Annotated in this window: 392 protein-coding genes, 5 tRNA genes, 1 other RNA gene and 6 pseudogenes (1 of these 404 cut by a window edge); 228 read left to right on the top strand and 176 right to left on the bottom strand. The window is 62.8% G+C overall.

Translation table 11 applies throughout. The annotated features are described in order from the left end of the window. The 3 genes from ACQ4WL_RS06405 to ACQ4WL_RS06395 form a co-directional block, all read left to right on the top strand. Window positions 1-424, top strand: partial view of a hypothetical protein gene (locus ACQ4WL_RS06405; RefSeq protein ID WP_436508811.1) — the 3' portion only. The gene continues 53 nt to the left of window position 1, outside the view; the window shows 424 of its 477 coding nt (coding positions 54-477); the start codon falls outside the window, past its left edge; its stop codon occupies window positions 422-424. A gap of 165 nt (window positions 425-589) precedes the next feature. Beyond that, window positions 590-2,932, top strand: a complete 2,343-nt coding sequence (locus ACQ4WL_RS06400; protein WP_436508810.1) for a DUF8189 domain-containing protein — start codon at window positions 590-592, stop codon at window positions 2,930-2,932. Between the two features lie 26 nt (window positions 2,933-2,958). After that, window positions 2,959-3,306, top strand: a complete 348-nt coding sequence (locus ACQ4WL_RS06395; RefSeq protein ID WP_436508808.1) for a hypothetical protein — start codon at window positions 2,959-2,961, stop codon at window positions 3,304-3,306. On the opposite strand, the gene ACQ4WL_RS06390 is transcribed toward ACQ4WL_RS06395, so the two are convergent. The 5 genes from ACQ4WL_RS06390 to ACQ4WL_RS06370 all read right to left on the bottom strand — a co-directional run bounded on the left by ACQ4WL_RS06390 (window position 3,303) and on the right by ACQ4WL_RS06370 (window position 11,615). Beyond that, the gene (locus ACQ4WL_RS06390) at window positions 3,303-3,491 is read right to left on the bottom strand and encodes a helix-turn-helix domain-containing protein (protein ID WP_436508807.1); all 189 of its coding nucleotides are present in this window, start codon (window positions 3,489-3,491) and stop codon (window positions 3,303-3,305) included. The genes ACQ4WL_RS06395 and ACQ4WL_RS06390 overlap by 4 nt on opposite strands. Window positions 3,492-3,690: 199 nt before the next feature. After that, a complete protein-coding gene (gene parC, locus ACQ4WL_RS06385) occupies window positions 3,691-6,045 on the bottom strand; it encodes a DNA topoisomerase IV subunit A (RefSeq protein ID WP_436508805.1) in 2,355 nt (784 codons plus the stop codon). Between the two features lie 48 nt (window positions 6,046-6,093). Next, entirely contained in the window at window positions 6,094-7,896 is a 1,803-nt protein-coding gene (locus ACQ4WL_RS06380) for a hypothetical protein (protein WP_436508803.1), read from the bottom strand. A 12-nt stretch (window positions 7,897-7,908) separates the two neighbouring features. Then, window positions 7,909-9,618 carry a molecular chaperone HscC gene (locus tag ACQ4WL_RS06375; RefSeq protein ID WP_436508802.1) on the bottom strand — a complete coding sequence of 570 codons (1,710 nt, stop codon included), beginning with the start codon at window positions 9,616-9,618 and terminating at the stop codon, window positions 7,909-7,911. Continuing rightward, entirely contained in the window at window positions 9,618-11,615 is a 1,998-nt protein-coding gene (locus ACQ4WL_RS06370; RefSeq protein ID WP_436508800.1) for a DNA topoisomerase IV subunit B, read from the bottom strand. The genes ACQ4WL_RS06375 and ACQ4WL_RS06370 overlap by 1 nt, the downstream gene beginning before the upstream one ends. 463 nt (window positions 11,616-12,078) lie before the next feature. Here ACQ4WL_RS06370 and kdpF point away from each other — a divergent pair, with 463 nt between their 5' ends. The 7 genes from kdpF (at window position 12,079) to ACQ4WL_RS06335 (ending at window position 21,051) form a co-directional block, all read left to right on the top strand. After that, window positions 12,079-12,168 carry a K(+)-transporting ATPase subunit F gene (gene kdpF, locus ACQ4WL_RS06365; protein ID WP_034746483.1) on the top strand — a complete coding sequence of 30 codons (90 nt, stop codon included), beginning with the start codon at window positions 12,079-12,081 and terminating at the stop codon, window positions 12,166-12,168. Then, on the top strand, window positions 12,168-13,973 hold the full coding sequence (gene kdpA / locus ACQ4WL_RS06360) for a potassium-transporting ATPase subunit KdpA (RefSeq protein WP_436508799.1): 1,806 nt from the start codon (window positions 12,168-12,170) through the stop codon (window positions 13,971-13,973). The genes kdpF and kdpA overlap by 1 nt, the downstream gene beginning before the upstream one ends. A 9-nt stretch (window positions 13,974-13,982) precedes the next feature. After that, window positions 13,983-16,073, top strand: coding sequence for a potassium-transporting ATPase subunit KdpB (gene kdpB, locus ACQ4WL_RS06355; protein WP_436508797.1), 2,091 nt, complete (start codon window positions 13,983-13,985; stop codon window positions 16,071-16,073). 10 nt (window positions 16,074-16,083) lie between these two features. Beyond that, the gene (gene kdpC, locus ACQ4WL_RS06350; RefSeq protein WP_436508796.1) at window positions 16,084-16,659 is read left to right on the top strand and encodes a potassium-transporting ATPase subunit KdpC; all 576 of its coding nucleotides are present in this window, start codon (window positions 16,084-16,086) and stop codon (window positions 16,657-16,659) included. Window positions 16,660-16,735: 76 nt separating this feature from the next. Beyond that, the gene (locus ACQ4WL_RS06345) at window positions 16,736-19,477 is read left to right on the top strand and encodes a DUF4118 domain-containing protein (protein ID WP_436508795.1); all 2,742 of its coding nucleotides are present in this window, start codon (window positions 16,736-16,738) and stop codon (window positions 19,475-19,477) included. Further along, window positions 19,474-20,172 carry a two-component system response regulator KdpE gene (gene kdpE / locus ACQ4WL_RS06340; protein ID WP_096237871.1) on the top strand — a complete coding sequence of 233 codons (699 nt, stop codon included), beginning with the start codon at window positions 19,474-19,476 and terminating at the stop codon, window positions 20,170-20,172. Before ACQ4WL_RS06345 ends, kdpE begins: the two co-directional genes overlap by 4 nt. Before the next feature lie 132 nt (window positions 20,173-20,304). Continuing rightward, window positions 20,305-21,051 (top strand): TorF family putative porin, encoded by a 747-nt coding sequence (locus ACQ4WL_RS06335; protein ID WP_436508793.1) that lies wholly within the window; start codon window positions 20,305-20,307, stop codon window positions 21,049-21,051. Window positions 21,052-21,226: 175 nt separating this feature from the next. On the opposite strand, the gene ACQ4WL_RS06330 is transcribed toward ACQ4WL_RS06335, so the two are convergent. From ACQ4WL_RS06330 to ACQ4WL_RS06320, 3 genes are read right to left on the bottom strand one after another with little or no spacing between them, the layout of a single operon-like run. Continuing rightward, window positions 21,227-21,736 carry a P-loop NTPase family protein gene (locus ACQ4WL_RS06330; RefSeq protein WP_436508791.1) on the bottom strand — a complete coding sequence of 170 codons (510 nt, stop codon included), beginning with the start codon at window positions 21,734-21,736 and terminating at the stop codon, window positions 21,227-21,229. A 10-nt stretch (window positions 21,737-21,746) separates the two neighbouring features. Then, a complete protein-coding gene (dapA, locus tag ACQ4WL_RS06325) occupies window positions 21,747-22,778 on the bottom strand; it encodes a 4-hydroxy-tetrahydrodipicolinate synthase (protein ID WP_436508790.1) in 1,032 nt (343 codons plus the stop codon). After that, window positions 22,775-23,083, bottom strand: a complete 309-nt coding sequence (locus ACQ4WL_RS06320; protein ID WP_243136064.1) for a hypothetical protein — start codon at window positions 23,081-23,083, stop codon at window positions 22,775-22,777. The genes dapA and ACQ4WL_RS06320 overlap by 4 nt, the downstream gene beginning before the upstream one ends. A 219-nt stretch (window positions 23,084-23,302) precedes the next feature. Here ACQ4WL_RS06320 and ACQ4WL_RS06315 point away from each other — a divergent pair, with 219 nt between their 5' ends. Next, window positions 23,303-24,304 (top strand): gamma-glutamyl-gamma-aminobutyrate hydrolase family protein, encoded by a 1,002-nt coding sequence (locus ACQ4WL_RS06315; protein ID WP_436508789.1) that lies wholly within the window; start codon window positions 23,303-23,305, stop codon window positions 24,302-24,304. Beyond that, on the top strand, window positions 24,301-25,380 hold the full coding sequence (locus ACQ4WL_RS06310) for an alginate lyase family protein (RefSeq protein WP_436508787.1): 1,080 nt from the start codon (window positions 24,301-24,303) through the stop codon (window positions 25,378-25,380). The genes ACQ4WL_RS06315 and ACQ4WL_RS06310 overlap by 4 nt, the downstream gene beginning before the upstream one ends. A gap of 13 nt (window positions 25,381-25,393) precedes the next feature. Here the strand turns inward: ACQ4WL_RS06310 and ACQ4WL_RS06305 are convergent, their stop codons facing one another. The 8 genes and pseudogenes from ACQ4WL_RS06305 to ACQ4WL_RS06270 all read right to left on the bottom strand — a co-directional run bounded on the left by ACQ4WL_RS06305 (window position 25,394) and on the right by ACQ4WL_RS06270 (window position 34,856). Then, a complete protein-coding gene (locus tag ACQ4WL_RS06305) occupies window positions 25,394-27,862 on the bottom strand; it encodes a TonB-dependent siderophore receptor (RefSeq protein ID WP_436508786.1) in 2,469 nt (822 codons plus the stop codon). Window positions 27,863-27,957: 95 nt separating this feature from the next. After that, window positions 27,958-28,602 carry a FecR domain-containing protein gene (locus ACQ4WL_RS06300; protein WP_436509104.1) on the bottom strand — a complete coding sequence of 215 codons (645 nt, stop codon included), beginning with the start codon at window positions 28,600-28,602 and terminating at the stop codon, window positions 27,958-27,960. Window positions 28,603-28,791: 189 nt separating this feature from the next. Further along, window positions 28,792-29,274: pseudogene (locus ACQ4WL_RS06295) on the bottom strand (sigma-70 family RNA polymerase sigma factor); the annotation flags it as partial. A 246-nt stretch (window positions 29,275-29,520) separates the two neighbouring features. Beyond that, window positions 29,521-30,651 (bottom strand): YbdK family carboxylate-amine ligase, encoded by a 1,131-nt coding sequence (locus ACQ4WL_RS06290; RefSeq protein ID WP_071075480.1) that lies wholly within the window; start codon window positions 30,649-30,651, stop codon window positions 29,521-29,523. Further along, entirely contained in the window at window positions 30,652-31,839 is a 1,188-nt protein-coding gene (locus ACQ4WL_RS06285; protein WP_436508785.1) for a cation:proton antiporter, read from the bottom strand. It abuts the gene before it with no gap. 312 nt (window positions 31,840-32,151) lie between these two features. Further along, window positions 32,152-33,321: a vWA domain-containing protein gene (locus tag ACQ4WL_RS06280; RefSeq protein WP_436508783.1), complete on the bottom strand. Its 1,170-nt coding sequence runs from the start codon at window positions 33,319-33,321 to the stop codon at window positions 32,152-32,154. Continuing rightward, window positions 33,315-33,977 carry a GNAT family N-acetyltransferase gene (locus tag ACQ4WL_RS06275; RefSeq protein ID WP_436508782.1) on the bottom strand — a complete coding sequence of 221 codons (663 nt, stop codon included), beginning with the start codon at window positions 33,975-33,977 and terminating at the stop codon, window positions 33,315-33,317. The genes ACQ4WL_RS06280 and ACQ4WL_RS06275 overlap by 7 nt, the downstream gene beginning before the upstream one ends. A gap of 9 nt (window positions 33,978-33,986) precedes the next feature. Then, window positions 33,987-34,856, bottom strand: coding sequence for an AAA family ATPase (locus ACQ4WL_RS06270; RefSeq protein WP_230520586.1), 870 nt, complete (start codon window positions 34,854-34,856; stop codon window positions 33,987-33,989). A 233-nt stretch (window positions 34,857-35,089) separates the two neighbouring features. Between ACQ4WL_RS06270 and ACQ4WL_RS06265 the strand changes: the two genes are divergently transcribed. Both ACQ4WL_RS06265 and ACQ4WL_RS06260 read left to right on the top strand, forming a co-directional pair. After that, entirely contained in the window at window positions 35,090-35,419 is a 330-nt protein-coding gene (locus ACQ4WL_RS06265; RefSeq protein ID WP_092796428.1) for a c-type cytochrome, read from the top strand. An 11-nt stretch (window positions 35,420-35,430) separates the two neighbouring features. Continuing rightward, window positions 35,431-35,772 carry a c-type cytochrome gene (locus tag ACQ4WL_RS06260; protein ID WP_436508779.1) on the top strand — a complete coding sequence of 114 codons (342 nt, stop codon included), beginning with the start codon at window positions 35,431-35,433 and terminating at the stop codon, window positions 35,770-35,772. 14 nt (window positions 35,773-35,786) lie between these two features. Here ACQ4WL_RS06260 and norR read toward each other — a convergent pair whose 3' ends face one another. After that, window positions 35,787-37,343: a nitric oxide reductase transcriptional regulator NorR gene (gene norR / locus ACQ4WL_RS06255; protein ID WP_436508777.1), complete on the bottom strand. Its 1,557-nt coding sequence runs from the start codon at window positions 37,341-37,343 to the stop codon at window positions 35,787-35,789. A gap of 150 nt (window positions 37,344-37,493) precedes the next feature. Here norR and nirK point away from each other — a divergent pair, with 150 nt between their 5' ends. Genes nirK through ACQ4WL_RS06240 form a run of 3 tightly spaced genes read left to right on the top strand, consistent with a single transcriptional unit; the run spans window position 37,494 to window position 41,985 of the window. Further along, on the top strand, window positions 37,494-38,978 hold the full coding sequence (gene nirK, locus ACQ4WL_RS06250) for a copper-containing nitrite reductase (protein ID WP_436508776.1): 1,485 nt from the start codon (window positions 37,494-37,496) through the stop codon (window positions 38,976-38,978). Between the two features lie 29 nt (window positions 38,979-39,007). After that, a complete protein-coding gene (ytfE, locus tag ACQ4WL_RS06245; RefSeq protein WP_436508775.1) occupies window positions 39,008-39,685 on the top strand; it encodes an iron-sulfur cluster repair protein YtfE in 678 nt (225 codons plus the stop codon). Window positions 39,686-39,699: 14 nt separating this feature from the next. Then, window positions 39,700-41,985 (top strand): nitric-oxide reductase large subunit, encoded by a 2,286-nt coding sequence (locus ACQ4WL_RS06240; RefSeq protein WP_436508774.1) that lies wholly within the window; start codon window positions 39,700-39,702, stop codon window positions 41,983-41,985. 135 nt (window positions 41,986-42,120) lie between these two features. Here the strand turns inward: ACQ4WL_RS06240 and ACQ4WL_RS06235 are convergent, their stop codons facing one another. Continuing rightward, window positions 42,121-42,543 carry a DUF1841 family protein gene (locus tag ACQ4WL_RS06235; RefSeq protein ID WP_070218599.1) on the bottom strand — a complete coding sequence of 141 codons (423 nt, stop codon included), beginning with the start codon at window positions 42,541-42,543 and terminating at the stop codon, window positions 42,121-42,123. Between the two features lie 441 nt (window positions 42,544-42,984). On the opposite strand from ACQ4WL_RS06235, the gene mqo reads away from it, so the two are divergent. Continuing rightward, window positions 42,985-44,583 carry a malate dehydrogenase (quinone) gene (gene mqo / locus ACQ4WL_RS06230; protein WP_436508773.1) on the top strand — a complete coding sequence of 533 codons (1,599 nt, stop codon included), beginning with the start codon at window positions 42,985-42,987 and terminating at the stop codon, window positions 44,581-44,583. A gap of 100 nt (window positions 44,584-44,683) precedes the next feature. Here the strand turns inward: mqo and ACQ4WL_RS06225 are convergent, their stop codons facing one another. After that, the gene (locus tag ACQ4WL_RS06225) at window positions 44,684-45,316 is read right to left on the bottom strand and encodes an RNA pyrophosphohydrolase (RefSeq protein WP_332859631.1); all 633 of its coding nucleotides are present in this window, start codon (window positions 45,314-45,316) and stop codon (window positions 44,684-44,686) included. A gap of 204 nt (window positions 45,317-45,520) precedes the next feature. Between ACQ4WL_RS06225 and ACQ4WL_RS06220 the strand changes: the two genes are divergently transcribed. Continuing rightward, window positions 45,521-47,260 carry a proline--tRNA ligase gene (locus tag ACQ4WL_RS06220; RefSeq protein WP_436508771.1) on the top strand — a complete coding sequence of 580 codons (1,740 nt, stop codon included), beginning with the start codon at window positions 45,521-45,523 and terminating at the stop codon, window positions 47,258-47,260. Beyond that, window positions 47,257-47,883, top strand: a complete 627-nt coding sequence (locus tag ACQ4WL_RS06215; RefSeq protein ID WP_436508769.1) for a lytic transglycosylase domain-containing protein — start codon at window positions 47,257-47,259, stop codon at window positions 47,881-47,883. The genes ACQ4WL_RS06220 and ACQ4WL_RS06215 overlap by 4 nt, the downstream gene beginning before the upstream one ends. A gap of 120 nt (window positions 47,884-48,003) precedes the next feature. Here ACQ4WL_RS06215 and ACQ4WL_RS06210 read toward each other — a convergent pair whose 3' ends face one another. Next, complete coding sequence (locus tag ACQ4WL_RS06210) at window positions 48,004-48,399, bottom strand: SWIB/MDM2 domain-containing protein (RefSeq protein ID WP_099762133.1); 396 nt, start codon at window positions 48,397-48,399, stop codon at window positions 48,004-48,006. Window positions 48,400-48,743: 344 nt separating this feature from the next. Further along, window positions 48,744-50,111 carry a signal recognition particle protein gene (gene ffh, locus ACQ4WL_RS06205; RefSeq protein WP_096237853.1) on the bottom strand — a complete coding sequence of 456 codons (1,368 nt, stop codon included), beginning with the start codon at window positions 50,109-50,111 and terminating at the stop codon, window positions 48,744-48,746. Window positions 50,112-50,349: 238 nt separating this feature from the next. Between ffh and ACQ4WL_RS06200 the strand changes: the two genes are divergently transcribed. The 11 genes from ACQ4WL_RS06200 to ACQ4WL_RS06150 all read left to right on the top strand — a co-directional run bounded on the left by ACQ4WL_RS06200 (window position 50,350) and on the right by ACQ4WL_RS06150 (window position 63,175). Beyond that, the gene (locus tag ACQ4WL_RS06200) at window positions 50,350-50,859 is read left to right on the top strand and encodes a sigma-70 family RNA polymerase sigma factor (RefSeq protein WP_436508768.1); all 510 of its coding nucleotides are present in this window, start codon (window positions 50,350-50,352) and stop codon (window positions 50,857-50,859) included. Further along, the gene (locus tag ACQ4WL_RS06195) at window positions 50,856-51,848 is read left to right on the top strand and encodes a FecR domain-containing protein (protein WP_436508767.1); all 993 of its coding nucleotides are present in this window, start codon (window positions 50,856-50,858) and stop codon (window positions 51,846-51,848) included. The genes ACQ4WL_RS06200 and ACQ4WL_RS06195 overlap by 4 nt, the downstream gene beginning before the upstream one ends. A 224-nt stretch (window positions 51,849-52,072) precedes the next feature. Next, a complete protein-coding gene (locus ACQ4WL_RS06190; RefSeq protein ID WP_436508766.1) occupies window positions 52,073-52,354 on the top strand; it encodes a hypothetical protein in 282 nt (93 codons plus the stop codon). Beyond that, window positions 52,351-54,054 (top strand): PepSY-associated TM helix domain-containing protein, encoded by a 1,704-nt coding sequence (locus ACQ4WL_RS06185; protein ID WP_436508765.1) that lies wholly within the window; start codon window positions 52,351-52,353, stop codon window positions 54,052-54,054. Before ACQ4WL_RS06190 ends, ACQ4WL_RS06185 begins: the two co-directional genes overlap by 4 nt. Continuing rightward, complete coding sequence (locus tag ACQ4WL_RS06180; RefSeq protein WP_436508763.1) at window positions 54,051-54,392, top strand: DUF3325 domain-containing protein; 342 nt, start codon at window positions 54,051-54,053, stop codon at window positions 54,390-54,392. Before ACQ4WL_RS06185 ends, ACQ4WL_RS06180 begins: the two co-directional genes overlap by 4 nt. A 91-nt stretch (window positions 54,393-54,483) precedes the next feature. Further along, complete coding sequence (locus ACQ4WL_RS06175) at window positions 54,484-55,671, top strand: efflux RND transporter periplasmic adaptor subunit (protein ID WP_436508762.1); 1,188 nt, start codon at window positions 54,484-54,486, stop codon at window positions 55,669-55,671. A gap of 5 nt (window positions 55,672-55,676) precedes the next feature. After that, window positions 55,677-57,671, top strand: coding sequence for a MacB family efflux pump subunit (locus tag ACQ4WL_RS06170; protein ID WP_436508761.1), 1,995 nt, complete (start codon window positions 55,677-55,679; stop codon window positions 57,669-57,671). Window positions 57,672-57,799: 128 nt separating this feature from the next. Then, window positions 57,800-58,330, top strand: coding sequence for a sigma-70 family RNA polymerase sigma factor (locus ACQ4WL_RS06165; RefSeq protein WP_436508759.1), 531 nt, complete (start codon window positions 57,800-57,802; stop codon window positions 58,328-58,330). 1 nt (window position 58,331) lies between these two features. After that, entirely contained in the window at window positions 58,332-59,291 is a 960-nt protein-coding gene (locus ACQ4WL_RS06160; protein ID WP_436508758.1) for a FecR domain-containing protein, read from the top strand. Between the two features lie 80 nt (window positions 59,292-59,371). Beyond that, window positions 59,372-61,885: a TonB-dependent siderophore receptor gene (locus ACQ4WL_RS06155; RefSeq protein WP_436508757.1), complete on the top strand. Its 2,514-nt coding sequence runs from the start codon at window positions 59,372-59,374 to the stop codon at window positions 61,883-61,885. A gap of 345 nt (window positions 61,886-62,230) precedes the next feature. Beyond that, window positions 62,231-63,175, top strand: a complete 945-nt coding sequence (locus tag ACQ4WL_RS06150; RefSeq protein WP_436509102.1) for an ABC transporter substrate-binding protein — start codon at window positions 62,231-62,233, stop codon at window positions 63,173-63,175. Window positions 63,176-63,241: 66 nt separating this feature from the next. Here ACQ4WL_RS06150 and ACQ4WL_RS06145 read toward each other — a convergent pair whose 3' ends face one another. Next, window positions 63,242-63,781: a hypothetical protein gene (locus tag ACQ4WL_RS06145; protein ID WP_436508756.1), complete on the bottom strand. Its 540-nt coding sequence runs from the start codon at window positions 63,779-63,781 to the stop codon at window positions 63,242-63,244. Between the two features lie 325 nt (window positions 63,782-64,106). Here ACQ4WL_RS06145 and ACQ4WL_RS06140 point away from each other — a divergent pair, with 325 nt between their 5' ends. From ACQ4WL_RS06140 to ACQ4WL_RS06115, 6 genes are all read left to right on the top strand, one after another. Then, window positions 64,107-64,910, top strand: coding sequence for a cytochrome C assembly family protein (locus ACQ4WL_RS06140; RefSeq protein ID WP_436508754.1), 804 nt, complete (start codon window positions 64,107-64,109; stop codon window positions 64,908-64,910). Then, window positions 64,907-65,170 carry a PP0621 family protein gene (locus tag ACQ4WL_RS06135; protein WP_099762142.1) on the top strand — a complete coding sequence of 88 codons (264 nt, stop codon included), beginning with the start codon at window positions 64,907-64,909 and terminating at the stop codon, window positions 65,168-65,170. Before ACQ4WL_RS06140 ends, ACQ4WL_RS06135 begins: the two co-directional genes overlap by 4 nt. A gap of 114 nt (window positions 65,171-65,284) precedes the next feature. Further along, window positions 65,285-66,334: a sigma 54-interacting transcriptional regulator gene (locus tag ACQ4WL_RS06130; protein WP_436508752.1), complete on the top strand. Its 1,050-nt coding sequence runs from the start codon at window positions 65,285-65,287 to the stop codon at window positions 66,332-66,334. Then, on the top strand, window positions 66,334-66,945 hold the full coding sequence (gene ampD, locus ACQ4WL_RS06125; protein ID WP_436508751.1) for a 1,6-anhydro-N-acetylmuramyl-L-alanine amidase AmpD: 612 nt from the start codon (window positions 66,334-66,336) through the stop codon (window positions 66,943-66,945). The genes ACQ4WL_RS06130 and ampD overlap by 1 nt, the downstream gene beginning before the upstream one ends. Window positions 66,946-67,327: 382 nt before the next feature. Beyond that, on the top strand, window positions 67,328-70,279 hold the full coding sequence (locus tag ACQ4WL_RS06120) for a ribonucleoside-diphosphate reductase subunit alpha (RefSeq protein ID WP_436508750.1): 2,952 nt from the start codon (window positions 67,328-67,330) through the stop codon (window positions 70,277-70,279). Between the two features lie 238 nt (window positions 70,280-70,517). Further along, entirely contained in the window at window positions 70,518-71,669 is a 1,152-nt protein-coding gene (locus tag ACQ4WL_RS06115) for a ribonucleotide-diphosphate reductase subunit beta (RefSeq protein WP_436508749.1), read from the top strand. Between the two features lie 85 nt (window positions 71,670-71,754). On the opposite strand, the gene ACQ4WL_RS06110 is transcribed toward ACQ4WL_RS06115, so the two are convergent. Both ACQ4WL_RS06110 and ACQ4WL_RS06105 read right to left on the bottom strand, forming a co-directional pair. Then, window positions 71,755-72,531, bottom strand: coding sequence for an SDR family oxidoreductase (locus tag ACQ4WL_RS06110; protein ID WP_436508748.1), 777 nt, complete (start codon window positions 72,529-72,531; stop codon window positions 71,755-71,757). Then, window positions 72,528-72,857 carry a nuclear transport factor 2 family protein gene (locus ACQ4WL_RS06105; protein WP_436508746.1) on the bottom strand — a complete coding sequence of 110 codons (330 nt, stop codon included), beginning with the start codon at window positions 72,855-72,857 and terminating at the stop codon, window positions 72,528-72,530. Before ACQ4WL_RS06105 ends, ACQ4WL_RS06110 begins: the two co-directional genes overlap by 4 nt. Window positions 72,858-72,979: 122 nt before the next feature. Between ACQ4WL_RS06105 and ACQ4WL_RS06100 the strand changes: the two genes are divergently transcribed. Beyond that, a complete protein-coding gene (locus ACQ4WL_RS06100; RefSeq protein WP_436508744.1) occupies window positions 72,980-73,900 on the top strand; it encodes a LysR family transcriptional regulator in 921 nt (306 codons plus the stop codon). 900 nt (window positions 73,901-74,800) lie between these two features. On the opposite strand, the gene ACQ4WL_RS06095 is transcribed toward ACQ4WL_RS06100, so the two are convergent. After that, complete coding sequence (locus tag ACQ4WL_RS06095) at window positions 74,801-75,736, bottom strand: hypothetical protein (RefSeq protein WP_436508742.1); 936 nt, start codon at window positions 75,734-75,736, stop codon at window positions 74,801-74,803. Window positions 75,737-76,004: 268 nt separating this feature from the next. Between ACQ4WL_RS06095 and ACQ4WL_RS06090 the strand changes: the two genes are divergently transcribed. After that, window positions 76,005-76,538 carry a YggT family protein gene (locus ACQ4WL_RS06090; protein WP_436508741.1) on the top strand — a complete coding sequence of 178 codons (534 nt, stop codon included), beginning with the start codon at window positions 76,005-76,007 and terminating at the stop codon, window positions 76,536-76,538. A gap of 117 nt (window positions 76,539-76,655) precedes the next feature. Here the strand turns inward: ACQ4WL_RS06090 and ACQ4WL_RS06085 are convergent, their stop codons facing one another. The 8 genes from ACQ4WL_RS06085 to ACQ4WL_RS06050 all read right to left on the bottom strand — a co-directional run bounded on the left by ACQ4WL_RS06085 (window position 76,656) and on the right by ACQ4WL_RS06050 (window position 83,604). Next, window positions 76,656-77,594: a carbohydrate kinase family protein gene (locus tag ACQ4WL_RS06085; protein ID WP_436508739.1), complete on the bottom strand. Its 939-nt coding sequence runs from the start codon at window positions 77,592-77,594 to the stop codon at window positions 76,656-76,658. A gap of 11 nt (window positions 77,595-77,605) precedes the next feature. Beyond that, window positions 77,606-78,853: a DUF3426 domain-containing protein gene (locus tag ACQ4WL_RS06080; protein ID WP_436508737.1), complete on the bottom strand. Its 1,248-nt coding sequence runs from the start codon at window positions 78,851-78,853 to the stop codon at window positions 77,606-77,608. 8 nt (window positions 78,854-78,861) lie between these two features. Continuing rightward, window positions 78,862-79,806: a 50S ribosomal protein L11 methyltransferase gene (gene prmA, locus ACQ4WL_RS06075; RefSeq protein ID WP_436508735.1), complete on the bottom strand. Its 945-nt coding sequence runs from the start codon at window positions 79,804-79,806 to the stop codon at window positions 78,862-78,864. Next, on the bottom strand, window positions 79,803-81,218 hold the full coding sequence (gene accC / locus ACQ4WL_RS06070; RefSeq protein ID WP_101482775.1) for an acetyl-CoA carboxylase biotin carboxylase subunit: 1,416 nt from the start codon (window positions 81,216-81,218) through the stop codon (window positions 79,803-79,805). Before accC ends, prmA begins: the two co-directional genes overlap by 4 nt. A 101-nt stretch (window positions 81,219-81,319) precedes the next feature. After that, a complete protein-coding gene (accB, locus tag ACQ4WL_RS06065; protein ID WP_436508734.1) occupies window positions 81,320-81,784 on the bottom strand; it encodes an acetyl-CoA carboxylase biotin carboxyl carrier protein in 465 nt (154 codons plus the stop codon). Window positions 81,785-81,874: 90 nt separating this feature from the next. Then, a complete protein-coding gene (gene aroQ / locus ACQ4WL_RS06060) occupies window positions 81,875-82,312 on the bottom strand; it encodes a type II 3-dehydroquinate dehydratase (protein ID WP_101482773.1) in 438 nt (145 codons plus the stop codon). An 82-nt stretch (window positions 82,313-82,394) separates the two neighbouring features. Then, window positions 82,395-82,946, bottom strand: coding sequence for a TlpA family protein disulfide reductase (locus tag ACQ4WL_RS06055; protein WP_436508733.1), 552 nt, complete (start codon window positions 82,944-82,946; stop codon window positions 82,395-82,397). Between the two features lie 19 nt (window positions 82,947-82,965). Further along, window positions 82,966-83,604, bottom strand: coding sequence for a hypothetical protein (locus ACQ4WL_RS06050; protein ID WP_436508732.1), 639 nt, complete (start codon window positions 83,602-83,604; stop codon window positions 82,966-82,968). Between the two features lie 114 nt (window positions 83,605-83,718). Between ACQ4WL_RS06050 and mpl the strand changes: the two genes are divergently transcribed. The 9 genes from mpl to ACQ4WL_RS06005 all read left to right on the top strand — a co-directional run bounded on the left by mpl (window position 83,719) and on the right by ACQ4WL_RS06005 (window position 93,117). After that, a complete protein-coding gene (gene mpl / locus ACQ4WL_RS06045; RefSeq protein WP_436508731.1) occupies window positions 83,719-85,095 on the top strand; it encodes a UDP-N-acetylmuramate:L-alanyl-gamma-D-glutamyl-meso-diaminopimelate ligase in 1,377 nt (458 codons plus the stop codon). Further along, complete coding sequence (locus ACQ4WL_RS06040) at window positions 85,092-85,676, top strand: YqiA/YcfP family alpha/beta fold hydrolase (protein ID WP_436508730.1); 585 nt, start codon at window positions 85,092-85,094, stop codon at window positions 85,674-85,676. The genes mpl and ACQ4WL_RS06040 overlap by 4 nt, the downstream gene beginning before the upstream one ends. Next, entirely contained in the window at window positions 85,673-86,287 is a 615-nt protein-coding gene (locus tag ACQ4WL_RS06035; RefSeq protein ID WP_436508728.1) for a chorismate--pyruvate lyase family protein, read from the top strand. Before ACQ4WL_RS06040 ends, ACQ4WL_RS06035 begins: the two co-directional genes overlap by 4 nt. Window positions 86,288-86,289: 2 nt before the next feature. Then, a complete protein-coding gene (locus ACQ4WL_RS06030) occupies window positions 86,290-88,377 on the top strand; it encodes an RNB domain-containing ribonuclease (protein ID WP_436508727.1) in 2,088 nt (695 codons plus the stop codon). A gap of 137 nt (window positions 88,378-88,514) precedes the next feature. Continuing rightward, window positions 88,515-89,372: a TonB family protein gene (locus tag ACQ4WL_RS06025; RefSeq protein ID WP_436509100.1), complete on the top strand. Its 858-nt coding sequence runs from the start codon at window positions 88,515-88,517 to the stop codon at window positions 89,370-89,372. After that, window positions 89,369-90,211, top strand: a complete 843-nt coding sequence (aroE, locus tag ACQ4WL_RS06020; RefSeq protein WP_436508726.1) for a shikimate dehydrogenase — start codon at window positions 89,369-89,371, stop codon at window positions 90,209-90,211. Before ACQ4WL_RS06025 ends, aroE begins: the two co-directional genes overlap by 4 nt. Continuing rightward, entirely contained in the window at window positions 90,193-90,939 is a 747-nt protein-coding gene (gene mtgA, locus ACQ4WL_RS06015) for a monofunctional biosynthetic peptidoglycan transglycosylase (RefSeq protein ID WP_436509099.1), read from the top strand. Before aroE ends, mtgA begins: the two co-directional genes overlap by 19 nt. A gap of 211 nt (window positions 90,940-91,150) precedes the next feature. After that, the gene (corA, locus tag ACQ4WL_RS06010; RefSeq protein WP_034746658.1) at window positions 91,151-92,116 is read left to right on the top strand and encodes a magnesium/cobalt transporter CorA; all 966 of its coding nucleotides are present in this window, start codon (window positions 91,151-91,153) and stop codon (window positions 92,114-92,116) included. A gap of 284 nt (window positions 92,117-92,400) precedes the next feature. Further along, a complete protein-coding gene (locus tag ACQ4WL_RS06005) occupies window positions 92,401-93,117 on the top strand; it encodes an HAD family hydrolase (RefSeq protein WP_436508724.1) in 717 nt (238 codons plus the stop codon). Window positions 93,118-93,123: 6 nt separating this feature from the next. On the opposite strand, the gene hemL is transcribed toward ACQ4WL_RS06005, so the two are convergent. Together hemL and thiD are read right to left on the bottom strand one after the other, a co-directional pair. Further along, complete coding sequence (gene hemL, locus ACQ4WL_RS06000; protein WP_436508722.1) at window positions 93,124-94,410, bottom strand: glutamate-1-semialdehyde 2,1-aminomutase; 1,287 nt, start codon at window positions 94,408-94,410, stop codon at window positions 93,124-93,126. 50 nt (window positions 94,411-94,460) lie between these two features. Beyond that, window positions 94,461-95,318 carry a bifunctional hydroxymethylpyrimidine kinase/phosphomethylpyrimidine kinase gene (thiD, locus tag ACQ4WL_RS05995; RefSeq protein WP_436508720.1) on the bottom strand — a complete coding sequence of 286 codons (858 nt, stop codon included), beginning with the start codon at window positions 95,316-95,318 and terminating at the stop codon, window positions 94,461-94,463. A gap of 96 nt (window positions 95,319-95,414) precedes the next feature. Between thiD and ACQ4WL_RS05990 the strand changes: the two genes are divergently transcribed. From ACQ4WL_RS05990 to ACQ4WL_RS05965, 6 genes are all read left to right on the top strand, one after another. Further along, window positions 95,415-95,567 (top strand): rubredoxin, encoded by a 153-nt coding sequence (locus ACQ4WL_RS05990; RefSeq protein ID WP_010401308.1) that lies wholly within the window; start codon window positions 95,415-95,417, stop codon window positions 95,565-95,567. 85 nt (window positions 95,568-95,652) lie between these two features. Further along, window positions 95,653-96,075 (top strand): response regulator, encoded by a 423-nt coding sequence (locus tag ACQ4WL_RS05985; protein ID WP_436508718.1) that lies wholly within the window; start codon window positions 95,653-95,655, stop codon window positions 96,073-96,075. A gap of 35 nt (window positions 96,076-96,110) precedes the next feature. Continuing rightward, entirely contained in the window at window positions 96,111-96,476 is a 366-nt protein-coding gene (locus ACQ4WL_RS05980) for a response regulator transcription factor (protein WP_436508716.1), read from the top strand. Between the two features lie 2 nt (window positions 96,477-96,478). Then, complete coding sequence (locus tag ACQ4WL_RS05975) at window positions 96,479-97,120, top strand: chemotaxis protein CheW (protein WP_436508714.1); 642 nt, start codon at window positions 96,479-96,481, stop codon at window positions 97,118-97,120. Beyond that, window positions 97,120-99,357 (top strand): methyl-accepting chemotaxis protein, encoded by a 2,238-nt coding sequence (locus tag ACQ4WL_RS05970; RefSeq protein WP_436508713.1) that lies wholly within the window; start codon window positions 97,120-97,122, stop codon window positions 99,355-99,357. The genes ACQ4WL_RS05975 and ACQ4WL_RS05970 overlap by 1 nt, the downstream gene beginning before the upstream one ends. Before the next feature lie 73 nt (window positions 99,358-99,430). Then, on the top strand, window positions 99,431-104,716 hold the full coding sequence (locus ACQ4WL_RS05965; RefSeq protein WP_436508711.1) for an Hpt domain-containing protein: 5,286 nt from the start codon (window positions 99,431-99,433) through the stop codon (window positions 104,714-104,716). A 22-nt stretch (window positions 104,717-104,738) separates the two neighbouring features. Here ACQ4WL_RS05965 and ACQ4WL_RS05960 read toward each other — a convergent pair whose 3' ends face one another. Next, complete coding sequence (locus tag ACQ4WL_RS05960) at window positions 104,739-106,202, bottom strand: cryptochrome/photolyase family protein (RefSeq protein WP_436508710.1); 1,464 nt, start codon at window positions 106,200-106,202, stop codon at window positions 104,739-104,741. Window positions 106,203-106,644: 442 nt separating this feature from the next. Between ACQ4WL_RS05960 and ACQ4WL_RS05955 the strand changes: the two genes are divergently transcribed. The 6 genes from ACQ4WL_RS05955 (at window position 106,645) to ACQ4WL_RS05930 (ending at window position 111,340) form a co-directional block, all read left to right on the top strand. Beyond that, a complete protein-coding gene (locus tag ACQ4WL_RS05955) occupies window positions 106,645-107,247 on the top strand; it encodes a YqgE/AlgH family protein (RefSeq protein WP_101484723.1) in 603 nt (200 codons plus the stop codon). Beyond that, window positions 107,244-107,642, top strand: a complete 399-nt coding sequence (ruvX, locus tag ACQ4WL_RS05950) for a Holliday junction resolvase RuvX (RefSeq protein WP_436508709.1) — start codon at window positions 107,244-107,246, stop codon at window positions 107,640-107,642. Before ACQ4WL_RS05955 ends, ruvX begins: the two co-directional genes overlap by 4 nt. 39 nt (window positions 107,643-107,681) lie before the next feature. Continuing rightward, the gene (gene pyrR / locus ACQ4WL_RS05945) at window positions 107,682-108,206 is read left to right on the top strand and encodes a bifunctional pyr operon transcriptional regulator/uracil phosphoribosyltransferase PyrR (protein WP_436508708.1); all 525 of its coding nucleotides are present in this window, start codon (window positions 107,682-107,684) and stop codon (window positions 108,204-108,206) included. Next, entirely contained in the window at window positions 108,199-109,164 is a 966-nt protein-coding gene (locus ACQ4WL_RS05940; protein WP_034746695.1) for an aspartate carbamoyltransferase catalytic subunit, read from the top strand. Before pyrR ends, ACQ4WL_RS05940 begins: the two co-directional genes overlap by 8 nt. Before the next feature lie 24 nt (window positions 109,165-109,188). Beyond that, complete coding sequence (locus ACQ4WL_RS05935; protein ID WP_436508707.1) at window positions 109,189-110,490, top strand: dihydroorotase; 1,302 nt, start codon at window positions 109,189-109,191, stop codon at window positions 110,488-110,490. Between the two features lie 100 nt (window positions 110,491-110,590). After that, window positions 110,591-111,340: a lysophospholipid acyltransferase family protein gene (locus ACQ4WL_RS05930; RefSeq protein WP_436508705.1), complete on the top strand. Its 750-nt coding sequence runs from the start codon at window positions 110,591-110,593 to the stop codon at window positions 111,338-111,340. Here the strand turns inward: ACQ4WL_RS05930 and ACQ4WL_RS05925 are convergent. The 7 genes from ACQ4WL_RS05925 to ACQ4WL_RS05895 all read right to left on the bottom strand — a co-directional run bounded on the left by ACQ4WL_RS05925 (window position 111,330) and on the right by ACQ4WL_RS05895 (window position 117,793). After that, on the bottom strand, window positions 111,330-112,094 hold the full coding sequence (locus ACQ4WL_RS05925) for an ABC transporter permease (protein ID WP_436508704.1): 765 nt from the start codon (window positions 112,092-112,094) through the stop codon (window positions 111,330-111,332). The two genes, ACQ4WL_RS05930 and ACQ4WL_RS05925, sit on opposite strands and share 11 nt — an antisense overlap. 2 nt (window positions 112,095-112,096) lie before the next feature. Beyond that, window positions 112,097-113,341, bottom strand: coding sequence for an ABC transporter substrate-binding protein (locus ACQ4WL_RS05920; RefSeq protein ID WP_436508702.1), 1,245 nt, complete (start codon window positions 113,339-113,341; stop codon window positions 112,097-112,099). A gap of 17 nt (window positions 113,342-113,358) precedes the next feature. Continuing rightward, window positions 113,359-114,165 carry an ABC transporter ATP-binding protein gene (locus tag ACQ4WL_RS05915; protein ID WP_436508700.1) on the bottom strand — a complete coding sequence of 269 codons (807 nt, stop codon included), beginning with the start codon at window positions 114,163-114,165 and terminating at the stop codon, window positions 113,359-113,361. Continuing rightward, window positions 114,162-115,247 (bottom strand): acyl-CoA dehydrogenase family protein, encoded by a 1,086-nt coding sequence (locus ACQ4WL_RS05910; RefSeq protein WP_436508699.1) that lies wholly within the window; start codon window positions 115,245-115,247, stop codon window positions 114,162-114,164. The genes ACQ4WL_RS05915 and ACQ4WL_RS05910 overlap by 4 nt, the downstream gene beginning before the upstream one ends. A gap of 1 nt (window position 115,248) precedes the next feature. Beyond that, on the bottom strand, window positions 115,249-115,803 hold the full coding sequence (locus tag ACQ4WL_RS05905) for a carboxymuconolactone decarboxylase family protein (protein ID WP_436508698.1): 555 nt from the start codon (window positions 115,801-115,803) through the stop codon (window positions 115,249-115,251). Between the two features lie 129 nt (window positions 115,804-115,932). Beyond that, window positions 115,933-116,853: an AraC family transcriptional regulator gene (locus tag ACQ4WL_RS05900; RefSeq protein WP_436508697.1), complete on the bottom strand. Its 921-nt coding sequence runs from the start codon at window positions 116,851-116,853 to the stop codon at window positions 115,933-115,935. Window positions 116,854-116,953: 100 nt separating this feature from the next. Then, entirely contained in the window at window positions 116,954-117,793 is an 840-nt protein-coding gene (locus ACQ4WL_RS05895) for a symmetrical bis(5'-nucleosyl)-tetraphosphatase (protein ID WP_436508695.1), read from the bottom strand. Between the two features lie 41 nt (window positions 117,794-117,834). On the opposite strand from ACQ4WL_RS05895, the gene ACQ4WL_RS05890 reads away from it, so the two are divergent. From ACQ4WL_RS05890 to waaA, 5 genes are all read left to right on the top strand, one after another. Then, the gene (locus tag ACQ4WL_RS05890) at window positions 117,835-118,098 is read left to right on the top strand and encodes a hypothetical protein (RefSeq protein ID WP_436508693.1); all 264 of its coding nucleotides are present in this window, start codon (window positions 117,835-117,837) and stop codon (window positions 118,096-118,098) included. 117 nt (window positions 118,099-118,215) lie between these two features. Continuing rightward, a complete protein-coding gene (locus ACQ4WL_RS05885; protein ID WP_436508692.1) occupies window positions 118,216-118,524 on the top strand; it encodes an H-NS histone family protein in 309 nt (102 codons plus the stop codon). Between the two features lie 89 nt (window positions 118,525-118,613). Continuing rightward, window positions 118,614-120,008, top strand: a complete 1,395-nt coding sequence (locus ACQ4WL_RS05880) for a phosphomannomutase/phosphoglucomutase (protein ID WP_436508690.1) — start codon at window positions 118,614-118,616, stop codon at window positions 120,006-120,008. Window positions 120,009-120,012: 4 nt separating this feature from the next. Continuing rightward, window positions 120,013-121,035 carry a lipopolysaccharide heptosyltransferase I gene (gene waaC / locus ACQ4WL_RS05875; RefSeq protein WP_436508689.1) on the top strand — a complete coding sequence of 341 codons (1,023 nt, stop codon included), beginning with the start codon at window positions 120,013-120,015 and terminating at the stop codon, window positions 121,033-121,035. Window positions 121,036-121,051: 16 nt separating this feature from the next. Continuing rightward, window positions 121,052-122,329, top strand: coding sequence for a lipid IV(A) 3-deoxy-D-manno-octulosonic acid transferase (gene waaA / locus ACQ4WL_RS05870; protein WP_436508688.1), 1,278 nt, complete (start codon window positions 121,052-121,054; stop codon window positions 122,327-122,329). Window positions 122,330-122,388: 59 nt separating this feature from the next. Here the strand turns inward: waaA and ACQ4WL_RS05865 are convergent, their stop codons facing one another. From ACQ4WL_RS05865 to miaB, 11 genes are all read right to left on the bottom strand, one after another. After that, window positions 122,389-123,327, bottom strand: coding sequence for a M48 family metallopeptidase (locus ACQ4WL_RS05865; RefSeq protein ID WP_436509098.1), 939 nt, complete (start codon window positions 123,325-123,327; stop codon window positions 122,389-122,391). Window positions 123,328-123,371: 44 nt separating this feature from the next. After that, window positions 123,372-124,112, bottom strand: a complete 741-nt coding sequence (locus ACQ4WL_RS05860) for a lysophospholipid acyltransferase family protein (protein ID WP_436508687.1) — start codon at window positions 124,110-124,112, stop codon at window positions 123,372-123,374. A 16-nt stretch (window positions 124,113-124,128) separates the two neighbouring features. Then, on the bottom strand, window positions 124,129-124,716 hold the full coding sequence (gmhB, locus tag ACQ4WL_RS05855) for a D-glycero-beta-D-manno-heptose 1,7-bisphosphate 7-phosphatase (RefSeq protein ID WP_436508686.1): 588 nt from the start codon (window positions 124,714-124,716) through the stop codon (window positions 124,129-124,131). Continuing rightward, window positions 124,716-126,818, bottom strand: coding sequence for a glycine--tRNA ligase subunit beta (glyS, locus tag ACQ4WL_RS05850; RefSeq protein ID WP_436508684.1), 2,103 nt, complete (start codon window positions 126,816-126,818; stop codon window positions 124,716-124,718). The genes gmhB and glyS overlap by 1 nt, the downstream gene beginning before the upstream one ends. Before the next feature lie 53 nt (window positions 126,819-126,871). Next, window positions 126,872-127,789: a glycine--tRNA ligase subunit alpha gene (gene glyQ / locus ACQ4WL_RS05845; RefSeq protein WP_034746745.1), complete on the bottom strand. Its 918-nt coding sequence runs from the start codon at window positions 127,787-127,789 to the stop codon at window positions 126,872-126,874. 147 nt (window positions 127,790-127,936) lie between these two features. Beyond that, window positions 127,937-129,463, bottom strand: a complete 1,527-nt coding sequence (gene lnt, locus ACQ4WL_RS05840) for an apolipoprotein N-acyltransferase (protein ID WP_436508682.1) — start codon at window positions 129,461-129,463, stop codon at window positions 127,937-127,939. Window positions 129,464-129,542: 79 nt separating this feature from the next. Beyond that, window positions 129,543-130,421, bottom strand: coding sequence for a CorC family transporter (locus tag ACQ4WL_RS05835; RefSeq protein WP_071075558.1), 879 nt, complete (start codon window positions 130,419-130,421; stop codon window positions 129,543-129,545). Window positions 130,422-130,538: 117 nt separating this feature from the next. Further along, window positions 130,539-130,958: a DUF4259 domain-containing protein gene (locus ACQ4WL_RS05830; protein WP_436508681.1), complete on the bottom strand. Its 420-nt coding sequence runs from the start codon at window positions 130,956-130,958 to the stop codon at window positions 130,539-130,541. A 4-nt stretch (window positions 130,959-130,962) separates the two neighbouring features. Continuing rightward, window positions 130,963-131,427 (bottom strand): rRNA maturation RNase YbeY, encoded by a 465-nt coding sequence (gene ybeY / locus ACQ4WL_RS05825; protein ID WP_436508680.1) that lies wholly within the window; start codon window positions 131,425-131,427, stop codon window positions 130,963-130,965. Next, complete coding sequence (locus tag ACQ4WL_RS05820; RefSeq protein ID WP_436508679.1) at window positions 131,411-132,475, bottom strand: PhoH family protein; 1,065 nt, start codon at window positions 132,473-132,475, stop codon at window positions 131,411-131,413. Before ACQ4WL_RS05820 ends, ybeY begins: the two co-directional genes overlap by 17 nt. Continuing rightward, complete coding sequence (gene miaB, locus ACQ4WL_RS05815; protein ID WP_436508678.1) at window positions 132,472-133,839, bottom strand: tRNA (N6-isopentenyl adenosine(37)-C2)-methylthiotransferase MiaB; 1,368 nt, start codon at window positions 133,837-133,839, stop codon at window positions 132,472-132,474. Before miaB ends, ACQ4WL_RS05820 begins: the two co-directional genes overlap by 4 nt. 687 nt (window positions 133,840-134,526) lie before the next feature. On the opposite strand from miaB, the gene ACQ4WL_RS05810 reads away from it, so the two are divergent. Next, the gene (locus ACQ4WL_RS05810) at window positions 134,527-134,853 is read left to right on the top strand and encodes a hypothetical protein (RefSeq protein WP_034746769.1); all 327 of its coding nucleotides are present in this window, start codon (window positions 134,527-134,529) and stop codon (window positions 134,851-134,853) included. A 138-nt stretch (window positions 134,854-134,991) separates the two neighbouring features. Here the strand turns inward: ACQ4WL_RS05810 and ACQ4WL_RS05805 are convergent, their stop codons facing one another. After that, the gene (locus ACQ4WL_RS05805; RefSeq protein ID WP_436508677.1) at window positions 134,992-135,837 is read right to left on the bottom strand and encodes an HDOD domain-containing protein; all 846 of its coding nucleotides are present in this window, start codon (window positions 135,835-135,837) and stop codon (window positions 134,992-134,994) included. Beyond that, window positions 135,834-136,172, bottom strand: coding sequence for a hypothetical protein (locus tag ACQ4WL_RS05800; RefSeq protein ID WP_436508676.1), 339 nt, complete (start codon window positions 136,170-136,172; stop codon window positions 135,834-135,836). Before ACQ4WL_RS05800 ends, ACQ4WL_RS05805 begins: the two co-directional genes overlap by 4 nt. 206 nt (window positions 136,173-136,378) lie before the next feature. Here ACQ4WL_RS05800 and ACQ4WL_RS05795 point away from each other — a divergent pair, with 206 nt between their 5' ends. The 4 genes from ACQ4WL_RS05795 to ACQ4WL_RS05780 are packed head-to-tail and all read left to right on the top strand — an operon-like array spanning window position 136,379 to window position 139,124. Then, window positions 136,379-137,944, top strand: a complete 1,566-nt coding sequence (locus ACQ4WL_RS05795) for a sensor histidine kinase (RefSeq protein WP_436508675.1) — start codon at window positions 136,379-136,381, stop codon at window positions 137,942-137,944. A gap of 15 nt (window positions 137,945-137,959) precedes the next feature. After that, window positions 137,960-138,547 (top strand): DUF1697 domain-containing protein, encoded by a 588-nt coding sequence (locus ACQ4WL_RS05790; RefSeq protein WP_436508674.1) that lies wholly within the window; start codon window positions 137,960-137,962, stop codon window positions 138,545-138,547. Next, window positions 138,547-138,948, top strand: coding sequence for a DUF3224 domain-containing protein (locus tag ACQ4WL_RS05785; RefSeq protein ID WP_436508673.1), 402 nt, complete (start codon window positions 138,547-138,549; stop codon window positions 138,946-138,948). The genes ACQ4WL_RS05790 and ACQ4WL_RS05785 overlap by 1 nt, the downstream gene beginning before the upstream one ends. Further along, a complete protein-coding gene (locus tag ACQ4WL_RS05780; protein WP_436508671.1) occupies window positions 138,945-139,124 on the top strand; it encodes a hypothetical protein in 180 nt (59 codons plus the stop codon). The genes ACQ4WL_RS05785 and ACQ4WL_RS05780 overlap by 4 nt, the downstream gene beginning before the upstream one ends. An 83-nt stretch (window positions 139,125-139,207) precedes the next feature. Here ACQ4WL_RS05780 and ACQ4WL_RS05775 read toward each other — a convergent pair whose 3' ends face one another. Continuing rightward, window positions 139,208-139,627, bottom strand: coding sequence for a PEP-CTERM sorting domain-containing protein (locus tag ACQ4WL_RS05775; protein ID WP_436508670.1), 420 nt, complete (start codon window positions 139,625-139,627; stop codon window positions 139,208-139,210). 331 nt (window positions 139,628-139,958) lie between these two features. Between ACQ4WL_RS05775 and ACQ4WL_RS05770 the strand changes: the two genes are divergently transcribed. The 3 genes and pseudogenes from ACQ4WL_RS05770 to ACQ4WL_RS05760 all read left to right on the top strand — a co-directional run bounded on the left by ACQ4WL_RS05770 (window position 139,959) and on the right by ACQ4WL_RS05760 (window position 141,461). After that, window positions 139,959-140,312 (top strand): ArsR/SmtB family transcription factor, encoded by a 354-nt coding sequence (locus ACQ4WL_RS05770; protein WP_436508668.1) that lies wholly within the window; start codon window positions 139,959-139,961, stop codon window positions 140,310-140,312. A 107-nt stretch (window positions 140,313-140,419) separates the two neighbouring features. After that, window positions 140,420-140,560: pseudogene (locus tag ACQ4WL_RS05765) on the top strand (DUF6691 family protein); the annotation flags it as partial. 43 nt (window positions 140,561-140,603) lie between these two features. Then, window positions 140,604-141,461: a ChaN family lipoprotein gene (locus ACQ4WL_RS05760; RefSeq protein ID WP_436508666.1), complete on the top strand. Its 858-nt coding sequence runs from the start codon at window positions 140,604-140,606 to the stop codon at window positions 141,459-141,461. Window positions 141,462-141,475: 14 nt separating this feature from the next. Here the strand turns inward: ACQ4WL_RS05760 and ACQ4WL_RS05755 are convergent, their stop codons facing one another. Further along, window positions 141,476-142,303, bottom strand: coding sequence for an IclR family transcriptional regulator domain-containing protein (locus tag ACQ4WL_RS05755; RefSeq protein WP_436508665.1), 828 nt, complete (start codon window positions 142,301-142,303; stop codon window positions 141,476-141,478). A 166-nt stretch (window positions 142,304-142,469) separates the two neighbouring features. On the opposite strand from ACQ4WL_RS05755, the gene ACQ4WL_RS05750 reads away from it, so the two are divergent. The 7 genes from ACQ4WL_RS05750 (at window position 142,470) to ACQ4WL_RS05720 (ending at window position 149,438) form a co-directional block, all read left to right on the top strand. Then, entirely contained in the window at window positions 142,470-143,168 is a 699-nt protein-coding gene (locus ACQ4WL_RS05750) for a 3-oxoacid CoA-transferase subunit A (protein ID WP_436508664.1), read from the top strand. An 11-nt stretch (window positions 143,169-143,179) separates the two neighbouring features. Next, window positions 143,180-143,821 carry a 3-oxoacid CoA-transferase subunit B gene (locus ACQ4WL_RS05745; protein ID WP_436508663.1) on the top strand — a complete coding sequence of 214 codons (642 nt, stop codon included), beginning with the start codon at window positions 143,180-143,182 and terminating at the stop codon, window positions 143,819-143,821. A gap of 34 nt (window positions 143,822-143,855) precedes the next feature. After that, window positions 143,856-145,058, top strand: a complete 1,203-nt coding sequence (gene pcaF / locus ACQ4WL_RS05740) for a 3-oxoadipyl-CoA thiolase (RefSeq protein ID WP_436508662.1) — start codon at window positions 143,856-143,858, stop codon at window positions 145,056-145,058. A 152-nt stretch (window positions 145,059-145,210) separates the two neighbouring features. Next, on the top strand, window positions 145,211-146,506 hold the full coding sequence (locus tag ACQ4WL_RS05735) for an MFS family transporter (protein ID WP_071076010.1): 1,296 nt from the start codon (window positions 145,211-145,213) through the stop codon (window positions 146,504-146,506). A gap of 76 nt (window positions 146,507-146,582) precedes the next feature. Then, window positions 146,583-147,278 (top strand): fumarylacetoacetate hydrolase family protein, encoded by a 696-nt coding sequence (locus ACQ4WL_RS05730; RefSeq protein WP_436508660.1) that lies wholly within the window; start codon window positions 146,583-146,585, stop codon window positions 147,276-147,278. 21 nt (window positions 147,279-147,299) lie between these two features. Beyond that, entirely contained in the window at window positions 147,300-147,620 is a 321-nt protein-coding gene (locus ACQ4WL_RS05725) for a thioredoxin family protein (RefSeq protein WP_436509097.1), read from the top strand. 519 nt (window positions 147,621-148,139) lie between these two features. Continuing rightward, entirely contained in the window at window positions 148,140-149,438 is a 1,299-nt protein-coding gene (locus tag ACQ4WL_RS05720) for an MFS transporter (protein WP_436508658.1), read from the top strand. Window positions 149,439-149,497: 59 nt separating this feature from the next. Here ACQ4WL_RS05720 and ACQ4WL_RS05715 read toward each other — a convergent pair whose 3' ends face one another. The 9 genes from ACQ4WL_RS05715 to ACQ4WL_RS05675 all read right to left on the bottom strand — a co-directional run bounded on the left by ACQ4WL_RS05715 (window position 149,498) and on the right by ACQ4WL_RS05675 (window position 159,795). Then, the gene (locus ACQ4WL_RS05715; RefSeq protein ID WP_436508657.1) at window positions 149,498-151,069 is read right to left on the bottom strand and encodes a histidine-type phosphatase; all 1,572 of its coding nucleotides are present in this window, start codon (window positions 151,067-151,069) and stop codon (window positions 149,498-149,500) included. A 119-nt stretch (window positions 151,070-151,188) separates the two neighbouring features. Then, window positions 151,189-153,669, bottom strand: a complete 2,481-nt coding sequence (locus ACQ4WL_RS05710) for a TonB-dependent siderophore receptor (protein WP_436508656.1) — start codon at window positions 153,667-153,669, stop codon at window positions 151,189-151,191. A 78-nt stretch (window positions 153,670-153,747) separates the two neighbouring features. Further along, entirely contained in the window at window positions 153,748-154,755 is a 1,008-nt protein-coding gene (locus ACQ4WL_RS05705) for a FecR family protein (RefSeq protein ID WP_436508654.1), read from the bottom strand. Continuing rightward, on the bottom strand, window positions 154,752-155,279 hold the full coding sequence (locus tag ACQ4WL_RS05700) for a sigma-70 family RNA polymerase sigma factor (RefSeq protein ID WP_436508653.1): 528 nt from the start codon (window positions 155,277-155,279) through the stop codon (window positions 154,752-154,754). The genes ACQ4WL_RS05705 and ACQ4WL_RS05700 overlap by 4 nt, the downstream gene beginning before the upstream one ends. A gap of 196 nt (window positions 155,280-155,475) precedes the next feature. Next, window positions 155,476-155,552 (bottom strand) — tRNA-Met (locus tag ACQ4WL_RS05695). A gap of 61 nt (window positions 155,553-155,613) precedes the next feature. Then, window positions 155,614-155,690 (bottom strand) — tRNA-Met (locus ACQ4WL_RS05690). A gap of 91 nt (window positions 155,691-155,781) precedes the next feature. Continuing rightward, window positions 155,782-156,729, bottom strand: a complete 948-nt coding sequence (gene miaA / locus ACQ4WL_RS05685) for a tRNA (adenosine(37)-N6)-dimethylallyltransferase MiaA (RefSeq protein WP_436508651.1) — start codon at window positions 156,727-156,729, stop codon at window positions 155,782-155,784. A gap of 79 nt (window positions 156,730-156,808) precedes the next feature. Beyond that, entirely contained in the window at window positions 156,809-158,716 is a 1,908-nt protein-coding gene (mutL, locus tag ACQ4WL_RS05680) for a DNA mismatch repair endonuclease MutL (protein WP_436508650.1), read from the bottom strand. Window positions 158,717-158,856: 140 nt separating this feature from the next. Further along, window positions 158,857-159,795: a peptidylprolyl isomerase gene (locus ACQ4WL_RS05675; RefSeq protein ID WP_436508649.1), complete on the bottom strand. Its 939-nt coding sequence runs from the start codon at window positions 159,793-159,795 to the stop codon at window positions 158,857-158,859. Window positions 159,796-160,043: 248 nt separating this feature from the next. Here ACQ4WL_RS05675 and ACQ4WL_RS05670 point away from each other — a divergent pair, with 248 nt between their 5' ends. Beyond that, complete coding sequence (locus tag ACQ4WL_RS05670) at window positions 160,044-160,694, top strand: VTT domain-containing protein (RefSeq protein WP_071075583.1); 651 nt, start codon at window positions 160,044-160,046, stop codon at window positions 160,692-160,694. A 99-nt stretch (window positions 160,695-160,793) separates the two neighbouring features. Here ACQ4WL_RS05670 and ACQ4WL_RS05665 read toward each other — a convergent pair whose 3' ends face one another. Beyond that, window positions 160,794-160,997, bottom strand: a complete 204-nt coding sequence (locus ACQ4WL_RS05665) for a hypothetical protein (protein WP_436508648.1) — start codon at window positions 160,995-160,997, stop codon at window positions 160,794-160,796. Between ACQ4WL_RS05665 and ACQ4WL_RS05660 the strand changes: the two genes are divergently transcribed. Beyond that, window positions 160,996-161,910 (top strand): carbonic anhydrase, encoded by a 915-nt coding sequence (locus tag ACQ4WL_RS05660; protein ID WP_436508646.1) that lies wholly within the window; start codon window positions 160,996-160,998, stop codon window positions 161,908-161,910. The two genes, ACQ4WL_RS05665 and ACQ4WL_RS05660, sit on opposite strands and share 2 nt — an antisense overlap. Here ACQ4WL_RS05660 and ACQ4WL_RS05655 read toward each other — a convergent pair. Genes ACQ4WL_RS05655 through tsaE form a run of 3 tightly spaced genes read right to left on the bottom strand, consistent with a single transcriptional unit; the run spans window position 161,902 to window position 164,632 of the window. Beyond that, window positions 161,902-162,765: a D-hexose-6-phosphate mutarotase gene (locus ACQ4WL_RS05655; protein ID WP_436508645.1), complete on the bottom strand. Its 864-nt coding sequence runs from the start codon at window positions 162,763-162,765 to the stop codon at window positions 161,902-161,904. The two genes, ACQ4WL_RS05660 and ACQ4WL_RS05655, sit on opposite strands and share 9 nt — an antisense overlap. Before the next feature lie 14 nt (window positions 162,766-162,779). Further along, window positions 162,780-164,180, bottom strand: coding sequence for an N-acetylmuramoyl-L-alanine amidase (locus ACQ4WL_RS05650; RefSeq protein WP_436508644.1), 1,401 nt, complete (start codon window positions 164,178-164,180; stop codon window positions 162,780-162,782). Next, on the bottom strand, window positions 164,144-164,632 hold the full coding sequence (gene tsaE, locus ACQ4WL_RS05645) for a tRNA (adenosine(37)-N6)-threonylcarbamoyltransferase complex ATPase subunit type 1 TsaE (protein ID WP_436508643.1): 489 nt from the start codon (window positions 164,630-164,632) through the stop codon (window positions 164,144-164,146). The genes ACQ4WL_RS05650 and tsaE overlap by 37 nt, the downstream gene beginning before the upstream one ends. Before the next feature lie 78 nt (window positions 164,633-164,710). On the opposite strand from tsaE, the gene queG reads away from it, so the two are divergent. Beyond that, window positions 164,711-165,802, top strand: coding sequence for a tRNA epoxyqueuosine(34) reductase QueG (gene queG, locus ACQ4WL_RS05640; protein WP_436508641.1), 1,092 nt, complete (start codon window positions 164,711-164,713; stop codon window positions 165,800-165,802). 7 nt (window positions 165,803-165,809) lie between these two features. Here queG and ACQ4WL_RS05635 read toward each other — a convergent pair whose 3' ends face one another. Continuing rightward, the gene (locus tag ACQ4WL_RS05635) at window positions 165,810-166,187 is read right to left on the bottom strand and encodes a DUF3052 family protein (RefSeq protein WP_436508639.1); all 378 of its coding nucleotides are present in this window, start codon (window positions 166,185-166,187) and stop codon (window positions 165,810-165,812) included. 207 nt (window positions 166,188-166,394) lie between these two features. Here ACQ4WL_RS05635 and ACQ4WL_RS05630 point away from each other — a divergent pair, with 207 nt between their 5' ends. Both ACQ4WL_RS05630 and ACQ4WL_RS05625 read left to right on the top strand, forming a co-directional pair. Continuing rightward, a complete protein-coding gene (locus ACQ4WL_RS05630) occupies window positions 166,395-166,952 on the top strand; it encodes a PadR family transcriptional regulator (RefSeq protein WP_436508638.1) in 558 nt (185 codons plus the stop codon). A gap of 22 nt (window positions 166,953-166,974) precedes the next feature. Further along, window positions 166,975-167,802: a siderophore-interacting protein gene (locus ACQ4WL_RS05625; RefSeq protein ID WP_436508636.1), complete on the top strand. Its 828-nt coding sequence runs from the start codon at window positions 166,975-166,977 to the stop codon at window positions 167,800-167,802. Between the two features lie 82 nt (window positions 167,803-167,884). Here ACQ4WL_RS05625 and ACQ4WL_RS05620 read toward each other — a convergent pair whose 3' ends face one another. Both ACQ4WL_RS05620 and ACQ4WL_RS05615 read right to left on the bottom strand, forming a co-directional pair. After that, complete coding sequence (locus ACQ4WL_RS05620) at window positions 167,885-168,469, bottom strand: response regulator transcription factor (protein WP_436508634.1); 585 nt, start codon at window positions 168,467-168,469, stop codon at window positions 167,885-167,887. Window positions 168,470-168,487: 18 nt separating this feature from the next. Further along, entirely contained in the window at window positions 168,488-170,521 is a 2,034-nt protein-coding gene (locus tag ACQ4WL_RS05615; RefSeq protein WP_436508632.1) for a sensor histidine kinase, read from the bottom strand. A gap of 137 nt (window positions 170,522-170,658) precedes the next feature. Between ACQ4WL_RS05615 and ACQ4WL_RS05610 the strand changes: the two genes are divergently transcribed. The 6 genes from ACQ4WL_RS05610 (at window position 170,659) to ACQ4WL_RS05585 (ending at window position 175,759) form a co-directional block, all read left to right on the top strand. Beyond that, entirely contained in the window at window positions 170,659-171,651 is a 993-nt protein-coding gene (locus ACQ4WL_RS05610) for a TRAP transporter substrate-binding protein (RefSeq protein WP_436509096.1), read from the top strand. Between the two features lie 119 nt (window positions 171,652-171,770). After that, complete coding sequence (locus tag ACQ4WL_RS05605) at window positions 171,771-172,343, top strand: TRAP transporter small permease (RefSeq protein ID WP_436508631.1); 573 nt, start codon at window positions 171,771-171,773, stop codon at window positions 172,341-172,343. Next, window positions 172,340-173,620, top strand: a complete 1,281-nt coding sequence (locus ACQ4WL_RS05600; RefSeq protein ID WP_116745490.1) for a TRAP transporter large permease — start codon at window positions 172,340-172,342, stop codon at window positions 173,618-173,620. The genes ACQ4WL_RS05605 and ACQ4WL_RS05600 overlap by 4 nt, the downstream gene beginning before the upstream one ends. Before the next feature lie 425 nt (window positions 173,621-174,045). Next, complete coding sequence (locus ACQ4WL_RS05595) at window positions 174,046-174,558, top strand: methylated-DNA--[protein]-cysteine S-methyltransferase (RefSeq protein ID WP_436508630.1); 513 nt, start codon at window positions 174,046-174,048, stop codon at window positions 174,556-174,558. Next, window positions 174,555-175,472, top strand: coding sequence for a site-specific tyrosine recombinase XerD (xerD, locus tag ACQ4WL_RS05590; RefSeq protein WP_436508629.1), 918 nt, complete (start codon window positions 174,555-174,557; stop codon window positions 175,470-175,472). Before ACQ4WL_RS05595 ends, xerD begins: the two co-directional genes overlap by 4 nt. Window positions 175,473-175,552: 80 nt before the next feature. Beyond that, window positions 175,553-175,759, top strand: coding sequence for a hypothetical protein (locus tag ACQ4WL_RS05585; RefSeq protein ID WP_102296696.1), 207 nt, complete (start codon window positions 175,553-175,555; stop codon window positions 175,757-175,759). A 66-nt stretch (window positions 175,760-175,825) separates the two neighbouring features. On the opposite strand, the gene ACQ4WL_RS05580 is transcribed toward ACQ4WL_RS05585, so the two are convergent. Then, window positions 175,826-176,674 (bottom strand): TolC family protein, encoded by an 849-nt coding sequence (locus ACQ4WL_RS05580; RefSeq protein ID WP_436508628.1) that lies wholly within the window; start codon window positions 176,672-176,674, stop codon window positions 175,826-175,828. Window positions 176,675-176,805: 131 nt separating this feature from the next. Between ACQ4WL_RS05580 and ACQ4WL_RS05575 the strand changes: the two genes are divergently transcribed. Both ACQ4WL_RS05575 and ACQ4WL_RS05570 read left to right on the top strand, forming a co-directional pair. After that, a complete protein-coding gene (locus tag ACQ4WL_RS05575; protein ID WP_436508627.1) occupies window positions 176,806-177,486 on the top strand; it encodes a response regulator transcription factor in 681 nt (226 codons plus the stop codon). Next, window positions 177,479-178,876 carry a sensor histidine kinase gene (locus ACQ4WL_RS05570; protein ID WP_436508626.1) on the top strand — a complete coding sequence of 466 codons (1,398 nt, stop codon included), beginning with the start codon at window positions 177,479-177,481 and terminating at the stop codon, window positions 178,874-178,876. Before ACQ4WL_RS05575 ends, ACQ4WL_RS05570 begins: the two co-directional genes overlap by 8 nt. Here ACQ4WL_RS05570 and ACQ4WL_RS05565 read toward each other — a convergent pair. The 4 genes from ACQ4WL_RS05565 to ACQ4WL_RS05550 form a co-directional block, all read right to left on the bottom strand. Continuing rightward, a complete protein-coding gene (locus ACQ4WL_RS05565; RefSeq protein WP_436508624.1) occupies window positions 178,868-179,188 on the bottom strand; it encodes a hypothetical protein in 321 nt (106 codons plus the stop codon). The genes ACQ4WL_RS05570 and ACQ4WL_RS05565 overlap by 9 nt on opposite strands. Beyond that, window positions 179,188-179,910: an MgtC/SapB family protein gene (locus tag ACQ4WL_RS05560; protein WP_436508622.1), complete on the bottom strand. Its 723-nt coding sequence runs from the start codon at window positions 179,908-179,910 to the stop codon at window positions 179,188-179,190. The genes ACQ4WL_RS05565 and ACQ4WL_RS05560 overlap by 1 nt, the downstream gene beginning before the upstream one ends. Before the next feature lie 361 nt (window positions 179,911-180,271). Then, window positions 180,272-183,394 (bottom strand): efflux RND transporter permease subunit, encoded by a 3,123-nt coding sequence (locus tag ACQ4WL_RS05555; RefSeq protein ID WP_436508621.1) that lies wholly within the window; start codon window positions 183,392-183,394, stop codon window positions 180,272-180,274. 3 nt (window positions 183,395-183,397) lie between these two features. Beyond that, a complete protein-coding gene (locus ACQ4WL_RS05550) occupies window positions 183,398-184,630 on the bottom strand; it encodes an efflux RND transporter periplasmic adaptor subunit (RefSeq protein ID WP_436508619.1) in 1,233 nt (410 codons plus the stop codon). Window positions 184,631-185,026: 396 nt separating this feature from the next. On the opposite strand from ACQ4WL_RS05550, the gene ACQ4WL_RS05545 reads away from it, so the two are divergent. Further along, window positions 185,027-187,549, top strand: coding sequence for a sensor domain-containing protein (locus ACQ4WL_RS05545; protein WP_436508617.1), 2,523 nt, complete (start codon window positions 185,027-185,029; stop codon window positions 187,547-187,549). Here ACQ4WL_RS05545 and ACQ4WL_RS05540 read toward each other — a convergent pair. Further along, window positions 187,546-188,529 carry an endonuclease/exonuclease/phosphatase family protein gene (locus ACQ4WL_RS05540; protein ID WP_436508615.1) on the bottom strand — a complete coding sequence of 328 codons (984 nt, stop codon included), beginning with the start codon at window positions 188,527-188,529 and terminating at the stop codon, window positions 187,546-187,548. The two genes, ACQ4WL_RS05545 and ACQ4WL_RS05540, sit on opposite strands and share 4 nt — an antisense overlap. A gap of 37 nt (window positions 188,530-188,566) precedes the next feature. Between ACQ4WL_RS05540 and ybaK the strand changes: the two genes are divergently transcribed. From ybaK to eutC, 21 genes are all read left to right on the top strand, one after another. Further along, window positions 188,567-189,058, top strand: coding sequence for a Cys-tRNA(Pro) deacylase (gene ybaK / locus ACQ4WL_RS05535; RefSeq protein ID WP_436508614.1), 492 nt, complete (start codon window positions 188,567-188,569; stop codon window positions 189,056-189,058). A 97-nt stretch (window positions 189,059-189,155) separates the two neighbouring features. Next, window positions 189,156-189,800: a glycerol-3-phosphate 1-O-acyltransferase PlsY gene (plsY, locus tag ACQ4WL_RS05530; protein WP_436508612.1), complete on the top strand. Its 645-nt coding sequence runs from the start codon at window positions 189,156-189,158 to the stop codon at window positions 189,798-189,800. An 88-nt stretch (window positions 189,801-189,888) separates the two neighbouring features. Further along, a complete protein-coding gene (locus tag ACQ4WL_RS05525; RefSeq protein ID WP_436508610.1) occupies window positions 189,889-190,551 on the top strand; it encodes a DsbA family oxidoreductase in 663 nt (220 codons plus the stop codon). Window positions 190,552-190,621: 70 nt separating this feature from the next. Next, the gene (locus ACQ4WL_RS05520; RefSeq protein WP_436508609.1) at window positions 190,622-190,912 is read left to right on the top strand and encodes a DUF427 domain-containing protein; all 291 of its coding nucleotides are present in this window, start codon (window positions 190,622-190,624) and stop codon (window positions 190,910-190,912) included. Between the two features lie 39 nt (window positions 190,913-190,951). Next, window positions 190,952-191,914, top strand: coding sequence for a DUF2157 domain-containing protein (locus ACQ4WL_RS05515; protein ID WP_436508607.1), 963 nt, complete (start codon window positions 190,952-190,954; stop codon window positions 191,912-191,914). Continuing rightward, complete coding sequence (locus tag ACQ4WL_RS05510) at window positions 191,911-193,566, top strand: GDYXXLXY domain-containing protein (protein ID WP_436508605.1); 1,656 nt, start codon at window positions 191,911-191,913, stop codon at window positions 193,564-193,566. Before ACQ4WL_RS05515 ends, ACQ4WL_RS05510 begins: the two co-directional genes overlap by 4 nt. 103 nt (window positions 193,567-193,669) lie before the next feature. Beyond that, complete coding sequence (locus ACQ4WL_RS05505; protein WP_436508604.1) at window positions 193,670-194,914, top strand: metal-dependent hydrolase; 1,245 nt, start codon at window positions 193,670-193,672, stop codon at window positions 194,912-194,914. Window positions 194,915-195,055: 141 nt separating this feature from the next. Then, window positions 195,056-196,780 (top strand): cation:proton antiporter domain-containing protein, encoded by a 1,725-nt coding sequence (locus ACQ4WL_RS05500; protein ID WP_436508602.1) that lies wholly within the window; start codon window positions 195,056-195,058, stop codon window positions 196,778-196,780. Window positions 196,781-196,849: 69 nt separating this feature from the next. Then, window positions 196,850-197,758 (top strand): ion transporter, encoded by a 909-nt coding sequence (locus tag ACQ4WL_RS05495; protein ID WP_436508600.1) that lies wholly within the window; start codon window positions 196,850-196,852, stop codon window positions 197,756-197,758. Between the two features lie 49 nt (window positions 197,759-197,807). Beyond that, window positions 197,808-198,788 (top strand): 3-oxoacyl-[acyl-carrier-protein] synthase III C-terminal domain-containing protein, encoded by a 981-nt coding sequence (locus tag ACQ4WL_RS05490; RefSeq protein ID WP_436508599.1) that lies wholly within the window; start codon window positions 197,808-197,810, stop codon window positions 198,786-198,788. A 10-nt stretch (window positions 198,789-198,798) separates the two neighbouring features. After that, window positions 198,799-199,836: an NAD-dependent epimerase/dehydratase family protein gene (locus ACQ4WL_RS05485; protein WP_436508598.1), complete on the top strand. Its 1,038-nt coding sequence runs from the start codon at window positions 198,799-198,801 to the stop codon at window positions 199,834-199,836. After that, window positions 199,829-200,659, top strand: a complete 831-nt coding sequence (locus tag ACQ4WL_RS05480; RefSeq protein WP_436508597.1) for an MBL fold metallo-hydrolase — start codon at window positions 199,829-199,831, stop codon at window positions 200,657-200,659. Before ACQ4WL_RS05485 ends, ACQ4WL_RS05480 begins: the two co-directional genes overlap by 8 nt. Further along, window positions 200,656-201,951 (top strand): F390 synthetase-related protein, encoded by a 1,296-nt coding sequence (locus tag ACQ4WL_RS05475; protein WP_436508596.1) that lies wholly within the window; start codon window positions 200,656-200,658, stop codon window positions 201,949-201,951. The genes ACQ4WL_RS05480 and ACQ4WL_RS05475 overlap by 4 nt, the downstream gene beginning before the upstream one ends. Next, complete coding sequence (locus ACQ4WL_RS05470) at window positions 201,948-202,586, top strand: phosphatase PAP2 family protein (RefSeq protein ID WP_436508594.1); 639 nt, start codon at window positions 201,948-201,950, stop codon at window positions 202,584-202,586. Before ACQ4WL_RS05475 ends, ACQ4WL_RS05470 begins: the two co-directional genes overlap by 4 nt. Then, window positions 202,583-203,698, top strand: coding sequence for a sterol desaturase family protein (locus ACQ4WL_RS05465; RefSeq protein ID WP_436508593.1), 1,116 nt, complete (start codon window positions 202,583-202,585; stop codon window positions 203,696-203,698). Before ACQ4WL_RS05470 ends, ACQ4WL_RS05465 begins: the two co-directional genes overlap by 4 nt. Next, on the top strand, window positions 203,695-204,810 hold the full coding sequence (locus tag ACQ4WL_RS05460; protein ID WP_436508592.1) for a fatty acid desaturase family protein: 1,116 nt from the start codon (window positions 203,695-203,697) through the stop codon (window positions 204,808-204,810). The genes ACQ4WL_RS05465 and ACQ4WL_RS05460 overlap by 4 nt, the downstream gene beginning before the upstream one ends. Window positions 204,811-204,877: 67 nt before the next feature. Further along, complete coding sequence (locus ACQ4WL_RS05455) at window positions 204,878-205,432, top strand: GbsR/MarR family transcriptional regulator (protein ID WP_436508591.1); 555 nt, start codon at window positions 204,878-204,880, stop codon at window positions 205,430-205,432. Next, on the top strand, window positions 205,429-206,073 hold the full coding sequence (locus ACQ4WL_RS05450; protein ID WP_436508590.1) for a DUF4166 domain-containing protein: 645 nt from the start codon (window positions 205,429-205,431) through the stop codon (window positions 206,071-206,073). The genes ACQ4WL_RS05455 and ACQ4WL_RS05450 overlap by 4 nt, the downstream gene beginning before the upstream one ends. Continuing rightward, the gene (locus ACQ4WL_RS05445; RefSeq protein ID WP_436508589.1) at window positions 206,070-207,533 is read left to right on the top strand and encodes a TIGR01777 family oxidoreductase; all 1,464 of its coding nucleotides are present in this window, start codon (window positions 206,070-206,072) and stop codon (window positions 207,531-207,533) included. Before ACQ4WL_RS05450 ends, ACQ4WL_RS05445 begins: the two co-directional genes overlap by 4 nt. Window positions 207,534-207,607: 74 nt before the next feature. Further along, entirely contained in the window at window positions 207,608-208,996 is a 1,389-nt protein-coding gene (locus ACQ4WL_RS05440; RefSeq protein WP_436508587.1) for an ethanolamine ammonia-lyase subunit EutB, read from the top strand. 9 nt (window positions 208,997-209,005) lie between these two features. Next, window positions 209,006-209,779, top strand: coding sequence for an ethanolamine ammonia-lyase subunit EutC (gene eutC / locus ACQ4WL_RS05435; RefSeq protein ID WP_436508585.1), 774 nt, complete (start codon window positions 209,006-209,008; stop codon window positions 209,777-209,779). On the opposite strand, the gene tsaD is transcribed toward eutC, so the two are convergent. Then, on the bottom strand, window positions 209,780-210,820 hold the full coding sequence (gene tsaD / locus ACQ4WL_RS05430) for a tRNA (adenosine(37)-N6)-threonylcarbamoyltransferase complex transferase subunit TsaD (protein WP_436508584.1): 1,041 nt from the start codon (window positions 210,818-210,820) through the stop codon (window positions 209,780-209,782). A 209-nt stretch (window positions 210,821-211,029) separates the two neighbouring features. On the opposite strand from tsaD, the gene ACQ4WL_RS05425 reads away from it, so the two are divergent. Beyond that, a complete protein-coding gene (locus ACQ4WL_RS05425; RefSeq protein ID WP_436508582.1) occupies window positions 211,030-211,437 on the top strand; it encodes a nitrite reductase (NAD(P)H) small subunit in 408 nt (135 codons plus the stop codon). Between the two features lie 76 nt (window positions 211,438-211,513). Here ACQ4WL_RS05425 and ACQ4WL_RS05420 read toward each other — a convergent pair whose 3' ends face one another. Beyond that, complete coding sequence (locus tag ACQ4WL_RS05420) at window positions 211,514-212,575, bottom strand: 3-deoxy-7-phosphoheptulonate synthase (RefSeq protein ID WP_436508581.1); 1,062 nt, start codon at window positions 212,573-212,575, stop codon at window positions 211,514-211,516. 197 nt (window positions 212,576-212,772) lie between these two features. On the opposite strand from ACQ4WL_RS05420, the gene ybiB reads away from it, so the two are divergent. The 8 genes from ybiB (at window position 212,773) to ACQ4WL_RS05380 (ending at window position 221,350) form a co-directional block, all read left to right on the top strand. After that, the gene (ybiB, locus tag ACQ4WL_RS05415; RefSeq protein ID WP_436508579.1) at window positions 212,773-213,765 is read left to right on the top strand and encodes a DNA-binding protein YbiB; all 993 of its coding nucleotides are present in this window, start codon (window positions 212,773-212,775) and stop codon (window positions 213,763-213,765) included. A gap of 56 nt (window positions 213,766-213,821) precedes the next feature. Next, a complete protein-coding gene (locus ACQ4WL_RS05410; RefSeq protein WP_436508578.1) occupies window positions 213,822-215,036 on the top strand; it encodes a BaiN/RdsA family NAD(P)/FAD-dependent oxidoreductase in 1,215 nt (404 codons plus the stop codon). Between the two features lie 183 nt (window positions 215,037-215,219). Continuing rightward, the gene (gene rpsU, locus ACQ4WL_RS05405) at window positions 215,220-215,432 is read left to right on the top strand and encodes a 30S ribosomal protein S21 (protein ID WP_008451879.1); all 213 of its coding nucleotides are present in this window, start codon (window positions 215,220-215,222) and stop codon (window positions 215,430-215,432) included. Window positions 215,433-215,643: 211 nt separating this feature from the next. Beyond that, window positions 215,644-216,096: a GatB/YqeY domain-containing protein gene (locus ACQ4WL_RS05400; protein WP_058049818.1), complete on the top strand. Its 453-nt coding sequence runs from the start codon at window positions 215,644-215,646 to the stop codon at window positions 216,094-216,096. Between the two features lie 130 nt (window positions 216,097-216,226). After that, on the top strand, window positions 216,227-218,023 hold the full coding sequence (gene dnaG / locus ACQ4WL_RS05395) for a DNA primase (protein WP_436508576.1): 1,797 nt from the start codon (window positions 216,227-216,229) through the stop codon (window positions 218,021-218,023). A 464-nt stretch (window positions 218,024-218,487) separates the two neighbouring features. Then, window positions 218,488-220,728 carry an RNA polymerase sigma factor RpoD gene (gene rpoD / locus ACQ4WL_RS05390; RefSeq protein WP_436508575.1) on the top strand — a complete coding sequence of 747 codons (2,241 nt, stop codon included), beginning with the start codon at window positions 218,488-218,490 and terminating at the stop codon, window positions 220,726-220,728. A gap of 107 nt (window positions 220,729-220,835) precedes the next feature. Next, window positions 220,836-220,914 (top strand) — tRNA-Ile (locus ACQ4WL_RS05385). Window positions 220,915-221,014: 100 nt separating this feature from the next. Continuing rightward, a complete protein-coding gene (locus ACQ4WL_RS05380; protein ID WP_436508573.1) occupies window positions 221,015-221,350 on the top strand; it encodes an FKBP-type peptidyl-prolyl cis-trans isomerase in 336 nt (111 codons plus the stop codon). A 16-nt stretch (window positions 221,351-221,366) separates the two neighbouring features. On the opposite strand, the gene ACQ4WL_RS05375 is transcribed toward ACQ4WL_RS05380, so the two are convergent. Beyond that, the gene (locus tag ACQ4WL_RS05375; RefSeq protein WP_436508571.1) at window positions 221,367-221,843 is read right to left on the bottom strand and encodes a DUF2726 domain-containing protein; all 477 of its coding nucleotides are present in this window, start codon (window positions 221,841-221,843) and stop codon (window positions 221,367-221,369) included. 97 nt (window positions 221,844-221,940) lie between these two features. Further along, window positions 221,941-222,654: a YjjG family noncanonical pyrimidine nucleotidase gene (locus ACQ4WL_RS05370; RefSeq protein WP_436508569.1), complete on the bottom strand. Its 714-nt coding sequence runs from the start codon at window positions 222,652-222,654 to the stop codon at window positions 221,941-221,943. Between the two features lie 125 nt (window positions 222,655-222,779). On the opposite strand from ACQ4WL_RS05370, the gene ACQ4WL_RS05365 reads away from it, so the two are divergent. Together ACQ4WL_RS05365 and ACQ4WL_RS05360 are read left to right on the top strand one after the other, a co-directional pair. Continuing rightward, on the top strand, window positions 222,780-223,466 hold the full coding sequence (locus ACQ4WL_RS05365; protein ID WP_436508567.1) for a pyridoxine 5'-phosphate synthase: 687 nt from the start codon (window positions 222,780-222,782) through the stop codon (window positions 223,464-223,466). Then, window positions 223,435-223,503, top strand: coding sequence for a hypothetical protein (locus ACQ4WL_RS05360; protein ID WP_436509095.1), 69 nt, complete (start codon window positions 223,435-223,437; stop codon window positions 223,501-223,503). The genes ACQ4WL_RS05365 and ACQ4WL_RS05360 overlap by 32 nt, the downstream gene beginning before the upstream one ends. 337 nt (window positions 223,504-223,840) lie before the next feature. Here ACQ4WL_RS05360 and ACQ4WL_RS05355 read toward each other — a convergent pair whose 3' ends face one another. The 4 genes from ACQ4WL_RS05355 to ACQ4WL_RS05340 all read right to left on the bottom strand — a co-directional run bounded on the left by ACQ4WL_RS05355 (window position 223,841) and on the right by ACQ4WL_RS05340 (window position 226,871). Then, on the bottom strand, window positions 223,841-224,332 hold the full coding sequence (locus ACQ4WL_RS05355; RefSeq protein ID WP_436508566.1) for a DUF4265 domain-containing protein: 492 nt from the start codon (window positions 224,330-224,332) through the stop codon (window positions 223,841-223,843). Window positions 224,333-224,644: 312 nt separating this feature from the next. Further along, window positions 224,645-225,307: a hypothetical protein gene (locus tag ACQ4WL_RS05350; protein WP_436508565.1), complete on the bottom strand. Its 663-nt coding sequence runs from the start codon at window positions 225,305-225,307 to the stop codon at window positions 224,645-224,647. A 164-nt stretch (window positions 225,308-225,471) separates the two neighbouring features. Next, on the bottom strand, window positions 225,472-226,191 hold the full coding sequence (locus tag ACQ4WL_RS05345) for a Crp/Fnr family transcriptional regulator (protein ID WP_436509094.1): 720 nt from the start codon (window positions 226,189-226,191) through the stop codon (window positions 225,472-225,474). A gap of 461 nt (window positions 226,192-226,652) precedes the next feature. Continuing rightward, window positions 226,653-226,871 (bottom strand): oxidoreductase-like domain-containing protein, encoded by a 219-nt coding sequence (locus ACQ4WL_RS05340; RefSeq protein WP_436508564.1) that lies wholly within the window; start codon window positions 226,869-226,871, stop codon window positions 226,653-226,655. 363 nt (window positions 226,872-227,234) lie between these two features. Between ACQ4WL_RS05340 and ACQ4WL_RS05335 the strand changes: the two genes are divergently transcribed. Then, window positions 227,235-228,788, top strand: coding sequence for a DEAD/DEAH box helicase (locus ACQ4WL_RS05335; protein WP_436508563.1), 1,554 nt, complete (start codon window positions 227,235-227,237; stop codon window positions 228,786-228,788). Between the two features lie 146 nt (window positions 228,789-228,934). Here ACQ4WL_RS05335 and ACQ4WL_RS05330 read toward each other — a convergent pair whose 3' ends face one another. Then, window positions 228,935-230,200, bottom strand: a complete 1,266-nt coding sequence (locus ACQ4WL_RS05330) for a lipopolysaccharide biosynthesis protein (protein ID WP_436508562.1) — start codon at window positions 230,198-230,200, stop codon at window positions 228,935-228,937. 1,246 nt (window positions 230,201-231,446) lie between these two features. Between ACQ4WL_RS05330 and pseB the strand changes: the two genes are divergently transcribed. The 17 genes from pseB (at window position 231,447) to ACQ4WL_RS05245 (ending at window position 250,653) form a co-directional block, all read left to right on the top strand. Continuing rightward, window positions 231,447-232,457 carry a UDP-N-acetylglucosamine 4,6-dehydratase (inverting) gene (gene pseB, locus ACQ4WL_RS05325; RefSeq protein WP_436508561.1) on the top strand — a complete coding sequence of 337 codons (1,011 nt, stop codon included), beginning with the start codon at window positions 231,447-231,449 and terminating at the stop codon, window positions 232,455-232,457. Window positions 232,458-232,466: 9 nt separating this feature from the next. Beyond that, a complete protein-coding gene (gene pseC / locus ACQ4WL_RS05320; protein ID WP_436509093.1) occupies window positions 232,467-233,624 on the top strand; it encodes a UDP-4-amino-4,6-dideoxy-N-acetyl-beta-L-altrosamine transaminase in 1,158 nt (385 codons plus the stop codon). Then, window positions 233,621-234,523, top strand: coding sequence for an aldo/keto reductase (locus tag ACQ4WL_RS05315; protein ID WP_436508560.1), 903 nt, complete (start codon window positions 233,621-233,623; stop codon window positions 234,521-234,523). The genes pseC and ACQ4WL_RS05315 overlap by 4 nt, the downstream gene beginning before the upstream one ends. Then, entirely contained in the window at window positions 234,520-235,299 is a 780-nt protein-coding gene (locus tag ACQ4WL_RS05310; protein ID WP_436508558.1) for a cytidylyltransferase domain-containing protein, read from the top strand. The genes ACQ4WL_RS05315 and ACQ4WL_RS05310 overlap by 4 nt, the downstream gene beginning before the upstream one ends. A gap of 1 nt (window position 235,300) precedes the next feature. After that, a complete protein-coding gene (locus tag ACQ4WL_RS05305) occupies window positions 235,301-236,590 on the top strand; it encodes an aminotransferase class III-fold pyridoxal phosphate-dependent enzyme (protein WP_436508557.1) in 1,290 nt (429 codons plus the stop codon). Further along, window positions 236,587-238,131 (top strand): UDP-2,4-diacetamido-2,4,6-trideoxy-beta-L-altropyranose hydrolase, encoded by a 1,545-nt coding sequence (gene pseG / locus ACQ4WL_RS05300; RefSeq protein WP_436508555.1) that lies wholly within the window; start codon window positions 236,587-236,589, stop codon window positions 238,129-238,131. The genes ACQ4WL_RS05305 and pseG overlap by 4 nt, the downstream gene beginning before the upstream one ends. Then, window positions 238,124-239,182, top strand: a complete 1,059-nt coding sequence (gene pseI / locus ACQ4WL_RS05295; RefSeq protein ID WP_436508554.1) for a pseudaminic acid synthase — start codon at window positions 238,124-238,126, stop codon at window positions 239,180-239,182. The genes pseG and pseI overlap by 8 nt, the downstream gene beginning before the upstream one ends. Window positions 239,183-239,359: 177 nt before the next feature. Further along, on the top strand, window positions 239,360-240,595 hold the full coding sequence (locus ACQ4WL_RS05290; RefSeq protein WP_436508553.1) for a lipopolysaccharide biosynthesis protein: 1,236 nt from the start codon (window positions 239,360-239,362) through the stop codon (window positions 240,593-240,595). Continuing rightward, window positions 240,592-241,137, top strand: a complete 546-nt coding sequence (locus tag ACQ4WL_RS05285; RefSeq protein WP_436508551.1) for an acyltransferase — start codon at window positions 240,592-240,594, stop codon at window positions 241,135-241,137. Before ACQ4WL_RS05290 ends, ACQ4WL_RS05285 begins: the two co-directional genes overlap by 4 nt. Further along, window positions 241,134-242,006 (top strand): phytanoyl-CoA dioxygenase family protein, encoded by an 873-nt coding sequence (locus ACQ4WL_RS05280; RefSeq protein WP_436508549.1) that lies wholly within the window; start codon window positions 241,134-241,136, stop codon window positions 242,004-242,006. The genes ACQ4WL_RS05285 and ACQ4WL_RS05280 overlap by 4 nt, the downstream gene beginning before the upstream one ends. After that, window positions 241,999-243,483 carry a capsular polysaccharide export protein, LipB/KpsS family gene (locus tag ACQ4WL_RS05275; protein WP_436508547.1) on the top strand — a complete coding sequence of 495 codons (1,485 nt, stop codon included), beginning with the start codon at window positions 241,999-242,001 and terminating at the stop codon, window positions 243,481-243,483. Before ACQ4WL_RS05280 ends, ACQ4WL_RS05275 begins: the two co-directional genes overlap by 8 nt. 3 nt (window positions 243,484-243,486) lie before the next feature. Then, entirely contained in the window at window positions 243,487-244,689 is a 1,203-nt protein-coding gene (locus tag ACQ4WL_RS05270) for an O-antigen ligase family protein (RefSeq protein WP_436508546.1), read from the top strand. A gap of 2 nt (window positions 244,690-244,691) precedes the next feature. After that, the gene (locus ACQ4WL_RS05265) at window positions 244,692-245,798 is read left to right on the top strand and encodes a glycosyltransferase family 4 protein (protein ID WP_436508544.1); all 1,107 of its coding nucleotides are present in this window, start codon (window positions 244,692-244,694) and stop codon (window positions 245,796-245,798) included. Further along, window positions 245,788-246,966 carry a DUF1972 domain-containing protein gene (locus tag ACQ4WL_RS05260; protein ID WP_436508542.1) on the top strand — a complete coding sequence of 393 codons (1,179 nt, stop codon included), beginning with the start codon at window positions 245,788-245,790 and terminating at the stop codon, window positions 246,964-246,966. The genes ACQ4WL_RS05265 and ACQ4WL_RS05260 overlap by 11 nt, the downstream gene beginning before the upstream one ends. Before the next feature lie 23 nt (window positions 246,967-246,989). Then, entirely contained in the window at window positions 246,990-247,925 is a 936-nt protein-coding gene (locus tag ACQ4WL_RS05255; RefSeq protein ID WP_436508540.1) for a UDP-glucose 4-epimerase family protein, read from the top strand. Window positions 247,926-247,946: 21 nt separating this feature from the next. Next, a complete protein-coding gene (locus ACQ4WL_RS05250) occupies window positions 247,947-248,507 on the top strand; it encodes a sugar transferase (RefSeq protein ID WP_436508539.1) in 561 nt (186 codons plus the stop codon). Window positions 248,508-248,718: 211 nt separating this feature from the next. Continuing rightward, window positions 248,719-250,653 (top strand): polysaccharide biosynthesis protein, encoded by a 1,935-nt coding sequence (locus tag ACQ4WL_RS05245; protein WP_436508538.1) that lies wholly within the window; start codon window positions 248,719-248,721, stop codon window positions 250,651-250,653. Between the two features lie 40 nt (window positions 250,654-250,693). Here the strand turns inward: ACQ4WL_RS05245 and ACQ4WL_RS05240 are convergent, their stop codons facing one another. Next, window positions 250,694-251,593, bottom strand: a complete 900-nt coding sequence (locus tag ACQ4WL_RS05240) for a sulfurtransferase (RefSeq protein ID WP_436508537.1) — start codon at window positions 251,591-251,593, stop codon at window positions 250,694-250,696. A gap of 137 nt (window positions 251,594-251,730) precedes the next feature. Here ACQ4WL_RS05240 and dnaE point away from each other — a divergent pair, with 137 nt between their 5' ends. Continuing rightward, window positions 251,731-255,270, top strand: a complete 3,540-nt coding sequence (gene dnaE / locus ACQ4WL_RS05235) for a DNA polymerase III subunit alpha (protein WP_436508536.1) — start codon at window positions 251,731-251,733, stop codon at window positions 255,268-255,270. A gap of 64 nt (window positions 255,271-255,334) precedes the next feature. Here dnaE and ACQ4WL_RS05230 read toward each other — a convergent pair whose 3' ends face one another. From ACQ4WL_RS05230 to ACQ4WL_RS05220, 3 genes are all read right to left on the bottom strand, one after another. Next, the gene (locus ACQ4WL_RS05230; RefSeq protein ID WP_436475555.1) at window positions 255,335-255,565 is read right to left on the bottom strand and encodes a DUF6139 family protein; all 231 of its coding nucleotides are present in this window, start codon (window positions 255,563-255,565) and stop codon (window positions 255,335-255,337) included. Between the two features lie 176 nt (window positions 255,566-255,741). Then, window positions 255,742-256,746, bottom strand: coding sequence for a VirK/YbjX family protein (locus ACQ4WL_RS05225; RefSeq protein ID WP_436508534.1), 1,005 nt, complete (start codon window positions 256,744-256,746; stop codon window positions 255,742-255,744). Window positions 256,747-257,354: 608 nt separating this feature from the next. Further along, the gene (locus ACQ4WL_RS05220) at window positions 257,355-258,176 is read right to left on the bottom strand and encodes a MipA/OmpV family protein (RefSeq protein WP_436508533.1); all 822 of its coding nucleotides are present in this window, start codon (window positions 258,174-258,176) and stop codon (window positions 257,355-257,357) included. Between the two features lie 157 nt (window positions 258,177-258,333). On the opposite strand from ACQ4WL_RS05220, the gene ACQ4WL_RS05215 reads away from it, so the two are divergent. The 3 genes from ACQ4WL_RS05215 to ACQ4WL_RS05205 all read left to right on the top strand — a co-directional run bounded on the left by ACQ4WL_RS05215 (window position 258,334) and on the right by ACQ4WL_RS05205 (window position 260,925). Further along, the gene (locus tag ACQ4WL_RS05215) at window positions 258,334-259,020 is read left to right on the top strand and encodes a response regulator (RefSeq protein ID WP_034786469.1); all 687 of its coding nucleotides are present in this window, start codon (window positions 258,334-258,336) and stop codon (window positions 259,018-259,020) included. Further along, entirely contained in the window at window positions 259,017-260,405 is a 1,389-nt protein-coding gene (locus ACQ4WL_RS05210; protein WP_436508531.1) for an ATP-binding protein, read from the top strand. The genes ACQ4WL_RS05215 and ACQ4WL_RS05210 overlap by 4 nt, the downstream gene beginning before the upstream one ends. Window positions 260,406-260,763: 358 nt before the next feature. Then, complete coding sequence (locus tag ACQ4WL_RS05205; protein WP_436508530.1) at window positions 260,764-260,925, top strand: LuxR C-terminal-related transcriptional regulator; 162 nt, start codon at window positions 260,764-260,766, stop codon at window positions 260,923-260,925. Between the two features lie 14 nt (window positions 260,926-260,939). Here ACQ4WL_RS05205 and ACQ4WL_RS05200 read toward each other — a convergent pair whose 3' ends face one another. The 4 genes and pseudogenes from ACQ4WL_RS05200 to ACQ4WL_RS05185 all read right to left on the bottom strand — a co-directional run. Further along, the gene (locus tag ACQ4WL_RS05200) at window positions 260,940-262,040 is read right to left on the bottom strand and encodes a glycosyltransferase family 9 protein (RefSeq protein ID WP_436508529.1); all 1,101 of its coding nucleotides are present in this window, start codon (window positions 262,038-262,040) and stop codon (window positions 260,940-260,942) included. Between the two features lie 35 nt (window positions 262,041-262,075). Further along, window positions 262,076-263,809, bottom strand: coding sequence for a lipid A export permease/ATP-binding protein MsbA (msbA, locus tag ACQ4WL_RS05195; RefSeq protein ID WP_436508528.1), 1,734 nt, complete (start codon window positions 263,807-263,809; stop codon window positions 262,076-262,078). A 51-nt stretch (window positions 263,810-263,860) separates the two neighbouring features. Further along, entirely contained in the window at window positions 263,861-265,072 is a 1,212-nt protein-coding gene (locus ACQ4WL_RS05190) for an O-antigen ligase family protein (RefSeq protein WP_436508527.1), read from the bottom strand. Between the two features lie 252 nt (window positions 265,073-265,324). Continuing rightward, window positions 265,325-266,563, bottom strand: a pseudogene (locus ACQ4WL_RS05185) (malic enzyme-like NAD(P)-binding protein); the annotation flags it as partial. A gap of 207 nt (window positions 266,564-266,770) precedes the next feature. On the opposite strand from ACQ4WL_RS05185, the gene ACQ4WL_RS05180 reads away from it, so the two are divergent. Together ACQ4WL_RS05180 and ACQ4WL_RS05175 are read left to right on the top strand one after the other, a co-directional pair. Then, window positions 266,771-267,796 carry a LacI family DNA-binding transcriptional regulator gene (locus ACQ4WL_RS05180; protein ID WP_436508526.1) on the top strand — a complete coding sequence of 342 codons (1,026 nt, stop codon included), beginning with the start codon at window positions 266,771-266,773 and terminating at the stop codon, window positions 267,794-267,796. Between the two features lie 411 nt (window positions 267,797-268,207). After that, a complete protein-coding gene (locus tag ACQ4WL_RS05175; RefSeq protein WP_436508524.1) occupies window positions 268,208-268,750 on the top strand; it encodes a hypothetical protein in 543 nt (180 codons plus the stop codon). On the opposite strand, the gene ACQ4WL_RS05170 is transcribed toward ACQ4WL_RS05175, so the two are convergent. The 12 genes from ACQ4WL_RS05170 to ACQ4WL_RS05115 all read right to left on the bottom strand — a co-directional run bounded on the left by ACQ4WL_RS05170 (window position 268,726) and on the right by ACQ4WL_RS05115 (window position 279,847). Further along, a complete protein-coding gene (locus ACQ4WL_RS05170) occupies window positions 268,726-269,349 on the bottom strand; it encodes a LysE family translocator (RefSeq protein WP_436508523.1) in 624 nt (207 codons plus the stop codon). The genes ACQ4WL_RS05175 and ACQ4WL_RS05170 overlap by 25 nt on opposite strands. 79 nt (window positions 269,350-269,428) lie before the next feature. Further along, window positions 269,429-270,217, bottom strand: coding sequence for an AraC family transcriptional regulator (locus tag ACQ4WL_RS05165; RefSeq protein ID WP_436508521.1), 789 nt, complete (start codon window positions 270,215-270,217; stop codon window positions 269,429-269,431). 2 nt (window positions 270,218-270,219) lie between these two features. Beyond that, a complete protein-coding gene (gene rng, locus ACQ4WL_RS05160; protein ID WP_034747098.1) occupies window positions 270,220-271,683 on the bottom strand; it encodes a ribonuclease G in 1,464 nt (487 codons plus the stop codon). A 43-nt stretch (window positions 271,684-271,726) separates the two neighbouring features. After that, window positions 271,727-272,347, bottom strand: a complete 621-nt coding sequence (locus tag ACQ4WL_RS05155; RefSeq protein WP_436508520.1) for a Maf family protein — start codon at window positions 272,345-272,347, stop codon at window positions 271,727-271,729. Between the two features lie 7 nt (window positions 272,348-272,354). Further along, a complete protein-coding gene (rlmH, locus tag ACQ4WL_RS05150) occupies window positions 272,355-272,825 on the bottom strand; it encodes a 23S rRNA (pseudouridine(1915)-N(3))-methyltransferase RlmH (protein WP_034747108.1) in 471 nt (156 codons plus the stop codon). Between the two features lie 6 nt (window positions 272,826-272,831). After that, window positions 272,832-273,518 (bottom strand): ribosome silencing factor, encoded by a 687-nt coding sequence (gene rsfS / locus ACQ4WL_RS05145; protein WP_426071435.1) that lies wholly within the window; start codon window positions 273,516-273,518, stop codon window positions 272,832-272,834. After that, window positions 273,519-274,190 carry a nicotinate (nicotinamide) nucleotide adenylyltransferase gene (nadD, locus tag ACQ4WL_RS05140; protein ID WP_436508519.1) on the bottom strand — a complete coding sequence of 224 codons (672 nt, stop codon included), beginning with the start codon at window positions 274,188-274,190 and terminating at the stop codon, window positions 273,519-273,521. Further along, window positions 274,187-275,101: an oxygen-dependent coproporphyrinogen oxidase gene (gene hemF / locus ACQ4WL_RS05135; protein ID WP_436508517.1), complete on the bottom strand. Its 915-nt coding sequence runs from the start codon at window positions 275,099-275,101 to the stop codon at window positions 274,187-274,189. The genes nadD and hemF overlap by 4 nt, the downstream gene beginning before the upstream one ends. Window positions 275,102-275,231: 130 nt before the next feature. Beyond that, on the bottom strand, window positions 275,232-276,782 hold the full coding sequence (locus ACQ4WL_RS05130) for a class I SAM-dependent methyltransferase (protein WP_436508516.1): 1,551 nt from the start codon (window positions 276,780-276,782) through the stop codon (window positions 275,232-275,234). Between the two features lie 70 nt (window positions 276,783-276,852). Next, window positions 276,853-277,641 carry a hypothetical protein gene (locus tag ACQ4WL_RS05125; RefSeq protein ID WP_436508514.1) on the bottom strand — a complete coding sequence of 263 codons (789 nt, stop codon included), beginning with the start codon at window positions 277,639-277,641 and terminating at the stop codon, window positions 276,853-276,855. A 140-nt stretch (window positions 277,642-277,781) separates the two neighbouring features. Further along, on the bottom strand, window positions 277,782-279,050 hold the full coding sequence (purD, locus tag ACQ4WL_RS05120) for a phosphoribosylamine--glycine ligase (RefSeq protein ID WP_436508512.1): 1,269 nt from the start codon (window positions 279,048-279,050) through the stop codon (window positions 277,782-277,784). Window positions 279,051-279,121: 71 nt separating this feature from the next. After that, window positions 279,122-279,847 (bottom strand): YebC/PmpR family DNA-binding transcriptional regulator, encoded by a 726-nt coding sequence (locus tag ACQ4WL_RS05115; protein ID WP_436508511.1) that lies wholly within the window; start codon window positions 279,845-279,847, stop codon window positions 279,122-279,124. A gap of 156 nt (window positions 279,848-280,003) precedes the next feature. Here ACQ4WL_RS05115 and ACQ4WL_RS05110 point away from each other — a divergent pair, with 156 nt between their 5' ends. The 4 genes from ACQ4WL_RS05110 to ACQ4WL_RS05095 all read left to right on the top strand — a co-directional run bounded on the left by ACQ4WL_RS05110 (window position 280,004) and on the right by ACQ4WL_RS05095 (window position 284,926). Continuing rightward, window positions 280,004-282,487, top strand: a complete 2,484-nt coding sequence (locus tag ACQ4WL_RS05110; protein WP_436509092.1) for an alkaline phosphatase D family protein — start codon at window positions 280,004-280,006, stop codon at window positions 282,485-282,487. 86 nt (window positions 282,488-282,573) lie between these two features. Continuing rightward, window positions 282,574-283,494, top strand: coding sequence for a DMT family transporter (locus ACQ4WL_RS05105; protein ID WP_436508509.1), 921 nt, complete (start codon window positions 282,574-282,576; stop codon window positions 283,492-283,494). A gap of 29 nt (window positions 283,495-283,523) precedes the next feature. Next, window positions 283,524-283,913: a methylglyoxal synthase gene (locus tag ACQ4WL_RS05100; RefSeq protein WP_436508508.1), complete on the top strand. Its 390-nt coding sequence runs from the start codon at window positions 283,524-283,526 to the stop codon at window positions 283,911-283,913. Between the two features lie 23 nt (window positions 283,914-283,936). Beyond that, window positions 283,937-284,926, top strand: a complete 990-nt coding sequence (locus tag ACQ4WL_RS05095; RefSeq protein WP_436508507.1) for a quinone oxidoreductase family protein — start codon at window positions 283,937-283,939, stop codon at window positions 284,924-284,926. A gap of 182 nt (window positions 284,927-285,108) precedes the next feature. Here the strand turns inward: ACQ4WL_RS05095 and ACQ4WL_RS05090 are convergent, their stop codons facing one another. After that, entirely contained in the window at window positions 285,109-285,738 is a 630-nt protein-coding gene (locus ACQ4WL_RS05090) for a DUF4136 domain-containing protein (protein WP_436508505.1), read from the bottom strand. A gap of 197 nt (window positions 285,739-285,935) precedes the next feature. Here ACQ4WL_RS05090 and pepN point away from each other — a divergent pair, with 197 nt between their 5' ends. From pepN to ACQ4WL_RS05075, 3 genes are all read left to right on the top strand, one after another. Then, complete coding sequence (pepN, locus tag ACQ4WL_RS05085; protein WP_436508504.1) at window positions 285,936-288,590, top strand: aminopeptidase N; 2,655 nt, start codon at window positions 285,936-285,938, stop codon at window positions 288,588-288,590. A gap of 143 nt (window positions 288,591-288,733) precedes the next feature. After that, window positions 288,734-289,735, top strand: a complete 1,002-nt coding sequence (locus tag ACQ4WL_RS05080) for a class 1 fructose-bisphosphatase (RefSeq protein ID WP_436508502.1) — start codon at window positions 288,734-288,736, stop codon at window positions 289,733-289,735. 116 nt (window positions 289,736-289,851) lie between these two features. Beyond that, window positions 289,852-289,927, top strand: a tRNA-Thr gene (locus ACQ4WL_RS05075). Between the two features lie 250 nt (window positions 289,928-290,177). Here the strand turns inward: ACQ4WL_RS05075 and ACQ4WL_RS05070 are convergent. The 5 genes and pseudogenes from ACQ4WL_RS05070 to ACQ4WL_RS05050 all read right to left on the bottom strand — a co-directional run. After that, window positions 290,178-290,367 (bottom strand): annotated as a pseudogene (locus ACQ4WL_RS05070) (IS3 family transposase); the annotation flags it as partial. A 66-nt stretch (window positions 290,368-290,433) separates the two neighbouring features. After that, on the bottom strand, window positions 290,434-293,694 hold the full coding sequence (locus ACQ4WL_RS05065) for a hypothetical protein (RefSeq protein ID WP_436508501.1): 3,261 nt from the start codon (window positions 293,692-293,694) through the stop codon (window positions 290,434-290,436). Continuing rightward, window positions 293,684-301,330: a cadherin-like beta sandwich domain-containing protein gene (locus ACQ4WL_RS05060; RefSeq protein ID WP_436509091.1), complete on the bottom strand. Its 7,647-nt coding sequence runs from the start codon at window positions 301,328-301,330 to the stop codon at window positions 293,684-293,686. Before ACQ4WL_RS05060 ends, ACQ4WL_RS05065 begins: the two co-directional genes overlap by 11 nt. A gap of 22 nt (window positions 301,331-301,352) precedes the next feature. Next, the gene (locus ACQ4WL_RS05055; RefSeq protein WP_436509115.1) at window positions 301,353-301,553 is read right to left on the bottom strand and encodes a hypothetical protein; all 201 of its coding nucleotides are present in this window, start codon (window positions 301,551-301,553) and stop codon (window positions 301,353-301,355) included. A gap of 616 nt (window positions 301,554-302,169) precedes the next feature. After that, on the bottom strand, window positions 302,170-303,570 hold the full coding sequence (locus ACQ4WL_RS05050; protein ID WP_436508500.1) for an aminotransferase-like domain-containing protein: 1,401 nt from the start codon (window positions 303,568-303,570) through the stop codon (window positions 302,170-302,172). 415 nt (window positions 303,571-303,985) lie between these two features. Between ACQ4WL_RS05050 and ACQ4WL_RS05045 the strand changes: the two genes are divergently transcribed. From ACQ4WL_RS05045 to ACQ4WL_RS05020, 6 genes are all read left to right on the top strand, one after another. Next, window positions 303,986-304,339, top strand: a complete 354-nt coding sequence (locus tag ACQ4WL_RS05045) for an ElaB/YgaM/YqjD family protein (RefSeq protein ID WP_436508499.1) — start codon at window positions 303,986-303,988, stop codon at window positions 304,337-304,339. A gap of 242 nt (window positions 304,340-304,581) precedes the next feature. After that, on the top strand, window positions 304,582-306,993 hold the full coding sequence (locus ACQ4WL_RS05040) for a catalase (RefSeq protein WP_436508498.1): 2,412 nt from the start codon (window positions 304,582-304,584) through the stop codon (window positions 306,991-306,993). A gap of 207 nt (window positions 306,994-307,200) precedes the next feature. Further along, a complete protein-coding gene (locus tag ACQ4WL_RS05035; RefSeq protein ID WP_436508497.1) occupies window positions 307,201-308,895 on the top strand; it encodes an MFS transporter in 1,695 nt (564 codons plus the stop codon). Beyond that, window positions 308,882-310,051 (top strand): HlyD family secretion protein, encoded by a 1,170-nt coding sequence (locus tag ACQ4WL_RS05030; protein WP_436508496.1) that lies wholly within the window; start codon window positions 308,882-308,884, stop codon window positions 310,049-310,051. Before ACQ4WL_RS05035 ends, ACQ4WL_RS05030 begins: the two co-directional genes overlap by 14 nt. After that, complete coding sequence (locus ACQ4WL_RS05025; RefSeq protein ID WP_436508495.1) at window positions 310,048-311,445, top strand: efflux transporter outer membrane subunit; 1,398 nt, start codon at window positions 310,048-310,050, stop codon at window positions 311,443-311,445. The genes ACQ4WL_RS05030 and ACQ4WL_RS05025 overlap by 4 nt, the downstream gene beginning before the upstream one ends. Window positions 311,446-311,549: 104 nt before the next feature. Then, complete coding sequence (locus ACQ4WL_RS05020; RefSeq protein ID WP_436508494.1) at window positions 311,550-312,290, top strand: tetratricopeptide repeat protein; 741 nt, start codon at window positions 311,550-311,552, stop codon at window positions 312,288-312,290. A 123-nt stretch (window positions 312,291-312,413) separates the two neighbouring features. On the opposite strand, the gene ACQ4WL_RS05015 is transcribed toward ACQ4WL_RS05020, so the two are convergent. The 13 genes from ACQ4WL_RS05015 to ACQ4WL_RS04955 all read right to left on the bottom strand — a co-directional run bounded on the left by ACQ4WL_RS05015 (window position 312,414) and on the right by ACQ4WL_RS04955 (window position 329,842). Next, a complete protein-coding gene (locus ACQ4WL_RS05015) occupies window positions 312,414-313,385 on the bottom strand; it encodes a hypothetical protein (protein ID WP_436508492.1) in 972 nt (323 codons plus the stop codon). A gap of 131 nt (window positions 313,386-313,516) precedes the next feature. Next, window positions 313,517-316,633 carry an efflux RND transporter permease subunit gene (locus tag ACQ4WL_RS05010; protein ID WP_436508490.1) on the bottom strand — a complete coding sequence of 1,039 codons (3,117 nt, stop codon included), beginning with the start codon at window positions 316,631-316,633 and terminating at the stop codon, window positions 313,517-313,519. A 9-nt stretch (window positions 316,634-316,642) separates the two neighbouring features. Next, window positions 316,643-317,818, bottom strand: coding sequence for an efflux RND transporter periplasmic adaptor subunit (locus tag ACQ4WL_RS05005; RefSeq protein WP_436508489.1), 1,176 nt, complete (start codon window positions 317,816-317,818; stop codon window positions 316,643-316,645). 13 nt (window positions 317,819-317,831) lie between these two features. Continuing rightward, window positions 317,832-319,253 carry an efflux transporter outer membrane subunit gene (locus ACQ4WL_RS05000; protein WP_436508488.1) on the bottom strand — a complete coding sequence of 474 codons (1,422 nt, stop codon included), beginning with the start codon at window positions 319,251-319,253 and terminating at the stop codon, window positions 317,832-317,834. Further along, complete coding sequence (locus ACQ4WL_RS04995; RefSeq protein WP_436508486.1) at window positions 319,250-319,978, bottom strand: CerR family C-terminal domain-containing protein; 729 nt, start codon at window positions 319,976-319,978, stop codon at window positions 319,250-319,252. The genes ACQ4WL_RS05000 and ACQ4WL_RS04995 overlap by 4 nt, the downstream gene beginning before the upstream one ends. A gap of 262 nt (window positions 319,979-320,240) precedes the next feature. Next, the gene (locus ACQ4WL_RS04990; protein ID WP_436508485.1) at window positions 320,241-321,602 is read right to left on the bottom strand and encodes a hybrid sensor histidine kinase/response regulator; all 1,362 of its coding nucleotides are present in this window, start codon (window positions 321,600-321,602) and stop codon (window positions 320,241-320,243) included. A 142-nt stretch (window positions 321,603-321,744) separates the two neighbouring features. Further along, window positions 321,745-322,479, bottom strand: coding sequence for a 2OG-Fe dioxygenase family protein (locus ACQ4WL_RS04985; RefSeq protein ID WP_436508484.1), 735 nt, complete (start codon window positions 322,477-322,479; stop codon window positions 321,745-321,747). A 105-nt stretch (window positions 322,480-322,584) separates the two neighbouring features. After that, window positions 322,585-324,618: a TonB-dependent receptor gene (locus tag ACQ4WL_RS04980; RefSeq protein WP_436508483.1), complete on the bottom strand. Its 2,034-nt coding sequence runs from the start codon at window positions 324,616-324,618 to the stop codon at window positions 322,585-322,587. 33 nt (window positions 324,619-324,651) lie between these two features. Next, window positions 324,652-325,140, bottom strand: a complete 489-nt coding sequence (locus ACQ4WL_RS04975; protein ID WP_436508481.1) for a DUF6702 family protein — start codon at window positions 325,138-325,140, stop codon at window positions 324,652-324,654. Then, window positions 325,137-327,512: a M1 family metallopeptidase gene (locus ACQ4WL_RS04970; protein WP_436508480.1), complete on the bottom strand. Its 2,376-nt coding sequence runs from the start codon at window positions 327,510-327,512 to the stop codon at window positions 325,137-325,139. The genes ACQ4WL_RS04975 and ACQ4WL_RS04970 overlap by 4 nt, the downstream gene beginning before the upstream one ends. A gap of 165 nt (window positions 327,513-327,677) precedes the next feature. After that, window positions 327,678-328,139 (bottom strand): MarR family winged helix-turn-helix transcriptional regulator, encoded by a 462-nt coding sequence (locus ACQ4WL_RS04965; RefSeq protein ID WP_426089365.1) that lies wholly within the window; start codon window positions 328,137-328,139, stop codon window positions 327,678-327,680. A 45-nt stretch (window positions 328,140-328,184) separates the two neighbouring features. Further along, window positions 328,185-329,003: a sugar phosphate isomerase/epimerase family protein gene (locus ACQ4WL_RS04960; protein ID WP_436508479.1), complete on the bottom strand. Its 819-nt coding sequence runs from the start codon at window positions 329,001-329,003 to the stop codon at window positions 328,185-328,187. Further along, complete coding sequence (locus tag ACQ4WL_RS04955; protein ID WP_436508478.1) at window positions 329,003-329,842, bottom strand: phytanoyl-CoA dioxygenase family protein; 840 nt, start codon at window positions 329,840-329,842, stop codon at window positions 329,003-329,005. The genes ACQ4WL_RS04960 and ACQ4WL_RS04955 overlap by 1 nt, the downstream gene beginning before the upstream one ends. A gap of 109 nt (window positions 329,843-329,951) precedes the next feature. On the opposite strand from ACQ4WL_RS04955, the gene ACQ4WL_RS04950 reads away from it, so the two are divergent. Next, on the top strand, window positions 329,952-330,911 hold the full coding sequence (locus ACQ4WL_RS04950; RefSeq protein WP_436508477.1) for a LysR family transcriptional regulator: 960 nt from the start codon (window positions 329,952-329,954) through the stop codon (window positions 330,909-330,911). A 3-nt stretch (window positions 330,912-330,914) separates the two neighbouring features. Here the strand turns inward: ACQ4WL_RS04950 and ACQ4WL_RS04945 are convergent, their stop codons facing one another. After that, window positions 330,915-331,985 carry a M29 family metallopeptidase gene (locus ACQ4WL_RS04945; protein ID WP_436508476.1) on the bottom strand — a complete coding sequence of 357 codons (1,071 nt, stop codon included), beginning with the start codon at window positions 331,983-331,985 and terminating at the stop codon, window positions 330,915-330,917. Between the two features lie 291 nt (window positions 331,986-332,276). Here ACQ4WL_RS04945 and ACQ4WL_RS04940 point away from each other — a divergent pair, with 291 nt between their 5' ends. Then, complete coding sequence (locus tag ACQ4WL_RS04940; RefSeq protein ID WP_436508475.1) at window positions 332,277-332,723, top strand: hypothetical protein; 447 nt, start codon at window positions 332,277-332,279, stop codon at window positions 332,721-332,723. Window positions 332,724-332,917: 194 nt separating this feature from the next. Here ACQ4WL_RS04940 and ACQ4WL_RS04935 read toward each other — a convergent pair whose 3' ends face one another. Further along, on the bottom strand, window positions 332,918-334,432 hold the full coding sequence (locus ACQ4WL_RS04935) for a hypothetical protein (RefSeq protein WP_436508474.1): 1,515 nt from the start codon (window positions 334,430-334,432) through the stop codon (window positions 332,918-332,920). Next, window positions 334,429-335,310, bottom strand: coding sequence for a hypothetical protein (locus ACQ4WL_RS04930; protein ID WP_436508473.1), 882 nt, complete (start codon window positions 335,308-335,310; stop codon window positions 334,429-334,431). The genes ACQ4WL_RS04935 and ACQ4WL_RS04930 overlap by 4 nt, the downstream gene beginning before the upstream one ends. 318 nt (window positions 335,311-335,628) lie before the next feature. Between ACQ4WL_RS04930 and ACQ4WL_RS04925 the strand changes: the two genes are divergently transcribed. Next, window positions 335,629-336,390, top strand: a complete 762-nt coding sequence (locus ACQ4WL_RS04925; protein WP_436508472.1) for a hypothetical protein — start codon at window positions 335,629-335,631, stop codon at window positions 336,388-336,390. A gap of 159 nt (window positions 336,391-336,549) precedes the next feature. Further along, window positions 336,550-336,894 (top strand): apolipophorin, encoded by a 345-nt coding sequence (locus ACQ4WL_RS04920; RefSeq protein WP_436508470.1) that lies wholly within the window; start codon window positions 336,550-336,552, stop codon window positions 336,892-336,894. A 57-nt stretch (window positions 336,895-336,951) separates the two neighbouring features. Here ACQ4WL_RS04920 and ACQ4WL_RS04915 read toward each other — a convergent pair whose 3' ends face one another. The 5 genes from ACQ4WL_RS04915 to ACQ4WL_RS04895 all read right to left on the bottom strand — a co-directional run bounded on the left by ACQ4WL_RS04915 (window position 336,952) and on the right by ACQ4WL_RS04895 (window position 345,604). Further along, on the bottom strand, window positions 336,952-338,799 hold the full coding sequence (locus tag ACQ4WL_RS04915) for a sensor domain-containing diguanylate cyclase (RefSeq protein WP_436509089.1): 1,848 nt from the start codon (window positions 338,797-338,799) through the stop codon (window positions 336,952-336,954). Window positions 338,800-339,190: 391 nt separating this feature from the next. Then, on the bottom strand, window positions 339,191-340,891 hold the full coding sequence (locus ACQ4WL_RS04910) for a methyl-accepting chemotaxis protein (protein ID WP_436508468.1): 1,701 nt from the start codon (window positions 340,889-340,891) through the stop codon (window positions 339,191-339,193). 125 nt (window positions 340,892-341,016) lie between these two features. Next, window positions 341,017-342,810, bottom strand: coding sequence for an ABC transporter ATP-binding protein (locus ACQ4WL_RS04905; RefSeq protein ID WP_436508466.1), 1,794 nt, complete (start codon window positions 342,808-342,810; stop codon window positions 341,017-341,019). Beyond that, window positions 342,800-344,551, bottom strand: coding sequence for an ATP-binding cassette domain-containing protein (locus ACQ4WL_RS04900; RefSeq protein ID WP_436508464.1), 1,752 nt, complete (start codon window positions 344,549-344,551; stop codon window positions 342,800-342,802). Before ACQ4WL_RS04900 ends, ACQ4WL_RS04905 begins: the two co-directional genes overlap by 11 nt. 165 nt (window positions 344,552-344,716) lie before the next feature. Further along, window positions 344,717-345,604 carry a phasin family protein gene (locus ACQ4WL_RS04895; protein WP_436508463.1) on the bottom strand — a complete coding sequence of 296 codons (888 nt, stop codon included), beginning with the start codon at window positions 345,602-345,604 and terminating at the stop codon, window positions 344,717-344,719. A gap of 383 nt (window positions 345,605-345,987) precedes the next feature. On the opposite strand from ACQ4WL_RS04895, the gene ACQ4WL_RS04890 reads away from it, so the two are divergent. The 7 genes from ACQ4WL_RS04890 (at window position 345,988) to ACQ4WL_RS04860 (ending at window position 352,725) form a co-directional block, all read left to right on the top strand. Continuing rightward, on the top strand, window positions 345,988-347,262 hold the full coding sequence (locus ACQ4WL_RS04890) for an amidohydrolase family protein (RefSeq protein WP_436508461.1): 1,275 nt from the start codon (window positions 345,988-345,990) through the stop codon (window positions 347,260-347,262). Between the two features lie 36 nt (window positions 347,263-347,298). Next, window positions 347,299-347,817: a GNAT family N-acetyltransferase gene (locus ACQ4WL_RS04885; protein ID WP_436508460.1), complete on the top strand. Its 519-nt coding sequence runs from the start codon at window positions 347,299-347,301 to the stop codon at window positions 347,815-347,817. A gap of 8 nt (window positions 347,818-347,825) precedes the next feature. Beyond that, window positions 347,826-348,377 carry a GNAT family N-acetyltransferase gene (locus tag ACQ4WL_RS04880; protein ID WP_436508459.1) on the top strand — a complete coding sequence of 184 codons (552 nt, stop codon included), beginning with the start codon at window positions 347,826-347,828 and terminating at the stop codon, window positions 348,375-348,377. Window positions 348,378-348,614: 237 nt separating this feature from the next. Next, complete coding sequence (locus ACQ4WL_RS04875) at window positions 348,615-350,162, top strand: ABC transporter substrate-binding protein (protein ID WP_436508458.1); 1,548 nt, start codon at window positions 348,615-348,617, stop codon at window positions 350,160-350,162. A 16-nt stretch (window positions 350,163-350,178) separates the two neighbouring features. Continuing rightward, the gene (locus tag ACQ4WL_RS04870; protein ID WP_436508456.1) at window positions 350,179-351,165 is read left to right on the top strand and encodes an ABC transporter permease; all 987 of its coding nucleotides are present in this window, start codon (window positions 350,179-350,181) and stop codon (window positions 351,163-351,165) included. Then, entirely contained in the window at window positions 351,162-351,638 is a 477-nt protein-coding gene (locus ACQ4WL_RS04865) for a hypothetical protein (protein WP_436508455.1), read from the top strand. Before ACQ4WL_RS04870 ends, ACQ4WL_RS04865 begins: the two co-directional genes overlap by 4 nt. A gap of 181 nt (window positions 351,639-351,819) precedes the next feature. Beyond that, window positions 351,820-352,725 (top strand): LysR family transcriptional regulator, encoded by a 906-nt coding sequence (locus ACQ4WL_RS04860; RefSeq protein ID WP_436508453.1) that lies wholly within the window; start codon window positions 351,820-351,822, stop codon window positions 352,723-352,725. 23 nt (window positions 352,726-352,748) lie between these two features. Here the strand turns inward: ACQ4WL_RS04860 and ACQ4WL_RS04855 are convergent, their stop codons facing one another. Genes ACQ4WL_RS04855 through ACQ4WL_RS04840 form a run of 4 tightly spaced genes read right to left on the bottom strand, consistent with a single transcriptional unit; the run spans window position 352,749 to window position 359,913 of the window. Next, window positions 352,749-354,164 (bottom strand): efflux transporter outer membrane subunit, encoded by a 1,416-nt coding sequence (locus ACQ4WL_RS04855; protein ID WP_436508452.1) that lies wholly within the window; start codon window positions 354,162-354,164, stop codon window positions 352,749-352,751. A 14-nt stretch (window positions 354,165-354,178) separates the two neighbouring features. Continuing rightward, entirely contained in the window at window positions 354,179-357,319 is a 3,141-nt protein-coding gene (locus ACQ4WL_RS04850) for an efflux RND transporter permease subunit (RefSeq protein ID WP_436508451.1), read from the bottom strand. A gap of 9 nt (window positions 357,320-357,328) precedes the next feature. Further along, on the bottom strand, window positions 357,329-358,459 hold the full coding sequence (locus ACQ4WL_RS04845; protein ID WP_436508450.1) for an efflux RND transporter periplasmic adaptor subunit: 1,131 nt from the start codon (window positions 358,457-358,459) through the stop codon (window positions 357,329-357,331). Continuing rightward, window positions 358,456-359,913, bottom strand: coding sequence for an MFS transporter (locus tag ACQ4WL_RS04840; protein WP_436508449.1), 1,458 nt, complete (start codon window positions 359,911-359,913; stop codon window positions 358,456-358,458). The genes ACQ4WL_RS04845 and ACQ4WL_RS04840 overlap by 4 nt, the downstream gene beginning before the upstream one ends. Window positions 359,914-360,401: 488 nt before the next feature. Between ACQ4WL_RS04840 and ACQ4WL_RS04835 the strand changes: the two genes are divergently transcribed. The 9 genes from ACQ4WL_RS04835 to ACQ4WL_RS04795 all read left to right on the top strand — a co-directional run bounded on the left by ACQ4WL_RS04835 (window position 360,402) and on the right by ACQ4WL_RS04795 (window position 372,139). Continuing rightward, a complete protein-coding gene (locus ACQ4WL_RS04835) occupies window positions 360,402-361,682 on the top strand; it encodes an ABC transporter substrate-binding protein (protein ID WP_436508447.1) in 1,281 nt (426 codons plus the stop codon). Between the two features lie 135 nt (window positions 361,683-361,817). Next, on the top strand, window positions 361,818-362,708 hold the full coding sequence (locus tag ACQ4WL_RS04830; RefSeq protein WP_436508445.1) for a carbohydrate ABC transporter permease: 891 nt from the start codon (window positions 361,818-361,820) through the stop codon (window positions 362,706-362,708). Then, on the top strand, window positions 362,696-363,523 hold the full coding sequence (locus tag ACQ4WL_RS04825; protein WP_436508444.1) for a carbohydrate ABC transporter permease: 828 nt from the start codon (window positions 362,696-362,698) through the stop codon (window positions 363,521-363,523). The genes ACQ4WL_RS04830 and ACQ4WL_RS04825 overlap by 13 nt, the downstream gene beginning before the upstream one ends. A 13-nt stretch (window positions 363,524-363,536) precedes the next feature. After that, entirely contained in the window at window positions 363,537-364,571 is a 1,035-nt protein-coding gene (locus tag ACQ4WL_RS04820) for an NAD(P)-dependent alcohol dehydrogenase (protein ID WP_436508443.1), read from the top strand. 154 nt (window positions 364,572-364,725) lie between these two features. Continuing rightward, window positions 364,726-365,862 (top strand): ABC transporter ATP-binding protein, encoded by a 1,137-nt coding sequence (locus tag ACQ4WL_RS04815; protein ID WP_436508441.1) that lies wholly within the window; start codon window positions 364,726-364,728, stop codon window positions 365,860-365,862. 38 nt (window positions 365,863-365,900) lie between these two features. After that, on the top strand, window positions 365,901-366,779 hold the full coding sequence (locus ACQ4WL_RS04810) for an AraC family transcriptional regulator (protein ID WP_436508440.1): 879 nt from the start codon (window positions 365,901-365,903) through the stop codon (window positions 366,777-366,779). 36 nt (window positions 366,780-366,815) lie between these two features. Then, on the top strand, window positions 366,816-368,291 hold the full coding sequence (gene xylB, locus ACQ4WL_RS04805) for a xylulokinase (protein ID WP_436508438.1): 1,476 nt from the start codon (window positions 366,816-366,818) through the stop codon (window positions 368,289-368,291). 227 nt (window positions 368,292-368,518) lie between these two features. Further along, window positions 368,519-370,156 (top strand): methyl-accepting chemotaxis protein, encoded by a 1,638-nt coding sequence (locus tag ACQ4WL_RS04800; RefSeq protein ID WP_436508436.1) that lies wholly within the window; start codon window positions 368,519-368,521, stop codon window positions 370,154-370,156. 168 nt (window positions 370,157-370,324) lie between these two features. Beyond that, on the top strand, window positions 370,325-372,139 hold the full coding sequence (locus ACQ4WL_RS04795) for a putative bifunctional diguanylate cyclase/phosphodiesterase (protein WP_436508435.1): 1,815 nt from the start codon (window positions 370,325-370,327) through the stop codon (window positions 372,137-372,139). Here ACQ4WL_RS04795 and ACQ4WL_RS04790 read toward each other — a convergent pair. The 10 genes from ACQ4WL_RS04790 to ACQ4WL_RS04745 form a co-directional block, all read right to left on the bottom strand. Next, entirely contained in the window at window positions 372,130-374,580 is a 2,451-nt protein-coding gene (locus ACQ4WL_RS04790; protein WP_436508434.1) for a TonB-dependent siderophore receptor, read from the bottom strand. The two genes, ACQ4WL_RS04795 and ACQ4WL_RS04790, sit on opposite strands and share 10 nt — an antisense overlap. Before the next feature lie 90 nt (window positions 374,581-374,670). After that, a complete protein-coding gene (locus tag ACQ4WL_RS04785; RefSeq protein ID WP_436508432.1) occupies window positions 374,671-375,624 on the bottom strand; it encodes a FecR domain-containing protein in 954 nt (317 codons plus the stop codon). Continuing rightward, window positions 375,621-376,163, bottom strand: coding sequence for a sigma-70 family RNA polymerase sigma factor (locus ACQ4WL_RS04780; protein ID WP_436508431.1), 543 nt, complete (start codon window positions 376,161-376,163; stop codon window positions 375,621-375,623). Before ACQ4WL_RS04780 ends, ACQ4WL_RS04785 begins: the two co-directional genes overlap by 4 nt. A 111-nt stretch (window positions 376,164-376,274) precedes the next feature. Then, on the bottom strand, window positions 376,275-376,628 hold the full coding sequence (locus tag ACQ4WL_RS04775; RefSeq protein ID WP_436508430.1) for a DUF3325 domain-containing protein: 354 nt from the start codon (window positions 376,626-376,628) through the stop codon (window positions 376,275-376,277). Beyond that, window positions 376,628-378,250, bottom strand: a complete 1,623-nt coding sequence (locus tag ACQ4WL_RS04770; RefSeq protein WP_436508429.1) for a PepSY-associated TM helix domain-containing protein — start codon at window positions 378,248-378,250, stop codon at window positions 376,628-376,630. The genes ACQ4WL_RS04775 and ACQ4WL_RS04770 overlap by 1 nt, the downstream gene beginning before the upstream one ends. After that, on the bottom strand, window positions 378,247-378,594 hold the full coding sequence (locus ACQ4WL_RS04765; protein ID WP_436508428.1) for a DUF3649 domain-containing protein: 348 nt from the start codon (window positions 378,592-378,594) through the stop codon (window positions 378,247-378,249). Before ACQ4WL_RS04765 ends, ACQ4WL_RS04770 begins: the two co-directional genes overlap by 4 nt. Before the next feature lie 2 nt (window positions 378,595-378,596). Next, a complete protein-coding gene (locus tag ACQ4WL_RS04760) occupies window positions 378,597-379,343 on the bottom strand; it encodes a DUF4198 domain-containing protein (protein ID WP_436508426.1) in 747 nt (248 codons plus the stop codon). 371 nt (window positions 379,344-379,714) lie between these two features. After that, complete coding sequence (locus tag ACQ4WL_RS04755) at window positions 379,715-382,111, bottom strand: TonB-dependent siderophore receptor (protein WP_436508425.1); 2,397 nt, start codon at window positions 382,109-382,111, stop codon at window positions 379,715-379,717. 91 nt (window positions 382,112-382,202) lie between these two features. After that, the gene (locus ACQ4WL_RS04750) at window positions 382,203-383,294 is read right to left on the bottom strand and encodes a FecR family protein (RefSeq protein WP_436508423.1); all 1,092 of its coding nucleotides are present in this window, start codon (window positions 383,292-383,294) and stop codon (window positions 382,203-382,205) included. Continuing rightward, a complete protein-coding gene (locus ACQ4WL_RS04745) occupies window positions 383,294-383,731 on the bottom strand; it encodes a sigma-70 family RNA polymerase sigma factor (RefSeq protein ID WP_436508422.1) in 438 nt (145 codons plus the stop codon). Before ACQ4WL_RS04745 ends, ACQ4WL_RS04750 begins: the two co-directional genes overlap by 1 nt. 216 nt (window positions 383,732-383,947) lie before the next feature. Between ACQ4WL_RS04745 and ACQ4WL_RS04740 the strand changes: the two genes are divergently transcribed. After that, window positions 383,948-385,591: an alpha-D-glucose phosphate-specific phosphoglucomutase gene (locus tag ACQ4WL_RS04740; RefSeq protein WP_436508420.1), complete on the top strand. Its 1,644-nt coding sequence runs from the start codon at window positions 383,948-383,950 to the stop codon at window positions 385,589-385,591. Window positions 385,592-385,641: 50 nt separating this feature from the next. Here the strand turns inward: ACQ4WL_RS04740 and ACQ4WL_RS04735 are convergent, their stop codons facing one another. Together ACQ4WL_RS04735 and ACQ4WL_RS04730 are read right to left on the bottom strand one after the other, a co-directional pair. Then, window positions 385,642-387,216 (bottom strand): POT-type proton-dependent oligopeptide transporter, encoded by a 1,575-nt coding sequence (locus ACQ4WL_RS04735; RefSeq protein ID WP_436508419.1) that lies wholly within the window; start codon window positions 387,214-387,216, stop codon window positions 385,642-385,644. 82 nt (window positions 387,217-387,298) lie between these two features. Further along, window positions 387,299-387,922 (bottom strand): GNAT family N-acetyltransferase, encoded by a 624-nt coding sequence (locus tag ACQ4WL_RS04730; protein ID WP_436508418.1) that lies wholly within the window; start codon window positions 387,920-387,922, stop codon window positions 387,299-387,301. 74 nt (window positions 387,923-387,996) lie between these two features. Here ACQ4WL_RS04730 and ACQ4WL_RS04725 point away from each other — a divergent pair, with 74 nt between their 5' ends. Continuing rightward, window positions 387,997-389,259 carry an MFS transporter gene (locus ACQ4WL_RS04725; RefSeq protein WP_436508417.1) on the top strand — a complete coding sequence of 421 codons (1,263 nt, stop codon included), beginning with the start codon at window positions 387,997-387,999 and terminating at the stop codon, window positions 389,257-389,259. Window positions 389,260-389,265: 6 nt separating this feature from the next. Here the strand turns inward: ACQ4WL_RS04725 and ACQ4WL_RS04720 are convergent, their stop codons facing one another. The 3 genes from ACQ4WL_RS04720 to groES all read right to left on the bottom strand — a co-directional run bounded on the left by ACQ4WL_RS04720 (window position 389,266) and on the right by groES (window position 391,955). After that, window positions 389,266-389,772, bottom strand: coding sequence for a hypothetical protein (locus ACQ4WL_RS04720; protein ID WP_436508415.1), 507 nt, complete (start codon window positions 389,770-389,772; stop codon window positions 389,266-389,268). A 192-nt stretch (window positions 389,773-389,964) separates the two neighbouring features. Further along, window positions 389,965-391,614, bottom strand: coding sequence for a chaperonin GroEL (groL, locus tag ACQ4WL_RS04715; protein WP_010400981.1), 1,650 nt, complete (start codon window positions 391,612-391,614; stop codon window positions 389,965-389,967). 50 nt (window positions 391,615-391,664) lie between these two features. Continuing rightward, the gene (gene groES / locus ACQ4WL_RS04710; RefSeq protein ID WP_010400979.1) at window positions 391,665-391,955 is read right to left on the bottom strand and encodes a co-chaperone GroES; all 291 of its coding nucleotides are present in this window, start codon (window positions 391,953-391,955) and stop codon (window positions 391,665-391,667) included. Window positions 391,956-392,479: 524 nt separating this feature from the next. On the opposite strand from groES, the gene ACQ4WL_RS04705 reads away from it, so the two are divergent. From ACQ4WL_RS04705 to ACQ4WL_RS04685, 5 genes are all read left to right on the top strand, one after another. Then, window positions 392,480-393,226 (top strand): hypothetical protein, encoded by a 747-nt coding sequence (locus tag ACQ4WL_RS04705; RefSeq protein WP_436508413.1) that lies wholly within the window; start codon window positions 392,480-392,482, stop codon window positions 393,224-393,226. A 129-nt stretch (window positions 393,227-393,355) separates the two neighbouring features. Next, window positions 393,356-393,646 carry a DUF904 domain-containing protein gene (locus ACQ4WL_RS04700; RefSeq protein ID WP_306594795.1) on the top strand — a complete coding sequence of 97 codons (291 nt, stop codon included), beginning with the start codon at window positions 393,356-393,358 and terminating at the stop codon, window positions 393,644-393,646. Continuing rightward, on the top strand, window positions 393,646-393,957 hold the full coding sequence (locus ACQ4WL_RS04695; protein ID WP_034747344.1) for a cell division protein ZapA: 312 nt from the start codon (window positions 393,646-393,648) through the stop codon (window positions 393,955-393,957). The genes ACQ4WL_RS04700 and ACQ4WL_RS04695 overlap by 1 nt, the downstream gene beginning before the upstream one ends. Before the next feature lie 201 nt (window positions 393,958-394,158). Continuing rightward, window positions 394,159-394,336, top strand: a non-coding RNA gene (gene ssrS / locus ACQ4WL_RS04690) — 6S RNA. Between the two features lie 90 nt (window positions 394,337-394,426). Beyond that, the gene (locus ACQ4WL_RS04685) at window positions 394,427-394,891 is read left to right on the top strand and encodes an EVE domain-containing protein (RefSeq protein ID WP_436508412.1); all 465 of its coding nucleotides are present in this window, start codon (window positions 394,427-394,429) and stop codon (window positions 394,889-394,891) included. Window positions 394,892-394,900: 9 nt separating this feature from the next. Here ACQ4WL_RS04685 and lgt read toward each other — a convergent pair whose 3' ends face one another. After that, window positions 394,901-395,731, bottom strand: coding sequence for a prolipoprotein diacylglyceryl transferase (gene lgt / locus ACQ4WL_RS04680; protein WP_436508411.1), 831 nt, complete (start codon window positions 395,729-395,731; stop codon window positions 394,901-394,903). Between the two features lie 78 nt (window positions 395,732-395,809). After that, window positions 395,810-396,721, bottom strand: coding sequence for a LysR family transcriptional regulator (locus tag ACQ4WL_RS04675; RefSeq protein ID WP_436508410.1), 912 nt, complete (start codon window positions 396,719-396,721; stop codon window positions 395,810-395,812). A gap of 174 nt (window positions 396,722-396,895) precedes the next feature. Between ACQ4WL_RS04675 and ilvD the strand changes: the two genes are divergently transcribed. Together ilvD and ACQ4WL_RS04665 are read left to right on the top strand one after the other, a co-directional pair. Next, window positions 396,896-398,767 carry a dihydroxy-acid dehydratase gene (gene ilvD, locus ACQ4WL_RS04670; protein ID WP_436508408.1) on the top strand — a complete coding sequence of 624 codons (1,872 nt, stop codon included), beginning with the start codon at window positions 396,896-396,898 and terminating at the stop codon, window positions 398,765-398,767. Between the two features lie 220 nt (window positions 398,768-398,987). Beyond that, a complete protein-coding gene (locus ACQ4WL_RS04665; RefSeq protein WP_099762392.1) occupies window positions 398,988-399,299 on the top strand; it encodes a c-type cytochrome in 312 nt (103 codons plus the stop codon). Window positions 399,300-399,502: 203 nt separating this feature from the next. Here the strand turns inward: ACQ4WL_RS04665 and ACQ4WL_RS04660 are convergent, their stop codons facing one another. The 5 genes from ACQ4WL_RS04660 to folD form a co-directional block, all read right to left on the bottom strand. Further along, window positions 399,503-400,645, bottom strand: coding sequence for a branched-chain amino acid ABC transporter substrate-binding protein (locus tag ACQ4WL_RS04660; RefSeq protein ID WP_436508407.1), 1,143 nt, complete (start codon window positions 400,643-400,645; stop codon window positions 399,503-399,505). Between the two features lie 299 nt (window positions 400,646-400,944). Then, window positions 400,945-401,319: a DUF2486 family protein gene (locus ACQ4WL_RS04655; protein WP_436508406.1), complete on the bottom strand. Its 375-nt coding sequence runs from the start codon at window positions 401,317-401,319 to the stop codon at window positions 400,945-400,947. Then, window positions 401,316-401,741: a DNA polymerase III subunit chi gene (locus ACQ4WL_RS04650; protein ID WP_436508405.1), complete on the bottom strand. Its 426-nt coding sequence runs from the start codon at window positions 401,739-401,741 to the stop codon at window positions 401,316-401,318. Before ACQ4WL_RS04650 ends, ACQ4WL_RS04655 begins: the two co-directional genes overlap by 4 nt. Window positions 401,742-401,748: 7 nt before the next feature. Then, window positions 401,749-403,818 (bottom strand): M3 family metallopeptidase, encoded by a 2,070-nt coding sequence (locus tag ACQ4WL_RS04645; protein ID WP_436508404.1) that lies wholly within the window; start codon window positions 403,816-403,818, stop codon window positions 401,749-401,751. A gap of 47 nt (window positions 403,819-403,865) precedes the next feature. After that, complete coding sequence (folD, locus tag ACQ4WL_RS04640; RefSeq protein ID WP_436508403.1) at window positions 403,866-404,711, bottom strand: bifunctional methylenetetrahydrofolate dehydrogenase/methenyltetrahydrofolate cyclohydrolase FolD; 846 nt, start codon at window positions 404,709-404,711, stop codon at window positions 403,866-403,868. A gap of 663 nt (window positions 404,712-405,374) precedes the next feature. On the opposite strand from folD, the gene aceE reads away from it, so the two are divergent. The 4 genes from aceE to ACQ4WL_RS04620 all read left to right on the top strand — a co-directional run bounded on the left by aceE (window position 405,375) and on the right by ACQ4WL_RS04620 (window position 413,233). Continuing rightward, a complete protein-coding gene (gene aceE / locus ACQ4WL_RS04635; RefSeq protein ID WP_436508402.1) occupies window positions 405,375-408,071 on the top strand; it encodes a pyruvate dehydrogenase (acetyl-transferring), homodimeric type in 2,697 nt (898 codons plus the stop codon). A 93-nt stretch (window positions 408,072-408,164) separates the two neighbouring features. Continuing rightward, complete coding sequence (gene aceF, locus ACQ4WL_RS04630) at window positions 408,165-409,844, top strand: dihydrolipoyllysine-residue acetyltransferase (RefSeq protein WP_436508401.1); 1,680 nt, start codon at window positions 408,165-408,167, stop codon at window positions 409,842-409,844. 10 nt (window positions 409,845-409,854) lie between these two features. After that, complete coding sequence (gene lpdA / locus ACQ4WL_RS04625; protein WP_436508400.1) at window positions 409,855-411,636, top strand: dihydrolipoyl dehydrogenase; 1,782 nt, start codon at window positions 409,855-409,857, stop codon at window positions 411,634-411,636. A gap of 427 nt (window positions 411,637-412,063) precedes the next feature. Continuing rightward, window positions 412,064-413,233 (top strand): hypothetical protein, encoded by a 1,170-nt coding sequence (locus tag ACQ4WL_RS04620; RefSeq protein WP_436508399.1) that lies wholly within the window; start codon window positions 412,064-412,066, stop codon window positions 413,231-413,233. 23 nt (window positions 413,234-413,256) lie between these two features. Here ACQ4WL_RS04620 and ACQ4WL_RS04615 read toward each other — a convergent pair whose 3' ends face one another. Continuing rightward, window positions 413,257-413,973, bottom strand: coding sequence for a TetR/AcrR family transcriptional regulator (locus ACQ4WL_RS04615; protein ID WP_436508398.1), 717 nt, complete (start codon window positions 413,971-413,973; stop codon window positions 413,257-413,259). A 144-nt stretch (window positions 413,974-414,117) separates the two neighbouring features. On the opposite strand from ACQ4WL_RS04615, the gene ACQ4WL_RS04610 reads away from it, so the two are divergent. The 3 genes from ACQ4WL_RS04610 to ACQ4WL_RS04600 are packed head-to-tail and all read left to right on the top strand — an operon-like array spanning window position 414,118 to window position 418,460. After that, window positions 414,118-415,326: an HlyD family secretion protein gene (locus tag ACQ4WL_RS04610; RefSeq protein WP_436508397.1), complete on the top strand. Its 1,209-nt coding sequence runs from the start codon at window positions 414,118-414,120 to the stop codon at window positions 415,324-415,326. Window positions 415,327-415,332: 6 nt separating this feature from the next. Beyond that, complete coding sequence (locus ACQ4WL_RS04605) at window positions 415,333-416,931, top strand: DHA2 family efflux MFS transporter permease subunit (protein ID WP_436508396.1); 1,599 nt, start codon at window positions 415,333-415,335, stop codon at window positions 416,929-416,931. Between the two features lie 50 nt (window positions 416,932-416,981). After that, window positions 416,982-418,460: an efflux transporter outer membrane subunit gene (locus ACQ4WL_RS04600; protein ID WP_436508395.1), complete on the top strand. Its 1,479-nt coding sequence runs from the start codon at window positions 416,982-416,984 to the stop codon at window positions 418,458-418,460. Window positions 418,461-418,469: 9 nt separating this feature from the next. On the opposite strand, the gene ACQ4WL_RS04595 is transcribed toward ACQ4WL_RS04600, so the two are convergent. Then, entirely contained in the window at window positions 418,470-419,387 is a 918-nt protein-coding gene (locus ACQ4WL_RS04595; protein ID WP_436508394.1) for a LysR family transcriptional regulator, read from the bottom strand. A 112-nt stretch (window positions 419,388-419,499) separates the two neighbouring features. On the opposite strand from ACQ4WL_RS04595, the gene ACQ4WL_RS04590 reads away from it, so the two are divergent. The 4 genes from ACQ4WL_RS04590 (at window position 419,500) to ACQ4WL_RS04575 (ending at window position 423,640) form a co-directional block, all read left to right on the top strand. Further along, the gene (locus ACQ4WL_RS04590) at window positions 419,500-420,099 is read left to right on the top strand and encodes a short chain dehydrogenase (protein ID WP_436508393.1); all 600 of its coding nucleotides are present in this window, start codon (window positions 419,500-419,502) and stop codon (window positions 420,097-420,099) included. Window positions 420,100-420,208: 109 nt separating this feature from the next. After that, window positions 420,209-421,948: a dipeptidyl-peptidase 3 family protein gene (locus tag ACQ4WL_RS04585; RefSeq protein WP_436508392.1), complete on the top strand. Its 1,740-nt coding sequence runs from the start codon at window positions 420,209-420,211 to the stop codon at window positions 421,946-421,948. Window positions 421,949-422,099: 151 nt separating this feature from the next. Beyond that, the gene (locus ACQ4WL_RS04580; protein ID WP_436508391.1) at window positions 422,100-422,804 is read left to right on the top strand and encodes a hypothetical protein; all 705 of its coding nucleotides are present in this window, start codon (window positions 422,100-422,102) and stop codon (window positions 422,802-422,804) included. A gap of 104 nt (window positions 422,805-422,908) precedes the next feature. Then, window positions 422,909-423,640, top strand: coding sequence for a BON domain-containing protein (locus ACQ4WL_RS04575; RefSeq protein ID WP_436508390.1), 732 nt, complete (start codon window positions 422,909-422,911; stop codon window positions 423,638-423,640). A 189-nt stretch (window positions 423,641-423,829) separates the two neighbouring features. Here ACQ4WL_RS04575 and ACQ4WL_RS04570 read toward each other — a convergent pair whose 3' ends face one another. Continuing rightward, entirely contained in the window at window positions 423,830-425,998 is a 2,169-nt protein-coding gene (locus ACQ4WL_RS04570; RefSeq protein WP_436508389.1) for a prolyl oligopeptidase family serine peptidase, read from the bottom strand. Window positions 425,999-426,172: 174 nt separating this feature from the next. Between ACQ4WL_RS04570 and ACQ4WL_RS04565 the strand changes: the two genes are divergently transcribed. After that, window positions 426,173-427,219 carry a lysozyme inhibitor LprI family protein gene (locus ACQ4WL_RS04565; protein ID WP_436508388.1) on the top strand — a complete coding sequence of 349 codons (1,047 nt, stop codon included), beginning with the start codon at window positions 426,173-426,175 and terminating at the stop codon, window positions 427,217-427,219. A gap of 3 nt (window positions 427,220-427,222) precedes the next feature. Continuing rightward, entirely contained in the window at window positions 427,223-427,726 is a 504-nt protein-coding gene (locus ACQ4WL_RS04560) for a hypothetical protein (RefSeq protein WP_436508387.1), read from the top strand. Window positions 427,727-427,740: 14 nt separating this feature from the next. Here ACQ4WL_RS04560 and ACQ4WL_RS04555 read toward each other — a convergent pair whose 3' ends face one another. The 5 genes from ACQ4WL_RS04555 to ACQ4WL_RS04535 form a co-directional block, all read right to left on the bottom strand. After that, complete coding sequence (locus ACQ4WL_RS04555) at window positions 427,741-428,151, bottom strand: hypothetical protein (RefSeq protein ID WP_436508386.1); 411 nt, start codon at window positions 428,149-428,151, stop codon at window positions 427,741-427,743. A gap of 104 nt (window positions 428,152-428,255) precedes the next feature. Continuing rightward, a tRNA-Lys gene (locus ACQ4WL_RS04550) sits at window positions 428,256-428,331 on the bottom strand. Between the two features lie 68 nt (window positions 428,332-428,399). Beyond that, the gene (locus tag ACQ4WL_RS04545) at window positions 428,400-430,157 is read right to left on the bottom strand and encodes a GspE/PulE family protein (protein WP_436508385.1); all 1,758 of its coding nucleotides are present in this window, start codon (window positions 430,155-430,157) and stop codon (window positions 428,400-428,402) included. Between the two features lie 47 nt (window positions 430,158-430,204). Then, window positions 430,205-430,993, bottom strand: coding sequence for a spermine/spermidine synthase domain-containing protein (locus ACQ4WL_RS04540; protein WP_436508384.1), 789 nt, complete (start codon window positions 430,991-430,993; stop codon window positions 430,205-430,207). A 222-nt stretch (window positions 430,994-431,215) separates the two neighbouring features. Continuing rightward, window positions 431,216-431,728: a glycine zipper 2TM domain-containing protein gene (locus ACQ4WL_RS04535; RefSeq protein ID WP_230539766.1), complete on the bottom strand. Its 513-nt coding sequence runs from the start codon at window positions 431,726-431,728 to the stop codon at window positions 431,216-431,218. 401 nt (window positions 431,729-432,129) lie between these two features. Between ACQ4WL_RS04535 and ACQ4WL_RS04530 the strand changes: the two genes are divergently transcribed. The 5 genes from ACQ4WL_RS04530 (at window position 432,130) to ACQ4WL_RS04510 (ending at window position 437,445) form a co-directional block, all read left to right on the top strand. Next, window positions 432,130-432,528 (top strand): barstar family protein, encoded by a 399-nt coding sequence (locus ACQ4WL_RS04530; RefSeq protein WP_071075771.1) that lies wholly within the window; start codon window positions 432,130-432,132, stop codon window positions 432,526-432,528. Between the two features lie 156 nt (window positions 432,529-432,684). Continuing rightward, window positions 432,685-433,293, top strand: coding sequence for a phosphoribosylglycinamide formyltransferase (gene purN, locus ACQ4WL_RS04525; protein ID WP_436508382.1), 609 nt, complete (start codon window positions 432,685-432,687; stop codon window positions 433,291-433,293). 21 nt (window positions 433,294-433,314) lie between these two features. After that, complete coding sequence (locus tag ACQ4WL_RS04520; RefSeq protein ID WP_436508381.1) at window positions 433,315-434,634, top strand: RsmB/NOP family class I SAM-dependent RNA methyltransferase; 1,320 nt, start codon at window positions 433,315-433,317, stop codon at window positions 434,632-434,634. 111 nt (window positions 434,635-434,745) lie between these two features. Further along, window positions 434,746-436,104, top strand: a complete 1,359-nt coding sequence (locus tag ACQ4WL_RS04515; protein ID WP_436508380.1) for a mechanosensitive ion channel family protein — start codon at window positions 434,746-434,748, stop codon at window positions 436,102-436,104. Window positions 436,105-436,236: 132 nt separating this feature from the next. Beyond that, window positions 436,237-437,445, top strand: a complete 1,209-nt coding sequence (locus ACQ4WL_RS04510; RefSeq protein WP_436508379.1) for a DesA family fatty acid desaturase — start codon at window positions 436,237-436,239, stop codon at window positions 437,443-437,445. A 139-nt stretch (window positions 437,446-437,584) separates the two neighbouring features. Here the strand turns inward: ACQ4WL_RS04510 and rpmG are convergent, their stop codons facing one another. The 3 genes from rpmG to radC form a co-directional block, all read right to left on the bottom strand. Continuing rightward, complete coding sequence (rpmG, locus tag ACQ4WL_RS04505; protein ID WP_010400929.1) at window positions 437,585-437,752, bottom strand: 50S ribosomal protein L33; 168 nt, start codon at window positions 437,750-437,752, stop codon at window positions 437,585-437,587. 22 nt (window positions 437,753-437,774) lie between these two features. Beyond that, entirely contained in the window at window positions 437,775-438,011 is a 237-nt protein-coding gene (rpmB, locus tag ACQ4WL_RS04500) for a 50S ribosomal protein L28 (protein WP_010400928.1), read from the bottom strand. A 258-nt stretch (window positions 438,012-438,269) separates the two neighbouring features. Next, window positions 438,270-438,944, bottom strand: a complete 675-nt coding sequence (gene radC, locus ACQ4WL_RS04495; protein ID WP_436508378.1) for a RadC family protein — start codon at window positions 438,942-438,944, stop codon at window positions 438,270-438,272. 120 nt (window positions 438,945-439,064) lie between these two features. On the opposite strand from radC, the gene ACQ4WL_RS04490 reads away from it, so the two are divergent. The 6 genes from ACQ4WL_RS04490 to ACQ4WL_RS04465 all read left to right on the top strand — a co-directional run bounded on the left by ACQ4WL_RS04490 (window position 439,065) and on the right by ACQ4WL_RS04465 (window position 444,453). After that, a complete protein-coding gene (locus tag ACQ4WL_RS04490) occupies window positions 439,065-439,520 on the top strand; it encodes an FKBP-type peptidyl-prolyl cis-trans isomerase (RefSeq protein ID WP_070224501.1) in 456 nt (151 codons plus the stop codon). Between the two features lie 10 nt (window positions 439,521-439,530). Next, entirely contained in the window at window positions 439,531-440,478 is a 948-nt protein-coding gene (gene ispH, locus ACQ4WL_RS04485; protein WP_096237572.1) for a 4-hydroxy-3-methylbut-2-enyl diphosphate reductase, read from the top strand. A 297-nt stretch (window positions 440,479-440,775) separates the two neighbouring features. Then, the gene (locus tag ACQ4WL_RS04480; protein WP_436508377.1) at window positions 440,776-441,705 is read left to right on the top strand and encodes a branched-chain amino acid ABC transporter permease; all 930 of its coding nucleotides are present in this window, start codon (window positions 440,776-440,778) and stop codon (window positions 441,703-441,705) included. A 22-nt stretch (window positions 441,706-441,727) separates the two neighbouring features. Next, the gene (locus tag ACQ4WL_RS04475) at window positions 441,728-442,945 is read left to right on the top strand and encodes an ABC transporter permease subunit (protein ID WP_436508376.1); all 1,218 of its coding nucleotides are present in this window, start codon (window positions 441,728-441,730) and stop codon (window positions 442,943-442,945) included. A gap of 15 nt (window positions 442,946-442,960) precedes the next feature. After that, on the top strand, window positions 442,961-443,734 hold the full coding sequence (locus tag ACQ4WL_RS04470) for an ABC transporter ATP-binding protein (RefSeq protein WP_436508374.1): 774 nt from the start codon (window positions 442,961-442,963) through the stop codon (window positions 443,732-443,734). Further along, on the top strand, window positions 443,731-444,453 hold the full coding sequence (locus tag ACQ4WL_RS04465) for an ABC transporter ATP-binding protein (protein ID WP_436508373.1): 723 nt from the start codon (window positions 443,731-443,733) through the stop codon (window positions 444,451-444,453). Before ACQ4WL_RS04470 ends, ACQ4WL_RS04465 begins: the two co-directional genes overlap by 4 nt. 278 nt (window positions 444,454-444,731) lie before the next feature. Here the strand turns inward: ACQ4WL_RS04465 and ACQ4WL_RS04460 are convergent, their stop codons facing one another. After that, window positions 444,732-445,295 carry a phasin family protein gene (locus tag ACQ4WL_RS04460; RefSeq protein WP_230520744.1) on the bottom strand — a complete coding sequence of 188 codons (564 nt, stop codon included), beginning with the start codon at window positions 445,293-445,295 and terminating at the stop codon, window positions 444,732-444,734. 349 nt (window positions 445,296-445,644) lie between these two features. Here ACQ4WL_RS04460 and ACQ4WL_RS04455 point away from each other — a divergent pair, with 349 nt between their 5' ends. The 3 genes from ACQ4WL_RS04455 to ACQ4WL_RS04445 all read left to right on the top strand — a co-directional run bounded on the left by ACQ4WL_RS04455 (window position 445,645) and on the right by ACQ4WL_RS04445 (window position 448,554). Further along, window positions 445,645-446,562, top strand: a complete 918-nt coding sequence (locus tag ACQ4WL_RS04455; protein ID WP_436508372.1) for a DMT family transporter — start codon at window positions 445,645-445,647, stop codon at window positions 446,560-446,562. 21 nt (window positions 446,563-446,583) lie between these two features. Further along, window positions 446,584-447,303, top strand: coding sequence for a nitroreductase (locus ACQ4WL_RS04450; protein WP_436508371.1), 720 nt, complete (start codon window positions 446,584-446,586; stop codon window positions 447,301-447,303). Between the two features lie 177 nt (window positions 447,304-447,480). Beyond that, on the top strand, window positions 447,481-448,554 hold the full coding sequence (locus ACQ4WL_RS04445; RefSeq protein WP_436508370.1) for a serine hydrolase: 1,074 nt from the start codon (window positions 447,481-447,483) through the stop codon (window positions 448,552-448,554). Between the two features lie 54 nt (window positions 448,555-448,608). Here the strand turns inward: ACQ4WL_RS04445 and ACQ4WL_RS04440 are convergent, their stop codons facing one another. Beyond that, a complete protein-coding gene (locus tag ACQ4WL_RS04440) occupies window positions 448,609-449,388 on the bottom strand; it encodes an IclR family transcriptional regulator (RefSeq protein WP_096237566.1) in 780 nt (259 codons plus the stop codon). A 153-nt stretch (window positions 449,389-449,541) separates the two neighbouring features. On the opposite strand from ACQ4WL_RS04440, the gene ACQ4WL_RS04435 reads away from it, so the two are divergent. The 8 genes from ACQ4WL_RS04435 (at window position 449,542) to ACQ4WL_RS04400 (ending at window position 456,387) form a co-directional block, all read left to right on the top strand. Continuing rightward, window positions 449,542-449,925: a diacylglycerol kinase gene (locus ACQ4WL_RS04435; RefSeq protein ID WP_099762427.1), complete on the top strand. Its 384-nt coding sequence runs from the start codon at window positions 449,542-449,544 to the stop codon at window positions 449,923-449,925. Between the two features lie 130 nt (window positions 449,926-450,055). Continuing rightward, complete coding sequence (locus tag ACQ4WL_RS04430) at window positions 450,056-451,060, top strand: sulfate ABC transporter substrate-binding protein (protein WP_436508369.1); 1,005 nt, start codon at window positions 450,056-450,058, stop codon at window positions 451,058-451,060. A gap of 51 nt (window positions 451,061-451,111) precedes the next feature. Then, window positions 451,112-451,678 (top strand): RBBP9/YdeN family alpha/beta hydrolase, encoded by a 567-nt coding sequence (locus ACQ4WL_RS04425; protein WP_436508368.1) that lies wholly within the window; start codon window positions 451,112-451,114, stop codon window positions 451,676-451,678. 42 nt (window positions 451,679-451,720) lie between these two features. After that, window positions 451,721-452,359: a peroxiredoxin gene (locus ACQ4WL_RS04420; protein ID WP_436508366.1), complete on the top strand. Its 639-nt coding sequence runs from the start codon at window positions 451,721-451,723 to the stop codon at window positions 452,357-452,359. Window positions 452,360-452,636: 277 nt separating this feature from the next. Further along, complete coding sequence (gene cysT, locus ACQ4WL_RS04415) at window positions 452,637-453,446, top strand: sulfate ABC transporter permease subunit CysT (protein ID WP_070224513.1); 810 nt, start codon at window positions 452,637-452,639, stop codon at window positions 453,444-453,446. Then, complete coding sequence (gene cysW, locus ACQ4WL_RS04410) at window positions 453,443-454,369, top strand: sulfate ABC transporter permease subunit CysW (protein WP_436508365.1); 927 nt, start codon at window positions 453,443-453,445, stop codon at window positions 454,367-454,369. Before cysT ends, cysW begins: the two co-directional genes overlap by 4 nt. Window position 454,370: 1 nt before the next feature. Beyond that, window positions 454,371-455,441, top strand: coding sequence for a sulfate/molybdate ABC transporter ATP-binding protein (locus tag ACQ4WL_RS04405; protein WP_436508364.1), 1,071 nt, complete (start codon window positions 454,371-454,373; stop codon window positions 455,439-455,441). Between the two features lie 13 nt (window positions 455,442-455,454). Next, the gene (locus ACQ4WL_RS04400) at window positions 455,455-456,387 is read left to right on the top strand and encodes a CysB family HTH-type transcriptional regulator (RefSeq protein ID WP_436508363.1); all 933 of its coding nucleotides are present in this window, start codon (window positions 455,455-455,457) and stop codon (window positions 456,385-456,387) included. On the opposite strand, the pseudogene ACQ4WL_RS04395 reads toward ACQ4WL_RS04400, so the two are convergent. Beyond that, a pseudogene (locus ACQ4WL_RS04395) lies at window positions 456,384-456,623 on the bottom strand (MmcQ/YjbR family DNA-binding protein); the annotation flags it as partial. The gene ACQ4WL_RS04400 and the pseudogene ACQ4WL_RS04395 overlap by 4 nt on opposite strands. Window positions 456,624-456,774: 151 nt before the next feature. On the opposite strand from ACQ4WL_RS04395, the pseudogene ACQ4WL_RS04390 reads away from it, so the two are divergent. After that, window positions 456,775-457,674: pseudogene (locus ACQ4WL_RS04390) on the top strand (ISL3 family transposase); the annotation flags it as partial. Window positions 457,675-457,789: the final 115 nt, after the last annotated feature.

Below are 457,789 nucleotides of genomic sequence, written 5' to 3'. Positions count from 1 at the left end.
CGCTCAAACCGCACCGGCTACGGAAGCGGTCGTGAAAGCCCAGGCTTCCGCACAAAAAGATGTCAACAAGGCTGCCGCTTCGGAAGCCAAGGTCGATGCCAAGGCTGACGCGAATGTCGCCAAGGCCGAAATGAAGGCCGACGAAAAGAAAGCCGATGCCCATCACAAGGCCAATAAAACCAAGGCCAAGGCCCACGACAAAGTGGTCAACGCCGATGCGGAAGACAAGCTGAAAGCGGAAGCCAAGGCAGATAAAACCGATGCCAAGGCCGATGCGAAAGCCACCAAGACTGCCGTGAAAGCGAACGCCAAGGTCGCCAAGGAAAAAGTGGAAGCGAGCGCCGATAAAGCCCTCGCCGCTACCAAGACGGTAGAAGCCAAGGCCAAGGCCGACGCTGAAGTCAAGGCAGCCGTCGCCAAGTAATTCCCTGTTTGCGGGCCACGGTCTGCAAATCCAAAAGACAGCTTCGGCTGTCTTTTTTTTCGTCTGCCACTTTTCTTAGCCACCGCTTGCCAATCTTGATCTGGCGCAAATGCTCCGCTTCTCGGCGTGCCATAGTGAACTGGCAAACAGACGAAGGGAGGCATCATGAGCACCGCTAAAACGAAAAAATCACCGGCCACCGGTTCGGCTGAAGGCATGCCTGCCATGTCTTCCATGCAGGCGATGCCGGTCGAAGGCGACGTACGGGGCGACGCTGGTGCGGCAGGCAGCGATGCCATGTCGGGGCCGCGCCTGGGCGTGTCGTATGCCGACCAGGCGGCGCTCACCCAGGGCGTGGCCGCCGCGGATGCCAGCGCCATGCCGGGTGGCGGCATGCAGCAGGCATCGCAGGGCATGGCCGGCGCCAGTTGCATGCACGTGGGCGGTGGCGGCGGCATGGGGAGTGGCGGCGCTGAGGGTGGCGGCGGCATGGGAGGCGGTAGTGGTGGCAGCGGCGGTGATGGGGGGCAGGGTGGCGGTACGCCGCAGACGCGCACGTGCGCCACGATGGACGTGCATCGCCGCTTGCTGACTGAAGATCCGTCCTATGCGAACGTACGCGCCGATATCGAAAACCTGACCGGATTGTACGAGGGCGACAGCGGCTTTGCCGGCCGTTCCGGCGTGACGCAGATACCGGTGGTGGTGCACGTGGTGTGGAATACGGCCGCGCAGAATATTTCGGATGCGCAGATCGCCAGCCAGATCGAGGTGTTGAACCGTGATTTCCGGCGCGTCAACCCGGATGTGAACAGCACGCCGGCGCCATTCCTACCGCTGACGGCCGATGCGCGTGTGGAGTTTGTGCTGGCCACGATCGATCCGCATGGCACGGCCACCAGCGGCATCGAGCGGCGCCAGACGACGGTGGCCTCGTTTGGCGCGGACGATGCCGTCAAGTCGCAGGCGACGGGCGGGATGGACGCCTGGCCGGCCGACAGTTATTTGAATGTCTGGGTATGCCAGCTCGGTGGCGGCCTGCTGGGCTACGCGCAGTTTCCCGGCGGCCCGGCCGCCACCGACGGCGTGGTGATCCTGCAATCGGCCTTCGGCACGACCGGCACGGCCGCGCCGCCGTTCCACCTGGGACGCACGGCCACGCATGAAATCGGCCACTGGCTGAACCTGAACCATATCTGGGGCGATGACGGCACGGGGTGCTCGGGCACGGACAATGTGGCCGACACGCCAAACCAGGGCGGGCCGAATACGGGCCAGCCTTCGTTTCCCCAGGTGTCCTGCAGTAACGGGCCGAATGGCGACATGTTCATGAACTACATGGATTACGTCGACGATCCCGCCATGTTCATGTTCACGGCGGGCCAGGTGGCGCGCATGCAGGCTTGTCTCGATGGTCCGCGCGCCAGCATCGGCACCGGGACGGGAGGCACTGGCGCCACGCCGCGCCAGAGCTCTTCTCCCGTCGTGGCCTGGGGCGCTAATCGCCTCGACGTCTTCGTGCTGGGCACGGACCGTGCGCTCTACCACAAGGCCTGGAATGGCACGGCCTGGGCGCCGTCCGTCACCGGATACGAGGGGCAGGGTGGCATCTGTACCAGTGCGCCGCAGGTGGTGTCGTGGGCACCGAACCGGCTCGATGTTTTCGTCACGGGCACCGATAGCGGCCTGTTCCACAAATGGTGGAATGGCACGGCCTGGGGGCCGTCGCTGACCGGCTATGAAGCGATGGGTGGGCTGTGCGTGGGAGATCCCCGCGCCGTTGCCTGGGGGCCGAACCGCCTCGACGTATTTGTCGTTGGCACAGACCGCGGCCTGTATCACAAGTGGTGGAACGGGTCCGCCTGGGGGCCATCGCTGACGGGTTACGAAGCCATGGGCGGTATCTGCCTGGGGCAGCCGGAAGCGGTGGCATGGGGACCGAACCGCCTGGACGTCTTCGTCATCGGTTCCGACCGTGCGCTGTACCACAAGTGGTGGAACGGCACGGCCTGGGGACCGTCGCTGACGGGCTATGAGCGCCTGGGTGGCATCTGCACCTCGTCGCCGAAGGCCGTGGCGTGGGGGCCGAACCGGCTCGATGTGTTTGTCACGGGCACCGATGGCGCGCTGTACCATAAATGGTGGGATGGCGCGAAATGGGGGCCGTCCATCGATGGCTTCGAACGCCTGGGCGGCATTTGCGTGGGCGAGGTGGAAGCCGTGTCGTGGGCACCCAACCGGCTCGACCTGTTTGTCATTGGCATCGATAGCGCCCTGTACCACAAGGCGTGGAACGGATCTGCCTGGTCGCCATCCTTGACGGGCCTTGAAAACCTGGGCGGCGTGTGCACTTCGCGGCCGCGCGCCACGGCCTGGGCGCCGAACCGCCTCGACGTGTTTGTCACGGGTACGAATGGCGCCCTGTTCCACAAGGCGTGGAACGGTACGGCCTGGTCGCCCTCCGTGAGCGGCTATGAAAGCCTGGGCGGTGTGGTATCGTGTTTCTGATGTCAATGTGATCAACGGGAGGCGGCATGCACGGCATGACGATGGCATTGCCCAGCGGTAGCTGGACGCATTCCTTCGAAGAGGATGCAGACGGTATCGAAGTGTACCGGCCTACGGCCACGTTCGCCTTTCCTCCCAGCCGCAAGGGGCGCAAGGTGCTGGAGTTTGGCGTCGGTACCGGGAGCATGGAAGGAGGGGAGGCGAGCATGACCAGCCTGTCGCCAGGCCCCGATGACCGGCCCCGCGCCGGCCCGCTTACCCGGCTGCTTCCCCTGGGCATGGGGCGGTATGCACTGGCTGGCGCGCCGGGGCCGCAAGAGGTGATCGACATCGTCGAAGCGACGCCCGACGTGCTGCGCTTGTCGCGGCGTTAAGGCTTGCCGCGCAGTTTGCAGACGAGCGCCGTGCGGTTGCCTATGCCAAGTTTCTGGTAAATCGCATGCAGCTGGTTGCGGACGGTGGCCGGCGACTTGCCCAATTCCCTGGCGATGCTTTTATACGGCAAGCCTTCGGCCGCCATGGCCGCTACCAGCCGCTCGGCTGGGGTCAAGCACTGCATGGCAGTCTGCCTGAAACGTTGTTTGTCATCCTGGTTCTCCTGTGCGTGGGCGGCATGCCGGTGGCATGCCTGCAGGGATAACGGGAACGCGCGACATATCTGTAAAATTATCTGTAAAACTATTTTTCCTGTTGCCGGTACGCGGCGAGGGGCGAAAAAAAGACAGGCGAACCTGTCTTTTCGTATGGATCGATGACGATCAGCCGATGGCTGCCATCGAGACCGGTTTCAGCTTGGCCGCCAGTGCTTTGCCTTTCTTGGCGCGCTTGCCGAAGTGCTCGGCCAAGGCCGTGGCACCGAGCGATGCATCCTGCGGTTTCGAGGCCCGGCCGATGCCCGAGACCACCACGCCGCGCTGGGTGATCGGCTGCACGGCCAGCAGCTTGTCCTTGGCATCGAGGTCGATCAGCTTGACGCCGGTGCCACCCTTGGACAGGGTCTTCATTTCATCGAGGCCGAACACCAGCAGGCGTGCGCCTTCCGTCAGGCAGGCCAGGGCGCTGGCCGCGTCAAGGATGACTTTCGGCGCCAGAGGCACGTCGCCATCGTCCAGGGTGATGAAGGCCTTGCCACCCTTCAGGCGGCTGCTCATGTCGCCCGCCTTGGCGATGAAGCCGTAGCCGGCGCTCGACGCCAGGAGCAAATTGGTGGCGCCATTGCCCGCAAAATAATGCAGGATGCGCACGGCGTTGCCCGGCGTGCCGCCGCTCAGGTCGCACAAGGTCGTGATCGGTACGCCGTCGCCACGCGCGTTGGGCAGGGCCGAGACGGGAACCGAGTAAATCTTGCCGTTGTTGCCAAAGCCGAGCAGGGTGTCGACCGTGCGGCACTCGAAAGCGCCATGCAAGGTGTCGCCCGCCTTGAAGGTGAACTGCGCCGCATCATGGCCGATACCGGTACGCGCGCGCACCCAGCCTTTTTCCGAAATGATGACGGTGACCGGTTCATCGACCACCTTCTGTTCGGCCACGGCTTTTTGCGCTTCCTCGATCAGGGTGCGGCGCGCGTCGCCGAACTGCTTGGCGTCCGCTTCGATTTCGCGGATGATGGCGCGCTTCATCGAGCCCGGATTGTCGAGCAGGTCTTGCAGCGACTTTTCTTCCTTGCGCAGCTCGGCCAGTTCCTGCTGGATCTTGATCGTTTCCAGGCGCGCTAGCTGGCGCAAGCGGATTTCCAGGATGTCGTCGGCCTGGCGTTCGGACAGCTTGAACGCCTCGATCAGGGCCGCCTTCGGTTCATCCGAATTGCGGATGATCTGGATCACCTTGTCGATATTGAGCAGGATCGCTTCGCGTCCTTCCAGGATATGGATGCGGTCCTTGACCTTGCCCAGTTTGTAGCCGGTGCGGCGCGTGACGGTTTCGAAGCGGAAATCGATCCACTCGCGCAGGATGTCGCCCAGCCCTTTTTGGCGCGGACGGCCATCACCGCCTATCATTACCAGGTTGATCGAGGTCGACGATTCCAGCGAGGTGTGCGCCAGCAACATCAGCATGAATTCCGTCTGGTCCTGGTTCTTCGACTTCGGCTCGAATACCAGACGCACGGGCGCGGCGCGGCCTGATTCATCGCGGATGGTGTCGAGCGAATTGAGGATCAGCGCCTTCAGGGCCACCTGGTCCGGCGACAGCGCCTTCTTGCCCAGCTTAATCTTCGGATTCGTCAGTTCTTCGATTTCTTCCAATACCTTTTGCGACGAAGTACCGGGCGGCAATTCCGTCACGACGGCTTGCCACTGGCCACGCGCCAGCTCTTCGATCTTCCAGCGCGCGCGCACCTTCATGCTGCCACGCCCGCTCGCATACATGTCCTGAATCTGCGAGGGCGGCGTGATGATCTGGCCGCCGCCGGGGAAGTCCGGGCCGGGAATGATGGCCATCAGCTCGGCGTGCGTCATCTTCGGATCGCGGATCATGGCGACGGCCGCTTTCGCCACTTCCGCCAGGTTGTGCGACGGGATTTCCGTCGCCAGACCGACGGCGATGCCGGAGGCGCCATTCAGCAGCACCATCGGCAGGCGTGCTGGCAGCAGCTTCGGTTCTTCCGTCGAACCGTCGTAGTTGGGCTGGAAATCCACCGTGCCCATGCCGATTTCATCCATCAGCAGCTTGGCGATCGGCGTCAGACGCGCTTCCGTGTAACGCATGGCTGCGGCGCCGTCACCATCGCGTGAGCCGAAGTTGCCCTGGCCATCGATCAGCGGGTAGCGCAAGGAGAAATCCTGCGCCATGCGCACCAGCGCGTCGTACACGGACTGGTCGCCGTGCGGATGCAATTTACCGAGTACGTCGCCGACCACGGCCGCCGATTTGCGCGGCTTCGCGGTGGAATTCAAGCCCAGCTCATTCATCGCATACAGGATGCGGCGCTGCACGGGTTTCTGGCCATCGCACACGTCGGGCAGGGCGCGGCCCTTGACGACGGAGATGGCGTAATCGAGATAGGCGCGCTCGGCAAAGGTGGACAGGGTCAGCGCTTCGCCGTCGAATACCGGTTCATCCGGCAGGATCGGCTCAGGCTGGGCATCGTCAAATAAATTGGTTTGTGTGGACATGGCGCTTGTTTCGGTGTTAGGTGGTTGCGGTTGAATTCGTGGGGCTGATTATGACAGCCCGGATTTGGCTGACGACAGCCGGTAGGTTTGATACATATAGCGCGAGGTGAAATACAGCACGGCCAGGGCTACTTCGACGCTGTGATGCATGATGGGTCGCATCCCGATTGCCGGTGCCAGGTTGGCCAGCACGACGCTGGCGATGGATGGCGCCAGCACCAGCGGCCAGATCGTCTTCCACTTGAAATCGCTGGGGGAAAACAGCAAGCCGGCGCAGGACCAGGCAAGCAGCGCGGCGCCGACGAGGGCGGCCGGCAGCTGCTGCACATACAGCAGCGACAGCAAGCCCGCACAGCCGATCAGCCACGCCGCGCGCAGGCGCGGCAAAAGCACCTCTGGCCATCCGCAATCGCCATACAGGCCGGTGGCGCTGCGCAGGGCCAGCGCCGCCAGGCAAAACATCATCGGCATGGCCTCGCCGACGGCCAGCGCCGACTCGCCCCTGCCGCTCATGAACATGGCGCCAAACAGTGAAATGCCGAGGACAAGGAGCAGCAGCATGCCATGCAGCAGTTGGCGGTTCATCGCATACGCGAGCAGGGCCGACGCGCACAAACCGGCCGCGGCGACGAGGCGCATGGTCTCGCTGCGCTCGGGCAGGAAGAGCAGCAGCGCCAATAGCAGATAGGGCGCGATCCAGCCCAGTTGCCGCAAGCCGGGCCGCTTCCACAGCACGGGCAGGCGTTCCTGCAGCGACTCCTGCAGCGTGTCGAGCCGCGCGAATACGGGCGCCGGCCAGCGCAAGGCATGCATGGTCAGCAGGGAAAAGGCGAGCGCCTGAAAGCCCAGCAGGCTGGCATAGGCGGCCGTGTCGCCGAGCTTGAAGCCCGCCGCATCGAGCACGCCCGCGAGCATGAAGTGCAGCACGAAACCCAGGCCGCCCGAGGCCAGTGCCGTCTGCTTGAAGTAGCGCTTGGCATGGACGGCGTGTTCCCATTGCTCGAACAGGTCCGTATCGAATTTATAGGCCAGCATTTCGGCGTGCTGCCAGCGTATCGTGTGCAGCAGTTCGCGCAGCTGCAGCGTGAATTTTCGGTCGAACAACTGGCGCGCGTAGGCGCTTGGTGGCTGTTGCGACATGATGCAGTCCAGGCCGGGATAGCTGTCGCGGTCGTCGCTGAAATGGGCGAACGAACGGTCCGCCCGGTAGCGCTGCACGGCGCTGCGCACCAGGTCCGCATGGCTGCGCGTCAGATAGGAAAAATCGTGGTCCCAGCCCAGCTGCTCGAACAGGGCCTGGCGCAGCGCCAGCTCATAGCCGGCGCTGGCGCAATAGCGCAGCGCGTACAGGTCGAACTCCTCGCGCACGTCGAGGTTCAGCATGGCGTCGTCCTGCAGCATGCGGGCCAGCACCTCGCTGGCATCCGCGTGCCGCGTCAGCGCCAGGCAGCCTTGCCACAGATTGGCCGCCTCCTGCGCCGGATCGATGGCGACCACGCCCCATTGTTCCTGCGGCGGTGCGGGCTCCTGGGCTATGACCCCCCACAGTTCCGCGGGCGGCTCCTGCGCCGAGTCGTCGATGACGCCCCACAGCTCGGCCGGTTCCATGGACGGCGCTTCCACCGCTTCCGCTTCGGCCTCAGTCAACTGCGATTCCGGCAACTCAGCGGTAAACCGGTGCGCATGGCGCAGCGCGTATTCATATGCTTCACGCAGTTCCTGGAAGGCGGCCGGATCGTCTTCGGGACGCGTCACCTTCAGGCGCTTGGCATACGCGCGCTTGAGGGCGCGCTCGTCGCCGGTCGGCTCCGTGCCCAGGATATCCCACAGGCTGCGCTGTCCGTTGTGCATGCCGCCGTCCATTTACAGGAAGCTCTCGCTCTCGACCTGGCGCAGCACCTCGTCGAGCGCCTGGCGCGCCTTGCGGATGGTGTTCGGATCCTGCGTTTCCAGCGCGGCCTGGAAGTTGGCCGTGTGCGCCGCCAGGTACTGGCGCACGTCGCCCAGCGACTGTTCGTACAGCCGGTCGGCGCGCGTGACCAGGGTGCGGTTTTCCATCTGCTCACGCGGGTGGATCTTCAGGTCGGCCAGTTCCGCAAAGCGCTGCTCGATCTGTTCCGGCGTCATCACGCCCGCGTTGTCGCTGATGATCATCTTGTGGCGCTCCTGCGTGGCCAGCACCGTCACTTCCGCTTCCAGCACGCCGCTGACGTCGTAGGTGAAGCGCACGTCGATGCCAATCTCGCCCGCCTTTTTCGCGGGAATCGGGAAGCTGATCTTGCCGAGGAAGACGTTGTCAGCCACCAGGCGCGACTCGCCCTGGAAGATTGCCACGTTGATTTCCTTCTGGTTGTCGTAGATGGTGGTGATGTTTTCCGTGCGTGAGACGGGCACCACGGAGTTGCGCTCGATGATGGGCAGGTAATGCCCGCCTTCATACTGGTTTGCGCCGACCTGGCGCGAAATCGAAATGCCCAGCGAATACGGTGCCACATCCGTCATGACCACTTCGTCGAGGGCCGCATCGCGCATCTTGAGGCCCGCCTGCACGGCGGCGCCCAGCGCCACGGCTTCGTCCGGATCCAGGTGGATGGCGGGGAAGCGGCCGAACATGCGTGAGACGAGTTTGCGCACCAGCGGCATGCGCGTGGCGCCGCCGGCCAGCACCACTTCATTCAATTCCGCGGCGCGGATGGTGGCGTCGCGCAGCGCCCGTTCCACGGGCAGGCGCAAACGGGCCAGCAGCGGTTCGCACAGCTGCGCCAGTCTGTCTTCGCCGATCTCCCAGCTGTATTCCTTGTCCTGGTAGCGCGTGGCCATGCGCACGGACGGCTGCTCCGACAGCAGGCGCTTGACGCGCTCGGCTTCATCGCGCAGCAGCTGTTGCTGGCGCGGGTCGAACAGGCGGCTGCCGGCTGCATCGCGCAGGCCGCTGCCCTCCAAAAAGGCGTCGACCAGCACGGTGACGAAGTCTTCGCCGCCCAGAAAATTGTCGCCGGCCGAGGCGCGCACTTCCATCACGCCTTCGAACAGTTCCAGGATCGACACGTCGAAGGTGCCGCCGCCCAGGTCGAAGACGAGGAATTTGCTTTCCTGTTCCTTGTCGCGGATACCGTAGGCCAGCGCGGCGGCCGTCGGCTCGTTCAGCAGCCGCTCCACGCGCAAGCCGGCCAGCTGGCCGGCGATGCGCGTGGCCTTGCGCTGCGCATCGCTGAAATACGCGGGTACGGTGATGATGGCTTCCTCGACCTTGTGGCCCAGGAAGGCTTCGGCATCTTCCTTCAGCGCGCGCAGCACCATCGACGACAGCTCCTCCGGACGGAATTGCTGCGTGCCGAGGGTGATCTTCTTTTCACTGCCCATGTAGCGCTTGAAGACGGCGGCCGTCAGCTGCGGGTGCGTCTGCAGGCGCTCGCGCGCGGCGCGGCCCACCAGCACGCTGCCGTCGTGGTCGATGCTGACGCACGACGGCGTCAGGTGCTCGCCCAGCGCATTCGGGATGATGCAAGCCTTGCCGTCGCGCCAGATGGCGACCAGGCTGTTGGTGGTGCCCAGGTCGATACCGATGATCATCAGATATCCGCCTCCGCCTCATTGCCGTGTTCCTCGATCCAGGCGCGGCGTCCAGCCGCTTCGCCCTTGCCCATCAACATATTGAAGCGGGCGGAGGAAGTCATGTGGTCGATTTCCCCCAGGGTCACGGGCAGCAAACGGCGCGTGTCCGGGTTCATCGTCGTTTCCCACAACTGTTCGGCGTTCATCTCGCCCAGGCCCTTGAAGCGGGAGATCGACCAGGCGCCCTGTTTCACGCCTTCCTTGCGCAGCTTGTCCTCAATGGCGACCAGTTCGCCGTCGTCGAGCGCGTAGATTTTCTGCATCGGCTTCTTGCCGCGCGCCGGCGCGTCCACGCGGTACAAAGGCGGACGGGCGATGCAGATGTGGCCTTTGTTGATCAGGGCCGGGAAGTGCTTGAAGAACAGCGTCAGCAGCAGTACCTGGATGTGCGAGCCGTCCACGTCCGCATCCGAGAGGATGCAGATCTTGCCGTAGCGCAGGCCGGACAGGTCGGGTGTATCGCCCACGCTGTGCGGATCGACGCCGATGGCCACCGCGATGTCGTGGATCTCGTTGTTGGCGAACAGGCGGTCGCGGTCTGTCTCCCACGAGTTCAAGACCTTGCCGCGCAGGGGCAAAATCGCCTGGAATTCCTTGTCGCGGCCCATCTTGGCCGAGCCGCCCGCCGAGTCGCCCTCGACGAGGAACAGTTCATTGCGCGTGATGTCCGACGATTCGCAGTCGGTCAGCTTGCCCGGCAGGACGGCGACGCCCGAGGATTTTTTCTTTTCCACTTTTTGCAGCGAACGCTGGCGCGACTGCGCCTGCTTGATCACCAGTTCGGCCAGCTTCTTGCCGTAATCGACGTGCTGGTTCAGCCACAGTTCCAGCGGCGGCTTGGTGAAGGTCGAGACCAGGCGTACGGCGTCGCGCGAGTTCAGGCGTTCCTTGATCTGGCCCTGGAATTGCGGGTCCAGCACCTTGGCCGACAGCACGAACGAGGCGCGCGCAAAGACGTCTTCCGGCAGCAGTTTCACGCCTTTCGGCAGCAGCGAGTGCATTTCGACGAAGTTTTTCACGGCGCCGAACAGGCCGTCGCGCAAGCCCGATTCGTGCGTGCCGCCATTCGAGGTGGGAATCAGGTTGACATACGATTCGCGCACGATGGCGCCTTCTTCCGTCCACGCCACCACCCAGGCCGCGCCTTCGCCTTCGGCAAAGCCTTCCGAGTCCGGGCCCGCGTACTGCGCGCCCTCGAACAGGGGAATCAGGGTTTCGCCATTCGATACCTGCGCCAGCGTTTCGGTCAGGTAGCCGCGCAAGCCTTCCGCGTACTGCCAGGTTTGCGTATCGCCCGTCTTGGCGTTGGTCAGCGTGACGGTGACGCCCGGCAGCAGCACGGCTTTCGAGCGCAGCAGGCGCTGCAGCTCGGTTTGCGAGATAGCCGGCGAATCAAAATACTTCGCATCGGGCCAGGCGGTGACGCGCGTGCCCGACTTCTTGCCGTCGCGCGGGGCGGGGCGGGAACTCAGGGGCTCGATCACGTCGCCATTCGCAAACACCATGTGATGCAAGCCGTTGCCGTCGCTTTCCTTGCGCCAGACGGTGATTTCCAGGCGCGTCGACAGCGCATTGGTGACGGACACGCCGACGCCGTGCAAGCCGCCCGAGAACGCGTAGGCGCCGCCCGAACCCTTGTCGAACTTGCCGCCCGCGTGCAGCCGTGTAAACACGATTTCCACCGTCGGCACGCCTTCTTCAGGGTGGATGCCGACGGGAATGCCGCGGCCATTGTCTTCGACGGTGATGCTGCCATCCGTATTTTGCGTGACGGCGATATGCGTGCAATGACCGCCCAGCGCCTCGTCGGAGGCATTGTCGATCACTTCCTGAATGATGTGCAGCGGATTTTCAGTGCGGGTGTACATCCCCGGGCGCTGCTTGACGGGTTCCAGTCCTTTCAGGACACGGATGGATGATTCGCTGTAGTCGGATGCTGGTTTTTTAGTGGCCATACGTGTTCAAGCTAAGTAAAGACAGTGGTTGGAACGCCAGGCCATGGCACTGCGGGGCGCAGTGACAACGGCGGCGATAACTGTATGAATATACAGTATATTCCGTCCAGCGTCACTGGCAGAGGGCAGTGCGGCAGGCTTGGCGTCCTTGTGCGGACGCTCGCGCATTCTATCTTGTCCAGCGAGCAATAGCGCTACTCCAGGGCAACAACAGTGCGCCGTGCGCGTGGTTTGGCGCCCATTGTGGACGATTTTATACGGCAAAGCCGCCATTTTTACATCTTGTTTACAAGCACCTCTCCAGTCTTTACGAATTTTTTAGACCCTTTTGGCTAATCTGCTCACTATCAAAACAAACCTGAATGAGGGTGGGAATGGATATCGTGTATCTCGGCTTGATTGCCGTTTTTTTCGTCGTGGTAGCCGGCTTTGCCGTCGCCTGCGACAAATTAGGGAGCGTCAAATGAACGCGTTTTATGTGCTGGGCGCCGTGGTCTCGGCTGGCCTGCTCGTGTACCTGCTGGTGGCGCTGCTGAAAGCGGAGGAACTGTGATGACGACGCAATCGATATTGCTGCTGGTGGCCTTCCTGGCCGTACTGCTGGCCGCCGGCTATCCGCTGGGCCTGTACATGGCCAAGGTGGCCGGCGATGGCCCCGTGCGTGGCCTGGGCTGGCTGCAAAAGCTGGAAAACCTGCTGTACCGCTGGTCCGGCCTTCCTGCCGATAAGGCCATGGGCTGGAAAAGCTACGCCATCGCCCTGATCGTGTTCAACGCGCTTGGCGCCGTCTGCGTGTACGGCCTGCAGCGCCTGCAGGGCTTCTTGCCTTTGAATCCCCAGGGCCTGGGCGCCGTCAGCCCCGATTCTTCGTTCAATACTACCGTCAGCTTCGTCACCAATACCAACTGGCAAGGCTACGGCGGCGAACAGACCATGAGTTACCTGACCCAGATGCTGGGCATGACGTGCCAGAACTTCTTTTCGGCGGCCACCGGCATTACCGTGATCTTCGCGCTGGTGCGCGGCTTCGCCTCGCGTTCGGGCAAATCGATCGGCAATTTCTGGGTCGACCTGGTGCGTGCCACCCTGTATATCCTGCTGCCGCTGTCCTTGGCCCTGTCCGTCGTCTTCATGGGCGAAGGCATGATCCAGAATTTTTCCGCCTACAAGGAAGTGACGCTGATCGACCAGGTGGCGTATGAAACGCCGAAAGTGACGGCCGATGGTCAGCCCGTGCTGGATACGGCCGGCAAGCCCGTAATGGAAGCGCAAGTGGCGACCACGCAGACGATCGCCATGGGCCCCGTCGCTTCGCAGGAATCGATCAAGCTGCTGGGCACGAATGGCGGCGGTTTCTTCAATGCCAATTCCTCACACCCATATGAAAATCCCACGGTGCTGTCGAACTTCCTGCAGATGCTGGCCATTTTCATCATTCCCGCCGGCCTGTGCTTCACCTTTGGCCGCATGGTGGGCGACCTGCGCCAGGGTTGGGCCGTGCTGGCCGCGATGACCATGATCTTTGTCGTCATGACGACTGGCGTGATGAGCGCCGAGCAGCAAGCCAATCCCGCCTTGCAGGCGCTGGGCGTGGATCAGCAAGCCAGCACCCTGCAATCGGGTGGCAATATGGAAGGCAAGGAAACGCGCTTCGGCATCAGCTCCTCGACCCTGTTCGCGGCGGTGACGACGGCGGCATCCTGCGGCGCCGTCAATTCCATGCACGATTCCTACATGCCCCTGGGCGGCATGGTGCCGCTGCTGCTGATGCAATTCGGCGAAGTGGTCTTCGGCGGCGTGGGCACGGGCCTGTACGGCATGCTGATGTTCGCCATCCTGGCCGTCTTCATCGCCGGCCTGATGATAGGGCGCACGCCTGAATACCTGGGCAAGAAAATCCAGGCCTATGAAATGAAGATGGTGTCGCTGGCCATCCTGGTCACGCCAGCACTGGTATTGACGGGCACGGCGATCGCCGTGATGGTCGAACCGGGCAAGATCGGCGTGGCCAATCCGGGCGCGCATGGCTTCTCGGAGATCCTGTACGCCTTCACGTCGGCGGCCAACAACAACGGCAGCGCGTTTGCCGGCCTGTCCGCCAACACGCCGTTCTACAACGTGATGCTGGCGATCGCCATGTGGTTCGGCCGCTTCGGCGTGATCGTACCCGTGCTGGCAGTGGCCGGTTCGCTGGCGGCCAAGCAGCGCCTGTCGGCCAACGCCGGCACCATGCCCACGCACGGCCCCATGTTCATCGGCTTGCTGATCGGCGTTGTGGTGCTGGTCGGCGTGCTCAATTACGTTCCCGCGCTGGCCCTGGGCCCGATCGTCGAACACTTGCAACTTTTTACAAAATAAGAGGCTACCATGTCACGCACAAGCCTGACCTTGTTCGATTCCGCATTGATTGGCCCTGCCATCGTTGATGCGTTCAAAAAACTCGACCCCCGCACGCAGTGGCGCAGCCCCGTGATGTTCGTCGTCTATGTCGGCAGCATCATCACGACCCTGCTGGCCATCCAGGCCCTGAACGGCCAGGGTGAAGCGCCGTTCGGCTTCATCGTTGCCGTCGCCGTGTGGCTGTGGTTTACCGTGCTGTTTGCGAACTTCGCCGAAGCGCTGGCCGAAGGCCGCAGCAAGGCCCAGGCGGCCTCGCTGCGCGCCCTGAAGCAAACGGTGATGGCAAAGAAAATGCAAACGCCGAAATACGGCACTTCCTGGCTGCCCACCCCGGCTACCGACCTGCGCAAGGGCATGACGGTGCTGGTCGAGGCGGGTGACGTGATTCCCGCCGACGGCGAAGTGACGGCCGGCGTGGCTTCCGTCGACGAGAGCGCCATCACGGGCGAATCGGCACCCGTCATCCGCGAATCGGGCGGCGACTTTTCGGCCGTCACGGGCGGCACCCGCGTGCTGTCGGACTGGCTGCTGGTGCGCGTTTCCGTCAATCCCGGCGAAGCGTTCATCGACCGCATGATCGCCATGGTCGAAGGCGCCAAGCGCCAGAAGACGCCGAACGAAATCGCCCTGACGATCCTGCTCGTGGCGCTGTCGATCGTCTTCCTGATCGTCACCGTGACCTTGCTGCCGTATTCGCTGTTTTCCGTGGCGGCGGCCGGCAGCCAAGGTGTGACAAGTTCGCCGGTGTCGATCACCGTGCTGATCGCGCTGCTGGTGTGTCTGATTCCGACCACCATCGGCGGTTTGCTGTCCGCCATCGGCGTAGCCGGCATGAGCCGCATGATGCAGGCCAATGTGATCGCCACCTCGGGCCGCGCCGTGGAAGCGGCCGGCGACGTGGATGTGCTGCTGCTCGATAAAACGGGCACCATCACCCTGGGCAACCGCCAGGCGTCAAGCTTTGTACCTGCGCCCGGCGTGACGGAGCAACAGCTGGCCGATGCGGCGCAACTGGCCTCGCTGGCCGATGAAACGCCGGAAGGGCGCAGCATCGTCGTGCTGGCCAAGCAGAAGTTCAACATCCGCGAACGCGAGATGGCCAGCCTGCACGCCACTTTCGTGCCCTTCACGGCGCAAACGCGCATGAGCGGCGTGGATATCCCTGGCGATCAGCTGGTGCGCCAGTTGCGCAAGGGCGCGGCCGATTCCATGAAAAAGTATGTGGAAGCGCTGGGCCAGCCGTATCCGGTCGAGGTGTCGCGCGCCGTCGACGATATCGCGCGCCGCGGCAGTACGCCGCTGGTGGTGGTCGACGACGGCCGCGTCATGGGTGTCGTGGAACTCAAGGATATCGTCAAGGGTGGCATCAAGGAGCGTTTTGCGGAACTGCGCCGCATGGGCATCAAGACCGTGATGATCACGGGCGACAACAAACTGACGGCTGCGGCGATTGCCGCCGAGGCGGGCGTGGACGATTTTCTTGCCGAGGCGACGCCGGAAGACAAGCTCAAGCTGATTCGCAGCTACCAGTCCGAAGGCCGCCTGGTGGCGATGACGGGCGACGGCACCAACGATGCCCCAGCGCTGGCGCAGGCCGACGTGGCCGTCGCCATGAACTCGGGCACGCAGGCGGCGAAAGAGGCGGGCAATATGGTCGACCTCGATTCGAATCCGACCAAGCTGCTGGAAATCGTTGAAATCGGCAAGCAGATGCTGATGACGCGCGGTTCGCTGACGACGTTCTCGATTTCGAACGATATCGCCAAGTACTTCGCCATCATCCCGGCCGCCTTCGTGGGCACCTATCCGCAACTGAAGGCGCTCGACATCATGCACCTGGCCAGCCCCGCCTCGGCCATCATGTCGGCCGTGATCTTCAATGCCTTGATCATCGTCGTGCTGATCCCGCTGGCCCTGAAAGGCGTGCAATACCGGGCCATCGGCGCGGCCAGCCTGTTGCGTCGCAATCTGCTGATCTACGGCCTGGGCGGCATCATCCTGCCCTTCATCGGGATCAAGCTGATCGACATGCTGCTGTCCGCACTCAATTTAGTCTAAAGGAACCATCATGAGCACTATCGTACGTCCCGCCCTGGTCCTGTTTGCCGCGCTGACCGTGATCTGCGGCGTCGTCTATCCGTTTGCCACGGCCGGTATCGGACAGCTGGCTTTCAACGATGAAGTCAACGGCAGCATCGTCGAGCGTGGTGGCAAGCCCGTCGGCTCGATGCTGATCGGCCAGTCCTTCACCTCGCCCAAGTATTTCTGGGGCCGGCCATCGGCCACCGCGCCGATGGCCAATAACGGCGCCGGTTCGAGCGGCTCAAACCAGGGACCGACCAATCCGGCCCTGGTGGACGCCGTCAAGGCGCGCATCGCCGCCCTGAAGGAAGTTGATCCCGGCAATACGCGCGCCATTCCCGTTGACCTGGTGACGGCGTCGAGCAGCGGCCTGGACCCGGAAATCAGCCTGGCGGCAGCCTTGTACCAGGCGCCGCGCGTGGCCCGCGTGCGCGCAGTGCCGCTGGCGCAGGTGGAAAACGCCATCGCCAAGGTGCAGAAAACCGCGTATATCGGCTTTTTCGGCGAACCACGGGTGAATGTGCTGGAACTGAATCTGGCGCTCGATGCGGCCGCAAAGTAAGATGATACCGGGGTCAGACCCGTCGGGTCTGACCCCAGCCCTTGTTCTTGGGCTAATCGACAATTAAAAGATGCCCATGCTCCCCAACGACAGCCAACGCCCCGACCCTGATGCCCTGCTGGCGCAAGTGCAGGCGCAGGAAAAGAAAGCCGCGCGCGGCCGGCTGCGCATTTACTTCGGCGCCTCGGCCGGCGTCGGCAAGACCTATGCGATGCTGGCCGCCGCCCGCAAACTGCTGGCCGATGGCCAGGACTTGCTGGTGGGCGTGGTGGAGACGCATGGGCGCCAGGATACGGCGGCCCAGCTTGACGGTTTGCCGCTGCTCCCCCTGAAGGCCATCGAATACCGGGGCAAGACCCTGTTCGAGTTCGACCTGGACGAAGCGTTGCGGCGCGCGCCGCCGCTGATACTGATGGATGAACTGGCGCATTCGAACGTGGCCGGTTCGCGCCATCCGAAGCGCTGGCAGGATGTCGAGGAATTGCTGGCGGCGGGCATCGACGTGCTGTCGACCGTGAATGTGCAGCACCTGGAAAGCCTGAATGATGTGGTGGGCGGGATTACCGGCGTGCGCGTGGCCGAAACCCTGCCCGACACGGTGTTCGACCGCGCCGATGAAGTGGTGCTGGTCGATATCCCGGCCGACGAGCTGCTGCGCCGCCTGAAACAGGGCAAGGTATATCAGCCGCTGCAGGCCGAGCGGGCGTCGCAGCATTTTTTCCGCAAGGGTAACCTGATCGCCTTGCGCGAACTGGCCTTGCGCCGCACGGCGGACCGGGTGCAGGACGACGTGCAGGCTTACCGCGTCGAGAAATCCATCAATCCCGTGTGGAAGACAGGCGCCGCGCTGCTCGCCTGCGTGGGACCGTACGCGGGTGGCGAACACGTGATCCGCAGCACGGCGCGCCTGGCCAGCCAGCTGAATGCCGAATGGCACGCGCTGTACGTGGAAACGCCGCGCCTGCAGCGCCTGCCGGCGCGCGAGCGCGAGCGCATCCTGAAAACGCTGAAACTGGCGCAGGACCTGGGCGCACGCACGGCCATTGTGCCGTCCGCCGACATCGCCGGCGCCGTGGTCGAGTATGCGCGCAGCGCGAATATCTCGAAAGTCATCGTGGGCCGTCGCCGCGCTGGCGCATTGGCGCGCCTGTGGCATGCGCCGCCCGCCGTGCGCATGGCCAGCCTGGCGCCCGATATCGACCTGATCGAGGTCGGTTTGCCAGCTGCCGATGTGGCGCCTCGGCGCGTGGGTGGCGAAGACGTGGAGGCACCGCGCCGGCCATCGCGTCATTGGCGTTACCTGCTGGCCGCTGGCGCCAGCCTGGGCACGGCCCTCGCCTCGGTGCCGTTGCAGCCCTATCTGGACCTGGCCAACATCGCCATGCTGTCGCTATTGACGGTGGTGCTGGTGGCCGTACGCCTGGGGCGCGGACCGGCGGCGCTGGCCAGCCTGCTGGGCGTGGCCAGCTTCGATTTCATCTTCGTGCCGCCGCGCTTCTCGTTTGCCGTAGGCGATTTTCAGTACGTGATCACTTTCGGCGTGATGCTGGCCGTGGGCCTGATCACGGGTCACCTGACGGCCGGCCTGCGCTTCCAGGCGCGCGTTGCCTCGCACCGTGAAGCGCGTGCCCGCGCCCTGTACGAGTTTTCGCGTGAATTGTCCGGCGTGCTGCAGACGGAGCAGATTTTCGACATCACGAAAAGCGCCATCGAGCGGGCTTTCCGCGCGCGCGCCACCTTGCTGTTGCCTGATGACGAGGGCAGCCTGCAGGCCCCGAACGGCGGCGAGGCGCTCGATATCGGCATCGCGCAGTGGGCCTTCGACCATGCGCAGGCGGCGGGGACGGGAACCGATACCTTGCCGGCTTCGCCCATTTTCTACCTGCCGCTGATCGCGCCGATGCGCACGCGGGGCGTGCTGGCGTTGTTGCCACTCGATGGCACGAACCGCGGGCGCTGGCTGCTGGTGCCGGAACAGCGCCAGCACCTCGATACCTTTGCCGCCCTGGCGGCCATCGCCCTCGAGCGCGTGCACTACATCGACGTGGCCCAGGGTGCGCTGCTGCAGATGGAGTCCGAGCGGCTGCGCAATTCGCTGCTGGCGGCCCTGTCGCATGACCTGCGCACGCCATTGACGTCGCTGGTGGGCCTGGCCGAATCGCTGGCCCTGTCCAGGCCTGCGTTGTCGCCCGCGCAGCTGGACATGGCGCGCTCGCTGCAGTCCGAAACCGTGCGCATGAGCGCCCTGGTGGCGAACTTGCTGGATATGGCGCGCATCGAAAGCGGGCAGGTGCGCCTGAACCTGCAGTGGCAGGCGCTGGAAGAAGTGGTGGGCAGTGCGCTGCGCGCCAGCGGCCCGCAATTGCAGCAGCATGCCGTGCAGACGCAGCTGGCGCCGGATTTGCCGCTGGTGCGCTACGATGCCGTGCTGGTCGAGCGCGTGCTGTGCAACCTGCTGGAAAACGCGGCCAAGTATACGCCGCCGGGTAGCACCATCACGGTCGCGGCCGGGGTACACGGCCAGTTCCTGCAGGTGACGGTGTTTGACGATGGCCCGGGCTTGCCGCCCGGCCGCGAAGAAGCCATCTTTGAAAAATTCACGCGCGGCGAGCGCGAATCGAACAAGCCGGGCGTCGGGTTGGGGCTGGCCATTTGCCGCGCCATCGTCGAAGCCCACGGCGGCACCATCCACGCGCAGCCGCACACGCCGGGACAGGGCGCTGCCATCGTGTTCAGCCTGCCGCTGGGCACGCCCCCTGCGCCGCCAGAGATCGAGCTCGATGACGCCAACGACCATGAAACAGGAAAACCATCATGAACGAACCTTCCGCCACCGCCTTGCTGGTCGAGGATGAACCGCAAATCCGCCGCTTCGTGCGCGCCGCGCTGGAAGACGAAGGCTGGCAGATTTTCGAATCCGCTACCATGCAGCGGGGCCTGATCGATGCCGGCACGCGCCGGCCCGACCTGATCGTGCTGGACCTGGGCCTGCCTGACGGCGACGGCATTGACTTCATCGCCGACATCCGCAAATGGTCGGCCGTGCCCATCATCGTGCTGTCGGCGCGGGTCGACGAAGAGGACAAGATACGCGCGCTGGACGCGGGCGCCGACGATTACCTGACCAAGCCGTTCGGCGTGGGCGAGCTGCTGGCCCGCGTACGGGCCACCCTGCGCCGCCAGCGCCAGCCCGCCGCCAGCGATGATGGCGTGGTGCAGTTTGGCGACGTGCGGGTCGACCTGAAGGACCGCCTGGTGACGCGCAACAAGCAACTGGTGCACATGACGCCGACGGAATTTCGCTTGCTCTCGGTGCTGGTGAAGAACGCGGGCAGGGTGGTCACCAATCCGCAACTGCTGCGCGAAGTGTGGGGGCCGTCGAACAGCGAAAACGGCCATTACCTGCGCATCTACATGGGGCACCTGCGCCAGAAGCTGGAAGCCGATCCGGCCCAGCCGCAGCACCTGCTGACGGAAACGGCCGTCGGCTACCGCTTGCTGCTACCGCTCTAACACCTGTTAATCCCCTGTTGGAAAACGGGCGCCGCGCGCGCCGGGGGGACGCTTTACCGAAAATTTTTGCAGCGGCGGGCCAGCTGCGCCATGTTGGCAAAGGCCCATACCACCCATGAAGAAGAAAAAACCATGAATAAAATGATACTTGCACTTGCTGTCGCTACCGCCTTTACGGGCAGCCTGGCCCACGCGGAAGAGGCCAAGCCCGACAACGAAGTCAGCTTCAACGTGGCCGGCGTGTCCGACTACCGTTATCGCGGCATTTCGCAGACGCGCTTGAAACCCGCGCTGCAGGGCGGCGTCGACTACGTCAACAACCCGACGGGCCTGTATGCGGGCGCCTGGGCCTCCACCATCAAGTGGACCAAGGATGCGGGCGGCAGCGGCGATGTGGAAGTGGACCTGTATGCGGGCAAGCGCGGCCAGCTGACCAGCGATATCGGCTATGACCTGGGCGTGCTGGCGTATGTGTATGCGGACAACGGCTTGAAGAATATCGGCCTGGCCAACGCGGACACGCAGGAAGTCTACGGCCAGCTGTCGTACGGCCCTGCCTATATCAAGTATTCGCACGCCGTCTCCAATCTGTTCGGCATCGTCAACAGCAAGAACAGCGGCTACCTGGACATCGGCGCGAATATCGACCTGACGAACGGCTGGACCGGTAACCTGCACGCGGGCCACCAGAAGGTCAAAAACAACGATGCGTTGAGCTATACGGACTGGAAAGTGGGCGTCACGCGCGATTTCGGCATTGTGACGGGCGCGCTGGCCGTGATCGGCACGAACGCGGGCAAGTCGGCCTATGCCTCGCCAGTGAATGGCAAATTCATGGGCAAGACGGCGCTGCTGCTGACGGTCAGCAAAACGTTTTAATTGACGCAGATGAGAGGAGAGGCGGCGCATGCGCCGCCTTTTTTTCGTGCTTAAGAGCGCCTAACAGAACCGTAGCGAGCGGCAGTGAGTTGCGGCCGAGACGCGCAGCTGTGCAAATGCACAGTGAGCATCGGAGGCCGCAAATCGCGACGCGCAGTAGGTTATGTTAGGTGCTCTAGGCGGGCAGGTTGAAAACGGCGCAATACAGCTGTCCCAGGCTGACCACGCGGGCGGCCGGAATCTGTGCGGCCAGGGCATGGGCGGGCGCCGCTTGCGTGTCTGTTGCCAGCAGGACGCGCAGGTCCGGATTGAGGCTGCGCGCGTGCGCGATGCGGCGCGCCAGGCCAGCCTGCGCGGCGCCGTCCACGACGCCGTCCAGCGGCACCACCAGCACGCGCGCGGCGATCAGGGCCGAACGGCTGCCCATGGAGTCGCGGCCTTCGCTGTCGATGACGATGTCGTGGTAGCAGTTCACCAGGTGTTCCAGCTCCGGCTGCAAGCCCTTGGCGCTGATGGCACGCGCCATCAGGCGTGGCCGCGTCAGGCTGCCGTGCATGGCGCCGTCGTGCATGTTCCTCGCCTGCGCCATGGCTCCCTGGCGCGGATCGGCATCGAGCAGCAATACCTTGCGTCCGGCCAGCGCCCGCGAGGCGGCCAGCCGCCCGGCCAGGATGGATTTCTCCATTCCCCCGCGTTCATCCGTGATGGCGATGATCATCTTGGCGCACGGCTGGCATGATGTTGGAGGCGGAGACCAGCTGCAGCAAACAGCCTTCGCGCGGCGTGTCCCTGTCACTGGCTGTCCATACGGGCAACTGCATCAATGGTTCCAGTGCTTCGGCCAGCATGTCCTGGCCGGCGGAAGACATCGGCGTCATCGGCAGGCGCAGCTCGTCGCGCACCTTGCCCTGCATGGCCAGCGCCGCCTTCACGGGGCCAGGATTGGGTTCGGCAAACAGCAGTCGGATGACTGGCAGCATGGTCTTGAACAGGACGCCGGCGGCGCCGTGGCGGCCCTGCTTGACCAGGTGGTACAGCTGCGCATACAGGTCGGGGCGTATCTGGGCGGCGGCCGACATGGCACCGTGGCCGCCCATGGACAGACTGGCCAGCAGCAGCGCATCGTCGCCGCACAGCACATCCAGGCGCGTGTCGAGCAGCAGTTCGCCCAGTTGCTGCAGCTTGCCACCCGCTTCCTTGATGGCGACGAAGTGCGAGTCGCGCGCCAGCAGCGCCGCCGTCTGCGGTTCGATATTGACGCCTGTGCGTGCCGGCACGTTGTACAGCACGATGGACTGGTCGGTGGCGGCGGCGATGGCCTGGAAGTGGCGCACGATGCCGTCCTGCGAAGGGCGTACATATGACGGTGCCGAGACCAGCAGGCCGGCCAGCGGATGGTCGTGATAGCGTTGCACGGTGGCGACGACGCTGCGCGTATCGCTGCCACCGATACCCATCACGACGGGGAAGCGGGGACCGATGGCTTCGAGCACGCTATCGAGCAGCATGGTGTGTTCCGCCGCGCTCAGCATGGCCGCTTCGCCCGTGGTGCCGCATACCACCAGACCATCGACGCCGCTGCCGGCCAGCTCGCAAGCGAGCTGCTGGGTGGCGTCGAAGTCGATCTCGCCATCACGGAATGGCGTGACCATCGGCACCCAGATACCCTGGAAGTGCGCGGTGATGCGCGATGAAGACATCGCCTGCTCGCAGGAATACTGGTTCATAGCGATTTCCCCTGGCTGATGCGGCCAAATTCCGCCGCTGGCAGCAGGCGCATGACGGCATCCATGGTCAGGCGCAAGGCCGGCTCCGTCACGCACAGCCATACCTTCATGCGCTCGGCGTGGTCGACTGCCTCGACGCGCATGAACGACAGCATGCCGCCGCACGTCCTGACGACCAGCTGGCGCAGCTCGGCCAGGCAGGACTTGTCGACCGTGATATGCATGAGGAAAGTGGGCAGGCGGGGATGGCGGTGGGGCAGTGCTTGATGTGCTTGATGCGTTTGCAGGCGTGAATGGGGTTCCATGGTGGCTTTGCAGCGGTGGTTGAGGTACGTTCAAGATTAGCAGCGGGGGCGTAAAGATTCTCTAAAAAGCAGGGTCTTCGGTGTAAACGGGCTGTATGCGTTGTGCCTCCGGCGTGTTGCGTGGATGCGCCGCGCATGTGCTTTTGTTACAAAATTGAATCGTGCTTTGGGAGGCAGGGGTTTATATTGAAAACGTCTCCGCTTTCAGCCAGCCTTGCCATGTCAGACGAAAAAGATCCCCAGCATCCCCCTTCCACCGATCCTGCAGCGCCAGCGCCGTCGCGGCCTGACCGGGTGGGCCGCCGGGCGCCCGATGATGAGCACCGCGCGCGCGACGCGGCGCCGCGCTACCTGAAGGATAACGACACGCCGCTGGCGCTGGCCTGGCGGGTGATCTCGTCGCGCTACCGCTCCATGCGCGACAAGGCCAGCCGCGATTTCATGCGGCGCACCCTGCGCATCGGCATCTCGGCGCGCATTTTCCACCCCGAGCCGGGCGCCACTGGCCTGCGCAGCAAGAACCTGCAATATCTGGAAGAGTCGATCGCGCAGTGGGTCATGTCGCGCGATGTGCTGGTGTTCATGATCCCGACCGTCAATACCAGTGGCCAGTTGCACCCGAGCAACATCACCTTGCGCCACTATGCGCGCCACCTGGACGGCCTGGTGCTGCAGGGCGGTGCCGACGTCTCGCCGCAAACGTATTCCGAAGCGGCCACGCGGCCCGAATGGAGCGGCGACCGCGCGCGCGACCTGTACGAGCTGGAACTGCTGCACGAATTCGTCGATGCGGGCAAGCCCGTGCTGGGCATTTGCCGCGGCTGCCAACTGATCAACGTCGGCTTTGGCGGCACCCTGTACCAGGACATCGCCTCGGACGTGGAAGGCGCCACCTCGCACGTCAACGACCTGTATGACCGACACCGCCACACCATCGTTTTCCCGAAAGGCTCGTCGCTGGCGGGCATGTTCCCGAAGGCGGGCGAGGCGCTCGTCAATTCCATCCACCACCAGTCGGTCAAGGACCTGGGGCGCGACGTCACCGTGGAAGCGTATTCGCAAGGGGACAATATCGTCGAAGCCATCCGCTACCAGCGGGCGCGCTTTGTCATGGGCTTGCAGTGGCACCCGGAATTTCATTCGGCGGGCGGCGTCGAACTGCTTGATTGCACGCCCATCCTCGATAATTTCTTGCGCGCGGCGCGGGAGACGCGGTTTTGAGTGCGCACCTGATCCGCCGGCGTACGCTGCTGGCCGGCTTGCTGGTGCTGCCCTTGGCGGGCTTGCGCGCAGCGTCGCGCCCGCATGAAGGCGCGCTGCCGTTTGCGCTGACGTCCGCCGCGCGCGCCCGCACGCTCAAGGCGAAGGTGGCGCCGGCCATTGCGGAACAGGTGCTCAAGGCGGCGCGCAAGGATGCGGCGCGGCCTGTACACCTGATGGCCGAAGTGCGCACGGGCGGCTTGCTGAAGGGAGAAGGCGGGCGCGAAACCAGTCAGCAGGCGCAGGAAGACTGGCGCCAGGCGCGCTTGCAGGCGCTGGCCTGGAGATTATCGGGCGAGATGGCGCATTTCGAGGCGGCGCGCCAGTTGCTGCTGGCCTGGAGCGGTGCTTATCAGCCCTCGTTCAGTCCCGTCGACGAGACGGAGCTGGCCAGCCTGCTGATGGGTTTTGACCTGATACAGGAGCGCCTGAACGGCGTAGAACGCGAGCAGGTGCGGGTATTTTGCCGCACCTTGGCGCAGGGGTATTTGAGTGATCCCATCAAGGTGGGCGGGCCGTCCACGGCGCGCAATAACTGGCATAGCCACCGCATCAAGATCGGTACGGCCGCCGCGTATGTCACGGGCGACGCCTTGCTGGTCGCGCACGCGAAGGAGCGCTTCCTGGCGCACGTGCCGCGCAATATCGGAGCCGGTGGCGTGCCCTTCGATTTCGAGCAGCGCGACGCCCTGCACTACACCACCTACAGCCTGGAGCCGCTGCTGACGACAGCGCTGATGGCGCAGGCGCATGGCGATGACTGGTATGACGCGCCGGAAGCGCGGCGCCTGGCCGAGGCGCTGGCCTGGCTGGCGCCGTATGCGCAGGGCAGAAAGACGCACGAGGAGTTTGCGAAAAGCGCCGTGCCCTTCGACCGCAAGCGCGTGGCGGCCGGTGAAAAGGGCTTTACGGGAGATTGGGAGCGCAAGGGCGCCGCCAATGTGTATCTGCTGGCGGCGCGCTTCGATCCCGCTTACCTGCCGCTGGCGCTGGAATTGCGCCCGCCAGCCTGGGCGCTCGCGCTGTACGGTGCTTAGTGAGAACTTCGCGTTAAAACTTCATGCGCACGGTGAACATCACATTGCGCGGTTCGCCATAAAAACCTGTTCCGAACAGACCCAGACCCGTCAGGTATTTTTTGTTCATCAGGTTGTTGACGTTCAGGCTGGCCGTGACGTTCTTGCTGATGTCATAGCGGCCCAGCAGGTTGACCAGTGCATAGCTGCCCTGCTGCAGGCGCGCATTGTCGTTGGCGGCAGGGTTCCTGACCTCGCCGTGGAAACTGCTTTGCCAGGTCAGGCCGCCGCCCACCGTCACTTTGTCCAGGCTGGCCGGCAGGCGCCAGCTGCCTTGCACTCTTGCCAGGTGGGCCGGCTGCGTGGTTTTCATCGTTTCCGCGAACACTGCCTTGCCATCCTTGTCGCGCACAAGCGCATACGTGTAGCCGGCGCTCAGTTTCACATCCTTCAGCACCTCGCCTGTCACTTCCATTTCCACGCCGCGGCTGGTGACGCCATCGATGGCTTTATACGCTTCTTCGCCGTTGACTTCGCCCACGGAGCTGGCCACATTGCTTTGGCGGATCTGGAACAGGGACGCGCTGGCATTGACCTTGCCGTCGAGATACTCCGCCTTCACACCCGCTTCCACACCCTTGCCGCGCACGGGTGCGAGGAAGTTGCGCTTCACATCGCGGTTGCTTTGCGGCGCAAAGATGGTCGTGTAGCTGCCGAACACGGAATAGGTCTTGTCGAGGTCATACACGACGCCCGCATACGGCGTGATGACGCCGCTTTCGTCCATGCGCGTATGGCTGGGCGTGGCATTGTCGAATAAGCTGCGCTTCTGGTCCATCTTGTAGTTGCTGATCCGCGTGCCGACGATCACCGATAGCGCATCGCTCGGGCGCAGGCGCACGGCGCCATACAGGCCGCTCTGGCGCGTGCTGTCGTTGTCGTTGCCCAGGCGTTTGAACGCCGGTTCCGCGTACTGGCCGCGCCAGTCGAAGTAGCTGCCTCCCACGGGTGGGTAGACCGATTCGTAGACGGGACCATCCTGCTTCGCCGTCGAACTGGAATAGCCGAGCATCGCTTCATGCCGGCGGCCAAACGCGGTAAACGGGCCGCTGGCGTCCACGTTGAAGGTCGTCTGGCGGCGGTCGCCCTTGTATTTGCCCATGTAGAAAAACGCGCCTCCGCCCGTGACAGGGACGGGATTGCCGCCGCTGGCCGAGCCGAGCACGCTGTCATTCTTGCTGCGCAGCTGGTTGGCGCTCAATTTCAGTTTCCACGCGTTGGCGAAGCTGTGTTCCAGCGACGTGAATAAGGTGGTGTTCTGCATGTCGCGGCGGCTCCAGTCGGTGGCCGGATTCCACGCGGTGGGAAAGTTCGTGCGCGTGCCGTCAGAAAACAGCAGGGGAAAGCCCGTCCAGGTGGATCCGCGCGGTTTGTAGTCCTGGTGCGTGAAGCCGGCCATCAGCAGGGTGACTTGTGTCAGGTCCGCCTCGATGATGCCGTAGGCGACCGATTTTTGCTGCGTGTAGCGGTCCAGGTAGGAGTGCTTGTCCTGGTAGGCGCCCACCAGACGGCCGCGCACCGTGCGGCTGTCGTTCAGGGGACCGGAGACATCGACTTCGCCGCGGTAGTTGTCCCACGATCCCGCGCCCAGGGTCGCCGAACCCTCGAATTGGGCGGTGGGGCGCTTGCGCACCATGTTGACGGTGGCCGACGGATCGCCCGAACCGCTCATCAGGCCCGTCGCGCCTTTCAGCACTTCGATGCGGTCATAGATGGCCATGTCGCTATTGGTGGTGCCCCAGTCGTAGACGCCGTCATAGATGGCCGACACGCCGTCGTACTGGAAATTGGTGACGGCAAAGCCGCGCGCCTGAAAGCTCCAGCGGTCGCTGTCGTAGTTTTGCACGCTTACGCCATTGACGTTCTTCATGACGTCGGAAACGGCGTTGCTGTTCTGGTCATCCATCTGCTGGCGCGTGACGATGGTCAGCGACTGCGGCGTTTCGCGCTGCGTCAGAGCCAGGCCCGTGGCGCCGCTGGCGGGGCCGCCCCTATAGCTGCCCGTGCCGCTGGTGGCGGCGCTGCGCTCGGCCGCCGCGACCACGGTGACGCCGCTCATGACGGCCACGCCGCGGCTGTCCGCCGAGGGAGTATTCGCGCCGGCGGGGATATTTCGCAGCAGGTAGCCGCCATTTGATTGCGGCACGGCTTGCAGGCCGCTGCCCGCCAGCAGAACGCGGAAACCGTCTTGTACGCCATAAGTGCCTTGCAGGCCGGCGCTGCGCAAGCCTTGCGTGGCGTCGCTGGAGAACGACAGCAGGATGGCGCTGTCGCTGCCGAAGCGCGTCAGCACGTCGCCCAGGGACCCTGCGGGGATGCTGTAGCTGTGTACTTGCCGGGTTTGTGCCTGGGCCAGCGCCGGCAGGGCCAGGGCCATGCCGATCTGCGACAGGGCGCAGGCGAGGACGGTGCGGGTAAGGAGGGAACGCGAAGCGTGGTGCATGGAATGTAACCTTTCGTGGATGCGCAAGATGGAGACTGCCTATCTACCAAGTCACGCGAGCACGTCGAAACAGCTCACTTTGCAGAAAATAATTGTTAACCCTGCGCCAGTTCCACGCGCACCACCTGACGGCCCCAGAAGCGCGTGACGGTATGGCGCCGCAGTTGCAGGCTGGCGCTGACGGCGTCGAGGATGGCGCCGACGTCGGCCAGCGGGTAGGAGCCGGAGACGCGCAGGCCGGCGACGGCGGGCGCGCAGGTCAATCGATGGTCGCTGTAGCGCGACAGCTCGGCGAGGAAATCGGCCAGGCGCATGTCGCGCGCCACCAGCATGCCATTGAGCCACGCGCCGCCAAACGGCGCCAGCGCCTGGCGGTGCACGCCGGTGCCGTCGAAATGCGCGCCTTCGCCGGGATGCAGCAGCAGACGCTGCGCGCCGTCATCGGCCAGCACGGCGACGGCCCCTTCGAGCACGCCGGTGCTGGCATAGCCATCGTGCAGGCGCACGGTGAAACGCGTGCCCAGCGCCTGCAGGCTGCCGTGCGGCGTGCCGACGAAGAAGGGGCGCTGCGCCGCATCCTTGCCGGTAGCGATGAAGATTTCGCCGGCCAGCAGTTCGATGCGGCGCTGTGCGCCGTCGTAAGCGATATTCACGGCGCTATTGGTATTGAGCGTGAGCCGCGTGCCGTCATCGAGGGTCACGGCTCGGCGCTGGTTGACGGCCGTGCGGTAGTCGGCCATCCAGCCGCGCCAGGGGCTGCGGCGTTCGAACGCATACAGCGAGGCGCCGCAGGCCAGCAGCAGTGCCAGAGTCTTGACGGCTTGGCGGCGCGGCGCGTTCGCGTGCACGCAGGCGCGCAGCAGGGTCGCGTGCATGGCGGGCGGCAGGTGTTCATGCTGCGTTTGCAGCTGCTGCCACGCCAGCGTGGCGCTGCCGGCGCGCTGCAGATGACGCTTGACGGTGGCCAGCGAGATGCCGAGCCGGCGCGCGATGTCTTCCTGCGGCAGTTCGTCGAGCTGGCGCAGCAGGAAAGCCCGTTTCACGGGAGGCGGCAAGCCGTCGAGCATGCGGTCGAGTTCAAACACGGTGGCCAGCAGCAGTGCCCGTTCTTCCGGCGACGGTGCATGCCGGGGCGGCAGCTGCGACAGCACGTCGAGGTAAGCCTGTTCCAGCTTCTGGCGGCGGTAATGGTTGAACAGCACGCGTTGCGCCACGGTAGCGAGATAGGCGCGCGGCTCGCGCGCGGCGACGGCGTCTTCGCGGTCGAGCAGGCGCATGAAAGTGTCCTGCGCCACATCGGCCGCGCAAGCCGTGCTGCCCAGTTTCTTGCGCAGCCAGCCCTGCAGCCAGCCGTGGTGGTCGGCGTACAGTGTCGCGATGTCCTGGCGTTGTAGCGGCTTTGCCAGCGGCATCGCGTTCCCCTTGCATGGCTGGTCCGGGTGGACTGGTGTTTTTAAACAATAATAAGAATCATTCTCACTTATTGTAACAAGCGGGGGCGGAGGATGTAAATGATGAGGAGACGGGGTGTGGTTTTTTTGGGTTTGCGTTGTTGAATGCCGGGGTCTGACCCGGCGGGTCAGACCCCGGCAGTTCACGGCGGGACTCGGCGTCCCCGTCAGACCCCATGGACGCGACGTTGGCTGGGCCAGCCAACGTCAGTAGTTCATCGGCTCACCGCGAAAACACCGGATTGCCGAATCGACCATGCCCTCGGCGCTGCCCTGCAGGCTGTGCTGCTTGCGCAGGTATTGCGCATCGCTCCATTGCTTGGCCACGTCCGACAGGTGTTTCAGGGCCGGCGTGCTGCCCAGCGCCTCGGCGTGCGGTTCCATCTTGCGCAGGGTGGTCATGATGTCTTCGCGCAGCGACATCGTTTCGTAGGTTTTCGGATGCGTGATGGCGCCGTCGAGGCCGAAGCGGCAAGCCTGGAAGCGGTTGTAGTTATACACGAGGTAATCGTCTTCGACCGGCGGCACCTCCTTGCGTTCGAGCAGGTAGCGGCACAGGGCCTGCAGGTAGGCGGCCAGCGCAGCGGCCCGCTCCACCGTCAGCGGCGTGTCGCACACGCGCAGCTCGATGGTGCCGAATTCCGGCTTGGGACGTATGTCCCAGTAAAAATCCTTCATGCTCTTGATGATGCCCGTGTTCTCCATCTTGGCGAAGTACTCGTTGGAGAACTGCTCCCAGCTCAGCGTAAACGGCGCGCGCCCGCTCATGGGGAAGGCGAACACGGAGTTCAGGCGCGCCGAATCGAACAGGGTGTCGCGCCCCTGCACGTAGGGTGAGGAAGCCGACAGGGCGATGAAGTGGGGGATGTAGCGGTTCAGCGAATGCAGCAGGAACATGGCGTCGTCGCCCGAGGCGCAGCCGATGTGCACGTGCTGGCCGAAGATGGTGAACTGCTTGGCCAGGTAGCCGTACAGTTCCGAAATCTCCTGGAAGCGGGGCTTGGAAAAGATCTTTTGCGACGACCATTGCTGGAACGGGTGTGTGCCGCCGCCGGCGATGCCGATATTGAGCTTGTCGCCGGCCGTGATCAAGGTGTCGCGGATTTCCTGCAACTGCTCCAGCAGGGGGCCGTGATGCGTGTGCACGCTCGAGTTAATCTCGATCATGCTCTCGGTGATTTCCGGCGTGACGTTGCCGGGGAACGGCTTTTTATTCAGCAGATGCAGCAGGTCGGGGCTGGCGGCCGTCAAATCATAGTCCGACAGGTTCACCAGTTGCAGTTCGAGTTCGACGCCGAAGGTCAGCGCGGCCGATTGGCCAAAGGGTTCCAGCGGCATTTAGCGCTCCTTGATTTCGTGGGTTTCTTTTGCCAGCATCAGCACGCGCTGGACCAGCACGGGGCCAACCAGTTCCAGGCCCAGGGTGATGGCGGCCAGGGCGTTCAATTCGTCGCCGAAGTTCACGCCGTGCTGGCGCGCGTGCTCGAGCAGCAGGATGATGAAGACGGAGACGGGCGTCAGTGCCACACCCGTCAGCACCCCCTTGCGCCAGGAAATGCCGCTCACATGCGAAAAGGCGGCCACGCCGACGACTTTGGACAGCAGGCGCCCGCCGACGACGGCCAGTGCCAGGCCCGCGCCGGCTGCCACGCTGGCCCATTCCAGGGTCGAGGCGGCATACACGAACAGCAGCACCGTCAGCAGTTCGCCCAGCGCGCCGAAATTGCGCTGCGCCTGGCTGAAGGCGACCCTGCGGTGGCGCGCCACCAGGCCGAAGGTGAGGGTGGCCAGCAGTGGCGACAGGCTGGTGGTGTAGGTCAGGGCGACCAGCAGCATCACCGACAGCGCGAACGCCACGGTGGCATCCTGCGCCATATTACCCAGGCGGCGCAGCATGGCCGGCACGACGATGCCGAAGACGGTGCCGGCGGCCACGGAGGCGGCCAGCACGGCGGCGCTGCTGCTGCTCGCTTCGATCAGGTCGGTGGAGCTCTGGAACATCCAGAAGCCGACGATGATGTTGAACGTGAAGACGGCCAGGACGCAATTGAGGGCGGTGAGGTGGACGATGCGTTCCGTAACCTGGCCCGAGCTGCGTTCTTCGTTGATGACGCGCATGATGGTGGCCGGCGAAGTGGACATGGCCAGCGAGGCCAGCAGCAGCGCCGTCATCGAGGTGCTGCCGAATTCGATGCCGATGAAGTACACGACGGCAAAAGTCAGTAGCGATTCGACCAGGCCCGTGACGGCGATCCACGGATTGTTCTTCAGCCAGCGCAGGTTGATGCGGTAGCCCACCTCGAACAGGATGAGGCCGAAGGCCACGTCGGCCAGCACCAGCATGGGACCGGCGTCCGTCTGCGGCAGGATGCCTACCTGCGTCTGCGCGAGGACGAAGCCAATCACGCCATAAAAACTGATGCGCGGCAGACCCGTCCAGCGGTGGCCGAATTCGCCCACCACCCAGGCCAGGGTAATGGCGAACGGCCAGGACAGGTCGGCGGCGATCGAGATCAGACTTTGCATGCTCATTCCTTTGAAAATGGCGCTGGCACCGGCCGGCAGCACGGGGCTGGCGCGGCAATGTCGTGGTGCAGCGATGGTGCATGGTTTGCGCAGAGCGATGCGCCGATTCTACCGGAGCAGAAGGCGCGCACGATGTGCGCAATCGAACAGTGTCGTGGCCATGGCGGCCGCGCACAGGATGCAGCAGCTTAGGGTAGGGCTGGTATCAGCGTATGGTACCGGCCCGCAGCGGAGAGGCTCCGCACGGTAGTGCCGTGTTGCAGTGTACGGCATGGCGGCCTCCTGCCGCCATGGACTTTTTGTTGCGTACCTTTATTTACTGAGCAGACGCATGCCCCGTTCCAGCCCGTCGATTGACAGGGGGAACATGCGGTTGTTCATCAATTGTCGCATCACGCCGATCGACTGACGGTACTGCCATAATCCTTCCGCCTCGGGATTGAGCCAGATGAATTTCGGGAACGCCTGGGTAAAGCGCGCCAGCCACGTCGATCCCGCTTCCTCGTTGTTGTATTCGACCGAACCGCCCGGCTGCAGGATTTCATAGGGGCTCATGGTGGCGTCACCGACGAAAATCAGCTTGGTGTCGGGCGGGTATTTGCGCAGCACGTCCCAGGTGGGAAAACGCTCGGCGTTGCGGCGCCGGTTGTTCTTCCACAAGGTGTCGTAGACGCAGTTATGGAAGTAAAAGAACTCCATGTTCTTGAATTCCGTCTTCGCCGCCGAAAACAGCTCCTCGGTACGCTCGATATGGTCGTCCATGCTGCCGCCTACGTCAAACAGCATCAGCACCTTGATGCGGTTCTTGCGCTCGGGCCGCATCCGGATGTCGAGGTAGCCCGCGTTGTTGGCCGTGGCGGCGATGGTGGCGTCGAGCGCCAGTTCGTCTTCCGCGCCTTCGCGCGCGAACTTGCGCAGGCGGCGCAGGGCCACCTTGATGTTGCGCGTGCCCAGTTCGCGCTCGCCGTCGTAATCCTTGTAGCTGCGCGCTTCCCACACTTTTACCGCAGTGCGGCTGCCGCCCTTGCCGCCGATACGGATGCCTTCCGGATTCGTGCCGCCGTTGCCAAACGGCGACGTGCCGCCCGTGCCGATCCACTTGCTGCCGCCCTCGTGGCGTTCCTTCTGTTCCTTCAGCAGCTCGTTCAGGCGGTCCATCAGCTTGTCGTAGCCGAATTTCTCCAGCTGCGCCTTCTGTTCCTCGGACAATTCGCGCTGCATGCGTTTCAGCAGCCAGTCGAGGGGAATCGCCGCGTTCGTGTCGAAGGCCGCGTTGACACCCTTGAAGTACTGGGCAAACGCGCGGTCGAACTTGTCGAAATGGGCTTCATCCTTGACCAGGGTCAGGCGCGACAGATAGTAAAAATCGTCCATCGATGCATCGATGACGTTCTTTTGCAGCGCCTCAAGAAGCGTCAAAAACTCCTTGATCGAGACGGGAATCTTCGCATCCTTGAGCGTGAAGAAGAAATCGATCAGCATGGCGCTGCCTCTGTCCCTGCCTCTGTCCCTTCGCCTCCTGCGCAAGGCAGTGCGGCGATGGGGCGCTGCGCCAGCTTGTAGCGCAAATGGGCGGCAATTTCCGGCCACTCGCCGCGCGTGATGCTGTACATGACCGTGTCGCGCACGGTGCCGTCGCGGCGTAGCGCATGGTGGCGCAGCACGCCATCCTTTTTCGCGCCCAGACGTTCGATGGCCGCCTGTGAGGCATGGTTGAAGTTGTCGGTGCGAAAACCCACCAGCGCGCAGCCGAGGGTATCGAAGGCGTGCGCCAGCAGCAGTAATTTGCAGGTGGTGTTGACGTGGCTGCGCTGGCAGCGCTGCGCATACCAGGTGTAGCCGATTTCCAGGCGGCCAATACTAGGTATCACGTCGTGGTAGCTGGTGGTGCCGAGCACCTCGCCGCTGGCCGCGTCGATGACGGCAAAGGCGAAGCGCGAAGGGCGCATCTCGATGCCCTTGAAAATGTACTGGTCCACCTGGTCCGGTTCGGGCACGGAGGTGACGCGCAGATTCCACAGCTCGCCATCCGTGGCCGCCGCGCGCAGGCCAGGCGCGTGGTGCGGCGCCAGTGCTTCGAGGCGGATGCCGTGCAATTCCAGTGGGACGAAGACCTTGTCCGGGCTGATGTCGTTCACCGGTGCTCCTTAGCGGTTGGTGCGCGACATGAACATCAGGCGCTCGAACAGGTGCACGTCCTGCTCGTTTTTCAGCAGCGCGCCGTGCAGCGGCGGCACGACGGTCTTGTTGTCCTTGCTGCGCAGCGCGTCAAAGGGGATGTCTTCGGCCAGCAGGAGCTTGAGCCAGTCGAGGAATTCCGACGTCGACGGTTTTTTCTTCAAGCCTGGCACGTCGCGCACTTCATAGAAGGTTTGCAGGGCCTGCGCCAGCAATTCCTGTTTCAGGTGCGGGTAGTGGACGGCGACGATCTGCTCCATCGTGTCCTTGTCCGGGAATTTGATGTAGTGGAAGAAGCAGCGGCGCAAGAAGGCGTCCGGCAATTCCTTCTCGTTGTTGGAGGTGATGATGACCAGCGGGCGGTGGCGCGCCGTGACCATTTCGCGCGTCTCATACACATAGAATTCCATGCGATCGAGTTCGCGCAGCAGGTCGTTGGGGAATTCGATATCGGCCTTGTCGATTTCATCGATCAAGAGCACCACTGGTTCGGGCGCCGTGAATGCCTGCCACAGCACGCCCTTGACGATGTAGTTCTGGATATCGCGCACGCGCTCGTCGCCCAGTTGCGAATCGCGCAGGCGCGACACGGCGTCGTATTCGTACAGGCCCTGCTGCGCCTTGGTGGTCGATTTGATATGCCATTGCATCAGCGGCATGTTCAGCGCGGCGGCCACTTCCTCGGCCAGCATGGTCTTGCCCGTGCCAGGTTCGCCCTTGATCAGCAGCGGGCGTTGCAGGGTCAGCGCCGCGTTCACGGCCAGTTTCAGGTCGGCGGTGGCGACATAGCTGTCGGAACCTTCGAAGCGTTGGCCTTGCTGGGTGTGCTGTGCTTGCATGAGCGGTCTGCCAAAGTGGGTAAAGGGTGAGTATAAACAGAACTGTGGCGCACCGCCACGCGGACGGCCTGTGCCCGCCTGCCTACAATGCGGGTTTTATAGGTGGACTTGCAAGAATATCTTGGCTAGAATCGGCAAGCAGCAGATTAATTGTCAACCTTAATTGTCAACACATAAGATCAAAAAAAACCAGCTCTGGCGTTTCTCCGATTACCTTTGTTCACATTGCCACTATGAAAAAAATATTTGCACTTCTCGTGCTTGCCGGCATAGCAAATGCCGTCACAGCGGCTGACATTGTAGGAAACGCCAAGGCAGCGACTGCCAAGGTGGAAATGTGTATCGGTTGCCACGGCATTCCCGGTTACAAGGCGACCTTCCCCGAAGTGTTCCAGGTACCGATGATCGGTGGCCAGCCGGCAAAATATATCGAAAATGCGCTGCAAGCCTACAAGAAGGGCGATCGCAAGCACCCCAGCATGAAGGGCATTGCCAGCAGCCTGTCTGACCAGGACATCGCCGATGTCGCCGCGTATTATGCGCAACAAGCCAAGCCGAACTGAGGATCAGCCCGATGAAAACACTACTCGCCGCCCTCGTTTGTGCCACCGTCTCGTTCGGCGCCAGCGCCGCCGGCAATATCAACACGGGCAAGGCCCTGGCCGAAAAATACAGCTGCGCGACCTGCCATGGCAAGGATTACGCTTCGCCCATCGACCCGTCGTACCCGAAACTGGCGGGCCAGCACAAGGATTACCTGGAACACGCCCTGACGGCGTATAAACGGGGCGACAAGGCCAACGGCCGCAACAACGCCATCATGACTGGCCAGGTGAAACCGCTGAGTAACCAGGACATCAAGGACCTGGCCGCCTACTTCCAGAGCCTGCCGACCACGCTGGTGACGCAGCGCTGAGCGGTATCGCCGGCTCAGGCTTTCAGGCCGACCCGGCGCGCCAGTTTATGTAGATTGCTGGCGTCCAACCCCAATTGGCGCGCCGCAGCGGCCCAGTTATCCTGATGCAGGAGCAGCGCTTGCCGGATGGCCTGGCGCTGGCTCGCTTCCACGATCTGATGCATCGACAGCAGCGGCGCTGCCGGTGTGCTGCACGCGGCTGGCACTGGCGGCAGCGCATCCATGCCGGCCGGCGCTTCCAGCGCATCGAGGTCGAGCATATCCGTTTCCAGGGTCACGATGTCCTTGCGGTTCGCGCCGCGGATCACCGCTTTCAGCGCGGCCCGGCTGATCACATGTTCGAGTTCGCGCACATTGCCCGGCCAGCGGTAATGGCAGAGCGCGTTTTCCGCCGCAGCGGACAGGCGCAGGCTGCGCAGGCCCAGGCGCGCGCGGTTCAGTTCCAGGAAACCGCCGGCCAGCAGCAGCACGTCATTGCCCCGCTCGCGCAGCGGCGGAATCGGCACGGGATACACGGATAAACGGTGATACAGGTCGGCGCGGAACGTGCCGTCGCGCACATGCTCGCGCAGGCTGCGGTTGGTGGCGGCGATCACGCGCACGTTGACCCGGCGTGGCCGGTCCGCGCCCAGGCGCTGGATTTCGCCATTTTGCAGGGTGCGCAGCAGCTTGGCCTGGATGGACAATGGCAATTCGCCCACTTCATCGAGAAACAGGGTGCCCCCTTCGGCCGCTTCGAAGCGGCCTGGCCGGTCGCTGACGGCGCCGGAAAACGCCCCGCGCACATGGCCAAACAATTCGCTTTCGGCCAGGGACTCGGGCAAGGCCGCGCAATTGACGTGGATCAGCGGCTTGCCGGCGCGGCGCGACAGGCGGTGCAGACGGTGCGCGCACAGTTCCTTGCCCACGCCCGTTTCGCCCAGCAGCAGCACGGGCAGATCCGATTCGGCCACCACCTGCAATTCGTGCAGCAGCTGCATGATGGCGCTGCTCTGGCCGACGAAGTCGTGTTCCTCGCGCGGCGCTTGCGCATCGGCCAGCATGGCGCCGCCCGACAGGCGCAGCGCGCGGATTTCCGTTTCCAGGCGGGTCACGCGCACGGCCGCCTCGATGGCGCAGGCCAGCTCGCCCAGGTCGCGCTGCGCGCGCGCGTCGAAGGTGCCCACCTGCAGCGCATCGAGCGTGATCACGCCCCAGCGTTCACCTTCCAGGTCCAGCGCCATGCCCATGCAATCGTGCACGGGCAGTGGTTCGCCAGCCCGCTCGGCGATCAGGCCATCGTAGGGATCGGGCAGGGAGCTGTCGTGATGGAAGCACAGTACGCCGCGCCGCTGCAGGATGGCGGCCAGGCGCGGATGGTCGGCGACGGCGAAGCGGCGCCCCAGCGCGTCGCTGGCCAGGCCGGCCATCGCCACGGGGCGCAGGTGCTCGCCATCGAGCTTGAGCAAGGCCACGGCCTCGCAGCCGAAGTGCGCGCGCAGGCTGCCGACCAGGCGCTGCAGGCGCACGGCCACGGGAAGGTCGGCGACCAGGTCGGTGAGTAACAGCAGGTGGATGGCAGTGGTGGTCATAAGTACCATGCAGGGTACAACGAACCACGGCAAGCCAGGGTAATTACGACCCTGCATTTTTCAAATCGTTGATTTAAAACAAGTTTTTCCTGGCACACGGTTTGCCTAGATAAGCGTGCCGAACCGGCATACAAGACCAAGGAAAGCTTGATGAAAACGACTCCCTCCCTCCGCGCCATTGCCGCCGCCGTCTGCGTGCTGGCCATGCCCCTGTCCGTGCAAGCCCAGGCGAGCTTGCCGGCCAGCGCTGCCGCCACTGCCGCCAAACCGGCTGCCGCCACGCTCAAGCGCTATGAACTGCAAACCAATATCGTCGACGGCAAGATGGTGTTCATCGACGCCAAGGGCCAGGTCAACCCCGTGCTGGTAGCCAAGGTGGGTGACACGGTCGAACTGGTGCTGAAAAGCGGCGAAGGCGCCGAGCACGATCTGCTGATCCCGGAACTCAACGTGGCATCCGCCAAATTCAGCGCCAATAGCGGCAGCACCAGCGTGCGCTTCAAGGTCACGCGCGCCGGCACGTTCACCTATTACTGCTCGATTCCCGGCCACCGCCAGATTGGCATGGAAGGCAAGCTGGAAGTGACCGGCACGTCGCTGGTCGAAGCCGGAGCACCGAAGGCTGCCGGCGCCGGCAGCGCTGCCAACGAGTCCAGCCAGGCCGCCGCGCTGGCCCTGTACACGCCCGCGCCGTCACCGATGCGCGGCCCCGATCCGTCCGCCGTCAGCGTGGCGGCCAATCCGGCGCAGGTACCCGCCGCCATCGGCGCGCGCGCGCCGCAAACCCTGAAATACCGCATGGAGACGGTGGAACTGCCAGGCAAGCTCGATGACGGCACCAGTTTTACGTATTGGACCTTCAACCGGCAAGTGCCCGGCCCGATGCTGCGCGCGAAGGTGGGAGACACGGTCGAACTGACCCTGTTCAATGCCAAGGACAGCAAGATGATCCACTCGATCGACCTGCACGCCGTGACGGGCGGCCATGGCGGCGGACAGCACACGCAGGTTGCGCCAGGGCAGGAAAAGACCGTCACCTTCAAGGCGCTCAATCCGGGCCTGTATGTGTATCACTGCGCCACGCCCCTGGTACCGCAGCATATCGCGGCCGGCATGTACGGCATGATCCTGGTCGAACCGGAAGGCGGCCTGTCGAAGGTGGACCGCGAGTATTACGTGATGCAAGGCGAGATGTACACGGGCCGTCCGCACGGCGCGCCCGTGCACCAGGAACCGAACCTGGAAAAAATGGCCAATGAACTGCCCGACTATTACGTCTTCAACGGCGAAGTGGGCGCCCTGAGCAAGACGCACAAATTGCAGGCGAAAGTCGGCGAGACGGTGCGCATTTATTTCGGCGTCGGTGGCCCGAACAAGATTTCGTCGTTCCACATCATCGGTGAGATTTTCGACAAGGTATATAGCGAAGGCTCCATCAGCAGCCCGAAACACGACGTGCAAACCACACTTGTGGCACCGGGCGGCGCGACCATCGTCGAACTCAAGGTGCAGCACCCGGGCAGCTATCTGCTGGTCGACCACGCGCTGTCGCGCGCCGGCAAGGGCGCCGTGGGCGTACTGGAAGTGACGGGCGAACCCGTGCCGGGCGTCTACCACGCGGGCGCCGTGCATTAAATCTACCTATTCATCCTCAAGGAACTGTTATGGAAATGATCGACCTATCCCTGGGCCAGCTGGCCCGCCGCATCCCTGGCGCCACGCGCCTGTTCGATGCGCACCGCCTCGATTTCTGCTGCGGCGGCAACAAGACCCTGCGCGCGGCGGCCGAAGCGGCCGGCGTGGACACGGCGCCCATCGTCGAGGAACTGCAAGTGCTGGCAGCACGCGCCGATACCAGCGGCGAGCGTGACTGGCAGGACGCCTCGGCCACCGAGCTGGTGGAACACATCCTGGCGCGCTACCACGCCGTGCACCGCGAGCAGCTGCCCGAGCTGATACGCCTGGCGCGCAAGGTCGAGCAGGTGCATGGCGACCGCACCGACTGTCCGCACGGGCTGGCGGAACACCTGTCGGCCATGGCGCAGGAGCTGGAAAGCCATATGCGCAAGGAAGAAGACGTGCTGTTCCCTATGATCGTGCGCGGCCAGGGCCCCCGGGCCGGCGCGCCCATCAACGTGATGCGCATGGAGCACGACGACCATGGCGTGGCCTTGCGCGCGATGGAGGCGATGACGAACGATATCACCGCGCCGGCCGGCGCCTGCACCACCTGGCGCGCGCTGTACACGGGCTTGCGCACCTTCCGCGCAGACCTGGTGGCGCACATCCATACTGAAAACAATATCCTGTTCGAGCGCTTTGCGCCGGCCGTGGTGCACTGACAAAGGAAAGACCCATGGGTCCCTATAAAAAACTCTGGTTCACCCTGATCGGTGTGCTGATCGTGACGTTTTCGCTGCTCGGCTACTACGGCACGGAAGTCTACCGGCAGGCGCCGCCCATCCCCGCGCAAGTGCTGGCGCAAGATGGCCGGCAACTGTTCGACCGCGAGGGCATCCTCGATGGCCAGACGGCCTGGCAATCCGTCGGCGGCATGCAGCTGGGCTCCATCTGGGGTCACGGCGCTTACCAGGCGCCCGACTGGACGGCTGACTGGCTGCACCGCGAACTGACGGCCTGGCTGGAACTGGCCGCGCAAGAGCAGCATGGCAAGGCGTACGCGGCGCTCGACGGCCCCGCGCAAGCGGCACTGCGCGAAGCGCTCAAGATGGAATACCGTGGCAACCGGACCGATGATGCGCAAGTGCTGCGCCTGTCGGCACGCCGCGTGCAAGCCATCGCCAACACGGCGCACTACTACGACCAGCTGTTTTCCGACGCGCCTGCGCTGCACGCCAGCCGCGAGCATTTCGCCATGAAGGAAAACACCCTGCCCAGCGCCGAGCGGCGCGCGCAGATGACGCAGTTCTTCTTCTGGACGGCGTGGGCTGCCGCCACCGAACGTCCTGGCCAGAAAGTGACCTACACGAACAACTGGCCACATGAACCGCTGATTGGCAACCAGCCCAGTGGCGAAAACCTCGTCTGGTCGGTCGCCAGCGTGGTGGTGCTGCTAGCCGGCGTGGGCTTTCTCGTCTGGGGCTGGGCCTTCTTGCGCGACCATGACGAAGCGCTGCCGGCAGCCGGTCCGCGCGACCCGTTGACGACGTTTGCCCTCACGCCCTCGCAGCGGGGACTGGGCAAGTATCTGTTCCTGGTGGTGGCGCTGTTTATCTTCCAGGTCTTCATTGGCGGCTTTACGGCACACTACACGGTGGAAGGACAGCAGTTCTACGGCATCGACGTGTCGCGCTGGTTCCCGTATGCGCTCACGCGCACCTGGCATATCCAGGCCGCGCTGTTCTGGATCGCCACGGGCTTCCTGGCCGCCGGCCTGTTCCTCGCGCCCCTGATCAATGGCGGCAAGGATCCCAAGTGGCAGCGCCTGGGCGTCGATGTGCTGTTCTGGGCCCTCGTCGCCGTGGTGGTCGGCTCCTTCATCGGCAACTACCTGGCGATTGCGCAAGTGATGCCGCCCGAGTGGAATTTCTGGCTCGGCCACCAGGGTTATGAATATGTGGACCTGGGACGTCTGTGGCAAATCGGTAAATATATCGGCATCCTGCTGTGGCTGGTGTTGATGCTGCGCGGCGTGGTGCCGGCCCTGCGCCAGCCGGGCGGCGACAAAAACTTGCTGGCGCTGCTGACCGCGTCGGTCGGCGCCATCGGCCTGTTCTATGGCGCCGGCCTGTTCTACGGCGAACGCACGCACCTGTCCGTGATGGAATACTGGCGCTGGTGGGTGGTGCACCTGTGGGTGGAAGGCTTCTTTGAGGTGTTCGCCACGACGGCGCTGGCTTTCATCTTCTCGACCCTGGGCCTGGTGTCGGTGCGCATGGCCACGACGGCCAGCCTGGCGTCAGCCTCGCTGTTCATGCTGGGCGGGATTCCCGGCACTTTCCACCACCTGTACTTTGCCGGCACCACCACACCCGTGATGGCCATCGGCGCGAGTTTCAGCGCGCTCGAAGTGGTGCCGCTGATCGTGCTGGGCCACGAAGCGTGGGAAAACTGGCGCTTGAAGGAACGCGCGCCATGGATGGAAAACCTCCGCTGGCCGATGATGTGCTTTGTCGCCGTCGCCTTCTGGAACATGCTGGGCGCGGGCGTGCTGGGCTTCATGATCAATCCGCCCGTGGCCTTGTACTATATCCAGGGCCTGAACACGACCCCCGTGCATGCGCATGCGGCGCTGTTCGGCGTGTACGGCTTCCTGGCGCTGGGCTTTACCTTGCTGGTGCTGCGCTATTTGCGGCCCGACTACCGTTTCAGTCCTGTGTTGATGAAGACGGCGTTCTGGGGCTTGAACGCGGGCCTGGCGCTGATGATCTTTACCAGCCTGCTGCCGATTGGCATCATCCAGTTCCATGCCAGCGTGACGGAAGGCCTGTGGTATGCACGCAGCGAGGCATTCATGCAGCAGCCGTTACTGCAGAACCTGCGCTGGATACGCACTTTCGGCGACGTGGTCTTCATCGCCGGCGCCATCGCCATGGCGCTGCAGGTGGTGCTGGGATTGATGGAAAAAGGGCCGGCACAGGTATTGCCTCAGCGTATGAAGGCGGCAGTAAAACCGATGTGAGGTAGTACTGGTACAGCACCTGGCAAAACCGTAGCGAGCGGCAGCGATTTGTGGCTAAGAAGCGCAACCGTACTCTAGTACGGTGAGCATCGCAGGCCGCAAAGCGCGACGCGCAGTAGGTTTTGACAGGTGTTCCTACCGGCGGCGCACGCAGTCGATATACGCGTCCGTATCGGGCGGCAAGCCCGAGCGCTGCGAAGCCCAGATCATCTGGCCCAGGCATTCCATCACTTCGTGCTGGGCTGCATGGGCCGAATCGAGGCGCTGCGTGAGTTGCTGCACGGCCGGGCGGATGCCGCGCGGCTGGTCCACCTGCACCTGCTCCGTGATCGACAGATGCATGGACAGGTGCAGGAAAGGATTGGCTTGTCCGCCTTCGACGGAATAGTCGCGCGCCAGTGCCGCTTCGACATCGGAGAGCTCGTTTTCATACTCGGGGTGTTCCAGGATCCAGTCGAGCGCGATGGCTTCCATCGGCGTGAGGATCTCATGGGCGCGGTGCTTGCGCAAGGTGTCGCAAAAGAAGCGGCGCACATCGTCGGAAGAGGGGTTGAACATGGCTGAAGGACTATGGCTAAAGGGCAGCCGGCATTGTACCGCGTAGATACGCAAAGGGCATCGGGGATGCCCTTTTTGCCGTCTGGCGCCCGCTTTCGTGACCCGATAGTCACCGCAAATTAATACCCTGCAGTAAGTATTATCCACTACCGCCGCAGGCTGGCGGTGCCAAATAACGGTGATAAAATCGCCGCTCTTGATATTTGCTCTGGACACGATGGCGCTTTGTTGCTATTCCGTGCTTCCACTGCCCGCACCTTTGCCACCAGATCTCGCTCCTGGCTTATCCCGGAGCGCGGCAGCATGCCTATCACCATCGACATCGAGCTGTCCGGCCGCCCTGGCGTTCCGGCTGGTCAACTGTTTTCATTTCATACAGCGATGGTGCCGCCACGGTGGCGCGCAAGAATCATCCTTCAGTATCCAAAAATGGAGTTACGAATGCGTAAATCGCTATTACTTTTGATGTCGTGCCTGATCCTGGCGGCATGTGACAAGACCCCTCCGGCCTCGTCCGAAAAACCGGTCGACGTGCTGCTGATCGGCGCCGGCACCATGAGCGCCACCTTGGGCAGCATGCTCAAGGAACTCGACCCGTCGCTGACGATGGAAATGGTCGAGCGCCTCGATTCCGTGGCGGCCGAAAGCTCGGACGCGATGAATAACGCGGGCACGGGCCACTCGGCGTTTGCCGAGCTGAACTACACGCCGGAAGCGGCCGATGGCAGCATCGAGACCAAGAAAGCCGTTGATATCAACGAGCAATTCGAAATTTCCAAGCAATTCTGGGCCTATCAGGTAGCCAACAAGCACCTGGGCGCGCCGCAAACCTTCATCAACAATGTGCCGCACATGGCCTTTGTCTGGGGCGACGCCAATATTGCTTTCTTGCACAAGCGCTATGAGGCGCTGCAAAAGCAAAACCTGTTCAAGGGCATGTTGTACTCGGAAGACCAGGCGCAGATCGCGCAATGGGCGCCGCTGGTCATGCAAGGGCGCGACAAGGGCCAGAAAGTAGCCGCGACGCGCATGGAAATCGGTACCGACGTCAATTTCGGCAACCTTACGCGCGGTCTGGTGAGCTACCTGACGGACAGCCACGGCATGGTCCTGCACCTGCGCCACCAGGTGGAAGACATCCAGCGCGGCGCCGATGGCGTGTGGAACGTGACGGTGAAAGACTTGAACGCCGGCAAGGAAAAGACCATGCGCGCCAAGTTCGTCTTCATCGGCGCCGGTGGCGGTTCGCTGCCGCTGCTGGAAAAATCGGGCATTCCTGAAGCCAAGGGCTACGGCGGCGTGCCGGTGGGCGGCCAATGGCTGGTCACCACCAATCCGGAACTGGTGGCGGCGCATGCGGCCAAGGTCTACGGCAAGGCGTCCGTCGGTTCGCCGCCGATGTCCGTGCCACATCTCGATACGCGCATCATCGATGGCAAGAAAGCGCTGCTGTTTGGCCCGTTTGCCACCTTCTCGACCAAGTTCCTGAAAAACGGATCGTGGATCGACCTGCCTGCCTCGATCGGCACGGGCAATGTGAAACCGATGCTGCAGGCCGGCTATGACAATATTCCGCTGACGAAATACCTGGTCGAGCAAGTCATGAACACGCCGGAAGACCGTTTGAAAACCCTGCGCGAGTACCTGCCGAACGCCAAGATGGAAGACTGGACCTTGCAAAACGCTGGCCAGCGCGTGCAGATCGTCAAGGATGACCCGGTCAAGGGTGGCTTGCTGCAGTTCGGCACGGAAGTCGTCGGCGCCGCCGATGGCAGCATCGTTGCCCTGCTGGGCGCCTCGCCAGGCGCCTCGACCGCGCCGCCGATCATGATCAAGGTGCTGCAAACGGCATTCAAGAGCCGTCTGGCCACGCCGGAATGGCAAGCGAAGATGGTGGAAATGGTGCCGTCGTATGGCCAAAAGCTGAACAATGACCCAGCCCTGGCCAACAAGATCCGCCACTACAGCAGCAATATCCTGGGCTTGAAAGCGATCACGCTCGATGTTCCCGCCGCGGCACCAGCGCCGGCAGCAAACTAAGTCAGCCTGACCGGCAGGGGAGTTTCTTGTCGGCATGAAAAAAGGGGCAGCCTGGTGAGGCTGCCCCTTTTGCGTGGGAGAGTGCGTTCATTGCGGCGGACTACCCCTTGCCAGGCAAGATCAGCTCCGGCGTACACCCTTCGGCGGCAATGCCGTCGCAAGGCTTGGCCAGTGCCGCGCCATCCTGCGCGCGTGGCGCATGGGGCTGGCGCAGGTAGCGCGAGGTGTGGCGCTGCGCTTGCTGTGCGTTGCCATGCACGGGCCAGGTCAGGAAGCGGGACAGCTCCTGCAAGGCGCGCTGGTACACATCGCGTTTAAATTCAATCACGACATCGAGCGGGACCCAATATTCATGCCAGCGCCAGGCGTCGAACTCGGGATGGTCGGTCAGGCGCAGATTGACGTCGTTATCGCGCGCGCACATTCTCAGCAGAAACCAAATCTGCTTCTGGCCACGGTAATGGCCGCGAATCTCGCGCTTGATGAAGTGGTCTGGCACTTCATAGCGCAGCCAGTCGCGGGTGCGGCCGACAATTTTGACGTGTTCCTGTCTGAGTCCGATTTCCTCTTCAAGTTCGCGAAACATGGCTTGTTCCGGTGTTTCGCCATATTTGATACCGCCTTGCGGAAACTGCCATGAGTGCTCGCGCACCCGCTTGCCCCACCACACCTCGTTCTGGGCGTTTAGCAGGATGATGCCGACGTTGGGCCGAAACCCTTCACGGTCGAGCATAATGCACCTCAAACTTTCTGCGACCGAGCGTCCTTTTTTACATAATTACCCACAACTTCGCAAGCCGGTGACCTTTTCGGGGTGCGAAAAGCGCCGGAATCGCACCAATTGAGCGCATTTGTGTAAAGTATGGACGCATCAGCCAGCTAATCCTTTAAAATTAGGTTGATTATAACCCTCTCTTTTTAAAAAGAATTCACCGTTATGCGCGCCTCCCGTTTTTTTATTTCCACACTTAAAGATGCACCTTCTGACGCGGAAATCGTCAGCCACCAATTGATGATGCGTGCAGGCATGATCAAACGCCTCGGTTCCGGCATCTATACCTACATGCCGATGGGCTTGCGCGTGATCCGCAAGGTGGAAGCCATCATCCGTGACGAGATGAACAAAGCCGCCGGTATCGAACTGCTGATGCCGCTCGTGCAGCCGGCCGAACTGTGGCAGGAGACGGGCCGCTGGACCAAGATGGGCGACGAACTGATGCGCGTGAAAGACCGCCACGGCCGCGAATACGCGATCCAGCCGACATCGGAAGAAGTCATCACCGACGTCGTGCGCACCGAAATCAAGTCCTACCGCCAGTTGCCGCTGAACTTTTATCATATCCAGACCAAGTTCCGCGACGAGCGCCGTCCCCGCTTCGGCCTGATGCGCGGCCGCGAATTCACCATGAAGGACGCGTACTCGTTCGACCGCGATCTGGCCGGCATGCAAGCGTCGTACAAGGTCATGTTTGACGCTTACACGCGCATCTTCACGCGTTTCGGCCTGAAATTCCGCGCCGTGGCCGCCGACAATGGCGCCATCGGCGGTTCCGGTTCGCACGAATTCCACGTCATCGCCCACACGGGCGAAGACGCGCTCGTGTACTGCCCGACGTCCGATTACGCCGCCAACATGGAAGCGGCCGAAGCGTTGCCACCAGCGGACGAGCGTCCTGCCGCTGCCCAGGCACTGACGAAAACGGCCACGCCGGACACCGTCAAGTGCGAAACCGTGGCCGCCCTGCTGGGCCTGGAACTGTCGCAGACCGTGAAAACCATCGCCCTGACGGTGGATACGACGGGCAAGGATGAGAAAGTCACGCAACAGCATTTCATGCTGCTGCTGCGCGGCGACCATGAATTGAACGAGATCAAGGTGGGCAAGGTTGCCGGCCTGGCCGGCCATCGTTTCTCGACCGAAGCGGAAATCCTGGAAGTCTACGGCACCATTCCCGGCTACCTGGGCCCGATCGGCACCAAAGCACCGGTCACCGTGGTGGCGGATCGCACGGTCGCCCACATGAGCGATTTCGTTTGCGGCGCGAATGATGCCGGTTTCCATTACACGGGCGCCAACTGGGGCCGCGACGTGGCCGAGCCAGCCATCGTGGCCGACTTGCGCAATGTCGTCGCCGGCGACGCTTCGCCGGACGGCCAAGGCGCGTTGGCGATTGAGCGCGGCATCGAAGTGGGCCACGTGTTCCAGCTGGGTACGGCGTACTCGGAAAGCATGAAAGCCACCTTCCTCGACGAAAATGGCAAGCCTGCGCCGCTGCAGATGGGTTGCTACGGCATCGGCGTGACGCGCATCCTGGGCGCCGCCATCGAACAGAACTTCGATGACAAGGGCATCATCTGGCCAGCGTCGATTGCGCCATTCGAAGTCGTGCTGTGCCCGATGGGCATGGACCGCAGCGAACTGGTCAAGGAAGAGACGGAGAAGCTGTACGCAGCCCTGCAAGGCGCTGGCGTCGATGTCATCGTCGACGACCGTGGCTTGCGCCCTGGCGCCATGTTTGCTGACTGGGAACTGATTGGCGTGCCGCACCGCATCGTCATCGGCGAACGGGGCCTGAAAGAAGGCAAGCTGGAATACCAGGGCCGCCGCGACGCGGAAGCCACTGGTGTGGCGCCGGACGAGATCGTCGCCTTCATCCAGGGCAAAATGGCGCAGTGAAGCGTCCATCCGTAAGCAAGGTGGCTGGCGCGCTCGCGCTGGCCGCCGGCCTGGCCTGCGCTCCCTTGGCGCAGGCCGGCAACCAGAAAGAGGAGGCGCTGGCCGACTCCGTCCGCCTGGCCCTGTCGCACGCGATCCGTGACGAACGCCCGCCGCAACCCAAATTTGCCACCCCCGCCGACTTGCAGCGCTACCAGCAATGGCTGGCGCAGATGTCGCAACGCCTGCAGCGCAAGCTGCCGGACGCGCAGCTGCGCACGGAATTTCTGGAAACGGTATGGTACGAAGCGCGCCGCGCGGGCCTGGAGCCGGCCCTGGTGCTGGGCCTGATCCAGGTGGAGTCGGCCTACCGAAAATATGCCGTCTCGCTGGCTGGCGCACGCGGCTACATGCAGGTGATGCCGTTCTGGACGGGCGTCATCGGCGACCATGACCGCAGCAAGCTATTTCACATGCAGACGAACCTGCGCTACGGCTGCGCGATTTTGCGCATGTATCTGGATATGGAACGCGGGGATTTATACCTGGCGCTGGGGCGGTATAACGGCAGCCGGGGGCGGGCCGAGTATCCGAATGCGGTAAGGGCCGCGTGGAGCCAGTGGGAATTCAAGCCGGCAGGGTAGGTCGAATTAGGTCTGCAAGACCGTAATCCGACAACATCGTTGGCGTTTGCAGCCAAAAAAATGCCCCGCTCGCAGTGATGCGGCGGGGCACTCGCTCGGTGTTAGCCGGCGCGTATCTGATTATTTCAAATGATCGGAGATCAGTTTCGTCATTTCAAACATGGAGACTTGGGCTTTGCCGCCGAAAACAGCTTTCAGCTTGTCGTCCGCATTGATCATGCGGCGGTTGGCCGGATCTTGCAGATCGAGTTTCTTGATGTAATCCCATACCTTCTTGGTCACTTCCGTGCGCGGCAGTGGTGCTGCGCCAACAACGGCGGCCAGATCTTTCGATGGCGTCATTGCTTTCATGAATGCTGCGTTTGGCTTGCGTGGTGTTGCCGGTGCTGCCGCTTTCTTCACCGCTGCTGGTTTAGCTGCTGCTTTGGCTGCGGGTGCTGCTTTTTTGGCGGCTGCAGGCTTGGCTGCTGCTGCTTTGGCTGGCGCTGCTACTGGGGTTTTTTTGGCTGTTGCCATCTTCGAGCCTCCTTAACAAACACATGGGAAATTGCGCAATTAATCGCACGGCTAATATTGGTGTGGATTTACCTTGTATGCAAGTGTTTTTCACGTTTTCAAGAGGAAAAGGCAGGGAAATGGCGATGCTGTCGCCCGGGCGCACCGCTTGGGGGCGCAGAACGGTGTTTTTGCCCGTAAATGGCATGGTTACTGGCTATGCGGGGAGGAGCACTGCGGGGGGAGGGAAGAGTGATGCCGGACACATGAAAATGCAATCCGGCATTATTTGAAACGGTGTTTTTACTTGGATGTGCGGCGTAATGAACGCCATCAAAATCCCCGTGAACGGGGATTTTGATGCCTTACCTCATGCCAGGCATCATACCCTTCATGGAACGCATCATCTTCATCATGCCGCCGCCCGACAATTTCTTCATCATCGTCTGCATTTGCTCGAATTGCGTCAGCATGCGGTTCACTTCCTGCACTTGCACGCCGGCGCCGGCGGCGATGCGGCGCTTGCGCGTGGCCTTGATCAGTTCAGGCTTGGCGCGTTCCTGCGGCGTCATCGAGTCGATGATGCCGCACATGCGGCGCACCTGTTTATCGGCTTGATCCATGTTCTTGCCACCCGCCGCCTGCTGGAACTGGGCCGGCAGCTTGTCCATCAGGTTGGCCATGCCGCCCATTTTCTTCATCTGGCCCAGCTGCGCCTTGAAGTCGTTCATGTCGAACTTGCCGCCGACCTTGATCTTTTGCGCCAGGTCGGCCGCTGCCTTGCTGTCGACGCCCTTGCGCGCTTCTTCCACCAGCGCGAGGATGTCGCCCATGCCGAGGATGCGGTTGGCCATGCGGGTCGGGTCGAACGCTTCCAGGCCGTCGAGTTTTTCCGAGACACCGGCAAACTTGATCGGCTTGCCCGTGATGTGGCGCACCGACAGGGCTGCACCGCCGCGCGCATCGCCATCGAGCTTGGTCAGCACGATACCGGTCAGCGGCAGCGCATCGTTGAAGGCTTTCGCCGTGTTGATGGCATCCTGGCCGAGCATGGCGTCGACGACAAACAGGGTTTCGATCGGTTTCACGGCGCCGTGGATGGCGGCGATTTCGCGCATCATCTCTTCGTCGATACCGAGGCGGCCTGCCGTATCGATGATCAGCACGTCGTGGTAATGCTTTTTCGCCCAGTCCAGCGCGGCCAGGGCGATATCGACCGGCTTGTCCGTGCTGGCGGACGGGAAGAAGTCGGCGCCCACCTGGGCGGTGACCGATTGCAGCTGGGCGATCGCGGCGGGACGGTACACGTCGGCCGAGACGGTCAGCACTTTCTTCTTCTTTTCTTCCTTCAGGTATTTCGCCAGCTTGCCGACGGTGGTGGTTTTACCCACACCCTGCAGACCGGCCATCAGGATGATGGCGGGCGGCTGCTGCGCAAAGCTGATCTGCGACGCTTCCGGTCCCAGGTCGGCGCCCATCAGGGCGGCCAGCTCGCGCTGCACTACGCCAACCAGGGCCTGGCCTGGCGTGAGCGAGGAAATGACATCCTCGCCCATGGCTTTTTCTTTGACTTTGGCGATGAATTCGCGCACGGCGGGCAGGGCGACGTCGGCTTCGAGCAGCGCCAGGCGCACTTCGCGCAGCATGTCGGCGGTGTTCGCTTCGGTCAGGCGCGCCTCGCCGCGCATGGTCTTGACGACTTTGGCAAGCCGTTGGGTGAGATTATCTAGCATGATGAACCTGCAATGAAAAGCTTGGGAGTGGGCGGCGCAAGCCGGACGATGGGCGCCATTTTACCCCATCGCGGGTGGCTGGCGGTCCTGCGCTGCAGCGCCTGGCGGTTGGCCGGCTTTTGAATTAGTTGGTATTTCTGCCAACGCCGCGATTGCATCCAAGGCATTGCGCGGTTAGAATGAGAATAATTCTTATTTACATTCTCGGGTGGCGCACGCCTGAGCGGAAAGGGATGCCATGTCGGCCGCCGATTTTGCCCAGCAACAAGACCTGCACGCACTCTACAGCAGCCATCACGGCTGGCTGCAGGGCTGGCTGCGGCATAAGCTGGGCAATGCGGGCGAGGCGGCGGACCTGGCGCAAGACACCTTTGTCAGCGTGCTGACCAATGGCACGGCGCCGCAGATCCGCGAAGCGCGGCCTTTTCTCGCCACCATTGCGCGGCGCCTGGTGGCGCACCGCTACCGCCGGCAGGTGCTGGAAGACGCCTATCTGCAGGCGCTGGCTTGCCTGCCGCCCGAGGTGGCGCCCGCGCCCGAGGAACGGCTGCTGGCGCTGGAAGCGTTGCAGGAAATCGATGCGGCCCTCGATGGCTTGCCCGCGCCCGTGCGCACGGCGTTTTTGCTGGCGCAGCTGGAAGGTCTCAGCTATGCCGAGATCGCCGCACGCCTGAAGGTGTCGGCCAGCTCGGTCAAGCAATACCTGACGCGTGCCAACCGCCAGGTGTTTTTCTCGCTGCCGGCATGAGCAAGTCGGGAGAGGCTGCGGCCCCGGCGGCCATCAGCGAAGAGGTGCAGCAGCACGCGGCCGAGTGGCTGACCGTGCTGATGTCGGACGAGGTTGGCGAGGAGGAACTGGCCGCCTGGCAGCGCTGGCGCGAAGCCGACCCGGAACATGAACGGGCCTGGCAGCATATCGACGCGGTGTCGCGGCGGTTCAACGGCGTGCACCGAGGAGCGGCCGCGCAGGCGCTGGCCGGCACGCAGCAGCAAGGCGTCAATGGCAAGCGGCGCCAGTTGCTGGCGTGGCTGGGCGTGGTGGTTGGCGCAGGCATGCTGGCCGCGCAGACGGGCGCCTGGGATGGCGTGCGCGCCCTGCGCGCCGACTATCGCACGGCCACGGGCGAGCGGCGCGAGGTGGTGCTGGACGATGGCAGTGTGCTCAGCCTGAATACGGGATCGGCCGTGAACGTGCGTTTCGACGCCAGCCGCCGCCTGATCGAATTGCTGGCCGGCGAGATCCTCGTCACCAGCGGTCACGGTGCCGGCAGCGCCGCGCCGCTGGTGGTGGCCACGCGCGAAGGCCTGGTGCGCGCGCTGGGCACGCGCTTTGCCGTGCGCCAGCAGGATGGCGTCAGCACCGTGGAAGTGTTTGAAAGCGCCGTTGAAATCCGCCCCCGCGAGAGCGCTGGCGCGCCCTTGCTGCTGGCTGCCGGGCGCGGCGTGGCGTTTTCCCGCCATGCGCCGGACGCGCCGCACGCCATCGATGCGTATGCCGATGCCTGGTCGCGCGGGCAGTTGATCGTCGACGATGTGACACTGGGCGACTTCCTGGCCGAGCTGGCCCGTTACCTCCCCGGCGTGATCGACTGCGCGCCGGCAGTGGCCCAGCTGCGCCTGTCGGGCGTCTTCCCGCTGGCCGACACCCAGCGCATCCTGAACATGCTGCCCAACTCGCTACCCGTGCAGGTGCGCAGCCGCACGCGGTATTGGGTGACGGTCGAACCGGCGCCGTAATCCTTGCAGTAAAAATATTTGCCATCCGGCTGCCCGTTTTCGATTCTCGCGGCACCTGTAGTTAAGAGACTCAATATCCAGTACCCATGCAAGGCGCCACGTTGCGCGGTTTCATGCCGCTGCGTGCCGCCGCCACGATCAACCCAAATGGAAGGACGCAGTGTGATGCATCTGATGTACAAGGTATGCCGCCCGGCACAACAGCCATACCCAGGGGCGCCGCGATGATGAAATCGGCCCACATGATGTTGTTCTCGCGCGTGCTCGCCGCCATCTTTGGCGGCTATGCGCTCACGTCCGGCGTGGCCGTGCTGCTGTCGGCCGTGCTGCCGCTGTCGCGCGCCGAAGCCGTGCTGACGGCGACCCTGAGCGCCTTTGTCGTGTACACCTGCGCCGTGATCTGGGTCTTTGCCGTGCAAGACCTGCGCCGCGCCTGGCTCGGCATGCTGCTGCCAGCCATCGTTTGCGGCGGCATCGGCCTGCTGCTGTCGCGAGGTGCCGCATGAACGCCGTCAAGGTAGACAAAGTGGTCAAGACGCCGCAGCAGGGCGGCTTGCGCCAGGCCATGGCCTGGCTGCATACGTGGAGCGGCCTGTGGATTTCCTGGCTGCTGTTCGCCATTTTCCTGACCGGCACCCTGGCCGTCTTCGACGACCCGATCGGCCACTGGATGACGCCTGAACACGCTTTGGAAGAGGCGGCGCATGCGAACGATCCGCCGCTGCCCAAGGTCACGGACCGCGCGCACCGTCTGGAGCTGGCGCTCGACTTTATGGCGAAGGAGCACCCGAAGGCGGACATGTGGGAAATCTGGCCGGTGCAGCGTCCCGACCACGGCTTGTCCGCCTACTGGTTCCAGCCCGGCGGCGGCTATGGCTCGGCGGACCTCGATCCGCTGACGGGCGCCATCGTCAAACATGCGCGCGAGGTAACGCAGCGCGACACCATCGGCGGCCACCACTTTGTCGATTTCCACTACGAGCTGCACGCGGGACGCATCGGCGTCTGGATCGTCGGCATCACCACCATGATCATGCTGGTGGCGCTGTTGAGCGGCGTCATCACGCACAAGCGTATCTTCAAGGATTTCTTCACCTTCCGCCCGGCCAAGGGCCAGCGTTCGTGGCTCGACGCGCATAACGCGGTGGCCGTGCTGACGTTACCGTTCCAGTTCATGATCGCCTACACGGGCCTGGCCTTCTTCAGCGATGACTATGTGCCGGCCCCCGTGGCGGCGCAATACGGCATGGACAACCCCAAGAAAGCCTTTCTGGCCGACTGGAACGATGCGGGTAAACCTGCGCGCTCGGGCCAGCCGCTGGCCATTCCCGCGCTGGAACCGTTCGCGCTGCGCGCCGAGCAGGCCATCGGCCAGGAAATCCGCGCCGTGGTGCTGGACAACCCGAACGACGCCTCCATGCGCGTGTGCATGTATGGCTGGAACGAGGATACGGAACTGCTCACGCGCATCAGCGCCAATACGGGCAGGGCCTGTTATGCGCTGGCCACGGGCGAGCAGGTTGCCGTGCGCCGGCCGGGCGAGTCGGACACGGGCGGCGCGGGCTTGACGCGTTCCGTCATGGCTAACCTGCACATGGTGGGTTTCGGTGGCACGCCGATGCGCTGGCTGTACTTCTTTTGCGGCCTGGCCGGCACGGCCATGATGGGCACGGGCGCCATTCTATTTATGGTCAAGCGCCGCCAGAAGTCCGGCGGCGAGTTCGGCGCCTATACGCAGCGCGTGTACCGCGTCATCGCCTGCCTGAATGTGGCGGCGATTGCCGGCCTGTCGATCGCCTGCGTGGGCTTCCTGTGGGCCAACCGCCTGATCCCCGTCGGCATCGAGCAGCGCGCCGGCTGGGAAGTGCGCGCCTTCTTCGGCGTGTGGTTTTTGATGCTGGTGCACGCCTGCCTGCGCGCGGAAAAGCGCGCGTGGATCGAGCAACTGGGCTTGCTGGCCGCCCTATGCCTGCTGCTGCCGGTCTTGAATGTGCTGAGCACGGGCGACAACCTGGTGGCGCAGGTCGCGCGCGGCGACTGGGAAAGCGCCGGCGTGGAGCTGGGCAGCATGGCCTTCGGCCTGCTGGCCGCCTGGGGCGCGTGGAAAGTCCACAAGCGCAAGGAAAAACCGCTAAAAAAAGCTGCCGCCAGGGAAAACGCTGCGCCCGTGGCCAGCCTGCAAGTCACTACGGAAGGACAGTCATGATCAACACCATCCTGTGCGCGCTGGGCCTGTCGTATGCGGGCATGGCGAGCCTCTCGCTGGCGATGGACCGCCACCATGGCCAGGTCTGGGGCAGGGACGCGGCGCCGAACGTGCGGCGCGCCCTGCAACTGGCGGGCGCCATCCTGCTGGCGCTGGCCATCTGGCCTTGCGTGGCCGGCTGGAGCGCTACCGTCGGCGTGGTCGCCTGGCTGGGATTCATCGGCGCGGGAGCGCTGCTGGTGGCCCTGCTGCTGCCGTATGCGCCCAAGCTGCTGTTGCGTAGTTCCCTGCTGGCAGCCGTCGCCGCGCTGGCAGGGCTTGTGACGTTTCTGCGGTGATGATCACCGCCATTTTCAAGGATAGACCGATGTATTTTTCACGCCCGGCGACACCGATTGATGTATTGACTGTATTGAAGGCGGCTTCCTGATGGCGGCCCGCCTGCCTTCCCGCCGCGCCCGCATCCTGGGCGGCGCGGTCTTGCTGGCGCTGTTTGGCGCCGGTGCCCTGTGGGCCACGCGCGGCCCGGCCACCGTGTTCGACACGGCGCCCGTCAAGCGCGGCAATATCGAGGCCAGCGTCACGGCCATCGGCACCCTGCAGCCGCAAACCTATGTCGACGTGGGCGCGCAGGTGTCGGGCCAGATCACGCGCCTGCACGTGCAGCCCGGCAGTGCCGTGGAAAAAGGCCAGTTGCTGGCCGAGATCGACCCCAGCGTGCAGCAAGCCACGGTCGACGCGGGTCGCGCCGCCCTGGCGGGCTTGCGCGCGCAGCTGGCCGACCAGCAGGCGCAGCACCGGCTGGCGGGCCAGCAGCACGTGCGCCAGCAGCAGATGGCCAAGTTCGACTCGACGCCGCTGGCCGACCTGGAAACGGCCGAAGCCACGCTGGCCTCGGCCGGCGCCAAGATCGATCACCTGAAGGCGCAGATAGCCCAGACCCAGGCCAGCCTGAAGGCGGACGAGGCGCGCCTCGGCTATACGCGCATCTACGCGCCGATGGCCGGCAAGGTGGTGGGCCTGGATGCCAAGGAAGGGCAGACCCTGAACGCCACGTACCAGACGCCGAACATCCTGCGCATCGCCGATCTGTCGGCCATGACGGTGTGGACGGAAGTGTCGGAAGCGGACGTGCGCCGCGTGCGCCCGGACATGCCCGTGTACTTCACCACCCTGGGCGGCGACCAGCGGCGCTGGAGCGGCAAGGTGCGCCAAGTGCTGCCGGCGCCGCCGGTGCCCGGTGGTTCTGCCGCCGGCACGGCCCTGGCGCCGTCGACCAGCAAGGTGATCTTATATACCGTGCTGTTCGACGTGGATAACGCCGATGGCGAACTGATGCCGCAGATGACGGCGCAGGTGGTGTTTGTCACGGCCGCGGCAAACAATGTGCTGGCCGTGCCCTTGCCGGCGCTGAAACCGTCGACTGAAGAAGGCGCCAAGCCGGGGCAGTTCACGGCCCGCGTGATGGATGCGGACGGCAAGGTCGAGACGCGCGCCGTCACCGTGGGCGTGCGCAACCGCCTCAGCGCGGAAGTGCTGCAAGGCTTGCGCGAAGGTGAGTTGCTGGTCACGGGCGAGCAGCCGGCCAGCAGCGGCGCCAGCAGGTTCCAGTTATGAGTGCCATGAGCGAGGCCAGGTCGCTGGGGCAGGCCGGAGAATCTGGCCAGCCGGCGCCACTGATTGAACTTGTCGGCATTCGCAAGCGTTACGGCGGCCATGACGGCGCGCCGGCCGTGGAAGTGCTGCGCGGCCTGACCTTGTCCATTGGCGCCGGTGAATTCGTCGCCATCGTGGGCGCGTCGGGTTCCGGCAAATCGACCCTGATGCATTTGCTGGGATGCCTTGACCGTCCCAGCGACGGCACCTACCGCTACGCCGGCCAGGACGTGGCCAACCTGAATCCCGATGAACTGGCGTGGCTGCGGCGTGTAGCGTTCGGCTTCGTCTTCCAGGGTTATCACCTGATCGCCACCGAATCGGCGCGCGAGAACGTGGAAGTGCCGGCCCTGTACGCGGGCATGCCGGCCGCCGCCCGCCACGCCCGTTCCGAAGCGCTGCTCAAGCGCCTGGGCCTGGGCGACCGGCTCGACCACCGGCCGAATCAATTATCGGGCGGGCAGCAGCAGCGGGTGTCGATCGCGCGCGCCCTGATGAATGGCGGGCGCATCATCCTCGCCGATGAACCGACGGGGGCCTTAGATAGCAGCAGCGGCGCCGAAGTCATGGCCCTGCTGGGCGAACTGGCCGACGCGGGCCACACCATCATCCTCATTACGCATGACCGCAAGGTGGCGGCCCAGGCGCGCCGCGTGATCGAGATCAGCGACGGCGAAATCGTCGCAGACTCGGGCGCCGTCGCCATTCCATCCACGTCGACGGCCCTGCCGCCGCTGGACATGTCGCGCGCCGCGCATGACACGGGCGCTTCGCTGGGCACGGAATTGCTCGACGCGGCGCGCGCCGCCTGGCGCGTGCTGTGGATCAACCGCTTCCGCACGGGCTTGACCCTGCTCGGCATCGTCATCGGCGTCGCTTCCGTGATCGTCATGCTGGCCATCGGCCTGGGCACGCGCCAGCAAGTGATGGCCCAATTGGGCGCGTTCGGCTCGAATTTGCTGTACATGGCGTCGCGCGGCGAAAGCTCGCGCATCCCCGGGCGCAGCATCACCCTGGCCGACCTCGATGCGCTCAAGGATGTGCCGGGCATTTCCCATGTGCTGCCGAATGTCACCGGCAACAAGGTCATACGCCACGGCAACCTCGACGTGCAGACGTATGTGCGCGGCACGGGCCCGGCCCTGCCGCAGATCCAGACCTGGCCCGTGGCCAAGGGCGGCTTCTTTACCGAAGAAGACGAGCGCGAGATGGCCACCGTGGCCGTGCTGGGCGCGCACCTGGCCGAAAAGCTGATGCCCGACGTGGCCAATCCCGTGGGGCAGAGCATCCTGATCGGCAATGTGCCGTTCCAGGTGATCGGCGTGATGAGCGCGAAGGGCGCGCTGACGGGCGAGAAGGATGAAGATGACGTGCTGCTGCTGCCGTTTTCCACGGCCGGCATCCGCGTCTTCGGCCAGCGCGAGCCGACCTACACCGTCATGGCGGTGGCCGACGTCAAGCGCGTGACGGAAGTGGAGGCGGCGGTCGACGCCACCATGTTCGAGCGCCACCGCATCCGCGACTATGGCATCAGCAACGCCGCCGCGTCGATCGCTGCCGAAGCCAAGACGCAGGACAACATGACCATGATGCTCAGCCTGATCGCCGCCGTCTCCCTGGTGGTGGGCGGCATCGGCGTCATGAACGTGATGCTGATGACGGTGCGCGAGCGCACGCGCGAAATCGGCATCCGCATGGCGACGGGCGCGCGCCGGCGCGACATCCTGCGCCAGTTCCTCACCGAAGCCGTGCTGGTGTCGGTGGTGGGCGGCGTGGCCGGCATCGTGGTCGGCGTGACGGTGGCCGGCTTGCTGCTGGTATGGGACGTGCCGGTGATCTTTTCGCTGAGCGCCATCGCCGGCGCGTTTGCCTGCGCCGTGGTGACGGGGCTGGTGTTTGGCTTCATGCCGGCGCGCAAGGCGTCGGGACTCGATCCGGTGGTGGCGCTGGCCGGACACTAGGTGTTGTAAAAACGCCGGCGCCATGCCTGCCATCGCGGCCAGGCATTGCACCGGCGTTGTTGTTTCGGCTAAAATGAGAATAATTCTTATTTGCGTTGGTGCCAGGCGCCTGACAGGAAAGGATGCCCATGTCGGCCGCCGACTTCGCCCTACAGCAAGACCACTCTTCTCCCACGCATGCCGCCCAGGCGCTGTACCAGCAGCACCACGGCTGGCTGCATGGCTGGTTGCGCTACAAGCTGGGCAATGCCTTTGACGCGGCCGACCTGGCGCACGACACCTTCATCCGCATCCTGGCGCGGCGCGACATCGTCGCCATCAGCCAGCCGCGCGCTTACCTGACGACGGTGGCGCGCGGCATCCTCATCAACTGGTACCAGCGCCAGGCGCTCGAACGCGCCTATCTCGACGCCATCGCCCTGCTGCCCGAAGTGCAAGCGCCATCGTGTGAAGACCAATTGCTGATCCTGGAAACCCTGCACCAGGTCGACGCCATGCTCGACTCCCTGCCGGCTGTCGTGCGGCGTGCCTTTTTGCTGTCGCAGCTGGAAGGGCTGACGTATGACGCCATCGCCGTGCGGCTGGACGTGTCGCTGGCCAGCGTGAAGCGCTATATGAAGCAGGCCTTCCTGGCATGCCTGCAGCTCGATGGCGACTAGCGTGGGCGCCCGTGTTCCGATTGATCCACGCGTGCTCGAGCAGGCGGCCGACTGGCTGATGCAGCTGCACTCGGGCGCGGCCAGCGCACAGCAGCGGCGCGAGTGCGAACGCTGGCGCGCAAGCGACCCGGAACACGCGCGCGCCTGGCAGCGTGCCGAAGCGCTGCTGGGAAAACTCGGCGGCTTGCCGCCGGAACTGGCCATGCCGGCGCTGGACCGCGCCGAAGCGGTGGACCGCAGCTCGGCGCGCCGCGCCGCGCTGCTGAAACTGGCCGCCTTGCTGGCGGTGGTGCCCGGCGCCTGGCTGCTGATGGAGCAGCAGGGCTGGCGCCACGATTACCGCACGGCTACTGGCGAGCGGCGCGACATCGTGCTGGCCGATGGCAGCCGCATCAGCCTCAATACGGCCACCACCCTGGACGTGCAATTCGATGGCGCGCAGCGCCTGCTGACCCTGCGGCGCGGCGAAATCGCCGTGCAGACTGCCGCCGATGCGCAGCGCCGCCCGTTTTTCGTCGCCACGGCCGAAGGCCGGCTCGAAGCGCTGGGCACGCAGTTTTCCGTGCGCCAGGATGGTGGCCGGACGCGGCTGGCGGTGCGGGAAAGCCGCGTGCGCGTGCAGGCGCGCAGCGGTGCGGAACATATCATTCCAGCGGGACGGCAAGTGGCCTTCACGGCGGCGGCCATCGGCGAACCCGCTGCGCTGGACGGCGGCGCGCTGGCGTGGCGGCGCGGCATGCTGCTGGCCGAAGACATGCGTTTGCACGATTTTGCGCTGGAACTGGGCCGCTACCGGCCCGGCATCGTGCGCTGCGATCCCCGCGTGGCCGGCGTGCGCGTCTCGGGCGCCTTTCCCATCACGGACACGGATGCGGCGCTGGTAATGCTGGTATCGACCTATCCTGTGGCGGCGCGCACGCGCCTTGGCGGCTATTGGGTGACCCTGGATGCGGCCGAATAAATAGGTGAAAAAACCTGACACTTTTTTCGCGCCGGGCTGGCAAGGGGAAGAAGATCCCATTGCCATGTAAAGGAAACGTCATGCCTGCAACTCCCCTCCGTTCCATCGTTTTTCTCGCCGTCCACCTGGCTGTGCTGGCCATGGCGGCGCCCGCCCATGCCGCATCGCCGGACGCGCCCGCCGCGCGCAGCATCGACGTGGCGGCCGGTCCCCTGGGGCGCAACCTGTCCACCCTGGCCGTTGACGCGGGTATCGCCCTGTCGTTCGATCCGGCCCTGACGGCGGGGCTGAGCAGCCCGGCCCTGAGCGGCAGCTATACGCCGCGCGAGGCGCTGGCGCGCCTGCTGGCCGGCAGCGGCCTGGAACTCGTCGGCCGCAGTGACGGCAGCTATACCTTGCAAAAAGCGGCGCCCGCAGCCGCGACATCGGCGGGTGCCGCTGCCAGCGCCGCTGATGAGCAAACCCTGGCCGCGATCCGCGTGCGTGCGCGCCGCGCCGCCGATGGCAGCACGGAAGGCACGGGTTCGTACACCAGCCGCGTCACCAGCATCGCGTCGAAGACGGACCAGTCGTTTCGCGAAATTCCCCAGTCGGTATCGGTGGTGACGCGCCAGCAGCTCGATGACCAGGACGTCAAGGATATCGGTGGCGCCATGGCGCTGACGCCGGGCATCACCTTGCAGCGCGTAAACGGCCACGCCTACAATTTCTATTCGCGGGGCTTCCAGATCGACAGCATGCAGATCGATGGCGGCGCGCCCTTCAATATCGGCAGCTACACCGCGACGGCGATCCAGGATATGGCGATGTACGACCGGGTCGAGGTGATGCGCGGCGCGTCCGGCCTGCTGGCCGGTGCCGGTGATCCGGGTGGCATCATCAACCTGGCGCGCAAGAAACCGCTGGAGCAGCGGCAACTGACGGCTGGCTTGTCGGCGGGCAGCTGGAGCAATTATCGCGCCGACGTCGACGCCACCGGTCCGCTCGCATATGACGGGCGGGTGCGCGGAAGGGTAGTGGCCATGTATGAAAATGATGGCTCCTTCATGCGCCACTTCCGCACGGAAAAGGCACTTTTGTATGGCGTGCTGGAAGCGGACCTGCCCACGGGCTCGCTGCTGACCGTGGGCGGTTCGCATGCCAAGCGCGATACGAATGGCAGTGGTTCCGGTCTGCCCCGCTATGCGGACGGCGCCGATTTGCAGTTGCCGCGCTCGACCAACCTGAGCCAGCCCTGGGGGTATGTCGACAATGCGGTCACGGAGCTGTTTGCCCAGCTTGAACACCGCTTTCCCACTGGCTGGAAGCTGAAATTGAATGCCAGCCACGTCGAGCAGAGCGCCAAAGGGCGCGGCACGTTTACCACCGGCGCCGTGGAGCCTGGCGGCAGCGATGGCGTCGTGTGGGCCGGCACGCGCAACAATGCCTGGAATCACCAGAATGTGCTGGACCTGAATCTGACGGGCAATTTCAAGCTGCTGGGACGCACGCATGAGTTGCTGCTGGGAGCCGACCGGCAGAAGGTCACGAGCTACTGGGATTCGGCCCGGCAGACGGGGGCGGGCAGTACGCCGGCCAATCCCTTCAATCCCGATGCCACGCCTTGGGCCGGCGGCGACAATGGCCCCGTCTGGTACCGTTTTCATCCATGGGAGCAGGAACAGTATGGCGCGTATGGCACCGTGCGCCTGCATCCCAGCGACCAGCTGCACGTGGTGCTGGGCGCGCGCCTGGCCCGTTACAAATTCAAGCAATACGTGGCATCCCTCGATGGCGACACGGGCGTGTGGTCGCCCGACTCTGACAGCCGCTTCAGCGAGCCGACCAAGCTGACGCCGTATGGCGGCATCATCTATGACATCAATGCACAGTGGTCGGCGTATGCCAGCTATTCCGCCATCTTCAAGCCGCAGGCGCTGTACAAGGCGGGCCCGGTGCCGGGTACCTCGCTCAAGCCTATCACGGGCAAGAGCTATGAAGGCGGCCTCAAGGGCGAATTGCTCGACGGGCGCCTGAATGCCACTTTCAGCCTGTTCCATGTCGAACGCAATGGCGAGGCGGTGCTGGACCCCAGCTATCCGGAAGAAACCGACCTGTATGCGGGCAATTGCTGCTATCTGCCGCAGGGTAAGGTGACCAGCCGCGGCGTGGATATGGAAGTGGGCGGCGAACTCTTGCCCGGCTTGCAGGCCGCCGCCGGCTATACTTTTAACCACAGCAAGAATGACAGCACGGGATTGCCTTTCAGCAGCATCACGCCCAAGCATCTGTTCAAGCTGTCGACGGCGTATGCCTTGCCTGGCGCCTGGTCGGCCTGGAAGGTGGGCGGCAATGTCACCATCCAGAGCGCCAACTACACGAACGGCACGGTGCTCACGCGTGCCGGCGGCGAGCAGGACTTCCAGTTTACGCAGGGCGGCTATGCCGTCTGGAGCGCGCTGGCGCAATACCGCATCGCTCCCCGCTGGTCGCTGGCTCTGAACGTCAATAATGTCTTTGACAAGCGCTACTATGAAAAGACGGGCTACTCTGGCGGTGGTAACTGGTATGGTGCGCCACGCAATGCGAGCGTGACCCTGCGCGCCACGTTTTAAACAGGGCCGGCCGGCCAGGGCAAAAAAATGTTGCCCTGGCTTTAAGTAACCCCCAATAAATTATTGTGATTTCTGACTTCCATAAGCGGCGCTGTGCAAGGTGGCCGACGAGGCTTGCCCGCAGCTGGCAGTGCTCGCACTGCGTCGCTGCAGGCGCCTTGCACAGCATCCGGTTCTGTTCGTCATAAATTTACAATATTTCCCCGAGGGTTACTTAACACACGGTACTATCTCCCCATAATAAAAAAAGCTGTGTTTTATGCCCTTGCGGGCACACACCAACCACCACAGGAGAACCCGATGCAGACAAAATCAACTTTGAAGACCGGTATCGCCGCCGCCCTCATGCTGGCGTTCAGCATGGGCGCCGTCCAGGCGCAGGCGCAGGAAGTCGTGCGCCTGGGCAACTTGAAATTTGCCCATTACGGCGCCGTGTCGTACATCAAGGAAATCGCGCCCAAGTGCGGCATCAAGGTCGAAGAGCATATCTTTGCCAAGGGCCTTGATGTCATGCAGGCGATTATCGCGGGCGAGCTGGACGTGGGTGCGACGGCATCCGAAGCGGCCATTTCCGGCCGCGCCGGCGGTGCGCCCATCTATGTGGTGGCCGGCTTTGCCAAGGGCGGTGCGCGCCTGGTGGGGGGCATGGGGCAAAAGATCGCCAGCGTGAAGGATTTGAAGGGCAAGCGCGTGGGCGTGACGCGCGGCGGCATCCAGGAAGTGCTGCTGCTGGCCGAGCTGTCGCAAGCGGGCCTGACGTATTCCGAAACCAAGGGCAAGGACGTGCAACTGGTGTTCCTGGCTTACGCCGACTTGAACCAGGCGCTGATGGGCAAGAATATCGACGCCATGATGCAGTCGGAGCCGCAATCGTCGCAGGCGATCAACAAAGGTTTTGGTACGGAAATCCTGAAACCGTACGACACGCCGATCGGCGAACCCGTGCGTACCATGGTGATGACGGAAAAGTTTTACAAGGAACGCCGCCCGGTGGCAGAAAAATTCATGCGCTGCTTCGTCGAAGCCACGAAGACCTTCATCGAGAACAAGGCGACGGCGGAAAAGTATGTGCGCGAAGTCGTGTTCCGCGGCCAGATCACGAAGGATGACTTCGACGACGCGATCAGCAATTCGCCGTATTCGTATGACATCTCGCCCGAGCATATCCAGGTGACCACCGATGTGATGGTGAAAACGGGCGTGGGCCGCATGACGAAGCCGCCGGTGGCCAAGGACTGGGTCAAGACGGACTTGCTGGAGCAGGCGAAAAAGAGCCTGAATGTGAAGTAAATCAGTAAAACCATCAAAAAACCTCCGTGCCAGCGATGGTCCGGAGGTTTTTTATGTGCAGCGCCCTTAGCGGGCGTTAAAGCCCATCCAGCCTTTTTCCGTCTGCCTGAAGCTCAGCGTATAGATGCGCGTCAGTTCATCGCCTTTCTTGAGCTGGCGGTTGATGATGGCGCCATAATTGTCCTGCACGATCTGGTCCGACCATTGCAGCAGGTTTTCGAAGCGCTCTGCCGTCATCGCCGCCTGGCGGGCCAGCAGCGGTGCGGGAATCGCCTTCTTTTCCTGCTGCTGCGCCCAGAAGTCGCGGAAGGCCTTGTTTTCGCCGCTCATGCCGCGCGCCATCAGGCCCAGGCCCATGGTCATGCCCACGGAGCCATCCGTCTTGGCCTGCGCCTCGATCTTGTCGGCCACATCGGCCAGCAGTTCCAGGTAGCCTACCTTGGCGCGCAGCACGGCCGAGCCTTTGATTTCGTACTGTTCATTCTCTTTCCAGCCATTGAGCTTTTCCAGTTTCGCGATCTCGAAGTAATCCTTGTACAGATCGTAGCTTTGAATCGAGGTACGGAAATATTCCTCATACGTGGATTGGGAAGGCGCGTCTTTCATGCAGCCGCTTAAACCAGTGCAGGCGGCCAGCAGGAGGCAGGTCCAGAAAAATTTTCGAAAAGGCATGGCGAGGGGAGGGGGCGTAAGGGTGGATAAATATTGCTCTGTAGATATAATTATAGACTGGCTCATCAGGATGGCAACACATCCGCCGCGCGGCGACGGCGCGTAGCAGGAAAGATTGCCAAAATCTTGAGGGTGCGCCACCCCGTCATGCCTCAGGCGCGATATCATGGCAGGCTTGCGGTATTGGCAGGTGGCGAATTGCTCGCAGCCCATACTGTCGCTTGAATCGCGCTTGCCGGCTATGGTGTAAACTTAAACTATGCAGATCTATTTCTTTTTCATCGCCGCCCTGTTGTACGCGGCGTGCGCGGTGCTTCCCTCGTCCCGTGCCCGGCTCATTGCCGGCCTGACCGGCGTCGCCTGGCTGGCGCACGCCGCCACCCTGTGGTTCGACCTGATGGCGCCTGGCACCTTGCGTTTCGGTTTTTCCGCCATGCTGTCGGCCGCGCTGTGGGTCTCGGTGGGCGCCTACTGGATCGAGAACCGCAATTTCAGCCTGGACGGATTGCGCCGCATGGTCATGCCCAGCGCCGTCATCGCCATCGGCCTGGCCTGGGCCTTTCCTGGCAGCCAGGTCAGCATGGAAGGCAAGTCCGCCGTCTTCGGCTGGCATATTGCCGTGGCGGTGCTGGCCTACAGCACCTTGACGATTGCCGCCTTTCACGCCGTGCTCATGGCGCTGCAGGAATCGCGCCTGCATACGCGCAGCGAAAGCCGCGGTTTCATCGGCAGCGCGCTGGACCAGCTGCCAGCGCTGCTGACGATGGAAAAGTTGCTGTTCCGCATGATCGGTCTGGGTTTCATTCTGCTCAGCCTGACCGTGCTGTCGGGCATCGTCTTTTCCGAGCAATTATTTGGCAAGGCGCTCAACTGGGATCACAAATCCGTGTTTACCATGCTGTCGTGGCTGTTGTTTGCCGCCCTGCTGGCAGGGCGCCGCTTTCGCGGCTGGCGCGGCAAGACGGCCTTGAGCTTCACCCTGGCCGGTTTCGCCACCTTGCTGCTGGCCTATGTCGGCAGCCGTTTTGTACTTGAAGTGGTTTTACACCGAGGATACACATGACGCGTGTTTTATTCTGGCTGGCGCTGGTGTTCCTGGTGCTGTTTGCCATCCGCAGCAAGATCCGGGGCATGCAGCAGCGGGCCCGTGCGCAGCAACAGCAACAGCAGCCCAATCCGTTTGCGCCGCCGGGCCGGCCACAGGAATTGCCGGATGCGGAGCTGATGCTGTGTTGCGCCCATTGCGGCGTGTATTACCCGGCCTCCGAAAACGTGCAGGCCAAGGGCCACGATTACTGCAGCCACGCGCACGCCACGCTGTAAGGGCAGGCCCGCGCCGCATTGCTCATCCGTATCGTATCGTCTTCCGGCAGCAGTCCGGCGTAGCATCTGCAGTAAGCGGTTCGCCACCGCCCTTGCAGAAAGGCGCGCTCCCCTATGCCCAGTCCCAAGCTGCAGACCGCGACCGCCGCCGGCAAGACGGTGGCCAGCGGCCTGCCGTCCGCGCCGCAACTATGTGGCCATTCACTGCCCATGCAGGCGTTGCGCGCGCAGATCGGCCGCATCGCCCTGTGCGGCGCGCCGGTGGCCATCCGCGGCGAATCGGGCAGCGGCAAGGAACTGGCGGCGCGCGCCATCCACGCGCAGGGGGCGCGCGCCAGCGGCCCGTTTATCGCCGTCAACTGCGGTGCCATTCCCGAAGCGCTGATGGAAGCCGAATTCTTCGGCTGCCGGCCGGGCGCCTATACTGGCGCGCTGCACGAACGCCAGGGATTGTTCCAGGCGGCCCATGGCGGCAGTTTGTTGCTTGATGAAGTCGATGATTTGCCGCTGGCCATGCAGGTGAAGCTGTTGCGCGTGCTGCAGGAGCGCCGCGTGCGCAAGCTGGGCGGCAGTAGCGACGAAGCCGTTGACGTGCGCATCCTGTGCGCCAGCCAGCATGGCCTGGCGCGCGGTGTGGCCGCCGGCACGTTTCGCCAGGATCTGTTTTACCGCCTCAATGTAATCGAGTTGGCGCTGCCGCCGTTGCGTGAGCGGCGTGGCGATCTGCAGATATTATGTGAAGTAATCCTGGCGCGTCTGGCACCGGGCCAGGCCGTGAGCCTGGCGCCACCGGTGCTGGCGGCCCTGGCAGCGTATGCGTTTCCGGGCAATGTGCGCGAACTGGAAAATATGCTGGAACGGGCGCTGGCCTTTGCTGATGGCGGCGTGATCGCGCTCGACGGGCTGGGCTTGCAGTCGCCGGCGGGGATCACCCCGTTGCGGGCGGCGCCGGGCTTGCCGGAACGGCAATTGTGCCTGCCGGGCATGGACGTGTGCAGTGTGCCGCTGGATGTGTATTTGCGCCAGGCCGAGCGCGACATGATCATGCAGGCGCTGGCACAGGCGCGCTATCACCGCGCACGGGCGGCGCGCCAGCTGGGCCTGAGCGTGCGCCAGCTGCGTTACCGCATGCAGAAATTGACGATACTGGAAGCGCTACCTTGATGACAGCATGGACGATAGATGAAGACGGCTGGTGCGACGGCGCGCTGCGCTATGATTCGCCGCACCAGGATGCGCGCCCGGACGGTGCGCAAGTCGACTTGCTGGTGATCCATAACATCAGCTTGCCGGGCGGCCACTTTGGCGGACCGCATGTGTCGGACTTGTTTACCGGCCGGGTAGATTATAATGCCGATCCTTCTTTCGCCGACCTGCGTGGCTTGCAGGTGTCGGCGCACTTTTTTGTGCGGCGCGATGGTGCGCTGTTGCAATATGTTTCTGTTGATCAACGTGCCTGGCATGCTGGCGCGTCCACATTCGAAGGACGTCCGCAGTGCAATGACTATTCCATCGGTATCGAAATGGAAGGCGCGGACTTTGTCCCCTTCCAGGCGCAGCAATACCGCGTGCTGGCGGCGTTGACGGCGGCGCTGGTGGCGCGCTATGACTTGTCCCAGGTGCGCGGCCACGAGCATATTGCGCCGGGGAGGAAAACGGATCCGGGAGCGTTTTTTGACTGGCATTTTTATCAAGAATGCTGGTTGGAAACTGTGCGCGGGCAGCCTGCGTTAGCGCTTACTACGCGGGGATTGGGCTTTCCATCCATGCCCTGAAAAGTCAACCGAAATCGTATATGAAAATACAAAAAATTACGCTGACGGATGCCGGAAAACTATTGCATCGCCTTTCGATGGGCACTACAATTAGTACATAACTTGGATTTAAAGACTATATGTAGTGCCATCACAGACGTTTTCAGAAATATTACCAAAGCTACCCTGTTTGTTGATATGGCAACGGGAACTGGCGTTTCATCACCCTTGATCGTGTTTCGCGCCAGCCGGGCTGTACAGGTTGGCCGTATGATTTCTGGCTGTGAATTACTTACTATTTAGCAACAAACACCTGAAGAAACCCTGACCATCGGGCGTTCTATTCAACAACACACGCGGCAGCAAAACTGCAGGCTGACTTTAGCTGACAACGGGAGCTTCAATGCAATCACCACAAGATATTTCCATCCATCCAACGCCAGTATCGCCAGCGCCAGGCGCGGCCAATAGCGTGGCGAGCACGGGCGCGGCATTGGGCGACTATCGCATCCTCCGCCGCAACGGCGCGGTGGTGGCATTTGAGCCTTCGAAGATCGCAATCGCCATGACCAAGGCGTTTTTGGCCGTTAACGGCGGCCAGGGCGCAGCCTCGGCGCGCATCCGCGAACTGGTGGAACAGCTGACCGACGGCGTTGTCGCCGCGCTGGTGCGCCGCCAGCCGGGGGGCGGCACCTTCCATATCGAAGACGTGCAAGACCAGGTGGAACTGTCGCTGATGCGTTCGGGCGAGCACGACGTGGCGCGTGCCTATGTGCTGTACCGTGCCAAGCACATGGAAGAGCGCCGTCTGCAGAAGGAAGCGCTGGGCGCTTCCGCGCAAGTGACCGCACCCCAGCTGAACGTGCTCGATAACGGCGTGCGCCGTCTGCTCGACATGCAGGAAGTGCGCGACCTGATCAATGCCGCCTGCGCAGGCCTGGAAAAGCACGTCGATGCCGACGCCATTCTGGCTGAAACGGTGAAGAACCTGTACGACGGCGTGCCCGTCGAAGAGCTGCACAAGTCGGCCATCCTGGCGGCGCGCGCGCTGATGGAAAAAGATCCGGCCTACAGCCAGGTCACGGCCCGCATCCTGCTGCACACGGTGCGCAAGGAAGTGTTCGGCAAGGAAGTGCCGCAAGCGGCCGCTGCTGCCGAGTACCTGACGTATTTCCCGCAATATATCGCCAAGGGCATCGCCAACGAGCTGCTGAACCCGGTACTTGCCAGCTTCGACCTGGAACGCCTGGCGAAAGCCATCGTGGCCGACCGCGACTTGCAATTCGGCTACATCGGTCTGCAAACCCTGTATGACCGCTACTTCCTGCACATCCATGACGTGCGCATCGAAATGCCGCAAGCGTTCTACATGCGTGTGGCCATGGGTCTGTCGCTGAACGAAGCGGACCGCGAAGCGCGCACCATCGAGTTCTACAATCTGCTGTCCTCGTTCGACTTCATGAGCTCGACCCCGACCCTGTTCAACTCGGGCACCCTGCGCTCGCAGCTGTCGTCGTGCTACCTGAGCACCGTCTCGGACGACCTGGAAGGCATTTACGACGCCATCAAGGACAACGCGCTGCTGGCCAAGTACGCCGGCGGCCTGGGCAACGACTGGACGCCAGTGCGCGCCCTGGGCGCCCACATCAAGGGCACCAACGGCAAGTCGCAAGGCGTGGTGCCGTTCCTGAAAGTGGTCAACGACACGGCCGTGGCAGTCAACCAGGGCGGCAAGCGCAAGGGCGCCGTCTGCGCCTACCTGGAAACCTGGCACATGGACATCGAGGAATTCCTCGACCTGCGCAAGAACACGGGTGACGACCGCCGCCGCACGCACGACATGAACACGGCGAACTGGATTCCCGACATGTTCATGAAGCGCGTCATGGAAAAAGGCGAGTGGACCCTGTTCTCGCCATCCGAAACGCCAGATTTGCACGACCTGGTCGGCAAAGCCTTTGAAAAGGCTTACCTGGGCTACGAAGCCAAGGCCGCCGCCGGCGAAATCCGTTCGTTCAAGAAGATCGCCGCGCTGGACCTGTGGCGCAAGATGCTGTCGATGCTGTTTGAAACGGGCCACCCATGGATCACGTTCAAGGATCCTTGCAACATCCGCAGCCCGCAGTCGCACGTCGGCGTCGTCCACAGCTCGAATCTGTGCACCGAAATCACGCTCAACACGGGTCCTGACGAAATCGCCGTCTGCAACCTCGGTTCCGTCAACATGCCGGCGCACATGAAGGAAGGCAAGCTCGATCACGTCAAGCTGGCCAAGACCATCCGCACCGCCATGCGCATGCTCGACAACGTCATCGACATCAATTACTACGCCGTCGAGAAGGCGCGCAATTCGAACATGCGCCATCGTCCGGTCGGCATGGGCGTGATGGGTTTCCAGGACTGCCTGCACATGATGCGCATCCCGTTCGCCTCGGACGCTGCCGTGTCGTTCGCCGACACCTCGATGGAAGCGGTCTGCTACTACGCCTACCTGGCGTCGACGGAACTGGCCGAAGAGCGCGGCCGCTATGAATCGTATGCCGGTTCGCTGTGGGACCGTGGCATCCTGCCGCAAGACTCGGTGAAACTGCTGGCCGAAGAGCGCGGCGGCTACCTGGAAGTCGATTCCTCGTCGGCCATGGACTGGACGCCGGTGCGCGAACGCATCGCCAAGTTCGGCATGCGCAACTCAAACTGCGTGGCGATCGCCCCGACGGCGACGATTTCGAACATCATCGGCGTGTCGGCCTGTATCGAGCCGACGTTCCAGAACCTGTACGTGAAATCGAACCTGTCGGGCGAATTCACCGAGATCAACGGCTACCTGGTGCGCGACCTGAAGGCGCGCGACCTGTGGGATGAAGTCATGATCTCCGACCTGAAGTACTTCGACGGCAGTCTGGTGAAGATCGACCGCATCCCGCAAGACCTGCGCGACATCTACGCCACCGCCTTTGAAGTATCGCCAAGCTGGCTGGTGGAAGCGGCTTCGCGTCGCCAGAAGTGGATCGACCAGGCCCAGTCGCTGAACATTTACATGGCTGGCGCATCGGGCAAGAAGCTCGACGAGACCTACAAGCTGGCATGGCTGCGTGGCCTGAAAACCACCTACTACCTGCGTACCATCGCCGCTACCCACATGGAGAAATCGACCTCCAAGACGGGCGCCCTGAACGCCGTGGCCGTCGATGGCGGCATGTCGGCCAGCGCACAGAGCGCCCAGGCAGCGGTCGTGGCGGCAGCCGCTGCCGCCGTGGCACCGGTAGTGGCAGCGGCAGCGGACGACGCCGATGGCGAAGCCTGCTACCTGCGTCCGGGAGATGACGGTTTCGAAGAATGCGAAGCCTGCCAGTAAAAACCTGCTGCGCAGCCCCCTCTCGGGTTCTGTGTTGCTTACCGGCTCGGCGCCCCCGTACGTAAAGTACGGCTCCGCTACTCGACCCGATATCGGGCTTGCTCGCGACGGTTTTTAAAAAATTTAAAGTTGTCAGCCCGGCACGGTCGGGCTGATTCAATGTTGTTAATGTCTGTATTGTCCGATACAACGGGCCTGTTGCAGACGCCGGTGAACCGGCATGGAAAGGAAGAAGAATATGTCGTTGTCTTGGGATGATGAAACCACGTCGGCAGCTGTGCCGCGTCCGGCGCAGCAAGCGCCACTGGGAAATACCGAATTGAACCTGCCGGCAGGTGCCGAGCCGTCCGAAGCGAACGCCGAGCAAGTGGCGCGCCGCGTGAATGCCGACGACAAGCGCATCATCAACGGCAAGACGGACGTCAACCAGCTGGTGCCGTTCAAGTACAAGTGGGCGTGGGACAAATACCTGGCCGGTTGCGCCAACCACTGGATGCCGCAGGAAGTGAACATGCAGCGCGATATCGAGCTGTGGAAAAACCCGAACGGCCTCACGGACGACGAGCGCCGCCTGGTCAAGCGCAACCTGGGCTTCTTCGTGACGGCCGACTCGCTGGCCGCCAACAACATCGTGCTGGGCACGTATCGCCACATCACGGCGCCGGAATGCCGCCAGTACCTGCTGCGCCAGGCGTTCGAGGAAGCGATCCACACGCACGCCTACCAGTACATCGTCGAGTCGCTGGGCCTTGATGAAGGCGAGATCTTCAACGCCTACAACGAAGTCAAGTCGATCCGCGACAAGGATGAATTCCTGATCCCGTTCATCAACACGCTGACCGACCCGGCGTTTGTCACCGGCACGGTGGAAAACGACCAGAAGCTGCTGAAATCCCTGATCGTGTTTGCCTGCCTGATGGAAGGCCTGTTCTTCTACGTCGGCTTCACGCAGATCCTGGCGCTGGGCCGCCAGAACAAGATGATGGGCGCTGCCGAGCAGTACCAGTACATCCTGCGCGACGAATCGATGCACTGCAACTTCGGTATCGACTTGATCAACACGATCAAGATGGAAAATCCGCTGCTGTGGACGGCCGAATTCCGCGAAGAGATTAAAGTATTGTTCCTGCAGGCCGTGGAACTGGAATACGCGTACGCGGAAGACACCATGCCGCGCGGCGTGCTGGGTCTGAACGCGCCGATGTTCAAGGGCTATTTGCGCTTCATCGCCAACCGCCGCGCGCAGCAGATCGGCATCGAGCCGTTGTTCGCCCAGGAAGAAAATCCCTTCCCATGGATGAGCGAGATGATCGACATGAAGAAGGAACGCAACTTCTTCGAAACGCGCGTGACCGAGTACCAAACGGGTGGTGCGCTGAACTGGGAATAAGCCAGCCGATAGCGTCACAAGTCATGTAACAAAGGCCTCGCAGATGCGGGGCCTTTTGCTATGTGGAAAGCTTGTTGCACCGGGCTCACACGGTCGGGATGGTGCCGCCATCGATCACATACTCGGCGCCGTGGATCGACGCGGCGCGGTCCGAGGCCAGAAAGGCGACCAGTTCGGCCACTTCTTCCGGCTTGCCCGGGCGGCCGATGGGAATGCCGCCCAGCGTCTGCATCAGCTTCTGGCGGGCCGCGTCTTCGCTGATGCCGGCGTGTTCGGCCCCGCGCCGTATCATCGCGTGGGCCGCCGTGGTTTCGATGAAGCCCGGCGAGACGGTATTGATGCGGATGCCCTGCGGACCGAATTCCTTCGACAGCCCCTTGCTGTAGTTGCTCAGCGCAGCCTTGGCGGCCGCATACGCCAGCGTCGAATCGTACAGCGGCAGGCTGCGCTGGATCGACGAGATGTGGATGATCACGCCGTACTGGCGCGCCACCATCGCCGGCAGCAGGGCGCGGTCGAGGCGCACGGCGGCAAGCAGGTTGCCATTGAGCGCGTCTTCCCAGGCATCGTCGTCCAGGGCCAGCGCGCCGCCCCCGGCGGCCGTCGAGCCGCCCACGTTATTGATCAGGATATCGACCCCGCCCAGGCTGGCCAGCGCTTCCTGGATCACTGTGTCGGTTCCTGCGCGGGTACGCAGGTCGGCCGCAATGAAATGCACGCCGGCCGGCAAGCTGCCGGTGGCGGCGCGTGCCGTGGTCGCCACGCGCGCGCCGCGCTCGAACATCAGTTTCAGCGTCGCCGCGCCCATGCCCTTCGTGCCGCCCGTGATCAGCACGCGCTTGTCCTTGAAATCGGTATTCATGCGCTGATCTCCAGGGTCTGGATATGATCGTTGGCGAGCGTGAAGGTAAAGCGCAGTGCCAGTGGGCTGCCGGGGAAGCTGCCACTGACGCTGCCGGTGACCAGGCAGCGCGCGCCCTGCATGTCGGCCGAGGTGGGGCTGACGGTGGCGCCGTACTGCTTGCTGCCAGCTTCTTTCCAGGCCTTGATGGCGGCATGGCCCGCGTGCGCATGGCCTTCGTCATGCACGACGCCATCGGCTGCGAAGCACTGCGCCACGGCGTCGCTATCGTGATGGTTTTCGGCGGTAAAGTAGTCGCCGACGATTGCCGGCATGAGGATAGACATGGTGCTTCCTTTCGGGGGGAGAGGTAGGGAGCGACCATCATATGGCGTTCAATTGCAGAGAAATAGTACAGCCAGGGTGATAGGCTTTAAACTTCAGGTTCATTATTGGCGCATGATCCCGCATGAAAAATAACTCTCTCGATGGCATCCGTACCTTTCTCGCGGTCGCCGAGCGGAAAAGTTTCAGCGCAGCGGCGCTGCAGCTTGGCGTAACGGTGACGGCCGTCAGCAAGGCGGTCAAGGTGATGGAACGGCAGCATGGCGTGCTGCTCTTCAAGCGCAATACGCGCAATGTCGCCTTCACCGAGGCCGGCGCGGGCCTGTACGCCAGTCTGGCCGGCGCCACCCGGCAGATCGATGACGCCTTCGCCGCGCTGAGCATGTTTCGCGACCGGCCCGCCGGCCATCTGCGGCTGACGGTGCCGCGCGCGCTGGGCGCGCTGGTCATGCGCGCATTGATACCGCGTTTTCGCAGCAGCTATCCTGACGTGACCATCGACCTGTCGCTCGACGATGGCGCGGTCGATCTGCTGGCGCAGGGTTACGACGCTGGCATCCGCCTGGGACAGTCCGTGGAGCAGGAGATGGTGGCGGTGCGCCTGACGGGGGACTTGCGCTGGTCCGTGGTTGGCGCGCCTAGCTACTTCGAGCGGAAGGGGCGGCCGCTGATTCCGGAGGACCTGATGCGCCACGACACGCTGGCCTACCGCTTTCACACTTCCGGCGCCTTGCACCGCTGGCGCTTCGTGCGCGATGGCGAAGAATTTCTGGTGGAAACCGGCGCGCCCCTGGTCGTCAACGACACCACGCTGATCGCCGATTTCGCCCGCTCGGGTCTGGGCCTGGCGTATATGCCGGACGTGGAAATCGAAGGTGATCTGGCAGTCGGCAGCTTGCTGCGGGTCCTTCAAAGCTACGTGCCGCCGACGAGCGGATTGTTCCTGTATTTTCCTGCCCGTACCCAGAGCCAGCCAAAACTTCGCGCCTTCATCGATACGGCCCTGGCGCTCTCCCGGCCAGCGTCTTCCGCAGAGACGCGTTAGCCTTGTCTGTTTTTTTCAGCCTGCCGGCATCCGTCTGGAGACAGGTTGCGGCATCGCCTACGGCGCTTTTTTGCGCCGTTTCTTCATGGCGCGCAGTGGCGCGGCGGCGCATGCGAATTGCATGCGGCGACGCAGAAAAGTGCGGCCATTTTTTCTCCGCATCGCGCGCGCCGCGACGCATTTTTTTGATGGTGCCAATGCGCGCGCGACAGGTAGTAAATATCGTTTCCGGACACGCTGGCGGCGGCATTTGGCATGCGATTGTGCGATAGCACGCGTATCGTGCAAAAAAGGCCGCGAAAACGTGTCGTGCCGGTTGCGCATTGACAAGGTTTTCGTGTACTTTATGAGATTGCAAATGCGAGCGTTAGAATGCGGGGTTTTGTAACCAGCGCGGTAGCGAAAAAACCTCGCAAAACAGGGATACAGATTTACACGGATATGCACAAAACCACACCGTTTTCGTCTGCCGCCGTGCCCGAATTTTTTCAGGCATGGCGGTTTTTTATTTGACGTATCGGTGTTGTGGCGAGCGCGATGCGAGGAGCGAAAAAACGCACGGCATCGAAAACGAATGACCGAATTCAGACTTTGCCACCAGCTGCGAGATAAAGCAGGGTGGCACCGACGATGGCTGAAGTGCTGCAAACGTGAGGAGTTGCAGCAGTTCAGCTGGTGCCGAATTCATTAGCGCAAACGACCGTTTGTGCCGATGAATAATTCGCCTGGCCTATCCCTGTGGTGGGTCGGACGGGTTTAAATCTTGTAGCTTAAATTTCTCATCTCAGATGAAGGAGAGACAAATGGCAACAGCCGCTAAGAAATCAGAAGTAAAGAAACCAGCCGCCAAGGCTGCTCCTGCCGCGAAGAAGCCGGCAGCCGCAGCCAAGACGGTTGCCGCTAAACCAGCTGCCAAAGCCGCAGCCAAACCAGCCGCCAAACCAGTCGCCAAAGTCGCAGCCAAGCCTGCAGCAAAAGTGGCTGCCAAGCCAGTAGCGAAAGCCGCAGCGAAACCAGCGGCCAAGGCAGCAGCAAAACCGGCAGCCAAGCCAGCAGCGAAAGTCGCAGCGAAACCTGCAGCGAAAGTCGCAGCGAAACCAGCTGCCAAGGCAGCATCCAAGCCTGTAGCGAAAAAAGCCGCAGCCAAACCGGTCGCCAAGCCAGCAGCAAAAGCCGCAGCAAAACCAGCGGCCAAGGCAGCAGCCAAGCCAGCAGCCAAGCCAGCAGTGAAAAAAGCTGCAGCGAAACCTGCCGCCAAGGCAGCAGCCAAGCCAGCGGCGAAAAAAGTCGTCGCCAAGGCAGCAGCCAAGCCGGCCGCCAAAGCAGCAGCCAAGCCAATGGCAAAAGCCGCAGCCAAGCCAGCAGCAAAAGCAGCAGCCAAGCCAGCAGTGAAAAAAGCCGCAGCGAAACCTGCAGCCAAGGCAGCAGCGAAACCGGCCGCCAAAGCGGCAGCCAAGCCAGCAGCGAAAAAAGTCGTCGCCAAGGCAGCAGCCAAGCCCGCCGCCAAAGCCGCAGCGAAGCCAGCAGCAAAAGCGGCAGCCAAGCCAGCGGCCAAGGTAGCAGCGAAGCCGGCAGCGAAAGTGGCAGCCAAGCCAGTGGCCAAAGTTGCAGCGAAGCCGGCAGCCAAGGTGGCAGCCAAGCCAGCAGCAAAAGTCGCAGCCAAGCCAGCAGCCAAAGCAGCAGCGAAACCTGCAGCGAAACCTGCAGCGAAGCCAGCGGCCAAGGTAGCAGCGAAGCCAGCAGCAAAAGCGGCAGCCAAGCCGGCAGCGAAAGCAGCAGCGAAACCTGCCGCCAAGCCAGCCGCAGCGCCAGTCGTGGCAGCAGCAGCGCCGGCATCAGCTCCAGCGGCACCAGCCGCCGTGGCAGCCAAGCCAGCCGCCAAGAAGGCCGCGCCTAAAAAGGCCGCACCGAAGAAGGCAGCTCCTGTCGCCAAGCCATCGGCACCTATCGCACCTGTAGCAAAAACCGTGTTGGCACCGGCTGCAGCCTGGCCATTCCCAACCAGCACCCGCCCATCGTAATTCCAACGATACGGGTGCCTGGATGAGGCAACACGCCGCTGTGTGACTCAATCACACAGCGGTTTTTTTTTGGAGAATTAGTCGTGCTGATCGTTATCCTTACATTGGTCGTTGATACCATTGCCACCTTGCTGGGCGGCGTGCTGCTGCTGCGCTTCTGGATGCAGGCGGTGCGCGTGCGGCCTCCCTCGTCGGTGGCGCAATTCACGTTTCAATTGTCCGACTGGCTGGTGCGCCCCCTGCGCCGCGTGGTGCCGGGCGTGGGCGGGTATGACTGGGCCAGCCTGATCGGCGCCTTCCTGATCGTGCTGCTGGCCAGCTCGGTGCTGTTCATTTCCCGCGCTCCCGTCGAAGTGGTGCTGTTCAAGTCGCTGCAACGCTTCTTGCAATGGATACTCTACGGTTTCATGGCCTTGCTGATCATCGAAGCCATCTTCAGCTGGGTCAACCCGCATGCGCCGCTGGCGCCGTTTGTACGCGCCCTGAACGAGCCGCTGCTGCGTCCTATCCGCAAGGTCGTGCCGTTGGTCGGCAGCCTGGACCTGTCGCTGCTGGTGGCGCTGATCCTGTTGCAGATCGCGCAAGTGCTGGTGGGGATGATTATTGTGCTGCGATGACGGTGATGGTGGCGTAGGTCGGGTTAGCGTAGCGTAACCCGACATCACCCGCGATGCCAATGATGTTGTCGGATTACGCGTGGCTGCGCCCCGCTAATCCGACCTACGACCTACATATTAATAGCGGTAGCCGAACGCTGCCTCAAACTGCTCGGCGATGCTGGCCGGCGTAAACACATGGTTTTGCGCGCCCTGCGTGGCGATTTTAATCGCGCCCAGCAGGCTGGCCAGGCGGCCGCTGGTTTCCCAGCCCAGGTCGTTTGTGATGCCGAACAGCAAGCCAGCACGGTAGGCGTCGCCGCAACCGGTCGGGTCCAGCACTTCCTTGGCGACCACGACAGGAATGTCGATGCGCTTGCCGTCCGTATAAATTTCCGAACCTTTTTCGCCGCGCGTGACGATCAGCGCTTCCAAACGGCTGGCGATGTCCGGCAGGGTCAAGCCAGTGCGCTCCATCAACATTTCCATTTCATAGTCGTTGGCCGACACGTACGTGGCTTTGTTGATGAAGTCGATCAACTGTTCGCCATTGAAACGTGGCAACTGCTGGCCTGGGTCGAACATGAAGGGGATGCCCAGTTCGGCCAGGTCGGCGGCGTGCTTGAGCATGCCTTGGTCGCCGTCCGGCGAAATGATGGCGACCTTGGCCGGACCCGCATTGGCGATCGGGTTTTCATGCGCAAACGACATGGCGCCCGGGTGGAAGGCATTGATCTGGTTATTGTCCGCATCGGCCGTGACGAAGCACTGTGCGTTGTAGCTGTCGGCCTTGATCAGGATGTTGGCGGTGGAAATGCCCAGCTTTTGCAGGCGTTCCAGGTAGGCGGCGCTATCTTGCCCCATGACGCCGACGATGCGTGGGTCGCCGCCCAGCATTTTCAGGCTGTAGGCGATGTTGCCCGAGCAGCCACCGAACTCCGTGCGCATGGTGGGCACGAGGAAGGAGACGTTTACCTTGTGCAACTGGTCGGCCAGCAGGGATTCGCCGAAGCGGCCGGGGAATTGCATGATGGTGTCGGTGGCGAGCGAGCCGCAGATCAGCGATGTTTTGGTCATGATAGTGTCGGTTAAGGGTAAAAGATGGCGATATGGTAGCCAGACGCCGTGAGCTGGTCTAATGCAAAGTACAGTTTGATGGTTTGTTCCGAGCGCGGCGCAAACCCCTTGCTCACGTCGATATTGGCCGGCAGGTAGTCGCGCGGCGCGATCACGCGGCGCAAGAGCGGCTTGTCGTTGGCATCGTTGAGTATCAGTTCGATGCTGGGCCAGGCTTGCACGCTGCGGCTCTGGTTGCGCAGCAGCGAGACGTAGGAAAAGGTCTGTTCCTTGAGGGTTTGCAATTCACCCTGTTCGATGGCCAGCGCCTCGATCTGCGCCGGCAAGTCGACCTGGCAGCCACTGAGCTTGCACAGCGCGACCAGCGTCGGCTTCCACTGCGGGAATTGTGCCGCCAGCGGATTGCGGAAGGTGGTCATCACTTGCAGGAATAACAAAAGCAGCAGTACTACCGAGCCGGCGGCCATGGCCACGCGCAAAGCCTTGCCGCTCTGTTCGCGGCGCCGGCCCTGAGTGACGAAGGCAGGCTCGTCGTCGGCTGGCGGCAGGACTGGCTCCTCCTGCTCCTCGGCTGGATCCGGCTCTACGGGGGGGGCAGGCAGCGGCGTGAAGGCATTGTCGGCCAGCGTGGGTTCCCGGCGCGCGGGGCTGGCAGCAGCAAGCGCAGCCGGCAGGGGCTTGTCCAGGCTGACTTTGTCGGTTGGGGTTGCCGGGCCTGCCACCGTTTCCAGGTTCGGTTCGCGGCGGCTGTCGCGCAAATACGTGGCGAAGGCGGGCGCGTCATCGACCTGGCGGCGCTTGAAGGGCGCCATCGGCTGGGGCAAGGGCGGTTCGGGTGCCTCTGGCGCAGTTGCTGCAGGTAGTTCGAGCGGTGCGTCGGCCGGTACCTCGGCTGGCAGGCTGACGTCGAGGTCCAGCTCGAGGTGTTCGCCATCGTCTGCATCGTCCTTGAGCTGCGCCGTTTCGGGCAAGATGCCGAACGGGTCGAACGAGGTGTCGAAGTCGAGGGAATAAATGGGTTCGTCGTCCGTGGCGGACGGCAGGCTGTTGTCGGCCGGGTAACTGGTCGACAGCGGAGCGCCAGCGCCAGGGCCAGACGTTAAAAACGGCGATGCGGCAGCTGGATCGACCAGCGCGGCATTGCCGTCAAACACTTCCCTGCACGTGCCACAGCGTACGATGCCCCCACGTAACTTCAACTGGTCAGCAGCGACCCGAAATATCGTGTTGCAATGGGGGCATTTGGTGGCGAGGGCCATTGCTGCGCTTATGCACCTTCCGCGCGGGGCGCAGGCGCTTGCGTGCTGCCCAGGCGGCCATGCAGGGCCACCCAGCCATCTTGCTCGGCCCAGACACCCAGTTCGATGAATGGTGCGTAGGCAGCAGCCACTTCTTCGGCCTGGCGTGCCAGCACGCCGGACAGGATCAGGGCGCCGCCGTCGGCAACTCTGCCCGACAGCATCGGCGCCATCAGCTTCAATGGGCTCGACAGGATGTTGGCGACGACGATGTCAAACTTGGCCGTGGCGTGTGCCGAAGTGGCAAACGTATCTGGCAAGAAATATTCGATCTCGCACTGGTTGCGTTCGGCATTCTCGCCAGCCGATTCGATGGCTTGCGGGTCGATATCGACGCCGACCACTGTTTGCGCGCCGAGTTTCTTGGCCACCATGGCCAGGATGCCGGAGCCGCAACCGTAGTCGAGCACACTCTTGCCTGGGGCAGGATTGGCTTCCAGCCATTCCATGCACAGGCGCGTGGTCGGATGGCTGCCCGTGCCGAAGGCCAGGCCGGGGTCCAGTTCCAGGATCAGGCCAGCAGGATCCGGTGCCTCGTGCCAGCTGGGCACGACCCAGATATTCTTGCCAATGTGAATCGGCGCGAATTGCGACTGGGTCAGGCGCACCCAATCCTGCTCTTCCACGGGGCGCATGGTAAAGGCGGGAACTTCCGCCATGCCGACCGCCTGGGCGGCGGCGGCCACGATGGCGCCCTGGTCGGCGTCGACGTCGGTCAGCGCCACCACGCGGCTGCGTTCCCACGCCGCTTCCTTCGGTTCCATGCCCGGCTCGCCAAACAGGGGCTGCTCGGCATCCGTGCCTTCATCGGCGTCTTCCACCGAGACCGACAGGGCACCCGCTTCCATCAACGCGTCGGACATCGCCTCGGCGTTGTCACGGGCGATTTCGATGACGATTTCCGTCCAGCTCATGCGCCCGCCTTGATTTCGGATTTCTTGGCGATGCTGGGGCTGCCGCCATTCAGGTTCTTGCCCAGATCCGGCATGTCGGCCAGTTTCTGTTCCAGATAGTGAATGTTGGTGCCGCCTTCGATGAAGCGCGCATCGATCATCAGTTCGCGGTGCAGGGCGATATTCGTGTTGATGCCTTCGACCACCATTTCGGACAGGGCGATCTGCATGCGGCGGATCGCTTGCTCGCGCGTGGCGCCGTAAGCGATCACTTTGCCGATCATCGAGTCGTAGTGCGGCGGCACGTAGTAGCCGGCGTAGGCGTGCGAGTCGACGCGGATGCCAGGGCCGCCCGGTGCATGCCACGACACGATCTTGCCTGGCGATGGCGTGAACTTGAAGGGATCTTCGGCATTGATGCGGCACTCGATGGCGTGGCCCGACAGCAAGACGTCGCGCTGGCGGAAACGCAGTTTTTCGCCGGCGGCGATGCGGATCTGTTCTTGCACGATGTCGATGCCGGTGATCATCTCGGTGACGGGATGCTCGACTTGCACGCGGGTATTCATTTCAATGAAATAGAACTCGCCGTTTTCGTACAGGAATTCAAACGTGCCGGCGCCGCGGTAGCCGATCTTGCGGCAGGCTTCGGCGCAACGGTCGCCAATTTTCTCGATCAGCTTGCGCGGGATGCCCGGCGCTGGCGCTTCTTCGATGACTTTCTGGTGGCGGCGCTGCATGGAGCAGTCGCGCTCGCCCAGCCAGACGGCGTTCTTGTGTTCGTCGGCAAGGATCTGGATTTCCACGTGGCGCGGATTTTCCAGGTACTTCTCCATATACACTTCAGGGTTGCCGAAAGCCGTGCCGGCTTCCGTCTTGGTCATCGCCACGGCGTTGATCAGGGCAGCTTCCGTGTGCACCACGCGCATGCCGCGTCCGCCACCGCCGCCGGCAGCCTTGATGATGACCGGGTAGCCGACCTTGCGGGCAATTTGCACGATCGCTTTCGGATCGTCCGGCAACGCGCCTTCCGAGCCGGGGACGCACGGTACGCCAGCCTTGATCATGGTTTGCTTGGCCGACACTTTGTCGCCCATCAAACGGATCGATTCGGAGCGGGGGCCGATGAAGACGAAGCCCGATTTCTCGACGCGTTCGGCAAAGTCGGCGTTTTCCGACAGGAAGCCATAGCCTGGGTGAATCGCTTGTGCATCCGTCACTTCAGCGGCGCTGATGATGGCGGGCATGTTCAGATAGCTCAGGGACGACTGTGCAGGGCCGATACAAACGGATTCGTCGGCCAGCTTGACGTATTTCGCGTCCTTGTCGGCTTCGGAGTGGACTACAACCGTTTTAATGCCCATTTCGCGGCAGGCGCGCTGAATACGGAGGGCAATTTCACCACGGTTGGCAATCAGGATTTTTTCAAACATGGTAGGTTCGCGTATGTCTGTGAGAGCCGGCGAGCCGGCGAAACAACAAGTGTGAGGGGCTAAAACTGCAAACGGCCGTTGCCGGCCGTGTGGACTGGGTTTTAGCCGATCACAAACAAGGGTTGACCGAATTCGACCGGTTGGCCGTTTTCGACCAGGATCTGGGTCACGACACCGGCTTTATCGGAGTCGATTTCATTCAGGAGCTTCATCGCTTCGATGATGCACAGGGTGTCACCTTCCTTGACGGCCGAGCCCACTTCAACATAGGCTGCGCTGCCAGGAGCGGAGGAGCGGTAGAAGGTACCGACCATCGGCGACTTGACCACATAGCCCGTTGGCTCGGCGGCCACCACGACGGCAGCTGCCGCAGCGGGAGCGGCGGCTGGCGCGGCTTGCTGGTAGTGGGCTTGCATGCCTTGCGGCTGCATCATGACCATCTGGTTTTGCGGCATGGCCGACGATTTGACGATGCGAACCTTGCTTTCGCCTTCGGTAACTTCCAGCTCTGCGATATCCGATTCGGCGACCAGGTCGATCAAGGTCTTGAGTTTTCGTAGATCCATGTAAAACCCCTAGGAATGTAGTTTGTTTTATGAGTGATGCGGTGATGTCCAGAACCTATCGCCGCGCTAAATGCGTGCAGATCGCGTAGATTAACGTTTTTTAAGCGCAAAGTCGATGGCAAGCCGATATCCATCAATACCTAGCCCGCAGATCGTCCCCTGCGCGATCGCGCTGAGAAATGAGTGATGTCGAAACGTTTCGCGTTGATAAATATTCGAGATATGCACTTCCACGAACGGGATGGCGACCCCGGCCAGCGCATCGCGCAAGGCAACGCTGGTATGGGTCAGGCCGCCCGGATTGATGACGATGGCATCGATCCCTTCCGCTCGCGCGGCATGGATGCGGTCGATCAGCGCGCCTTCATGGTTGCTTTGAAAGCAGACCAGGTCGGCACCGGCCGCCATGGCTTGCGCCATTGCTGCCTGCTCGATATCGGCCAAGGTGCTGGCGCCGTAGACCTCAGGCTCGCGCGTTCCCAGCAAATTCAGGTTGGGACCGTTGAGCAGAAGGAGGTTTTTTGCCATGTATGGAAGACCGTTTTAGCGAAAGTTCCGCATTTTGCCGCCAAAGATACGCATTGGCAAGAGAAAAAAGCACGCTCCGAATTTACAATTTATCCAGATCGGCGCGCAACTGATCAAATTTCAAGCGGCCCAGATAGGTCTTTTTGACTTCGCCATCGGCGCCGATCAGCACCGTAAAGGGCAAACCGCCCGTGGCATTGCCAAAATGACGCGACAGGTCGGTGCCGCTCAGACCGGAAACATACACAGGATAGGCGATCTTGAACTTGCTGGCAAAAGTGGCAATATTGCTGGCCGAATCGATGCCGATGCCGATCACTTGCAGGTTTTTCGCCGCGTAGTGGCCTTGCACTTCGGATAACTCCGGCATTTCTTCCACGCAAGGCGGGCACCACGGCGCCCAGAAATTGACCAGCACATTCTTGCCTTTCCATTGCGACAAGGCTTGCGTGGCGCCCGCTGCGTCCGGCAGCGACAGTGCATACAGTTCATTCACGGGGCCTGTCGCGCCGGGCGCGATGGTGGTCGTCAGCGGTCCCGCTTTTTCTTTCTCTTTATGCATGCCCACGTAAGCGCCCATGCCGCCAAACATCAGCGCCACGATGGCGCAGGCGATCCAATTCTTTTTTGTCATAACTTTATCTATATCAATGTTAGTCGGCAGCCGGCACGCCATCGGCGAGACTGGCGGCCAGCAGGCTGCGCAGCCCCGCGATGTCGGTGCGCAGCACTTTGCCATCCGCCTTGGCTTTCAGCGCGCCGCGCATATCGTCGAGCTCATACATGGCCGCGTGCACGCCTTCGTTTTTCCACAAGAAACTGGCTGTCTCGACCGCATCATAACGCGCTCCCTTGAAATGCGGGCTTTCCGACATGTCGAGCACGACATTTTTATTCAGCAGGAAGATGTGGATTTCCTTGGCGCTCTCGGCAAACAGCTGCAAATAGATCTCGTCGTGCGGGCCGGCCGTGCCATTGAGCACGGGGCCGCTGAGCAGGGGATGAAATTGTTGCAACGCTTCCATGACCTGCAGCGCTATCGTGCGCAGCTGGAACAGGCGTGCCGGCTGGCTGTCGGCCAGGAACAGGGCATTGTATTGCCGCAGCTGTTCCTCGATCATGTCGTTGTCAGGCAGTACGTTGGACGGGCTGGGGGCCTCGCCGAGGACTTGCCGCGCCGCCTTGCGCTTGGCACTGCCATAGTCGGCGCCATCCTGCGCCACGAGGCGCGCGGCAGCGGCGGCGATTTCCAGGCGCAACTGCGCGCTATCGTCAAATGCATCGTTCGTCATGAGCGAGATGATACTCCGAAGCGGAAAAAGTCATGGCGTCAGGTAAAATCCCACACTTGCTCTCTTTTTCTCACCGTCTTACTTACTTAAGCGTGCACCTTTCGCACTGATCACATGCATATTCATATTCTCGGCATTTGCGGTACCTTCATGGGCGGCCTGGCCGTGCTGGCCAAGGAAGCCGGTCATAAAGTCACTGGTTGCGATGCCAACGTGTATCCGCCGATGAGCACCCAGCTGGAATCGCAGGGAATCGAACTGATCCAGGGTTTTGATCCGGAACAAACCCAGCTGAACCCGGATTTGTATGTGATTGGCAATGTGGTCTCGCGCGGCAATCCGCTGGTGGAAGAAATCCTCAACCGCAGCCTGCCGTATGTCTCGGGTCCGCAGTGGATCGGCGAACATATCTTGCGCAACAAGTGGGTGCTGGCCGTGGCTGGCACGCATGGCAAGACGACAACCTCGGCCATGCTGGCCTGGATACTCGAAGACGCGGGCTACGCGCCGGGCTTCCTGATCGGCGGCGTGCCGATGAACTTTGGCATTTCCGCCCGCCTGTCCGGCAAGATCGACGGCAAGAGCGCCGAGTCGGACTTCTTCGTCATCGAAGCCGATGAATACGATACGGCCTTCTTCGACAAGCGCAGCAAGTTCGTGCATTACCACGCGAAGACGGCCATCATGAATAATCTGGAATATGATCACGCCGACATCTTCCCCGATCTGCACGCGATCGAGACGCAATTTCACCATCTGGTGCGCACCGTGCCCGGCATTGGCCGGCTGGTGTTCAATGGCGACGAAGCGTCGCTGCAGCGCGTGCTGGCCCGCGGTTGCTGGAGTGAAAAGGAAAGTTTTGGACAGGATGCCAACTGGCAACTCCAAGAGCAGGCCGATGGCAGCTTCGACGTATATTTCAATGGCCAGCAGGAAGGCCATGTGGCGTGGGGGCTCACGGGCAAGCACAACCGCAGCAATGCGCTGGCGGCCATCGCCGCCGCGCGCCACGTGGGCGTGCCCATAGCCCAGGCGTGCGCGGCGCTGGCCACGTTTGACAGCGTCAAGCGGCGCATGGAAGTGCGCGGTGTGGTCAACGACATTACCGTGTACGACGATTTCGCCCATCACCCGACGGCCATTGCCACCACGGTGGGCGGCTTGCGGCAAAAGATCGGCCGCAGCGCCCGCATCCTGGCCGTACTGGAACCGCGTTCGAACACCATGAAGCTGGGCGCCATGAAAGATGCGCTGCCTGGCAGCCTGAAGGACGCCGACCTGGTCTTCGGTTTCGGCAGCCATGCCGCGCTGGGCTGGAGCCTGGGCGACGCGCTGGCGCCGCTGGGCAAGATTGCCAGCGCCTATGAAGACCTCGATACGCTGGTGGCTGCCGTGGTCGCCAGCGCCCGTCCCGGCGACCAGATCGTCGTCATGAGCAACGGCGGCTTTGGCGGCGTGCACCAGAAATTGCTGGAGGCGCTGGGCCGATGATTTTGTACCTGCATGGATTCCGCTCGTCACCCCTGTCGATGAAGTCGCGCCTGCTGGCCGCGCAGATGCAGGCGCTGGGCCGCGAAGCAGAGTGGCTGTGCCCGCAATTGCCGGCCTCGCCCAAGCTGGCCACTGAGCTGGCCTTGTCGCTGGTCAAGGACGTGGCGCCGGCCGAACTGACGATCATCGGCTCGTCCTTGGGCGGCTATTACGCCACTTGGCTGGCCGAGCAACTCGGTTGCCGCGCCGTGCTGCTCAATCCCGCCGTCGTGCCGCTGATCGACCTGGAGCAGCATGTGGGTGTGACGACCGAGTTTCATTCGGACCAGCCATTCGAGTTCAAGCGCGAATATATCGATGAGCTGCGCACGTTTGCCGTAGAGAAAATTACTGAGCCGCAACGTTACTTCCTGATTGCCGCTACCGGTGATGAAGTGCTCGACTACCGCGACATGCTGGCGCATTATCAGGGGGCGCAACAGTGCGTCATCGACGGCAGCGACCATGGCATCAGCGAATTTGCCACATACCTGGCGCCCGTGCTGGCCTTTTGCGGCATCGATGCGGACGCCGCCCGGTGAGGCCGGGTTCGCTGCGCCAGGCGCAATGGCATGCGCACGTCAACGCCATCAATGCGCCACTGGCCCTGCGCCACTGGCTGACGGGCGGCGGTTCGCTGACGGCCAAGCTGAAAGCGCATAGCCGGGCATTTCGCGTGCAATGTTTGCATCAGGAAACGGCGCGTTGCCTGAGCGACGAGGCGGCCATCATCGGTTTGCACCGTGCGGGCCGGGTATGGGAGCGCGAAGTGCTATTGCGTTGTGATAATAAACCGGCCGTGTTTGGCCATACCGTCGTGCCCATGCAGGCGACGGCCACGGACTGGCCCCTGTTTTCCGCGCTGGGCGAGCGTTCGCTGGGCACGACCCTGTTTGGCGACCGCATGGTGCGACGCGGTACCCTTGAATTTGCCCGCTTGCGCGCCGGGCACCCGCTGGTACAGCGGGCGCAGGCGGCGCTGGCACGGGAAGGGCAGCGCGCCGACGAGCAGGCGCTGTTTTTTGCCCGCCGCTGCCTGTATCAGCGTCACCAGGGCTTGCTGCTGGTAACAGAAGTATTTTTGCCGGCGGTGCTCGAGTTGACGTCACTCACTCGTTCCGTTGCAACCGACACATTAATAAACAAAGCATAACAATGAATCTATTTTTTGAAGAATCCGGCGATTTCAAGGTCGGCACGGTCCTGTCGCAAGCGGGTGAAGCGTATCAAGTGGAAATGGCCAGTGGCAAGCGCACCAAGGTCAAGGTCAAGGATGTGCTGCTGCAGTATGAAAAGCCGGCCCCGGCCGAGCTGCTGGAACAGGCCAAGAGCATTGCCGCCGAGATCGACCTCGATTTCCTGTGGGAAGTGGCGGGCGAAGACGAGTTCGGCTTTGCCGAGCTGGGCACCGAGTATTTCGGCCACGCCCCGTTGCCGCCGGAAGCGGCCGGCCTGATCCTGGCCCTGCATTCGGCGCCCGTGTATTTCTACAAGAAGGGCCGTGGCCGCTACAAGGCGGCGCCGGAAGCGTCGTTGAAGGCGGCGCTGGCTGGCATCGAAAAGAAAAAGCAGCAGGCGCTGGTGCAAGCAGCGTATGTGGAAGAGCTGAAACAGAACCGCTTGCCTGCCTCGATGCAGCCCATGGTGCTGCAATTGCTGTTCAAGCCCGACAAGAACACCATCGAATACAAGGCGCTGGAAGCGGCGTGCACGGAATTGCACACGACGCCGCCGCGTTTGATGCTGGCCGTGGGTGGTATTGCTTCGCCGAAAGACTTGCACCTGTCGAAATTCCTTTTCGAGAATTTCCCGAAAGGTGCCGGTTTCCCGAGCGTGCCCGTACCCGCCGTGACGGCCAAGCTGCCGCTGGCGGATGTGGCCGCCTTCTCGATCGACGACGTCACCACGACCGAGATCGACGATGCCTTCTCGGTGCAGCCGCTGCCAGATGGCACCGTGAAAGTAGGTATTCACATCGCTGCGCCGGGCCTGGGCATCCGCCCGGAAGACGTGATCGACAAGATGGCGCGTCAGCGCATGTCGACCGTCTACATGCCGGGCGACAAGATCACCATGCTGCCGGACGAAATCGTGAATGCTTTCACGCTCGCGGAAGGCACGACGTGTCCGGCACTGTCGCTGTACGCCACGCTGGACCCGAAAGCCGACTGGGCCGTGGTCAGTACGCAGACGCGCGCCGAACTGGTGCCGATTGCCAGCAATTTGCGGCATAACCAGTTAGATGACGTGGTCAACGAGGAAACCCTGGCCAGTGGCGAAGGCGAGTACCCGCACAAGGCCGATTTTGCCGTGCTGTGGCAATGGGCGCAGCAGCTGGAGCAGGGCCGCATGAAGAAGCGCGAAGCGTTCGGCCTGAAGCCGGAACAGAACAACCGCGTCGATTTCAACTTCTATGTAGAAAACGACATCGTCAGCGTGGCGCGCCGCAAGCGTGGCGCGCCGCTCGACAAGATCGTCGCCGAACTGATGATCTTTGCCAACAGTACCTGGGGCAAGATGTTGCACGACCATGGCGTGCCCGGCATCTATCGCAGTCAGGGTGGCGGCAGTGGCAATAGCTGGGCGGCAAAGATGCAGGTGCGCATGGTCACCCATGCGGCGCCTCACCAGGGCCTGGGCGTGGACCAATACGCGTGGAGCACCTCGCCCTTGCGCCGCTACACGGACCTGGTGAACCAGTGGCAAATCATCGCTTGCGCCGAGCATGGCGTGACGGCGCCGCTGGTGGCGCCGTTCAAGCCGCGTGATGCGAACCTGTTCGCCATCGTCTCGGCGTTTGATGCCGCGTATGCCGCGTATGGCGATTTCCAGTCGAACATGGAACGCTATTGGTGCTTGCGCTGGCTGCACCAGGAAAATGCGCGCCAGGTCGATGCCGTCGTGCTGAAAGACGAAATCCTGCGCCTGGTCGACATTCCGCTGGTCATCAAGCTGCCAGGCATGCCAGCGGTGGCGCGCGGCGCTCAGGTGAAACTGGACTTGCTGCGCTGGGATGAAGTCGACCTGAGCATCGAAGCGCGCCTGCTGGAAATTGCCACCGTGCCGGATGCGGCGGCTGATGCCGAGCTGGACTACGAGGAAGAGGCGGGCGATGCGTCCCCTGAAGATGGCGACGTGACGGCTGAAGCATCGCCGGAAGCGGCAAACCAGGTCAGCGACGCCGATGCGGAAGTGGCGGAACTGGCCAGCGAAGACGTGGTCAGCGAACCCGAGGTCAAGTAAGGCGCCAGTCAGGTCATCAAGGCGGTGCTGAAAACTGTTGCCGGCACCGCCCTTTGACGTAGAATTCAGCCATCTTGTATCTTGTGTTGTAAGGAACTGGGTTGCGCGTGAAGTCTTTCCGAGAGTATCGTTTCCTGATGATTGCCGTGGCGGTATCGCTGCTGGCGCACGGCGCCTTGCTGGCGATGCATTTTGTCGCCCCGGCCCCGCAGCGGGCCGTGGCCACGGATCCCGGCCTGGAAGTGATCCTGGTCAACGCCAAGCATGCCAATAAACCGCTGAAGGCCGATGCCCTGGCGCAAGCCAACCTCGATGGTGGTGGACAAGCCGACAAGGGCCGCGCCAAGTCGCCCTTGCCCGACATGCGCAAGGTGGAAGAGGGCGACAGCGTCAAGGCCAAGGCTCGGCGCATTGCCGAACTGGAACAAAAACAGCAGGAATTGCTGACGCAGGCGGCCAAGCCGACGCCTTACAGCGCCGCGCCCGTCATGGAAAAGGACAAGCCCAATCCCCTGGCATCCGGCTCGGACTTGATGGAAAGCAGCAAGGCCATCGCGCGCATGGCGGCCGAGATCAGCCAAACCGTGGAAGACCAGAACAAGCGTCCCCGCAAGACCTTCATTACACCCAGCACGCAGGAAGTCGGCTATGCCATGTATTACAAGACCTTGCAAAAGCGCATCGAGGAAATCGGCACCCTGAATTTCCCGCAAAAGAATGGCCGCAAGATGTATGGCGAACTGGTCGTGTACATTCCCATCTTCCAGGACGGCACGATTTACCAGAAGGAAGGCGGCGCCCGCGTGGAGAAAAGCTCGGGCAACGCGGCACTGGATGCGGCCGCCCTGGCCATCGTGCGCCGTGCGGCGCCCTTCGGCCGTTTCCCACCGAATATGTTGTCGAGTGATAAAGATGACCTGTGGGTTGTCATCACCCGTTTCAAATTTACCCGCGAAGAAAAAATGGAAGCTAACCTGACTGGCGGCAGCAATTGAGCAAGCAAAATATTAATCCCGATCAATATTGCGTCTTCGGCAATCCCATCGCCCACAGCAAGTCCCCCCTGATCCACGCCGCGTTTGCCCTGCAGACGGGCGAGCCCATCGTCTACGAACGCCGGTTGGCGCCGCTCGATGGCTTTGCCCTGGCGGCCCGTACCTTTGCCGCCGAGGGCGGCAAGGGCGCGAATGTGACAGTGCCCTTTAAGCTCGATGCGTGTGCGCTGGCCACCGTCCTGACGCCGCGGGCTAGGGCCGCCGGCGCCGTCAATACCCTGCGTTTTGATGCCGACACCATTCTTGGAGACAATACCGATGGCGCGGGCCTGGTGGCCGACATCGTGCGCAACGCGGGCGTGGCCATCGCCGGCAAGCGCGTCCTGCTGCTGGGCGCGGGCGGCGCGGCGCGCGGCGTGGTGCTGCCCTTGCTGGAACAGGGACCGCAGGAAGTGTTCATTGCCAACCGCACCGTGGCCACGGCCGAGGCGCTGGTAGCGCAGTTTGCCGACGCGCTGGCGCACCCCGGTCAGCTGCGCGCCGGCGGCTTCGCGCAGCCAGACGGCGTCTTCGATATCGTCATCAATGCCACTTCGGCCAGCCTGGCGGGCGACTTGCCGCCCGTGCCGCCGGGTATCTTCGGCAGCCACACCCTGGCGCTGGACATGATGTATGGCGCCCAGCCCACCGTCTTCATGGACTTTGCAGCGCAGCATGGCGCGCAGGTGCGCGACGGCCTGGGCATGCTGGTGGAGCAGGCGGCCGAAGCATTTGATGTGTGGCGCGGCGTGCGGCCGCAGACGCAGGATTTGCTGGCGCAATTGCGGGGCAGCCTGTGAGCGGCGGCAAGAAGGGCGCGCGCAAAGGTGGTAGCACCAGCCGCTACGGCTGGATCAAGTGGCTGTTCATCGTGCCTATCCTGGCCTTCATCGTCGTGCAACTGTATTTCTTCCTGCAAATCTGGTGGTGGATTGACCACAATCCGTCCAGCACGGCCTTCATGCGCGAACAGTTGTCTGTCTTGCAGGACAAGAATCCGAATGCCACGATCAAGCAGACGTGGGTGCCGTACAACCGCATCTCGAACAACCTGAAACGGGCCATCATCGCCTCGGAAGATGCGAATTTCTCCGAGCACGAAGGGGTGGACTGGGAAGCCCTGCAAAAGGCGTACGAAAAAAATAATAAAAAGCAAAAGGTCGTGGCGGGCGGCTCGACCATCACGCAGCAGTTGGCGAAGAATCTGTTCCTCTCCGGTTCGCGCAGCTATGTGCGCAAGGGCCAGGAGCTGATCATCACGTATATGCTGGAAAGCCTGATGGACAAGCAGCGCATCTTTGAAATTTATTTGAATGTGGTGGAGTTTGGCACGGGCATCTTTGGTGCCGAAGCGGCCGCGCGTCACTATTACCATGTCAGCGCGGCGGGCCTGAGCGCCGGCCAGGCAGCGAAACTGGCCGTGATGCTGCCGAACCCCCGCTTTTATGACCGTCACCGCGATACGGGCTATCTGAACCGGCGCACGGGTGTCATCCTGCGCCGCATGGGGGCGGCGGAATTGCCTTGATGGCGGCCGGCTTTCTTTGCATAAAATCAAAGCTGCCTGATTGGCACTATTGCGCCGCAGCATCTTAATGGTGCAACGCCGCACTTTTTCCGTGAAAAAGCGGTGCCGGGGGTGGTCGTGAAAAGGCCTTTGCGGGTACACTTGCGCTGTTTTCATTTTTGGCGCCAGCGCCAGCACATCACGATAACCCAACATCCGGCTGAGAGCGCGCATGATCAATGTCTTTGTATTACAGAATGGCCGGCTCAACCAGGTGCCGATCGACAGCCGCGCAGACCTCGAAAATGCCGAACCGGTGTGGGTCGACCTGACCGACCCCACCGATGATGAGCGGGCCTGGGTCAAGGCCATCTACAACGTCACCCTGCCGGGCGAAGACGAAGTCAAGGATATTGAAGCGTCGGCCCGCTATTACGAAGCGGAAAACGGCGACTTGCATCTGCGCACGGACTTCTTGCGCGAAGAAGATGACGGTCCCTCTCGCGTCATCACGGTGGCTTTCATTCTGGCCCGCAAGATCCTGTTTTCCATGCATACGGACGACCTGCCCGTGTTTCGCCTGGTGCGCATGCGCGCCCGCTCGCGGCCAGGCTCGATCGCCGACTACATGGACGTGCTGCTCGACCTGTACGCCACCGACGCCGAATATTCGGCCGACGTGCTCGAAGGCATCTACCAGAACCTGGAAGAAGTCAGCACGCGCGTGCTGCAAAAGGAATTTACCGATGCGCACGCGGCCGAAGCGCTGAATGCGATTGCTCACGAGGAAGATTTGAATGGCCGCATCCGCCGCAACATGATGGATACGCGCCGTGCCGTGAGCTTTTTGATGCGCGGCCGTCTGTTGAATTCCGAGCAATTCGAGGAAGCGCGGCAGATTTTGCGCGATATCGAATCGCTCGATGGCCATACCTCGTTCCTGTTTGACAAGATCAACTTCCTGATGGACGCCACCGTCGGTTTCATCAACATCAACCAGAACAAGATCATCAAGATCTTCTCGGTGGCCAGCGTGGCCTTCCTGCCGCCGACCCTGATCGCCAGCGTGTACGGCATGAACTTCAAGCTGATGCCGGAACTGGAATGGTCGTTCGGCTATCCTTGGGCCTGGGGCCTGATGATCACCAGTGCCATTGCGCCCTTCCTGTACTTCCGGCATCGGGGCTGGCTGAAATAAGCGTCTCGCCGGGACGCTCCTGCGTCCCGGATTTCAAGGCGAGCGCAGCAAATTCAAAAATCAGCGATAATCATTGGTATTGCGTGGTATTGAATTGGTATTTGCGCGTAGCCGCTTGCCTGGTGCCCCATTCTTTCCCCGTAGACTGCCCTTTGCAGAAAAGTATCGTCATTCAGACGTTTTCTGCGTGGTAGCGTCCGCCTTTTCAACCTAGGATCGTTGCGATGCCAGCCTTGGCCGGCTGGCTGCTGCATTTCCCGTCACCGTTGTCTTCTGGAGAGTCCATGCCTGATACCGCCACCACCCCAATGCGCTTTACCCATCTGATCAGCGACTGCGATGGCGTGCTGATCGACAGCGAAGCCGTGGCCTTGCAAGCGTTGCTGGAATTGCTGGCGCCGCGCCTGCCCAATTTGCCCCAGGGCGTTACCCTGCAAGGCTTGATCGAGCCGCGCCTGGGCCAGCGCCTGGTGCCGCTGATGCAGGATATCTACAAGGAGCTGGGCTTGCCGCAATTGCCAGCCGATGAGATCATGGCCATCGGCAACGCCGTCGATGCGGCCTGCGATGCACAATTGCGCGCCGTGCCCGGCGTGGCGCAGGCGCTGGCCGCCATTCCCCTGCCCAAGGCCGTGGCCTCGAACAGCGTCAGCGCACGTGTGCTGTCGGCGCTCGAGCGCACTGGCATGGCGCCGCTGTTCGATCAACGCGTTTTCACGCCGGACCTGGTGGGTCATGCCAAGCCGCATCCGGGCGTCTATCTGGCGGCGGCGGCCTCCTTTGGCGTGCCGCCAGGCCAATGCCTGGTGCTGGAAGACAGCGTCACGGGCGTGACGGCCGCCGTGGCGGCAGGCATGACGGTATTGGGATTCATCGGCGGCGCGCACATCGCCGCCGGCCAGGAAGATAGGTTGAAAGCGGCCGGCGCGCACGTCGTGTTCAGCGACATGGCCAGCCTGCCGGCGCTGGTGGCCGCGGTGATGGACACCGCGACCGTCTGACCGCGCTTAAGCTAATTTAGCGAACACCTTGCGCGCAGCGGCGATGGTGTCGTCGATGACGGCATCATCGTGCTGTGCCGAGACGAAGCCCGCCTCGAAGGCGGCTGGCGCAAAGTACACGCCTTCGTCCAGCATGGCGTGGAAGAAGGCGTTGAACTTGCTGCGGTCGCCCGCCATCATTTCCGCGTAGCTGGTCGGTGGGGTGGCGCTGAAATAGATGCCGAACATGCCGCCGATGTAGTCGGCGCAGAAGACCACGCCGGCCTCTTGTGCGGCGGCCGTCAAACCTTCGGCCAGGCGCTGGGCGGTGGCGCCCAGCTGCTCGTAGAAGCCTGGCTGCTGGATCAGTTTCAAGGTGGCCATGCCGGCCGCCACGGCGACCGGGTTGCCCGACAGGGTGCCCGCCTGGTAGACGGCGCCCAGCGGCGCCATGTGGTGCATCAGCGCCGCGCTGCCGCCGAAGGCAGCCACCGGCATGCCGCCGCCAATCACCTTGCCCAGCGCGGTGAGATCGGGTTTGATGCCGTACAGCGCCTGCGCGCCGCCCAGGGCCACGCGCAAGCCGCACATGACTTCATCGAAAATGAGCAGGGCGCCATGCTGCGTGCACAGATCGCGCATCGCCTGCAGGAATTGCGGCGTGGCTTTGACCAGGTTCATGTTGCCGGCCACCGGTTCGACGATCACGCAGGCGATCTCCGCGCCAAAGCTGTCGAAGACGTCTTTCAGTTGCTCCACGTTGTTATAGTCGAGCACCAGGGTGTGCTTCACAAAATCTTCCGGCACGCCGGCCGAGGTCGGGTTGCCGAAGGTGAGCAAGCCGCTGCCCGCTTTCACCAGCAGCGAATCGGCATGGCCGTGGTAGCAGCCTTCGAACTTGACGATCTTGTCGCGTCCTGTGGCGCCGCGCGCCAGGCGCAGGGCGCTCATGGTCGCTTCCGTGCCCGACGAGACCAGGCGCACCTGCTCGATCGACGGCACCAGACGCGTGATTTCCTCGGCCATCAGCACTTCGCCTTCGGTCGGCGCACCGAACGACAGGCCCAGCGCGGCCGCATCTTGCACCGCCTTGACTACTTCGGGATGGGCGTGGCCGACGATGGCCGGACCCCACGAGCCGATGTAGTCGATATAGCGCTTGCCGTCCGCGTCCCAGAAGTACGGGCCTTCGGCGCGCGTGATGAAGCGCGGCGTGCCACCGACGGAGCGGAAGGCGCGCACGGGCGAATTGACGCCGCCTGGCGTGGTTTTTTGTGCGCGGGCAAACAGGATGTCGTTCTGTGAAGTCGTCATGATAATCGTGCCTTGAAAGTGGATCGTTGTCTGTGTCGTATGGTCGATGCTTATTGGGCGCCGCGTTGGCGCTGCTGCCGGAACTGCCGGTTCGGCACCAGCTTGCCCATGCCGTGGCGCTGCGCGTGGGCCAGCGCGCCGGTGGTAAATTCCTGTGCCGCCACGACCACCTGCGGCACATCGTCTTCGTTTTCAGCCAGCGCCAGCAGGGCGGTGGCCGCCGCCGACAGGGTGCTGCCGGCGCCGTTGAAGATGCCCGGCAGGTGCTGCCATACGTCGTGGCGTACCACGCCGTCTTCGCCGAACAGGGTATTGGCGCGCAACTTGCCTTCGGCCGTGCCGGACTTGCTGGCGTCGGCCGGCATGCCGGTGACGAGCACGTATTCGCAGCCCAGGGCCACCAGGTAGTCGACGTCGTTTTGCAGAGTGTCGTCCGGGTCGGCGTCGCGCCAGGTTTCTGCCAGGCGCTCCAGTTCCACCGGCGAGAGCACCAGCAAGGTCGTTTGCGGGATCAATAGCTGGCGCACGGCGGTGAGGATGTCTTCGTCGTCCATGCCCTGTTCCGGCAGCGCCGAAATGAAGGGGTCGAGGATCAGCGGCACGTTCGGATAGTCGGAGACGATTTCGGCGATGGCCGTGACGTTTTCCACGCTGCCCAGGGCGCCGATCTTGATGGCCGAGACGGACATGTCTTCCAGCAGCACGCGCGCCTGGTCGGAAACCCAGTCCGGGTCGACCGCCTGCACGTCTTCCACGCGCGCCGTATCGCTGATCAACAGGCCCGTGGTGACCGACAGGCCATGGCAGCCGAAGGCTGAAAACGTGGCCAGGTCGGCCTGGATGCCGATCGCACCGACCGGATCGGACACGCCGAAGCTTAATATGAGGGGAGAAGTTTGGTTTTGCACGGCGGGTAGATTAAGATACCTAATTCAGCATTTTACTTGATTGAAGGGTGGCAGAACGTGAGTAGCAACGAAACAACGCAGCAATTCCAAACGTGGATGTGTCTAATTTGCGGCTGGGTTTATGATGAAGCGGCCGGCCTGCCCGACGAAGACATCGCTCCCGGCACGCGTTGGGCCGATGTTCCGATGAACTGGACCTGTCCTGAATGCGGTGCGCGCAAGGATGATTTCGAGATGGTGGCGCTGTAATTAATCGAGGTCCACGGGATGCCACTGCCGCACGCAGATATCGCGGCAGCCTGTGCTATCGTATGAAAGATTGTCGAATAATCACATGACGCGTCCCTTCCTGCCCGAGGCCCCGTCCGATGCCGTGTATGCCAGCGCCACGATACTCGTCATCGACGACAGCGCCACCAGCCGCAGCGCGGCGGAAAAGGTCTTGCGCGAGGCAGGTTATCGCGTAGTGGTGGCGGAAAACGGCTTCGAGGCCTTGGCCAAGATCGCCGACTGCCAGCCGGCGCTGATCGTGTGCGACATTCTGATGCCGCGCCTGGACGGCTACCGCACGTGTGCGCTGATCAAGGCCAGTGCGGCCTTTCATGCCACGCCGGTGCTGATGCTGTCGTCGAAGGAGGGCTTGTTCGACCGCGCGCGCGGCGCCATGGCAGGCGCCAGCGCCTGCCTGGTCAAGCCGCTGGCACGCGAGGCGCTGCTGGAGGCCGTGCGGCTGCACCTGGCCGGGAATTTTGAGTAAGTGGTTTATTGATTGACAACGCAGCAAGGAAGCAGATGGCCATACACACAATTCTGATCGTCGATGACTCGCCGACAGAACGCTATTACCTGAGCGAGATGCTGGTGCGTGCCGGTTATGCCGTCGCCACGGCGCAGGACGGTGCCGACGCGTTGGCGCAACTGAAGCAGGCCAAGCCCGACCTGATCTTGATGGATGTGGTGATGCCCGGTGCGAATGGCTTCCAGATCACGCGCGCGATTGCGCGCGATCCCGAACTGCAGGACGTGCCGGTAATTATCTGCTCCAGCAAGAGCCAGGAAACGGACCGCATCTGGGGCTTGCGCCAGGGCGCGCGCGATTACCTGGTCAAGCCGGTAGTCGAAGCCGAGCTGCTGGCCAAGATCGCTGCGATTTCCTGAGAATGCAAACGATGCCAGGTTACGGCGTTTCCACAGCGGCCTCCCCGCCTGCCGCTGCCGCCATGCCATTCTTCGAGACGGGCGCGCGGCAGGGGCGCTTGCGCCAGTATCAGTTGCAATTGATCGAGCGGATACAGGCCGCGCGCAGTGGCGCGCTGGCGGCGCGCAAGGAACTGGGCGTGATGCTCGGTGGCAGGGCGTGCCTGCTCGACCTGACGCAGCTCGGTGAAATCGTCATTGCCACCGGCGTGCAGATCCAGGGCGTGCCGCTGGCGCAGGACTGGTACCTGGGCCTGGCGGCCATGCGCGGACGCCTGACGGGGGTCGTCGACCTGGCCCGCTACATGGGCGAACCGCTTTGCGCGCCAGGCAATCACTGCCGCATCATCACATTTTCTCCCCGCCTGGGCCTCAATTGCGCGCTGCTCGTCGAACGCGTGCTGGGCTTGCGCCAGTTGCGCGCGATGCAGTCCGTGCCCGTTCACGATGCGGCGCAGGGCGTGTTCCCATCGTGGGCCGCGCAGGCGCTGTGCGACAGCGAAGGGCAGCAGTGGCTGCGCCTGGACCTGGCGCAGCTGGCGCAAACGGAACGCTTCCTCGATGCCGGTTTTGGCGGCCTGGCCGCACACAAGGATATTTGCTGATGGGCGCCCATTCCCCTATCCTGGCCGCAGGCATGCCCGAAGCGGAACACGTTGCTGGCGAGCCGGCATCGGCGGCCGACCTGCCGCTGCGCCTGCGCGACGCGCTGGGACGGCGCAAGTCGCTGGCCAGCGCGCCGGTCAGCGACTGGACGCTGCCGCTGATCGGCCATTTGCCGCTGCAAAAGCAATTGAGCATCCTGTCGACGGTGATGGCCCTGAGCCTGGCCGCCAGCCTGCTGTTCGTCGGCATCAACACGCGCAGCGGCAATATCGCCTCGGCGCAGACGCAGCTGGCCAGCGACGCGCTGATGCATTCCCAGCGCATCGGCAAGGCTGCGCCGAATGCCGTGCAAGGCAATCCGGAAGCCTTCCGCCAGCTCGACGAAAGCCGCAATGAACTGAACCAGGATTTCCGCCTGATGCTGCGCGGCGGGACGTACCACGGCCGCGATATCGGCGAGTCGCGTTCCGGCCTGCTGGCGGCGGTGGCCGATGCGCGCAAGAAGTGGGCCAGCAGCGACCGCGCGGCCAGCACCATCTTGCGCCTGAAAACGGAGCTGGGCGAATTCGACAAGACCTTGCAGCAATTGAACGCGCTGTCGCCGGCGCTGCTGGCGCAGACGGAGGAAATTGCGGCGCTCAAGGTACAGCGCGGCGGCAACGCGCGCGACCTGGCCGTCATCGGCCGCCTGATGATGCTGAGCCAGCGCATGAGCCGCAGTGCCAGCGAGTTTCTGTCGTCGGGCAGCATCAGCTCGGAAACGGCATTTTCGTTGGGGCGCGACACGACGTATTTCCGTACCGCCGTCGAAGGCTTGCTCAATGGCAGCGTGGCGCTGCAATTGGCGCCCACGCGCGATGCCGAATTGCGCGACCGGCTGGTGGCGCTGAAAGCCAGTTTCGACACTTACCAGAAAATGGTCTCGTCGATACTCGACCGGCTGGATAAATTCAGTTCGGCCAAGAGCGCCGAACAGCTGATCTTCAACGAGAACGAAGACCTGCGCCAGCGCTTGACTTTGCTGCAGCAGATGTACCATGTGAACCAGGAAACGCTGGGCATGGCTTTCTGGATGATGGTCGGCGGCGTGTTGCTGACCCTGATCGCGGCGGCCGGCATTGGCCGCGTGCTGCTGCAGGACTCTGTCAACCGCACGCGCGACGCCGAGCGGCGGCGCCAGGAAGCGGAAATCCTGCGCCTGCTGTCGCAGGAAAAGGAAGCGCAGGCCAAGGCCAAGAATGAGCAGAACCAGGCGGCCATCCTGCGCTTGATGAACGAATTGCAGAAGGTCGCCGACGGCGACCTGACGGTGCAGGCCACCGTGTCGGAAGATATCACGGGCGCCATCGCCGATTCCGTCAACTACACAGTGGAGGAATTGCGCGGCCTGGTGGGGCGCGTGACGGCGACGGCCGAGCAGGTCAACCGCGCCTCGACGCAGGCGCAAGGCATCTCCAGCAAGCTCCTGATCGCTTCGCAGCAGCAGTCGCGCGAAATTCAGGGCGTCAGCGCCACCGTGGTCAAAATGGCCAATGCGATTACCGACGTGTCGAAGTCGGCCAGTGTCTCGGCCGACGTGGCGCGCCAGTCGGTGGCGGCGGCGCAGCAGGGGGCGACGGCGGTGGAAAACGCCATCAAGGGCATGCATGAAATCCGCGAGCAGATCCAGGACACCTCCAAGCGCATCAAGCGCCTGGGCGAATCGTCGCAGGAAATCGGCGAAATCACCGAGCTCATTTCCGACATTACCGAGCAGACCAACGTGCTGGCGCTGAACGCCGCCATCCAGGCTGCCTCGGCCGGCGAGGCGGGGCGCGGCTTCTCGGTCGTCGCCGAGGAAGTGCAGCGCCTGGCCGAACGCTCGGCCGCCGCCGCCAAGCAGATCGGTGCGCTGGTGCGCACCATCCAGGCCGATACCCAGGATGCGACGCGGGCGATGGAAACCTCCACGCAGGGCGTGGTCGAGGGCGCACACCTGTCCGACGCGGCCGGCGCTGCCTTGAACGACATCAGCCAGGTGTCGAAACACCTGGCTGAACTGATCCAGGGCATCTCGTTTGCTACCGGCACACAGGCCGGCTCGGCCAGCGGCGTGGCCTTGAATATCCAGCATATCCTGAGCGTGACGGAGCAGACTCAGGACGGCACGCAGCAAACGGCGCAGTCGATCCACAAGTTATCGATGCTGGCGCAGGAACTGAAAAACTCGGTGTCGCGCTTCCGCGTCGCCGCCTGAACGCCGCGCCAGTCCAGGCGCGGTGTGTTGTGCGTACCGATTTTTGCGCTACGATTTCTTTACCGAGGCATGCATGAGCACACCTGATAGTCCGCAGCAGTCCAAGCCGTTCGACAGCGAACCCCTGTCGTGGGTGATGGTGGAAATCCGCGAAGCGCTGGGCCGCTCGAAAACGGCGCTGTTCGAAGCGGGTGGCCGCGAGCGCGAGGAACGCGCCACGGCACTGCAGCATGCACGCTCGCACCTGCACCAGGCGCATGGCGCGCTGGTGATGGTGGACGTGGCCGGTGCCAGCCTGCTGACGGATGGCGCCGAACAGGCATTGGCGCGCTTTCGCGACGGCAGCCTGGAATACACGCTCGACCATGCGCAAGTCGTCGCCGTGCTGTATCAGGCCCTGATCGAATACCTGGAAGACCTGGTGGCCGGCACGCCGCCGCAGCCGACGCGTTTGTTCCCCTACTACCGCGATCTGCAAACCATGCTGGGCGCCGAACGCATTCACCCGGCAGACCTGTTTTTCCCGCCCCCGGCTATGCTGGAAGGGCAGGCCATCGCACTGGCGCACGCCCCCCTGGTGGCCGATTATCCGGCCTGGCGCGGGCGCTTTGAAAAGTCTTTGCTGCCCTTCCTGAAAGCGCAGGATGACGCGGCTCGGCGCCAGCACGCCAGCGACTTGCACGCCACTCTGACCCTGGTGGCGGACGCGCAGCAAGAAGCGCCGGCGCGTACCTTCTGGTTCGCCATGCAGGCGTTTGCAGGACTGGCGGCCAGCGGCGAGGGCATGGGCACGCTCAACGTCAAACAGTTGTTCGGCCTGATCAATCTGCAATTGCGCCGCCTGGCGCAGGGGACGGCCAGCCTGCCGGCATCGATGCTGCGCGACGCCTTGTTCTTCATCGCCGCCGCCGCCGAGCCGACGCCGGAGGCGCGCCAGCTGCGTGCCGCTTTCGCGCTCGACGGGCAGGTGCCCGCCGACGTGGAAGCGCGGCGCTACGGCCAGGTCGACCAGGATGCCTTGCAAGGCGCGCGCACGGCATTGGCGCAGGCGCGCGCCAGCTGGAGCCGTCTGGCGCAAGCCGACCTTGATCCTGCCCTGGGCGACGCATTCGAACAGTCCTTGCAGCAGGTGGCGGCGCAGACCGACATTCTGAAGCAGCCGGCCCTGGCCAGCCTGCTGCGCGAATGCGCGGCCGTGGCGCGGCAAGCCGTGACCAGCGGGCGCAGTGCGGCCCTGGAGAACGAAATCGGCATGGCGCTGCTGTTTGCCGACACGGGACTGGAGCAGGTGCGCCGCCTGCCCGACGATTTTGCCGGCAATGCGGAAACCATTGCCGCGCGCCTGCAGGCACTGCTGGCTGGCGAAGCGCCACCGCCCGTCACCGCTGGCGAGTTGTCGCGCCAGATCGAACAGGGTCAGACCGTCGCCGCGCTGGCCGAGGACATGAAGACAGGCCTGCGCCAGGTGGAAAAGGTGCTCAACGCGTATTACGCGGATGCCTCGCGTGGCGTGGCGGGGGCCCTCGATGGCGTCGCGCCCGTGCTGGGGCAGTTGCAGCAGCAACTGGCCGGGCTGGGACAGGACGATGCGCGCGCCGCCGTGCGGCAGGTCGATGCGGCTGTGCGGCAGCTGGCCGGTGGTGACGCCAATGCGGACGCCAATGCGGAGGCGCATGCCGGGGCGCTCGACGAGATCGCGCAAAATGTCAGCGCGCTGGGATTTTTTGTCGATATGCTGGGCCGCAACGCGCAAGCGGCCAGCGGGCGCTTTCATTTCGATGCCGCCGCCGGCACCTTCCGTGCCCTGCCATTTGAAAAAGTCGCCGCCGCCGGTGTCGTGCCGGTACCCTTGCTCGACCAGGCCCTGGCGCCCGCCGCGCCTGCTGGCATGGATGCCGCGCCGGCAGTGACCGATGTTGACGCGGAGATGCTCGACATCTTCATTGCCGAAGCGCGCGAAGTGCTGGCCTTTATCGACACCACGCTGGCCCTGCCGCGCGAGCAGGCCGCCAGCGGCGACCACCTGGCCATGCTGCGCCGCTCGTTCCATACCCTGAAAGGCAGCAGCCGCATGATTGGCCTGGCGCAGTTTGCCGAAGCGGCCGGCGCCATCGAGCGCGTCATGAATACCTGGCTGGCCGAAGCGCGCCCCGTCAGCGATGATCTGTTTACCTTGCTCAATTACGGCTGGTACCAGCTCAGCGAATGGGTAGCCGAACTGGAAGGCGGCGCAGGACGCGAGCGCGAGGCCGGCATGCTGCTGATGGCGGCCGAGCGCGTGCGCGAAGGCGGGCCGTTCGAACTGCGCAAGCCGCGCCCGGCTGCGCCCGTGGCTGGCAATGGCAATGTGATCGGTTTTCCGTCCGCGACTGCGCCCACGCTCCACGAAGCGCCTGACGATCACCTCAAGCACGTGGGCGAATTGCGCATCAGCCTTCCCTTGTACAACATCTACCTGGCCGAGACGGATGAACTGCTGCGCGTGCTGACGCGCGACTTCGGCGAATGGCGCCATGAACAGCGCGCCGTCAGCGCGGAGGCGCTGCAAGCCGTGCATACCCTGGCGGGGACGTCGGGCACGGTCGGCTTCCAGTCCCTGCGCGATCTGGCGCACGCGCTCGAGACGGTGATCGAGACGGTGGTGCCGCCGCTGGCCGGCCTGCGCGCCGAACAGCACGACGTGCTGGAACAGGCTACGCAGCGCATCGGGCAAATGCTGCAGGCGTTCGCGCTGGGCGACCTGGCGCCAACGCAGCCGGATATGATCGAAGCGCTCAACACCCTGTGGCGCGCATTGACGGCGCCGCCCGGCGAGGGCAGGGAAGACCGGCTCGATGCCCTGTTTGCGGCCGCCTACGCCAGCATCGTCGGCGCGCCGGCGCAGCCTGCCGAGCCGCTCTCCGAAGTCCCTCTGCCCCAGCTCGAGACCTTGTTCGAAGCGACGTATGCGAGCATCGTCGCTGATGCGCTGCAGCCGGCCGCTGCCGAAGTGCAGGCACCGGCGCCGGTGCAGGACAGCGGTGCCAGCGATGACCTGTTCGACGCCGGTTTCGAGCACGCGCCGCCGTTGGAGCACGCGGCGCCGGAAGCACCGGCGCCGGCTATCATGCCGGCCGATGCGACCGCGCTGCTGGCGGCCAGCGCCGGCATCAGCGATGAACTCGACCTCGATTTATTGTCCGTTTTCCTGGAGGAGGGCGCCGACCTGCTGCCGCAGATCGGCGAGGCGCTGCGCAGCTGGCAACAGCAGCCGCACGACAGCGGCCAGGCGCAGATGCTGCTGCGCACCCTGCATACCGTCAAAGGCAGCGCGCGCATGGCCGGCGCCATGCGCCTGGGCCAGCATGCGCATGAAATCGAGACGCATATCGAAAACATGCTGCACGCGGGCACTGCCACGCCACAGGCTTTCGAGGAATTGCTGGCCCATTACGACCATGCGCTGCACCTGTTCGAACAACTGCAGCAACCGTTGCTGCCCTTGCCAGGCATGGAAGACACGCCGGCGGCCGAACCGAAGGCGGCGCTGGTGCGCGTGCGCGCCGATATCCTCGACCGTCTGGTGAACCAGGCTGGCGAAGTGTCGATTACGCGCTCGAAGATGGAAAATGAAGTCGGCGTGCTGGGCGCCTCGCTGTCCGAGTTTTCCGACAACCTGGCGCGCCTGCGCCGCCAGTTGCGCGAAGTGGAAATGCAGGCCGAATCGCAGATCGCCTCGCGCATGGCCGTCGGCAGCGAGCGCGAATTCGATCCGCTCGAATTTGACCGCTTTACGCGCTTGCAGGAACTCACGCGCATGATGGCTGAAAGCGTCAACGACGTGGCCTCGTTCCATGAAAACCTCAGCCACAGCGTCGATGCGGTGACGGACGACCTGGTGCTGCAGGCGCGCCTGACGCGCGAGCTGCAGCGTGACCTGATGCAGATCCGCATGGTGCCGTTCGCCAGCATTGCCGAACGCCTGTTCCGCGTGGCGCGGCAAAGCGCCAAGGAAGTCGACAAGCGCGTCAACCTCGATATCCGCGGCGGTGGCGTGGAAATCGACCGCAGCGTGCTCGAACGCATGGCGGCACCGTTTGAGCACCTGCTGCGCAACGCCATCGTGCACGGCGTCGAGCCGCGCGAGGCGCGCCTGGCAGCAGGCAAGAGCGAGACGGGCGAGCTGCTGGTGCAGGTCAGCCAGCAGGGCAATGAAGTGGCAATCGCCTTTTCCGACGACGGCGCGGGGCTGGACCTGGAACGTATCCGCGCCAAGGCGCACGGCGCCGGCCTGGTGGCGACGGACGCGCCTTTGACCGACGCGCAGGCGGCCGAACTGATTTTCACGCCCGGTTTTTCCACCGCCGACAGCCTGACGGAATTGGCCGGGCGCGGTTTCGGCATGGACATCGTGCGCTCCGAAGCGCTGGCCCTGGGCGGGCGCGTGGAAACGCTGACGCAGGCGGGCATGGGCATGCGCTTCACCATCCACTTGCCGCTGACCCTGGCCGTGACGCAAGTGGTGCTGCTGGCCGCGAACGGCAAGACGTATGCCTTGCCATCGGTGCTGGTAGAGCAGGTGCTGCACCTGAAAGGCGAGCAGCTGGAGCAGGTGCGGGCGGCCGGGCGCATCGAGTCGCACGGGCAGTCGCTGGCGCTGCACCACCTGTCGGCCATGCTGGGCGAGACGCCGGCGGTGCAGGCCACGCAGCGCTATGCGCCCGTGCTGTTGCTGAGGAATGGCAATGACAGGCTGGCGCTGCAGGTCGATGACGTGGTGGGCAACCGCGAGGTCGTAGTCAAGCATGTGGGGCCGCAGCTGGCGCGCATGCCGGGTATCGCCGGCGCCACGGTGCTGGGTACGGGCGATATCGTGCTGATCCTGAATCCGGTGGCGCTGGCGCAGCACCTGGAGCATCATCCTGAATTGTTGTCGCAATATGCGCTGGCCAGCAGCGAGCAGCATGCCGCTTCCAGCGCACTGGCCGTGCCAGCCGTGCGCGTGATGGTGGTCGACGATTCGCTGACGGTACGCCGCGTGATGCAGCGCCTGTTCGAGCGCGAAGGCTACCAGGTACTGCTGGCCAAGGATGGCGTCGATGCGCTGGAACAGCTGCATGCGCTGGAACCGGCTGCCATGCCGGCCCTGCTGCTGGTCGACGTGGAGATGCCGCGCATGGATGGTTTTGATTTGACGCGCAATGTGCGCAGCGACGACAAGACGCGTGCCATCCCCGTCATCATGATCACCTCGCGCAGCGCCGACAAGCACCGCGCGCACGCGTTCGAGCTGGGCGTGAATGCGTATTTCGGCAAACCGTTCCAGGAAGAGGAATTGCTGGCGGAAGTGGGGCGCTTGCTGGGCGGTGGCGTGGCGTAAGCCGGCGCCACTACCGGCCGGATTACGCCACCACTTTCACCACCGCATAGCGCTCCAGGGTCTCCTTGCGCGCCTCATCATGCTGCACCAGCGGTTCCGGATAATCGCGCCCCAGCACGATGTTTTTTTGCTCGAGCAGCATGCGTGGTACCAGCCAGGGCGCATGGATTTCCTTGTCGCCCAGCGCCTTCAGTTGCGGCAGGTAGCGGCGGATGAAGCGACCGTTCGCATCGAATTTTTCCGACTGCGTGATGGGGTTGAAAATACGGAAGTAGGGTTGCGCGTCGCAGCCGGACGACGAGGCCCATTGCCAGCCGCCGTTGTTCGACGCCAGGTCGAAGTCATTCAGGTGCAGCGCGAAATACGCTTCGCCGCGGCGCCAGTCGATGCCCAGGTCCTTGATCAAAAAGCAGGCCGTGACCATGCGCAGGCGGTTGTGCATATAGCCCGTCTGGTTCAGCTGTGCCATGGCCGCGTCCACCAGCGGATAGCCGGTGCGCCCCTCGCACCAAGCCGCAAACGCGGCATCGGCTTCGGGGCCCGTTTCCCAGGCGATGGCGTCGTAGGCCGGTTTGAAGGCGCCGCCTTCCACATGCGGGTTCTGGTACAGGATCATGGCGTAAAAATCGCGCCAGATCAATTCGGCCAGCCACACGGGCGCGCCATCGCCGCCGCTGCCCCGGTCCATCAGGTCGACCACGGTGCGCACCAGGTAGCGCAGCGATACGGTGCCGAAGCGCAGATGCATGGACAGATACGACGGCCCCTTCAAGGCAGGGAAATCGCGTGCCACGTCATAGCGGGCCACGCGCGGCAGGAAATCCTCGAACAGCGTGCTGGCCCCCGACATGCCCGTGGGAATGGCCAGTTCGGCCAGGTTGCTCGCTTCGAAGCCCAGTTCGCCCAAGGTTGGCAGGGGGCCAGGCGTGCCGGTGCGCGGCGACGCCAGGCTGGCCGCGTGCGGTTCGATATCGAACGGCGCCAGGCAGCCGGGTTCGGCGCGCATTTTCTTCAGCCAGGCATTCTTGTACGGCGTGTAGACCGTGTACGGCTTGGCCGAGAGCGTCAGCACCTCGTCCTTTTCAAAGATGACCTGGTCCTTGAAACTGAACCACAGGCGCGCCTCGTGCTTGAGCGCGGCGGCTACCCTGGCGTCGCGGGCGATCGCTTGCGGTTCGTAGTCGTGGTTGGCAAAGACGGCGTCGGCGTTCAGCTCGGCAGCCAGGCGTGGGATGGCCTCGGCGGCGTCCGCGTGCAGCACGATCAGGTCGCCACCCAGCTGTCGCAGCTCGTCGGCCAGCTCGGCCACGCTGGCATGGATGAAATCGACCCGCCGGTCGCGGCGCGGCAGCGCGGCCAGGATGGCGGTGTCGTAGACGAAGACACAATACACGGCCTGGCTCTGACGCAGGGCGTGATGCAGTGCAGCATGGTCAAATGCGCGCAGATCGCGCCGGAACCACACCAGGGAAGTCTTGATTGTCATTATTTTGCGTGTTCAGGGTCAAAGATAGGCTATTTTTTGCCGCCAACAGGGCTTTATGGCCGCTCGCGTCGTGCCTTTGGCGTCGCTGCGGCGGCAATTCAGTGTAAACTAGCGGGTATGTTCATGGTGGTTTATGTGCGACAGCGATTGTGCAATCAATTTTACAATTGGCATTGAAATGCGCCTGCAGGCAAAGCGATGTTTGATATTCAGCAAGTCGTCAAGCGTGCAGGATGTCGCCGCATGGCGCAGCGAATAAATACTTAATTTACAATATAACAAGAATAGCGCCTGGCATCACGCTTCTCGCCGCTCAATATTCGCGGCAGCGTGCGCCAGGCGTACGATAGCGGGGTAAGCGAGACTTGCCAGCAAGGCCACAGAGAGAGCATCGCGTATGAAAAAGAGTAAAATCGACCAGACTCTGCCAGGGCATCGTTTGATGCAGGGTGTTGGAGAGCCGGCCGCGACCGGTTCCTCCACCTTGAATCTGGCCAACCATTTCCTGATTGCGATGCCGGCCATGCAAGATCCGATCTTCGGCGGCACGGTCGTGTACGTTTGTGAGCATAATGAAAATGGCGTGCTGGGCGTCGTCATCAACAAACCCACCGACATGACCATGGAAGTGCTGTTCGACCGCATCGATCTGAAACTTGCGGCCGGCAGCGACACGCCCATCATCAACGAACCGATCATGTTCGGCGGCCCCGTGCAGGACGACCGCGGCTTCGTGCTGCATACGCCGGGCGCGCACTATTCCTCGTCGCTGACGGTGACCGATGAAATCGCATTTACCACCTCGATCGACGTGCTCGAAGCCGTCGCCAAGGGCGATGGTCCCGAGCGCATGCTGGTGTCGATCGGCTATTCGGGCTGGAGCCCGGGCCAGCTGGAAGACGAGATCGGCCGCAATGGCTGGCTGACGGTGGGCGCCTCGGCCGACATCCTGTTCGACTTCCCCATCGAGCAGCGTTACGTGGCGGCCATCAAGCTGCTCGGCATCGACCCGCTCATGCTCGCCAGCGAGGCTGGCCACGCATGAGCGGTGACGCCATCGACACCATCCTCGCCTTCGATTTCGGCTTGAAACGCATCGGCGTGGCCATCGGCAATACCATGATTTGCCAGGCCAAGCCGCTCAGCGTGATCACGGCCACGGCGAATGAGCCGAAGTTTGCCGCCATCGATAGCCTGATCAAGGAGTGGGGCGCGAGCCGCATCGTGGTGGGCTTGCCCAGCCATCCGGATGGCACCGAACACGAGATGAGCGCGCGTTGCCGCCGTTTTGCCAACCAGGTGCATGGCCGCTTCAACCTGCCGGTGGAACTGGTCGACGAACGCTATTCCTCGGCCGTGATTACCGCCAGGCGCGGCGAAGTCATCGACGACCGCGCCGCCGCCATCATCCTGCAACAGTATTTCGACGCGAATTATTAATCTGACCTTAGCCCCCATCCCTGAATGATTAAGAACTCTATGCCGCATCCTACGAATCCTTCCCAACTCGACGCCGAGGCCCTGTACGCGGTCTTGCTGCAACAGGTGCAGAGCGGCCTGGCGGGCATACCCAACGTGGCCATCGTCGGCATCCATTCGGGCGGTGCCTGGCTGGCCGAACGCCTGGCGCGCGACCTGAATCTGCTTGATCGCCTGGGCGTGCTCGACGTGTCGTTCTACCGCGACGACTTCGCCCAGAAGGGCCTGCATGCCGACGTGAAGCCGACGCAAATCAGTTTTGACGTGGCCGGCGCCACCATCCTGCTGGTCGACGACGTGCTGTACACGGGCCGCACCACGCGCGCGGCCATCAATGAATTGTTCGACTATGGCCGTCCGGCCAAGATCATGCTGGCCGCCCTGGTCGACCGCGGCGAGCGCCAGCTGCCGGTGGCCGCCGATTTCGTGGCCGCCTTCACTGCCGTGCCGGCGGGCCAGGCCCTGGTCCTGAAGCAAGCCGACGATGGAAAATTCACGCTCACCATAGATACCCACCATGCTTAATCCGCAACTGAATAAACACGGCGAACTGCAACATCTGCTGACGATTGAAGGCTTGCCGAAGTCTATCGTCAACCACATCCTCGATACCGCTTCCTCGTTCGTCGGCATTTCCGACCGCGATGTGAAAAAGGTTCCGCTGATGCGCGGCAAAAGCGTTTTCAACCTGTTCTTTGAAAACTCCACGCGCACCCGCACCACCTTCGAGATCGCGTCAAAAAGGCTGTCGGCCGACGTCATCAACCTGAACATCCAGGCGTCCTCGGCCAGCAAGGGCGAGTCCCTGCTCGACACCATCGACAACCTGTCGGCCATGCATGCCGACATGTTCGTCGTGCGCCACGCGCAGTCGGGCGCGCCCTACCTGATCGCCAAGCACCTGATCGACACGAAGCAGCCGCACGTCCACGTCGTCAACGCGGGCGACGGACGCCACGCGCACCCGACCCAGGGCTTGCTCGACATGTACACGATCCGCCACTACAAGAAGGATTTCACGAACCTGACGGTGGCCATCGTGGGCGACATCCTGCACAGCCGCGTGGCCCGTTCCGACATCCACGCGCTGACCACCCTGGGCGTGCCGGAAGTGCGCGCCATCGGCCCGCACACTTTGCTGCCGGGCGGCCTTGAACAGATGGGCGTGCGCACCTTCACCAACATGGATGAGGGCTTGAAAGGCGTGGACGTGATCATCATGCTGCGCCTGCAGAATGAACGCATGAGCGGCGCGCTGCTGCCATCGGCGCAGGAATATTTCAAGAGCTACGGCCTGACGCCCGAGCGCCTGGCGCTGGCGAAACCGGACGCCATCGTCATGCATCCGGGCCCGATGAACCGCGGCGTGGAAATCGATTCGGCCGTGGCCGACGGTCCGCAGGCGGTGATCCTGCCGCAGGTGACGTTCGGTATCGCCGTGCGCATGGCGGTGATGAGTATTTTGGCTGGTAATCAGGGCTGATAGCCCAAGGACGAGTAAGCGAGCATGACGACACTACATATCAAGAACGGCCACCTGATCGACCCTGCCAACGGCATCGATGGCATGCAAGACCTGTTTATCGCCGACGGCAAAGTGCTGGCCGTGGGCAGCGCCCCGGCCGGCTTCACCGCCGACACCACGTTTGACGCGGCCGGCCTGGTGGTTTCCCCCGGCCTGGTCGACCTGTCCGCGCGCCTGCGCGAGCCGGGCTACGAATACAAGGCGACCCTGGAATCGGAACTGCAGGCGGCGCTGCAAGGCGGCGTCACGAGCCTGGTGTGCCCGCCCGACACCGACCCCGTGTTAGATGAGCCGGGCCTGGTGGAGATGCTGAAATACCGCGCCAAGACGCAGAACAAGGCCCACGTGCACCCGCTGGGCGCGCTGACCATGGGCTTGAAAGGCAAGTCGCTGACGGAAATGGCGGAACTGACGGAAGCGGGCTGCATCGGCTTCGCGCAGGCCGAAGAGCCGATCGAAGACACCACCGTGCTGCTGCGCGCCATGCAGTACGCGAACACCTTCGGCTACACCGTCTGGCTGCGCCCGCAAGATCCGCACATCGGGCGCGGCGGCATCGCCCACAGTGGTCCGCTGGCGTCGCGCCTGGGCCTGTCCGGCGTGCCCGTGATGTCCGAAACCATCGCCCTGCATACGATTTTCGAATTGATGCGCGCCAGTCGCGCGCGCGTGCACCTGTGCCGCATCTCGTCGGCGGCGGGCCTGGAACTGATCCGCGCTGCCAAGGCCGAAGGCTTGCCCGTCACCTGCGACGTGGGCGTGCACCATGTGCACCTGACGGACGCCGATATCGGCTTTTTCGATTCGAACGCGCGCGTCACGCCGCCGTTCCGCAGCCAGCGTGACCGCGATGCGATCCGCGCCGGCCTGTTGGACGGCACGGTGGACGCCATGTGCTCGGACCATACGCCAGTCGACGACGATGAAAAACTGCTGCCGTTCGGCGAAGCGTCACCCGGCGCCACGGGCCTGGAACTGCTGCTGTCGCTGGCCCTGAAATGGGCTGACGACTATGCGCTGGCGCAACCGCAAGCCGGTGCCCGTCCGCTGGCGCGCGCCGTGGCCAAGGTCACGTCCGACGCGGCGCGTGTCGCCGGTATTCCGGCCGGCAGCCTGGCCGTGGGCGAAGCGGCCGACATCTGCGTCTTCGATCCTGCCGCGCGCTGGACGGTGTCGTCGGCCTCGCTGGCCAGCCAGGGCAAGCACACGCCTTTCCTCGGCTATGAGCTGAGCGGCATCGTCAAGGCGACCATCGTGGCTGGACAGGTGGCGTTTCAGCGGTAATTTTTTGTACTGGAGTGAAACTCCAGCATACTGCCGGGGTCAGACCCGCCGGGTCTGACCCCAGAATTTGCCGTGGGTTTGCTTCTTTATCTGGTGTGATTTGAAACTTCTGCTTACCTACCGCCTCGCGCGCATCGCCATTCACCTGAGCTGCGGCATGGCCAAGAGCGCCGTGCTCTTTCCCTGGCTGGACCTGGAGGGACGCAACCGGCGCATCCGCCGCTGGTCGACGCAATTGCTCGACATTTGTGGCGTGCACGTGGCGCAGCCGGCAGACAGCGTGCTGGCACTCGACCATGCGATGGTGGTGGCGAACCACGTTTCGTGGCTCGACATCTTCGTCATCAATGCCGTTCACCCCTGCCGTTTCGTCGCCAAGGCGGAAATCCGCGCCTGGCCGATCCTGGGCTGGCTGGCGGGGCGCGCCGGCACTATCTTCATTTCGCGCGGCAGCAAGCGCGATCTGCGCCTGATTTTCCAGGGCCTGGTGGATAAATTGACGGCGGGCGAGCGCATTGCTTTCTTCCCCGAAGGCACGACCGCCGCGCAAGGACAGATCCTGCCGTTTCACGCGAATCTGTTCGAGGCGGCCATCGACGCGCAAGTGCCGGTGCAGCCGTTCGCGCTCGTGTATGTGGATGACAAGGGAGAGTTACATCACGCCGTCGACTTCATCGGCGACATGAGCTTTGCGCAAAGCATGGTGGCGATCTTGAGCGGCCCGCCCATCACGGCGCGCCTGACCTGCCTGGCGCCGGAAGCCACGGCTGGCGCGCACCGGCGCGAACTGGCGGCGGCAACGCAGGCGGCGGTGGCCGCCGCGCTGCCGCTGGAACAGCTTAGTTCTTGACGTGCAGCCAGCGCGCATGCGCGGCGCGGGCCAGGTAGTCGAGGATAAACCCTAAAACCCCGATCAGCACGATGGCGGCCATCAGCTCCGAATACGCGAGGCGGTCGCGCGTATCGAGGATGAAGTAGCCGAGACCGGCCGACACGCCCAGCATTTCCGCCGGTACCAGCACGATCCAGATGATGCCGATGGCCAGGCGCACGCCGGTCAAAATATCCGCCGTGATGCCCGGCAAAATCACCTTGAAGACGATCTCGCTGCGCGTGGCCGACAGGCTGCGCGCCAGCAGCAGCCAGTTCGGATCGAGCCGCGCCACGCCGGCCGCCGTATTGAGCAGGATCGGCCAGACGGCCGCAAACGCCAGCAGGAAGTACACGGGCGCGTCGCCCACGCCCAGCACCATCACGGCAATCGGCATCCACGACAGCGGCGAAATCATGCGCAGCAGCTGGAACAGCGGCATGGCCGCGCCGGAAAAACTTTTCGACATGGCCACCAGCACGCCCAGCGGCACGCCGATGACGATCGCCAGCCCCAGGCCGACAGCCACCCTTTGCAGGCTCAGTACCACGTGCAGCCAGATATCCGCACCGCCCAGCATTTCCCGGAACGCGGCCGCCGTGGGCAGCGGTGCAAAGGCGGTGGCGATGGGCGTGGATTTCTCCAGCGCCGTCACACCCATGGACCATAATAGCAAGGCACAGGCCAACCCCACCAGGGGCAGGCCGAACTTCGTGAACAACTTCTTTGCCATCGTCAGACCGCCACGGTTTCGCTGCGCAGCAGGTTGGCCGGCAAGCCGAAGGCGGCAGGGCCGCCGACTGCCGTGATGGCCTTGCGCACGAAGCGGTCATCGACCAGGTCGCGCGCGGCGAATTTCGGATCGAGCTTGGCCAGGAAGCGCGTATCACCTTCGACCTTGGTGCGGCCAATGGCGCGCACCAGTTCTTCCGTGTACGAGGCAAACGGATACGGCTGGAAGTCGATGCGGCGCTGCTGCCAGTTCTTGTGCACGATCAGGCCCTGCTTTTCATAGCCGGCGTAATCGGTGGTGGCCAGCACCTTGGTCAGTACTTGCAGCGGATGCGGCGTGTAGCGGTGCTCGCCCGTGTTCGACAGCAGCTTGGCCGTGTCGACCTGGTTCGAGCGCGTCCACAGCTGCGCCTTGACGATGGCGTTGGTGACTTTCTGTGCCCATTCCGGACGCGTGTTGATGTCGCGCTCCGACAGGAACGTGACGCAGCACGCATGGTTTTTCCACACGTCGCCCGAGAAGCGCAGGATCTTGCCGATGCCGGCGTTTTCCGCCGCCGCATTGAACGGCTCGGCCACGATGTAGCCGGCAATCGACTTGCTGGCCAGGGCCGAGACCATTTCGGCCGGCGCCAGCACGATCAGGTTGACTTCATTCGATTTGATGGCTGCGTTGCGCGCGCGCGTGACCGGGGTCAAGCCATTCGAGGACAGGATTTGCTGCAACAGGATGTTGTGGATCGAGTACCAGAACGGGATCGCGACCGTGCGCCCGCCCAGCTCGGAGACCTTGTTGATCTCGTTGGCCACCGTCAGCGCGGAACCGTTGACGTGGTTCCATGCGACGACTTTCGCGGGGAACTTGGCGCCGTAGCGCACCCACAGGGTGGCGGGCGACAGCAGATGGATGACGTTGACCTGGCCGGCCACGAAGGCTTCGATGATTTGCGCCCAGCTGCGAAACAGGCGCGGCGTTTCCGCCTGCAAGCCTTCCGCTTCAAACATTTTACGGGCGTGGGCGACGAGCAGCGGGGTGGCGTCGGTAATCGGCAGGTAGCCGATTTTCACGGGCTGGTCGTCGCCTTTCGGACCTTGCTGGGCCATGGCGTCGCCAGCGAACAGCAGGGGCGAGGCGACGCTGGCCGTAGCCAGGGCCGACATGCGCAGGAAGTCGCGTCGCGTCAGGCCACAATCGCAATCGGACGAGGCGCAGATATGCAGGGGTTTGTTTTGATCTTCGAATGTCATGGGAAAATTCCGGTCGATTAATTGGGAGCAAAGGCGGGCGTTTGATCTTGCTTTTGCAGCGCCTGCAGGGCGTCGAGAATGTCCATCTTGAGGGCGATGACCTCGGCGCTGTGGCCGATGCGCGGCTGGGCGATGGCGACGGGCCATTCGCGCACGATGTTGCCGGGCTTGCCGCCCATGAGCAAAATGCGGTCGGCCACCAGGATCGCTTCATCGATATCGTGCGTGACCAGCAGCACGGCCGTGTGCCAGCGGTGCACCACGTCGACCAGCAGCGATTGCATCTCGGCGCGCGTGATGGCGTCGAGCGCGGAAAACGGCTCGTCGGCAAACAGCAGTTCGGGTTCGCGCGCCAGCGCGCGGGCCAGCGCCACGCGCTGCGCCATACCGCCCGACAGCGCGGACGGATACAGCTTTTCGCGGCCCTTCAGGCCCACCGCTTCGATGGCTTGCGCCACGCGCGCCTGGTGCGCTGCGCGCGTCAGCTGCGGCTGGTGCTTGAAGTCCAGGCCGAAACCGGCATTGCCCGTGACGTTCAGCCAGGGTAGCAAACTGGCTTGCTGGAAGACGAGGGCGCTGCGCGGGTCCGGTTCACGCATGGGCGCATCGAGAAACTGGATCTCGCCCGTCGATGGCGGCTGTAAGCCGGCCAGCACGCGCAGCAGGCTCGATTTGCCGCAGCCGCTGCCGCCCAGCAGGCAGACGATTTCACGCTTGCGCACGCCCAGCGAGACATGCTGGAAAACGGGCGCCGTGCCGGGATAGGCGTAGCTGAGGTCCTGCGCCTGCAGCGCCCAGTCTTGCGCTTCCACTGCTGCCGTCATGCGGGCGCTCCCGCAGCCTTGGCCGCCTGCTGGCTGTCGAACAGCTGCAAGGCTGCCTGCAATTGCGTCAGGCTGGGGGTGACGATGGGGATGAATGACGACTCGCGCCAGCGGCGGGCAAAGCCCTGCTGCTCGGCATTCAGGTAGGCGCGCCCGCCCATGGCTTGCAGTTCCAGCATCAAGGCTTGCTGCAGCAATTCAGCCAGCTGTATGCGCAGGCGGAACATGGCCGGTGCCTGCGTCTTGAAGCGGCCATCGTGCACACCCGCCAGCAAGGTAGCGACAGCCGCCTCCAGGGTCGCTTGCAGCGCTTCGATGCGCGGCGTGAGCGCGTTGCGCGAGCCGGCCGAGATTTGCGCCGCTTTGGCCAGGCTGGCGCGCGCCAGGCCGATGGACAGGCCGCACTGCATGCCGAGGAACGAAGGACGCACTTGCGGTAGCCAGGCTGGCGCGTTGTCGCTGATGATGTCTGCGGCGGGGATGTGTACCTGCGTCAGCTTGACGGAGGCCGTATTGCTGCCGCGCAGGGCGATCAGGTCCAGGTCGTCGCTGCGCTTGACGCCTGGCGTGCTGCTGTCAAAGGCGACGATGGCCGGTGGCGCGCCGTCGTTCGGCGCCACGGCGGCCGCCGCGACAAAGCCCGCCTTGCGCAAATTCGTCACCCAGGCCAGGCCGCCGTCGACCAGCAAGCCGTCATCCTGGCGCACGCCCGTGATTTGTAGCTGCTCGATGCCGGACAAGAATTTCATGGCGTTCGACAGGCCGCTGGCGCCCGCCTGCGTGCCCGCCAGCAGGCCTGGCAGGCGGCGTTCGGCCAGCGCGCGGTTTTCGCTTTGCAGCAGGAATTCGATGAAGCAGCGCTGGCCCCAGAAGACAAAGGCCGCCGTCACCGATTGCTCGGCCACGTTGGCGATGGCGTTGATGGCGTCGCGTACGTCGCCGCCCGCGCCGCCGTGTTCCTGCGGCACGCCGATGGCCAGCAGCTGGTCGCCCGCCAGCGTCGGCAGGATTGTTTCAGCGAGGTCCGATGATTGGTCGAGCTGGTCGGCATGCGTGTGCAGCCAGTCAGTGAGCTTGCCCATGTCAGACGGCGCCAGGCAGGTAGGGTGTCAATTGCGGATTGACGGGCGTGCCGGCCAGGCTGTTGGAGAAATTGCACAGGGTGGCCAGGCTGATGCCCAGCACCACTTCCAGCGCCTGCTGTTCGTTGTAGCCGGCGGCCAGGAAGGCTTGATATTCGGCGTCGCTGACGGCGCCGCGCGTGGCGATGACGGCAGTGGCGAAGGCGGCAACGGCGTCGAGTTTGACGTCACCGGTCGGCTGGCCGTGCTGCAGGGCGCGCACGATATCGGACGTCTGGCCCGCTTTTTTCAGCGAGATGGCGCTATGGCCGGCGATGCAGAAGTCGCAGCCATGGATGCGCGCGGCGGTGATCTGCACCACTTCGCGTTCCATCAGGTTCAGGCTGGCGCGCGCATTGATGCCGGAGACGGTCAGATAGGTTTCCAGCGCCAGCGGGGCATTGGCCAGCACGCCGATCAGGTTGGGCAGGAAGCCATTGTTGGCGATGGCCTTTTCCACGAAGGGGCGGCTATCGGCCGGGGCGGTATCGAGAGTGTGCAGCGTCAGACGGGACATGGGGTACCTTGCTAAGTTAGTAAGTCACCCAACCATTATATCGGCCATGCCGTGCAGGTAACAGACGTCAGCGTCGTCCTTTTGTGCTCGTTCGTCTTTGATTGCGCAAACCTTGAGGTCAGATGAACCTCAGCTGGCCAGTTGGCGCTGGCGCTGGTCACGCCGGTAGGCGCCCGGTTGCTCGCCCGTGACCCGCTTGAAGGCGCGCGTAAAGGCGGCGTGCGAGCGGTAGCCCACCAGTTCGGCTGCGCGTTCGACGGAGACGCCGTCGTGCAGCCGGCGCGCGGCGATCTTCATGCGCAGCAGGAGCAGGAATTGGGCCGGCGAGTGGCCGCTGGCGTTGGCGAAATGCTTGCAGAAGCTGGCGCGCGACATGCAGGCCGCCTTGGCCATGTTCTCGATCGACCAGTCGTCGGCGGGGGCGTCGAGCATGCGTTCGAGCAGCGGCGAAAATGCGGGTTGGTGCAGCAGTGATAGCAGGCCGGCTGCCACCTGCTCGCCCTGCGCCACATGGCGAATCAGGTAAAAAAACAGCAGTTCGACCAGGCGCGCGATGAGCGGTGACGGTTGCTCCGGGTCGTCGCCTGCCTCTGCCAGGATCAGGTCGAACAGCGCGGCGGCGGCGCCGAAGGCGGGCGCGTCGCCGCGTATCAGCAGATACGGCGGGAAGGAGTCGACGATCAGCGCGGAAAGGGCGCCGCGAAATTGAAAGAAGCCGCAGGCCAGCGCCGTCGCCGGTTGCTCCGTGAGCGTCTGCAGCGGCAGCATGGCTTGCGCGCTGACCGTCTGCAGCGGATCGCTGTGGGGGCTGAGGAAATGGGGCAAGTCGCGCAGCAGGAAGACGCCATCGCGCGGGCCGAGTGCTATCGGCGCGGCGCCATCGAGGTGCAAATAGCAGTGGCCATCGAGTACCAGGTGAAAGCTGCCCAGTTCCCGGCCCGCTGTGGAAGCGCGCCAGCGGCCACAGTACTGGCCCACGTGCAGGACGGCGGTGTCGAGTTCCAGGCTGCCGAGCAGCCAGCGGGCCAGCTTGTCGGTATCAGGATGCATGGGATCGCAATGGCAAAAGCTGCATCATACGGGGCTTGGGCGGCAAGGCCAACGACCGATTTCGACTAAGCATATGCGCGCCATGCTTATTACTTGGCACTTACCGTTTGCCACTGTGCTGCTGGAAGGTGGGACAATCGACTTGCAGCAGCGAGCGGTCTTCCAGGCATATGGCGGAGAGTTTTCCACCCCAGACGCAACCGCTATCGAGGCCGATCAGGTGGGGCCGCAACTGCAGTCCCAGCGCCGACCAGTGGCCGAAGACGACGGTGTCGCCGGCGCTGCGCCGGCCCGGCACGTCGAACCACGGCAGCAGACCGGAGCCCGGCGGCGCGCTGCCGCTCTCCTTCATCTTGAAGTCCATGACACCGCCCGGCGTGCAAAAGCGCAGCCGCGTCATGGCGTTGACGATGCAGCGCAGCCGGTCGGCGCCCTGCAGGTCGTCACGCCAGGCGGCCGGCTCGTTGCCGTACATGCTGCGCAGGAACGCCACCCAGCCATCGCTGCGCAGCATGCTGGACACTTCCTCGCCCAGGGACAGGGCCTGGGAGGCACTCCATTGAGGCAGCAAGCCCGCATGCACGAGCACATGGCCCTGGTGCTGCAAGACGAGCGGACGCTGGCGCAGCCAGCTGATCAATTCCTCGCGGTCGGGTGCGTCGAGGATCTCGGCCAGCGTATCGGACGCGTGCTCGGGCCGGATGCCGTTGGCCACGGCCAGCAGGTGCAAGTCATGGTTGCCCAGGACGCTGTCGGCCAGGCCCTGCTGCGCCAGCGCGTGCACGTGGCGCAGGGTGGCCAGCGATGCCGGGCCACGATTGATCAGGTCGCCCGCGAACAGCAGGCGGTAGGGGCCTTCTGCCGCCGTCTGGATCCGTTCGATCAATTCGATGGTTTGTGCATGGCAGCCTTGCAGATCGCCGATAAAGTAAGTTTTCATAGGTACCGAGGTGAAGTGAACTACGCGCATGCATTATAAGCATGGCTGCCCTTGGTCGTTGGGTGCATTGCTGGCAGGCGCCTGATTGCGCGAACGGCTGCTCGGCAGGAAAAATCCGGGCGCCGGTTAATCTGTATTGGCATTTACTGTGGCTGAATGTCCCGCTGCTTTATATCGATAATCATTTTCTGGCTCGCCTGCCAGCACGGCGATCAGGCCTGCCGGAATACCAAGCATCCATGTTTATGCATTTTCCACGAGTGTTTCCTGCATATTCTTCATTTAATCTTAATGTTGTGCCCTGAAATAAATCCGGGGCCGTGATTCAATTGGCGATGGATTATGCAGCGGCGGGCAAATGTTTATGCAATGTAGTATATTCCACGTGATTTTATTATTTAACAATGTAAAGGATGTACGGGATGGATCTGTCAACGATGACGATGCTGGAATTGCGCAAGCTGGAAGATAGTGTGAAGCAGGAATTGAACGGCCGCGAGCGTGAAGACTTGAACAAGGCGCGCGAACAGATCATGGCCATCGCGCAGCAAGCGGGCATTCCGCTGAAACAGCTGATACTCGATGGTTTGCACCCGCGCACGGGCAAAGTCGCGGTGCGTTACCGCCATCCTGACAATGCTACTCAACAATGGACAGGCCGTGGCCGCCAACCGCTGTGGGTCAAGCAGTGGGTGGAATCGGGCAAGTCCATCGATCTGCTGCGCGTATAATTCGGTATACTCTTGGCGCAGTAGCATGCGTTCGGTCGCGTTGCTACTTGCCAAGCATCCTATTTGATCCTACTTATATCGCCCACACCATGCTTCCATTGTCCAGAACGATCTTCAAAGCCTACGATATTCGCGGCATCATCGCTAAAACCCTCGATGCCAGCGTGGCCCACAAGATCGGTCAGGCATTTGGCCAGGCAGCCCTGGCCAAGGGTGAGCAGCGGGTCGTGATCGGCCGCGATGGACGCCTCTCGGGACCGGAATTGACGGCGGCGCTGGCGCAGGGCTTGCAAGCGGCAGGCGTCGACGTGATCGACATGGGCGTGGTGGCCACGCCGATGGTGTACTTTGGCACGAATGTGCTCGACACGCGCTCCGGCATTATGGTCACGGGGAGCCACAATCCACCCGATTACAACGGCTTCAAGATGGTGCTGGCCGGCGAAGCGATCCATGGTGTAGCGATCCAGGCGCTGTATCACAGCATCGTCGCGCACGACGGCAGCACCAGCGCCAAGGACGTTGCCAACCCGGGCAGCTACACCACGCACGATATCCGCGCCGCCTACCTGGAGCGCATTCTGGGCGACGTCAAGCTGGCGCGCCCGATCAAGATCGCCGTCGACTGCGGCAATGGCGTGGCCGGCGCGTTCGCCGGCGACCTGTTCCGCGGCATGGGCTGCGACGTCATCGAATTGTTCTGCGACGTCGATGGCAATTTCCCGAACCACCATCCGGACCCGGCGCATCCGGAAAACCTGCAAGACCTGATCCGCTGCCTGGCCGAGACGGATGCGGAAATCGGCATCGCCTTCGACGGCGATGGCGACCGCCTGGGCGTGGTCACCAAGGATGGCCAGATCATCTACCCTGACCGCCAGATGATGTTGTTTGCCGCCGACGTGCTGACCCGCCATCCGGGCGCGCAGATTTTGTATGACGTGAAGTGCACGCGCCACCTGGCACCGTGGATCAGCAAGCATGGCGGCGTGCCGCTGATGTACAAGACGGGCCACTCGCTGGTGAAAGCCAAGCTGCGTGAAACGGGTGCGCCGCTGGGCGGCGAAATGAGCGGCCATATCTTCTTCAAGGACCGCTGGTACGGTTTCGACGACGGCCTGTATTCGGCTGCGCGTCTGCTGGAAATCCTCACGCGCGAAGCCGATCCTTCGGCCCTGTTGAACTCTCTGCCGCAGTCCGACAGCACGCCGGAACTGCATCTGGAACTGAAGGAAGGCGAGAATGTCGCGCTGATGGACATGCTGCGCCGCGATGCCGTCTTCCCCGGCAATGAACAGATCATCACCATCGACGGCTTGCGCGTGGAATACGCGGATGGCTTCGGCCTGGCCCGTTCGTCGAACACCACGCCGGTGATCGTCATGCGCTTCGAAGCGGAAACGCCGCAAGCCCTGGCGCGCATCCAGGGACAGTTCAAGAGCGTGATCCTGGCCGCCAAGCCTGACGCCGTCCTGCCGTTCTGACAGCATGGCCGGTCAATCTGGCGCACAGGCGCCCTTGAAAATCCTGCTGGTGCGGGTATCTTCGCTGGGCGACGTGCTGCATAACCTGCCGATGGTGGCGGACATCGCCCGCCATTTCCCGAACGCGACCATCGACTGGGTGGTCGAGGAAGGCTACACCAGCCTGGTGCGCCTGAACCCCCGTGTGAATACCATCTTCCCGTTTTCATTGCGCCGCTGGCGCAAGAGCCTGGGCAAGAAAGAGACGCGCGCGGAAATCGCCGCCTTCTTCCGCAGCCTGCGCCAAGTGCGCTACGATTATGTGTTCGATACCCAGGGCTTGCTCAAGACGGGCATCATCATGGGCGCAGCGCGCCTGGCGCCGGGCGGACAGAAGGTCGGCCTGGCGAACGGCAGCGAAGGTTCCGGCTACGAGGGCATTTCGCGCCTGTTTCATACCAAAAGCATTCCGCTCGACCCGCGCACGCATGCGGTAGCGCGTGGCCGCCTGGTGGCTGCCGCCGCACTCGGCTACACGGCCGATACGCCGGCCGATTTCGGCTTGCCGGAGGTGTCCGGCAGCGAAGCGCGCCCGGACTGGATGGGCGCGGCGCCGTATTGCGTGTATTTCCACGGTACGGCGCGCGATGCCAAGAAATGGGCGCCGCAGAACTGGATCACCGTCGGCCATGCGCTGGCGCCCATGCCGATTTTGCTGCCCTGGGGTTCGCCCAAGGAAAAGGCGGAAGCCGAAGAGTTGGCGACCAGCCTGCCGAACGCGCGCATGCTGCCGAAGCTGTCGATGGGCGACGCCACCCTGCTGGCGCGCCACGCGGCACTGGTAATCGGCGTCGACACGGGCCTGACGCATATCGCCGCCGCCTTTGTGCGCCCGACGGTGGAAATCTATGCTGACTCGCCGCGGTGGAAAACGGAAGGCAACTGGTCGCCGAACATCATCAACCTGGGCGACAAGGGCGCGCCGCCCGGCGTGCCGGAAGTGCTGGCAGCAGCGCAGCGCCTGCTGGCCGAGCATCCTCCCGCCTGACTTAACGTTACCTATCATGCGACTTCTTTATACCCTTGCCTGGTGGCTGGCCTTGCCCCTGGTGCTGGCGCGGCTATGGCTGCGCGGACGCCAGGAACCCGGCTACCGCCAGCACTGGGGCCAGCGCCTGGGTTTTTACGGGCGCCAGTCCGAGTCCCAGATGCCGACGCTCTGGCTGCATGCCGTCTCCGTCGGCGAGACGCGCGCGGCCGAGCCGCTGATCGATGCGCTGCTGGCCCAATGGCCCGCGTGCCGCATCGTCCTCACGCACATGACGCCCACGGGGCGCGCCACGGGCAAGTCCCTGTTTGCCAAGCACGGCGCGCGCCTGGTGCAAAGCTACCTGCCGTACGACACGGGCGCCATGCCGGCCAGTTTCATCCGCCATTTCGCGCCGCGCATCTGCATCCTGATGGAGACGGAAGTGTGGCCGAATCTGATTCACCAGTGCAATCGCTACAAAGTGCCGGTGGTGCTGGCCAACGCGCGCTTGTCGCAGCGTTCGCTGGGCAAGGCGCAGCGCCTGGGCAAGCTCATTGCCGATGCGGCGCGCGGCATTACTCTGGTGGCGGCGCAGACGCAGGACGACGCCGAGCGCGTGCGCCAGCTGGGCGTGCAGGACGTGGTCGTCACGGGCAGCATCAAGTTCGACGTCGTCGTGCCCGAGGCGGCGCTGGCGACGGGCACTTGGCTGCGCGGTGCGATAGGTGCACGCCCCGTGCTGCTGTGCGCCAGCACGCGCGAAGGCGAAGAGCCATTGATTCTTGATGCCTTTGCCCGCGCCAGCCTGCCCGCCAACGTGCTGTTGCTGATCGTGCCGCGCCATCCGCAGCGCTTCGACGAGGTGGAAAAACTGGTGCTGACGCATGGCCTGGCCGTGCAGCGCAGGTCCGGCCTGGCGCAGGACGATGCCGTTGCGGCGGGCACGCAGGTGCTGTTGGGCGATACCATGGGCGAGATGTTTGCGTATTACGCGGCCTGCGATTGCGCTTTCGTCGGCGGCAGCCTGCTGCCACTGGGCGGGCAAAACCTGATCGAACCGGCGGCGCTGGGCAAACCCGTGCTGATCGGCCCGCATACCTTCAATTTCGCGCTGGTGACCGCGCAGGCGATTGCCGCCGGCGGCGCCTCGCTGGTGGCGGACGCCGACGCGCTGATGGCGCAGGCGTCAGTCCTGCTGCAAAACCCCGCGCAGCTGGCATCGATGGGGCAAAAGGCGCTGGCCTTCGCGGCGCAGCACCGGGGCGCCACGCCGCGCACCGTCGCGGCCATCAAACCTTTGCTGCCAGCTTAATTCCGGGGTCAGACCCGCCGGGTCTGACCCCAGCTTTGCGCCGTTTGGTAGTCGTATCGTTAAAACAGCACCGGTAATTCCTGCGAACGTTTGCGCAATGCCTGCTTGGCGCCATCGTAATCGGGATAGATCGATTCCACGGTGGCCCAGAAGCGGGGGCTGTGGTTCATTTCCAGCAGGTGCGACAGTTCATGCGCCACCACGTAGTCGATCAGCGGCAGGGCGAAGTGGATCAGGCGCCAGTTCAGGCGGATCTTGCGCTCGATGGTGCAGCTGCCCCAGCGCGTGCCGGCCGAGGACAGCGATAATGAATCGTAGCGCACACCCAGTCTGTCCGCATACAGGTCCAGCCGCGCTTCGAATAGCTGGCGCGCTTCATGCTGGAACCAGCCCTTCACTTTTTCCTTCAACTGTTGTTCGCTGCCCGTGGGCGTGACCCATACGTGCAATTCATTCGTCTCGCGCTGGAAGCTGGCGCGGTGGCGCGGCGCCTGGTGCAATCGCAATGTGATCTCGCCACCGAGATAGGGCAGCACGGCGCCATCGACCCATGCCACGGGCGCTCGCTGCTGGCGCTGCACCTTGCGCTCGCCTCGTTCCAGCAGCTTCGAGACGATCCAGCCTTGCTTGGCGCGGATGGCATTGTCGATTTCGGCCAGGGTGACGCGCTTGGGCGCGGTCACGCGCAAGCCGTTATCGTCGATCATGAAGCCGATGGAACGGCGCGTTGAGCGGCGCAGTGCGAATTCGACCAGGTGACTGCCCAGCTGCAACTGACGCAGCGGAGCGCCATCGGCAGGGCGTGGCGGGGAAGGCAGCTGAGGGGATGAAGGAACAGCGACGGGTGGCACGGGCACTACCGGCCACGCTGGAACGTGAAGCGGTGGTGCCACGGGCGGCGCTGGCGGTGCCGTGGGGCGCACCGCCGGGGGCGTGCTGGTCGAGACGTCATGCGCGAACAAATCCAGTTGCTGGTCGCCGACCTTGATGGTCTTCATCTGCTGGCGCAGTGTCGGCTCCTGGATGACCGCGCTGATGCCGTCTAGCCAGCGTTGTAGGCGTGAGGCGAAATGACGCGCATTTCTGATTCTATCCAATTTTCCACCTGTTGCATCATGCTGTCCGGGGTTTGCCCTTCCGGCGAAATCGGTTTGCCTATCGAGACGGTGATCAGTCCCGGGCGTTTGAGGAATGACTGCTTGGGCCAGCATTCGCCTGAATTATGCGCAATCGGCACCACCACGGCGCCCGTGGCGATTGCCAAACGCGTGCCGCCGCTCTTGTACTTGCCGGCCTGGCCCACCGGAATGCGGGTGCCTTCGGGGAACATGATAATCCATTGGCCGTCGGCCAGGCGGCGCTTGCCATGGACGACGACGCTCTTGAACGCATGCTTGCCCTGCTTGCGGTCGATGGGGATCATGCGCAGCAGCGCCATGGCCCAGCCGAAGAACGGGATGTACAGGATCTCCTTCTTGAATACATACACGAGCGGGCGTGGAAGGCTGGGCAGCAAAAAGATGGTTTCCCATGCCGACTGGTGCTTCGACAGCACGATGGCCGGCTCATCCGGGAAGTTCTCGGCGCCTTTGATTTCATAGCGGATGCCGCAAATGACCTTGGCGCACCACAGGATAAACACGTTCCAGCGCGAGGTGACCCAATAGCGCTTGTTGTAGCTCAATGGCGCGGCAAAAAAGCACACGCAGGCCCAGACGATGGTGGCCACGATCATGATGGTCATGAACAGCAGGGATCGCAGGAACAGGGGAATATTACGCAATGCGGTTCTCCGAAAATTAGATACTGAATGCCACGGTGGGCGCTGGCGCTGCTGGCGCCTTGAGCAGGTGGCTGACCACGGCACCCAGGTCGGGGAAGACCTGGGTGCCAGGCGGCAGGCCACCCGTTTCGTTGGTTTTTTCACCCTTGCCCGTCAGGACCAGGTAGGGCACGCAGCCGCTGATGAAACCTGCCTGCAGGTCGCGCAGCGAATCGCCAACGGTGGGCACGCCTTTCAGGTTGGTGTTGTAGCGCTTCGAGATTTCATGGAACATGCCCGGTTTCGGCTTGCGGCAGTCGCAATTGTCCGCCCCCGCGTGCGGGCAAAAGAAGATGGCGTCGATATCGGCACCCACCTGCTGCGCCAGGGTATGCATCTTCTGGTGGATCGCGTTCAGCACCGTCATGTCGAAGTACTCGCGCGCGATGCCGGACTGGTTCGAGGCGACGACGACGCGATAGCCAGCCTGGTTCAGGCGGGCGATCGCTTCGAGCGAGCCGGGAATCGGCAGCCATTCGGCCGGCGACTTGATGAAGTCCGGCGAGTCATGATTAATGACGCCGTCGCGGTCGAGAATAATCAGTTTCAGCGCCGGAGTGCCCATTATGCCGCCAGCTTGGAAATGTCGGCCACGCGGTTCATCATGCCGTGCAGCGACGACAGCAAGGCCAGGCGGTTGTTGCGCAGGGCGACATCCTCGGCCATCACCATCACGTCGTTGAAGAAGCCATCGACGTCGTCGCGCAGCTGTGCCAGCGTTTGCAGGGTGCTGGTGAAGTCGCCCTTGGCGAAGGCCGCGTCGACTTCCGGCTGCACGCGCGAGACGGCGGCGGCGAGTTTTTTCTCCGCTTCGTCCTGCAGCAGCGCCACGTTGACGCCGCCGGCGGCGACCTGGTTGACTGCTTCCTCGTTCTTTTTCAGAATGTTCGTGATGCGCTTGTTGGCGGCGGCCAGCGAGGCGCTTTCCGGCAGGGCGGCAAATGCCTGTACGGCTTCCAGGCGCTGCACGATGTCGTCCAGGCGGTCCGGGTTTTGCGCCACGACGGCTTCGATTTCATTCGGCGAGAAGCCGCGTTCGCGCAGGATGCCGCGCAGGCGGTCCAGCATGAAGGTGGTGACGTCCGCCACCGGGTCCTTGAAGCCGGGGATGGCGGCAAATTGCGCAGCGGCGTCGCCCAGCAAGCCCTGGATCGACAATGGCAAGCGCTTTTCCAGCAGCATGCGCAGCACGCCCAGCGCGTGGCGGCGCAGCGCGAACGGGTCCTTGTCGCCCGTCGGCGCCAGGCCTATCGACCAGATACCGACCAGGGTTTCGAGCTTGTCGGCCAGGGCCACGGCGGTACCGGTGGCGGTCGACGGCAGGCTGTCGCCGGCAAAGCGCGGCTGGTAATGCTCGGAAGCGGCCAGCGCCACTTCTTCCGGCTCGCCGTCATGGCGCGCGTAATACGTGCCCATGATGCCTTGCAGTTCGGGGAACTCGCCCACCATGTCGGTCAGCAGATCGGCCTTGGCCAGCAGGGCGCCGCGTTCTGCCAGGGCCACGTCGTAGCCCAGTTTTGCCGCGATGGCGCCGGCTAATGCTTTTACTCTTTCTGTGCGTGCCGCTTGCGTACCGAGTTTGTTGTGGTAGACGACGTTGGCCAGCAGCGGCAGACGCGCTGCCAGGGTTTTCTTCTTGTCTTGCTCGAAGAAGAACTTGGCGTCGGACAGGCGCGGGCGCACGACGCGCTCGTTGCCGCCGATGATGTGTTCTGGCGTGTCCGTTTCGATGTTGGAAACGATCAGGAAGCGTGAACGCAGCTTGCCTTCGCTGTCGGTCAGCGCAAAATACTTCTGGTTCGTCTGCATGGTGAGGATCAGGCATTCCTGCGGCACGGCCAGGAACTCTTCCTCGAAGTGGCATTCATACACGACCGGCCATTCGACCAGGGCCGTCACTTCGTCGAGCAGCGCTTCGGGCATCAGCACCTGGTCGGCCCCGGCCTTGTCCAGCAACTGGGCGCGGATGCGCTCCTTGCGTTCCTCGTTGCTGGCGATGACGCTGGCGTTGAGGATCAGCGAGGCCGCATAGTTTTCCGCGTGCGCGATGGTGATAGCCTTGCCGTCGGTGAGGAAGCGGTGGCCCAGGGTAGTGCGGCCGGCTGTCAATCCCAGCAGGGTCAGAGGCAGCACGTTGATGCCATGCAGGGCGATCAGGCTGTGCGCCGGGCGCACGAATTGCACGGTCGTGCCGTCCGGGCGCTGATAGCTCATCAGTTTTGGAATCGGCAGCTTGGCGGCCGATTCCGTCAAGGCAGCCTGCGCGCCGGTGGCGAGCTGGCTGCCTGGCGCCGTGTAGGTGTAGAAAAAGCTTTCAGCCTTGCCGTCGACGGCGCGTTCCAGTTCGGCCACCGTCAGCTCGGGAAAGCCCAGCGCGGCCAGTTTCTTGGCCAGCGGCGGCGTGCCGTTGCCATTCGCGTCCAGCGCCACCGAGACGGGCAAGACTTTTTCACGGATGGATTTGTCGGGCGAGACTTCGCGCACGTTGGTAATGGAGACGGCCAGGCGGCGCGGCGAGGCGTAGCTGGTGGCGACGCTGTCGGCTTCCAGGAAGTCGCGCGCTTTCAGGCCATTGACGATGCCGGCGGTGAAGGCGGCGCCCAGTTTGGCCAGCGCTTTCGGCGGCAGTTCTTCGGTCAGCAGTTCGATGAGCAGTGTTTGGTTCATGGTGTTCTTGTCTGGTACGGCGGTGTAGAGGCTCGAATGATGGAGGCTCGAAGTTAAGCGGCGGCGGGTTGGTCTGCGGCGGGCAGCATCGGGAAACCGAGGCGCTCGCGCGAGTCGTAATACGCTTGCGCCACCAGGCGCGACAGGGTGCGCACGCGGCCGATATAGGCGGCGCGTTCCGTCACCGAGATGGCACCACGCGCGTCCAGCATATTGAAGCTGTGCGAGGCCTTCATGATCTTTTCGTAGGCGGGCAGGGTCAGTTGCAGCTCGATCAGGCGCTTCGCTTCCGCTTCGTAGTTGCCGAACTGTTCGAACAGCAGGTCCGTATTCGCGTGCTCGAAGTTGTAGGTCGATTGCTCCACCTCGTTCTGGTGGAACACGTCGCCGTAGGTCAGTTTTTTGGTTGTGCCGTTTTCTTCCCACTCGGTCCACACCAGGTCATACACGTTTTCCACGCCCTGCAGATACATGGCCAGGCGTTCGATGCCGTAGGTGATTTCGCCCAGCACAGGCTTGCAATCGAGGCCGCCCACTTGCTGGAAGTAGGTAAATTGGGTCACTTCCATGCCGTTCAGCCAGACTTCCCAGCCCAGGCCCCAGGCGCCCAGGGTCGGGCTTTCCCAGTCGTCTTCGACGAAGCGCACATCATTCTGTTTCAGGTCCAGGCCCAGGGCGGCCAGCGAACCCAGATACAGGTCGAGGATATTTTCCGGCGCGGGCTTGAGCACCACCTGATACTGGTAGTAGTGCTGCATGCGGTTCGGATTCTCGCCATAGCGGCCGTCCTTCGGGCGGCGTGACGGCTGCACATACGCGGCGCGCCAGGGTTCCGGGCCGATTGCGCGCAGGAAGGTGCCGGTGTGGAAGGTACCGGCGCCGACTTCCATGTCGTAAGGCTGGAGCAGGGCGCAACCTTGCTTGTCCCAATAGGTTTGCAAGGTCAGGATAATTTGTTGAAATGTGAGCATCGTATGAGTTCGCCGCGCGGGAGGCTGCGCTTTGTTAAGGGTTGCTTGAAGCCCGGACGCTGTTAATCAAGCGCGTCCGGGCCGGAGTTTTGCTAATTTTAGCGGTTTTTACGAGCCGACTGTGACTCTTCGGGCAATATCGGCCGCTTATTGCTGTGCGGCGCGGCCACGGCGGGCGGCGCGCGACAGCAGGAAGGCCGCCAGCAGGGCCAGCGCGGCCAGGGCCAGCACCAGTTTATTGCCATACAGAATGTACGGCGTCATGCCGCCCATGCCTTGCACCTTGGCTGCCAGCGTGGCTTGCTGTTCCGGTGGCAGCAGGCTTTGCACCACGCCCTTGCCGTCGATGACGGCGGTGGCGCCCGTGTTGGTCGAGCGCAGCATGGGGCGGCCCGTTTCCAGGCTGCGCATCTGCGAAATCTGCAGATGCTGCGGGATGGCGATCGAGTCGCCAAACCAGGCCAGGTTGGAGATATTCAGCAGCACCGAGGCCGACTGCTTGCCATTGCGGTGGGCGCTGGCCAGCTGGCCGGCGATTTCCTCGCCAAACAAGTCTTCGTAGCAGATATTTGGCAGCACCAGCTGGTCGCGCACCTGGAGCGGCGCCTGCACCTCGGCGCCGCGGCCCATGTCGCCCAGCGGGATGGCCATCATGGCGACAAACCAGTGCAGGCCGGGCGGCACGAATTCACCGAACGGCACCAGGTGGTGCTTGCGGTACTGGTAGTAGGGACCCGCCGTGCTGTTGGGCGAGATACCCAGGGCCGCATTGTAGAAGCGCTGCTGCTCGTCGAGCACGGGCATGCCGAGCAGGATCGTGCTGCCCGTCTGCTGCGAATAAGTCGTCAGGCTATCCAGATAGCCGGGCGGCAGTTGGTGCGGCAGCACGGTGACGGCCGTTTCCGGCGTGGCGATCAGGTCGGCCGGCGCGCTGGTGATGGCGTTCTGGTACATCTGCAGGGCGCCCAGCACGAAGCCGGGGTCGAATTTCTGCTGCTGCGGCACATTGCCCTGCAACAGGCGCACCGTGATCGGGCGTCCGACCGGGTGCGTCCACGCCACATACTGCAAGCCAACGCCGGCCGCGTACAGCGCGATGACGCCGGCCAGCGCGGTCCAGCGCGTGCGGTGCAGGGGGTGGACTAGCAAGAGCAGGGCGCCGGCCGACAGGGCCGCCAGCCAGCCCAGGCCATATGCGCCGACGATGGGGGCAAAGCCGCCCAGCGGGCTGGTATTGTGGGCGTAGCCCGTGGCCAGCCACGGGAAACCCGTAAATAGCCAGCCGCGCGTCCATTCGAACAGGGTCCAGGTGGCCGGCAGCACCAGCAGTGTCATAGCGGGCAGGGATAGCACCCAGCGCTGGCGCAGCCAGGCGGCCGCGCCCATGGCCAGTGCCACATAGATGGCCATCAAGAGGGCCAGCAGGGCCACGGCGATGGCGGCGATCGGTGCGGCCATGTCGCCATAGCGGTGCATGGAGATGTACAGCCAGTGCGTGCCGGCCGCGCACCAGCCGAAGCCATAGGCCCAGCCGATCAGCGCACCGCTCTTGACGTTCGAGGCGCGCAGCACCTGGTAGAACAGCACGCCCAGGCTGAGGATTTGCAGGGGCCAGTAGCCGAAAGGGGCGAACGCCAGCACCGCGACGGCGCCGGCAACGGCCGCAGTCAGCATGCGCGCCCAGGTGCTGCGGGGCGGTTTGGCGGGGGCGTTGGGGTCAGCGCGTCTGAAACGCATTTACAGCACGCGCATGTCAGAGTTCCAGTTCCGGCACGTTGGGCAGGCGCTCGACGAGCAGCACGTGCACCTGGCGCGCATCGGCGCGCAGCACCTCGAAGCGCAGATTGCCCAGGTCGAAAATATCGCCCTTGTGCGCCATGCGGCCCAGGTACTTCGAGACCAGACCGCCGATGGTGTCGACGTCGTCGTCCACCAGGTGGCTGCCCACTTCTTCGTTGAACTGTTCGATCTCGGTCAGTGCCTTGACCCGCCAGCGGGGGCCGAACTGGCCTTCCTTGAGCGAGAGGATGTTGTCCTCGGCTTCGTCGAAGTCGTATTCGTCCTCGATGTCGCCGACGATCTGTTCCAGCACGTCTTCGATGGTGATCAGGCCGGCGACGCCGCTGTATTCATCGACGACGATGGCCATGTGATTGTGGTTGGCGCGGAAATCGCGCAGCAGCACATTCAGGCGTTTCGATTCGGGGATGAAGATGGCGGGGCGCAGCATGTCGCGCACGTCGAAAGTTTCTTCTGCGTAATAACGCAGCAAGTCTTTCGCCAGCAGGATGCCGATGACCTTGTCGCGCTCGCCTTCGATCGCGGGGAAGCGCGAGTGGGCGGTGGACAGGACTTCCGGCATCCATTCCTCGATCGGCTTGCTGATGTCGATGACATCCATTTGCGAACGGGGAATCATGATGTCGCGCGCACAGAGATCCGATACCTGAAACACGCCTTCGATCATCGACAGGGCGTCGGCGTCGATCAGCTTGCGTTCATGCGCATCGTGTAGAACATCGAGCAATTCTGCACGGTTCTCTGGCTCGGGGGATATGAGTGCGGTCAGGCGTTCAAACAGTGACCGGTGGGGCTTGACGTCAGTTCTGACGCCACTAGGGTGCTCGGGCATAGGAGGCGTGAGCCGTTGTTGCGAAGGGATATAGGATACACCAAAAGTGGGGCAATACCGGATTTCCCCGCTTTTGATGCAAATTTAATACGTTGAAGTGCGCCGTTGCCCGATGTTTCAGGCGTCCTGGCCCAGCACGCGCGCGCGCAAGGCCGCCACGTCCGCCAGCCAGTCGGCAAAATGCTCGCTGTCTTGCCACAGCTGGCGCAGTTCCGACGACTCTGCCACGATCTTGTCCAGCGCCAGGCGTGCTTTTTCCAGCAGCGGCGGCGTGACTTTCTTCTTGCAGGTGGCCACCCATTCGTCCACTTCCACGGTGGCCGGGTCGTCCTCGCCCGGTTTGCCTTGCAGGCGCGCGATCACTTCCAGCGCGGCCAGCGCCTCGGCGGCGAACGGCGCTTCGAGTTCCGCCTCCGTGCTGTTGATGACGTTGTCGAGCGTGGTCTCGACCAGTTCCAGGGTTTTGTATTCGTGCAGATCCTGCGCCCAATCCATGGCGTAGTCGTTGCCGAAGGCGTCGGTGGCCCAAGTGCCCATGGTCTTACTCCTTGTACGGGTCGGTAATGCCGAGTTTTGCGAGGATCTCCGTTTCCAGGCCCTCCATCTCGGCCGCTTCCTCGTCATCCATGTGGTCGTAGCCCTGCGCATGCAGCACGCCGTGGACGATCAGATGGGCCGTGTGCTCTTCCACGCTTTTCTTTTGTTCCGCCGCTTCCTTTTCCAGCACGTCCGTGCACAGGATGATGTCGGCGCGCGTCGGCTCGTCGTCGCTTAACTCTTCGCCTTCGTTGTAGGCAAAGGTCAGCACATTGGTGGCGTAATCCTTTTCGCGGTAGTCGCGGTTCAAGGTACGGCCTTCTTCGGCATCGACGAAGCGGATGGTCAATTCGGCGGGCGCGAACAGGGCCGCCTTGACCCAGCGGCGCACTTTGGGCCGCGTGATCAGGGAAGCCAGGCGGGCGTCCGGGTATTGCACGGACAAGGACAGTTTATTTTTTTCGGACATTTTTGGCGGCAGCTGGTTTCAACAAGGGGAGTAACTGGGCGGCGTCGGCGCCGGCCGCTTGCGCCGTTTCATACGCATCGACGATGCGCGCGACGAGCGGATGGCGCACCACGTCGCTGCTGTTAAATTGCGTAAAGCCGATGCCGCGTACGTCTTTCAGCACGTGCACGGCGTCGATCAGGCCGCTTGTCTGGCTCTTGTGCAGGTCGACTTGCGTCACGTCGCCCGTCACCACGGCCTTGCTGCCAAAGCCGATGCGCGTCAAAAACATCTTCATCTGTTCGACGGTGGTGTTCTGCGCTTCATCGAGGATGACGAAGGCGTGGTTCAGGGTGCGTCCGCGCATGTAGGCCAGCGGGGCGATCTCGATCACCTGTTTTTCAAACAGTTTTTGCGTGCGGTCAAAGCCCAGCAAATCGTACAGCGCGTCGTACAGGGGCCGCAGATACGGATCGACCTTTTGCGCCAGGTCGCCCGGCAGGAAGCCCAGGCGCTCGCCCGCTTCGACGGCAGGGCGCGTCAGGATGATGCGCTTGACGGCGTCGCGTTCGAGCGCGTCGACGGCGCAGGCGACGGCCAGATAGGTTTTACCGGTGCCGGCCGGACCCACGCCGAAGCTGATGTCGTGTTCGAGGATGTCGCGCAGGTAGGCGATCTGGTGCGGCGTGCGCCCGCGCAGGTCGCTGCGCCTGGTTTTCAGCACGGGGCTGGCGATGTCCGGCTCGACGAAGGTGCTGGCAGGCGCGTTGACGTGGTGTTCCGAGGCGGCGGACAGGCCCGCGCGCTGTTCCACCAGGGCCAGTTGCACTTCTTCCAGCGGCACGACCTTGTTGGCGATGGCGTAAAACTGTTCCAGGATTTCCACGGCCCGCTCGGCATTGCTGCCGCCGACGATGAATTTCTCGCCGCGGCGGAAGATCGTCACGTCGAGGGCGGCGGAAATCTGGCGCAGGTTTTCATCGAGCGGCCCGCACAGATGCGCCAGGCGCGTGTTGTCCAGCGGCTCGGGGATGAAGTAATGCGGCTGTATCGGGGCTTTGGTTTTCAACTGGCTCTTTTCAATGCGGAAGCGCCGGCGACGAGTTCGCCGCGCAGGGTGTAGGAATGGCTTTCGGTGATGCGCACGTCGACCAGCTGGCCGACCAGCTGCAGCGCGTCCGGGCCGGCGTCGAAATTGACCACGCGGTTGTTTTCCGTGCGGCCTTGCAGTTCACTGTCATCGGTGTCCTTCTTCGAACGGCCTTCGACGAGGATGGTTTGCACGCTGCCCACCATGGCCAGGCTGTATTTGCGCGTGTTGGCGTCGATGGCCGCCTGCAACTGCTGCAAACGGGCCAGCTTGACTTCATGCGGCGTGTCGTCTGCCAGGCTGGCGGCCGGCGTGCCGGGGCGCTTGCTGAAGATGAAGCTGTAGCTGTTGTCGAAACCGACGTCGGCGATCAGCTTCATCATGGCGTCGAAGTCGGTCTGGGTCTCGCCAGGGAAACCGACGATGAAGTCCGACGAAATCGCCATGTTCGGGCGCACGGCGCGGATGCGGCGGATGATGGACTTGTATTCGAGGCCCGTGTAGCCGCGTTTCATGGCGCCGAGGATTTTGTCGGAGCCGTGCTGCGCCGGCAGATACAGGTGGTCGACCAGTTGCGGGATCTTTGCGTAGGCGTCGATCAGGCGCTGCGTGAATTCCTTCGGGTGGCTGGTGACGAAGCGCATGCGCGCGATGCCGGGAATGTCGGCCACGTATTCGAGCAGCAGGGCGAAGTCGGCGATCTCGCCCCCTTCCATCGCGCCACGGTAGGCGTTCACGTTCTGCCCCAGCAGGGTGATTTCCTTGACACCCTGGGCTGCCAGGCCCGCCACTTCCGTCAGCACGTCTTCGAAGCGGCGCGACACTTCCTCGCCGCGCGTGTAGGGCACGACGCAGTAGCTGCAATATTTGCTGCAGCCTTCCATGATGGAAACAAACGCCGAAGCGCCGTCTACCTTGGCCGGCGGCATGTGGTCGAACTTTTCGATTTCCGGGAAGCTGATGTCGACCTGCGAGGCGCCGCTGGAGCGGCGCAGTTCGATCATTTGCGGCAGGCGGTGCAGGGTTTGCGGGCCGAAGACCATGTCGACATACGGCGCGCGCTTGACGATGGCGTCGCCTTCCTGCGAGGCCACGCAGCCGCCCACGCCGATCAGGAGGTGCGGCTTGGCCAGTTTCAGCTCGCGCAAACGGCCCAGGTCGGAAAACACTTTTTCCTGTGCCTTTTCGCGCACGGAGCAGGTGTTGAGCAGGATCACATCGGCATCTTCCGGCGTGTCGGTACGCACCAGGCCGTCGGAGGCGCCCAGCACATCGGCCATCTTGTCCGAGTCGTACTCGTTCATCTGGCAGCCGAAGGTTTTAATGAATACTTTTTTCTGCATGGAGTCGGGTGCTTATCGGTAAATGTGGCGGCAAAATGAGTGGGGCAAATAAGTGTGGCGGCAAATAAGCCGGGCAGGGGGCTTGCGCTGGGCGCCGCTCAGGGCGGGAGACGGTGGATGACCGGCCGGGCGCCTCTGGCTGCCCGGTGGCAGGCTCGCTGCAAGTTCAGGCCATAGTTTAGCGTAAATCGCCGGGACGGGCCATGTCGCACTGATCTCGCCGACAAGATTGCAGCGCGAATACGGCGCATGGCACGACGATGCTGAAAAGCATTTATTGCCGTGCGACACCATTGATTTGTAACAAGTTGCTGCAAAGCCTTGTGTGCGCCCGCTGGCATCCTAATGTGTTGAAATGGCATCGTTTCCAAGCCAACCAGCAGCTTGATTGATATTTAACAATCAGGAAGTTTGCGCGAAGCGCAGATGCGGCCTGTTTGGGCTAGTATATTGTCTTATATGCAATTCATTTTAGTGAGTTGCACGTGCTTTTACTCACGTGGCAGGTTACATACGCTGGCTGGGCGTGGCTGTCCGAGTCCTGTGCAGGCAGTGCGAGAAGGAGGGAGGCGGAGGGAAGACGGAGGGGAGGCTGAATCTGATGGAAAGACGTTTATTTAAACACTCTAAGCCAGCCTTAAGTTCGTATCGGCATTATTTTCTACATTCACCAGACGAGGAAAAATCATGGCACATCATGCATTAGCATCGCAAGAGAGTTACAACCCGAATCACCTGCTGGATATTCTGCTGAGCAAGATGCAGCTGAAAAACGACGCAGCCCTGTCGCGTCTGCTTGAAGTGGCGCCACCGGTCATCAGCAAGATCCGCCACCACCGCTTGCCGGTCGGCGCCTCGCTGCTGATTCGCATGCACGAAGTGACGGGCATGAGCATTCGTGACCTGCGCGACTTGATGGGCGACCGCCGCACCAAGTATCGCCTGTCCGATGCCCAGGGGCGTCCAAAAGCGGAAGACCGCGGCGATGCGCAAGAATCGAATTACGCGCACTGATGTGGTTGCGCGCTGACTGTGCCGCTCGCGTCACTGCTGGCGGCAACAGGCTGGCGTGGACCGGGCAGCATGGATACACCGCAGTACCCATAACGGCTTTCGCCTCGCGGCGAGAGCCGTTGGCATGTGGCGCGGCGTTTAGCTCAGCAGTGCAGAGGTGATTTCGTCGTAGCGCAGCTCCGTTTCGCGGAACAGTTGCAGATACGTGTCTTCGCCCAGGCCCAGCGCATCCCAGGCTACCGGCGAGACGTGCGGCACCATGTCGTCGCCCGCCTGCGCCAGGTCGAGCGCGCAGACGATGGCATTGGCCACGTGGATCAGCGCTGCCAGGAAGCCGGCCCCCGGCGTTTCCGGCTGCAGGTAGTTGGCCAGCGCCAGGCGCATGGTGTCGGAAAAATTCCAGTGCTCGGCCAGTGCCACGCCTGCCTGCACATGGTCCACGCCCAGCACGGTTTGCTCCGCTTCGAGCAGGCTGCAATCGTGCGCCGCCTGGTGCGCGATGACTTGCGCGTACTGCGCGGGAAAGCTGCTGACCAGCACCAGGCGGCCGATGTTGTGCAGCAAGCCGGCCGTGAAGGCATAATCCTGGTTGAAGCGGATCTGCCGCGCCAGCACCTTGGCGCAGGCGGCCGTCGCCACCGAATGGCGCCAGAAGGCTTTGTCGTCGAAGCCGGGGCAGCGACCTTCCGGGAAGCAACCTGTGATGGCGGCCGACGTGATCAGGCTGCGCGTGGTCTGGAAGCCCAGGTAAGTAATCGCCTGCTGAATGGTGGTGGCCTTCACTTGCAGGCCATATTGGGATGAGTTGGCCAGGCGCAGGGTCTTGGCCGTCAGCGCCTGGTCGTACGACACTTTTTTCGCCAGCACGGAAATATCGACGTCGTCCTGGTCGATGCTGTTCAACAGTTCCATCACGACGGCGGGCAGCGAGGGCAAGTCATCGAGGTGGGCGACGATATCGTCGAGCGTCAACTGGGTGCTCATGCGGCCTCTCCCGTGCCAAGGCGGTAAGCCGTGACATAGCTGCGCAGCAAGGTAGTGGCCGCGTCTTCGGGATTCTCCGGATCATGCTTGCGGAACAAGTAGGCCAGCCGTTCGCTGTCGGCCGCCTGTTGCGCGGCGATTTCTTCCGGCGAGGGGGGGGGCGCCTGGATCGGCAGCATGTCGATGCCGTGGCGCGGCATCAGGGACAGCATGTTTTCCGTCAATACCGCGCCTTGCGGCAATAGTACTTGTCCATGCGCGTCGAGCAAGACATCCGACAAGACCATGCCAGGACGCACTTGTTCCAGGGGTAGATGTTGATGCATGACCGCCATGACGACTCCTTAGATGATTGCGGGATATTACCATTGCCATCACGCAATGTCTCAACCTGTATCAATGCCCCTGTTGAAAACGGGGTTGCTGTAAATCTTGCCAATAAGCATGTCATACCGTACATTTGCTTCAGGCTGTAGTCCGCCGACGTATCTGCGCCCGCGCCGCGGGCCGGCGACCGGCCTGGCCCGGGGAGTGTTGATCGATGCTGAGTATCCAAGTCCGGCTGACCCTGCTTTTTGTCGTGATCGTCACCTTGGTGTTGGGCATTTCCGGCAGCTATACCCAATATACACTGAGCCAGGAACTCGAATCGGGCAGTGCGCGCCTGCGCAGCGGCGTGCTCACGCGCTTGCAGACCAGCTTGCCTTCCGCGCTTTGGGATCTCGATAAATCCAAGGTCGACAGCATCGTCGCTGCCGAAATGCTGCCGCCGGAACTGGTTGGCATCCGTGTCTACGACGCCTCCGTGGGACTGTTCGCAGGCGAAGTGCGCGATGCGGCCGGCACCCTGGTGCCTTTGACCTCCGACGTGGTCATGGGCGGCACGCCCGTCGAGGCGCCGCTGGTGTTCCGCGACGCCGTGGCGGCCACCACGGGGGGCAAGCCGGTGATCGTCGGCAAGGTCATCGTCAATTTCAGCCGCGCACAGATCGATGCGGCCCTGCGCAGCGAAGTGCGGCGCAAGGTGCTGGAAGTGTTGTTGCTTGACATCATCCTGGTGGGTGCCCTGGCGCTGAGCCTGCGCATCGTCTTCGGGCCCTTGAAACAGTTGCGCGACGGCTTGATTGACCTGGCCACGCGCGGCAGTGATGAGGTTGAGGAGTTGCCGGAAAACCGGCGCGACGAACTGGGCGACGTGATCCGCGGCTTCAATGCCGTGCAGCGCAAGCTCAAGTCCATCATCGAGGGCAGCCGCGAGGCGGAAGACATGGCGCGCCGCTCGCAGCAGGAGACGGCGCAGGCCATGGACGAGCTGCGTCGTGCGCAGGAATCGTTGCTGCAGTCGGAACGCCTGGCCTCGCTGGGCAGCCTGGTGGCGGGCGTGGCGCATGAAATCAACACCCCGGTCGGCATCGCCCTGACCAGCGCCTCGGTGCTGAAGGAAGCCACCGATCACATCAGCGCAGCGGTGGCCGGCGGCAGCGTGAAGAAAACCGATATCGTGCGCTACCTGGAAACGGCCGGCGAAAGCGCGCGCCTGATCATGAACAATGCCTACCGCGCCGCGCATCTGATCCACAGCTTCAAGCAGATCGCCGTCGACCAGGTCAGCGAGGCGCGCCGTTTGTTCGAATTGCGCGACTATATCGGTGAAGTGATCTCGAGCCTGCAGCCGACCCTGAAAAAGACGCGCATCCGCATCGATATCGATTGCCCGCCTGGCATCATGCTCGACAGCTATCCGGGCGCGCTGGCGCAGGTGCTGACCAATTTGGTCTTGAACTGCGTCGAGCACGCCTTCGATGCCGATACGGCCGGTAACATCCATATTGGCGTGCGCCGCGACGGCGAGTGGATCGCCATGCAGGTGCGCGACAACGGCCGCGGCATCGCGCCCGACATGCTCGACCGCGTGTTTGACCCGTTTGTCACCACGCGGCGCGGGCAGGGCGGCACGGGACTGGGCTTGAATATCGTGTTCAACTTGATTGCCAAGCAGTTTGGCGGCACCATCACGGTCAGCAGCACGCTGGGGCAGGGCGCGACATTCCTGCTGCGCCTGCCCACGGTGACGCCGTTACCTGAAAGCACCAGTAGCCAGGCATAGGCAAGGAGAAGAGACATGGCACAGCTAGAAAACAGTCAGCAAGTGGCGCTTTTGCGCGGGATCAATGTGGGCCGCGCCAAGCGCGTGGCCATGGCCGACTTGCGCAAGCTGCTGGGCGACCTGGGTTTTGCGCAGGTGCGCACCGTACTCAACAGCGGCAACGTCGTGTATGACGGGGGCAAGGTGGCGCCAGCAGACGCCGCTGCCCGCATCGAAGAAGTGCTGGTGCTGAAACTGGGCGTGGCGGCCAGGGTGACGGTGCTGTCGGCCAGCCAGTTTGCCGAACTGATCGAACAAAACACCCTGGCGCCGGCGGCTGATGCGGCCCGTCTGCTGACCTTGGTGCTGAACAATCCGGCCGACGTGCAGCGCCTGGCACCGTTGTTGCAGCGGCCGTGGCAGCCGGAAGCGCTGGCGCTGGGGCGATGGGCCGCGTATGCCTGGTGTCCTGATGGCGTGCTGGCCAGCAAGGTGGTGGCGGCGCTCGGCGTACTGCTGGGCGATGGCGTCACCTCGCGCAACTGGGCCACCATGCAAAAACTACATGCGCTGCTGAACGGGTCCGATGCGGCAGCCACATCCTCATTTTCCAAGGAGCACTGATGCCCACCATTAGCGGCGCATTCGACGTCACCATCACCCCGGAAACCTTGTCGGACACGGCCGCGCAGTCGGGGCTGGGACGCTTGTCGCTAGCCAAGCGCTATCACGGCGCTCTCGACGCCAGCGCACAAGGCGAGATGCTCAGCGTGCGCGCCGCCGTGGCTGGTTCGGCAGGCTATGTGGCGCTGGAACGGGTGGAGGGCAGCCTGGACGGGTGGCACGGCAGTTTTTACCTGCAGCACAGCGGCAGCATGACGCGTGGTGCACCCGCCTTGTCGGTGACGGTGGTGCCCGACACGGGGACGGGCCAGTTGCAAGGGCTGTCTGGCAGATTGGCCATCCGCATCGAAGACGGCAAGCATTATTATGATTTCACATATGACATTGCTGAGACGCCATGAACTGGGATATCGTCAAGGGCGTGCTGATCCTGCTGGTCGCCGTCAGCGCCCTGGGCATGGCCTTCGTACTCATGTCCGCCTCGGGGCCGGATAAGGCGGGCTGCATCGCGCGCGCCCTGAAGTCAGGCATTCCTGTGGGTCATATCGAGAGAGTCTGCCGTTTGCTGGACAAGTGAGCATAGACAGGCAAGGCAGCCAAAAAAAATCCGCGCGAGGCGGAATTTTTTTTAATGCAGCGGCATCGGCCACCGAAATAAGCTCAGCTATCGAATTTTTCCTGTTTTTCACGGTACATACTAAAGGCCAGCAAACCCAGCCCCACCAGCAGCATCGAGACCGTGCTCGCTTCGGGCACGGGCGGCGGCACGTTCGCCTGTTGCACGGCGGGGGCCGTGACGACTGCGGGCGGGGACAGTGCGCCCTGGCGTGCGCCGGCGCTGCGCCAGCGCGGGGCCGCATTGAGTGTGTTGCCCTGCGTCAGCAGGCGCGCATATGGCAAGTCCGGTGTTTCCCAGCCAAGATGGTTGCTGCTGTTATTGAAAACAAGACTCTCGTCGCTCACGACCTGATCGCGTGCTGCGTGCGGGTTGCCCGGCATGCCAGCGCCCGTTGCCGCCGCATTCCCTGCACTGGCCGACAGCGCCAACATGGCCACGCATAGCGGCTGAAAGATCTTCATCTTTGACTCCCTGGTTCACCGCGCGGCGCGACCGAAACCGGCCTGCGCTTGGACGGACAATGCGCCTGTACGGGGGCGTATCACGATTTTTCTGATGAGGTCTTATTACAGCACAAATCGTGGCAATTTTGCTACGTATATTTTCTTTAAATTACGAATATTTATCATTTTGATAGCGCGAAGGCTATCGCTGCTGCACACTTTGCATGAGCACGCTATCGTTGAAAAACACTGTTGTTTTTTTGTGCGAATCGCCAGCAGGAAAACAATATATTGATTAGTATATTGTTTATCGCATGATGATCAATATGACCGCCTGTGGGAGGGCAAGATGGAGACAGTTGCAACACAACACGCCGAATATAATCTCGATGCCATGCGCGGCTCGGCCTACAAAGCCAGCTCGCTGCTCAAGGCCATGGGCAATGCCGACCGCCTGATGCTGCTGTGCCAGCTTTCGCAGGGCGAGCATTGCGTCAGCGACCTCGAACAAAAGGTGGGCATCGGCCAGCCGACCCTGTCGCAGCAGCTGGGCGTGCTGCGCGAAGAGATGCTGGTGGCCACGCGGCGCGACGGCAAGCAGATCTATTACCGCGTCGCCAGCGCGCCCGTGCTGGCCGTGCTGCAAGTGCTGTACGCGCAATTTTGCGCGCCGCGCCACCTGTTCAACGACGAAGCGGACTGACCCTGCCATGAGTAGCGCCTGGCAACACTTCACGCCATGGACCTCGCTGGCGGGGGGACATGCTGATCGGCCTGGCGGCTGCGCTATTGATTCTATTCAATGGCCGCATCGCCGGTTTCTGTCCCGGTCCCGCCCTCGTACCCCTGTTGGCGGGGCAGCCGAAGGCGTGGATGTTTGTGGGCGCGATGCTGGCTGGCATGGCCTTGTTTGAAGTGCTGGCGCGCCGCAAGCTACCGGCACCGGCCTGAGACGGTACAATCTGGCGCATCGCCACTTTGGATGCCCACTGACATGAAGACCGTGATTTTCCGCGCCGGCGCGCGTGCCGCCCTGCTGTGCAGCGTGCTGGCGCTGGCTGCCTGCGGCAGCTTGCTGAAGAAGACAGCGCCGCCCGTTCCCGCGCCCGTGGCCGACACCTTGCCCAATCCGCAAGTATTGCTGCTGGGTGAAGTGCATGACAATGCGCAAGGCCACCGCCTGCGCGTCGCAGAGTTGCAGCGCCGCCTGGCAGCCGGCTGGCGTCCCGTGATTGTCATGCAACAGTTCGACCGCGAAAACCAGGCCTTGCTGACGCGCGCCGCGCGCGATTGCGCCGACCCCGATTGCATCATCCGCGTGATGGAGCAGCCGCGCTGGGACTGGAGCATGTACCGGCCCGTGCTGGACCTCGTCATCAGTTACCAGCTGACCCTGGTTGCCGGTAACCTGTCGCCGGCCGAGGCCTCGCGCATTGTGCGCGACGGCATCCAATGGGCCATGCCGCCCGCCATGGTCGCCACTTATCTGGCCGCGCCCGTGCCGACCGACATCCTGGAAGGGCAACAGAAGGAAGTCCAGGCGGCCCGCTGCAATATGCTGCCCGAGATGATGATCAACGGTGTCGTCAACGCCCAGGTGGCGCGCGATATCTGGATGGCCAAGCTGATCCGCGACCAGGCGCCGCGCGATGTGGTGCTGATCGCCGGCAATGCGCATGTACGCAAGGACATCGGCGTGCCCCGCTGGCTGAAGCTGGCCGACCCGCAACTGAACCTGCGCAGCATCGGCTACCTGGAGCAGGGCGGCAGCGGCTACAAGGGTACGTTTGACTTGACGCAAACGATGCCGGCGCAGCCGCGCCCGGACCCGTGCGCGAAGTTTAAAAAATGAGGTTCAAGAAATAGTTACTGCTGCACCCGCACCAGGGCGCTGACCCGGCTTGCCGTATCGAGCAGTTTCGGCAAGCTGTGTTCCAGCAAATGCGCCACGGACGGTCCCGCCGTCTGGCCGCTGACATTGATCGCCGCCACCACCTTGCCGGCCCGGTCGAACACGGGCGCGGCCAGGGCGATCAAGCCCTGTTCCAGCTCTTCCTGCACCAGGCACCAGCCCTGGCGTCGCACTTGCGCAATCTCTTCCATCAAGACTTCGATATCGACCTTGGTCGCCGGCGTGATTTTCAGCAGCGCCATTGTCGACAGCCGTTCGCGCAGCATGTCGGGCGCCAGGCCCGACAGCAATACCCTGCCCATCGAAGTGCAATACGCGGGCAGGCGGCTGCCGATGCCCAGGTTGATTGACATGGTGCGGTGCGCGGACAGGCGCACGACATACACGATGTCGTCGCCGTCGAGCACGGTGGCCGAGCACGATTGGCGCAAGGTGTGCATCAATTCTTCCAGCAGCGGCTGGGCCTGCGTCCAGACGGGCAGGGATGACAGGTAGGCGTAACCGAGGTCGAGCACTTTGGGCGTCAGGCGGAACAAACGCCCATCCGCTTCCACATAACCGAGATGCAGCAAGGTGAGCAGGATGCGCCGCGCGCCCGCGCGCGTCAGCTGCGCCCGCTCCGCCACTTCGCTCAGGGTCTGTTGCGGCGCCTCCGCGCCAAAGCTGCGCAAGACGGCCAGCCCCCGCGCGAACGATTGCACGTAGCTGTCGCCGGGACGGGGCGCGCCGTCGGCGTCAAGGGTGTCTGCGGCGGAAAGAGGCGTGCTGCGGAGGTCGGTCATGGCAATTCCAATGGATCAAGGTGGCAATTATAGCCATGGCATTGGTGAAAACGGCAAATTGACAAGCGCGCCGATCAGGCATATTCTCACGAATAAGTTCTAAATACGAATATTTGTTCTTTATGCGAACAAATGGTTGATGAGTTTGATTTGTAGGAGACCGGCAATGATCGACAAACTGCGTTCCAGCGTGCTTGATGCGCTGGCCGATATCCACGATGGCGCCACCGTCATGATTGGCGGCTTCGGCGGCGCGGGCCAGCCGGCCGAGCTGATCGACGGCTTGATCGCCCAGGGCGCGCGCGACCTCGTCATCGTCAACAACAATGCGGGCAATGGCGACACGGGCCTGGCCGCCCTGCTGAAAAACGGGCAAGTGCGCAAGATCATTTGCTCGTTCCCCCGTCAGGCCGATTCCCACGTCTTCGACGCCCTGTACCGCGCGGGCAAGCTGGAACTGGAACTGGTGCCGCAGGGGAATTTGGCCGAACGCATCCGCGCCGCCGGCGCCGGCATCGGCGGCTTTTTCACGCCCACGGGCTATGGCACGGACTTGGCCAAGGGCAAGGAAACGCGCGAGATCGATGGCCGCATGTATGTGTTCGAGTCGCCCATCCACGCCGATTTCGCGCTGATCAAGGCGGAGCAGGGCGACCGCTGGGGCAACCTGACTTACCGCAAGACGGCGCGCAACTTCGGCCCGATCATGGCCATGGCCGCGACAGTCAGTATTGCTTCCGTGCATGAAGTTGCCGAGCTGGGCAGCATCGATCCCGAGCACGTCATCACGCCGGGCCTGTTCGTGCAGCGCATCGTGCAAGTGCCGCGCACGGCCACCGGCCCCGCCGGCTTCAAAGCTGCCTGAGGAATATTAAAATGAATAAATGGAATCGAGATCAAATGGCGGCGCGCGTGGCGGCCGACATTCATGAGGGCGCCGTCGTCAACCTGGGCATCGGCTTGCCGACCCTGGTAGCGAACCACTTGCCGGCCGGCGCGGACATCATCTTGCACAGCGAAAACGGTGTCATCGGCATGGGCCCCGCGCCCGCGCCGGGCGAGGAAGACTACGACCTGATCAATGCGGGCAAGCAGCCCGTCACCCTGCTGCCCGGCGGCAGCTATTTCCACCATGCCGACAGCTTCGCCATGATGCGCGGCGGCCACCTGGACATCTGCGTGCTGGGCGCTTTTCAAGTCTCTGCCACGGGCGACCTGGCCAACTGGCACACGGGCGCCCAAGACGCCATCCCCGCCGTGGGCGGGGCCATGGACCTGGCCATCGGCGCGAAAAAAACCTGGGTCATGATGGAGTTGCTGACCAAGACGGGTGAAAGCAAGCTGGTGCAGACCTGCAGCTATCCGCTGACGGGCATCGGTTGCGTCAGCCGCATCTACAGCGACCTGGCCGTGCTCGACCTGGGTCCCGCTGGCGCCACGGTCGTCGAACTGGCCGAAGGCTTGAGCTTTGCGCAACTGCAAGCGTTGACGGCCGTGCCGCTGACGGATGCCCGCTAATTCAACATCAAACCACTTTCTTGGAGGAAAGAACATGACCCACGCATACATTTGCGACGCCCAGCGCACGCCATTCGGCCGCTACGGCGGCAGCCTGTCCGGCGTGCGCGCCGACGACCTGGGCGCCGTGCCCATCCGTGCCTTGATGGCGCGCAATCCCGAGGTGGACTGGAGCGCCGTCACCGACGTGCTGTACGGCTGCGCCAACCAGGCGGGCGAGGACAACCGCAACGTGGCGCGCATGGCCGCCTTGCTGGCAGGCTTGCCCGACAGCGTACCGGGCGCCACCTTGAACCGCCTGTGCGGCTCGGGTCTGGACGCCATCGGCAGCGCCGCGCGCTTCATCAAGAGTGGCGAAGCGGGCTTGCTGATCGCCGGCGGCGTGGAAAGCATGAGCCGCGCACCGTTTGTCATGGGCAAGGCCGACGGCGCCTTTGCGCGCGGCATGAAAATGGAAGACACGACCATCGGCTGGCGCTTCATCAATCCCTTGATGAAGGCCCAGTACGGCGTCGATTCGATGCCGGAAACGGCGGAAAACGTGGCCGTCGACTTCGGCATCAGCCGCGCGGACCAGGATGCGTTCGCCCTGGCCAGCCAGGTCAAGGCGCTGGCGGCGCAGCAGGCGGGCGTGTTCGACAGTGAAATCTGTCCTGTCAGCATCCCGCAAAAGAAGGGCGATCCCATTATCGTTGCCCGCGACGAGCACCCGCGCGCCACCACGCTGGACACTCTGGCCAAATTGAAACCCGTCGTGCGCGCCGATGGCACGATCACGGCCGGCAACGCATCCGGCGTCAACGATGGCGCGGCGGCGCTGCTGTTGGCCGACGAGGCCAACGCGGCCCGTTTCGGCCTGACGCCGCGCGCCCGCGTCGTGGCCATGGCGACGGCCGGCGTGGCGCCCCGCATCATGGGTATCGGCCCTGCGCCCGCCACCCTGAAAGTGCTGGCCATGACGGGTTTGAGTCTGGCTGACTTCGACGTCATCGAACTGAACGAAGCGTTTGCCGCGCAAGGGCTGGCCGTGCTGCGCCAACTGGGCTTGCAGGATGACGACCCGCGCGTCAACCCGAACGGCGGCGCCATTGCCCTCGGTCATCCGCTGGGCGCCTCGGGCGCGCGTCTGGCCATGACGGCCGTCAACCAGCTGCACCGCACGGGCGGGCGCTATGCCTTATGCACCATGTGCATCGGCGTGGGCCAGGGCATCGCGCTGGTGCTGGAACGCGTCTAGATCCTGCGCGTCCACAGACGGAAAAAGTTGCCGGCGATACGTATTAACGCGTATGCCGGACGGCTTTTTGAGCCTGATCCAGCGCGTATGATGCAAAACCGCCTGGGCAACCCGGCTGGCGTTGGCTTTTTTACACGAACAAGAAGATTGATATGACATCCCACGATACTCCGCATGACGTTGCGCAGCTGACTTCCCAACAGCGCATCAAGGCCATCATTGGCGCTTCCTCCGGTAACCTGGTCGAATGGTTCGACTTCTACATTTACTCGTTCTGCGCGCTGTACTTTTCGCACGCCTTCTTCCCTTCCGGCAATCCCACCACGCAGCTGCTGCAGACGGCCGGCATCTTTGCCGCCGGTTTCCTCATGCGTCCGGTGGGCGGCTGGCTGTTCGGCCGCATCGCCGACAAATACGGCCGCCGCCAGTCGATGATGATTTCCGTGCTGATGATGTGCGGCGGTTCCTTGATGATCGCCGTGCTGCCCACGTATGAAACCATCGGCGCCTTTGCTCCGTTCCTGCTGCTGGTGGCACGGCTGTTCCAGGGCCTGTCCGTGGGCGGCGAATACGGCACCAGCGCCACCTACATGAGTGAAGTGTCGGAATCGGGCAGGCGCGGCTTCTTCGCTTCGTTCCAGTACGTGACCCTGATCGGCGGCCAGCTGCTGGCCTTGCTGGTGCTGGTGGTCTTGCAGCAATTGCTGACCCTGGAAGAATTGCGTGCCTGGGGCTGGCGCATCCCGTTCGTCTTTGGCGCCCTGGCCGCCCTGGTGTCGCTGAACCTGCGTAAATCCCTGACGGAAACAACCACCGCCAGCGAGCGCAAGGACAAGGACGCGGGCAGCCTGCGCGGCTTGCTCAAGCACAAGCGCGCCTTCATTACCGTGCTGGGCTTTACGGCCGGCGGCTCGCTCGTGTTCTACACGTTTACCACTTACATGCAGAAATACCTGGTCAACACGGCCGGCATGGATACCAAGACGGCCAGCGCCGTCATGACCTGCGCCTTGCTGGTGTACATGATTTTGCAACCGGTGTTCGGCGCCCTGTCCGACCGCATCGGCCGCCGTACCTCGATGCTGTTCTTCGGCGGCCTGGCCACCCTGTGCGTGCTGCCGATCATGCATGCCTTGAAGGACATCACCAGCCCGTACGCGGCGTTTGGCCTGATCATCATCGCCCTGGCCATCATCAGTTTCTACACGTCGATCAGCGGCTTGATCAAGGCGGAAATGTTCCCTGTCGAAGTGCGCGCGCTGGGCGTGGGCCTGTCGTATGCGGTCGCCAACGCCATGTTCGGCGGTTCGGCCGAATACGTGGCGCTGCAGTTCAAGGCCTGGCACGTGGAAGATTATTTCTACTGGTACGTGACCGTCATGTGCCTGATTTCCTTCATCGTCGCCATCCGCATGCCGGACCCGAGCCGCTCGGGACTGCTGAAGTAAGGTTGCCGTAAAATGGGGGACACTGCGGTGTCCCTTTTTCATCACCGCCTATTTATCGTGCCGATCAGGAGTCTTCATGCCGTATGTCATTCCCGCAGCCATCCAGCCCAGCGTTCCCGTCACCGGCAGCGTTGACACTTTCCCGGTCCACCGCATCTATTGCGTGGGCCGCAACTATGTCGACCATGCCAAGGAAATGGGTCATACGGGGCGCGAGGCGCCGTTTTTCTTCATGAAACCTGCCGACGCCGTGCTGCCCGTGCCAGCCGGCGCGACGGGCGAACTGCCGTATCCGGCGCAGACGCAGGATTTCCAGCACGAGATGGAATTGGTGGTGGCCATCGGCAAGGGCGGCAGCGACATCGGCGTGGCCGATGCGCTGAGCCATGTGTGGGGTTATGCGATCGGCCTGGACATGACGCGCCGCGATGTGCAGGGCGCAGCGAAAAAGCAGGGCCGTCCGTGGGAAACGGGCAAAGCATTCGAGTACTCGGCGCCCATCGGCCCCATCACGCCGGCCGCGCAGGCGGGCGACGTCAGCCATGCTGCCATGACCCTGCACGTGAATGGTGAGATGCGTCAAGGCAGCAACATCGACATGCTGATCTGGAACGTGGCCGAAACCATCGCCGACCTGTCGCGCTACTTTACTTTGCAGCCCGGTGACCTGATCTACACGGGCACGCCGGCCGGCGTGGCGGCCGTGCAGCGTGGCGACGAGCTGGTGGGGGCCATCGATGGCCTGGGTACATTGCGCGTGAAAGTGGTCTAAGCTGTCAAGGAGACTGGCATGATGAACGATATCTATTCTGTAGCACAACCGTCGCGCGCCGAGATCGACGCCTTGACGGGGCCAGCCCTGCTGGAATTCGGCACGGGCTGGTGCGGCCACTGCCGCGCTACCCAGGCGCCGCTGGCCGCCGCCTTTGCGCAGCACCCAGGGGTGCCGCATCTGCGCGTGGAAGACGGCCCTGGCCGCGCGCTCGGGCGTTCGTTCAAGGTCAAACTGTGGCCGACCCTGGTTTTTTTGAACGATGGCCAGGAAGTGGCGCGCCTTGTGCGCCCGCTCGACAGTGCGGAGATCGACAAGGCGTTTGCTCTGATTGAGGCGTAAGGGCTTGTCATCATTTCTTGCCGCACTGCACCACTGCGCGTATGATAAGCCGCTTACAGCAAGATCAACCGCATCCTTAGTGATGTAGGCGCGATCATCGCCGGCCCGCTCCACCCGGAGGGGCCGCAGGCAAGGATTCACCACAAATGACCGATGCCGCGATGCCGACGCGCGGGTCTGGTACGGAATGCCTGGCGATACGCCGGGCCTGATACACGTCGCCCATCCCCTGACGCCTTTCCTGCCGTGCCCCGGATAACCGGATGGCGCACGACCGTTGTTTCTCTAAATCAGCACTGATCACGGCGCGATAGCGCGCGTTGGTACACCGTTGTCTGCCGTTAACAACGGCGTGTTGCGGCGTGGAATTTGTTTGCGAATTTAATAGCAAATTCGCAGCAAATACGCCTGCGCACAGCTATGATAGGTGAACCGCGCGCCTAGACAACGTGCTGTGCTGCTGCCTGAAAAAACATCCAGAGAATGGCCTTTAGACACCCTCCCCAAGGAGCGCAGTAAATGAGTAAGCCCCGGAGCACCCCCCCCAAGAAAAATTCCCCCGGCACGGTGCTGTTTGCCAGCCTGATCGGCACCACCATCGAGTTCTTTGATTTTTATATCTATGCCACCGCCGCCGTGCTGGTGTTCCCGAAACTGTTCTTCCCCGCCGGCGACCCGTCGGCCGCCGTGCTGCAGTCGCTGGCCACGTTTGCCATCGCCTTCTTCGCCCGCCCCATCGGTTCGGCCGTGTTTGGTCACTTCGGCGACCGCATCGGCCGCAAGGCCACCCTCGTGGCAGCCTTGCTGACCATGGGTATTTCCACCGTCATCATCGGCTTGCTGCCGACCTATGCCGCCATCGGCACCCTGGCGCCGCTGCTGCTGGCGCTGTGCCGTTTCGGCCAGGGCCTGGGCCTGGGCGGCGAGTGGGGCGGCGCGGTGCTGCTGGCCACGGAAAACGCGCCACCGGGCAAGCGCGCCTGGTATGGCATGTTCCCGCAGCTGGGTGCGCCGATCGGCTTCTTCCTGTCGGGTGGCATCTTCCTGCTGCTGAGCGAAACCATGACCGATGAGCAATTCTTCAGCTATGGCTGGCGCATCCCGTTTCTCGCCAGCGCGCTGCTGGTCATCGTCGGCCTGTATGTGCGTCTGAAGATCACGGAAACGCCGGACTTCCAGAAAGTCATCGACAAGAACGAAGTCGTCAAACTGCCCGTCGCCACCGTGTTCCGCCAGCATGGCCGCATGCTGTTCCTGGGCACCATCATCGCCCTGGCCACCTTCGTGCTGTTCTACCTGATGACGGTGTTCGCGCTGAGCTGGGGTACGACCAAGCTGGGCTTTACGCGCAAGGAATTCCTCATCGTGCAACTGTTTGCCGTGCTGTTCTTTGCCATGACGATTCCGTTTTCGGCCGTGCTGGCTGACCGCCGCGGCCGCCGTGCCACCATGATCTGGGTCTCCGTCGCCATTGCCATCTTCGGCCTGGTGCTGGCCCCGATGTTCGGCTCGGGCGTGACCTGGGAAGTGACGCTCTTCATGGCCGTCGGCCTGGGTCTGATGGGTATGACTTACGGTCCGCTGGGCACCATGCTGTCCGAGCTGTTCCCGCCCGAAGTGCGCTACACGGGCGCCTCGCTGACGTTCAACCTGGCGGGCATTCTGGGCGCTTCGCTGGCGCCGTACATCGCCACCTGGCTGGCTACCAACTACGGCTTGCAATATGTGGGCTATTACCTGTCGCTGGCCGCCGTGCTGACGTTGGCTGCCCTGCTGATGGTGGGCAAGCCACGCGCGGGCAAGGAAGCGTGGGAATAAACGCCCGCGCTAGCTGAATCCCCCGAAAGCCGCCAGCTACCCAGCTGGCGGCTTTTTTTCTACCGCGCCGCCACGTGGCCGTAGCAGGCTTTCAGTCCCGCGTAGTCGTAGAATACGCTGCCAGGGGCGATGCGCGCGGCGTCGCAGGCTGGTTTGAATGGCGTTTCCTTTTCGTTATACAGCAGGCGCACGATGAGCTGTCCTGTGTCGTTGCGGTACACGTCCCACTGCATGTTGGCCGCCAGCGGCGAAACGCTCTGGCCACGCCACGGACTGTCTGCATGGCTGTAGCTGGTCTCTGGCGGCAGCGCCTGCTGCAAGCCCATGGCCGAAGCGAGCGGGATGATCATCTCGGCATGCGTGAAGCGCAGCTTGGCCGCGTGGCGCAGGTCGCCTGCGGCCAGCGCATCGACTTCCCTGAAAAAATCCTCGCGCAGCGCCACGGCGAAGCGCCAGGTGACGCCGCCACTGTCCGTGGTGGACGGCCCCTTCTTGTAAAAATCCTCGTGGTCGGCCACCGAGGCGTAATAGCGCGCATTGTCGGCCGGCATGTAGCGGCTGAAATCGGCCTTCACCTCATGCCGCATGCCGGCGGCGATCGCATACAGTTCATATAGTTTCATGGCGGCCGCATTCACGCTGCGGATGACGGTCTTGCCGTTGCCCGTCATGCTGCGCGTGAGTTTGCCATCCGCGCTGGTGAACGTGTAGCTGCCCGTGTCCGCATAGCTGGTGGCGCCGCCGTTAAACTGCGCCAGGAAGGCGGGTGTGAACAAGCGCTCCAGCACCTGGCGCGCATGCGCGGCTGCTGCCGGCTGCCTGGCCGGGGGTGTCATCAGGGTGTCCAGCCGCTTGGTCCTGATGTAGTGCTGGTAAGCCTGGCTGGCGGCATAGGTGGCGGAATACGGGTTGGCGCGATCGGCGACAAAATCCGTCTGCGGCGCCAGCTTGTGCGCATACAGCAGGAAGCGGTTGACGCCATCGACTTGTAATATCGGCTGTACTGCGGGCGTGCGTCCCTGCGGGTACGGCGCTGGCGCGGGCGGCAGGGTCAGCAAGGGCGCCAGCGCCGGGGCGTATTCCAGCAGCGATTGCGTGAAGAAGCGCGCACTGTCGCGTGCACGGTCCACGCCGGAATGGATGGTGACGAGCTGGCGCGGCGCCGTGGCCGCGTCCTGTTCCACTTGCGCGAAGAGGGTGGGCAGGCGCGCCAGCAGGCGTACGGCCAGTTGCCTGTGTTCCTCGATGCCCGTCTGCGTCAGGTTGCCATAGCCTGGTTTGTCGATACCGGCCACGCCATGGCCGAGCAGGGCGTTGGCCTGCATCAGGGCCAGGATGTCGGGACCCAGTTCGCGTCCCAGCGGCGTCAGGGCATCCTGCGCGGCGGCCTGCTGCCACATCGCATACAGGGCCGCGTCGCCCTTCATGCCGGTCAGCCCGCGCGCACCGTGGCGCGCCACCAGTTGCGTGAAGATGGGCTGGAAACCGGCCGGTGGCGCGGCATACGTGGCCGGGTCCTGTTGCGGCGCGTAGGGCGTCTTGGTTTGATAGTAGCCGTCGAAGGCCAGGGCGGAACTGGTGCAGCAGGCCAGGGCCAGCAGCATGCTGGACAGGGGAAGCGGTGGGGACATGGTTTTTTTTGGCGGATGGTTTCTTGAATGCAAGCCTAGCACTGAACGAAAAAAAACGGAAAAAAAGGCGGGCACGGCTAAATGCCGGCCCGCCTGTTCCATCACCGCAGCGTGTCAGCCTACCACTTCGGCGTGTATTTCAGTGTGAACTGCACGTTGCGCGGGTCGCCATAGTAGTTATTCGTACCGGTGTTGTTGTAGGCCGGGATGATATAGCGCTTGTCGAGAACATTGTTGACGTTGACTGACAGGGCCATTTGCGGCGTGGCTTGCCAGGCCAGGCGCGCGTTCCAGAGCGAGAAGCCGGCAACCTTGAACTTGTACGCGGTATCGACCGTATGGCTTTGCGTGTTGACGCCGGCGCCCACGCTGAACTTGTCCCAGGCGCCGGGCAGGGTATAGCTGGACCAGACACGCAGCATGTGTTTCGGCGTCCAGGTGGAAAAGACCTTGCCTTGCTCGTCCGGATCGTCCAGGTAGGTCGTCGTCGTATAGGCGTAGCCGGCAGACAGCTGCAAGCCGCGCGCCACTTCGCCGGAAACTTCCGCTTCCATGCCCTGGCTGCGCACCTTGCCCGACGCGCGCGAGCAGTACTGCCCGTCGCACGCGAGGTCGGCGGCATAGTCGGTGACGGCGCGGTTCTTGTGATCGTAGCGGAACACGGCCAGCGAGGTGTTCACCGTGCCATCCATCAGTTCCCCCTTGATGCCCGCCTCGTAATTGCTGCCCGTGACGGGCTTGAGGACCTTGCCTTGCACGTCGCGGTTGCTTTGCGGCGTGAAGATGTCGGCATAGCTGGCATAGGCCGACCATTGCGGATCGAGCGCGTAGATCAGTCCCGCCGACGGCGTGAACTTGGCGCTGGCGTTGAGTTGTTCACCAGGACCTGCGGGCGTCGCATACAGGAAGTCATACCAGCTGAAGCGTCCGCCCAGCATGGCTTTCAGCTTGCCGGTCAACTGGCCGTTCCAGCTGCCATACAGGCCTTTCTGGCGTATTTCGTAGGTGCTGTCGCTGGTCACGCCCTTTGGGCGCGCGGCGATAGTGTCGAGGTCTTGCCATGGACGGTGGTGGTTGATGTTGAAGACGTTTGCTCCTCCTTCCCAGGCGCGCGCGAAGCGGTCGTTCGACGCCAGCGTGACATAGCTGGCGCCCACGAGGACTTCCTGCGCCATGCCCAGGCCGTCGAATTTGCCGCGTACGTAGGCGTCGATGCCGCGCTTGCGGTTGTCGAAATCCATGGCAAAGTCGCCATAGCTCGCGCCGCTGCCGTTTGGACGGATGGGCATGGCCACGCGCTGGTGCGCGGAACTGGTGTTTTCCCGCATGTTCACGGCCGATGCCTTCAGGCTCCACTGGCTATTGAAATGGTGTTCCAGGTCGAGGAAAATGTTGGTTTGCCTGGCCTCGCTGCGGTTCCAGTCGGCGCCCGTGAAGGTGGAGCGGGGCAGGTTCAGCGCGCTGCCGTCCACATAGCGGGGCAGGCCGACGAAGGTGGGACGACCGTGGTCATTGACGTTGCTGATGGCCAGGCCCAGTGTGGTGGCGGGACCCAGGTCATAGTCGAGCGCCGCATACAGGGTGCGGTTCTTGCTCCACACCTGGTCGACGAAGGAGTGGGTATCGTCTTCATCGACAATAACGCGTCCGCGCAGGCTGGCGTCCGCGTTCAAGGGGCTGCTGACGTCGAGCTGGGCGCCAACACGGTCCCACGAGCCGGCGCGTGCCGTCATGCTGACGCTGCGCGTGGCGGTCGGGCGCTTGCGTACCAGGCTGACGGAACCACCGGGGCTGCCCGTGCCAACGAGCATGCCGGAGGCGCCGCGCAGCACTTCCAGGCGGTCGTAAATGACCATGTTTTCCTGACCCCAGTTACCCAGTGCATAGGTATTGCGGTCGATCGGCACGCCATCGTACTGCCATTGGTCGATCTGGAAACCGCGCGCCGTGATCACCACGCCCGGTCCCACGCCATGCACGCCCACCACGCCGGTGACGTTGTTGACCGCCTCGCGCAAGTCCGTGATGCCCTGGTCGTCCAGGCGCTGGCGCGTCAGCACGCTGACCGATTGCGGGATGTCCTTCATCGCTTGCTCGCCCTTGCCGATGCTGATCTTGCGTGCCGTGTAGGAGCCGCTGCCTTCCGTGGTGGCACCTTGCTCTGCCTGGCCGACGATGGTAATCGAGGGCATGGTGCGCTCGGCCGCCGAGGCGGCACTGGTCGCCGCCGTGGGCGCAGACGCCGGCGCGGCCACCAGCACATAGCCGGTGGACGTCTTGCCGATGGCGTAGCCGCTGCCGCGCAGCAGTACGGCGAAACCGTCATCGATGGCGTAGCTGCCCTGCAGGCCGGCACTGGTCAAGCCCTGGACCTTGGAGGCATCGATGACGATGGAGACGCCTGCCTGCTGGGCATAGCGGTTCAGGGCACCGGCCAGCGGACCGGCGGGGATGGCGTAGCTGGCGACAGCCGGTGCAGCCTGGGCGACTGCCTGGGCATGCAGGCCGGCGCCGGCCAGCAGCATGGCCGCCAGGGCCAGCGGGCGCAGCCGCGTGCGCAGGGTGTTCGGGGATAAAACGGCAAGGACTTGAACGGACATGGTGACAGCCTTTTTTGATTGATCTCAGCTGCCTTGACGCACGAGAAGCACAAAGTGGAACCGCGAACGCGCATTTTTCTAGTTATTTTTTGCGGGGCCGCGGAAGGGAGCGTCGACCATCACCAGGTAGCGCGTCAGCATGCGGATGCGCAGCTGCGGGAAATTGTCGATCAACAGTTGCAGCGCCTTGTCCGTGTCGTCCAGCGGCAGTACGGCGGCCACGCGAATACCCGCGATCTGCGCGCGGTCGTAATGCAGCTGGCCAGGGCGGTGACGGGCCAGTTCGTCGAGCACCTCGGCCAGCGGCAAGTCGTCAACCACCAGCTGGCGCGCGCGCCACGCGTCCTGCACGCTGGCCGCATCGATGGCTTGCAAAGGGCCCACGCCATCGTCGGTGATGCGCGTGCGCTGGCCCGCCTGCACTGCCACGGCCGGATGTTGCGGCACCTGCGCCAGCACGGTTGACTCCAGCATGCTCAAGATGGTGGCGTCATCTTCCCTGCGCACGGTAAAACGCGTGCCCAAGGCGCGGATCGCCGCCTGCTTGCTGTCGACGATGAAGGGGCGCTGCGCATCCTTGGCCACGTCGACGAGGATGTCGCCACGCACCAGCTCCACATGCCGCTCGCCCGCATTGAAACGCACATTGACGGCGCTGTTGCTGGCCAGGGTGAGGCGGCTGCCATCGTCCAGCGTGTGCGTGGACCATTGCCCTGTGGGGCTGCGCAGGTCGGCCAGCAGATAGGCGGGGCGCTCGCTGATGACCAGTGCACTGGTCAGCACCAGCGCGCCCACGGCGCTGGCCGTGGCCAGCTGGCGCAGACGCTGGCGGGGGCGTTTTGGTGCGATGGCAGTCAGGGCGGCGCGTGCGGGCCTATGGTCGCCGCCGGCCGGTTCGCGCACGGCATTCAATTGACGCAGCAGGTTTTCCATGCCGGCGGCCGCGCTCGCGTGCAGCGGGTCGGCCGCCTTCCACGCAGCGAAGCCGGCCTGCGCAGTGTCGCGCTCGGCCGGATCGTCGGCGCTCAGGCGCACGATCCAGTGCGCGGCCTGCTCGGCTGCGACCTCGGCGCGGATGGTATTCATGCCGCCATGGCCGGACAGGTGTGGCGGCAGGCCAGTAAGGCTTGCACCAGGTATTTTTGCACCATGCGCGTGGAGACCTTCAGTTGTGCCGCCACGGCGGCCTGCGATTGCTCTTCCAGATAGTGCAGCAAGAACGCGTCGCGCGCCTTGGCCGATAAGCCGGTCAGCGCCATGGCGATCTGCTCGAGCGCCTGCACGGCCATCAGGATCTCGTCCGGCGAGGGCGCGCCGGGCAAGCTGTCGGCCAGTACGGCCAGTTCCGCCAGGTAGCTGCGTTCGAGTATTTGGCGGCGTGCGCGGTCGAGCAGCAAGCGCTTTGCCGTGGTGGACAGATAGGCGCGCGGTTCGCGCATGCCGAACAGGGCGTCGCGCGAGGCGATGATGCGCACAAACGTGTCTTGCGCCACGTCGGCCGCCCCATGCGGGCAGCTGAGTTTTTTGCGCAGCCAGCCGACCAGCCAGCCGTGATGCTCGCTGTAGAGCGATTGCACTTGCTGTTGCAGGCTGGGCTGGGCGATGGACATAAGGTGAGTTAATGGTATGAATGAGAATTATTCTCATTGTAAGCGCCAGTGGCGGCTTGCCACAATCCCCAATGCTTGCGAATGGGGCGGGTGTTGCTTACAGGCCGCACACGAGGCGGCCCTGAAATGAAAAAACCCGCCGCTGCGCGAGGCAGGGGCGGGTTCATCAATGCGGCTAATTTTTACTACTCATTCTTGGTGGTGATAGGTGGACTTGAACCACCGACCCCAGCATTATGAATGCTGTGCTCTAACCAACTGAGCTATATCACCAAACAGACCGGTCAGACCGGATGCTCGTTGTGACCATGTCAGAGCCATGATCCTTGTTCTTTGGTGGTGATAGGTGGACTTGAACCACCGACCCCAGCATTATGAATGCTGTGCTCTAACCAACTGAGCTATATCACCCAACAGCCGAGCATTATCCAGTCTTCGCATTTCCTTGTCAATGCCGGCCATGAAAAATCTGTGGATTTTTTGTGTGCTACAGCGTTCATGATTATTTCATTAACGGTTGGATCTGTGCCAGCATGGACGAGGCCGGATCAGCGCCCAGGCAATCGATGACGATGCGTTCCGGCATCGCGCGTAACCAGGTCAGCTGCCGTTTGGCCAGCTGGCGCGTGGCGATGATGCCCGTCTCGCGCAAGGTGGCGCGGTCGATGCGGCCGTCGAGGTATTCCCAGGCTTGGCGGTAGCCCACGCAGCGCATGGATGGCAGGCCCGGATGCAGGTCGCCGCGCCGACGCAACCCTTCTACTTCGTCGAGCAGCGCATCGTTTTTCAGCATGAGGTCGAAGCGCGTGGCGATGCGCGCATGCAGCACGGCGCGGTCCGATGGCTCCAGCGCGAACGACTGTAAGTGAAATGGCAGCACGGTCTTTTCGCGCAGGGCCAGCAGGGCCGACATGGGCTGGCCGGACAGGGCGATGATTTCCAGCGCTCGGCCGATGCGCTGCGCGTCCTGTGGCGCCAGGCGCGCGGCCGTGACAGGGTCTTGCTGCGCCAGGCGCGCATGCATGGCGGGCCAGCCGATGGCGGCCGCGTCCTCTTCCAGCTGGGCGCGCAGCACGGGATCGGCGCCGGGCAAATCGTCGAGGCCATCGGCCAGGCCCTTGAAGTACAGCATGGTGCCGCCGACGAGCAGCGGCAGCTTGCCGCGCGCCGTGATCTCGCTCACCAGGCGCAGGGTATCGTTGCGGAACTGCGCCACCGAATAGGCGTCCAGCGGGTCGATGATGTCGATCAAATGATGTGGGACCTGGGCCAGTTCTTCTTTCGACGGCTTGGCCGTGCCGATATCCATGCCGCGGTAAACGAGGGCGGAATCGACGGAAATGATCTCGGACGGGATGGCTTGCGCGATGGCCAGCGCACTGGCCGTCTTGCCGCTGGCCGTGGGGCCCATGATGGCGACGGCCAGGGGGAGGGTATGGGTATTTGTCATGATGCTTTTTTGATGTGCTTGCGATGGGGACCCCAAGGCAAAGGCTGGGGTCAGACCCGGCGGGTCTGACCCCGGAATTTTATTGCCCGCGCAGGAACAGTTTATCGAGCGCGTTAATCTCGACCTGCACCCAGGTGGGCCGGCCATGGTTGCACTGGTCGGCGCGTTCCGTGCTCTCCATCTGGCGCAAGAGGGCATTCATTTCTTGTACCGACAAGATCCGGTTGGCGCGCACGGCCGTGTGGCAGGCCAGGGTGCCCAGCAATTCGTTCTGGCGCTCGATCAGCACGCGCGAGCCGCCGTATTCGCGCACGTCGCGCAGCACGTCGCGCGCCAGGGTTTGCGCGTCGGCGTTTTTCAGCAGGGTCGGCACGGAGCGCACGGCCAGCGTCGTGGGCGACAGGGCGGCGATGTCGAAGCCCAGTGCCTTGAGCGTCTCCTGGTTTTCATTCGCCGTCGACACTTCGATGGCGTCCGCGTAAAACGTCACGGGTATCAGCAGCGACTGCACCTGCATGTCCTGGCCCGAGACTTGCGCCTGCAGCGCGTTTTTCAGCTGTTCGTACAGGATGCGCTCATGCGCGGCGTGCATGTCGACCAGCACCAGGCCCTTGGTGTTTTGCGCCAGGATGTAGATGCCGTGCAGCTGGGCCAGGGCAAAGCCCAGCGGGTATTCTTCGCGCGCCATCGCTTCGGGCGAGGCGATGTACGGTTCCACCTGCGTGATCGGAGAACTGGCAGCGGCGCCGCCGAACAGGGCGCCGTAGGCCGCCGTGTCCTGGGCCACACCTGGCGCGTCGGCAAAGAAGGGGCGGGCCGCGCCGGGCGAGGAGGGCGCGAAGGTATGCGTGAATTGCGCGCCGAACGAGGTTTGCGTCTGCTCGCGGCGCCAGATGCCTGGGCCACCGGAGGCGGCGCCAGCGTCGCCACCACCGAGACTGGAAGCGGCCGGCAGGGGGGCGGGCACGCTGCCGAAGGCCGTGGCCGACGTTTGCGCCAGCGCGCGCTGTACGGCGTGGAAGACAAACTGGTGCACGGAGCGGCTGTCGCGGAAGCGCACTTCGATCTTCGACGGGTGCACGTTGACGTCGACCAGCGCCGGGTCGAGGTCGAGCGCCAGCACGTAGGAGGGAAAACGGTCGCCGTGCAGCACGTCCTGGTAGGCCATGCGCACGGCGTGCACCAGCAGTTTGTCGCGCACGAAGCGGCCATTGACATAAAAGAACTGGGCATCGGCGCGCGCCTTAGACGCCGTCGGCAAGCCGGCAAAGCCGTGAATGCGCAGGGTGCCGGCTGACTCGTCCAGCGCCAGGCGCGCTTCGGCGAAGTCATTGCCGAGGATGTGGGCGCTGCGCTTGGCCAGTTCGCTGATACTCCACTGGTCAATGGTGCGGCCGTTGTGCGACAGCGAGAACGACACATCGGGGCGCGCCAGGGCGATGCGGCGCACGACTTCGGCGCAGTGGCCGTATTCCGTCTGTTCGGATTTGAGGAACTTGCGCCGCGCGGGCGTGTTGAAATACAGGTCTTGCACGTCGACCGTGGTGCCGTGCGCGCCCGACGACGGCGAGATGCTGCCATTGTGCGAGCCGACGATTTCCCACGCATGGGCGGCGTCCGCCGTACGCGAGGTCAGGGTGACGGCGGCCACCGAGGCGATCGAGGCCAGCGCCTCGCCGCGAAAGCCCAGGGTGCCCACGTTTTCCAGGTCGTGCAGGGAGGCGATCTTCGAGGTGGCGTGGCGCGCCAGGGCCAGCGGCAGCTGTTCCTTGTCGATGCCGCGGCCATTGTCGGTGATGGCGATGCGTTTTACGCCCCCTTCTTCCAGGCGTACCGTGATCTGCGTGGCGCCCGAGTCGAGCGCGTTTTCCAGCAACTCCTTGACGACGGCCGATGGCCGCTCGACCACCTCGCCAGCGGCGATTTGCGAAATCAACTGGTCAGGCAGGGCCTGGATCGGGCGGTGGGGCGTGATGGGAGCGTTCATGCCCTGATTATAACGGGTTCGCAAGGGGAGGCGCTGCTGTGCTGATGCCTGTATTTGGGGTCAGACCCTCAATGCCGCTAACGCAAAGTTCAGCGCCAACGTACCCGGGGGTCTGACCCCAGCCTTAGCCTCGGGTTGCGTTATTTCCCCACCTCCCGCACCGGTATCGGCGCATTGCACAGGTCGACGTGGCCGGCCGTGACCTTGCTCCAGGGGCCGCCGCGGTGGCGCTGGGCTTCCAGCACGGCCTGGTAGGCGGCGCTGTCGGTGCGCATCACTTCCAGGTTGCTGCGCTGCTCTGGCGGCACGCTGGCGGCCAGGCGGATGGCCTTGATCGGCACGTTTTTCTCGGGGCTGTCATAAAAGCCCATGGGACCGGCGCCGCGCGGCAGGGTCGACAGCAGCGGCATGCCAGAGACGACCCGGCCGATCACCGTGATGTCGCGGTCCAGGTGGCGCGGCGACTGGCCGATGACGGCGTACAGCTCCGTGCCGCCGCCGCTGTCGCTGGCGCTGTCACGGCCCACGCCCACGGTGGCATAGCAATGCGTGAGCCAGGCCGTGCCGCTTTTCGGATCGCGCGCGGACGGGAAGCCGTTCGAATGGCCCACTTGCGGCGCATAGCCATCGACGTCTGGCAGGCGCGTGAAGTTCTTGACGTTTTTCAAGGGCACGGTGAATTCGCCGGGCAGGGTGCGCTGGGCATGCTGGATCGGTTTGGGATTTTTCTCGTTCGGATCGCCCCATTGCGCCACCCAGTTGTCCTGCGCGCGCGTGATGGCCAGGCCGTCGTAATACTGTTCTGCCACCAGCGCCTTGATGTTGGCCACGTGTTTTGGCGCGAAGTCGGGCGCCAGCTCGATCACCACGCGGCCTGAGGGAATGTCCAGGTACAGGGTGTTGTCCGGGTCCAGCGCACGCCAGTCGGACGGTTTGGAGGCCTTGATCACGTCGGCGAGTGTCGCCTTGGCCGGCAGTTCGGCGGGCGCCTTGATCTGGACAGGTGCCGCATGGGCGGATAGCTGGGCAAGGCCCAGCACGGTGGCCATGGTCAGGCCGCTCAGTGAATGCAGATACATATTCTCTCCTGGTCGGCGCGGATTGCGCCGGTCAGAAAGTGTATACCGGAATGGCAATATTTCGTTGGAAAAACATTGCAGATAGCAATACTGATAGTTGCCTGCCGATGCGGCGTTTCCTTAACCTTTACTTAAATTGCCACACGCGCAAGGGCACCACATAATTAATCCTGAAATATCGGGCCGGGGACTGCCGTTGCGCTGGCCGGGTGGTGTATGATTCCGCCGCTACCTTTAGGGAAAAATATATGGATTTTGTGCAATTCCTCGACATGATCGTACATGTCGACAAGACGCTGGGTCTCTTGATCGAGCAGTACGGTACCCTCGTGTATGCAGTGCTGTTTGCCATTATTTTTTGCGAGACAGGCCTCGTGGTGCTGTTCTTCTTCCCTGGGGATACCTTGTTGTTTATCGCCGGCGCGTTTTGCGCGACGGGACAGATGCACCTGGGCTTGCTGATTGCCCTGCTGGTGACGGCTGCCGTCACGGGTAACACGCTCAATTACTGGATAGGCGAGGCCATCGGGCAAAGGGTGTTTACCCACGATTACCGCTGGATCAACAAGGATGCCATGCGCCGTACGCATGAATTCTTTGAAAAGCACGGCGGCAAGACCATCATCCTGGCCCGTTTCGTGCCGGTGGTGCGCACCTTCGCTCCCTTCGTGGCCGGCATTTCCGACATGACGCATGCGCGCTTCCAGATGTACAACGTGACGGGCGCCCTGTTGTGGGTGGTCGGTCTGGTGACGGCGGGCTACTTCTTCGGCAATATCCCCTGGATCCGCGACCACCTGACCTTGATCGTGCTGATCGGTGTCGGCGCCGCCGTCGTGCCGGTGGTACTGGGCGGCATGTGGAAACTCTACAAGCGCATGGTTGGCAAGTCGGCGTAAGGCCGCATGGATCCGGGGCAAGCACGCTGCGGCACAGCCCGCAGCGGGCCCCGGATCCCGTTTTTCTCTTCCTTGTTTTTGTTTTACTCCCACGCTGATTCAAGTTTTGTTGCTTTCCAGCCGTAAACCAGAGGGTATTCTCACTTTCTGGATTTCCATGCGACATTTGAGCGCCCTGTTAGCTTGCAGCCTTGCCGCGATGGCGGTCACGGCAAGCGCCAAAGATGCCCCCGCTGCGGCGAGCGCCGCCGCATCCGCGCCTGCGAGCGCGCCCATGTCGGCGTCGGCGCGCGCGGCCGCCATGAAAACCCTGACCGAATCGGTCAAGGGCAAGGAGGTCAAGGGCAAGGAGGTCAAGGCGCCTGTCGTCGTCGCGCCCACGGCGCGCGAGCAGGAAGAAGCGGCCGAAGTCGACTTGTCCGAACGTATCGCGGCGCGCCTGGCGGAAATGCGCGCCACCCAGGCGGCCCGCGCCGCCGCCCGCGCCAAGCGCGCCGCCGTGGTGAAAGCGGCGCCACCGCCACCACCTCCCGTGGCGCGCGGCACGCACTGGTCGTACGAGGGCGACAGCGGCCCGGCCCACTGGAGCAAGATCAATGTCGACTGGGCCAAGTGTGGCAATGGCAGCCGCCAGTCGCCGATCGATATCCGCGATGGCATGAAGGTGGAACTCGAACAGATCAGCTTTGACTACCACCCGTCGTCGTTCAATGTGCTCGACAATGGTCACACGGTGCAGGTGGGGGTGAGTGGCGGCAATTACATCACGGTGCAGAACCGCATGTTCGAGCTGCAGCAATTCCATTTCCACCGCCCGTCCGAAGAGCGCATCAATGGCAAGGCCTTTGAAATGGTGGTGCACCTGGTGCACCGCGATGCGGAAGGCCGGCAAGCCGTACTGGCGCTGCTGCTGGAGCGGGGCGCGCCGCAAGCGACCATCCAGACGGTGTGGAACAACCTGCCGCTGGAGAAATTCGAGACCATGCAGCCCACCATCCTGCTCGACCCGTCCGAGATGCTGCCGGCGCGGCGCGATTACTACACCTACATGGGATCGATGACGGAGCCGCCTTGCAGCGAAGGCGTGCTGTGGCTGGTGATGAAGCAGCCAGTCCAGGCCTCGCCGGCGCAGATGGCGCTGTTCAGCCGTTTGTATCCCTTGAATGCACGCCCAATCCAACCGGGCAATGGCCGCATCATCAAAGAATCAAATTGAGGTGGGGGCAGAGCCGGCGGGTCTGACCCCAATGTGCTGGCGGCCGGTCCATTCGGCGCCAGCGGCCAGCAGGTCGGGCTGGATCAGGGCCGGCTCGATGCAGAGGAAGCGCTGGTATTCGTCGTCGGCCAGGTCGGGCAGGGCGGCTGCGTCTTGCGCGCCCGGGTTCCACACGACGGCATCCGTAAAGCCCTGCTGCTCCAGGCGCAGGGTGTGGCTGCCAGACTGCAGGTGCAAGGCGCCCGGCAGCTGGTAGTAGATGCGGTCCAACTTGTCTGCAAACTGCAGCAGCTCTTCCGCCTGCAAGGCATCTTGTGGCGTCTCGTCCGAATAGCGCACGCGCTGCAAGCCGCCCACGCGCGCCTCGCTCAATTGATCAATCGCAAAATAGCTGTGCAGGGCGGCCGAGAACGGGAACGCCTGCTCGCCCGTGTTGTGCACGGATAGACTCAGCTCGAGCGATTGGCCTTGTACCGCCACGCGCAGGCGCAGGGTGAAGGCGTAGGGCCAGGTGGCGCCGATCGCCTCCGGCAAATCCGTGTGATGCAAGGTAAATTCGGCATGGGCGGCGCCCTCGGCTTCGCCGCTCGATTCCAGCTGCCAGGTCGCCACGCGCGCAAAGCCGTGGCGCATGCCCGTGCCGCGCGCGCCGAACTGGGGAAAGATCACGGGTACGCCGCCACGGATGGCGCGGCTGCCGTCGAGGCTGGATGCGTGGCTGCAGAACAGGCGCTCCTGGCCGTCGCTGGTTTTCCAGGAGACCAGGTGGCCGCCGTACAGGGTGACGGTGGCCTGCGCGCCATCGGCGGCACGGATGGTCACGGCCGGCAATTGGCCAAATGTGCTCTTGCTCATACTGGATTGTCCTGTCAGGTCATGCGGCTTTTCGCCAGCGGCGGATTCTTCGCGAAGTAGTTCTTGATGCCGGTGACGATGGCGTCGGCCATCTGGTCCTGGTAGCCGTTGTCGGTCAGCTTGGCTTCTTCTTCCGGATTCGAGATGAAAGCCGTCTCGATCAGGATGGAAGGGATGTCGGGTGCTTTCAGTACGGCGAAACCGGCCTGCTCGACGGAGCCCTTGTGCAGGCGGTTGATGCCGCCGATTTCGCGCAGCACGGCCTTGCCCAGCTTCATGCTGTCATTGATTTGCGCCGTCGTCGACAGGTCGAGCAGCACGCTGGCCAGCTGCTTGTCGTGGTTCTTTACGTTCACGCCGCCGATCAGGTCGGCCTGGTTTTCCTTGTTGGCCAGCCAGCGCGCGGCCGTCGAGGTGGCGCCCTTTTCGGACAGCACGAAGACGGACGAGCCGCGCGCCGTCGGCTGGATGAACGCATCGGCGTGGATGGAGACGAACAGGTCGGCTTGCACCTTGCGCGCTTTTTCCACGCGCATGCCCAGTGGGACGAAGAAGTCGGCGTCGCGCGTGAGCATGACGCGCATGTTGGGCTGCAATTCCAGTTTGGTTTTCAGGCGCTTGGCGATGGCCAGCACCACGTCTTTTTCGCGGCTGCCCCTGCTGCCCATGGCGCCCGGATCCTCGCCGCCGTGGCCGGGATCGAGCGCGATGGTAATCATGCGCACCACTTTCTGGCCTGGCAGCGGACGCGCTTCGGGGCGCTGTTCCGGGCGGATATCGGGCGCGGGCGGCACGATGGACGTGACCGGTGGCACCACCGCGGCCACGGGCGGCTTACCGCTGTCGGGCAGGGGCAGCGCGGGTGGCGGCGTATGCGTGTCGGACATCAAGGGCTTGGCCGGGTCGCTCGACCAGTCGCCCTTTTCGATCATCTGCGCGATCAGGTCCGGCTCGTGCACGGGATACAGGTCGAAGATCAGGCGGTGGTTGTAGGAGCCGGCTGGCGGCAGGGTAAACAGCTGCGGCGTGACTTCCTCCTTCAGGTCGAACACCAGGCGCACCACGTTGGGCCGGTTCTGGCCCACGCGCACCTGCTTGATGTACGGGTCGTTCGACTGGATCTTCGCCACCAGGCCTTTCAAGGTGGGATTGAGCTCCAGTCCTTCGATGTCGATCACCAGCCGTTCCGGGTCCTTGACGATGAAGTGGGTCGCCTTCAGGATGCTGTCGTTTTCCAGCGTGACGCGCGTGTAGTCCTCGGCCGGCCAGACGCGCACGGCGAGAATTTGCGCCGCCATCGCCGACATGGGCGCGAACACGGACAACAGCAGGGTGCCGCCGGCCTTGAGGACCGTGCGCCGGGTGATGGGCGAGGAGATCAAAGGTTCGGGGCGAATTTGAGACGGTGAAGGCATGACAGACCCAATTCAGAAGACGCTTGCAATTCTACATCACGTCCTGTACCCGCAACGTTCAAATAAACATTCAAGTCCGCTGGCGGCAGCACCGGCTCGGCTTTCTCCGGCCATTCGACGATGCAGATATTGCGGCCGTCGAAGTCTTCGCGAAAACCGGCGTCGAGAAATTCCTCGGCGCTGCCCATGCGGTACAGGTCGAAGTGGATGACGTTGACGCTCTGGCCATCGAGCTGCACCGTGTACGGTTCGGACAGCGTATAGGTGGGGCTTTTCACGTGGCCCGCATGGCCGGCTGCGTGCAGCAGGGCGCGCGTGAGGGCCGTCTTGCCGGCACCCAGGTCGCCGTGCAGGTAGATCGCCAGGCCTGGTGCCAGTGCGCGCGCCAGTGCGGCGCCCAGCGCGGCGGTACCGGCTTCGTCGTGGAGGTGGGCTGTGAAGTGTTCGGTCATTATCTTCCGTATCGCATAAAATGGAGGCTGCTGTCATTGTAACCGCCCGCGCGCCTGCCGTTTTCCGTAAAGTCCCCTATGTCCGCCACCGTCACCGATCTCGCCGTCCTGGCGCGCACCATTAAAGAATGGGGGCGCGAGCTGGGTTTTGCCGAGGTGCGCATCGCCGACGTCGACCTGTCGCACATGGAAGCACCCTTGCAAGCCTGGCTAGCCGCAGGGTACCACGGCGAAATGGACTACATGGCCAGCCACGGCATGAAGCGTGCGCGCCCGGCCGAACTGGTGCCGGGTACGGTGCGTGCCATCAGTGCGCGCATGAATTATCTGCCGCCGGCGCTGGGCCCGGACTGGCGCGTGCATGAGGCGGCGCGCGACGCCGACCCCGCGGCGGCCGTGATCTCCGTGTATGCGCGGGGCCGCGACTATCACAAGGTGATGCGTTCGCGCCTGCAGCAGCTGGCCGAGCGCATCAAGGGCGAGATCGGCGACTTCGGCTACCGCGTGTTCAGCGATTCGGCGCCCGTGATGGAAGTCGAGCTGGCGCAAAAGGGCGGCTTGGGCTGGCGCGGCAAGCACACCTTGCTGATCAACCGCCAGGGCGGCTCCTTCTTTTTCCTCGGCGAAATCCTCATCGACGTGCCGCTGCCGGTGGACCCGCCCGAGATTGCGCGCTGCGGCCAGTGCTCGGCGTGCATCACGGTGTGCCCGACGCAAGCCATCCTGGGGCCGTACCAGCTCGACGCGCGCCGCTGCATTTCCTACCTGACCATCGAATTGAAGGGTGCCATTCCCGTCGAGATGCGCCCCCTGATCGGCAACAAGGTGTATGGCTGCGACGATTGCCAGACCGTCTGCCCGTGGAACAAGTTCGCCCAGCGCGCCGTCGTGCCCGACTTCGATGAGCGCCACAGCCTGGGCAGCGTCGGCATGGTGGAGCTGTTCGCCTGGACGGAAGAGGAATTCAACCGCCGCATGGAAGGCAGCGCGATTCGCCGCATCGGCCACGAACGCTGGCTGCGCAACCTGGCCGTCGGCATGGGCAATGCGGCCGCCAAGGCCAGAGGCCAGGCCGACATCGTCGCGGCCCTGCTGTCGCGCCGCGAGCACCCGTCGGCCATCGTGAGCGAACACGTCGAATGGGCGCTGGCGCTGCACGGCATCGTTTGATTTTCGTTTAAACCTGCTTCAGGCGCAGCGCCGACCACTCACTATCGATGGCGACCATCGCCACGCTGTCGAGCCCCACGGTTTGCGCAAAGTGGCGGATATCGTCGCGGTGGATATCGCTGCCCGCCTTCGTGCCGCCCTTGCGGTACGCCACCCACAGCGCGCCACCCGGCGCCAGGCGTGCCTGCGCCGCCGGCAGGTACTGCTCCAGTTCCGCGCGGCTGCGCGCGAACAGCAGTATCCAGTCGGCGCGCTCTCCTTCATTCACCCACCGCTCGGCCGGCAACTGCGCCAGCAGGGCCGCATGCTCGCCGCCGTCATTCAGCACGGCTAGCGCCTGCGCATTCTTCGCAACCATTTTTTCAGCGATAGTTTTGTCGGACATGACAGGCTTCCTGAGGATGAAAAGCCCAGCATAAGCAATTTCTCCTTGATTTATCGATATATCGTTATAAAATGGCGATACCTACTAACGATATATCTTTAAAGAGAAAACATGAGAAACTCACACCACGCAGAACACGGCCATTGCGGCCAACATCCCCACCACCATCACGGCGAAGATCGCCACCAACACCGCCATGAGCACTTCATGCACGGCCGTGGCCCGCGCGGCTTCGACGAGCGCGGCGACGGGATGGGCCATGGCGGCCCCGGTGGCCCAGGTGGACGAGGGCGCGGTGAACGGGCCGAGCGCGTCTTCGGCCGTGGCGACCTGCCGCTGATCGTGCTGGCGCTGATCGAAATCAGCCCCCGTCACGGCTATGAAATCATCAAGGCCATCGAAGAGCGTTGCGGTGGCGCGTATGCCCCCAGCCCGGGCGCCGTGTATCCGACCTTGACCTTGCTGGAAGAGCAGGACCACGTCACGTCGGGCGAAAGCGCCAGCGGCAAGAAGCTCTACACGATCACGGACCTGGGCCGCGCGTATCTGGACGAGAACCGTGCCCAGGTGGACGGCATCCTGGCCCGCCTCGACATGTTCGCCCGCGTCCAGGCGCGCAATGCCTTGCCCGAGCGCGTGCGCCAGGTCATGCACACTCTGAAGCATGCGCTGTTGCTGAACAAGACCAACTGGAGCGACGCGGAAGCCGAGCGCGTCTCCGCCGTGCTGGAACAGGCGGCGAACGCCATCGTCGACGGCCACTGAGCCCACTTTACAAGGATAAGCGATGACTATTGCATCACCTGCAGCACTGCGCCCGCACGCCATCGAGCGCGTGCGGCATGACTTGAAACTGCGCGTCCTTACCGTCGTGCGCACCGAGCAGCTGACGCCGCACATGCGCCGCATCACGCTGGCCGGCGACGACCTGGACGGCTTTGTCTCGCCGGCGCACGACGATCACGTCAAATTGTTCTTCCCCGCCCCGGGCCAGACAGCGCCCGTATTTCCCATGCTGGGCAATGGCGCCAATCCCATCCAGTACGCGCAAGGGGCGCGTCCCATCGCCCGCAACTACACGCCGCGCCGCTACGACGCAGAACGGTGCGAGCTGGAAATCGACTTCGTGCTGCATGGCGACGGCCCTGCGGCCAGTTGGGCGGCGCAAGCCGTGCCCGGCCAGACCCTGGGCGTGGGCGGCCCGCGCGGCTCGATGCTGGTGCCGTCTGACTTCGACTGGTATGTGCTGGTGGGCGACCAGACGGCCTTGCCGGCGATTTCCCGCCGCCTGGAGCAGTTGCCGGTCACTGCGCGGGTGATTGCCGTGATTGAAATCGTCGAAGACGGCGAACAGATCGCGTTGGACAGCGCGGCGCAGCTGGACGTGCGCTGGGTGGCGCGCAATGGCCGCAAGGGGCCGCTGCTGCTGGAAGCGTTGGCGCAAGTCGCCTTGCCGCAGGATGGCGACGGCTACGTGTGGGTCGCGTGCGAGCATGCGCAGGTGCAGGGCTTGCGCGGACACTTTATTGAAGCCGGGGTGCCGAAGCAGCATCTGCACGTGGCCAGTTACTGGAAGCATGGGGCAGCCGAGCATCATGAGCATCACGACGAGTGATTAAGGCCGGGGTCAGACCCCCGGATGCGTTGGCACCGAGCTTGACGCCAGCGGCATTCGGGGTCTGACCCCAGATTTCAACTTACTTCAACAACCCCGCCAGCTCCACCGCCGTCTTGACCTGCATCTTGTCGAAGATATGCGCGCGGTGGACTTCCACGGTGCGCATGCTGATGCCCAGCTTGTCGGCCACCACCTTGTTCATCTTGCCTGCCAAAATCAGGTCCAGCACTTCGCGTTCGCGCGTCGACAGGGTGGCCAGGCGCGCATGCACGGCGGCCAGCTCGCCGGCCTGACGCGAGTTGGCCAGGCCCTGCTGCACGCGGTCCATCAGGTCGTTGTCGTTGAACGGCTTTTCAAAGAAATCGAAGGCGCCCCGTTTCAGGCTGTCGACGGCCATCGGCACGTCGCCGTGGCCGGTGAGGAAAATCACGGGCAGGCGCGCCGTCAGGTCGCGCTTGACCAGCTGGTCGAACAGGGCGATGCCGTTCATGTCGGGCATGCGCACGTCGAGCAGCACGCAGTCGCCGGCGGCGTCGAAGCTGCCGTCCAGGCTATCGAGGAATTGCTGGGCGCTGGCGTAGATGCGCGCCTCGATGCTGCGCGAGGCGGCCAGCCAGGACAGCGAGTCGCGTACGACCTCTTCGTCGTCAATGATGTGTAGCATGGTGTCTCCGGCTCGTCGTTATTCGTTATTGGTTAGTGCTTGGTGCTTGGTGCGCGGCGCGGCCGGCACGCTGAATGTAAAGATCGTACCGCCAGCGGGATTGGCGTTGAAGGTCAGCGCGCCGCCGTGAAATTCGATGGCGGTGCGGCAGATGTTCAGGCCCATACCCATGCCTTCGGACTTGGTCGAGAAAAACGGCGAAAACAGCCGCTCGGCCACGTCTTGCGCAATGCCGTGGCCATGGTCGATCACGTCCACCGTGACCATGCCCTGCTGCGCATCGTGGCTGGCCCGCAGGCGCATGATACGCCGTCCGGGCGCTGCATCCTGCATGGCCTCGATGGCGTTGCGCGTCAGGTTCAGCAGTACTTGTTCGATCATCACGGGATCGGCGCGCAGCAGCGGCAGGTCCGGCGGCAGCTCTTCCTGGATGGTGACATAGTATTTGCGTGCCTGCAGGTCGATCAGCGCGCGGATGCCGTCGATCAGCGTGCGGATGGCGATATCCTGGCGCTGCGGTTCGCTCTTGCGCACAAAATCATGCACGCTGCGGATGATCTGGCCGGCCCGCTGCGCCTGCGCGCCGGCCTGCTCCAGCGCCGGCTTCAGGGTGTTCGGATCGACGGGTGCGCCATGCTCGATGGCGCGGCGGATCAAATTCAAGGCGCCCGTGGTGTAGCTCGAGATGGCCGCCAGCGGCTGGTTCAGTTCATGCGCCAGCATCGAGGCCAGCTCGCCCATGGTGGCCAGGCGCGAACTCGTTTGCAGCTTTTCCTGCTGCTGGCGATTCAGTTCCTCGACCCGCTTGCGGTCCGAAATGTCGAGCACCGACCCCATCCAGCCTGTCTGCCGGCCGTTCTTGTCCACCAGCGGCGCTTCGAAGATCAGCACGGGCACGCGCGTGCCGTCGGGGCGCTGGAAATAGGTTTCGAACTGCGGCGTGGGATTGCCGGCCAGCGCCTTGACGAAGCGCTGCTGGTATTCCTCCAGTGCTTCCGGCACCCAGTAGGGCATGGGTGGCAAACGGCCGAGGATTTCCTCGGCCGGATAACCGACGATCTGGCAGAACGCAGGATTGACATACGTGACGCGGCCTTCCAGGTCGCGCGCGCGCATGCCCGTCACCAGCGAGTTTTCCATCGCCGTGCGAAACAGCATCTGCTGGCGCAGTGCCCCTTCGGCCACCAGGCGGCGCGAAATATGCCGCCACAGGGCCAGCAAGCTCCACAGCAAACCCAGCGACAGGGCGATGACGGAGCCGACCAGCAAATTGGGCAGCAGCTTGGGCTGGCTTTTCACGCTGTCGGTAAACAGGGTGATGGTGGCACCGGGCACGTCGAGTGCGCGCTTGTGCGTGTACACGCCGTGACCGGGACCGGCGGCGGCGCGCCGTGCCAGTACCTTGTCGTCGCGGTCGATCAGCGAAATCTGGTTGTCCTGGGCAAACCACCACGGCACCATTTCATCGAGCAGGCTGCTGATCTGGTAGGTGGCCACCAGGCTGCCCACATAGCGCTGGCCATCGAACAGGGGCTGGTGGTAATCCATCAGCATGGCGCCCGGCGGCGCGTCGGGAAAGCCCGTTTGCTGCGAAGGCTGGGCGTACTGGCCCCGGTGCAGGCGGCGCGCATTGTCGGCCGCCGTCAGCGAGGCCGGTGAAAACGTCAGGGCATGTGGCAGGCTGTTGTCGCTGGTGGCCAGCACCTTGCCGCTGGTGTCGAGCCACAGCACACGCTGCAGCTCGCGGCCATTGCGCAGCATCTGCTGCAGCCGGTCGTGCACTTTTTCCGCGCCCAGCGCGGCGCTGGCGATGTCCACGCCCAGGTTGAACAGGCTTTCCTCGTTGCGTGCCAGTTGAAAGCGGATGGTTTGCTCCACCCACAAGGTGTCGGCGATCAATTGCTCCTGGCGCTCGTTGCTCTCCATCTGGCGCGCTTGCCAGGGTAGCCAGAACAGGATGGACAGGAACAGCAGCAGCAGGATGACGGGCAGCAGCCAGCGCATCGGGCTCGATAGCTTGAAGCGGCGCGCAAGGGTGGGGGGAGTCGGCATGGCTGGCAGGGTAGCGGCTTATCGGGAGCTGGCTATTGTGGTTAACCACAATAGCCGAAGCAGTTTCTTTGGCACAATATTCAAGTAGACAAATAATAAAGTTTTTTTCAAAAACCATCCAGGAGACAAAAATGCAGATGAAAACCATGTTCGTCGCGCTGTGCGCGGCCATAGGTGCCACCGCCGGCGTCCACGCTTACGCGCAAGCCCCCATCGTCATCAAGTTCAGCCACGTCGTGGCGACCGACACGCCAAAAGGCCAGGCCGCCGAACGCTTCAAGCAGCTGGCCGAGAAAGCCACGAATGGCAAGGTCAAGGTCGAACTGTACCCGAACAGCCAGCTGTACAAGGACAAGGAAGAACTCGAAGCGCTGCAGCTGGGCGCCGTACAGATGCTGGCGCCCTCGCTGGCCAAGTTCGGCCCGCTGGGCGTGAAGGAATTCGAAGCGTTCGACCTGCCCTACATCTTCCCCACCAAGACGGCGCTGTACAACGTCACCGAAGGCGAAATCGGCAAGAGCTTGCTGAAAAAGCTGGAGCCCAAGGGTATCACGGGCCTGGCCTACTGGGACAATGGCTTCAAGGTGATGTCGGCCAACAAGCCGTTGCACAACCCGGCCGACTTCAAGGGCCTGAAAATGCGCATCCAGTCGTCCAAGGTACTCGACGCGCAAATGCGCGCGCTGGGCGCCAATCCGCAGGTGCTGGCCTTCTCGGAAGTGTATCAGGCGCTGCAGACGGGCGTGGTCGACGGCACGGAAAATCCGCCGTCGAATATGTACACGCAAAAAATGCATGAAGTGCAAAAGCACGTGACCGTGTCGAACCACGGCTACCTGGGCTATGCCGTCATCGTCAACAAGAAATTCTGGGATGGTTTGCCGCCCGATATCCGTGGCCAGCTGGAAAAAGCCATGCGCGAAGCGACCACGTTTGAAAAAGCCATCGCCCAGCGCGACAACGACCAGGCCCTCGACGCCATCAAGAAAGCGGGCAAGACACAGATTTATACCCTGACGGTGCAGGAACAGGCCGAGTGGCGCCGCGCGCTGGCGCCCGTGCAGAAGACCATGGAAGCGCGCATCGGCAAGGACTTGATCTCGGCCATCAACAAGGAAAGCGCGAAGTAAGCAGCTGGCTTTGGCGCGCCGACTGGTGCGCCGGGCAGGGTCCTCCCTGCCACTCGCTTGAACGGCTCCTGCGCGTCCTGCGCGGGAGTGCGTGTACCCGCATTCTTTGAAAGTCCACCATGAAATTTCTGGATCACCTGGAAGAGTGGCTGATCGCGACCCTGATGGGCGCAGCCACCTTCATCATCTTCGTCGCGGTCGTGCACCGTTACCTGTCCGGCTTGCCGATACCGGTCGTGCAAGACTTCCTGATTCAAATCAATACCAGCTGGGCCCAGGAACTGTGCATCTACATGTTCGTCTGGATGGCCAAGTTCGGCGCCGCGTATGGCGTGCGCACGGGCATCCACGTGGGCGTCGATGTCTTGATCAACCGCATGAACCCGCGCTGGCGTGACCGCTTCATCGTCTTCGGCCTGAGCGCCGGTGCCTTGTTTACGGGCATCGTCGGGACCCTGGGCGCCAGCTTCGTGTGGTCGATCGGCCACACGGACCAGACCTCGGCCGACATGGAAGTGCCGATGTGGCTGGTTTATCTGGCCGTGCCGCTCGGTTCCTACCTGATGTGTTTCCGCTTCCTGCAGGTGATGGTGCATTTCATCAAGACGGGCGCCTTGCCAAAACACGACCATTCGCATGTCGAGGGGCTGGAAGAGGAATTGACGGCTGAAGAAAAAGGAGCCAAGGCATGAACGCGCTGATCATTTTTGTATTGCTGCTGGCGCTGATGCTGACCGGCATGCCGATTTCCATTTCGCTGGGCCTGACGGTGCTCACGTTCCTGTTTACCATGACCAGCGTGCCCATCGAATCGGTGGCCCTGAAGATTTTCACGGGCATCGAAAAGTTCGAGATCATGGCCATCCCGTTCTTCATTTTGGCGGGCAACTTCCTCACGCATGGCGGGGTGGCGCGGCGCATGATCAATTTCGCCAGCTCCATGGTGGGCCACTGGCATGGCGGCCTGGCGCTGGCCGGCGTGATGGCGTGCGCGCTGTTTGCTGCCGTCTCCGGCTCCAGCCCCGCCACCGTGGTGGCGATCGGTTCCATCATCCTGCCGGCCATGGTCAAGCAGGGTTATCCACGCGGTTTTGGCGCTGGTGTCATCACCACCTCGGGCGCGCTGGGCATCCTGATTCCGCCGTCGATCGTGATGGTGATGTATTCGGTCAGCACGAATACCTCGGTGGGCAAGCTGTTCATGGCGGGAGTGATTCCCGGCATGATGCTGGCCATGCTGCTGGGCCTGACCACGTGGTTTTTGGCGCGCAAGCACAACTATCCGCGCATGAAGAAGGCCAGCTGGGGCGAACGCTTCGTCACCTTCAAGAAGAGCGCCTGGGGCCTGCTCCTGATCGTCATCGTCATGGGCGGCATCTACTCGGGCGCGTTTACACCCACGGAAGCGGCTGCCATGGCTGCCGTGTATGCCTTCATCATTGCCGTCTTCGTCTACAAGGACTTGAAGATCAAGCAAGTGGGCAAGGTCTTGCTCGATTCGGCCGCCATGTCGGCGATGCTGTTGTACATCATCACCAATGCCGTGCTGTTCTCGTTCCTGATGACCAGCGAAAACATCCCGCAAGCGATGGCCGAGTGGATCACGGGCAAGGGCCTGGGCGTGATCAGCTTCCTGCTGGTGGTCAACGTGCTGCTGTTGTTGGCTGGTAACGTCATGGAACCGTCGTCCATCGTGCTGATCATGGCGCCGATTTTGTTCCCCGTCGCCATGAAGCTGGGCATCGATCCTGTGCACTTCGGTATCTTGATCGTCGTCAATATGGAGGTGGGCATGTGCCATCCGCCCGTGGGACTGAACCTGTATGTGGCCTCCGGCATCACCAAGATGGGCATTTCCGAATTGACCGTGGCCGTGATGCCATGGCTGCTGACCATGCTCGCCTTCCTGATGCTGATTACCTACGTACCACAAATCTCGCTGTGGCTGCCAAATTTAATTTACAACTAAAACAGTTGTCCCCGTCATGGTGCAAAAAAAGTCGATCCGGCCGAATAAATGCGCTATGATGGGCAGCCTCAAGGGGAAACACGTAGTTGCTTATACGCCCTGGTAGCAAGGCTGAAAGACAGAATTGGTAGCAAAGTTGGTGGGGGAGTGGTCTATAAAAACGGTATTGATACCGGGGATATATTGAGGAGACACACGTTTCACAGAAGTTGTTGAGTCATCGCTGTCTGCCGCCACAAGCCGGCACCGGCGGACCCAAATGACCGGGAACGTGAAGCAGTATTTGAAGCGCACCGACTGGTGCGCTTTTTTTTCGTGCGCGGGAAACGTCCGCCGACACGCCCAAAGTCGGTGCATAATTCCCGTGGTGCTGTTTCCGGCGCCAGCAAGTTGTATATATGCCACACTTGAACAATGATCAGCAGATGAAAAAACAACAGAGCAGTGAACTGTTCAGCGCCATCGTGGCCGCGCCATTCGGCGCCATGGGCGTGCGTACTCAGGACGGCCAGATGCGTGAACTGGTCTACCTGCCGCCGCACTTTGCCGAAAAAGACGCACAGGATGCCGTCTCCGAGCGGGCGTGCCAGCAACTGGCGCGCTATTTTGTCGACGCCGATTATGTCTTTGACTTGCCGCTGGCCGAGCTGGGCAGCGCCTACCAGCAACGGGTATGGGCGGCGATTGCCGGCATCCCGCGCGGCCAGGTGCGCACGTATGGCGACGTGGCGCGGCTGATCGGCTCGGCCCCGCGCGCCGTCGGCCAGGCCTGCGGCGCCAACTGGTATCCCGTGGTCATACCCTGCCACCGGGTCACGGCTGCTGGGGGGCTGGGCGGCTTTGCCCACCACGACGACGCCACGGGATTCCACCTGGGCGTGAAGCGCTGGCTGCTGGCGCATGAAGGCGTCGAAGGTATGGGGTGGTCAACACGATGATGAACAGCCTGCTGGCGCCCGACAACGCCACCCTGATCGATGAATTCTGCGACAGCCTGTGGCTGGAAGACGGCCTGTCGAAAAACTCGCTGGATGCCTACCGGCGCGACATGCGTCTGTTCGCGCGCTGGCTGGAAGTGGCGCGGCCCGGACGCGAGGGCCTGTACGAAGTGTCCACGGCCGACATCGAAGCATATTTCGCCGCCCGCCACGACGAGAGCAAGGCGACGTCGTCGAACCGGCGCCTGTCCGTGCTCAAGCGTTTTTATCAGCTGGCGCTGCGACACAAGCATATCTCGTTTGATCCCTGCCTGAAGATGGTCTCGGCCAAGCAGCCGGCGCGCTTCGTGCATACCCTGAGCGAAGCGCAGGTGGAAGCGCTGCTGGCGGCGCCCGACGTGAGCACGCCGCTGGGCCTGCGCGAGCGCACCATGCTGGAACTCATGTATGCGAGCGGCTTGCGTGTGTCGGAACTGGTGGACTTGAAATCGGTGGAACTGAGCCTGAACGATGGTGTGCTGCGCATCACGGGCAAGGGCAGCAAGACGCGGCTGGTGCCGTTCGGTGAGCAGGCTCGGCTGTGGATCGAGCGCTACCTGAAGGAGGCGCGCGGCGTCATCCTCGACGGCCAGATGGACGATGCATTGTTCGTCACGCGGCGCGGCGGCGCCATGACGCGGCAAATGTTCTGGGTCATCATCAAGAAACATGCGCTGAATGCCGGCCTCACAGCGCCGCTGTCGCCGCACACCCTGCGCCACGCGTTCGCCACGCATTTGCTGAACCATGGCGCGGACTTGCGTGTTGTGCAATTGTTACTGGGGCACTCCGATATCTCCACCACGCAGATTTATACGCACGTAGCCCGCGAACGGCTGAAACTGCTGCATGCGCAGCATCATCCGCGAGGCTAAACATTTGGTGTTTGGTCCAATTACGTCATAATGTGCCTTATGTGCTTATCTGTAACATCTAAAAACTAAAGAGGTAGTAAATGGCCAAGACAAATTTCCAATACGAAAAACGGCAAAAAGAGCTGGAAAAGAAGAAGAAAGCCGAGGAAAAAGCCAGGCGCAAGCTGGAAGCGAAGAACAATCCCAAGCCAGCCGATGGCAGCGAGGGCGATGAGCCGGAAGCGGACGACGCCGACGTCGACGCAGATCCGGCCGCCGAAGGCGATGCTCCCGCCCAGCCACAGTAATTCTCCGTTCCTGACGACCGGTGCGGCATCGCCGCGCCGGTATCTCCGCGTTCTACCTTCCCTCCGCTACAAGCGCGGCCGCTGGCCGATCGCCAGTTGCAGCTGCGTGCTGGCGATGGCGGCATCGGCGCGCGCCTGCACATAGCCCTGGTAAGCCTCATCGGCCGAACGCTGCGCCGCCAGCCATTCCAGCAGCGAGGCATTGCCTTTGACGTAAGACAAACGCATGCCATCGACCACCTTTTGCGCATCGACCAGCACGCTGTCGCGGTAGCGCGCCAGCCTGTCCTGCGCCGCACGCAGCTGCCGCTGCGCCGTGCGCACTTGCGTTTCCGCTGTCAGTTCCGCCTGGCGCAGGGCCAGCATGGCCTGCGTCACGCCCGCTTCGGCCTGCACCACATCGCCCTTGTCGCGCCGCGACAGGGGGATGGGGATGGCCAGCGAAAGGCTCAATGCGCGTGAGCGCGGTGACCCGTCGACGGGATTGCCGCTGGCGTCAAAGCCGTCGTGGTAGCCGCGCGCGGCGGCCAGGCCCAGCGTGACGGTGGGATCGACGGCGCGGTTGGCGCGCACCAGCGCCGCGCCATCGCGCAGATTGTCCAGGGTGGCGCGGGCGATGCGCACGTCGCTGCGGGCGTCGAGTGCCTGCGGCACGAGGGTGCTCGCGTCGCCGCCGTCAACCAGGCTGAAATCGCAGGCCAGTTGCGCGTCTGGAAACAGCGCGTCGAACTGGCGCCCCAGCGGCGGCGACAGGGCCAGCATGGCGCTATCGGCCTCGCCGCGCGCCTGCGCCAGGTCGGCCTGGAACTGGTCGCGTTCCACGCGCGACTGCAGCAGCTCGATGCCGCCCACGTCGCCCGCCTTGCGCCGCACGGCGTTCGCTTCCACCACCGTCGGACAGCGCCGGGAAAGCATAGCAATGTGGTCCTGAAGAAGCGCCCAAGAATGCCTGAATCATTCTTCAGGTTCGGTGTGCGCACGCTGCGGCGCGGTAAAATGCCAGCATGGAAAATGCGGAAAATCGCAGCGCAATGGGAAAGGCAGGCATGAGAATCCTCCTGGTGGAAGACGACCGCAAGGCGGCGCGCCTGCTGGCCCGCGGCTTGCAGGAAGAAGGCTTTGTCGTCGACGTGGCGCACAGCGCGGAAGAGGGCGAGGACGAAAGCTACGCCGTCGATTACGACGTGATCGTGCTGGACTGGATGTTGCCGGGCAAGCAGGGCATCGACTTTTGCCGCGACTTGCGCGCGCGTGGCATCCAGACGCCCGTGCTGATGCTGACCGCGCGCGACGCCACGGCCGACCGGGTGGCGGGTCTGAACACGGGCGCCGACGATTACCTGACAAAACCGTTTGAATTCGAGGAACTGCTGGCGCGCATCCGCGCGCTGCTGCGCCGCTCCGACATCAGCCGTCCGCTGGTGCTGGCGCTGGCCGACCTGACGCTCGATCCCGTCAGCCACCAGGCGACGCGCGCCGGCGCACCGCTGGTGCTCACGCCCAAGGAATACGCGATTCTGTTGATCCTGCTGCGCCAGGCGGGCGAAGTGGTCAGCCGCGCGCGCCTGGCCGAGCAGATATGGCAGGCGGACTTGATCGGCATCGACAACCTGATCGATGTCCATGTGCGCAATTTGCGGGGAAAATTGGATGCGCCGGGCTTGCCGCCATTGATCCACACGGTGCGCGGACGCGGTTTCCGCCTGGCGGAAAACAACGGTGGCTAGCTTTCGCAAGCGATTGCTGCGGGTGCACCTGGCCGTCATCCTCGCCATCGTCGCCTGCACGGCGCTGGCCGGCTACTGGGGCCTGTCGCGCGCCGTGCATGGCCAGCTCGATGCGGCCCTGCTGGCGCTGGCCGAAACTGAAATGGCCATGCTGCCGGCCGCGCCGCGCCAGCCCGTCAGCGTGCATGAAGTGGCGCCGGGTCTGGCGTCGCCGTCGTTGACGCGCCTGGACCGCCTGGTGCAGATCATCGATGGCGAAGGCCGCGTGCTGGCGCGCAGCCGCAACCTGGAGGCGGCGCAGCTGCCGGCGTCACCCATCCTGCTGGCGCGCCTGGGGGCTGGCGACACCGTTTTCGAGACCCTGCCCAAGTTCGGCGAGGAGCCGCTGCGCATGGTTTCCATCCTCGTACCCGCATCCGGTTCGCGCCTGGCGGTGCAGGTGGCCGGTTCGCTCGACGACGTCAATCACGTGCTGGCCGCGGCCACCGTGCTGTTTGGCGCCATGGCGCTGGCCTTGCTGGCGGCCGTCGGGCTGGCAGGCGAAATGCTCACGCGCCGCGTGCTGGGCGCCATCGACGACGTGGTGCGGCAGGCGCATTCGATAGGCGAAGCCAGCCTGCACCAGCGCCTGCCCCATCCCGGCACGCCCGATGAAATCGGCCGCCTGGTCGATACCCTGAACGCCATGCTGGACCGTCTTGAGCACGGCTACGATGCGCAACGCCGCTTCACGGCCGACGCCTCGCACGAACTGCGCTCGCCCCTGTCGCGCCTGCGCACGGAAATCGAAATCACCTTGCGCCGCCCGCGCGAGGCAGCTGAATATGTCGATGCGCTGGCCTCCTGCCTCGATGAAGTGCAGCGCCTGACGACGCTGGTGGAAGAATTGCTGATGCTGACGCGCCTCGATGCGGGCCAGGAGCGCAATGCCGTGGAAACCGTCGCGCTCAATCCGCTGGTGCAGGCGGCTGCGCAGCGCCTGGAAAAGGCGGCAGCGCAGCGCGGCATCCGCATCGTCTTCGGTGAAGGTGTGGCCGTGCAGGCGCGGGTGGCGGCCGGTCCCGTGGACCTGGTGCTGGCCAATCTGCTCGATAACGCCGTGAAGTTTTCACCGCCCGGAAGCAGCATCAGCGTGCGTGTGGCGCGCGATGGCGGGCATGCGCTGGTGGGCGTCAGCGACGCGGGACCGGGCATCGGCGTGGAAGACTTGCCGCATCTGTTCGAGCGTTTTTACCGGGGCGCCCAGGCGCGCGCAGGCGAGGCGCCCGGCTTCGGCCTGGGCCTGGCCCTGTCGCAAGCCATCGTGCACGCGTATGGTGGCAGTATCGAGGCGCAGAACCGCCCGGAAGGCGGCGCGCTGTTCCTCCTGCGCCTGCCCGCCTCAGATTGACGGTGCGACGCCTTCCCAGCGCACTTGCCGAACTTGCGGCCAGGCGCCCGCGCGGTTGACGAAGCGCACCAGTACGGCGCGCTGCACGGCCTGGCACAGCACGGTGGCGATCAGGCGCACCACCAGCCGGGCCTCGTCCCAGCTGCGCAGCATTTGCGACGGCGCCAGGCCCGCGCCTTTGAGTTCGGCCAGCAGCAGGCGCACCACGTGGTCGGCTTGTGCCGCAGGGCAGGTGACGGTCAGGCGGTATGTGGCAAACGGGGGCCGGGCAGGAGCGCGCCGGGCAAACCAATGGAAGAATTTTTTTATCATCACACTCCCCGCTCGGCGACAAATTCCGCGTTGTTGACCAGCGCCCAGCGCACGGCCGAGACGCTGCCTTCCAGGCTGACCTGGCTGACGATCTGCTCCAGCAATCCCAGGCTGGACAAGGGCGTGAGCAGATCGGCGCGCACTTCGATGCGCCCGGCGTGTGCCGCGTCTTCGCTATGCAAGGATTGCAGCATCAGGGCCGGCATGCTGCTGATCATGCGCAGCATCAGGTTGCGCACGACGATTTCCTGCTCCGCCTCGCACACGGCCGTGACGCGGTAGATGCTTTCCGTCTCGATGCCCGCGTCGCTGCCGTGGGCGTTGATGCGCTGCGCCAGGTGACGCAGCACCAGGTTGGCGATGAGCACGAAGCCCGTGCCGATGGCCGCTTCCAGAGAAAAGCCCAGGCCGCACAGGATGCCGATGGCGGCCGAGCACCACAGGGTGGCGGCCGTGTTCAGGCCGCGCACCGTCATGCCTTCGCGCATGATGACGCCGGCGCCCAGAAAGCCGATGCCCGACACCACCTGCGCGGCGATGCGCATGTGGCCAGAGGCATCGCCTTCTAGCACGGAAACCATCACGAACAGCGAGGCGCCGACGGACACCAGCGCGTTCGTGCGCAGGCCCGCCATGCGCTGGCGCAACTGGCGTTCGGCGCCGATCATGGCGCCCAGGGTCAATGCTGCGGCAACGCGCAGCGCAAAATCAAATACCACCATCAGTTTCTCCCGGCTGGGGAGGAACAGGCGAGTGCAAGGGCGAAGACAATTCGCCCCGAAAGGGGGCAGCAGACGAAAACGGTGAAACGATGAGGAGGGAAGTGGCGGCAAATGTGCATCGCCGCTGGTAAAACCGCACCTTGCCGAGGGCCAGGCGGGCGGAATGCGCGCGTCTTGCCTAAGGCCGATCGCCGATGGTCAATCGACTACTGTCACTGGAACAAGCACCCACGAGTCACTCCATATCATTGATAACGGGGGACAGTCTAGCCAGTGGGGCCGCTTTGGTCAACTGAAGCTCTCTTCAGGAAGCCGCCGCGTCGTCCCCGCCAATGCGGGGACGGTGAAGGCGACCGGTCAATCAGTGGGCGTGTGCTGTGCCGTCGTCGGCGGATTCAGCATGCTCGCCGCCGCCGCTGCCACCGAAAAAGCGCGCGGCGCGCTTGCCCAGGCTGTCGAGGTAGGTGTAGGCGACGGGTACCACCACCAGCGTCAACAGGGTCGAGGTGATCACGCCGCCGATCACGGCGCGGCCCATCGGCGCCTGCGATTCGCCGCCGTCGCCCATGCCGATGGCCATCGGCAGCATGCCGAAGACCATCGCCAGGGTCGTCATCAGGATGGGGCGCAAGCGCACTTGCCCCGCTTCCATCAGCGCCTCGAACTGTCCCAGGCCTTCGCGCTGGCGCTGGTTGGTGAAGTCCACCAGCAAAATCGCATTCTTGGTGACTAAGCCCATCAGCATGATGAAGCCGATCACGGAGAAGATGTTCAGGGTGCTGCCCGTAATCAGGAGGGCGGCCAGCACGCCGATCAGGGACAGCGGCAGGGACACCATGATGGCGATTGGCTGCAAAAAGCTGCCGAACTGCGAAGCGAGCACCAGGTAAATGAAGATTACGGCGATCCCCAGCGCCATCATCGCGCCGCCCATGGTTTCGGCCATCTGCTGCGCATTGCCGGCCACGTCGAAGCGCACGCCGGGCGGCAGGTCAATGGACTTGATGGCTTTCTGCACGTCGGCGTCGACGTCGCCGGCAGGGCGGCCCTGTACGCCCGCATAGATGGCGACGCGGCGCTGCAAGGCCTGGCGTTTCAGCACTTGTGGGCTGGACGACGGCACGAAGTCGACCACCTGGCGCAGCGGAATCATGATTGGCTTGCCATTCGCATCGAGCTTGCTGGACGCCAGCGACAGGTCGGCCAGGTCGGCCACTTTTTGCCGGCCCGACTTGGGCAGCTGCACGTTGACGTCGTAGTTTTGCCCGTCGGACGCCAGCCAGTGGCTGACCGTGTCGCCCGCGACGAACGGACGCAGGGCATTGCCGATCTGCTGCACCGACAAGCCCAGGTCGCTGGCCAGTTCGTTGTTGATCTTCACGGTGGTCGACGGATTGGCGCCTTCCTGGCTGTATTCCATGTCGGCCAGGCCCTTGATGGCGCGCATCTTGTCCATCAGGCGGTGCGCCACGTCATCGAGCTTGCCTTCGTCCGTGCCCAGGATGGCGATGAAGATGGGGCGGTTGCCCACCGACAGGGTGATGCCGGCAATCGGCGCCAGGCGTTCGCGGATCAGCTTTTCCAGTTCCTGCTGCGAGCGGCGCTTGTGCGTCTTGATGTCCGTCAGCTTCAGGTTCACCTCGGCCGCGTTGCGTCCATCCGGCGTGCCGATATTGGCCACCAGGCTGTCGATCTCGGGGAACTCCTTCAGGGCCGTTTCGATCTGGCGCACCTTGCTGTCCGTGTATTCGAGGCTGGAGCCGACCGGCGTCTTGAAGCGCAGGTTGACCCAGCCCTGGTCCGTTTCCGGGAACATCTCGCCACCGATCATAGGCACGAGCATCAGGCTGCCCGCGAACAGCGCGACGGCCGTGGCCAGGGTGGTTTTGCGCCAGCGCAGGGCGATGCCCAGCACCTTGCCATACCAGACGTGCAGGCGGTCGATGCCCGTTTCGATCCAGGCCATGAAGCGGCCCAGCCACGGCGCGTACTTGAAGCGGTCCTTGACGGGGTCGCGCCAGACGGATGACAGCATGGGGTCGAGCGTGAAGCTGACGAACAGCGACACCAGCACGGCGACGGCCACGGTGATGCCGAACTGCAGGAAGAAGCGGCCGATGATGCCGTCCATGAAGGCGACCGGCACGAACACGGCGACGATGGCGAACGTGGTGGCCATCACGGCGAGACCAATTTCATTGGTGCCGTCGTTGGCCGCCTTGTAGTGGTTCTTGCCCATGCCCAGGTGGCGCACGATGTTTTCACGCACGACGATGGCGTCGTCGATCAACAGGCCGATGCACAATGACAGCGCCATCAGGGTCAAAAAGTTCAGGGTAAAGCCGAAGGCTTTCATGGCGATGAAGCTGGCCAGTACGGAGATCGGCAGGGTCAAGCCCGTGATGATGGTCGAGCGCCACGAGTGCAGGAACAGGAAGACGATCACCATGGTCAGCACGGCGCCTTCGATGATGGTGCGCTTGACGTTATCGAGCTGGCTTTGCACGCGCTCCGATTCGTCGTCCAGCACGCGCAGGGTGATATCAGGCGGCAGCGTCTTTTGCAGGTCCGCCGCCACTTTCAGGATGCCGGTGCCCACTTCGACCACGTTGGCATCCTGAACCTTGGTGATTTCCATGGTCACGGCCTGCTGGCCGTTCATGCGCGAAATCGACAGTTCTTCCTGCTCGCCGTCGACGACGGTGGCCACCTGGTCGAGGTAGACGGGGCCGACGGCGCGGCGCGCGACGATGATTTTGCCGAATTCGCGCGCATCCTTGATCTTGCCTTCCACGCGCACCAGTTGTTCGGCCGCGCCATGGCTGATCGAGCCGGCCGGCAAGTTGGTATTCGTCGCCTGGATGGCGCGGATGACTTCATCGACGCCGATGCCCTGGGCATTGAGTTCGATGGGCTTCATGCTGATGAGGATCTGGCGCGCGCGCAGGCCGCGCAGCTTGACTTGGCCCACGCCGGCCACGCCCTGGAAGCGCTTGCTGATGATCTGCTCCGTCATGGTCGACAGCGCGCGCAGGTCATGCCCGGTGGAAGTGAGCACGATGGTGGCGATGGGGCGCTCGTTGTCGCCTTCGGCGCGCGCGATGAACGGGTCCTTGGCTTCCTTCGGGAAGCGCGGGCGCACCAGGGCCACCTTGTCGCGCAAGTCCTGCATGGCCTTGTCCATATTCGTCGACAGCTCGAATTCCAGGTAGACGCCGGCGCGTCCTTCCCATGAGTTGGCGCGGATGGTCTTGATGCCGCTGACGGTGTTGACGGCGTCCTCGATGGGGCGCGTGATGTCGTTTTCCACGGCTTCGGGCGAGGCGCCCGGGTAATTCACTTCAATGGCGGCAAACGGGAACTGCACGCTGGGCATGCTTTCCACGCCCAGGCCCCGGTAGGAGAAGATGCCCAGCACCACCAGCGCCACCATGACCATGGTGGCGAAGACGGGGTTTTGAATACTGACTTTGGTCATCCACATGGCTTAATCCTTCCGTGCCAGCACGGCCGCTGGTGCAGCAGGGGCGGCGGCGGGCGCGGCGAAGGTCACGCCGTGGCCAGGTTTCACGCCATCGAGTTTGGCGATGATGACTTTCGCGCCCGGCACCAGGCCCGATTTGACTTCCGCATAGCCTTCATCCTCGTTGCGCAGTCCCAGCGTGACGGGCTGGGCGACGACCTTGTTGTTCACCAGCGCATACACCACGGTACCCTGCTTTTCATGGCGCACGGCCGTCAATGGCACCAGCGGCGCCACGGGCGAGCGCTCGGTGACGATGCTGCCCTTGGCGAACATGCCGCCGCGCAGCGCGCCATCGCCATTGTCGACGGCGATGTAGACCAGCATGGCGCGCGAGCCGCTCTCGGTGGTGGGGTTGATGCGCGTGACCTTGCCGGCGAAGTCGCGCGCGCCGAAACCGTCGACCTTGAAGTGCACGTCCTGGCCCAGCTTGATGCGGGGGATGTCCGCGCTGGGCACGGGCGCTTCCAGGGTCAGCTGGGCCAGGTTGACGATGGTGTAGACGGGCATGTCGGGCGAGACTTTTTCGCCGGCCTGCAGATGGCGCTTGCTGACAATGCCGGCCATCGGCGCGCGGATCACCGTGTCGGCCAGCGCGATGCGGGCGATGTCGAGCATGGCGGCGGCGGACTTGACGTTGGCGCGCGCCAGGTCGACCGAGTTTTGTGTCGTGTCGTAAGCCGTCTGCGAAATGTACTTTTGCTTGAGCAGCGCCTGGCTGTTCGCTTCATTCTTGGCCGCCATCGACAGGCGCGCCTGCGCTTCGTCGAGCATGGCTTGCTGCTGCGTCAGGCGGGCGCGTTGGTCGGCCGCATCCAGGCGCACGAGGATTTGCCCATTCGCCACTTGCTGGCCTTCCTGCAAGGTCGTTTCCTGGATGACGCCGGAGACCTTGGCCTTGATGGTGGCCTGGGTCACAGGCGCCAGCGAACCGGACAGGGGCAGGCTGATGCTGAGTGCGCGCGCATCGATGGCGGCCACGTCGCCCTGCGCCAGTTCATGCACGGGCGTCTTGGCCTGTTCCTTCTTCTTGCTCGCTTGCAATTCGGCAGCCTTGGCGGCTTGCTGCTTCGATTGCATGACGGTCCATCCGCCGCCGGCCAGGCCCAGTACCACGAGGATCAGCACGGGGGTGCGCCAGCGCCGGCGGCGCGTGGCGGCAAGGGGAGAGGCGGGGGGCAGGGTCTCGTTTTTCATAGGTTTTTTTAGTCAGGAGCGGCGCAGGGGCTCGGCGCCAAGTCTCGGTGCGGACCCGGCCTGTCGCTGGCCGGGGGGAATTCGGGTAGCGCATCACCGTGGCGGCCGCAGGCAGCACGCCTGCCGCTGCGGCCGTTCACGCCGATGCGCATGTTGCCACTTTAGGAAGATTCAAGTCCGGCCGCCATCGCCGTGCGACAGATTGCACAAAATCGGGGCTGGAATGCAAAAAACGGCGACCGGAACCACCGCCAGCATGCCTGCGGTGCGCGTCACGATGCTTGCGCATTCTCAAGAAGCCGATTCGCCGGCGCGCAAGAATGGTCAGGATGGTTGCGCCACCGGACAGGCCATTCGCTCGCCGGTTGCCGTGCGGCCGCGCCACGGGGGGGCCTGATGTCTGATCGGATTGTCGGAGCCGCGCCGTCGCAGGGGCGCCTGCTTGCCGCGGCCGAACCGCAGGGCGGGCCGGCTGGCAAGGCACTGGACTTGCTGTCCATCATTGTTGCTGCCGTCGAACAGGCGCCTGGCCTGGCCGTGCGCGGCATCGACCGCGACGGCATTGTGCGCTACTGGAGCACCGGCGCGGCGCGCCTGTATGGCGTGGCAGCGGAGCTGGCGCTGGGCCAGCCGTGGGCCAGGGTGGCCGCCTCGCTGCCGGATGCCGCCAGCCTGGCCGAGGAGGGGGCAGGCGAACTGGCGGCCGTGTGGGAGAGTGGCAAGGCGCGCAGCACACGCCTGTGGAAGCTGGACGCCGACGGGGCCGCGCCGCGCTGCATCTGTTCCACCGTGTTTCCCGTCATCGAGTCCGGACGTGTGCGGCAAGTGGTCTGCATCGATGTCGACATCACGGCCAGCGGCCAGGATGGCGCCGCGCAGGGTGCCTTGCTGCTGATGGGCGACAATTTTCGCCAGTTGTACGACAAGTCCGCCGACGCTATCGTACTGCTGCGCGACGAGCATATCGCCGAGGCCAACCCGGCCGCCATTGCCCTGTTTCAATGCGAAGACCGGTCACGGCTGCTGGGGCGCCGCCTCAGCGACTTCTCGCCCTTGCATCAGCCCGATGGCGCATTGTCATCGTTGCGCGGCACGCAGCTGGCGGCGCAGGCCCATGCCGACGGCAACTGCCGCTATGACTGGCGCTATCAGACGTGCACGGGCCAGCTGTTCTGGAGCGAAGTGCTGCTCACTTCCGTCACGCTCGACCATACCTATCTGTTTTACGCCGTGATCCGCGATATTTCCTCGCGCAAACTGGCCGAGCGGGCCCTGTACCTGTCGATGCAGGTCATCGAGCATGCCAGTGTCGCCATCGTGGTGATGGACCCGCAGCAGCGCGTCGTCAGCATGAATCCCGCGTACAGCGAGATCAGCGGCTACAGCCTGGACGACATGCTGGGCAAGCCCTTTGTCCTGCACGGCGTGGAGCCGGATGCGCCGGCGTTTTTCGAGCACGTGTGGGACGAAGTCGATGCCAACGGCTATTGGCAAGGCGATATCGTGGGCCCGCGCAAGGAAGGCGGGCGCTATCCGGCCTGGCTGTCGCTGACGGCCATCCGCGACTCGCAAGGGCAGTTGAGCAATTACCTGGCCATACTCAGCGATATCAGCGAGCGCAAGAAAAACGAGGAGCACACGCGCCACCTGGCCGAGCACGATTTCCTTACCGACTTGCCGAACCGGGTGCTGCTGCTGGACCGGCTGTCGCTGGCGCTGGCGGCCGCACGGCGCAAGCTGAGCATGCTGGCCATCCTGTACCTGGACCTCGACCACTTCAAGCACATCAATGACAGCATGGGCCACCACGTGGGCGACTTGCTGCTCAAGGAAGTGGCGCGGCGCCTGGTGCGCTGCGTGCGCGGCGTCGATACCGTCAGCCGGCATGGCGGCGACGAGTTCGTCATCATCCTGGCCGAGGTGGGCGGCATCGACCAGGTGGCCCATGTGACATCCAGCCTGCTGCATGCCGTCACGCAGCCCTATCAACTGGGCGAATACGAACTGCATGTGTCGACCTCGATCGGCGTGGCCATCTTTCCCAGCGATGGCGACAACATCGACACCCTGATGCACAACGCCGACATCGCCATGTACCACGCCAAGGAAATCGGGCGCAACAATTTCCAGTTTTTTAATGCCGAGATGAATGCGCAAATTGTCGAGCGGGCCAGCCTGGAGCAAGGCTTGCGCGCCGCGCTGGGACGCGATGAACTCGTGCTGGAGTTCCAGCCCGCGCTCGATATCGCCAGCGGGAAGATCCTTGGTGCCGAGGCCCTGTTGCGCTGGCGCCACCCGCAATTGGGCGTGCTGCCGCCCGAGCGCTTCATCGCCGTGGCCGAGGAGTGCGGCTTGATGGTGTCGATTGGCAATTGGGTGCTGCGCCACGCCTGCCTGCGCGCACGCGCCTGGCACGATGCGGGCCAGGCCTGGCGCGTGGCCGTGAATCTGTCGCCGGCGCAATGCCTGCACAATAATTTATTGCTCAGCGTGCAAGATGCGCTGGCCGTGTCGGGTTTGCCTGCCGCCTGCCTGGAACTGGAAGTGACGGAAGCGCTGCTGATGAAGGGCGGCGCGCGCCTGGCCGGTGTGCTGGCGCAACTGCGCGCGCTGGGCGCCAGGCTGGCCATCGACGACTTCGGCACCGGCTATTCGCGTCTGGCCAATCTGCGCCACTACCCGGTGGATAAACTCAAGATCGATCCATCCTTCCTGCCCGCCGCAGCCGGCGAGTCTGACACGGCCGTCGCCGCCACCATCATCGCCATGGCGCGCGAGCTGCAATTGACGGTGATTGCCGAAGGCGTGGAAACGGCGCAGCAGCTGGCCTATCTGCGGGGGCAGGGCTGCCAGCAATATCAGGGGCGCTATGCCAGCGCGCAAGTCGAGGGCAGCGCGCTGGCGACGCTGTTGAACTAATGAATGTTTCCCAGCAGCTTGATGCGCGCCAGCACCTGGCCATGGTCGGATGCGTGTGGCAGGCCCAGCAGCAAATGGTCGTTCAGGCAGCTCACTTCCTGCACCACGCCGATGGCGCGCGGCGAGGCAGCGTGGAAGTGTTCGGACACGAGAATGTGGTCGATCGTCATGTAGGCACTGTCATGGATATTCGTGTAGCCCACATGGCGCAAAGCATCCTGGCGCAGCTGGATGGCGTTGGCGTCATACAGGCGCGCGCGCATTTCCGGCATGTCACCATGCGGTTCGCACGGCCCGCCCGCCCCCATGACGATGGCCGTGGTGACGGCATTGGCGATGTCGTTGAAGTCGCCCAGCACGATGCGGGGACGGCCGCTGTGGCCCAGTTCGCTTGTCAGCACGCGCAGGGCCACCGCTTCCGCGCCGCGCCGCTGCAGCGAACGCAGGTTGGCCAGCGCGTAGGCGGCGTCGCTGCCTTCGCCATGGCGGAAATCGGGCCGGCGCGACTTCAAGTGCACCACCACCACGTCGGTGAGTTGGCCGCCAGGCAAGTGCACCTGTACATGCAGCGGGGCGCGGGCGAAGCGGCAAGCGTTGTCATCGGCGGCACGGCTGTCGGCAGGCACGCTCACGCCGGCCGGGAAATTCGTCCATGCAACACCGGCGCCGGCCAGCGGCAGCCGCGACACCAGCGCCACCGTCGGCAGCATGCGTCCTGCCGCATCCATCGCATCGTAGCCGGCCAGGGTGGCGTCGCGGTAGTGGCGCGTGCGCGACAGCACGTCGCGCAGGGCCGCTTGCGAGAAAATTTCCTGGAAACCGATCACGTCGGCGTCGAGCAGGTCGATTTGCCGCGCCGTCCATCCGGCCTTGGCTTCGTATTGCGCCGGGCTCAACGGTTCCAGGTTGTCATACAATTTCACCCCGGCCGGGGCCAGGTTGCAGACATTGAATGTGGCAAAGCGGATTTCTTCCTGCATAATTAGTACTCCTCACTGAACGATCAGCGTATCACGCATGGCTAAAAAAGAGCATATTTCCGAAACCCAGGCGACGCAGCTGCTGCGCAAGCATCACGTTTCCTTCGATGAACACCCATATCCCTACGAGGAGCACGGCGGCACCAGCGTCTCGGCGCGCGAGCTGGGGGTGCCGGAACACGCGGTGATCAAGACCCTGGTGATGCAGGACGAGGCGGCGCGGCCGATGATCGTGCTCATGCATGGCGATTGCAAGGTGTCGACCAAGAACCTGGCGCGCGGCATCGGCTGCAAGTCCGTCGAGCCGTGCAAGCCCGAAGTGGCGCAGCGCCATTCCGGCTACATGATCGGCGGCACCTCGCCGTTCGGTACCAGGAAGGCCATGCCCGTCTACGTGGAAGCGTCGATCCTGGAATTGCCGCGTATCTACATCAATGGCGGGCGGCGCGGTTTTCTCGTCTCGCTGGCGCCGCAGGTGCTGGTTGATTTGTTGCAAGCCAAGCCGGTGCAGTGCGCCCTGCAAGATTAAGAAATCGGGACGCGGCCCTGTCGCTGGACTGGGCGCTGGTGTATATTCTGCTGCGCCAGCCTCGATGCTGATGTGAAAAATACAACAAAGGGAAGAAATGAATCCAGTAATTACAACCGTGGCAATGACAGTGGCCGCTTACTTGCTCGGCTCGATATCGTTTGCCGTGGTGGTGAGCAAGGTCTACGGCATTGCCGATCCGCGCACCTATGGCTCGAAAAATCCGGGCGCCACCAACGTGCTGCGCAGCGGCAACAAGGGCGCCGCCATCATGACCCTGCTGGGCGATGGCGCCAAGGGCTGGCTGGCCGTATTCCTGGCCGACCATTTTTCCACTGCGCTGGGCGTGGGCGACACGGCCGTGGCGCTGGTGGCCATCGCCGTTTTCCTCGGCCATTTGTGGCCCGTGTTCTTCCGCTTCGTCGGCGGCAAGGGCGTGGCGACGGCCCTTGGTGTGTTGCTGGGTATCAATCCCTGGCTGGGCCTGGCGACCCTGGCTACCTGGCTGATCATTGCCTACGCCTTCCGCTATTCCTCGCTGGCAGCCTTGGTGGCGGCCCTGTTCGCGCCGTTTTATTATGGCTTGCTGTTCGGCGTCGATCCCATCTTGCTGGCCGTCATCATCATGAGCGTGCTGCTGGCTTACCGTCACAGCCAGAACATCGCGAACTTGCTCTCTGGCAAGGAAAGCAAGATCGGGGGCAAGAAGGATGGGGCCAAGGCGCCCGTCAAGAAAAGGTAAAATGCCGGGGTCAGACCCGCCGGTCTGACCCCAACCTTGCGGCGCCGCGCGGTGCGGCCGCCACCGACTCGCGCAAAGGCTGCCCACCATGACTGTTTCCACCACTCCCACTCCCATCCGTATCGATTTCGTTTCCGACGTTTCCTGTCCCTGGTGCGTGGTCGGCCTCAAGTCGCTGGAGCAGGCGCTGGACAAGCTGCAAGACACCGTCCAGGCCGAGATCCACTTCCAGCCTTTCGAACTGAACGCCAACATGCCGCCCGAAGGGGAGGATATCGGCGAACACATCGCCCGAAAATATGGCTCCACCCCGGAACAGATGGCGCAGTCGCGCGAAGCGATCCGCGCGCGCGGCGAGCAGCTGGGCTTTACCTTTGCCATGGACAAGCGCGGCCGCATCTACAACACCTTCGATGCGCACCGTTTGCTGCACTGGGCCGGGATCGAAGGGCGCCAGAAAGAACTCAAGATGGCGCTATTCGACACCTATTTCACGCAAGGCCAGGATCCGTCCTCGCACGAGGTGCTGCTGGCCGTGGCCGGCAAGGTGGGGCTCGATACCGTGAAAGCGGCCGAGGTGCTGGCATCGAATGCCTATGCGGACGAGGTGCGCGCCCAGGAGCAGTTCTACCAGCAGAACGGCATCAACTCGGTGCCCGCCGTCATCATCAACGAGCGCCACCTGATTTCCGGCGGCCAGCCGCCTGAAGTGTTCGAGCAAGCCTTGCGCCAGATCATCGCCGACGCTTGAGTCGGGCGCCAATGGCGCGCGCCATGGCAGACTTTTTGCGCTACACTCGGCGCAGAAGGAGGATAGTCAAATGCCAACAGCCAGCTGGAATGGTGTCGTCATCGCGCAAGCGACCGACGATCAGGTGCAAATCGTTGAAAACAATGTGTATTTTCCTTTGTCCAAGGTGACGCAGGACTACCTGCGTCCCAGCAGCCACACGACCATCTGCCCATGGAAGGGCACGGCCAGCTATTGCGACCTCGTCGTCGATGGCCAGACGAATGCCAACGCCGCCTGGTATTACCCCCAGCCCAAGGATGCCGCCAAGCAGATTGCCGGCCACGTCGCCTTCTGGCGCGGCGTGAGCGTCGAGCGCTGACGCTTTTCATCCTAAATAAAAATCAACAGAAAGCAGACGATGGATTTACGCCTCGCCGTGTACCAGCTTGCCTCGGCCAACGCGCTCGATGCTCAACAAACCCGGCAGTTGCAGGAAGTGGCCGGCTTCCAGCGCGAACCCGCGCGCCTGGCTTACTGGCTGCCGCGCGGCGTGGCCGTGCTGGGCGCCGCGCTGCTGGGCATGGGCCTGATCTGCTGGGTCGCCGCCAACTGGGAAGAGCTGGGCCGCATGGGCCGCTTTGCCCTGCTGCAAGGCGTGTTTGCCGCCGCCTGCGCGGGCGCGTTCGTCGTGCCCAAGGCGCGCGTGCCCTTGTTGCTGCTGGCCTTGCTGGGCATCGGCGGCCTGTTCGCGTATTTCGGCCAGACTTACCAGACGGGCGCCGATCCGTGGCAGCTGTTCGCCCTGTGGGCCGTGCTGGCCTTGCCCCTGTGCCTGGTGGCGCGCAGCGACGTGTTGTGGACGCCGTGGATGCTGGTGCTGGCCACGGCCGCCACCCTGTGGATGCAGGCGCATGCGCACCACAGCTGGCGCATCGATTCAAGCGATCTGTCCATTTTCGTCAGCGGCTGGCTGGCCGTGCTGGCTGCGTGTGCGTTTGTGTCGCCCCTGCTGGCGCGCTGGACGGGCGCGGGCAGCTGGGCCTTGCGCCTGGGGCTGGTGCTGGCCACCATCCTCATCACGGGCACGGCCGTCAGCGCCTTGTTCGGCAGCAATATCGAGTCGCCGTACTGGGCCGGACTGGGCTTGCTGGCCATCGCCGGCGTCCTGCTGGCCACGCGCCAGTTCTTTGACGTGTTCGGCCTGAGCGCCGTCGCGCTGGGCCTGAACACCTTGCTGGTGGGCGGCCTGGCGCGCGTGCTGCTCAATGGCGGCAATGGCGATGGCGTCGGCAGACTGGCCATGCTGGGCTTGTTTGCCGCCGTGCTGCTGGCGCTGACCGTGCAAGGCATTCTGTGGCGCACGCGCCGGGAGGCAGTATGAGTAAGGTGAACCGCGCTGATGCGCTCGCCACCCTGATCGACGACGCCACGCGCGCCGGCCTGCTGCCGCCCGGCGCTAGCCGTCCGGCGCAGGATGTGCGGCCGTGGCCGCTGGTGCTGATGACGGCCTTCGGCGCCTGGCTGGCCGCCATTCCCCTGATGATTGCGCTGGGCGTGGGCCTGGAAAGCGTGGTGCGTAACGGCCCCGGCGCGTACGTCGTGGCCGCCATCGTGCTGGTGGTGGCCGTGTTGCTGATCCGCATGCGCGGCGTGGCCTTGTTTGTCGAGCAGCTGGCCGTGCCCTGCCTGCTGGTGGGCGGCGGCTTGCTGGGCTATGCCCTGTTCCGCGACTATGCCACGCAGATTGCCTCGTTGCTGATGTGCCTGGCGTGTCTGCTGGTGGCCGCCACCTTGCCGCGCGACTGGCTGCGCGTGCTGCTGGGACTGGTCGCCTGCGGCTTGCTGGGGTTGGGCATCGTCGATAGCACGCGCGACTGGATTTTCGAGAACGACCCCACGCAACTGTATCTGGCCTGGATGCTGGCCCTGGCATTCTGGCTGGGCGCGCACTGGCTGCAGAAGCAGGCTTTCAACGATGGCCGCGGCGCGCCCATCGCCGCCTTCCTGGAATCGCTGTCGACGGGGTGGGTATTGGCAATCTTGCTGGGTCTGGTCTTCTGGTCCGGCATGACTTTCATGCTGGGCGGTGCCTTGGGCGGTGGTGTTGCCGGCGATGTGGCGCGCGAAGTGACCCGGCACCAGGCCGCTGCCTGGTATGAGCAGGTGTTGAATGGCGTGTCGCTCGTGCTTGCCACGGCGGCCGCTGCCTGGACGGGATGGCGCTGGCCGGCGCTGCGCCAGTTGCCCGTCATCGGCGTGGCGCTGGTGCTGATCGTGCTGGCGTGGTTCATGCCGGCGCTGGGGCCCGTGCTGCTGATCCTCGCGTATTGTGTAACGAGCGGGCGCTCGCGCGTGGCCGTGGCAGCCGCGCTGGCGGCGGCGTGGATCATTGGCAGCTTTTATTATCAGCTGGCCTGGCCGTTGGCCAGCAAGGCGGCGTTGCTGGCCGTGGCCGGCGCCCTGCTGTGCGCCCTGTCGTGGCTGGCCACGCGCGGCGCGGTGCTGCACCTGGTGGAAAGCCAGCCGGCGGCCGCGCCGGCGGAAAGCCGCGCCGCGCGCCTGGGCGTGCTGGGAGGCTTGCTGCTGGTGTTGCTGGTCGCCAATGGCGGCATTTGGCAGAAAGAGCAGCTGATCGCCAAGGGCGAGGCCATCTTCGTGGCGCTGGAACCCGTCGATCCCCGCTCGCTGATGCAGGGCGACTACATGCGCCTCAATTTCGTCAACCTCGGCGTCCTCAGCACTTTGGCCAGCGTGGACAGGGCGCCTGGCCGGCCACTCGTGGTGGCCAGGCGCGATGCGCGCGGGGTAGCCGAGCTGCAGCGCCCGTACACCAAAGAGGCGCTGGCGCCCGGGGAATTCCTGCTCGAACTGACGCCGAAGGATGGTAACTGGGTGCTGGTCAGCGATGCCTGGTTCTTCAAGGAAGGCGAGGCGGCGCGCTGGGAAAAGGCCCGTTATGGCGAGTTCCGCGTGCTGCCCGATGGCCGCGCCTTGCTGGTGGGCATGCGTGGGGAAGATTTACAGGCGCTGTAGACGCTTGATTTGATCAAACCCAATGGCAGAATCCGGGGTCGTACTCTGAGGGTACGACCCCAGCCTTTGCTCTTGGGGTGGCCGCATCCTGTAAAATTGCCCGATGGATAATATTACGCATTCGGTCATCGGCCTCGGGGTCGGCGAACTGGTACACCGCAGCCTGCCGCCCGAGCCGCAAGCCCCCGCCCAGCGCACCCGGCGCGCGCTGTTTCTGTTTACGGCCTGGTTTGCCAGCAACGCGCCCGACCTGGACCTGGTGCTCACCCGGTTGCTGCCGCGCCCCTTCGGCTACATGTTGCACCACCGTGGGCATACGCATACCTTGCTGCTGGCCTTGCCGCAGGCGCTGCTGTTGCTGGCCCTGCTATGGCTGCTGTGGCCCGGCGCGCGCCGCCTGCTGAAGGACAGCGTGCCCGCCCGGCTGGGCCTGGCGGCCTGCTTGCTGCTGGGATTCTGCTTGCACATGGGCATGGATTTCCTCAATTCCTATGGCTTGCACCCGTTTTACCCGTTTGACAGCCGCTGGCTGTATGGCGACATGGTCTTCATTGTCGAACCCATGTTCTGGGTGCTGCTGGGCGTGCCCGTGATCATGTCCTTGCACTACGGCATCGTCAAAAGCGTGCTGCTGGCGGGGCTGGCGGCGGCCCTGTGTTTCTTCACCTATAAAACCTATCTGGCGCCTGCCTCGCTGGCTGTCTTGCTGGTGCTGGGCGTGGTGCTGGCCGTGCTGCAAGGAAGGGCCGGCGAGCGGGGACGGGGAGCGCTGCTGCTGGCTTTCGCGCTGGCTGCCACGTTTATTGGCACGCAGGGCGTGGCCTCGGCGATCGGCCGTACGCGCATCGAAGCGGCCGTGCAGCGGCTCGATCCCGGCACGCGCGTGTGGGACGTGGCGATGACGGCGTTTCCCAGCAATCCCCTGTGCTGGATTTACGTTTCGCTCGACAGCAAGACCGATGTGTACACCTTGCGGCGTGGCACCCTGAGCCTGCTGCCCGAGTCGCTGGCGCCCGCCGCCTGCCCGGCCGGGCTGGCCGAGACGGGCAAGCAGGGACAGCAACTGGCGCCCGGCATCGCCGTGTCCGCGCAGGCGGCGGGCAGCCTGGCCACCTTGCGCGCCTTGCAGTCGGATAATTGCTTTGCGGACGCCTGGTTCCGCTTTGCCCGCATGCCCAGATTGAATGCGGACAAGCTGACGGATGTGCGTTTCAATCCCGGCATGCTGCCCAATTTTACGACCGTGGAGTTGCAGCAGTTCCGTAGCCGCCCTTGTCCCGCGTACGTGCCGGGCTGGGACCGACCCCGTGCCGACATGCTGGCGCTGCCCGATCCGGGGCGTGAATAACGTAGATATTGCCTTGTGGAAAAAATATCGTGTGTGCGCTTACTTCGCCGTGCCCGAGCATGCGACAATTGCCAATTCGGTATGGATGCCGTCACTGACATGGACTGAACTATTTTGGAAGAGCAGCACGCCTTACCTTACTTGCGAGAAACCCTGCTGTTTCTCGCCCTGGCCGGGATTTTTATTCCGCTATTGCAACGCCTGAAGGTCAACCAGGTGCTCGGCTTCCTGGCCGTCGGCGCCCTGTTCGGTCCCTTCGGCTTCGGCCTGTGGGCCGGTGAATTTACGTGGCTGACGCACTTTTCGTTTGTGCGCGCCGAGCAGGTCAGCGGCCTGGCCGAGCTGGGCGTGATGTTTTTGATGTTCATGATCGGCCTGGAACTGTCGACGGAACGCCTGTGGGCGCTGCGGCGCTGGGTATTTGGCGCAGGCGTGGGGCAGGTGGCCGTCAGCGCCTGCCTGATCGGCAGTGTCGCGTATTACTTTGGCCTGTCGCTGGAAGCGTCCATCGTGCTTGGCCTGGTGCTGTCGCTGTCGTCCACGGCCGTGGTGATGCAGCTGCTCACCGACCAGCGCTCCCTGCAGACGCCTGCCGGCCAGGCGGGCTTTTCCATTTTGATGTTCCAGGATTTGATGGTGGTGCCGCTGTTCATCCTGATCGACGTGTTCGCCAGCGGGCGCAGCGACGACCTGGCGTATCTGCTCAGCTTTGCTGCCGTGAAATCGGCGGGCGCCATCCTGCTGATCTATCTGCTGGGGCGTCGCGTGATCCGTCCGCTGTTCCAGTTCTTCGTCAAGAAACGCCAGCCCGACGTGTTCATGGCGCTGACCTTGCTCAGCACCCTGGGTATCGCGGGCCTGACGTATCTGGCGGGTCTGTCGATGGCGCTGGGCGCCTTGCTGGCCGGCTTGCTGCTGGCGGAAACGGAATTTCGCCATGAAGTGGAAGTGACGATCGAGCCCTTCAAGGGTTTATTGATGGGCTTGTTCTTCATGTCGGTGGGCATGCAGATCGATGTGCGCGAAATCCTCAAGTCGCCGGTTTTGATTCCCTTGGCCGTGCTGAGCTTGTTTGCGGTGAAAACCCTGGTCATCAGCGTGATTTTCCGCATCGGTGGCTTTCATTGGGGGCGCGCCGTGGAAACGGGCGTGCTGCTGGGGCAGGGCGGCGAATTTGCCTTTATCGTCGTCGCGTATGCGCTCGGTACCAAGTTGATCGGTCCGCAGGTGGCGCAATTCGTCATGCTGGTGGTGGGCCTGAGCCTGTTTGCCACGCCGGCGCTGGCGAAGGCGGCGCGCGCTTTCGGCAACTGGTGGGAAAAGCGGCACCACCATCAGCTGGCCGACCTGTCGCGCGGGGCGCTGCCGCCGCAGGGCAGCACCGTCATCATCGCCGGTTTCGGCCGGGTGGGGCAGTTGCTGGCGAAGGTGCTGACGGAACAGGATATCGCGTATGTGGCGATTGAAAATGATGCGCGGCTGGTGACGACGCTGCATCCGCGCGGCTTTCCCGTGTATTTCGGCGATGCCTCGCGCGCGGAACTGTTGCAAAAAGTGAATGCGGACCGGGCCGCCGCCGTGGTGCTGACCATGGACCATGCGGCCTCCGTGTTGCATGCCGTGAAATCGATCCGCCGCGAATATCCGCTGCTGCCCGTGTATGCGCGCGCGCGCGACGAAGCACATGCAGTGGCCTTGATGCAGGCGGGCGCCACCCTGGTCGTGCCCGAGGCGCTGGAATCGGCGCTGCAGCTGACGGCCACCGTGCTGCACACGGTGGGCTTGTCGGAAGCGCGCACGACGGACATCGTGCAAGCCGAGCGCGACCGGCGTAATGCCGTGCTGCTGGCGAAAAAGCTGTCGTAGTGTAAGCGTGCGTGTCGTCGTGCTTTGTCAATTATCTATACAATAATCGTATATGAGCACACTACCCACATGAAAGCCGCGACGAAGAGCGCAGCGGCACCCTTGACGCCGCAGCAACTGGCGGCGCAGGAAACGCAGCAAAAATTTGGCAAGCCCGAGCGGGGCTGGCGCGAGAAGGTGTACACCGTCATTTTCGAGGCGGAAACGCGCACGGGCCGCGCCTTCGATTTGCTGCTGATCGCCGCCATCCTGATCAGCGTGACGGTGGTCGTGCTCAGCAGTGTCGCCTCCGTAGCCGAGCGCTATGGCACCTGGTTGACGGCGCTCGAATGGTTTTTCACCATTTTGTTTACCATCGAATATTGTGCCCGCCTGGCATGCCTGCAGCATCCGGTGCGCTACGCCAAGAGTTTTTTCGGCGTTATCGATTTGCTGGCCATCGTGCCGACCTACATCGGCTTGCTGCTGCCGGGCGCGCATGTGCTGATCGACGTGCGTATTTTGCGCCTGCTGCGCATGTTCCGTATCCTCAAGCTCACGTCCTATGTGCATGAATACACGGTGCTGGGGCGGGCCTTGCTGGCCAGCCGGCGCAAGATCCTCATTTTCTTGTCTTTCGTCATGATGGTGGTCTTTCTGTTGGGTACTGTGATGTATGTCGTGGAAGGGCCGGATAACGGTTTCAGCAGTATCCCCACGTCGATATACTGGGCCATCAGCACCATGACCACGGTGGGTTTCGGCGATATCACGCCGAAGACCGACATCGGGCGCACCATCGCTTCCCTGATGATGCTGCTCGGCTGGGGCATCCTGGCAGTGCCTACCGGCATTATCAGCGCCGAAATGACGGTACAGCGCAGTTCCAAGCAGGTCACCACGCGTACCTGTCCCACGTGCCTGAAAGAAGGGCTCGATGACGATGCCAATTTCTGCAAGAACTGCGGCGTTGATTTGCCGCCGTTGGCACGCGATTAGCGTATAGACCGTACATCAACCGTATTCACTTTACTTTGTTAAGGCCAACATGATTCCAGTTCGCCTGATCGCGACGGGCAAAGCCGTGCCGTCGCATAGCGTCACTTCCGAAAGCCTGGACCTGAAATTGGGCCATCCTGCCGGCTACACCCTGCGCAAGAGCGGCGTGCTGTCGCGCTTTGTCGCCGCGCCCGATGAATCGCAAAGCCAGCTGGGAGCCGCCGCCCTGCTCGACGCGCTGAAGAACGCCAGCCTGCGTCCGGCCGACATCGATCTCCTGATCTGCGCCTGCGGCGTGCCCGAGCAAGCTTTGCCGAACACGGCCTGCTTCGTTGCCGAACACGCCGGCTTGCCGCCAGGCACGCAAAGCTTCGACGTCAACGCCAGCTGCCTCAGTTTCATGGCCGCTTTCCGCGTGGCCGCGTCCATGCTGGCGGGCGGCGCCTACCGCCGCATTGCCATCGTCTCGTCCGACCTCGCTTCGCGCGGGGTCGACTGGAGCGAGCCGGAAGCGTCGATGATCTTTGGCGACGGCGCCGCCGCCGTCATCGTCGAGCGGGGCGATGGCAGCGCCGGCATCCGCGCCTACAAGATGGGCACGTATCCGGAAGGGCGGCGTTACTGCGAAATCCGCGGCGGCGGTACCGAGCGCAACCCGCGCAACGGCTGCGCACCGGGCGACTATCTGTTCCGCATGGATGGCAAGGCCGTGTTCCGCCTGGCCGTCAAGGTGATGCCGGATTTCCTCGCGGAATTGATGCAGGAATCGGGTGCTGGCCTGGAGAAAGTCGATGTGGTCGTGCCGCACCAGGCCAGCCCGCTGGGGCTCGCGCATGCGGCGCGCATCCTCGACGTTCCCGATGCTAAAATCATCAAGATCTTTGAAACGCATGGCAACCAGGTGGCCGCGTCCTTGCCTACCGCCCTGCACGAGGCGGTGATGACGGGGCGGGCCGTGGCAGGCCAGCGTTTGCTGATGATGGGCACGGCCGCAGGCCTGACCATCGGCGGCATGATTCTTGATCTGTGAAGGTGGTGCGATGAGGCGTATACTGGTCACGGGAGCGACGGGCGGCTTGGGGCGCAATGCCGTGCGCACCTTGCTGGCGCAGGGCGTGGATGTGCGCGCCACGGGCCGCAACGCCGCTGTCGGCCGTGAACTCGAACGCATGGGCGCGCAGTTCGTGGCGCTTGATCTGGCGCAAGCATCGCCGCGTCAGGTCGATGAGCTGGTGCGCGGCATGGATACCGTCTGGCACTGCGCCGCGCTGTCCTCGCCGTGGGGCCCCGAGCGCGACTTCATTGCCGCCAACGTCACGGCCACGGGCCAGCTGCTGCGCGCGGCCGCCAGCTTGCACGTGGCGCGCTTCGTGCACATTTCCACCCCGGCCATGTATTTCGATTACCGCAACCGCTACGACGTGCCGGAAACTTTCCGCCCCGATGCCTTCGTCAACGCGTATGCGCGCAGCAAGGCGATGGCGGAAAAACTCGTGCAGGATTGCGTCGACCGCCATCGCGGCATGACCTGCGTGATCCTGCGCCCGCGCGCCATCTTCGGCCCGCACGACCAGGTGCTGATCCCGCGCCTGGCGCGCGTGCTGCAGGAGCGTGGCGGCAAGCTGCCTCTGCCCAGGGGCGGCGCGGTCACCATCGATGTCACCTATGTCGACAATGTCGTGCATGCGATGTGGCTGGCCACCGTGCACAAGACCATCGCTTCCGGCGCCGCTTTCAACATCACGAATGGCGAACCGGCGCGCCTGTGCGACATTTTGCGCACGCTGTTCTGCGAGCACCTGCAGCAGCCGTTCCAGATCGTCAGCGTGCCATACCGCGTGCTGGCGCTGGTCGCCCGCCTGATGCAGTTCGCTTCGCGTTTTACACGCCGAGAGCCTTCCCTCACGCCCTACAGCATCGGCGCGCTCAGTTTCGACATGACGCTCGATAATGCCAAGGCACGCAAGGTGCTCGGCTACCGTCCCATCGTCAGCCTGCAGGAAGGCATCGCCCTGACGGCGCAATGGATGCGCCAGGAAGCGGCGGCGCACAAGGTGGGCAAGGAGCGCAATGGCTAGCATTACCGCGTTTCGCGTCGGCCACTGCACCCACCCGTCCTGCATGGTCTTGAAAGGCAGCGGGCTGGCCAGCCGCTGCTTCCCCTCGCGCGCCTACCTGATCGAGACGCGCGCGGGCCTGTACCTGTGGGACACCGGTTACGCCGAGCACTTCCGCGCCGCCACGTCGAAAGGCGTGTACCGGATGTACGCGTGGGTGACGCCGATTTTCTTCGACGAGAATGAATCGCTGCAGGGTCAGCTGCGCGCGCATGGCGTGTCGCCCGGCGACATCCACACCTTGCTGCTGTCGCACTTCCACGCCGACCATATCGCTGGCCTGCGCGACTTTCCCGGCGCGCGGCTGATGGCGTCCAAAACCGGCTGGGACGCCGTACGGGGCTTGTCCGGCGTGGCCGCCGTGCGCCAGGCCTTCGTGCCCGAGCTGCTGCCGCCCGATATTGCGGATCGATTGAGTTTTGTCGACAGCGTGCCCGAGACGGCCTTGCCGGCCGCCCTGCTGCCATTCACGCACGGGCGCGACGTCAGCGGCACGGGCGAGATTTACATCGTCGACCTGCCCGGCCACGCGATCGGCCATCTGGGCGCCTTCGTGCTGCAGGACGGCGGCTGGACCTTGCTGGCGTCGGACGCGGCCTGGGTGCCGGAAAGTTTTCAACAGCTGCGCGGGCCGTCGGAACTGTCGTTCCTCATCCAGCACAAGCGCGCGCCGTACTACGCCACCCTGAACCGGCTGCACCAGCTGCACCGGTCGGGCAATGCGCAGATCCGCATCACGCATGAAGATACGCTCGACTATATTGCCGTGGCGGGCCGCCCGTGAAGCGTATTGTCTGGCTGTTGCTGTCGTACTGGCGCACGCGCCGCCTGCGTTTTACGAACCGCGCGCAGCTGGACGTCTACCAGCAGGAGCAGCTGGCGCGTTTCATCGATGTACTGTGCGCGCGCAGCCGCTATTTCGCTGCCTATCGCGCGTTGCCCCTGGCGCAGTGGCCGACGATGAACAAGGCCTTGATGCTCGAGCATTTCGATGCCATGAACACCGAGGGGGTGACCCTGGCGCAGGCGATGGACGCGGCCATGGCGGCCGAGCATAGCCGCGACTTCACGCCCGCCGTGGGCGACATCACGGTGGGCCTGTCGTCGGGCACCTCGTCGCGGCGCGCCGTGTTTACCGTCAGCCCACGCGAAAAGGCCCAATGGGCGGGCGTGATGCTGGCCAAGGCGCTGCCCGACGGCCTGTTTTCCGGCGAAAAGGTGGCATTGTTCCTGCGCGCGAACAGTAATCTGTACACGGCCGTGCGCTCGCCGTGGCTGACCTTTGCCTTCTACGACCTGTTCGAACCGTTCGACAGCCTGTGCGGACAACTGGCGCAATATCAACCCAGCGTCATCGTCGCGCCGGCCCAGGTGCTGCGCCAGCTGGCCTTGCGCGTCATCGATGGCAGCCTGGCGCTGGCGCCGAAAAAAGTCATCTCGGTCGCCGAAGTGCTGGAAGCGCAGGACCGCGCGCTGATCGTGCAGGCGTTCGGCGCCGTGCATGAAATCTACCAGGCCACCGAGGGTTTTCTTGCCAGCAGCTGCGAGCACGGTGTGCTGCACCTGAACGAGGAATACGTGCACATCGAGCCGCAGTGGCTCGATGCTGAAGAACGTCGTTTTGTGCCCGTGATTACGGACTTTACCCGCATCACGCAGCCCATCGTGCGCTACCGCCTCGACGATATCCTGCTCGCGCGCGCCACGCCATGTCCGTGCGGCCGCGCCACGCGCGCCATCGACGGCATCGAAGGGCGCTGCGACGACATGTTGCTGCTGCCATCGGCGCGCGGCGGCGAACCGGTTGCCGTGTTTGCCGACGTGCTGACGCGCGCCTTCGCGCAAGCCTTGCCGGCGGACGCCGACTACCGCCTGGTGCAGTCGGGCGACAGCGCCTTGCAGTTGCACGCGGCCCTGAACGACGCTGGCCTGGCGGCCTTGCGCGAACATCTGGCAGCGGTGCTGCAGGGCCTGGGCGTGGCCGTCGATGGCCTGACTTGGACGGTGAGCGGCGAACTGCCCCCCTTTGACCCCACCATGAAACGGCGCCGCATCCGGCGCCTTGCAACAGCATGAACCCTTCTTCCATGACGTTAGCTTGCCGCCTGCTGCATCTGCTGGCCGGCTGGGGCAGCGTCGGCCTCGTGTATTTTTCCAGCGATATGCTGCAAGGGCAGGGCGTGCTGCTGCCCGAGACGGCCATCGACCGCGCCATTGCCTACAGCGACGCCGCCATCTGGCTGTACCTGTCCTTCTTTATCCTGATCCCGTATGCCTACCTGGCGGCCGATGCGGCGCGCGTGCGCTGGCTGGCGCGCGCCATGGCGCTTTCTGCCCTGGCTTGTGGCGTGGTCTTCCTGCTGTACCCGACCACCCTCGCGTATCCGCCCGTCGGTGATGGGAATGCCTGGAGCACGCAGGCGTTGCGCATGCTGCAGGCGGCGGACTCCGCGCAAAACTGCCTGCCGTCGCTGCATGGCGCCCTGACATTACTATGCGTGTGGGCCTTGTGCGACCAGCGCCACCTGCTGCGCTCCGCACTGGCCGTGGCGCTGGGCGTGGCCATCTGCTACGCCATCATCGCGCTGCGCCGGCATGTCAGCATCGACCTGGCCGCCGGCCTGTTTGTCGGCATCGCTGGCGGCATGTTGGCGAAAATGCAGGTATCCTTGGCTGCCCGTAGCGCCGTTTCCATAAAAGCCGCACCATGATGAATCCTTTTGCCCTGTCGTTTTTGATCATGCTGGCCTTCGTGCTGGCCGAACTGCTGATCCTGAAATGGGTGCGCAAGACGCCGGTGCCGTGGAAAGACGTCATTTTCAATCTCAATTCCGGCCACATCCTGATGTGGGTGTTCCGCGGCGTGGAAGTGGCGGCCTTCGCCCTGCTGCTGCGCCATGTGAACCTGCACATCGTCGACCAGTGGCCCGTGGTGGCGCAATGGGTCTTCGCTTTTTTTGCCTGGGACCTGTGCTTTTACTGGATGCACCGGCTGCACCATAAAATCCCCCTGCTGTGGGCCGTGCACGTGGTGCACCACCAGGGCGAGCATTTCAACCTGTCGCTGGGCGTGCGCAATTCCTGGTATTCGTCGCTGACGAATTTCCCCTTCATCGCCATCCTGGCCGTGCTGGGCGTGCCGCTGGAAATCTTCCTCGTCGTCTCGTCGCTGCATTACACGGTGCAGTTGTATAACCACAATGCGCTAGTGAACAAGTCCGGCATCCTGGATAAATTCATGGTCACGCCCTCGCACCACCGCGTGCATCACGGCACCGACAAGCGCTACATCAACCGCAATTTCGGCGGCACCCTGCTGCTGTGGGACAGGCTGTTCGGCAGCTTCCAGCCCGAACTCGAAGGCGTGGAAATGCGCTATGGCGTGAAGGGCATGACACCCACGCACAACCCGCTGTTGGCCAGCAACGGCAAGCTGTTCACATGCCTGCGCGCGCGCTTTCCCCACTGGCAGTCGCGCGGCACTTTCGACGTGCCCGAGCTGTTCATCGGCATCGGCGGCGTGATCCTGTTTGGCCTGGTGATTTATTACGTCAACCACGAGGCGGCACTGGCGGGCGCGCAGCAGGCCATCCTGTTTGCGCTGATTTTTGCCGGTACCCTGGCGCTGGGCGGCTTGTCCGATGCGCGGCGCTGGGGCGCCATCGCCTGGGTCGCCATCGCCGTGGCCATGCCGCTGCTGTTCCTGGGCTGGTATGGCGCGCGCGACGCCTGGGGCATGGCATTCCTGGGCGCGCTGCTGGCGCATGGCCTCGACGGCGCGCGCCGCCTGTGGTGGCCGGCCGCGGCAGGGACGCGCGCGTGACGCCTGTGCCTTCCTTGCCGCCGCTGCGCTTCCAGCCCGCGCGCGATTCCGCCTTCCGCCGCGAACTGCGCGCGCGCGCCGACGCCTATCTCGCCAGCGAAGGAATGCACCGCTTCGGCGACGCGCGCCTGCATGCAAAGACCGTGTTCCTGGCCGCGCTGACGGTAGTGCTGTATGCGCTGGCCTTGCACGCCGATAACACCTGGCCGTTTGTCGCCAGCTATGTCGCCTGCCTGGTCGCGGCCATGGTGCTGGCCATGAATACCCTGCACGACGCGGCCCACAGCGCCGTCTTCCGCCAGGGACGTCTGAACCGCATCCTGATCCGCCTGGTGGGCTTGCCTGTGGGCGTGGACACGGATTTCTGGACCATCCGCCATGTACACTTCCATCACACGTATGCCAACGTGGAGGGCTATGACCTCGACACGGAACCGAACCCCTTCCTGCGCCAGACGCCGTTCCAACGCTGGTCGCCCCAGTACCGCTATCAATACCTGTACTGGCCCGTGGTGGCGGCCCTGTCGCTGCCTTACCTGAACTGGTATGGCGACTGGCTGGACCGCTTCGGCAAGACGCCCGTGGCGGCGCACAGCCGTTTGCAGGGCTGGCGCGGCTGGCTGTCGTTCCTGGGCTGGAAGCTGGGCCACGTGGCGCTGGTGCTGGCGCTGCCCATGTGGGTGCTGTCGCAGCACGGTATCGGCTGGGGCGTGGTGCTGGGCGCGTATTTGCTGGGGCAGATGATCGCCTCGTGCGCGCTGGTGGCGCTGATCCTCGGCACGCACTGGGCCGAAGTGGAGTTTTTCCAGCCGGGACCCGATGGCACCTTGCCGCACGACTGGTACCAGCACACGTTTTACACGGCCTGCGACTGGACGCCGAAACCGCGCCGCTTGCGCTGGCTCGGTTACTGGCTGGGCGGTCTGAATCTGCACCTCACGCACCATTTGTTCCCCACCTGGAATCACCGCCACTACCCGGCGTTGGCGCGCATCCTGGCCGAACTGGCGCCACGTCACGGCCTCGTCTACCGGGAACTCGGCTATGGCCAGCTGCACGCCTCGCAGCAGCAATTCCTGCGTGCCATGGGCCGGCCGCCCGCAAAGTCCTGACGAATCGTGCTTGACTCGGTTTCTGTTTCATCTTACATTTCTGTAACAACAGAAATAAGAGAAGGTCATGGAGCTGAGTCCAACTACGCAGAAGTACATTCTCCACTGGGGGGAAATGGGTACCCGCTGGGGCGTCAACCGCACGGTGGCGCAGATCCACGCGCTGCTATTCCTGGCCAACGAACCCTTGACGGCGGAAGACATCGCGGCCAGCCTGAACGTGGCCCGCTCGAATGTCAGCAACAGCCTCAAGGAATTGCAAAGCTGGGGCCTGGCGCGCATCACGCACGTGATGGGGGACCGGCGCGACCACTTCGTCGCCCTGCAGGATGTGTGGGAAATTTTCCGCGTTATCATGGAAGAGCGCAAGCGGCGCGAGATCGATCCCACCCTGACGGTGCTGCGCGAATGCGCGATCGAGGGCGAGCAGGATGCGGCGATTCCACCAGAAACGCTGGCGCGCATGGGCGAGGTGCTGGCCTTCCTGGAAATGCTCAGCAGCACCTACAGCGACTATAAAAACCTGCCGCCGGCGACCCTGCAGCGCATGCTGTCCATGGGCGGCAAGGTGGCCAAGTTCCTCAGCCCGGAAGAAAAACCAGGCAAGCGCGGAAAATCATGAGCGGCCCGTCCGAAGGAGAGTTGTTCAGGAAGGTCATGGGCGCCGATTGGCTCACCCTGCACGCGGACATCCGCCGCCGCTTCGAGAAAAATCCCGCGCCAGGCCAGCCCCTGTACTACCGGGGAGAACTCAGTGAACTGACCAGTTCGCGCCTGGGCAAGGTGTTGGGTTGGCTGACGCGCCCTTTCATCGATGGCGCGCTGCTCCCGTATGACGACGCGGATTTTCCCGTGGATATCGAAGTGTATTCGCGCCCTGGCTGCCCCTTCATCTTCAAGCAGCGCACCTACCGCCTGCACGGGCGCGCGCCGGTCCGCTTCACCTCCTACATGGCCGAAAGCGCAAAAGGCGAAGTGCTCGAATACGTGGGCATGGGGCTGGGCATGAAGCTGCTGCTCCATGTCGAGGATGGCAATCTGCACTTCACCAGCGATGGCTATTTTTGGGATATTTTTGGCTGGCGGATGCCGCTGCCCGGCGTGCTCACGCCCGGCAAGACCTATCTGTGCCACCGTAACGACACGCCGCAGCAGTTCAACATCCGCATCGAGATCCGCCACGCCCTGTTCGGCACCACGTTCACCCAGGTCGGCGTGTTCCGCGAAAGCGCGGCGCCCACCCTACACAAGGACATACCATGAATACGCATCTGCTGGCCCTGCAACTGATGGCGGCGCAAGGCTGCCTGGGCGCCTTCGACACCATCTATCACCATGAAATGACGGAGGCGCTGCCGCAAAAGGCGTCGGCGCGGTTGGAGCTGACCATCCATGCCACGCGTGCGCTGATCTACAGCCTGCTGTTTGTCGGCCTGGCCGCCTGGGAATGGCATGGCGCCTGGGCCTGGGTGCTGGTGATCGTGTTTGGCGTGGAAATCGTGCTGACCCTGTGGGACTTCGTGGTGGAAGACCAGACCCGCCTCTTGCCCGCCACGGAACGGGTCACGCACACGGTGCTGGCGATCAACGCGGGCGCCTTCATCGCCTTGCTGGCCCTGAACAGCAGCCAATGGGCCAACCTGCCGACGGCCCTCGTGTGGCAGCCGTATGGCTGGCTCAGCGTCTTCCTTGCGCTGTGCGGCGCGGGCGTGGGCCTGTCCGGCCTGCGCGACGCGTACGCCGTGTGGCAACTGGGCCGGCGCAAGGTGCAGGAGAAGGCAGAGCAAGAGGAGCACCTGAGTTTTGCCGCCACGCCGCAGTCCGTGCTGGTGACGGGCGCCACGGGTTTCATCGGCCAGCAGTTGGTCAGCGCCTTGCTGGCCGATGGCCATGCGGTGACGGTGCTGACGCGCCAGCCGAAACAGGCCGCATGGACGTTCGATGGCCAGGTGCGCTGCATTAAGTCGCTGGACGCATTGTCGGATGCGCAGCGCATCGACATGGTCGTGAATCTGGCCGGCGCGCGTATCGTCGGGCGTCGCTGGACGGACGCGCGCAAAGCCGCCTTGCGCCGCAGCCGCGTCGCGCTGACGCAGGAACTGGTGGCGTGGATCGCCCGCGCGCAGCACAAGCCGCGCGTGTTGCTGTCGGCGTCGGCCATCGGCTATTACGGCGTGCAGCCGCAGGGCGACGCGACGGAATTGGCTGAAGACGACGCGCCGCAAGCCATCTTCATGTCGCAGCTGTGCCAGGAATGGGAAGCGGCCGCGCGCCAGGCGGAGAAATTTGGCGTGCAGGTGGGCTGCATGCGCTTTGGCCTCGTGTTTGGCCACCAGGGTTCGCTGCCGCAGATGCTGCTGCCGATCCGCTTCGGCGTGGGCGGCCCGCTCGGTAGCGGCAAGCAGTGGGTCTCGTGGGTGCATGTGCGTGACGTGATCCGCGGCATCGCCCATCTGGCACGCCGCAGCGAACAAGGCACGGTGAGCGGCGCGTTTAACTTCTGTGCGCCGGAAGCCATCGAGCAGCGCCGCTTCGCCCAGGTGGCGGGCACCGTGCTGCACCGCCCCAGCATCATGCCCACGCCGGCCTTCGTCATGCGCGCCTTGCTGGGCGAGCAAGCGGACTTGCTGGTGGAAGGCCAAAGGGTCGCCCCGCGCCGCTTGCTGGCCGACGGTTTTGTTTTCCGCCATCCGCAGCTGGAAGGCGCGCTGCGCAGTTTGTAGCCGCCGTTCTGAGCGTAGAATGAGGCATGCTCCGGGGTCAGACCCGGCGGGTCTGACCCCATCAGGAGACGCCCATGCCCTCATTCAGCCATACGATAGACAGCCATGTTTACCAGCTCGCCAGCCTGAAGGAGCTGCTGGCCAAGGCCACGCCGCCCCGTTCGGGCGATGTGCTGGCGGGCGTGGCGGCCGCCAGCGCGCAGGAGCGGGTGGCGGCGCAGCTGGCGCTGGCGGACGTACCGCTATCGCTGTTCCTCAACGAGGCGCTGGTGCCGTATGAAGACGATGAAGTCACGCGCCTGATCATCGATAGCCACGAGCGCGCCGCGTTTTCCCCCATCGCGCACCTGTGCGTGGGCGACTTCCGCGACTGGCTGCTCGATGACGCGACGGATACGCAAACGCTGTCCGAGGTTGCCGCCGGCATCACGCCGGAAATGGCGGCGGCCGTCTCGAAGCTGATGCGCTTGCAGGACCTGGTGCTGGTCGCCCGCAAGTGCAAGGTCGTCACGTCTTTCCGCAATACCCTGGGCTTGGAGAGCCGTTTGTCCACGCGCTTGCAGCCTAACCACCCGACGGACGACGCCACGGGGATCGCGGCCTCCATCCTCGATGGCCTGCTGCTGGGCAGCGGCGACGCCGTGATCGGCATCAATCCTGCCACCGACAATGTGGCGCAGGTGGTCTCGCTGCTGCACCTGCTCGACGCCATCATCGATCAATATCAGATTCCCACCCAGTCCTGCGTGCTCACGCACATCACCAATACCCTGGAAGCGATACGCCGCGGCGCGCCCGTCGACCTGGTGTTCCAGTCGGTGGCGGGCACGCAGGCGGCCAACCGCAGCTTCGGCATCGACTTGTCCCTGCTGGCCGAGGGGCAGGCGGCGGCCTTGTCGCTGGGGCGCGGCACGGTGGGCAACAACGTCATGTATTTCGAGACGGGCCAGGGCAGCGCCCTGTCGGCCGGCGCGCACCATGGCATGGACCAGCAAACGTGCGAGGCGCGCGCCTATGCGGTGGCGCGTGCGTATCAACCGCTGCTGGTCAATTCGGTGGTGGGTTTCATCGGCCCCGAATACCTGTACGACGGCAAGCAGATCATGCGCGCGGGGCTGGAAGACCATTTCTGCGCCAAGCTGCTGGGGCTGCCCATGGGCTGCGACGTGTGCTACACCAACCATGCGGAGGCGGACCAGGACGACATGGATGCCTTGCTGACCATGTTGGGCGTGGCCGGCTGTAACTTCATCATGGGCGTGCCGGGCGCGGACGACATCATGCTCGGCTACCAGAGCACCTCGTTCCACGATGCCCTGTATGCGCGCCGGGTGCTGGGCCTGCGTCCGGCGCCCGAATTCGCGGCCTGGCTGGCGCGCATGCAGATCACCGATGCGCAGGGCTTTTTGCACACGGCGCTGGCGCCGGCCTTCCAGGCGGCCCTGCTGCGCCTGGGCGACTAGGGAGGATACATGGACGAGAAAAGCCCGTGGCAGGCGCTGCGCGCGCATACGGCGGCACGCATCGCGCTCGGGCGCCGCGGCGTGAGCGTGCCGACCAGTGCGCAGCTGGCGTTTCAGCTGGCGCACGCGCAGGCGCGCGACGCCGTGCACCTGGCGCTCGATGGCGAGGCCCTGGCGCGCGCCTTGGCCGCGCAGGGGCAAGACTGCGTGCAACTGCACAGTGCTGCCGCCACGCGCGCCGACTATCTTCAACGCCCCGACCTGGGGCGCCGGCTCGACGACGCTTCACGCGCGCGGCTGGACGGTGGCACCAAGGGAGTCGACCTGGCGCTGGTGGCGGCCGATGGCCTGTCGGCGCTGGCGATACAACGCCACGCGGCGCCGTTCCTGGCCGCCTTGCGCGAGCGGCTGGCGCTGGAGGCGTGGACGCTGTCGCCCGTACACATCGTGGCGCAGGGGAGGGTGGCCATCGGCGACGAGGTGGGGCAATTGCTAAAGGCGTGCGCCGTGCTGGTGTTGATCGGCGAGCGGCCGGGCTTGAGTTCCCCGGACAGCCTGGGCCTGTACCTGACGTGGGCGCCAAAAGTGGGGCTGCTGGACGAGCGCCGCAACTGCATCTCGAACGTGCGTCCCGAGGGGCTGGCGTATGCGCCGGCCGCCTACCGGCTGCACTACCTGCTGTCGCGGGCGTTCAGCCGGCAGTTGTCGGGCGTGGCATTGAAGGATGAGACGGTGGTGGAAGGCGCGGCCCTGGCGGGCGCGCGCAAGTTCCTGCTGGAGTGATCAGACTTCGCGGATTTCATCCAGCGGCCAGCGCGGGCGCACATTGAACGAGTAATCGTACTTGGCGGCCTGCGGGTTGATCTGCAGGCGCATGGCGCCGGCAAAGGCGATCATGGCGCCGTTGTCGGTGCAGAATTCCAGCTCCGGGTAATACACTTTAAAGCGCTTCTTGGCGGCCGCCGCGTTGAGCGAGGCGCGCAGCTGCGCGTTCGCGCCCACGCCGCCGGCGATCACCAGGCGCTTCAAGCCCGTGTGCTTGAGGGCCGACACGCATTTGGCTGTCAGCACGTCGACGATGGCGTCGACGAAGCCGCGCGCGATATTCGCCTTGTCCTGTTCGCAGATGTTGGCGATGACTTTTTCTTCATGGTTCTTCACCACCGTCAGCACGGCCGTCTTCAGGCCGGAAAAGCTGAAATTGAAATCCTTCGAGTGCAGCATCGGGCGTGGCAGCTTGTACGCCAGCGGGTCGCCGAATTCGGCCAGGCGCGAAATGGCGGGGCCGCCCGGATAACCGAGGCCCAGCAGCTTGGCCGACTTGTCGAACGCCTCGCCGGCCGCATCATCGAGCGTTTCGCCCAGCATCGTGTACTGGCCCACGCCATCGACGCGCATCAGCTGCGTATGGCCGCCCGACACCAGCAGGGCGATGAAGGGGAATTGCGGCGGCTCGGACGCCAGCAATGGCGACAGCAGATGGCCTTCCAGGTGATGGATGCCCAGCACCGGCTTGTTGATGGCCAGGCCCAGGCTGCAGGCAACCGAAGAACCCACCAGCAGCGCGCCGGCGAGGCCAGGACCTTGCGTGTAGGCGATGGCGTCGATCTCGGGCAGGGTGATGCCGGCCTTGGCCAGCGTCTCTTCCAGCAGCGGGATGGCGCGGCGGATATGGTCGCGCGACGCCAGTTCCGGCACCACGCCGCCATATTGCTCGTGCATGGCGACTTGCGAATAGAGGGCGTGCGACAGCAGGCCGCGTTGCGTGTCGTACAAGGCCAGGCCGGTTTCGTCACAGGAGGATTCGACGCCAAGAACAATCATGAAGGTGCTAAATAGGGAGGAGTAATCCGTCATTGTAAAGGAAAGCCGGGCAGTCCACCGTGCGGCCGGCGCACCATTTCGGCGGCAGTGTGCACTTGCGCAGTGCGCCGCAGTGGTGTTTTGTTCCCGATTCCCCCCTTTCTTTGCCTGTCTTGGCACTGGCACCGCTCTTGCTTAGGCAAGCGTGTGCCTTTTTCAAGGAGCTAGCGATGCCGGAACAATGGAAAATGATTTGCCGCCTGAAGGACATGCCGCAGGCGGGCGCGCGTATGGTGCAGCGGGGACTGGCGTGGCAGGACTTGCCCGGTGTGGCGCTGTTTCGCGCAGTGGACGGCACGGTGTACGCGCTGCTCGACACGGTGCCTTGCCTGGGCGGTCCGCTGGCGCACGGGGTGCTGATGGAGAAAAATCTGATGGGGCCGAAGAACAGCTGGATCATCGAGCTCGATTCGGGCCGCCTGGTGGCACCCGTGCAGGGCATGGCGCGCCTGTACGCCGTGCGTATCATGGACGGGCGCATCTACCTGGACGTCAATGAACTCAATATCCCGGCCAGCAAGGCCGAACAGGCGCTGGCGGGATCGTTCGCCGTGCTGCCGCATGTGCAGATGGCATAGGTGTTTGGGGTCAGACCCTCAATGCCGCTAACGCCAGGTTCAGCGCCAACGCAAGAGGGGGTCTGACCCCAGCTGTTTACCTCGGGCGATTGACCAAATGCGCATGCGCATCGCGCAGCATGGTCGCCGTCGTGTCCCAGTCGATGCAGCCGTCGGTGACGGAGCAGCCGTAGGTCAGTTGCGACAGGTCTTGCGGAATCTTCTGGTTGCCGCCAACGATGTTCGATTCGATCATCACGCCCACCAGCGAATGGTTGCCCTGGCGGATCTGGTTGACCACGTCGGCCATCACCAACGGCTGCAGTTCCGGCTTTTTATAGCTATTCGCGTGCGAGCAGTCGACCACCAGGTTGGCCGGCAGCTTGGCCTTGGCCAGCGCCTGTTCGGCGATGGCGATCGAAACCGAATCGTAGTTCGGGCGGCCGTCGCCGCCGCGCAGCACCACGTGGCCATACGCGTTGCCGCGCGTGCGCACGATGGCGACATTGCCTTCGGCGTTGATGCCCAGGAAGGAGTGCGGGTGCGCCGACGACAAAATTGCGTTCACCGCGATGCTGATGTCGCCATCGGTGCCGTTCTTGAAGCCGACGGGCGTCGACAGGCCGGACGACATTTCGCGGTGCGTCTGCGATTCCGTGGTGCGCGCGCCGATGGCCGTCCAGGCGATCAGGTCGCCCAGGTATTGCGGCGAGATCGGGTCCAGCGCTTCGGTGGCGGTAGGCATGCCCAGTTCGCACACGTCGAGCAGGAACTGGCGCGCCTTTTCCATGCCTTCGTTAACCTTGAACGAATCGTCCATGTACGGGTCGTTGATATAGCCTTTCCAGCCCGTGGTGGTACGCGGTTTTTCGAAATACACGCGCATCACCAGCAGCATCGTGTCCTTGACTTCCTCTTGCAGCGCTTTCAGGCGGCGCGCGTAATCGAGGCCGGCGACGGGGTCGTGGATCGAGCACGGACCGACGACAACGAACAGGCGCTGGTCCTTGCGGTCGATGATGTTGCGCAGCGCTTCGCGGCCGCGGCTGACGGTGTCGAAGGCACTCTCCGACAGAGGCAGTTTGGCGTGCAGTTCGGCCGGTGTCGGCATGGGCGCGAAAGAGGTGACGTTGATATTTTCGATGTCTGGCGTATTCATGATTCTGGCTCGGCTTTCGCTATTGCGTTCTTTAAGAGGCAATAGTGTAGCGGAAATGCGGCCTGGCGGCGTGGCTGGCCGCCAAATGGCAGCGGATGAGTTGTTATTGTGGCAGGCTGGCCGCTTCCTCTGCCGCCACACCCCCGCTTCCGCTTGCCCGGCTGTTGCATCGGCGCCAATCCGTGTAAGCTGGCGCCATGACGACTGTTTCCATCCCCCATACCGATGTGGCCGGTGAGCCATTTCCCGCTGCACGTTTCATCAAAGAAATAGGGCGCGGCAAGAACGGCGCGCGCAGCATGACGCGCGACGACGCCCGCGCCCTGTACCGCGCCATGCTCGAGGGCCGCGTATCGGACCTGGAACTGGGCGGCATTTTGTTATCGATGCGCATCAAGGGCGAATCCGTGGACGAGATCGCCGGCTTCCTCGACGCGGCTGAAGCGTCGTTTGTCCCACTGGCCGCGCCGGCCGGTGAATTTGCCCCGATCATCATTCCCAGCTACAACGGCGCACGCAAGATGGCCAACCTGACGGCCTTGCTGGCGCTGCTGCTGGCGCGCGCGGGCGCACCCGTGCTCGTGCATGGCGTCACCAGCGACCCGGGCCGCATCACCACGGCTGAAGTGCTGGCCGCGCTGGGCGTGCCGGCGTCGCCGGACCATGCGCAAGCCGAGGCCGTTATGGCGCGCGGTGAAGCGGCCTTCCTGCCCATCGAAGCGTTGGCGCCGCGCCTGGCGCATATGCTGTCGCTGCGGCGTGTGCTGGGTGTGCGCAATTCCACGCATACCCTGGTGAAAATCATGCAGCCGTTCGCCGGTCCCGCTCTGCGCCTGGTGTCGTACACGCATCCCGAATACCTGGAAATGCTCGGTGACTATTTCTTGACTGCCTCAGATCCCGCGCGCGGCGATGCTTTCCTGATGCGCGGCACGGAAGGCGAGACTGTGGCCAACGCCAACAAGGCGCAGCAGATCGACTGGTTCCATGGCGTGGAGCGCACGGTGCTGGTGGAAAAGCAGGCGCTGGTGGACGAGTTGCCACATTTGCCGGCCGAGCGCGATGCGGCCACCACGGCGGCCTGGATCGCCGCCGTGCTGCGCGGCGAGGTGCCTGTGCCGCCATCGATCACCGAGCAGGTGGAGCAATGCCTGATGGCATCGCGACAGATTGCAGCACGGCCGCGCTAGCCGCGTCGCCGCAGTTTACAATGGCGTCTTTGTAATCAGCGGTGAGCGGAATTCTTATGGCAAAACAATTTGATGTGGCAGTGATCGGCGCGGGCGCGGCCGGCATGATGTGTGCGGCTGTTGCCGCCCAGCAAGGCAAGCGCGTGGTGTTGATCGATCACGCGGCCAAGCTGGCCGAAAAGATCCGCATCTCGGGTGGTGGGCGTTGCAATTTCACCAATATCAACGCCACCCCGCAAAATTTCCTCTCGGAAAACCCGCATTTCTGCAAGAGTGCGCTGTCGCGCTACACGCCGCAGGATTTCCTCGCGCTGGTGAAAAGATACCGGATCGGCTACCACGAGAAGCACAAGGGCCAGCTGTTTTGCAACGAATCGGCCGAGCTGATCATCGACATGCTCAAGGACGAGTGCGCCGCTGGCGGCGTGCATTGGCGTATGCCGTGCAAGATTGATAATGTTGTCCAGCAAACTGACGGCGGCTTCGTGCTGCAGACCGATAGCGGCGACATCGAGACGGCCAGCATCGTCATCGCCACGGGCGGCCTGTCAATCCCGAAGATCGGCGCCACTGATTTTGCCTACCGCATCGCCAAACAATTCGACCTGGCGATGGTCGAACCGCGTCCGGCCCTGGTGCCGCTGACGTTCGATGCGGACAGCTGGGCGCCGTTCGCGGAATTGTCCGGCATCGCCCTGGAAGTGGATGTGGAAACGGGCAGCCTGAAAGGCCGCAAGGCAACGGGCGCGCGTTTCCGCGAAGATTTGCTGTTCACGCACCGTGGTCTGTCGGGTCCGGCGATTTTGCAGATTTCCAGCTACTGGCTGCCGGGCGAGCCCATCGTCATCAATCTGTTGCCGGAAGTGGACGTGGCGCAGACCTTGATCGAAGGCAAGGGCACCCTGAAGAAGCAACTGGGCAATATCGTCGCGCAATGGCTGCCGCAGCGTCTGGCCGACTGCCTGCTGGCCGTCAACGGCCTGGCGCCGGACGCGCGCATCGCCGACATGCCCGACGCGCAGCTGCGCAAGCTGGGCCAGGCCATCAATGCCTGGTCCATCGTGCCGAACGGCTCCGAAGGCTACCGCAAGGCCGAAGTGACGCGCGGCGGCATCGATACGCGCGAACTGTCGCAGCAGACCATGATGGCCAACAAGGTGCCGGGCCTGTATTTCATCGGCGAATCGGTCGACGTGACGGGCTGGCTGGGCGGCTACAACTTCCAGTGGGCCTGGGCCTCGGGCGTGGCGGCAGGTATTGCCTTGCAGTAAGCAAGTCTGTAGGATGGGGTTCTGGCGCCCGGTGCGCCGGCCCCGGTGCGTGGTTTACGCCACATTCCGGCAGTGATCGCAGGCTGCATGCCGCACGCAAGTGGGGGAGGGGCTTCCCTTTCCGAATAAAAGCTGCTACTATCTATCTCTTCCTATACACCACCTCAACGGTTTGAATTTTACATGACCACTATTCGCCTTAAAGAAAACGAGCCGTTCGAAGTCGCAATGCGTCGCTTCAAACGCACCATCGAAAAAACGGGTCTGCTGACCGAATTGCGCGCACGCGAATTCTACGAAAAGCCAACAGCTGAGCGCAAGCGCAAGCTGGCAGCTGCTGTAAAGCGTCATTACAAACGCATCCGCAGCCAACAACTGCCGAAAAAATTATTCTAAGACTGTTCAGTCAGAACCAACCCGGGTAGTTCGGCGCATTGTTCGCCACGGGTTTTGTTTTGATTCGCCTGGAGTGATACTTCAGATGAGTCGCATACCCGCTCCGGTTCGCCGCAGCGGGTTTTCGCTTTTGTGGCTGCCTGCTTAGTGTGCACACACGAGCACCGAACCACACGAGCATCGAACCCCACTTACCAACACGAGGATTGCCATGAGCTTGAAAGAACAAATTACCGAAGACATGAAAAACGCCATGCGCGCCAAGGAAGCGGGCAAGCTGGGCACGATTCGCCTGTTGCTGGCGGAAATCAAGCGCAAGGAAGTCGACGAGCGCATCGAATTGACGGATGCCCACGTGACGGCCATCGTGGAAAAGATGATCAAGCAGCGCAAGGATTCGATCACCCAGTTCGAAGCCGGTGGCCGTGCCGACCTGGCCGACATCGAAAAAGCCGAGCTGGTGCACCTGGCGGGCTATATGCCTGCCGGCCTGTCGGACGAAGAAGTGGCGGCCGAAGTGGCGGCTGCCGTGGCCGCCTCTGGCGCCGCCGGTCCGCAAGACATGGGCAAGGTCATGGCCATCGTCAAGCCGAAGCTGGCCGGTCGCGCCGACATGACGGTTGTTTCCGCCCTGGTCAAGAAAGCCCTGACGCCGGCAGCGTAAGCATGCAATAGTAGTAATCGGCTGCCGGCCCATGCTGGCAGCCGCTCAAATCGCCCACACGTTGACCTGGCTCAACCTCAGGCCACGTGCGGTAGTATAGTCTGACCTATAACAAGACCCGCCCTAGCCAGTGATACCTCAATCCTTCATTTCCGATTTGCTCAACCGCGTCGATATCGTCGATGTCGTGGGCCGCTATGTGCAACTGAAAAAAGGTGGCGCCAATTTCATGGGCTTGTGCCCGTTCCACAGTGAAAAATCGCCCAGCTTTACCGTCAGCCCCACCAAGCAGTTCTATCACTGCTTCGGCTGTGGCGCGCATGGCACCTCGATCGGCTTCCTGATCGAGTACTCGGGCATGGGTTTTGTCGACGCCGTCAAGGATCTGGCGCAGAACGTGGGCATGGTCGTGCCGGAAGCGGACGACAAGATCCCGCCGGCCCAGCGCGCGCAAATCCAGGCGCAAAGCATGGCCCTGTCCGACGCCATGACGCAGGCCTGCGATTATTACCGCGGGCAATTGCGCCACGCGCCGGAAGCCATCGCCTACCTGAAGAACCGGGGCTTGACGGGCGAAGTGGCCGCTCGCTTCGGCATGGGTTTTGCGCCCGGCGGCTGGGACAACCTGCGCTCCGTCTTCCCCGATTACGACGTGGTGGCCCTGGCTGAAGCCGGTCTCGTGATCGACAAGGTCGACGAAGAGGGTAACAACCGCAAGCGCTACGACCGTTTCCGCGAACGCATCATGTTTCCGATTCGCAATACCAAGGGCCAGGTCATCGCTTTTGGTGGCCGCGTGCTCGACCATGGCGAGCCGAAATACCTGAACTCGCCGGAAACCCCCTTGTTTTCCAAGGGATTCGAACTATATGGGCTGTTCGAGGCGCGCCAGGCCATCCGCGACGCCGGCTATGTGCTGGTGACGGAGGGCTACATGGACGTGGTGGCGCTGGCGCAGATGGGTTTCCCGCAAGCGGTGGCTACCCTGGGCACGGCGTGCACGCCCACGCACGTGCAAAAACTGCTGCGCCAGACCGATAACGTGATTTTCAGCTTCGACGGCGACAAGGCTGGCCGCCGCGCCGCCCGCCGCGCGCTGGAAGCGAGCCTGGCCCACGTGTCGGACAATAAGACCATCAAATTCCTGTTCTTGCCGTCGGAACATGATCCGGACAGTTATATCCGCGAATTTGGCACCGAAGGTTTTGAGCAGCAAGTGCACGAAGCCATGCCGCTGTCGCAGTTCCTGCTCAAGGAAGTGTCGGGCGAGCATGATCTGTCCGAACCGGAAGGGCGCGCCCGCGTGCAGTTCGACGCCAAGCCCCTGCTGCAGTTGATGGCGCCGTCGTCGTTGCGTCTGCAAATCGTGCGTGGCCTGGCGCAACTGACGCAGTCCACGCCGGCCGAGATCGAAGCCCTGTTCGAGCTGGCGAAGCCGGTTGCCGTGGCGCGCCGCGCGCCGCCGAAATCGGGTCGCCCCGTGCCAGTGGGGCTGGAATTGAAGATCATGCGCATGCTGGTGGCGCATCCGCCCCTGAGCCTGCGCATCGACGAGGCTGCCCTGACCGCTTTCCAGCATCTGGGGCCGGATGCGGCCCATAGCCTGGGGCAACTGGTGGCCGTGGGCCAGGCGCTGGGCGAGCACGGCAGTTTTGCCGCGCTGGCGCAGCAGTTGAAGGAGCTGGGCAGCGAATACGACGAGATCATCGGCGAGATCGCGGCCGGCACGGAATCCGATTACGACAGCGAATTGTCGTGGCTGGTGAGCACCATCCGCGAGATCAAATTGAATGCCTTGAAGGCGGAATTGCAGCAATTGTTTGCGTCGGGTTTGCCATCGGAGAAAATTGGTGTACGCTACCGCGAAATCACGCAGGAGCAAGGCGAGTTGGAGCGTGAGCGCGATGCCGAGTTGGTGAATCGCTAATCTTGCTCTGGGGGTATCGCGCGCACTGGAAAAACATTTTTCGCGTGCTATAATTAAATGCTAAGTATTGTGTGCTTTGGCAAGCTAGTTCTGTTTCGTAAATAGTATTTGTTTTCAGTAAGTTAGGCTCTTGATCGGCGCGGTGGATCGTGTCGGCAGCCAGAGCCAACTGGCGTTTTCGGCGTTGCGGGCATGGCTTGCAGACGCTGGCAAGCCGCGCCAGGCTCTCGCTCCCAACGCGGTCGATGCAGGAATTTTTGCCGAGGCGGCTGGCAACAGCCGGTGGACAGGAATTGCTGCGCTTCCCGCGGATCGTGGCCGATGAGGTGTAAGTAACGTAACAGTGTCGAATTTGCGTTGTCGGCAGGTTCGAAGATGGTGGTTCCCGCAGGTAGACAGGGAACTGGCAGCAAACTTTATCCTAATCCACCGTAAAGCAAGTCGTTGTGTAATCGAAAGCGCCTGTGCCAATCAAGAAACCCGAATCCAAAGCGGCTGCAAAGCCCACTAAAGTTACCACGAAAGCCGAAAAGGCGCTCGACCGGCCAGAAGCACGCGTGACCAGCGCGCCCGTGGTCAGCCAGACTACCGATGCTGCCACCCTGGCGGCCATCGATACGTCCGGCTATGTCTTGCCGTCGGTAAAAGTGCCGGGCCGCCGCGGCCGCAAGCCAAAAGAATTCCAGCCAGAAAATGATGAAGTCGCCGCGCTGAACGCCGTTGAGCGGGCCGAACTGAAGGCCGTCGACAAGGCCAAGGCCAAGGACCGCAAGGCGAAGGAGCGCGCGCTGCTGAAAGACGCGTTCTCGTCCGACACGGAAGCGAGCGAGGAAGAACTCGAGCGCCGGCGTCAGAAACTCAAGACCCTGATCAAGTTCGGCAAGGAACGCGGTTTCCTGACCTACGCGGAAATCAACGATCACTTGCCTGAAAACATCGTCGATCCGGAAGCCATCGAAGGCATCATCGGTACCTTCAATGACATGGGCATTGCCGTCTACGAACACGCGCCCGATGCGGAAACGTTGTTGCTGTCCGATAACGTTGCCGTCGTCACCAGCGACGACGAGGCGGAAGCAGCGGCCGAGGCCGCATTGTCGACCGTCGATTCCGATTTCGGCCGCACCACCGACCCGGTGCGCATGTATATGCGCGAGATGGGTTCGGTCGAACTGCTGACGCGCGAAGGCGAGATCGAGATTGCCAAGCGCATCGAAGATGGCTTGAAAGACATGATCCAGGCCATTTCTGCCTGTCCCGTGACGATCGCCGAGATTATCGCCGCCGCCGACCGCATCGCCAACGAAGAGATCAAGATCGACGAAATCGTCGACGGCCTCGTCGATGACAACGAACCAGTCGCCGCCGCTCCTGTCGCTGCCGCTCCCGTCGAAGAAGACGAGGAAGAAGGCGAAGCGGAAGAAGAGGAAGTCGAAGAAGAGGAAGAGGCGAGCGCTTCGGGCGCCGCCGGTTTCTCGGCCGAGCAGCTGGAAACCCTGAAACGCACGGCGCTGGAAAAATTCGCCGTCATTTCGCAGCAGTTCGACAAGATGCGCCGCGCTTTCGAAAAAGAAGGCTATAACTCCAAGCCCTACGCCAAGGCGCAGGAAGCCATTTCGCAAGAGTTGCTGGGCATCCGCTTCACGGCCAAGGTGGTGGAAAAGCTGTGCGACACCTTGCGCGGCCAGGTCGATGAAGTGCGCCATATCGAGAAGCAGATCCTCGACGTGGCCGTGAACCGCTGCGGCATGCCGCGCGCCCACTTCATCAAGGTCTTCCCGGGCAATGAAACCAACCTGGACTGGGTCGATGGCGAAGTCAACGCAGGACACGCGTACAGCGCCATCCTGGGCCGCAACATTCCGACCGTCAAGGAACTGCAGCAACGCCTGATCGACCTGCAGGCGCGCGTCGTGCTACCGCTGCCGGACTTGCGCAACATCAACCGCCAGATGGCGGCCGGTGAAATGAAGGCGCGCAAGGCCAAACGCGAAATGACGGAGGCGAACTTGCGCCTGGTCATTTCGATCGCCAAGAAATACACGAACCGCGGCCTGCAATTTCTCGACCTGATCCAGGAAGGCAATATCGGCCTGATGAAGGCCGTCGACAAGTTCGAGTATCGCCGCGGCTACAAGTTCTCGACCTATGCGACCTGGTGGATCCGCCAGGCCATCACACGCTCGATCGCCGACCAAGCGCGCACGATCCGCATTCCCGTGCACATGATCGAGACGATCAACAAGATGAACCGGATTTCTCGCCAGATCCTGCAGGAAACGGGCGCGGAACCCGATCCGGCGACCCTGGCGATCAAGATGGAAATGCCCGAGGACAAGATCCGCAAGATCATGAAAATCGCCAAGGAACCGATCTCGATGGAAACGCCGATCGGCGACGACGACGATTCCCACCTGGGCGACTTCATCGAGGACAACAACACCCTGGCGCCGGCCGACGCGGCCCTGCACGCGTCCATGCGCGGCGTGGTCAAGGATGTGCTCGACTCCCTGACGCCACGCGAAGCGAAAGTGCTGCGCATGCGTTTCGGCATCGAGATGTCTACCGACCATACGCTGGAAGAAGTGGGCAAGCAATTTGACGTGACGCGCGAGCGCATCCGCCAGATCGAAGCCAAGGCGCTGCGCAAGCTGCGCCACCCATCGCGCTCCGACAAGCTGAAAAGCTTCTTGGAAGGCAACTAGAAGCCAATAGGGCTTGACGTGCGCCCCTGATACCCCTATCCTCGCGTGTCCGTTTCCAAAACGGCCGCGAGGCGGGTTTCAACAACGCCGCCACGCCGCAGTCCCCCGGGCCTCTAGCTCATGCTTGGTTAGAGCAGCGGACTCATAATCCGTTGGTGCCGTGTTCGACTCACGGGAGGCCCACCAGAATTTAGCAGCAATGGAATGAGCCCCGGCGGGTGACTGCCGGGGCTTTTTCGTGTTGTCGCACAATCGCGGCATGGCGATTGATGAGGGATGAAACGAGATGACGGCTGAAGTGAAGATTGACGATATCGTGGTGGGTGATGGCAAGGTGGCGGCACGCGGCGCGCTGATCACGGCCCACTACCGGGGCTGGCTGGAAGATGGCACGGAGTTTGACTCGTCGCACAAGCGGGGCGAGCCTTTTCGCTGTGTGTTGAGCAATAACAAGGTCATTCAGGGCTGGATTCTGGGTTTGCACGGCATGCAGGTCGGTGGCACGCGCAAGCTGTGGGTGCCGGCGCATCTGGCGTATGGCGAGCGGCAGGTGGGTTTGATACCGCCGCATTCCAATTTGATCTTCGAGATTGAGTTGCTGGAAGTGCTGACGCGCGATTGATGTCTGGATGGTGTCATCAGGCAGATACGACACCGGCTTTTTTTAGCAGCAGTTTTTCGATGTCGGCGCGCAGCGCCTGCTGGGTAGGGAAGTTTGCATAGCGCAAGGTCACATAACCTGCCAGCCTGAGTATGGCGTCGCGTTCCTTGTCTTGGCGTTCGCGGCCGGCGTGGCTGCTGTCGTCGAGCTCGATCACGGCGAGGACATTCAACTGCTTGCTACACAGGAGAAAATCGGCCACCTTGCGGTCGAAACGGTTTCTGTTTGTCCATCCCTGCGCCGTTACCAGCGCGGAAAACGCCACTTGCGCCAGCACCGTGCATTCCGGCAAGGCCGTTTGCAGCAGGTGGTACATCTGCTGCTCGCGCGCCGTCATGACGGGTTTTCTTTGCAGCCGCAGCGGCCTGCTGGACTTGGCAGCCTGGCGCTTGCCCAGCATGACAAAGAACAGGATAAAGGCCGCGATGGCGAGCAGGACGATGAAGGGAGGCATGGGCTGGCACCGGGATGGATGAGTCCTGATGGTACGCGAGTAGCGGCGTGTTTTCGTGCCGCTGCCAGCGTATTTCAGGTGGTGTGCTTGTGGAAGATCAAGCCTGTTTCAGCTTGACTTGCATCAGGTCCAGCGCCGGCACGATGTCATGCAGACTGGACACTTCACAAGTGGGGATGGCGGCTGAGGTATTGGCCATGCTGTCCGGGTTGAACCAGCAGCTGTCGATGCCGTAGCGGTTGGCGCCGAGGATGTCGGCGTCGAGGCGGTCGCCGATGATGATCGTTGTTTCCTTGCGGAATGCGCGCGCCATGTTGGCGGCGTATTCAAAGAAGCGCACGTCCGGCTTGGCGTGGCCGCACGCTTCGGAGGTGGCGACGAAGGTGATGTAGTCGCTCAGGCCGGACGCGGCGATACGGCGGTTCTGGATGGACTCGACGCCGTTGGTGATGATGCCCACTTCACCGATGCGCGACAGCGTTTTACACACTTCTCTGGCGCCATCGATGAGCACGACCGTGTCCGGCAGCGAGTCCAGATACAAACGGCTGGCCAGTTCCGGGTCGATGGCGATACCGCTCAGTGCAAACGTCTTGCGGAAGCGTTCCACCTTCAGGAAATCCTTGCTCACGTCGCCCGTCTCGAAACGTTTCCACAGGTCGACGTTGATCGCCTGGTACTGGGTGAATAGTCCATCGATGCCGTCACGCAAGCCCAGTTCGTGCATGGTGTGCAGGAACGAGCGTTTCTCGGACGCCCTGAAATCGAGCAGGGTATCGTCCAGGTCAAACAGGAATAGCTGGTAGGTCATGGTATGTATTGAAAGGAACTTGTCTTGCATCGTAGCACGTAGTGCTGAGTTCGGTTGGTCATCGCCTGCACGGGCGATCCGCTACAATCGCTGCCAGACCTGTCCCCCCCACTTCACTCCTGCTCATGACCCAGCTCTCCGTCAACGTCAATAAAATCGCCCTGCTGCGCAATTCTCGCGGCCGCAATTTCCCCGACCTGCTCGCGTTTTCCGCGCGCTTTCTCGATCTGGGTGCAGCCGGCATCACCTTGCACCCGCGCCCGGACCAGCGCCATGCGCGTTACGACGATGTCGCCCCGTTGCAGCGCCTGTGCGCGGAGCGGGGACGCGAGTTGAATGTGGAAGGGTATCCGACGGCGGAATTTCTGCAGGTCGTGAAAGATGCGCGCCCGGCGCAATGCACGCTGGTGCCCGACATGCCGGGGCAATTGACGTCCGATCACGGTTGGGATATCGAGCAGCACGCAGCGTTGTTGCGTCCCGCCATTGCGCAATTGAACGAGCTGGGCATCCGCGTCAGTCTGTTTGTCGATGCCGATTATCCGGCGCTGGAATGGGCGCGCGAAGTGGGGGCGGCGCGGGTCGAGCTGTACACGGAGCGGTTTGCCGAGAGTTATGGCGGTGCGCAGGCCGATGCCGTATTTGACACGTATTTGCAGGCGGCGCGGCGGGCACAGGCGTTGGGCTTGGGCGTGAATGCCGGGCACGACCTCGATTTGCACAACCTAGCGCTTCCTGGACATTCCCGGCATCCTGGAAGTGTCGATCGGCCATGCATTGGTGGTCGAATGCATCGAACTGGGCATGGATAAGGTGCTGCGCCGCTACCTTGAGATATGTCAATTGTAGGAGCCTTGGGTGGCGACGCTGGCCGGCCGCTACATGGCCCGTCTTCGATGCCGTTTCCAGCGAGCACCCGGCGCTGGCCGGACTGCAGTCCGTTTGTCTTCTTCGCGCCAAAGCGATGAGGCGCGGGCGCCAGTGAGGTGTCTGACCAGGGTAACGCACTCGCCATTTCCCACGATTGGCTTTGCATAGTCGGCACGCGCAATGTAGGGCATAGCGTTTCTCTCAGTGGTTGACGATAGCGAGAGCGTACGCAGGGCGCGGGCAAGCAGCTTGATGTGTGCCAGAGCAATACGGAGCATTGACATGTGTCATGGCCCTGCCTGGTGCACGGGCATGCTTACCTATCTACCCACCAGTTGAGCAAGGTTTCATCATCGTCGTCATCGAGGTTGACGTAGATATTGGCGAAGTACCATTCCACGCCCGTCGCTGTGCGGAAGGCGTCGAAGGGGCCGTTGACTTTGTAGATGCCGTGGTGTCCCGGCACGCTAAAGGTAAGATTGCCTTTGTACTGTCCGTCCATGGTGCCGTTCAGCTGGCTTTGCACGTCGCGTTCGAGCTGGTCCACTGCTCCTTGCGGCACGTTGTCGGCGTAGATCTGGATGCAGAAGTTGCCGCCGCGCTTTAATACTTCTGCGGGGGCGAGCGGGTCGGCGATGCTGATGATGTCGCCGCGCGCCAGGTTCAAGGTCAGGCCGGGCGAGGCCAGCAGTTCATAGACGTGCTCGTCGATCTGGCGTGCCGGCAGGGTTTCATACACGGGGCCGCTGGTATTTTCGCCGGCCAGTACACGGATGTGCGGCAAGCCTTCGCAATTGATGTCTTCCATTCATTCTTTCATAGTGCCGGCGCGCTGCGCTGCGCGTCGCGCCAGGGAGGGGTTTATGGCAATATTGTACCGGGTACTTGCCAGCTGGCCGGGTACGCAAGGCTGCAAACGAGGAGACGCAATGGAGAATGCGGTGCAGGCAGGCGGCTGTTTATATGGCGCCGTGCGCTTCGACGTAACAGGCGAGGGCAGCAATCCGCACAGCTGTTCGTGCCGCAATGCCTGGCCTGCGGCGCCGCTTCAAGAACCCTGGATATGCAAAAGGCACGCCGTAGCGTGCCTCGATATCGTGCCTGGCGGGTTGGCGCCAGCTTAGAAGCGGTAGCTGGCGCTGATGCGCAGCACCGGATACGCCTTGAAATCCTTGACCTTGTCGGCCAGTTTGTCGTTTTCAGCGGCAACGTCCGTTTTCAGGGCGGCGCACACCAGCGGGTCGCAGCCGGTATTGCGCAGCGCGGTTTTCGGCGAACCCTGGAACAATACGCCGATGTCGCTGGAAATGCCCCAGCCGGCTTCTTTCACCGGGTTGCCCCAGCCGATGCCGATATAGGGCGCGACCTTGCGGAAATCGATGGTGCCGTCCAGCTGGCCAGCGCTGGCTGCCGTATAGGTGTTGCCGTTCAGTGTGTAGCTGCCGTTTTTGTTCGGCTTGCCTTTGGCATCGATTTTGTTGCCGTTGTACACGACGCCGGCGCTCACGCGGAAGGCGCCGTCCATGGGGAAGTAGTCAAGCAGGGCGTCGAAGGTGCGCAGCTTGAGTTTCAGCTTGTAGTCGACGTCGTCGGTGCTGGAGTCGTAGGAGTAATTCAGGAAGCCGACGCCAAAACGGGCATTCAGATTCGATTGCAGCGGCACGCTCAGGTGCGCGCCGACGCCAGTCGTACCCACGTCGGCGGCGATGGCTATTTCTGCCTGGGCTTGGCTTGCGCAGAACATGCCTGCCAGCAGGGCGGCGATCAAGTGTTGCTGTTTCATGCTTACGTACTCCAGTCGTTGGTCAAACCACGCGTCAAATACGCCAATGGAAATTAAAGTTTCTATGTGGTAATTTCAACGAGAATGATAGAGGCTGGATTGTTGCAAGGCAAGACTGGCGGTGCAAGGTGTTGCTTTCCTGTCGCACGACCTTGCGACGTGGCTTAATTATGTGCGCTGATCCCGCTGCGGAATTGTTCGAAACCGGCGCGCGCTGCCTTGTAGCAATTGCCGGCGGCCGTTTCCAGGCCTTCGCGGTCGAGCACTTCGACGGTGCCGCGGCGGTACTGGATCAAGCCTTCGTCTTGCAGTTTGCGGGCCGTGACGGTGACGCTTTCGCGGCGCACGCCCAGCATGTTGGCCATGGTGTCTTGCGTCACCTTCAGCTCGTTCGACAGGGAGCGGTCGAGGCGGTCCAGCAGCCAGCGGCACAGCTTTTGTTCGATGCTGCAATGACGCCCGCCCACCACATTCTGCGCCATTTGCGCAAACATGGCGCTGGTGTAGCGCATCAGCAATTGGGCCAAGGCGCCGCCTTCATTGAACACTTCGCGCAGGAAGGCTGTTTTCAGGCGGTAGCCGTAGCCGGCCGTCTGCACGATGGCAGTGCAGGTGGCGCGCTCGGCTTCGTACAGCACTACGCCAGCCACGCCTTCGCGGCCGATGACGGCGATCTCGGTGGTGGCGCCGTCTTCCATTACATACAGCAGGGAAACGATGGCGTTGGTGGGGAAATACGTGTATTCAATCTTGCCGCCGCAATCGAACAGGTGCTTGCCGGCAGGTAACGCGACCAGTTCCAACTGGCAAAACAGGCGCTCCAGATCGGCGCGCGACAAGGCGCGCAGCAATTCGTTCTGTTGCGCGCCTGTGATGCTGATCATGGGCGTGGCGGGAGCGGCTTGCCAGTTGTGCTGGGCGGCGTGGCTATGCGTTGCTGGGGTCAGGTTGCTATAAGCTTTGTACATGGTAGGGCCTCGTCTTCTGATTTTGTTGGATGGCGCTGCTTTTCTGGCTTGCTAGCGTTGTGCTGAATCTTGTATCCACTATAGGACGAGGAGACGCGGACGGGCATCGGATGAGCCGACGCGCTTATGTAGGCTAGGAACATTGCCTCGTGTCATCCGACTCCTACGCCTGCTTCCGTATTTCCTTGTGGAACAACTCAGCGATTTCCGCTGCTGGGAACTGACGCCCATGCTGGCCGTGCAGGATGCCGACGTGAGGCTGAAGAAAACGCGCATGATCGACGTTGCCAGTACTGCCGAGAGGGGGCCGCCGCGCCGGTCAAGCCGCCTGCTGCCGTGGTGTCGGCGGATGTGTGGGAAAGCTTTTAATTAAGAAATTAAGCGCGCTTGCGCGGTGTTTTGATGCCTTGGGTGGCAGGCGTGGCAGCGGCTTGCTGGCGCTGCTGCCACGCCCTCAGGGCCTCTTCGTAGGCGGCCAGGTCTTCCTGGTACATTTCCAGCACGCAAAAGGTGCAACCGCTGTGGCAGCACTCGTCATTGCTCGGCTTGCTGGGCGCTTGCGGTTGCGGATCGTGGGGCAAAGGCGGGGTGGGCATGGTTGGGGCAGGCGACGGCGGAGCTGGCATCGGAGCAGGCATCATACGGCATTCCGGCGTGCCATTGCTGGAACGCTTTTTGCTCAAAAATCACGGTTTCCGTGTACAGTTGCGGTGAATTAGGGTATCGTTTACAGCACTGATATTGTATCTTCTGCGCGCGATGTTCCGCCGGCGCGATCTCCGCCGCCATCGCAGCACATCTCTTCGACGCTCCCGCATACGCCATACAGCATGTCCCGGAGCACGGAGGTGCCGCAAGAACGATGATCCATGGCTTGCAAGACGGAGCTGCCTGTGCCCCGAAATGTTGTTTATTGAGAAAGCATGGCTTCCGCAGTGCGGAGGCACACCAGAAAATTTATGTCTGAAACCGAATCGACTCCTACGCCCAGCCCGGCGATTGCCCCTGAAGCGGCACCCGTTACCGCTGCACCTGCACCTGCACCTGCCGCATCCGCTGCCCCCAGCCTGACTTTTGCCGACTTTGGCCTCGCGCCTGAAATCCAGCGCGCACTGACCGATCAGGGTTACACCCATCCGACACCGATCCAGGAACAGGCCATTCCCGTGGTGCTGCAAGGCCGCGATGTGATGGGCGCCGCGCAGACGGGCACCGGCAAGACGGCCGGCTTCTCGCTGCCGATCATCCAGTTGCTGCTGGCCCACGCCAGCAGCAGCATGTCGCCCGCCCGCCATCCGGTGCGCGCGCTGATCCTGACCCCGACCCGCGAACTGGCGGTGCAGGTGGCCGAAAACGTCAAGGCTTACGCCAAGCACACGCCGCTGCGCTCGACCGTCGTTTTTGGCGGCATGGACATGAAACCGCAAACCGTCCTCTTGCGCGGGGGCGTGGAAATCGTCATCGCCACGCCGGGCCGCTTGCTTGATCATATCGAGCAAAAGAACATCAGCCTGAGCCAGGTGCAGATGCTGGTCATGGATGAGGCCGACCGCATGCTGGACATGGGCTTCTTGCCGGACTTGCAGCGCATCATCAACTTGCTGCCGAAGCAACGCCAGAACCTGATGTTCTCGGCCACGTTCTCGCCAGAAATCAAGAAGCTGGCCGCAACCTTCCTCAACGATCCGCTGACGATCGAAGTGGCGCGCAGCAACCAGACGGCCGACAAGGTCACGCAAGTGGTCTACAAGGTGACGGAAGACCAGAAACACGCCGTGGTGGCCCATTTGCTGCGCCAGCGCGACCTGAAGCAGGTCATCATATTTTCGAATACCAAGATCGGCGCTTCGCGCCTGGCCCGCGTGCTGGAGCAGGAAGGCATGAGCGCCACGGCGATCCACGGCGACAAGAGCCAGCAGGAACGCATGGCAGCGCTGGAATCGTTCAAGAAGGGCGAGATCGATGTGCTGGTCGCTACCGACGTGGCGGCGCGCGGCCTGGATATTTCTGACTTGCCGTGTGTGATCAATTTCGACTTGCCGTACAACGCGGAAGACTATGTGCACCGCATCGGCCGTACGGGCCGCGCCGGCGCCTCGGGCGACGCCATTTCGATCTATTCGGATAAAGACGAGCGCTTGCTGGCCGATATCGAGAAACTCATCAAGCAAAGCATCAAGCGCGGCGAATTGACGGGCTTTAATCCGGCTCCTGCCCGCAGCAGTGACAGCGAGCGCCGCCCGCCGCGCCGGACCGAAGGTAGCGAGGCGCGTCCCGCACGCACCCCCGAGAGCCGCCATGCTGGGGACAGCCGCGACAGCCGCTCTGCCGAGCGCAGTAGTACGCGTCCCGCCTTTGGTCCTGGCGCCCGCCGCGAAAAGGCCGATCCCTGGTTCCTGAAGCCGTATGAGCCCGCCAAGGCAGCGGCCCCCGCTGCCGCCAGCATGGCGCCTGTCGCGGCCAAGCCGAAGCAGAGGGTGGCGGCGTTGCTGGGTGGGTTGTTGAAGCAATAGTTGCTCTGCTTACCGACGCATCTGTAGCGTCGGCGCGCATGGCAATCAGCCTTATCGGTATGGCATGCAATAAAAAACCGGCAATACTCACAGAGTATTGCCGGTTTTTTTTATTGCTGCAGATACCGCTAGCGAACAGCCAGACTTTATTCCAGTAGATTGCGCTGGTTGTTCTTCCACCAAGTACGGCCGCCAATGATGCAGGCCGACAAGACGAGCCCCAAGACCAAACTGATCAGCAGAGCCTGCAGCAGGCTTCCTGCACGCTGCTTGGGCAGGTTGGGGCCGGCAATGAAACGGCTTTTTTCCAGATATAGGTTAATTGCATTTTTATTACTAATAGTGATACGATTGAAAACTTCCTTGGTTACCTCATCATTCAGGTCTTTATCCTTGAAGAGTGCCACTTTGATGGGTTCCAGTCCGCGCAGAATGGCTTCCCCCGAGTTGCTCCCGTTTAGCAACTCTTTAGCCTTGGCATAATACTCACGGAATAACATGAGTTGCATTTTTTCGCGCCGGATTTTTAGCAATTCTTCTTTTGTTTCTGCTATTTCGATTTCATTGGTCATCAACTGGTTAGTTGGCGACAGATAGCGTGCGGTTTCCTCGGTAATAGACACAACCTGGCGCACGCCTTGTGCCGCTGGCGCCGGATAACGCGATACAACGATTTTCAGATCGCTATTTTTACGTGATAATTCTTCAATTTTTTTGTTTTGCTCAATAATGTCATTATCAAGTTGCGTGATCTTTGCCGAAATCTCGGTATCCTTGAAGCGCATCAGGTCAGCATAAATCTGATAGATGATCGTGTCCATGGCATAGTTGCCCAATAACGCCACGCCTTTTTGCGCAGATTCCGGCGTTGCCGCCGTGTACATGATGCGCAGGCCAATGATATTATTACTGTCTTCCTTATTGGTTTCCATGCCGAATTCTTTGGCATCGAGCTTGGTGAAAGGGAAAACCGGCTCGATCAAGGTAGCGATACCTTCGCGTGAACTGCTTTTTAGCAGCAGGGCTTCAGCGTCGGCATTTCCAGAAAGCTTGGTTTGCGCAAAGTAGTCCGCATATCTGTCTGCGCTGTTGTATACCGCTGCGTAACGCTTGTAGTTCGCCAGAGTAATTCCCGATAGCGGTTCTTTTGCCTTCTTATCCACAATGGGTACAATGGGGATTGCGCCGCCAAACTGGAAAAATCCTTCGCTTTTGTATTTTCCTGTGACTACGGCAATGGAAAGGCCCAATACCATGGTCAGTGCCGTAATGCCGGCGACCGTGCCGCGCGAGCGCCATAATGCCACCGCCAGATCGCTCAGATTGAATCCGTCGTCACGTATATTTTTCGCGGAGGATTGAGTGTGCGTATTCAGAGAACTTTCTTTCATATCGCTGTTTTCGATAGACATTTTATTGCTTTCAATTATTCTGTATGGGATGTGTCAACCTGGTAAGGTGCGCATTGGTTCTAAGTGACTGCCTAACTGGCCAGTTGATTGATCGCACTCAATCGCTTGGGCTAACCTGATTTGTTGGTGGCCTTTGAATTGCTAACTGGCATGTGCAATGCTGGCTATGTCTGGAGTCTGTCAAGTGAAGTACTGCAACACTCTGGTTCGGAGCGGCGTCGTCGCATGTATCAGATTTGCTCATAGTTGCTGAAAGCAGATTGATGGAGGCGAGTAGGTTACAGTTCAAAACTTAAATGTAAGAAATGTCTTCCAGTAAGCTCATTCAACGCGAGGGCGCGCACCATGTCCAGCGAACAACATTATAAAGCTTCAGGTGCCGTTCGCCATGAATAATTGTGACAAGGTGTAAAAGCACGCTGTTTCATTGGCAAAAGCAGGTTGCAAGCGTATATCATTGTGACTATCGGGTACTCATGTCTGTTACGGTGTCTTCTTTTGCGATTTTAGTTGCATTTTATGTAATCACTTGTGTGCGGCAGATGGGGGGCAGTGCTTCCAGCGCGCTTACAACTTGCGTTGCAGTTTGCGGTTCCTGTGTACGGTTGCATGAGGCGTACATGGGGCAATAATTGCTTGAGGTGGTGCATGGCTGCTTCGGCTGCCATGGCTGCAGCACTCTTCGTTTTGGGTGTCGACTTACCCCTTCTGGCCAAGTTGCTGCATGCCTCCGTAGGCGTCGTGTTATGTCCAGCATGCTGGTGGCAGTGGCGCGGGCATATTACGTTGCTATGTAGCAAGCGGGGAAAACATGGCAGAGTGTGGTTTTCTATAGAAAAAACCGTATTTCTGACAACACAATAATGTTAAAATACAGGGAAATTTACAAAGCAACAATGAAGTATCTCTCATTGTGGTTTTAAATTCACAAGTTTTGGCTAGGAAATTTTTATTGACGATAAGTCAATATTTCGGAATCGCCTAGTGTCTTGAGCCTGGCCCTATTTCCAATTTCGGCAATGGTTGGCGCTTCTCTTGTATCCCTTAAGTGCCATATTTTTGGCGCATTTTCGATTGTAGCCACGATCAGATAGTACTGAGTACCAAACCACTGATGGCATTGCCCAGGATGTGATTTTTTTTGCAAAATTCATGATGCATATCTGTCGGATGTGAATTTTTTGGCAATATAAAGTATTCGGTGCTGTAATTCATCCTAATTTTGTCATTTAAATCAACTATAAAAATGTTATCAGATAAGTCTATTCTTATTACCGGCGGAACGGGTTCGTTCGGCAAGGCCTTTGTCAAAACCGTGTTGGAACGTTATCCGACCATCAAGCGCCTCGTGGTATTTTCGCGCGATGAACTGAAGCAGTTTGAAATGGCGCATGAGTTTTCGGACGAAAAGTATGCCGGTATCCGTTATTTCATCGGAGATATCCGCGACGAAGCCCGTCTGCGCCGCGCGCTGGAAGGTATTGATATCGTGATTCATGCTGCTGCGCTGAAGCAAGTGCCAGCAGCGGAATATAACCCGTTCGAATGCATCAAAACCAACGTATTGGGTGCACAAAACCTGATCGAGGCTTGCCTGGATACTAATGTGCAGCGCGTAGTTGCGTTGTCTACCGACAAGGCTGCCGCCCCGATCAATCTGTACGGCGCTACCAAGTTGTGCTCGGATAAGCTGTTCGTTGCAGCAAATAACATCGTTGGCCATCGCGATCTGCGTTTCAGCGTTGTGCGTTACGGTAATGTGATGGGCAGCCGCGGGTCGGTGATTCCATTCTTCCTCGAACGTCGCGCGACGGGTGTCCTGCCGATTACTGATACCGCCATGACTCGCTTCAACATTAGTCTGCAAGAGGGCGTGGACATGGTATTGTGGTCGCTCGAGAACGCCTGGGGCGGAGAAGTGCTGGTGCCGAAAATTCCTTCCTACCGCATCACTGATGTGGCTGAGGCAATTGGTCCCGAATGCAGCTTCCCTGTTGTTGGCGTGCGTCCGGGCGAAAAGATTCATGAGGAAATGATCACTTCCAGCGACAGTTTTAATACCGTTGACATGGGCAAGTATTACGCCATTCTGCCGATGAGCGCCAAGTATTCGACGCAAGAGTATTGCGACAAGATGGGCGCCAAATTGGTGCCGCCGGGTTTCTGTTATGACAGCGGCAGCAATACCGATTTCCTGAGTAAAGAACAATTGCGCGAGTTGATCCAGGCTCACGTTGACCCAACTCATACCGCGTAAAACATGACGATGATTCCTTACGGCCGACAGGATATTTCCGAGGCCGATATTCAGGCTGTCGTCGATGTCTTGCGCTCCGACTTTCTGACGCAGGGGCCGGCGGTGCCGGCGTTTGAGCAAGCGCTGGCTGCATATTGCGGTGTATCCCACGCGATAGCGGTCAATAGCGCGACGAGTGCTTTGCATATCGCATGTCTGGCATTGGGAGTCGGCCCCGGGGATCTGGTCTGGACCAGCCCAAATACCTTCGTTGCCAGTGCGAATTGCGCCTTGTATTGTGGCGCCGATGTCGACTTTGTCGATATCGATGCGCGCACCTATAACTTGAGCGTGGGGGCGTTGGCACGGAAGCTGGCGCAGGCGAAGCTGGCAGGGCGCCTGCCGAAGGTGGTCATCCCCGTGCATTTGACGGGGCAGCCTTGCGATATGCTCGCCATCCATGCATTGGGCCAGGAATATGGCTTCAAGATTATCGAAGATGCTTCGCATGCCATCGGCGGCAAGTATCGTGGCGAACCCATAGGCAATTGCCGCTACAGCGACATTACCGTCTTCAGTTTTCACCCTGTGAAGATTATTACCAGTGCCGAAGGCGGCATGGCGACCACGCAAGACGCACAGCTGGCGACCAGCCTGCAGCAACTGCGCAGCCATGGCATTACGCGCGACCCTGAACTGATGACACATGCGCCCGATGGCGCATGGTATTACCAGCAGGTCACGCTCGGCTACAACTACCGCATGACCGACATGCAGGCGGCGCTTGGCCTGAGCCAGATGGCGCGGCTCGATGACTTCGTGGCGCACCGTCATGTCATGGCACGCCGCTATGATGCCTTGCTGGCAGATTTTCCTGTCATCACGCCATGGCAGCATCCCGCCGGTTATTCGGGCTTGCACCTGTATGTGATCCGCCTGCAGACCGAGCGCTTGACGCAGACGCACCGCGACGTCTTCGATTCCCTGCGCGCGCAATCGATCGGCGTCAATCTGCACTATATTCCCGTGCATATTCAGCCTTACTACGAGGCAAAAGGCTTCAGGCTTGGCGATTTCCCGGAAGCGGAACATTATTATTCGCAAGCCATCAGCCTGCCTATGTATGCCACCTTCACCGAAGAGCAGCAAGACCGCGTTATCGAGGCCTTGCGGAAAGCGCTGAAATGAAAATAGGCTTGGGCGCAGTTCAGTTCGGGCTCGATTATGGTATCGCCAATACGGCAGGCAAGGTAAGCGAAGGGGAAGTGGCGGCGATTCTGGCCGCTGCGGCCCAGCTGCAATTGACATTGATCGATACGGCGGCACTGTATGGCGACAGCGAGGCGGTGCTTGGCCGCGCAATGTCGCCTGCCGCGCCTTTCGATATTGTGACTAAGACACCGCAGTTTGCCGGTTCGGCATTGAGCGAGGTGGAGGCGCAGCAACTGGAAGACAGCCTGCACGCCTCGCTGCGCAAGCTGCAGCGCCCCAGCGTCTATGGCCTGCTGATCCACCGCGTCGACGATTTGTTGTTGCCCGGGGGCGAAGTGCTGATGGCCCGCATGGCGCTGTTGAAGCAGCGGGGCCTGGTCAGCAAGATTGGCGTGTCCGTCTATACCGGGCAGCAGATTGATGCCGTACTGGCGCGCTTCCCGATCGACCTGATCCAGCTGCCCATCAACGTGCTGGACCAGCGTTTGCTGCATAGCGGACATTTGCGCAAATTGAAACAGGCTGGTGTCGAAATACATGCCCGTTCCGCCTTCCTGCAAGGCTTGCTGTTGATGGCTCCCCATGAATTGCCGGCCCATTTTGACGGTGTGCGCGAGCATTTGGCCGCCTATCACCGTTTTATTGCCGGACAAGGTTTGACGCCGCTGCAAGCCGCGCTGGGCTTTGTGGCCGGGTTGGAGGAGATCGACCAGGTGGTATGTGGCGTTAATTCCAGTGTGCAACTACAAGAAATATGCGCGGCGACCGCACACACGGCCGCAGGCGCCGCGCGCGAAAACTATAAGGCGTTTGCGATCAGTGACGAAGCGATCGTCAATCCAGCCTTGTGGCAGCGTGCAAAGGGAAAATCATGATATTGGCAATATTGCAAGCCCGTGTTTCGTCGTCGCGGCTGCCAGGCAAGGTGCTTAAGCCTTTGCTGGGCGAGCCGATGCTGCTGCGCCAGATCGAGCGTTTGCGCGACGTGCGCCAGATCGACCAATTGCTGGTGGCAACGAGCCGCGAAGCGTCGGATGACGCCATTGAAGCATTGTGCGCGGCTAACGGCATCGCTTGCTTCAGGGGCGATCTGAACGACGTGCTGGAGCGTTTTCACCAAGCGGCGCAAACGTTTGCGCCCGAGCATATCGTACGCCTGACGGCCGATTGTCCACTGACCGACCCGGCGTTGATCGACGAGGTCATTGCGTTTTATCTGGCCGGCGGCTACGACTACGTCAGCAATAGTGTCGAGGCCACCTATCCGGATGGCCTCGATGTGGAAATTTTTCGTGCCTCTTGCCTGGATGAGGCGTGGCGCGAAGCGTGTCTGCCATCGCAGCGCGAACATGTCACTCCGTTTATTCACCAGCAATCCGAGCGCTTTAAGGTGGGCGTGTATCGTAGCGCCACGGATTTGTCGCACTTGCGCTGGACTGTGGACGAGCCGAAAGATTTCGAACTGGTTTCCATGATTTATGACGCGCTGTACCGGAAAAACACGCGGTTTTCAATGCAGGATGTTCTGTCCCTGCTGGAGCAGCGCCCCGAATTAGTAAATTGGAACACCATGCATGGACGTAACGAGGGATATCAAAAATCGCTCGACGCCGATGCCGTACCGACTACCCCCTCCACCATAGAGAACTAATATGTCTACACGCTATCAACGCTCTGAAGAGTTATTGGAACGCGCCCTTAAAACGATCCCGCTCGGCTCGCAGACTTTCAGCAAGAGCAAAACCCAGTTTCCATTGGGTGTTTCGCCGTACTTTATTCAACGCGGCAAGGGTAGCCATGTATGGGATGTGGATGGCAATGAATACATCGACTTCATCAGCAGTCTGGCGTCGATCACGCTCGGCTACAACGATGAGGACGTGACCAATGCGGTCAAGGCGCAATTGGACGAAGGCGTGATCTTCAGTCTGCCGCATCAGATTGAAATGCAGGTCGCGGAAAAAATCTGCGAAATCGTGCCTTGTGCCGAGATGGTGCGTTTCGGCAAGAATGGTTCTGATGCCACCTCCGGCGCCATCCGCGTAGCGCGCGCTTACACCAACCGCGAGCATGTGGCCGTGTGCGGCTACCACGGCTGGCAGGACTGGTACATCGGTTCGACCGCGCGTAACCGCGGCGTTCCCGTTGCCACGCGCGAACTCACGCATACCTTTGCGTACAACGACCTGGCATCGCTGGAAAAGCTGTTTGCCGACTTCCCCGAGCAGATCTCGGCTGTGATCCTCGAACCGATGAATGTGTATGCGCCGAAGGAAGGTTTCCTCGAGGGGGTCAAGGCACTGGCCCATAAGCATGGCGCGCTGCTGATCTTTGATGAAACCATCACAGGTTTCCGCTACGCCAATGGCGGTGCGCAAGAGCTGTTTGGCGTCACGCCCGACCTCGCGACGTTTGGCAAGGGTCTGGCGAATGGCTACCCGGTATCAGCCGTCGCCGGCCGCGCCGATGTCATGAAGCTGATGGAAGAAATTTTCTTCTCGTTCACCTTCGGTGGCGAAACGCTGTCGCTGGCAGCGGCTTTGGCAACGATGGAAAAATTGCAGCGCGAACCTGTTGTGGCAACGATCAAGAAGCAGGGCCAGAAAATTATCGACCGCCTCAACGCCATCATTGAGGCGAATGCGGCGCAGCACATCATGAGCGTTGCCGGCCATCCGAGCTGGAGTTTCGTGCTGATCAAGGATGCTGCTCCGTACACCCAATGGTATATCAAGACCTTGTTCATGCAAGAAATGCTGGCGCGTGGCATTCTGACTTTCGGTACCCATAACGTCAATTACAGCCATAGCGACAGCGATCTCGAGAAGCTGTTCGCGGCTTATGAAGAAGTGGTGCCGATGCTGGTTGCCGCCGTCAAGGATGGGACGCTGGAAGGTTTGCTGCGCTGCAAACCCTTAGAACCATTGTTCAAGGTGCGATGAGCAGTTCCGTCGTTATCCGCGTGGATGCTTCCTTGGAAATGGGAAGTGGTCATGTTATGCGTTGCGCAACCTTGGCGGAAGAGCTCAGGTCGCGCGGGGCGGCGGTTACCTTCGTTTGTCGCAAACTGACGGGAAACTATATCGACTGGCTGCGTACGCAGCAATTCGAGGTACTCAGTTTGGCAGAGCCCGTTTGCGCTGTCGCGGACGGCGCTGCTGGTTCGCCAGCGCATCTGGCCTGGCTGGGCGTGCCGCTGGAACAAGAACTGGACGAGGTGCGCGCGCTGCTTTCACCGCGGCCGGTAGCAGACTGGATCATCGTTGACCATTACGCACTCGATGCGCGCTGGGAACAGGCCGCCAAGGTGTTTGCGGCCAGGATCATGGTCATTGATGACCTGGCAGACCGTGCGCATGACTGCAGTGTTTTGCTGGACCAAAATTACTACCATGACATGCAGCAACGTTATGATGGTCTGTTGCCGTCTGCATGCCTGAGGTTGCTGGGACCGCGCCATGCCTTGCTGAGGAGCGAGTTTGCGTCCTGGCGTGCCAGGTGCGGCCCGCGCTGCGCTGCGGTACACCGCGTGCTGGTTTTCTTTGGTGGTGTCGATGCCGATAATTACACGGCGCCTGCCATTGCCGCGCTGGCCCGCGCAAACCGGCCGGAACTGCAGGTCGATGTCGTGATCGGCATGCGCCATCCAGCGCGCGCGGCGATCGAGGACGCTTGTGCCCAGCATGGTTTTACTTGCCATGTACAAACCTCGCGCATGGCTGAATTGATGGCGGCAGCGGACCTGGCCGTTGGCGCTGGAGGCACGGCGACTTGGGAGCGTTGCAGTCTGGGACTGCCCACCTTGACGCTGTGTGTGGCGGATAACCAGCGGCAACTAGTTGACGACGCGGCGCTGGGCGGCCTGGTGTATGCACCGGATATCCGGCCAGGAGCAGAGCTGGAAGAAGTCTTGTTGCTTCATTACACCGCGTTGCTCGACAATCCTGCCTTGCGGCAATGTCTGTCGCGCCAGAGCCATGCCATCGTCGATGGACGTGGCACAGCGCGCGTGGCGCGCAAGCTCGGCATGGGGGCGATTATCTTGCGCAAGGCCAGCGAGGACGATTCCGCTGATTTGATGCGCTGGCGGAACCATGAATCGATCCGCGCCGTCTCGCGCAGCAGCGCGCCCATAGCGCTTGAGAGTCATCAGCGCTGGTTATCGGCCTTGCTGATTGACACGCAGCGTATTTTGCTGATTGGTCAGCAGCGCAACGGCCAGCCAGTTGGCGTGGTGCGTTTTGATTTGCTGCAAGACAGCGCGGAAGTATCGATATATCTTGTGCCGGGCACGCAGCAACGGGGTCTGGGGGCTGAACTGCTTGCCAGTGCAGAACAATGGTTACGCAATATGCGTGCGGATATAACAACAATACGGGCGGAGGTTCTCGGTGATAACCAGCCTTCACACCGTCTGTTCCTGACTGCTGACTATACCAGGAACTCCACTGCCTATTTTAAGAAGGTGCTGCAACATGACTGATTCCATCAAAATTGGTAACCGCCTGATCGGCAAGAATCATCCTCCTTTCGTGATTGCCGAAATGTCCGGTAACCATAACCAGTCGCTAGAACGCGCACTGGAAATCGTCGAGGCGGCTGCAAAAACGGGAGCGCATGCGCTGAAAATTCAGACGTATACGCCAGATACCATGACGCTCGATTTGAACGAGCGTGAATTTCACATCAGCGATCCGAATAGTTTGTGGGCAGGAACCTCCCTGTACAAGTTGTATGGTGAAGCCTATACGCCGTGGGAATGGCATAAGCCGATTTTTGATCGCGCCCGCGAGTTGGGGATGATTCCGTTCAGCACTCCGTTTGATGATACGGCGGTCGATTTCCTAGAAACGCTGGACATGGATTGCTACAAGATCGCCTCGTTTGAGAATACCGACTTGCCGTTGATACGTCGTGTGGCCGCCACAGGAAAACCGTTGATTATCTCGACCGGCATGGCCAGCATCGCGGAATTGGATGAAACGGTGCGCGCTGCACGTGAAGCTGGTTGCAAGGATTTGATCTTGCTCAAATGCACAAGCACGTATCCGGCCACGCCGGAAAATACGAATATTCTGACGATTCCGCATTTGCGCGCGATGTTTGATTGTGAAGTCGGATTGTCGGATCACACCATGGGCGTGGGCGTGTCGATCGCCAGCGTGGCACTTGGTGCCACTGTGATTGAAAAACACTTTACGCTGAACCGGGCCGACGGTGGTGTCGACTCATCGTTTTCCATGGAGCCGCACGAAATGCAATCGCTGGTCATTGAAACAGAGCGCGCCTGGCAGGCACTGGGCAAGATCAGCTATGGCGTCACCGAGAAAGAAAAAAAATCGTTGATGTTCCGCCGCTCCCTGTACATTGCTCAAGACATGAAAGCGGGCGATATCCTGACGCCGCAAAATTTGCGTGCCATTCGCCCGGGCTTAGGCTTGCCGACCAAGCACTATGAGCTGGTCATGGGACAACCCGTCAAGCAGGATGTCAAGGCTGGCACGGCGCTTAACTGGAACCTTATCTTGGGGTAAGGTTTAGTGATTTATGGTAGTAGTGCGGCCCGGGTGAGAAATTCCTCCCCGGCTGTAATATCTGATGACTTGCCTGCGTATTTTTCTTTCCGCGCTATTTTTATCTGGTAGTGAGGGTTCTGAATATAAAAACCACGAGTAAGTTGCGCAATGTGATGAAAAATGGCATTTTAAAATATGAGTGAAATCAGGTCCGGTATGTTTTCCATGGCCATTCATGGCGGTGGGTTGGCAATACGTCTCGGTTTCATGCTGCTCTTGTTGCGTTACACTAGTCCGGCGATTCTGGGGCTATATGGGCTGGCGGTCGCCATGGAATCTGTCGCTATTTACCTGGCGGGATTGGAGTTTCATACTTTCACCTCAAGGAGATTTGCGCGCAGCGCGAGTCAGCAGCGACTCAAGGTATTAATGCGCGTTCATCGTTGTTTACTGGCATTCACCGCGCCATTGGCCACAGTGTTGGGCTTGTTCGCTGCACATATATTGAACTTCACGACAGATACCTTGAGTTTGCTGTATCTGGGTATTTTATTATTTAGTGGAACAATAATGCAGGAACTATCGCGCTATCTGATATTGAACAGGCAGCCCGTGCACTCGATATTTATCGGTTTCCTGCGTACGGCGGCCTGGCAACCAATTGCATTCTTTTTTTTGCATTCCAACGAACATGTGCTCCGCGACATTCTATTTTTGTGGGCCATATTTTCCCTGTCTGGTGTCATTTGGGGTATATGGGTACTCAGGAAATTGATTGTATGTAAGTGCCGGCCGCGAAAGAACTATCTTTTTCGTGGCTTATATAATGCACGCGCCTACTACGTCATTTCCGCCGCAACCGTTCTGCAGGGGAATTTGGAACGGTTTATTTTGCAAATGTTGCTTGGACCAAGTGCGGTTGGCGTATTTTCATTTTTTCAGACCTTGGGCAATACGCTGGGTTCTGTCGCGCAAACGGTGGTGACGAATATTGCATTGCCGGAGTTATTAATGCGATTCGGGCAAAAACTCAAGGGCAGGCAGGAATACATGCGGCACGTGATGAAACGATTGCTGATTTGTTGTACTGCTCTATCTGCAGCTATTTGTATGACGGCATGGCCACTTATTTTGGTCTTGTCGCGGCAGGAATATACCGACAAGCTGTGGATGTTGCCATTTCTGTTGCTGGGCCAGGGATTCATAGTATGGACTCAGCCGATTCATTTGGCTTTATATGCCGGACATAAAGACCGGATATTGTTGATCATGATGGGTGGAGCCCTGCTGGCTTCCATATTGGCGAATTTACTTTTCATCGAGCTTTTTGGAATTGCTGGAGCGGTAGTTTCACCTTTGGTTGTAGCGATACTGATTTCTGGGGTGAGAAAATACTGGTTCAATCGTCTTAGTAAAAATGGTGAATTGTGAAAAAAATAATTAATAAAATGATTGCTTGGCTAGCCACATCTTGGTTAGGTAAATGGTCTTACAGGATAAGTAGCCTCGCCGGCGTATTGATTTTGCGGGCATGTTCACTCGCTAAGAGCGCGACGCTCTTTCCTGGCGCCGGTAATTTGAGCCTCGATATTCGGACAGATTTGAAATATCCCGAAAATATCACCATCGGTAGCAATGTCACCATAGGTGCCGATTGTCAGATCGGAGCGATGGCGCCGGTCGTGCTGGGGAATTATGTACGGATATCGCGCGGCGTGACAATTGAAACAGCCACACTGGATTTATCCGCTGCCTTGCCATATCCGCATATCGCCAAGCCGATTTCCATCGGTAACGGTGTTTGGCTGGCGGCGCACGTGACGGTATTGGGTGGCGTGAATATTGGTGATGGCGCCATCATCGGGGCTGGAGCGGTGATCAGTCGTGACGTTCCCGCTGGCGCCATCATTGTGGGATCTGCGACGCGTGAGTTAAAACGGAAGTTGGAAATAGTCGAGGAATGGAAATCATGAAACTGTTAGCGATCGAAAAAAAAGGCGTCCAGCCTACGCTGATCACACGTGCTTGGCACAGAGTACAAGAACGCGTGCGCAGTCCTGCAACGCGTGGCCGTCTCGCGAAAATGATTACCTGGTTGCGCCCGCGTGGTGCACCGGCCAATACTGATATTGGAATTGCAGAGTTAAAAAAACACGGCGTCTGCATGATGCCGGGGTTTATGAACGATGCCGAGATTGCCAAATTGCGCACGGCGTTGTCCGAGTTCAATTGCTTTGACCCTTGGCGCGAGCATTTGGGGGAGTTTCGCCATGATCAAATTCCGCCAGGAACCCATGTGGCGCAGATTCCCTGTGCTGCGCAGATTGAGCAGTTGCATGCAATTGCATACGACCGACGCTTAATTGATCTAGTTACTGCCTATTTTGGCTGCCGCCCATATTTGGATAGTATTCAGGCATGGTGGTCGGTATCTGGCAATGATGAGCCAGAAGAAGCAGAGAATTTTCATCGGGACAACGATTCTATTCGTTTTCTGAAGTTCTTCTTATATGCCACCGAAGTGGGCGAGGAAAATGGACCTCACGTTTTTGTGGCTGGCTCGCATGTGCAAAATACTTTGACCGAGCATCGTCGATTATCTGACTCCGAGGTTAAAGCAGCATTTGGAGTGGAGCGGATACGTATTATGACGGGAAAAGCTGGTGATGCGTTCATGGAAGATACCTTTGGCATACACAAAGGGCAGCTGCCGAAATCAGGGAAGCGCTTGTTGATACAGTTCCGTTATTCCGTAACTGAATCTATTTTTCGCTCACCGTTGATTGTAGCGCCGGCAGCGGATATTCAGCTAGATCTGGCAACATCATTAATAAATGACTGATACTATTTTGAAAAAGAAAACCATTTTATGCCTGATCAATGCGGCAGCGTATTCGCGCACATATTTTGAAGAATTGGCGCCCAAACTAATAGCTGAAGGCTATCGCGTAGTTTTTGCTCTGGATTCTCATCTTTCTGATGTATTGTACGCAGAAAATTGCAGTTTGAAAGATGCGTGGTATTTTACAGATTACCTCAAGAGCAAGCTGCCGCTTGATGAAACTGCATTGCAATCGCAGAAAAGCTGGGCATCGCTGTATTCTGATTTTGATCGATTTCTGACTATGGACATTGTACCCCCGCTCAATGCCAATGGTGCTGTGCAGTACCGCGATATCCCCGAAATGTTATCGCGCTTTTTTGCAGAGATTTTTATCGAAGAGGAAGTTACGGCGGTTTTGTACGAGCCGGTCAGCAATAGCTTCGCTATTGCTGCATTTGAACGGGCACAAGCTGCTGGCGTCCCATTTCTCAGCCTTAGCCCATCGAGAATACCGGGGCGCATAGAGCTGAGCAGCACGGGCGCATTGGCCGATGATGTCACGATTGGCGACCTGTTCGCGCGCAGCCATAATGGCGGCATTTCAGATGAATCAAGAAAAATCGCCGAACAATATGTCGCGCAAATTGATCATAGTGTCCCTGACTATATGAAGATAAATGGACTCGACCAGGTCAGTTTGCTGAAAAAATATTTCAATATGGATAAGTTCAGACATTTCATGCGTGGCTGGCGCTATAGCCGTCAATATCGCGAGGATTGTGCGTTGGCCTATCAGCATGGCAATCCAGTCAAGCTTTCCATCGCCTACTTCAAACGCTCGCTGTCTCGTCGCCTTAAATTGGGAAGGGCGATGAAAGAATATGCCGTTACGACGAAAGAAGAGCCATATTTGCTCTACCCATTGCATTTCCATCCAGAGTCCTCCACCTCGGTGCTGGCAGCCGATTATCTCGATGAAATGAATACCATCAAGGCGATTGCGTTTCGTTTGCCGGTAGGGGTGATGTTGTATGTAAAGGAGCACCCTTCCGCTGTAGCTTTGCAACCGCTATCATTCTATCGTCAGCTAAATGCCTTGCCGAATGTCAGACTACTGGCTGCGCATCTGCGGACCAAAGAAATAGTGCGGCGCAGTTGCGGCGTCGTTACCTTGACGAGTACGGTGGGATTCGAGGCAGCGGTATTGAACAAGCCCGTGATTGCCTTGGGAACGGTATTCTACAGTTATTTCCCGAATGTTCAGCGCGTACATGATTATTCCGAGCTGGGTCCGGCATTGCAACGTCTGTTGAGTTATCAACCGGTTTCACCCCAAATATTGATCGATGCGACTGCTGCCTATGTGGAATTTGGTAGCCCCGGTTCATTTGATTTCCGTAACAGTCTCGGTGATGACGCTGCATTAAGCGGCGTTGCCCGATTGGTTCATCTCAAGCTGGATGAGTTGCTCACCGTGACAAAAGAGGTGGGGTGATCCATGCCGGATAGTAGAAGTTGGGCAATTGTTGCATTGTTCATGATTATTGCCGTTGCTCAAAAAGTAATGGAGCCGATGTATGGCGGCTACTTCCTTGCATTTTTTGTCTTGTCCTTCATACTTGCTTGGAAGTATCGCCGTGCGCGTTTTATCAAAGCACCTGAAGTAAATATTGAGTTTTTAGCCATTTCTCTGATGTTATTCCTATCCATATTTTTTTCGATAAAAATGCATCAGGATGCGAGGGATATTTTTCGAGATGTGGGGGCCGTATTTGCATTTATTGTCGGGCGCTATGTCGTTCCGCTGTGGGTGGGAAAGGGGCATGTCAAGCGGTTGATGCAGACATTGTCGGATATCGGCGTGGCCATATCGGTGATTACCATCATCTTTGCTTTTTCTGCATATTTGGATGGTGCGGATGCCTATCATTGGCGCGGTTCATATGTCCCGCTGTCACATGGTTGGCTACCGTATTTCCTGATTGTGAATATTGCCTTGCTGCGGGAAGCGCCGGAGCAGGCGACCAATTATGGTTGTCGGATATTTCTATGCATCGCGGGCACGATTGCCTCGCTATCGCGTACCGACGTGCTGATTGATATTTTTATCGGCTTGATGTTGTTAGTGACGATGGGCCGGCATCTGTTCAGCAACGCCCGAGTCATGCGGATTTTATTTATTTTTGGAATTATTGTTATCAGCATGATGCCCAGGATTATAGAACTGGATGTGGTGCAGGAACGTTTGAACAGTAATGCCGAGAATACCGATCCGTCGTTGGAGTGGCGATATATTGAAAATCAGGCTTTGATTGATTATTTCAGTAAAGACTCGCCTGTATCTGCAATTGTAGGTTATGGCCTGGGAGCACGTATTCCGCTGCCAGATGGTGTCCTGGATTTTGATGGACATGACACCATACCACTTTTGCATAATAGTTACCTGACGATCATATTGAAATTTGGCTTGTTGGGCTTGTGTTTTTTTGCACTATATATTGTGAAAAAAATTCGTGTCTGGATGGCGCTGCAAAAAAGCCAGTATGCGATATATGTATGGGCCGGTGGCTGGATAATGATAGTTGTGCTGGCGAAGGGTGTTATATTGCAGGGATTGACTGAATGGAGTCACGTGCTTTTCTTCGGTCTGGCCAGTATGCTACTTTCGTTCGATACTTATAAAAATGAATCGAGTAAATAAGTATGATACGTATTGTTTTTTGCCATTTGCTCAATGATTTTTCCGGTAGCCCTAAGGTTTTACGTGACACAATTTCAGCGTTGAAAGCCAGGGAGCAGGAAGAGAAATTGTATGTTTCTGGTGATACTGACGGATTTCTCACTCATTGCCCAGTTTTGCGAGGAAAATACTGGTATGTGCGCTCGAAGAATAAGTTCGTCACTTTGTTTACATTTTTCTTCAGTCAGTTGTGTTTGTTTTTCAATTTGCTGCGCGACAGGGATATTTCCCGTGATGCTATTCTTTACGTAAATACCTTGTTGCCATTCGGCGCAGCTATTTACGGGAAATTGACAGGGCGTACGGTCATCTATCATGTCCATGAAATATCAATAAAGCCTGCTCCACTGCGATATTTTTTGATTGGTGTGGTGAAATGGACCTCATCGCTGAATATATATGTATCCAGGACGCATATGCAGTTGTTGCCGATTTCTGGTGTCGAAAGCCGTTGCATATACAATGCACTGGATCACGATTTTGAAGAAAAAGGTCTCCGCTCATTTTATTTTCCGCGTCGTCAGGGTATTTTCAAGGTATTGATGATTGCCTCGCTGCGCGATTATAAGGGCGTGGCGGAATTGTTTACTTTGGTTAACTCGCTGCAGGAAAGAACGGATATTCATTTCGATTTTGTCATCAATGGGGACCAATCGGAAATAGATGCCTACTTTGCTTCGATGCCGTGTCCCAGGCAATTGAATGTGCATCCCAGAACACTCGATACGCCGGTATATTACGCCGAAGCTGGGCTGGTATTGAGCCTCGCGCGTGTCGATCTGTGGCAGGAAACATTTGGTTTGACAGTGTTGGAGGCAATCACATTTGGTATCCCGGTGATTGTTCCTCCCGTCGGCGGTCCGGCGGAGATCATAAGCGATGGGGTAGAAGGCTTCTTGGTCGATTCGCGTGACGCTAGGAGCCTGCGTACACATGTCTTGCGCCTGGCCGACGATGTGGCTCTGTGCCAAACGATGTCTGCGGCTGCCCGCTTGCGCGCCAGAGACTTTACACGCAATAAGTTTGTCGCTGAGATGAACAGTGTTATCCGGAAGGTACGTGCAAGTTAATACGTCACTACCCGGCACGGATACAGTGCGTGCTGTTTTTCCTGAATTTTTGATATTACGTCACATTTATAATAGAAATTGGTTGTCAGTTATGTTGAAGAAAATCGCAATTGTTGGTTCCGTCGGACTCCCTGCACGTTATGGTGGCTGGGAAACGTTGGTTGATCATCTGACCAGCAATTTGGCTGGACAGTATGAATTTACGGTGTTTTGCAGTGCAAAAAAATATGAAGAAAAGCTGAGCAGCTATAACGGTGCGAAGCTCGAATACATCAATCTGGATGCCAACGGTGTCCAAAGCATTCCCTATGATGTGATCTCGATGCTGAAGGCCAGTCGTTTTGCCAACGTGATCGTCGTGCTTGGAGTTTCCGGATGTATATTTTTACCCCTTATCAAGCTGATCACCAAGAAGAAAATTATTGTCAATATCGATGGCCTGGAATGGCGTCGTGCCAAATGGAGTAACTTTGCCAAATGGTTCTTGAAAAAGTCCGAGGCTGCTGCCGTGCGGGCCGCAGATGTGGTGGTCGTGGATAACCAGGCTATCCAGTCTTATGTCCAAAGCCAGTATGGACGCACAGGGGTATTGATCGCCTACGGTGCGGATCATGCGCATGGCCGTAGCTTTGCCACTGATGCCGCGCAGAAATATGCATTTGCAGGCGAACGCTACGCATTTAAGGTATGCCGGATTGAGCCGGAAAATAATATCGATATTATTCTGGAGTGCTTCGCGATGTATCCGGGCATGGATCTGGTCATGATCGGTAACTGGAGTAATAGTGCGTATGGTATAGTGTTGCGGGAAAAATATGCGCACTTGCCGAATCTTTATTTGCTCGATCCTATTTACGATCCCGAGATACTTAACCAGATCCGCAGCAATTGCCACATCTATATTCATGGGCATAGCGCTGGCGGCACCAATCCATCGTTGGTTGAGGCCATGTACCTAGGCTTGCCGATTGCGTATTTTGATTGCGATTTCAATCGTTTTACAACCCATGGCGCGGGCCTGCCATTTGCCGATGCCGCCGGGCTGAAGGTGATCCTTGAAACGAGCGACGATGAGCAACTCAAAGCGATTGGCGTGCAAATGAAATCCCTGGCCGAGAAGTTTTATACATGGGATCGGATCGCCAATCAATATGCGCAGTTGTTCTGATGACGCCTTTCATGGAGTACCGCATGCCGGCTAAGATACTCGTTACAGGCGCTGCCGGCTTTGTCGGTGCGGCGTTCTGCGCCTATCTGGATGCGTTGGGTGTGGCTTATGTGGGAAGTGTACGGAAAGAGTGTACCTTGCCTTCGCGTTTGCGGGTGGGCGAGTTGACCGCGCACACTGATTGGTCCACTGCATTGGACGGCTGCGATGTCGTTGTGCATCTGGCAGCACGCGTGCATGTCATGGCCGATCGTTCTGGCGACCCGCTTGCGGCATTTCGCGCCGTGAATGTGGACGCCACCTTGAATTTGGCCCGACAGGCAGTGCGCCATGGCGTACGGCGTTTTGTCTATGTCAGCAGCATCAAGGTGAATGGCGAGGGCACTCACGGCAAGCCGTTTACCTATCAGGATGTGCCCGCACCATCAGATCCGTATGGCATTTCCAAGCTGGAAGCCGAACGCGGATTACAGGCACTGGCGCAGGAAACCGGCCTGGAACTGGTCATTGTGCGTCCACCTCTGGTGTATGGCCCAGGTGTTCGTGCAAACTTCCTGCGTCTGATGCAGCTCCTCAAGTGGGGTATTCCGCTGCCGCTAGGTGCTGTTCATAACCGGCGCAGCATGGTTGGCCTGGATAATCTGGTGGATTTGTTGAGTCTTTGCTGCCGGCATCCGCGCGCGGCGGGCGAAATTTTCCTGGTTTCCGATGGTCATGACATGAGCGTCACGGAATTGCTGCGCTCCCTATCCTCGGCCATGGGCAAGAAGCCAGTTCCGTTGTTTCCGATGCCTGCAGGACTGCTGACGGGCATCGCCAGCGTGCTAGGTAAATCTGCGGCCGCCAGTCGATTGCTTGGCTCTTTGCAAGTGGACGTGGCGCATACCCGGACGACGCTCGATTGGGTTCCGCCCGTTAGTGTCGATGAAGGCATCCGCAAGACGGTAGCACATTTTTGATCTTTAACTGATCGGTCGTAAATGAAAAGATTATTTGATCTTTGTTTTGTTTTATTTTCCTTGGTGATTTTTTGCGTACCCCTGCTATTGGTGGCCATTGTTGTCCGGCTGACTTCGCGCGGCCCGGTACTGTATTGGTCGGAGCGTGTCGGACGGCATAATCGAATTTTCAAGATGCCCAAGTTTCGTACCATGCGTGTTGATACACCGGCGGTGGCGACCCATTTACTGAAGGATGCTGCTCAGTTTCTGACGCCACCAGGCTCTTTTTTACGCAAATCCAGCTTGGATGAGTTGCCGCAGTTGTGGAGTATCCTGTGTGGTGACATGAGCGTGGTTGGTCCCCGTCCTGCCTTGTTCAATCAGGATGATCTGATTGCGCTGCGTACGCAATATGGGGTGGATGCGGTACGCCCAGGGTTGACAGGCTGGGCCCAGGTTAACGGTCGTGATGAGTTACCTATTCCACAAAAGGTTAAACTGGATGTGGAATATGTGCGAAGGCAGTCATTGGCATTCGATATGCAGATCATATTAATGACACTGGTCAAGGTGCTGCGACGCGACGGCATCAAGCATTGATGTGCTGCAAAGCATGCTAGAAATGCCTGACAACATTTGCTGCCCGTCGCGCCTTGCTGCTTCCGATGCTTGTTGTGCATGCGCATAGATGCGCTTCCCGGCCTCGACGGCCATGCGCTCGCCGAGGTCTTGTCAGGCCTTGCCCGGATACGGTACGCACGCAGGGATTGCGTATCCGATTAATGGTGTGGTTCTCTTATTGGGTGTATGAATGAAGCTGTTAATGGAGTTTCCTCGCAGGGGCAAGCAAATCGTCGCCGTAACGACGGACTTGATTTTTTTGCCGCTGACTTTTCTCGTGGCCATTTTTTTGCGTTTCGATAGTGTCGGCCTGGATGTGATTCGACCTTATTTGTGGCTGATCGTGGCAGCACCACTGATTTCTATTCCTATTTTTATTCGTTTAGGCTTGTATCGCGCAGTGATTCGCTTCATAGATTACAAGATTATTTATGTCGTGCTGCTCGGTGTTACGCTGTCAGTGGCAATACTGCTGGCGGTGACAGCGTTTGCCACCAGCATGATAGGCCTTTCTCGCGGAGTATTTGGCATTTACTGGGTCAGTGCCATTATGTATGTCGCGGCCAGTCGCTTTATTGCCCGAGGTTATTTTTCGCATGCCAGCAGGAAAATGGATAGTGTCCGTGTGGCAATTTATGGTGCTGGAGTCTCCGGCAACCAGCTTGCTCAAGCCTTGAGCCATGCTGGAGAGTATCGTCCAGTGGCGTTTATTGACGACAAGAAAGAGCTGCACGGTGCAACGATTGCTGGCATCGCGGTGTATCCATCAGAGGTACTGGCTGATTTGATCGAAGCTAAAGAGATTTCCAAAATTGTCCTGGCCATGCCCTCCTTGTCGAAAGCGCAGCAACGCCGCATTCTCGACAAACTAGAACCGCTCAAGGTGAAAACGTTGGTGGCACCGCCGATCAAGAACCTGATTAATGGATCGGCGCGCATCCAGGATATGCGCGAAGTGGAAATTGAGGACTTGCTGGGACGCGATGCCGTTGAACCGAATCAAGATCTGATGGCCATGTGTATCACTGGCAAGGTTGTCATGATTACCGGAGCTGGTGGATCGATAGGCTCCGAGCTGTGCCGTCAGATCCTGAACCAGCGCCCGGCACAAATGATCTTGCTGGAAATGTCGGAGTTCGCGCTGTACTCGATTGAACAGGAGTTGCTAGGCTTGTTGCATAAGAGAAATCTTCGAGTCCAACTGATGCCATTTCTTGGTTCCGTGCTCGATACCGAGAAATGCGAAAAAATTCTGCGCACTTTTGGTGTTGAGACGGTTTATCACGCTGCCGCTTATAAACATGTGCCGCTGGTGGAGCACAACCCGATCGAGGGCATACGCAATAATGCGTTTGGAACGCTGAGCATGGCGCGTGCGGCCGTTGCCGCCAACGTTAAGCGTTTCGTGCTGATTTCCACCGACAAGGCGGTACGTCCGACGAATGTCATGGGCTCGACCAAGCGCCTGGCGGAATTGATTTTGCAGGCTTTTTCGCGCGAACAGGACAGCACGTGTTTTTGTATGGTTCGCTTTGGCAATGTTCTCGGTTCCTCTGGTTCGGTGGTGCCGTTGTTTCGCAAGCAAATTATTGCCGGCGGCCCCATTACCATCACGCACCCTGAAATTACCCGTTATTTCATGACGATTCCAGAAGCTGCGCAATTGGTGTTGCAGGCGGGAGCCATGGGCTCTGGCGGCGACGTTTTTGTGCTGGATATGGGGGCGCCGGTGAAAATTGTCGATTTGGCCAAGCGTATGATTCATTTGAGCGGCCTGGATGTTAAAAGTGAATTAACGCCAAACGGAACCATCGAGATCGAACATGTGGGCTTGCGTCCCGGTGAAAAGCTATACGAAGAACTGTTGATCGGGGACAATGTTGAGGGAACCGAGCATCCATTGATCATGCGTGCGCAGGAGGCTGAGATTCCCTGGTCTAAACTCGACGCTATGCTGGAAGAGATGAAGGCGGCATGTGATCAGTTTGATCATGTTGCCGTGCGCGCCATATTGCTGCGCATTGTGATGGAGTACGAGCCGCAATGCGATATCGAAGACTTGATCTGGTGTGCCAATGATCAGCCATCACGTAATAACAAGACGGTCAAGTCTTCGCTCCATTAATTCGCATCCTGCAGGCGGCGCCAGCCGCCTGCATCGCAATTTAAGCGTGACTACCTCGGCCATGGCAATGCGGGCAAGAAACCTCGTACACGTATTCCGGCGCCAGTTGCTGGCGCGGCGTGACGACGGCGCGGCAGACGAAACACTGTACCGTTTCCGTCGGTTCCAGTTTCGGGTTCAGGGCCGTGCGGTAGTCGAACACGAAGCAGTCGCCCGTATAGTGCTCGCCACCCACTTCTTCAAAATATTTCAGGATGCCGCCGTCGAGCTGGTACACGCTGTCGTAGCCGATTTCCTTCATGTGGATGGCGGCCTTTTCGCAGCGGATGCCGCCCGTGCAGAAGGTGACGACCGTTTTGCCTTCCAGCTCGTCCTTGTGCGCGGCGGCCACGGCCGGAAACTCCGTAAATTTGTCGATGCGGTAATCAAGCGTGTTGTTGAACGTGCCCACGTCCACTTCAAAGGCGTTGCGCGTTTCCATCATGACCACGGGTTTGCCTGCATCGTCGACGCCGGCGTCGAGCCAGCGCTTGAGCGTGTACGCGTCGACGGACGGCGCGCGGCCCAGTTCCGGCTTGATCAGCGGCATGCGCATGGTGATGATTTCTTTTTTCAGCTTGACCAGCATGCGCTTGTGAGATTGCTCATTCGACAAGCTTTCCTTCCATTCCAGATCGGCCAGGCGCTCGTCGCTGCGCACCCAGGCGAGGAAGGTATCGATATGCTCGCGCGTGCCGGACAGGAACATATTGATGCCTTCCGGCGTCAGCAGGATCGTGCCTTTCAGCTCCAGCGCCAGGCATTGCTCTTGATACAAGGGACGCATGGCTTCCGTATCGGCTAGTGTAATGAATTTATACGCGGCGATATTGACAAACGTGGCGGCCAGCGGGCTGACGGCGGCGGAAACGGCGGGTGTTGCTGGGGTGATGGCTTGCATGATGGCGATCGGCTTAGACTGAACAGCCGATATTATAAGCCCGACAGGCCTGGCAGGATACCCGGTCCGCACCCGCGACGCGGTAGAATAGACCCCATTGAATTTTGCACGAAATGGTACACAGGATGGAAATGGTAATGCAAGAGGCCGGCACTCCGGCAGGTTCACAGCAAGCGATGCAGCCCGGTCCTGCCTTCGTCCACTTGCGCGTGCACTCGGAGTACTCGATCGTCGATGGCCTGGTGCGCATTGACGATGTGGTCAAGGCGGCGGCGAAGGACAAGCAGGTGGCGCTGGCCGTCACCGACTTGTCGAACCTGTTTGGCATGGTCAAGTTCTACAAGGAAGCGCGCGGCAAGGGCATCAAGCCCATCGTCGGCGTCGACGTGTGGATCACGAATGACGACAACCGCGAAAAGCCGTCGCGTTTGCTGTTGCTGGCGAAGAACCGCATGGGCTATCTGCAACTGTGTGAATTGCTGTCGATGGCCTGGCTGACGAACCAGTACAAGGGACGTGCCGAGTTGCGCATCGAGTGGTTGCAGGCGCTGGCGACGAATACCTATGATCTGTACCCGGGCGAAAGCGCGGCGAATGGCTTGATCGCCCTGTCCGGCGCGCATTTCGGCGATGTCGGCATTGCTATCGAGAATGGCAACCTGGCCCTGGCCGAGCGCAACGCGCAGCGCTGGGCCGAGATTTTCCCTGGCCATTTCTATGTCGAGATTCAGCGCGGCGGCCAGGCCAATCAGGAAGCGCAGGTACGCCACGCGGTGGCCCTGGCGGCCAAACTCGGTTTACCCGTGGTGGCCACGCATCCCGTGCAATTTATTTCCCCTGAAGAATTTATTGCCCACGAAGCCCGCACCTGTATCGCCGAAGGCGAAATGCTGGCCAACGCCAAGCGGGTGAAACGTTTCAATGACAGCCAGCGCTTCCTGTCGCAGGCAGACATGGCGGAACTGTTCGCCGACTTGCCCGCCGCGCTGGCCAATTCCGTGGAAATCGCCAAGCGCTGCAATTTGACGTTGGTCCTGGGCAAGCCGCAATTGCCGAACTTCCCCACGCCGCCCGGCATGACGATCGACCAGTTCCTCGTTGCCGAATCGCAGGCCGGCCTGGAAAAGCGTTTGATCCAGCTGTATCCGGACCCGGAACGGCGCGAAAAGGAGCGTCCGCGCTACGAAGCGCGCCTGAAGTTCGAGACGGACACGATTTGCAACATGAAATTTCCGGGCTACTTCCTCATCGTGGCCGAGTTCATCCAGTGGGCCAAGGAAAACGGCGTGCCCGTCGGTCCGGGCCGCGGTTCGGGAGCCGGTTCGCTGGTGGCGTATTCGCTGCTGATTACCGACCTGGACCCATTGCAATACAACCTGCTGTTCGAGCGCTTCCTGAATCCCGAACGCGTCTCCATGCCCGACTTCGATATTGACTTTTGCCAGGAAGGGCGCGACCGCGTCATCCAGCACGTCAAGGATTTGTATGGCAAGGAGGCCGTCTCGCAGATCGCCACCTTCGGTACCATGGCGGCCAAGGGCGCGATCCGCGACGTGGGCCGGGTGATGGACTTCGGCTACAACTTCTGCGACGGCATTTCCAAGCTGATCCCGTTCAAGCCGGGTAAACCCGTGTCGATCGCCGACGCCATCGAGGAAGAGCCGTTGCTCAAGGAGCGCCTGGAAAACGAGGAAGAGGTCAAGCAGCTGCTGGAGCTGGCGCAGCAAGTCGAAGGCATCACGCGCAATATCGGCATGCACGCGGGGGGCGTGCTGATCGCCCCGGGCAAGCTGACGGATTTCTGCCCGCTGTACACGCAGGGCGGCGACTCGGGCGTCGTGTCGCAGTACGACAAGGATGACGTGGAGGCCGTTGGCCTGGTGAAGTTCGACTTTTTGGGCTTGACCACGCTGACGATTCTCGACCGCGCCGTACGTTACATCAAGCAGCTCGATCCCGCGCAGGCGAACTTTGACCTGGCCACCTTGCCGCTGAACGACAAGCCGTCCTACGACCTGTTGACCAAGGCCAAGACGGTTGCCGTGTTCCAGCTCGAGTCGCGCGGCATGCAGGGCATGCTGAAAGACGCGCGTCCCGACCGTTTCGAAGACATTATCGCGCTCGTGGCCTTGTACCGTCCCGGCCCGATGGACCTGATTCCCGACTTCTGCAAACGCAAGCACGGCGAACGCTTCGATTATCCCGATCCGCGCACGGAATCGATTCTGTCCGAAACCTACGGCATCATGGTGTATCAGGAGCAGGTGATGCAGATGGCGCAGATCGTCGGCGGCTACTCGCTGGGCGGCGCCGACATGCTGCGCCGCGCCATGGGTAAAAAGAAAGCCGAAGAGATGGCCGAGCACCGCGAGATCTTCCGTGCCGGTGCGGCGAAAGATGGCTTGACGGCGGAAAAGGCCGACGAGATCTTCGACTTGATGGAAAAGTTCGCCGGCTACGGTTTCAACAAATCGCACGCCGCCGCCTATGCCTTGCTGTCGTACCACACGGCGTATTTGAAGGCTCACCACACGGCCGCCTTCATGGCCGCCAACTTGTCTCTGGCCATGGACGACACGGACAAGATCAAGATCCTGGTGGAAGACTCGCTGGAAATCTGCAAGCTGACCTTGTTGCCGCCGGATATCAACGAATCCGATTACCGCTTCACGCCGAGCGGCGCGGCGCCGTCCGTGAGTGGCAAGAAAGTCACGCAGATCCGTTACGGCCTGGGCGCCGTGAAGGGCTCCGGTCAGAACGCCATCGAAGCCATCATCGCCGCGCGCGAGGCCGGTGGACCCTTCACCAGCCTGTTCGATTTCTGCAAGCGCGTGGACAAGAAGCAAATCAACCGCCGCACCATCGAGTCCCTGATACGCAGCGGTGCCTTCGACTGCCTGAAGGTCGACCGCGCCATCCTGCTCGCGTCCGTGGCGTTCGCCATGGAATGCGCCGACCAGGCCGCCAAGGCGGCGAACCAGGTGAGCCTGTTCGGCGGCGACGACAGCGACATGGTGGCGCCGCCCGAGTACGTCAAAGTGCCCGTGTGGAGTGACAAGCAGCGCCTGACGGAAGAAAAGATCGCGCTGGGCTTCTACCTGTCCGGCCACCTGTTCGATTCGTATGCGCCCGAGGCGCGCCGTTTTGCGCGCACGAAACTGTCCGAATTGTCTCCGTCGCGCGAACCGCGCATGATGGCCGGCGTCATCACGGGCTTGCGCACGCAGATGACGCAGCGCGGCAAGATCCTCATCGTCACCCTGGACGACAAGAGCGGCACGGTGGAAGTGACGGTGTATGGCGAATTGTTCGACGCCAACCGGAAAATCTTCAAGGAAGATGAATTCCTGGCCGTCGTGGGCAAGGTGTCGGAAGACCGGTTTTCGGGTGGCTTGCGCATCACGGCCGAGAGCGCCTTCGATATCATCGCTGCGCGTGTGCAGTATGGCCGCCAGCTGGGCCTGACGTTGCCTGCTACCCTGGACGCCAAGCGCATCCGTGACGTGATCATGCCGCACCGGGCCGAGACGGGCTTGCCGATCGCTGCGCGGGTCAGCCCGCAAGGCGTCAGTTGCGTGCTGCAGTTTGGGGACGAGTGGAAAGTGGCGCCATCGGATGAATTGCAGATGGCACTGGAGCAAATGCTGGGTGCGCAAGAGGTGGCGGTCGAATACTGACCGGCAACTGCGCAGTCAAAAACCAAAGCCAAACCGGATGCGAATCGGGTTTGGCTTTTGACGTTTACATGTCTTTCAGGCCCGTGATCGCATAGCCTTTGGCGGCGATCTGCTGGTGCGGCTGTTCGATATGGTAGTCGGGCAATGCCTGGGCATCGTCGGCCACTTCGCTGGCGCGTACTTCGAGTTGCCAATCGGTATTGGTTACTTCTTCTGGAATGAGCTTTCCTTCCGGCACGGCGAGATAGGAAAAAATGCCGTCGTGCTCGGCTCGGCGGTAGATGTCTACGCGCATGACTTGCCTCCTAGTAATCGTTGGGGGAACCGGCGCGCCAGGAATGCACTCCGGTCTTGCTAGCGTAACAGGAATGCGCGGCGCATGGTTTTTGCGCGCGTGCGGGAGAAGAACTGTGGTATTGCGTGGCGGAATGATTGCGGGCGCGGGGCGCCTGGCCAATACCAGGGAGAGGGTCAGGCTACGGTGGAAAAGTGCTCGTCATCGAATTCGGCCGGATGCTGGGCATCATTGGTGGCCATGGCGGTGCCGTACGCGGCGACGTGGACATGGCTGCGATGCGATGCCAGGCCGTTGCGCAGGCTGTCGATCATGTTCAAGGTCAACGCGTGGCGCTTGCGTGCTTCCGAACGTTTCTTGGAAGCGATCTCTTCGAGGACGAGCACAGGCAGATTTTCGCATGGCAACTCAAAGTCGCCATCGCTGCGGGCCGTGGCGCCAAGTTCTTGCCACAATGCATTGTAGTCAGCGAGCAGCCGGCCATTCTTCTTTGCCGAATGGTGGCCGGCGCGGTTGGCATTGCCTACCAGAAGCATGGTGCAGCAACCGTGCTCGTATGCCAGCTGGCGTACCAGGCGTATCATCAGGAACTTGGGGCGCATGCCGTGCAGGTCGCGCGTGGCTTCGCGCACGCGGCGCAAGCCTTCCGCGCCCTGCGGACCCTGGATGCAGCCGATGCCCACGCCAGCATCCTTGGGCGCGCGCGCGCGGCAGCCGAAGAAGGTGAATACCACCGTGTAGAGCACATCGTCATCATGGATCAACTGCAAGACCATCTCGCCTTCGCGGTCCATGCGGAACAGCGAAGACAGGCGCAGATGGTAGCGCGAAGCGGATTTTCCCGGTACCGTGGCAAGTATGACCGGCTGGTGCGCAGCCTGTACCATCAGCTTGCCCCAGCCTTGTTGCAGGATGAAATGATAGTGGTCGACCAGCATGGACACGCGTTGCTGGCAGGACAGGCTTTTGCTCAGGTAATGCCGGTACACCTTGTGGACCAGGCGCGGGTAGGCTTGCAGCAGGTCGCCGAAGACGGGGTGGGAATTGAGCAACTTGAGCCAGATGCGCGTCTGCCGCTGGTGCAGGCGTGCCCGCAATTGCAGTTTGAACAGCTCGCGCAGGCGGGCAATGCCGGGGGGCATATTGGTGAGGCCAGCATGCAGAGTAATCGCTTGTGTCATCAGGCACTTTCCTTGGTGATTGAGAACGGTGGTGGCCGCGGGCTGTGCTCCAGGGCAGCGGCGGACAGCTCATGCCATCGGTATTGGCCAGCAGCACGGTGGCGCTACGGCTGGCGCGGGCCAGTTTGCGCGTCAGGGCGTCCGAGAATCGGTTTCGCCAGTAAGTGTTCTTAATGGCAGGTAAGACAATGTCATGGCATCCCAGCATTTCGGCCGTGTCGAGTATCGACAAAATGATTTCGCCGGAAAAAATGTGGGTGGTGAAGGCAATATGTGAACGGCTCAGGTACAAGCCGGCCTCGTGCATCATTTGCTCGGCTGCCAGCGGCAGGGCGTGCCTGCGCTGGCGTCACGTGCAGCAGGCTGACACTCACGCCTATCCCCCATTCCTGTAGCCGCCTGACGTAGCGCACACCGTAGATGCTGCCTGGCCCGGCTTGCCGTACGCGCCCGCGGCGCTGTCCGGGGCGCGCTGACGTTGCGGCGCAAGGCGTGATGCATGCATGGAAGGGATGGTCATAGTCGGAAAACCATGTCATGTTCTCCATGCCATCCCCCTCTGTAAATTGGCGAAACAGCGTACGGGTTCCCCTTATGCCGCTCCTGTTTTAATAGCGGTAGGTGACATACACTGCGCCGATCGGGGATGTCTTGCGCTGCACGATGGGGCTCTTGGCCGCGTCGCCCATGCGGTGCTCGACGCCGACCAGGGTATTGATGCCCCAGCGCGCATCGAAGCGGTGCTCCCAGTTGACGGTGGCCTGCGCTTCATAGAAACCGCCCTTGGGCGTGTATTGCTTGAACGAAGTATGCGCGGCCTGGGTGGCCGTCACGCCATACATGGTCTGCACGTACTTGCGTTCGCCCCAGCCCAGCTGGCCGCCGATGGTCACGCTGTCCTGCTGCATGCCCTTGGCATCGGACCTGCCGTAGACCTGTCCCGTCGCTTCGAAATGCACGTTCGCGCCATTTTCGCGGTTCGACAGGGGAATGTCGCTCGACACGCTCAGCGACAGGCCCGGCAATGGCGAATAACCGACGCTGAGCAGGGCGCTGGCGTTGCCCTTGACTTCGCCCATGCCCTTCAGGTAATCGCTGCCGCCCCAGCCGTTGGCGCCATTGCGCTTGTGGTCTTCGCGGTTGCCGCGGTAGCCCAATGCAGCGCTATAGCTGAAGTGGCCGGCGTCGCCACCATAGCCGATGCCGCGCGACGTGCTGAAGAACAGGCCATTGGCCATGGCGTAATCGAGGATGATCAGCGGTGAGGCCGACAGCTTGTCGGCGCCGGAATAGCTGGACACGGCGGCGACACCGCCGCCGATGGTGAAGACATTTTCCGCTGGCGGTTCGGCCGCCGCGGCGGCCAGCGGGTTGAGGATCATGCCGCTGGCGAGTGCCAGCGAGGTCAGCAGGGTTGTGGGTGCGTGCATGGAGTGTTCCGTCAGGTGGAGAACCGAGTCCGGAGTGGCTCGATTGACTGCCGACAGTATCTGTCCTTGCCATGAAGGGAAAATGAGCCTTTTATTAAGATTGCATGAAGAGCGCCTCTTTACCCTTTCTTCAGCTTGCGGTGGTTTAATATTGACCATGAAGATACTGCTGATTGAAGACGATATGGACCTGGGCAACGGCGTGCGGATCGCCCTGCGCGACCAGGGCATGCAAGTGGTCTGGGTGCGCAGCCTGGAGGATGCGGCGCGCAGCATCGAGCACGACAGTTGCGAACTGGTGTTGCTGGACCTGGGCTTGCCGGACGGCGATGGCCTCGATTTGCTGGCCCGGCTGCGCGCGGCCCGCTTGCCGGTGCTGATCCTCAGCGCCCGCGATACGCTGGAACAGCGCTTGCGGGGCCTGGACGGCGGCGCCGACGATTACCTGGTGAAGCCCTTCGTGCTGGCCGAGCTGCTGTCGCGCGTGCGTGCCCTGGCACGCCGCAGCTATGGCTTCGATGGCGATACCATCGAGTTGCGCGGCCTGTTGCTGCAAGTGCCCACGCGCCGTGTCAGCGTGCACGGCCGGCCGGTAGAGCTCACCGCCAGTGAATATGCCTTGTTGAAGACCTTGCTGATGCGCGCCAACCGCGTCATCACGCGCCGCGTGCTGGAGGAACATATCCTGCCCGGCGGGCTGGCCAATGCCAGCAATACCCTGGATGTGCATATGGGTAACCTGCGCCGCAAGATAGGCGAAGGTTATATCCGTACCGTGCGCGGCGTTGGCTATGTCATCGACCAGCAAGGCGAGACATCCACCCCGCCGGGTGCCGGCGCATGATGGGGCGTTTCTGGGCCATGCTGCGCCGGCCTACGCTGGTGCGCCGCTTGATGCTCGCGCAAATGCTGATGCTGACCGTGCTGTGGAGCCTGGCGGTTGCGTATGTGCTGATCGACGGCACGGGCGAAGCGAGCAATGTCAGCCGCGGCGTCTTGCACGCCATTATCAGCGTGGCCGATAACCTGGCCGAGCAGCCGCAGCGCCAGGAGCAAAGCTTGCGCGCGATCGACGAAGCCTTGCGCGAAGAGTTTGAAATGGGGAAAGTGCCGGAACTGGCGCCGCGCATCCTGGTCTGGCGCGAGGGCACGCTGGTCTACAAGTCCCCCGCAGCGCCCAGCGGTATCCGCAGCGCCGGTCCCGAGCAGATGGAAGTGGTCTACATCAAGGGACAGGCCTGGCGCAGCCGCAGCCTGACCGAGGGGGCCACGCGCGTGACGGTGCTGGAGGTGGGCGGGCCCTGGCAGTTTTTCATCACGATCAATTCACATGGCTATTACCTGCTGCCGCTGCTGATCAGCCTGCCGTTCTTGCTGGTGCCGGCCTGGCTGTCGATTCGCCTTGCGATGCGCCCGTGGCGCAAGCTGGCGCAGGAGGTAGCGGCGCGCGGGCCACAGGATTTGCGTCCGCTGGCGTTCAAGCCGCCGCATGGCGAACTGGCGGCACTGGTCGACAATATCAATGCGCTGCTGCAGCGGGTCGATGCCAGTGCCGCGCGTGAACGCAGCTTCATCGCGGACGCTACGCATGAGCTGCGCACGCCGCTGGCGGCCATGCGCGTGAATGTCGAGGCCTTGCAGGGCCAGGCGCATGACGCACGCCAGCAAGAGCTGCTGGATGGTATTTTAAATAGTGGAAACCGCGCCGCGCGCCTGGTGGGCCAGCTGCTGCAGCTGACGCGCAGCGAAGTGCAGGCCGGTGCTGGCGAGCTGCCGCGGCGGCAGGCGCTCGATACCTTGCTGCAAGACCGGCTGGCGGCCCTGTCCGGCCTGGCCCAGGCGGGCGATATCGAGCTCGAGTTGCAAGCCAGCGTCTCGCTCAGCGTGCCCGGACAGCGCGAGAGCCTGGTTTCGCTGATCGACAACCTGGTGGAAAACGCCATCAAGTACAGCCCGCGCGGCAGCAGCGTGACGGTGTCGCTGCATGCGGAGCGGGGTCAGGCCGTGTTGCATGTGGCCGATCAGGGACCGGGCATCGCACCGGCGCTGTATGCACGCGTGTTCGACCGCTTTTTCCGCGCGCCGCAGCAGCCGCAGCCGGGCAGTGGCCTGGGCTTGTCCATCGTCGCTTCCGTCGTGCGCCAGCATGGCGGCACGATTCAGTTGCATAGCGGTAATGGCGGCCTGGGCTTGCTGGTGGAGGTGCGCTTGCCGCTGGCCGAAGCCTGACGCTGTCTGCGCGCCTTGCGATATTGCATGAAGATTATTTCATGTGCCTGTAACGCAAGATGGCATGGCGTGGCGCTGACCTTGCTCTGTCCTGCGTCGCCGTCGCCGCTGGCCGTCAGCGCCGACCAGGAGAGTATGGTAGCCAGTAATTTGACGGTGTTTATCGTTGACGACGATCCCGCCGTGCGCGATGCACTGGGTTTGCTGTTGCGCCTACGCGGCTACCGCACGGCCCTGTTTTCCTGTGGCGAGGTTTTCCTGCACAGCTGGCGGCCGAGTCGACCGGCAGCCTGCTGGTCGATATCTGCATGTCGGGCATGGATGGCCTGCGCCTGCAGCGCCGCTTGCTGGAACTCAAATGCATGCTCCCGTCATCACTATCACGGGACACGGCGACGTTGCCCTGGCACTGGGCATTTCCATGCGCACGGTAGAAGTGCACAAGGCGCGTCTGATGGACAAGTTGGGGGGCGATCATGTGGCTGACCTGGTGCGCATCAGCATGCTGGGCACCGGCTAACCGCTAAAGATTCTCTAGGCGATGGTTTTCAATACCTGATCGACTGAAATCGCCTTGACCCAGTCGCTGCGCCGCGCCACCGTGATGACGGTGCTATTGGCGCTGTCGAAGGGGGCCCATTCGGGATTTTTCTTGCGCATCAATGCCACCACGGGCACGTGCACGGCGTTCGCCAGGTGCATGATCGACGTTTCCACCGAGATAATCAGGTCGCATTGCGCCAGCATGGCCGGCAGCTGAAAAAAGTTGTCGACTGCACTGAAGGCCTGTGTGCGCGGCAAGTTGTGCGCCTGCACGACGGCATTCACCTTGGCCAGTTCCTGCGGCATGGCGTTGATCAGGAAGCAGGCGTTCTGCCATTCGGGCATCGTTTGCATGCGTGTTATCAGCTCGGCAATGCGCTCCAGCGGCCAGCTGCGCTTGTGCGATTTGGCGAACGGATTCAGGAGTACGAGCGGACCCTGGCGCGGGGCAAAGCCCCAGGCGCTCAACTGTTCCTGCGCCTGTTGCAACGCGAGCTCGGGAATGTGCACGAAGGGATAGCGTTCGGCCACGGGAATGTCGAGTCCCGTCAATTGATGGAACCAGTCCGCATACACGCTGCTGATATGGTGCTCGCCCGCATCCTGTCCCGCGTAAGAGGCCAGTACGGCATCGATCTTGCGGTAGGCCAGGTAATGCCAGGGGCGCAGCGGGCTGAACGGCTTGCGCGTGCCGATCACCAGCCCGTTCGGGCTGATCGCGCGGGCAAGATCCGCATATTGCTGCGGCCGTACGTGGGCCAGCGACACGACGACAGGATAGTGTTCCGCTTTGGCTTCGCGCAGTGACTCTTCATACAGTGCCGGGCTGTAGGTCTTGCGGTACACCTTGGAGAACAGGCCCGACTGTTCGACCCAGTCGTACAGCGAATACGTGCGCAAGCCTTCCCATTGCCTGGCGTCGGACGTGCGGCGTACCTCATCTACCCACAGGTGGATCTGCATATGGGGATAGGCCGCGGCAAAGGCGCGGAAACCATTTTGCAGGTAGGTAAAGTCTCCCAGCGCCAGATGGGCGATGAAAAGAATTTTGTCCGACTTTTGTAGAAGTTCGGCGGGAATCAAAGGCGTCATGTATCAATACGATTTCAGGTATTCATTCGATGGTGTCAAACCACTTGCTGGGAAAATTGCAGGCGATGCAGATTGGCATATGCGCCGTTGGCATCCAATAATTGCTGGTGATTGCCGGTTTCCATTATTTTCCCGTGTGACAATACCACGATACGGTCCGCCCGTTCAATTGTTGATAGCCGATGAGCAATAACTAAGGTGGTTTTACCTTGCATCAGGTGCTCCAGTGCCGCTTGCACGGCCCGTTCCGCCTCCGTATCCAGTGCCGAGGTGGCTTCATCGAGGATCAGGATGGGCGCATCCTTGTAGATCGCGCGGGCGATAGCGACGCGCTGGCGCTGGCCGCCGGACAGGCGCGAGCCGTTGTCGCCCAGGCGCGTTTCCAGGCCGTCGGGCAAGCCATCGATGACGTCAGACAGGAAGGCGGCGGCCGCCGCCGCTTCGACGCGCTGCCGATCCGGGGCGGCGTCGCCATACGCGATATTGGCGGCAAGGGTATCGTCGAACAACACCACCTGCTGACTGACCATGGCGATCTGGCTGCGCAGGCTCGTCAGGGCGATGGCATCGATATTCTGCCCATCGAGCAAGATTTCACCACTGCTGGCCGAGTAAAAGCCGGGCAGCAGGCTGACCAGGGTCGATTTTCCACCACCGGACATGCCGACAAAGGCGACCGTTTGTCCTGGCGCGATGCTCAGATCGATGTGTTGCAGGGCCGGTTCCGGATGTCCGGGATAGGCAAAGCTCACGTCCTTGAATTCGATGCGGCCTTTGCTGCGGCCAGCGAGCGGCTTGCCGCCCGTGCGTTCCGGCGTCTTGTCGATCAGCTGGAAGACTTCCTCGGCGGCGGCCATGCCGCGCTGCAGGGGGCCGTTGACTTCGGCCAGTTGCTTCAAGGGCGTCAGCAGCATCAGCATGGCCGTGATGAAGGATACGAAACCGCCGACCGTGATTTGACCCTGCTCCGACTGGAACAGGGCCATCACGATGACCAGAGCCACGGCGGCGGCCGTGATCACCTGGGTGATGGGCACGGTGGCGGAAAAGGTCGTGGTCATGCGCATGCTGTAGCGGCGCAATTGCTCGGCACGCTCTTCGAAGCGCGCCTTTTCGTAGTCCTGGCCGCCGAAGATCTTGATCACTTGCTGCGCGCGCGTGGTTTCCTCGATGACCTGGGTCAGCTCGGCATTGACGGCCAGCGAGTCGCGGTTGAGTTTTTTCAGGCGCTTGCCCGTGGTGCGTACGACGATGGTCAGCAGAGGCAGCAGCACCAGGGTGACCAGGGTCAGCACCCAGTTCAGGTACAGCAGCCACGCCAGCAGGCCCAGCACGGTCAGCGAGGAGCGCACGATCGAGGTAAATACTTTGGTCACCATTTCAATGATCTGCTGCACTTCGAACATGATGGAGTTGATGACTTTGCCAACCGTATGCGTGTTGTAGAAGTCGATGGGCAAGTTCAGCATGCTGGCAAACATCCTGCGCCGCAACTCGTTGAGGATGCGCGTGGAGACATAGCTCATCAGGTAACTGCTGGCAAACGTCGATGCGCCGCGCATGGCAAAGATACCGATGACGATCAGCGGCACCAGCCAAAAGGAAAAATCGACCTTGCCACCAAAGCCATTGTCGAGCAGTAACTTGAGCGCATACGGCAACAGCGGTTCCGTGGCCGCCGTGACGACCATTGCCAGCAGAGCCAGGGCCAGATGTTTCTTATAGGGCGCGTGCAGCGCGGTGAGGCGCTTCAGGTCGGGCGTGAGCATCGGTATGGTTCCTTGCAGGGGACAGCAAAAACGGTCAGGCGGAAAACGAGTTCAGACAGTGCGTTCTTGCTGGCGCAGCATAGCCCACAATATCACCATCGGGAAAACCAGCATGATGATGCCGATATTCAGGGTGAGCGAACTCGTTGTCAGGCCAAAAATCATATAACAGGTGCACAGTACTACGCCTGCCAGCGCATATGGCTGGGCTGGCGCGGCATCGTGGCGCAGGGCGCGGGCAAATAGGACCCATGGAACGAGGAAGAGTGCCAGCAAGGCCAGGACACCGATAATGCCGCGCTTGACCAGGGCATCGAGGTAGTCGTTGTGGGCATTGGTATGGTCTTTAATAACCGCATTCATTTTGCCTGCGTCAGCCAGCTGTTGCTTTGCAGCCAAATAACCATTGCGGCCCATGCCGAGCCAGATATGGTTACTTGATAAGGTCAATGCTGTGCGCCACATTTCCATGCGCTGGCCAATGGACGTGGTCACATTATCGCTGTCCTGGAACTGTTTGATGTCATTGACAGCCACCGCCACGCGCTGGGGCACGCGGGAGTTGGGAAGTGTGTAGGCAAGTATGCACGCCGCCAGCAGTGTACCGAGCATAGCGGCCAGATAGCGTGCGCCGCGGCCTTTCGAATAATAGTACGAAAAAAGGCAGCCACAGACGGGTAATACCAGCCAACCGCCGCGACTGCCGCTGACGACAGAGCCGAGGACTCCGGTCAAAGCGCCGGCCAGCAAAAAGATGGACCATGTCATGCGATGGCGCTGCTCTTGTGCCCAGCCCAGCCCGCACAGGGCCAGCATTCCAAGCAGCATACTGACATTACCGTAGTGAATGGCATTGCTGGTTGCAGCTTGTGGTCGTTCAAGGTGCAATACGATTAATTGCCAAAATGCCATTGCTGCTCCCATCATGGCGCCGATGGCCAGGCCGCCCCACCATGCTGATGGCCGGGGCGGATATGCCAGCAGCAACAGCAGGACGGGTACGGCCAGCAGCGCGCGCAATGGCATGTCGAGTTCGCGCGCTGGATCGGCGTGGTACAGCATATTCGCGGTGTAAACGAAGAAATACAGTAGCAACGTGCCCAAGAGCAGGTAATCTCGCCGTTGCAGGTTCAGACGGGGGCGTTTCCATAGCAGCCAGCTGCTGGCCAGCAGGAGCACCAGTGCACCAAGGGAATATCCGCTGTTGACAGCCAGCGCCAATGCCGAAAAAAGAAACACACAAACAGAAGTCAGGCCGAGCATGAAAATCCTTGTTAACGCACGTCGTCGCCACAATGACAACTGTAGCAACATAAAGTAGGCGCCATTGTAATCGAAGGCAGTGGCAAAAACGCCCCTGAGAAATGTGATTTTCTATACCTATATGGGCGGCCTCAAGGGCAGAAATGAAAAAACCATGGTTTTAAGCCATGGTTTTTTTGTAAGCAATGGTAACTTGCCGTTAATTTGCCAAGGCCGGCAGGCCTGTCATGCGTATCAGGCGCTGGCCGGCACGCGGGTGGCCACGCCTGTGGCGATGGCTGCTTGCGACACGGCAGGCGCGACCCAGCTGCGCAGGCGCTCGTCGAACGGCGACGGAATCAGTTGCAGCGGCGTCAGCGCGCTGGTGGTGTGGCCCGGCAGCGGTTCCTTGGCCAGCGCGGCGATGGCGCGCACGCAGGCCAGCTTCATTTCTTCGTTGATGGTGGTGGCGCCCACGTCGAGCGCACCACGGAAGATGTACGGGAAGCACAGCACGTTGTTGATCTGGTTCGGGTAGTCAGAACGACCCGTGGCAACGATGGCGTCGTCGCGCACGGCATGCACTTTTTCCGGCGCGATTTCCGGATGCGGATTGGCCAGGGCGAAGATCAGCGGCTTGGCGGCCATCGATTCAACCATCTGCGCGCTGACCACGCCGCCCTTCGAGACACCGATGAAGATGTCGGCGCCGACCATGGCGTCGGCCAGGTCGCGGTCGCTCGTGTCATTCGCGTAGCGCGCCTTGTTCTCTTCCATGCTGGCATCGCGGCCCGGGTAGATCACGCCCTGGCTGTCGCACACTTTCAGCAGCGACTTGTTCAGGCCCAGCGAGACCAGCAAGTCGAGGCAGGCAATCGACGCGGCGCCAGCACCCGAGACGGCCACCTTGACGCTGCCAATGTCCTTGCCCACCAGTTCCAGGCCGTTCAGGATGCCGGCCGCGACGATGATGGCCGTGCCGTGCTGGTCGTCGTGGAAGACGGGAATGTTCATACGTTTGCGCAATTGCTGCTCGATATAGAAGCAGTCCGGCGCCTTGATGTCTTCCAGGTTGATGCCGCCGAAGGTCGGCTCCATGCGCACCACGGTGTCGATGAACAGGTCGGGATCGTTCTCGGCCAGTTCGATGTCGAACACGTCGACGTCGGCAAATTGCTTGAACAGGCAAGCTTTGCCTTCCATCACCGGTTTGCTGGCCAGCGGGCCGATATCGCCCAGGCCCAGCACGGCCGTGCCATTCGTGATCACGGCCACCAGGTTGCTGCGCGAGGTGTAGATGCCGGCCGTGCGCGGATCTTCGACGATGGCTTCGCAGGCGAAGGCCACGCCTGGCGAGTACGCCAGGGTCAGGGCGCGGGCGTCGCCCAGCGGTTTGGTTGGCGTGACGGAAATCTTGCCTGCGCGGGGTTCGGCGTGATAGGCGAGGGCGGCTTCTTTCAGGTTGAAAGTTTCGCCATTCTGGTCGGCGTGCTTGCTGTGGGAAGTAGACATAAGAATTCTGGGAAGGGCATACAGGGCCCGAGTGGTCAATCCGGGCCATGTTATGCAAGCGTTTGCACGCTGTCAAGGCTGGATTGTACTTAAGAGTCTCAAAACCGCTTTAGGCAACGGCATTATTTCAATGCAAGCGTTTGCTCGGTTTTTGACGGGAAGGGGAATTTTTACGATAAAATCACGGTATTGCGATCCGGGAAGCCCATGACAAACAAGAACCCCACCTTAAGCGACGTTGCACGGGCCAGCGGTGTGCACTTTTCCACCGTCTCGCGCGTGATGAATCCGGAAACGCGGCAAATGGTCAGCGCTGAGGTGGCCGCGCGCGTGCTGGCCGAAGCGGGCCGGCTCGGCTACCGGCCGAACCGCGCCGCCTCCACCCTGGTCACTCGCAAGTCGCGCATCATCGGCGTGGTCTTGCCCGACATTACCAACGCCGTGTTTCCACCGATTCTGCTGGGTATCGAGGAAGGCTTGCGCAAGCATGGCTACCTTGCCATCGTCGCCAACGTGGGTGCCGACGAGGAAGAACAGCTGTTCGTCATCAACCGGCTGCTGGGGCAGCAGGTCGATGGATTGATCCTGGCCACGGCGCGCCGTCACGATCCCGTCATCAAGATGTGCATCGACCAGAATGTGCCTGTCGTCACCGTCAACCGCAGCGACGAGACGGGCGTCGCTTCCTGCGTCGTTAGCGACGACGTGGTCGGCATGCGCCTGGCCGTCGAGCACTTGCTGGCGCTGGGTCACCGCCATATCGCGCACATTGCCGGGCCGGAAAACCTGTCCACGGGCCACGTGCGCCGCCTCGGTTTTCTGGCCGCCATCCAGGCCAGCGAACTCGATCCCTCACAGGCGTTCGTGTTTGAAAGCAGCGGCTATTCGCGCGAATGCGGCAAGGCAGCCCTGCTGGCGCTGCTGCGCCAGTCGCCGCAGACGACGGCCGTGGTGACCGGCAGCGACCTGGTTGCCCTCGGCTGCTACGACGCCATCCGCGAACTGGGCTTGAGTTGCCCCGAGGATATTTCCGTGGTGGGCCACAACGACATGCCGTACATGGACATGATCCGTCCACCCCTGACCACCATCCGCATCCGCCACCACGGCATCGGCACGGAAGCGGCGCGGCTGATCCTGCAAACCATAGCCTCGCCCGATTCCGCGGTGCTCGACGTGCGCCTGAAGCCGGAATTGGTGGTGCGCGAATCGACGGCGCCGCCGCGCGCTTGAAGCACATCCGTTCTCCTGTTTTCCATTCCACTGGCGAACATATGGTTACATGCAGGATCGTCCTGCATCATCTGCTATAGTGAAATGCCCGACGCTATCGTTGGCCTGGCCTTGCCGGCCATATCGGCCATATCGGCCATATTGGCCGGTTCAACGAGGTTCATCCGCGCCCAATCCCACGTGATCTCACTTGACTAAGGAAATAAATTGAAAATACCTTCTCCCCGTAAGATTCGCATGGCGCTCCTCGTGTTCAGCGTCGCCAACTTGCTGATGCTGTCTGGCTGCACTTGGCCGATCTTTAGAAACTGAGCCATCGGCGCCAGCCAGTACTGGATCAAGTACGCTTTCCGCTGTTGCCGCATGGTGTTAAACTGGCGGCCCTCATTGTTTCCCTTGCCCTCCATCGCCATGACAAAAACCACCACGCCTCCCGCCAAACGCCGCGAAGAGGGCGCCGTCAAGCTGACCGTCAATCCCTTCCTCGATGCCGAATTCTATGCGCGCATGCGCGATTACACGGAGCGCGACGCCGCCATCATCAAGGAATTGAAGGCGATCGCCGAAATCCGCGCCGGCAACAAGCAGCCCGATCCCCGCCTGGCCCCATCCTTGGCTGCCCTGCGCGGCACCGTCAAGAAAGGCCTGTCCTTCGGCGAGATGCTCGACCGTATGGCGGCCGGCAAGGAAAAAGGCTTGTGGGCAGCCTGGATGACGACCTTCGGCATTGAAATTCGCGCCATCAGCTATGCGCCCACCGGCCCGCGCAATGCCTGTCTGGTGCTGGACCTGGCCGCAAATGCGCCGGCGCATGCCATGTTTGCCAAGGCTGGCGTGCAGAACTGGCGCAGCATGGCCGCCGACGACTGCGCCGTCGTGCGCTCGGAAAAGGCGACAGTCACGACGCCCTTGAAGGTGTACGCCGTGTTCTACCTGGATCCACTGCCGGCCTGAACCAGCAGCACTACCGCCAGCACGATCAGCATCACGCCCGACAACCGTTCCAGCAACGGCAGCGCGCGCGCAAAGCGCTGCCGCAGGGCGGTGCTGCCGATGGCCAGCGCCACTGTCATATCCCACGCCAGCACGGCAAATACCATCCACGCACCATACGCCAGCATCGCAGCGGGGCTCGTCTGCCTGCCGGCCAGCACGGTGGCCAGGCTGACGTAGAACAGCGCATTCTTCGGGTTCAGGATGGCGGAGACAAACCCCATCACAACGCCGCCGCGCCAGCGCGCCTTGCCGGTGGCGGGCTTTGTATCCAGGCTGCTCTTGCCCGCATGGCGCAAGAACAGCCAGCCCAGATACAGCAGATAGGCGCATCCTGCCAGCCGCACCACCATGAATGCCGTACTGCCCGCTCGCAGCACCGATAGTCCTCCAAATGCCGCCACGATAAACACCGCATTGGCTGCGGTAATGCCCATGCACGTGCCGGCGGCGGCGCGCCAGCCGTGGGCCAGCGAGGTGCGCGCGATCAGGAAAAAATCGGGACCCGGCGACAGCAAGGAAAGAAAGTGGGCGGCGGCGAGGAAGAGGAAATCGTGCATGGAGTTTGGCTCCGGCAATGGCGATGCGCGAGTATGCAGGGGCTGAAGGCAGCCTGTATTGAAGAAAATTGCGGGCGTCTCAGCTGCCCTGGCCGCGATAGCGCCCCGGCGTGATGCCCGCATGTGCCTTGAAGACACGCTGCAGATGGCTCTGGTCGGCAAAGCCCAGTTCATGCGCCAGCGGCGCCAACGCCGTCCCTGCCTGTAAGCGGCTGCGCGCGCGGTTGACGTGCATATTTAGCTGGTAGGCGTGCGGCGTCAGGCCCGTGGCGGCACGGAAGGCGCGGATCAATTGATATGGGCTCAGGCCTGCCGCTTCTGCCAGTTGCCGCAGGCTGGCCGAGGGCTGTGCCTGCAGCGTTTTGAGCACGGGCGCCAGTTGCTGCGGCAGCGGCTTGCGTTCCGAGGGCAGCAGGTTTGCACAGGCGCTGGCGCAAGCGCTCAGAAACGCCAGCAGCGCCGCATCCTTCTCTGCCGCGCTGGCCGTTGAAAACAGCAGCGCATTCATGGCACAAAACTGTGCGTACAGCAGCGGGCAGTGCAACACCGCCGCCGTGTCGCCATCGAGCGCCGGCGCGTGTGCTTGCAGCCACTGCGCATCGAGATGCAGCATCTGGTAGCTCCAGAGGGCGTCAGGCAGGGCATTGCAGGCGTGCACGCAGCCGGCCGGCACCAGCACCAGGCTGCCGACGCGCAGCGGCGTCTGGCGGCCATGGCTGCCCGTAAACACGCTGCCGCCGGCATCGACGGCGCCAATCGAAAACGTGGGATGGCTGTGCGGCTTGTAGCACGCCCGGCTGTGGCAGGCGCGCCGGCTCTCCACGTGGGGCAGAGCCGGGTCGCGCCAGAAGAAGGTAGTGCCCGGCATGGCTACATCAGGATGACGTCGTACTGCTCCTGGTGGTAGGCATTTTCCACCTGCAGCGAGATTTTCTTGCCAATGAAATCACCGAGCATGGCCAGGTGCTGCGATTCTTCTTCGAGGAACAAATCCACGACTTCCTGCGAGGCGAGGATGCGGAACTCGCGCGGGTTGAACTGTTTTGCCTCGCGCAGCAGTTCGCGCAGGATTTCATAGCAGATGGTGCGCGAGGTTTTTACCTGTCCCTTGCCGGCGCAGGCGGGGCACGGTTCGCACAGGATGTGGGCGAGCGATTCGCGCGTGCGCTTGCGCGTCATTTCCACCAGGCCCAGCGGCGAGAAATTGCTCACCGACACCTTGGTGCGGTCGCGCGACAGGGTGCGTTTCAGTTCGGCCAGCACGGCGTTGCGGTGCTCGGCGTTATCCATGTCGATGAAGTCGAGGATGATGATGCCACCCAGGTTGCGCAGGCGCAGCTGGCGCGCGATGGCATGTGCCGCTTCCAGGTTGGTCTTGAAAATCGTGTCGGCGAAATTGCGTCCGCCCACAAAGCCGCCCGTATTGACGTCGATGGTGGTCATCGCTTCCGTCTGGTCGACGATCAGGTAGCCGCCCGATTTCAGGTCGACCCGGCGCCCCAGCGCGCGCAGGATTTCCTCTTCCACTCCATATAAATCGAACAGCGGGCGCTCGCCCGTGTAGTGCTGCAGACGCGTCAGTTCGCTGGGCGTGTAGATTTCCGCGAATTCGCGCAATTTCACATAGTTTTCGCGCGAGTCGACCTGGATGGTGGCCGTTTCATCGCCGACGAAATCGCGCAGTACGCGCTGCGCCAGGCTCAAGTCCTGGTGCAGCAGGCTGGTGGCGGGACGCGTGCGCGCGCCGTGCGTGATGGTGCTCCAGGTTTTGCGCAGGTAGTCGACGTCCGCCTTCAGGTCCGCGTCGGAAGCGTCCTCGGCCATGGTACGCACGATGTAGCCACCTTTTTCATCGGGCGGCAGCAGGCTTTGCAGGCGCACGCGCAACTGCTCGCGTTCCGCTTCCTTTTCGATTTTCTGCGAGATGCCGATGTGCTTGTCTTGCGGCAGGTACACCAGCATGCGCCCGGCGATGGAAATCTGCGTCGACAGGCGCGCGCCCTTGGTGCCGATCGGGTCCTTGATCACCTGCACCGTCAGCACCTGGCCGTCGAACAGGATTTTTTCAATGGGAGCGGGCGTGGCGTTCTGGCCATCGTGGCCGCGCGCTTCCCAGATGTCGGCCACGTGCAGAAAGGCGGCGCGCTCCAGGCCGATGTCGATGAAGGCCGATTGCATTCCCGGCAACACCCGCACCACTTTGCCGGAATACACATTGCCGGCCAGGCCGCGCGTGAGCGTGCGCTCGATGTGCAATTCCTGCACGGCGCCCTGCAAGATGAGGGCGACGCGGGTTTCTTGCGGCGTGATATTGATCAGGATGTCTTCGTTCATGGAGGCGCGGGAGTGGAGGCAACGAATGACATCATACCCGTGTTCAGGGCAAGGGCACACCTGCTAGCCTTAGCAACTGTGCAGTTTCGTACAGAGGCAGGCCCATGATGCCGGAATGGCTGCCTTCTATATGCTCGACGAACAGCGCGGCGCTGCCCTGGATGCCGTAGCCGCCGGCCTTGTCATACGGCTCCGGCGTGGCGCAATACGCGGCGATGGCGGCGGGCGACAGCACACCGAAGCGCACTTGCGACACCTGCGTGCGCTGCTCGGCGAAGTTCTTGTAGTGCACGGCGATCGAGGTGAGCACCTGGTGCGTGCGGCCCGACAGCTGCTGCAGCATGGCTACGGCTTCCGCCCGGTCGGCCGGTTTGCCGAGGATGACGCCGTCAATGGTGACGGTGGTGTCGGCCGCCAGCACGGGGCGCGGGGTCAGGTGGCGGCGGCGTACCAGGTCCCAGGCGAAGGCGGCTTTTTCATTCGACACGCGGGCGACATAGTCGAGCGCCGATTCGCCAGCGAGGATTTCCTCGGTGACGTCGGCGCCGCGCGGGCCGTCGCTGCGCAGCAGCAGCAATTCGAAATCGATGCCGATCTGGCGCAGCAGTTCGCGCCGGCGTGGGCTTTTGGAAGCAAGGTAGATCTTGTGATCAGCCGTTTTCATGGGGAGTTCAGACGCGGTGGTAGGGGTGGTTTTGCGTGATCGACCAGGCACGGTACAGCTGCTCGGCGAGGATCACGCGCACCACGCCGTGCGGCAGGGTCATGCTGGAGATGCGCAGCATGCCTTCGGCACGCGCCTTGAGCTGCGGATCGAGGCCGTCGGCGCCGCCGATCAGGAAAGCCGTGTCGCGGCCATCCTGCTGCCACGCCATCAACTGCTGCGACAGGCCGACGCTGGTCAGGTCCTTGCCGCGTTCGTCGAGGGCGATGATGCGCACGCCCTTGGGCAGGACGGCTTCGATGCGTTCGCGTTCCAGCGCCATCGCCGTAGCGGCGGTCTTGCTGCCGGAACGCTCCACCGGCTTGATTTCTTTCAGCACGATGCGCAGTTCCGGTGGCATGCGCTTCGCGTATTCCGCGAAGCCCGTCTCTATCCAGGCCGGCATTTTATGGCCGACCGCAGCGATGATGAGCTGCATCGAGGCTTACGCTTCGACTTTTTTGATACGCTTGATCACGGTTTTTGCCGGTGCAGCATCGGCTGCCGGCTTGGCCGCGCGTGGGGCGCGCACTTTTTTCTCTGGCAGCGCTTTCAGGGCTTTCACGGCAGCTGCTTCGGTCTTGGTAGGTGCGATTTTCACGGTCTTGCCGACAGCTTTCGATGCGGCTTTTTTCGCCGGGGCTTTCTTGGCGGCGGTGGCTGCCGTGGCTTTCTTGGCCGGTGTCTTTTTCTCGATCACGGGCGAAACTTCGACCTTGGCCTTGCTGGCCGCCAGATGGCCGCTGATTTTCTTCGGCTCGTCGTCGCTGGCTTTTTTCGGTGCGCGCTTGGCGGCACCCAGCTTGATCGGGGTGTCGCCCCAGATTTCTTCCAGGCGGTAGTAGGCACGGATAGGCGCTTGCATGATGTGGACGATCATGTCGCCCAGATCGACCAGTACCCATTCACCCGTTTCCTCGCCTTCCATGCCGATGATTTGGCCGCCAGCGTCCTTGACCTTGTCGCGCACCGAGGCGGCCAGCGCCTTGGTTTGACGGTTCGAGGTACCGGAGACGATCGCGATGCGGTCGAACAGGCTGGTCAGGTGACTCGTTTCGAAGACGGCGATGTCTTGGCCTTTGACGTCTTCAAGGGCGTCAACGACGAGGGTTTGCAGTTTTTTGATGTCCATTTAGCTTTTGTATAAATTATGTTGTTCAATATAGTCTAGCACTAGCGGGGAAACAAGCGAGTTTGCCCGATTCCCCCGTTGTAATGCCGCACGTATTTCGGTGGCGGAGATATCCACCGCGAAGTCCTGTGCCAGATAAGTCAGACCGTGCGGCGTGTTGCGGATGCTTTCCAGAGACCCCAGGCGGCGCGAAAATTCGTCGGCGACCACTTGCGGTACTGCTGTGTCATTCAGCGCGAAGCCGGGGCGGGCCGCGACGCAGATATGCGCGTATTCAAATAATTGCTGCCATTCGCGCCATGTCGCGAGCCGCTGCAGCTGGTCGGCGCCCATCAGGAAAACGATGGAAGCGCGCGGTCCCAGTTCTGCGCGTACCTGGCGCAAGGTATCGATGGTGTAGCTGGCCTGGCCATGTTCGCTGCGCTCGATTTCCTGGCGGTCGATCACCACAGGCAGGGGCAGGCCGGCAAACGCCAGGCCGGCCATCTCGGCGCGCTGCTGGCCGGTGGCGCCCAGATTGCCTTTTTGCCAGGGCGCGCCTGCCGGAATCACGCGCAGCTCATCGGCGTGCAACAGGCTGGAAAAATGCGTGCCCAGCGCGACATGCCCTATGTGAACCGGATCGTAGCTGCCGCCCAGCAGCGTCACGCATGCCGTACTACCTTCGGTCACGCCTGCAGCCAGTCGCGATGCACGAGGAAGTCAGTATACAACGCCGCTTCGGGACTGCCCGCTTCCGGGTGCCAGTCGTAGCGCCACTTGACCACGGGCGGCATCGACATCAGGATCGCCTCGGTGCGTCCGCCCGACTGCAGCCCGAACAGGGTGCCGCGGTCGAACACCAGGTTGAACTCGACATAGCGTCCGCGCCGGTAGCACTGGAAATCGCGTTCGCGTTCGCCGTAGGGCGTGTCCTTGCGCCGCGCCAGGATCGGCACATAGGCGTCAATGAAGGCATCGCCGGCGCTGCGCAGCATGGCAAAGCTGTTGTCAAAGCCCAGGGCATTGAAGTCGTCGAAGAAGATGCCGCCGGCGCCGCGCGCTTCGCGCCGGTGCTTCAGGTAGAAATAATCGTCGCACCACTGCTTGAACTTCGGATGCAGTTCCGCGCCAAACGGCGCCAGCGCATCATGGCACACCTGGTGGAAGTGCTTCACGTCGCCCGCGTCGCCATAATACGGCGTCAAATCCATGCCGCCACCGAACCACCATACGGGTTCGCCAGCGGCATTCACGGTGCTGAAAAAGCGCACATTCATGTGCACCGTCGGTGCGTAGGGATTGCGCGGATGCAGCACCAGCGACACGCCCATTGCTTCCCACGCCTTGCCACCCAGTTCAGGGCGCGCGGCCGCGGCCGATGGCGGCAGTGCGGCGCCGGTGACGTGCGAAAAATTCACGCCGCCACGCTCGAACACATTGCCTTCCTCGATCAGCCGCGAAATGCCGCCGCCACCCTCGGGGCGCTGCCAGGCATCGGTCAGGAAAGGCTTGCCGTCCTGCGCTTCGAGCGCCTGCACGATACGGCTTTGCAAATCGAGCAAATAAGCCTTGACGGCCGAAGGGGAGGGAGTTGACGACATCGCGTGGGCCGACGAGGCCGAAATAAAAAAGTAAGGACGGATTGTACCCTGTTACGCGTTTTTGTGATAGCGCGGCGCTTGCGCCGAGGTTTTGCGGCTGGCCGCGAGCACCGTCCGCGGCCAGCGCCTTCTACAGCATGCGCAATTGCTGCAGCACGGGTAGTTTGTCCTGCAGGAATTCATCAATGGCGGCGTTGAGCAGCTGCTGGTGCGCCGCCTCGTCGACGCATGCCACTCCCTCCTTGAGCAGGCGGCGCCCGCAGCGCGCCATGGCGCTGGCCGCCTGCGCCTGCAGGGTGGCCAGGTCCGGCTGCTCCCGCTCCTGGATCAGCAGCGAAAACAGCAGCCGGGCGATGAATTCCGTGTCGATACCGCTGCCTGTCAATGGCGAGCACAGGATGCGGTAGTCGTCGCCGTAGCGCAGCTGAGCGCCGATGGCCTGGTTCAGGCGGCGCGCGGCTGCGTCGCCGCCGTCGCCCTGCGCCCCACTCGGGAAATACATCACGACCTGGCTGCCGGTGACCAGCATGGCCGCCACCTCCGCCAGGCTTTGGACACTCTGGCCGGGCAAGGAGGGCAGTGCCGCCAATTCGGCCAGGCTGCGCGGGCCGGTCGCCAGTGCGTCGCATACGGCGCCGTAGACCTGCTCGTTTCCTGTCACTACGCCGGCTTTGGTCTGAAAGGTAAAGGTCATTTTTGCGCGCGGCACCAGCATGGCCAGGTGCACGTTGGCGTGACATTCGGCCTGGCGCACGGCCCCCATGCGGCGCGCGCCCCGCACCAGCACATCCTTGCGGAAGCTGGTATTGAGAAAATAATCCTTCACTGTTTCGCGCATGGCCGCATCGGGCAGCAAGTCGATGGTGGCTTGCTGGTCGGCGTTCAGATACAGCTCGGGAAAGGCAAAAGGCAGGTCGGCGGAGCCGGCAAAATCGAGCTTGGCGCGCGCCACATCGCGCATTACGTCGGCGTGGTACAGCGGCTCCCAGTTCTGGTTCAGGTATTCATGCACGCTGTAATGGGGATCGCTGTTGATGAGCGCATTGAGGCGCGGCGCGAGTGCGGGATTGTCCGCGATGTAGCCAGCCTGCAGGTTCTGCAACTGCTGCACATAGGCGATCCCAGCCTGCATCTGCAAGTCGCTGCGCCCGGGGAAGCTGGCGGAAAATTCCAACAGCAGGCGCTGCAGGGGCAGGGCGGAACTCCATCCCGGCATGGCGTTATAGCTGAGCGAAACGATACCGCCCGGTTTCAGATAGCGCGCAATGAAGTCGACGATATGCTGGCGGTTCTCCCGGTTGACCCAGGTGTAGATGCCGTGCAGGGTAATGAAGTCGAACTGCGGCAGATCGGGCACGCGGCCCTGGGCCAATTCTTCAAAGCTGTTTTCCAGCAGGGTCAGATTGCTTGACCGGGCCTCTGCCGCCAGGGCGCGTGCGCCAGCGACATGCGCCGGATTGAAATCGTTGCCGTAGAACTGGCCGTTGGCATTGGCCGCTGCCAGGACGTTGAGCGTCTGGCCGCGGCCGAAGCCCAGCTCAAAGTAGGTGTAGGGCTGATCCAGGGGCACCGGTTCGATGCCGTTGAGGATGCAGCTGAAATTGAGGTGATGCGGACTCAGGTCGCTGTAAAAACCGTTGGTGTACTCGATATCCGACACGTATCCTTCATTCCAGGCCATGGCTTCCCCGCATTGGTGGCAAAACACCAGTATGCCATCATGACCACCGGCGCGGGAAGTGCGTAGTGGTTCAGCGCGCCGGCGGCGTGGCGTCGTCCTGTACCACCGTGACGGACAGGTCCGGCCCGGTGCCGGGCAGGCGCGCACTCTCCACTGCCTGCGCGGCGCGCTGCTGCAGATCGCGTCGCTCGACGCCCTGCTCTGCGATAGGGGCGGGAGAGGGCGCCTGCTTGCTGATAATGGCGCTGGCCGCAAAGGCCAGTGCCAGCACCAGCAGCGCGGCCATCACCCAGGTTCCCGGGCGCGCATAGACGGGGCGCTCCCGGCGGGCCTGGCGCGCGGCGGCGTTGACGATGATGCGGCCCAGCTCCGAGCCGTGCTGGCGCGTGCGCAGTAATTCGAATTGCTGCGCCGTCAAGGTGCCTTGCCGGAGCATGTCGCGCAGGGCGGCGATGGGCGAGGCGAGCAGGCGGTCCCCGGGCAAGCTGGCGTGGGCGGCGTCGCGCTGCCACTGGTCGATCACATCCTCGTCATACAGGGTGTCGATGGCCTGGCGGTTGACCTGGCGCAGCGCGTCGGCGGCCAGTTGCTGGCGTTCGAGCAGGGCCGCACCGCCATGCCGGCGCGGCAGCTCCTGCATGCGCCGCAGGAAGTCGTCCTGCGGCAGCAGGTCGGTGCGCAGCAGCCATGCCAGGGCCTCGGCGGGACCTGTGCCGGCGGCCAGCCGTGGCATGTCGATGTCGTCATCCTCGTCCAGGGCGAGGATCTCCAGTTCGGCGATGGCGTCGTCGAGTTCATTGTCCGTGATCAGGCGCAGTTGGCGCAGTTCGGCGAGTGCAGGATGGGGGGGACTGGTCATGGGCTGCAACTTTGTCTGAAAGGCAAAATCTTAGCGCAAGGCCCGTTTTCCCGGCGCGCCTATGCAAACGGGGCCGGGGCGGATGCATTCCGCGCCGGCCCCGCCATTTGCCGCCAAGGGGCGTGCTTGGTGCCTGGTGCTTAGTGCTTCAGGCCGCGCCAGCCGATGTCGCGGCGGTACTGCGCACCGTCGAAATGGATTTTTTCCACGGTTTCATACGCCTGCTTCTGCGCCATCTTGATGCTGTCTCCCAGGCCCACCACGCACAGCACGCGCCCGCCGTTGGTGACCAGGCGTTCGCCCTCGATGCGGGTGCCCGCATGGAAGGTGACGGAGTCGACGGTTTCGGCCGGGATGTCGCCAATCGGCGTACCCTTGACGGGATCGTCCGGGTAGCCGGCGGCGGCCATGACGACGCCGACAGCCGTGCGGCGGTCCCATTCCAGTTCCACCGCATCGAGCGTGCCGTTGACGGCATGTTCCATGACGGTGACCAGGTCGGTCTTCAGGCGCGCCATGATCGGTTGCGTTTCCGGATCGCCCATGCGGCAATTGAATTCCAGCGTCTTCGGCGTGCCCTTGTCGTCGATCATCAGGCCGGCGTACAGGAAGCCCGTAAACGTGATGCCGTCCTTGGCCATGCCCTGGATGGTCGGATTGATGATTTCGCGCATGACGCGTGCATGCATGGCCGGCGTGACGATGGGGGCCGGCGAATACGCGCCCATGCCGCCCGTGTTCGGGCCCTGGTCGTGGTCCTTCAGGCGTTTATGATCCTGGCTGGTGGCCAGCGGCAAGATGTTCTTGCCGTCGCACATGACGATGAAGCTCGCTTCTTCTCCAGCGAGGAATTCCTCGATGACGATGCGCGCGCCGGCGTCGCCGAACTGGTTATCGGACAGCATCATGTCGACCGCCTGGTGCGCTTCTTCCAGGGTCATGGCAACGACCACGCCCTTGCCGGCGGCCAGGCCGTCGGCCTTGATGACGATCGGCGCGCCCATGGCGTCGATGTAGGCATGCGCGGGCGCGACGTCGGAAAACGTCTGGTAGGCGGCTGTCGGTATGCCGTGGCGCTGCATGAAGGCCTTGGCGAAGTCTTTCGACGATTCCAGCTGCGCCGCCTCTTTCGTCGGGCCGAAGATTTTCAGGCCGCGCGAGCGGAACAGGTTGACGATGCCCGCTGCCAGCGGCACTTCCGGACCGACGACCGTGAGGCCGATGTGTTCCTGCTGAACGAAGTCGGCCAGCAATTGAGGGTCGCTGATGTCGAGATTGACCAGGCGCGCATCGCGCGCGGTGCCGCCGTTGCCCGGCGCGACATACACCATCTGTATGCGTTCGGACTGGGCCAGTTTCCAGGCCAGGGCGTGTTCGCGGCCGCCAGAGCCGACTACCAGAATTTTCATAGGGACCGTTCGTTCAGTGTGGGTTGCAGGGCGGCGGTGCCGCCCTTGAGGTGTACAGCTGTATTTTTTGCTTAGTTCTCGATCAGGGCATTCGTAAACACTTCCTGTACATCGTCCAGCAGCTCCAGCGCATCGATCAGCTTTTGCATCTTGATGGCGTCGTCGCCCGCGTACACGGTTTCCGTCGCCGGCTTCATGATGACTTCGGCCACTTCGGCCTTGAAGCCGGCCGCTTCCAGCGCTTCCTTGACGGTGGCGAAATCGTGCACAGGAGTGATCACTTCGAAGCCGCCTTCCTCGTCGGCGATGACGTCGTCGGCGCCCGCTTCCAGGGCCGCTTCCATCAGCTTGTCTTCGTCGGTGCCCGGCGCGAACAGCAATTGGCCGCAGTGCTGGAACATGAAGGCGACCGAGCCTTCGTTGCCCATGTTGCCGCCATTCTTGTTGAAGGCGTTGCGCACTTCGGCCACCGTGCGCACCTTGTTGTCGGTCATGCATTCGACGATGACGGCTGCGCCGCCCACGCCGTAGCCTTCGTAGCGCACTTCTTCGTAGTTGGCGCCATCGACGCCGCCGCTGCCGCGGTTGATCGCGCGCTGGACGTTGTCTTTCGGCATGTTCGCGTCAGCCGCCTTGTCGACCGCCAGGCGCAGGCGCGGATTGGTGATGGCGTCGGCGCCGCCCATGCGGGCCGCAACCGTGATTTCCTTGATCAGGCGCGTCCAGATTTTGCCGCGCTTGGCATCGGTGGCAGCCTTTTTATGCTTGATATTGGCCCATTTGCTATGTCCTGCCATGTCGAATCTTCCTTAGACGAGGTGTTCAATTGTGGCCGACATTTTAGCATATCGGCCCCCTGCGAAGCGGCATGGACCCGTCATCAGGATGACACAATCTGTTGCTAAAGTGACGCGCTTTCACCATATCGAGGGCGCGACATCATGGCAAGTCAAATGGACAGGCGGCAATTTCTGAAATTCGGCGGCGCACTTGGCACATTTATTACCGTGTCAGTGGCCACTGCCGGCCTAGCCGCCTGCGGCAGCACCGATTACAGCGATCCTGGCGTGCCGCTGGCATCGGGCAGCGACTGGAAATTCCCGCAAAGCGTTGCCTCGGGTGATCCGCGCGCCGACAGCGCCATGCTGTGGACGCGCGTCGTGCCCGCCAGTTTTGACGCCGTCGCGCCCGCCGTGGCCGGCAAGTCCGACGTGGCCGTGCGCCTGATCGTCAGCGCCAGCGACAATACGGCTGCCCTGGGCGGCAACACGGCCCTGGCCGGCACGCCCATCGTCGACGCCAAGCTGCCGCTGAAAGCCGATTTTGACAATACCCTGCGCCACAAGGTGACGGGCTTGCAGCCGGGGCAGGTGTATTTTTACCAGTTCATCGCCGGCGACGTGCGCTCGAACGTGGGCCGCTTCAAGACGGCGCCCGCCGCCACGGCCGACGTAGCGCAGTTGCAGTTCGCCTACCTGACGTGCCAGGACTGGAGCATCAACCACTGGGGCGCGCTGTCGCACATCGCCGCCAATGAAGCGCTCGATTTCATCGTCCACCTGGGCGATTACATCTATGAAACGGTGGGCGAGGCCTTCCAGAGCGGCGCCGTGGAAAGCCGCCACGACCGCTTGATCCTGCCGGACGGCACGTACAAGAGCGGCACGTCCGGCGCGAAATATGCCACCACGGTGGCCGACTACCGCTACCTGTACAAGAAATACCGCACCGATACGCGCCTGCAAGCCGTGCACGAGCGCTTCGCTTTCATCGCCATCTGGGACGACCACGAGTTCACGGACGACGCCTGGCAGGACGCGTCCACCTATGAAGGCATCGTGGCGACGGACGGCAGCGACCTGCACCAGCCGGCCCGTCGCCGCAGCGCCAACCAGGCGTGGTTCGAATACATGCCGGCCGACGTCACCTTCGACGCCGCCGCGACAACGTTCCAGAATATCCAGATTTACCGCGATTTCCAGTTCGGCAAACTGATGCAACTGGTGATGACGGACGAGCGGCTGTACCGTGCCGACCATGCGATTGCCGAGTCGACCATCAACCCCGCCACGGGCAAGCCGCTGGGCAGCATCGGCAGCCGCTACCTGGTGCCGCAAACGCTGTTCGACAGCGTGGAAGGGCAGAAAATGGCGGCCGCCACGAAAGCCGGCACGGACCCGCTGGCGGCCGCCGGCATGCTGGGCACGACCCAGCGTGACTGGTGGAAGGGCAAAATGAAGGCGGCCACGTCGACCTGGAAGCTGTGGGGCAATGAAGTGTCGCTGCTGCGCATGGGCCTCAATGGCACGGATGCGATTGCCACCTTGCTGGCGTTGAGCGCCATATCGAATGTGGGCCAGGCCATTGCCAGCACCCTGCCACTGGTGGGCGGCAGCGTGCCGCTGGCGTCCGCCATCGTGGCCGCCTCGACGGCGGGCGCATCGACAACTGTGGCGCAAGCCGCGGCCATGGCGATTGCCGGCGTGGCAGCGAACGCCAGCGCGCAGGGCGCCGCCGCCGTGGGCGCCGGCTTGAGCGCGGCCCAGGCCGGCATCACGGTGGCCGCCTACAACAGCGGCTCACCGGCCGCAGCCGCACAAGTGATCGCCTTCGGCTGGATCAAGCCCGACGTGCAGGCCAAGGGCGCCGCGTCGAGTTTTGTCGCCGCGTCCGGCCAGCAAGCGGCGCTGACGCCATTTTTCACGCGTTTCCTGCTCAATTGCGACCAGTGGGATGGCTACAACAGCGAGCGCAAGAATTTGATGGCGCACCTGAAAAACAATGCCATCGGCAACGTGGTGGCGCTGACCGGCGATATCCACTCGTTTTTTGCCGGCACCGTCAGCGACGACTTCGACGCGGCCGGTGGCGGCACGCCCGTGATGGTGGACCTGGTCTCGGCCGGCGTCAGCTCGGACTCCTTCTTCAGCTATCTGAAGTCGGCCGCCGGCGCCATGGGCGATATCGGCACCCTCGTCAGCTATCCGCTGGCCATTCCCGTCACGGGCCTGGGCACGCTCAATCTCGACATCAACCTGCTCGACTACACCATGGGCAAGGCGACGCCCACCGTCGACAGCCTGCTGGAGCAATTGCGCGTGCAACTGCGCGGCGCCCTGGCCGCCAAGGGCGTGGCGGAAGCGCAACTCGACGCCACGGTCGCTAGCGTGCAGGCGGGCTTGAAAGCAAGCACTGACTTCAATACAATCCTGCTGGGCCTGGCGCAGCAATTGTCCGGCCTGGGCAACAATCCATGGATCAAGCATCTGAATACGGATGCGCAGGGCTACACGGTGGTCACCTTGACGCCGGGCAAGCTGGTGGCGCAGTTCAAGCAGGTGAATAAACTGATCGGCACGGCGGCGCCAAGCAGCGTGATTGCGCGCGTGACGACGGCGACGGTCACGGCGGGTGTGGCGGCAGTGGTGGTGGCGTAAATGTAAGCCCAAAGCAAGGGCCGGGGTCAGACGGGGACGCCGAGTCCCGTCGGGTCTGACCCCAACTTTTGCCTTACAATCTGGGCATGAGCTCCAGTTCCCCGCAAGCCACCCCATCTTCGCTTCCCCGTTCCGTCTACCTCGGGGGCCTGGCCATCGCCGTGGGCGGGGCGGTGCTGTTTTCCACCAAGGCCATCGTCGCCAAGCTGCTGTACCGCTACCAGATCGACGCCGTCACCCTGATCGCCTTCAGGATGATTTTCTCGCTACCCGTGTTCGCCGTCATCGCCTGGTGGAAGATGCGTACGCAGCCGCCGTTATCAAACAGCGACCGCTGGCGCCTGGTCGGGCTGGGCCTCGTCGGCTACTACCTGTCCAGCTATCTGGATTTTCTGGGATTGCAATATATTTCCGTAGGGCTGGAACGCTTGATTTTGTTCCTCACGCCCACTTTCGTGCTCTTGATTACCACCGTGTACTTCAAACAGCGCATCAGCCGCCTGCAATGGATGGCCCTGTTCACCTCGTATTGCGGCATCGTGCTGGTCTTCGTGCACGACTTGCAGGGCGGCGCCAGCAATGTGGCGCTGGGGTCCACCCTGGTGCTGGGTTCGGCCTGTTCGTATGCCGTGTATCTGCTGGGCTCGGGCGAACTGGTGAAGCGCATCGGCTCCATGCGCCTGGTCAGCTACGCGATGTGCGTGGCCAGCTTTGCCTGCATCGCCCAATTCTTCATCCTGCGCCCCGTCGAGTTGCTGATTCAGCCCATGCCCGTGTATGGCTTGTCCTTGCTGAACGGCATCTTTTGTACGGTGATGCCCGTCTTCATGACGATGATCGCCGTCGAGCGCATCGGCGCGCCCGTCGCCTCGCAAGCGGGCATGATCGGCCCCGTGTCGACCCTGTTCCTGGGCGCCATGATCCTCGATGAACCGATCACCAACTGGCAACTGGCAGGCACCAGCCTGGTATTGGCCGGTATTTACTTGCTGTCGAAAAAGAAATAATTCTTCCACCCACTGAAAATGCTCCCAACATGAAAACACGCATCGCCCTGATTGCCCACGACAAGAAAAAAGATGACATGATTACCCTGGCGGGCGAATACCTGGATTTTTTGAAGGGCTGCGAACTGTCGGCCACGGGTACCACGGGCGGCCGCCTGATCAACGAGCTGGGCTTGCAAGTGGAGCGCAAGCATTCCGGCCCGTTTGGCGGCGACTTGCAGATTGGCTCGCTGCTGGTGGAAGGCTTGATCGATTGCGTGATCTTCCTGCGCGATCCGATGACGCCGCAGCCGCACGAGCCGGACATCAACGCCCTGGTGCGCGCCTGCGACGTGCACAACGTGGCGTGCGCGACGAATCTGTCATCGGCGCACATGGTGCTGTCGCAGCTGCAGGCGCGGGCCGTTGCTGCCGCCTGATTCACCCAGACAAGGAGATGAGTATGAGCGCAACGATTACCACCAAAGCCATCCGCGTACAGCGCGTGGGCGGCCCGGAAGTGATGGAGTATGTGGATGTGGAGCTGGCGCCGCCCGGTCCCGGCGAGGCGCGCGTCAAGCATGAAGCCATCGGCCTCAATTTCATCGACGTGTATTTCCGCTCGGGTTTGTATCCGCAGCCGCTGCCCAATGGCCTCGGCGTCGAGGGTGCGGGCATCGTCGAGGCGGTGGGCGAGGGCGTCACGGAAGTCAAGGTCGGCGACAGGGTGGCGTATGCGGCGCGCATCAATGGCGCGTATGCGCAGCAGCGCAACTTGCCGGCGGCCCTGCTGCTGGCGCTGCCCGAGCGCATCGCTTTCGATACGGCCGCCGCCATGATGCTGCAAGGCTTGACGGTGCAATACCTGTTCCATCGCACGGTAGCCTTGAAAGCGGGCGATACCATCCTGTTTCACGCGGCTGCGGGCGGCGTGGGCCTGATCGCCTGCCAGTGGGCCAAGGTGCTGGGCGTAAACCTGATCGGCACGGCCGGCTCCGATGAAAAGGCGGCGCTGGCCAAGGCGCATGGCGCGGCCCACGTGATCAACTACAACAAGGAAAACTTCGTCGAGCGCGTGCGCGAGATCACGGGCGGCAAGGGTGTTTCTGTCGTCTACGATTCCATCGGCAAGGATACATTTACGGGCTCGCTCGACTGCCTGGCACCGCTGGGCATGATGGTCAGCTTCGGCAATGCCTCTGGCCCCGTGCCGGCGTTTACCCTGTCCGAGCTGGCCTCGCGCGGTTCGCTCTTCATCACGCGCCCCGCCCTGTTCAGCTATGCCTCCAACCGCGTGAACCTGGAAGAGATGGCCGCCTCGCTGTTCGGCGTCGTCAGCAGCGGCGAAGTGCAGATCGAGATCAACCAGCGCTACAGCCTGGCCAATATCGCCCAGGCGCACACGGACCTGGAAGGGCGCAAGACCACCGGCTCGACCATCATCGTGCCATGAGCGGCGCACATGATGGCACGCCGAAGTTCGGCCGCCTGCTGATCGTGCTGATGCTGGCTGTAGCGCTGATCGGCGTACTCACTTTTGCTGCCGAGGCGTATTACTCATAGGCATAAAACGCAGACATGAAAAAACCGGCTTGCGCATTGCTGCACCAGCCGGTTTTTTTTTACGTCAGTGACTTATTCCACTTTGACTTCCACCTTGCGCGGAACGCCGCTCTGGCCGGGGAAGTCGGCAAAGGCGCTCGCTACCATGGCCGGCATCACTTGCGACGTGGCGCGCTTGTTGCTGGTCGATTGCACGGTCACGTCGTACAGTTTCTTGCCGCTGCGGTCATTGATCGTCACGCGCAATTCGCGTTCGTATTGATGGCGCACGCTTTCTTCCACGTCCATCGGACCATACCAGTAGGGGTTATAGCCGAAGCGGCCATAGCCTGGCCACGCGCCGTAGCGGTAGCCATAGCGGCCAGGCCAGTAGCCAGGGCCATACCAGAATGGATCGGTGGCTTGCAGCACGCGCTCAGGATAGTCGACGGTGGAAAACTGCATCGCCACGCGCAAATTGGCTGCCGCCGGGCCGGAAGCTTCGCCGAAGCCGTGCTTGGCCAGTTCCGCGCGCACCAGGTTCTGGTAGCTGCGGTATTCCAGCGTGTCGTTTTCCGCCGCCGGTGCTTCAAACGCATACGATTTGTCCTGCAATTGCGCAGGCCACTCGTGGAAGACGGTCACGTCGCTGCGTATGGTGGTGGCGCATCCGGTCAGCAACACGGTCAATGCGGCCATCATGATGGTGAGATATCGTTTCATTGCATGATCTCCTGATAGTAGACGCAATTTATCGCTTATTATTATAAGAATAGTTCCATTTGTTTCCATGCATTATTACAGAATGTTACCTGACATGTCGGCGTGTAAGGGAATCCAACATTCCTGAGCTGAATCGCGACTATCGGCGGGCTGGTGTTGGTAAAATAGGCTTTTGCCTCCGCTCCCACCCATTCCCTATGCGCACAGACAGCCCTCAGACGATTTACCGCAAAGATTACACGCCGCCCAGCTTTCTGGTCGACAGCGTCGAACTTGGTTTCGATCTTGATCCCGCCCGCACAGTGGTGGCGAGCCGGATCCGCATGCGCCACAACCCGGCCAGCAGCAGTCGCAGCATCGAATTGCACGGCGAACACATCGAACTGGTGATGGTACGCCTGAACGGCAAAGTGCTGAAACCGTCGCAGTACAAGCTGACGGCCAGCATGCTGACCATTCCCAAGGCTCCGGACGAGGTGCTGCTCGAGATCGAGACCGTATTGGCGCCGCAAGACAATACCTCGCTGTCCGGCCTGTACGTGTCGAACCACAATTTCTTCACGCAGTGCGAAGCCGAGGGCTTCCGCCGCATCACCTTCTTCCCGGACCGCCCGGACGTGATGGCCAGGTACACCGTCATGCTGCGCGCCGACAAGGACAAGTATCCGGTGCTGCTATCGAACGGCAACCTGATCGAAGAGGGCGACCTCGGTGACGGACGCCATTACGCCAAGTGGGAAGACCCGTTCAAGAAACCATCCTACCTGTTCGCCCTGGTGGCGGCGCGCCTGGTGTGCCAGGAAGAGCACTACACCTTGAAGTCCGGCCGCGAAGTGCTGCTGCAGGTGTGGGTGGAAGAGGGCAACCTGGATAAAACCGATTACGCCATGCAGTCGCTGAAAAACTCGATCCGCTGGGACGAGGAGCGCTTCGGTCTGGAGCTGGACCTGGACCGCTTCATGATCGTCGCCGTGGGCGATTTCAACATGGGCGCCATGGAAAACAAGGGTTTGAATATTTTCAATACCAAGTATGTGCTGGCCAATTCGCGCGTGGCGACCGACGTCGATTACGCGGGCATCGAAGCGGTGGTGGGCCATGAGTACTTCCATAACTGGACCGGCAACCGCGTGACGTGCCGCGACTGGTTTCAGCTGTCGCTGAAGGAAGGCTTGACGGTATTTCGCGACCAGGAATTCTCGGCCGACATGATCGGCACCGACACGGGCCGCGCCGTCACGCGCATCGACCAGGTGCGCACCTTGCGCCAGGCGCAGTTCCCCGAAGACGCCGGTCCGATGGCGCATCCCGTGCGTCCCGACTCTTTTGTGGAGATCAATAACTTTTACACGGTCACGATCTACGAAAAAGGCGCCGAAGTGGTGCGCATGTATCAGACTCTGGTGGGCCGCGATGGTTTCCGCAAGGGCATGGACCTGTACTTCGAGCGCCATGATGGCCAGGCCGTGCAGTGCGACGACTTCCGCGCCGCCATGGCGGACGCGAATGGCCGCGATTTTACGCAATTCGAGCGCTGGTACAGTCAGGCCGGCACGCCCATCGTGCAAGCTTCCATGCGCTACGACGCGGCCAGCCAGACGTTCGAGCTGACCCTGGCGCAAAGCTGTCCCGCCACGCCGGGCCAGCCGAAAAAACTGCCGTTCCACATTCCCGTCAGCGTCGGCTTGCTGGCAGCGGACGGGCGTGACCTGCCGCTGTACGTGGACGGCGTGGCGTCGAATGGCGCCACCAGTGTCGTGCTGGAATTGACAGAGGCGTCGCAAACCTTCCGCTTCACCCAAGTGGCAGAGGCGCCCGTGCCATCGCTGCTGCGCGACTTTTCCGCGCCCGTGGTGCTGGAATACGATTACACCGACGCGGAACTGCTGCACCTGTTCCGCCATGACAGCGATCCAGTGAACCGCTGGGAAGCGGGGCAGCGCCTGGCCATGGAGCGCCTGCTGACACTCACGGGCGCCGTCGCCGCCGGCGACACGCTGGCGCTGGACGAGACCTTCATCGCCGCGCAGCGCGCCTTGCTGGCCGATGAAACGCTCGATCCTGCCTTCCGCGAACTGGCCCTGATCCTGCCGTCGGAAACCATCATCGCCGAGCGCATGGCGCAAGTCGATCCGCAAGCGATCCACGCGGCGCGCCAGTTCATGCGCACGACCATCGCGGCGGCCTTGAGGCCCGAATTGCTGGCGCAGTATCACGCCAACCAGACGCCAGGCGAGTATAGCCCCGACGCCCTGTCGGCCGGCAAGCGGGCGCTGAAAAACCTGGCCCTGTCCTACCTGCTGATCGCCCCTGGCAATGCTGAACTGGCGCTGGCGCAGCAGCAGTTCGATAGCGCCGGCAACATGACGGACCGCGCGGCAGCCTTGGGTGCCCTGATCCATTCCGGTTCGCAATCGCATGCAGAGGCCGCGCTGGCCAGTTTCTATGCCGACTTCGAGAACGAAGCGCTGGTGGTCGACAAGTGGTTTGCCATGCAGGCGGCCGCGCCAACGACCGATGTGCAGGCCGTGCGCCAGTTGATGACGCATCCGGCCTTCACCCTGAAAAACCCGAACCGCGCGCGCAGCCTGATCTTCAATTTCACCAATGGTAATCCATCGCAGTTCCATGCGGCAGACGGTAGCGGCTACGCCTTCTGGGCCGAGCAAGTCATCGCGCTCGACGCCCTGAACCCGCAAGTGGCCGCGCGTCTGGCGCGTTCCATGGACCGCTGGCGCCGTTACGTGCCTGCGCTGCAAAGCCACATGCGCGACGCACTGGAACAAGTCGCCGGCCAGGCCAGCCTGTCGAATGACGTGATGGAAGTCGTTTCCAAGGCATTGGCGAATTGATGGCATGTCGGATTACGCCCTGCGGGCTAATCCGACCTACGCGGCGTCATGATTTCGTAGGTCGGCTTAGCGCCAACGGCGCGTAAGCCGACAATCACCGCACGCGACATTTAAAATAACGACATAACCAACAAAGGGAATTCATGAAACGCATCAGTCTTACGCAATACCTGGTTGAAGAGCAGCGCTCGAACAACAGCATTCCGGCCGAACTGCGCCTGCTGATCGAAGTCGTCGCGCGCGCGTGCAAAACCATCAGCCATGCTGTCGGCAAGGGCGCCCTCGGTGAAGTGCTGGGCACGGCAGACACGGAAAACGTGCAGGGCGAAGTGCAGAAAAAGCTCGACATCATCTCCAACGAGATCCTGCTCGAAGCGAATGAATGGGGCGGCCACCTGGCGGCCATGGCGTCGGAAGAAATGGAATCGATCCACCCGATCCCGAATCGCTATCCGAAGGGCGAATACATGCTGCTGTTCGACCCACTCGATGGCTCGTCGAACATCGACGTCAACGTCTCGATCGGCACCATCTTCTCGGTGCTGAAAGCGCCGGAAGGCATGGGGCAGCCGACCGAGCAGGACTTCATGCAGGCCGGCACCAAGCAGGTCGCCGCCGGCTACGCCGTGTACGGCCCGCAAACCATGCTGGTGCTGACCTTCGGCAATGGCGTGAACTGCTTTACCCTGGACCGGGAAATGGGTTCGTGGGTCCTCACGCAAAGCAATATACAGATTCCGGCAACGACGAAGGAGTTCGCCATCAACATGTCGAACGCGCGCCACTGGCATCCGCCCGTGAAACGCTATGTCGACGAACTGCTGGCCGGCGACACGGGCCCGCGCGGCACCAACTTCAATATGCGCTGGATCGCTTCGATGGTGGCCGACGTGCACCGCATCCTGAACCGCGGCGGCATCTTCATGTACCCTGCCGACCTGCGCGACACCTCGATGCCGGGCAAGCTGCGACTGATGTACGAAGCGAACCCGATGGCTTTCATCGTCGAGCAGGCCGGCGGTGCCGCCACCGACGGCCAGCAACGCATCATGGACATCGCCCCGCACAAGCTGCACCAGCGCGTGCCCGTATTCCTTGGCTCGAAAGACGAAGTAGCCCGCGTCACGGCCTACCACGCGGAGTAAAAAGCCGCACTTTTCCGCGATTTTCAGCGGCCCGCAGCCGGGCCGCTAAAAAAATGCAAAAAAGTTCGCGTTGACACTAGCAAATTTTGTGCATTGTTTGTAGAATGTGGGTCTTCGCCGTTGTAGCTCAGTTGGTAGAGCAGCACATTCGTAATGTGAAGGTCGCCAGTTCGATTCCGGCCAACGGCACCAAGTATTCGCAGTAAAATCAAAGGGTTACAAGCTTCGGCTTGTAGCCCTTTGTCGTTTCCGGCTTGTACCTCGCTTACATGCAGGGCCTGTGCAGGATTTGCGTGGAGGGGGATACAGTCGCATAGTCGCGACGCTCGCGGAAAAGAGGCGGCCTTCCATTGCGTGCGCGTATTGGCATCAGTATCCACGAATGGCGGGTGATCGATGATTAGCTTGTGTATGTGCGCGCACGCCACTGTAACGGTCAGGCGAAGCCGCGCGCCAGCCTGATATACGTTATGTCCGTGCTCCACACCTGATTCGGCCGCGCCACGGAAACGCTCCCGCAGAAGGTACGGCCAGACCTTCTGCTCAGGATGCGCCTTGCTCATGTCCGGCCCTGGACCCATTCCCGCCAGCCCCATGCTACGCATCAATCGCTGCACGCGCTTGCGGTTGATCATGGCCATTTCTACTATTGTATGCGGCGCCTGGATGGCGACAAAGCAGGGATGGGGAAACGTTGATTACATCCTCCCGCCCGATTTAAACGTCTTTTCGTCGAACTTGAAGCGCAGCCGCACAAACGTGCCGTGCGCCGTGTAATCGGTGCTCGCCAGGTCCTTGTCGGTGAAGCCGGACAGGTTATGCCCGACCGACAGGTACAGATTGCGCGCCAGTTGGTAACCCACCTCGGCGCCGTAGGCGTACTGGCGGCTCTTGCCCTGCGGGCTGTACAGCACCGACGCCAGCACCCCCACGTCCCATTTCGGTGCCACGTCCAGCACCGCGCGCCCGCCCAGCAGCCAAGCGCTGTACTTTTGCTCGCCGGCGGGCAGGGTATGGTCGGTGTTGAGCTTGCCCGCCAGGCGCGACGTGATCCACCATGGCCGGCTCGGGTGGTAGTCGACATGGGTCGAGACGATGTGGGCGCGGTAATCCTCGCCGTCGGGCCGCGCATGGTCGCGCACCGTCTTGTATTCGTAGCGCGCCAGCGCGTTGACGTCGTTGCGCTCGCGCGGGCGCCAGGCAAATCCCAGTTGCGCCCGGTCTTGCAAGGTATTCCCCAGCGGCGCGCCGAGGGCGTCGGCGCGGTTGCGCTGGTAGAGCAGGTAATTGCGCGCCAGCAGAGTCCAGTCGTCGCTGATCTTGCGCGCCAGCGCCAGCGTATTCAACCATTGGTCCTGGCCCTGGTTGGCGGCCAGGTCGGCGCGGTCGAACAGCTTGCGGTATTCGAGCTTGGCGGAGGCACTCCACAGCGGATCGATGCGGTAATCGATGGCGCCGCTCAGGGCCGCCGCCTCCTGCGCACTGCCGTTGACTACCTTGACGTATTCGGCGCCGGTGCTGACGTTCACGCCGGGGCGCAATTGCCAGCTATTGCGCAGGCCGGAAGCCAGTTGCGCATTGCGCCCGTCATCCAAGCCCGGGCCGGCGCCATCGCCGGCATTGTCGCGTAGCCGGTATTCGCTGAACACGGTGCCGCCCGCCATGTACGAAGTGTCGATCCCGGCCACCACGCTGGTGCCGCGCTCGGCAGGGTTGATCGAGTACGACGACGCCAGCCCGCTCTGGGTTTCGGCGCGCGCGTACAGGCGGCCGTTCGACTCGGTCGCGTATTGCACGCCGACGCCGTAGCGGTGCTGCCGTTCGCCGTCGACGCTGTGCTCGGCGTCGGCGCTGACGGTCAGCTTGTCGCTGGCCTTGAATTGCACGCCGACCCGCGCGGTGGTGGCGTCGACCCCGCGGTAGGGCGCGGGCGCCGCGCTGCCCTGGGTGGCTTGGGTGTTCAGGGGCAGGCCGCTCAGGGTATCGAGTCCCGCCCCGTCCAGGCTGCCGAAGAAACCGCCGCTTGGGGTTTGCGCGCCGCCCGGCGGCGCCGTGTTGGGCGCGATGCCGGCGTTGGGCGTCAACTGGCCGTTTTCCTGCACATGGCGCAGCGAGAGGTCGAGGTTCAGGCGCTCGCTCAGCGCGTACAGCACGCCCGCGCGCTGGCCCTGGCGGGCTGCGTCGGCGTAGTCGTTATCGCTGCGCACCGCTTCCGCATATAGGCGGGTGCGCCCGTCCATGCGCCACTTGGCGCTGGCGCCGGCGTCGCTTTGTCCGGCGCCCAGGCCGGCCGCCGTATTGTTGAAGTTGCGCCCGGCCTGGTGCCACCAGGCGCGCGCTTCCAGCCGCTCGTCCTGGTGGCGCAGTTCGATGCGGCCGGCGTTGCCGTCGCGCTCGTCCATTTGCTCGCCGGCCTGGCGGGTCGGGGTAGCCGACACGCTCTGGCCTAGCGTATAAGTGGTCGAATTGCTGCGCGCCACTTCGGCCACCAGTTCGGTGCCCGCGCCCAGGCGGATCTGTCCGGCCACGCTTTGCAACTGGTAGGGCGAGTCGGGATTTCGGTCCTCGACGATGGAGGCGCCTACTTTGACGTTCGCGCCCAGCGCCACGTTGGCATCGGCGCCGGCCACCCAGAATTTTTCGCCGCCTTGGTCCACCTCGTACGTGATGCGGATCGATTGCGGGTCGCCGTCCGGCGTCAGCGTGGCGATGGCCTGGTTGAACAGGATGCGCCCGCTGAACGGTTCGAAGCTATAGTCGACATAGCGCTGCAGCGCCACCACTTGCTTGACCAGGTTGGCCTGGTTCTTGTCGCGCACCAGCAGTTCGACCTTGTCCGAATTCTGGATCGCGCTGTTGCTGCGCACTGCGAACGGGCCGGAGGTGCCGTTGGCCTGGTACTCCTCGGTCACTTGCCTGAGGCTGTCGTGGATGGCGAAGGCGTTGCCGCTGATTGCGCCTTCTTCGTAATGACCGCGCAATCCGGTGGCCGTGCGGTTGTACTGGCCCAGCTTGTGCAGGGAAGCGTCGCTGCCGGCGCCGCCGCCCGCCAATTGGCTGAATTCGGCGCCGGTGGCGAAGTCGCCGTACAGCAGGTAGTTCTTGCGCTGGTCCAGGCGCAGGTACAGGCGCTCGGCGGAACGCGCGTCGAAGGCGGTCACCGCCTCGTCGCCGTAGACGGGATAGAAACGGTTCGGATCGAGGTCGCGCAGCAGGCGATTATTGTTCGCCTTTTCGGAATCGTAGGCGGCCGTCACGGTGCTGTCGGCGCCGACGTCGCCCTTCATGAAGAAGGCCAGGCGCGCCGCGACATCGTCCTTGCCGCCATTGAACTGGCGGCTCCAGTGGGTCAGCGATTGTTCGAAGCCATCGTTGAAGCGTTGCGGGCTGCCCGAAGAACTCTGGCGGCGGCCGATCACGCCCTCGGCCACGCCGGCGACGAACAAGGGACGGCGTTCGGCCACGAAGCTGAGCTGGCCCTGAGCTTGCAGCGCGCCGCTGGCGACCGACAGGGTCACGTCTTGTGCGTGTGGCGGCGCGACCACGATGAAGCGTGCGATCCCGTCTTCGACTTGGATGCGGGTACCGCGCAGCAGGCGGTCGAGCGGCGCGCCCAGGCGCAGGCCGGGGGCCGCGCGGGGATCGACTATGCGTCCGCCATTGCTGTCGGCGCTGATCCAGGTGGTGCCGCGCAGCGGCTGGCCATTGGCGTCGAGCAGGTGCACCGTGACGCCGACCTGGGAACGGCCGTCGCCGGGCAGCATGTTGGTGTCGGTCTCGACCACGATGTCGGCCAGTGCCGGATCGCTGCGTAAGGTCATCTGGCCTGGCCGGGCTGGTGCCGCCTGCGGTACCATCGTCTGGGCATGCAGCGGATAGGCGGCCGCAATCGCCAGTACGCCCATCAGCAGGCGGGCGCGCGGACCCGTGGGCAGGGAAGGCAGGGATTTATTGCGCATGTTGTTCCCCTTGTGCCGGCTCTGTCACTGGCGGCTTGCCCGCGCTATTGCTGTTCACTTTGTTTTTCACCTTGCTTGAGAATGTGACGCCGGGACTGCCAACGGACGGCGGGGCTTGCCCCGATTGGGGCGAGCGGGGTAGCCTGATGCGTTCGAGCACGGGCGCGGCGCACGCGGTTTCGGCGAAGTCCGCGCGAATCAGCTCGCCATTGCGCACGTCCAGCAGCAGGCTGTCCGGATCGCTCAGGTTGCGGTTGCTGGTTTCGCCCAGCACGCTGCCGGCCGGCAGGGTGACGGGGTCGACCTTGATCACGTGCGTGGTCGGGCTCAGGCCGCAGTAACTGTACTTGCCGTCGGCGTCGGTGGTGATATTGGTGCCGTCCTCGAGGTACAGGCGCACCGCCGGGATGCCCGCTTCGCCAGCGTCCTGCACGCCGTTGCGGTTGCAATCGCTGAAGACCTTGCCGGCCACGCAGGCCTCGTTGGTAAACACGCCGCCATTGACCTGCACCTTGAAGCTCGCTTCGTTGGAGGTGGTGGCGCCGGCGCGCGGCGCCAGCGTGGTCGCGTCGAGGCAGCCGTCGGGGCTGTTGCAGACATATGCGCGGGCGCGGTTGACGCCGTCGCCCTGCATGCTGCCGACGCCGACCCGCACGCGGTAGCCCAGCACCAGTTCGCGGCCGGCTGTCGCGCCGCCCAGTTGGAAGCCGAGTACAGCGCCGGGCCCCACCACCGGATCCGCGGCGCGCGCGCCGTTCAGCGTGACACTGCCCGGAATGAAGCGGAAGCCGGACGGCAGCACGTCGCGCACGCTGGCCTGGCCGATGGTGGAAGCGGCGCTTTGGCGCAGCACGATGGTATAGCGCACCGTGTCACCCAGTTCGACGCTCTGGCGGTCGCCGATCTTGCTCAGCGACAGGCCCGCGGCCACGGCCGCGTCCAGCGGAATGTGGTCGTTCAAGATCGGCGCCGACACCCCGTTGGTGATGTACAGCTTTAGATAGTACTGGGTGCTGGCGGAGCCGCCCTGAACCAGGCCGGCGCAGGCGGCCGGATTATGGCGCGCCACGCCGGTGCCCGGAGCCACGTCGCTGGACTGGATAAACGCCGGATCGGGCACCGCGCCCACGTTCAGCGTGCCGGCGCAGGGTGGCAGCAGGGCCGAGACGGTGCCGTAGCCGGTTGGTGCCGTGAGCACGGCCAGCGTGTAGACGCCACTCGGAAAACCATTCTGCAGCAGGTACTGGTAGGCGCCGTCGGTGCCGGTCAGCTGGTTCTGGATGGCCGCACCGCCGACCAGGTGGGTGGCAGGATCGAAGCCGGGCGGCCCGTCGATGGTGACCGTGACGCCGGCCAGCGGCTGGCGCGAGACGGAGTCATACACGATGCCGGCCGGGTCGAGCGGCAGGTTTTGCTGGCTGATCTCGTCGCTGGCCGACAGGCTCAGGTTGCGAATCGCGCGCGGCGACTCCAGGCCGGCCTCGCCGCCCGAATCCGGCTTGCCGCCCAGGTTGCTGCCGGCTTTGTTGAACCGGATGCTAAAGCCGCTGCCGGTCGGCAAGCCGCTCTGTTCGTAGCCGGGGCATACCAGATTGTTGAACTGATACTGGCCCTGCGCATCGCTGCTCACGCCGCATATTTGCTTGTCGTTTTGCGACAAGGTCACATTCCAGCCGGCCACCAGCGCGCCGCCGCTGTGTCCCGGCGTCGGTTTGCTGCTCAGTTGCACCGCGCCGCTGACGATCGGCAGCTTGATGCCGATGGCGGCGCGCTTGCGCAGGCCGAACAGATAGCCGTCCAGCTTGCCGCCCGAAGCGGCCAGCTTGGCGCCATCGACGTCGATCGCGCTAATGCTGGTCTGAAAAGGCAGGGTGCCGAAGCCGGTGTCGTTGACTTTGCCACCCGCCGCGCCGGCGCGTTCGCGTCCGTCGGTGTACTGGGCGCCATCGAGGTCGGCCACGTTGCGGCTGAGCGAATAGCTGCCGGCGGCGATGGCGGGAAAGCTGAAGCTGCCGTCGGCGCCGCTGGTGGCCACGCCGGTGGCGCTGCCGGACAAAGTGATGCGTACGCCCGACAGGGGCGTTTCTCCCGCATCCTTGATGCCGTTGTCGTTGGTATCGACATACACGAAGCCTTGCAGGGTGCCGCTGGCCTGTTCGCCGAACAAGTAACCGCTGCCGGCCTGGCCGGGGGCGATCACGATGTTGCTGATCTGGTTGCGCGCGGCGCTGTCATCGAAGCCGCTGTTGTCGACGGTGCCGCCGAGGTTGCCGGCCGTTTCCTTGCCGTCGCGCTTGGCGGATGGCTGCAGTTCGGTCAGGGCGTAAGTGCCGCCCTTGATGGTGTCGAAAGCGAAGCCGCCGTCGGCACCGGTCACGGCGCTCAGGGCCACCGTCGCGCCGTCCAGGTCGGTGCCGTCCAGCTTGACGGTGACCCCGGCCAGGCCGGTTTCGCCACTGTCGCGTACGCCGTCGTGGTTGTTGTCGGTGTAGACCAGGCCGGCCAGGGAGGCCGTGGCCGGCGCCGCGCGGGTGATCTTGACGGTGGTGGTGACGGCGGTGCCATTCTGTGCCGTGACCACGATGGTCACGGTGTTGTCGCCCACGGCCAGTGCGACCGGCGCCGAGGCGCTGGCGCTGGCGACGGGCGCGCCGTTGACGGTGACCGTGGCTGTGCTGTCGGCCACGGTCGGGGTCAGGCTCAGCGCGGTGGCGCTGTTGGGCAGGTTGATCGCATAGGCCGTGGTGGCGCTGGCGAACGCCGGGCTCAGGCTGCCGACCGAGGGGGCCAGGGCGTTCAGGGTCGCGTTGGCCGAGGCCGCGCGCGTCACGGTGATCGTGGTGGTCTTGGTCGTGCTGTTCTGCGCGGTGACCATGATCGTGACGGTGTTCGCGCCCACGTTCAGGGCGATTGCACCCGAGGCGTTGCCGCTGGTGATGGCCACGCCGTTGACGCTGACGGTCGCGGTTGGATCGGCCACGGTCGGGGTGACGGTGAGCGAGGCGGTCGCGTTGCTCACGCTGGCCGTGTAGCCGGTGGTGCCGGTGGCGAAGGCCGGACTCAGGGTGCCGCTCGACAGTGCCAGCGCGGACAGGTTGTTGTTGGTCGAGACCGCGCGCGTCACGGTGACCGTGGTGGTCCTGGTGGTGCCGTCCTGGGCCGTGACGATGGTGGTGATGGTGTTGGCGCCCACGTTCAGGGCGATTGCCCCCGAGGCCGCACCGCTGGTGACCGTGACGCCGTTGACGGTGACGGAGGCGCTGGCGTCGGCCACGGTCGGGGTGACGGTGAGCGAGGCGGTCGCGTTGCTCACGCTGGCCGTGTAGTTGGTGGTGCCGACGGCGAAGGCCGGGCTCAGGGTGCCGCTGGACAAGCCGAGGGCAGCCAGGTTGGCGTCGCCCGAGGCGGCGCGGGTGACGGTTACGGTATAGGTTTTGGTGGTGGTGCCGTCCTGGGCCGTGACGATGGTGGTGACGGTGTTGGCGCCCACGTTCAGGGCGATCGCACCCGAGGCGTTGCCGCTGGTGGCGGCCACGCCGTTGACGCTGACGGAGGCGCTGGCGTCGGCCACGGTCGGGGTGACGGTGAGCGAGGCGGTCGCGTTGCTCACGCTGGCCGTGTAGCCGGTGGTGCCGGCGGCGAAGGCCGGACTCAGGGTGCCGCTCGACAGTGCCAGCGCGGACAGGTTGTTGTTGGTCGAGACCGCGCGCGTCACGGTGACCGTGGTGGTCCTGGTGGTGCCGTCCTGGGCCGTGACGATGGTGGTGATGGTGTTGGCGCCCACGTTCAGGGCGATTGCCCCCGAGGCCGCACCGCTGGTGACCGTGATGCCGTTGACGGTGACGGAGGCGCTGGCGTCGGTCACGGTCGGGGTGACGGTGAGCGAGGCGGTGGCGTTGGGCACGCTGGCCGTGTAGCTGGTGGTGCTGGCGGCGAAGGTAGGGCTCAGGGTGCCGCTCGACAGCGCCAGGGCGGACAGATCGTTGTTGGTCGAGACCGCGCGCGTCACGGTGACCGTGGTGGTCTTGGTGCTGCTGTTCTGCGCGGTGACCACGACCGTGACGGTGTTCGAACCGGTGTTCATGGCGATCGCGCCGGAGGCGTTGCCGCTGGCCACGGCCACGCCGTTGACCGTGATCGTGGCGTTCGCTTCGTTCACGGTCGGCGTGACGGTGACGCTGCTGGTGGCGGCCGTGATCGACATGGTGTAACTGGTAGTGGACGGCGCGAACGCGGGGCTCAGACTGCCGCCGGACAAGCCGAGGGCAGCCAGGTTGGCGTCGCCCGAGGCGGCGCGGGTCACGGTCACGGTGGTGGTCCTGGTGGTGCCGTCCTGGGCCGTGACGACGGTGGTGACGGTGTTGGCGCCCACGTTCAGGGCGATCGCGCCGGAGGCGTTGCCGCTGGCCACGGCCACGCCGTTGACGGTGATGCTGGCGGTGGCGTCGGCCACGGTCGGGGTGACGGTGAGCGAGGTGGTGACGTTGCTTACGCTGGCGGTGTAGCTGGTGGTGCCGGCGGCGAACACGGGGGCAAGGGTGCCGCTCGAGAGCGACAGCGCCGACAGGTCGTTGTTGTTTGACGGCAGGGCGCGGGTGATGGTCACGGTATAGCTCTTGGTCGCACCGTTCTGGGCGGTGACGACGACGGTGACGGTGTTACTGCCCGGATTCATCGCAATGGCGCCCGAAGCGCCCCCGCTGCTGACGGCCACCCCGTTGACGGTGATGCTGGCGGTGCCGGCGGCCACGGTGGGGGTGACGGTGATGCTGGCCACGCCGGTCGCGATGGAGGCGGCATAGCTGGTCGTGCCCGACGCGAACACCGGGCTCAGGCTGCCGCTGGAGAGGCTCAGGGCGGACAGGTTGTTGTTGGACGAGGCGGCGCGGGTCACGGTCACGGTATAGGTCTTGGTGGTGCCGTCCTGGGCCGTGACGACGGTGGTGACGGTGTTGGCGCCCACGTTCAGGGCGATTGCCCCCGAGGCGTTGCCGCTGGTGGTGGCCACGCCGTTGACGGTGATGCTGGCGGTTGGATCGGCCACGGTCGGGGTAACGGTGAGCGAGGTGGTGGCGTTGCTCACGCTGGCGGTGTAGCCGGTGGTGCCGGCGGCGAAGGCCGGGCTCAGGGTGCCGCTCGAGAGCGACAGCGCGGACAGGTCGGCGTCGTTTGACGGCAGGGCGCGGGTTATGGTTACGGTATAGCTCTTGGTCGCGCCGTTCTGGGCGGTGACGACGACGGTGACGGTGTTACTGCCCGGATTCATCGCAATGGCGCCCGAGGCGGCCCCGCTGGTGACGGCTACCCCGTTGACGGTGACGCTGGCGGTGCCGGCGGCCACGGTCGGCGTGACGGTGACGCTGCTGGTGGCGGCCGCAATCGACGTGGTGTAACTGGTGGTGGCCTGCGCGAATGCCGGGCTGAGGCTGCCGCTGGAGAGGCTCAGGGCGGACAGGTTGTTGTTGGACGAGGCGGCGCGGGTGACAGTCACAGTATAGATCTTGGTGGTGGTGCCGTCCTGGGCCGTGACGACGGTGGTGATAGTGTTGGAACCCACGGCCAGGGCGATCGCGCCTGAGGCGTTGCCGCTGGTGGTGGCCACGCCGTTGACGGTGACACTGGCGGTGGCGTCGGCCACGGTCGGGGTGACGGTGAGCGAGGTGGTGGCGTTGCTCACGCTGGCCGTGTAGCTGGTAGTGCCGGCGGCGAACACGGGACTCAGGGTGCCGCTCGACAGCGACAGCGCCGCCAGGTTGGCGTTGGCCGAGCCGGCGCGCGTGACGGTGATCGTGTAGCTGAGCGGCGTGCCGTTCTGCGCGGTGACGGTGACGGTGATGGTGTTGCTGCCGACGGCCAGCGCGATCGCGCCCGAGGCGTTGCCGCTGGTGGTGGCCACGCCGTTGACGGTGACGCTGGCGGTGGCATCGAGCACGGTCGGGGTCACGGTGATCGAGGTGGTGGCGTTGCTCACGCTGGCCGTGTAGCCGGTGGTGCCGGAGGCGAACACGGGGGCCAGGGTGCCGCTCGACAGCGACAGCGCGCTTAATTGATTGTTGCCGGAAGCGGCGGCGCGCGTGACGGTGGTGGTGTAGGTTTTGGTAGACGCGTTCTGGGCCGTGACGATGGTGGTGATGGTGTTGGCGCCCACGGCCAGGGGGATCGCGCCCGAGGCGTTGCCGCTGGGGACGGCCACGCCGTTGACGGTGACGCTGGCGGTGGCATCAGACACGGTCGGGGTGAGGGTCATCGAGGTGGTGGTAAACGGCACGCCGGCCGTGTAGCTGGTGGTGCCCGCGGCGAACACGGGGCTCAGGGTGCCGCTCGAGATGCTCATGTTGCTCAGGTTGGCGTTGCTCGACAGCGGCGCCGCGCGCGTGATGGTGATGGTGTAGGTCTTGGTGGTGCTGCCGTCGAGGGCCGTGACGACGGTGGTGATGGTGTTGGCGCCCACGTTCAGGGCGATGCTGCCGGAGGCGGCGCCGCTGGCGACGCTTACGCCGTTGACGGTGACGGTCGTGCCCGGGGTGTCGACGGTGGGCGTGATGGTGGTGCTGGCCGTTGCATTGGGCACGGCGATAGTGTAGGCGGTGGTGGCGGTGGCGAACGCGGGACTGAGCGCGCCGGCCGTGGCACTCAGGCCGGACAGGGCGGCATTCGCGGTCGGTTCGGTGAACACGAAGCTGTTGAAGCCTTCATGGAACAGCTTGGAGCCCATGCCGCTGTTGCCGCCGTTGCTGGTGATGCGCAGCTCATCGACATTGCTGAACTGGGGCGGCGGCAAAATCGTGACCGGGTTGGTGCTGCCGCCCGTGGTGAAGGGCCATCCGGCCACTGTCAGCGCGCCGTTGCGGTAGCCGGTGAGGGTATAGACGGAGTTGTTGAATTCCATATCCTGGATGCGAAAGCTCGACAGGCCGAAGCTCCGGTTCGACTGGGCTTTGACGATCAGGGAAGCGACCGCGTCGTAGCTCGTGGTGGCGGGGTTGTAAAAGAGAAACATTGAGCCGGTCCCACCCGTCAGGTCGAGATTCCTGACCACGCCGGCGCGGATATTGGCCGTGTCCTCGAAATAGAATTCGTAGACGACGTTGGGAATATCCATCGATCCCGTGCCGGCCTGCCCGTCGACGATCGAGGGGGTCGAGAAGGATTCGTCGGCTTGGCCGAAGGGGATGGTCATCGTGCCGGCGACCGACGGCAGGACGTGGCGGTAGGCGGGGAAGGCCAGCGCGGTGCTGCGCAGGGGAGCGGTGCGCGCCTCCAGCAGCCAGTCGCCGCCCTGGGCGGCGGCGCCGGTCAGGTTGTTCGAGGCGGCCACGCGGGCGCCGGTGCGTCCGGCCAGCGCGCCAATGAAGTCCCGGCCCGCTTTGCCTTCGGCCACGTTGCAGCCGTACAGCAGGATGTCGGCGTCACGGCGCAGGGCGGCGCGGATGATACCGAGGTCGGCGCTGCGCTCATTCAATTGCAGGCGGCCCAGTTGCAGCGAGCCGAGCTGCAAGCTGCCCGGTCCGCCGTGCGAAATGAGGTGCAGGCCGGCGATGTCGCGCCGGGTTTCCAGCGCCTGAGCGATCTGGCGCAAGCCGTCGCGCTCGCCGTCGAGCACCACCACGTCCATGTGATCGGGGCCGCTGCCGATGAGTTCCCGATAATCGGCGACATTATCTTCGACAAACAGGATTTGTTTTCCCGTTTGGATTGATGTGGCTGCGGTTGGCGGCGCGCCAGACGACCAGGCGGGCGCGGGAAAAAGAAGATTGGCGCAAAGGCATGCCATCAGGAAGAGACGCCACCACATCGGTGTAGCGGGGAATGTTGATACGACAAACTTGGTCATTTTTTCGTCTTTCATTGTCTAACATGCCTGCCTGCCTGCCTGCCCGCCCGCAGCAGGGCAGGCGGCGTCAGGCCTTTGGTGTTCGGGATGCTGGTGAATAAGATGCGGCGGGCATTCATGACGGCACCGGCGGGTCCATTTTCTTATCATTTTTGAAACACTACACATGCGAATTGGATATTGCGCATCCCGCAGGAATACTGGGAAAAAACTTATTGTTGCCGGAAAGCTAATTATGTGAAGAAATTTTAATTTCTCATAGTTATTTATGGCGGATTGCCATGCAGTTTGCTCATTGTTGTCGAAATGCCACAAAATGACCGTTGTCGAGCGGCCCAGGCCTAGCGTTTCCAATCTGCGGTAGCGCTGCGCAAGCTGCAAAGACAGTCCGGCACCGTCACCAGGTCCTGCGGAAAATTGCCCGCCTCGATGAAACATCTGCGTGAAAGGCTGCTTAGCCTTCTGAATGAGGAACGGCCCGATCGAAAAGTCGACCGGGCCGTCAAGGCAAAACCACCACGCTATTGCACGCGCGTGCTACGAAAATCTGCTTAACTGAACGGCATTACCGCACAAACGGTGGTTTTTTTCGCCTGAAGCGTTGTTTCCCGACAGCCTGCGCCGACGCGCTCATCTACCGCCTAAATGACGAACTCCTGGTGTACCACCGGCTTGTGCGCCAGCAGCAGCGACAGCTTTTTCAAGGCGTTGGCCAGGCGCGCGCGGTCGCGGATGCTGCCCAAGGAGATGCGGATGGCGTTCGGTGGTTTGCTGGCGTGGAAGGCGTCCGAGGCCGTGACGGCCACACCCTGGGCGCGGGCGGTGGCGGCCAGTTCGCGCGAGCTCCAGTAGCTGGGCAGTGAAAACCAGACATGGATGCCGTCGCTGCGCGGGTGGCTGGTGCCCGTCAGGATGGTGCGGATGACGTCCTGGCGCGCATTGGCTTCGCTGCGCACGCCCGCCAGCAGTGCGTGCGCGGAGCCGTCGTGTATCCATTGCGTCGCCAGCGCCGTCGTCAGCGGCGTGGCCATCAGGGAAAACGAGCGCAGGGCTTGCACGAAGCGCTCGCGCAACTGCGCGTCGGGAACCAGCGCGTAGGCCATGCGCAAGCCCGGCGCCAGGCATTTCGACAGTGTGGCGATATACGACACGTTGCCCGGCGCGTAATGGGCCAGCGGCGGCGGCGCGTCGGAGGCCAGCAGCCAGTACGGGTCGTCCTCGATGATATGCATGCCGCAGCGTATGGCTACCTCCGTGATGGCCAGGCGCCGCGCGACCGGCATGGTGTGTGCGGTGGGGTTTTGCAGGGTGGGATTCAGGTAGACGAGGCGCGCATGGTGCTTGCGGCTGGCTTTTTCCAGCGCTTCGGGCAGCATGCCGTCCGCATCCGTTTCCACGATGATGGCCTTGCGATTGAGTTGTCCCGCCGCCAAGCGCAAGCCCGGATATACGGCTGGCTCCGTCAAGATGGTATCGCCGGGCCGGCTCAAGGTCAATATCAGCGCCGCCAGCGCCGCCTGTGCGCCGGGGCAGGCCACCACGTGCGCCGCATCGACGTGGTCGAACATGGGCGCCAGCCAGACGGCCCCCGCCGCGCGGTCAGCCTTGCCGCCGCCACTCAGGTGATAACTCATCAACAGATCGCTGTCCGTGCGCATCAGCACCTGTGCCACGCCCTGTTTCAGCAGGTCGTCGAAATTCACGCCTGCGGGCGGCGGCGGGATGTTCATGCTCAGGTCCAGCATCTGCGTCAATTCCACCTTCGGCGCGGCCACGTAGGTGCCGCGCGCACCTTGCCCTTCCAGCAGATTCCTGCGCTTGGCCTCGTCGTAGGCGCGCGTCACCGTCGTCAGGTCGACCTGGAGCAAGGCGGCCAGGCGGCGCTGCGGCGGCAGGCGGTCGCCCGGGCGCAGGCTGCCGTCGGACAGCGCGCGCTCGAGCATGTCGGCGACCTGCAGGTAGCGCGGGCCGCCGTATTGCACGAAGGGCGTGATCCACGCGCTGGCCTGGCTTTCTTCTTGTATGGATTTTGACTGGGACATATTATCTAGATGTATGGATATTTCTTCCCGTTATTATGGGGAAAGTCCTGGCGAAAATCCATACATTTGTGTGTGGAACAGTCTCTATCTTCAGAATTTCCTGCGCCGTCGTGGCGATTCTGGCGGTGTTGATCTGGCATGCCATGCACTCGCTCGATCCCCGCCCGCCTCACCAGGCCAGCGGGGATTGTTATTTCCGGCAGGCATTTAAGTCTGGGTCACAAGGTGTGGCAGCGCACAGTGGCGCACGGCAGGCGCGGTTAAGGTGGTGTCAACAGCTTGCTGCTGATCCCGTATTTGATATGGCTCAGCCCGGCAGCGTTTAGCCGCTTCTTTTTCCCCGAAGCGAGGAAAATCATGATTCGGTCACGGCATCGAGCATGGTTGGATTTATTCACCTTTAAAGGAAACCATCATGAACGCGATTGAAAAAACCAGCTCCGACCTGAACGGTAACACCCAGGATACCCGCCAGGATTTGCACCGCACCATCGACAAGGTGGCAAGCCAGGCCCAGCCCCTGGCCGACAAGGTGGCCACGCGCGCCCACGACGGCGTGGACCAGGTGGGCGAGCGCATCGAGCAGGTCAGCGACACCGTCAGCAAAGCCTCCGAACGCCTGATGGCGCGCGGCAAGCAATTGGGTGCCGCCTGCCAGCGCGCCGGCGAGACGGGGCGCGGCTATGTGCGCGAGCGTCCTGCCGTCTCCCTGCTGATTGCTGCAGCGGCCGGTTATGGCCTGTCCAAACTGCTGGGTTCGCGTAAATAAGTGTTACGCAGTCCGGCATGGTAGTTGTCGTGGGCGCTGTTCCCTTTGCCGTCATGGCGGGGCGGGCCAGCGCCCAGGCGCACATGGTAGTAGCAAGCAGTAAAGGAGCGCGATGATGCGCTCCGTTTTGCTGTGGTTGATTGGCATACCTATTCCCATCATTATTTTGATTGCCCTGTTCGTGCGCTGAATGAGGGAGTTGTAGCGTTACTTCCCGGGGCAAACTACTCACAGGAGATGTAATGGCTAGCAACAAGAAAACACCGTCCACGGACGGTGCGGGTTCCGTCCTGAGCAGCATGTCCGGCCCATCCGACAGCAAGGCGCCGTACAGCCTGGGCGCGGACAATGACATGACCCGCGCGCTGCTGCAAAAAACAGCCGGCAGCCAGCAGCTGGCCGCCGCCATGGCCGTCAATCCCAAGGAGGAGGGCCAATATGGCGAGGCGTCGCGCACGCCGGCCGAAGGCGTGCATGTGGCAGCGGGCGAACCGCTGGCCACGGCCAGCACCGCGGGTGAAACGACAGCGTCACCGAAGACCGGCGATGGCCAGCCCGCGCTGGGCGAGAGTGCCGCGAATGCCCCGCTGGACCGCGCCAGGTCCGATGACAGCGGCTGCGTGCTGACGACGAACCAGGGCGTGCCCGTGGGCGACAACCAGAATTCGCTGAAGGCGGGCTTGCGCGGTCCCACCCTGATGGAAGATTTTATCCTGCGTGAGAAGCTCACGCATTTCGACCACGAGCGCATCCCCGAGCGCGTCGTGCATGCGCGCGGTTCGGCCGCCCATGGTTACTTCGAATGCTACAAGGAGCAAAGCAAGCATACGCGCGCCGCGCTGTTCGCCAAGGCGGGCAAGCGCACGCCCGTCTTCGTGCGCTTTTCCACGGTGGCCGGTGAACGCGGTTCGACCGATACGGCGCGCGATGTGCGCGGCTTCGCCGTGAAGTTTTATACGGACGAAGGCAACTGGGATTTGGTGGGCAATAACATCCCCGTCTTTTTTATCCAGGATGCGATGAAATTCCCCGACCTGGTGCACGCCGTCAAGCCCGAGCCGCACAATGGCATGCCGCAGGCGGCCAGCGCGCACGACACTTTCTGGGATTTCGCCTCACTGTCGCCGGAAATCACGCACATGCTGATGTGGGCCATGTCCGACCGCGCCATCCCGCGCAGTTATCGGATGATGCAGGGCTTCGGCGTGCACACCTTCCGCCTCGTGAATGCCAAGGGCCAGTCCGTCTTCTGCAAATTCCACTGGTCGCCCATGGCCGGCACGCACTCGCTCGTGTGGGATGAAGCCGTCAAGATCAGCGGCGCTGATTCCGATTTCCACCGGCGCGACCTGTGGGAAGCCATCGAATGCGGCGCGTATCCCGAATACGAGCTGGCCTTCCAGGTGTTCACGGAAGCGCAGGCCGAAGCGTTTCCCTTCGACGTGCTCGATCCGACCAAGCTGATTCCCGAAGAGCTGGTGCCGCTTGTCCCCGTCGGAAAAATGGTCTTGAACCGCAACCCGGACAATTTTTTTGCCGAGACGGAGCAGGTGGCCTTTTGCACGGCGCACATTGTGCCCGGCATCGATTTTTCCAACGATCCGCTGCTGCAGGGCCGCATCCACTCGTACGTCGACACGCAGATCACGCGCCTGGGTGGCGCGAACTTCCATGAAATCCCCATCAATGCGCCGCTGGCGCCGCTGCACAACAACCAGCGCGACGGCATCCATCGCCAGGCCATCAACCGTGGCCGGGTCGCTTACGAACCCAATTCGCTGGCGGGCGGCTGCCCCTTCCAGGCGGGCGCGAAGGGTTTCAACAGTTTCCCCGCGTCCGCCGAAGGCGACAAGGTGCGCGGCAAACCCGAGAAATTCGCCGAGCACTATGGCCAGGCGCGTTTGTTCTGGATCAGCCAGACGCCGGTCGAACAAGACCACATCGTGCATGCCTTCCGCTTTGAGCTGAGCAAGGTGCAGACGGTGGTGATCCGCCAGCGCATCGTCGCCATGCTGCGCAACGTCGACGAGACCCTGGCGCAGCGTCTGGCCGATGCGCTGGGCCTGGCGCTGCCTCCCGTCATGCCGCGCGCCTCCCTGCAGCCGCTGCCCGCGTATGCGCCGTCGCCGGCGCTGTCGCTCTTTTTCCGGCCCGGCAAGACGGGCATCCATACACTGCGCGTGGCCATCCTGGTGGGGCCGGGCAGCGATGGCGCTCAGGTGCGCAATATCTATGCTGCGCTGCTGGCCGACGGCGCCGTGCCGCGCCTGGTGGGCAGCCAACTGGGCCGGGTCGACACCAGCGGCGGTGCGCCGCTCGACGTGGAAATCTCGCTCGAAGCGGGACCGTCCGTGTTGTTCGACGCCGTCGTGCTTGCCGACGGCCAGGGCGCCGTGCAGCAGTTGGGCGACGACGCCAACGCGCTCGACTTCCTGCGCTTGCAATACCGCCACTGCAAGCCGATGCTGGCTATCGGCGCAGGCAAGGGCTTGCTGGACAAGGCAGGCGTGCCAGCGGCCCTGCCCGATGGCAAGCCTGATCCTGCCATCATCGTCGCACCGTCCGGCGACGTGGTGAAAGCCGTGGCCGCCTTCAAGAAGGCGCTGGCGGCGCACCGGGCGTTCGCGCGCGAAACGGACCCGCCGCGGGTGTAAGTGGCTGCATCAGCGCAGGGGCGGGATCGGCCGGCCCCTGCCGGTCCCGTTGCCTACCCTGTTTGCGCCGCATGCGCAACGCCATGCAACAATGTAAACAATGAAAACGTCCTGCGGTGATATGCTGCTGACTAGAACTGTTCATTTGCAACTATTTATATAACACCAGCAAAGAACGGCTTCAGCAAACCGGATCGCGATTACCGCATGGACAAGTACACACCTCGCACCTGGGGGCCGGGCGAACGCCCGACCTTGCCCGGGTCGCCCTCGATGCCCGAACATTCGACGCCCAAGCGTGTCGCGTATTTCATCGTCGGCCTGATCGTCGCGCTGACGGGGGGACTGGGCAACGGCCTGGTGACGGCCAATTTGCTGAATCTGCAAGGTTCGCTGGCCGCCTATGCCTACCAGATGCAGTGGCTGCCGGCCGCCTATGTGATGACCATCGTCTCCATGAATTTGCTGCTGGTGAAGTTCCGCCAGCAGTTCGGCCTGCGCCTGTTTACGGAAGCGTTCCTGGTGCTGTACGCACTGGTGACGTTCGCCCACTTGTATGCCAATACCTTGCCGTCGGCGATCGCCGTGCGTGCCGCGCATGGCATGGTGGGCGGCGCGCTGGGGGTGCTGGGCCTGTACTACACCTTGCAGGCGTTTCCCGCGCGGCACCGCCTGAAAGGCGTGGTGCTGGGCCTGGGCTTTGCCCAGCTGGCGCTGCCCTTGGCGCGCATCTTCACCTCCGAACTGCTGCAGATCGGCGAATGGCATGGCCTGTACCTGTTCGAACTGGGACTGGCCTTGCTGGCGCTGGGCTGCGTGCTGGCCCTGAAACTGCCGCCCGGAGACCGCGTGCAAACCTTCGAGCCGCTCGATTTCCTCACCTTCATCCTGTTCGCGCCCGGCGTGGCCCTGCTGTGCGCCGTGCTGGCGCAGGGGCGCACGGCGTGGTGGATGGAATCCGAGTGGGTGGGCGTATGCCTGGCGTGCTCCATCGTGCTGATCGCCGCCTCGCTGGCCATCGAGCATAACCGCGCGCGCCCGCTACTCAATACACGCTGGCTCACGACGGGCAAGATCGCCAAGCTGTTTTTATCGGTGCTGCTGTTTCGCATCGTGTTGTCCGAATCGACGGGGGCGGTCGGCTTTTTGCAGGCGCTGGGCTTGAACACGGACCAGATGCAGAACCTGTTCATCGTGGTCCTCCTGGGCAGCGTGGCGGGCCTGGTGGTCAGCGCGCTGACGATCAATCCGAAGACGCTGAACCGCTCGCTGATGTTCGCGCTGCTGCTGATCGCCGCCGGGGCGCTCATCGACGCGCACGCCACCAGCCAGACGCGCCCCGTCAACATGTATGTCAGCCAGTTCCTGCTGGCCTTTGGTGGCACGTATTTCCTCGGTCCCACCATGGTGGCCGGCATGGGTGCCGTGATCGCCGAACCGCGCAATCTGGTGAGTTTTTCCGTGATGTTTACCATGACCCAGAACCTGGGCGGCTTGCTCGGTTCGGCCATCGTCGGCACCATCCAGACGGCGCGCGAAAAATACCACTCCAGCTATCTGGTCGAGCACCTGACCATGCTCGACCCGCAGGTGGCCGCGCGCGTGCAGTCCGGTGCGGCAAGCTACGGCGGCGTGCTGATGGACCCCACCTTGCGCAGCGCCCAGGGCGTGGCGCGCCTGGGCGCCATCGCCACGCGCGAAGCCAATGTCCTCGCCTACAACGATGTTTTTTTGATGATCGCCGGCGTCGCCCTCGCTACTTTACTGTGGATGCTGCTCAGCCAGTCCTGGACCCGCATCACCACCGGCGCGCGCCGCCTGGCCGGCCCCGTGCGCGATGCGCAGACGGCCATGGCCATCGTCCCCATTACCAATTCGGAACCGAGCAATGACAGAAAATAACAGCACGCCGCCAGTATCTCCCACCGCACCCGCACCCGCCGCCCCTTCCATGGCACAGCCGGACCGGCGCCACCAGTGGCTGTCCGCGCTGGCCTTTGCTGCCGTGGCCCTGGTGGGCGTGCTGATCGTGTTGTACGCGTGGCGTTTGCCGCCGTTCACCAGCCCCATCGTGACGACGGAAAACGCCACCGTCCGCGGGCAGGTGACGATCATCGGCACGCAGCTGTCCGGCTATGTGGTGGAAGTGACGGTGCAGGATTTCATGGATGTGAAGGAAGGCCAGCTGCTGGTGCGCATCGATGACCGCATCTACCAGCAGCGCTACGAGCAGGCGCAGGCGCAGCTGGCGGCGCAGCAGGCGGCGCTGTTGAACTGGGCGCAGCAGAAGGCCAGCGCGCAGGCGGGCATTTCCGTCAGCGAGGCGGCCCTGGCCAACGCGGAAGCGCAGGCGCGCAAGGCCAGCGCCGACCTCAATCGCGTGGAGCAGCTGGTGGCTGACGGCTCGCTGTCGCAGCGCGAACACGACCAGTCGCGCGCCACGCAGGCGCAGATGGCCGCGGCGCTGGCGCAGGCGCGCGCCAATCTCGACATCGCCCAGCAAAGCGTGCAATCGGTGGTGGTCAACAAGCAGGCTTTGGCGGCGGCCGTGGCGAATGCGCAGGCGGCCGTCAAGGCGGCGAAGATCGACCTCGATAATACGCGCATCGTGGCGCCATCCGATGGGCAATTGGGCCAAGTGACGGTGCGTCAGGGCGCGTACGTGAATTCAGGTGCGCAGCTGATGGCGCTGGTGCCGCGCCAGATGTGGGTGATCGCCAATTTCAAGGAAACGCAAATGAACGGCGTGCAGGAGGGGCAGAGCGCCACCTTCCATGTCGACGCGCTCGACGGCGCCGTGCTGACGGGCCAGGTGGAGCGCATTTCGCCGGCCACCGGTTCCGAATTTTCCGTGCTGCCGGCCGATAATGCGACGGGCAACTACCTCAAAATTGCCCAGCGCATTCCCGTGCGCATCCGCATCGATGCGGGGCAGGCGAATGCGCGCCGCCTCGTGCCGGGCATGTCGGTGGTGGTCAGCGTCGACACGTCCGCCGTATTGAACGACTCGGCGGAGAATCCGGCGCCCCCGCCTGCGCCAAAGAAGGGCAAGCCATGAAGCGCCGTGTATGGCTGATGGCCGGCGTGCTGGCGCTGGCCGGCTGCGCCGCCAACGCGCCACCGCAGCCCGTCTCGGCCCTGCAACTGCCGTCCGGCTGGCGCGCGCCAGGCGAGGGCGGCGCAGTGTCCGCGCATGGCACACAGGTGGAACAGCTGTGGTGGCAAGCTTTCGGCGACCCCGTGCTAAGTGATCTGGTGGGTGCAGCGCTGGCGCGCAATGGCGACTTGCGCGTGGCGCGCGCTCGGGTGCAGGAATACCGCGCCCGTCTGGCGCAGGCCGATGCGAACCGCGCGCCCAACCTGGCGTTCGACGGCTCGCCGACGCGTACGCGCACCCTGGCGTCGAGCGGCAAGCCGTATGTGACTAATGTCTTCCAGGCCGAACTGCAGGCCAGCTATGAAATCGATGTGTGGGGCCGGCTGGGCAATCTGAGCGACGCGGCCGGCGAGAGCTACCGCGCCGAGCAGGCCAGCCTCGATGCGGCGGCCCTGTCGATCGCCGCCAGCGTGGCCACGGCCTACCTGAACCTGCGTGGACTCGACGCGCAGCTGGCGCTGACGCAATCGACCCTGCAGCTGCGCGAACAGTCGCGCGAGCTGGCGCGCAAGCAGTTCGAGGTGGGCTACAGTTCGCGCCTGGAGTGGCTGCAGGCGCAATCGGAATACCATGCGGCGGCCGAGCAGGTGCCGCAGCTGCAGCGGCAGATTTTTGAGCAGGAAAACGCGCTGGCCATCCTCGTCGGCGGCAGTCCCGGCGCCATCGCGCGCGGCTTGCCCCTGGCCGAGCTGGCGGCGCCGGCTGTGCCTGCCGGCCTGCCGTCCGAATTGCTGCGCCGGCGGCCCGACATCGCGCGCGCGGAACACAACCTGGCGGCCGCCAACGCCAGCCTGGCCGCCACGCGTGACCAGCTGCTGCCCTCGTTCAAGCTGACGGCCGTCGGCGGCGGGCAAGCGACGACCTTGACCGATTTCCTGCATGCACCCACCGCCCTGTGGCGCCTGACGGCGCTGGCGGCCGGCCCCCTGTTCGATGGCGGCAGGGTGCAGACGCAGACGGATGCGGCTGGCGCGCAGCGCGACCAGATGGCGTACGCGTATGAAAACGTGGTGAGGAACGCCTTCGCCGAAACGGAGAACAGCCTGGGCGCCATCTACCGGCTCAAGCAGCAAGCCGTGGAAAACGATGCGCGCCGCGCTACGGCGGCGGACACCTTGCGCATCGCGCACAACCGCTACCGCAATGGCTACGCTTCGTACCTGGAAGAACTCGACGCCCAGCGTACCCTGTACAGCGCCGACGTGGGGCTGCTGCAGCTGAAGACACGCATCCTCGTCGCCTCGGTCGACTTGTACCGGGCCATGGGCGGTGGCTGGTCGGGCAAGACGCAATAGGTGCGCGTGCCCGGCGCGATCGTTTGCCGCAGCCGGTGTAATATTCTGGCCAGGGAAAGCTGCGGCATGGTGCCAGCGGCTCCCGTCACGAACGAGGTTGTAACATGACGATTTTTGGCATAGGCATCCACATCCTGATCGCGGTATTTTTTGCGATTCACGTGGTGCGCAACGGGCAGCAGCTGTACTGGCTGCTCATTTTATTCATGTTCCCGCTGCTGGGCAGCGTGGTGTATTTCTTCGCCATCTACCTGCCCAATTCGCGCCTGCCGCAAGGTGCGCGCAAGGTCGCTTCGGTGGCCGTTCAGGTGCTCGACCCGAACCGGGAGTTGCGCGAGGCGAAGGCCGCCTTCGAGTACACGCCGACGGCGCAGAACCAGATGCGCCTGGCCAGCGCGCTGCTCGAAGCGGGCGATGCGCAGGAAGCGGCATCGACGTATGAAGCCTGCCTGCAGGGAGCGTTTTCATCGGATCTGGAAATTCGCCTGGGCGCGGCACGCGCCTACCTGGAATGCGCGCGTGGCGCCGAGGCCTTGACGCACCTGGAATTCATCCGCCGCACGGATATGCATTTCCGCCCCGAGATGGTGTCCCTGCTGACGGCGCGCGCGCTGGCGCAAAGCGGGCGACAGCAAGAAGCGAAGGCGGAGTTCGACAATGCACTGACGCGCTACAACAGTTTCGAGTGCCGCGCCGAGTGCGCGATCTGGGCGCTGCAGCAGGGCGACAAGGTGTTGTCGGAACGCCTGCTGCTCGATATCGACAGCGCCATGGCCCGCTGGAGCAGCCATACGCGGGCTATGTATGCGCCACTGCTGGCGCGCCTGGAGACGGCGCGCAAATAGTAGAAACACCTGGTAAAACCGTAGCGAGCGGATGGGAGTTGCGGTCGAGAAGCGGAGCTGTGCGAATGCACAGTGAGCATCGGAAACCGCAAATCGCGACGCGCAGTAGGGTTGAGCAGGTGTTTACACGCCAGGCACCGTATTTTTGCCTTCAACCAGTTTGTACCCCTTGCCATCGAAAGCGTAGCGCGCGTGACCATTCAAGGGCGTGGCGATGCGCGGCGGGTCTTGGTCCGGCTTGACCGTGGCGCCGGGCTTGATCTTTTCGGATGCGCCCGTGAAGTCGAGCAACAAGTCGTCGTAGGCGCCGCCGTTGCGCGCGGGTGCGAAGCGCCACTTGCCATCGACCATCCAGCACTCGTCCATGTCTGGCGTGCAGGCGCCCATATTGTCCGAGTACAGGTCCATGCCGCCATCGAGCGCGGTCACCTTGCCGTCGCCGATTTCAAACAGGGCCAGTTGCGTGATGGTGTAACCCTGGCCCGTATAGCCGTGGCGGATCGCCAGTCCCGGCTTGTTCGCACCCAGCATGACCCAGTGAACTTCACCAAGTTGCCCCGATGATCCCAGAGCGGCGATGTTTTCCAGCCGTTTCACGACTTGCCACTGGCCGTCTTCCGGCTGACCCTTGGGTGCCAGGAAAAAGACGTTCAACAGCCCCGACGAGGCGTGCGCTGATTCTGCCGTGCCTTCCGTGTTGGCCGTTTCCGCATTCGCCACCAGGATAGCGCGGCCATCGGGCAGCAGCCTGTGGCTGACGGCACTGACGACATAACTGAGTTTGTCGACATGGTTGTCCGGATCGGGCAGGTCGGCCAGCGCATCGTCGCTGTCGCCGCGGTAGTCCTTGCCGAAGACGGCACGCATCATGCCCGCCTCGCGCTTGCGCGCCTGGGGCGTGTTCATCTCTTCCGTCCTGGGTGCGGTGGCGGCCGGCGGCGGCACGTGCTCGGCCGATGCCGCATCGGCAGCGGCGGCGGGGATATCGGTTACCACGTCAGCTGCCAGCTCGGCGCTGGCGGGGGTGGTCTTGTCCGAGCAGGCGCCGAGCAGTGCGGATACCAGTAGCAGGACGAGCGGGGTGCGGTAATTCATAGGCAGGGCAGATTGCGTTCATGGAGAATGGGCGCAGTATGCCAGATAGATGGAAGCGAGGGAGCGCGGCCTGGCGGCCGGTCCCTCGCTTCCTTGCCCGCAGGGGGCGATTTTGCAATTCACCGTGGCGCTTATTTTTCCAGCGCCACCTTGTCATCGCGCCGCAGCGGCGCCTGCTGGCGGCGCAGTTTCGCCATGCCGCGCTTGAGCAGGTGCTCGAGGTCGTCGATGTAGGTGAATACGGCCGGCACCACCAGCAGGCTCAATAAAGTAGAGGTGATCAGGCCGCCGATGACGGTGATGGCCATCGGCGAACGGAAGCTGGGATCGGCGCCCCAGCCCAGCGCCAGCGGCATCATGCCGGCGCCCATGGCGATCGTCGTCATCAGGATGGGCCGGCTGCGCTTGTGGCAGGCGTCGACCAGCGCATCGAAGCGGTTCATGCCGGCCTGGCGCGCCAGGATTGCATAGTCGACCAGCAGGATCGAGTTCTTGGTGACGATCCCCATCAGCATGATCAGGCCGATCATCGACGGCATCGACAGGGCGCTGCCCGTGATCAGCAGCGCCACGAAGGCGCCGCCGATCGATAGCGGCAGCGCCGCCAGGATGGTCACCGGCTGCATGAAGTCCTTGAACAGCAGCACCAGCACGCAGTAGATGCACAGCACGCCGATCAGCATGGCCAGGCCGAAGCTGGCAAACAGCGAAGCCATTTCCTGCGCGTCGCCCAGTTCGGCGATCTTCACGGACGGCGGCAAATTCTTCATCGATGGCAGCGCGCGCGCTTCTTCATTCAATTCGCCAAGGGTACGCGAACCGAGTTCCACGTCGAGCGTCACGTTGCGGCTGCGGTTCAGGCGGTCGATCTGCGCCGGGCCGCTTTCCATCGTCACGCTGGCCACATTCGCCAGGCGCACGGGGCCATTCTTGCCGGGTACCGTCAGGCGCTCGATGGCGGCCAGGTCGGCGCGCACGCTGTTGGGCAGCTTGACGCGGATCGGCACTTGCCGCTCGGGCAGGTTCATTTTGGTGAGGTCCGTGTCGTAGTCGCCGGCCGTGGCCACGCGCACCGTCTCGCCGATGGCTGCCGCCGTCACGCCCAGGTCTGCCGCCTTGGCGAAATCAGGGCGCACGATGATTTCCGGGCGCACCAGCGAGGCGCTGGAATTGACGTTGCCGATGCCTTTCAGGCCGCGCAGTTCGCGCTCGACCTTTTGCGCCGCCGTCGTCAAAGCCACCGGGTCTTCCGAGCGCAGCACCAACTGCATCTTGACGCCCGTGTCGGGCGGTCCCACCGTGAAGCGGGCGCCGGGGATCGTATCGAGCTTGTGGCGCAGCTGCGTTTCCAGGCCCGCCATCGATTCCTTGCGCTCCGTGCGATGTACGGTGGTTAGAGTCAGCACGGCGCGGCGCGCCTCGGCCGCCGCGCCGGGGGCGAAGGCGTCGCCGCTGGAGCCGCCGCCTATCGAACTGAAGACGCCCTTGATGCCGGGCGTTTGCATGGCTGCATCGCGCGCCATGGCTGCCACGGCCTGCGTTTCGGCCAGGGTGGAGCCGGGCGGCAGTTCCAGGTTGATCTGCGTCTGCGCGCGGTCGGCGGCCGGCACGAAGCCCGTCGGCAGCAGCGGCACCAGCAGGATGGCGCCGACAAAGAACAGGGCCGCGGCGATGGCCGTGACGCCGCGGTGGTTCAGGCACCAGCGCATCACGTGCAGGTAGCGCGTCATCAGCCAGCCATCCTGTTCTTCCTTGTGCGGCAGCGGTTTCAATATGTAGGCGGCCATCATCGGCGTGAGCAGGCGCGCCACCACCAGCGAGGCCAGCACGGCCAGCACGGCTGTCCAGCCGAACTGCTTGAAGAACAGGCCGGGGATGCCGCTCATGAATGCTGTCGGCAGGAATACGGCCACCAGCGCGAAGGTGGTGGCGATCACCGCCATGCCGATTTCGTCGGCCGCTTCCATGGCCGCTTGCATGGGCGACTTGCCCATGCGCAGATGGCGCTCGATGTTTTCGATTTCCACGATGGCGTCGTCGACCAGCACGCCGACGACCAGTGCCAGCGACAGCAGGGTGACGGTATTGAGCGTGTAGCCGAACCAGTAGATGCCGAGGAACGCCGGCATCACCGACAGGGGCAGGGCGGCCGCAGCCACCAGGGTGGCGCGCCAGTCGCGCAGGAACCACCACACCACCAGCACGGCCAGCAGCGCACCTTCGTACAGCAGCTCCATCGAACCGTCGAAGTTTTCCTCGACGGGGAAGGCATTGTCGATCGACTGCTGCAGCACCACGTTGGGGTTTTCCTTCTGCAGGTCGGCGATGGCGTCGCGCGCGCCCTTGGCGACGGCCACTTCGCTGGCGCCCTTGGTGCGGAACACTTCAAAGGCGACGACCGTCCTGCCATCCTGCTCGGCCAGCGCGCGCGGTTCGGCGACCGTGTCGCGCACGCTGGCCACCTGGTCCAGGCGCACATGGCGGCCGTCCGGCAGCGGCACTTCCACGCGCGACAATTCATCGGCCGTCTTGACGGTGGCGATGGTGCGCACAGACTGCTCGGCGCCGCTGATGTCGCCCCTGCCACCAGGCGCTTCGCGCTGTACCAGGCGCAGCTGGCGCGAGACGTCGAGGGCAGACACTTTCAAGGCGGCCATGCGCGCCTCGTCGAGTTCCACCTGGATCTCGCGATAGACACCACCGACGCGGGTGACGGCGCCCACGCCGGGTACGGTCAAGAGGCGCTTGGCCACCGTGTTGTCGACGAACCAGGACAGGTCGGGAGCGTCGAGCGGGTTGTCCACGCCCCCTTTCGCCGTAGCGATAAAGGTCAGCACCACGCGTCCTGCCGTGGACGCCTTGGTGACGGTGGGGTCGCGCAGTTCGGCCGGCATGTCCGCCTTGACCCGCGCGACGGCATCGCGCACATCGTTGACGGCTTCGGCGATCTGCTTTTCCAGGATGAACTCGACGGTCACCGTGACGACGCCATCGAGCACCTTGGTGTAGATGTTTTTCACGCCTTGCAAGGTGGCGACGGAGTCTTCGATCTTGCGCGCCACTTCTGTTTCCAGCTGGGCCGGCGCGGCGCCGGGCAACACCGCGCTGACGGTGACGATAGGCAGTTCGATGTCCGGGAAATCCTGCACCGGATTGGCCTTGTAGGCCAGCAGACCGGCCAGGGTCAAGAGCGCAAACAGCATGATGGCCGGGATCGGATTCTTGATCGAGAGGGAGGAAAAGTTCATGGCCTCTCCTTACTTTTTCGCCGTGGCCGGCTTGGCAGCTGCTGCCACCGGGTTTTGCACCGGGGTTTGAACATTACGTACCAGATCGCCGTCATTGAGGAAGCCAGCGCCGCTGACGACGATCGTCGTGTCGGCCGTGATGCCGCTTACAATCTCGATGCGGTCGCTCAGGCGCCGTCCGGCCTGCACCTTGATCTGGCTGACCCGCTGGTCGGCATTCAGGCGGAAGACATAGCTGAAGCCATCGCGCACGGCAATCGCCTGCTGCGGCACCGTCAGCGCGCCCGAGGTCCCCAGTTCAAATTCGCCGCTGGCGTACATGCCGGCCTTGAACGGCGCATTGTTGCCCGTGCTGGCCGGCAGGTCCACGTAGACGAGGGCGTAACGCGTCTGTGGATCGACGGTAGGGGCGATCATGCGCACCTTGCCCGTCAAGACGCTGCCATTGGCCGCCTTGACTTGCGCCAGCGTGCCCTGTTTCAGGTTCAGCAGCTCGGTGGCCGTCACTTCGGCGCGCCACTCGAGGCGGCCCTGGCGGATCATGCGGAACAGCTCCGTGCCAGCGCCCACGACGGAACCGACGGTGGCCGAACGCGAGGAGATGATGCCGCTGTCAGGCGCCACCACTTGCGTGTATTTCAGGCGCAGCTGCTGCGACGCCAGCTGCGCCTTGGCAGATGCAATGCGCGCATTGGCCGTCTGTTCGGCCGTCAGGTACTGGCTGATCTGCTGCGCGCTGATGGCGCCCGTGCTTTGCAGCGAGCGGGCGCGCTGGGCGTTGGCTGCCGCTTCGGCCGCATTCGCTTCCGCTTCCAGCAGCGCCGCTTTCGCCTGCGCCACGTCGGCGTTGACCGTGTCGTTCGAGAACACGGCCAGCACCTGGCCTGCGCGCACCACGTCGCCGACATTCACGCGCACATCCGTCAGGCGCAAGCCATTCGATTCGCTGCCGATGACGGCTTCCTGCCAGGCGGCCACGTTGCCGTTGGCCTTCAGCTTGATGGGCAGGCTGGCCGTTTGCGGCTTGGTTGTGGTGACGGTGAGCGCAGGCTTTTGTGCCGCGTTTTTATCCTTGGCATCGTCGGCGGCCGTGGAGGAAGGGGAGTACAGCGCCACGCCGGCGCCCAGAATCAAGCAAAGGGCGGCAAGGGCGAGCGCCATCGGTTTCAAGGTCATTTTTTTCATGTTGTCGTATCCGTCAGGGTGCGTTGTGAGCGATGGCGTTGGCGCTGCTGTTGTTCCAGCCACCGCCGGCGGCGCGGTACAGCGCCACCCAGGCGGCGCTGCGTTCGCGCTCCAGGTTGACCACGGTGTTTTCGGCGGCCAGGCGCGTGCGGCGCGCGTCTTCCAGTTCGATCAGGCTGGCCAGGCCATTCTTGTAGCGGTCCTCGGTGGCGACAAACGACACGCGGTAACCTTCCAGGGCCGTTTTGGCGTGGCCGCTGCGCGCGTCCGTGCTGGCCAGGTTGACTAGCGCCTCTTCCACTTCGCGCACGGCCTGGCGCACGCCGGCGCGGTATTTCACCACCGCTTCGTCATAACGCGCCGTGGCCGCATCGACCTGGGCGCGGCGGGCGCCGCCATCGAAGATAGGCAGGCTGACGGCCAGCGGCCCGATGCTCCAGGTGCTGGCCGTGATGCTGTCGCCGCCGGAGCGGATATTGCCCTTGCCGATGGAGCCGGCCAGGCTCAGACGCGGATAGCGCTGCGCCTGAGCGCCGCGTACTTCGAAGCTGGCCGCCGCCACTTCGCGTTCGGCGCTGTAGATGTCGGGACGCTGGCCCAGGGTTTGCGCCGGCAGTTGCGCAATCGCTACGGGCGAGGGCGCAACAAAGGGGCTGGCCGCCAGCTTCTGGCGCAGCGACGCTTCCGGCATAGCCGACAGGGCCACCAGCGCCTTGACATTCACATCGCAGGCGGCGCGCTGTTCGATGGCGCGACTGGCACCTTCGGCGGCGCTGGCGCGGGCCAGGGCGGCGTTGGCGGGCGGCTGGAAACCGGCACCGGCACTCAGTTCCGTCAGGCGTGCCGAGTCGCGGCGCGAGACGGCATCCTGTTCGGCCACTGCCTGCAGTTGCTGGCAGGTGCGCAAGGCGTAGTACTGGTTCGCCACTTCGGCGGCGACCGAGACGCGGGCTTCATGCCAGCCGGCGCGCGCGCTGTCGTAGCGCTCCTGCGCCGCATCGCGCGTGGCGCGCTTGGCCCCAAACACATCGATTTCCCACGACGCTTGCAGGGCCGCCTGCGAGGTGGTGCCGCCCGGCTGGGCCGATTGCTGGCTGGTGCGCACCACGCTGCCTGTCGCGTCGAGGGTGGGCGCCAGCGCGGCACCACTGGCGATGCTGTCAGCGCGCGCCTGCACGATGCGCGTGCCGGCGGCGGCGACGGTGGGGCTGACCTGTTGCGCGTCGGTGATCAATTCCACCAGCAGGCTATCGCCCTGGCCCTGCCACCAGCTGGCCAGGTCGGTCAGCTTGCCGTTATGCGGCAGCGGCGCCTGCCACTGCGCGGGTGCGCCGGGTGCCACCGCTGCGGGCGGCCCCTGCAAGGCGCAGCCGCCCAGCGCCAGCACGATGCTGGCGGCCAGGGCGCGTTGAACGGTGCATCGAATAGTCGTCATGCTGGTCCTTCTGCTTGTCGTTGATCGGTGGGAGTAGAGGGAGGAAGGGCCAGGCGCCGGCGCTCCACGTCGGCCATGGCCAGTGCGTAGTCGGTCATGCGCGCCAGCCAGATGTCGATCGCGTGCGGCGATTCCAGCAATTGCGGACGTAAGGTTTGCAGCACCTCGGCGCCCACCATGTGCTGCAGGGCCAGCGAGGCGATGGAAAACGCCAGGCGGTGCATGTCGTCGCTGTTGTCGGGCGCGCCCAGGTGGCGCGCCAGCACGCGCGTGAGCGCCTCGTGTTCGGCACGGATGTTCTGGTCGACCTCGCGTGCCCACAGGCCTGTCGGTTCGAGCATTTCGCGGCACCACAGGCGCATGCAGTCGCGCGCGATTTCTCCCTGCTGCATGGGGGCGAGCAATTGCGCATAAAAGCCTTCCAGGCTTTGGCGCAGGGTGAAATGGGGCTGCTCGTACAGGGCGATATTGTCTTGTGGATTAGATAATTGATGGGAGAAGGCGGCGCGGTACAGGCCCGCCTTGTCGCCAAAATAGTAGCTGATGGCGGCCGCGTTGGTGCCTGCCGCCTGCGCCAGTTCGCGCGTGGAGGTTTTGGCGTAGCCTTGCTCGGCAAACAGGCGGATGGCGCTATGCAGTAGCCGCTCGCGCGACTGTTCTCCATCGGAACGGGGCTTGCGTCCGTCGTCGGCGTGGGGAGTGGGGATGGCGTTTTTTTCAATCATGCCGGAGATTTAATCACATATCTCAAACGATTGATATAACTAAATCGTTTGATTTAGTTAAGGAAAGATGAAGATGCGTGGAAAACGCAGGCAAAAAAAAGCCCGCGTACTAGCGCGGGCTGAATCCAATGTTCAGGGAACGAATTGGAGGAGACAGTTCCACTATAGCGCTGAAAATGGTGCGGTGCAATACCGTAGAACTACGGTATCGATCTACGTCAGTTGGCAAAATATCCAGAGTTTATGCTGCGGCGCACCCGAATCAGGGCTTGCTGCGCAGGGCCAGCGTAAACGTGCTGCCGGAGCCGTAGTCGCTATTGAAGAACAGGGCGCCGCCGATGGCGTTGGCCAGGTTCTGGCACAGGTACAGGCCCAGCCCCGCGCCCTCCACGTGGCGCGTGGAGGTGGAATCGAGCTGCGAGAAGGCCTGGAACAGCTTGGCCTGGTCTTCTTCCCTGATGCCGGCGCCGCTGTCGGCGATACTCATTTCCGTCACCAGCACGCCGTCTTCTTCGCGCTGGGATAGGCTGATGCGCACCGTGCCCTGTTCCGTGAACTTGATGGCGTTGTTGAGCAGGTTGATGAGGATTTGCGTCAGCGCGCGGCGGTCCGTGTCGATGATGGCGGGCGGCTGGCCCGCTTCGCCCAGTGCCATTTCCAGCGCCAGGCCCTTTTGCTGGGCCAGGGGGCGCAAGGTGTCGGCCACGTCGGCCATCAGCTCCTGGCAGTGCACGGGCTCGATCGACAGGGTCAGCTTGCCCGCTTCGATCTTGGCCACGTCGAGGATGTCGTTGATCAAAGAGAGCAGATGGCGCGCGCTGGCGCGGATGGTATTGAGTTGTTTGTCCTGGTCGGACGTCAGGGGGCCGGGCAGTTTCATCAGCAGTGCGCCGGTAAACCCGATGATGGCGTTCAGGGGCGTGCGCAATTCATGCGACATATTGGCGATGAAGGCCGACTTCATGCGACTCGCCTCGGCCAGTTCCAGGTTTTTCAGGGCGATTTCGCGGTTGATGGTTTCCAGTTCGGCCGCATGGTGCGCCAGGCGCATGTTCAATTCGATCACCTGGCGTTCACGCGCCTGCAGTTCGCCGTTGACCTGCACTGCCTGCTCATACGTGGAAATGAGCAAATCGAGGATTTGCTGGCGCTCTGCATTGATGAAGTGCTTCTGGTCGCCCAGGTACAGGGCGATGCCGATTTCCACATTCTGGTTCTTGCGCAGCTTCTGGTTCATCAGCATGTGGCTGATGCGGTTGAGCAGGTAGTCTTCCGCATACGGCTTGCGGATGAAATTGTCGGCGCCGCATTCGATGCCGCGGATGATGTCCTTCGGGTCGTTGAGCGAGGTGACGAGGATCACGGGAATGTCGCGCAGGGTCGGATCGGACTTGATGGCGCGGCACAGGTCATAGCCATTCATTTCAGGCATGACGATATCGGACAGCACCAGGTGCGGTTTGCGCTCGCGGATGGCGGCCAGGGCCAGCTGGCCATTCGCCGCCACGCGCGCGTTGTAGTGCAGCGACTGGATCAGGCGGCGCAATCGCTCCGCCTGGGTCGGGCTGTCCTCAACGATCAGGATCTCGATTTCGTCAGGCTTGATTTGATTGCTGGAGTCCACAGACCTCTCCTAGAATTTCAGTGTGGTGATGCTGGGCGCGGTGAGCGCGCAATATCGACATCGTACGACTATATCGGATTTAGGTCTGCAAAAGTAACTTCCAGGTAACTATTTTGGCCACAGGGAATGCGGTGGCCGCCTGTCAGTTTTCGCCCTGGAACTGGCCTGCGCGATACGTCAGCACCAGCGTATCGCGGTGGCCATGCTCGCCGATGGGCTGGATCGGCGTCGATTCGTGGATCACGGCCGCATCGTCGAGCAGCAGCAGCGACCACGGCTCGGTCAGGGTAAAACGCTTGCCGTTGGGGCCATTGGCTTCGAAGATGCGTGTCTCGCCGCCCTTGACCTGTTCGCGTCCGATCAGCAGCACGGCGACGAAATCGACGCCGTCGCGGTGCGCGCCTTCCGGCGTGGGGCGGCCGATGCCATCGGTCGTATCGATGCGGAACTGGTGTGCCTCGATGAACCACGGCTGGCTGCCCTTGACCTGCGAGCAGGCGTCGCCCAGCGCGCGGAGCAGCTGTTGCCAGGCCGGCTGCGCGACGATGGCCGGCTCGACCGGCTCGAACAGGCGGTGCATACCGCCGTGCAGGGCGTTGTATTCCACCGGTTGCCAGTGCGGACGGTGCGCCGTCTGCGTCAGGCGCGCGCCATCCTGTACGAAGCATGAGTGGCGCCGGCGGCGATAGCGGCCGCCATCTTTCAGGTAATTGTCCAGCGCCAGCGCGTTCCAGCTCGGTTCGAGCGCGCGCAGCGCGGCCAGCGGGCAGCCGGCCAGCGCCGCCACGTCCTGCGGGCGCAGGACGGCATAGCCGTCATCGCGCAAGGCGTCCTTGACGTGGGACGGGTCGGTAAAGATCGGTGCGGAAGTGCTCATGGCGGTGCGGGCCGGAACGCGGCCTGTATCAGTTTATCCAGCCTGGCATTCTACGACTTCGCGGCAACTCTTGTGTTACCTCCGCCAGGAATTATGCTTGTTGCGTTAAAAATTCTTTACCAGGGTCATACGCAGCGAGCGCGATTCCACCGGATGGAAGTGGATATCGTCAACCGGCTGCGCCTCGCCGGGCAGGCGCGAAGCATAGTAGTAATCGATGGCCGAGTCGCGCCGGTTGGCCAGGTTGTAGCCTTCGACCTCCACGCGCAAGGTCTTGTCGATCTGGTAGGCGATGCGCCCGTTCAAGCCCACGCTGGCCGACGAACGGACGCTGTTGTCTTCAATCAGGGGGCGCGGACCGAAGTAGCGCAGGCGCAAAGAGCCCGACCATGGCCCGCGCGGCGTCACCGTCATGGCCAGCTGGGCCACGCCTTCGATGGCGCCGGGGATGAAGTCGCCCGCCGGGTCGCTGCCGCGCGAGCGTGCCCGCGCATACGCCAGGTCCAGGTCCAGCGACAGCCAGCTGGCCGCCTTGTAGTAGCTGGAAAACTCGATGCCATAGCGGCGGCTGGGGCGGCCCGCCTCGGTGGCGCCGGCGTCGCCGATGAACAGCAGCTCGGAATCGAAGTCCAGGCGGTACAGCGACAGCGACGTTTGCAGGCCGGCGATGGCGGCGCTGCGCAAGCCCAGTTCCAGGGCCCGCGAGCGCACCAGGGGCGTGACCTTGTCGGCCGCTTCGCCCGTCTTCGGGTCGAGCGTGATCGTCGTGCCGCGCGCGTCGTTGCTGTGAAAACCATTGCCGATGTTGATATACGCTTCCGTGTCGCGCCACGGACCGGCGATCACGCTCAGGCTGGGGCTGAACAAATGGTCGCTGGCTTGCCCTGAGTTGGCGGCGCGGTCGCTGCGCACGTCGAAGCGGTAGGCGTCCGCGCGCAGGCCGGCCACGGTGCGCAGCGACCGCGACCAGCGCGTACTGTTTTCACCATACACGCCGATGCTGGTTTCGACGATATGGTCTTGCCGCGTGGTCGATACGATCTGGCGCTGGCGCGTGTTGTACAGGCCATTGTGGATATTGTCGTGCTGCAGCTGCAGGCCGATGGTGGTGTCGCTGCTGCCCCTGTCCGTGTGGCGGTGCCAGGTGTGGCTGGCATCGAGGCCGGATGTCACGCGCCGGTCGGGCTGGGCGAACTGGTCGCCGTTATCGGGGTCGTCCAGCTCATACGTAAAATTCGAAAACAGGGCCAGGCGGTTGGCGATCACATACGCGCTGACCTTGGACGACACGTCGTCCGTGCTCCGGCGCCAGGCGCCCGACAGGCTGTAGCGCTGCGCCTTGCCGCCGTCGCTGGCATCGATGGCGTCGAAGCGGCCCAAGGTGCCGTCCTGCACGGCGCGCAGCGCAATCTGGTCGGTGGCACGCCAGCTGGCGTCATACGCCATGGCCGTGACGTTGAAGCCGTTGTTGGCATAGCCTTGACTGTAGCGCAGCACGCCATTGAGCTTGCGGTAGCGGTCCGGCTGCGTGAACGGGCCATCGTTATGCTGCGCTTCGAGCGCGTATAGCAGGCTGCCGTCGCCCGCGTCAAACGAATCGGCCAGCAGGGCGCGGCGAAAGCCGTTTTGCCCGATGCCCGCGCTGGCGATACCTTGCGTCAGGCGGTTCGCATAGATGATGGAGGCTGCTCCCGCCGAGGAAAAATCGCCTTGCGCCGCCGAATAAGGGCCCTTTTTGTAGTCGAGGCGCATGGCCAGTTCGGGGATCAGGAAGTTCAGGTCCGTCCAGCCCTGGCCGTGGCCATGGCTGCGCTGGTTGACTGGCATCTCGTCAACGGTGGTACGCAAGTCCGTGCCGTGATCGAGGTTGAAGCCGCGCAGGTAGAACTGGTTGGCCTTGCCCTCGCCGCTATGCTGGCTGACGATCAGCCCCGGCACGGCTTCGAGCAATTCGCCGGGCCGGTAGCTGGTGCGCGCGTCGAGTTGCTGTTGCGTGACGCTGCCCGCGTTGGCCGAATCGGCCACGCCCAGCTGGTTCAGGCGCGAACCGTCGACCAGCACGCGCTGGAAGATGTCGTCGGCGTGGGCGGCGCCTGGAAACAGGACGGCGAGGAGGAGGGGAAGGTAGCGTGGCGTCATGAGTGTCTGGGTGTGGCGGCGGTCTGCCGGTGTTCAGCGGATCGGCAGTTCCGTGTTCTGGCGGTCGAAAATCAGCGTCTGGATGCTGCCGCTGTCCTGCACGTTGAGGGTATTTCTTTGGCTGGGCAGGAAATCGATCAGCAGCTGGTTGTGGATGCGCGTGGCGGGGGCCAGGCGCGTGTGCTCGATCTCCTGGAAGATCACCACGTTGTCGGCATTGACCTTCATGCCGACCCAGCTCAGGCGCAATCGCTTGCCGTCCGGCGCCACGAGGTAAAACTGTTTCTCGACATAGCGGCGCAGGGCCGCTTCGCTGTCTTCCTGGCCCAGGTCGAACTGGCGCTGGTACAAATTTGTCAGCAGCGCCTCGACGTCGTGGCCCGTGTAGGTGTGTACCACTTCCGTGCTGCCGCTGGCCGCGTTATAGCTGATGTCGGCGATGCCCATGTGGAAATTGTGCGCGCCGGCTGCCATGCTGGCGCAGGCCAGCAGGGCGGCGGCCAGCGCGCGCCAGCGCTTCATGCCTCGTCGCCCTTGGCCGGGCCGCCATTCTTGCCTTTCAACGGCGTATGAAAGTCGCGCATCAGGTTATCCTTGGGTGATTTTTCGCTCTTGAACAGTTCCAGGCGCGATGGCGTGATTTTTCGCGGCCAGCTATTGTTGCTGGTGTCGATGTCGGCCGTTTCCCAGTACGGGTCCTGCACCATGCCCACCATCGGTTCATCGGTGATGACGACCTTGGTGATTCTCTTCGGCGAGTAGCGCCACACTTCGGCCGGCACGCGCTCGACGTACTTCTTGCCGCTTTTCAGTTCGATCTCGAGGATCAGAGGCATGACCATGCCGCCCAGGTTCGACAGGTCGACCAGGTACAGGTGCTTGCCCTGTTTCAGCAAGTCCTTTTCCCACGGTTCCAGGCCGGCCAGCGCTTCGGCATAGCTGTTGCGGTCCTTGTTGGTTACCGTGAAATCGTCGTGCTGGTTGTAGAAATCCTTCAGTTCCGGATGCGCATCGACGCGGCGCGGCATGCCCTTGTTGGCGCGGCTCGTGACCGATTCCGGCTGGGCATCCTTTTGCGCCTTTTTCCAGGCTTTTTCCGTTGCCGGATCTTTTGAACTCACGCCGTATTCGCTGATGCCGTCGATGCTGATGTCGACCGGGTCGGTGGTATAGAACCAGCCGCGCCAGAACCAGTCCAGGTCCGTGCCGGAGGCGTCTTCCATGGTGCGGAAAAAGTCGGCGGGAGTCGGGCGCTTGAACTTCCAGCGCTGCGCATACTCCTTGAACGCGTAGTCGAACAGTTCGCGCCCGAGGATGGTTTCGCGCAGGATGTTCAGGCCCGCCGCCGGTTTGGCGTAGGCGTTGTTGCCGAACTGCAGCAGCGATTCGGAGTTCGTCATGATCGGCACCTGGTCGCGGCTACGCATGTAGTCGACGATCTCGCGCGGTTCGCCGCGCGAGGCCGGATAGTTCTCTTCCCACGCCTGCTGCGCCAGGTATTGCACGAAGGTGTTCAAACCTTCATCCATCCACGTCCATTGGCGCTCGTCCGAGTTGATGATCATCGGGTAGTAGTTGTGACCCACCTCGTGGATGATGACGCCGATCAGCCCATATTTGGTGCGCTTGGAGTAAGTCAGCTCGCCTGTCTTTTTGTCTTTCACCGGACGGGGGCCGTTGAACGAGATCATCGGATACTCCATCCCGCCCACGGGGCCGTTGACGGAGATGGCCGTCGGATACGGGTAGTCGATGCTGTATTTGTTGTACTGTTCGATGGTGTGCACGATGGCTTGCGTGCTGTACTTTTCCCACAGCGGGTTGCCCTCTTTCGGATAGTAGGACATGGCCATCACATCGCTGCCGCCCTTCTTGTAGCCCTGCGCATCCCAGATGAACTTGCGGCTCGAGGCCCAGGCAAAGTCGCGCACGTTGGCCGCCTTGAAGTGCCAGGTCTTTTGCGCGCGGCTGACGGATTTTTCGGCCGCCTCAGCTTCTTTTTGCGTGACGATGATGACGGGCTTGTCGCTGCTGCGGGCCTTTTCCAGGCGCTCGCGCTGCGCGTTGGAGAGCACGTCTTGCGGGTTTTGCAGTGCGCCCGTGGAGGCGACGATATGGTCGGCAGGAACCGTCAACTGCACGTCGTAGTCGCCAAATTCCAGCGTGAATTCGCCGGAACCGAGGAACTGCTTGTGCTGCCAGCCGGCCGCGTCGTAGTAGGCCGCCATGCGCGGGAACCACTGCGCCACTTCGAACAGGGCGTTCTTGTCGTCGAAGACTTCATAGCCGGCGCGCCCGCCCAGCACCTTCTGTTCATTGATGCGGTAATCCCAGTCGATCTGGAAGACGAAGTCCTGGCCCGGTTTCAAGGGCTGCGGCAGGTCGATGCGCATCATGGTGCGGTTCACTACATATTTCAAAGGCTGGCCATCCGCGCCTTTCAAGGCGCGGATATGGAAGCCGCCCTGGAAGTCGCCGCGCGCCAGGATGCCGCGCAAGCCTTCGAACTTCATCGTCTCGTCGCCCGCCGTTTTGGCCCACGCCTGGCGCGAAGGCGCCGTGGTCATGCGGCGCGCGTCGGAATCGGGCTTGTAGATATTCTGGTCCAGCTGCACCCACAGGTAGCCGAGGGTGTCGGGCGACTGGTTGTGGTAGGTGATGCTGCCGCTGCCGGCGATCTCGCGTTTGGCTTCGTCCAGGGTGGCGCGGATCGTGTAGTCGGCGCGCTGCTGCCAGTAGGCGTGGCCCGGCGCGCCGGACGCGGTGCGGTAGGTATTCGGGGTGGGCAGTACTTCTTCGAGCTGGCGGAACTTGTCGTCGAATGGTTCGGCGGCGAAAGCCGACACGGTAAAGCAGAGAGCCAACGAGGCTACGGAGCCGAAAGGTATGCGCATGGTCACCCTGATGTTGTTGTAAGGAAATAGTGGCAACTATTCTATACGCAGGGTGGTGTCATCCTTGTATCGATTTGTAATAAAGAAAGGCAGATTTTGCGCCAGCTTTTGCCTGACGCTGTCAGGGGGGGGCTTTACCATATTTTGCTCGGGAAAGCGGGGCTTTTACTCACTTTTCATCAGGCTGTCGCGCAACTGGTTCAGTTGTTGTTTCATGTCCACAACTTGTTCCACGCTGCAGTGGCTGGCCGTCAGGATGGCTTCGGGCAGCAGGGCCGCTTCGTGACGCAGCTGGTCGCCTTGCTGCGTGAGGGAAATGATGACCTGGCGCTCGTCGCTGGCGGCACGCGCACGCGTCAACAGGCCCGCTTGCTCCATGCGCTTGAGCAGGGGCGTCAGGGTGGCCGAGTCGAGGAACAGGCGCTCGCCCACTTCCGATACCGTCAAGCCATCGCGTTCCCACAGCACCATCATCACCAGGTATTGCGAATACGTCAGGCCGAGTTTACGCAGGAGCTTGCGGTACAGCTTGTTCATGGCAAGCGAGGTCGAGTACAGCGCAAAGCACAGCTGGCTGTCCAGGCGCGGCACCTGGTGCAAGGGGTTGGGGGCGGTAGTGGTATCCATGGGCACAGTATATATAGTGCGCTATTTAATTGCAACGCGTGGCGCCTACCCGGCGTACCGCGCGCGCAGCAAATTGAGCATGGCGACGTTCTGTTCCCATGCATCCGTCACGGGTTGCTGTGTCCAGGGCAGGGTTTGCGTGTACGGCGCGGGGCCGAATTCCGGCGTGAACGTCATGCGCTCGGCGCCGGCCGCGCGGCGCAGGGCGACGATGGCATCCCACCACGCCAGGTGGGCATCGAGCGCAGGCTTGGCTTCCGGCGCGCGGAAGTCGGCCACCTGCGGCCCCTGTGCATGGCCGACGCGCGCGTGCACGTGGCGCACCAGCGGCAGCACCTGCGCCAGGGTTTGTGGCTGGTCTTCCAGCAAGGATTCGCAGGCGCAGCACCAGTGCGACAGGTCGGCCGTTAATGGTAGTTCAGGATACTGCGCCAAGTAGGGCAGCAGCAGCATCGGATGGCCGGAAAAGCGGCTGCGGTGGATCTCATGCACGATGGGCACGCCGTGCCTGGCCGAGATGGCGGCGGCCAGGTCGAGCAGCTCTGCGTTCTGCGCCGGCGTATAGTAATCCTTGCCCGTGTGCGTGTTGACCAGCACGGGCCGCGCCAGGCAGGCGTTTTCCAGCAGTTCGGCCAGGGCCGCGCGGTGCAGGGCGAAATCGCGGTGGAATACGGTTTCCCATTGCGCGGCGATCAGTTGCAGGCCCGCCTTGGCGATACGGGCCGTCCATTCCTCGCGCAGGGCCGCGTCCAGCGGCAGCGACATCTCGATGCCGTCGAAGCCGGCCGCCGCTACCCTGTCGATGAAGACCTCGGGCGCCAGCTCGTTATTGCCCCAGTGGGCGGCGTAGACTTCGATGCGCATCAGACGAAGCCCCGCACGGGGAACGCCGCGTCGCGCTGGATCCAGTTGTGGGCTGCGTATTCGGTCTGGCCGTCCGTCGCATGCAGGGTGTAGGCGTGGCGCGAGACGGGCGAGCGGTTTGGCGCGCTGTAATGGGGCAGCAAGCCGTGGAAGCAGACGAGGGCACCGGCCTTGACTTCCAGTGGCACGGCCGTGCTGTCGTCGGGCCAGGGCATGGCATCGAGTTTTTCCACGCGCACGGCGTCGCCGTTGCGGATGAAGCGCTCGCGCAAGGGGCCGCGGTGGCCGCCCGGTTCCGCCCACAGGCAGCCATTGTCCAGGGTCGCGTCTTCCAGCGCGAACCAGAAGGTGGTCACGCTGATCGGCGTGGTCTCGAAATACGTGGCGTCCTGGTGCCAGCGCACTTCGCCGCCGATGCCGGGCTGCTTGAAAATGTACATCGATTGCCATACCTGCGCGTCTGCCAGGCCCAGGTCGCGCGCCACTTCGGCCAGTTTCGGGTCGGCCGAAAAGGCGCGGAAGACGGGGTCCAGGTCATGCATGGCATGGCCGATCTTGTTGATCGACAGCGATTTCGCCTGCTTTAACTGGCCGTCCGCGCCGAACGCTTCTTCCTCGAAGAAGCAGCGGATGGTGTTGTCGGAGGCGAGAAAGTAATCGTTGGTGTTCTTCGCCTGGTCGCGCGTGGTGAAGATGGACTGGCTGACGCTGGGATCGAATTCGTTGACAATCTGCTCGGCGCGCGCGCGCAAGGCGGCGATGTCGTCCGCGCCCTTGAAATCGGGCAGGATGAGGTAGCCGTCGCGTTGGTATTGTTCTTGTTGCAGGATTGTCAGCATGGCGGCGGCTCCGGAGGTCAATGGAAAGCGCCATTGTAGGATGGACGGGGACGGCAAACAATCGCCCGGCGGTTGACAGATTGTCGCCAAAGCGCAGACAATCTTTGATATGGATCAACTAAAAGCGATGGAAATTTTTGTCGAAGTGGCGCGCCAGCGCAGCTTTACGGTGGCCGGGCAGCGCCTGGGCTTGACGCGGGCCATGGTCAGCAAGACCATCATGCAGCTGGAAGAGCGCCTGCATGCGCGCCTGTTGCACCGCTCCACGCGCGAAGTGAGCCTGACGGATGCGGGCCGCGCCTACCTGGCGCCGTGCATGGCCACCGTCAGCCAGGCGCAGGAAGCGGCGCGCATGGTGGCGCACGTGGCGCAGGCGGGAGCGGGGGCGGCGCTCGCCGGGCCGCTGCGCATCCAGGCGCCATCGAGTTTCGGCAGCGCCTGGCTGGCCGACGCTGTCGCCCGTTTCAGCCTGCTGCACCCGCAGGTGCAGGCCGAGCTGTTTGTCGACGATGCGCTGCTCGACCCGATACGCCACGGCTTCGATTTGACGATACGCGTGGGCGGCATCCCGGACAGCAGCGCGCTGGCCATGCGCCCGCTGGCGCCATGCCGCGCCGTGCTGTGCGCCAGTCCCGCCTATCTGGCGCAATGGGGCGTGCCGCAGACGCCGCAAGACTTGCTGCAGCATCAGTGCCTGCATTTCAGCCACCTGACCGATGGCACGAATTGGCATTTCCAGCGCGGGGAGGGCGACAGGCAAGAAAAGGTGAGCGTGCGCGTGCAGGCGGGTTTTACGGCGAACAATGGCCTGGTGCTGCACCAGGCGGCGCAGCGGGGGCTGGGCATCGTCTACAGCACTACCTTCCTCGCCTGGCGCAATCTGCTCGATGGCAGCCTGCTGCCCGTGCTGTCTGGCTGGGACCTGCCGTTGAATCACTTGAGCGCCCTGTATCCGGCCAGTCGCCAGCCGTCGCCCAAGGTGCGCGTGCTGATCGATTTCCTGGTGGCCGAATACCAGCCCGTGCCGCCGTGGGACCGCGAGCTGGAAGCGGCGGGATTCTTCAGCTGACGGTCAGTTGAAGGCGACGGGTTCCAGCGTCCACGCGCCATCGGCATACACGCGCTCGTCGTCCAGGTAGACGGCTTCGGTGACGGCGAAGATATCGACGTGGTAGCGCGCATCCTTGCGCTTAAACTGGGGTTTGGTATACACGCCATGCTTGGCACCCAGCGACAAATGGATGCCGCACATGCGTTCGTAGGTGCCGATGTCGTTGACCAGCTGTTCGCGCGAAAAGGCGCGGTTCATGCCGAAGCCCAGTTCGCGCACCCACACGTCGCCCTCATGCGCGCGGATGATCTCCAGCATGGCGGTAAATTCCGGCGTGGCGTGCTCGGTGCCTGTCACGCGCCCCTTTTCGATGATCAGGGTGATCGGCGTGTCGGGGCGGTTGACCATGAAGTGCGTGTCGCCAAAGACGAAGATGCGCACGCGGCCATTCACGGCTTCCAGATCCTGCGCTTCCGTAAACACTTCGCCCAGCGGGAACTGGCCGCCGATATTGCGCATGCCACTGTAGTCGCCGATATTGAGCTTGGCCGATTCGAACGGGGAAGCAAAGACCAGTTGCTCGCCGCCGCTGTCGACCATGCCGTGGCGGGCGCCGTCGATGCGCGTTTTCAATGCATGGCCCACTCCCCGGTAGTAGGCGGGGTCGTAGGCCAGCGAAGCGATGTAGTGCAGTCCCTGCACGCCGGGCATGCGCGACAAATGCACGTGTTCAATCACTTTCAGGCCCCGCTTGAACAGCTCGATGCGGATGCGGAACGCTTCCAGGCGGAAGCTGGTCGACTGGATCAGCACGACGAGACTGCCGGCGGGCAGTTCGGCAAACGCGGCCAGCACGGCGTCGGGCGTGACGTCGTCGAAATCAATGAAGCTCGCGTCCGGCAATGCCTGGCGATAGGCTTCCGTCAACACGACGTTGAGCCAGCTGCGCTTGTCGCAGACGATCAGGGCCGGTTCGTCCGGGCGGTGACAGATGGCCATGGCCAGCAGGTCGGCCACGTTTTGCGCGGCCACTTCGGTGGCGGCGGCGCTGATGGCATCGAGCCGGCTGGTGTCATTCTCGGGAAGCGTCATGGTACGGATTTCGTCTGGCGTATGGTAAACCAGGCATTATAAGGCGATTGCCTGGCGTGTCGTCGATACCGCGCCGTTTCAGGCTTGCATCTGTGGCAAGGATGCTCAAGCCCCACCGGGGAAGGCCGATTATCTTGTGTAGTGCCGTATGGCAATGTATTATTTGTAAAACAGGCCAGATACACGAGCGGCATGCGGCGCGAACGCATGGCGGTTTGTGCAATGTGATGCAGGACGACACCCATCCTGATGCGGATGGTGCAATGAATAGACTTCGACGAGTGTGATGCGATGAGTGTGATTGGACAAGATATTCCGATGGAACGGCCCGATGCGGATGGCCGCGCGGCCCTGCTTGTGCCCATCGCAAGCGTCAAGGAAGATGTGCTGTTGACGATACGCAGGGGCGCGGCCATCGTCGGCTTTGCCAACCACGACCGTACCGTCACCGTTTATTTTGAAAGCAACCGTTTCGACGATCCCGCGCTGGCGAAGTGGGAACACAAGGCGCGCAAGGCCTATGATCGCCTGATCGATAATGCCCCTACCGTATCGAAGCTGACCACCAGTCCCGCCAATTTCGAGCAAATCGGCTATATCAATGGCAAGGGCATCACCATCCGCCATATGGATAGCCTGAAACGCTGGCTGACGTATTCGGAGGCGATGGAGACTTGCCCGGCAACGGATATCATTCCGCGCACGGTCATCGCCAAGCCCGAAAGCGTCAAGGTGTAGGAGCGGTTGATAAAACGCCCATGGCGTTGTTGCCTGCCCCTCGCCGTACTGAAGTACTGTCTTCGGGGCGGCGCCTAGCCCTGAGCATTTTCTCAGCCGCTCCTGCTGTGCATACGGGAGCCAACGATGTTGTCGGATTAGCGCGGTTTTGCCGCGCTAATCCGACCTACGCCTGACCTCGCTCACGATCCCCATCACACCACGACGATATTCGCTTGCGCCTTGAGCGGGCACGGCAGGCTGTCGTCGAAGGTGATTTCGATGGCGCTGGCGACGAACATGCCGCCGATGTGCTGGGCGGCGATTTCCGGCGGCGTGCCGGGCTTGGTCAGGTTGACGTCTTGCGCGAAGACGAAGACTCTCCACGTACCGTAGACCTTTTGATCATATTGCAGCAGGGTGCGGTAAGCCCGTTTCAAGTCCAGGCTGCCTGCATACACGCCGTCGTTGGCGCCCGGGTCGAAGCCCAGGCCGTCGTCGGTCAGCGATGCCACGAAATACAGGCCTTGCGGCGCCTGGAACAGCACGAAGGCATACAGCTCCGTGCCGCGGAAGACATTGCCATTGTCGCGCTTGAAGCTGGCGCGTATCCACAGCGGTTCATAGGCTTGCACGACGGCGGGCGTATCCGTTTCCACGGGCCCCGCCACATGGATGTTGACTTGCGTTTCGGTGACGGCATGCTGGTAGGTGGCGCCCGTGGTGTAGCGCTCGTACTGCCAGCTGATGTCGGCCGTGTAGGGCAAGCCCGCGTTCGGCGCTTCGGGCAGCACCCATTGCGCCACGACGCGCTCGGCCAGGGTCAGTTCGCCGGCGGCCGGTGGTGTTGCTTCCTGGCCACGCCAGAAGGGGTCCGCGATATCGGAGCAGGCGACGGCGATGGCGCCCGAGGCGATGGCCGAGGCCACGCCCGCCACCGTGAATTCGGGCTGGCCCGAGCCGGCCCCTTCCAGCGAACAGCAATCGACGCTGGGATCGGTCTCCTCGAACGTGCCGCCCACGCTGAAGCTGGCCTTGCCGGAGCCGAGCGCGGCAGAAATGATGGCCACCAGCGCGGCGATGATGGCGATGATGATGGCGAGTATCTTCCACCACGGGTCGGAAAACGGCAGCTCCCCATGCGTGCCCGCATAGGCGGGATTCGGCGTCCAGACGAGCGTCATGCCGGTCGGCACGATGGGGCCCAGGCCGGGCGGGCAGCGGCACGTATTTTCCCCACCTGTATTGTCGCCGCCCGTGCTGCCCCAGCGCTTGCCGGGCAGGTGGCCCTGTGGCTTGGACAGTTCCAGGGTGCCTTCCTCGACCGTGCAGGTATAGGTATTGGTGCTGCTGTCAAAGCGCGTTTGCGAGACGAAGATTTGCTGGATCGAGCGGCGCGGCGCGTAGCCGTCGGCCTTGGCGACAAAGCTGACCAGGCGCTTGCCGGGCGCCGCATGCTCGAAGTCGGCGTCCCACATCACCAGCATGGCCGCGCCGGCGGGAATGCTGGCAAAGAAAAAGGTCCGCGCCACGGGCGCGATGCCGGGGTCGCCCACGCTTTCCAGATACACCGTGACATGCGTCAGGGCGCTGCTGGACATGTTGGTGACATGGGCGGCGATGCGCAAGCCATAGATGGCATTGTCAAAGATGCCATCGGGCAGCATGATATTGGTGACGGGCTCGATCGCGAACGGCCGCGTCAGCACCTGCATGGGGGTGTCGCTCATGATGCTTGCTCCTCGGGGCTGTGCTGCGCCTGCTCTTGCGCTTGCTCTTTCTCCGGAGTGATGACGAGATACGTGATGCCGCCCATCACCTTGCCTTCCTGGGTCTCGAGTACGCGCAGCAGCGCATACTGGCGTGGCGGCAAGGCTTCGGCGCGCAGGCTCAGGTACATGGCCTGCGCCTGGCCGCGCGGCACTTCCAGCGCCAGCGTTTGCTCGCCGGGCGTATCGCCATTGCAGTGGGGCGTGCGCGCCAGTCCCGCTTCCAGGCGTGCGTCCCTGGCCGGCTGCCATTTTTCCAGGCCCAGGGTGGCCAGCAGGCGCGCCGGCAGTTCGCCGCCCTGTTCAATGTGCAATTCCACTTTCCTCGCTGCGCGGGGCAGGGCCGCGACCGTGATGGCCAGCAATTGCGCGCGCCGCGCCGCCAGCACCACGGTGACATTGCGCTGGGCGATCTGCTCGTGCAAGGTGGGCTGGAAAGGAAAGCCGTTGGGCAGCGGGTCGGGCAGCGGGTTGGTGTCGCCCGCGCCGTGGGCCACGGCCAGCAGGCATTCGTGGCCGCCATTGACGATGACGGGTACCCAGGGCACGAGGCATAGCACTTCCTGCGTGGCACCGGGCGGCAAGTCGGCAAACGCTGAGCCGACCTGCGTGGCGGCGCCGACGGCGATCTGGCCGGACGGGTCGGCCCAGTAAAAGTCCACGCGCACGCCATTTGAGGCACTGTTGCCCGTGTTGTGCACGCGGCCCCACAGGTAATTGCTGATGCCGGCAATGGGCGCGCCCGGCGGGCCATTCGGATCATTGCCCGGCACGACCCAGATATCGGCGCTATCCCACCACCAGGGCTGGCCGTCTTCGATGATCAGGTGGGCTGGCATGGCGTTCTCCTTGTCCTTGGCCTGTGCCTGTAGCTTAGGACGCGGCGGTGCTGGCCTCTTGATCGGCATCAAGTCTACGGATGACTGCGCAGATGCCCCGTTGCAGTACTCGCGTAAGGTAATATTGCGGCAGAACGCAGTGGAATGACTCCAGGAAAAGGTTGGAATGTGCTTGAAACAGTGAATGATGTTTGCATCAACGCCGCTTGCGGCCGAAGCTTGCTGCTGCGCGTGGCGCATTGCCCGTTTTGCGGCGCACGCCAGGTGGCTGCAGCGCCTGTATTAGAGACAGTGTCAGCGCCGCCCCCGGTGCCGCGCATGCCACCGCCGGTGCCCGTCGCCCCGCCCATTCCCGTTCCCGTTCCCGTGCCGCAGTCCGCTCCGAAGCCCGTCCCGCCGCCGGCTTCCGCGCCAGCCAAGGCGCCGCCCGCGAAACCGGCCGCCAGGGGTTCGGTGCCACCACCGCGCCCGCCCGTGCGCTTGCGCACCTGGATCGCGGCGGCCGTGGTACTGACCGGTATCTGGTTCTTCAACAAGCCCGCCGACAAGCCGGCCAGCGTGGCGGAACAGGTCGAGGCCGCCACTGCGCTGGCGGCGCAGTGCGACCTGGACGGGGCGCGCAGCGCGCTGGCCGTGCTGAAAAGCGCCAAGGCGCCCGCCGCGCACCTCAAGCGCTTGCAGGCGAGCATCACCAAGTCTGCCGCTACTTGCGAGCGGCAACAGCAGCGGGCACAGGCGTGGACGGCGCTGCAAGACAGCGTCAAGCAGGCGCTCGATGCGGGCAAGCCGGATCTGGCCGCCACGCGCCTGGCCATCTACGTGAAACGCTGGGGCGACGATCCCGACAGCCTGGAACTCGACGCCAAGGTGAAAGTGGCGCAAGCGAGCGCCCAGCTCGACGCGGCCGACGCTTGCCTGGCCAGGTCGGACCGCGTCTGCCTGGAAAGCAGCCTGATCGCCGCCGAGCGCTACAGGCGGCCGGAACTGGCGGCGCGCACGCAGACGCTGCGCACGGCGTTGTCGCAACTGCTCGAGCGTTCGCTGCTGGACGCGGTGCCAGCGCCGGCTGCGGGCCAGTAGGGCAAGGCCATGCCTGTGCATCGGAAAGACGCCGTGAAAGATATCAAGATACCATTGCTTACAACTACGCCACAAAAGCCTGTTTTTATGTGCGTTAGCGCACGCTAGAAATTTTTAGGCAGGTGTATATTGCGAACTGATCTGTGTCTTTTGATAATAATGAAAGGGAATATCATGAAAGTAAGCAAAAATTGGATGACCGTGTGCGCCGCCGGGATGATGGTTGTGGCACTTGCTGCCTGCCAGAAGAAGGATGATGTCGCCGCCGGTCCTGCTGAACAAGCTGGCCAGAAGATCGATGCGGCCGCTGCCAAGGCTGAAGCCGACATCAAGGAAGCTGCTAACAAAGCTGACGCTGCCGTGAGTCAGGCCGCTGCCGATACGGGCGCCAAGATGGACCAGGTCGCCGCTGATGCCGACAAGAAAATGAACGAAGCGGCCGATGCCGTCGGCAAGAAAGTGGAAAAAGCCGGCGAAAAGATGCAGGAATCCGCGCACAAGTAATCACTGCAATAACTGCGCCAGGGCCGGCCGCTGCCGGCCCGGCTCCCACAGCTGCCGTCAGGTGATGGCAGCTGCGACGCCATCGCTGGCGCCGGCTTGCCTGCCATGCGCCGCTGTCGCCGTACCTGCACCATCCATCCCGTCCGCTCCCCCCAGCACCACGCTCAAATCGACAAAGCCGTCGCGCCACGCGCGTTCCAGGTCCTGCTCCACCGCTTCCAGCGTGGTTCTTTCCACCTGATGAAAACCGCGCAAGCCATATGCCCGGTTGCGCCCGTGCGCCTTGGCCAGGTACAGCGCCATGTCGATCAGGTTGACGCTGCGTTCCCACGTGAGCGGCCGTCCCAGCGGCGCCAGCGGATAGGGCGCAAAGCCGACGGACACGTGCACCTCGATGGCCTGCCCCTGGTAGTGGATGCTTTGCGCCGCCATGCCGTTGAGGATGCGCCGCGCGATATCGTCGAGTCCGTCGCGTGCGACGGCAGGCAGGAAGGCGAGGAATTCCTCGCCGCCCCAGCGCACGATCATGTCCGTTTCGCGCAACACGTCGTGCAGCGTTTCGGCGATCGTCGTCAGCACCAGGTCACCCGCCGCATGGCCGTAACGGTCGTTGATGTGCTTGAAATGGTCGACATCGAGCAGGAACAGCGCACCCACGACATCGGCGCCGCCGTAGGCCGATAGCGGCTTGCTCGCATGGCTGCGCATGAATTCCTGGAAGTGGCGGCGGTTATACAGGGCCGTCAGCGGGTCGCGCGAGCTCTGGCGCTTGAGTTCCTGGTTCTTGACTTTCAGCTGCACGTTTGCGTGGCGCACCTTGCGGTACAGCAAGCCGACGATGACGGACGCCATGGCCAGTACCAGCGCCAGCAACCACCACACGCGCTGCTGCAGGCGGCGGTTGTCGATTTCCGTGCTCTTCAGCTGATTCTCGCGGCTCAGCAGCTCGATCTGGCGCTGTTTCTTCTCCGCTTCATATTTTTCCTGCAGTTCATACACGGCCTTTTGCCGCTGCTTCTCGAACAGCTGGTTGGAAATGCTCCGCTCGCGGTGGTACGCCGTCACGGCGCCGCGCATGTCACCTGCTTTTTCCAGCGCCATGCCGTATTCCAGCAGCACGGCCTGCATTTCCGGCTGGTCGGCCGTGCGTTCGTAGTAGGTCAGACCCGTGGCCACGCTTTGCTTGCCTTCCTGCAAGCGTCCCTGGCCGATCAGCGCCTGGCCGATGTTCAGGCGCGCCGTCGCCTCCACCTGTTCATTGTTGACCAGGCGCGCCGCCGTGATGGCTTCATTCGCATAGCGCAGGGCACGCGCATAGTCGGCTTCCTTCAGGTAGCTGTCCGACAGATTGACGAGCGTAACGGCGACCATGCTGCGGGCGCCCAGCTGGCGTTCCAGCGCCAGGGCCGCCAGCAGGGCGCGCTGGCCCCGCTGCGGCTGTTGCGCGTCGAGCGCCAGCCCGTATTCCGTATTCTTCGCCTGCGCCATGCGGCCCGGCGATGCCAGCTTGCCTGATACGTCCAGCAATTCGTCGAGCACTTCGAAGCCCTTGTCGTATTCGCGCATTTGCGTGTACAGCACGGTGAGCGCATTCAGGGCGGCGGCAAGGCTGGAGGGGGAATTGCTCTGGCGCGCCAGGTCCACGGCCGCCTGCAGCTTGGCCAGCGCGAACGGAAAATTGCCTTCCTCGGCCCACGACTGTCCCGCGCTGATGGTGGCCTGCACCCGCACGGGCAGGTCGTCCGTGCGGTTGGCGATCTTTTCCGCTTCGAAGGCCAGCAGGTGCGAGGCGCGGCGTTCGTTCAGGGCGAACGTGATGTAGGCCTTGCTGAGCATGCCTTTCGCCAGCGCCACGTCGCTCTTGTGCAGGCGGGCATCAGCGATCAGCTCCTCGGCCAGCTGCATGGCGATCTCGTTTTGCCCCAGGCGCATGCGGACGGTGCTCAGCTGGGTGAGGAATTCCGCGCGCACTGGCAGGGGCGCGCTGCGCGCCTGCGTTTCCACTTCTTGCAGGCGCTCGAGGGCGCGCGCGGGCAAGAAGCGGCCATCCTCGCGCACGGCGAAGAGGTGCCGCTCCAGGTCATCCTGGGCGCAGGCGAGCGAGGGCAGCAGGCAGGCCAAAGCCAGCAGCCAGTGTGCCCCCCGCCGTGATGCCAGTTTCTCTTTACCTGCCAACGTGCTGCCCTCGCAATGACCGACTTGATCTGCAAAGATTATATTCTGTTGCAATCAAGAAATATCATGGCGCGCGCAGATTTTTGTGAAAGTGCACACTCATGTGTCGGAAAAGGCCATTTCAGCGCAGGGCAAGGGCCGGCCGGTCCGGCGGCGCATCCTTCAGACGGAAGATGGCGACAGCCTTGATCAAGGCCTGGGCCTGTTCTTGCAGGCTCTCGGCGGCGGCCGCCGCCTGCTCGACCAGGGCGGCGTTCTGTTGCGTGATGTCGTCCATCTGCGTGACGGCCTGGTTGACTTCGCTGATGCCGGCGCTTTGCTCGTGGCTGGCGCTGGTGATCTCGCCCATGATGGCAGCGACCTTCTTGATCGAATCGACCACCAGCGTCATGGTGCTGCCCGCTTCGTCGACCAGCTTGCTGCCGGCGTCGACGCGCTCCACCGATGCGCCGATCAGGGTCTTGATTTCCTTGGCTGCCGCCGCGCTGCGGTGGGCCAGGCCGCGCACCTCGCTGGCGACGACGGCGAAACCGCGACCCTGTTCGCCCGCCCTGGCCGCCTCGACGGCCGCGTTCAAGGCCAGGATGTTGGTCTGGAAGGCGATGCCGTCGATGACGCCGATGATGTCGGCGATCTTGCTCGAACTTTCCTTGATGGCACCCATCGTGTTGACCACCTGGGCGACGACGGCGCCGCCCTGCACGGCGACGGCCGAGGCAGTGGCGGCCAGCTGGTTTGCCTCGCCGGCGTTGCTGGCGTTTTGCCGCACGGTCGCCGTCAGCGTTTCCATCGAACTGGCCGTTTCTTCGAGGGAACTGGCTTGCGCTTCAGTACGCGCCGACAGGTCGGCATTGCCCAGCGCGATTTCGTGCGTGGCTACCGACATTTCGCCCGTGCTGGTACGGATGTCGCCTATCAGTCCCGTCAGGTTGGCGTTGATGGTGTTCATCGCGTGTAGCAGCACGCCGATTTCGTCGGCCCGTTCGATGACGGCGTCGATGCTCAGGTCGCCGCCGGCGATCAATTGCGCCGTGGTGATCGCCTGATCCAGGCTGCGCTTGATGTGGCTGTACACGAGGAACAGGCACAGCAGCGAAACCATGACGGACACCAGCAGCACGCCGACGGTGACGGAGTAGGCCGCCGTGGTGCCGCCCGTCGCGGTCTGCACGGCCGCGCTGGTGCGCTGATCGAGCAGCGTGAGAAATTCATTCACCGGCTGCATGATCTTGCCCTTGTTGCGGTGGTATTCGGCATCGTGCATGATCCTGCGGGCCATTTCCAGGTCGGGCGGCCCCGTCTTGGTAAACTTGCCGCTGCCATCGTCGAACAAACCCTTGACGGCATTCATGGCGATCACCTCAGTCTTGACCAGTCCGTCCGAATTGGCCTGGGCCTCCTGCAGTTTGGCGAATTCCTGTTCGCTGAAGCCGGCTTTGCGCATCAGTTCCGTCAACGACACGGCCGGGCCTGTCGCCGCCGGCACGGGCATGCCCGCCGCCACGAAGTCCCAGTAGATGCGCTCGTAATGGGCGGGGCGCGGCTTCTTGCCGTTGCGGATGTCGAGGATGTCGAGGTATTGCTGTTCGTACCTGGCGTCGCCCGAGACGACGTAAGTGCGGGCCAGCCGGGTCAGGTCGTCCGAGCTTTGGCGCAATTCATCGGCCAGCAAGTAGGATTGGAAGCGCGTTTCAGTGACCTGGTTTGCTTCGGCCTGTTTGGTGGCGACGCGGAACAGGGCCAGCAGGCTGATGATGGAGAGCGCCAGGCTGAGCAGGAAGATGGCGGCAAAGATATTCTTGATCGACAGTTTGCTGCGCATGGCGTTTCCCCTGGAGGTGTGGTTGGGGCCGTCGGCCTTGCCCTCCAGATGAATATACCCCGTCCGGTCGACATTTTTGATGCCGTACGGAAAAAAAGCGGCGGCGCGCAACGGCGCCGCCTGGCTTACACCGCCAATTGCTGCAAGAGGTAGAGGCGCTGGTACAAACCGCCCTCGATCTGCATCAGTTCCTCGTGCGGTCCCGCCTCCGTGATGCGCCCATGGTTGAGCACGATGATCCGCTCGGCGTCGCGGATGGTCGACAAGCGGTGGGCGATGGCGATGATGGTGACCTTGCCGCGCAATTCGTTGAGGGCCAGTTGCACGATCTGCTCCGTCTGGCTATCGATGCGCGAGGTCGCTTCGTCGAGCAGCAAAATGCGCGGCTGGCCGGCCAGCGCACGGGCAATCGCGATCAGCTGCTTTTGTCCCGATGACAGGCGCGAGCCGCCTTCGCCCAGCGGCGTGTCGTAGCCGTGTTCCAGCGCGGCGATGAAGTCGTGCGCATGCGCGGCGCGCGCGGCCGTCTCGATCTGCGCCTGCGTGTAGCCGCGGCCCATGTCGATGTTTTCGCGCGCCGAGGCGGCCAGCAGGAAAGGATCTTGCGGCACCAGGCCCACGTCGGCGCGGAAATGCTCGTTGGCTATGCTGTCGAGGGCGACGCCGTTGATGGCGATGCTGCCTTGCGTGACGGGGTAAAAGCGCAGCAGCAGCGAGAGCAAAGTCGACTTGCCGCTGCCCGTGTGGCCGACGATGCCAAAGAAGGAACCCTGGGGAATGGTCAGCGACAGGTCGTGCAGCACGGGCTGGTTTTCCACGTAGGCGAACGTCAGGTTCTTGATGTCCACGGCGGGCACGTCGATGTCCGCAGGCGCTTGCCGCAGGGCCGGTGTTTCCCTTCCCTGTGCATGTTCCAGCGCCTGCGCTTCGTCCAGCAGGGCCGAGACGCGCGCCGTCGCCACCACCGACTGCTGCAACTGGCTGAACTGCATGGTGATCTGGATCAGCGGTTCGATCACGCGCGCGATGTAGCTGATGAACGCATACAGCACGCCCACTTCCACGGCGCCCATCTCGCGCCGGCCGAAGCTGAAGATGACGACGGCCAGCAGCACGATGTTGAGCATGTCGAGCGCGGGGCGCAGCAGCCAGGCATTGGCGCGCAATTCCTGCATGCGCGCCGTGTAGTGGTCCTGGTTGATGCCCGTGAAGCGCGTACCGAAGCGCTGTTCCGCGTTATTCGCCTGCAGCACGCTCATGCCGCCGATCGATTCGGCGATTTGCCCATTGATTTCGCTGCGCAGGGCGCGCGCGCGCGTGACGGCCGGCGCGCTCCAGCGCTGGTACAGGAAGACGATGAGCAGCACGGCCGGCAGCAGGGCCAGCACGATCAGCATCAAGCGCCAGTCGAGGAAGGCCATGGCGGCCATGGTGCCGACCAGGACAATGGAGCTGTCGAGGATGACGAACAGCACCTGCACATACAGCGATTTCACCGCTTCCGTGTCATTGGTGACGCGGCTGACCAATTGTCCCGTGATGGCGCGGTCGAAAAAGGCCATGGGCAGGCGCAGCACGTGCTGATACACGGTTTCGCGCAGGCGCTGCACCGAGCGCATGGCCAGGCCGGACAGGCGCACCAGTTGCAGGTAGCGCAGGCCGGATGCGACCCAGCCCGTCAGCAGGCAGCCGCCCAGCAGCAGCGACATGCGCGTCCAGTCCAGGTGGCGCGGCAGCAGATGCTGGTCGATCAGGGCCTTGCCTAAAATGGGGCCCGTCACTTCCAGGGCGGCGGCGAGGACTAGCCAGAACGTGGCCCAGTTCAGGTGGCCCATGTCGGGCGCGGCGGCCCGGCGCAGCAGGCCGATGGCTTGCATGGCCTGGTGGCGGACGGGTTGTTTGGTCGAATCAGATGGCATCGAGGCTGGCCTCCAGTTGTTGATAGCGCCACTGGCTGGCGTACCAGCCGTCGCGCTGCATCAGCGCGTCGTGGCTGCCCGTTTCCGTCACATGGCCATCGCGTAGCACCAGGATCAGGTCCGCGTTGACGACGGCGCTCAGGCGGTGGCTGGCGATGATGGCGCTGCGCTCGGGGCGCTTGCGGCGCAGGTCTTCCAGGTGCTGCAGGATGCGCGTTTCCGTGCCCGTGTCGACGGCGGATAAAGCATCGTCGAGCAGCAGCAAGCCGTTGTCGGCCAGCAGGGCGCGGGCAATCGCCACGCGCTGGCGCTGGCCGCCGGACAGGGTGATGCCCTTTTCTCCCACATGGGTGGCATAGCCGTCGGGGAACTGCAAAATATCGGCATGGATGTCGGCCAGCTGCGCCGCCCGTTCCACTTCCTCGCGCGTGGCGCCGGGGCGGGCCAGGGCGATATTGTCGGCAATGGTGGCGGAGAACAGGAACGATTCCTGCGGCACCCAGCTGATGGCCGCGCGCAGCGCATGCAAGGTATACGCATCGAGCGGCTGGCCATTCCAGGTGGCCGTGCCCGATTGCGGCGTGACCTGGCGCAGCAGCACGCGCAGCAGGGTCGACTTGCCGCTGCCCGTGGGGCCGACCAGGCCCAGGGTCTGGCCCGGTTGCAAGCGCAGCGAGATGTGCGACAAGGCGGGTGCCGTCTGGCCTGCGTAGGCAAAGCCGATATCCGTCAGTTGCAGAGGGCCGGGCGTGAGCGTGGCGATGCTGCCATGGTCGTCGATGACCAGCGGCGCGTCCAGCATCGGCTGCAGCCGCTGCCAGGCGGCGCGGCCCCGTTCGATCAGCGAGAGTACCCAGCCGGCGGCGAACATGGGCCAGATCAGCTGGCCCAGGTACATGGAAAAGCTCGTCAGCGCGCCGATGGTCAATTCATCGTGCCACACGAGGTAGCCGCCCAGGCCCAGGGTCAGCGCCGTGGCGGCCGTCAGGGTCAGGCCGACGGCCGGTTCATACGCCGCTTCCCAGCGTTGCGCCGTCAGGCTGGCGTTGGCTGCATGGCCGGCCAGGGTGGAAAACTGCTGGCTGCTGCGCTCTTCCAGGCCCAGTGCGCGCAAGGTGCGCACGCCCGACAGCGATTCCTGCACATGGTCATTCAGCGCGGAAAAGCGATTCAATGAATCCGTCGACGCCGTGTGGATATGGCTGGAAATGCGCCAGAAGGCCAGTCCCATCAGGGGGAAGGGCAAGAGGGCGATGCAGGCCAGGCGCCAGTCCACGCCCAGCAGCATGATGCCCAGCACCATCAGCAAGGTCAAGGTGCCGTCGAAACCGGCCAGCATGGCTTCGCCGGCGGCCATTTCGATGGCGTCGATGTCGTTCGTCGCCAGCGCCATCAGGTCGCCCGTGCGCTGGTTCTGGTAAAACGCCGCGCCCTGCTGCGACATGCGCGTATAGAAGCGCGTGCGCAGCATCACCCCGAGCTGGTAGGCGGCCTTGAACAGAGTGATGCGCCAGCCCACGCGCAGGAAGTAGATGACGACGCCGACGGCGAGCAGGGTCAGCAGCTCAAGCCACAGTTCGGCAGCCGTCATGCGGTGCGCGGCCAGCGCGTCGATGATGGCGCCCACGCGGCGCGGGATCCAGACGGTCAGTGTTGCCACGCCTGTCAGCATGACGGCGGCAGCGGCATACGCCGGCCAATGCTGACGCACGAAGCCGGCGATGAGCCTCGATAAACTCATGGTTACCTTTTGTTTTCAGTAATGGGGTGTCGCGGGGCGGAAGGACGGGCACGCGGACGGAAAGTACGCGTAGGATACAACAAGGCGGAAAACTGCGCTGTGGACAGGCACGCAAAAAACGGGCCGTAGCCCGTTGTGTTGCTGCGTCAGTGCCTTGCGCGAGGATTACTTGCGGCCGCTGCCTTTGCCGCCGCCCAGCATGTCGAGCTGTTTCGATGGCGTGCCCTTGGGGGCTGTCTTGGCTGCCGGCTTGGCGGCTGGCGCAGGGGTGTGCTTCACTGCAACCTTGGCCACGGTCTTGCCGACGGCGCTGGCCGGTTTGGCGACTGGTTTGCTGGAAGGAAATGGCTTGGCGGGGGCTGGCGCAGCGGCTTTCGCTGGTGCGGGGGCGGGGGCCGGTGCGGGCTTGGCCGCTTCAGGCTTGGCCACTGGCTTGGCTTCGACTGCTTTCACGGCAACTTTGTCGGCAACCTTGGCAGGCGCTGCCGCTGGCTTGGCTGCTGGCGCAGCAACAGTGGCGGGCGCGGATGCGGCCTTGGCGGCAGGCTTGGCCACTTCGACCGGCTTGGCTGGCGCAGGCTTGGCGGCGGGCGCAGGTGCTGCTGCCACTGGCGACGGTGCCGGTGCGGCGGCCGGCTTGGACGCAGGCGCCGCAGTAGCAGGTACAGCGGCCAGCGCCGGCTTGGCCGCTGCCGTGGCGGGGACGGCAGCAGGTGCGGCGGCATCGAGGCGGGCCTTGGCCGAGGCCAGCAATTCAGCCTGGGTGCTCGAGGCGATGCCGAACAACTGGCGGCTGTATGCCAGCAGGCTTTCGATATTCGGCTGCGCCTGGTTGGTGCTGTAACTGAAGAAGTCGCGCGGGTCCTGCGTTGCCAGCAGGTGCTGTGCCGTTTCTGCCGTGTGCGACAGGGCGGCCTTGCCTGCGTTCAGGTTCAGGGCGATGATTTTCTCGGCGCTTTCGAAGACTTTACTGGTCAGGGTGCTGAAGATTTGCAGCTGGCTTTCCAGTTGCGACTTGGCGGCGCTGGAAATTTGTTCTGGAATCGGAAACATATTTACTCCTTTGTACGGATTAAAATGCTGGCAAAACGCTCTGCAAAATCCCGAAAACCAGAGTTGGCCGCGTTTTGTAAAGTGGGTAGCGTGCTGAGTAACTGATCAGAGCCTGATTATGATGCAACGCAATATGAATATTCTAGCGGTGATTCGAGTTAGTTGAAAGTTATTTTATTCAGTCCATGCGGCGCTTGCTTGCCCTATTTATGCGCCTGGCAGCATTTGCGAGAAGTTTGCGCATGCGCAAGGTGTTGCCAGCGAATCTATGGCCAGGCTTTTGCCAGTGGCTGCATTCGTGCACTGCAGCATCCTATGGATATGTATAAAATAGCAATCAACTGGACGCACCAGGCACCGTAGTCAACCGAAGGAGTGTCCGCATGGACCTTGTCATCCGCAATGCCAGCCTGCCCGACGGGCGCCGCGCCATCGATATCGCCATCGAGGGCGGCCGCATCGCCGCCGTCGGCCCCGCCTTGCCCGTGCAGGGCGCGCTGGAAATCGACGCCGCAGGCGACCTCGTCACGCCGCCGTTTGTCGATGCGCACTTCCACATGGACGCCACGCTCAGCTATGGCTTGCCGCGCGTGAACGCGTCCGGCACTTTGCTGGAAGGCATCGCCTTGTGGGGAGAACTGAAGCCGCAGCTGACGCAGGACGCGCTGGTGCAACGCGCCCTGCAGTATTGCGACTGGGCCGTGGCGCGGGGACTGCTGGCCATCCGCTCGCACGTGGATATCTGCGACCCGCGCCTGCTGGCCGTGGAAGCGCTGCTCGACGTGAAACGCCAGGTGGCGCCGTATCTCGATTTGCAGCTGGTGGCCTTCCCGCAGGACGGCATCCTGCGCAGTCCCGGCGCCTTCGACAATTTAAAGCGCGCCATTGCCATGGGCGTCGACGTGGTGGGAGGCATCCCGCATTTCGAGCGCACCATGGCCGACGGTGCCGAATCGGTGCGCCTGCTGTGCGAATTCGCCTGCGAGCGTGGCCTGATGGTCGACATGCATTGCGACGAGTCCGATGACCCGCTGTCGCGCCACATTGAAACCCTGGCCTTTCACAGTCAGCGCCTTGGCATGCAGGGCAGGGTGACGGGCTCGCACCTGACGTCCATGCATTCGATGGACAATTACTATGTGAGCAAACTGCTGCCCCTGATCCGCGAAGCGGGCGTGGCGGCGATTGCCAACCCCCTCATCAATATCACGCTGCAGGCGCGGCACGATACGTATCCGAAGCGGCGCGGCATGACGCGCGTGCCCGAGATGCTGGCCGCCGGCATTCCCGTCGCCTTTGGCCACGACTGCGTGATGGACCCATGGTACAGCCTTGGTTCGGGCGACATGCTGGAAGTGGCGCACATGGGCTTGCACGTGGCGCAGATGACGGGCCAGCAAGCGATGCACGAGTGCTTCCTGGCCGTCACCGAGACGCCGGCGCGCATCCTGGGCCTGGACGGCTATGGCATCGCGCCCGGCTGCCATGCGGACTTGCTGATCCTCGATTGCGGCTCCACGGTGGAAGCGCTACGCCTGCGCGCGGCGCGGCGCCTGGTGCTGCGGCGCGGGAAAGTCGTCAGCGAGTCGCCGCGCGCCGGAGCCCGATTGCAATTGCCGGGCCGGCCCGAAACGGTCAATTTCCGCCTGGGGCGCTGATACAATCAGCCATCACTTGTTATCGGGAGCACCGCCTTGAAAGAAATTGACATCCGCCCGGCCCAGGAAGCCGACTTCGACGCCATGTGGCCGATTTTCCAGACCCTGGTGGCCGGCGGCGACACCTATACCTTCCCCGCCGATACCTCGCGCGCAGACTGCCACGCCTACTGGTTCGGTCCCGGCGTGCAAAGCTACGTCGCCGTGATGGGCAGCGAGCGCCTGCTGGGCATGTACAAGCTGGTGGCGAACCAGCCGGGCCATGGATCGCACGTGGCCAATGCCTCGTTCATGGTCGATCCGGCTGCGCAGGGCGTGGGCGTGGGCCGCATGATGGGCGTGCACTGCATGGAAGAAGCGCGCCGCGCCGGCTACCTGGCGATGCAGTTCAACTTCGTCGTCAGCACCAACCTGGCTGCCGTCACCCTGTGGAAAAAGCTGGGCTTTTCCATCGTCGGCACCCTGCCGCTGGCGTACCGCCACGCGCACCTGGGCTATGTCGACGCCTACGTGATGTACCAGCTGCTGACCGATCCGATGCAGTGGCCCGCATGAGCGCTGTCATGACAGAGTCGATTACCGTCATCGAAACGCCTCGCTTGCGCCTGCGCACCGCCACCCTGGACGATGCGCCGTTCTACCTGGCGCTGGTGAATGAGCCGTCATGGATCGCCAACATCGGTGACCGCAACATCCATACCGTGGAAGCGGCGCGCGCGGCGCTGGAAGCCGGTCCGATGGCGCAGCAGCGCGAACATGGCTATTCCTTTTACATTATCGAGCGCCGCAGCGACGGCGCCGGCATGGGCATGGGCGGCATGATACGTCGCGACAGCCTGCCCGGCCCCGACATCGGCTACGCCATGCTGCCCGCCTACTGGGGCCAGGGCTATGCCTACGAGGCCGCCGCCGCCGTGGTGCAGCATGCGCAGCATGTGCTGCGCCTGCCCACCCTGTACGGCATCACCTCGCCGCAGAATCAGGCGTCGATCAATTTGCTCAATAAACTCGGCTTGCGCTTCGAGCGCTTCTCGCGGCTGCCACCGGCGGGCAAGGAGACGAATATTTATCGCAAGGATTTCTGTTGCGACCTTGGGAGCGTGTCTGCGCCTTAGTGCCGGCAATGTCCTCTTGAAACATCGCCGCCTCAGTTTTTCCGATGACAGGCCTCAAAAAAGACAATTTGCCCGCCCTGGGCTGCGATCATAAGATACACGCTTGTAAATAATTCTCATTTGCAAGTATTGCTGCGCAAGCGGCAGGTTTGTTTTTGCGTGCGAACCACGCCCATCACGCCTTCCGGGCGCAATACGGCCGGGCGTGGCCCTCTCTTCTGATCGTCAGGAACGCTGGTGCTCCGTCTTCGACTGCTACTTCTCATCATCAGCGCCGGCTGGCTGGCGTTTGCCAGCGCCTGGGCGGCGCCATCGCGCATCGAGCGCTACAGCATTGCGGACGAACAGGGCGACTTCGGTTTGCCGACGCCGTACACGCATGCCAGCGGCGGCATGGGTTATGTGCTGACGAGTCTGGTGTTCGATACGCTGGTGTGGCGCGATGCGAGCGGCACGCTGGTGCCCGCGCTGGCCAGCGCGTGGCGGCAAAGCGCGGACCATCGCGCGGTGGAGTTCACCCTGCGGCCCGACGCGCGCTGGCACGACGGCAAGCCCGTCAGGGCAGCGGACGTGGCGTTCACCTTCGACTACCTGCGCCAGCATCCGCATCCGCTCTTCGACCTGGGCGCCGTGGACGGCGTGGACGACCTGGGCAAGGGGCGCGTACGCGTGCGCCTGAAGCGCGTATATGCGCCGTTCTTGGCGCAGCTGGCCGGCGCGGTGCCGATCCTGCCGCAGCACGTCTATGCGCGCCTGGCCGACCCGCAGCACCTGAAGCTCGCTGACATCGTGGGCAGCGGACCGTACCGCCTGAGCGCCTACGACAAGGCGGCCGGGCGCTATCTGTTTGCCGCCAACGAACACTACTACCTCGGCGTCCCCAGGGTGCGTAGCCTGGCCTTCCTGCGCATGCAGCCCTCGCTGGCGGTGGGCGCTCTGAAACGCGGCCAGGTGGACATGATCCGCAGCCTGCCGTCGCCGCTGGCCGCCGAGGTGGCCACCTTCGCCACGCTCGTGAGCGCGCCGTCCGGCCACCCTGTGCGGCTGCGCTTCAACCACGCGCGGCCGCCTTTCGACGACAAGCACCTGCGCCAGGCGATCGCGCGCGGCATCGACCGGCAAGAGTTGTTGCGCGTGGTCGAGAACGGGCAGGGTGAGGTCAGCGCCGGACGCTTCATGCGGGCCAGCGCCTGGCAGACGGGCGCGCCGCTCGCCGCGTATGCGTTCGACGCGGCGGCCGCGCGCCGGGCGCTGGCGGGCCTGGGCCACGGCGCTGGTGCGGATGGCCGCCTGCGCGATGCCAGCGGACAGCCCTGGGTGGTCGAGCTGGCGGCGGCCCGCAGCCTGGCGCGGCCGGCCAGCGTGCTGGCGGGACAGTTGGAGAAGCTGGGCCTCGAAGTGAACGTGCGCATCATCGACAGCGGCATCCTGGCGGCACGCATCGGCGCGGCCGCTTTCGACCTCGCCCTGGTCAGCCAGGGCACCTTGGGCGACCCGGAAAGCATGCTGCGGCAAACGGCTGGAAACGGTCCATTCAGCGATGCCTTCCGCCGCAGCGATCTGCTGGAGCTGCTGCAGCAACAGGTCGGCAGCATGGACACGGCCCGGCGGCGCGCCTTGCTGGACCGTGCCCAGGCCATTTATGCCGATGAGCTGCCGGCCTTCTTCCTGTATGCGCCGCGATGGAGCACGGCCGCCAACGCGCGCCTGCGTCCCTGGTACACGCCGGAGGGCATTGCGGTCGGCATCTCGCTGCCGCTGAACAAATTGATGTTCGTGAATTAGACGGGAGCCGACGCTGATGGCTTTTTCGTTCCTGGGCCGGCGTGCGGGTGGCTATGCGCTGGCATTGCTGGCGCTGGCCAGTCTCGACTTCGCGCTGCCGCTGCTGATGCCCGGCGATCCGGTCACCGCTTTTCTGGGCCAGGACGCATTGATCGAGCTCGGTGATGCCGAGCGCGGGGCCTTGCTCGCGCGTTACGGGCTGGGTCTGGAGCAGCCGCTGTGGCAGTCGTACTTCGGCCATCTGGCGCAGTTGCTGCGTCTGGATTTCGGCTATTCGATCCGTCATGGCATGCCGGTGTCGGATTTGCTGGCGCAGCACCTGCCGTGGACCTTGCTGCTGGTGGCTTGCGCGCTGGCGCTGGCCATGCTGATGGGCGTGGCGCTGGGTATCGAGGCGGCATTTGCCCAAGGCCGGTGGCTGGACCGCCTGCTCACCGCCGCCACCCAGGTGCTCGATAGCATCCCGCCATTCGCGCTGGCGATGGGCCTGGTCGTGGCCTTTGCCTATGGCGTGCCATGGTTTCCCAGCAATGGCGCGATGGCGCCGTTTTCCATGGAAACAGGGCCGGCGGCGTGGCTGGAGCGCGCCTGGCACCTGGTGCTGCCCGTCTGCGCCTTGGCGCTGCCTGCCGCCGCTGGCGTTTTCCTCAGCGCGCGCGCGACGGCCGTCGGCATGCGGTCGCGCGCCTTCATGGGCTTTGCCCGGTCGAAGGGCGTGGGGCCGTTGGCCTTGCGCTACCGCCACCTGCTGCCGAATGTGCTGGCCGTCGTCCTGTCGCGCCTGGGCGGGGTGGGCGCGCGGCTGCTTTCCGGCGCCGTCTATGCGGAAACCGTCTTCGCCTACCCGGGTATCAACCTGGTGTTGAGCGATGCCGTCGTCAAGCACGATTACCCGCTGGTGCGCGGCGCCTTGCTGGCGATAGGCTTGCTGCTGTTCGCCATGAACTTGCTGGCGGACGGTATCGCCGCGCGCCTGGCGCGGCGCGCGGAGCGCGCGGCATGAACAGCTCCGTCCGCGCGGGCGCGGCGCTGCTGCTGGCGCTTGCCCTGCTGCTGGCTGGCGCCGTCTGGCTGCAGCCGGCGCCAGGCGGCGCTGCCGCCGCCGTCCTGGCGCTGCCGGATGCCGTGCACTGGCTGGGCACCGATGACCTGGGCCGGGATGTGCTGCGGCGCCTGGCTGCGGCGGCGGCCCCGACACTGCTCATCGGTGTGGCCACGAGCGGCGCCAGCATCGCGCTGGCGGTCCTGCTGGCGCTGGCGGGACTAGCCTGGCCGGCGGCCGACGCCGGCGTGCTGCGGCTGGCCGACCTGTTTGACGCCTTGCCGTCGACCCTGATCTTCATCGTCATCGCGGCGCAGGTGCGTGAAATCGGCGCGGAGGAAGCGCGCGCGCTGGCGGTGCCGTTCGACCCTGCGCCCTTGTTCATACGCTGGCTGGCCGACGGTCTGCTGCTGCGCGCTGGCGCGCGGCAGTGAGCAAGATGCAGATGGGTACCAGGACGGATACGACATCCAGGGCCAGCCGCCGGTTCCAGGCCGTGCTGTCCATGGGGCGCGGCGCATCGCCAGACTGGGGCGTGCCGGAAGGTGCCTTGCGCGCAATGTATCAGTGCGTCCGACGCCATGGCGTCATGAAATCATGCTAAGGTAATAAGCTATGTCGATACCCGATTTGAACCTGCTCGTCACCCTCGATGTGCTGCTTGCCGAAGGCAGCGTCACACGCGCCGCGCGGCGCTTGCGCCTGAGTCCCTCGGCCATGAGCCGCGCCCTGGCGCGCCTGCGCGAAACCACGGGCGACCCCTTGCTGGTGCGCGCCGGGCGCGAACTGGTGCCCACGCCGCGCGCGCTGGAGCTGCGCGAAAGGGTGGCGCACCTGGTGGGCGAGGCGCAGACCGTGCTGGGGCCGGCGCAGCAACTGGACCCGCGTCAGCTGGAGCAGACTTTCACGCTGCGTTCGAGCGACGGTTTCGTCGAAAATTTTGGCCCGGCGCTGATCGCGCATGTGGGTGCGCAGGCACCGGGCGTGCGCCTGCGCTTCGTGCAAAAGATCGACCGCGAAAGCGTCTTGCTGCGCGAGGGCAGCGTCGACCTGGAAACGGGCGTGATCGGCGGCTTCACCAGCCCGGAAGTGCGCACGCGCAGACTGTTCGGCGATCGTTTCGTCGGCGTGGTGCGCAGCGGCCATCCGCTGGCGCGAGGCGACATCAGCGCCGAGCGCTATGCGGCTGGCCAGCACGTGCTGGTGGCGCGGCGCGACCAGGACAAGGGGCCGATGGACGACGCCCTGGCAGTCCTGGGCTTGCAGCGCGCAATCGCGAGCATCGTCGGCGGCTTTACGGCGGCGCTGGCGCTGGCCGCCGGCTCGGACCTGATCGCCACCGTGCCGGAGCGGCATACGGGCAATCTGCGTACCGGCATGTTCAGCTTTCCCCTGCCGCTGCGCATGCCGGATCTTACGGTGTCGCTGATGTGGCATCCGCGCATGGAGGCCGATCCCGCGCACCGCTGGCTGCGCGGCTGCGTGTACGACGTTTGCGCGGCGCAGGTCGGCACCGCTTGAGCCCGGGCGGCGCGTCCGCCTGCCTAGAGCTGCGCGGGGCCGTCGAAGCCGCCCGCCATCGCTGTATAGCTGCGCGCCGTGGCGATGGCCACGTCGCGCTGCGCCGTCACCAGCTCTTCCTGCGTGGCCAGTGCGATGCGCTCGGCCTCGAGCACGCCCAGCAGGCTTTCGGCGCCCTCCTGGTAGCGCACCCGCGCCAGGCGCGCGCTCTCCTGCGCCAACTGGTGCGCCACGCGCAGTTCCGCGTGGCGGCTGCGCAGCTGCACCCATTGCGCGATGGCGCTGTCGGCTTCCTCCAGCGCCAGTGCCAGCGCCTTGTCGAAGCGGGCCTGCGCGGTCAGCACTTCGGCGCCGGCCGCGCGTGCGCGGGCGCGGCGCGTGCCGCCGTCGAAGAGTAGCAGCGAGAAGGCGGCGCCGGCCCTCCAGCGCGACGCATCGCTGCCGTTCCAGTCGCCGGCCACGCCGGAGGCGCCGAACAGCGCGCCCAGGCTGATGCGCGGGAAGCGCTCGGCGATGGCGGCGCCTTCGCGGGCGCTGGCCGCCGCCAGCGCGCGTTCGGCAGCGCGCACGTCGGGCCGGCGCAGCAGCAGGTGGGCCGGTTCGTCCGTCAGCAGGGTCTGCGGCAGCGCCAGCGGCATCGGCTGGTCGAGTGCCGCCAGTTCCGGCGCATCGAGGCGCTGCCCCGTGAGGGTGGCCAGGCGGTTGCGCGCCACGCGCTCCTCCGCATTCAGGCTGGGCAGGCGGGCGCTGGCCAGGCGCATCTGCGCCTCGGCGCGCATGCGTTCGGCCGGCGCGGCGCGGCCCGCGTTCTCGCGCTCGCGCACCAGCCGCAAGGTGCCGGACTGGTTCGATAATTGCTCCTGCAGACTGGCGCGCATCTGCTGCGCGCCGCGCAGCACCAGGTAGGCATCGACCACCTGCGCCAGGATCAGGCGCCGCACGTCGTCGCGCATGGCAGCCTGCTCGTCCGCCGATGCCTCGGCCGCGGCGATGCTGTGGCGCACGCGGCCGAACAGGTCGAGCTCCCAGCTGAAGACGGCGTTCCACTGCACCGGCGAGGCGATATGCGGCTGGCCGTCGCTGCTGTCGATTGCCGCCAGGCGCGCGCGCCCGGCCTGGGCGTCGAGGTCTACCGTCGGCAGGCGGGCGCCGCGCGCCGCCTGCGCGAACTCGCTGGCGCTGGCCAGGCGCGCGGCGGCGATGCGCACGTCGTAATTGTCTTGCCAGGCGCGTTTGACCAGCTGCTCCAGCCTGGCATCGCCCAGTTCTTGCCACCACAGCGCCGGCGGCGCGCCGGCCTGCAGTTCTGGCGCGCCGGCGGCCGAGGGCAGGACCGGCAGCTGCGCCGTGCCCTGCATCCGCGTCGCCGTGGGCGTGCCGACGCTGCAGCCGGCCAGGGCCAGCAGCGCCGCCAGCACGGGCGCTGTCAGGCTAGTCATGTGTCTCATGTGGTTCATGCGGCTTCTCCCAGCGCGACCGTGCGTGCGGCAGGCGCCGCGCGGCGCCTGCTCAGCAAGGTGAAAAACAACGGTGTAAACAACAGGCCCGACAAGGTCACGCCGAGCATGCCGGCGAAGACGGCCGTGCCCATCGACTGGCGCATTTCCGCGCCCGGACCGGAAGACAGCATCAGCGGTATCGCGCCCAGCAGGAAGGCCAGCGAGGTCATCAGGATGGGCCGCAGACGCGTGCGGGCTGCGGCGATGGCCGCTTCGCGGGCATCGGCGCCGGCCGCCATCGCCTGGCGCGCGAATTCGACGATCAGGATGGCATTCTTGGCCGCCAGGCCGATCAGCACCACGATGCTGATCTGCGTCAGCACGTTGTTGTCCAGGCCGCGCCACGATACGCCGATCAGCGTGGCCAGCACGCAGTTGGGTACGATCAGCACGACGGACAGGGGCAGCAGCCAGCTTTCAAACAGGGCCGCCAGCAGCAAGTACACCAGCAGCACGGCCAGGCCCAGCACCATGCCGGTGCTGCCGCCCGCGTGTTTTTCCTGCAGCGCCAGTTCCGTCCACTCGTAGTCGAAGCCGGCCGGCAGGCGCGCCTTGAGCAGCTCTTCCATCGCGGCGATGGTTTGCCCCGTCGAGTAGCCAGGCTTGGTGCTTCCCTGGATTTCGGCCGCAGGATACAGGTTGTAGCGCGGCACGCGGAATGGCGCCGTGCCTTCGCTGAAGGTGGCCAGGCTGCCCAAGGGGACCATGTCGCCGTTCACGGCGCGCGTCTTCAGCGCCGCCAGGTCGTCCACGCCGCGCCGGTAGGGCGCGTCTGCCTGGGCGGTGACGCGCCAGACCCGGCCCATCAGGTTCATGTCGTTGACGAATACGGGCGCCATGTAGCTTTGCAGCGTCTCGTTGACGCGCGCCAGCGGCACGCCCAGGTATTCGGCCTTGGTGCGGTCCAGCTCCACCTTGATCTGCGGGCTCATGGCGTTGAACGGCGTGAAGGCGCCCATCACCGAGGGCAGCTTGGACGCTTCCTCGACGATGCCGCGCGCGGCCGCCTGCAAGGCTTGCGGTCCCAGGCCGCCCGTATCGCGCAGCATCAGCTTGAAGCCGCCGCCGGTGCCGATGCCGGGCACGGAAGGTGGCGGTATCACCATCACGCGCGCCGCGCTGATGGGCGCCAGCCTGGCGCGCATGGCGCCCAGCATGGCCGGGCCGTCCAGGCCATCGCTGGCGCGCGTGCCGAAGTCCTGGAACATGGTGAAGATGACGGCCGTGTTGGGCGCCGACGTAAACGTGGCGCCGTCGGTGCCGACGAAGGCAGCCGTGTGGGCCACGCCGGGATGGCTCATCAGGCGGGCCGTGGCGTCCTGCACCACTTCGCTGGTGCGCGCCAGGGTCGAGCCGGCTGGCAGCTGGATCGAGACGATGGCATAGCCGCGGTCCAGCTGCGGCACAAAGCCGCGCGGCGTGACGTCCAGGCGCCACAGGGTCAGGCCCGCCAGCACCAGATACACGGGCAGCATCAGCCAGCGGCGCGAGAGGATGCGCCCGGTCAGTTGCACGTAGCCGCCCGTCAGGCAGGAAAAGCCGCGGTTGAAGATGGTCATCCAGCGCGCGCCCAGGCTGCTGGCATCGTGCTGCGGCTTGAGCAGCAGCGCGGCCAGGGCCGGCGACAGCGTCAGCGAGACCAGCGCCGAGATCACGGTGGAGGCGGCGATGGTGACGGCGAACTGGCGGTAGAACATGCCGGAGATGCCGTCGATGAAGGCCGTCGGCACGAAGACCGCCACCAGCACCAGCGCGATGGCGACCAGGGCGAAGCCCACCTCGTTCATGCTGCGCTGCGCCGCGGCGATGGGGCTCATGCCTTCCTCCATGTGGCGCTCGACGTTTTCCACCACCACGATGGCGTCATCGACGACGATGCCGATGGCCAGCACCAGGCCGAACAGCGACAGCGTATTGAGGGTATAGCCCATCGCGGCCAGCACGCTGAAGGTGCCGACGAGGGACACGGGAATGGCCAGGATGGGAATGATGGCCGCGCGCCACGAGCCGAGGAACAGCAGCATGGCCAGGCACACCAGCAGCGCCGCCTCGAAGATGGTGTCGCGCACCTTGTCGATCGAGGAGCGGATGAATTCGGTCGGGTTGTAATAGGCGTGGCAGGCCACGTCCTGCGGGAAATCGGCTTCCATTTTGGCCAGCTGGGCCAGCACGCGGTCGCCCGTGGCCAGCGCGTTCGAACCGGGCAGCAGGCTGATGCCCAGCGCGATGGCCGTGCGGTTGTCGACGAAGCCGCTTTCCGTGTAATCCTGCGCGCCCATCTCGACGCGCGCCACGTCGCGCAGGCGCACCACGCCGGCCTCGGCATGGGCGGCCACGACGATGGATTCGAATTCGCTCACGTCGCGCAGGCGGCTTTGCGCCTGCACCTGCACCTGGTAGGCCCCGTCGCTGCCGCCCGGCGGTTGGTTCAAGACCCCCGCGGCGACCTGCGAGTTGGCTTGCCGCACGGCGGCGATCACTTCCGGCGCGCTCAGGCCGAGCGAGGCCACGCGCGCCGGGTCGAGCCAGATGCGCATCGAGAAGTCGCGCGCGCCGCGCGTGTAGATGTCACCGACGCCTTCGACGCGGGCCAGCTTGTCCTTGATGGCGGTGCCGATGAAGTTGGAGATGTACTGCTGGTCGCGCGTGCCTTTCGGCGAATCGAACAGCACCACCATCAGCAGGTCGGGCGAGGCCTTCTTGACGGCCAGCCCCAGCCGGCGCACGGCTTCGGGCAGGCGCGCTTCGGCCACCGCCACGCGTTTCTGCACCAGCGACTGGGCCTGCTCGACGTTGGTGCCCGGCTTGAACACCACGCTGATGGTCAGCTTGCCGTCACCCACCGATTGCGAGGACATGTAGAGCATGCCATCGACGCCGTTGATTTCCTGTTCGATCGGCGCGGCGACGGTATCGGCGATTTCCTGCGCCGAGGCGCCCGGGTAGTTGGCCTTTACCGTCACCGTGGGCGGCACGATCTCGGGAAACTCCGAGATCGGCAGGCGCATGGCCGACACCGCGCCCACCAAGGTGATCAGGATCGACAGCACGATGGCAAACACGGGACGGCGGATGAAAAATTGGGAAAAACGCATGGTCTCTCCTTATGCGCCGTTGGCGCGGGGAGCGGCCACCAGCACCTGGTCGCCCGGGCGTACCTTGGCCGCGCCGGAGACGATAACCCTGTCCTGTGGCGTGAGGCCGGACAGCACGATCTGCTTGTCGCCCTGCAGGCCGCCCAGTTCCAGCTTGCGCGGCGCCACCTTGCCCGCCGCGTCCACGACGAACACCATCTTTTTGTTCTGGTCGCTGAGAATGGCGGCGTCAGGCACCAGCAGGCGCTCTTGCGCCGCGCCGACGGGAATGCGCACGCGCGCAAAGCTGCCCGGCATGACGGCGCGGTCGGCATTGGCCAGGCTGGCGCGCAGGCGCACCGTGCCCGAGCGCGCGCTGATCTCATTGTCGACGAAGTCGACGCTGGCCATCTGGGCCGGGCCGCCGCCGTCGAGCGCCAGCTCGACCTGGACGGGAAGCTTGTTTTGCTGGCGCAGGCGCTGGAAGTCCGCTTCCGACAGGTCGACCATGGCGCGCACGGGACTGTGCGCAACGATGGTGGTCAGTACGCCGTTCTGGGCCGCGCCGCCGGCCACGTAGTTGCCGACATCGACGCGGCGGTCCGACACCGTGCCGGCGATGGGCGCGCGCATGGTGGTGAAGGACAGTTCCAGTTCGGCGCTGCGCAATTCCGCCTGGCTCAATAGTACGGCCGCCTGCGCGCCTTCCAGTTCGCCGCGCGCCCGTTCCAGTTCTTCGGTGCTGGCCGCACCCGTTTGCTGCAGCCGGTTGGTGCGCTCGAACTGGGCCGTGGCCAGCTTCTGGCGCGCGCTGGCCTGGGCCAGGCCGGCCTGGGCGCGGTCGCGCGCGGCCGCGAAGGGGCGTGGGTCGATGACGAACAGCGCATCGCCGACTTTTACCAGCTGCCCATCGCGAAAGGCAATCCGCTGCAGATAGCCCGACACGCGCGAGCGCACTTCCACGCGCTGCGACGGTTCGATGCGGCCCGTGTAGTCGAGGGTGGCCTGCACCATCGACGTTTCCGGCAGCGCCACGGAAACGGTGGGCTTGGGCGGCGGGCCGCCAGGCGCGGCCAGGGAACGGCCGCAGCCGGATAAAGTGGCGCTGCAGGCCAGGGCCAGCAGCAATAACAGGGGCGAGATCGGACGGGGGCGCATCATGCGGTGTCTCCAGAAGGCGTAGGTGGCTTGGCCATGGTGCGGCCGAGCGCGAAAATGGCCAGCGCGGCGAATATGAGCGCGCTGGCGACGGCAAAGGTGGCGTGCATGCCACGGATCATGGCGGCTGGCTGGGCGCTGGCGATATCGCTGGCGCTGGCAGCGAAGATGGCGCCCATCACGGAGGCGCCCGTGACGAGGCCCAGATTGCGCGACAGATTGAGCATGCCGGAGATGAGGCCGCGCTGGTCGGCAGCGATGTCGCCCATCACGGCGGTATTGTTGGCTGCCTGGAACAGCGCGTAGCTGGCCGTGAGCAGCATGATGGGCGCGACGTAGCCGGGGATGCCCAGGCTGGCGGGCAGCAAGGACAGCGCCAGGCAGGCACCGGCCGCGCCGCACAGGCCCGCGCCGCCCATGCGCTGCGCGCCGTAGCGGTCCACCAGCCAGCCGGACGGCACGCCGCAGAACGCCGCCACCAGCGGTCCTGCCGCCAGCACCATGCCGGTGACGGCCATGCTCAGGCCCAGGCCGCGTGCCAGGTAGAAGGGACCGACCACCAGGGTGGACATCATGACCGTCGACACCAGCATGCTGGTCGCCAGGCCGGCGCTGAGCACGGGCGCGCGCAGCATGGCCAGGCGTATCAGCGGCGCCGGCGCCTTCAGTTCCACATACACGAACAGGGCGCCGCCCACGCTGGCTGCCAGCAGCAGCGCCACGTTGCGCATGCCGAAATGGCCGCGTCCCAGAGTCATGGCCAGCGCATACGCGGCCAGAGTCAGCGCCAGCAGCAGCGTGCCGCGGTGGTCGAAGACGGGACGCTTGGCGTGCGCGTCGCGCAGGTCCGGCGGCAGGAAGCGCCAGGCCAGCAGCAGAGCGATCAGCGCCAGCGGAACGTTGACGAGGAAAATGGCTTGCCAGCCGAAGCTGGCGATGAGCAAGCCGCCCACGGCGGGACCGAGCATGGTGCCGATGGCCGACATGGTGCCCAGCAAGCCCATGGCGCTGCCGCTCTTGGCTTTGGGTACGATGCTGCCGACAAAGGCCATGGTCAGGGCCATCATGACGGAAGCGCCCAGGCCCTGCAGGGCGCGGGCGGCCACCAGCAGCCACAGGGTGGGCGCCAGGGCGCACAGGGCGGAGGCGATGGCAAACAGGGAAATGCCGGCCAGCAGCAGGCGGCGCCGGCCCAGCATGTCGCCCAGGCGGCCCACGCTGACGATCAAGACAGTGATGGCCAGCAGGTAGGCCAGCACGATCCATTGCACATCCTGGAACGGGGCACGCAGGGCCTTGGCCATGTCGGGCAGGCCGACGTTGGCAATGCTGGTGCCCAGCGCGGGCAGCAGCATCGACAGGGACAGGCTGGCAAGCGCGCCGCGCACCCGCATGGCGGCGGCGGTGGCCGGGGTGGCCCGCTGGCTTGGTGGAACGGGTTTTGACGGGGAGTTCATAGCGTGGCTTATCCATCCAGTAACGGTATCTAAATGGTACTGTGGGGTGAGACATGGCGGAAGGCGCATCAGTTGCACTGTATTGATGCATTTGACGCCATGTCAGTCGGGGCGGGCTACAGCGTCTGCTCCCTCTCGAAGGCGGGATGGTTCTCGGCCTGCTGATAGCGGACGATACGTCCGGCGATGCCGACAAAGGTACAATGCGCCGGGGAACGCGCTGGCGCCCGGCAAGATGTCTCGCATGCTGGCTTTGACAGCAAAAAATGACGCACGACGTGGAGCCTATTCCAACAGTTGCATGCATCTTCTGATGCGCTGCCAGCCCGCTCCCTGCCGGGACAGACTATGGGCTTGCTTGCCCAGGTTGCAGCGTTGAAAAATAGTATTTGAAAACCCGCGTCTTTTGTAGTGGTGACGCGGCGGCTTTGTTTTTATAGTTGGCCCACCGGTGGCAGACCGCCGGACTATAAAAATGGAGACTCGTGATGAAAATCGTTACTGCTATTGCATGGGGCGGCGTCATGTCCGCCGCCTGCCTGTCGATGCCGTCGGCATCGGCGCAAAGTTGCTCGGTACCCGTGCTCAAGGTGCTGGCGCAAAAAAGCCTGGGGCTGACGGTGATGGAAAAGACCCTGGCCGAGTATGAAAAGAAAAACGGCACCAAGGTACAAATCAGCTATTTCGGCGAAAACGACCGCCGCTCCAAGGCCAGGCTCGACGCTTCCACCAAGGCCGGTTCCTACCAAATCTATTACATCGACGAAGCCAACGTGGCCGAATTTGCCACGGCCGGCTGGGTCGTCCCCCTGCTCAAATACCTGCCCAAGGAGGCCGACTACGAGGACTTCCTGCCGGGCCGCCGCGCCGTCGCCTCGTACAAGGGCGTGGCGTATTTCGCGCCCCTGATCGGCGGCAGCGATTTCCTCTTCTACCGCCGCGACTTGCTGGAAAAGGCCGGCATCGCCGTGCCCAAGACGCTCGACGAACTGGTCGCCGCCGTGAAAAAACTGAATAACCCGCCGAACGTATATGGCTGGGCGGCGCGCGGCCAGCGCGGCTCGGGCATGAATGTCTGGCGCTGGGCGCCGTTCATGCTGGCCGCCGGCGGCAAGTGGGAAAAGGATGGCGTGCCGACCTTCAATTCGCCGCAGGCCGTGAAAGCGACCACCGTGTACCGCGAGCTGTTCAAGTATTCGCCGCCGGGCGGCGCCACCTATGACTGGAGCAATGCGCTCGAAGCATTCAGGTCCGGCAAGGTGGCCTTCATGATCGAGTCGACGCCATTTGCCGACTGGATGGAAGACCCGAAAAAATCCTCGGTGGTCGACAAGGTCGGCTATGTGCGTCCGCCGTCGCCGCTGCCGTCGGCTGCCTACGGCCACGGCCTGGCCATCTCGGCCACGGGGGCCAAGGATGAATGCACGCGCCAGGCGGCCGGAAAGTTCATCGCCTGGGCCACGGGCAAGGAGCAGGAGCAGGCGCGCCTGAAGGACAACGTCTTCAGCGACTACAACCGCAGCAGCACCATCGCCAGCGAGTACTTCCGCAAGCACGTCAAGCCGCAGATCCAGGCGGGCCTGACGGACACCACGCCCGTCTCGCGCGTCACCATCTGGCCCAGCCCGGAATGGCCGGACATCGGCGACAACCTGGGCGTCGTGCTGGAAGAGGTGTTTACGGGCACGCGCGCCGACGTGCAAAGCGCGCTCGACGAAGCGAATGAATATGCGACAGAAGTGATGCAGCGGGCGCAGAAACGCAAATAAGGCGTATCGCCGTTTCACCCAACGGCGGAAGTGCCGGGGTCAGTCGCTTCGCGATCGGATTGCGCCCCACTGGGGCGCAATCCCCCGTCGGGTCTGACCCCGGATTTACGCTAACGAGCCTGAAAGCCTATTTTTATGCCGCACTCCATCCGTAAAAAACGCCACACCTGGCTGCCGGCCGTGTTCCTGACGCTGCCGCTGCTGGTCCTGCTGATACTGGGCCTGGTGCCCAGCATCGCCGCCATCAACCTGGCCTTGCAAAACCGCGTGCTGCGCTACAGCGACAGCGAGTACGTGGGCTGGGCCAATTTCCTCCGCCTGTTCGGTGACCGCCGCTTCCTCAATGCCGTGCAGGTGTCGGCCATCTGGGAAGTGGTCACCGTGGCCGGCTCGCTGATCGTCGGCGTGCTGCTGGCCGTGTTCCTGTTCGAGAGAATCAAGGGCCGCACGCGCGATCTTCTCGCGCTGCTGCTGATCGTGCCGGTGCTGCTGCCGCGCGTTTCGGCCGCCTTCATCTGGAAGTTCATGTATTCACCCCTGATGGGCATCCTCAACTGGCTGCTGGAATGCGTGGGCCTGGGCGGCAGCGCCTTGCTGTCCGACCCCGCCACGGCGCTGTATGCGGTGGCGCTGGTCGACATCTGGCAATGGGGCCTGTTCTTCGGCGCCGTCATCCTGAAACTGCTGGAGACCCTGCCCACCGAACCGCTGGAAGCGGCCCGCCTCGATTACGCCGGCACTCTGCAGGTGTATGCGTATATTGCGCTGCCGATGCTGAAGGTGCCCATCATGAGCCTGGTGTTCATCAAGATGGTCGAGTCGCTGCGTTCCTTTGACCTGATCTACGTGATGACCAAGGGCGGCCCCGGCATCGCCACCGAAACGCTGGACATGTATGCGTATGCGCAAGGCATCGGCCTGATGGGCAAGGTGTCGTATGCGTCCAGCATGGCCGTGCTGATGATGCTGGCCACGACCGTCATCTTTACTTTACTCTGGAAGCGGGTCGCCAAATGGGAAAACTGACTATGACGCGCGGCTTGGGCGCCGTCGCCACTACCGCCATCACCACGTTGATCGTGCTGGTGGCGCTATTTCCCATCCTGTGGGCCGTGCTCAATTCCTTCAAGGAGTTGATGGATATCGTCACGCCCGTGCCGCGCTTTTTCTTCAACCCGACACTGGCCAACTACAAACAGGTGCTGGCCAGCCCGGAAGTGCTGACGGGACTGGGCAACAGCGTGGCCATCGTCGGCCTGGCCGTGCTGCTGGGTGCCGTGCTGGGCGTGCCGGCCGCGTATGCGATCGCCCGCTATCCGGTTCCGGCCAAGAAGGATATCCAGTTCTTCCTGCTCTCCTTGCGCTTTTTGCCGCCGGTCGCCGTCGCCATTCCATTGATCTCGATCTGGATCGACCTGGGCCTGTATGACTCGCGCCTGTCGATGGTGGTGACGTATCTGCTGGTGACCCTGTCGACCATCATCTGGCTGTCGATTCCCGCCTTTGCGCGCATCCCGAAAGAGATCGAGGAAGCGGCGGCGCTGGACGGTTACGGTCCTTACCAGGTGTTCTGGCACGTGGCCCTGCCGGTGGCCTCGAAGACCCTGATGGGCGGCATCGTCTTCAGCTTCGTGCTGGTCTGGAATGAACTGATGATCGCGCTGGCGCTCACCTCGTCGAAAAGCATGACCCTGCCGGTGGTGGCGTCGGCCTTTACCTCGATGGGGCAGGAAGTGCCGTGGGGCGTGGTGAACGCGTCCACCGTGCTGCTGGCGCTGCCGCCGTTGCTGTTCGTCGGCATCCTGGGACGCCTGCTCAACTCGATGCTCAAACACAAATAAAAAGGAAATCATCATGCAAGCACTCGTACTGGAACAGGCGGAAAAAATCACCTTGCGCGACATCGACATGCCGCTCGTCGTCGGCGCGCGCGACGTCAAGATCAAGGTGCACACGGTGGGCATCTGCGGCAGCGATGTGCACTACTTCAAGCACGGCAAGATCGGCCCCTTCCTGGTCGAAGCGCCGATGGTGCTGGGCCACGAGGCGTCGGGCGTGGTGTCCGAAGTGGGCGAGCAAGTCACGCACCTGAAAGTGGGCGACCGCGTCTGCATGGAACCGGGCGTGCCGCAGTTCGATTCGCCGGCCACCATGCGCGGCCTGTACAACCTGGACCCGGCCGTGCGCTTTTGGGCCACGCCGCCCATCCATGGCTGCCTCACGCCGTATGTGGTGCACCCGGCCGCGTTCACCTTCAAGCTGCCTGACAACGTCAGCTTCGGCGAAGGCGCCATCGTCGAACCGCTGGCCATCGGCCTGCAGGCGGCCAAGAAGGCGGCCATCAAGCCGGGCGACGTGGCGGTGGTGATCGGCGCCGGCACCATCGGCGCCATGAATGCGCTGGCCGCGCTGGCGGGCGGCTGCTCGCGCGTGATCCTGGCCGACCTGGTGCCGGAAAAACTGGCCCTGTTCGCGGACAATCCGGCCGTGGTGACGCTCGACGTGCGCCATGCCAGCCTGGCCGATACCGTGCGTGAGCTGACGCAAGGCTGGGGCGCCGACATCGTCTTCGAGGCCAGCGGCAGCATGCGCGCCTACGACAACATCATAGACCTGCTGTGCCCCAACGGCTGCCTGGTGCTGGTCGGCATGCCGCCAGACAGGGTGCCCTTCGATATCGTCGCCATCCAGGCCAAGGAAGTGCGCATCGAGTCGGTGTTCCGCTACGCGAACATCTTCCCGCGTGCCATCGCGCTGCTGGCCTCGGGCAAGATCGACGTGAAACCCTTCATCTCGCGCACCTTCGGCTTTGCCGACGGCGTGCAGGCGTTCGAGGAGGCGGCCAAGGGCCACCCGCGCGACGTCAAGATACAAATTGAACTGGCCTGAAGCACTCATTAACAACACCTAAAAAAACCGTCGCGAGCGGAAAGGAGAGGTGGCTAAGAAGCGCAACCGTACGAAGGTACGGTGAGCATCGCAGGCCGCCTATACCGACGCGCAGCAGGTTTTTATAGGTGTACTAAGAAGACGGAGACTAACCATGGCAAACATCGCCTGCAGGCAGCTGCACAAGACTTACGACCACAAGACGGCGGTGCTGCAGCCGTTCGACCTGGAGATAGACGACGGTGAATTCATCGTCCTGCTGGGGCCATCGGGCTGCGGCAAGTCGACCCTGTTGCGCATGATCGCGGGACTGGAAGACATCAGCGGCGGTGAGCTGTACATCGGCGGCGCCGTCGTCAACGACTTGCCGCCGCGCGAACGCAATGTGGCGATGGTATTCCAGAACTACGCGCTGTATCCGCACATGACGGTGTACGACAATATCGCCTTCGGCCTGCGCCGCCTGAAGGTGCCGGCCGACGAGATCGAGCGCCGCGTGCGCGAAGTGGCGGCCATCCTCAGTCTGGACAGCCTGCTCGACCGCAAGCCGCGCGCCATGTCGGGCGGCCAGCAGCAGCGCACGGCCATCGCGCGCGCCATGATCAAGACGCCGCAGGTATTCCTGTTCGACGAACCGCTGTCGAACCTGGACGCCAAGCTGCGCGCGCAGCTGCGCGCCGACATCAAGCGATTGCACCGCCGCCTTCGTACCACCACCCTGTATGTGACGCACGACCAGCTCGAGGCCATGACCCTGGCCGACCGCGTGGTGCTGATGAAGGGCGGTCATATCGAGCAGATCGGCACGCCGGCCCAGTTGTACAACCATCCGCGCACCCTGTTCGCGGCCGGCTTCATCGGCACGCCGGCGATGAACTTCATCGACGGCGTGATCGAGAAGCATGGCGAGCGCACCCTGCTCATTTGCTCCGGCTACCGCTGGCCATTGACCTCGCCCCGTTTCGCGGCGCTCAAATCGGGCACGCGGGTGGTGTTCGGCTTGCGGCCGAATCACTTGCGCGCCGCCACGCCGCAGGATCAGCAGCCTGGCAGCGGCGGAGTCCACGGCATGGCGTGCGTGATCGACCTGGTGGAGTTGCTGGGCGCGGAAGCGCTGATCAGCTTTCAGTGCGGCGCACTGACCTTGTCGGCCCTGCTGCCGGCGAATGCCTCCAACAGTGCGGCGCAGGTGGGACAGACTCTGGAACTGGCCTTTGACGAAGAACACATCCATCTGTTCGATGCCGAGACCGAGCTGGCCCTGGCGCGTAGTGGTCAGGTAAGTGGTTAGAATAAGCACCACCACCGAGACTGTGCAAGGGAACTGCCGTGACGCCTGACCTGGAACTGATCCACAAACCGATACACGAATCGTTTCGCGCGTGGGCGCACGGCTATCCGCACGTGGTGGCGAAATGGCATTTTCATCCTGAGTACGAGCTGCACATCATCACCACCTCGACCGGCAAGTTCTTTGTCGGCGACCATATCGGCAGCTACGCGCCGGGCAACCTGGTGCTGACGGGACCGAACCTGCCGCACAACTGGGTCAGCGAGCTGGCCGAAGGCGTGAGCCTGCCCGCGCGCGACCTGGTGCTGCAGTTTTCCAGCGACTTCATCGAACGCTGCGCGCTGCTGTTCCCGGAAATGGCGCCCCTGAAAATCCTGCTGGGCGAAGCGGGCAGGGGCTTGCAGTTTCCCGACGCGTTGGGCTTGCGCCTGGCGCCGCTGATGGCGGAACTGACGACGGCGCAAGGCCCGCGCAGGGTGGAACTGTTCGCGCGCCTGTTCGGCGACCTGTGCGACTGCCGCGAACGGCGTGCGCTGGCCAGCGTCACCTATCTGGCGCAGGCGGGGCGCTACATGTCGTCGACCATCAACCTGGTGCTGGCGTATATCAAGCAGAACATCACGCTCGATTTTTGCGAGCAGGACGTGGCCGATGTGGCGGAGATGAACACGCTCAAGTTCACGCGATTCTTCCGCAAGCATACCGGCACCTCCTTCATCCATTACGTGAACCAGGAGCGCATCGCGCTGGCCTGCGAACTGCTGATGAATACCGACATGAAGGTCACCGATATCTGCTACCGCACGGGGTTTAACAATCTGTCCAATTTCAACCGCCAGTTCCTGGCCCACAAGCAGATGTCGCCGTCAAAATTCCGCTCCTGCCTGCACATGAACATGCCCGAGTCGTTCCCCTGACGGCCGGCTTTACCCACTTTTACACATGGAATCATCGTGACATATCTCGGTATCGATATCGGCACTTCCGAAGTCAAGGCCATCCTGACCGACGACGCGCAAACCATCCTGGCCAGCAGCGGCGTAACCCTGCGCGTGTCGAGCCCCCATCCCGGCTGGTCGGAGCAAAATCCCGAGGACTGGTGGCACGCCACGCTGGACGTGATCGCGGCCATCCGCAGCGCCCAGCCGGTGGCGTTTTCCGGCTTGCGCGGCATCGCGCTGTCGGGCCAGATGCATGGCGCCACGCTGCTCGACAAGCAGCAGCATGTGCTGCGCGCGGCCATTTTGTGGAACGATACACGCGCCTTTGCTGAATGCGTGGAACTGGAAGCGCTGGTGCCCGAGTCGCGCGCCATCACGGGCAACCAGGCCATGCCCGGCTTCACGGCGCCCAAGCTGCTGTGGCTGCAAAAGTACGAAGCGTCGCTGTTTCGCGCCACGGCCACGGTCCTGCTGCCCAAGGATTATGTGGCGCTGCGCCTGACGGGCGACTGCGTCTCCGACATGTCCGACGCCTCGGGCACCCTGTGGCTGGATGTGGCCAAACGCGACTGGTCCGAGCGCATGCTGGCGGCCACCGGCCTTTCGCGCGAACACATGCCGCGCCTGGTGGAGGGCAGCCACGCCGCCGCGCAGATACGTCCGGCCCTGTGCCAGGAATGGGGCATCGCCCACGCGGTACTGCTGGCCGGCGGCGCGGGCGACAATGCTGCCGCCGCCGTGGGCCTGGGGGTGGTGGAAGCGGGTGCCGGCCTGCTGTCGCTGGGCACCTCCGGCGTGCTGTTCGCTGGCAGCGATGGCTTCGCGCCCAATCCGGGCCAGGGCGTGCACGCGTTCTGCCACTGCCTGCCCGAGCGCTGGCACCAGATGAGCGTGATCCTCAGCGCCGCATCCAGCCTCAGTTGGGTGGCGCGGTTGACGCAGTCGAGCGACATCGGAGAATTGGTGACCCTGGCCGAAGGCGTCGAGGCGCGCACGGCGCCAGTCTTTTTGCCGTACCTGAGCGGCGAGCGCACGCCGCACAACGACGCCACGGCGCGTGGGGTGTTTTTTGGCTTGTCGACGGAACATGGACGCGCGGAGCTGGCCTACAGCGTGATGGAAGGCGTGGCGTTTGCCATGGCCGACGGCAATGCGGCGCTGCGCAGCGCCGGTACGCGCTTGACGGAAGCGTCGTTCGTGGGCGGCGGTTCGCGCAGCCGTTTCTGGGCGCAGCTGTGCGCAAATGCCTCCGGCTTGAACGTGCTGCGGCACGACCATGGCGTCGCTGGCGGCACCCTGGGCGCGGCGCGTCTGGCGCAGATGGCGGTGACGGGCTTGCCGCCTGCGCAGGTGTGCACGCGCCCGCCCGTGCAGGAAACGGTGGCGCCGCAGCCGTCCGGCGTGCTGGACGAGCGCCTGGCGCGCTATCGGCGTTTGTATCCGCTGCTGCGCGAAGAATTCGCGGGAGCGGCCGCGGCGGCGCGCTAGCGCTGCCAACAAGATTGCCGGCCCGACCATGCTGTGAGTCCGGCAATATGGCCAGACAGTCAACCTTCCTGTGTAATTTGTTGTTTCCGTGCTGAAAGTGTTTCTCTAACGAAAGCATCGCTTGGTTTTTCACGGGGTGCGCTGCATGATTTCATCATTTGGTGAGAATTGGATAGTTTTTGGCGGCGCCTTTGTTGCCATCCTGTTCTTGCCACCGGGAGAAATACATGCAACTCGCGAATCTTAAAATCTCCGTCCGCCTGGGTCTGTTGGGCGCCTTTTTCTTTCTTGCACTGGTATTTGTTGGCGTGCGCGGCTGGAGCGCGCTCGACGCCGCCAGTGCGCGCAGCGCGGACGCCATGCAACGCTCCGTGGCCCTGACGGAGGCGGTCGACACGGCGCGCGGCGCGCAGGTGACGTTCAAGATCCAGGTGCAGGAATGGAAAAACATCCTGCTGCGCGGCGGCGAGGCGGCCGCCTTTCAGCGCTACCGCGAAGCGTTTGTCGCCAGCGGCGCGCAGACGCGCAAGGAATTGCAAAGCCTGCAAGCCATGATGGCCGCGCTGAAGCTCGATACGGCCTCGGTGGAGCAAGCCCTGCAGGCGCATGACGCGCTGGGCGTGAGCTACCTGGCGGCGCTGCAAAAGTATGATGGCGCGCGCGCCGACAGCGCGCAGGCCGTCGATGCGCTGGTCAAGGGCATGGACCGCGAGCCGACGCGCCAGATCGACGCCATCGTCGCCGGCATCGGCAAGCAGTCGCGCACCCTGATGGCGCAGATGACGGAACAGGATGTCGCCGCGCACCGCAGCGCCACTCTCGCCATGCTCGCCACCGTGCTGGTGACGCTGGTGGTGGGCAGCGTCACCGTCTGGTGGCTGATCCGCAGCATCACCGTGCCGCTGGGAGCGGCCGTCGGCATCGCCCAGCAAGTGGCGGCTGGCGACTTGCGCGCCGTGGTGGCCGACAGCGGCGGCGACGAAATCGGCGACTTGCTGCGGGCCTTGAAGACCATGAGCGGCAACCTGGCGGCCATCGTCGGCAGAGTACGCGAGGGCACGGACGCCATCGCCACGGCATCGATCCAGATCGCCAGCGGGAATATGGACCTGTCTTCGCGCACGGAAGAGCAGGCCAGTTCGCTGGAAGAAACGGCCGCCTCGATGATCGAACTGACCACCACCGTGCGCCAGAATAATGACAATGCGGATCAGGCGCGCCAGCTGGCCGGCGGCGCTTCCGAGGTGGCGCAGCGGGGCGGCGAAGCGGTGGCGCAAATGGTGCAGACCATGGGCAGCATCAATGCCTCGTCGAAGCGCATCGTCGACATCATCGGCGTGATCGACGGCATCGCCTTCCAGACGAATATCCTGGCCTTGAACGCGGCGGTGGAAGCGGCGCGCGCGGGCGAGCAGGGACGCGGCTTCGCCGTCGTCGCCACCGAGGTGCGCAACCTGGCGCACAGGTCGGCGGAAGCGGCGCGCGAAATCAAGCAGCTGATCGGCGAATCGGTGCGCACGGTGGAGGAAGGCAGCGTGCTGGCTGGGCAGGCGGGGCAGACGATGAATGATGTAGTCGCCAGCGTGCAGCGGGTCAACGCCATCATTGGCGAGATCGCCGTGGCCAGCGGCGAGCAGCACGACGGTATCGAGCAGCTTAGCATTGCCATCAGCCAGATGGATGGCGTGACGCAGCAGAACGCGGCCCTGGTGGAACAGGCCGCTGCGGCGGCGGACGCCTTGCAACAGCAGGCGGCCGGGCTGGCCGACGCCGTCAGCGTCTTCAAGCTGCACGAGACGGCCGGCGGGCGGGCGCCAGCTACCGGCACCCAGGCGCGACATCCGCGCGCGCTGTCCCTGGCTTGAACCTGTGATGCCATGCGCCGCTTGACACCAGTCAAGCGGCGCCCGATCAGGCAAAAACTTCGGCGAAATTCTTATACTATTTCCTTTCCGCATGGATCTGCGCCCGGCTGCTTGGCGCGCGTTGCAAAGGAAAACCATGTTCTTCACTTTCCGCTTGCCGGGTGACGCATGACGGCGCTGCTGCTGGCGCTGTGCCTGGGCTTGGCCGTGATGCTGAGCGTGCTGCTGGCCTGCCAGTGGCAGGCGGCGCGCGCCTGGCGCATGCGCCATGCGACGGGCGTGGTGCTGCAGGCGGCGCAGGCGCAGCAGATGGCAGATGCGCTGGCGCTGCTGCACGCATTGCCGGCGGCCGTCATCGGCACCGACCACGATGGCGTGGTGCGCTACCTGAATCCCCGCGCCAGCACCATGGGTGGCCTGCTGGGTGACGATGGTCTGGGCCATCCCGTGACGCAGCTGCTGCCGCTGTACCACGACGGCACGCCCATCGATGCAGCGCGCCAGGTGCGCGAGTGCGTGGCGCGCCAGGAAGTGCTGGAGGTGGCGCGCGGCGCCGTGCTGTTGCGCCATCTCGACGGCAAGCGCATCGATGTGCAGTACAGCTGCGCGCCGCTGGCGCAGGGCGGTGCGGTGCTGCTGCTGAACGATGTATCGGCCCGCCGGCGCGCCGAGCAGCAGCTGGAATTCATCGCCCACCACGACGGCCTGACGGGTTTGCCGAACCGGCTGCATTTCCAGATCCGCTTTGAGCACGGCATCGCCTACGCGCGCCGCCACCAGGGCTTGCTGGCCGTGCTGTTCGTCGACATCGACCGCTTCAAGTCCATCAACGACAGCCTGGGGCACGACGTGGGCGACCAGGTGCTGACGGAGTTCGCGCGCCGGGTGCAGCAGTGCGTGCGCAAGGTCGATACGGTGGCGCGCCAGGGCGGCGATGAATTCATCATCCTGCTGACGGAACTGCGCACGGCGCACGATGCCGAGCGGGTGGCCGAAAAGATCGTCGCCGCCATCGCCGCCCCCTTCGTCATCGGCGAATACAGCTTGTCGGTGGCGGCCAGCGTGGGCGTGGCCCTGTACCCGGACGATGACGACGACGTCAATGCGCTGATCGAAAAGGCCGACCTGGCCATGTATGCGGCCAAGCGCCACGCGCCGGGCACCTGTCTGCGCTACGCCGCGCGCATGCAGACGCAGTCGTATTCGCGCACCATCCTCGAGACGGCCCTGCGCCATGCGCTCGAACGCAACGAATTCGCCCTGTTCTACCAGCCGCGCATGGACCTGAAGACGCGCGCGATCACGGGCGTGAAGGCGCTGCTGCGCTGGAAGCACCCGGAACTGGGACTGATGATGCCGCTCGATTTTTTGCCGGTGCTGGAAGAAAGCGCGCTGATCCTGCCGGTGGGCGCCTGGGTGCTGGCCACGGCGGTGGAACAGGCGCGCAGCTGGATCGCGCAGGGGCAGATGCTGACGGTGTCCGTCAGCCTGTCGGCGCGCCAGTTCTACCAGCGCGACATCGCGCGCAATTTCGCCGCCGCGCTGGAGGCGGCCGGCGTGCCGGGGCACTGCATCGAGCTGGAAATCGCTGCCGGCATCCTGATCGACCGTAACCAGAACTGCGAACTGATACTGCGCCAGTTCCGCCAACTGGGCATGGCGATTGCCATCAGCGATTTCGGCACGGGCGATGCTTCGCTCAATTACCTGAAACGCTTCCCCACGGATGCCGTGAAGATCGAAAAGTGTTTCGTCGACGACCTGGGCAAGCCCGGTGGCGACAGCGCCATGGTGCGCGCCATCGTGGCGATGGCGCGCACGCTCGGACTGCGCACCATCGCCGGTGGCGTGGAAAGCGGCGAGCAGCTGGAACTGCTGGCCGAGATGGGCTGCGACGAGGCGTTTGGCTACTACCTGGGCCGCGCCATGGCGCCCGAGGGCATCGAGGTGCTGCTCAAAAGTTGTGAAGTCATTCAGAACTGATAGCGCAGCGACAGCATCGCGTTGCGCGGATCGCCGTAGTAGCCGCCCATGCCCGTCGAGTAGTACTTCTTGTCGAAAACGTTGTTCACGTTCAGGGTCGCCACCAGCTGCGCACTGACCTGGTACTGCGCCATCAGTGCCGCCACCGCATACGCCTTCTGCGTGAAGCGTTCGCCATTCGGCCCGCGGTCATCCATGTAGATATCGCTCTGCCAGTTCACGCCGCCGCCCAGCACCAGGCCAGGCACGCCCTGCCTCAGGCGCCAGGTGGTCCATAGCTTGGCCATGCCCTGCGGCTGGCTGGTCTGGATGCGCGCGCCAGCCGCGTTGCGGATGCGGCTATAGGCATAGCTGGCCGTCAGCTGCCAGTCTGGACGCAGTTGGCCCGATACTTCCGCCTCGACGCCGCGCGTGGTGGCGCCCTTGACCGTGTGGTAGGCGTAGGAACCGCCGCCCGTGCCGATGATCCAGACATTGCCCGGGTCGGCTTCGGCCAGGTTCTCCTGCTTCAGCTGGAAGACGGCGGCGCTGGTGGTGAGCTTGCCGCCGAAGAATTCGCCCTTGGCACCCACTTCGTAGTTCTTGCCTTCCAACGGCGCCAGGAAGCGGCTGTTGACGTCGCGCTGGCTTTGCGGCGTGAAGATGCTGGTGTAGCTGGCGTAGGCCGACCAGTGCCGGCCCAGGTCGTAGACGAGGCCCGCATACGGCGTGATCTTGCCGTTTTCGCGCATGGCGTCGTACAGGTTCGTGCCGTTGGCATAATCGCTGCGGATGTCGCGCTTCCAGTACGACAGGCGCGCGCCGAGAATCACCGACAGCGCGTCCGTCGGGCGCAGGCGCAGGGTCGAATACAGGCCGCTTTCCCGTTCCTTGTCGTACGAGCTGCCCCGGCGCGTACCGCTGTAGTCGGGGACCGGCATAGCGCCATTCCAGGCATGGATATCGGGTACCGTATAGTCATAGCCATCAAGGCGCCAGTTCGGATAGATGGGGCTATTCGTCTTGAGTTCAGAGGCGCTCACGCCCAGCACCAGTTCGTGCTGGCGGCCGAAGGCCTGGAACGGGCCGCTGACATAGGCGTCGAGCGAGGTCTGTTGCGGCTTGCTGTGCCAGTTGGCCAGCCACAGCCGCATGCCGCCGCCTGTCACGCGGTCAGGGTAGCCATTGCCGGAAAAGCCCTGCAAGGCGTCGTACTGGTTGCTGCTGCGGCTGACTGCCAGCTTGGCGATCCAGTCGTTGTCGAAGTAATGGTCGAGCGTGGCGAACAGCATGCTCTGTTCGCGCTCATACGTGCTCCATGCGGCCGTGCCGTTCATCGAGCGGGGGAAATGGGTCTGCGAGCCGTCGGCATAGAACATGGGGAAGTCGCGCCCCGCGCCCTTGAGCTTTTCCTGCTGGTAGTTGATGCCGGCGCTGAGCACTGTCGATGGCGTCAGGTCCGCTTCGACGATGGCATACAGTACGTCTTTTTTTTGCCGGTAGCGGTCGATGAACGAGCGCTGCTCTTCATGCGCGGCGACGAGGCGCGCGCGCACCTTGCCGTCCGCCGTCAAGGGCCTCGAGACATCGCCTTCGATGCGGTAGCGGTCCCATGATCCCAGCTGCGCGCCGGCCGTGGCGGCAAAGCTGCGGCCCGGGCGCTTGCGCACCAGGTTGACGGCCGCCGAGGGGCTGCCCGTGCCGCTGATCAGGCCCGTTGCGCCGCGGATGATTTCGACCCTGTCGTAGATGGCCATGTCGTAGGTGCGCGCTTCCAGGTTCTTGCTGGTCGGGATGCCGTCGAACATGTACGAGGTGACTTCAAATCCCCGTGAAAACACCTGGTCGTATTCGCGCGTGCTCGACGAATGGTCGACCGTGATGCCGGGCGCCTGCAGCAGCACATCCTGCAAGGTACGCAAACCCTGGTCGTCGATCTGCTGGCGTGTGATGACGCTGACGGCTTGCGGCGTTTCGCGCAGCGACAGGTTCAAACGCGTGGCGCTGGTCAGGCCCGCGTAGCCGCGCTTGCCTTCCGTGGTGCCGTCGCGCAGGGCGCTGGAGCTGACGGCCACTTCGTCCAGGGTGGCGGCAATCGGCGCGGCAGGCGAGGCTGCGCCCGATTTACGCAGCACGTAGCTGCGCTCTCCGCTGGGAAGCGCTTCCAGTCCTGTGCCGGCCAGCAGGCGGGCCAGTGCCTGCGGCACCGTGTAGCTGCCGCTCAGGCCCGGCGTGCGCACGCCTTGCAGCAGTTCGGCCGCCGCGCCCACGCTCACTTTTGCTTCGATGGCAAAGCTGGCGATGGCGGCGGACAGCTCGCCTGGCGGCACGCTGAAACTGAATTGCGTGCTGGCTGGGGCGGTGCCGGAAGCTGCCGCCATGGCCGGCGCCTGCGCCAGCGACAGCAGGAACACAGCGCTGCCGATGGCGCGCTCGAGGGGAGTCAAACGGGGTGGGTGCATGGTCTGGCCTTTTTGGTGGAGTGTCGTTGCAAGATGTCGTTGCAATACACAGGACAGGCCATGCCGAAAAAAGAGGCCAACTTTTCACGATTATTTTTTGCGGGCCGTGAGGGTGACCCAGTACGGAGTGCGGTACAGCACGTCGACGGGCAGCATGCGCGCGAGGTTTTCCAGCACGGCGTCGGTGTCGTCGAGCTGGAAGGCGCCCGACAGGCGCAAGCCCGCCACTTGCGGCTCCACGCGCAGCAGGCCGGGGCGGTAGCGTGACAATTCGGCAGCGAAGGCATCGAGACGCATGTCCTGTGCCGCCAGCATGCCGTGCGCCCACGCATCGGCTTGCAGCGGCGCCGGCGCGGGCAGGCTGGCGTGGCTGGCGTCGAAGCGGCTTTGTTGTCCCGCCATGAGCGTGCGCACGGTGGCCGAGGGCGCGCGCGGCGTGATTTCCACCGCGTGTTCGAGCACTGTCACGCGGCTGCTGTCGTCGTCGACGCGCACGGTGAAGCGCGTGCCCAGCGCGCGGATGCGGCCATGGCAGGTAGCGACGATGAAGGGGCGGCTGCCTGCGTGGTCGGGGTGCGTCTGTATCAGTACCTCGCCGCGGCGCAGCGTCAGCAAACGTTTATCGGCGCCATACGCCAGGTCGACGGCGCTGTCCGTGTTGAGCACCAGGGAGCTGCCATCGGGCAAGGACACCTCGCGCCGTTCGCCCACGCCGCTGCGGTAGTCGGCCAGCAGTTCATGGCGCACCAGCAGCCAGGCGGCGGGCGCCGCCATCAATGCCAGCAGCACCTGCACGGCCACGCGGCGCTGCGGCCGGCGCAGCACGGGCACGGCCAGCTCCGGCGGTAGCAAATTCGCCGTTTGGCTCACTTGCTGCACCCTGTGCCAGGCGCGCGCGTGTTCCGGATCGTGCGCGCGCCATTGCGCCGACGCCGCCAAATCATCCTGTGTGGCCTGGCCCGATTGCTCCAGCAAATACCATTCGACCGCCTGGCGCGCCACCTTGCGCGACAGCGGGGGAGATGGTGGAGCGGCCGCGCTCATGGCAGCAGGTCCGGCGCCAGCAGCACGCATTCGGTCAGCGCCTCGGCCATGTAGCGTTTCACGGAGCGTTCGCCGATGCCCAGCTGCGCGGCGATGTCCGCATACGTATAGCCTTCGATCTGCGCCATGATGAAGACGGCGCGCACCTTCGGTTTCAAGCCATCGAGCATGGCATCGACCGCTTGCAGCGCCTGCAGTATTTGCGCGCGCTGCTCGGTCGATGGCACATGCTGTTCGGGCAGGGCGGCCAGCGCATCGACCCAGGCGCGTTCCAGGGACTGGCGCCGTAAATGATTGATCAGCAAATGTTTGGCGACTGTCGCCAGATAGGCCTTCGGTGCGCGCAGGGCTGGCGTTTGTGGCTGTGCGGGGGCACCGGCCAGCAGGCGGATGAAAGTGTCCTGCATCAGGTCGGCGGCATCAAAAGCATTGCCCAGGCGCCGCTGCAGCCAGTGCGCCAGCCAGCCGTGGTGCGCGCGGTAGTGGCTTTCCAGCTGCATGGGCAGCAGGGGGGAGGGCGCGAACGGACTGCCTGGCATGGTGGGGAAGACCTTAATGCAAATAAGAATTATTCTCATTTTAGCGCGACAGCCGTGCCGATGCAATGCTCTGTTGCTGTGCCACCACGGCTGGCAGCACAGCCGCGATAACTACAGCACTGCCAGCGCGACGGCGGCCAGCACGGCCGCGCCGCCGATGACGCGCGCCAGGCGCATGGCCTGGTGGGGGGCGTAGGGCAGCAGCCAGATCAGCAGCAAGCCGCAGCCCGTCAGGCTGCCGACCCAGTAGACGAGGCCATAGCCGCCGCCGGCGATGTGCATGGCCCAGGCCAGGGCAGCCGCCAGCGCCAGCCAGCCTGCCCACTGCAAACGACGGCGCAGTGGTGCGGGCGGTTCGGCGCCGCGTCCGTGCAAATCGGCGTAGTGGCGGTCCATGGCCAGGCACAGCGAGGACAGGCCCGCATAGCACAGGGCAAAGACGAGAAAATTGGCCAGCAGCTCCATTACGCGGCCTCCATCGTCGTTGCCGGCTTGGCGGCGGGTGTGGTTTTGGCCGCCTTCACGGGCAGCGGTTTTAACTTGAACGCCGCATACGCCAGGCCCAGGCCCAGCACCAGCACCACCAGGTCGAAGGCGGCCACCGCCACGGGGCCGCGGCCCAGGAACAGGGTCACGCCCAGGTGCGAATTGGTCGTGAAAACGTTCAGCACGGGCAGCGATGCCAGCAGGAAGGCGCCCACGGCCAGCTGCACACGCCACATCGCGCGCGAGGGGCGCAGCTGGGCGATGATGGCGGCCAGGGCCCAGGCGCCGAAGAAGCAGGCGATTTCCTCTTTCGGCCGCTCTTCCATCGTCACCGACAGCAGGCGGTTGGCCCAGAAGTAGGCGCCGAAGGCGATCGGAATGCCGGCGATGGCGCCGATGTTGAGCGCTTCGACCAGGCGCAGGCCGAAGCTGGCGCGCTTGCCGGCGGCCAGCGCCTTGGCCTGCTTCTGGCGCGTCTTGACGGCCCACAGCAAGGCGCCCGTGGCGACCATGGCGCAGCCGGCCAGGCCGGAGAGGAAGAACAGGGCGCGCAGCAGCGGCCCGCCGAAATGCGCGACGTGCAGGCCGACCATCACGCCGTGCGTCGCGGCGGCGCCGGGTTGCGCGTCGCCATCGGTCGACAGCAGCTTGCCGGACACGCCATCGAATTCCATCGATGGCTGCTTCGCCGACATGTCGCGTCCGCCGGCGCGCGTCAGCGAAATGGTGGCGTTGGCGTCGCCCGGGTGATTCACGGAGATGCGTTCGACCTTGCCGCCCCAGTGCTGTTCCGCCTGGCGCACGAGGGGCGCGAACGGCGTCAGCGGCGCGGCCACGCCGGCCGGCTTGCTGTCGCCCGAGCGGCCGGGAAACGCTTCGGCGAAGAAGGCATCCTGGTCGCCCTTGTAGGCGGCCGTGGCGCCCGATGGCATGTACAGGAACATCAGGGTGACCAGGCCCGTGTAGGTAATCATGATGTGGTAGGGCAGGGCCAGCACGGCCGTCACATTGTGCGCGTCGAGCCACGAGCGCTGGCCCTTTTTCGGCCGGAAGGTAAACAGGTCCTTGAAGATGCGCTTGTGCGTGACGATGCCGCTGATGATGGAGACGAACATGAACATGGCGCAGAAACCCACGATCCAGCGGCCCCAGATGGCGGACATGTAGTGCAGGTCGAAGTGCAGGCGGTAGAGGAATTCGCCGCCCCGCGTCTCGCGCGGCTTCGACAGCACCTCGCCCGTGGCCGGGTCGGCTTTTTCGCTATGAAAATTGCCGCGCCGTCCGCGCTTCTTTTCGCCCGGTTGCGATGGCTTGCTCCAGCCCAGCTGCGTGGCGGGACTGCGCTCGCCGGGCAGGCTGATGAACCAGCGCGTGGCGCCCGTGGCGCGCTCCTGCATCGCTTTTTGCGCGACCTTGGCCGCTTCCTCTGTGCTTACCCGGCTGGCGGCGGCGCCGTGCAATTCGGGCTGCATCCACAGGGTGATTTCATTGCGGTAGTAGCTGGCCGTGCCGGCGCAAAACACCAGCAGCAAGATCCAGCAGACGAGCAGGCCGGACCAGGTGTGCAGCCATGCCATCGACTGGCGGAAACCTTCTTTCATGCGAGACTCCAGGAGAGTGCGTCCATCCATTGCAGGATGGCGGCGATGACGGCGGCGGGAATCAACAGGCCCAGCCAGGCGCGCAGGGCGCTGCGCGTGGCGAAGACCCACATCACCACGCAGGTGTAGATGGCAAACGACAGCAGGGTGGCCGTCATGACGGCTTCGGAACGGGCCATGGGCAGGCTCACCGACAGCAGCATGGTGACCAGCGCTGCCAGCACGTAGCCGCCAACGATGGCGGCCACGCTGCGCGAGGCCACGCCGAGGCGGTACACCGCGCCGGCGGAGAGCCGCAGGCGCGCGATTTTTTCAGTGGTTTCAGTGGTGGCTGGGGCTTGCATGGTCAGTCGTGATCCTTGCTCGGTGGCAGGGCCGGGCCGGCCGGCAGCGGCGTCACGCCTTGCGGTTGCAGCAGGCTCAGGGTGGTCACGAACATGGCCTTGTCATAGGCTTGCGCACCGCGCTGGCCAGCAGTCTTGTCCGTGTGCTGCACTTCCAGTACATAGCTTCCCTTCCATGGCAGCGGGAAGCTGACCAGGCCTTGCGCATCGCTCCAGGCTTCCTTGCCCCAGCCCGATTGCACCACGGCGTTGACCTTGGCTTGCGCCAGCGGCTTGCCCTGGTAGCTGACCTGGAACTGGCCCGGTTTGCCGGTCGGCACCAGATCTAGCGTCAGCGCGGGCGCTTGCGCCCTGGCGTCGGCGACCAGGCGCGCGGCCGGAACCCACACGGTGCGCGTGCTCTTGCCATCCTTTTTCTCTTCCCACGACGGGTAGTTGTCTACCTCGACGATGATGCTTTCGCCTGCGCCCACCTTGCCATTCAGGATGAACGCGCCGGCCGTCTTGCTCGCCTGCAGCGGTTGCGCACCCTTGGCCGACAGCCACGTCACGTTCCTGATGCTGAACTTGTCCAGCAGGCCGGGCGACGCCTCGCGCAGGTTGTCGCCGAACTCGCCGAAGTACACGCTGGCCGCCTTGCCGTCCTGCTGCAGCCAGATCTGGTGCGCGCTGGCCGTGCCAGAAGCGATGGCCGTGCCCAGCAGGGCGGTGGCGAGGGCGCCGAGGTGCGCGATGGAAGTGATGTGCATGGTGTATGCCTTAGTTTGTGGTGAGAAACGTGGTTATCGCAGCGGTGCAAAGTACCGGGTAGTGGCGGCGGCAGCGCCGGCCAGCGAACGTGCTCGCGCCATGAAACTACCTTTGTTGTGATTGATATGGGAAGGCTTGCTTGGCGGGGATGCCTGGCTGGCGCAGCGTGTCATCCAGCTGCGCATCAGCCATGCCGTCCTGACCGGTCGATGGCAGGCGGGACATGCGGGATGCAGACTCCGAACGGAATCCAAATGTGAATGAGAACTATTCTTATTATAGTGTGAGGTTGCGAGACATGCAAGAGTGCGATGTTGTAAACGAGAACGGCCGCCCCATTGCTGGCGGCGGCCGTCCTAGGGGGCAAGCGTTACAGTTGGCCGCGCAGTGTCAGCATGGCATTGCGTGGTTCGCCGTAGAAGTTGGAACCGTAGGCGGCCCACACGCGCGTGTAGTATTTCTTGTCGAACAGGTTGTTCACCGTCAGCGACAGCTCCAGCTTGGGACTGAGGCGGTAGCCTGCCTGCAAGCCCACCGTGGTGACGGGCCCCTGCTCGAATTTCACGGGGCCGTTCAGGCGGTACATGCTGCTGACGCTGCGCAAGCCGCCGCCCACGCTGATCTTGTCGAGCGCGCCGGCCAGCCGGTAATTGGTCCACACATTGAAATTGTGGCGCGGCGCGATGAAGGTGTACAGCTGGGCCTTCTGGTCGCCGCTGCCTTCGAGGGTGCGCGTGCTGGTGTAGGAATAGCCGCTCGTGATGTTCCAGCCCGGCAGGGGGCTGCCGCTCAGCTCGGCTTCCAGGCCCTGGCTGCGCATCTTGCCGGCGCCGATGGAAAACAGCGGGTTGGCCGGGTCGGGCATGACGCGATTTTCATCTTCCATGCGGAACAGGGCCGCATGCGCGTTGACGTTCTTGTCGAACAGCTCCGCCTTCAGTCCCAGTTCGAATTGCTGGCCCGTGCGCGGTTTCAGGGTTTGGCCGGCAGCGTCCGTGGTGCTCTGGGGCGAGAAGATGCGCGTGTAGCTGCCGTAGGCCGACACCTGCTTGTCGAGCTCGTAGACCAGGCCCGCATACGGCGTGAATTTCGCATTGATGGTGTTGCTGACATCGGTGAACTGGTTGAAGTATGCGTTGCGGTTGACGGTATGGTTGTCCCAGTGCGTCAGGCGCCCGCCCAGGTTGACGGCCAGCCGGTCCGTCGCTTGCAGGCGGGTGCGCGCGTACAGGCCGAACTGCTTCGTGCGGTTGTCATTGCCGTTGGAAAAGATATAGCTGGGCCGGGCGATATTGTTATCCGGATGGAAGATGTTGATCGGCGCATTGTCGCCGCCGCCATACTGGAAATGCTTGTGCACCTGGCGGTAGTCGGCGCCCACGATCAGGTCGTGGCTGCGGCCAAAGGCCTGGAACGGCGTGGCCAGGTAAGCGTCCATGCCCTGCGTCTTCCAGTGGCTGCGGTAGTTCCAGCTGATCAGGCAGCTGTCGCCCGTGACAGGGTCTGCCGAGCAGTCGGGCCAGCCGAAATTGCGCGATGGCTCATCCTGCTCGCGGTACAGGGCGGTCACCTTGAACTGGCCGCCGTTGTCCAGTTTATGGTCGAGCTCGGCAAAATATTCCGTGACCTTTTCCGTGATGTGGTTCCAGGCCGGGTCCAGGTAGGTGGAGCGGGGCACGTCGAGCAGGCGCCCGTCTTCATACGCGGGCAGGCCGAAGGCGGGACGGCCCTTGTATTCTTGCCAGGTGAGGCCGCCCGTCAGCACGGTGCCCGGCGCCAGGTCGACGGCAACGGTACCGTACAGCAGCGGTTTTTCCGCATACACGTGGTCGACGAAGGAGCGCCGGTGTTCATAGGCTGCCACCAGGCGGCCGCGCACCTTGCCGTCCGCGCTCAGGGGGCCCGTCACGTCCGCTTCCGCATAGTAGCGGTCCCAGGAACCCGCGCTGAGCACGCCGCTGGCGGCGAAGGTGTCGCGCGCCCGCTTGCGCACCAGGTTGATGGTGCCGCCCGGGTCGCCCGCGCCCTGGAACAGGCCGGCCGGGCCGCGCAGTACTTCCACGCGGTCATAGATGGCCAGGCCGAAGCCGGCCGACAGGTCATTGCCCGTGCTGGCCGGCGTCATCACGCCATCGACCTGCACCGCATCGAGCGCATAGCCGCGCGAGTAAAAATTGCCGTGGTTGCCACCCGTGCTGCTCGCTTCGACGGTGATGCCCGTCACGCCGCGCATGGCGTCGTCCAGGCTCAGCAAATTCTGGTCGTTCAATTGCTGGCGCGTCAGCACGGAGACGGACTGCGGAATCTCACGCAGGCTTTGCCGGCCCTTGCCGATACTCACCGCCTGCGCCGCATACGACTTGGTCAGCTCGGTATCAGTCGTCGCCTCCTGGCGCGCGCTGACGGTGATTTCCGCCAGGGTCGCCACCTTGCCCGTGGCGGCGGGCGCCGGGCGGATGATGACGCTGTTGCCGTCGATGGCAGCGGCCAGGCCGCTGCCGGCCAGCAGGCGTTCCAGGCTGGCGGCCACGCTCAGCGTGCCGCTGACGGCGGGCGCCGTCTTGCCGGCCACCAGCTCGGGGGCGAACAGCAGTTGCAGATTGGCTTGCCGCGCCAGTTCATTCAGCGCTTGTCCCAGCGGCTGGGCGGCGATGGCCAGTTTGACGGTGGGCGCCGTTTGCGCCTGTGCCAGGGGGATGCTGCCCAGGGACAGCATGGCGGCCAGGGCGAGGGGAGCGGGTGTCAGATTGAGGCGGGGGGACCACATGTTGCATTTCTCCAGGTTAATTTGTTGTCGATTAACTTGGTAGACGCGGCAGTGCGCCAAATCCTCACCTGCGAATGCGAACTATTTGCATTTATTTTTCGGGCCGCTGCATCGCAGGGGCTTGCGCCGGCATTTTTGCCGCCATGCGGATCTCGCTGGCACCGCCGCTGCGCACGAGCTGCACGGGCAGCAGCTGCGGCAAGGCAGCGGCGAAGTGGTCGAGCTGGGTCAGGCTGAAACTGCCGCCGATGCGCAGCCTGGCCACGGCGGGATCGCGCACGGCCAGGCCCGTGTCGCCATAGCGCTCGAATTCGGCCAGCGCCGCGCCCAGCGGCACGTTGTCGAAGGTGACACGGCCGTCGCGCCAGGGCGCCACGCTGCCTGGGGCCAGGCTGGCGACTTCAGACAGGCGGCCGCCGGCATCGCTACTGACACCCTGGCCGGCCCGCAGATCGACCAGATCTTGCCGCGCGCCCGCCACGCGCACCTGGCCATGCTGCACGGCCACGCGCAACTGGCCGTCGTGGGCCACGGTGTTGCGTACGGAAAACTGCGTGCCCACCACCGTCACTGTCAAAGGACCGCTGAGCACGTCAAAGGGCTGGCCCTGCTTCGCTTGCACCCGGAACAGCGCTTCGCCGTGCGCCAGACGCACTTCGCGGCGCTGGCGGTACAGGGTGACGTGCAACTGCGTGGCCGTATCGAGTTCTACCTTGCTGCCGTCGGGCAGGGCAACGGCCAGGCGCTGGCCGCGCATGGTGGCATACGCCTGGCTGAACGTGGGTTGCTGCCACCACTGGTAGCCGCCCGCGCCCACGCTCAGTAGCAGCATGGCGGCGGCCGCATACGGCAGCACGCGCACGGAGCGCAGAGGCGGGCGGCGGGGGGATGGCGCTGGCGCTGCCCAGCGGGCGGCCACCTGCGCGGGAATCCGGCGCGCGGCGCGGTAGGTGTCTTGCAACTGGGCATACGCGTGCGCGTGCTGCGCATCGGCCGCCAGCCAGGTGGCAAAGTCGGCCTGTTGCTGCGCATCAAGGTTGCCGCGCCGGCTGAACCAGGTGGCGGCCGCCAGCGCCACGCCATCTTGCGTGGCGGCAAAGTCGGCGTACTCGCGCAAGTCCGCCTCGTCTTGCGCGGACGGGCCGAAATCGTGGCGTGGCGGGTGGGCGGTCATGGACGCCATTATGTGGCTTCCCGCAGAGAACGCAACTGTGCCTGGCAACTGAGCATGCCGCGCGCGATATGTTTTTCCACCATGCTCACGGAAATGCCCATGCGCGCGGCGATCTGCGCGTGCGGCAATTCCTCGAAGACGTGCAGCACGAAGGCGTCGCGGCAGCGGGGCGGCAGGGCGTCGATGGCGGCCACGCAGGCTTGCCAGCCCTGGCTGCTTTCCAGCGCCTCTTCCGGCTGCAAATGGCGCGGTGCGGCCGGATGCGCAGCCTCCGGCAGGGCATCGAGTTCCTCGTGCTGGCGCAAGGCGGCGCGCCGGTGCTGGTCGATCAGCAGGTTGCGCGTCGTGTGGTACAGCAGCGCGCGCGGTTCGCGCACGGCCGCTTCGCCCAGCACGCGCGCGTAGCTTTCCTGCACCAGGTCGGCAGCGGCTTCGCGGTTGCGCAAGCTGCGCCAGCAAAAGTTCAACAGTTCTTGGTAATAGCGTGCAACCACGGCGTCCGATGTATGAGTCCGCAGCCAGGAATGCCGCATATGAGAATGATTCTCATTATATTGCATGCCGGGATGTCGCGCTAAGCGGTTTGCCGCACCGTGGCAGGCGTACAACGCTTTGCCCCGCAGCCAGCATCGGTTAACATGGGAAGTTAATAAGGAGGCAAGATGGCTATTCAAATTATCAATACGGCGCCGGTGGCTGGCCAGCGGCCCGGCACCTCGGGCTTGCGCAAGAAGGTGGCGGTCTTCAGCGCACCGCAATACCTGGAAAACTTCGTGCAAAGCGTGTTCGACACGCTCGGCGACTGCCATGGCCAGACGCTGGTGCTGGGTGGCGACGGGCGTTACTACAACCGCGCGGCCATCCAGACGGTGCTGCGCATGGCGGCCGCGCACGGCTACGCGCGCGTGCTGCTGGGGCAGGGCGGCATTTTGTCGACGCCGGCTGTCAGCTGCGTCATCCGCAAGCATGGCGCCAGCGGCGGCCTCATCCTGTCGGCCAGCCATAATCCGGGCGGCCCCGATGGCGATTTCGGTATCAAATACAACATCGCCAGTGGCGGCCCGGCGCCGGAAAAGGTCACCGAAGCCATGTTTGCGCGCACGCAAACCATCACCGAATACCGCATCAGCGACGCAGCCGACATCGACCTCGATACGCCGGGATTGACGCGCATCGAGCAGATGACGGTCGAAGTGATCGATCCGGTACTCGATTACGCGGAACTGATGCAGCAGCTGTTCGACTTCGACGCCATCCGCGCCCTGTTCGCGGGCGGCTTGCGCATCTGCTTTGACGGCATGCACGCCGTTTCCGGCCCGTATGCGACGGCCATCCTGGAAGGCATGCTGGGCGCGCCGAAAGGCAGCGTCATCAATGGCGTACCCCTGGAAGACTTCGGCGGCGGCCATCCGGACCCGAATCCCGTCAACGCGCAGGAATTGATTGCCATCATGGCCGCCGGAGATGGTGACGATGCGGCTCCTGATTTTGGCGCCGCCTCGGATGGCGACGGCGACCGCAACATGATCGTCGGCCGCCGCTTCGACGTGACGCCCTCGGACAGCCTGGCCATCCTGGCCGCCAACGCCACTGTGGCGCCCGGCTACCGTGGGGGCTTGAAGGGTATCGCCCGCTCCATGCCCACATCGGGTGCGGCCGACCGGGTCGCTGCCGCGCTGGGTATCCCGTGCTACGAGACGCCGACGGGCTGGAAATTCTTTGGCACCCTGCTCGACGCCGGCATGGCCACCTTGTGCGGCGAGGAAAGCTACGGCACGGGTTCGAACCACGTGCGCGAAAAGGATGGCCTGTGGGCCGTGCTGTTCTGGCTCAACTTGCTGGCAGAGAAAAAACAATCGGTGGAAGAGATCGTGCGTGCGCACTGGGCCACGTATGGCCGCAATTACTACTCGCGCCATGATTACGAAGACATCGACAGCGCCGGTGCGCAGCAGCTGATGGACGCCGTGCGCGGCCAGCTGGCCGCCTTGCCGGGCCAGGCAGTCAATGGCTACACGGTGGCGCTGGCCGACGATTTCAGCTACACGGACCCGGTCGACGGCTCCGTGGCGACGCAGCAGGGTATCCGCATCATCATGACGGATGGCGCGCGTATCGTGCTGCGCCTGTCCGGCACGGGCACCGAGGGCGCCACCCTGCGCCTGTACCTGGAACGCTACGAAGCCGATCCGTCCCGGCACGCCATCCCGACGCAGGAAGCGCTGGCGGGGCTGATCGCCGTGGCCGAGCAACTGGCGCAGATCCGTGCACGCACGGGGCGCGACGCGCCCACGGTGACGACGTAAAAAAGGGCGCCCGAGGGCGCCCTTCTTCATTGCGGCAGATCAAACCGGCATCATGCCTTGCCCGGCACCACGGCCTGGCGGTAGTTGTCGACCATCTTGTAGCGCCTTGCATACAGGCCGAAGGCCAGCATGGCGACGGCGGCAAAGGCGGCGAAGAAGAACATCTGGAAGGCCGTCACGCTGATGCCGCTTTCGGCGATCTTGCCGATCACGCCTTCGTTCATGACGCTGCGGTTGACGATCAGCACCCACAGGTTGCCCACCGTGGTCGACAGATTCCAGAAGCTCATGATGGCGCCTTTCATCGAGACGGGCGCCTGGCTGTACGCAAACTCCAGTCCTGTCGCCGAGACCAGCACTTCGCCGAACGTCAGCAAGGCGTACGGCAGGATCTGCCACATGATGGAGACGGCGTTGCCGCTGTCGAGGGCCAGCTGCAAGAGGCCGATGACGATCCATGCCAGCGAAGAAAAGCCGATACCGGCCGTCATGCGGCGCAGGGCCGTCGCTTCCAGGCCGAAGCGGTTCAGCATCGGGTACAGCACCAGGTTGTTGAACGGGATCAGCAGCATCACCAGCATCGGGTTCAGCGCCTGCATCTGCGCCGGCAGGAACCAGCTTGGTTTTTCCATGGTGTTCGCCTGCACGATCCAGGTCGAGGCCTTCTGGTCGAACAGCGAGAAGAAGGGCGTGACGAGGGCGAAGATGACGAGGATGCGCAACACGGCGCGCACGCCTTCGACGGCTTCGTCGGGGTGGATGCCGCGCGCGCGTTCCAGCTGCATGGCCGTGCCGATGCTGCCGAAGGCCAGCAGCAATACCAGCGCCGTACACGCTGAAATCACGAAGCCCCATTCGGGAATGCTGTAGAACGCATACAGGGTGCCGACCACGCCGACGTAGGCGACATACAGGCCGGGACGCGAACCGCCATCGACGCGCGCCAGCAGGGCCGTGCGGGCGACGCGGGTGAACGAATCGGGGTTCGGCGGCGCCGGTGGCACGTGCACGTACTTCTTGGCGCCCATCCAGAAGACGACGGTGGCGGCCAGCATCATCAGGCCGGGGATGCCGAAGGCGATCGAGGGACCGAAGTCGCGCAGGAACATCGGCATCAGCAGCGAGGCGAAGAAGGAGCCGAAGTTGATGATCCAGTAGAACAGGTCGAACACCAGCTTGGCCTTGTGCTTGTTGGTCTGGTCGAACTGGTCGCCGACAAACGAGGCCACCAGCGGCTTGATGCCGCCGGAACCGAAGGCGATCAGGAACAGGCCGAAATAGAAGCCGTTGACGCTGTTTTCAAACAGGGCCAGGCAGGCATGGCCGGCGCAATACACAAGGCTGAGCCAGAAGATGGTGTTGTACTTGCCAAAGAAGCGGTCGGCCAGCCAGCCGCCTAGCAGCGGGAAGAAGTACACGCCGATGACGAAGGTATGGAAGACGTGCTTGGCTTCGCCCGTGCGCTGGTCGATCGGGATCATCAGCAGCAAGGTGCTGATGAGGAATGGCGTCAGGATGTTGCGCATGCCATAAAAGCTGAAGCGTTCGCAGCCTTCGTTGGCGATGATGTACGGTATTTGCCGGGGCATCTTGCCCGTGGCGGTTTGTGTCTCGGCCGATGACATTGGCTCTCCCCCAAGTTTTTTTTGTAAGCCGCGATGCTAAGGCCTGCCGCGTTTGCTTGCAACAGAAAAAACGGCCTCTGCGCTATTTCGCAGGGATTTGTAAGGTATTGATTTTCATAAAGACATTACTTTCGGCACTTGCGCTTGCACTTGCACTGGCACTGGCACTGGCACTGGCACTGGCACTGGCACTGGCACTGGCACTGGCACGAGCGGGGCGAGGCAGCAACAGTTGCAGTTGCAGCATGCCATCCGATGCGGGGCCATCTGCCAGGGTAAAGCCGCAGCCCAGGTACAGGGTCAATGCCGCGTGGTTGTCCTGCGCCACGGCCAGGCGAACGCGGGCCAGCTCGGGAATGGCGCAGGCATGGTCGATGGCGGCCTGCACCAGCTGCCGCCCCGTGCCGCGTCCACGCGCCTGCGGCGCCACATACACGCCCCACAGGCTGGCCTTGTCATGCACGACGGCGATCGGTTCGCGGCGCAGGCCGGCAATGGCGATCAATTGTTCTTCGTTGAAAGCGCCAAATATTATTTGGTGTGAGGTGGCGCGCAAGCGCTGGGCGATCTGTGCCAGCGGCAAGCCGCTTTCCGCTGTGTGCGTGGTGCAGAAGGCGGCGGGCAGTTCGGCGATGCCGGCCAGGCGCAGCGCGCGGTAGGCGCTGGCGTCGTCTGGTATCAGGGGGCGGGCAGAGGTGGCGGGCATGTGGGCGAGTATCGCGCTTCGATGCCAGAAAGTAAACCTTGCCGTCCACCGCCGCCATCCTTAAGATCTGCCGCATGAGACCTGTACCGAACCCTTCCCCTGATATGTCCGCTGGCGCGGCTCTGACCCCGGCGCGCGAACGCGCGATGCTGTGGCTGCTTGCGCTGACGCAATTTACCGTCATCATGGATTTTATGGTGATGATGCCGCTGGCGCCCCAGCTGATGCAGGCATTCGGTATTGGCCCGGCCGCCGTTTCCGGCGCCGTCTCGGCGTATGCCTGGTGCGCGGGCGTGTCCGGCTTGCTGGCGGCCACGTATATCGACTGCTTCGACCGCAAGAAGCTGCTCTTGACCATGTTTTTCCTGTTTACCGTCTCGAATCTGGCTTGCGCGCTGGCGCCGAATTTTCATGTGCTGCTGTGGTCGCGCGCCTTTGCGGGGCTGACGGGCGGCGTGCTGGGTGCCATCGTCATGGCCATCATCGGCGACGTGATTCCCGCCGAGCGGCGCGGCGCGGCCACCGGCGTCGTCATGACCTCGTTTGCCATGGCGGCCGTGGGTGGCGTGCCCATCGGCGTGGTGCTGGCCGCGCACTTTGGCTGGGCCTCGCCGTTTTTCCTGCTGGTCGTGCTGTCGCTGCTGGTCTGGCTGGGTGCGGCGCGCGTGCTGCCCTCGCTGAAGGCGCACTTGGGCGCGGCCCCCACGCCGCTGCGCCAGGTGCTGCCGAAGCTGCTGGCGCTGTTCCGGGAGCGGCGCCACCTGGAAGCGTTTGCCTTGTCTATTGTCAATATGACGGCGGGCATGCTGGTGATTCCCTTCATTTCGCCCGTGCTGGTGGGCAATATGGGGCTGGCGCCGGCCGACGTCACCTGGGTGTATCTGGCGGGCGGCTGCGCCACGATCTTCACGGCGCGCCTGATCGGCCGCTGGGCGGACCGGTCCGGCAAGCAGCAGGTGTATCGCTGGGTAGCCCTGTTGTCGATCGCGCCGCTGCTGTTCATGACGCACTTGCCCCAGCTACCGTTGCTGGGGCTGATGCTGGCGTTTCCCTTTTTTATGGCCCTCGTCTCGGGGCGCACGATACCGCTGCAGGCGCTCTTGACGACGATACCGGAACCGCACAAGCGCGGTGCGTTTCTGAGTGCCAATTCGGCCCTGCAAAGCCTGGGCAGCGGCCTGGGCGCCTGGCTGGGCGGCTTGAACCTGCAGACAGACGCGGCCGGGCATATCAGCGGCTATGGCTGGAATGGCTGGCTGGCGGCGGGCTTGTCTCTGTGGACGGTGTGGTGGGTGGCGCGTGTGCGCGGCGCGGCGCCGCAAGGGGCGCCGGCGTAGGGGCAATTACTGGGTGGCGATGCGCTGCATGGGCGCGTTGTCCTTGCGCCATTGTTCCAGACTCAGCAGGTCGCCTGTGACGATGTCGTCGACGAGGATGCGCTTGCCATCGGGCGACACGACAAAGCTTTCCCAGCGGTGGGCCGCGTCCGGCGTGTTTTCGAAAAAGCTCAGCTGATAGCAGGCGACGCCATCGACCAGGCGCGTTTCCGGCGACGTTTCCATCACGGCGCCGTGCGCGCGGCCGCCGGTAGCCTTTTCGATATGCGCCGACCATGCCTTGATTTCCGGCAAAGCCATCAGCGCATCGACGGCGCGCGCGTTCTGCTCTTGCGCCGGGCTGCTCGCGGCGGGGGTATTGCCAGCGTGCGGCGCGGACTGCTGGTGCAGGTAAAAAGCGACTAGCCCGGCGGCCAGCAAGCCGGCCAGGATGCCGGCGATGATGGTGGTTTTGGATGAAGAGGCGCGTGGCGACATGATGGTGGCATGAGAAAGAAGGACGATGGCGGCCATGCTAAAGCAAAATGCGCAGGCCGGCAATCGCCGGGCTTGCCAAACGGGTTTGTCCAATCAATAGGCGAAAAAAAGAGCTACCTTCCGTAGAAGATAGCTCTCGTGGCTGCCGGGCAGGGCAGGCAGCTTTTGCTCTGCCTGTCCTGACCCTGCATAGGCATCCCGCGCGCCGTCGGCGCGGGGATGCCGGGGTTACATCATGCCGTCCATGCCGCCCATGCCGCCCATGCCACCCATGCCGCCGCCCATGCCGCCGCCTGCTTTGTCGTCAGCGATTTCGCAGACCATGCAGTCGGTTGTCAGCATCAGCGAAGCGATCGAAGCGGCGTTTTGCAGCGCCGAACGGGTCACTTTGGCTGGGTCCAGAACGCCCATTTCCACCATGTCGCCATACGTGCCGTTGGCAGCGTTGTAGCCGTAGTTGCCCGTGCCAGCCAGTACGGCTGCCACGACGACCGAAGCTTCTTCGCCAGCGTTTTGCACGATCATGCGCAGTGGCTCTTCCATTGCGCGCAGAACGATCTTGATACCGGCATCTTGATCAGGATTGTCGCCCTTGACCGTGATGTTGGCGCGTGCACGCAGCAGGGCTACGCCACCGCCAGGAACGATGCCTTCTTCCACGGCAGCGCGGGTAGCGTGCAGTGCATCTTCAACGCGGGCTTTTTTCTCTTTCATTTCGACTTCGGTGGCTGCGCCAACCTTGATCACGGCAACGCCGCCAGCCAGTTTGGCTACGCGCTCTTGCAGTTTTTCACGGTCGTAGTCGGAGGTCGCTTCTTCGATCTGTACACGCACTTGTTTCACGCGTGCTTCGATCGAGGCAGCTTCGCCGGCGCCATCGATGACGATGGTGTTTTCCTTGCCCACTTCGATGCGTTTCGCTTGGCCCAGTTCGGCCAGGGTCACTTTTTCCAGGGTCAGGCCGACTTCTTCAGCGATCACTTGGCCGCCGGTCAGGACAGCGATGTCTTCCAGCATGGCTTTGCGGCGGTCGCCGAAGCCAGGTGCTTTCACTGCGCAAGTTTTCAGGATGCCGCGGATGTTGTTCACAACCAGGGTCGCCAGAGCTTCGCCTTCGATGTCTTCTGCGATGATCAGCAGTGGACGGCCAGCTTTTGCGACTTGTTCCAGTACCGGCAGCAGGTCACGGATATTCGAGATTTTCTTGTCGCACAGCAGGACGAATGGGCTGTCCAGGACGGCAACTTGTTTCTCTGGGTTGTTGATGAAGTATGGCGACAGGTAGCCGCGGTCGAACTGCATGCCTTCAACGATGTCCAGCTCGTCGTTCAGCGACTTGCCGTCTTCCACGGTGATGACGCCTTCTTTGCCGACTTTTTCCATCGCTTCAGCGATACGCTCGCCGATCGAGTAGTCCGAGTTCGCCGAGATCGCGCCAACTTGGGCGATTTCTTTGGTCGTGGTGCAAGGACGGGCGATTTTCGCCAGTTCTTCGACGGTCGCAGCAACTGCTTTGTCGATACCGCGCTTCAGGTCCATCGGGTTCATGCCGGCGGCAACGAACTTCATGCCTTCGCGCACGATGGCTTGTGCCAGCACGGTGGCGGTGGTGGTGCCGTCGCCGGCGTTGTCGCTGGTGCGGGAAGCAACTTCCTTGACCATTTGCGCGCCCATGTTCATGAGCTTGTCTTTGAGTTCAACTTCTTTCGCTACCGACACACCATCCTTGGTGACGGTAGGGGCGCCGAACGAGCGCTCCAGTACGACGTTGCGGCCTTTCGGGCCCAGCGTTACTTTGACTGCGTTGGCGAGGATATTGACGCCTTCGACCATCTTGGCGCGCGCTGCGTCGCCGAATACTACTTCTTTAGCTGCCATGTTCAATTCTCCTGAGTTTCGGGATGTATCTGTCTACAACGTGGAAACAATTACTTGACGACGATCGCCATGATGTCTTCTTCGCGCATGACCAGCAGCTCATCGCCGTCAACTTTGACGGTTTGGCCGGCGTACTTGCCGAACAGGACGCGGTCGCCCACTTTGACATCCAGAGGACGGACTTTGCCGTCGTCGAGAATCTTGCCATTGCCTACGGCAAGGACTTCGCCTTGATCCGGTTTTTCAGCAGCTGCATCAGGAATGATGAGGCCGGACGCAGTTTTGGTTTCCTGGTCGAGGCGTTTGACGATGACGCGATCGTTCAATGGGCGCAGATTCATACAAAACTCCTTAAAGTTCAATGGATAAGTGTTGCTAAATGAATACATGTCCGGCACAGCGCCAGACGTGCTTTCAGTGACCGCCGTTGAAAGCAGCCCGCAACGGTCAAGCAAACCCCATGGCATCCTGTCCTTGCCTGTCTCCGGCAGTGGTGCATCGCGGCGTCGCCCGCCGCGTAGCGTTCCCTGCAGTGGTCTGGCAAGCACCATCAGTCCTGAGGATTGCTACGAAAGAGTTTGTTAGCACTCTCTACTAACGAGTGCTAATTATAGGGACGGTATGGGTCAACTTCAAGGGCTTATTCAAGAGGAACATATACATACATGATAAGCAGAGCCTGCATCTACACAGGGTTTGCGCTGGCGCAAGCCAACTTCCCGGGCGTCAGCAACAGCAGCGACTCTAGCATGCCGCCTGGATGGGGGGCGTTCCTGTACGCGCAGGAAACAGAGTTTCACTATGGAATTTGATAAGATGATTGCAATTGCATATCAATATCGCCACTTGCTCCAGAAAGAACACCATGCCATTTCCTGTTTCCCATCCCGTCCTGCGCTTGCTGGGCGCCACCCTCATCGGCCTCGCCTGCCTGGGCAATGCCGCCGCGCAAGCGCCCACCATCGTCGACGAGATCACCGTGGCGACCTTGAGCCCGCTGGAAAAGGAGATGTTGCTCAACGACCTGTTCAACGACCTCAACAAGGACGATGACGACCAGGAGGCGCACGTGTGGGACAACGGCGGCGACAGCGGCGTGCTGGTGAAAGTCAGGTATAACTTCAGCAACTCCGGCATGACAGAGCACAGCCTGAAGGCGCACGTCTGCCGCGACCTGAGATTCGTCGTCACGGCCGGTGACAAGTCGCAGGACCTGAGCCGGCGCACCTGTACGCAGAACAGCGGCAAGTGGGACGTGCAGGGCAAGGAACCGGCGCCCGTCGTGTATCCGCCTTTCCTGTCCGACGTGACCATCGCCAGGCTGAATGCCAAGGAACAGAAAGCACTGCTGACGGCTGCCGTGCGCACCTTGAAAGATGAAGAGGATGGCAAGAGCCGTGAATGGAGCAACAAGGGCTTGGGCAATGCGGCGCCGCTGGCAGTGCGCCTGACGCCCTCGCGGACGGACGCCAAACCTGGCAGCTACCGCCGTACTTGCCGCGACTTGACGATGGTGCTTGACGGCAAGGGCGGACAACAGACGTTGGTGCGCCGCTCCTGCGAAAACCGCTATGGCGGACTCGATATCGAAGCCGATTACGTCGACGAGTAAAACGCTGCCATCGCGGCGCTGGCAGATGCGCGCACTTGGCGAAAAGCGCCGGAAAAAGCCTGTATTGTCCGCCAACTGCCCTGCATTGATGTAAATATGTGTGACAGCGGCGTGATTCGATTGACGCCCATGGAGCGTCCGCCCTATAGTGGCGGGATGATTTCCGAATTCAACGAATTATCCGACAAAATAGGCCTGCTGGCCGAAATGACCCATGCGCTGCGCCGTGAAAACGCGCAACTGCGCAAGGACAATGCCGCGCTGGCCGCCGAGAACGCCCTGTATGTGCAACGCATGCGCGAGGCGCAGGAGCGGGTGGAAGCGTTGCTGGAAAAAATTCCCGAACTGGTGCAAGCCGGCCTGGAGCAAGCCGCTTCGGAAGCGGGCGCCTATATTGCCGAGAACGAGAAGGAAGCGTAATGCCGCGTGTCGATGTCAATATCATGGGCCAGTCCTACAGCATGGTGTGCCGCGACGGCGAAGAGCGCGCGCTGCGCGAAGCGGCGATCTATCTCGATAGCAAAATGAAAGCCATCCGCGACGCGGGCAAGGTCAAGGGCAACGACCGCATCGCCGTGCTGGCCGCCCTGGGCGTGGCCGCAGAATTCCTCTCCGTGAAGTCGCCGCAAGGTCCGCTGTCGGAACTGACGATACTGGAAGTGAAGCAGAAAATCTCGGCCATGCATACCGTCCTGGATAGCGCATTGACGCCCCAGGAAAACCTTTTTTAAACACCGAACCAAACCTGCTGCGCGTCGCGACTTGCGGCCTGCGATGCTCTCTGCCTCGGCGGCCCCGTGCTCGCACAGTTGCGCTTCTCGACCACAATTCACTTCCGCTCGCTACGGTTTTGTTTGGTGTTATTAATTGGATTTTAAGCGGACACGGTACGATTTGTCTTTGCGATGCGCGACCAAAGGAGTAAACTTGGGTCTACCCTGCGGTGTTCGCGATTGCCATATATTCCTTGAACCATTTATGCGCATCGGTTGCGAATTTTGTTTGATGGGAGTGAGCGTCGCTCGTTCGACGAACCCGAAATTGAACTAACGTGACCACCTTGAACCGTTTGGTTCGGGATGCCGGCATAGCGGCACAGGCGGGGCCCAATTTGCAGTACATTGGTAGTACAACTGAAAACGGTTGCCGCATCATGCGCAACCGTTTTTTTTACGCCTGTCGCTTTCACACGGAGTCTAGATGAAACAATATTGGCTGATGAAATCCGAACCCGATGAAGTGAGCATCGACGACCTGATGGCCGCGCCGCAGCACACCATGCCGTGGTTTGGCGTGCGCAATTATCAGGCGCGCAACTTCATGCGCGATGGCATGCGGCCGGGCGATGGCGTGCTGTTTTATCATTCCAGCTGCCCGCAGCCGGGCGTGGCGGGCGTGGCCGAAGTGGCCAGCGGCGCGTATCCCGATCACAGCCAGTTTGAAGAGGGCGGAAAATATTTCGATGGCAAGGCCACGCTTGAACAGCCGCGCTGGATCAGCGTCGACGTGCGCGGCCTGAAGAAGACGGCGCTGCTGCCCCTGTCCGAGATGCGCCAGATGCCGGAGCTGGAAGACATGCTGCTGTTGAAGAAGGGCAGCCGTTTGTCCATCACGCCCGTGACGCCGGCGCAATGGACAGTGATTACAAGCAGGTTGAAGGCATAGGGAGGCCGATCAGGCGTCCGCCACGCGGGCCTTGGTGGGCGGCGTGCCCATCACCTGGCTTTTGTATGCCCACACCAGCAGCGCGATGGCGCCGACGATCATCGGCAGCGACAGCATCTGGCCCGACGTGATCGGCACGCCCAGCCACACGACTTCCCAGTCCGGCGTGCGGAAGTATTCCGTAAAGAAACGCGCGCAGCCGTACAGCAGGGTGAACATGGCACCGACGGCCATGCGCGGGCGCTGCTTGCGCGCATACAGCCACAAGATGATGAACACCAAAATGCCGTCAACCAGCATCTGGTAGAGCGGCGACGGGTGCACGGGATACGGAATGCCCGGCCACTGCATGGCCCACGGCAGGCTTTCCGGCGCGATGCGGCCCGGCAGTTCGGCATTGATGAAGTTGCCCAGGCGACCGGCCGCATAACCGAGCGGCACCAGCGGGGCGATGAAGTCGAGCACGTCGAACAGGTTGCGGCCCGCCTTGCGGCTCCACAGATACATGGCCAGGATGACGCCGAGGAAGCCGCCATGGAAGGACATGCCGCCATGCCACACCATGAAGATTTCGAGCGGATTGTGCATGAAGTAGGCGGGGCGGTAGAACAGCACTTCGCCCAGGCGCCCGCCGATCACCACGCCCAGCATGCCGTAGAACAGCATGTCATCGAGGTCTTCCTTCTTCCAGCCCAGCACGGCGATATGCGGCTGTTTGATGCGCACGCGGCCCAGGATAATGAACAGGGCGAAGGCCAGCACGTACATCAGGCCGTACCAGTGCACGGCGAGCGGGCCGATTTGTATGGCTATCGGGTCGGGCATCGGATGGTTCAGCATGGGTTTCTTTCTTTGTTTAAAGCGAAGGTTGCGTAGTATGGGGGCGCTTGCGGTTTTTTGCCTTAGCGGCCACTTAATTTAAGGGGCAGTCGCGCTGATCTGCTTGCGCAGCAGCGCCAGGAAACCCTGCAGCACGGTGGAGGGATTGTCGCGGCGCCAGGCCAGGCCCGTTTCCACCAGGGGCGTGGCGTCCTGCAGCGGTCTGTATTCTACGCCCGGGCGCATCAGATTCGATACCGATTGTGGCACAAGCGCGATACCCATGCCAGCCGAGACGAGGCTGACGATGGTTTGCATCTGGATCGCTTCCTGGCCGATCTGCGGCGTGATGCCGGCCGCCCGGAACACGCCCAGTATCGCGTCGTGCAGGGCGGGCGATATCGCGCGCGGGAAGATGATCAAAGGCAGGGGCGGCAAGTCGCGCAGGCGCACGGGGTCCGGTGTATTCAAGATGTCGAGGCCGGACGGCGCGGCCAGCACCAGCGGTTCGGCCAGCACGGGCAGGTAATCGAGCTCTCCTTTCGCCTTTTCGGGCAGGGGCGGGATCAACAGGCCCGCATCCGTGCGCCCGGCCAGCAATTCATCGAGCTGCAAGTCGGAGGTGGCTTCCTGCAACTGGATCTGCACTTGCGGATAGGCCGTCTGATAAGCACGCAGCAGGGGCGGCAGCACGCTGTAGTCGGCCGAGGAAACAAACGCCAGGCTCAAGCGTCCCGCCTCGCCCTGCGCGGCGCGCCGTACCAGCGCGGGCAAATCCTGCGCCTGCGCCAGCAGCCGGCGCGCCTCGGGCAGCAGGGCGCTGCCTGCCGGCGTCAGCTGCACTTCGCGGCGCGTGCGCACGAACAGGGGCGCGCCCAGCAATTCTTCCAGGGCCATGATGGTTTGTGACAGGGGCGGCTGCGTCATGTGCAGGCGCGTGGCGGCGCGGCCGAAGTGCAATTCCTCGGCGACGGTGACAAAGTAGCGCAGCTGGCGCAGCTCAAGATTCATATGTGTTTCCATGCGGATTGATTGCTGTGATATGCAAATCGACTCACAGACACGTGCATCATATATTTGACAGTGGGGCGCGCGCAAGGCAATCTGGCGTACCCCCACTGCATGCAGGGTTTTGTTGAAAATCCGCGCAGTCAGGCATTATTCATTTCTCGGAAGGTCCCCATCATGCCGCAATACCGCTCCCGCACCACCACCCACGGCCGCAACATGGCTGGCGCCCGCGCCCTGTGGCGCGCCACCGGCATGAAGGATGGCGACTTCGACAAGCCGATCATCGCCGTCGTCAACTCGTTCACCCAGTTCGTACCCGGCCACGTGCACCTGAAAGACCTGGGGCAGATGGTGGCGCGCGAAATCGAGGCGGCCGGCGGCGTGGCCAAGGAATTCAATACCATCGCTGTCGATGACGGCATCGCCATGGGCCACGGCGGCATGCTGTATTCGCTGCCCTCGCGCGACCTGATCGCCGACTCCGTCGAATACATGGTTAACGCCCACTGCGCCGACGCCATGGTCTGCATCTCGAACTGCGACAAGATCACGCCGGGCATGCTGATGGCCGCCATGCGCATCAACATCCCCGTCGTGTTTATTTCCGGCGGGCCGATGGAAGCGGGCAAGGTCGTCAAGGTGGTCAACGGCACGCAGAAGATCATCAAGCTGGACCTGGTCGACGCCATGATCAAGGCGGGCGACAGCAGCGTGTCCGACGCCGACGTGGCGGAAATCGAACGTTCGGCCTGTCCGACCTGCGGTTCCTGCTCCGGCATGTTTACAGCCAACTCGATGAATTGCCTGACCGAGGCGCTGGGCCTGGCCTTGCCCGGCAACGGCACGATTCTGGCCACGCACTCGGACCGCCAGCAGCTGTTCCTGCGCGCGGGTCGTTTGATCGTGGAATTGGCCAAGCGCCATTACGAGCAGGATGACTACTCGGTGCTGCCGCGCTCCATCGCCACCAAGGCCGCGTTCGAGAACGCCATGGCGCTCGACGTCTCCATGGGCGGCTCGACCAACACCGTGCTGCACTTGCTGGCCGCCGCGCACGAGGCGGAAGTGGAATTCACCATGGCCGACATCGACCGCATTTCGCGCAAGGTACCGTGCCTGTGCAAGGTCGCGCCGATGACGGACAAATACCATATCGAAGACGTGCACCGCGCGGGCGGCATCGTGGGCATCCTGGGCGAACTGGCGCGCGCGGGTCTCTTGAACACGACCTTGCCGACCATCCACGCGACTACCCTGGCCGACGCCATCGCGCAAAACGACATCATGTGCACGGACAATCCGGCCGTGCATGAACTGTTCCGCGCCGCCCCGGGCGGCGTGCCGACGCAGACGGCGTTCTCGCAGTCGGAACGCTTTGCGGCCGTCGACAAGGACCGCGCCACCGGCTGCATCCGCGACAAGGCTCACGCGTATTCGCAGGATGGCGGCCTGGCCGTCCTGTATGGCAACCTGGCCGAAAAGGGCTGCATTGTCAAGACGGCCGGCGTGGATGAAAGCATTTTGAAATTTTCGGGCAAGGCGCGCGTGTTTGAAAGCCAGGACGCGGCCGTCGCTGCCATCCTGGAAGACACCGTGCATGAAGGCGACGTCGTCATCATCCGCTACGAAGGCCCGAAAGGCGGCCCCGGCATGCAGGAAATGCTGTATCCGACCTCGTACATCAAATCGAAGGGCCTGGGCAAGGCGTGCGCGCTGTTCACGGACGGGCGCTTTTCGGGCGGCTCCTCGGGCCTGGTGATCGGCCATGCGTCGCCGGAAGCGGCCGAAGGGGGGGCCATCGGCCTGGTGGAAGAGGGAGACTTCATCGACATCGACATCCCCGAGCGCAGCATCAACCTGCGCGTGACGGATGCCGAGCTGGCCGCGCGCCGCGCCGCCATGGAAGCGAAGGGCGATTGCGCCTGGCTGCCCGTCAACCGCGAGCGCTACGTATCGCAGGCGCTGCAGGCGTATGCGGCCCTGACGACGTCGGCCGACCGCGGCGCCGTGCGCGACCTGTCGCAGCTGAAAAGGCAGAAACGCTGATTTGTTGTATATGTGCGACGGCCGACCCCGTTTGACCGTGCGGGGCCGCTTGTCGTTACATCGCCTTACAAACAACGTGGTCATGGGCGCGCAGATGGGGCAGAATATGAATGCCTCCTGACTATATTGCGTTACTACATTGAAACGCTTGATCTGGGCTCGTGGTGCATCTGCGGAAACACAGTAAAATGCCGCAGGAAGTAACTTTGGAGAAAAGACAATGAAACGTTTTATGTTGGTGAGTGTATTGACCGTATCGGCTTTGGCATCGCAAGCAGCGTTGGCCAATCCGGACCTGGCGAAAGCAAAAAACTGCATGGCTTGCCACGCGGTGAGCACAAAACTGGTGGGTCCTGCGTATAAAGACGTGGCGGCGAAGTATGCCGGCCAAAAAGACGCGGAAGCCAAGCTCGTGGCGAAAGTCATGAAGGGCGGTTCCGGCACCTGGGGCGCGATCCCGATGCCAGCCAATCCGCAAGTGAGCGATGCGGAAGCCCGCACCCTGGTTAAATGGGTACTGGCACAGAAATAATCTGTGCCGCAGCACCTGTAATCAGCGCGCCGGCAATCCCGGCGCGTTTTTTTTGCCTGTGGCGTTGACATTGCCCATGCCTTTCAGGGCGCTGCGCGCAAGGTGGGCGATATCGGACTGACCCTGCCGCGGCAGCCTGCACTGCCGCGCCACCTTCGACGCGCTGGTCGAATGTCTAGGCAATTACGTTGCCAGCCAACCGCTTACTTGACCACTTCCATCTTGGTTTTCTTGCCGTCCCGATAGGTGAACAAGGTCAGTGCGCCATCCTTGATGTCGCCGTTGGCATCGAACGAGATGGGGCCCGTCACGCCCTGGTACTTCACCTTCGCCAGGAAAGGCAAATACACGGACGGTTTCGACGATTTGGCGTCGGCCATGGCGGTGGCCATGGTCATCACGGCATCGTAGACGTAAGGCGCGTACAGCTGCACTTCCATATTGTATTTCTGCTTGTAGCGGGCGCGGAAATCGTCCATGCCTTTTTGCTGTGCGCCCGTCACGCCGCCCGCTTCCGCGCAGGTGACCATGTCTTCTCCCACGGCGTCGCCCGCCAGCTTGCCCAGCGGTTCCGTGCACAGGCCATCGCCGCCCATGAACTTGGCCTTGATGCCCAGCGCCTTCATCTGGCGCAGCATGGGTCCGCCCACGGAATCCATGCCGCCGAAAAAGATCAGGTCGGGATTTTTCGACTTGATGCTGGTCAGAATGGCATTGAAGTCGGTCGCGTTGGCATTCGTAAATTCCTTGCCGACGATTTGCACGCCTGGCGCCGCCTTCTTGGCGCCCTTGACGAACTGTTCCGCCACACCCTGGCCGTAAGCCGTGCGGTCATCGATGACGGCGATTTTCTTCGCTTGCAGCTTGCCCACGGCATACGCGCCCAGCGTTCCCCCCAGCTTGTTGTCATTGGCCACCACGCGGAAGGCCGTGTTGAATTTCTGCTGGGTATACGTCGGGTTGGTGGCAGCCGGCGAAATTTGCGGAATGCCGGCATTGAAATAAATGCGCGAGGCGGGAATCGTCGTGCCCGAGTTCAGGTGGCCGACCACGCCGTTGACCTTGGCGTCGACCAGCTTTTGCGCCACGGCCGTGCCCTGCTTGGGATCGGCTGCGTCATCTTCGGGCACCAGCACGAATTTGACGACTTTGCCATCGATCTTGAAGCCTTTGGCGTTCAAATCCTCGATGGCCATCTTGGCCGCGTTTTCATTATCCTTGCCCAGGTGGGAGCTGGCGCCAGAGACCGGGGCGACGTGGCCTATCTTGATGATTTCCTGTGCGCCCGCATGGCCGGCAAAGGCAAGGGCGAGGGCGAGCGGAAGGACTTTGGTCTTGAGCAGCATAAACATTCTCCAATGGATAAAGATACGGCGGCGTCTCGTGAAAACCGCTTCGACAGGCGGTACGTGTGAAGAAAGGTACAACAAAAAACAGGCGGCGCAAAGCCGCATTTCGGGCTTTTTGCATTTTGTCGCAACAATCACCAAAGTGAGGCGCGATGCACCGATTTCGCAGGCGCGAGCGCACCAAAGAATGGCGTTGGGAGGGGGAAGGGTGTAGGGGGAATGCTGGGGTCAGACCCGTCGGGTCTGACCCCGGATTTTTGCCGGTGGCTTAAATGGTGCCAACGGCAGACGTGCAGTTACTGCGCGGGTGGGTGCAAATGTCCCAGCTCGTGGCTCACCGCATGCGCCACGATCTGTTCCAGCGACTGCTGCAAATCCTCGCGCAATGCGCCGCGCATGCCGATCAGGGCGTTTTGCAGGGCTGTCTGCAGGACGTGGGCGATGCGCTCTTCCAGTAGATGGTCGATCTTGCCTTGCACCTGGTTCAGGATGCGCTGCGTCAGCCGCTGTTCGATGGCGTCCCAGTCGGGCTGCACTACGCTAGTCGGCAAGGCCGGCGTTGCCTCGACAGCAGGCTCGGCTGGGATGGCGGGCGCCACCTCAGCCACTTCCGGCCCCAGCAGCACCTCCGTCAGCAGGGGGATGCCCTGGTCGAATGGCTGTAGGCTCATGTCTTCCCGGCCACAAAGTGGGTCGGTTGCACGTCTTGCTGGCGGTAGTGCAGGAAGCGCTGGCGGCCCGCCTGCGCGTCTTGCTCATCCATGGAGACGATCTCGAACACGCGCTGGAACTGCGCGTAGTTGGCGGGCGGCTGCTGCGACAGGTTGACGAGGATGTCGTGGTGCGGCAGCTCGGCCGCTTCGTCATCGGTCAGGATGATGGGCGTTCGCGCGGCCAGCGGGTCGCCGGCCAGCACGTGTGGCAGGAAATCCGTGGCGGAAATGGTCCACATGGCACGGTTCAAGGCGTCGAGCTGGGCGCTGTCGGCCGTCAGCACGACGACCTTGTTGCCAGCCATGTACGCCTTGCGTGCCAGGCGGCAGGCGTAGGCCAGCTTGTCCGGCACGTTGCTGTGAAAATCGACGCGGCTCATGGCGAACTCAGGCTGCCATGCCGCTGTGGCGCAGCAGGGCGTCGATCGAAGGTTCGCGGCCGCGGAAGGCCGTGAACGATTCCAGCGCCGGGCGCGAGCCGCCGATGGACAGGATTTCTTGCAGGTAACGCTTGCCTGCCGCCGTGGTGGCGGCAGGCCCCAGCGCGCGGGCTTCTTCAAACGCTGCATAGGCGTCGGCGGACAACACCTCGGCCCATTTGTAGCTGTAGTAGCCTGCCGCGTAGCCGCCAGCAAAGATATGCCCAAAGGAATTCTGGAAGCGGTTGAACGGGGGCGGGATGATCAGCGCGAATTTGGCGCGCACGCCGTCGATCAGCTGCTGCACACTCTGGCCCGTGCTGGCATCGTAGTCATAGTGCAAGTGCATGTCGAGCAAGGAAAATTCCACCTGGCGCAGGGTTTGCAAGCCGGACTGGAAATTCTTGGCCGCCAGCATCTTGTCGTACAGCGCGCGCGGTAACGGCTCGCCCGTGACCGCATGCGCCGTCATGTGTTCGAGCACTTCCCATTCCCAGCAGAAGTTTTCCATGAATTGCGATGGCAGTTCCACGGCATCCCATTCGACGCCGGCAATGCCCGACACGCCAAGCTCGTCGACCACCGTCAGCATATGGTGCAGGCCGTGGCCGAATTCGTGGAACAGCGTGATCACTTCATCGTGCGTGAACAGGGCAGGCTGGGCTTGGCCAGCGACCACGGCCGGTTCCGTGAAATTGCAGGTCAGATAGGCGATCGGCGTTTGCACGTGTTGCGCATCGGCGCGGCGGCCGCGCGCGTCGTCCATCCAGGCGCCGCCGCTCTTGCCCGCGCGCGCATACAGGTCCAGGTAAAACTGGCCGACCAGCTGGCCGTCGCGCTCGATGCGGTAAAAGCGCACGTCAGGGTGCCAGACGGGCGCCGTATCCAGTTTGATCTCGACCGCAAACAGGTTCTGGATCTGGCGGAACAGGCCGTCGATCACCTTGTGTTCAGGGAAATACTGTTTGACTTCCTGGGCCGAGAACGCGTAGCGGCGTTCCTGCAGCTTTTCGGAGGCGTAAGGCACGTCCCACGCTTGCAGCTCGGCGATGCCCAATTCTTCCCGGGCGAATTGTTTCAGCTCGGCCAGGTCTTTCTCGGCGAACGGGCGCGCGCGTTTCGCCAGGTCTTCCAGGAAAGCGATGACTTGCGTGGGCGAGGTGGCCATTTTGGAGACCAGCGACACTTCGGCGAAATTGGCGTAGCCAAGCAGCTGTGCCTCTTCGTTGCGCAGCCTCAACAAGGTGACGATGTTGTGCGTGTTGTCCCAGTCCTCTTTTTTGCTGAAGACCTCGCCCTGGTCCGAGGCCTTGGTGGCGTTGGCGCGGTAGATGGTTTCGCGCAGCGCGCGATTGTCGGCAAACTGCAGGATCGGGTAATAAGAGGGGAAGTGCAGCGAGAACTCATAGCCTTGCTTGCCCGCTTTTTCGGCGGCGGCGCGCGCGGCGGCCTTCACGTCGTCGGGCAGGCCGGCCAGCTCGGCTTCATTGTCGACCAGCAACTTGTAGTCATTGGTAGCGTCGAGCACGTTTTCGGAAAAACGCGTCGAGACGGCCGCGTGTTCTTCCTGGATGGCGCCAAAGCGCTCTTTCTTGTCCTCTGGCAACTCGGCGCCGCCCAGGCGGAAGTCGCGCACGGCATTGTCGACGATGCGCCGGCGCGCCGGCGACAGGCTGGCGAAATCGGCGCGGGCCTGCAATTGCTTGTATTTGCCGAAGAGGATTTCGTTCTGGCCCAGCTCGGTCCAGAATTCCGTCACCTTGGGCTGGTTCGCATTGTAGGCGGCGCGCAGCTCGGGCGTATCGACCACGCTGTTCAAATGGTTCACGATGCTCCAGGCGCGGCCCAGGGTTTCGGCGATCTGGTCCTGCGGCGCGACGAAGTTTTCCCAGCTCACTTCTTCCATGGGCGCTTCCAGCTGCGCCACGGTGGCGCGCGCCTGGGCCAAAAGGGTATCGATGGCAGGCGTGACATGCTCGTGCGTGATCGCGTCGAAGCGTGGCAGTCCGGAAAAATCAAGCAGGGGATTGGTATTCATCGTCGGTTCCATATATTAATAGGGGCGGTCATGCCGCCCCGGTGTTGTTACACGCGTTCGGCAGCCTCGACCGTGTTCATGAGCAACATCGTGATCGTCATCGGACCCACGCCACCGGGCACGGGGGTAATGTGGGAGGCGACGTCTTTCACGCCGGCAAAATCCACATCGCCGCACAGCTTGCCGTCATCGTCGCGGTTCATGCCCACGTCGATGACGATGGCGCCCGGCTTGACCATGTCGGCCGTCAGGGTGTTGCGGCGGCCGACGGCGGCCACGACCACGTCCGCCTGTCGCGTGTACAGGCCCAGGTCCGGGGTCGCACTATGACAGATGGTGACGGTAGCGTTCGCTTGCAAGAGCAGCAGGGCCATCGGCTTGCCGACGGTGTTGCTGCGGCCAATGACGACGGCGTGCTTGCCGCGCAGGTCGACACCCGTGCTTTCGATCAGTTTCATGCAACCATACGGCGTGCACGGACGGAAGCCGGGCAAGCCCGTCATCAGTTCGCCGGCGCTCAGCACGGAATAACCATCGACGTCTTTCGTCGTGGAGATCGCTTCGATGACCTTGTGCGGGTTGATGTGCTTGGGCAAGGGCATTTGCACGAGGATGCCGTGAATGGCGGGGTCCGCGTTCAGGCTGGCGATGCGTGCCAGCAAGTCCGCTTCGGACAGGTCCGCTTCATATTTTTCCAGCACCGAGTGGAAACCCACGTCGCCGCACGCCTTGACCTTGTTGCGGACATACACCTGGCTGGCCGGGTCTTCGCCGACGAGTATCACGGCCAGGCCGGGCTGGGTGCCCTTGGCCGTGAGGGCGGCGGCGCGCGTGGCGATCTCGCTGCGCAGTTTTTGGGAGAGGGCGATTCCGTCGATCAGTTGTGCTGGCATGGTAGGGTGGCTGTGTGGGAGGGAAAGGACAGATTATAAAGCCGGGCGGCGCAAAGGGGCGGTTTTGGCTATGCAAAGGCGTAACAACAGCGGGCCAGAGACGCGAGCCTGAGAAAATGCCGATGGCGGCGTTGCGGCTCCTTGCCGTACTGGCGTACTGTCTGCGTCGCCGCGCCTTGCCCTCGACATTTTTCAGACCCGCCTGGCCCGGCATAAAAGCGGGCCAGAGACGCGAGCCTGAGAAAATGCCGATGGCGGCGTTGCGGCTCCTTGCCGTACTGGCGTACTGTCCGCGTCGCCGCGCCTTGCCCTCGACATTTTTCAGACCCGCTTGGCCCGGTATGCCTGTGCGGACGACTGGGGTTTTAATTCGGTTTGCTGATGTGCTCGTAGAGCAGGGGCGGCCAGGGCATGCAAGTTTTCCGGTTTCGGCGCTATTTGCTACTTTGCTCACCCTAATTTCCGGGCAGAATTTGCGGCAGTGCAGCATAAATTCCATAGGGTAATTTCACAATGCGAAATGCCATATCGTAATTTGAAAAATACCAAATACGCTGTTAGAATCCCCACACTAAACCGACTTAATAGTAAATAATCAGCGAAATACCGTCCGACAGCGATCCGGAAAATCGGGGTGGGGCGTTCACAAAGGAGACTCAACAGATGTCAGCTCAACTGAACCAGGTAACGACACAGATCGGCACCGACCCGGATATGCAGGAAACCAAGGAGTGGCTGGACGCGCTCGAAGCCGTGCTGGAAAATGAAGGTCCGGAACGCGCGCATTACCTGATGGAGCGCATGGTTGACCTGGCCCGCCGCCGTGGCGCCCACATCCCGTTCTCCAGCACCACCGCCTACGTCAATACCATCCCCACCAAGCAAGAAGCACACTGTCCCGGCAACCTGGAATACGAAGAGCGCCTGCGCTCGTGGATGCGCTGGAACGCCATGGCCATGGTGGTCAAGGCCAACCGCGCCGACGGCGACCTGGGCGGTCACTTGTCCTCGTTCGCTTCGCTGGCGAACATGCTGGGTATCGGTTTCAACCACTTCTGGCACGCGCCAACGGCCGACCACGGCGGCGACCTGCTGTACATCCAGGGCCACTCCTCGCCCGGCGTCTACGCGCGCGCCTTCCTCGAAGGCCGTTTGACGGAAGAGCAAATGCTGAACTTCCGCAAGGAAGTCGACGGCAAGGGCCTGTCTTCGTACCCGCATCCAAAATTGATGCCTGACTTCTGGCAGTTCCCTACCGTGTCGATGGGCCTGGGCCCGCACATGGCGATCTACCAGGCGCGCTTCCTGAAATACCTGCACGCACGCGGCATCGCCAAGACCGACAACCGCAAGATCTGGGCCTTCTGCGGCGATGGCGAGATGGACGAGCCGGAATCGCTGGGCGCGATCGGCCTGGCCGCACGCGACATGCTCGACAACCTGGTCATCGTGGTCAACTGCAACCTGCAGCGCCTGGATGGCCCGGTGCGCGGCAACACCAAGATCATCCAGGAACTGGAAGGCGAATTCCGCGGCGCCGGCTGGAACGTCGTCAAGGTCATCTGGGGTCCGGGCTGGGACGCCCTGCTGGCGCAAGATAAAGAAGGCATCCTGCAGCGCGTGATGATGGAAACCGTCGACGGCGAGTACCAGAACTACAAAGCGAAAGACGGCGCCTACGTGCGCAAGCATTTCTTCGGCAAGCATCCGAAGTTGCTGGAAATGGTTGCCAACATGACGGACGACGACATCTGGCGTCTGACCCGTGGCGGCCACGATCCGCACAAGATCTACGCGGCCTTCAAGATCGCCCAGGAACACAAGGGCCAGCCGACCGTCCTGCTGGTGAAAACCATCAAGGGCTACGGCATGGGCAAGTCCGGCGAAGCGCGCAACACGGCGCACCAGACGAAAAAACTCGACGACGAAGCCATCCGCGAAATGCGCGACCGCTTCTCGCTGCCTATCCCTGACGACAAGCTGGCCGACATCCCGTTCTTCAAGCCTGCCGACGATGCGCCGGAAATGGTCTACCTGCACGAGCGGCGCAAGGCCCTGGGCGGCTACCTGCCGCAGCGCCGCCAGAAGTCGGAAGAAACCCTGCCTGTGCCTGGCCTGGACGCGTTCAAGAACGTGCTCGAAGCCACGCCTGAAGGCCGCGAAATCTCGACCACGCAAGCGTTCGTGCGCGTCATTTCGACCCTGCTGAAAGACCCGAACCTGGGCCAGCGCGTGGTGCCTATCCTGGTCGATGAATCGCGTACCTTCGGCATGGAGGGCCTGTTCCGCCAGATCGGCATCTACAACCCGAAAGGCCAGTTGTACGAGCCGGTCGACAAAGACCAGGTCATGTACTACCGCGAAGACAAGGCCGGCCAGATCCTGCAAGAGGGCATCAACGAAGCGGGCGGCATGAGCTCGTGGATCGCCGCGGCGACGTCGTACTCGACCAACGACCGCATCATGATCCCGTTCTACACCTTCTACTCGATGTTCGGCTTCCAGCGCATCGGTGACCAAGTGTGGGCTTCGGCCGACATGCGCGCCCGCGGCTTCCTGATGGGCGGCACGGCCGGCCGTACGACCCTGAACGGCGAAGGCTTGCAGCACGAAGATGGCCACAGCCATATCTTCGCCGCGACCATCCCGACCTGCATGCCGTACGATCCGACCTTCAGCCATGAAGTCGCCGTCATCATCCAGGATGGCCTGCGCCGCATGATCGCCAACCAGGAAGATGTGTTCTACTACATCACGATCATGAACGAGAACTACGCCCAGCCAGGCATCAAGCCAGGCCAGGAAGAAGGCATCCTGAAAGGCATGTACAAGCTGCAGGAAGGCCCGGCTGACGCCAAGCTGCGCGTACAGCTGATCGGCTGCGGCACCATCCTGCGCGAATCGATCTTCGCTGCCGAACTGTTGCAAAACGACTGGGGCGTGGCTGCGGACGTGTGGTCGGCGCCGTCGCTGACCCTGGTGGCCCGCGATGGCCAGGATGCGGAACGCTGGAACATGGTCAACCCGTCGAAACAGCAGCGCGTGCCTTATGTGACGTCGCTGATGCAGGACACGGACGGCCCGATCGTCGCCACGACCGACTACATGCGCGCGTTTGCAGAACAGATCCGCGCCTTCATGCCGAAGGGCCGCACCTACAAAGTGTTGGGCACCGATGGCTTTGGCCGCTCGGACAGCCGCGCCAAGCTGCGCGAGTTCTTCGAAGTGAACCGTTATTATGTCACCGTGGCCGCGCTCAAATCGCTGGCTGACGAAGGCAAGATCGACGTGTCGGTGGTGGAGCAGGCGATTGCCAAGTACGGCATCGACGCGAACAAACCGAATCCGGTGACCCAGTAATCGTTGTGCGGACCCGATGATGCCAGGGCGGTGCGAAAGTGCCGCCCTGGCGTGTGTGCGGGTCCATCTGACAAATAAATAACGGAGCAAGCTATGAGCATTGTGGAAGTCAAAGTCCCGGATATCGGCGATTTCAAGGAAGTCGAGATCATTGAACTGATGGTCAAGCCGGGCGACACGGTCAAGGTTGACCAGTCCCTGATCACGGTCGAATCGGACAAGGCCAGCATGGAAATTCCATCGAGCCACGCCGGTGTCGTCAAGGAATTGAAAGTCAACGTGGGCGACAAGATCGCCGAAGGTTCGCTGGTGCTGCTGCTGGAAGTGGCGGATGACGCGTCCGCTCCGGCACCTGCCGCCGCTGCTGCTCCAATAGCAGCACCTGCCGCTGAAGCAGCCCCCGCTGCTGCCGCGGCAGCGCCTGTCGCCGCACCCGCTGCCGCTGGCGGTCTGGTTGAAGTGACCGTGCCCGATATCGGCGACTTCAAGGAAGTCGAAGTCATCGAACTGATGGTCAAGGTGGGCGATACGATCAAGGTCGACCAGTCGCTGCTGACGGTCGAATCGGATAAGGCCAGCATGGAAATTCCATCGAGCCACGCCGGTATCGTCAAGGAATTGAAAGTCAAGGTCGGCGACAAGGTCGCCAAGGGTAGTCTGGTGCTGGTCGTGGAAACGACCGGCGCCGCTCCTGCTGCCCCTGCCGCTGCTGCACCAGCCGCCGCTCCTGCATCGGTCGCGCAAGCTGCTGCCGCGCCAAGCGCCGCCGTCGCTTCGGCACCGGTCGCCGCTGCTGCCCCTGCCGCCGCACCTGCCGCAAATGGCAAGCTGGCGCACGCCTCGCCATCGATCCGCAAGTTCGCGCGCGAACTGGGCGTGGACCTGGCCAGCGTGGGCGGTTCCGGTCCGAAGGGCCGCATCACCCAGGAAGACGTGCAGAACTTCATCAAGGGCGTGATGTCGGGCGCTGTTGCCGCACCAGGTGCTGCCAATGCGGCCCCTGTCGCCAAGGCCGGTTCCGGCGTGGGCCTGGATCTGCTGCCATGGCCGTCGCTGGACTTCAGCAAGTTCGGCACCACCGAACTGCTGCCGCTGTCGCGCATCAAGAAAATCTCGGGTCCGAATTTGCACCGCAACTGGGTCATGATCCCGCACGTCACGCAGTTTGACGAAGCGGATGTGACGGACCTGGAAGCGTTCCGCGTCGACACCAATGCCGCCAATGCGAAGAACAAGGATGCGGCCAAGCTGACCATGCTGGCATTCGTCATCAAGGCCTCCGTCGCCGCGCTGAAGAAATTCCCCGCGTTTAACGCCTCGCTCGACGCCAAGGGCGAAAACCTGATCCTCAAGCAGTACTACAACATCGGCTTCGCGGCCGACACGCCGAACGGCCTGGTGGTCCCAGTGATCAAGGGCGCGGACCAGAAGTCGGTCTCGCAGATCGCCCGCGAAATGACGGAACTGTCGCTGCAGGCGCGCGAAGGCAAACTGAAACCGGCCGACATGCAGGGCGCCAGCTTCACGATTTCGTCCCTGGGCGGCATCGGCGGCACGCACTTCACGCCTATCGTCAATGCGCCGGAAGTGGCGATCCTGGGTCTGTCGAAAGCCTCGATCAAGCCGGTATGGGATGGCAAGGCCTTCCAGCCGCGTCTGATGATGGGCACCTCGCTGTCCTACGACCACCGCGTGGTCGATGGTGCGATGGGCGCGCGATTCTCCGTGTACCTCGGCGAAGTCCTGGCCGACATGCGCAAAATTCTGCTGTAAGGAGCGATTGATGAGCACAGTAGAGGTAAAAGTACCGAATATCGGCGACTTCAAGGAAGTCGAAGTCATCGAACTGATGGTCAAGGTAGGCGACACCATCAAGGTGGACCAGTCGCTGATCACGGTCGAATCGGACAAGGCCAGCATGGAGATTCCGTCGACCCACGCGGGCGTCGTCAAGGAAATCAAGGTCAAGGTCGGCGACAAGATCGCCGAAGGCAGCGCGCTGCTGGTGGTGGAAGCGGCTGAAGGCGCGGCGGCTGCTGCCCCAGTGGCTGCCGTTGCGCCAGCTCCAGCGGCGGCAGCTCCGGCTGCAGCACCGGCGGCAGCTGTCGCCGCCATCCCGGCCGGCAATTACAGCGGCCAGGTCGACATCGATGTCGACATGATGGTGTTGGGCGGCGGTCCTGGCGGTTATTCGGCGGCGTTCCGCGCGGCCGACCTGGGCCTGAGCACCGTGATCGTCGAGCGCTACGCCACCCTGGGCGGCGTGTGCCTGAACGTGGGCTGCATCCCGTCGAAGGCGCTGCTGCATGTCGCTTCCGTCATCGATGAAACGGCGCACATGTCCAACACGGGCGTGACGTTTGCCAAGCCGAGCATCGATATCGACCAGGTACGCAAGTACAAGGAAGGCGTCATCTCGAACATGACCGGCGGCCTGGCCGGCATGGCCAAGGCGCGCAAGACGCAAGTGGTGACGGGCGTGGGCCAGTTCCTCAGCGCCAACCATATCGAAGTGACGGCAGGCGACGGCTCCAAAAAAGTCGTGCAGTTCAAGCAAGCCATCATCGCCGCCGGTTCGTCCGTGGTGAAGCTGCCCTTCGTGCCGGAAGACCCGCGCATCGTCGATTCGACGGGCGCGCTGGAATTGCGCCAGATCCCGAAACGCATGCTGGTCATCGGCGGCGGCATCATCGGCCTGGAAATGGCCACTGTGTACTCCACCTTCGGCGCGCGCATCGACGTGGTTGAAATGATGGATGGCCTGATGCAGGGCGCTGACCGCGATGCGGTCAAGGTGTGGCAGAAGTTCAATGAAAAACGCTTCGACAACATCATGACCAAGACCAAGACGGTGGCCGTCGAGGCGTTGCCGGAAGGCATTAAGGTCACGTTTGAAGCAGCTGAAGCGGGCGCCACGGCGCCAGTGCCGCAGATCTATGACCTGGTGCTCGTCGCCGTGGGCCGCAGCCCGAACGGCAAGAAGATTGCCGCCGACCAGGCCGGCGTGAACGTCACGGACCGAGGCTTTATCGAAGTCGACAGCCAGATGCGCACCAATGTGCCGAACATCTTCGCCATCGGCGATTTGGTCGGCCAGCCGATGCTGGCGCACAAGGCCGTGCATGAAGCCCACGTGGCAGCGGAAGCTGCCGCCGGCCAGAAGTCGCATTTCGACGTCAAGGTGATTCCATCGGTCGCCTACACGGACCCGGAAGTGGCATGGGCCGGCATCACGGAAGACGAAGCGAAAGCCAAGGGCATCAAGGTCGAGAAGGGCCACTTCCCGTGGGCCGCTTCCGGCCGCGCCGTGGCCAACGGCCGCGCCGAAGGCTTCACCAAGCTGCTGTTCGATGCGGAAACGCACCGCATCATCGGCGGCACCATCGTCGGCACGCATGCGGGCGACATGATAGGCGAAATCGCGCTGGCCATCGAAATGGGCTGCGACGGCACCGACATCGGCAAGACCATCCACCCGCACCCGACGCTGGGTGAATCGATTGGTATGGCGGCCGAAGTGTACGAAGGCGTGTGCACGGACTTGCCGCCACCGCGCAAGCGCTGATAAAGAATTAACTTTCAGTACAAAAACCCGGGACGTTTTCCCGGGTTTTTTTATATCCCTTGATCTTGGCAGCGTAAACCTCAGACGGGCTGTGGCGAATCCGCCCGATGTGAAAATTGGTGAGTATTTCCGTATGGAAAAAGTGGCAGAATGAGGGTCTGTCACCATGTTTTGCTTTTGCTTTAATAGCAGCGAGTGATTTTTCCAGGAATGTTGCCAGTGTGTGGGGCGGTCAAGTTCTGCTGTACCAAGAGCCTGTCCCAATAGATGAATACATCCCCTGCCGGCGCCCCTGAGAAGCGGGGACTGCGTTGATCGTCATCGCGTGGCTTGCCACGCGTCCTCCTCACGCCTTGTTCGCGCTCTTGATGAACTACCAGCAGAAGACGCTCCCTACTGGGATAGGCCCTAAGAAAGTAGTGCAACAATGAAAAAGTTTACCGCCCTTCATATTGCCGATGTTCGTTTGCGTCGGGCTGATGAGCAAGAGCAAGCCTTGATGCTGCATGCCTTGTGCCAGGATGTGGCCGCTATCCTGGCGGCGGGCAAGCAGATCGATGCGATTTTCTTCACGGGCCAGCTGGTGGCGCCCGACGCCTGTGCCGGCACGACCCCCGTGTATGTCTACGAATACTTCCTGCGCCCCCTGCTGCAGGCGGCCAGCTTGCCCGGCGCGCGTTACTACCTGGTGCCGGGCAGCCGACAGCAGGGTGTCGCCGCGGCGGCGCTGGGCAGTGCGGGCTTCAGTTTTTTCTCCGCCGATGAGCACGCCAGCGCCGAGCAGCGCGCACACTACAAGAATATCCACGCCGTGTTTCACGGCCACCAGCATACGGGTGATGCCAGTTCACTGATGAAGTCGCTAGGCATCCTGTTCAAGAGCAATCCCGGCAGCCTGTACGGTGCGCATGGCCAGATGGCGGCGTATTCCGTGCTCGAGTTCGGCACGGGCGGGGCCGATGGCGACGCGCCAGGCACGCAGTGGAAGGTCTCCCTGCGCGAGTTCGACGACGTGAGCAAGAACTTCGCCCTGTCGGTACTGTACACGCCGAATTGCCAGGAAACGGGGCAGATGGATGCCGAGCATGTGTTTGCCACCTTGCTGCCGCAGCTGGCAGGCGAACGCGCCTATTTCGATGGCTTGCTGGGCAAGGCGGGCGCGCAGCAGCGTGAGGACGCTGGCGTGGCCGCCGATGCGCGCGAATTCCTGATCGAGCTGGCGTTCGTGATGTTCGAAGCCAAGATCCTGTTTCTCGGCGAAGCCGAACTGCAGCGTTTTGCCAGCGACTATTGCGGCGTGAAGGGCTGGAACATGGCGGCAAGGGACTGGCTGGCGCCGCTGTATGCGCATGGCTTGCTGCTGCTGGTCGATGGCCAGGTGGCGTTTTCCTTCGATTACTTCCGCACCTACTTCCTGGCGCAGCGCTTTGAAACTTCGTTCGACCTGATGCGCTATGGCCCGGAACGCCATGATGGAAGTGAGTCTTCACTTAGTCTTGATGGCACGTCAGCGGCCCAGCCTTTCCTGCGTGCGCTGGGCTTGAGCGATGAGCGTGCCGCAGCGGTGATGCAGGAAGAGGGCGACCGCCCCGGCTGACCTCTGTTGCCAGCCTTTCCGCGTCAGTTCGCGAGCGGCTGGCGCAAGGTGCCGCGCAAGAACAGGTCCAGGCTGAGCGCTACCTTGGTGCGCAATTGCGCCATATCCGGTTGCGTCTGCGGCGGAAACAGCAGGCGCGACATCTGATCTCCCAGCAGGCAATTGAGCAGGTGTAGCGCCAGGATGGAGGGCGTCAACTCCGCGCGAAACAGCGGCGCGATGTCGGGACGGCTGAAAAACTTGGTCAGCATCTCGCGCGTCTGTCCCGGTCCCACCTTGTAAAACGTTTCCGCCAGTTCCGGGTGCGTGGCCGCTTCGGCCACCACCATGCGATTCAGGCGGATCGCCGCCGGCATGGTAACGAGCTGCACGAACAGCAGGCCGAATTCGCCCAGGATGGTTGGCAGGGGCCGCATATCCGTTTCCAGCGCCGGCATGGTCGAAAAATAGGCGGCGCGGCGCAATTCCACCACGGCATTGAACAAGCCAGACTTGCCGCCAAACTTTACATAAATCGTGCGCACGGCCACATGGGCTTCGCGGGCGATCATTTCCAGGCTCACCTTCCCATATCCCTTTTCCAGAAACAGGCAGCCGGCCGTGTGCAGCAGGTTTTCCATGCGCGCCTCCATGTCGGCCGCGCGCGGACGCCCGGCTGGCTTGCCGCAGCAGGAAAGCTCGTGGGCGGCGTCGGATTCTGTATCGGTGGGCAAGGTATCGCTGAGGCCGGGATCGGACATGGTCTGGGTCTCTTTATAAGGTGGAAGGTAAGTGATGGCTCACACTGTAGTGTAAATTAAAATGAAATGCAATCGTTTCATTTCTTGACTTTGGTTTTTCTTTGCCCAATAATGAACCTATATCATTTCATTTTCGGAGCGAGTATGTCCAACCAGCCAGGCCAAGCAGAGCACAAGGTGCTGAGCGCCGTCCCACCCGCGGCCCCGGCCGCACCTTCCGCGCCCGCCGCTTCCGCCAGCTCCGCAGCACCGAATAACCGCGTGAAAATCATCGCCGGCCTGATCGTCCTCGTCGCGCTGGGCGCCGGCGCGCGCATGTGGTACCGCAGCCACTATTTCGTGGAAACGGAAAACGCCTATGTGTCCGGCCACGTGCACCCTGTCTCGGCGCGCATTTCCGGCGTCGTCACCAAGGTTTTCATCGACGACAATCAAATGGTGAAAGAGGGCGATGTGATCGCTGAACTCGACCCGTTCGATCAGCGCGTGAAAACCGAGCAGATCGCCGCGCAGATCGCCAGCGCCGAGCAGCAAGTGCTGCAAGCGGACGCGCAGATCGCGCAAGTGCAGGCGCAAGCGAGCGCCGCCCAGGCGCAAGTGGCGCAAGCCGATGCGCAATTGCTGCGCGCGAAACAGGATGCGGAGCGCTATGGCCAGCTGTACACGAGCCAGATGAAAGCCGTCTCGAAAGCGGAACTGGACGCGGCCAACGCGGCCCGCTCGAGCGCCGTGGCCGACTTGGCCGCCCGCCGCGACAGCGCCTCGGCCGCCAAGGCGCAGATTGGTGCGGCGCAAGCTGCGCGCGACGTGGCCAAGGCGCAAGTGGCCGTGTTGCGCGTGCAATTGAAGGACGCGGAACAGCAACTGCAATACAACCGCGTCCTGGCCCCCGTCGCCGGCCGCATCGGCAAGCGCAATGTGGAAACGGGCATGCGCGTGCAGCCTGGCCAGCAATTGACGGCCATCGTGCAGGATAACGTCTGGGTCAGCGCCAACTTCAAGGAAACCCAATTGGCCGACCTGCACCGGGGCCAGAGCGTGCACGTGACCATCGACGCCATGCCGGGCAAGAAACTGGTAGGTACCGTGGACAGCTTTGCGCCTGCCTCGGGCGCGCAGTTCGCGCTGCTGCCTGCCGATAACGCCACCGGCAACTTCACCAAGATCGTCCAGCGCGTGCCCGTGAAAATCGTCTTCCAGCCGGCAGACATCAAGGCCATGAATGGTCGCCTGGTGCCGGGCATGTCGGTGATCGCCGAAGTGGAAGTGAACCAGCCCAATGCGGATCAGGAGAAGGACGCGCGCCACGCCGCAGCTCCTGCCGCTCCTGCCGCCCAGACCAGCACCCGCTAAGCTTCCATGAGCAGCCCCTCCACCACGCTGGCGAAGCCGCCAGCGTTTCCCGTGATCGACGAGAAAGTCTCCGGGCGCACCTGGCTGGCGGTCGCCGCCGGCATGCTGGGCGCCTTCATGGCGGTGCTCGACATCCAGATCACCAATTCCTCGCTCAAGGATATCCTTGGCTCGCTGTCGGCCACCCAGGAAGAGGGCTCGTGGATTTCCACGGCCTACCTGGTGGCCGAAATCATCGTCATTCCCCTCACCGCGCTGCTGGCGCGCGTGTTCGGACTGCGCACCTACATGATCGGCACCACCGCTTTCTTCCTGCTGTTCTCCACCCTGTGCGGGGCGGCGTGGAACCTGGAAAGCATGATCGTCTTCCGCATGTTGCAAGGATTTACGGGCGGTGCGCTGATTCCCATGGCGTTCACCCTGGTAATGCTCAAGCTGCCGGCGTCGAAACGCGCCGTCGGCATGGCCATCTTCGGTCTGACGGCCACCCTGGCGCCGGCCATGGGGCCGACCCTGGGCGGCTATCTCTCCGAGCTGTATGGCTGGCCTTCGATCTTCTACATCAACTGGGTGCCGGGCGTGCTGCTGATCGCCGGCATGATCTATGGCCTGGACAAGGAGCCGCTGCAACTGAAGCTGTTCTGGAAGGCCGACTGGCTGGGCATCTTCTTCATGGCCCTGGGCCTGGGCTGCCTGACCATCTTCCTGGAAGAGGGCAATTCGAAGGACTGGTTCGACTCCGGTTTCATCATCGCCTTTGCCGCGCTGGCCCTGACAGGCATTCTGGGCTGGGTCGTCACCAGCACCACGCGCGCCGAACCGTTCGTCAACCTGGCTTTGTACGGTCAGCGCAATTTTCTGGTCGCCACCGTGCTGTCGGCCGTGACGGGCATGGGCCTGTATGGCTCGGCCTTTTTGCTGCCCCTGTTCCTGGGCCAGATCGCCGGCTATTCGCCGATGCAGATCGGTGAAGTCATCATGTGGGTGGGCTTGCCGCAGCTGTTCATCATGCCGTTTGTCGCCAAGCTGTCATCCGTGGTGGATAACCGCATCCTGTGTTCGATCGGCCTGCTGCTATTTGGCGGCTCGTGCATGATGAATGCCTACATGGATGCGTCCACCGGCTACGACCAGCTGCTGTGGTCGCAGGTGGTGCGCGCGCTGGGCCAGCCCTTCGTCATGCTGACCCTGTCGAACTTTGCCATGAAGGGCATCGCGCCGAAGGACATGGCGTCCGCATCGAGCCTGTTCAACATGACGCGCAACCTGGGCGGCTCCATCGGCATCGCCCTGCTGGCCACGGCCCTGAGCACCCGCGAGCACTTCCACTCGCAGCGCCTGGGTGAAGCGATCAATGCGTATTCCAGCGCCACGCAGCTGCGCATCGACCAGCTGACGTCGTCGTTCATGGCCAAGGGCTATGACGCCGTCACGGCAGGCAACCAGGCCTTGCAGGCGATCGACGGCATCGTGCGCCGCGAAGCGTATGTGATGGCCTACAACGATGGCTTCTTCCTGATCGGCGCCATCCTGCTGGCCTGCATCGTGCCCCTGTGGCTGGCCGACAAACTCAAAGCTCCCGGTGGCGGTGGCGGCGGTCATTGACCGCGCACAGCCCGCACGTGCAGCACCTCAAGAACAAGAAGGTACACATCATGCAAACAGTATTGACGAAAATCGCGCTGGCCGCTTCCCTTGCCGTGGCGCTCTCCGCCTGCGGCACCGTGGGCCAGGATTTCACTGCGCCGGCGAATGTGGCCGGCGTCGATAACGGCGTTTTCCGCCACGGCGCGGCCGCAGCGGATGCCGCGCAGCTGCCGAAGCAGTGGTGGAGCATCTACGGCGACGCGACTCTGGACCGCCTGGAGCACAGCGCGCTGCAGGACAATCCCGGCGTGAAAGCGGCCGGCGAGCGATTGCTGCAGGCGCTGGCGCAAAGCGGCACGGCGCGCGCCAACCAGGGCCCGAGCGTGAACGTCAGCACGGGCATCTCGAACTCGCGCACCTCGGCCAACACTTCGCAGGGCCTGGCCCTGGGCAACCGTTCCATCAGCGGCAACAATTTTTCCGTGGGCGGTTCGCTGTCGTATGAAGTCGACTTGCTGGGGCGTGTAAAACGCATGGTCGAAGCGGCTGACTCGCAGGCACTGGCGGCGCAGGCCGACCGCGACGGCGTGCTGCTGATGCTGTCGGCGCAAGTGGCCAGTAATTACTGGCAGCTGCGCGGGCTGGATGCGGAAATGGCGATTTTGAATGGCGCGTTGGAGACGCGCCGCGAATCGGCGCAGCTGGTCGAGGCGCGCTTCAACGCTGGCCTGACGAATGAGCTGGACCTGGCGCGCGCGAAAGTCGAACTGTCGAACGCGCAGGCCGACCTGCATGAAGTCAAGCGCCAGCGCAACCAGCTGGAAAACAGCCTGGCCACACTGACGGGCAAGCCGCCGTCGGCGCTGCAACTGCCGGTGGCCGCCGAACCTTCCAGCTTGCCGCTGCCGCCCGCCATCCCTGTCGGCTTGCCGGCCAGCCTGCTGGCGCACCGCCCGGACCTCGTTTCCAGCGTGGAGGGCCTGCGCGCGGCGAACGCGCAAGTGGGCGTGGCCGAAGGCGCGTTTTATCCGTCGCTGCAATTGACGGGCAATTTCGGCTACGCGTCCGAAAAGCTGCGCGACCTGGCGCAGGGCGGCTCGCGCCAGTTCAGTGTTGGTCCGCTGGCCCTGTCCCTGCCGATCTTCGACGGTGGCCGCAACCAGGCCAACCTGGATTTGAGCAAGGCGCGCTATGCGGAAGCCGTTGCGAACCATGAAACCAAACTGCTGACGGCCTTGCGCGAAGTGGAAGATGCCTTGTCCGACGTGGAGCAGCGCCAGTTGCAGGGTGACGCCCAGGCCCTGTCGCAGGCAGCGGCGGCGCGCGCCTACCTGGTGGCGCGCACGCGCTACGAGCGCGGTATTTCGACCTACCTCGACGTCACCGATGCGCAGCGCAGTTCGCTGGCAGCGGACCGCGCCGCCGCGCAGATCAAGACCCAGCGCTTGCTGGCGACCGTTGCCGTGGCCCGTTCGCTCGGTGCCGGCTGGCAGCCGGACGGCGAGCTGGCCAAGCTGGCGTCCGCGCCAGCTGTGAAGGTGAACTAAGCACAATGGTTACGTGAGCGTGGCCGGCGGCGGTGTCGCCGCTGGCCCGTAGCGTTCCAGCAGAAAATCGATGAAGGTCGTCAGCTTGGGCGTGGGATGGCGGTCGCGCGGATACAGCACATGCATCAGGCGCGGCGCTGGCACGTAATCTTGCAGCAGCGGTACCAGGCGGCCCGCCGCGATATCGTCTGCCAGTAAAATTTCCGCCTGCATGACGATGCCGAAGCCGTGCAGGGCCGCCATGCGCAGCGCCTGGCCATTGTTCGAGCGGAAGCGGCTTTCGGCCGCCGCGCCATCGTGGCGCGCTGCCTTGCCGCTCAGGCGCCAGCGCATGTGGCGTGACCATTGCATGAAATCCACGCACTCGTGCCGCGCCAGGTCGTCTGGGGTGCGCGGCGTGCCGTGCCTGGCCAGATAGTCGGGTGAGGCGCAGATCACCATCGCGTAGTGCCGCAAGGGCCGCGCCACCATGCCGGAATCCTCTAGTGCGCCGATGCGGATGGCTGCATCGAACCCTTCTTCCACCAGGTCCACCATCCTGTCGTTCAGATTCAATTCCAGGCTCACGTCCGGGTAGGCTGTCAGGTATTCGGCCATTAGCGGCGCGATGCGTTCGCTGCCGAAGGACACGGGCGCCGTGATTTTCAGCTTGCCGCGCGGCGCCGTGCGCATGGCTTCCGCGCCCCGTTCGGCCGCGTGGATGCTGGCCAGGATCTGGCGGCACTGCTCCACATATTGCTGGCCGATTTCCGTCAGGCTTTGCCGGCGCGTGGTGCGCGCCAGCAAGCGCGTGCCCAGCCGTTCTTCCAGCTGTTTGATGTGCTTGCCCACCATCACGGGCGAGATGCGGAAGGTGTCGGCGGCCGCCGTAAAACTGCCCTGGTCGACGACGCACACAAAGATTTCCATGCTGCGCAATTTATCCATACGCCTTGATTGCAAATTGTGGGTTGGTAATCTTGTAAATTTTAGTGTATTTATTCCTTTTTGGAAGCGGCGCATACTGGCTCCATCATTCAACCCCAGACAAGGAAGCAGCATGAAAATCGTCATCATCGGCGCCAGCGGCACCATCGGCACGGCCGTCGCCGCCCAACTGGCGCAACGCCATGAAATCATCGAAGTGGGCAGCCGCAGCGGCACGCACCAGGCTGACATGGGTGACATCGCGCAAGTGCGCGCGCTGTTCAAGCGCATCGGCAAGGTCGACGCTGTCGTCGTCACGGCCGGCAAGCTGCATTTCGGTCCCCTGGCCGAATTTACTCCCGAGCAATTCCAGCTGGGTCTGGACAGCAAGCTGATGGGCCAGGTCAACGTGGCGCTGGTGGCGCAGGAATACCTGAACGACGGCGGCTCGATCACGCTCACCAGCGGCATCGTGGCCGAGCAGCCGATCCGCTTCGGCGCGGCCGCCAGCATGACGAATGCGGCCGTGGAAGGCTTCGTGCGGGGCGCCGCCATCGAACTGGCGCGCGGCGTGCGCATCAATGTCGTCAGTCCCACGGTCCTGGCCGAATCGCTGGACGCGTATGGCCCGTTCTTCTATGGCTTCGAGCCGGCCGCTGCCAGCCGCGTGGCCCTTGCCTACAGCCGCAGCGTGGAAGGGGCGCAGACGGGGCAGGTGTACCGGGTCTGGTAAGCGGCTTGCCATGCCATGGGGGCAGGTGGGACAATCGCAGGCTGAGCAAGAAAGCGGTAGCGCGCCATCCGCGCCAGCCGCTTCTGAGAAAAATCTTACCGAGACCCCCATGAAAAAACTCCTGCTTCCCCTGCTGATGGCCGCCGCCGTCGGCAGCACCTGCGCCGCAACGCCAGTCGCCGCACCAGCAACCCCGGCCACCGCGCAACAACTGACCGCCATGAGCGCGCGCTACGCGCCCGTCGCGCTGAGCGCCGATGTCACGCATCTGTCCGCGGGCGACCGCCAGGCCATCGCCAAGCTGGTCGAAGCGGCCAAGCTGGTCGACGTGCTGCAGCTGCGCCAGCGCTGGTCCGGCAATGAAGCCCTGTGGGCGGCCTTGAAGAAGGACAAATCAAAGCTGGGCCAGGCCCGTTTGAATTATTTCTGGATCAACAAGGGCCCATGGTCGGTGCTCGACGCGCACGCCTCCTTCATGCCGGCCAGCTATGCGGGCATCGCCATTCCCGCGCACAAGCCGGAAGCGGGCAATTTCTATCCGCAGGGCGCCACCAAGGCCAGCCTGGAAGCGTGGATGAATGGCTTGTCGCCGGACGGCAAGCAGCAGGCGCAATGGTTCTTCACGACGATTCGCGCGGGCAAGGATGGCAAATACCAGACGGTCAAATATTCGGACGAATACAAGGTGGAGCTGAAGCAATTGGCCAAGCTGCTCGACGAGGCGGCGGCCGTCACGGACAATGCTTCCCTGAAGAAATTTTTGACCCTGCGCGCCAAGGCTTTCCTCGACAACGACTATTTACCATCCGACTTCGCCTGGATGGACCTCGACTCGCCCGTCGACATCACCATCGGCCCGTATGAAACGTATAACGACGAGCTGTTCGGCTACAAGGCTGCGTTCGAAGCGTACGTGAACATCCGCGACCAGGCGGAAACGCAAAAGTTGAACTTCTTCGCCAAACACATGCAGGAGCTGGAAGACAACCTGCCGCTCGACGCCCAGTACCGCAACCCGAAAGTGGGCGCGCTGGCGCCCATGGTGGTGGTCAACCAGGTGTATGGCGCCGGCGACGGCAACATGGCCGTGCAGACGGCCGCCTACAACTTGCCCAATGATGAGCGCATCATCAGCGCGCGCGGCTCGAAGCGCGTGATGCTGAAAAACGTGCAGGAAGCCAAGTTTAAGGCCACCCTGACGCCCATCTCGAAACTGGTGCTCACGCCCGAAGCGCAGCAGGACGTCGATTTCAATTCTTTCTTCACGCACATCCTCGCGCATGAAATCATGCACGGCCTGGGCCCGCATGCCACCGTCGTCGATGGCAAGCCATCCACACCGCGCCAGGATTTGAAGGAAGCATACTCGACCATCGAAGAAGCCAAGGCCGATATCACGGGCCTGTTTGCGCTGCGCTACATGATGGACAAGGGGCAACTCAACGATACCCTGGGCCAGGGCGAGGCGGCCGAGCGCAAGCTGTACAACACTTTCCTCGCCTCCGGTTTCCGTACTCTGCATTTCGGCTTGACCGATTCGCACGCACGCGGCATGGCCATCCAGATGAATTACATCCTCGACAAGGGCGGCTTTGTTTCCCTGGGCGATGGCAAGTTCGGCGTCGATTTTGGCAAGATCAAGCAAGCCGTGATCGACCTGGACCGTGAATTTCTGACCATCGAGGCGACGGGCGATTATGCGCGCGCGAAAGACCTGATGACCAAGTACGTGGTGATCCGTCCTGAAGTGCAGGTCGCGCTCGACAAGATGAAGGCCGTGCCGAACGATATTCGCCCGGAATTCGTCACGGCCCGCGCGCTGGACAAAGCAATGACTGCGAAGAAATAAACCCGACCTTGACTATTGTCAGTGTGAAAAGCCGGTGCACTGCACCGGTTTTTTTTCGTCTTTATTTATGAAAAGTTGCCAGTTTTTCCTTGTGGAAATATTTTCACCGCTTACTCTGCAGTAGTTGCTTCTCTTCCGTCCCATCGATCCCATGCCACATCCGCTCTTGCTGATGAGCTTGCTCATCGTTTTTTCCCCTGTGCCCGCCGTGGCTGCCGCCCAGCTCACCGAGCTGGAAAGCCGCTGGCTGCAGGCGGGCCAGCCCGTCATCGCGTTTGCGCGCGCGCAAGGTTTGCCCATCGATATCATCGTGCAGCCCCAGGATGCGCCCGGTGCCGTGCCGCTGGCGCTGGGCTACGCAGCGGGGCGCTGCAAGCTGGTGCTATCGCTGCGCGGCAATGCGCAGGCGGACAGTGTCTTGCAAGATGTACTGCCCGCGCGCCAAGGCCTGATGATGGAAGCGATGATGGCGCATGAAATCGGCCATTGCCAGCGCTATGCACAAGGTGACTGGCACGTCTTGCCACGCGGCTTTATCGAGCCGCTCGGCACGCAGCGGGGCAAGCTGACACCGCTGGCGCAGGAGTTGCGCGAGACGCGCCGCGAAGAGGCCTATGCGGACTTGGTGGCCCTGGCCTGGATGCATGGACGCCACCCTGGCCAATACCCTGATGTGCTGGCCTGGATGCGCGGCGTGCGCGCGGTGGGTAGCGGCGCGGGCGGCGGTGTAGGAAGTTCCCACGCCACGCAGGCTTGGCTGGCGCTGGCGGATGGCGAAGGCGCATTTGCTGGGGCCGCTTCACCATTTGAACAGGCGCAAGTATTGTGGCGGAAGGGCTTGAGCGGCGACAAATAAACGATGATTTTTATGTGAATGGCCTGTCAGCGTGTGCTGTCGCACGGAGCTTTGCGCGCGGCAGGGGTCTAATCTGGGCATCAACTAACCAGAGAGGAACCATCATGAACAAAATGATCGCACTCATGCTGGCCGCCAGTGCCAGCGCCCTGCTTGCCGCCACGCCCGCGTATGCGCAGGATGCCTCGTACAAGAGCTTGACAGACAAGGCAACGGCCGACTACAAACAGGCCAAGGCCGCTTGCGACGCCCACAGCGGCAACGCGAAAAAAGTCTGCGTGGAAGAAGCCAAGGTGGCGCGCACCAAGGCCGAATCGGACGCCGTGGCGCAATACCGCAACACCCCGCGCGAACTGGGCAAGGCCCGCAAGGACGTCGCCAATGCCGAGTATGACCTGGCCAAGGCCAAGTGCGGCGACCGCACGGGCGCCGAAAAGACCGCGTGCATGAACGATGCCAAGGCGGCGAAAACGGCCGCGCTGGCCGACGCCAAGACGGGCGCCAGGGCCGGCACCAACGTGGCGCAGAATCCCCCCGCCACGATGAAGGAAAACTGCGACGCCATGGATGCGGCGGCCAAGGCTGCCTGCATGACGCGCAATGCGGCCGGCAGCACCAAGATGGCAGTGGAAGACTCCGTCATCACCACCAAGATCAAGGCAGGCCTCGTCAAGGACAATGACTTGAAAGCGCTCGATGTGCACGTGGAAACGGTGAATGGCGTCGTCATGCTCAGCGGATTCGTGCCTTCCCAAGAGCAAGTGAAAAAAGCCGCCGACCTGGCCCGTGGCGTGGAAGGCGTGACGGATGTGAAGAATGGCTTGAAGGTGAAGTAGGCCAGGTGGCGCCTGCCGTTGTGATACCTTGCTTGCATGAAAAAAGCCAGGTCCGCGCCTGCGGAGCCTGGCTTTTTCATTTTTTTAAGAACGCCTCAGAACACGTTCAGGGCAAGGCGCATTGCCGAAGGCAGTACGAATAGTACGACTAGGCAATGCAAAGCCGCCATGGACTGTTCTGTGGTGTTCTCATTTTAAATACTTTGCCAGCCAGCCCTCTACTTCGCTATAGAAGAAGCGGCTGTTCTCGCCCTTCAAGATCCAGTGGTTTTCGTCCGGGAACACGAGCAATTTCGCTGGCACGTTCAGGCGTTGTTGCACGGCAAAGTTCATCAAGGCATTGTTGGCCGGCACGCGGTAATCGAGTTCGCCCACGGTGATCAGGATGGGCGTCGTGAAGCCCGTGCCTTTTTCATGGTTGCCCGCTTGCATGACCGGGCTTTGGTCGCGCCACACGGGCAGGTTCGACCAAACGGGGCCGCCCGCATTGGTTTCACGGCCGAAACCGCCATCGCTGGTGCCCCACTGCATGATCAAGTCCATTTCGCCCGCATGCGAGACGATGGCCTTGTAGCGCGTGGTGGTCGCTTGCAGCCAGTTGGCCAGGTGGCCGCCATAGCTGGCGCCGCCGGCTGCCAGTTTCGTGCCGTCGATGAAAGGGTATTTCTTGATGGCTTCATCGACGCCCTGGTTGACTTCGTCGCCCGGACCCTTCAATGGGTCGAATTGAATCGAGCGCGAGAATTGCTCGCCATAGCCGGTGGAACCCTTGTAGTCGGTCAGCAGCACGACATAACCGGGCTTGGCCAGCAAATGATAGTTCCAGCGCAGCACGAACTGGTCGCGCCACATGCTGGCCGCGCCGCCGTGGATGACGGTAAACAGCGGGTATTTCTTGTTCGGGTCAAAGTTGGCCGGCTTGATGAGCATATTGTGGATCTGGCGGCCGTCAGCCGTGGTGAACCAGAAGTGCTCGGGCGCTTGCCAGTCGATCTTGCTGGCTTTCTCCGTGTTGAAGGCTGTCAGGCGTTTCGGCTGCTTGCCGTTGAAGGCATAGATTTCCGGCGGGTTGATGGACGACTCCCACACGCCGACCAAAGCCTTGCCGCCGCTGCTCAGCGAATTGATGCTGCCCGTTGGCAAGGATGGCTCTTCACGCACGTCGCCGCCCCTGGCATCGATCGAGTACAGTTTTTCCAGGCCCGCATGTTCATAGCTGAAGAGGACGCGCTTGCCGCCTTCGGGCAACACGAAGCGCGAAATCGAACGGTCCAGCTTGGCTGTCAATATCGTTGGCGCAGGATTGCTCATTGGCCAGGCGAAACTGGCCAGGCGCTTCACGTCATACACCTTGCCAGGCGTTTGCGCGTCGCTGAGGGCGAACAGGGTCTTGCCGTCGGCCGCAAATTTCAGGGAAGCGTAGCTATGTTTGTCCTGCGTCAAACGCTGCGCTTCGCCGCCCGCCACGGGCAGCAGATACAGTTGCGAGACCACGGCTTCGCGCTGGGCCGCGTCGCGGTTGGTGGCGGCGTTGAAGACGATGGCCTTGCCATCGGGCGTCCAGACGGCGTCCAGCGATTGCCCTTCGTCGCCCTGGCCGCCGCCAAAGCCCGGCAGGGCGACCAGTTGCGTGCCCGACAGGATGTCGCGCGCTGTGTTTTCATCTCGGGCAGCGGCGTCGGCATCGACGATGAACAAGCGCACTTGCTTGTCGGTCAGCCATTTGTCGAAATAGCGGGGTGCCGTCGTTTCATACGAGCGGGCGCTGACTTTGCGTTCCTTGCGCTCTTTGGCGCTTTGCTTGACATCGCTTTCCGTCTTGTTGCCCGGATAAATGTCGCTGACGAACAGTAATTGCTTGCCGTCCGGACTCCATTTCGGCATGCGCGCGCCCAGGGTGAGCGAGGTCAGGCGCTGCGCTTCGCCACCAGCGGCCACGTCGAGGCGGTAAATCTGGCCCGCTTCATCGCCGTTGCGCTTGGCGACAAACACCAGCTGGCGGCTGTCCGGCGACCAGGCCACGGCGCCTTCGCCACCCTTGGAATAGGTCAGGCGGCGCGCGGCGCTGTCATCAAGCAGCGACTTGATCCACAGGTCCGACCATTGATCCTTGCTGTCGTAGGCGCTGTCGACGACGGTAAACACGGCCCACTTTCCATCCGGGCTGGCGACGGGCGCGCCCACCCGTTTCATCAGCCATACGTCTTCATGCGTGATGGCGTGTTTGGCTTGCGTTTGCGTGGCGGCAACTGGTATAGCCGCCGTAGTATCGGCGGCGTGGATGGTCGTTGCCAGCGAGGCGCAGGCCGCTGCGATCAGCAGGGAGCCGAGGGAACGGCGAAGACGGGGTGAGGTCATGGGCGTGGTCCGGGAAGTGAAAAAAGTACAGCGGGCAACATTATTGCCCATCGTTTCCTGCACTGCCAAGGCTGAGTACCGTTACTTACCAAGCGGGACGGGTGTGTAACGGGCGGGTGCAGCCTGGCTGATCAGTTAAACTTGCCGCTTTACTCACGCTGGCGCTGCTTGAACATGAAAATTTGTCTACCCTTATTGAAAACGCTATTGCTGGGTGCGGGCGCGCTGCTGGCCGCCCCGGGCTTTGCCGCTGCGCCCGCTCCCTACCCGAATACCAGCGCCATGGGCGTGGGCCACGCGGAAAGCACGGCCTGGTATGCGACTTGCCTGAAGGTCAAGGATGCGGCGCCGCCGCCGGCCGACCTGCCGGCACCGTCCGCCGTGGCATCCTTGCAGCAATGCCAGGCGAGCGACCTGTATTACGATACCAAGAGTATGTCCGCGCCCAAGCCGGCCGACTGGCGTCCCGCGCGACATTGCGCCATGGCCACGCAAAACAGCGCCGTGCTGATGATGCTGTACCAGAATGGACAGGGCGTACAGAAAGATCCGTTGCTGGCGCTCAAGTATGCGTGCAGCATCGATGCGGCGCCGGCCGAGATGCAGGGACGCATAGAACATTTGCAGCAGATGAATGCCAGCGGACGCGGCATGATGGACTGGTGCGACGACATCACCAGTGGCTACATGATGGGCGTGTGCAGCGCCATCGATGCGCGCCAGAAACAAAGAGTGCGCATGCAGGCGACAGGCAAAGTCAGTGCAAGCATGCCGGCCGTGGCGCAAGCGTCGCTGCAAAAGCTGCAGGCGGCGGCCAGCAAGTTTGCCGATGCGCGCGCGGCCAACGAAACGGATTTGAGCGGCACGGCGCGCGCCGCCCTGAGCATCGCCACCCGCACGGCCGAGCTTGATTTGCTGGCGCAGGATGTGCGCGAGTACGAAGCGGGCAAGCTGCCGGCCAGCATGTCCAAAGGGCAGGTGGCGGCGCTCGACAAGGAGCTCAACGCCATCTACGGCAAGCTCATGAAAAAGCCGGCCGAGACGTACGCGGGCGCCGTGGGCAAGGATGGCATCCGCGCCACCCAGCGCCTGTGGCTGGCGTACCGCGATGCCTGGATGAACTTTGGCGCCGTGCGCTATCCCGCCGTCACCAGCGACACCTGGGCCGGCCGGCTGACGGCGCGGCGTAATGCGCAACTGCAAGATTTGCTGGAGAATTAAGCCATGCGCGAAGCGTATTACCACGAAGACGATTTTTGCATGATCGAACTGTTGCCGCTCGATAACTTGCAGCACTGTTTGACGCAGATGGGCGAGCAGCAGGCGTTCGCCGATGCACACCGCAGCGGCGCGGGCTGGACGCAGATGTACGTGCCCGAGGCGCCGCCGTCGCAGATGCGCGCACTGGGCCTCACGGCCGATCAGTTGCGCCTGGCGCTGGCGGACGCCATGCCGCCCTACGATGCCGTCTACACGGGCTACAGCACTTACCGCGTGGAATGCAAGAACGTGCTGGCCTTTGGCGGCGAGAAAACGGAAACCTTGTTTGCCGGCCTGGGTGACGACGGCATCGTGGTGGATTTGTGGTGCAGCGACGCCATGCCGCAATTGCTGCTGCTGCCCTTGAAAGAGCAGTTGCTGCTGGCCGACTGGGGCGCCGGGTTTGCGTGCCCGCTGGCCGATGGAGACTTGTTCGCGCGCTATCTGCAGGAGTATGAACTGGACTGATCGAACTGAACTGATTACTCGCAGGCGATGGCATTCGGTTGCGCCACCTTGATGACCGACGCCAGGCGCGCCATGTCGTTGCCGTCGCCTTGCTCCACGTACGCTTGATAGGTGTCGATGACGATGCGCGCACGCGCTTGCCAGCCGCAATTGTCGGCCTGGCGCGCGGGCACGCGCAGCAGCCGGCGCGCCTCGCCATCGTTGCTGAAACAAAACCACGCATCGTGCGTCGCGGCAGGACTGGGCAAACGGCCCCACTGCGCCTTGTCGGGCGCGAAGCAGACGCGGTTGCCGATGATCTGCAGGCTCATCTCGTCCGTACGCGCGCTGTACTGGCCGTCGAGTACGATGGGTGGCTGTACTTGTGCTTGTACCTGCGCGGACAGGCAGGCGGCGGCCAGGAGGAGGGTGGCGGCAAGTTTCATGCATTTCTTTCAGGGCTGGCAAGACGAAGCGCCAGTATAACCGCGAGGGCTGGAAACGAAAAAAGCCCATCCGTGAGGATGGGCTTTTTAGTACTGCGCATTCGTGGTAGGCCGTGCGGGATTCGAACCTGCGACCAACGGATTAAAAGTCCGCTGCTCTACCAGCTGAGCTAACGACCCGAAAGAGGCCGCATTATATATCAGTTGAAAAAGAATGCAAAGCATTCCTGCGAGAAAGTGCTGGCCAGCTAATGCAGGGCTGCCGTGATCTTCAGCACTTCGTCGATGCTGGTCGTGCCGTCGATGATTTTGCGCGCGCCGGCGATACGCAGCGGCGTCATGCCGTCGAGGATGCTCTGGCGGCGCAGCATGTGCAGGTCGGCGCCCGCCTTGACCAGCTGGCCGAACGTTTCCGTCACGCTCAGCAGTTCATAAATGCCGGCACGTCCCAGGTAGCCGCTGTGCCGGCACTGGGCGCAGCCGACAGGGCGGTACGTGGCCTGTGGCCGTTCCAGCTGGCCGCCCGTCAGGCGCTGCCATGCAGCCGCGCCTGTGGCGGCGTCCAGCTGCTTGCAGCCCGGGCACAGGCAGCGAAGCAGGCGCTGCGCCAGCACGCCGATCAGGCACGCTTCCAGCAGATAGGCGGGCAAGCCCAGTTCCAGCAGGCGCATGACGGCCGAGGGCGCGTCGTTGGTGTGCAGGGTCGACAGTACCAGATGGCCCGTCAACGCCGCCTGGATGGCCATCTCGGCCGTGGCCAGGTCGCGGATTTCTCCCACCATGATGATGTCGGGATCTTGCCGCATCAGCGCCCGCACGCCATCGGCAAACGACAGTTCGATGCCGGCCTGGGTTTGCACCTGCATCTGGTTGAAGGCCGGTTCGACCATTTCAATGGGGTCTTCCACCGTGCATACATTGACTTCGCTGCCGGCCAGCGCCTTCAAGGTGCTGTACAGGGTGCTGGTCTTGCCCGAACCGGTGGGGCCCGTGACCAGTACGATGCCGTGCGTGCGCGTTGTCAGCTGCCGCCAGCGTTCGGCGTCCGCGGGCGGAAAGCCCAGATCAAACAGGCTCTTGATGGCGATTTCCGGGTCGAAGATGCGCATGACGAGCTTTTCGCCGAAGGCCGTGGGCAAGGTTGACAGGCGCAGCTCGATTTCCTGCCCCTGCGCATTGCGCGTCTTGATGCGGCCATCCTGGGGGCGGCGCTTTTCCACCACGTCCATGCGCCCAAGCAACTTGATGCGCGCCGTCATGGCCAGCAGCACCACGGGCGGCAATTGATAGGCCTGGTGCAGGCGGCCATCGATGCGCAGGCGCACGAGGCCCGCGTCGCGCTTCGGTTCCAAATGGATGTCGGACGCGCGCTGGGCAAACGCGTATTGCCACAGCCAGTCGACGATGCGCACCACGTGCTGGTCGTTGGCATCGAGGCTGGTCTTGTTGCGCCCCAGTTCCACCAGCTGTTCGAAATTGTGGCGCAGCGCCAGGTCTTGCGTGGACGCTTGCCGGGCCACTTTGACGGAACTGGCCAGGCTGAAAAATTGCGCGATGGCGTCGGCGATGTGCAGCGGATTGGCAATGACCAGGCTCAGCTTGCGTGGCGCCAGGTTCCCCAGCTGCGCCTGCCAAGCCAGCGCGTAGGGCTGGGCGGTGGCGATGACGATGCGCTCCAGTGTGCTTTCCACCGGCAGGATGTTGAAGCGGGCCGCATAGCCGGCCGTCATGACGTCGGCGACCTGGCTGAAATCGATGTGCAAGGGATCGATGCGCATGTACGGCAGGCTTGCGCGTTGCGCCAGCCACGCGCACAGGCTGTCGAGCGTCAGCGCACCGTGGGCGATGTTGCACAGCGGATGCAAGGGTGGCGCCGGCAGCAGGGCGGCCTGGACGACGATGGCGGCAGCTTGCGCCGCGTCGAGCAAGCCGTCTTCCTGCAGCCAGGCCAGCAGTTGCGGCAGTTGCAGCGGCGTGTCGGGAGAGGGAGGAGGGGAAGCGGGCATGGCCGGTGCCTTTCAGGGCTGCCGGCCTTGCGTGGGTGTGCCGGCGCTTACAGGGTGCTGACGATGCCCTTGACCCAGGTCTTGGCGGGCAGCTTGGTCTCGGTGACGATCTGCTTGGCGCGCTCGAGCAGGGTGGCTTGCGCCTCGGCACCGAGTGCCACTTTCGTCTTGAAAGCGATCGCCACCACGTTCCCATCATGGACTTCCGGCAGGCAGATCACCTGTGCAAACGCAAACTTCATCGCCTTGATGTTCTTCGCGTAGCTGGGATGGTCGCCAAACAGGTTGACCGTCATGATGCCGTGCGGCGCCAGGCAGGCGCAGCAGGCGGAATAAAAATCCGCGCTGTCGAGCACGGGACCGCGCGCCGTGGCGTCGTACAGGTCCACCTGCAGGGCGTCCAGGGTGCCATGGTTGGCCTCGTCGTTGACGTAGTCGAGCGCATCCATCTCGCGCACGTGCAGGCGCTCGTCGTTGAGCGGCAGCTTGAACATCGAGGCGCAGATGGTGATGACGGAGGGATTGAGTTCGATGGCTTCCACTTGTGCCTGCGGGAACTGGCGGTAGCAGAACTTGGTCAGCGCGGCCGTGCCCAGACCCAGTTGGGCCAGGCGCTGCGGTTGCTCGATCCACAGCATCCACGCCATCATCTGCTGCGCGTATTCGAGCTCCGGCCAGTCCGGCTTGCGGATGCGCATGGCGCCCTGCACCCATTCCGTGCCGAAATGCAGATAGCGCACGCCATCCATTTCGGACAGGGTGACAGGGGCGTAGCGGGGCTTGCGCGCGGGGCGCGAGGATTCGACTTGTTCGATGGATTTTCGTTTGATAAGCATAAGGCGGCCTGAAAGTGTGCCGCATTATAGCCCGTGCCGTGGCGCCATAAAAAATGCCGGCCCCATGAGAACGACATGGGGCCGGCATTTTAATACTGAGTAACAACGCCTGACAGAAGCGTCGCGAGCGGAAGGCAGAGGTGGCCGAGAAGCGCAACCGTGCTTGAGCACGGTGAGCATCGCAGGCCGCCTATGCCGACGCGCAGCAGCTTATGTCAAGCGTTACTGCTGTGCGGGCTCGATGGAGACGCGCAGACGGACGCGCTCGCCTGGATCGTAGGACATGATGCTCGTGTAATTGCGCCCGCGGTAATCGTAGGTGACCTGGTAGCCGTTGTTGCGCGATTCCCAGTGGTCGACCTGGCGGCATTGCTTGACGGCTTGTTCCTGCATGCCACCCTGGTAGTTGTTCTGATTGTCGACACGGTCGCCGACGACGGCGCCGGCAATTGCGCCAGCAGCGGCGGCGGCCGTGCGGCCATTGCCGCCACCGACCTGGCTACCGAGCAGGGCGCCGGCGATACCGCCGACGATGGAGCCGCCAGCGCTGCGCTGTTGCGGCGGCGCCTGCACTTGCACGTATTCCGTGCGGCATTCCTGGCGTGGACGATTGATCTGTTCCACTTGCGGCACGACGCGCACGACCTTGCCGAAATCTTCAAAGTCGGCGGCCTGAGCGAGTGGCAATGCGCCGATACAGAGGGCTGACATCATCAATTTGGCTTGCAAGTTCATTTGTAACCTCATTATGTAGAGAATCTTTCAGGGTATTTTTTACAACTTGGGACTATAGTAATCCCGCCAGACCGGGACAAGTGTTTCGCATGGCAACAAAATGTAACAGCCCAAGCCCCTTGCCCCACAGTCTGTAACATGCACTTTCAATCGATACAAGATGTTGAAGTGACTTGAAACCAGCGGTTTGTAACAAATCTTGCGTTTGACATCATATTCGGGTTGATTCATGCAGGACAACACGTTACCCTAATACGCGTATGGCTTATATAAAATCGCACTGAATCGCATAAAAGTGGATACAGATCGAATCACCGCGCGCGCATTGACCCGCGTGCGGGGATGCAATAAGAAGAGCAGCTAAAACAAATCCATACATAACAGGTCGATTTGAGGGAAAAATGAGTTTGTTACTAACCGTGCCGCCCAACCTTGTCCAGTCCATCCGTGCCTTTCGCGTGACCGAGTTACAAGACGAGGCGATCCGTCTCGGGCAGCACTTTTTATATGCGCATTGCAACGCTGGACAGACCAAACAACAAGTCATCGGCATTATTGCAGAAGCATTCCTGTTTCCGAAAAACCTGGCGAAGAATTTCGATGCCTTGCGCCTGTGCCTGACGGATACCATGCACAAGGCCGGCACGCAAACAGGCTTCCTGGTGGTGCTCGAACAATTGCCAAATACGCAAAAATTCGACAAGGAAGCGCGCGAGATCCTGCTCGACGTATTCCGCGACGCGGCTGACTACTGGGCCGAGAAGAAAGTGCCGTTCCGCGTCTTCTATTCGTTCGAGTAAATACTTACTCTTGCCGCGGCGCCGTCAAACCGGCCTCCCATGCAGATGGCAATCAGCATCGCCGGGCGGCTGCGGCGCTTTGGCGTCTATGTTGCGCCGCAACAATAATACCGGCCTTTCTAGATTCGCATCGCCATAGCGGGTACAATGCGCGCTATGAAAAATATCGTTATCCTCATTTCCGGACGCGGCAGCAACATGGAAGCGGTCGTACGCGCGGCGCAAGCCGAGCAATGGCCAGCCCGTATTGCCGCCGTCATCAGTAACCGGGCCGACGCCCAGGGATTGATTTTTGCCGCGGAACATGGGATAGCGACGGCAGTCGTTGCCAACAAGGATTATGCCAGCCGCGAGCAGTTTGATGCGGCGCTGCAAGCCGTGATCGACGGCTTCGCCCCCGACCTGGTCGTGCTGGCCGGTTTCATGCGCATCCTGACGCCGCCCTTCGTCGAGCATTACGCGGGGCGCATGCTCAATATCCACCCGTCCCTGCTGCCGCTGTTCCCGGGCATGGCGACGCACCGCCAGGCGCTCGAGGCTGGTGTGACCGAACACGGCGCGACCGTGCATTTCGTGACTGCCGAGCTCGATCATGGCCCGGCCGTGGTGAGCGCCGTGGTGCCGGTCTTGCCAGGCGACACAGAAGACAGCTTATCGGCGCGCGTGCTGGTACAGGAACATCTGCTTTACCCGCGCGCCATCCGCCTGTTCATTGACGATAAACTGTCAGTCGAGCATGGCCAAGTCCGCGTGGACCCTCAATAAAATATTACAGGAAGAATAACAATGAGATTGCCACCAGCGATACTTGCCAATGCTGAAGAAGTATTGCGCGAAATTTTACGTTTCACGGCCCCGGCCGACACCACCCTGTCGCGCTATTTCCGCGACCATCCGCGCCTCGGTTCGCGCGAACGCGGCGCCATCGCCGAAGGCATTTATGCCGTGCTGCGCAACAAATCGTTCTTTACTGATTTCGCCGAAGCGGGCAGTGGCCCGACCATGCGCCGCCTGACCATCCTCGGCCTGGCCGAAGCGGTCGGCGCCGACTCCCTGGGCGGCTTGACGGAAGAAGAAGTCGAATGGCTGGAACGCATCACGCAGATCGACCGCAGCCTGATGCCGGCGAACATGCGCGCCAACATGCCGACCTGGTTGTTCGACAAGCTGATCGCCCAGTTCGGCGAAGCGGAAACCGTGAAGCTGGCCGATGCGTTGAACGCGCCGGCGCCGCTGGACTTGCGCGTCAACTCGCTCAAGGCCACGCGTGAGGACGTGATGCTGGCCCTGGCCGAAGCACCGATCCTCAGTACCCCGACGCCCTATGCGCCGCTGGGTTTGCGCGTGATCAAGAAGCCTTCGCTGCAAAACATGCCTTTGTTCCAGAGTGGCGCCATCGAAGTGCAAGATGAAGGCAGCCAGATCCTGTCGCAGATCGTCGGCGCCAAGCGCGGCGAGATGGTGGTCGATTTCTGTGCCGGCGCGGGCGGCAAGACGCTCGCATTGGGCGCGCTGATGCGCAACACGGGCCGTTTGTATGCGTTTGACGTGTCGGAAAAGCGGCTGGCCAAGCTGAAGCCGCGCATGGCCCGCAGCGGCCTGTCGAACGTGCACCCGGTGCAGATCGCGCATGAGCGCGATGCCAAGATCAAGCGCCTGGCCGGCAAGATCGACCGCGTGCTGGTCGATGCCCCGTGCAGCGGCCTGGGCACCCTGCGCCGCAATCCCGACGTGAAATGGCGCCAGCAGCCGAACTCCATCGTCGAACTGCAAGCCAAGCAGGCAGCCATCCTGGCCGGCGCGGCGCGCCTGGTCAAGGGCGGCGGCCGTCTGGTGTACGCCACCTGCAGCTTCCTGAACGAAGAAAACGATTTTATCGCCGAGCAATTCCTGGCGGCGCATCCGGACTTCACCCTGGTGCCGATGAACAAGGTGCTGGCCGAACAGAAGATCGAGCTGGAAATGGGCGATTACCTGAAATTGTTGCCGCACCTGCACCATACCGACGGCTTCTTTGCCGCCGTCTTCGAGCGCAAGATCATGCCGAAAAAAGTTTACGCCGATGAGAAACCGGCCGACGACGTTGACGCTGAACAAGCCGAATAAGCCTGTCACGGGCCGCCGCTGCACCCTGCAGTGGCGGCTATCAATGCCGCCAGCCCGCCTGGCGGCATGGGCACACCGCCCAGCCGTCCCACCCTCCAGCCCCCATCTGCCATGAACGAAACCCCGCTGCTCAACCTGATCACTGATTTTGTCAATGATTTCCGTCAACCGGCCATCCTGTGGCAGGCGCTGGTCATCGTCGCCTGCCTGGCCCTGAGCTGGTTGCTGGTACGGCAGTTGCGCGTGTTCCTGCATCAGCGCGCGGAAGCGGCCGCCACGCCGGCCACGCCGGAAACCTTGCAGCGTACGGATAGTTTCATCCGCATCCTGACGCCTGTGCTGGCAGCCATGCTGCTGGGCATTGCGCAGCATTTCCTGGCCAAGTTCCAGTCGGTGAATCTGCTCAGTATCGCCATCCCCCTGTGTACGTCGATGGCGTTGGTGCGCTTCGGTTTTTATGTGCTGCGCCGCATTTTTGCCCGCCATGGTGACATCAGCCCCACCATGTTGCTGCTGGAAAAGATATTTACCGTCGTGGTGTGGGCCGGCATGGCCTTGTACATCACGGGCCTGTGGCCGGAATTGCATACCTTCCTGGAAGGCATCGTCGTGCCGCTGGGACGCAACAAGGTCTCCGTGGCTGCCATCTTGCAAGCCGCTATTTCGGTGGCCGTGCTGCTGGTGCTGGCCATGTGGGCCGGTACCTCGCTCGACGAGCGTCTGATGAAAATGCAGGGTCTGCACACCTCCTTGCGCGTGGTGCTGTCGCGCATGGGGCGCGCCGTGCTGATCCTCGTTTCCGTGCTGGTCAGCCTGTCGCTGGTGGGCATCGACCTGACGGTGCTGTCCGTATTTGGCGGCGCCTTCGGCGTGGCGCTGGGCTTTGGCTTGCAAAAGATCGCCGCGAACTTTGTCTCCGGCTTCATCATCCTGCTCGACCGTAGCCTGACCATCGGCGACATGATCACCGTCGGCCAGTTCACGGGTAAAGTCACGCAAATCAATACGCGCTATACTGTGTTATTGGGTGGCGATGGCGTTGAATCCATCGTGCCGAATGAAATGCTGATTTCCGGCGGCGTGCAGAATATGTCGCTGAGCAACCGCATGGTCTGGCTGTCGACGGCCGTGTCGGTGGGTTATGAAACGGATATCGATGTCATCTTCCCCTTGCTGGAAGCGGCGACGGCCAAGGTGCCGCGTGTGTCGCAAAGCAATCCGCCATCGGCTACCCTCGTGCGTTTCGGCGCCGACGGCCTCGACGTGCAGATCGGCTTCTGGATCGCGGACCCGGAAAACGGCACCGGCGGCGTGAAGTCGAATGTAAACCGCGCCATCTGGCGCACCTTGCAGGAACATAAGGTCACTGTACCGTTTCCGCAACGTGAATTGCGTATTGTTGGTACGCCTCCTGCCCCGCTCGCGGGCGCGGCAGAGGGTGAGTCCGCGCCATCCGGCACCCAGCCTTAACCTCGCTGCCTGCCTCCGATTTTGCCTGATAGCACCCATTAGGGCGTACAATTACGCCTAAAATTAACTCTGCCGGACCTCCAGAATCACTGGAGCGACCGTGCGCATGCCTGTCCACTTGGAGTAGTAGTAATGACATTGAGTTCCGTTTTATATGACGTTTTGCAGTTCATGGCAACTGGCATTACCGATCTGTCTGCATGGCAAGTTTTCCTGTACACCATGGTGGTCACGCACATCACGATCGCCAGCGTCACGATTTACCTGCACCGCCACCAGGCCCACCGGGCGTTGGAATTGCACGCGATTCCCAGCCATTTCTTCCGTTTCTGGCTGTGGCTGACGACGGGCCAGGTCACCAAGGAATGGGCTGCCATTCACCGCAAGCACCACGCCAAGTGCGATACGGAAGAAGATCCGCACAGCCCCGTGACGCGCGGCATCAAGAAAGTGTTCTGGGAAGGCGCCGAGCTGTATCGCGCTGAATCGAAGAACATGGAAACCATGGCCAAGTATGGCCACGGCACGCCGACGGACTGGATCGAGCGCAACCTGTACACCAAGTACAGCTGGCTGGGCGTGGTGTCGCTGTTCGTCATCAATTTTGTGTTGTTCGGCGTGATCGGCATTTCCGTGTGGGCCGTGCAAATGATGTGGATCCCCATCACGGCGGCCGGCATCATCAACGGCATCGGCCACTACTGGGGTTACCGCAACTATGACTGCGCCGACGCGGCCACCAACATCATTCCCTTCGGCATCCTGATCGGCGGCGAAGAGTTGCATAACAACCATCATACGTATGCGACGTCGGCCAAGCTGTCGTCGAAATGGTATGAAATCGATATCGGCTGGGCGTATATCCGCGCGCTGGAAATGCTGGGCCTGGCCAAGGTGAAAAAGCTGGCGCCGGAACCGAAGTTCTCGCACGGCAAGCTGGAAGCGGACTTCGAGACCTTGCAGTCGGTCATCGCCAACCGCTACGACGTGATGGCCAAGTATGCGAAATCGATCAAGCATGCCTGGAAGGAAGAGCTGGAACACCTGAAGCACAAGGCCGAACTGGAAAAGCGTTTCCTCAAATCGTCGCGCAAGCTGATGCAGCGCGAGCCGGGCAAGCTGGCCGATGCGCATCACGAGCAGCTGTCGGAATTGTTCCAGCACAGCAAGGCGCTGGAAACCATGCACCACATGCGTGTGGAACTGGGCGCCATCTGGGAGCGTTCGCACTTTACGCGCGAGCAGTTGCTGCAGAAGCTGCAAGACTGGTGCACGCGCGCCGAAGCGTCGGGCATCAAGTCGCTGCAGGATTTTTCCTTGCGCCTGCGCAGTTATGCATAAGTAAGCTGCTGCTGTATATCAAGGCCCTGGTTTCCAGGGCCTTTTTTTCGTCCAGGGAAAGTGGGAGGGAGCCGGCTGAAAATCAGGACGAAAAAAAACCGCTCATCGGAGCGGCTCTTTTTACAGAACACAATATCAATTACTTGATTTTGGTTTCTTTGTACGTTACGTGCTTGCGTGCTTTAGGATCAAATTTCATGATCTCCATTTTCGCAGGCGTCGTACGCTTGTTTTTGGTAGTCGTGTAGAAGTGACCCGTACCGGCGGTCGATTCTAACTTGATTTTGTCGCGGCCTGATTTTGCCATGATAGCTCCCTTATTCTGCTAATTAGACTTTTTCGCCACGAGCGCGCATATCGACCAATACGGCGTCGATGCCGACTTTATCGATGACGCGCAGACCGGCGTTGGACAAACGCAGGGAGACCCAGCGGTTTTCAGATTCAACAAAAATACGACGATTCTGCAAGTTAGGCAAAAAACGACGTTTGGTTTTGTTGTTTGCATGGGAAACATTGTTGCCGACCATCGGCTTCTTCCCAGTGACTTGGCAAACACGTGCCATGGCGCACTCCTTAAAGATATTCCAAATTGGAAAAACGAGAGTATATCTAAAATAAGCAGATTTATCAATGACTTGCGAAAAACAATTGTGTCATGTTTTTGTGAATTAATTTAACAATTTGATGTTTCCCTCTTTTTCATAGGGAAAACGCTGGTAAACGGCTTTGTTTGCTGCTAGATAAGCATCGCGGTACTGTCACGTATGTCCTTGTTTACACATAGTTAACTGACAATTGACCGCTGCAAAGCCGCGTCTGCGCTAGATCTGGCCGTGTTCCGCAAACGAATGCACTTGTCGCCCGGCCACGACGAAATGATCGAGGATGCGCACATCGACCAGCGACAAGGCCTGCACCAGCGCGCGTGTCAGTAATAAATCCGAGTCGCTCGGTTCCGGCGTGCCGGACGGGTGGTTGTGGGCCAGCATGACGCTGGCCGCGTTGTGCAGCAACGCTTGTTTCACCACTTCGCGTGGGTACACGCTGGTATGGGTGAGGGTGCCGCGAAACATTTCCCGGCTCGTGATCAGGCGGTTCTTGACGTCCAAAAACAACACGTGAAATGCTTCATGCGCCAGGTTGCCCAGGGTCAGGCGCAAATAGTCTTTGACGGCGTGCGGCGAATTGAGAGCCTGGCCCGCCTGCAAGTCCTCGATGATGGCGCGCCGCGCCAGTTCCATGACTGCTTGTAGCTGGGCAAACTTGGCGCTGCCCATGCCATGCACGGCGGAAAAACTCACCAGGCTGGCGCCGAACAGGCCGCGCAAGGAACCGAAGTGCTCGACCGTGTCGCGCGCCAGTTCCACCGCGCTCTTGCCGCGCACGCCCGTGCGCAGGAAGACGGCCAGCAATTCCGCGTCCGACAGCGATTGCGCTCCATCCTCGATCAAACGTTCGCGCGGCCGTTCGCGGGCCGGCCAGTCCTTGATGCCCATGCTGTTCTCCTGTTTGTCACCGGCGCGTGCCCCAGCATGCTCTTCTTTGACGAAGCCATGGGGCAGGCGCGGCCAGTGTGGCTTACAATATCGTTTTGCACCAGTTACCTGAAAACTACTATGTCCAACGAGCAACCAGCAGTCGTCACCGAAGCGGCTTACCTCACCCTGCATTATCGTCTTGCTACTGTTGACGGTACTGATATTGTCACTACCTTTAGCGGAAATCCCGCGACCTTGATGCTGGGACAGGGCCAGCTGGCGCCATTCCTCGAGCAGCGTTTGCTGGGCTTGCCTGAAGGCACGCACCAGACGTTCGAGCTGGCCGCCGGCGAAGGCTTTGGCGAGCGCAATCCCGAGCTGGTGCAGTCGGTGTCGCGCGCTACGCTGGACGAGAACTCGGTGCCGGGCGCCGACTACAAGATTGGCGACCTGGTCGACTTTGCCGCGCCGGGCGGCGGCCGCTTTGCCGGCGTGTTGCGTGAAATGCGCGAGGACTCGGCCCTGTTCGACTTCAATCATCCGCTGGCCGGCCAGCCGCTGCGCTTTGAAGTCAAGCTTATTTCGGTGCTGTGAAGGAATAGCGATGGATAAAGAACTGTTACTGGCCCAGCCCCGCGGTTTCTGCGCTGGCGTCGACCGGGCGATTGAAATCGTCGAGCGCGCCCTGCAACAATTTGGTGCGCCGATCTATGTGCGCCATGAAATCGTCCACAACGCCTATGTGGTGGCCGACTTGCGCAACAAGGGTGCCATCTTCATCGACGACCTCGATGACGTGCCTGCTGGCAATACGCTCGTGTTTTCAGCGCATGGCGTGTCGAAAGCCGTGCGTGCCGAGGCGGAATCGCGCGGCCTGAGCATTTTTGATGCGACTTGCCCGCTGGTCACCAAGGTACATATGGAAGTGGGCAAGATGCGCCGCGAAGGCCGCGAGATCATCATGATTGGCCACGATGGCCATCCCGAGGTGGAAGGCACGATGGGGCAGGCCGATATGGGCATGCATCTGGTGGAAACGCTCGACGATGTGGCGGCATTGCAGGTTGCCAATCCGGAAAGCCTGGCCTATGTTTCGCAAACAACGTTGTCAGTTGACGACACTCGCGACATTATCGAGGCCTTGAAGCTGAAATATCCGAACATCGCCGAACCGAAAAAAGGCGACATCTGCTACGCCACCACCAACCGCCAGGAAGCCGTGAAATTCATGGCGCCGCAAGTGGAAGTGGTGATCGTCGTGGGCAGCCCGAACAGCTCGAATTCGAACCGCTTGCGTGAAGTGGCCGAGAAGATGGGCACGCCAGCCTACATGGTCGACAATGCCTCGCAGATTGACCCCGCCTGGCTGGAAGGCAAGCTGCGCGTGGGCGTGACGGCTGGCGCCTCGGCGCCCGAGGTGCTGGTGCAAGCCGTCATCGACCGCTTGAAAGAGTGCGGCGTGAAGAGCGTGCGCCCGCTCGATGGCGTGCAGGAAGCCGTCACGTTCCCGATGCCGAAAGGCCTCGATGGCCTCAAGCGCGACGTCGCCTGAGTCTGTTGGGGGATTGAGTATGGATGAAATAGTTGCCTTATAGCCGAATTTAATTCGGAAATGATCGATTTATTCCAAGCTTAGTTTTTGCAAAAGATCGTTATGATTGCCTCAAGCTTGAATATGTTGTCGTTATGACTAAGCAAGGGTGTGCCCATTTTCAGTGCGTGCACCATGCTGGTGAGAACGGTCCAGGGATGGCACTGCAGGAATTCTTCCTCCGGTGCCGTTTTTGTATCAGCGACCCATGTTCTGGCGGAAGTTGTTCCCGAAAAATGCATGTTTGATAGGGCAATCATGGATACATTCATCCAGCAGATCATTAACGGCTTGGTGTTGGGCAGCATGTATGCCTTAGTCGCCCTTGGTTACACAATGGTGTACGGCGTGTTGAACCTGATCAACTTCGCCCATGGCGACGTGCTCATGATCGGCGCCATGGTGGGCTTGAGCATCCTCAAGTTGCTGGGCATTTATGTGCCGGACTGGCCCGGCTATTTGAAACTGGCCACCGCCATCCTCGGCGCCATACCCATCTGTATTCTGGTCAACATCATCATCGAGCGGGTCGCCTATCGCCGCCTGCGCAACGCCCCCCGCCTCGCCCCCCTGATTACCGCCATCGGCGTCTCCATCCTGCTGCAAACCTTTGCCATGATGATCTGGACGCGCAATCCCTTGCCCTTTCCCCAATTGCTGTCGACCGACCCCATCAACATAGGCGGCGCCGTGATTTCGCAAACGCAAGTGCTGTTGCTGGCCCTGGCCGCGCTGTCGATGGGCGGCTTGGTGTTGCTGGTGGAAAGAACGAAAATGGGCCGCGCCATGCGCGCCACGGCGGAAAACCCCCGGGTGGCGGGACTCATGGGCGTCGATTCCGACAAGGTCATCGTCGCCACCTTCGCCATCGGCGCCGCGCTGGCGGCCGTGGCCGGCGTGATGTGGGGCGCCAACTATGCGTCCATCCAGTTCTCCATGGGTGCCATCCCGGGCTTGAAGGCCTTTTGCGCGGCCGTGCTGGGCGGCATCGGCAATATCTATGGTGCCATGCTGGGCGGTATCTTGCTGGGCATTATCGAGAGCCTGGGCGCCGGCTATATCGGCGACATCACGGGCGGCTTCCTGGGCAGCCACTACCAGGACATCTTTGCCTTCGTCGTGCTGATCATCGTGCTGACCCTGCGCCCGTCCGGCATCATGGGCGAACGCGTGGCCGACCGTGCCTGATGTGAAACTGGGAGATTAAATCATGGCACTACTCGATTTTGACGCGAAGAAAAATCCGACCAAAGCCTACGCCGGCATGCTGGGCCTGGCCGCGCTGCTGATGGTGTTCCCGTTCTTTGCCGCGCAGTTCGGCAACTCGTGGGTGCGCATTATCGACATGGCCTTGCTGTACATCATGCTGGCCCTGGGCCTGAACATCGTCGTCGGCTTTGCTGGCTTGCTCGACCTCGGCTACATCGCCTTCTACGCCGTAGGCGCCTACCTGACGGCCTTGCTGGCCTCGCCCCAGTTCGCCATCTTGCTCGAATCGGTGGTGAATCAATATCCGGTGCTGGGCGAAACTCTGGTGCAACTGATGGGGCCGGAAATCCGCGAAAACGGCATCCATTTGTCGATCTGGATCATCGTGCCCCTGGCCGCTTTTGTCGCCGGCCTGTTCGGTGCGCTGCTGGGTGCGCCCACCTTGAAATTGCGCGGCGACTACCTGGCCATCGTGACCCTGGGCTTTGGCGAGATCATCCGTATCTTCATGAACAATTTGAACGACCCGATCAATTTCACGAATGGGCCGCAAGGCATCAATTTGATCGACCCGATCCGCATCTTCGGCGTCAACCTGGCGGGCGAGGCCGGTACCAACAGCACCGTCGTGGTGGGCGGCTTTTCCATGCCCTCCGTGAACGCCTATTACTTTTTGTTCCTCTTTCTGTGCATCGCCGTCGTGTTCGTCACCAAGCGCCTGCAGCATTCGCGCCTGGGCCGCGCCTGGGTGGCCATCCGCGAAGACGAGATCGCCGCGAAAGCCATGGGCATCAATACGCGCAACGTCAAATTGCTGGCTTTTTCCATGGGCGCTTCGTTCGGCGGCGTGGCCGGCGCCATGTTTGCCTCGTTCCAGGGCTTTGTCTCGCCGGAATCGTTTTCGCTGACGGAATCGATCGCCGTGCTGGCCATGGTGGTGCTGGGCGGCATCGGCCACATCCCCGGCGTGATACTCGGTGGTGTGATTCTCGCTTCGATACCCGAAGTGCTGCGCCACGTGGTGGAACCGGCCCAGCAGGCGCTGTTCGGCCATGTGGTGATCGAAGCGGAAGTGCTGCGCCAGTTGCTGTACGGCCTGGCCATGGTCTTGATCATGCTCAACCGCCCCGCCGGCCTGTGGCCATCGCCGAAGCACGAAGACCGGCCCGACCACGACGTCGATCAGCCGAATAAATCCACCGGCGTCGTGTCCGCTTAAGGAGGGGAACGCACCATGAGCGAACAGATCATTCTCAATATTGCCGGCGTGAACAAGCGTTTTGGCGGCTTGCAGGCGCTCACCGATGTGGGCATTACCATCCGGCAAGGGCAGATCTACGGCTTGATCGGCCCGAACGGCGCCGGCAAGACCACCTTTTTCAATGTCATCACTGGCTTGTACCAGCCCGACACGGGCACCTTCGAGCTGGCCGGCAAGCCGTATTCGCCGTCCGCGCCGCACAAGGTGGCGAAGGCGGGCATTGCCCGCACCTTCCAGAACATCCGCCTGTTTGGCGACATGACGGCGCTGGAAAATGTCATGGTGGGGCGCCATGTGCGCTCGCACCAGGGTGTGTTCGGCGCCATCTTCCGCCACAAGGCGGCGCGCGAGGAAGAGGCGTCCATCCGCCAGCGGGCCATGGAATTGCTCGACTTCGTCGGCATCGCCCAGTTCGCCAACCGCACGGCGCGTTTTTTGTCGTATGGCGACCAGCGGCGCCTGGAAATTGCCCGCGCGCTGGCCACCGATCCGACTCTGCTGGCCCTCGATGAGCCGGCGGCCGGCATGAATGCGACGGAAAAGCTGGCCCTGCGCGAGTTGCTGGTGAAAATCAAGGCTGAAGGCAAGACCGTGCTGTTGATCGAGCACGACGTGAAACTGATGATGGGACTGTGCGACCGCATCACGGTGCTCGAATATGGCAAGCGCATCGCCGAAGGCTTGCCGGCCGAAATACAACAAAACCCGGCCGTCATCGAGGCTTATCTTGGGGGATCGCACGCATGAGTAATAATGTTCTCAAGATCGCGGGCCTGCATGTGGCCTACGGCGGCATCAAGGCCGTGAAAGGCATCGACCTGGAAGTCAACCAGGGCGAGCTGATCGCCCTGATCGGCGCGAATGGCGCCGGCAAGACAACGACCTTGAAAGCCATCACGGGCACCTTGCCAGATTGCAAAATTGAAGGCACGATCAGCTATATGGGCGAGTCGCTCAAAGGCACGAAATCATTTCACCTGGTGGAAAAGAAACTGGCCATGGTGCCGGAAGGACGGGGCGTGTTTACCCGCATGTCGATCCGGGAAAACCTCATGATGGGCGCCTACACGCGCACGGACAAGGCCGGTGTCGAGGCCGATATCGAGAAATGGTTCGACGTGTTTCCGCGTCTGAAGGAGAGGGCGGCGCAGATGGCCGGCACCCTGTCGGGCGGCGAACAGCAGATGCTGGCCATGGCGCGCGCGCTGATGAGCCATCCGAAGCTGTTGCTGCTCGATGAGCCATCGATGGGCTTGTCGCCCATCATGGTCGAGAAAATCTTCGAGGTGATCCGCAAGGTCTCGTCCGAAGGCATCACGATCTTGCTGGTCGAACAGAATGCGCGCCTTGCCCTGCAAGCGGCGCACCGCGGCTATGTGATGGATTCCGGCCTGGTTACCATGGGCGGCAACGCGGCCGCCATGCTCGACGACCCGCGCGTGAAGGCGGCGTATCTGGGGGAGTAAGAGCACCATAAAAAATGCCCCAGCTGGGCTGGGGCATAATGGCATCCGTCGGGGAAGTACGGGATGGATGCCTGGAGGAGCTGGTATTAAAGTAACCCCCAATAAATTATTGTGATTTCTGACTTCCATAACCGGCGCTCTGCGGCGTTACTCACTGCTAGCAGTGCTCGCACTGCGTCGCAGCGAGCGCCTTGCATAGCATCCGGTTCTGTTTGTCATAAATTCACACTCATTTCCCGAGGATTACTTAGCGGACCGCCGTAGCGGTCGCGCCAGAATTACTTGGCAGTGCGCGGAACGGCTTTTTCAGCCGCTTGCGTGAACTGGTTCACGGCCGATGTCAGGTTTGCTTCGATGGCTTCGACGGCTTGCTTGCTGGTTTTCGAGAATTGCTCGTAGCCTGCATTGGCGTTGCCGATGGCGCTTTTCAGGATGGCGACGGCGTTTTCCGAACCGGCTGGCGCGTTCTTGGTGACTTCTTCCACCAGGGACAGGACTTTGCGGTTGGTTTCAGCGATTTGCGATTCAGCAGCTTTGCTGAACTCGGCTTGCGTGCCGGACGTGATGGCAGCCAGGTGACGGCCATAAGCGATGGCTTTTTCGGCGCTAGGCTGGGCTTGAGCAGCGCTCAGCGAGAAGAATTCTTGTGGATCTTTTGCCGACAGCAATTGCTTGGCGGCGGCGGTCGATTCTTCCAGCGTTGCCTTGGCAGCGGTCAGGTTCAGTTCGACGATCTTTTCGATGCCTTCGAAGGCTTTGCCCGTCAGCGACGAGAACAGGGCGAATTGGGCTTCCAGGTTGGCTTTGGTAGCGGACGAAAATTGCTCAGGAATTGAAAACATATAAATCTCCAAAAAATCGAAATCTGGTTAATTTGATGCTGCGTGTACCGTTTGGGAAAGCAGGTGAATCTAAATTTTCAAGCTGAACAAGAATTGTGCAACGCAACAAACCCTATTCTACGGCGAAAAAAAACGAAGTCAAGCGATTCTTGTGCGATGCAACAATTGAATAGATTTACATCAAAAACCATTGTTTCTAAAGAGAAATATTTAATTTCTGTGTGTCAATGGTTTAACCCTAAACTGTTATTTCCCCGCCTTTCAGGACGGGTGCGGCGCAGCATGCTAGACTTTGTCTCCCGCACTGGCGTAGCGCCCCGGTGCCGACCCCGTTTCCCGAGTTGATACCATGTCCAATCTTCCCGCCGCGGCTGGCACCAGCGGCAAAGCTCCTTTTCTGACGACCCTGGCGCCGATGGTCTTGCCCGGCTTCTTCGTGTTGTTATGGAGCACAGGTTTTATTGTCGCCAAGTTCGGCCTGCCCTACGCGCCGCCGCTGACCTTCCTGCTGCTGCGCTTCCTGGGCGTGCTGGTGATCTTGCTGCCGCTGGTGCTGCTGTTGCGCGCGCCGTGGCCGGTGGGACAGTTCCGCCAGATCGCCGTGGCCGGCATCCTGATGCAGGCAGGCTACCTGGCTGGCGTCTGGTGCGCCATCAAGCTGGGCATGCCAGCCGGTTTGAGCGCATTGATCGTGGGCATGCAGCCCGTGCTGACGGCATGTGCCGCGCCCCTGATCGGCGAATCCGTGCGTCCGCGCCAGTGGCTGGGGCTGTTCTTTGGCTTGCTGGGCGTGGCCCTGGTCGTGTATGCCAAGATCAACCTCGTGGGCCTGACCGTGGAAAGCGTGCTGCTGTGCGTGTTTGCCTTGCTATCGATGACGGCCGGCACCATGTACCAAAAACGCCACTGTCCCCAATTCGACTTGCGCACCGGCACGGTGGTGCAGTTTGCCGCCTCCATCGTCGTGGTGTTGCCATTTGCCCTGTATTACGAAGGGCTGGACTTGCATTTCAGCAATGTGCAATGGACGGCGAATTTCATAGGCGCCTTGCTGTGGTCGGTACTCGTGCTATCCATCGGCGCCATCTTCCTGCTGTTCGCCCTGATCCGCCGTAGCGATGCCACGAAAGTGACGGGCTTGCTGTACCTGACGCCGCCCACGACGGCTGTGATGGCCTGGCTGATGTTTGGCGAAGCATTTAATATGCTGGGCATCGCCGGCATGCTGGTGGCCGTGGTCGGCGTCGTGTTTGTGGTCAAGAAATAGAGAGAGCGGGAGAGCAGGGCAGTGAGCAAGCAAGCATTTGAAACACCGTCGGCGCAGCAAGCCGTGGACACCGTCATCGTGTCGCGTCGTTCGATCCGCGCCTTCCTGCCCACGCCGGTGGCGCAGGACGATATTGCGCGTATCCTGGAAGTGGCGGCGCGCGCGCCTTCGGGCGCCAACATGCAGCCGTGGAAAGTGTACGTGCTGTCGGGCGAAGCGCGCCTGCGCCTGTCGCGCCGCATCCTCGCCGCCTATGCCGCACCCAAGGCGCCAGATGCGCCCGCGCGCACGGCGTCGTATATCTATTACCCGCGCCAGTGGACGGCGCCATTCATCGAGCGCCGCCGCAAGATCGGCCTGGACCTGTATCAGCTGCTGGGCCTGGAGCGGGGCGACACGGCCGGCATGGCGGCCCAGCATGGACGCAATTTCCAGTTTTTCGATGCGCCCGTCGGCCTGATCTTTACCATCGAACGGGTACTGGAACAGGGTTCCTGGCTCGATTACGGCATGTTCTTGCAAAACATCATGCTGGCGGCGCGCGCGCGGGGACTCGATACCTGCCCGCAAGCGGCCTTCATCCACTACCATGACATCATCCGCGAGGAACTGGGCGTGCCGGCCAGTGAAATGGTGGTGTGCGGCATGGCGCTCGGCTATGCCGACCCGGACAAGATCGAGAACCGCTTGAACACGGAACGCGAGCCGCTGGCCGGCTTTGTTAAATTCATGGATAAATAGCGATTTCCAGCGATCTGCACAAGCAATCGGTTGATTAAGGATGAGTTTGTTTGCTGATCGCCAACGATTTGTATTTCGTTGCTGCAATAAATACTGTCCCAACTGTTAAATAGGCTTGCGATTACTCTGCATTTCGCTACACTGCAATAAGGCAACAGCTTCACGGGGAATTATCGAATGGCTAAGTTTAAACTTGCGCTGGGTGTCCTGGCTTCCCTGCTGTTTGCGTTGGCGCCGGCTGCGGCCGTGCACGCCAAGGAAGCGAACGGCAAATCCTCAGCCTCCAAGAAACACAATACCAAGAAAGTCAAAGTCGTGTTGCGCAAGGGCGCGACGGCCGCGCCGCGCGACAGGACCGTGCGCCGGGTCGTCATGGTGCGCGGCAAACGCAAGGTCATCTATCAAAAAGTCAGCAGTGTGGCCGTACCCATGGCCGCCCCGATGCCCACCATGGGCGACCTGGCTGGCCTGAACCTTACGCGCGATCCGCTCGACCTCAAATCGAGCGTGGCGCTGGTGCTGGACCAGGCCAATTCGGAAGTGCTGTTTGAAAAGAATTCGAATGTCGCCCTGCCCATCGCCTCCATCACCAAGATGATGACGGGCCTGGTGGTGGTCGAAGCGCGCCAGGACATGGATGAAGTACTGACGATCATGGACGAGGACGTCGACCGCGCCAAGTTCAGCAGCTCACGCCTGAAAGTGGGCTCGCAATTGACGCGCGCGAATATGCTGCATATCGCCCTGATGAGCTCGGAAAACCGCGCCGCCTCGGCGCTGGGTCGCAATTATCCGGGCGGCTTGCCGGCCTTTGTCGACGCCATGAACAGCAAGGCGCGCCAGCTGGGCATGCTCGATACGCATTACGTCGATTCCAGCGGTTTGTCGAAGATGAACGTGGCCAGCGCGCGCGACCTGGGCAAGCTGGCCATGGCCGCCTTCCGCCATCCATTGCTGCGCGAGTACTCGACGGACCCGAAAGCCATCGTCGAAGCCAGCGGCCAGCCCATGCAGTTTGGCAATACGAATCACCTGGTGGCCAACCCGGGCTGGGAAATCGGCTTGCAAAAGACGGGTTTCATCAATGAGGCGGGACGTTGTCTGATGATGCAGGCCGTCATCGAAGGACGGGCAGTGATCATGGTCTTCCTCGATTCCAAGGGAAAACAGTCGCGCACGGCCGATGCGGGACGCATGCGCAAATGGCTGGAAGCTTTGAAGCCGGCAAACATGAGTCTGCCCGGCGGCTAAAAATGTCCATGGCGGCGTTGACCGGGGTCTGACCCGTCGGGTCAGACCCCAGCTTTAGTCCTGAGGAATGAAACCCAAGGTGACGGAAATCTGGTTCGCCGTCTCCACCAGATCCCCCAGCCACTCATCTTGCAGGCGGTCGGCTGGCGCCGAGATCGACAGGCCGGCGATCAGCTTGCCCGAGTCGTCGCGGATGCCGGCGGCCATGCAGCGTACGCCCAGTTCCAGCTCTTCATTGTCGCGCGCATAGCCGCGTTCGCGCACCAGGCTCAGCTCGCGCTCGAGTTTTTGCAGATCCGTGATGGAATTCTTGTTGTGTCCGGCCAAGCCCGTGCGCGTGGCATACGCGCGGATGGCTTTCGGCTCGTCCACGGAGAGGAACAGCTTGCCGGTCGAGGTCAGGTGCAGCGGGCCGCGGCCACCGATGGCGCGCACCACTTGCATGCCCGAGCGCTCGGAAAAGGCGCGGTCGATGTAGACGATCTCGTCACCCTGGCGCACGGACAGGTTGATGGTTTGCTGGGTTTTCTTGTGCAACTGGCGCATGAAGTCCAGCGCCGCTTCGCGCACGCTGAGGCGGCTTTTCACCACATTGCCCAGTTCCAGCAGGCGCATGCCCAGGCGGTACGTGCCCGGTTCGATGCGGTCGACAAAGCGCGTCAGCACCATGTCGTTGAGGATGCGGTGCGCCGTCGAGGGGTGCAGGCCGGAAACTTTTGACAATTCCTTCAGGCTGACCGGGTCGGAATATTTGGCCAGGGCATCGAGCAGGGCAACCATGCGTTCGATCACCTGGATCGTCGTCTTCGGGGCAGCGACCGGTTCAATTTTCATGATGGATTTGGTGCAATGCAGTATTCATGCTTCTTTATACCATGATGTGAAAAAATAGTGAAATGTTCCGAGATATTCAGCGAATAAATTGTCACAATTCTCATGTTGGCCGTCATAATTGATGGCTGGACGTACTTTGAACCATGGAAAACTATGCAACCTGTCAATGAATTCAAGAGCAAGAGCGGCTTGAAACGGATTTTTTCCGCCTTTTTCTATTCGCTCGACGGCTTGAAGGCGGCCTGGCGCCATGAACATGCGTTCCGCCAGGAACTCGGCTTGTTCGTCGTCGGCACGCTGATCGCCTTGCTGCTGCGCATCTCGGCCTTTGAAAAACTGGTGCTGATCGGCGTGCTGCTGCTGGTCTTGATCGTCGAATTGATCAATTCCGCGCTGGAAGCCGTGGTCGACCGCATCTCGCTCGAGCTTCATCCGCTGTCGAAAAACGCCAAGGACTTCGGCAGCGCCGCCGTGCTGCTGACGTGCATCCTGGCCTTTGCCACCTGGGCAGTTGTCCTGTTCAACCGTTTTTATTAACTGCTAAATCCCCGTTGCGCGTCGCCCATATGCGAAAATCGCATATCAAACGGCGAAACGCTTCGTTCTCTTTGCGGCCATAGCGCCGTAATCTGGTGGCTCTGAAAGTTCAACCACACGGGGATCTTAGATGCTGTCGAAAAAAATCATCATTGCCGCCGCCCTCAGCGCGTTTGCCCTTCTGCAAACGGCGCAGGCTGCCGATATCACCCTGCTCAACGTGTCGTATGACCCGACGCGCGAGCTGTACCAGGATGTGAACACGGCATTTGCCAAGGAGTGGAAAGGCAAGACGGGCGACAACGTCAAGATCAAGCAATCGCACGGCGGTTCCGGCAAGCAGGCGCGCGCCGTCATCGACGGCCTGGAAGCGGACGTGGTCACGTTGGCGCTGGCCTACGACATCGATGCGCTGGCCGAGCACAAGCTGCTGGCCACCGACTGGCAAAAACGCTTGACGCACAACAGCTCGCCATACACATCGACCATCGTGTTCCTGGTGCGCAAGGGCAATCCGAAAGGCATCAAGGATTGGAATGACTTGATCAAGCCGGGCGTGTCCGTCATCACGCCGAATCCGAAAACTTCGGGCGGCGCCCGCTGGAACCATCTGGCCGCCTGGGGCTACGCCTTGCGCCAGCCGGGCGGCAACGAAGCCAAGGCCAGGGATTTCCTCGGCAAACTGTATAAAAACGTGCCCGTGCTCGATTCCGGCGCGCGCGGCGCCACCACCACCTTCGTTGAACGCGGCATCGGCGACGTGCTGATCGCCTGGGAAAACGAGGCCTACCTGGCCGTCAAGGAACTGGGCCCGACCAAGTTCGACATCATCACCCCGTCCGTCAGCATCCTGGCCGAGCCGCCCGTGGCCGTTGTGGACAAATTTGCCGACAAGCACGGCACGCGCAAGGTGGCCGAGGCTTACCTGAACTACCTGTACACGGACGAAGCGCAAGACATCATCGCCAAGAATTACTACCGTCCCGCAACGGACAAGGCGGCGAAGAAATACGCGTCGCAGTTCGCCAAGGTCAAGCTGTTTACCATCGAGCAAGTGGCGGGCGGCTGGACTGCGGCCCAAAAGGCGCACTTTGCCGACGGCGGCATCTTCGACCAGATTTATCAACCGAAATAATCAGTCATGGCAGGCGCGAGCCTGCCTGTGCTGATTTTTTAAGGATCCATCATGGCGCTGCGCAGTTTTTCCGATTACCGGGTACTGATCGTGCCGGGTTTGCATAACAGCGGCCCCGAGCATTGGCAGAGCCGCTGGCAGCGCCTGTATCCGCAATTTGAGCGGGTCGAGCAGGATGACTGGAACGCACCCGACCTGGCCACCTGGTCGGCGCGCCTGGATCAGGTGCGGCGGCAGGATGCGCGCCCCACCCTGATCGTCGCCCACAGCTTCGGCTGCCTGACGACGGCGCACAGCCTGGCCCGCGACCCGCAGGGCGTGGCCGGCGTGCTGCTGGTGGGGCCGGCCGACCCGGACAAGTTTGGCGTGGCGCAGGCCTTGCCGCAAAAGCGCTTGCCTTGCCCCGGCATCCTGATCGCCAGCCAGACGGCCCCGTGGATGACGGCCGAGCACGCGGCGCAGTGGGCACGGCGCTGGAATTGCAAGTATATTGATGGCGGTGCGCTGGGCCATATCAATGCCGAGTCGTGCCTTGGCGACTGGGTCTATGGCCAGGCGCAACTGCAAACACTGTTTGATCTGGCGCAAGGCGACAAACGCCACCGTCAGGCAGCCTGATTCGACGAACATTCCGCCACACAACCTCTCAAGGAGATCACGATGACTTTACGCCTGGGCGATGTCGCCCCTGATTTTGAACAAGACAGCTCGATCGGTACGCTCAAGTTCCACGAGTGGGCTGGCGATTCCTGGGTGGTGCTGTTTTCCCACCCGGCCGACTTTACCCCCGTGTGCACGACGGAACTGGGCCTGACGGCCAAGCTCAAGCCGGAATTCGACAAGCGCAACGTAAAGGCCATCGCCCTGTCGGTGGACGCGGCGGAGTCGCACAAGAGCTGGATCAAGGATATCGAAGAGACGCAAAACACGGTGGTGGGCTTCCCCATCATCGCCGACGTCGACAAGAAAGTGTCGGTGCTGTACGACATGATCCACCCGGAGCAATCCGTCACGGCCACCGTGCGCTCCGTCTTCATCATCGACCCGAACAAGAAAGTACGGCTGATCCTCACGTATCCGCTCAGTACGGGCCGCAACTTCAATGAAATCCTGCGCGTCATCGATGCCCTGCAACTGACGGACGGCTACACGGTCGCCACGCCCGGCAACTGGCAAGATGGCGACGACGTCATCATTCCATTGACCGTGCAAGACGCGGATGTGATCAAGCAGAAGTATCCGAAGGGCTTTACGGCCGCGAAACCATATCTCCGGTTGACGCCGCAGCCAAACAAGTAATTCCGGGGTCAGACCCGTCGGGTCTGACCCCAGCATTTGTCTCGGGTATAAATATGTCTAAGAAGCAAAAACGCACCTGTCCGGTGCGTTTTTTTCGTCCGCCGATTCTGCTGCAAGTATGCAAAATCCGTCTAAGCAAATGAGAAATGGTTAGTTCTTTTTATAACGTTTACATGTGATTATTGCTGCCTATAACTCAAAAATGTAATAAGAAGGAGTTTCTATGTCTGCAGCATCAGCAGCACCGCTCAAGGCGCGCGGAGCGCCGTTTCGGGTCATGCCGGGGTTTAAGCTGTCACTGGGCTTCACGCTCTTTTACCTGGCCTTGATCGTCCTCATTCCGCTCTCGTCGGTGTTCCTGAAAACCTTCACCATGACATGGGACGCCTTCTTCAGCGCCGTCACGTCCGAGCGCGTGATGGCGTCGTACCGGCTGACGTTTGGCGCCTCGCTGATCGCGGCACTGCTGAACGTGGTGTTTGGCGGCATCCTGGCCTGGGTGCTGGTGCGCTATAAATTCCCCGGCAAGCGCATCATCGACGCACTGGTCGACTTGCCGTTCGCCTTGCCGACGGCCGTGGCCGGCATCACCCTGACGGCTTTGTACTCGTCGAACGGCTGGTTTGGCCAGTTCATCGAAGGCGTGCTGGGCATCAAGGTGGCGTTCACGCCGCTGGGCGTGGTGGTGGCGCTGACCTTCATCGGCTTGCCCTTCGTCGTGCGCACCGTGCAACCGGTGCTGGAAGACGCGGAAAAGGAACTCGAAGAGGCGGCCGCCAGCCTGGGCGCCAATTCCCTGCAAACATTCATCCGCGTCATCTTCCCCACGATTCTGCCGTCGCTGCTGACGGGCTTTGCGCTGGCCTTTGCCCGCGCCACGGGCGAGTACGGTTCCGTGATCTTTATCGCCGGCAACATGCCGATGGTGTCGGAAATCACGCCGCTGTTCATTATTACCAAGCTGGAGCAATACGATTACGCGGGCGCCACGGCCATCGCCGTGGTGATGCTGGTGGTGTCCTTCCTGCTGCTGTTGACGATTAACCTGCTGCAAGCATGGACGCGCGGAAAGGCGAAAAAATCATGAGTACGAATACGACTGCCGCCGCTGGCGTGGACAATGCGCGGCCGACAGCGCGCCGTTTTGAGCCGAATGTCGGCCCCGTCGTGCTGGAACCCTTGTGGGTGCGCACGGTATTGATCAGCATCGCCTTGCTGTTTCTGACGGCGTTCCTGATCGTGCCCCTGGTGGCCGTGTTTGCCGAAGCGTTCAAGAAGGGCTGGGAAGCGTATATCGCCGCCATCATCGATCCGGATGCGATTTCCGCCATCAAGCTGACCCTGATCACGGCGGCCATCGCCGTGCCGCTGAACCTGGTGTTCGGCGTGGCCGCGTCCTGGTGCATCGCCAAGTTCGAGTTTCGCGGCAAGAGCATCTTGCTGACCCTGATCGACTTGCCGTTTTCCGTCTCGCCCGTTATTTCCGGCCTGATCTATGTGCTGATGTTCGGCGCCCAGGGCTGGTTCGGACCGTGGCTGCAGGAACACGACATCAAGATCCTGTTTGCCGTGCCCGGCATCGTGCTGGCCACCATCTTCATTACCTTCCCCTTCGTCGCGCGCGAACTGATCCCGCTGATGCAGTCGCAGGGCAGCGAAGAGGAAGAGGCCGCACTCGTGCTGGGCGCCTCGGGCTGGAACACGTTCCGCCGCGTGACTTTGCCAAATATCAAGTGGGGCTTGCTGTACGGCGTGATTCTGTGTAATGCCCGCGCCATGGGCGAGTTCGGCGCTGTTTCGGTCGTCTCCGGCCATATCCGCGGCGAAACGAACACCATGCCGCTGCAAGTGGAGATTTTGTACAACGAATACAACTTTGCCGCCGCGTTTGCCGTCGCCTCGCTGCTGGCTTTGCTGGCGCTGGTGACCCTGGCCTTGAAAGCTTTCATTGAGTGGCGTTTGAACGAGAGCGACGCCGACGATTCCGCCTTACGTTCTACGGAGCACTGATATGACCATCGCAGTTAACAACATCCACAAGCGCTTCGGCGATTTCGTCGCCCTCGACAATATCTCGCTGGACTTTCCCGCCGGCGAATTGACGGCCCTGCTGGGCCCGTCCGGTTGCGGCAAGACCACCTTGCTGCGCATCATCGCCGGCCTGGAACATCCGGACAGCGGCCAGGTACTTCTGGACGCGCAAGACGCGTCGAACCGCCACGTGCGCGAGCGCCAAGTCGGCTTCGTGTTTCAACACTATGCGCTGTTCAAGCACATGACGGTGTTCGAGAACGTGGCGTTTGGCTTGCGCGTGAAGTCGCGCAGCGAGCGCCCGTCGGAAGACCAGATCCGCCGCAAAGTGAAAGATTTGCTGGAACTGGTGCAGCTGGACTGGCTGGCCGACCGCTATCCGCCGCAGCTGTCGGGCGGACAACGCCAGCGCATCGCCCTGGCACGCGCGCTGGCCGTCGAACCGCGCGTGCTGCTGCTCGACGAGCCGTTCGGCGCTTTGGATGCCAAGGTGCGCAAGGAATTGCGCCGCTGGCTGCGCCGCCTGCATGACGACTTGCACGTCACCAGTATTTTTGTCACGCATGACCAGGAAGAAGCGCTGGAAGTGGCGGACCAGGTGGTGCTGATGAACAAGGGCACTGTCGAGCAACTCGGTTCTCCTGAACAAGTTTACAACCACCCGGCGTCGCCGTTTGTGTACGGCTTCCTCGGCAACGTCAACCTGTTCCATGGCCGCGTGCATGACGGTGTGATGGCGACCGGTGACGCCAGCTTCGAGGTGCCCGATTACGCGGGCGTGAGCGACAGCAAGGGCACGGCCTATGTGCGTCCGCACGACCTGGAAATCGACCGCTATACGCAGGGCGCCGAAGGCATCGTCGTGAAACTGAGCCGCGCGCATGCGATCGGCCCGCTGGCCCAACTGGACTTGCAGCGCGTCGATAACAGCGAACTGATCGAAGCGGTGATGTCGAACGAGCGCTTTACCCATCTGCAGCTGAAAGAGGGCGAGACGTTAGTTGTGCGCCCGAAACGCCTCCACGTGTTCGTTGAACCGACAAGAACCTAAAGGCTGAAAATATATGAACTTTCAACAACTGCGCTCGATCCGCGAAGCGGCCCGCCGCGGCTATAACCTGACGGAAGTGGCGAACGCCCTGTTCACGTCGCAGCCGGGCGTGAGCCGGCAGATCCGCGAACTCGAGGACGAGCTGGGCGTGGTCATTTTCGAGCGCAACGGCAAGCGATTGACCGGCTTGACGGAGCCGGGCAAGGGCATTTTGAAAATCGTCGACCGCCTCTTGATCGAGGCGGAAAACCTGCAACAGGCCAGCCTGGAATACAGCGGCCAGACCAGCGGCACCTTGTCGGTGGCGGCCACGCACACGCAGGCGCGCTATGCGCTGCCGAAAGTGGTGCAGGGTTTTCGCGCCGCTTTCCCCGACGTGCGGATTGCGCTACAACAAAGCGCGCCCGAGCACATCGCGGAATGGGTGTTGTCGGGCAAGACCGATATCGGCATCGCCACGGAAGGCTTGAGCCAGTTCCCCGACCTGGTGTCGTTCCCATGCTACCGCTGGAGCCATCTGATCGTCGTGCCGGACGGCCATCCGCTGCTCGAGCATTCGCCGATCCGCCTGGAAGACCTGGCGAAATACCCGTTGATCACCTACGACAAGGGGTTCACGGGAAGGGGCCATATCGACGACGCGTTCGCCAAGGCGGGCGTGGCCACCGACATCATCCTGACGGCCATGGATTCGGACGTCATCAAGCAATACGTGGCGCTGGGTCTGGGCGTGGGCATCGTCGCCTCGATGGCCTTCGACCATGGCCGCGACAAGGGACTGCGGGCGGTGGAAGCGTCGCATCTGTTTGCTTCCAACACGACGCGCCTGGCCGTGCGCCGCGGCGCCTACCTGCGCGCCTACGCCTACGAGTTCATCCTGCAACTGGCGCCGGATCTGACGCGCGAAGACATCGACCGCGCCATGGCGGGAGAGGAAGCCCTCTAGGCGATGGCTGCCCTTTGCGCGCGCGTCAGGCTGGCCACGGCGCGCGCGTAGCTATCCTGCACCAGTTCCGCCAGGTAATCGCTGGGGAAGCGCGCCACGTCGACGATGGTGACCCAGTGAAAGCGCCCCATGTAGCGGGCCGGTTTCACGCCCGGCATGTCCGTCAGCTCGATAAAGCGCTCCGGGCTGACCCGCAGGCTGAAGCGCCATTGTTCCGGCATGCTGGTCTTGAAATACGCAAATTTTTTGGTTCATCGCGGTTGATGGGGAAAGACCGGCTTGACGTTTTTTGCTGGGAGGGGGTGGCGGCAAGGGTTTTGAATTGGTAAATTGATTGTCGCCAAACAAACCAATTACCTTACCACTCTCGCCGCCATGCTCAATGCTATGTCTTCTCTTCCATTTTGGGAAGGGCATATTGTCGATTCCGTCGTCGAACAGGACGACGAATCGCTGCTGATCGTTCTCAACGCCTGCCCCACTGCCGACGCGCTTTGCGGTAGCTGCCGGCAGCCTTGTGCTCTAGTTCATGAGCGGCGTTGGCGACGCATCCGGGATCGGGATATTTTGGATCGACGGGTTTGGTTGAAGGTGCCAATCCGGCGCTTGGACTGCCATCATTGCGATGCCCGGGTGACAGAGCATATCTGCTGGCTGGACCGGCGCTCGCGGGTGACTCACCGCGTCCGGGTCTGGGTGGAGGCGCTGGCACAGCTTATCCCCATCAAGCACGTGTCCCAACTGACAGGCCTTCACTGGCACACCATCAAGGCCATTGACCTACAGCGCTTAGCACACCTGCACGGCCAGTTCGCCGCTGGCGACGTGCGGCGCCTCGTCATGGATGAATTCGCTTTGCACAAAGGCCATCGTTATGCCACGGTCGTTCTCGATGCCCAGCGCATGCGTGTGCTCTGGGTTGGTGAAGGCAATAGTCGGGCCGCCATCCGTCCGTTTTTCGAGGCGTTGGGCGCAGAAGGCTGCGCCCGAATCGAGGCTGTGGCGATGGATATGAACACGGCGATGGATCTCGAAGTGCGTGCGCAATGCCCCAATGCCGAAGTCGTCTACGATCTTTTCCATGTCGTTGCGCGCTTTGGCCGTGAGGTCGTCGACCGGGTGCGTGTCGACCAGGCAAACGCGCTGCGCGACGATTCCAAAGCACGCCAAGTCATCAAGCGTAGCCGTTGGCTTCTGCTGCGCAATCGCGACAACCTTGAGGACGACCGTGCTATCAAACTTGACGAACTGCTCGCGGCCAACGCCCCGCTGTCGACGGTCTACTTGAGGTGTACTGTCAATAGCGGACACTCTTGTTTCAAGCCACCCGTGGCTGTTTGCTGAATTTCTCAGCGAACAACGCGGGCGGAACATTGCCAAGGCGCGAATGGCGTCGCTGGCG

The sequence above is a fragment of the Janthinobacterium kochi genome (assembly GCF_051380715.1).
In the GTDB taxonomy this organism is placed as follows: domain Bacteria; phylum Pseudomonadota; class Gammaproteobacteria; order Burkholderiales; family Burkholderiaceae_D; genus Janthinobacterium.
This window is presented reverse-complemented; position numbering and strand designations above follow the sequence as displayed.

Coding starts and splice junctions, on each gene's coding strand:
- ACQ4WL_RS06400 (WP_436508810.1), top strand. CDS start 590: ATGAGCACCGCTAAAACGAAAAAATCACCGGCCACCGGTTCGGCTGAA.
- ACQ4WL_RS06395 (WP_436508808.1), top strand. CDS start 2,959: ATGCACGGCATGACGATGGCATTGCCCAGCGGTAGCTGGACGCATTCC.
- ACQ4WL_RS06390 (WP_436508807.1), bottom strand. CDS start 3,491: ATGCAGTGCTTGACCCCAGCCGAGCGGCTGGTAGCGGCCATGGCGGCC.
- parC (WP_436508805.1), bottom strand. CDS start 6,045: ATGTCCACACAAACCAATTTATTTGACGATGCCCAGCCTGAGCCGATC.
- ACQ4WL_RS06380 (WP_436508803.1), bottom strand. CDS start 7,896: ATGCACAACGGACAGCGCAGCCTGTGGGATATCCTGGGCACGGAGCCG.
- ACQ4WL_RS06375 (WP_436508802.1), bottom strand. CDS start 9,618: ATGATCATCGGTATCGACCTGGGCACCACCAACAGCCTGGTCGCCATC.
- ACQ4WL_RS06370 (WP_436508800.1), bottom strand. CDS start 11,615: ATGGCCACTAAAAAACCAGCATCCGACTACAGCGAATCATCCATCCGT.
- kdpF (WP_034746483.1), top strand. CDS start 12,079: ATGAACGCGTTTTATGTGCTGGGCGCCGTGGTCTCGGCTGGCCTGCTC.
- kdpA (WP_436508799.1), top strand. CDS start 12,168: ATGACGACGCAATCGATATTGCTGCTGGTGGCCTTCCTGGCCGTACTG.
- kdpB (WP_436508797.1), top strand. CDS start 13,983: ATGTCACGCACAAGCCTGACCTTGTTCGATTCCGCATTGATTGGCCCT.
- kdpC (WP_436508796.1), top strand. CDS start 16,084: ATGAGCACTATCGTACGTCCCGCCCTGGTCCTGTTTGCCGCGCTGACC.
- ACQ4WL_RS06345 (WP_436508795.1), top strand. CDS start 16,736: ATGCTCCCCAACGACAGCCAACGCCCCGACCCTGATGCCCTGCTGGCG.
- kdpE (WP_096237871.1), top strand. CDS start 19,474: ATGAACGAACCTTCCGCCACCGCCTTGCTGGTCGAGGATGAACCGCAA.
- ACQ4WL_RS06335 (WP_436508793.1), top strand. CDS start 20,305: ATGAATAAAATGATACTTGCACTTGCTGTCGCTACCGCCTTTACGGGC.
- ACQ4WL_RS06330 (WP_436508791.1), bottom strand. CDS start 21,736: ATGGAGAAATCCATCCTGGCCGGGCGGCTGGCCGCCTCGCGGGCGCTG.
- dapA (WP_436508790.1), bottom strand. CDS start 22,778: ATGAACCAGTATTCCTGCGAGCAGGCGATGTCTTCATCGCGCATCACC.
- ACQ4WL_RS06320 (WP_243136064.1), bottom strand. CDS start 23,083: ATGGAACCCCATTCACGCCTGCAAACGCATCAAGCACATCAAGCACTG.
- ACQ4WL_RS06315 (WP_436508789.1), top strand. CDS start 23,303: ATGTCAGACGAAAAAGATCCCCAGCATCCCCCTTCCACCGATCCTGCA.
- ACQ4WL_RS06305 (WP_436508786.1), bottom strand. CDS start 27,862: ATGCACCACGCTTCGCGTTCCCTCCTTACCCGCACCGTCCTCGCCTGC.
- ACQ4WL_RS06300 (WP_436509104.1), bottom strand. CDS start 28,602: ATGGCCGACTACCGCACGGCCGTCAACCAGCGCCGAGCCGTGACCCTC.
- ACQ4WL_RS06290 (WP_071075480.1), bottom strand. CDS start 30,651: ATGCCGCTGGAACCCTTTGGCCAATCGGCCGCGCTGACCTTCGGCGTC.
- ACQ4WL_RS06285 (WP_436508785.1), bottom strand. CDS start 31,839: ATGCAAAGTCTGATCTCGATCGCCGCCGACCTGTCCTGGCCGTTCGCC.
- ACQ4WL_RS06280 (WP_436508783.1), bottom strand. CDS start 33,321: ATGCTGATCGATTTCTTCTTCACGCTCAAGGATGCGAAGATTCCCGTC.
- ACQ4WL_RS06270 (WP_230520586.1), bottom strand. CDS start 34,856: ATGCAAGCACAGCACACCCAGCAAGGCCAACGCTTCGAAGGTTCCGAC.
- ACQ4WL_RS06265 (WP_092796428.1), top strand. CDS start 35,090: ATGAAAAAAATATTTGCACTTCTCGTGCTTGCCGGCATAGCAAATGCC.
- ACQ4WL_RS06260 (WP_436508779.1), top strand. CDS start 35,431: ATGAAAACACTACTCGCCGCCCTCGTTTGTGCCACCGTCTCGTTCGGC.
- norR (WP_436508777.1), bottom strand. CDS start 37,343: ATGACCACCACTGCCATCCACCTGCTGTTACTCACCGACCTGGTCGCC.
- nirK (WP_436508776.1), top strand. CDS start 37,494: ATGAAAACGACTCCCTCCCTCCGCGCCATTGCCGCCGCCGTCTGCGTG.
- ytfE (WP_436508775.1), top strand. CDS start 39,008: ATGGAAATGATCGACCTATCCCTGGGCCAGCTGGCCCGCCGCATCCCT.
- ACQ4WL_RS06240 (WP_436508774.1), top strand. CDS start 39,700: ATGGGTCCCTATAAAAAACTCTGGTTCACCCTGATCGGTGTGCTGATC.
- ACQ4WL_RS06235 (WP_070218599.1), bottom strand. CDS start 42,543: ATGTTCAACCCCTCTTCCGACGATGTGCGCCGCTTCTTTTGCGACACC.
- mqo (WP_436508773.1), top strand. CDS start 42,985: ATGCGTAAATCGCTATTACTTTTGATGTCGTGCCTGATCCTGGCGGCA.
- ACQ4WL_RS06225 (WP_332859631.1), bottom strand. CDS start 45,316: ATGCTCGACCGTGAAGGGTTTCGGCCCAACGTCGGCATCATCCTGCTA.
- ACQ4WL_RS06220 (WP_436508771.1), top strand. CDS start 45,521: ATGCGCGCCTCCCGTTTTTTTATTTCCACACTTAAAGATGCACCTTCT.
- ACQ4WL_RS06210 (WP_099762133.1), bottom strand. CDS start 48,399: ATGGCAACAGCCAAAAAAACCCCAGTAGCAGCGCCAGCCAAAGCAGCA.
- ffh (WP_096237853.1), bottom strand. CDS start 50,111: ATGCTAGATAATCTCACCCAACGGCTTGCCAAAGTCGTCAAGACCATG.
- ACQ4WL_RS06200 (WP_436508768.1), top strand. CDS start 50,350: ATGTCGGCCGCCGATTTTGCCCAGCAACAAGACCTGCACGCACTCTAC.
- ACQ4WL_RS06195 (WP_436508767.1), top strand. CDS start 50,856: ATGAGCAAGTCGGGAGAGGCTGCGGCCCCGGCGGCCATCAGCGAAGAG.
- ACQ4WL_RS06190 (WP_436508766.1), top strand. CDS start 52,073: ATGATGAAATCGGCCCACATGATGTTGTTCTCGCGCGTGCTCGCCGCC.
- ACQ4WL_RS06185 (WP_436508765.1), top strand. CDS start 52,351: ATGAACGCCGTCAAGGTAGACAAAGTGGTCAAGACGCCGCAGCAGGGC.
- ACQ4WL_RS06180 (WP_436508763.1), top strand. CDS start 54,051: ATGATCAACACCATCCTGTGCGCGCTGGGCCTGTCGTATGCGGGCATG.
- ACQ4WL_RS06175 (WP_436508762.1), top strand. CDS start 54,484: ATGGCGGCCCGCCTGCCTTCCCGCCGCGCCCGCATCCTGGGCGGCGCG.
- ACQ4WL_RS06170 (WP_436508761.1), top strand. CDS start 55,677: ATGAGCGAGGCCAGGTCGCTGGGGCAGGCCGGAGAATCTGGCCAGCCG.
- ACQ4WL_RS06165 (WP_436508759.1), top strand. CDS start 57,800: ATGTCGGCCGCCGACTTCGCCCTACAGCAAGACCACTCTTCTCCCACG.
- ACQ4WL_RS06155 (WP_436508757.1), top strand. CDS start 59,372: ATGCCTGCAACTCCCCTCCGTTCCATCGTTTTTCTCGCCGTCCACCTG.
- ACQ4WL_RS06150 (WP_436509102.1), top strand. CDS start 62,231: ATGCTGGCGTTCAGCATGGGCGCCGTCCAGGCGCAGGCGCAGGAAGTC.
- ACQ4WL_RS06145 (WP_436508756.1), bottom strand. CDS start 63,781: ATGAAAGACGCGCCTTCCCAATCCACGTATGAGGAATATTTCCGTACC.
- ACQ4WL_RS06140 (WP_436508754.1), top strand. CDS start 64,107: ATGCAGATCTATTTCTTTTTCATCGCCGCCCTGTTGTACGCGGCGTGC.
- ACQ4WL_RS06135 (WP_099762142.1), top strand. CDS start 64,907: ATGACGCGTGTTTTATTCTGGCTGGCGCTGGTGTTCCTGGTGCTGTTT.
- ACQ4WL_RS06130 (WP_436508752.1), top strand. CDS start 65,285: ATGCCCAGTCCCAAGCTGCAGACCGCGACCGCCGCCGGCAAGACGGTG.
- ampD (WP_436508751.1), top strand. CDS start 66,334: ATGACAGCATGGACGATAGATGAAGACGGCTGGTGCGACGGCGCGCTG.
- ACQ4WL_RS06120 (WP_436508750.1), top strand. CDS start 67,328: ATGCAATCACCACAAGATATTTCCATCCATCCAACGCCAGTATCGCCA.
- ACQ4WL_RS06115 (WP_436508749.1), top strand. CDS start 70,518: ATGTCGTTGTCTTGGGATGATGAAACCACGTCGGCAGCTGTGCCGCGT.
- ACQ4WL_RS06110 (WP_436508748.1), bottom strand. CDS start 72,531: ATGAATACCGATTTCAAGGACAAGCGCGTGCTGATCACGGGCGGCACG.
- ACQ4WL_RS06105 (WP_436508746.1), bottom strand. CDS start 72,857: ATGTCTATCCTCATGCCGGCAATCGTCGGCGACTACTTTACCGCCGAA.
- ACQ4WL_RS06100 (WP_436508744.1), top strand. CDS start 72,980: ATGAAAAATAACTCTCTCGATGGCATCCGTACCTTTCTCGCGGTCGCC.
- ACQ4WL_RS06095 (WP_436508742.1), bottom strand. CDS start 75,736: ATGCCGGCGCTGCTGCTGCCACGACTGGCGCTGCGGCTGGCTTGGCGG.
- ACQ4WL_RS06085 (WP_436508739.1), bottom strand. CDS start 77,594: ATGACCAAAACATCGCTGATCTGCGGCTCGCTCGCCACCGACACCATC.
- ACQ4WL_RS06080 (WP_436508737.1), bottom strand. CDS start 78,853: ATGGCCCTCGCCACCAAATGCCCCCATTGCAACACGATATTTCGGGTC.
- prmA (WP_436508735.1), bottom strand. CDS start 79,806: ATGAGCTGGACGGAAATCGTCATCGAAATCGCCCGTGACAACGCCGAG.
- accC (WP_101482775.1), bottom strand. CDS start 81,218: ATGTTTGAAAAAATCCTGATTGCCAACCGTGGTGAAATTGCCCTCCGT.
- accB (WP_436508734.1), bottom strand. CDS start 81,784: ATGGATCTACGAAAACTCAAGACCTTGATCGACCTGGTCGCCGAATCG.
- aroQ (WP_101482773.1), bottom strand. CDS start 82,312: ATGGCAAAAAACCTCCTTCTGCTCAACGGTCCCAACCTGAATTTGCTG.
- ACQ4WL_RS06055 (WP_436508733.1), bottom strand. CDS start 82,946: ATGACAAAAAAGAATTGGATCGCCTGCGCCATCGTGGCGCTGATGTTT.
- ACQ4WL_RS06050 (WP_436508732.1), bottom strand. CDS start 83,604: ATGACGAACGATGCATTTGACGATAGCGCGCAGTTGCGCCTGGAAATC.
- mpl (WP_436508731.1), top strand. CDS start 83,719: ATGCATATTCATATTCTCGGCATTTGCGGTACCTTCATGGGCGGCCTG.
- ACQ4WL_RS06040 (WP_436508730.1), top strand. CDS start 85,092: ATGATTTTGTACCTGCATGGATTCCGCTCGTCACCCCTGTCGATGAAG.
- ACQ4WL_RS06030 (WP_436508727.1), top strand. CDS start 86,290: ATGAATCTATTTTTTGAAGAATCCGGCGATTTCAAGGTCGGCACGGTC.
- ACQ4WL_RS06025 (WP_436509100.1), top strand. CDS start 88,515: ATGATTGCCGTGGCGGTATCGCTGCTGGCGCACGGCGCCTTGCTGGCG.
- corA (WP_034746658.1), top strand. CDS start 91,151: ATGATCAATGTCTTTGTATTACAGAATGGCCGGCTCAACCAGGTGCCG.
- ACQ4WL_RS06005 (WP_436508724.1), top strand. CDS start 92,401: ATGCCTGATACCGCCACCACCCCAATGCGCTTTACCCATCTGATCAGC.
- hemL (WP_436508722.1), bottom strand. CDS start 94,410: ATGACGACTTCACAGAACGACATCCTGTTTGCCCGCGCACAAAAAACC.
- ACQ4WL_RS05990 (WP_010401308.1), top strand. CDS start 95,415: ATGTGTCTAATTTGCGGCTGGGTTTATGATGAAGCGGCCGGCCTGCCC.
- ACQ4WL_RS05985 (WP_436508718.1), top strand. CDS start 95,653: ATGACGCGTCCCTTCCTGCCCGAGGCCCCGTCCGATGCCGTGTATGCC.
- ACQ4WL_RS05980 (WP_436508716.1), top strand. CDS start 96,111: ATGGCCATACACACAATTCTGATCGTCGATGACTCGCCGACAGAACGC.
- ACQ4WL_RS05975 (WP_436508714.1), top strand. CDS start 96,479: ATGCAAACGATGCCAGGTTACGGCGTTTCCACAGCGGCCTCCCCGCCT.
- ACQ4WL_RS05970 (WP_436508713.1), top strand. CDS start 97,120: ATGGGCGCCCATTCCCCTATCCTGGCCGCAGGCATGCCCGAAGCGGAA.
- ACQ4WL_RS05965 (WP_436508711.1), top strand. CDS start 99,431: ATGAGCACACCTGATAGTCCGCAGCAGTCCAAGCCGTTCGACAGCGAA.
- ACQ4WL_RS05960 (WP_436508710.1), bottom strand. CDS start 106,202: ATGACAATCAAGACTTCCCTGGTGTGGTTCCGGCGCGATCTGCGCGCA.
- ACQ4WL_RS05955 (WP_101484723.1), top strand. CDS start 106,645: ATGCAGGGTGTTGGAGAGCCGGCCGCGACCGGTTCCTCCACCTTGAAT.
- ruvX (WP_436508709.1), top strand. CDS start 107,244: ATGAGCGGTGACGCCATCGACACCATCCTCGCCTTCGATTTCGGCTTG.
- pyrR (WP_436508708.1), top strand. CDS start 107,682: ATGCCGCATCCTACGAATCCTTCCCAACTCGACGCCGAGGCCCTGTAC.
- ACQ4WL_RS05940 (WP_034746695.1), top strand. CDS start 108,199: ATGCTTAATCCGCAACTGAATAAACACGGCGAACTGCAACATCTGCTG.
- ACQ4WL_RS05935 (WP_436508707.1), top strand. CDS start 109,189: ATGACGACACTACATATCAAGAACGGCCACCTGATCGACCCTGCCAAC.
- ACQ4WL_RS05925 (WP_436508704.1), bottom strand. CDS start 112,094: ATGGCAAAGAAGTTGTTCACGAAGTTCGGCCTGCCCCTGGTGGGGTTG.
- ACQ4WL_RS05920 (WP_436508702.1), bottom strand. CDS start 113,341: ATGACATTCGAAGATCAAAACAAACCCCTGCATATCTGCGCCTCGTCC.
- ACQ4WL_RS05915 (WP_436508700.1), bottom strand. CDS start 114,165: ATGACGGCAGCAGTGGAAGCGCAAGACTGGGCGCTGCAGGCGCAGGAC.
- ACQ4WL_RS05910 (WP_436508699.1), bottom strand. CDS start 115,247: ATGGGCAAGCTCACTGACTGGCTGCACACGCATGCCGACCAGCTCGAC.
- ACQ4WL_RS05905 (WP_436508698.1), bottom strand. CDS start 115,803: ATGTCCCGTCTGACGCTGCACACTCTCGATACCGCCCCGGCCGATAGC.
- ACQ4WL_RS05900 (WP_436508697.1), bottom strand. CDS start 116,853: ATGCATCCTGATACCGACAAGCTGGCCCGCTGGCTGCTCGGCAGCCTG.
- ACQ4WL_RS05895 (WP_436508695.1), bottom strand. CDS start 117,793: ATGAAAACTTACTTTATCGGCGATCTGCAAGGCTGCCATGCACAAACC.
- ACQ4WL_RS05890 (WP_436508693.1), top strand. CDS start 117,835: ATGGCTGCCCTTGGTCGTTGGGTGCATTGCTGGCAGGCGCCTGATTGC.
- ACQ4WL_RS05885 (WP_436508692.1), top strand. CDS start 118,216: ATGGATCTGTCAACGATGACGATGCTGGAATTGCGCAAGCTGGAAGAT.
- ACQ4WL_RS05880 (WP_436508690.1), top strand. CDS start 118,614: ATGCTTCCATTGTCCAGAACGATCTTCAAAGCCTACGATATTCGCGGC.
- waaC (WP_436508689.1), top strand. CDS start 120,013: ATGGCCGGTCAATCTGGCGCACAGGCGCCCTTGAAAATCCTGCTGGTG.
- waaA (WP_436508688.1), top strand. CDS start 121,052: ATGCGACTTCTTTATACCCTTGCCTGGTGGCTGGCCTTGCCCCTGGTG.
- ACQ4WL_RS05865 (WP_436509098.1), bottom strand. CDS start 123,327: ATGAAGACCATCAAGGTCGGCGACCAGCAACTGGATTTGTTCGCGCAT.
- gmhB (WP_436508686.1), bottom strand. CDS start 124,716: ATGGGCACTCCGGCGCTGAAACTGATTATTCTCGACCGCGACGGCGTC.
- glyS (WP_436508684.1), bottom strand. CDS start 126,818: ATGAACCAAACACTGCTCATCGAACTGCTGACCGAAGAACTGCCGCCG.
- glyQ (WP_034746745.1), bottom strand. CDS start 127,789: ATGCTCACATTTCAACAAATTATCCTGACCTTGCAAACCTATTGGGAC.
- lnt (WP_436508682.1), bottom strand. CDS start 129,463: ATGCTGACTGCGGCCGTTGCCGGCGCCGTCGCGGTGCTGGCGTTCGCC.
- ACQ4WL_RS05835 (WP_071075558.1), bottom strand. CDS start 130,421: ATGCCCGAGCACCCTAGTGGCGTCAGAACTGACGTCAAGCCCCACCGG.
- ACQ4WL_RS05830 (WP_436508681.1), bottom strand. CDS start 130,958: ATGGGCACTTGGGCCACCGACGCCTTCGGCAACGACTACGCCATGGAT.
- ybeY (WP_436508680.1), bottom strand. CDS start 131,427: ATGTCCGAAAAAAATAAACTGTCCTTGTCCGTGCAATACCCGGACGCC.
- miaB (WP_436508678.1), bottom strand. CDS start 133,839: ATGCAGAAAAAAGTATTCATTAAAACCTTCGGCTGCCAGATGAACGAG.
- ACQ4WL_RS05810 (WP_034746769.1), top strand. CDS start 134,527: ATGGCACATCATGCATTAGCATCGCAAGAGAGTTACAACCCGAATCAC.
- ACQ4WL_RS05805 (WP_436508677.1), bottom strand. CDS start 135,837: ATGAGCACCCAGTTGACGCTCGACGATATCGTCGCCCACCTCGATGAC.
- ACQ4WL_RS05800 (WP_436508676.1), bottom strand. CDS start 136,172: ATGGCGGTCATGCATCAACATCTACCCCTGGAACAAGTGCGTCCTGGC.
- ACQ4WL_RS05795 (WP_436508675.1), top strand. CDS start 136,379: ATGCTGAGTATCCAAGTCCGGCTGACCCTGCTTTTTGTCGTGATCGTC.
- ACQ4WL_RS05790 (WP_436508674.1), top strand. CDS start 137,960: ATGGCACAGCTAGAAAACAGTCAGCAAGTGGCGCTTTTGCGCGGGATC.
- ACQ4WL_RS05785 (WP_436508673.1), top strand. CDS start 138,547: ATGCCCACCATTAGCGGCGCATTCGACGTCACCATCACCCCGGAAACC.
- ACQ4WL_RS05780 (WP_436508671.1), top strand. CDS start 138,945: ATGAACTGGGATATCGTCAAGGGCGTGCTGATCCTGCTGGTCGCCGTC.
- ACQ4WL_RS05775 (WP_436508670.1), bottom strand. CDS start 139,627: ATGAAGATCTTTCAGCCGCTATGCGTGGCCATGTTGGCGCTGTCGGCC.
- ACQ4WL_RS05770 (WP_436508668.1), top strand. CDS start 139,959: ATGGAGACAGTTGCAACACAACACGCCGAATATAATCTCGATGCCATG.
- ACQ4WL_RS05760 (WP_436508666.1), top strand. CDS start 140,604: ATGAAGACCGTGATTTTCCGCGCCGGCGCGCGTGCCGCCCTGCTGTGC.
- ACQ4WL_RS05755 (WP_436508665.1), bottom strand. CDS start 142,303: ATGACCGACCTCCGCAGCACGCCTCTTTCCGCCGCAGACACCCTTGAC.
- ACQ4WL_RS05750 (WP_436508664.1), top strand. CDS start 142,470: ATGATCGACAAACTGCGTTCCAGCGTGCTTGATGCGCTGGCCGATATC.
- ACQ4WL_RS05745 (WP_436508663.1), top strand. CDS start 143,180: ATGAATAAATGGAATCGAGATCAAATGGCGGCGCGCGTGGCGGCCGAC.
- pcaF (WP_436508662.1), top strand. CDS start 143,856: ATGACCCACGCATACATTTGCGACGCCCAGCGCACGCCATTCGGCCGC.
- ACQ4WL_RS05735 (WP_071076010.1), top strand. CDS start 145,211: ATGACATCCCACGATACTCCGCATGACGTTGCGCAGCTGACTTCCCAA.
- ACQ4WL_RS05730 (WP_436508660.1), top strand. CDS start 146,583: ATGCCGTATGTCATTCCCGCAGCCATCCAGCCCAGCGTTCCCGTCACC.
- ACQ4WL_RS05725 (WP_436509097.1), top strand. CDS start 147,300: ATGAACGATATCTATTCTGTAGCACAACCGTCGCGCGCCGAGATCGAC.
- ACQ4WL_RS05720 (WP_436508658.1), top strand. CDS start 148,140: ATGAGTAAGCCCCGGAGCACCCCCCCCAAGAAAAATTCCCCCGGCACG.
- ACQ4WL_RS05715 (WP_436508657.1), bottom strand. CDS start 151,069: ATGTCCCCACCGCTTCCCCTGTCCAGCATGCTGCTGGCCCTGGCCTGC.
- ACQ4WL_RS05710 (WP_436508656.1), bottom strand. CDS start 153,669: ATGTCCGTTCAAGTCCTTGCCGTTTTATCCCCGAACACCCTGCGCACG.
- ACQ4WL_RS05705 (WP_436508654.1), bottom strand. CDS start 154,755: ATGAATACCATCCGCGCCGAGGTCGCAGCCGAGCAGGCCGCGCACTGG.
- ACQ4WL_RS05700 (WP_436508653.1), bottom strand. CDS start 155,279: ATGTCCATCGCCCAGCCCAGCCTGCAACAGCAAGTGCAATCGCTCTAC.
- miaA (WP_436508651.1), bottom strand. CDS start 156,729: ATGACAAATACCCATACCCTCCCCCTGGCCGTCGCCATCATGGGCCCC.
- mutL (WP_436508650.1), bottom strand. CDS start 158,716: ATGAACGCTCCCATCACGCCCCACCGCCCGATCCAGGCCCTGCCTGAC.
- ACQ4WL_RS05675 (WP_436508649.1), bottom strand. CDS start 159,795: ATGTATCTGCATTCACTGAGCGGCCTGACCATGGCCACCGTGCTGGGC.
- ACQ4WL_RS05670 (WP_071075583.1), top strand. CDS start 160,044: ATGGATTTTGTGCAATTCCTCGACATGATCGTACATGTCGACAAGACG.
- ACQ4WL_RS05660 (WP_436508646.1), top strand. CDS start 160,996: ATGAAAACCCTGACCGAATCGGTCAAGGGCAAGGAGGTCAAGGGCAAG.
- ACQ4WL_RS05665 (WP_436508648.1), bottom strand. CDS start 160,997: ATGGCGGCCGCGCGCGCCGACGCCGACATGGGCGCGCTCGCAGGCGCG.
- ACQ4WL_RS05655 (WP_436508645.1), bottom strand. CDS start 162,765: ATGAGCAAGAGCACATTTGGCCAATTGCCGGCCGTGACCATCCGTGCC.
- ACQ4WL_RS05650 (WP_436508644.1), bottom strand. CDS start 164,180: ATGCCTTCACCGTCTCAAATTCGCCCCGAACCTTTGATCTCCTCGCCC.
- tsaE (WP_436508643.1), bottom strand. CDS start 164,632: ATGACCGAACACTTCACAGCCCACCTCCACGACGAAGCCGGTACCGCC.
- queG (WP_436508641.1), top strand. CDS start 164,711: ATGTCCGCCACCGTCACCGATCTCGCCGTCCTGGCGCGCACCATTAAA.
- ACQ4WL_RS05635 (WP_436508639.1), bottom strand. CDS start 166,187: ATGTCCGACAAAACTATCGCTGAAAAAATGGTTGCGAAGAATGCGCAG.
- ACQ4WL_RS05630 (WP_436508638.1), top strand. CDS start 166,395: ATGCACGGCCGTGGCCCGCGCGGCTTCGACGAGCGCGGCGACGGGATG.
- ACQ4WL_RS05625 (WP_436508636.1), top strand. CDS start 166,975: ATGACTATTGCATCACCTGCAGCACTGCGCCCGCACGCCATCGAGCGC.
- ACQ4WL_RS05620 (WP_436508634.1), bottom strand. CDS start 168,469: ATGCTACACATCATTGACGACGAAGAGGTCGTACGCGACTCGCTGTCC.
- ACQ4WL_RS05615 (WP_436508632.1), bottom strand. CDS start 170,521: ATGCCGACTCCCCCCACCCTTGCGCGCCGCTTCAAGCTATCGAGCCCG.
- ACQ4WL_RS05610 (WP_436509096.1), top strand. CDS start 170,659: ATGAAAACCATGTTCGTCGCGCTGTGCGCGGCCATAGGTGCCACCGCC.
- ACQ4WL_RS05605 (WP_436508631.1), top strand. CDS start 171,771: ATGAAATTTCTGGATCACCTGGAAGAGTGGCTGATCGCGACCCTGATG.
- ACQ4WL_RS05600 (WP_116745490.1), top strand. CDS start 172,340: ATGAACGCGCTGATCATTTTTGTATTGCTGCTGGCGCTGATGCTGACC.
- ACQ4WL_RS05595 (WP_436508630.1), top strand. CDS start 174,046: ATGAAAAAACAACAGAGCAGTGAACTGTTCAGCGCCATCGTGGCCGCG.
- xerD (WP_436508629.1), top strand. CDS start 174,555: ATGATGAACAGCCTGCTGGCGCCCGACAACGCCACCCTGATCGATGAA.
- ACQ4WL_RS05585 (WP_102296696.1), top strand. CDS start 175,553: ATGGCCAAGACAAATTTCCAATACGAAAAACGGCAAAAAGAGCTGGAA.
- ACQ4WL_RS05580 (WP_436508628.1), bottom strand. CDS start 176,674: ATGCTTTCCCGGCGCTGTCCGACGGTGGTGGAAGCGAACGCCGTGCGG.
- ACQ4WL_RS05575 (WP_436508627.1), top strand. CDS start 176,806: ATGAGAATCCTCCTGGTGGAAGACGACCGCAAGGCGGCGCGCCTGCTG.
- ACQ4WL_RS05565 (WP_436508624.1), bottom strand. CDS start 179,188: ATGATAAAAAAATTCTTCCATTGGTTTGCCCGGCGCGCTCCTGCCCGG.
- ACQ4WL_RS05560 (WP_436508622.1), bottom strand. CDS start 179,910: ATGGTGGTATTTGATTTTGCGCTGCGCGTTGCCGCAGCATTGACCCTG.
- ACQ4WL_RS05555 (WP_436508621.1), bottom strand. CDS start 183,394: ATGTGGATGACCAAAGTCAGTATTCAAAACCCCGTCTTCGCCACCATG.
- ACQ4WL_RS05550 (WP_436508619.1), bottom strand. CDS start 184,630: ATGAAAAACGAGACCCTGCCCCCCGCCTCTCCCCTTGCCGCCACGCGC.
- ACQ4WL_RS05545 (WP_436508617.1), top strand. CDS start 185,027: ATGTCTGATCGGATTGTCGGAGCCGCGCCGTCGCAGGGGCGCCTGCTT.
- ACQ4WL_RS05540 (WP_436508615.1), bottom strand. CDS start 188,529: ATGCAGGAAGAAATCCGCTTTGCCACATTCAATGTCTGCAACCTGGCC.
- ybaK (WP_436508614.1), top strand. CDS start 188,567: ATGGCTAAAAAAGAGCATATTTCCGAAACCCAGGCGACGCAGCTGCTG.
- plsY (WP_436508612.1), top strand. CDS start 189,156: ATGAATCCAGTAATTACAACCGTGGCAATGACAGTGGCCGCTTACTTG.
- ACQ4WL_RS05525 (WP_436508610.1), top strand. CDS start 189,889: ATGACTGTTTCCACCACTCCCACTCCCATCCGTATCGATTTCGTTTCC.
- ACQ4WL_RS05520 (WP_436508609.1), top strand. CDS start 190,622: ATGCCAACAGCCAGCTGGAATGGTGTCGTCATCGCGCAAGCGACCGAC.
- ACQ4WL_RS05515 (WP_436508607.1), top strand. CDS start 190,952: ATGGATTTACGCCTCGCCGTGTACCAGCTTGCCTCGGCCAACGCGCTC.
- ACQ4WL_RS05510 (WP_436508605.1), top strand. CDS start 191,911: ATGAGTAAGGTGAACCGCGCTGATGCGCTCGCCACCCTGATCGACGAC.
- ACQ4WL_RS05505 (WP_436508604.1), top strand. CDS start 193,670: ATGGATAATATTACGCATTCGGTCATCGGCCTCGGGGTCGGCGAACTG.
- ACQ4WL_RS05495 (WP_436508600.1), top strand. CDS start 196,850: ATGAAAGCCGCGACGAAGAGCGCAGCGGCACCCTTGACGCCGCAGCAA.
- ACQ4WL_RS05490 (WP_436508599.1), top strand. CDS start 197,808: ATGATTCCAGTTCGCCTGATCGCGACGGGCAAAGCCGTGCCGTCGCAT.
- ACQ4WL_RS05485 (WP_436508598.1), top strand. CDS start 198,799: ATGAGGCGTATACTGGTCACGGGAGCGACGGGCGGCTTGGGGCGCAAT.
- ACQ4WL_RS05480 (WP_436508597.1), top strand. CDS start 199,829: ATGGCTAGCATTACCGCGTTTCGCGTCGGCCACTGCACCCACCCGTCC.
- ACQ4WL_RS05470 (WP_436508594.1), top strand. CDS start 201,948: ATGAACCCTTCTTCCATGACGTTAGCTTGCCGCCTGCTGCATCTGCTG.
- ACQ4WL_RS05465 (WP_436508593.1), top strand. CDS start 202,583: ATGATGAATCCTTTTGCCCTGTCGTTTTTGATCATGCTGGCCTTCGTG.
- ACQ4WL_RS05455 (WP_436508591.1), top strand. CDS start 204,878: ATGGAGCTGAGTCCAACTACGCAGAAGTACATTCTCCACTGGGGGGAA.
- ACQ4WL_RS05450 (WP_436508590.1), top strand. CDS start 205,429: ATGAGCGGCCCGTCCGAAGGAGAGTTGTTCAGGAAGGTCATGGGCGCC.
- ACQ4WL_RS05445 (WP_436508589.1), top strand. CDS start 206,070: ATGAATACGCATCTGCTGGCCCTGCAACTGATGGCGGCGCAAGGCTGC.
- ACQ4WL_RS05440 (WP_436508587.1), top strand. CDS start 207,608: ATGCCCTCATTCAGCCATACGATAGACAGCCATGTTTACCAGCTCGCC.
- eutC (WP_436508585.1), top strand. CDS start 209,006: ATGGACGAGAAAAGCCCGTGGCAGGCGCTGCGCGCGCATACGGCGGCA.
- tsaD (WP_436508584.1), bottom strand. CDS start 210,820: ATGATTGTTCTTGGCGTCGAATCCTCCTGTGACGAAACCGGCCTGGCC.
- ACQ4WL_RS05425 (WP_436508582.1), top strand. CDS start 211,030: ATGCCGGAACAATGGAAAATGATTTGCCGCCTGAAGGACATGCCGCAG.
- ACQ4WL_RS05420 (WP_436508581.1), bottom strand. CDS start 212,575: ATGAATACGCCAGACATCGAAAATATCAACGTCACCTCTTTCGCGCCC.
- ybiB (WP_436508579.1), top strand. CDS start 212,773: ATGACGACTGTTTCCATCCCCCATACCGATGTGGCCGGTGAGCCATTT.
- ACQ4WL_RS05410 (WP_436508578.1), top strand. CDS start 213,822: ATGGCAAAACAATTTGATGTGGCAGTGATCGGCGCGGGCGCGGCCGGC.
- rpsU (WP_008451879.1), top strand. CDS start 215,220: ATGACCACTATTCGCCTTAAAGAAAACGAGCCGTTCGAAGTCGCAATG.
- ACQ4WL_RS05400 (WP_058049818.1), top strand. CDS start 215,644: ATGAGCTTGAAAGAACAAATTACCGAAGACATGAAAAACGCCATGCGC.
- ACQ4WL_RS05380 (WP_436508573.1), top strand. CDS start 221,015: ATGACGGCTGAAGTGAAGATTGACGATATCGTGGTGGGTGATGGCAAG.
- ACQ4WL_RS05375 (WP_436508571.1), bottom strand. CDS start 221,843: ATGCCTCCCTTCATCGTCCTGCTCGCCATCGCGGCCTTTATCCTGTTC.
- ACQ4WL_RS05370 (WP_436508569.1), bottom strand. CDS start 222,654: ATGACCTACCAGCTATTCCTGTTTGACCTGGACGATACCCTGCTCGAT.
- ACQ4WL_RS05365 (WP_436508567.1), top strand. CDS start 222,780: ATGACCCAGCTCTCCGTCAACGTCAATAAAATCGCCCTGCTGCGCAAT.
- ACQ4WL_RS05355 (WP_436508566.1), bottom strand. CDS start 224,332: ATGGAAGACATCAATTGCGAAGGCTTGCCGCACATCCGTGTACTGGCC.
- ACQ4WL_RS05350 (WP_436508565.1), bottom strand. CDS start 225,307: ATGAAACAGCAACACTTGATCGCCGCCCTGCTGGCAGGCATGTTCTGC.
- ACQ4WL_RS05345 (WP_436509094.1), bottom strand. CDS start 226,191: ATGATCAGCATCACAGGCGCGCAACAGAACGAATTGCTGCGCGCCTTG.
- ACQ4WL_RS05340 (WP_436508564.1), bottom strand. CDS start 226,871: ATGCCCACCCCGCCTTTGCCCCACGATCCGCAACCGCAAGCGCCCAGC.
- ACQ4WL_RS05335 (WP_436508563.1), top strand. CDS start 227,235: ATGTCTGAAACCGAATCGACTCCTACGCCCAGCCCGGCGATTGCCCCT.
- ACQ4WL_RS05330 (WP_436508562.1), bottom strand. CDS start 230,200: ATGTCTATCGAAAACAGCGATATGAAAGAAAGTTCTCTGAATACGCAC.
- pseB (WP_436508561.1), top strand. CDS start 231,447: ATGTTATCAGATAAGTCTATTCTTATTACCGGCGGAACGGGTTCGTTC.
- pseC (WP_436509093.1), top strand. CDS start 232,467: ATGATTCCTTACGGCCGACAGGATATTTCCGAGGCCGATATTCAGGCT.
- ACQ4WL_RS05315 (WP_436508560.1), top strand. CDS start 233,621: ATGAAAATAGGCTTGGGCGCAGTTCAGTTCGGGCTCGATTATGGTATC.
- ACQ4WL_RS05310 (WP_436508558.1), top strand. CDS start 234,520: ATGATATTGGCAATATTGCAAGCCCGTGTTTCGTCGTCGCGGCTGCCA.
- ACQ4WL_RS05305 (WP_436508557.1), top strand. CDS start 235,301: ATGTCTACACGCTATCAACGCTCTGAAGAGTTATTGGAACGCGCCCTT.
- pseG (WP_436508555.1), top strand. CDS start 236,587: ATGAGCAGTTCCGTCGTTATCCGCGTGGATGCTTCCTTGGAAATGGGA.
- pseI (WP_436508554.1), top strand. CDS start 238,124: ATGACTGATTCCATCAAAATTGGTAACCGCCTGATCGGCAAGAATCAT.
- ACQ4WL_RS05290 (WP_436508553.1), top strand. CDS start 239,360: ATGAGTGAAATCAGGTCCGGTATGTTTTCCATGGCCATTCATGGCGGT.
- ACQ4WL_RS05280 (WP_436508549.1), top strand. CDS start 241,134: ATGAAACTGTTAGCGATCGAAAAAAAAGGCGTCCAGCCTACGCTGATC.
- ACQ4WL_RS05275 (WP_436508547.1), top strand. CDS start 241,999: ATGACTGATACTATTTTGAAAAAGAAAACCATTTTATGCCTGATCAAT.
- ACQ4WL_RS05270 (WP_436508546.1), top strand. CDS start 243,487: ATGCCGGATAGTAGAAGTTGGGCAATTGTTGCATTGTTCATGATTATT.
- ACQ4WL_RS05265 (WP_436508544.1), top strand. CDS start 244,692: ATGATACGTATTGTTTTTTGCCATTTGCTCAATGATTTTTCCGGTAGC.
- ACQ4WL_RS05255 (WP_436508540.1), top strand. CDS start 246,990: ATGCCGGCTAAGATACTCGTTACAGGCGCTGCCGGCTTTGTCGGTGCG.
- ACQ4WL_RS05250 (WP_436508539.1), top strand. CDS start 247,947: ATGAAAAGATTATTTGATCTTTGTTTTGTTTTATTTTCCTTGGTGATT.
- ACQ4WL_RS05245 (WP_436508538.1), top strand. CDS start 248,719: ATGAAGCTGTTAATGGAGTTTCCTCGCAGGGGCAAGCAAATCGTCGCC.
- ACQ4WL_RS05240 (WP_436508537.1), bottom strand. CDS start 251,593: ATGCAAGCCATCACCCCAGCAACACCCGCCGTTTCCGCCGCCGTCAGC.
- dnaE (WP_436508536.1), top strand. CDS start 251,731: ATGCAAGAGGCCGGCACTCCGGCAGGTTCACAGCAAGCGATGCAGCCC.
- ACQ4WL_RS05230 (WP_436475555.1), bottom strand. CDS start 255,565: ATGCGCGTAGACATCTACCGCCGAGCCGAGCACGACGGCATTTTTTCC.
- ACQ4WL_RS05225 (WP_436508534.1), bottom strand. CDS start 256,746: ATGACACAAGCGATTACTCTGCATGCTGGCCTCACCAATATGCCCCCC.
- ACQ4WL_RS05220 (WP_436508533.1), bottom strand. CDS start 258,176: ATGCACGCACCCACAACCCTGCTGACCTCGCTGGCACTCGCCAGCGGC.
- ACQ4WL_RS05215 (WP_034786469.1), top strand. CDS start 258,334: ATGAAGATACTGCTGATTGAAGACGATATGGACCTGGGCAACGGCGTG.
- ACQ4WL_RS05210 (WP_436508531.1), top strand. CDS start 259,017: ATGATGGGGCGTTTCTGGGCCATGCTGCGCCGGCCTACGCTGGTGCGC.
- ACQ4WL_RS05205 (WP_436508530.1), top strand. CDS start 260,764: ATGCATGCTCCCGTCATCACTATCACGGGACACGGCGACGTTGCCCTG.
- ACQ4WL_RS05200 (WP_436508529.1), bottom strand. CDS start 262,040: ATGACGCCTTTGATTCCCGCCGAACTTCTACAAAAGTCGGACAAAATT.
- msbA (WP_436508528.1), bottom strand. CDS start 263,809: ATGCTCACGCCCGACCTGAAGCGCCTCACCGCGCTGCACGCGCCCTAT.
- ACQ4WL_RS05190 (WP_436508527.1), bottom strand. CDS start 265,072: ATGCTCGGCCTGACTTCTGTTTGTGTGTTTCTTTTTTCGGCATTGGCG.
- ACQ4WL_RS05180 (WP_436508526.1), top strand. CDS start 266,771: ATGACAAACAAGAACCCCACCTTAAGCGACGTTGCACGGGCCAGCGGT.
- ACQ4WL_RS05175 (WP_436508524.1), top strand. CDS start 268,208: ATGACAAAAACCACCACGCCTCCCGCCAAACGCCGCGAAGAGGGCGCC.
- ACQ4WL_RS05170 (WP_436508523.1), bottom strand. CDS start 269,349: ATGCACGATTTCCTCTTCCTCGCCGCCGCCCACTTTCTTTCCTTGCTG.
- ACQ4WL_RS05165 (WP_436508521.1), bottom strand. CDS start 270,217: ATGCCGGGCACTACCTTCTTCTGGCGCGACCCGGCTCTGCCCCACGTG.
- rng (WP_034747098.1), bottom strand. CDS start 271,683: ATGAACGAAGACATCCTGATCAATATCACGCCGCAAGAAACCCGCGTC.
- ACQ4WL_RS05155 (WP_436508520.1), bottom strand. CDS start 272,347: ATGAAAACGGCTGATCACAAGATCTACCTTGCTTCCAAAAGCCCACGC.
- rlmH (WP_034747108.1), bottom strand. CDS start 272,825: ATGCAGCTCATCATCGCTGCGGTCGGCCATAAAATGCCGGCCTGGATA.
- rsfS (WP_426071435.1), bottom strand. CDS start 273,518: ATGGACATCAAAAAACTGCAAACCCTCGTCGTTGACGCCCTTGAAGAC.
- hemF (WP_436508517.1), bottom strand. CDS start 275,101: ATGTCGTCAACTCCCTCCCCTTCGGCCGTCAAGGCTTATTTGCTCGAT.
- ACQ4WL_RS05130 (WP_436508516.1), bottom strand. CDS start 276,782: ATGGCCTGGAATGAAGGATACGTGTCGGATATCGAGTACACCAACGGT.
- ACQ4WL_RS05125 (WP_436508514.1), bottom strand. CDS start 277,641: ATGACCAGTCCCCCCCATCCTGCACTCGCCGAACTGCGCCAACTGCGC.
- purD (WP_436508512.1), bottom strand. CDS start 279,050: ATGAAAATTCTGGTAGTCGGCTCTGGCGGCCGCGAACACGCCCTGGCC.
- ACQ4WL_RS05115 (WP_436508511.1), bottom strand. CDS start 279,847: ATGGCAGGACATAGCAAATGGGCCAATATCAAGCATAAAAAGGCTGCC.
- ACQ4WL_RS05110 (WP_436509092.1), top strand. CDS start 280,004: ATGGACAGGCGGCAATTTCTGAAATTCGGCGGCGCACTTGGCACATTT.
- ACQ4WL_RS05105 (WP_436508509.1), top strand. CDS start 282,574: ATGAGCTCCAGTTCCCCGCAAGCCACCCCATCTTCGCTTCCCCGTTCC.
- ACQ4WL_RS05100 (WP_436508508.1), top strand. CDS start 283,524: ATGAAAACACGCATCGCCCTGATTGCCCACGACAAGAAAAAAGATGAC.
- ACQ4WL_RS05095 (WP_436508507.1), top strand. CDS start 283,937: ATGAGCGCAACGATTACCACCAAAGCCATCCGCGTACAGCGCGTGGGC.
- ACQ4WL_RS05090 (WP_436508505.1), bottom strand. CDS start 285,738: ATGAAACGATATCTCACCATCATGATGGCCGCATTGACCGTGTTGCTG.
- pepN (WP_436508504.1), top strand. CDS start 285,936: ATGCGCACAGACAGCCCTCAGACGATTTACCGCAAAGATTACACGCCG.
- ACQ4WL_RS05080 (WP_436508502.1), top strand. CDS start 288,734: ATGAAACGCATCAGTCTTACGCAATACCTGGTTGAAGAGCAGCGCTCG.
- ACQ4WL_RS05065 (WP_436508501.1), bottom strand. CDS start 293,694: ATGCGCAATAAATCCCTGCCTTCCCTGCCCACGGGTCCGCGCGCCCGC.
- ACQ4WL_RS05055 (WP_436509115.1), bottom strand. CDS start 301,553: ATGTTAGACAATGAAAGACGAAAAAATGACCAAGTTTGTCGTATCAAC.
- ACQ4WL_RS05050 (WP_436508500.1), bottom strand. CDS start 303,570: ATGTCCCAGTCAAAATCCATACAAGAAGAAAGCCAGGCCAGCGCGTGG.
- ACQ4WL_RS05045 (WP_436508499.1), top strand. CDS start 303,986: ATGAACGCGATTGAAAAAACCAGCTCCGACCTGAACGGTAACACCCAG.
- ACQ4WL_RS05040 (WP_436508498.1), top strand. CDS start 304,582: ATGGCTAGCAACAAGAAAACACCGTCCACGGACGGTGCGGGTTCCGTC.
- ACQ4WL_RS05035 (WP_436508497.1), top strand. CDS start 307,201: ATGGACAAGTACACACCTCGCACCTGGGGGCCGGGCGAACGCCCGACC.
- ACQ4WL_RS05030 (WP_436508496.1), top strand. CDS start 308,882: ATGACAGAAAATAACAGCACGCCGCCAGTATCTCCCACCGCACCCGCA.
- ACQ4WL_RS05025 (WP_436508495.1), top strand. CDS start 310,048: ATGAAGCGCCGTGTATGGCTGATGGCCGGCGTGCTGGCGCTGGCCGGC.
- ACQ4WL_RS05020 (WP_436508494.1), top strand. CDS start 311,550: ATGACGATTTTTGGCATAGGCATCCACATCCTGATCGCGGTATTTTTT.
- ACQ4WL_RS05015 (WP_436508492.1), bottom strand. CDS start 313,385: ATGAATTACCGCACCCCGCTCGTCCTGCTACTGGTATCCGCACTGCTC.
- ACQ4WL_RS05010 (WP_436508490.1), bottom strand. CDS start 316,633: ATGAACTTTTCCTCCCTCTCGATCAAGAATCCGATCCCGGCCATCATG.
- ACQ4WL_RS05005 (WP_436508489.1), bottom strand. CDS start 317,818: ATGAAAAAAATGACCTTGAAACCGATGGCGCTCGCCCTTGCCGCCCTT.
- ACQ4WL_RS05000 (WP_436508488.1), bottom strand. CDS start 319,253: ATGACGACTATTCGATGCACCGTTCAACGCGCCCTGGCCGCCAGCATC.
- ACQ4WL_RS04995 (WP_436508486.1), bottom strand. CDS start 319,978: ATGATTGAAAAAAACGCCATCCCCACTCCCCACGCCGACGACGGACGC.
- ACQ4WL_RS04985 (WP_436508484.1), bottom strand. CDS start 322,479: ATGAGCACTTCCGCACCGATCTTTACCGACCCGTCCCACGTCAAGGAC.
- ACQ4WL_RS04980 (WP_436508483.1), bottom strand. CDS start 324,618: ATGACGCCACGCTACCTTCCCCTCCTCCTCGCCGTCCTGTTTCCAGGC.
- ACQ4WL_RS04975 (WP_436508481.1), bottom strand. CDS start 325,140: ATGAAGCGCTGGCGCGCGCTGGCCGCCGCCCTGCTGGCCTGCGCCAGC.
- ACQ4WL_RS04970 (WP_436508480.1), bottom strand. CDS start 327,512: ATGCGCATACCTTTCGGCTCCGTAGCCTCGTTGGCTCTCTGCTTTACC.
- ACQ4WL_RS04965 (WP_426089365.1), bottom strand. CDS start 328,139: ATGGATACCACTACCGCCCCCAACCCCTTGCACCAGGTGCCGCGCCTG.
- ACQ4WL_RS04960 (WP_436508479.1), bottom strand. CDS start 329,003: ATGCGCATCGAAGTCTACGCCGCCCACTGGGGCAATAACGAGCTGGCG.
- ACQ4WL_RS04955 (WP_436508478.1), bottom strand. CDS start 329,842: ATGCTGACAATCCTGCAACAAGAACAATACCAACGCGACGGCTACCTC.
- ACQ4WL_RS04950 (WP_436508477.1), top strand. CDS start 329,952: ATGGATCAACTAAAAGCGATGGAAATTTTTGTCGAAGTGGCGCGCCAG.
- ACQ4WL_RS04945 (WP_436508476.1), bottom strand. CDS start 331,985: ATGACGCTTCCCGAGAATGACACCAGCCGGCTCGATGCCATCAGCGCC.
- ACQ4WL_RS04940 (WP_436508475.1), top strand. CDS start 332,277: ATGAGTGTGATTGGACAAGATATTCCGATGGAACGGCCCGATGCGGAT.
- ACQ4WL_RS04935 (WP_436508474.1), bottom strand. CDS start 334,432: ATGAGCGACACCCCCATGCAGGTGCTGACGCGGCCGTTCGCGATCGAG.
- ACQ4WL_RS04930 (WP_436508473.1), bottom strand. CDS start 335,310: ATGCCAGCCCACCTGATCATCGAAGACGGCCAGCCCTGGTGGTGGGAT.
- ACQ4WL_RS04925 (WP_436508472.1), top strand. CDS start 335,629: ATGCCACCGCCGGTGCCCGTCGCCCCGCCCATTCCCGTTCCCGTTCCC.
- ACQ4WL_RS04920 (WP_436508470.1), top strand. CDS start 336,550: ATGAAAGGGAATATCATGAAAGTAAGCAAAAATTGGATGACCGTGTGC.
- ACQ4WL_RS04915 (WP_436509089.1), bottom strand. CDS start 338,799: ATGCAGCTGGCCGAGGAGCTGATCGCTGATGCCCGCCTGCACAAGAGC.
- ACQ4WL_RS04910 (WP_436508468.1), bottom strand. CDS start 340,891: ATGCGCAGCAAACTGTCGATCAAGAATATCTTTGCCGCCATCTTCCTG.
- ACQ4WL_RS04905 (WP_436508466.1), bottom strand. CDS start 342,810: ATGCCATCTGATTCGACCAAACAACCCGTCCGCCACCAGGCCATGCAA.
- ACQ4WL_RS04900 (WP_436508464.1), bottom strand. CDS start 344,551: ATGAGTTTATCGAGGCTCATCGCCGGCTTCGTGCGTCAGCATTGGCCG.
- ACQ4WL_RS04895 (WP_436508463.1), bottom strand. CDS start 345,604: ATGTTTCCGATTCCAGAACAAATTTCCAGCGCCGCCAAGTCGCAACTG.
- ACQ4WL_RS04890 (WP_436508461.1), top strand. CDS start 345,988: ATGGACCTTGTCATCCGCAATGCCAGCCTGCCCGACGGGCGCCGCGCC.
- ACQ4WL_RS04880 (WP_436508459.1), top strand. CDS start 347,826: ATGACAGAGTCGATTACCGTCATCGAAACGCCTCGCTTGCGCCTGCGC.
- ACQ4WL_RS04870 (WP_436508456.1), top strand. CDS start 350,179: ATGGCTTTTTCGTTCCTGGGCCGGCGTGCGGGTGGCTATGCGCTGGCA.
- ACQ4WL_RS04865 (WP_436508455.1), top strand. CDS start 351,162: ATGAACAGCTCCGTCCGCGCGGGCGCGGCGCTGCTGCTGGCGCTTGCC.
- ACQ4WL_RS04860 (WP_436508453.1), top strand. CDS start 351,820: ATGTCGATACCCGATTTGAACCTGCTCGTCACCCTCGATGTGCTGCTT.
- ACQ4WL_RS04855 (WP_436508452.1), bottom strand. CDS start 354,164: ATGACTAGCCTGACAGCGCCCGTGCTGGCGGCGCTGCTGGCCCTGGCC.
- ACQ4WL_RS04850 (WP_436508451.1), bottom strand. CDS start 357,319: ATGCGTTTTTCCCAATTTTTCATCCGCCGTCCCGTGTTTGCCATCGTG.
- ACQ4WL_RS04845 (WP_436508450.1), bottom strand. CDS start 358,459: ATGATGCGCCCCCGTCCGATCTCGCCCCTGTTATTGCTGCTGGCCCTG.
- ACQ4WL_RS04840 (WP_436508449.1), bottom strand. CDS start 359,913: ATGAACTCCCCGTCAAAACCCGTTCCACCAAGCCAGCGGGCCACCCCG.
- ACQ4WL_RS04835 (WP_436508447.1), top strand. CDS start 360,402: ATGAAAATCGTTACTGCTATTGCATGGGGCGGCGTCATGTCCGCCGCC.
- ACQ4WL_RS04830 (WP_436508445.1), top strand. CDS start 361,818: ATGCCGCACTCCATCCGTAAAAAACGCCACACCTGGCTGCCGGCCGTG.
- ACQ4WL_RS04825 (WP_436508444.1), top strand. CDS start 362,696: ATGGGAAAACTGACTATGACGCGCGGCTTGGGCGCCGTCGCCACTACC.
- ACQ4WL_RS04820 (WP_436508443.1), top strand. CDS start 363,537: ATGCAAGCACTCGTACTGGAACAGGCGGAAAAAATCACCTTGCGCGAC.
- ACQ4WL_RS04815 (WP_436508441.1), top strand. CDS start 364,726: ATGGCAAACATCGCCTGCAGGCAGCTGCACAAGACTTACGACCACAAG.
- ACQ4WL_RS04800 (WP_436508436.1), top strand. CDS start 368,519: ATGCAACTCGCGAATCTTAAAATCTCCGTCCGCCTGGGTCTGTTGGGC.
- ACQ4WL_RS04795 (WP_436508435.1), top strand. CDS start 370,325: ATGACGGCGCTGCTGCTGGCGCTGTGCCTGGGCTTGGCCGTGATGCTG.
- ACQ4WL_RS04790 (WP_436508434.1), bottom strand. CDS start 374,580: ATGCACCCACCCCGTTTGACTCCCCTCGAGCGCGCCATCGGCAGCGCT.
- ACQ4WL_RS04785 (WP_436508432.1), bottom strand. CDS start 375,624: ATGAGCGCGGCCGCTCCACCATCTCCCCCGCTGTCGCGCAAGGTGGCG.
- ACQ4WL_RS04780 (WP_436508431.1), bottom strand. CDS start 376,163: ATGCCAGGCAGTCCGTTCGCGCCCTCCCCCCTGCTGCCCATGCAGCTG.
- ACQ4WL_RS04775 (WP_436508430.1), bottom strand. CDS start 376,628: ATGGAGCTGCTGGCCAATTTTCTCGTCTTTGCCCTGTGCTATGCGGGC.
- ACQ4WL_RS04770 (WP_436508429.1), bottom strand. CDS start 378,250: ATGAAAGAAGGTTTCCGCCAGTCGATGGCATGGCTGCACACCTGGTCC.
- ACQ4WL_RS04765 (WP_436508428.1), bottom strand. CDS start 378,594: ATGCAAGCCCCAGCCACCACTGAAACCACTGAAAAAATCGCGCGCCTG.
- ACQ4WL_RS04760 (WP_436508426.1), bottom strand. CDS start 379,343: ATGCACATCACTTCCATCGCGCACCTCGGCGCCCTCGCCACCGCCCTG.
- ACQ4WL_RS04755 (WP_436508425.1), bottom strand. CDS start 382,111: ATGTGGTCCCCCCGCCTCAATCTGACACCCGCTCCCCTCGCCCTGGCC.
- ACQ4WL_RS04750 (WP_436508423.1), bottom strand. CDS start 383,294: ATGGCGTCCATGACCGCCCACCCGCCACGCCACGATTTCGGCCCGTCC.
- ACQ4WL_RS04740 (WP_436508420.1), top strand. CDS start 383,948: ATGGCTATTCAAATTATCAATACGGCGCCGGTGGCTGGCCAGCGGCCC.
- ACQ4WL_RS04735 (WP_436508419.1), bottom strand. CDS start 387,216: ATGTCATCGGCCGAGACACAAACCGCCACGGGCAAGATGCCCCGGCAA.
- ACQ4WL_RS04730 (WP_436508418.1), bottom strand. CDS start 387,922: ATGCCCGCCACCTCTGCCCGCCCCCTGATACCAGACGACGCCAGCGCC.
- ACQ4WL_RS04725 (WP_436508417.1), top strand. CDS start 387,997: ATGAGACCTGTACCGAACCCTTCCCCTGATATGTCCGCTGGCGCGGCT.
- ACQ4WL_RS04720 (WP_436508415.1), bottom strand. CDS start 389,772: ATGGCCGCCATCGTCCTTCTTTCTCATGCCACCATCATGTCGCCACGC.
- groL (WP_010400981.1), bottom strand. CDS start 391,614: ATGGCAGCTAAAGAAGTAGTATTCGGCGACGCAGCGCGCGCCAAGATG.
- groES (WP_010400979.1), bottom strand. CDS start 391,955: ATGAATCTGCGCCCATTGAACGATCGCGTCATCGTCAAACGCCTCGAC.
- ACQ4WL_RS04705 (WP_436508413.1), top strand. CDS start 392,480: ATGCCATTTCCTGTTTCCCATCCCGTCCTGCGCTTGCTGGGCGCCACC.
- ACQ4WL_RS04700 (WP_306594795.1), top strand. CDS start 393,356: ATGGAGCGTCCGCCCTATAGTGGCGGGATGATTTCCGAATTCAACGAA.
- ACQ4WL_RS04695 (WP_034747344.1), top strand. CDS start 393,646: ATGCCGCGTGTCGATGTCAATATCATGGGCCAGTCCTACAGCATGGTG.
- ACQ4WL_RS04685 (WP_436508412.1), top strand. CDS start 394,427: ATGAAACAATATTGGCTGATGAAATCCGAACCCGATGAAGTGAGCATC.
- lgt (WP_436508411.1), bottom strand. CDS start 395,731: ATGCTGAACCATCCGATGCCCGACCCGATAGCCATACAAATCGGCCCG.
- ACQ4WL_RS04675 (WP_436508410.1), bottom strand. CDS start 396,721: ATGAATCTTGAGCTGCGCCAGCTGCGCTACTTTGTCACCGTCGCCGAG.
- ilvD (WP_436508408.1), top strand. CDS start 396,896: ATGCCGCAATACCGCTCCCGCACCACCACCCACGGCCGCAACATGGCT.
- ACQ4WL_RS04665 (WP_099762392.1), top strand. CDS start 398,988: ATGAAACGTTTTATGTTGGTGAGTGTATTGACCGTATCGGCTTTGGCA.
- ACQ4WL_RS04660 (WP_436508407.1), bottom strand. CDS start 400,645: ATGCTGCTCAAGACCAAAGTCCTTCCGCTCGCCCTCGCCCTTGCCTTT.
- ACQ4WL_RS04655 (WP_436508406.1), bottom strand. CDS start 401,319: ATGAGCCTACAGCCATTCGACCAGGGCATCCCCCTGCTGACGGAGGTG.
- ACQ4WL_RS04650 (WP_436508405.1), bottom strand. CDS start 401,741: ATGAGCCGCGTCGATTTTCACAGCAACGTGCCGGACAAGCTGGCCTAC.
- ACQ4WL_RS04645 (WP_436508404.1), bottom strand. CDS start 403,818: ATGAATACCAATCCCCTGCTTGATTTTTCCGGACTGCCACGCTTCGAC.
- folD (WP_436508403.1), bottom strand. CDS start 404,711: ATGCCAGCACAACTGATCGACGGAATCGCCCTCTCCCAAAAACTGCGC.
- aceE (WP_436508402.1), top strand. CDS start 405,375: ATGTCAGCTCAACTGAACCAGGTAACGACACAGATCGGCACCGACCCG.
- aceF (WP_436508401.1), top strand. CDS start 408,165: ATGAGCATTGTGGAAGTCAAAGTCCCGGATATCGGCGATTTCAAGGAA.
- lpdA (WP_436508400.1), top strand. CDS start 409,855: ATGAGCACAGTAGAGGTAAAAGTACCGAATATCGGCGACTTCAAGGAA.
- ACQ4WL_RS04620 (WP_436508399.1), top strand. CDS start 412,064: ATGAAAAAGTTTACCGCCCTTCATATTGCCGATGTTCGTTTGCGTCGG.
- ACQ4WL_RS04615 (WP_436508398.1), bottom strand. CDS start 413,973: ATGTCCGATCCCGGCCTCAGCGATACCTTGCCCACCGATACAGAATCC.
- ACQ4WL_RS04610 (WP_436508397.1), top strand. CDS start 414,118: ATGTCCAACCAGCCAGGCCAAGCAGAGCACAAGGTGCTGAGCGCCGTC.
- ACQ4WL_RS04605 (WP_436508396.1), top strand. CDS start 415,333: ATGAGCAGCCCCTCCACCACGCTGGCGAAGCCGCCAGCGTTTCCCGTG.
- ACQ4WL_RS04600 (WP_436508395.1), top strand. CDS start 416,982: ATGCAAACAGTATTGACGAAAATCGCGCTGGCCGCTTCCCTTGCCGTG.
- ACQ4WL_RS04595 (WP_436508394.1), bottom strand. CDS start 419,387: ATGGATAAATTGCGCAGCATGGAAATCTTTGTGTGCGTCGTCGACCAG.
- ACQ4WL_RS04590 (WP_436508393.1), top strand. CDS start 419,500: ATGAAAATCGTCATCATCGGCGCCAGCGGCACCATCGGCACGGCCGTC.
- ACQ4WL_RS04585 (WP_436508392.1), top strand. CDS start 420,209: ATGAAAAAACTCCTGCTTCCCCTGCTGATGGCCGCCGCCGTCGGCAGC.
- ACQ4WL_RS04580 (WP_436508391.1), top strand. CDS start 422,100: ATGCCACATCCGCTCTTGCTGATGAGCTTGCTCATCGTTTTTTCCCCT.
- ACQ4WL_RS04575 (WP_436508390.1), top strand. CDS start 422,909: ATGAACAAAATGATCGCACTCATGCTGGCCGCCAGTGCCAGCGCCCTG.
- ACQ4WL_RS04570 (WP_436508389.1), bottom strand. CDS start 425,998: ATGACCTCACCCCGTCTTCGCCGTTCCCTCGGCTCCCTGCTGATCGCA.
- ACQ4WL_RS04565 (WP_436508388.1), top strand. CDS start 426,173: ATGAAAATTTGTCTACCCTTATTGAAAACGCTATTGCTGGGTGCGGGC.
- ACQ4WL_RS04560 (WP_436508387.1), top strand. CDS start 427,223: ATGCGCGAAGCGTATTACCACGAAGACGATTTTTGCATGATCGAACTG.
- ACQ4WL_RS04555 (WP_436508386.1), bottom strand. CDS start 428,151: ATGAAACTTGCCGCCACCCTCCTCCTGGCCGCCGCCTGCCTGTCCGCG.
- ACQ4WL_RS04545 (WP_436508385.1), bottom strand. CDS start 430,157: ATGCCCGCTTCCCCTCCTCCCTCTCCCGACACGCCGCTGCAACTGCCG.
- ACQ4WL_RS04540 (WP_436508384.1), bottom strand. CDS start 430,993: ATGCTTATCAAACGAAAATCCATCGAACAAGTCGAATCCTCGCGCCCC.
- ACQ4WL_RS04535 (WP_230539766.1), bottom strand. CDS start 431,728: ATGAACTTGCAAGCCAAATTGATGATGTCAGCCCTCTGTATCGGCGCA.
- ACQ4WL_RS04530 (WP_071075771.1), top strand. CDS start 432,130: ATGAGTTTGTTACTAACCGTGCCGCCCAACCTTGTCCAGTCCATCCGT.
- purN (WP_436508382.1), top strand. CDS start 432,685: ATGAAAAATATCGTTATCCTCATTTCCGGACGCGGCAGCAACATGGAA.
- ACQ4WL_RS04520 (WP_436508381.1), top strand. CDS start 433,315: ATGAGATTGCCACCAGCGATACTTGCCAATGCTGAAGAAGTATTGCGC.
- ACQ4WL_RS04515 (WP_436508380.1), top strand. CDS start 434,746: ATGAACGAAACCCCGCTGCTCAACCTGATCACTGATTTTGTCAATGAT.
- ACQ4WL_RS04510 (WP_436508379.1), top strand. CDS start 436,237: ATGACATTGAGTTCCGTTTTATATGACGTTTTGCAGTTCATGGCAACT.
- rpmG (WP_010400929.1), bottom strand. CDS start 437,752: ATGGCAAAATCAGGCCGCGACAAAATCAAGTTAGAATCGACCGCCGGT.
- rpmB (WP_010400928.1), bottom strand. CDS start 438,011: ATGGCACGTGTTTGCCAAGTCACTGGGAAGAAGCCGATGGTCGGCAAC.
- radC (WP_436508378.1), bottom strand. CDS start 438,944: ATGGGCATCAAGGACTGGCCGGCCCGCGAACGGCCGCGCGAACGTTTG.
- ACQ4WL_RS04490 (WP_070224501.1), top strand. CDS start 439,065: ATGTCCAACGAGCAACCAGCAGTCGTCACCGAAGCGGCTTACCTCACC.
- ispH (WP_096237572.1), top strand. CDS start 439,531: ATGGATAAAGAACTGTTACTGGCCCAGCCCCGCGGTTTCTGCGCTGGC.
- ACQ4WL_RS04480 (WP_436508377.1), top strand. CDS start 440,776: ATGGATACATTCATCCAGCAGATCATTAACGGCTTGGTGTTGGGCAGC.
- ACQ4WL_RS04475 (WP_436508376.1), top strand. CDS start 441,728: ATGGCACTACTCGATTTTGACGCGAAGAAAAATCCGACCAAAGCCTAC.
- ACQ4WL_RS04470 (WP_436508374.1), top strand. CDS start 442,961: ATGAGCGAACAGATCATTCTCAATATTGCCGGCGTGAACAAGCGTTTT.
- ACQ4WL_RS04465 (WP_436508373.1), top strand. CDS start 443,731: ATGAGTAATAATGTTCTCAAGATCGCGGGCCTGCATGTGGCCTACGGC.
- ACQ4WL_RS04460 (WP_230520744.1), bottom strand. CDS start 445,295: ATGTTTTCAATTCCTGAGCAATTTTCGTCCGCTACCAAAGCCAACCTG.
- ACQ4WL_RS04455 (WP_436508372.1), top strand. CDS start 445,645: ATGTCCAATCTTCCCGCCGCGGCTGGCACCAGCGGCAAAGCTCCTTTT.
- ACQ4WL_RS04445 (WP_436508370.1), top strand. CDS start 447,481: ATGGCTAAGTTTAAACTTGCGCTGGGTGTCCTGGCTTCCCTGCTGTTT.
- ACQ4WL_RS04440 (WP_096237566.1), bottom strand. CDS start 449,388: ATGAAAATTGAACCGGTCGCTGCCCCGAAGACGACGATCCAGGTGATC.
- ACQ4WL_RS04435 (WP_099762427.1), top strand. CDS start 449,542: ATGCAACCTGTCAATGAATTCAAGAGCAAGAGCGGCTTGAAACGGATT.
- ACQ4WL_RS04430 (WP_436508369.1), top strand. CDS start 450,056: ATGCTGTCGAAAAAAATCATCATTGCCGCCGCCCTCAGCGCGTTTGCC.
- ACQ4WL_RS04425 (WP_436508368.1), top strand. CDS start 451,112: ATGGCGCTGCGCAGTTTTTCCGATTACCGGGTACTGATCGTGCCGGGT.
- ACQ4WL_RS04420 (WP_436508366.1), top strand. CDS start 451,721: ATGACTTTACGCCTGGGCGATGTCGCCCCTGATTTTGAACAAGACAGC.
- cysT (WP_070224513.1), top strand. CDS start 452,637: ATGCCGGGGTTTAAGCTGTCACTGGGCTTCACGCTCTTTTACCTGGCC.
- cysW (WP_436508365.1), top strand. CDS start 453,443: ATGAGTACGAATACGACTGCCGCCGCTGGCGTGGACAATGCGCGGCCG.
- ACQ4WL_RS04405 (WP_436508364.1), top strand. CDS start 454,371: ATGACCATCGCAGTTAACAACATCCACAAGCGCTTCGGCGATTTCGTC.
- ACQ4WL_RS04400 (WP_436508363.1), top strand. CDS start 455,455: ATGAACTTTCAACAACTGCGCTCGATCCGCGAAGCGGCCCGCCGCGGC.